The organism is Streptomyces sp. cg36, from assembly GCF_041080675.1.
Lineage (GTDB): Bacteria > Actinomycetota > Actinomycetes > Streptomycetales > Streptomycetaceae > Streptomyces.
This window is the reverse complement of the sequence record NZ_CP163520.1, coordinates 1,751,653-2,213,025: the sequence shown is the minus strand read 5'-3', so window position 1 is coordinate 2,213,025 and position 461,373 is coordinate 1,751,653. Positions and strand designations below refer to the sequence as shown.

General features: G+C 72.2%; 358 protein-coding genes, 1 tRNA gene, 6 rRNA genes, 8 pseudogenes and 1 riboswitch (2 of these 374 cut by a window edge). Of the genes and pseudogenes, 241 read left to right on the top strand and 132 right to left on the bottom strand.

Features of this window, described 5'->3' with window-relative positions; translation table 11 throughout:
• The 3 genes in view from AB5J87_RS09700 to AB5J87_RS09690 are tightly spaced (at most 18 nt apart) and all read right to left on the bottom strand, a layout consistent with a single transcriptional unit that may run on beyond the window.
• Window positions 1-796, bottom strand: the 5' portion of a protein-coding gene (locus tag AB5J87_RS09700; RefSeq protein ID WP_369375980.1) for an aminoglycoside phosphotransferase family protein. Its footprint begins 107 nt before the window's first position; the window shows 796 of its 903 coding nt (coding positions 1-796); its start codon is at window positions 794-796; its stop codon lies beyond the left edge, outside the window.
• A gap of 18 nt (window positions 797-814) precedes the next feature.
• Complete coding sequence (locus AB5J87_RS09695) at window positions 815-1,246, bottom strand: ferritin-like domain-containing protein (protein WP_369375979.1); 432 nt, start codon at window positions 1,244-1,246, stop codon at window positions 815-817.
• A complete protein-coding gene (locus AB5J87_RS09690) occupies window positions 1,243-1,779 on the bottom strand; it encodes a hypothetical protein (protein WP_369383446.1) in 537 nt (178 codons plus the stop codon). The genes AB5J87_RS09695 and AB5J87_RS09690 overlap by 4 nt, the downstream gene beginning before the upstream one ends.
• A gap of 190 nt (window positions 1,780-1,969) precedes the next feature.
• On the opposite strand from AB5J87_RS09690, the gene rimP reads away from it, so the two are divergent.
• The 13 genes from rimP (at window position 1,970) to AB5J87_RS09625 (ending at window position 16,744) form a co-directional block, all read left to right on the top strand.
• Window positions 1,970-2,467, top strand: a complete 498-nt coding sequence (gene rimP, locus AB5J87_RS09685) for a ribosome maturation factor RimP (RefSeq protein ID WP_369375978.1) — start codon at window positions 1,970-1,972, stop codon at window positions 2,465-2,467.
• A gap of 2 nt (window positions 2,468-2,469) precedes the next feature.
• Complete coding sequence (gene nusA / locus AB5J87_RS09680) at window positions 2,470-3,462, top strand: transcription termination factor NusA (RefSeq protein ID WP_369375977.1); 993 nt, start codon at window positions 2,470-2,472, stop codon at window positions 3,460-3,462.
• 131 nt (window positions 3,463-3,593) lie between these two features.
• Window positions 3,594-3,872: a YlxR family protein gene (locus AB5J87_RS09675; RefSeq protein WP_369375976.1), complete on the top strand. Its 279-nt coding sequence runs from the start codon at window positions 3,594-3,596 to the stop codon at window positions 3,870-3,872.
• A gap of 148 nt (window positions 3,873-4,020) precedes the next feature.
• Window positions 4,021-7,107, top strand: a complete 3,087-nt coding sequence (infB, locus tag AB5J87_RS09670; protein ID WP_369375975.1) for a translation initiation factor IF-2 — start codon at window positions 4,021-4,023, stop codon at window positions 7,105-7,107.
• 190 nt (window positions 7,108-7,297) lie between these two features.
• The gene (locus AB5J87_RS09665) at window positions 7,298-7,591 is read left to right on the top strand and encodes a DUF503 domain-containing protein (protein WP_369375974.1); all 294 of its coding nucleotides are present in this window, start codon (window positions 7,298-7,300) and stop codon (window positions 7,589-7,591) included.
• A 38-nt stretch (window positions 7,592-7,629) separates the two neighbouring features.
• Window positions 7,630-8,082, top strand: a complete 453-nt coding sequence (gene rbfA / locus AB5J87_RS09660) for a 30S ribosome-binding factor RbfA (protein ID WP_369375973.1) — start codon at window positions 7,630-7,632, stop codon at window positions 8,080-8,082.
• The gene (gene truB, locus AB5J87_RS09655) at window positions 8,079-8,981 is read left to right on the top strand and encodes a tRNA pseudouridine(55) synthase TruB (protein ID WP_369375972.1); all 903 of its coding nucleotides are present in this window, start codon (window positions 8,079-8,081) and stop codon (window positions 8,979-8,981) included. The genes rbfA and truB overlap by 4 nt, the downstream gene beginning before the upstream one ends.
• A 182-nt stretch (window positions 8,982-9,163) precedes the next feature.
• A complete protein-coding gene (locus tag AB5J87_RS09650; protein ID WP_369375971.1) occupies window positions 9,164-13,015 on the top strand; it encodes a trypsin-like peptidase domain-containing protein in 3,852 nt (1,283 codons plus the stop codon).
• A gap of 63 nt (window positions 13,016-13,078) precedes the next feature.
• The gene (locus AB5J87_RS09645) at window positions 13,079-14,038 is read left to right on the top strand and encodes a bifunctional riboflavin kinase/FAD synthetase (RefSeq protein ID WP_369375970.1); all 960 of its coding nucleotides are present in this window, start codon (window positions 13,079-13,081) and stop codon (window positions 14,036-14,038) included.
• 179 nt (window positions 14,039-14,217) lie between these two features.
• Window positions 14,218-14,613 carry an SAV_915 family protein gene (locus tag AB5J87_RS09640; RefSeq protein ID WP_369375969.1) on the top strand — a complete coding sequence of 132 codons (396 nt, stop codon included), beginning with the start codon at window positions 14,218-14,220 and terminating at the stop codon, window positions 14,611-14,613.
• Window positions 14,610-14,900: a DUF6317 family protein gene (locus AB5J87_RS09635; RefSeq protein ID WP_369375968.1), complete on the top strand. Its 291-nt coding sequence runs from the start codon at window positions 14,610-14,612 to the stop codon at window positions 14,898-14,900. Before AB5J87_RS09640 ends, AB5J87_RS09635 begins: the two co-directional genes overlap by 4 nt.
• A gap of 46 nt (window positions 14,901-14,946) precedes the next feature.
• On the top strand, window positions 14,947-16,254 hold the full coding sequence (locus AB5J87_RS09630; RefSeq protein WP_369375967.1) for a WXG100 family type VII secretion target: 1,308 nt from the start codon (window positions 14,947-14,949) through the stop codon (window positions 16,252-16,254).
• The gene (locus AB5J87_RS09625; protein ID WP_369375966.1) at window positions 16,232-16,744 is read left to right on the top strand and encodes a hypothetical protein; all 513 of its coding nucleotides are present in this window, start codon (window positions 16,232-16,234) and stop codon (window positions 16,742-16,744) included. The genes AB5J87_RS09630 and AB5J87_RS09625 overlap by 23 nt, the downstream gene beginning before the upstream one ends.
• 192 nt (window positions 16,745-16,936) lie before the next feature.
• On the opposite strand, the gene AB5J87_RS09620 is transcribed toward AB5J87_RS09625, so the two are convergent.
• The 3 genes from AB5J87_RS09620 to eccE form a co-directional block, all read right to left on the bottom strand.
• Window positions 16,937-19,960 carry an SCO5717 family growth-regulating ATPase gene (locus tag AB5J87_RS09620; RefSeq protein WP_369375965.1) on the bottom strand — a complete coding sequence of 1,008 codons (3,024 nt, stop codon included), beginning with the start codon at window positions 19,958-19,960 and terminating at the stop codon, window positions 16,937-16,939.
• A 292-nt stretch (window positions 19,961-20,252) separates the two neighbouring features.
• Window positions 20,253-21,044 carry a hypothetical protein gene (locus tag AB5J87_RS09615; RefSeq protein WP_369375964.1) on the bottom strand — a complete coding sequence of 264 codons (792 nt, stop codon included), beginning with the start codon at window positions 21,042-21,044 and terminating at the stop codon, window positions 20,253-20,255.
• Window positions 21,044-22,324: a type VII secretion protein EccE gene (gene eccE / locus AB5J87_RS09610; RefSeq protein WP_369375963.1), complete on the bottom strand. Its 1,281-nt coding sequence runs from the start codon at window positions 22,322-22,324 to the stop codon at window positions 21,044-21,046. Before eccE ends, AB5J87_RS09615 begins: the two co-directional genes overlap by 1 nt.
• A gap of 207 nt (window positions 22,325-22,531) precedes the next feature.
• Between eccE and eccB the strand changes: the two genes are divergently transcribed.
• The 7 genes from eccB to AB5J87_RS09575 all read left to right on the top strand — a co-directional run bounded on the left by eccB (window position 22,532) and on the right by AB5J87_RS09575 (window position 29,701).
• Window positions 22,532-24,085 (top strand): type VII secretion protein EccB, encoded by a 1,554-nt coding sequence (gene eccB / locus AB5J87_RS09605; protein WP_369375962.1) that lies wholly within the window; start codon window positions 22,532-22,534, stop codon window positions 24,083-24,085.
• A gap of 44 nt (window positions 24,086-24,129) precedes the next feature.
• Window positions 24,130-25,458, top strand: a complete 1,329-nt coding sequence (gene mycP, locus AB5J87_RS09600; protein ID WP_369383445.1) for a type VII secretion-associated serine protease mycosin — start codon at window positions 24,130-24,132, stop codon at window positions 25,456-25,458.
• Window positions 25,459-25,610: 152 nt separating this feature from the next.
• A complete protein-coding gene (locus tag AB5J87_RS09595) occupies window positions 25,611-26,147 on the top strand; it encodes a hypothetical protein (protein ID WP_369375961.1) in 537 nt (178 codons plus the stop codon).
• Between the two features lie 13 nt (window positions 26,148-26,160).
• Window positions 26,161-27,540, top strand: a complete 1,380-nt coding sequence (locus tag AB5J87_RS09590) for a hypothetical protein (protein WP_369375960.1) — start codon at window positions 26,161-26,163, stop codon at window positions 27,538-27,540.
• A 39-nt stretch (window positions 27,541-27,579) separates the two neighbouring features.
• Window positions 27,580-28,794 carry a S8 family serine peptidase gene (locus AB5J87_RS09585; protein WP_369375959.1) on the top strand — a complete coding sequence of 405 codons (1,215 nt, stop codon included), beginning with the start codon at window positions 27,580-27,582 and terminating at the stop codon, window positions 28,792-28,794.
• Window positions 28,795-28,827: 33 nt separating this feature from the next.
• Window positions 28,828-29,193, top strand: a complete 366-nt coding sequence (locus AB5J87_RS09580) for a WXG100 family type VII secretion target (protein WP_369375958.1) — start codon at window positions 28,828-28,830, stop codon at window positions 29,191-29,193.
• A 199-nt stretch (window positions 29,194-29,392) separates the two neighbouring features.
• Complete coding sequence (locus AB5J87_RS09575) at window positions 29,393-29,701, top strand: WXG100 family type VII secretion target (RefSeq protein WP_369375957.1); 309 nt, start codon at window positions 29,393-29,395, stop codon at window positions 29,699-29,701.
• Between the two features lie 137 nt (window positions 29,702-29,838).
• Here AB5J87_RS09575 and AB5J87_RS09570 read toward each other — a convergent pair whose 3' ends face one another.
• Both AB5J87_RS09570 and eccCa read right to left on the bottom strand, forming a co-directional pair.
• Complete coding sequence (locus AB5J87_RS09570; RefSeq protein ID WP_369375956.1) at window positions 29,839-30,072, bottom strand: DUF397 domain-containing protein; 234 nt, start codon at window positions 30,070-30,072, stop codon at window positions 29,839-29,841.
• A 152-nt stretch (window positions 30,073-30,224) separates the two neighbouring features.
• A complete protein-coding gene (eccCa, locus tag AB5J87_RS09565; RefSeq protein ID WP_369375955.1) occupies window positions 30,225-34,172 on the bottom strand; it encodes a type VII secretion protein EccCa in 3,948 nt (1,315 codons plus the stop codon).
• A 172-nt stretch (window positions 34,173-34,344) separates the two neighbouring features.
• On the opposite strand from eccCa, the gene eccD reads away from it, so the two are divergent.
• The 6 genes from eccD (at window position 34,345) to AB5J87_RS09535 (ending at window position 41,433) form a co-directional block, all read left to right on the top strand.
• Entirely contained in the window at window positions 34,345-35,817 is a 1,473-nt protein-coding gene (gene eccD / locus AB5J87_RS09560; RefSeq protein WP_369375954.1) for a type VII secretion integral membrane protein EccD, read from the top strand.
• 214 nt (window positions 35,818-36,031) lie between these two features.
• Window positions 36,032-36,322, top strand: a complete 291-nt coding sequence (rpsO, locus tag AB5J87_RS09555; protein WP_344078972.1) for a 30S ribosomal protein S15 — start codon at window positions 36,032-36,034, stop codon at window positions 36,320-36,322.
• A gap of 280 nt (window positions 36,323-36,602) precedes the next feature.
• Window positions 36,603-38,819 carry a polyribonucleotide nucleotidyltransferase gene (locus tag AB5J87_RS09550; protein WP_369375953.1) on the top strand — a complete coding sequence of 739 codons (2,217 nt, stop codon included), beginning with the start codon at window positions 36,603-36,605 and terminating at the stop codon, window positions 38,817-38,819.
• Entirely contained in the window at window positions 38,816-40,195 is a 1,380-nt protein-coding gene (locus AB5J87_RS09545) for a M16 family metallopeptidase (RefSeq protein WP_369375952.1), read from the top strand. The genes AB5J87_RS09550 and AB5J87_RS09545 overlap by 4 nt, the downstream gene beginning before the upstream one ends.
• Window positions 40,196-40,224: 29 nt before the next feature.
• On the top strand, window positions 40,225-40,977 hold the full coding sequence (gene dapB, locus AB5J87_RS09540; protein WP_369375951.1) for a 4-hydroxy-tetrahydrodipicolinate reductase: 753 nt from the start codon (window positions 40,225-40,227) through the stop codon (window positions 40,975-40,977).
• Window positions 40,978-40,992: 15 nt separating this feature from the next.
• Complete coding sequence (locus AB5J87_RS09535) at window positions 40,993-41,433, top strand: hypothetical protein (protein WP_369375950.1); 441 nt, start codon at window positions 40,993-40,995, stop codon at window positions 41,431-41,433.
• Between the two features lie 76 nt (window positions 41,434-41,509).
• Here AB5J87_RS09535 and AB5J87_RS09530 read toward each other — a convergent pair whose 3' ends face one another.
• Entirely contained in the window at window positions 41,510-42,067 is a 558-nt protein-coding gene (locus AB5J87_RS09530; RefSeq protein WP_369375949.1) for a PH domain-containing protein, read from the bottom strand.
• 139 nt (window positions 42,068-42,206) lie between these two features.
• Window positions 42,207-42,455, bottom strand: coding sequence for a hypothetical protein (locus tag AB5J87_RS09525; protein ID WP_369375948.1), 249 nt, complete (start codon window positions 42,453-42,455; stop codon window positions 42,207-42,209).
• Between the two features lie 196 nt (window positions 42,456-42,651).
• Here AB5J87_RS09525 and thyX point away from each other — a divergent pair, with 196 nt between their 5' ends.
• From thyX to AB5J87_RS09485, 8 genes are all read left to right on the top strand, one after another.
• Window positions 42,652-43,392, top strand: a complete 741-nt coding sequence (gene thyX, locus AB5J87_RS09520; protein ID WP_369375947.1) for an FAD-dependent thymidylate synthase — start codon at window positions 42,652-42,654, stop codon at window positions 43,390-43,392.
• 221 nt (window positions 43,393-43,613) lie between these two features.
• Window positions 43,614-44,513 (top strand): 4-hydroxy-tetrahydrodipicolinate synthase, encoded by a 900-nt coding sequence (dapA, locus tag AB5J87_RS09515; protein WP_369375946.1) that lies wholly within the window; start codon window positions 43,614-43,616, stop codon window positions 44,511-44,513.
• 134 nt (window positions 44,514-44,647) lie between these two features.
• Window positions 44,648-46,333 carry a ribonuclease J gene (locus tag AB5J87_RS09510; RefSeq protein WP_369375945.1) on the top strand — a complete coding sequence of 562 codons (1,686 nt, stop codon included), beginning with the start codon at window positions 44,648-44,650 and terminating at the stop codon, window positions 46,331-46,333.
• A 533-nt stretch (window positions 46,334-46,866) separates the two neighbouring features.
• A 16S ribosomal RNA gene (locus AB5J87_RS09505) occupies window positions 46,867-48,392 on the top strand.
• 280 nt (window positions 48,393-48,672) lie between these two features.
• Window positions 48,673-51,797, top strand: a 23S ribosomal RNA gene (locus AB5J87_RS09500).
• Window positions 51,798-51,875: 78 nt separating this feature from the next.
• Window positions 51,876-51,992, top strand: a 5S ribosomal RNA gene (gene rrf / locus AB5J87_RS09495).
• Together the 16S, 23S and 5S rRNA genes form the textbook arrangement of a ribosomal RNA operon.
• A 98-nt stretch (window positions 51,993-52,090) precedes the next feature.
• Complete coding sequence (locus tag AB5J87_RS09490; RefSeq protein WP_369375944.1) at window positions 52,091-52,774, top strand: DegT/DnrJ/EryC1/StrS family aminotransferase; 684 nt, start codon at window positions 52,091-52,093, stop codon at window positions 52,772-52,774.
• A 134-nt stretch (window positions 52,775-52,908) separates the two neighbouring features.
• Window positions 52,909-52,981: transfer RNA gene (locus tag AB5J87_RS09485), tRNA-Thr, on the top strand.
• A 112-nt stretch (window positions 52,982-53,093) separates the two neighbouring features.
• On the opposite strand, the gene AB5J87_RS09480 is transcribed toward AB5J87_RS09485, so the two are convergent.
• Window positions 53,094-55,796, bottom strand: a complete 2,703-nt coding sequence (locus AB5J87_RS09480; RefSeq protein WP_369375943.1) for a SpoIIE family protein phosphatase — start codon at window positions 55,794-55,796, stop codon at window positions 53,094-53,096.
• Window positions 55,797-56,094: 298 nt separating this feature from the next.
• On the opposite strand from AB5J87_RS09480, the gene AB5J87_RS09475 reads away from it, so the two are divergent.
• From AB5J87_RS09475 to AB5J87_RS09430, 10 genes are all read left to right on the top strand, one after another.
• Window positions 56,095-61,560 (top strand): HAMP domain-containing protein, encoded by a 5,466-nt coding sequence (locus AB5J87_RS09475; protein WP_369375942.1) that lies wholly within the window; start codon window positions 56,095-56,097, stop codon window positions 61,558-61,560.
• 244 nt (window positions 61,561-61,804) lie between these two features.
• Window positions 61,805-62,485, top strand: coding sequence for a two-component system response regulator (locus tag AB5J87_RS09470; protein ID WP_369375941.1), 681 nt, complete (start codon window positions 61,805-61,807; stop codon window positions 62,483-62,485).
• Between the two features lie 204 nt (window positions 62,486-62,689).
• Window positions 62,690-65,518 carry a DNA translocase FtsK gene (locus tag AB5J87_RS09465; RefSeq protein WP_369375940.1) on the top strand — a complete coding sequence of 943 codons (2,829 nt, stop codon included), beginning with the start codon at window positions 62,690-62,692 and terminating at the stop codon, window positions 65,516-65,518.
• 256 nt (window positions 65,519-65,774) lie between these two features.
• Window positions 65,775-66,641: a helix-turn-helix domain-containing protein gene (locus AB5J87_RS09460; protein WP_369375939.1), complete on the top strand. Its 867-nt coding sequence runs from the start codon at window positions 65,775-65,777 to the stop codon at window positions 66,639-66,641.
• Window positions 66,642-66,712: 71 nt separating this feature from the next.
• The gene (gene rimO / locus AB5J87_RS09455) at window positions 66,713-68,188 is read left to right on the top strand and encodes a 30S ribosomal protein S12 methylthiotransferase RimO (protein ID WP_369375938.1); all 1,476 of its coding nucleotides are present in this window, start codon (window positions 66,713-66,715) and stop codon (window positions 68,186-68,188) included.
• Window positions 68,185-68,871 (top strand): CDP-diacylglycerol--glycerol-3-phosphate 3-phosphatidyltransferase, encoded by a 687-nt coding sequence (pgsA, locus tag AB5J87_RS09450; RefSeq protein ID WP_369375937.1) that lies wholly within the window; start codon window positions 68,185-68,187, stop codon window positions 68,869-68,871. Before rimO ends, pgsA begins: the two co-directional genes overlap by 4 nt.
• Complete coding sequence (locus AB5J87_RS09445) at window positions 68,868-69,377, top strand: CinA family protein (protein ID WP_369375936.1); 510 nt, start codon at window positions 68,868-68,870, stop codon at window positions 69,375-69,377. The genes pgsA and AB5J87_RS09445 overlap by 4 nt, the downstream gene beginning before the upstream one ends.
• 109 nt (window positions 69,378-69,486) lie before the next feature.
• A complete protein-coding gene (locus AB5J87_RS09440; RefSeq protein ID WP_067165033.1) occupies window positions 69,487-69,870 on the top strand; it encodes a helix-turn-helix domain-containing protein in 384 nt (127 codons plus the stop codon).
• Between the two features lie 139 nt (window positions 69,871-70,009).
• Window positions 70,010-70,480, top strand: coding sequence for a Dps family protein (locus tag AB5J87_RS09435; protein WP_369375935.1), 471 nt, complete (start codon window positions 70,010-70,012; stop codon window positions 70,478-70,480).
• 238 nt (window positions 70,481-70,718) lie between these two features.
• Window positions 70,719-70,940, top strand: coding sequence for a hypothetical protein (locus AB5J87_RS09430; protein ID WP_369375934.1), 222 nt, complete (start codon window positions 70,719-70,721; stop codon window positions 70,938-70,940).
• On the opposite strand, the gene AB5J87_RS09425 is transcribed toward AB5J87_RS09430, so the two are convergent.
• The 3 genes and pseudogenes from AB5J87_RS09425 to AB5J87_RS09415 all read right to left on the bottom strand — a co-directional run bounded on the left by AB5J87_RS09425 (window position 70,888) and on the right by AB5J87_RS09415 (window position 77,689).
• Window positions 70,888-71,652, bottom strand: a complete 765-nt coding sequence (locus AB5J87_RS09425; RefSeq protein ID WP_369375933.1) for an SDR family NAD(P)-dependent oxidoreductase — start codon at window positions 71,650-71,652, stop codon at window positions 70,888-70,890. The two genes, AB5J87_RS09430 and AB5J87_RS09425, sit on opposite strands and share 53 nt — an antisense overlap.
• Before the next feature lie 247 nt (window positions 71,653-71,899).
• Window positions 71,900-72,658, bottom strand: a pseudogene (locus AB5J87_RS09420) (Fpg/Nei family DNA glycosylase); the annotation flags it as partial.
• A gap of 378 nt (window positions 72,659-73,036) precedes the next feature.
• Entirely contained in the window at window positions 73,037-77,689 is a 4,653-nt protein-coding gene (locus AB5J87_RS09415; RefSeq protein WP_369375932.1) for an ATP-dependent helicase, read from the bottom strand.
• Between the two features lie 56 nt (window positions 77,690-77,745).
• On the opposite strand from AB5J87_RS09415, the gene AB5J87_RS09410 reads away from it, so the two are divergent.
• From AB5J87_RS09410 to AB5J87_RS09400, 3 genes are read left to right on the top strand one after another with little or no spacing between them, the layout of a single operon-like run.
• Window positions 77,746-78,600, top strand: coding sequence for an AraC family ligand binding domain-containing protein (locus tag AB5J87_RS09410; protein ID WP_369375931.1), 855 nt, complete (start codon window positions 77,746-77,748; stop codon window positions 78,598-78,600).
• A 10-nt stretch (window positions 78,601-78,610) separates the two neighbouring features.
• Window positions 78,611-79,528, top strand: coding sequence for an AzlC family ABC transporter permease (locus AB5J87_RS09405; protein WP_369375930.1), 918 nt, complete (start codon window positions 78,611-78,613; stop codon window positions 79,526-79,528).
• The gene (locus tag AB5J87_RS09400; RefSeq protein ID WP_369375929.1) at window positions 79,525-79,833 is read left to right on the top strand and encodes an AzlD domain-containing protein; all 309 of its coding nucleotides are present in this window, start codon (window positions 79,525-79,527) and stop codon (window positions 79,831-79,833) included. Before AB5J87_RS09405 ends, AB5J87_RS09400 begins: the two co-directional genes overlap by 4 nt.
• Window positions 79,834-79,992: 159 nt before the next feature.
• Here AB5J87_RS09400 and AB5J87_RS09395 read toward each other — a convergent pair whose 3' ends face one another.
• Window positions 79,993-80,934, bottom strand: a complete 942-nt coding sequence (locus AB5J87_RS09395) for a hypothetical protein (protein ID WP_369375928.1) — start codon at window positions 80,932-80,934, stop codon at window positions 79,993-79,995.
• 80 nt (window positions 80,935-81,014) lie between these two features.
• Here AB5J87_RS09395 and AB5J87_RS09390 point away from each other — a divergent pair, with 80 nt between their 5' ends.
• The 4 genes from AB5J87_RS09390 to recX all read left to right on the top strand — a co-directional run bounded on the left by AB5J87_RS09390 (window position 81,015) and on the right by recX (window position 84,679).
• The gene (locus AB5J87_RS09390; RefSeq protein WP_369375927.1) at window positions 81,015-81,209 is read left to right on the top strand and encodes a DUF3046 domain-containing protein; all 195 of its coding nucleotides are present in this window, start codon (window positions 81,015-81,017) and stop codon (window positions 81,207-81,209) included.
• 234 nt (window positions 81,210-81,443) lie between these two features.
• A complete protein-coding gene (locus tag AB5J87_RS09385; protein ID WP_369383444.1) occupies window positions 81,444-82,625 on the top strand; it encodes an AI-2E family transporter in 1,182 nt (393 codons plus the stop codon).
• 263 nt (window positions 82,626-82,888) lie between these two features.
• Window positions 82,889-84,010 carry a recombinase RecA gene (recA, locus tag AB5J87_RS09380; protein WP_369375926.1) on the top strand — a complete coding sequence of 374 codons (1,122 nt, stop codon included), beginning with the start codon at window positions 82,889-82,891 and terminating at the stop codon, window positions 84,008-84,010.
• Between the two features lie 3 nt (window positions 84,011-84,013).
• The gene (gene recX, locus AB5J87_RS09375; RefSeq protein ID WP_369375925.1) at window positions 84,014-84,679 is read left to right on the top strand and encodes a recombination regulator RecX; all 666 of its coding nucleotides are present in this window, start codon (window positions 84,014-84,016) and stop codon (window positions 84,677-84,679) included.
• Window positions 84,680-84,854: 175 nt separating this feature from the next.
• On the opposite strand, the gene AB5J87_RS09370 is transcribed toward recX, so the two are convergent.
• The 8 genes from AB5J87_RS09370 to AB5J87_RS09335 form a co-directional block, all read right to left on the bottom strand.
• A complete protein-coding gene (locus AB5J87_RS09370; RefSeq protein WP_369375924.1) occupies window positions 84,855-85,256 on the bottom strand; it encodes a rhodanese-like domain-containing protein in 402 nt (133 codons plus the stop codon).
• On the bottom strand, window positions 85,253-85,810 hold the full coding sequence (locus AB5J87_RS09365) for a cysteine dioxygenase (protein WP_369375923.1): 558 nt from the start codon (window positions 85,808-85,810) through the stop codon (window positions 85,253-85,255). The genes AB5J87_RS09370 and AB5J87_RS09365 overlap by 4 nt, the downstream gene beginning before the upstream one ends.
• 76 nt (window positions 85,811-85,886) lie before the next feature.
• Window positions 85,887-85,958 (bottom strand): putative leader peptide, encoded by a 72-nt coding sequence (locus tag AB5J87_RS09360; RefSeq protein ID WP_309544753.1) that lies wholly within the window; start codon window positions 85,956-85,958, stop codon window positions 85,887-85,889.
• Between the two features lie 47 nt (window positions 85,959-86,005).
• On the bottom strand, window positions 86,006-87,610 hold the full coding sequence (locus AB5J87_RS09355) for an FAD-dependent monooxygenase (RefSeq protein WP_369375922.1): 1,605 nt from the start codon (window positions 87,608-87,610) through the stop codon (window positions 86,006-86,008).
• Window positions 87,611-87,753: 143 nt separating this feature from the next.
• Window positions 87,754-88,668 carry an amino acid ABC transporter permease gene (locus AB5J87_RS09350; protein ID WP_369375921.1) on the bottom strand — a complete coding sequence of 305 codons (915 nt, stop codon included), beginning with the start codon at window positions 88,666-88,668 and terminating at the stop codon, window positions 87,754-87,756.
• On the bottom strand, window positions 88,665-89,312 hold the full coding sequence (locus tag AB5J87_RS09345; RefSeq protein WP_369375920.1) for an amino acid ABC transporter permease: 648 nt from the start codon (window positions 89,310-89,312) through the stop codon (window positions 88,665-88,667). The genes AB5J87_RS09350 and AB5J87_RS09345 overlap by 4 nt, the downstream gene beginning before the upstream one ends.
• Before the next feature lie 91 nt (window positions 89,313-89,403).
• Entirely contained in the window at window positions 89,404-90,324 is a 921-nt protein-coding gene (locus AB5J87_RS09340) for a glutamate ABC transporter substrate-binding protein (protein ID WP_369375919.1), read from the bottom strand.
• 109 nt (window positions 90,325-90,433) lie between these two features.
• The gene (locus AB5J87_RS09335) at window positions 90,434-91,219 is read right to left on the bottom strand and encodes an amino acid ABC transporter ATP-binding protein (protein WP_369375918.1); all 786 of its coding nucleotides are present in this window, start codon (window positions 91,217-91,219) and stop codon (window positions 90,434-90,436) included.
• 249 nt (window positions 91,220-91,468) lie between these two features.
• Here AB5J87_RS09335 and AB5J87_RS09330 point away from each other — a divergent pair, with 249 nt between their 5' ends.
• Both AB5J87_RS09330 and AB5J87_RS09325 read left to right on the top strand, forming a co-directional pair.
• Window positions 91,469-92,173 carry a response regulator transcription factor gene (locus AB5J87_RS09330; protein ID WP_369375917.1) on the top strand — a complete coding sequence of 235 codons (705 nt, stop codon included), beginning with the start codon at window positions 91,469-91,471 and terminating at the stop codon, window positions 92,171-92,173.
• A gap of 15 nt (window positions 92,174-92,188) precedes the next feature.
• Window positions 92,189-93,589, top strand: a complete 1,401-nt coding sequence (locus tag AB5J87_RS09325; protein ID WP_369375916.1) for a sensor histidine kinase — start codon at window positions 92,189-92,191, stop codon at window positions 93,587-93,589.
• Window positions 93,590-93,618: 29 nt separating this feature from the next.
• Here AB5J87_RS09325 and AB5J87_RS09320 read toward each other — a convergent pair whose 3' ends face one another.
• Window positions 93,619-94,614 (bottom strand): TAXI family TRAP transporter solute-binding subunit, encoded by a 996-nt coding sequence (locus AB5J87_RS09320; protein WP_369375915.1) that lies wholly within the window; start codon window positions 94,612-94,614, stop codon window positions 93,619-93,621.
• Window positions 94,615-94,711: 97 nt separating this feature from the next.
• On the opposite strand from AB5J87_RS09320, the gene miaB reads away from it, so the two are divergent.
• Window positions 94,712-96,208: a tRNA (N6-isopentenyl adenosine(37)-C2)-methylthiotransferase MiaB gene (gene miaB, locus AB5J87_RS09315; protein WP_369375914.1), complete on the top strand. Its 1,497-nt coding sequence runs from the start codon at window positions 94,712-94,714 to the stop codon at window positions 96,206-96,208.
• Window positions 96,209-96,461: 253 nt separating this feature from the next.
• Window positions 96,462-97,184 (top strand): class III extradiol dioxygenase subunit B-like domain-containing protein, encoded by a 723-nt coding sequence (locus AB5J87_RS09310; protein WP_369375913.1) that lies wholly within the window; start codon window positions 96,462-96,464, stop codon window positions 97,182-97,184.
• Window positions 97,185-97,276: 92 nt separating this feature from the next.
• Here the strand turns inward: AB5J87_RS09310 and AB5J87_RS09305 are convergent, their stop codons facing one another.
• Both AB5J87_RS09305 and AB5J87_RS09300 read right to left on the bottom strand, forming a co-directional pair.
• Complete coding sequence (locus tag AB5J87_RS09305) at window positions 97,277-97,519, bottom strand: antitoxin (protein ID WP_369375912.1); 243 nt, start codon at window positions 97,517-97,519, stop codon at window positions 97,277-97,279.
• Window positions 97,520-97,599: 80 nt separating this feature from the next.
• Window positions 97,600-97,860 carry a hypothetical protein gene (locus AB5J87_RS09300; protein WP_369375911.1) on the bottom strand — a complete coding sequence of 87 codons (261 nt, stop codon included), beginning with the start codon at window positions 97,858-97,860 and terminating at the stop codon, window positions 97,600-97,602.
• A 183-nt stretch (window positions 97,861-98,043) separates the two neighbouring features.
• Between AB5J87_RS09300 and miaA the strand changes: the two genes are divergently transcribed.
• The 6 genes from miaA to hflX all read left to right on the top strand — a co-directional run bounded on the left by miaA (window position 98,044) and on the right by hflX (window position 106,192).
• Window positions 98,044-98,982: a tRNA (adenosine(37)-N6)-dimethylallyltransferase MiaA gene (gene miaA / locus AB5J87_RS09295; RefSeq protein ID WP_369375910.1), complete on the top strand. Its 939-nt coding sequence runs from the start codon at window positions 98,044-98,046 to the stop codon at window positions 98,980-98,982.
• Window positions 98,983-99,088: 106 nt separating this feature from the next.
• The gene (locus AB5J87_RS09290) at window positions 99,089-99,673 is read left to right on the top strand and encodes a hypothetical protein (RefSeq protein ID WP_369383443.1); all 585 of its coding nucleotides are present in this window, start codon (window positions 99,089-99,091) and stop codon (window positions 99,671-99,673) included.
• 159 nt (window positions 99,674-99,832) lie between these two features.
• The gene (gene dapF / locus AB5J87_RS09285) at window positions 99,833-100,708 is read left to right on the top strand and encodes a diaminopimelate epimerase (protein ID WP_369375909.1); all 876 of its coding nucleotides are present in this window, start codon (window positions 99,833-99,835) and stop codon (window positions 100,706-100,708) included.
• A 140-nt stretch (window positions 100,709-100,848) separates the two neighbouring features.
• Window positions 100,849-102,936: a bifunctional (p)ppGpp synthetase/guanosine-3',5'-bis(diphosphate) 3'-pyrophosphohydrolase gene (locus AB5J87_RS09280; RefSeq protein ID WP_369375908.1), complete on the top strand. Its 2,088-nt coding sequence runs from the start codon at window positions 100,849-100,851 to the stop codon at window positions 102,934-102,936.
• An 80-nt stretch (window positions 102,937-103,016) separates the two neighbouring features.
• Window positions 103,017-104,486: a M1 family metallopeptidase gene (locus AB5J87_RS09275; protein ID WP_369375907.1), complete on the top strand. Its 1,470-nt coding sequence runs from the start codon at window positions 103,017-103,019 to the stop codon at window positions 104,484-104,486.
• Window positions 104,487-104,686: 200 nt separating this feature from the next.
• A complete protein-coding gene (gene hflX / locus AB5J87_RS09270) occupies window positions 104,687-106,192 on the top strand; it encodes a GTPase HflX (RefSeq protein ID WP_369375906.1) in 1,506 nt (501 codons plus the stop codon).
• 208 nt (window positions 106,193-106,400) lie between these two features.
• Here the strand turns inward: hflX and AB5J87_RS09265 are convergent, their stop codons facing one another.
• Window positions 106,401-107,576 (bottom strand): serine protease, encoded by a 1,176-nt coding sequence (locus tag AB5J87_RS09265; protein ID WP_369375905.1) that lies wholly within the window; start codon window positions 107,574-107,576, stop codon window positions 106,401-106,403.
• A gap of 224 nt (window positions 107,577-107,800) precedes the next feature.
• On the bottom strand, window positions 107,801-109,027 hold the full coding sequence (locus AB5J87_RS09260; RefSeq protein WP_369375904.1) for a serine protease: 1,227 nt from the start codon (window positions 109,025-109,027) through the stop codon (window positions 107,801-107,803).
• A 492-nt stretch (window positions 109,028-109,519) separates the two neighbouring features.
• Here AB5J87_RS09260 and AB5J87_RS09255 point away from each other — a divergent pair, with 492 nt between their 5' ends.
• The 5 genes from AB5J87_RS09255 to AB5J87_RS09235 all read left to right on the top strand — a co-directional run bounded on the left by AB5J87_RS09255 (window position 109,520) and on the right by AB5J87_RS09235 (window position 117,746).
• Window positions 109,520-110,845 (top strand): diaminobutyrate--2-oxoglutarate transaminase family protein, encoded by a 1,326-nt coding sequence (locus AB5J87_RS09255; protein WP_369383442.1) that lies wholly within the window; start codon window positions 109,520-109,522, stop codon window positions 110,843-110,845.
• 28 nt (window positions 110,846-110,873) lie between these two features.
• Window positions 110,874-112,790 (top strand): IucA/IucC family siderophore biosynthesis protein, encoded by a 1,917-nt coding sequence (locus AB5J87_RS09250; RefSeq protein ID WP_369375903.1) that lies wholly within the window; start codon window positions 110,874-110,876, stop codon window positions 112,788-112,790.
• 110 nt (window positions 112,791-112,900) lie between these two features.
• Window positions 112,901-113,791, top strand: coding sequence for a GNAT family N-acetyltransferase (locus AB5J87_RS09245; RefSeq protein ID WP_369383441.1), 891 nt, complete (start codon window positions 112,901-112,903; stop codon window positions 113,789-113,791).
• A 129-nt stretch (window positions 113,792-113,920) separates the two neighbouring features.
• Window positions 113,921-115,738 (top strand): IucA/IucC family siderophore biosynthesis protein, encoded by a 1,818-nt coding sequence (locus AB5J87_RS09240; RefSeq protein WP_369383440.1) that lies wholly within the window; start codon window positions 113,921-113,923, stop codon window positions 115,736-115,738.
• A 37-nt stretch (window positions 115,739-115,775) separates the two neighbouring features.
• On the top strand, window positions 115,776-117,746 hold the full coding sequence (locus tag AB5J87_RS09235; RefSeq protein ID WP_369375902.1) for an ATP-dependent DNA helicase: 1,971 nt from the start codon (window positions 115,776-115,778) through the stop codon (window positions 117,744-117,746).
• 249 nt (window positions 117,747-117,995) lie between these two features.
• Here AB5J87_RS09235 and lexA read toward each other — a convergent pair whose 3' ends face one another.
• A complete protein-coding gene (gene lexA, locus AB5J87_RS09230; RefSeq protein WP_369375901.1) occupies window positions 117,996-118,790 on the bottom strand; it encodes a transcriptional repressor LexA in 795 nt (264 codons plus the stop codon).
• Between the two features lie 621 nt (window positions 118,791-119,411).
• On the opposite strand from lexA, the gene nrdR reads away from it, so the two are divergent.
• Window positions 119,412-119,933, top strand: coding sequence for a transcriptional regulator NrdR (gene nrdR / locus AB5J87_RS09225; RefSeq protein ID WP_369375900.1), 522 nt, complete (start codon window positions 119,412-119,414; stop codon window positions 119,931-119,933).
• A 139-nt stretch (window positions 119,934-120,072) separates the two neighbouring features.
• Window positions 120,073-122,967 (top strand): vitamin B12-dependent ribonucleotide reductase, encoded by a 2,895-nt coding sequence (locus tag AB5J87_RS09220; RefSeq protein ID WP_369375899.1) that lies wholly within the window; start codon window positions 120,073-120,075, stop codon window positions 122,965-122,967.
• Window positions 122,968-123,135: 168 nt separating this feature from the next.
• On the opposite strand, the gene AB5J87_RS09215 is transcribed toward AB5J87_RS09220, so the two are convergent.
• Complete coding sequence (locus AB5J87_RS09215) at window positions 123,136-123,666, bottom strand: TerD family protein (RefSeq protein WP_369375898.1); 531 nt, start codon at window positions 123,664-123,666, stop codon at window positions 123,136-123,138.
• A gap of 123 nt (window positions 123,667-123,789) precedes the next feature.
• On the opposite strand from AB5J87_RS09215, the gene AB5J87_RS09210 reads away from it, so the two are divergent.
• The 3 genes from AB5J87_RS09210 to AB5J87_RS09200 all read left to right on the top strand — a co-directional run bounded on the left by AB5J87_RS09210 (window position 123,790) and on the right by AB5J87_RS09200 (window position 126,053).
• Complete coding sequence (locus tag AB5J87_RS09210; protein ID WP_369375897.1) at window positions 123,790-124,395, top strand: YdbC family protein; 606 nt, start codon at window positions 123,790-123,792, stop codon at window positions 124,393-124,395.
• A gap of 74 nt (window positions 124,396-124,469) precedes the next feature.
• The gene (locus tag AB5J87_RS09205) at window positions 124,470-125,129 is read left to right on the top strand and encodes a histidine phosphatase family protein (protein ID WP_369375896.1); all 660 of its coding nucleotides are present in this window, start codon (window positions 124,470-124,472) and stop codon (window positions 125,127-125,129) included.
• A 12-nt stretch (window positions 125,130-125,141) separates the two neighbouring features.
• Window positions 125,142-126,053: an ADP-ribosylglycohydrolase family protein gene (locus AB5J87_RS09200; RefSeq protein WP_369375895.1), complete on the top strand. Its 912-nt coding sequence runs from the start codon at window positions 125,142-125,144 to the stop codon at window positions 126,051-126,053.
• A gap of 66 nt (window positions 126,054-126,119) precedes the next feature.
• Here the strand turns inward: AB5J87_RS09200 and AB5J87_RS09195 are convergent, their stop codons facing one another.
• Window positions 126,120-127,679: an MFS transporter gene (locus AB5J87_RS09195; RefSeq protein WP_369375894.1), complete on the bottom strand. Its 1,560-nt coding sequence runs from the start codon at window positions 127,677-127,679 to the stop codon at window positions 126,120-126,122.
• A gap of 216 nt (window positions 127,680-127,895) precedes the next feature.
• Here AB5J87_RS09195 and AB5J87_RS09190 point away from each other — a divergent pair, with 216 nt between their 5' ends.
• The 3 genes from AB5J87_RS09190 (at window position 127,896) to AB5J87_RS09180 (ending at window position 130,004) form a co-directional block, all read left to right on the top strand.
• Window positions 127,896-128,519, top strand: coding sequence for a TetR/AcrR family transcriptional regulator (locus AB5J87_RS09190; RefSeq protein WP_369375893.1), 624 nt, complete (start codon window positions 127,896-127,898; stop codon window positions 128,517-128,519).
• Window positions 128,520-128,570: 51 nt separating this feature from the next.
• Window positions 128,571-129,281, top strand: a complete 711-nt coding sequence (locus AB5J87_RS09185; RefSeq protein WP_369375892.1) for a ribonuclease HII — start codon at window positions 128,571-128,573, stop codon at window positions 129,279-129,281.
• 105 nt (window positions 129,282-129,386) lie between these two features.
• On the top strand, window positions 129,387-130,004 hold the full coding sequence (locus AB5J87_RS09180) for a hypothetical protein (RefSeq protein ID WP_369375891.1): 618 nt from the start codon (window positions 129,387-129,389) through the stop codon (window positions 130,002-130,004).
• A gap of 72 nt (window positions 130,005-130,076) precedes the next feature.
• On the opposite strand, the gene AB5J87_RS09175 is transcribed toward AB5J87_RS09180, so the two are convergent.
• The 3 genes from AB5J87_RS09175 to AB5J87_RS09165 form a co-directional block, all read right to left on the bottom strand.
• Entirely contained in the window at window positions 130,077-130,715 is a 639-nt protein-coding gene (locus AB5J87_RS09175) for a hypothetical protein (RefSeq protein ID WP_369375890.1), read from the bottom strand.
• 225 nt (window positions 130,716-130,940) lie between these two features.
• The gene (locus tag AB5J87_RS09170) at window positions 130,941-133,112 is read right to left on the bottom strand and encodes a RecQ family ATP-dependent DNA helicase (protein WP_369375889.1); all 2,172 of its coding nucleotides are present in this window, start codon (window positions 133,110-133,112) and stop codon (window positions 130,941-130,943) included.
• A gap of 69 nt (window positions 133,113-133,181) precedes the next feature.
• Window positions 133,182-133,775, bottom strand: a complete 594-nt coding sequence (locus AB5J87_RS09165; RefSeq protein ID WP_369375888.1) for a TetR/AcrR family transcriptional regulator — start codon at window positions 133,773-133,775, stop codon at window positions 133,182-133,184.
• Between the two features lie 172 nt (window positions 133,776-133,947).
• Between AB5J87_RS09165 and AB5J87_RS09160 the strand changes: the two genes are divergently transcribed.
• On the top strand, window positions 133,948-134,364 hold the full coding sequence (locus AB5J87_RS09160) for a pyridoxamine 5'-phosphate oxidase family protein (protein WP_369375887.1): 417 nt from the start codon (window positions 133,948-133,950) through the stop codon (window positions 134,362-134,364).
• Window positions 134,365-134,465: 101 nt separating this feature from the next.
• On the opposite strand, the gene AB5J87_RS09155 is transcribed toward AB5J87_RS09160, so the two are convergent.
• On the bottom strand, window positions 134,466-134,912 hold the full coding sequence (locus AB5J87_RS09155) for a nuclear transport factor 2 family protein (protein ID WP_369375886.1): 447 nt from the start codon (window positions 134,910-134,912) through the stop codon (window positions 134,466-134,468).
• A 143-nt stretch (window positions 134,913-135,055) separates the two neighbouring features.
• Here AB5J87_RS09155 and AB5J87_RS09150 point away from each other — a divergent pair, with 143 nt between their 5' ends.
• From AB5J87_RS09150 to AB5J87_RS09075, 16 genes are all read left to right on the top strand, one after another.
• Window positions 135,056-136,525: an FAD-dependent monooxygenase gene (locus AB5J87_RS09150; protein ID WP_369375885.1), complete on the top strand. Its 1,470-nt coding sequence runs from the start codon at window positions 135,056-135,058 to the stop codon at window positions 136,523-136,525.
• Between the two features lie 57 nt (window positions 136,526-136,582).
• Window positions 136,583-137,272: an antibiotic biosynthesis monooxygenase gene (locus AB5J87_RS09145; protein WP_369375884.1), complete on the top strand. Its 690-nt coding sequence runs from the start codon at window positions 136,583-136,585 to the stop codon at window positions 137,270-137,272.
• Window positions 137,273-137,694: 422 nt separating this feature from the next.
• Window positions 137,695-138,024, top strand: a complete 330-nt coding sequence (locus AB5J87_RS09140) for a TcmI family type II polyketide cyclase (protein WP_369375883.1) — start codon at window positions 137,695-137,697, stop codon at window positions 138,022-138,024.
• Window positions 138,021-139,295, top strand: a complete 1,275-nt coding sequence (locus AB5J87_RS09135; RefSeq protein ID WP_369375882.1) for a beta-ketoacyl synthase — start codon at window positions 138,021-138,023, stop codon at window positions 139,293-139,295. The genes AB5J87_RS09140 and AB5J87_RS09135 overlap by 4 nt, the downstream gene beginning before the upstream one ends.
• Complete coding sequence (locus AB5J87_RS09130; RefSeq protein WP_369375881.1) at window positions 139,292-140,503, top strand: ketosynthase chain-length factor; 1,212 nt, start codon at window positions 139,292-139,294, stop codon at window positions 140,501-140,503. The genes AB5J87_RS09135 and AB5J87_RS09130 overlap by 4 nt, the downstream gene beginning before the upstream one ends.
• 87 nt (window positions 140,504-140,590) lie before the next feature.
• Window positions 140,591-140,857 carry an acyl carrier protein gene (locus tag AB5J87_RS09125; protein WP_369375880.1) on the top strand — a complete coding sequence of 89 codons (267 nt, stop codon included), beginning with the start codon at window positions 140,591-140,593 and terminating at the stop codon, window positions 140,855-140,857.
• A gap of 36 nt (window positions 140,858-140,893) precedes the next feature.
• Window positions 140,894-141,679, top strand: coding sequence for a 3-oxoacyl-ACP reductase FabG (gene fabG / locus AB5J87_RS09120; protein WP_369375879.1), 786 nt, complete (start codon window positions 140,894-140,896; stop codon window positions 141,677-141,679).
• A 30-nt stretch (window positions 141,680-141,709) separates the two neighbouring features.
• The gene (locus AB5J87_RS09115) at window positions 141,710-142,648 is read left to right on the top strand and encodes an aromatase/cyclase (protein ID WP_369375878.1); all 939 of its coding nucleotides are present in this window, start codon (window positions 141,710-141,712) and stop codon (window positions 142,646-142,648) included.
• A 7-nt stretch (window positions 142,649-142,655) separates the two neighbouring features.
• Entirely contained in the window at window positions 142,656-144,128 is a 1,473-nt protein-coding gene (locus AB5J87_RS09110) for an FAD-dependent monooxygenase (protein WP_369375877.1), read from the top strand.
• Between the two features lie 98 nt (window positions 144,129-144,226).
• Window positions 144,227-145,729: an FAD-dependent monooxygenase gene (locus AB5J87_RS09105; RefSeq protein ID WP_369375876.1), complete on the top strand. Its 1,503-nt coding sequence runs from the start codon at window positions 144,227-144,229 to the stop codon at window positions 145,727-145,729.
• Window positions 145,730-145,859: 130 nt separating this feature from the next.
• Window positions 145,860-146,741 (top strand): alpha/beta hydrolase, encoded by an 882-nt coding sequence (locus AB5J87_RS09100; protein ID WP_369375875.1) that lies wholly within the window; start codon window positions 145,860-145,862, stop codon window positions 146,739-146,741.
• 9 nt (window positions 146,742-146,750) lie between these two features.
• Entirely contained in the window at window positions 146,751-148,061 is a 1,311-nt protein-coding gene (locus AB5J87_RS09095) for an MFS transporter (protein ID WP_369375874.1), read from the top strand.
• Window positions 148,058-148,729, top strand: coding sequence for a 4'-phosphopantetheinyl transferase superfamily protein (locus tag AB5J87_RS09090; RefSeq protein ID WP_369375873.1), 672 nt, complete (start codon window positions 148,058-148,060; stop codon window positions 148,727-148,729). The genes AB5J87_RS09095 and AB5J87_RS09090 overlap by 4 nt, the downstream gene beginning before the upstream one ends.
• 56 nt (window positions 148,730-148,785) lie before the next feature.
• Complete coding sequence (locus AB5J87_RS09085) at window positions 148,786-150,366, top strand: acyl-CoA carboxylase subunit beta (RefSeq protein ID WP_369375872.1); 1,581 nt, start codon at window positions 148,786-148,788, stop codon at window positions 150,364-150,366.
• 39 nt (window positions 150,367-150,405) lie between these two features.
• Window positions 150,406-150,705 carry an acyl-CoA carboxylase epsilon subunit gene (locus AB5J87_RS09080; RefSeq protein ID WP_369375871.1) on the top strand — a complete coding sequence of 100 codons (300 nt, stop codon included), beginning with the start codon at window positions 150,406-150,408 and terminating at the stop codon, window positions 150,703-150,705.
• 880 nt (window positions 150,706-151,585) lie between these two features.
• Entirely contained in the window at window positions 151,586-152,227 is a 642-nt protein-coding gene (locus AB5J87_RS09075) for a winged helix-turn-helix domain-containing protein (RefSeq protein ID WP_349253895.1), read from the top strand.
• Between the two features lie 354 nt (window positions 152,228-152,581).
• Here AB5J87_RS09075 and AB5J87_RS09070 read toward each other — a convergent pair whose 3' ends face one another.
• The 7 genes from AB5J87_RS09070 to AB5J87_RS09040 all read right to left on the bottom strand — a co-directional run bounded on the left by AB5J87_RS09070 (window position 152,582) and on the right by AB5J87_RS09040 (window position 161,158).
• The gene (locus AB5J87_RS09070) at window positions 152,582-152,983 is read right to left on the bottom strand and encodes a GNAT family N-acetyltransferase (protein WP_369375870.1); all 402 of its coding nucleotides are present in this window, start codon (window positions 152,981-152,983) and stop codon (window positions 152,582-152,584) included.
• Window positions 152,967-154,253: an adenylosuccinate lyase gene (gene purB / locus AB5J87_RS09065; protein ID WP_369375869.1), complete on the bottom strand. Its 1,287-nt coding sequence runs from the start codon at window positions 154,251-154,253 to the stop codon at window positions 152,967-152,969. Before purB ends, AB5J87_RS09070 begins: the two co-directional genes overlap by 17 nt.
• 52 nt (window positions 154,254-154,305) lie before the next feature.
• Window positions 154,306-155,799 carry a glutamine synthetase family protein gene (locus tag AB5J87_RS09060; RefSeq protein WP_369375868.1) on the bottom strand — a complete coding sequence of 498 codons (1,494 nt, stop codon included), beginning with the start codon at window positions 155,797-155,799 and terminating at the stop codon, window positions 154,306-154,308.
• A gap of 3 nt (window positions 155,800-155,802) precedes the next feature.
• Window positions 155,803-157,182 (bottom strand): amidase, encoded by a 1,380-nt coding sequence (locus tag AB5J87_RS09055; protein ID WP_369375867.1) that lies wholly within the window; start codon window positions 157,180-157,182, stop codon window positions 155,803-155,805.
• A gap of 33 nt (window positions 157,183-157,215) precedes the next feature.
• Complete coding sequence (locus tag AB5J87_RS09050; protein WP_369375866.1) at window positions 157,216-159,138, bottom strand: hypothetical protein; 1,923 nt, start codon at window positions 159,136-159,138, stop codon at window positions 157,216-157,218.
• Window positions 159,135-159,488 (bottom strand): 4Fe-4S dicluster-binding protein, encoded by a 354-nt coding sequence (locus AB5J87_RS09045; RefSeq protein ID WP_369375865.1) that lies wholly within the window; start codon window positions 159,486-159,488, stop codon window positions 159,135-159,137. Before AB5J87_RS09045 ends, AB5J87_RS09050 begins: the two co-directional genes overlap by 4 nt.
• Window positions 159,489-160,213: 725 nt before the next feature.
• Window positions 160,214-161,158 carry a sigma-70 family RNA polymerase sigma factor gene (locus tag AB5J87_RS09040; RefSeq protein WP_369375864.1) on the bottom strand — a complete coding sequence of 315 codons (945 nt, stop codon included), beginning with the start codon at window positions 161,156-161,158 and terminating at the stop codon, window positions 160,214-160,216.
• 238 nt (window positions 161,159-161,396) lie between these two features.
• Here AB5J87_RS09040 and AB5J87_RS09035 point away from each other — a divergent pair, with 238 nt between their 5' ends.
• The 3 genes from AB5J87_RS09035 (at window position 161,397) to AB5J87_RS09025 (ending at window position 165,639) form a co-directional block, all read left to right on the top strand.
• On the top strand, window positions 161,397-163,586 hold the full coding sequence (locus tag AB5J87_RS09035; RefSeq protein WP_369375863.1) for an MMPL family transporter: 2,190 nt from the start codon (window positions 161,397-161,399) through the stop codon (window positions 163,584-163,586).
• Between the two features lie 200 nt (window positions 163,587-163,786).
• The gene (locus tag AB5J87_RS09030; RefSeq protein ID WP_369375862.1) at window positions 163,787-164,551 is read left to right on the top strand and encodes an SDR family oxidoreductase; all 765 of its coding nucleotides are present in this window, start codon (window positions 163,787-163,789) and stop codon (window positions 164,549-164,551) included.
• Between the two features lie 176 nt (window positions 164,552-164,727).
• A complete protein-coding gene (locus AB5J87_RS09025) occupies window positions 164,728-165,639 on the top strand; it encodes a sigma-70 family RNA polymerase sigma factor (protein ID WP_369375861.1) in 912 nt (303 codons plus the stop codon).
• Between the two features lie 115 nt (window positions 165,640-165,754).
• Here AB5J87_RS09025 and AB5J87_RS09020 read toward each other — a convergent pair whose 3' ends face one another.
• From AB5J87_RS09020 to AB5J87_RS09010, 3 genes are all read right to left on the bottom strand, one after another.
• Complete coding sequence (locus AB5J87_RS09020) at window positions 165,755-166,483, bottom strand: gamma-glutamyl-gamma-aminobutyrate hydrolase family protein (RefSeq protein WP_369375860.1); 729 nt, start codon at window positions 166,481-166,483, stop codon at window positions 165,755-165,757.
• A 42-nt stretch (window positions 166,484-166,525) separates the two neighbouring features.
• A complete protein-coding gene (locus tag AB5J87_RS09015; RefSeq protein ID WP_369375859.1) occupies window positions 166,526-167,353 on the bottom strand; it encodes an NAD(P)H-binding protein in 828 nt (275 codons plus the stop codon).
• A 291-nt stretch (window positions 167,354-167,644) separates the two neighbouring features.
• Window positions 167,645-168,100, bottom strand: a complete 456-nt coding sequence (locus tag AB5J87_RS09010) for a VOC family protein (RefSeq protein ID WP_369375858.1) — start codon at window positions 168,098-168,100, stop codon at window positions 167,645-167,647.
• A gap of 196 nt (window positions 168,101-168,296) precedes the next feature.
• On the opposite strand from AB5J87_RS09010, the gene AB5J87_RS09005 reads away from it, so the two are divergent.
• From AB5J87_RS09005 to AB5J87_RS08955, 11 genes are all read left to right on the top strand, one after another.
• Complete coding sequence (locus AB5J87_RS09005; protein WP_369375857.1) at window positions 168,297-168,626, top strand: hypothetical protein; 330 nt, start codon at window positions 168,297-168,299, stop codon at window positions 168,624-168,626.
• Entirely contained in the window at window positions 168,611-170,113 is a 1,503-nt protein-coding gene (locus tag AB5J87_RS09000; protein WP_369375856.1) for an FAD-dependent monooxygenase, read from the top strand. Before AB5J87_RS09005 ends, AB5J87_RS09000 begins: the two co-directional genes overlap by 16 nt.
• A 17-nt stretch (window positions 170,114-170,130) precedes the next feature.
• Window positions 170,131-170,499 carry an antibiotic biosynthesis monooxygenase gene (locus tag AB5J87_RS08995; protein WP_369375855.1) on the top strand — a complete coding sequence of 123 codons (369 nt, stop codon included), beginning with the start codon at window positions 170,131-170,133 and terminating at the stop codon, window positions 170,497-170,499.
• Between the two features lie 553 nt (window positions 170,500-171,052).
• Window positions 171,053-172,108: a ParB/RepB/Spo0J family partition protein gene (locus tag AB5J87_RS08990; RefSeq protein WP_369375854.1), complete on the top strand. Its 1,056-nt coding sequence runs from the start codon at window positions 171,053-171,055 to the stop codon at window positions 172,106-172,108.
• Window positions 172,109-172,312: 204 nt separating this feature from the next.
• Complete coding sequence (locus tag AB5J87_RS08985) at window positions 172,313-173,449, top strand: inositol-3-phosphate synthase (protein WP_369375852.1); 1,137 nt, start codon at window positions 172,313-172,315, stop codon at window positions 173,447-173,449.
• On the top strand, window positions 173,446-174,351 hold the full coding sequence (locus AB5J87_RS08980) for an SCO3242 family prenyltransferase (RefSeq protein WP_369375850.1): 906 nt from the start codon (window positions 173,446-173,448) through the stop codon (window positions 174,349-174,351). The genes AB5J87_RS08985 and AB5J87_RS08980 overlap by 4 nt, the downstream gene beginning before the upstream one ends.
• Window positions 174,348-175,202, top strand: coding sequence for a sugar phosphate isomerase/epimerase family protein (locus tag AB5J87_RS08975; protein ID WP_369375848.1), 855 nt, complete (start codon window positions 174,348-174,350; stop codon window positions 175,200-175,202). The genes AB5J87_RS08980 and AB5J87_RS08975 overlap by 4 nt, the downstream gene beginning before the upstream one ends.
• Window positions 175,199-175,807: an EboA domain-containing protein gene (locus AB5J87_RS08970; RefSeq protein ID WP_369375846.1), complete on the top strand. Its 609-nt coding sequence runs from the start codon at window positions 175,199-175,201 to the stop codon at window positions 175,805-175,807. Before AB5J87_RS08975 ends, AB5J87_RS08970 begins: the two co-directional genes overlap by 4 nt.
• Window positions 175,808-175,809: 2 nt before the next feature.
• Window positions 175,810-176,658, top strand: coding sequence for a TatD family hydrolase (locus tag AB5J87_RS08965; RefSeq protein ID WP_369375844.1), 849 nt, complete (start codon window positions 175,810-175,812; stop codon window positions 176,656-176,658).
• Between the two features lie 2 nt (window positions 176,659-176,660).
• On the top strand, window positions 176,661-177,830 hold the full coding sequence (gene eboE / locus AB5J87_RS08960; RefSeq protein WP_369383439.1) for a metabolite traffic protein EboE: 1,170 nt from the start codon (window positions 176,661-176,663) through the stop codon (window positions 177,828-177,830).
• Window positions 177,827-179,221, top strand: a complete 1,395-nt coding sequence (locus tag AB5J87_RS08955) for an alkaline phosphatase family protein (protein ID WP_369375842.1) — start codon at window positions 177,827-177,829, stop codon at window positions 179,219-179,221. Before eboE ends, AB5J87_RS08955 begins: the two co-directional genes overlap by 4 nt.
• 109 nt (window positions 179,222-179,330) lie before the next feature.
• Here AB5J87_RS08955 and AB5J87_RS08950 read toward each other — a convergent pair whose 3' ends face one another.
• Window positions 179,331-180,413 carry a methyltransferase gene (locus tag AB5J87_RS08950; protein ID WP_369375840.1) on the bottom strand — a complete coding sequence of 361 codons (1,083 nt, stop codon included), beginning with the start codon at window positions 180,411-180,413 and terminating at the stop codon, window positions 179,331-179,333.
• Between the two features lie 337 nt (window positions 180,414-180,750).
• Here AB5J87_RS08950 and AB5J87_RS08945 point away from each other — a divergent pair, with 337 nt between their 5' ends.
• The 9 genes from AB5J87_RS08945 (at window position 180,751) to AB5J87_RS08905 (ending at window position 194,040) form a co-directional block, all read left to right on the top strand.
• Complete coding sequence (locus tag AB5J87_RS08945; RefSeq protein WP_369375838.1) at window positions 180,751-181,974, top strand: ScyD/ScyE family protein; 1,224 nt, start codon at window positions 180,751-180,753, stop codon at window positions 181,972-181,974.
• Between the two features lie 360 nt (window positions 181,975-182,334).
• On the top strand, window positions 182,335-182,790 hold the full coding sequence (locus AB5J87_RS08940; RefSeq protein ID WP_369375836.1) for a carboxymuconolactone decarboxylase family protein: 456 nt from the start codon (window positions 182,335-182,337) through the stop codon (window positions 182,788-182,790).
• Window positions 182,791-182,965: 175 nt separating this feature from the next.
• Complete coding sequence (locus tag AB5J87_RS08935; RefSeq protein ID WP_369375834.1) at window positions 182,966-184,360, top strand: DUF4192 domain-containing protein; 1,395 nt, start codon at window positions 182,966-182,968, stop codon at window positions 184,358-184,360.
• A 128-nt stretch (window positions 184,361-184,488) separates the two neighbouring features.
• Window positions 184,489-186,690: a glycogen debranching N-terminal domain-containing protein gene (locus AB5J87_RS08930; protein WP_369375832.1), complete on the top strand. Its 2,202-nt coding sequence runs from the start codon at window positions 184,489-184,491 to the stop codon at window positions 186,688-186,690.
• Between the two features lie 218 nt (window positions 186,691-186,908).
• A complete protein-coding gene (locus AB5J87_RS08925; protein WP_369375830.1) occupies window positions 186,909-187,679 on the top strand; it encodes an NUDIX domain-containing protein in 771 nt (256 codons plus the stop codon).
• 410 nt (window positions 187,680-188,089) lie between these two features.
• Window positions 188,090-190,111, top strand: coding sequence for an ATP-binding cassette domain-containing protein (locus AB5J87_RS08920; protein WP_369375828.1), 2,022 nt, complete (start codon window positions 188,090-188,092; stop codon window positions 190,109-190,111).
• 105 nt (window positions 190,112-190,216) lie between these two features.
• A complete protein-coding gene (locus AB5J87_RS08915; RefSeq protein WP_369375826.1) occupies window positions 190,217-191,158 on the top strand; it encodes a FadR/GntR family transcriptional regulator in 942 nt (313 codons plus the stop codon).
• A 350-nt stretch (window positions 191,159-191,508) separates the two neighbouring features.
• Window positions 191,509-193,050, top strand: coding sequence for an RNA polymerase sigma factor (locus AB5J87_RS08910; protein ID WP_369375824.1), 1,542 nt, complete (start codon window positions 191,509-191,511; stop codon window positions 193,048-193,050).
• A 153-nt stretch (window positions 193,051-193,203) separates the two neighbouring features.
• Window positions 193,204-194,040, top strand: coding sequence for a trypsin-like serine protease (locus AB5J87_RS08905; protein ID WP_369375822.1), 837 nt, complete (start codon window positions 193,204-193,206; stop codon window positions 194,038-194,040).
• Between the two features lie 97 nt (window positions 194,041-194,137).
• Here AB5J87_RS08905 and AB5J87_RS08900 read toward each other — a convergent pair whose 3' ends face one another.
• Window positions 194,138-194,368, bottom strand: a complete 231-nt coding sequence (locus tag AB5J87_RS08900; RefSeq protein ID WP_369375820.1) for a hypothetical protein — start codon at window positions 194,366-194,368, stop codon at window positions 194,138-194,140.
• Between the two features lie 433 nt (window positions 194,369-194,801).
• Between AB5J87_RS08900 and AB5J87_RS08895 the strand changes: the two genes are divergently transcribed.
• The 6 genes from AB5J87_RS08895 (at window position 194,802) to AB5J87_RS08870 (ending at window position 201,709) form a co-directional block, all read left to right on the top strand.
• Window positions 194,802-196,922 (top strand): type IIA DNA topoisomerase subunit B, encoded by a 2,121-nt coding sequence (locus AB5J87_RS08895; RefSeq protein WP_369375818.1) that lies wholly within the window; start codon window positions 194,802-194,804, stop codon window positions 196,920-196,922.
• 192 nt (window positions 196,923-197,114) lie between these two features.
• Entirely contained in the window at window positions 197,115-197,630 is a 516-nt protein-coding gene (locus tag AB5J87_RS08890; protein ID WP_369375816.1) for a DUF1453 domain-containing protein, read from the top strand.
• On the top strand, window positions 197,627-198,802 hold the full coding sequence (locus AB5J87_RS08885) for a sensor histidine kinase (protein WP_369375814.1): 1,176 nt from the start codon (window positions 197,627-197,629) through the stop codon (window positions 198,800-198,802). The genes AB5J87_RS08890 and AB5J87_RS08885 overlap by 4 nt, the downstream gene beginning before the upstream one ends.
• 122 nt (window positions 198,803-198,924) lie before the next feature.
• Complete coding sequence (locus AB5J87_RS08880; RefSeq protein WP_369383438.1) at window positions 198,925-199,536, top strand: response regulator; 612 nt, start codon at window positions 198,925-198,927, stop codon at window positions 199,534-199,536.
• A gap of 98 nt (window positions 199,537-199,634) precedes the next feature.
• Complete coding sequence (locus AB5J87_RS08875) at window positions 199,635-200,114, top strand: DUF485 domain-containing protein (RefSeq protein ID WP_369375812.1); 480 nt, start codon at window positions 199,635-199,637, stop codon at window positions 200,112-200,114.
• Window positions 200,111-201,709: a cation acetate symporter gene (locus AB5J87_RS08870; protein ID WP_369375810.1), complete on the top strand. Its 1,599-nt coding sequence runs from the start codon at window positions 200,111-200,113 to the stop codon at window positions 201,707-201,709. The genes AB5J87_RS08875 and AB5J87_RS08870 overlap by 4 nt, the downstream gene beginning before the upstream one ends.
• Window positions 201,710-201,776: 67 nt before the next feature.
• Here AB5J87_RS08870 and AB5J87_RS08865 read toward each other — a convergent pair whose 3' ends face one another.
• Together AB5J87_RS08865 and AB5J87_RS08860 are read right to left on the bottom strand one after the other, a co-directional pair.
• A complete protein-coding gene (locus AB5J87_RS08865; protein WP_369375808.1) occupies window positions 201,777-202,481 on the bottom strand; it encodes a response regulator in 705 nt (234 codons plus the stop codon).
• On the bottom strand, window positions 202,478-204,118 hold the full coding sequence (locus AB5J87_RS08860) for an ATP-binding protein (RefSeq protein WP_369375806.1): 1,641 nt from the start codon (window positions 204,116-204,118) through the stop codon (window positions 202,478-202,480). Before AB5J87_RS08860 ends, AB5J87_RS08865 begins: the two co-directional genes overlap by 4 nt.
• Before the next feature lie 375 nt (window positions 204,119-204,493).
• Between AB5J87_RS08860 and AB5J87_RS08855 the strand changes: the two genes are divergently transcribed.
• The 6 genes from AB5J87_RS08855 to AB5J87_RS08830 all read left to right on the top strand — a co-directional run bounded on the left by AB5J87_RS08855 (window position 204,494) and on the right by AB5J87_RS08830 (window position 214,895).
• Window positions 204,494-208,723 (top strand): discoidin domain-containing protein, encoded by a 4,230-nt coding sequence (locus AB5J87_RS08855; RefSeq protein ID WP_369383437.1) that lies wholly within the window; start codon window positions 204,494-204,496, stop codon window positions 208,721-208,723.
• A gap of 99 nt (window positions 208,724-208,822) precedes the next feature.
• Window positions 208,823-209,830, top strand: coding sequence for a LacI family DNA-binding transcriptional regulator (locus AB5J87_RS08850; RefSeq protein ID WP_369375804.1), 1,008 nt, complete (start codon window positions 208,823-208,825; stop codon window positions 209,828-209,830).
• A gap of 201 nt (window positions 209,831-210,031) precedes the next feature.
• Window positions 210,032-211,501 (top strand): ABC transporter substrate-binding protein, encoded by a 1,470-nt coding sequence (locus AB5J87_RS08845; RefSeq protein WP_369375802.1) that lies wholly within the window; start codon window positions 210,032-210,034, stop codon window positions 211,499-211,501.
• Window positions 211,498-212,382, top strand: a complete 885-nt coding sequence (locus AB5J87_RS08840) for a carbohydrate ABC transporter permease (RefSeq protein ID WP_369375800.1) — start codon at window positions 211,498-211,500, stop codon at window positions 212,380-212,382. Before AB5J87_RS08845 ends, AB5J87_RS08840 begins: the two co-directional genes overlap by 4 nt.
• A gap of 14 nt (window positions 212,383-212,396) precedes the next feature.
• Window positions 212,397-213,272 (top strand): carbohydrate ABC transporter permease, encoded by an 876-nt coding sequence (locus AB5J87_RS08835; RefSeq protein ID WP_369375798.1) that lies wholly within the window; start codon window positions 212,397-212,399, stop codon window positions 213,270-213,272.
• A gap of 45 nt (window positions 213,273-213,317) precedes the next feature.
• Entirely contained in the window at window positions 213,318-214,895 is a 1,578-nt protein-coding gene (locus tag AB5J87_RS08830; protein WP_369375796.1) for a glycoside hydrolase family 13 protein, read from the top strand.
• A gap of 74 nt (window positions 214,896-214,969) precedes the next feature.
• Here AB5J87_RS08830 and AB5J87_RS08825 read toward each other — a convergent pair whose 3' ends face one another.
• The 3 genes from AB5J87_RS08825 to AB5J87_RS08815 form a co-directional block, all read right to left on the bottom strand.
• Complete coding sequence (locus AB5J87_RS08825; RefSeq protein ID WP_369375794.1) at window positions 214,970-215,206, bottom strand: hypothetical protein; 237 nt, start codon at window positions 215,204-215,206, stop codon at window positions 214,970-214,972.
• Window positions 215,207-215,300: 94 nt separating this feature from the next.
• The gene (locus tag AB5J87_RS08820) at window positions 215,301-215,879 is read right to left on the bottom strand and encodes a DUF6082 family protein (RefSeq protein WP_369375792.1); all 579 of its coding nucleotides are present in this window, start codon (window positions 215,877-215,879) and stop codon (window positions 215,301-215,303) included.
• A 24-nt stretch (window positions 215,880-215,903) separates the two neighbouring features.
• Window positions 215,904-216,611 (bottom strand): DUF6082 family protein, encoded by a 708-nt coding sequence (locus tag AB5J87_RS08815; RefSeq protein ID WP_369375790.1) that lies wholly within the window; start codon window positions 216,609-216,611, stop codon window positions 215,904-215,906.
• Between the two features lie 274 nt (window positions 216,612-216,885).
• Here AB5J87_RS08815 and AB5J87_RS08810 point away from each other — a divergent pair, with 274 nt between their 5' ends.
• On the top strand, window positions 216,886-217,995 hold the full coding sequence (locus AB5J87_RS08810; RefSeq protein WP_369375788.1) for a GTP-binding protein: 1,110 nt from the start codon (window positions 216,886-216,888) through the stop codon (window positions 217,993-217,995).
• 163 nt (window positions 217,996-218,158) lie between these two features.
• Here the strand turns inward: AB5J87_RS08810 and AB5J87_RS08805 are convergent, their stop codons facing one another.
• Complete coding sequence (locus AB5J87_RS08805) at window positions 218,159-220,612, bottom strand: DNA topoisomerase (ATP-hydrolyzing) subunit A (protein ID WP_369375786.1); 2,454 nt, start codon at window positions 220,610-220,612, stop codon at window positions 218,159-218,161.
• Window positions 220,613-220,791: 179 nt separating this feature from the next.
• On the opposite strand from AB5J87_RS08805, the gene AB5J87_RS08800 reads away from it, so the two are divergent.
• The 4 genes from AB5J87_RS08800 (at window position 220,792) to AB5J87_RS08785 (ending at window position 225,571) form a co-directional block, all read left to right on the top strand.
• Complete coding sequence (locus tag AB5J87_RS08800) at window positions 220,792-222,144, top strand: M16 family metallopeptidase (protein ID WP_369375784.1); 1,353 nt, start codon at window positions 220,792-220,794, stop codon at window positions 222,142-222,144.
• A complete protein-coding gene (locus tag AB5J87_RS08795; RefSeq protein WP_369375782.1) occupies window positions 222,141-223,529 on the top strand; it encodes a M16 family metallopeptidase in 1,389 nt (462 codons plus the stop codon). Before AB5J87_RS08800 ends, AB5J87_RS08795 begins: the two co-directional genes overlap by 4 nt.
• Window positions 223,530-223,743: 214 nt before the next feature.
• A riboswitch (cyclic di-AMP (ydaO/yuaA leader) is annotated at window positions 223,744-223,904 on the top strand.
• Between the two features lie 13 nt (window positions 223,905-223,917).
• Complete coding sequence (locus tag AB5J87_RS08790) at window positions 223,918-224,691, top strand: M23 family metallopeptidase (RefSeq protein ID WP_369375780.1); 774 nt, start codon at window positions 223,918-223,920, stop codon at window positions 224,689-224,691.
• A 202-nt stretch (window positions 224,692-224,893) separates the two neighbouring features.
• Complete coding sequence (locus AB5J87_RS08785) at window positions 224,894-225,571, top strand: GntR family transcriptional regulator (RefSeq protein ID WP_369375778.1); 678 nt, start codon at window positions 224,894-224,896, stop codon at window positions 225,569-225,571.
• A 216-nt stretch (window positions 225,572-225,787) separates the two neighbouring features.
• On the opposite strand, the gene AB5J87_RS08780 is transcribed toward AB5J87_RS08785, so the two are convergent.
• A complete protein-coding gene (locus AB5J87_RS08780) occupies window positions 225,788-226,069 on the bottom strand; it encodes an HPr family phosphocarrier protein (RefSeq protein ID WP_369375776.1) in 282 nt (93 codons plus the stop codon).
• 119 nt (window positions 226,070-226,188) lie between these two features.
• Between AB5J87_RS08780 and AB5J87_RS08775 the strand changes: the two genes are divergently transcribed.
• The 4 genes from AB5J87_RS08775 to AB5J87_RS08760 all read left to right on the top strand — a co-directional run bounded on the left by AB5J87_RS08775 (window position 226,189) and on the right by AB5J87_RS08760 (window position 231,752).
• Window positions 226,189-229,221, top strand: a complete 3,033-nt coding sequence (locus AB5J87_RS08775; RefSeq protein ID WP_369375774.1) for a GNAT family N-acetyltransferase — start codon at window positions 226,189-226,191, stop codon at window positions 229,219-229,221.
• A 36-nt stretch (window positions 229,222-229,257) separates the two neighbouring features.
• A complete protein-coding gene (locus AB5J87_RS08770) occupies window positions 229,258-229,845 on the top strand; it encodes a DUF5998 family protein (protein WP_369375772.1) in 588 nt (195 codons plus the stop codon).
• The gene (locus AB5J87_RS08765; RefSeq protein WP_369375770.1) at window positions 229,845-231,038 is read left to right on the top strand and encodes an alkaline phosphatase family protein; all 1,194 of its coding nucleotides are present in this window, start codon (window positions 229,845-229,847) and stop codon (window positions 231,036-231,038) included. The genes AB5J87_RS08770 and AB5J87_RS08765 overlap by 1 nt, the downstream gene beginning before the upstream one ends.
• 66 nt (window positions 231,039-231,104) lie before the next feature.
• Window positions 231,105-231,752: a thymidine kinase gene (locus AB5J87_RS08760; protein ID WP_369375768.1), complete on the top strand. Its 648-nt coding sequence runs from the start codon at window positions 231,105-231,107 to the stop codon at window positions 231,750-231,752.
• A 30-nt stretch (window positions 231,753-231,782) separates the two neighbouring features.
• Here AB5J87_RS08760 and AB5J87_RS08755 read toward each other — a convergent pair whose 3' ends face one another.
• Window positions 231,783-232,556 (bottom strand): VOC family protein, encoded by a 774-nt coding sequence (locus AB5J87_RS08755; RefSeq protein WP_369375766.1) that lies wholly within the window; start codon window positions 232,554-232,556, stop codon window positions 231,783-231,785.
• 222 nt (window positions 232,557-232,778) lie between these two features.
• On the opposite strand from AB5J87_RS08755, the gene AB5J87_RS08750 reads away from it, so the two are divergent.
• Window positions 232,779-233,627, top strand: coding sequence for a sulfurtransferase (locus AB5J87_RS08750; RefSeq protein WP_369375764.1), 849 nt, complete (start codon window positions 232,779-232,781; stop codon window positions 233,625-233,627).
• An 84-nt stretch (window positions 233,628-233,711) separates the two neighbouring features.
• On the opposite strand, the gene sepH is transcribed toward AB5J87_RS08750, so the two are convergent.
• The gene (gene sepH, locus AB5J87_RS08745; protein WP_369375761.1) at window positions 233,712-234,782 is read right to left on the bottom strand and encodes a septation protein SepH; all 1,071 of its coding nucleotides are present in this window, start codon (window positions 234,780-234,782) and stop codon (window positions 233,712-233,714) included.
• 465 nt (window positions 234,783-235,247) lie between these two features.
• On the opposite strand from sepH, the gene AB5J87_RS08740 reads away from it, so the two are divergent.
• The gene (locus AB5J87_RS08740; protein ID WP_369375759.1) at window positions 235,248-236,078 is read left to right on the top strand and encodes a hypothetical protein; all 831 of its coding nucleotides are present in this window, start codon (window positions 235,248-235,250) and stop codon (window positions 236,076-236,078) included.
• A gap of 4 nt (window positions 236,079-236,082) precedes the next feature.
• Here AB5J87_RS08740 and AB5J87_RS08735 read toward each other — a convergent pair whose 3' ends face one another.
• Together AB5J87_RS08735 and AB5J87_RS08730 are read right to left on the bottom strand one after the other, a co-directional pair.
• Window positions 236,083-237,393 (bottom strand): D-arabinono-1,4-lactone oxidase, encoded by a 1,311-nt coding sequence (locus tag AB5J87_RS08735; RefSeq protein ID WP_369375757.1) that lies wholly within the window; start codon window positions 237,391-237,393, stop codon window positions 236,083-236,085.
• A complete protein-coding gene (locus AB5J87_RS08730; protein ID WP_369375755.1) occupies window positions 237,362-238,600 on the bottom strand; it encodes an MFS transporter in 1,239 nt (412 codons plus the stop codon). Before AB5J87_RS08730 ends, AB5J87_RS08735 begins: the two co-directional genes overlap by 32 nt.
• A gap of 179 nt (window positions 238,601-238,779) precedes the next feature.
• Here AB5J87_RS08730 and AB5J87_RS08725 point away from each other — a divergent pair, with 179 nt between their 5' ends.
• Window positions 238,780-239,931: a ferrochelatase gene (locus AB5J87_RS08725; protein WP_369375753.1), complete on the top strand. Its 1,152-nt coding sequence runs from the start codon at window positions 238,780-238,782 to the stop codon at window positions 239,929-239,931.
• Window positions 239,932-239,940: 9 nt separating this feature from the next.
• A complete protein-coding gene (locus AB5J87_RS08720; protein ID WP_369375751.1) occupies window positions 239,941-240,753 on the top strand; it encodes an inositol monophosphatase family protein in 813 nt (270 codons plus the stop codon).
• 87 nt (window positions 240,754-240,840) lie between these two features.
• Here AB5J87_RS08720 and AB5J87_RS08715 read toward each other — a convergent pair whose 3' ends face one another.
• Window positions 240,841-241,014 carry a hypothetical protein gene (locus AB5J87_RS08715; RefSeq protein WP_369375749.1) on the bottom strand — a complete coding sequence of 58 codons (174 nt, stop codon included), beginning with the start codon at window positions 241,012-241,014 and terminating at the stop codon, window positions 240,841-240,843.
• Between the two features lie 386 nt (window positions 241,015-241,400).
• Between AB5J87_RS08715 and AB5J87_RS08710 the strand changes: the two genes are divergently transcribed.
• From AB5J87_RS08710 to AB5J87_RS08695, 4 genes are all read left to right on the top strand, one after another.
• A complete protein-coding gene (locus tag AB5J87_RS08710; protein WP_101390599.1) occupies window positions 241,401-242,054 on the top strand; it encodes a response regulator transcription factor in 654 nt (217 codons plus the stop codon).
• Between the two features lie 5 nt (window positions 242,055-242,059).
• Window positions 242,060-243,319: a sensor histidine kinase gene (locus AB5J87_RS08705; protein ID WP_369375746.1), complete on the top strand. Its 1,260-nt coding sequence runs from the start codon at window positions 242,060-242,062 to the stop codon at window positions 243,317-243,319.
• Window positions 243,320-243,712: 393 nt separating this feature from the next.
• A complete protein-coding gene (locus AB5J87_RS08700) occupies window positions 243,713-244,009 on the top strand; it encodes a DUF4193 domain-containing protein (protein WP_067165176.1) in 297 nt (98 codons plus the stop codon).
• 12 nt (window positions 244,010-244,021) lie between these two features.
• Window positions 244,022-245,005 carry a hypothetical protein gene (locus AB5J87_RS08695; RefSeq protein ID WP_369375744.1) on the top strand — a complete coding sequence of 328 codons (984 nt, stop codon included), beginning with the start codon at window positions 244,022-244,024 and terminating at the stop codon, window positions 245,003-245,005.
• Between the two features lie 117 nt (window positions 245,006-245,122).
• Here the strand turns inward: AB5J87_RS08695 and AB5J87_RS08690 are convergent, their stop codons facing one another.
• A complete protein-coding gene (locus AB5J87_RS08690) occupies window positions 245,123-245,584 on the bottom strand; it encodes a DUF3093 domain-containing protein (protein WP_369375742.1) in 462 nt (153 codons plus the stop codon).
• A 58-nt stretch (window positions 245,585-245,642) separates the two neighbouring features.
• Between AB5J87_RS08690 and AB5J87_RS08685 the strand changes: the two genes are divergently transcribed.
• The 8 genes from AB5J87_RS08685 (at window position 245,643) to AB5J87_RS08650 (ending at window position 253,169) form a co-directional block, all read left to right on the top strand.
• Window positions 245,643-246,227, top strand: coding sequence for a PaaI family thioesterase (locus tag AB5J87_RS08685; RefSeq protein ID WP_369375740.1), 585 nt, complete (start codon window positions 245,643-245,645; stop codon window positions 246,225-246,227).
• Entirely contained in the window at window positions 246,224-246,739 is a 516-nt protein-coding gene (gene dut, locus AB5J87_RS08680) for a dUTP diphosphatase (RefSeq protein WP_369375738.1), read from the top strand. The genes AB5J87_RS08685 and dut overlap by 4 nt, the downstream gene beginning before the upstream one ends.
• Window position 246,740: 1 nt before the next feature.
• Entirely contained in the window at window positions 246,741-247,526 is a 786-nt protein-coding gene (locus AB5J87_RS08675) for a DUF3710 domain-containing protein (protein ID WP_369375736.1), read from the top strand.
• Between the two features lie 212 nt (window positions 247,527-247,738).
• Complete coding sequence (locus AB5J87_RS08670) at window positions 247,739-248,473, top strand: ABC transporter ATP-binding protein (RefSeq protein ID WP_369375734.1); 735 nt, start codon at window positions 247,739-247,741, stop codon at window positions 248,471-248,473.
• 182 nt (window positions 248,474-248,655) lie between these two features.
• The gene (locus tag AB5J87_RS08665; RefSeq protein WP_369375732.1) at window positions 248,656-251,199 is read left to right on the top strand and encodes an ATP-binding protein; all 2,544 of its coding nucleotides are present in this window, start codon (window positions 248,656-248,658) and stop codon (window positions 251,197-251,199) included.
• Between the two features lie 62 nt (window positions 251,200-251,261).
• Window positions 251,262-251,948, top strand: a complete 687-nt coding sequence (locus tag AB5J87_RS08660) for a response regulator (protein WP_369375730.1) — start codon at window positions 251,262-251,264, stop codon at window positions 251,946-251,948.
• A gap of 75 nt (window positions 251,949-252,023) precedes the next feature.
• On the top strand, window positions 252,024-252,422 hold the full coding sequence (locus AB5J87_RS08655) for an OB-fold nucleic acid binding domain-containing protein (protein WP_079126363.1): 399 nt from the start codon (window positions 252,024-252,026) through the stop codon (window positions 252,420-252,422).
• 3 nt (window positions 252,423-252,425) lie between these two features.
• A complete protein-coding gene (locus tag AB5J87_RS08650) occupies window positions 252,426-253,169 on the top strand; it encodes a DUF3159 domain-containing protein (RefSeq protein ID WP_369375727.1) in 744 nt (247 codons plus the stop codon).
• Between the two features lie 256 nt (window positions 253,170-253,425).
• Here the strand turns inward: AB5J87_RS08650 and AB5J87_RS08645 are convergent, their stop codons facing one another.
• Entirely contained in the window at window positions 253,426-254,103 is a 678-nt protein-coding gene (locus AB5J87_RS08645) for a TrkA family potassium uptake protein (protein ID WP_369375725.1), read from the bottom strand.
• The gene (locus AB5J87_RS08640; protein ID WP_283141044.1) at window positions 254,103-254,771 is read right to left on the bottom strand and encodes a TrkA family potassium uptake protein; all 669 of its coding nucleotides are present in this window, start codon (window positions 254,769-254,771) and stop codon (window positions 254,103-254,105) included. Before AB5J87_RS08640 ends, AB5J87_RS08645 begins: the two co-directional genes overlap by 1 nt.
• Before the next feature lie 157 nt (window positions 254,772-254,928).
• On the opposite strand from AB5J87_RS08640, the gene AB5J87_RS08635 reads away from it, so the two are divergent.
• The 3 genes from AB5J87_RS08635 (at window position 254,929) to AB5J87_RS08625 (ending at window position 259,474) form a co-directional block, all read left to right on the top strand.
• Window positions 254,929-255,765 (top strand): hypothetical protein, encoded by an 837-nt coding sequence (locus AB5J87_RS08635; RefSeq protein ID WP_369375722.1) that lies wholly within the window; start codon window positions 254,929-254,931, stop codon window positions 255,763-255,765.
• A 52-nt stretch (window positions 255,766-255,817) separates the two neighbouring features.
• The gene (locus tag AB5J87_RS08630; protein WP_369375720.1) at window positions 255,818-257,869 is read left to right on the top strand and encodes an APC family permease; all 2,052 of its coding nucleotides are present in this window, start codon (window positions 255,818-255,820) and stop codon (window positions 257,867-257,869) included.
• 246 nt (window positions 257,870-258,115) lie between these two features.
• Entirely contained in the window at window positions 258,116-259,474 is a 1,359-nt protein-coding gene (locus AB5J87_RS08625; RefSeq protein WP_369375718.1) for a class I SAM-dependent RNA methyltransferase, read from the top strand.
• Window positions 259,475-259,759: 285 nt separating this feature from the next.
• On the opposite strand, the gene katG is transcribed toward AB5J87_RS08625, so the two are convergent.
• Window positions 259,760-261,988 (bottom strand): catalase/peroxidase HPI, encoded by a 2,229-nt coding sequence (katG, locus tag AB5J87_RS08620; RefSeq protein WP_369375716.1) that lies wholly within the window; start codon window positions 261,986-261,988, stop codon window positions 259,760-259,762.
• 744 nt (window positions 261,989-262,732) lie between these two features.
• Between katG and AB5J87_RS08615 the strand changes: the two genes are divergently transcribed.
• Window positions 262,733-263,140 (top strand): Fur family transcriptional regulator, encoded by a 408-nt coding sequence (locus tag AB5J87_RS08615; RefSeq protein WP_369375714.1) that lies wholly within the window; start codon window positions 262,733-262,735, stop codon window positions 263,138-263,140.
• Between the two features lie 115 nt (window positions 263,141-263,255).
• Here the strand turns inward: AB5J87_RS08615 and AB5J87_RS08610 are convergent, their stop codons facing one another.
• Window positions 263,256-264,347: an enoyl-CoA hydratase/isomerase family protein gene (locus tag AB5J87_RS08610; protein WP_369375712.1), complete on the bottom strand. Its 1,092-nt coding sequence runs from the start codon at window positions 264,345-264,347 to the stop codon at window positions 263,256-263,258.
• A gap of 115 nt (window positions 264,348-264,462) precedes the next feature.
• Here AB5J87_RS08610 and AB5J87_RS08605 point away from each other — a divergent pair, with 115 nt between their 5' ends.
• Window positions 264,463-264,858 (top strand): molybdopterin-binding protein, encoded by a 396-nt coding sequence (locus tag AB5J87_RS08605; RefSeq protein WP_369375710.1) that lies wholly within the window; start codon window positions 264,463-264,465, stop codon window positions 264,856-264,858.
• A gap of 93 nt (window positions 264,859-264,951) precedes the next feature.
• On the opposite strand, the gene AB5J87_RS08600 is transcribed toward AB5J87_RS08605, so the two are convergent.
• Together AB5J87_RS08600 and AB5J87_RS08595 are read right to left on the bottom strand one after the other, a co-directional pair.
• Window positions 264,952-269,433, bottom strand: coding sequence for a molybdopterin-dependent oxidoreductase (locus AB5J87_RS08600; RefSeq protein ID WP_369383436.1), 4,482 nt, complete (start codon window positions 269,431-269,433; stop codon window positions 264,952-264,954).
• A gap of 680 nt (window positions 269,434-270,113) precedes the next feature.
• Window positions 270,114-270,908: a VOC family protein gene (locus AB5J87_RS08595; protein ID WP_369375708.1), complete on the bottom strand. Its 795-nt coding sequence runs from the start codon at window positions 270,906-270,908 to the stop codon at window positions 270,114-270,116.
• 229 nt (window positions 270,909-271,137) lie between these two features.
• On the opposite strand from AB5J87_RS08595, the gene AB5J87_RS08590 reads away from it, so the two are divergent.
• From AB5J87_RS08590 to AB5J87_RS08570, 5 genes are all read left to right on the top strand, one after another.
• The gene (locus AB5J87_RS08590; protein WP_369383435.1) at window positions 271,138-272,043 is read left to right on the top strand and encodes an ABC transporter substrate-binding protein; all 906 of its coding nucleotides are present in this window, start codon (window positions 271,138-271,140) and stop codon (window positions 272,041-272,043) included.
• Between the two features lie 113 nt (window positions 272,044-272,156).
• Window positions 272,157-272,546 carry a cell division protein SepF gene (locus AB5J87_RS08585; protein WP_369375706.1) on the top strand — a complete coding sequence of 130 codons (390 nt, stop codon included), beginning with the start codon at window positions 272,157-272,159 and terminating at the stop codon, window positions 272,544-272,546.
• 55 nt (window positions 272,547-272,601) lie between these two features.
• The gene (locus tag AB5J87_RS08580) at window positions 272,602-273,726 is read left to right on the top strand and encodes an AAA family ATPase (RefSeq protein WP_369375704.1); all 1,125 of its coding nucleotides are present in this window, start codon (window positions 272,602-272,604) and stop codon (window positions 273,724-273,726) included.
• Window positions 273,723-274,130 carry a nucleotide pyrophosphohydrolase gene (locus AB5J87_RS08575; protein WP_369375702.1) on the top strand — a complete coding sequence of 136 codons (408 nt, stop codon included), beginning with the start codon at window positions 273,723-273,725 and terminating at the stop codon, window positions 274,128-274,130. The genes AB5J87_RS08580 and AB5J87_RS08575 overlap by 4 nt, the downstream gene beginning before the upstream one ends.
• 124 nt (window positions 274,131-274,254) lie before the next feature.
• Window positions 274,255-274,746 (top strand): DUF6099 family protein, encoded by a 492-nt coding sequence (locus AB5J87_RS08570; RefSeq protein WP_369375700.1) that lies wholly within the window; start codon window positions 274,255-274,257, stop codon window positions 274,744-274,746.
• Window positions 274,747-274,772: 26 nt separating this feature from the next.
• On the opposite strand, the gene AB5J87_RS08565 is transcribed toward AB5J87_RS08570, so the two are convergent.
• Window positions 274,773-275,003: a hypothetical protein gene (locus AB5J87_RS08565; protein WP_369375698.1), complete on the bottom strand. Its 231-nt coding sequence runs from the start codon at window positions 275,001-275,003 to the stop codon at window positions 274,773-274,775.
• A 248-nt stretch (window positions 275,004-275,251) separates the two neighbouring features.
• Between AB5J87_RS08565 and AB5J87_RS08560 the strand changes: the two genes are divergently transcribed.
• From AB5J87_RS08560 to argF, 6 genes are all read left to right on the top strand, one after another.
• The gene (locus tag AB5J87_RS08560) at window positions 275,252-276,181 is read left to right on the top strand and encodes an LLM class F420-dependent oxidoreductase (protein WP_369375696.1); all 930 of its coding nucleotides are present in this window, start codon (window positions 275,252-275,254) and stop codon (window positions 276,179-276,181) included.
• 2 nt (window positions 276,182-276,183) lie between these two features.
• Window positions 276,184-277,161, top strand: coding sequence for a homocysteine S-methyltransferase (gene mmuM / locus AB5J87_RS08555; protein ID WP_369375694.1), 978 nt, complete (start codon window positions 276,184-276,186; stop codon window positions 277,159-277,161).
• Between the two features lie 148 nt (window positions 277,162-277,309).
• Window positions 277,310-278,923 carry a 3' terminal RNA ribose 2'-O-methyltransferase Hen1 gene (locus AB5J87_RS08550; RefSeq protein ID WP_369375692.1) on the top strand — a complete coding sequence of 538 codons (1,614 nt, stop codon included), beginning with the start codon at window positions 277,310-277,312 and terminating at the stop codon, window positions 278,921-278,923.
• Window positions 278,920-281,589: a polynucleotide kinase-phosphatase gene (locus AB5J87_RS08545; protein ID WP_369375690.1), complete on the top strand. Its 2,670-nt coding sequence runs from the start codon at window positions 278,920-278,922 to the stop codon at window positions 281,587-281,589. The genes AB5J87_RS08550 and AB5J87_RS08545 overlap by 4 nt, the downstream gene beginning before the upstream one ends.
• Before the next feature lie 98 nt (window positions 281,590-281,687).
• Window positions 281,688-282,920, top strand: coding sequence for an arginine deiminase (locus tag AB5J87_RS08540; protein ID WP_369375688.1), 1,233 nt, complete (start codon window positions 281,688-281,690; stop codon window positions 282,918-282,920).
• A gap of 75 nt (window positions 282,921-282,995) precedes the next feature.
• Window positions 282,996-284,027, top strand: coding sequence for an ornithine carbamoyltransferase (argF, locus tag AB5J87_RS08535; RefSeq protein WP_369375686.1), 1,032 nt, complete (start codon window positions 282,996-282,998; stop codon window positions 284,025-284,027).
• Here the strand turns inward: argF and AB5J87_RS08530 are convergent.
• Window positions 283,987-284,448 (bottom strand): ATP-binding protein, encoded by a 462-nt coding sequence (locus tag AB5J87_RS08530; protein ID WP_369375684.1) that lies wholly within the window; start codon window positions 284,446-284,448, stop codon window positions 283,987-283,989. The two genes, argF and AB5J87_RS08530, sit on opposite strands and share 41 nt — an antisense overlap.
• Window positions 284,449-284,896: 448 nt before the next feature.
• Between AB5J87_RS08530 and AB5J87_RS08525 the strand changes: the two genes are divergently transcribed.
• From AB5J87_RS08525 to AB5J87_RS08515, 3 genes are all read left to right on the top strand, one after another.
• Complete coding sequence (locus AB5J87_RS08525) at window positions 284,897-285,724, top strand: enoyl-CoA hydratase family protein (protein ID WP_369375682.1); 828 nt, start codon at window positions 284,897-284,899, stop codon at window positions 285,722-285,724.
• A 2-nt stretch (window positions 285,725-285,726) separates the two neighbouring features.
• Window positions 285,727-288,039, top strand: coding sequence for a bifunctional salicylyl-CoA 5-hydroxylase/oxidoreductase (locus AB5J87_RS08520; protein WP_369375680.1), 2,313 nt, complete (start codon window positions 285,727-285,729; stop codon window positions 288,037-288,039).
• Window positions 288,040-288,149: 110 nt separating this feature from the next.
• Window positions 288,150-288,605, top strand: a complete 456-nt coding sequence (locus tag AB5J87_RS08515; protein WP_369375678.1) for a tellurite resistance TerB family protein — start codon at window positions 288,150-288,152, stop codon at window positions 288,603-288,605.
• Between the two features lie 55 nt (window positions 288,606-288,660).
• Here the strand turns inward: AB5J87_RS08515 and AB5J87_RS08510 are convergent, their stop codons facing one another.
• The 4 genes from AB5J87_RS08510 to AB5J87_RS08495 are packed head-to-tail and all read right to left on the bottom strand — an operon-like array spanning window position 288,661 to window position 292,544.
• Entirely contained in the window at window positions 288,661-289,620 is a 960-nt protein-coding gene (locus tag AB5J87_RS08510; protein WP_369375676.1) for a M56 family metallopeptidase, read from the bottom strand.
• 4 nt (window positions 289,621-289,624) lie between these two features.
• Entirely contained in the window at window positions 289,625-290,014 is a 390-nt protein-coding gene (locus AB5J87_RS08505; protein ID WP_369375674.1) for a BlaI/MecI/CopY family transcriptional regulator, read from the bottom strand.
• Between the two features lie 9 nt (window positions 290,015-290,023).
• The gene (locus AB5J87_RS08500) at window positions 290,024-290,920 is read right to left on the bottom strand and encodes a PaaX family transcriptional regulator C-terminal domain-containing protein (RefSeq protein ID WP_369375672.1); all 897 of its coding nucleotides are present in this window, start codon (window positions 290,918-290,920) and stop codon (window positions 290,024-290,026) included.
• A gap of 4 nt (window positions 290,921-290,924) precedes the next feature.
• Window positions 290,925-292,544 (bottom strand): AMP-binding protein, encoded by a 1,620-nt coding sequence (locus AB5J87_RS08495; protein ID WP_369375670.1) that lies wholly within the window; start codon window positions 292,542-292,544, stop codon window positions 290,925-290,927.
• A gap of 121 nt (window positions 292,545-292,665) precedes the next feature.
• Here AB5J87_RS08495 and AB5J87_RS08490 point away from each other — a divergent pair, with 121 nt between their 5' ends.
• The 11 genes and pseudogenes from AB5J87_RS08490 to AB5J87_RS08440 all read left to right on the top strand — a co-directional run bounded on the left by AB5J87_RS08490 (window position 292,666) and on the right by AB5J87_RS08440 (window position 306,054).
• Entirely contained in the window at window positions 292,666-293,775 is a 1,110-nt protein-coding gene (locus AB5J87_RS08490; RefSeq protein ID WP_369375668.1) for an acyl-CoA dehydrogenase family protein, read from the top strand.
• A complete protein-coding gene (locus tag AB5J87_RS08485) occupies window positions 293,772-294,170 on the top strand; it encodes a RidA family protein (protein ID WP_369375666.1) in 399 nt (132 codons plus the stop codon). The genes AB5J87_RS08490 and AB5J87_RS08485 overlap by 4 nt, the downstream gene beginning before the upstream one ends.
• A gap of 522 nt (window positions 294,171-294,692) precedes the next feature.
• Window positions 294,693-297,068 carry a collagenase gene (locus AB5J87_RS08480; RefSeq protein ID WP_369375664.1) on the top strand — a complete coding sequence of 792 codons (2,376 nt, stop codon included), beginning with the start codon at window positions 294,693-294,695 and terminating at the stop codon, window positions 297,066-297,068.
• A gap of 79 nt (window positions 297,069-297,147) precedes the next feature.
• Window positions 297,148-298,290, top strand: a pseudogene (locus AB5J87_RS08475) (NAD(P)/FAD-dependent oxidoreductase); the annotation flags it as partial.
• 383 nt (window positions 298,291-298,673) lie between these two features.
• Window positions 298,674-298,985, top strand: a pseudogene (locus tag AB5J87_RS08470) ((2Fe-2S)-binding protein); the annotation flags it as partial.
• Window positions 298,966-300,387, top strand: coding sequence for an NAD(P)/FAD-dependent oxidoreductase (locus AB5J87_RS08465; RefSeq protein ID WP_369375662.1), 1,422 nt, complete (start codon window positions 298,966-298,968; stop codon window positions 300,385-300,387). The pseudogene AB5J87_RS08470 and the gene AB5J87_RS08465, both read left to right, overlap by 20 nt.
• 305 nt (window positions 300,388-300,692) lie before the next feature.
• Window positions 300,693-301,622, top strand: a complete 930-nt coding sequence (locus tag AB5J87_RS08460) for a dihydrodipicolinate synthase family protein (RefSeq protein ID WP_369375660.1) — start codon at window positions 300,693-300,695, stop codon at window positions 301,620-301,622.
• Between the two features lie 3 nt (window positions 301,623-301,625).
• A complete protein-coding gene (locus AB5J87_RS08455; RefSeq protein ID WP_369375658.1) occupies window positions 301,626-302,627 on the top strand; it encodes a proline racemase family protein in 1,002 nt (333 codons plus the stop codon).
• Window positions 302,624-303,622, top strand: a complete 999-nt coding sequence (locus AB5J87_RS08450; protein ID WP_369375656.1) for an ornithine cyclodeaminase family protein — start codon at window positions 302,624-302,626, stop codon at window positions 303,620-303,622. The genes AB5J87_RS08455 and AB5J87_RS08450 overlap by 4 nt, the downstream gene beginning before the upstream one ends.
• A gap of 28 nt (window positions 303,623-303,650) precedes the next feature.
• Window positions 303,651-304,361: a GntR family transcriptional regulator gene (locus AB5J87_RS08445; protein WP_369375654.1), complete on the top strand. Its 711-nt coding sequence runs from the start codon at window positions 303,651-303,653 to the stop codon at window positions 304,359-304,361.
• Window positions 304,362-304,506: 145 nt separating this feature from the next.
• A complete protein-coding gene (locus tag AB5J87_RS08440; RefSeq protein ID WP_369375652.1) occupies window positions 304,507-306,054 on the top strand; it encodes an MFS transporter in 1,548 nt (515 codons plus the stop codon).
• Between the two features lie 75 nt (window positions 306,055-306,129).
• Here the strand turns inward: AB5J87_RS08440 and AB5J87_RS08435 are convergent, their stop codons facing one another.
• Window positions 306,130-307,656: a helix-turn-helix domain-containing protein gene (locus tag AB5J87_RS08435; RefSeq protein ID WP_369375650.1), complete on the bottom strand. Its 1,527-nt coding sequence runs from the start codon at window positions 307,654-307,656 to the stop codon at window positions 306,130-306,132.
• A gap of 438 nt (window positions 307,657-308,094) precedes the next feature.
• Between AB5J87_RS08435 and acnA the strand changes: the two genes are divergently transcribed.
• Window positions 308,095-310,809 carry an aconitate hydratase AcnA gene (acnA, locus tag AB5J87_RS08430; protein ID WP_369375648.1) on the top strand — a complete coding sequence of 905 codons (2,715 nt, stop codon included), beginning with the start codon at window positions 308,095-308,097 and terminating at the stop codon, window positions 310,807-310,809.
• A gap of 87 nt (window positions 310,810-310,896) precedes the next feature.
• Here the strand turns inward: acnA and AB5J87_RS08425 are convergent, their stop codons facing one another.
• The 5 genes from AB5J87_RS08425 to AB5J87_RS08405 all read right to left on the bottom strand — a co-directional run bounded on the left by AB5J87_RS08425 (window position 310,897) and on the right by AB5J87_RS08405 (window position 319,356).
• Complete coding sequence (locus AB5J87_RS08425; protein WP_369375646.1) at window positions 310,897-311,817, bottom strand: FG-GAP repeat domain-containing protein; 921 nt, start codon at window positions 311,815-311,817, stop codon at window positions 310,897-310,899.
• A 219-nt stretch (window positions 311,818-312,036) separates the two neighbouring features.
• Window positions 312,037-312,969 (bottom strand): FG-GAP repeat domain-containing protein, encoded by a 933-nt coding sequence (locus AB5J87_RS08420; protein WP_369375644.1) that lies wholly within the window; start codon window positions 312,967-312,969, stop codon window positions 312,037-312,039.
• A gap of 239 nt (window positions 312,970-313,208) precedes the next feature.
• Window positions 313,209-314,174 carry an FG-GAP repeat domain-containing protein gene (locus AB5J87_RS08415; RefSeq protein ID WP_369375642.1) on the bottom strand — a complete coding sequence of 322 codons (966 nt, stop codon included), beginning with the start codon at window positions 314,172-314,174 and terminating at the stop codon, window positions 313,209-313,211.
• Window positions 314,175-314,410: 236 nt separating this feature from the next.
• Entirely contained in the window at window positions 314,411-315,346 is a 936-nt protein-coding gene (locus tag AB5J87_RS08410; protein ID WP_369375640.1) for an FG-GAP repeat domain-containing protein, read from the bottom strand.
• 161 nt (window positions 315,347-315,507) lie between these two features.
• Window positions 315,508-319,356, bottom strand: a complete 3,849-nt coding sequence (locus tag AB5J87_RS08405; RefSeq protein ID WP_369375638.1) for a GH92 family glycosyl hydrolase — start codon at window positions 319,354-319,356, stop codon at window positions 315,508-315,510.
• A 528-nt stretch (window positions 319,357-319,884) separates the two neighbouring features.
• Here AB5J87_RS08405 and ngcE point away from each other — a divergent pair.
• The 10 genes and pseudogenes from ngcE (at window position 319,885) to AB5J87_RS08355 (ending at window position 333,563) form a co-directional block, all read left to right on the top strand.
• A complete protein-coding gene (gene ngcE, locus AB5J87_RS08400; protein WP_369375636.1) occupies window positions 319,885-321,336 on the top strand; it encodes an N-acetylglucosamine/diacetylchitobiose ABC transporter substrate-binding protein in 1,452 nt (483 codons plus the stop codon).
• Window positions 321,337-321,394: 58 nt separating this feature from the next.
• A pseudogene (locus tag AB5J87_RS08395) lies at window positions 321,395-322,320 on the top strand (carbohydrate ABC transporter permease).
• Complete coding sequence (locus tag AB5J87_RS08390) at window positions 322,317-323,231, top strand: carbohydrate ABC transporter permease (RefSeq protein WP_369375634.1); 915 nt, start codon at window positions 322,317-322,319, stop codon at window positions 323,229-323,231. Before AB5J87_RS08395 ends, AB5J87_RS08390 begins: the two are co-directional and overlap by 4 nt.
• Window positions 323,232-323,448: 217 nt before the next feature.
• On the top strand, window positions 323,449-324,648 hold the full coding sequence (locus AB5J87_RS08385; RefSeq protein WP_369375632.1) for an ROK family transcriptional regulator: 1,200 nt from the start codon (window positions 323,449-323,451) through the stop codon (window positions 324,646-324,648).
• 120 nt (window positions 324,649-324,768) lie between these two features.
• Window positions 324,769-325,884, top strand: coding sequence for a sugar ABC transporter substrate-binding protein (locus AB5J87_RS08380; protein ID WP_369375630.1), 1,116 nt, complete (start codon window positions 324,769-324,771; stop codon window positions 325,882-325,884).
• A gap of 212 nt (window positions 325,885-326,096) precedes the next feature.
• Window positions 326,097-326,885, top strand: coding sequence for an ATP-binding cassette domain-containing protein (locus AB5J87_RS08375; protein ID WP_369375628.1), 789 nt, complete (start codon window positions 326,097-326,099; stop codon window positions 326,883-326,885).
• Window positions 326,886-326,932: 47 nt separating this feature from the next.
• Window positions 326,933-328,213 carry a sugar ABC transporter permease gene (locus AB5J87_RS08370; RefSeq protein WP_369383434.1) on the top strand — a complete coding sequence of 427 codons (1,281 nt, stop codon included), beginning with the start codon at window positions 326,933-326,935 and terminating at the stop codon, window positions 328,211-328,213.
• Window positions 328,214-328,429: 216 nt separating this feature from the next.
• Window positions 328,430-330,343 (top strand): 1-deoxy-D-xylulose-5-phosphate synthase, encoded by a 1,914-nt coding sequence (dxs, locus tag AB5J87_RS08365; protein ID WP_369383433.1) that lies wholly within the window; start codon window positions 328,430-328,432, stop codon window positions 330,341-330,343.
• A gap of 152 nt (window positions 330,344-330,495) precedes the next feature.
• A complete protein-coding gene (locus AB5J87_RS08360) occupies window positions 330,496-331,971 on the top strand; it encodes an amino acid permease (RefSeq protein WP_369375626.1) in 1,476 nt (491 codons plus the stop codon).
• Window positions 331,972-332,111: 140 nt separating this feature from the next.
• Window positions 332,112-333,563 carry a glycosyltransferase family 39 protein gene (locus tag AB5J87_RS08355; RefSeq protein ID WP_369383432.1) on the top strand — a complete coding sequence of 484 codons (1,452 nt, stop codon included), beginning with the start codon at window positions 332,112-332,114 and terminating at the stop codon, window positions 333,561-333,563.
• On the opposite strand, the gene AB5J87_RS08350 is transcribed toward AB5J87_RS08355, so the two are convergent.
• Complete coding sequence (locus AB5J87_RS08350; protein ID WP_369375624.1) at window positions 333,548-333,934, bottom strand: NTP pyrophosphohydrolase; 387 nt, start codon at window positions 333,932-333,934, stop codon at window positions 333,548-333,550. The two genes, AB5J87_RS08355 and AB5J87_RS08350, sit on opposite strands and share 16 nt — an antisense overlap.
• A gap of 160 nt (window positions 333,935-334,094) precedes the next feature.
• Between AB5J87_RS08350 and AB5J87_RS08345 the strand changes: the two genes are divergently transcribed.
• On the top strand, window positions 334,095-335,261 hold the full coding sequence (locus AB5J87_RS08345; RefSeq protein ID WP_369375622.1) for a hypothetical protein: 1,167 nt from the start codon (window positions 334,095-334,097) through the stop codon (window positions 335,259-335,261).
• Between the two features lie 174 nt (window positions 335,262-335,435).
• Here AB5J87_RS08345 and AB5J87_RS08340 read toward each other — a convergent pair whose 3' ends face one another.
• From AB5J87_RS08340 to AB5J87_RS08330, 3 genes are all read right to left on the bottom strand, one after another.
• Window positions 335,436-337,565, bottom strand: a complete 2,130-nt coding sequence (locus AB5J87_RS08340) for a 3-hydroxyacyl-CoA dehydrogenase NAD-binding domain-containing protein (protein WP_369375620.1) — start codon at window positions 337,563-337,565, stop codon at window positions 335,436-335,438.
• Complete coding sequence (locus AB5J87_RS08335; protein WP_369375618.1) at window positions 337,562-338,788, bottom strand: acetyl-CoA C-acyltransferase; 1,227 nt, start codon at window positions 338,786-338,788, stop codon at window positions 337,562-337,564. The genes AB5J87_RS08340 and AB5J87_RS08335 overlap by 4 nt, the downstream gene beginning before the upstream one ends.
• A gap of 180 nt (window positions 338,789-338,968) precedes the next feature.
• Window positions 338,969-342,667, bottom strand: coding sequence for an NACHT domain-containing NTPase (locus AB5J87_RS08330; RefSeq protein ID WP_369375616.1), 3,699 nt, complete (start codon window positions 342,665-342,667; stop codon window positions 338,969-338,971).
• A 172-nt stretch (window positions 342,668-342,839) separates the two neighbouring features.
• Here AB5J87_RS08330 and AB5J87_RS08325 point away from each other — a divergent pair, with 172 nt between their 5' ends.
• Window positions 342,840-343,007: a hypothetical protein gene (locus tag AB5J87_RS08325; RefSeq protein WP_369375614.1), complete on the top strand. Its 168-nt coding sequence runs from the start codon at window positions 342,840-342,842 to the stop codon at window positions 343,005-343,007.
• Window positions 343,008-343,020: 13 nt separating this feature from the next.
• Here AB5J87_RS08325 and AB5J87_RS08320 read toward each other — a convergent pair whose 3' ends face one another.
• The 3 genes from AB5J87_RS08320 to AB5J87_RS08310 form a co-directional block, all read right to left on the bottom strand.
• Window positions 343,021-344,313 (bottom strand): HRDC domain-containing protein, encoded by a 1,293-nt coding sequence (locus AB5J87_RS08320; protein ID WP_369375612.1) that lies wholly within the window; start codon window positions 344,311-344,313, stop codon window positions 343,021-343,023.
• Window positions 344,314-344,426: 113 nt separating this feature from the next.
• Window positions 344,427-345,089: a response regulator transcription factor gene (locus AB5J87_RS08315; RefSeq protein WP_101390672.1), complete on the bottom strand. Its 663-nt coding sequence runs from the start codon at window positions 345,087-345,089 to the stop codon at window positions 344,427-344,429.
• A 479-nt stretch (window positions 345,090-345,568) separates the two neighbouring features.
• Window positions 345,569-346,213 (bottom strand): DUF3000 domain-containing protein, encoded by a 645-nt coding sequence (locus AB5J87_RS08310; protein WP_369375609.1) that lies wholly within the window; start codon window positions 346,211-346,213, stop codon window positions 345,569-345,571.
• 91 nt (window positions 346,214-346,304) lie between these two features.
• On the opposite strand from AB5J87_RS08310, the gene hemE reads away from it, so the two are divergent.
• Window positions 346,305-347,369, top strand: a complete 1,065-nt coding sequence (hemE, locus tag AB5J87_RS08305; RefSeq protein WP_369375607.1) for a uroporphyrinogen decarboxylase — start codon at window positions 346,305-346,307, stop codon at window positions 347,367-347,369.
• 22 nt (window positions 347,370-347,391) lie between these two features.
• On the opposite strand, the gene AB5J87_RS08300 is transcribed toward hemE, so the two are convergent.
• Both AB5J87_RS08300 and AB5J87_RS08295 read right to left on the bottom strand, forming a co-directional pair.
• The gene (locus AB5J87_RS08300) at window positions 347,392-348,771 is read right to left on the bottom strand and encodes an FAD-dependent oxidoreductase (protein ID WP_369375605.1); all 1,380 of its coding nucleotides are present in this window, start codon (window positions 348,769-348,771) and stop codon (window positions 347,392-347,394) included.
• 14 nt (window positions 348,772-348,785) lie between these two features.
• Entirely contained in the window at window positions 348,786-349,778 is a 993-nt protein-coding gene (locus AB5J87_RS08295) for a DUF4349 domain-containing protein (protein ID WP_369375603.1), read from the bottom strand.
• A 153-nt stretch (window positions 349,779-349,931) separates the two neighbouring features.
• Here AB5J87_RS08295 and hemG point away from each other — a divergent pair, with 153 nt between their 5' ends.
• Window positions 349,932-351,380, top strand: coding sequence for a protoporphyrinogen oxidase (gene hemG, locus AB5J87_RS08290; RefSeq protein ID WP_369375601.1), 1,449 nt, complete (start codon window positions 349,932-349,934; stop codon window positions 351,378-351,380).
• A 4-nt stretch (window positions 351,381-351,384) separates the two neighbouring features.
• Entirely contained in the window at window positions 351,385-352,098 is a 714-nt protein-coding gene (hemQ, locus tag AB5J87_RS08285; protein ID WP_369375599.1) for a hydrogen peroxide-dependent heme synthase, read from the top strand.
• 74 nt (window positions 352,099-352,172) lie between these two features.
• Here the strand turns inward: hemQ and AB5J87_RS08280 are convergent, their stop codons facing one another.
• The 6 genes and pseudogenes from AB5J87_RS08280 to AB5J87_RS08255 form a co-directional block, all read right to left on the bottom strand.
• Window positions 352,173-353,771, bottom strand: coding sequence for an alpha/beta hydrolase (locus tag AB5J87_RS08280; protein WP_369375597.1), 1,599 nt, complete (start codon window positions 353,769-353,771; stop codon window positions 352,173-352,175).
• 117 nt (window positions 353,772-353,888) lie between these two features.
• The gene (locus tag AB5J87_RS08275) at window positions 353,889-354,638 is read right to left on the bottom strand and encodes a TIGR04222 domain-containing membrane protein (RefSeq protein ID WP_369375595.1); all 750 of its coding nucleotides are present in this window, start codon (window positions 354,636-354,638) and stop codon (window positions 353,889-353,891) included.
• Window positions 354,639-354,712: 74 nt separating this feature from the next.
• Window positions 354,713-355,495 (bottom strand): DUF4142 domain-containing protein, encoded by a 783-nt coding sequence (locus AB5J87_RS08270; RefSeq protein WP_369375593.1) that lies wholly within the window; start codon window positions 355,493-355,495, stop codon window positions 354,713-354,715.
• A gap of 211 nt (window positions 355,496-355,706) precedes the next feature.
• Window positions 355,707-357,083, bottom strand: coding sequence for a DUF692 domain-containing protein (locus AB5J87_RS08265; RefSeq protein WP_369375591.1), 1,377 nt, complete (start codon window positions 357,081-357,083; stop codon window positions 355,707-355,709).
• 189 nt (window positions 357,084-357,272) lie between these two features.
• Window positions 357,273-357,908: pseudogene (locus tag AB5J87_RS08260) on the bottom strand (DUF4142 domain-containing protein); the annotation flags it as partial.
• Window positions 357,909-358,144: 236 nt separating this feature from the next.
• The gene (locus tag AB5J87_RS08255; RefSeq protein ID WP_369375589.1) at window positions 358,145-358,873 is read right to left on the bottom strand and encodes a peptidyl-tRNA hydrolase; all 729 of its coding nucleotides are present in this window, start codon (window positions 358,871-358,873) and stop codon (window positions 358,145-358,147) included.
• Between the two features lie 70 nt (window positions 358,874-358,943).
• Here AB5J87_RS08255 and AB5J87_RS08250 point away from each other — a divergent pair, with 70 nt between their 5' ends.
• Both AB5J87_RS08250 and AB5J87_RS08245 read left to right on the top strand, forming a co-directional pair.
• Window positions 358,944-359,621 (top strand): AIM24 family protein, encoded by a 678-nt coding sequence (locus AB5J87_RS08250; RefSeq protein WP_369375587.1) that lies wholly within the window; start codon window positions 358,944-358,946, stop codon window positions 359,619-359,621.
• 220 nt (window positions 359,622-359,841) lie between these two features.
• A complete protein-coding gene (locus tag AB5J87_RS08245; protein WP_369375585.1) occupies window positions 359,842-360,030 on the top strand; it encodes a hypothetical protein in 189 nt (62 codons plus the stop codon).
• A gap of 46 nt (window positions 360,031-360,076) precedes the next feature.
• Here the strand turns inward: AB5J87_RS08245 and AB5J87_RS08240 are convergent, their stop codons facing one another.
• Window positions 360,077-360,964 carry a polysaccharide deacetylase family protein gene (locus tag AB5J87_RS08240; RefSeq protein WP_369375583.1) on the bottom strand — a complete coding sequence of 296 codons (888 nt, stop codon included), beginning with the start codon at window positions 360,962-360,964 and terminating at the stop codon, window positions 360,077-360,079.
• A gap of 533 nt (window positions 360,965-361,497) precedes the next feature.
• Between AB5J87_RS08240 and AB5J87_RS08235 the strand changes: the two genes are divergently transcribed.
• The 4 genes from AB5J87_RS08235 (at window position 361,498) to AB5J87_RS08220 (ending at window position 367,643) form a co-directional block, all read left to right on the top strand.
• Window positions 361,498-362,856, top strand: coding sequence for an MFS transporter (locus AB5J87_RS08235; protein ID WP_369375581.1), 1,359 nt, complete (start codon window positions 361,498-361,500; stop codon window positions 362,854-362,856).
• Window positions 362,853-364,742: an alpha/beta fold hydrolase gene (locus AB5J87_RS08230; protein WP_369375579.1), complete on the top strand. Its 1,890-nt coding sequence runs from the start codon at window positions 362,853-362,855 to the stop codon at window positions 364,740-364,742. The genes AB5J87_RS08235 and AB5J87_RS08230 overlap by 4 nt, the downstream gene beginning before the upstream one ends.
• Before the next feature lie 218 nt (window positions 364,743-364,960).
• Window positions 364,961-366,922: a RiPP maturation radical SAM C-methyltransferase gene (locus AB5J87_RS08225; protein WP_369375577.1), complete on the top strand. Its 1,962-nt coding sequence runs from the start codon at window positions 364,961-364,963 to the stop codon at window positions 366,920-366,922.
• 46 nt (window positions 366,923-366,968) lie between these two features.
• Window positions 366,969-367,643 carry a DUF5825 family protein gene (locus AB5J87_RS08220; RefSeq protein WP_369375575.1) on the top strand — a complete coding sequence of 225 codons (675 nt, stop codon included), beginning with the start codon at window positions 366,969-366,971 and terminating at the stop codon, window positions 367,641-367,643.
• 57 nt (window positions 367,644-367,700) lie between these two features.
• On the opposite strand, the gene AB5J87_RS08215 is transcribed toward AB5J87_RS08220, so the two are convergent.
• The 4 genes from AB5J87_RS08215 to zapE form a co-directional block, all read right to left on the bottom strand.
• Window positions 367,701-368,582: a PPK2 family polyphosphate kinase gene (locus AB5J87_RS08215; protein ID WP_369375573.1), complete on the bottom strand. Its 882-nt coding sequence runs from the start codon at window positions 368,580-368,582 to the stop codon at window positions 367,701-367,703.
• Window positions 368,583-368,677: 95 nt separating this feature from the next.
• Window positions 368,678-370,051, bottom strand: coding sequence for an alkaline phosphatase PhoX (locus AB5J87_RS08210; RefSeq protein ID WP_369375571.1), 1,374 nt, complete (start codon window positions 370,049-370,051; stop codon window positions 368,678-368,680).
• A gap of 118 nt (window positions 370,052-370,169) precedes the next feature.
• Entirely contained in the window at window positions 370,170-370,595 is a 426-nt protein-coding gene (locus AB5J87_RS08205) for an OsmC family protein (RefSeq protein WP_369375569.1), read from the bottom strand.
• A 51-nt stretch (window positions 370,596-370,646) separates the two neighbouring features.
• Complete coding sequence (zapE, locus tag AB5J87_RS08200) at window positions 370,647-371,717, bottom strand: cell division protein ZapE (protein WP_369375567.1); 1,071 nt, start codon at window positions 371,715-371,717, stop codon at window positions 370,647-370,649.
• Window positions 371,718-371,753: 36 nt separating this feature from the next.
• Between zapE and AB5J87_RS08195 the strand changes: the two genes are divergently transcribed.
• From AB5J87_RS08195 to rrf (AB5J87_RS08165), 7 genes are all read left to right on the top strand, one after another.
• Complete coding sequence (locus AB5J87_RS08195; protein WP_369375565.1) at window positions 371,754-372,518, top strand: pyrimidine reductase family protein; 765 nt, start codon at window positions 371,754-371,756, stop codon at window positions 372,516-372,518.
• 182 nt (window positions 372,519-372,700) lie between these two features.
• Window positions 372,701-373,165 (top strand): indole-3-glycerol phosphate synthase, encoded by a 465-nt coding sequence (locus AB5J87_RS08190; protein ID WP_369375563.1) that lies wholly within the window; start codon window positions 372,701-372,703, stop codon window positions 373,163-373,165.
• A 101-nt stretch (window positions 373,166-373,266) separates the two neighbouring features.
• Entirely contained in the window at window positions 373,267-374,661 is a 1,395-nt protein-coding gene (gene murC / locus AB5J87_RS08185; protein ID WP_369375561.1) for a UDP-N-acetylmuramate--L-alanine ligase, read from the top strand.
• Window positions 374,662-374,674: 13 nt separating this feature from the next.
• Window positions 374,675-375,082 carry a peptide-methionine (R)-S-oxide reductase MsrB gene (gene msrB, locus AB5J87_RS08180; RefSeq protein WP_369375559.1) on the top strand — a complete coding sequence of 136 codons (408 nt, stop codon included), beginning with the start codon at window positions 374,675-374,677 and terminating at the stop codon, window positions 375,080-375,082.
• Window positions 375,083-375,700: 618 nt separating this feature from the next.
• Window positions 375,701-377,226: ribosomal RNA gene (locus tag AB5J87_RS08175) — 16S ribosomal RNA — on the top strand.
• Between the two features lie 279 nt (window positions 377,227-377,505).
• Window positions 377,506-380,630 (top strand): 23S ribosomal RNA (locus tag AB5J87_RS08170).
• A 78-nt stretch (window positions 380,631-380,708) separates the two neighbouring features.
• Window positions 380,709-380,825, top strand: a 5S ribosomal RNA gene (rrf, locus tag AB5J87_RS08165).
• A 92-nt stretch (window positions 380,826-380,917) separates the two neighbouring features.
• Here the strand turns inward: rrf (AB5J87_RS08165) and AB5J87_RS08160 are convergent.
• Window positions 380,918-381,304 carry a VOC family protein gene (locus AB5J87_RS08160; protein WP_369375557.1) on the bottom strand — a complete coding sequence of 129 codons (387 nt, stop codon included), beginning with the start codon at window positions 381,302-381,304 and terminating at the stop codon, window positions 380,918-380,920.
• Between the two features lie 103 nt (window positions 381,305-381,407).
• Here AB5J87_RS08160 and AB5J87_RS08155 point away from each other — a divergent pair, with 103 nt between their 5' ends.
• The 3 genes from AB5J87_RS08155 (at window position 381,408) to AB5J87_RS08145 (ending at window position 384,476) form a co-directional block, all read left to right on the top strand.
• Entirely contained in the window at window positions 381,408-382,076 is a 669-nt protein-coding gene (locus tag AB5J87_RS08155) for a nucleoside/nucleotide kinase family protein (protein ID WP_369375555.1), read from the top strand.
• A gap of 83 nt (window positions 382,077-382,159) precedes the next feature.
• A complete protein-coding gene (locus tag AB5J87_RS08150) occupies window positions 382,160-383,119 on the top strand; it encodes a hypothetical protein (RefSeq protein ID WP_369375553.1) in 960 nt (319 codons plus the stop codon).
• Between the two features lie 220 nt (window positions 383,120-383,339).
• The gene (locus AB5J87_RS08145) at window positions 383,340-384,476 is read left to right on the top strand and encodes a M24 family metallopeptidase (RefSeq protein WP_369375551.1); all 1,137 of its coding nucleotides are present in this window, start codon (window positions 383,340-383,342) and stop codon (window positions 384,474-384,476) included.
• 34 nt (window positions 384,477-384,510) lie between these two features.
• On the opposite strand, the gene treZ is transcribed toward AB5J87_RS08145, so the two are convergent.
• Window positions 384,511-386,262, bottom strand: a complete 1,752-nt coding sequence (gene treZ / locus AB5J87_RS08140; protein ID WP_369375549.1) for a malto-oligosyltrehalose trehalohydrolase — start codon at window positions 386,260-386,262, stop codon at window positions 384,511-384,513.
• A gap of 117 nt (window positions 386,263-386,379) precedes the next feature.
• On the opposite strand from treZ, the gene AB5J87_RS08135 reads away from it, so the two are divergent.
• Window positions 386,380-387,729: a GH1 family beta-glucosidase gene (locus AB5J87_RS08135; RefSeq protein WP_369375547.1), complete on the top strand. Its 1,350-nt coding sequence runs from the start codon at window positions 386,380-386,382 to the stop codon at window positions 387,727-387,729.
• Between the two features lie 19 nt (window positions 387,730-387,748).
• Here the strand turns inward: AB5J87_RS08135 and AB5J87_RS08130 are convergent, their stop codons facing one another.
• Complete coding sequence (locus AB5J87_RS08130; RefSeq protein ID WP_369375544.1) at window positions 387,749-388,711, bottom strand: GNAT family N-acetyltransferase; 963 nt, start codon at window positions 388,709-388,711, stop codon at window positions 387,749-387,751.
• Between the two features lie 161 nt (window positions 388,712-388,872).
• Here AB5J87_RS08130 and AB5J87_RS08125 point away from each other — a divergent pair, with 161 nt between their 5' ends.
• Window positions 388,873-389,421, top strand: a complete 549-nt coding sequence (locus tag AB5J87_RS08125) for an FHA domain-containing protein (protein ID WP_369375542.1) — start codon at window positions 388,873-388,875, stop codon at window positions 389,419-389,421.
• Between the two features lie 56 nt (window positions 389,422-389,477).
• Window positions 389,478-389,963: an N-acetyltransferase family protein gene (locus AB5J87_RS08120; RefSeq protein ID WP_369375540.1), complete on the top strand. Its 486-nt coding sequence runs from the start codon at window positions 389,478-389,480 to the stop codon at window positions 389,961-389,963.
• A 159-nt stretch (window positions 389,964-390,122) separates the two neighbouring features.
• On the opposite strand, the gene treY is transcribed toward AB5J87_RS08120, so the two are convergent.
• Window positions 390,123-392,609: a malto-oligosyltrehalose synthase gene (gene treY, locus AB5J87_RS08115; RefSeq protein WP_369375538.1), complete on the bottom strand. Its 2,487-nt coding sequence runs from the start codon at window positions 392,607-392,609 to the stop codon at window positions 390,123-390,125.
• Window positions 392,610-392,760: 151 nt separating this feature from the next.
• Window positions 392,761-394,881: a glycogen debranching protein GlgX gene (gene glgX / locus AB5J87_RS08110; RefSeq protein WP_369375536.1), complete on the bottom strand. Its 2,121-nt coding sequence runs from the start codon at window positions 394,879-394,881 to the stop codon at window positions 392,761-392,763.
• Between the two features lie 377 nt (window positions 394,882-395,258).
• On the opposite strand from glgX, the gene AB5J87_RS08105 reads away from it, so the two are divergent.
• Entirely contained in the window at window positions 395,259-396,494 is a 1,236-nt protein-coding gene (locus AB5J87_RS08105) for an SAV2148 family HEPN domain-containing protein (protein WP_369375534.1), read from the top strand.
• 89 nt (window positions 396,495-396,583) lie between these two features.
• Window positions 396,584-397,306 (top strand): 3'-5' exonuclease, encoded by a 723-nt coding sequence (locus AB5J87_RS08100; RefSeq protein ID WP_369375532.1) that lies wholly within the window; start codon window positions 396,584-396,586, stop codon window positions 397,304-397,306.
• Window positions 397,307-397,508: 202 nt separating this feature from the next.
• Here the strand turns inward: AB5J87_RS08100 and AB5J87_RS08095 are convergent, their stop codons facing one another.
• Window positions 397,509-398,420, bottom strand: a complete 912-nt coding sequence (locus tag AB5J87_RS08095; RefSeq protein ID WP_369375530.1) for a phosphotransferase enzyme family protein — start codon at window positions 398,418-398,420, stop codon at window positions 397,509-397,511.
• Window positions 398,421-398,565: 145 nt separating this feature from the next.
• Here AB5J87_RS08095 and AB5J87_RS08090 point away from each other — a divergent pair, with 145 nt between their 5' ends.
• Genes AB5J87_RS08090 through AB5J87_RS08080 form a run of 3 tightly spaced genes read left to right on the top strand, consistent with a single transcriptional unit; the run spans window position 398,566 to window position 401,677 of the window.
• Entirely contained in the window at window positions 398,566-399,531 is a 966-nt protein-coding gene (locus tag AB5J87_RS08090) for a carbohydrate ABC transporter permease (RefSeq protein ID WP_369375528.1), read from the top strand.
• Window positions 399,528-400,367: a carbohydrate ABC transporter permease gene (locus AB5J87_RS08085; protein ID WP_369375526.1), complete on the top strand. Its 840-nt coding sequence runs from the start codon at window positions 399,528-399,530 to the stop codon at window positions 400,365-400,367. The genes AB5J87_RS08090 and AB5J87_RS08085 overlap by 4 nt, the downstream gene beginning before the upstream one ends.
• The gene (locus AB5J87_RS08080; protein ID WP_369375524.1) at window positions 400,367-401,677 is read left to right on the top strand and encodes an ABC transporter substrate-binding protein; all 1,311 of its coding nucleotides are present in this window, start codon (window positions 400,367-400,369) and stop codon (window positions 401,675-401,677) included. Before AB5J87_RS08085 ends, AB5J87_RS08080 begins: the two co-directional genes overlap by 1 nt.
• 103 nt (window positions 401,678-401,780) lie before the next feature.
• Here the strand turns inward: AB5J87_RS08080 and AB5J87_RS08075 are convergent, their stop codons facing one another.
• The gene (locus tag AB5J87_RS08075; protein WP_369375522.1) at window positions 401,781-404,051 is read right to left on the bottom strand and encodes an MMPL family transporter; all 2,271 of its coding nucleotides are present in this window, start codon (window positions 404,049-404,051) and stop codon (window positions 401,781-401,783) included.
• Between the two features lie 412 nt (window positions 404,052-404,463).
• Here AB5J87_RS08075 and AB5J87_RS08070 point away from each other — a divergent pair, with 412 nt between their 5' ends.
• The 3 genes from AB5J87_RS08070 to AB5J87_RS08060 all read left to right on the top strand — a co-directional run bounded on the left by AB5J87_RS08070 (window position 404,464) and on the right by AB5J87_RS08060 (window position 407,084).
• Window positions 404,464-405,669, top strand: coding sequence for a S8 family serine peptidase (locus AB5J87_RS08070; RefSeq protein ID WP_369375520.1), 1,206 nt, complete (start codon window positions 404,464-404,466; stop codon window positions 405,667-405,669).
• Between the two features lie 76 nt (window positions 405,670-405,745).
• Window positions 405,746-406,294, top strand: a complete 549-nt coding sequence (locus tag AB5J87_RS08065) for a DUF1697 domain-containing protein (protein WP_369375518.1) — start codon at window positions 405,746-405,748, stop codon at window positions 406,292-406,294.
• A 163-nt stretch (window positions 406,295-406,457) separates the two neighbouring features.
• Window positions 406,458-407,084, top strand: a complete 627-nt coding sequence (locus AB5J87_RS08060; protein WP_369375516.1) for a DsbA family protein — start codon at window positions 406,458-406,460, stop codon at window positions 407,082-407,084.
• Window positions 407,085-407,155: 71 nt separating this feature from the next.
• Here AB5J87_RS08060 and AB5J87_RS08055 read toward each other — a convergent pair whose 3' ends face one another.
• Window positions 407,156-408,445 carry an MFS transporter gene (locus AB5J87_RS08055; protein WP_369375514.1) on the bottom strand — a complete coding sequence of 430 codons (1,290 nt, stop codon included), beginning with the start codon at window positions 408,443-408,445 and terminating at the stop codon, window positions 407,156-407,158.
• A 90-nt stretch (window positions 408,446-408,535) separates the two neighbouring features.
• Here AB5J87_RS08055 and AB5J87_RS08050 point away from each other — a divergent pair, with 90 nt between their 5' ends.
• Window positions 408,536-409,519, top strand: coding sequence for a DUF5937 family protein (locus tag AB5J87_RS08050; RefSeq protein WP_369375512.1), 984 nt, complete (start codon window positions 408,536-408,538; stop codon window positions 409,517-409,519).
• Here AB5J87_RS08050 and AB5J87_RS08045 read toward each other — a convergent pair.
• The 14 genes and pseudogenes from AB5J87_RS08045 to AB5J87_RS07980 all read right to left on the bottom strand — a co-directional run bounded on the left by AB5J87_RS08045 (window position 409,509) and on the right by AB5J87_RS07980 (window position 422,976).
• Window positions 409,509-410,252 carry a sirohydrochlorin chelatase gene (locus AB5J87_RS08045; protein ID WP_369375510.1) on the bottom strand — a complete coding sequence of 248 codons (744 nt, stop codon included), beginning with the start codon at window positions 410,250-410,252 and terminating at the stop codon, window positions 409,509-409,511. The genes AB5J87_RS08050 and AB5J87_RS08045 overlap by 11 nt on opposite strands.
• 6 nt (window positions 410,253-410,258) lie before the next feature.
• Window positions 410,259-411,206, bottom strand: coding sequence for an ABC transporter permease (locus tag AB5J87_RS08040; protein WP_369375508.1), 948 nt, complete (start codon window positions 411,204-411,206; stop codon window positions 410,259-410,261).
• Window positions 411,193-411,981 (bottom strand): ABC transporter ATP-binding protein, encoded by a 789-nt coding sequence (locus AB5J87_RS08035; RefSeq protein ID WP_369375506.1) that lies wholly within the window; start codon window positions 411,979-411,981, stop codon window positions 411,193-411,195. The genes AB5J87_RS08040 and AB5J87_RS08035 overlap by 14 nt, the downstream gene beginning before the upstream one ends.
• A gap of 36 nt (window positions 411,982-412,017) precedes the next feature.
• A pseudogene (locus tag AB5J87_RS08030) lies at window positions 412,018-413,131 on the bottom strand (aliphatic sulfonate ABC transporter substrate-binding protein).
• Window positions 413,132-413,371: 240 nt separating this feature from the next.
• A pseudogene (locus AB5J87_RS08025) lies at window positions 413,372-414,713 on the bottom strand (sulfate adenylyltransferase subunit 1).
• Between the two features lies 1 nt (window position 414,714).
• Window positions 414,715-415,649, bottom strand: a pseudogene (gene cysD / locus AB5J87_RS08020) (sulfate adenylyltransferase subunit CysD).
• Window positions 415,646-416,233: an adenylyl-sulfate kinase gene (cysC, locus tag AB5J87_RS08015; RefSeq protein ID WP_369375504.1), complete on the bottom strand. Its 588-nt coding sequence runs from the start codon at window positions 416,231-416,233 to the stop codon at window positions 415,646-415,648. The pseudogene cysD and the gene cysC overlap by 4 nt, the downstream one beginning before the upstream one ends.
• Window positions 416,215-416,922: a phosphoadenylyl-sulfate reductase gene (locus AB5J87_RS08010; protein WP_369375502.1), complete on the bottom strand. Its 708-nt coding sequence runs from the start codon at window positions 416,920-416,922 to the stop codon at window positions 416,215-416,217. The genes cysC and AB5J87_RS08010 overlap by 19 nt, the downstream gene beginning before the upstream one ends.
• The gene (locus AB5J87_RS08005; protein WP_369375500.1) at window positions 416,919-417,098 is read right to left on the bottom strand and encodes a hypothetical protein; all 180 of its coding nucleotides are present in this window, start codon (window positions 417,096-417,098) and stop codon (window positions 416,919-416,921) included. The genes AB5J87_RS08010 and AB5J87_RS08005 overlap by 4 nt, the downstream gene beginning before the upstream one ends.
• On the bottom strand, window positions 417,095-418,792 hold the full coding sequence (locus AB5J87_RS08000; protein WP_369375498.1) for a nitrite/sulfite reductase: 1,698 nt from the start codon (window positions 418,790-418,792) through the stop codon (window positions 417,095-417,097). Before AB5J87_RS08000 ends, AB5J87_RS08005 begins: the two co-directional genes overlap by 4 nt.
• A gap of 114 nt (window positions 418,793-418,906) precedes the next feature.
• Window positions 418,907-418,990: a putative leader peptide gene (locus tag AB5J87_RS07995; RefSeq protein WP_310591794.1), complete on the bottom strand. Its 84-nt coding sequence runs from the start codon at window positions 418,988-418,990 to the stop codon at window positions 418,907-418,909.
• A 171-nt stretch (window positions 418,991-419,161) separates the two neighbouring features.
• Window positions 419,162-419,725, bottom strand: a complete 564-nt coding sequence (locus AB5J87_RS07990) for a GNAT family N-acetyltransferase (protein ID WP_369375496.1) — start codon at window positions 419,723-419,725, stop codon at window positions 419,162-419,164.
• A 51-nt stretch (window positions 419,726-419,776) separates the two neighbouring features.
• Entirely contained in the window at window positions 419,777-421,030 is a 1,254-nt protein-coding gene (locus AB5J87_RS07985) for a GAF domain-containing protein (RefSeq protein WP_369383431.1), read from the bottom strand.
• Between the two features lie 299 nt (window positions 421,031-421,329).
• Entirely contained in the window at window positions 421,330-422,976 is a 1,647-nt protein-coding gene (locus tag AB5J87_RS07980; protein ID WP_369375494.1) for an acyl-CoA dehydrogenase family protein, read from the bottom strand.
• A 17-nt stretch (window positions 422,977-422,993) separates the two neighbouring features.
• Here AB5J87_RS07980 and AB5J87_RS07975 point away from each other — a divergent pair, with 17 nt between their 5' ends.
• Window positions 422,994-424,172, top strand: a complete 1,179-nt coding sequence (locus tag AB5J87_RS07975; RefSeq protein WP_369375492.1) for a YihY/virulence factor BrkB family protein — start codon at window positions 422,994-422,996, stop codon at window positions 424,170-424,172.
• A gap of 25 nt (window positions 424,173-424,197) precedes the next feature.
• Here AB5J87_RS07975 and AB5J87_RS07970 read toward each other — a convergent pair whose 3' ends face one another.
• The 4 genes from AB5J87_RS07970 to AB5J87_RS07955 are packed head-to-tail and all read right to left on the bottom strand — an operon-like array spanning window position 424,198 to window position 431,336.
• Entirely contained in the window at window positions 424,198-428,136 is a 3,939-nt protein-coding gene (locus AB5J87_RS07970; RefSeq protein ID WP_369375490.1) for an SAV_2336 N-terminal domain-related protein, read from the bottom strand.
• Window positions 428,126-429,175: an AAA family ATPase gene (locus tag AB5J87_RS07965; RefSeq protein WP_369375488.1), complete on the bottom strand. Its 1,050-nt coding sequence runs from the start codon at window positions 429,173-429,175 to the stop codon at window positions 428,126-428,128. Before AB5J87_RS07965 ends, AB5J87_RS07970 begins: the two co-directional genes overlap by 11 nt.
• 17 nt (window positions 429,176-429,192) lie before the next feature.
• Window positions 429,193-430,956 (bottom strand): trypsin-like peptidase domain-containing protein, encoded by a 1,764-nt coding sequence (locus tag AB5J87_RS07960; RefSeq protein ID WP_369383430.1) that lies wholly within the window; start codon window positions 430,954-430,956, stop codon window positions 429,193-429,195.
• Window positions 430,956-431,336 (bottom strand): CU044_2847 family protein, encoded by a 381-nt coding sequence (locus AB5J87_RS07955; RefSeq protein ID WP_369383429.1) that lies wholly within the window; start codon window positions 431,334-431,336, stop codon window positions 430,956-430,958. The genes AB5J87_RS07960 and AB5J87_RS07955 overlap by 1 nt, the downstream gene beginning before the upstream one ends.
• An 83-nt stretch (window positions 431,337-431,419) precedes the next feature.
• Between AB5J87_RS07955 and AB5J87_RS07950 the strand changes: the two genes are divergently transcribed.
• A complete protein-coding gene (locus AB5J87_RS07950; protein WP_369375486.1) occupies window positions 431,420-432,142 on the top strand; it encodes a helix-turn-helix domain-containing protein in 723 nt (240 codons plus the stop codon).
• On the opposite strand, the gene AB5J87_RS07945 is transcribed toward AB5J87_RS07950, so the two are convergent.
• Window positions 432,082-432,474 (bottom strand): VOC family protein, encoded by a 393-nt coding sequence (locus AB5J87_RS07945; protein WP_369375484.1) that lies wholly within the window; start codon window positions 432,472-432,474, stop codon window positions 432,082-432,084. The genes AB5J87_RS07950 and AB5J87_RS07945 overlap by 61 nt on opposite strands.
• 210 nt (window positions 432,475-432,684) lie before the next feature.
• Between AB5J87_RS07945 and AB5J87_RS07940 the strand changes: the two genes are divergently transcribed.
• The 6 genes from AB5J87_RS07940 (at window position 432,685) to AB5J87_RS07915 (ending at window position 440,793) form a co-directional block, all read left to right on the top strand.
• Window positions 432,685-434,214, top strand: a complete 1,530-nt coding sequence (locus tag AB5J87_RS07940; protein WP_369375482.1) for a hypothetical protein — start codon at window positions 432,685-432,687, stop codon at window positions 434,212-434,214.
• A gap of 309 nt (window positions 434,215-434,523) precedes the next feature.
• Entirely contained in the window at window positions 434,524-435,624 is a 1,101-nt protein-coding gene (gene rsgA, locus AB5J87_RS07935) for a ribosome small subunit-dependent GTPase A (protein ID WP_369375480.1), read from the top strand.
• 103 nt (window positions 435,625-435,727) lie between these two features.
• Window positions 435,728-437,149, top strand: a complete 1,422-nt coding sequence (locus AB5J87_RS07930) for a bifunctional transcriptional activator/DNA repair enzyme AdaA (RefSeq protein ID WP_369375478.1) — start codon at window positions 435,728-435,730, stop codon at window positions 437,147-437,149.
• Window positions 437,150-437,219: 70 nt separating this feature from the next.
• Complete coding sequence (locus AB5J87_RS07925) at window positions 437,220-438,317, top strand: calcium:proton antiporter (RefSeq protein ID WP_369375476.1); 1,098 nt, start codon at window positions 437,220-437,222, stop codon at window positions 438,315-438,317.
• Window positions 438,318-438,463: 146 nt separating this feature from the next.
• Complete coding sequence (gene asnB, locus AB5J87_RS07920; RefSeq protein WP_369375474.1) at window positions 438,464-440,305, top strand: asparagine synthase (glutamine-hydrolyzing); 1,842 nt, start codon at window positions 438,464-438,466, stop codon at window positions 440,303-440,305.
• A 32-nt stretch (window positions 440,306-440,337) separates the two neighbouring features.
• Window positions 440,338-440,793 (top strand): MarR family winged helix-turn-helix transcriptional regulator, encoded by a 456-nt coding sequence (locus tag AB5J87_RS07915; protein ID WP_369375472.1) that lies wholly within the window; start codon window positions 440,338-440,340, stop codon window positions 440,791-440,793.
• Here AB5J87_RS07915 and AB5J87_RS07910 read toward each other — a convergent pair.
• From AB5J87_RS07910 to AB5J87_RS07900, 3 genes are all read right to left on the bottom strand, one after another.
• The gene (locus tag AB5J87_RS07910) at window positions 440,790-441,200 is read right to left on the bottom strand and encodes a PPOX class F420-dependent oxidoreductase (protein ID WP_369375470.1); all 411 of its coding nucleotides are present in this window, start codon (window positions 441,198-441,200) and stop codon (window positions 440,790-440,792) included. The two genes, AB5J87_RS07915 and AB5J87_RS07910, sit on opposite strands and share 4 nt — an antisense overlap.
• A 131-nt stretch (window positions 441,201-441,331) precedes the next feature.
• Entirely contained in the window at window positions 441,332-441,814 is a 483-nt protein-coding gene (locus AB5J87_RS07905; RefSeq protein WP_369375468.1) for a DUF456 domain-containing protein, read from the bottom strand.
• A 59-nt stretch (window positions 441,815-441,873) separates the two neighbouring features.
• The gene (locus AB5J87_RS07900; RefSeq protein WP_369375466.1) at window positions 441,874-442,848 is read right to left on the bottom strand and encodes a helix-turn-helix domain-containing protein; all 975 of its coding nucleotides are present in this window, start codon (window positions 442,846-442,848) and stop codon (window positions 441,874-441,876) included.
• 206 nt (window positions 442,849-443,054) lie between these two features.
• Between AB5J87_RS07900 and AB5J87_RS07895 the strand changes: the two genes are divergently transcribed.
• From AB5J87_RS07895 to AB5J87_RS07880, 4 genes are all read left to right on the top strand, one after another.
• Window positions 443,055-446,816, top strand: coding sequence for a S8 family serine peptidase (locus AB5J87_RS07895; protein WP_369375464.1), 3,762 nt, complete (start codon window positions 443,055-443,057; stop codon window positions 446,814-446,816).
• A 159-nt stretch (window positions 446,817-446,975) separates the two neighbouring features.
• Window positions 446,976-448,793 carry a protein phosphatase 2C domain-containing protein gene (locus AB5J87_RS07890; RefSeq protein ID WP_369375462.1) on the top strand — a complete coding sequence of 606 codons (1,818 nt, stop codon included), beginning with the start codon at window positions 446,976-446,978 and terminating at the stop codon, window positions 448,791-448,793.
• Between the two features lie 28 nt (window positions 448,794-448,821).
• Window positions 448,822-450,564, top strand: a complete 1,743-nt coding sequence (locus AB5J87_RS07885) for a pyruvate dehydrogenase (RefSeq protein ID WP_369375460.1) — start codon at window positions 448,822-448,824, stop codon at window positions 450,562-450,564.
• A 355-nt stretch (window positions 450,565-450,919) separates the two neighbouring features.
• Complete coding sequence (locus AB5J87_RS07880; protein WP_369375458.1) at window positions 450,920-451,378, top strand: ATP-binding protein; 459 nt, start codon at window positions 450,920-450,922, stop codon at window positions 451,376-451,378.
• Window positions 451,379-451,393: 15 nt separating this feature from the next.
• Here AB5J87_RS07880 and AB5J87_RS07875 read toward each other — a convergent pair whose 3' ends face one another.
• Both AB5J87_RS07875 and AB5J87_RS07870 read right to left on the bottom strand, forming a co-directional pair.
• Window positions 451,394-452,449 (bottom strand): DUF2637 domain-containing protein, encoded by a 1,056-nt coding sequence (locus tag AB5J87_RS07875; protein WP_369375456.1) that lies wholly within the window; start codon window positions 452,447-452,449, stop codon window positions 451,394-451,396.
• Window positions 452,450-452,664: 215 nt separating this feature from the next.
• Complete coding sequence (locus AB5J87_RS07870; RefSeq protein WP_369375454.1) at window positions 452,665-453,501, bottom strand: (2Fe-2S)-binding protein; 837 nt, start codon at window positions 453,499-453,501, stop codon at window positions 452,665-452,667.
• A gap of 124 nt (window positions 453,502-453,625) precedes the next feature.
• Here AB5J87_RS07870 and AB5J87_RS07865 point away from each other — a divergent pair, with 124 nt between their 5' ends.
• Window positions 453,626-454,411 carry a GntR family transcriptional regulator gene (locus AB5J87_RS07865; RefSeq protein ID WP_369375452.1) on the top strand — a complete coding sequence of 262 codons (786 nt, stop codon included), beginning with the start codon at window positions 453,626-453,628 and terminating at the stop codon, window positions 454,409-454,411.
• Window positions 454,412-454,798: 387 nt separating this feature from the next.
• Here the strand turns inward: AB5J87_RS07865 and AB5J87_RS07860 are convergent, their stop codons facing one another.
• Together AB5J87_RS07860 and AB5J87_RS07855 are read right to left on the bottom strand one after the other, a co-directional pair.
• Window positions 454,799-455,575 carry a hypothetical protein gene (locus tag AB5J87_RS07860; protein WP_369375450.1) on the bottom strand — a complete coding sequence of 259 codons (777 nt, stop codon included), beginning with the start codon at window positions 455,573-455,575 and terminating at the stop codon, window positions 454,799-454,801.
• 190 nt (window positions 455,576-455,765) lie between these two features.
• Window positions 455,766-457,439: a PucR family transcriptional regulator gene (locus AB5J87_RS07855; protein WP_369375448.1), complete on the bottom strand. Its 1,674-nt coding sequence runs from the start codon at window positions 457,437-457,439 to the stop codon at window positions 455,766-455,768.
• A 258-nt stretch (window positions 457,440-457,697) separates the two neighbouring features.
• Here AB5J87_RS07855 and AB5J87_RS07850 point away from each other — a divergent pair, with 258 nt between their 5' ends.
• The 3 genes in view from AB5J87_RS07850 to AB5J87_RS07840 are tightly spaced (at most 5 nt apart) and all read left to right on the top strand, a layout consistent with a single transcriptional unit that may run on beyond the window.
• Complete coding sequence (locus AB5J87_RS07850) at window positions 457,698-458,588, top strand: xanthine dehydrogenase family protein subunit M (RefSeq protein WP_369375446.1); 891 nt, start codon at window positions 457,698-457,700, stop codon at window positions 458,586-458,588.
• Between the two features lie 2 nt (window positions 458,589-458,590).
• Window positions 458,591-459,184 carry a (2Fe-2S)-binding protein gene (locus AB5J87_RS07845; RefSeq protein WP_369375444.1) on the top strand — a complete coding sequence of 198 codons (594 nt, stop codon included), beginning with the start codon at window positions 458,591-458,593 and terminating at the stop codon, window positions 459,182-459,184.
• A 5-nt stretch (window positions 459,185-459,189) separates the two neighbouring features.
• On the top strand, window positions 459,190-461,373 hold the 5' portion of the coding sequence (locus tag AB5J87_RS07840; protein ID WP_369375442.1) for a xanthine dehydrogenase family protein molybdopterin-binding subunit. 210 nt of this gene lie beyond the right edge of the window; the window shows 2,184 of its 2,394 coding nt (coding positions 1-2,184); its start codon is at window positions 459,190-459,192; the stop codon falls past the right edge of the window.

Genomic DNA, 461,373 nt, shown 5'->3' with positions numbered 1-461,373 from the left:
GCCGCTCCCGGTCCACGTCCAGCGCGTCGGCCAGCTTGTTCACCCGGCGCCGGGCCTGCGAGGCCCCGCTGGGTGCGGCGATCAGGTCCTCGACGCGGTCGCGGACCAACCGGGCCAGGTCGTAGGCCCGTTCGCCCACCACCGGCTCCGGCCCCACCGTCAGCCACGGCGTCCGCTCGCCCGAAAGCACCTTGCTCTGGCGGAAGTTGCCGTGCAGGAGCAGCGCCTCGGGCGGCGCCGCCAGCAGCTCGGCGCGGGCCGCCAGCGCCGCCCGCGTGAGAGCGGCCGTCCCGTCCGCCAACGCCCCGTCCATCGCGGCGGCCTGACGGTCCGTCCGCTCCCCGACCGTCTCGAAGCCGTGCCCGGCCGGCGGTTCCACCCACAGCCGCCGCAGTGTCCCCGCCGCCTCCAGCAGCGCCTTCGCCTCGGGGAGCGACCGCAGGGAGACCTCGGAGTGGAGGCGCTCCAAAAGGAGGCCCTCCCCGGTCTCCGCGTCCGGTTCCAGGAGCTGCGCCGCGCCCCAGCCGCCCCAGTGCCGCAGCGCCGCCCGCTCCAGCTCCGGCCGTGCCTCGGCGGGGGCCAGCTTCAGCGCCGCCGCGGTGCCGTCCTGGCGCCGTACGAGGAGGACGAGGCTGCTGCGGCCACCGGGCGCCTGCACCCGGTCGACCGCGAGCCCGCGTTCCGCGACCGCCGCGTCGGCGAGGCCGGGCAGCCGCCCGAGCCAGCCCGCCGCGACGTCGTCCCCGTACGTCTCGCCGAGCGCGCGTACCAGCCGCTCAGGCGCTTCGAAAGCCATGCGTGCGTCGTCCCTTGGTCAGCCAACAGTGGGGCCCGGACGTTCGGCGAGCCCCGGAAAGGCTACGCTGCCGCCCCGCCACCGCCCCGCCCGCACCGCCGCCTCCCGCAGCGCGGACGCCGCCTCCCGGCGCAGCGGACCGGTGGCCGCCCGCACCAGGTCGGAGTAGACGCCCGCCACCCGGTCCTCCAGTTCGGCCGCCAGCCGCAGGGCCGCCGCCGCGTCCGGCACCGGGAACGGCAGCGCGTACGCGGGCGCCGAGGCCACCGGGGCCGCGCCCAGGTCGCGCACGGTCCGGGCGAGCGCGTCGCGCCGGGCGCGGTGGGCCGCGTACGCCTCGCGCGCCTCGGCCGTACGGGCCGCCTCGACCCGGCCGCCGACCACCCCGTACCCGTAGACCGCCGCGTGTTCCGCGGCCAGCGCGGCCTGCGCCGCCTCCACCGCAGTCATCGCGCGCCGCCCTCCCGCCGGGTGAGCAGATAGGCGTGGACCGCGCCCGCCGCCGCGACGGACGCCAGGAGCCGGGCGAGCTCGGGGGGCGCGTCCGCGAGGGCGGCGGTGTGCGCGTCCGAGACCCGGCGGGCCTCGGCGGCCAGCTCCCCGAGCGCCCGGCCCGGATCGTCGGGGACCGGCGCGGGGGAAGGGGAGGGCGGGGCGGCGGCGGGGGTGCGGGGCGCGGTGCCCGCCAGCGCCGCCGCGTGCTGGGCGGCCTCCGCGCGCAGCGGCGCGAGCACGTCCCGTACCGCCGGATGGCGCACCGCTACCTCCTCGTACCGGTCGCCCAGTGCCGCACTCAGCGCGGCGGAGCGGCGGCGCAGCGCGGCCTCCGCGCGGGCCGCCGCCTCGGCGCGCGACCGGGCGGCCCGGTCGGCGGCGCCGGGCCCGGACGACCGCGAGCAGCCCGTGAGCAGGGCGGTCGCGGCGGCGCCGGTGGCCGCGAGCGCGGTTCTGCGCGGGGTGCCCGCCGTCGGGGCGTCGGTCACCGGCACGTCTGTCTCCCCTGCGGGCCGTGGGCCCGGGGGCCGCCAAGTGATCACCGCAGGCGAGCGTACCCGCGCGGTGCTCCCGGTGGACGGCAACACCCCTCCGGACCGGATACCCTTTGATCTGACGGCACGGGCATGCCGTACGCGACGATCCCACAACAGCACACGCGGCCGAGGAGTCACCCGGATGAGCACGACCCAGAGCGAGAGGCTGCGCGGACTGCTGGAACCGCTCGTCAGCGCGAAGGATCTCGACCTCGAGGAGATCGAGGTGTCCCGGGCCGGCCGCCGCCGGATGCTGCGGATCGTCGTCGACTCCGACGAGGGCGTGGAGCTGGACACCTGCGCCGAGCTCAGCCGCGCCGTCTCCGACGCGCTCGACGAGAGCGACGTCATGGGGGACGAGGAGTACGTCCTCGAAGTCACCTCCCCGGGCGCCGAGCGCCCCCTCTCCGAGCCGCGCCACTACGCGCGCGCCACCGGGCGGCTCGCCCGGCTGACGCTGACCGAGGGCGGCGAGCTCGTCGCGCGCATCCTCGGCGTCGACGAGGAGGGCCTGGACCTGGAGGTGCCGGGCGTGAAGGGCCGCAAGGCCACCGCCCGCCGCGTCGCCTTCGCCGAGATCGCCAGGGCGCGCGTCGAAATCGAGTTCAACCGCAAGGACAAGAAGGAAGAGGAGGCGTAGCCATGGACATCGACATGAGTGCCCTGCGGGGTTTGGTACGGGAGAAGGAGATCTCCTTCGACCTGCTGGTCGAGGCCATCGAGTCGGCCCTCCTCATCGCCTACCACCGCACCGAGGGCAGCTTCCGCCGCGCGCGTGTGGTGCTGGACCGTGAGAACGGCCATGTGACCGTGTGGGCGAAGGAAGACCCGGCCGACCTGGAAGAGGGCCAGGAGGCCAAGGAGTTCGACGACACCCCGAACGGCTTCGGCCGGATCGCGGCGACCACGGCCAAGCAGGTCATCCTGCAGCGGCTGCGCGACGCCGAGGACGACCTCACCTTCGGCGAGTTCGCCGGGCGCGAGGGCGATGTGATCACCGGTGTCGTCCAGCAGGGCAAGGACCCCAAGAACGTCCTGGTCGACATCGGCAAGCTGGAGGCCATCCTGCCGGTGCAGGAGCAGGTCCCGGGCGAGGAGTACACGCACGGCCTGCGCCTTCGTACGTACGTCGTACGGGTGGCGAAGGGCGTGCGCGGTCCCTCGGTGACCCTCTCGCGCACCCACCCCAATCTGGTGAAGAAGCTCTTCGCCCTGGAGGTGCCGGAGATCGCGGACGGCTCGGTGGAGATCTCCGCCATCGCCCGTGAGGCCGGCCACCGCACCAAGATCGCGGTCCGCTCGACCCGCAGCGGCCTGAACGCCAAGGGCGCCTGCATCGGCCCGATGGGCGGCCGGGTGCGCAACGTCATGGCCGAGCTGCACGGCGAGAAGATCGACATCGTGGACTGGTCGGACGACCCGGCGGAGATGGTGGCCAACGCGCTGTCCCCCGCGCGGGTGTCCCGGGTGGAGGTCGTGGACCTCGCGGCCCGCTCCGCACGGGTGACCGTGCCGGACTACCAGCTCTCCCTCGCCATCGGCAAGGAGGGCCAGAACGCCCGGCTCGCCGCCCGCCTCACCGGCTGGCGCATCGACATCCGGCCGGACACCGAGCAGCCCGCCGACCAGGACTGACCCGACGGCGAAGGGGTCCGGGAACAAACCCGGGCCCTTCCGCTGTTCCCGTCGTGGCGATCTTTTAGGACAACGGCCGTTCGATTTTTGCCCCAAAGGGGTGAGGTCGGTACGGGGAGGTAGACTTAAACGTGTCTGGCCGGACGCATGCCCGCGCATGCCCTGAGCGAACCTGCGTGGGATGCCGGGAGCGAGCGGCCAAGAGCGATCTGCTGCGGATCGTGGTGATCGAGGGCGCCTGCGCCCCCGATCCTCGCGGTACGCTGCCCGGCCGGGGTGCTTATCTGCACCCGGCCTCGGTCTGTCTCGACCTGGCGGTCCGCCGCCGGGCGCTCTCCCGGGCCTTCAAGGTCAAGGAGCAGCTCGACAGCGAGGCGGTGCGTCAGCACGTCGAGCAGGCAGCACAGTAAGAAGAAGTACGGCACGGAACCCCGTGCGGTCAGGTACCTCGCGAGTTGGAAGTAGGTCGAGATTGCGATGAGCACTCGATGAGTACGCGATGAGTACGCCCATGAAGTAGCGACGGTCCGGCGGTAACCCGGACCTAAAAGGAGCGAAGTGGCTAAGGTCCGGGTATACGAACTCGCCAAGGAGTTCGGGGTTGAGAGCAAGGTCGTCATGGCCAAGCTCCAAGAACTCGGTGAATTCGTCCGTTCGGCGTCCTCGACGATCGAGGCGCCGGTTGTACGCAAGCTGACCGACGCTTTGCAGGGGCCCGGTGGCAACGCCGGCAAGTCCGCTGCCAAGCCGAGCGCGCCCCGCAAGGCGGCGCCCGCAAAGCCCGCCGCGCCCTCCCCGGCGCAGGCGGCACGTCCCGCTGCCCCCAAGCCCGGCGCCCCGGCCCCCAAGCCGGCCGCCGCCGAGGCCCCCAAGAGCAGCACCCCCGCCGCCGCGGCGCCGGCCCCCGGCCCGCGTCCGGGCCCGAAGCCCGCGCCGGCCAAGCCGGCTCCGGTCCCCGCGGCCGAGTTCTCGGCTCCGGCGGCTCAGGCCCCCGCGCCGCAGCAGGCCCCGCGTCCCGCGGGTGCCACCCCCGGCCCGCGTCCGGCCGCCCGTCCCGCCGCCTCCGGCGGTCAGGGCGAGCGTCAGGGCGGCGAGCGCCAGGGTGCCCGTCCGGGTGCCCCGCGTCCGCAGGGCCAGGGCGCCCCGCGTCCGGGCGGTGCCCGTCCCGCGGGTCCGCGTCCGGGCAACAACCCCTTCACCTCCGGCGGCTCCACCGGCATGGCGCGCCCGCAGGCGCCCCGTCCGGGTGGCGGCGCGCCGCGTCCCGGCGGCGCCGGTGCCCCCGGTGGTGCCCCGCGTCCGCAGGGCGGCCCCGGTGGCGCTCCGCGCCCGCAGGGCCAGGGTGCTCCCCGTCCGACCCCGGGCGGCATGCCCCGTCCGCAGGGCGGCGCCCCGCGTCCGGGCGGCGCTCCGGGCGGTAACCGTCCGAACCCCGGCATGATGCCGCAGCGTCCCGCTGCGGGCCCGCGTCCCGGCGGCGGCCCCGGTGGCCGTGGTCCCGGCGGCCCCGGTGGCCGTCCGGGCGGCGCCGGTCGCCCGGCGGGCGGCGGCTTCGCCGGCCGTCCGGCCGGTCCCGGCGGCGGCGGTCGTCCCGGTGGCGGCGGTGGCTTCGGCGGCCGTCCCGGCGGTGGCGGCGGCGCTCCCGGTGGTGGCGGCGGCTTCGGCGGCGGTCGTCCCGGCTTCGCCGGTCGTCCCGGCGGCCCCGGTGGCCGTGGCGGCACGCAGGGTGCCTTCGGCCGTCCCGGCGGGCCCGCCCGTCGTGGCCGCAAGTCGAAGCGTCAGAGGCGCCAGGAGTACGAGGCCATGCAGGCCCCGTCGGTCGGCGGCGTGATGCTGCCCCGCGGCAACGGCGAGACCGTTCGCCTGTCGCGCGGTGCGTCCCTCACCGACTTCGCGGAGAAGATCAACGCCAACCCGGCGTCGCTGGTCGCGGTCATGATGAACCTCGGCGAGATGGTCACTGCCACGCAGTCCGTCTCCGACGAGACCCTCCAGCTCCTCGCGGGCGAGATGAACTACGAAGTTCAGATCGTCAGCCCGGAGGAGGAGGACCGCGAGCTGCTCGAGTCCTTCGACATCGAGTTCGGCGAGGACGAGGGCGGCGAGGAGTACCTCGTGGCGCGTCCGCCGGTCGTCACCGTCATGGGTCACGTCGACCACGGAAAGACCCGACTGCTCGACGCGATCCGCAAGACGAACGTCGTGGCGGGCGAGGCCGGCGGCATCACCCAGCACATCGGTGCCTACCAGGTCGGTACCGAGGTCAACGGCGAAGAGCGCAAGATCACCTTCATCGACACCCCGGGTCACGAGGCGTTCACCGCCATGCGTGCCCGTGGTGCGAAGTCGACCGACATCGCGATCCTCGTGGTCGCGGCCAACGACGGCGTCATGCCGCAGACGATCGAGGCGCTCAACCACGCCAAGGCCGCCGGCGTCCCGATCGTCGTCGCGGTCAACAAGATCGACGTCGAGGGCGCGGACCCGGTCAAGGTCCGCGGTCAGCTGACCGAGTTCGGTCTGGTGGCCGAGGAGTACGGCGGCGACACCATGTTCGTCGACATCTCCGCCAAGCAGGGTCTGCACATCGACTCCCTGCTGGAGGCCGTCGTCCTCACCGCCGACGCCTCGCTCGACCTGCGGGCCAACCCGGAGCAGGACGCGCAGGGCATCGCGATCGAGGCCCACCTCGACCGCGGTCGCGGCGCCGTCGCCACCGTCCTCGTCCAGCGCGGTACCCTCCGCGTCGGCGACACGATGGTCGCCGGTGACGCGTACGGCCGAGTCCGCGCCATGCTCGACGACAAGGGCGAGAACGTGGAAGAGGCGGGTCCGTCGACCCCGGTCCTCGTCCTCGGTCTCACCAACGTCCCGGGCGCCGGCGACAACTTCCTGGTGGTCGACGAGGACCGTACGGCCCGTCAGATCGCCGAGAAGCGTGCCGCCCGCGAGCGCAACGCCGCCTTCGCCAAGCGCACCCGCCGGGTGTCCCTCGAGGACCTCGACAAGGTGCTCAAGGCCGGTCTGGTCCAGGACCTCAACATCATCATCAAGGGCGACGCGTCCGGTGCGGTCGAGGCTCTCGAGTCCTCGCTGCTCCAGCTCGACGTCGGTGAAGAGGTCGACATCCGCATCCTGCACCGCGGTGTGGGTGCGGTCACCGAGTCCGACATCGACCTGGCGATGGGCTCCGACGCCATCGTCATCGGCTACAACGTCCGTGCGGCCGGCCGTGCCGCGCAGATGGCGGAGCGCGAGGGCGTCGACGTCCGGTACTACTCGGTGATCTACCAGGCCATCGAGGAGATCGAGGCGGCCCTGAAGGGCATGCTGAAGCCGGAGTACGAGGAGGTCGAGCTCGGCACCGCGGAGATCCGCGAGGTCTTCCGCTCGTCCAAGCTCGGCAACATCGCGGGTGTCCTCATCCGCTCCGGCGAGGTCAAGCGGAACACGAAGGCCCGCCTCCTCCGGGACGGCAAGGTCATCGCGGAGAACCTCAACATCGAGGGTCTGCGCCGCTTCAAGGACGACGTCACGGAGATCCGCGAGGGCTTCGAGGGTGGTATCAACCTCGGAAACTTCAACGACATCAAGATCGACGACGTCATCGCGACGTACGAGATGCGCGAGAAGCCGCGCGGCTGATCGTCGCAGTGACAGGAGCCCGCCCGGAGCGCGATCCACCAGGAACGGTGGCCGCGCGACGGGCGGGCGGGGCCGGTCGGCGGAGGTTATTCCGTCGATCGGCCCCGGCCGTTGCGTGTACGGTTCTGATGTCCCCGTCAAGTGGTCGGCGGGGCCATCTACCCCGTACCGGCGGGACATCCGGACACCTATGTATGTGGGGACGCTGTCCTTCGATCTGCTTCTCGGCGACGTGCGGTCGCTGAAGGAAAAACGCTCCGTCGTCCGGCCGATCGTGGCCGAGCTCCAGCGCAAGTTCGCGGTGAGCGCGGCGGAGGTCGGCGACCAGGACCTCCATCGCAGGGCCGAGATCGGCCTGGCGGTGGTCTCCGGCGACACGGGGCACCTCACAGACGTACTGGACCGGTGCGAGCGCATGGTCGCCGCCCGGCCCGAGGTGGAGCTGCTGTCGGTGCGACGCCGGCTCCACAGTGACGAAGACTGAATCTTGAGCTTGAGCAAGGCAAAGAAGGAGAAGGACCAGTGGCCGACAACGCGCGGGCGAAGAAGCTGGCGGACCTCATCCGGGAGGTGGTCGCCCAGAAGCTGCAGCGCGGCATCAAGGACCCGCGCCTCGGTACGCACGTGACCATCACGGACACCAGGGTCACCGGCGACCTGCGGGAGGCCACGGTCTTCTACACGGTCTACGGCGACGACGAGGACCGGGCCAGCGCCGCCGCCGGGCTGGAGAGCGCCAAGGGCATCCTGCGCTCCGCGGTCGGCGCCGCCGCCGGCACCAAGTTCACGCCGACCCTGACGTTCGTGGCGGACGCCCTGCCGGAGAACGCCAAGACGATCGAGGACCTCCTCGACAAGGCGCGGGCCTCCGACGCCGCGGTCCGCGAGGTCTCCTCGGGCGCCCAGTACGCCGGCGACGCCGACCCGTACAAGAAGCCCGGTGACGAGGACGACGAGGGTACCGCCGCCGAATGAGCCAGAACCCGGTGCCGGACGGCCTTGTCATCGTCGACAAGCCGTCCGGCTTCACTTCGCACGACGTCGTGGCCAAGATGCGCGGGATCGCCAAGACCCGCCGGGTCGGCCACGCGGGCACGCTCGACCCGATGGCGACGGGCGTGCTCGTCCTGGGCGTCGAGCGGGCCACCAAGCTGCTCGGGCACCTCGCCCTGACCGAGAAGGAGTACCTCGGTACGATCCGCCTCGGCCAGGACACGGTCACCGACGACGCCGAGGGCGAGATCACCTCGTCCGCCGATGCCTCGAAGGTGACCCGCGAGGGCATCGACGCCGGGGTCGCGGCGCTGACCGGCGACATCATGCAGGTGCCGTCGAAGGTCTCGGCCATCAAGATCGACGGCAAGCGCTCCTACGCGCGGGTGCGCGGCGGCGAGGAGTTCGAGATCCCGGCCCGGCCGGTGACGGTGTCCTCCTTCCGCGTCTACGACGTGCGCGAGGCCGTGGCCGAGGACGGCACCCCCGTCGTCGACCTGGTCGTCTCGGTGGTCTGCTCCTCGGGGACCTACATCCGCGCCCTCGCCCGCGACCTGGGTGCCGGGCTCGGCGTCGGCGGCCATCTGACCGCGCTGCGCCGCACCCGGGTCGGCCCCTACGGGCTGGACGCGGCCCGCACCCTCGACCAGCTCCAGGAGGAGCTGACCGTGATGCCGGTGGCCGATGCCGCCGCCGCCGCGTTCCCGCGCTGGGACGTGGACGAGCGGCGCGCCGGGCTGCTCCTGAACGGGGTGCGCCTGGACATGCCCGAGGTGTACGGGCAGGGCGGGCCGGTCGCGGTCTACGGGCCGGGCGGCAAGATGCTCGCGCTGGTGGAGAGCCAGCGGGGCAAGGCCAAGAGCCTGGCGGTGTTCGGCTAGGGCCGACCGGCAGGCCCTGTGGCCGCCCCGGTGCTCCACCCGTGTGGCGGGTCCCTCGTGGGCCCGCCGCAGCCGTCTTCACCCCCGTGGGCGGGCGCTCGTAGTGAAAACAGGGTGCATTGGGGGGCGCGTTCGCCTCGCGTTCTTCTCGGGCGGATCACCGCAGACCTACCGTTTCGGACATGGGACGCGGGGACGGCGACGGGGGCCGGGAGACGCTGGTACGGATCTGTGATCTGGCGGGACGGGCCCGGGGGACCGGCTTCGTCGCCGACGACCGCGGCACCGTGGTCACCAGCCACGAGGCCGTGGACGGGCTCAGCCGGGTGGTGCTGCACGCCCCCGGCGAGCGCACCCATCTGGCCGAGGCCGACGCCGTCACCCCGCTGCCGGAGGCCGATCTCGCACTGGTGCGCACCGAGGGGCTGGGCGTGCGCCCGCTGCCGGTGGCCGCCCGCGCCTCGATCGGCGCGGGCACCTACGTACGGATCGCCGCGCACGGCTGGCGCGAGGCGCGGGTGCTCGGCGAGTCCCCGGTCACCTACACCGCCACCGACCGCTTCCATCTCCTCGACTCCGCGCTGGAGCTGGCGATCGGCACCGAGGGCGCCGAGGCGCTGCGGCTCGGCGGTGAGGCGGCGGGCGGGCCGGTCCTGGACGCGGCCACCGGCGCGGTGCTCGGCGTGCTCGGCACCGCCCTGCACGCGGCGCACCGGGCGGCCGGGTTCGCGGTGCCGCTGCGGCCCGACTGCGACCCCCTGCGGGAGCTGCTGCTGCGCAACGCGGCGACCGTACCGGCGTACGGACAGGACCTGAACCTGGCGGGTGCCCTCCAGCTCACCGCGACCTCGGTGGGCTCGGTGGGCGGGCCCAGCGCCTGGCAGGATCCGGTCGAACGGCGGCTCACCGTACGGCAGTTCAGCGACTTCGCGGCCGGTCCGGCCCTGGTGCTCGGCCTGGTCGGCGACCCCGGCACCGGCCGCACCACCGAACTCGCCGCGCTCGCCGCCCGCCGCGCGCAGGGCGCCGGGCCCGCGCCCACCGTCTGGCTGCGCGGCGCCGATCTGCACGCGGGCGACGGCTCGGTGGCCGACGCGGTGGCCCGGGCGCTCGGCCAGGCGGGCCGGATCGTGGCCGCCGCGGGCGCCACCGGCGACATGGAGTGCGCCACCCCCGGGCGGGTGGCCCGGCTCGCCCGGGAGGCCGGGCGGCCCCTGCTGGTGGTGCTCGACGGGCCGGAGGAGATGCCGCCGGTCCTCGCGCACCGGCTCGCCGAGTGGACCGCCGGGACCGCGCGGTGGCTGCGCGAGACGGGGGTGCGGCTGGTCGTGGCGTGCCGCCCCGAGCACTGGGAGCAGGCGGGCGCCCTCTACCCGCCCGAGGTACTGCACCCGGTGGCGGCGCCCCGGCTGCCGCCCGCCGTACGGATCGGCGACCTCTCCCGCAAGGAGGCGGCCCGCGCCCGCGAGCGCTACGGCATCCCCGACGGCGCCCTCGCCGAGCGGGCGGGCCGCCATCCGCTGACGCTGCGGCTGCTCGCCGAGGTGCGCGACGCGCTGCCCGGCGAGGTGCCGGGCCGCCCCGGGCGCGAGGACGTCTTCACCGCCCATCTGGACCTGATGTGCCTGCGGATCGCGGTCCGTCTCGCCGCCGCCCGGCGTCCGCCGCTGCGGGGCACGGCGGTCCGGCGGCTGGCCGCGCGGGTCGCGGGCCGCGTCCACGAGGCGGCCCGCCGCTGTCTGGGCCCCGGCCAGGGCGAGCTGGACCGCGAGAACTTCGAGGAGGTCTTCCCCTGGCGCACCGGCTGGGCCTCGGCCGTCCTCACCGAGGGGCTGCTGGTCCCGGCGGGCTCCGGCTACCGCTTCGCGCACGAGGAGCTGGCCGACTGGGTGCAGGCCACCCACCTCGACCTGGACGCGGCCCTGCACGCCCTGGTCCACCGCTGGTGCGCCGACTCAGGGGCCGACGGGCGGGCCCCGGCGCTGCCGTCGCGGCCCGGGACGAGCCGCCCCGAGGGCCCCGACCGGGAGCCGGACGCCTACGTTCCGCCGCCGCCCGGTTCCCGGGGCGCGTCGGCCGCGCCCCAGGTGCCCGGGCCGCGCGAGGGCGGGCGGGCCCCGGCCGCCGGGGCCGGAACCCGGCGCGGGCGCCGCTCCCGTACCTCCGTGCAGCCCCCGCCGGCCGCCGCCGACGGGCAGGGGGCCCCGGGAGCCGAGGACGCGCCGCGCTCGCTGCCGGTGCCCCGGCACCGGATCGGCCCGGTCCTCCAGGCCCTGCTGCTCGTCGACCGCCAGCACGGCCCGCACCGGCTCGCCCCGCGCCTGGAGCGGCTGGTGGAGGCGCTGGACCGGCTCGCCGCCGACTCCGAACCGGCCGACCGCGAACCCGTCGACCGCCAACCCACTGGCCCCGAACCGGCCGACTCCGAACCCGCCGACCGCGCACCCGTCGACGTGCCGGGGCCGCGGGCCGCTGACGAGCGGCCGGGCCGGGCCGCCGACGCCACCTGGTGGGCCGTCCAGCTGCTCGGCCAGACCCTGCTGAGGGTGCCCGAGCCCCGGCAGTACCTCGGCGTGCTGCGGGTGCTCGCCGACCGGATCAGCGAGCGGTCGGTGCGCGGCGGCGGCCCCGACCGGCTCGGCGGGCTCGGGGAGTTCGGCCCCTGGTTCTGGCAGCGGCTGCGGATCGGGGACGACCGGCGGATGGACCTGCTGCGGCGGCTGGTGCCCGCCGACGGCGAGCCGGGGGGCGCGCCCGGCTGGGAGCGGTACCTGGACGCGGTGGACCGGCGGCTGGCGGCCGAGCCGCGCGGCGTACAGCCGCTGCTGTGCCGGTGGTTCACCGACGAGCGGGCGCTGCCCGCCCCGCCCGGCGGCGAGATGCGCCCGACGGTCGCCGGGGCCGCGCAGGCCCTGCTCTACGCCCGCCGCGCACTGGCCGTCGACGACCTCACCGAGGCGCTGGTCGCCACCGCGCACGCCCGCGCCGACGAACTGCTGGCCGCGCTCGCCGAGGACGAGCCGTCGGCGCTCTGCCGGGCGGTGGACCGCTGGGCCCACGACGACCGGCCGGAGCGGCGGGTGGCCGCGGCGGCGTACGGGCCGAGGGTCGCCCCGTACGTCACCACCGGCGCCGACCGCGACCTGCTGCGGTACGCGGCGCTCGCCCTGCTGGCCCGGCCCGCCGACACTCCGCTGCACGGGGCCGCGCTCGGGCTGCTGGTCCGCGATCCGCGCACCCGGGCCCGCTATCTCGACAAGACGCTCGCCCGGTACGCGGGCGGTGACCCGCGGCTGCCCGCCGCCGCGCTGGTGGCCGCGCTCACCACCCACCCCGAGCCGGTGCTCGGCGCCTTCCAGACCCGTCTGGACCAGCCGGGGGAGGGCGCGGCGGAGGTGCTGAGGGCGCTCGCCGAGATCAACACGCCCGCGCTCGCCCGTCGCGCGGCAGCCCTCGTGCGCGGGTACGCGGACCGCCATCCGGAGGGCGCGCCGGACGTCGCCGCGTTCGTGGAGCGCCGGCTGGAGTACGGCCCGGCGGCGAGGGCCGTGCTGTTTCCGCTGGTCACGGCCGTGCTGCGGAGCTGTGCGCCACGGCTGCGGCGGGCGCTGGCACCGGTGCTCGCGGCGCCCGGCAGCCGCACCTCGCGCCCCCTGCGGGCCGAGCTGCTCGACGTACTGCTGGAGTACGAGCGGTACGAGTCGCGGGACGCGGGCGTGCTGGAGGAGCTGCTGCGGGCCGCCGCGCGGGGCGCCGGGGAGCGCCCGGAGGTGCGCACCCGCGATCTGGTGCACCGGACGGGGCTGCTGTTCGGCCGGACGGCGGAGGGCGCTTCCTGTTTCGACCGGTTCCTGGTCGAGCTGGCCGGGGACGTACCGGAATTCGCCGTTCAGGTGGCGGGCTGGCTGGTCCAGGCGCCGCACGAGTGGGCGGCGGTGGTCGGTCCGAGCGCCCGGCGGAGCGTCGAGTCGCTTGCTGTGCCCATGCCGATGCGGGCCGCGCACGCCGGGCATGGCAGTCTTAGACCTGTGTGAGAAGCCTTCTCGCACGCACAAGGGTTCGGATTTCGGGCGAGTTTCGGGCGAGGAGCGGTCACAGTGCAGCGCTGGCGTGGCTTGGAGGACATCCCCCAGGACTGGGGACGCAGCGTCGTCACCATCGGCTCCTACGACGGGGTGCACCGAGGTCATCAGGTGATCATCGGGCGGGCCGTGGAGCGCGCCCGCGAGCTGGGCATCCCCTCGGTCGTGGTGACCTTCGACCCGCACCCCAGCGAGGTCGTGCGCCCCGGCAGCCACCCGCCGCTGCTCGCCCCGCACCACCGGCGCGCCGAGCTGATGGCGGACCTCGGCGTGGACGCGCTGCTGATCCTGCCGTTCACCAGCGAGTTCTCGAAGCTGTCGCCCGCCGAGTTCGTGGTGAAGGCGCTCGTCGACAAGCTCCACGCGCGCGTGGTCGTGGAGGGCCCCAACTTCCGCTTCGGCCACAAGGCCGCCGGGAACGTGGCCTTCCTGGCCGAGCTGGGCGAGACGTACGACTACGAGGTCGACGTGATCGACCTGTTCGTCAGCGGCGAGGCGGGCGGCGGGCAGCCGTTCTCCTCCACCCTGACGCGGCGGCTGGTCGCCGAGGGCGACGTGGCGGGCGCGGCCGAGATCCTCGGCCGTCCGCACCGGGTCGAGGGCGTCGTCGTACGCGGCGCCCAGCGCGGCCGGGAGCTCGGCTACCCGACCGCCAACGTGGAGACCCTGCCGCACACCGCCATCCCGGCGGACGGCGTCTACGCGGGCTGGCTCACCGCGAACGGCGAGCGGATGCCCGCCGCGATCTCGGTCGGCACCAACCCGCAGTTCGACGGCACCGAGCGCACGGTCGAGGCGTACGCGATCGACCGCGTCGGGCTGGATCTGTACGGGCTGCACGTGGCGGTCGACTTCCTCGCCTATGTGCGCGGCCAGGAGAAGTTCGAGTCGATCGAGGCGCTGCTCGAAGCGATCGCGCGCGACGTGAAGCGCTCGACCGAGCTGATCGAGGCGGACGAGGCCGACGAGGCGTAGGCATTGGCGCAGGCGTGGTACCGGTACCGGCCGGCGCTGGAGTAGCTGGAGTACCGGTCAAACGTTGGTCAACCAGTGACCAGAAACCGCCCAAGACCTGGCATCCATTGACCATGGGTGAAGGCTTTGGGCGGTTTTCGTCGTATTGACGCTCTGAACGGCCGCATAAGTTGAGACACGTGGCTGAACCGAACGCGTCCCGGATCCTCGGCATCGTCGGCGTCGACGCGGCGAAGAGCGCGCAACCCGGCGTCCCGCCGTACCACACGCCGGTGTTCGTCCCGGCCCATCCGCGCTACCCGGCCGACGGCTCGGCGCCCCACGTCGACTTCGAGCTGCTCAGACCCCCTTCGGGACCGCCGGTCCCGGTGGCCTTCAGCACGCTCCCGAAGCTGGTGGGCGCGCTCGGCCCGATGCAGCCCTGGATCGCCCTCTCGCTCGGCCCGTTCACCGAGGCGATGCGCGAGGCCCGGCTGCCCAAGGTCCGCCTCGACCCCGAGGTCGCGCAGGGCGGGCGCCGATGGCGGGCCGAGGACCTGGAGCGTACGTACGGAGAGGGCGGGGCAGGGGCATGAGCGCGGACGTGAAGGTCATCCTGGCGGATCTGGACGCCATGGCGTCCACCTTCCACAAGGAAGCCGGTGCCTACCGGGACATGCACGCCAACGTGAAGCCCGCCGTGGCCGGATCCGGTGACGCCGGGTGCGACGCCGCGATCAAGGCCGTCGCCGATCTGATCGCCGGCCTGCACGACAAGCTGGCCGACCGGCTCGACGACCACGGCGACAAGGTGAAGTACGCGCACGACTCGATGCAGCGCAACGACATCGACGTCCACGGACTCTTCGAGGACCTGGTGTGAATCGTGAAGCGGACCCGGGCACGGCTCCGGAAGTGAAGGGCGCGCGGTGACCGACAGCTGGGTCGGCGGCGACATCGGCGGCATCCGCGCGATGGGCGACGCCTACAAGAACGCCAAGAAGGACCTCGAATCGATCGTCAAGCCGCTCGGCACGGTCGTCGAGCAGCTGGCCAAGGACGCCGCCTGGGAGGGCGACGCCGCCGAGTCGTTCCGCGCGAAGTGGAGCGAGGACGCGCTGACGGCGGGCGGCTTCGCCGAACTCGTCCACGCCGCCGGCGAGATCCTCACCACGCTCGCCGACCACCTCTCGGCCGCCGAGAGCGCACTGCAGAACGCCGAGGACGTCGCCGCCAGGTCGGGCGTCCCGATGGGCCCCAAGGGCGTCCCCGGCCAGCTCATGACCAACAATCCGCCCTCCGACGCCGAACAGAAGTCGATCAAGGCGCTGACCGACTACGGCACCGTCCGCGACGAGATCCTCCACACCGCCCAGCAGGCGCGCCTGGACGCGGCCGAGGCGCTCGACAAGCTGTACGAGGAGGACACCTCCCAGGTGTCCCCGGGCGACAAGGTCACCATCGCCGACTATCTGCGCGGCCTCTACGCGTACGACTCCGAGCGCACCCGGGTCAAGGGCCACGACGCGGCCGACCGGCTCGACGACGCCAAGAAGGAGGCGGAGCAGGCCAAGAAGGACCTGCGCGCCGAACGCAAGGACTGGCAGAAGCAGGGCAAGGCGCTCCCCAAGGACTCACCGGCCCGGCTCGCCTACAAGGACGCGCTGACCAAGCTGGACGGCCTGGAGACCGACATCGCCCGCGCCGAGCACGGCAGTTCGGCGCTCCCGTACGACCACGCGCTGAACGTGAAGGTCGGCGACGCGGCGGACGCGCTGAAACTGGGCAAGGGCCTGGAGAAGCTGCCGGACTTCCTCAAGGAGATCCCGGTCGTCGACGTCGCCGCGGCGAGCGTCTGCGGCCTCCTGGAGGCGAAGGACGACCACGACAAGGGCTGGTCGTGGACGCACTCCGTGGTGGTGGACGGCGGGGCGGCGCTCGGCGGACTCGCGGCGGGCTCCGCGGCGGTCGCGCTGGTCGCGAGCTCGGAGATCACCGTCCCGGTGGCCGTGGTGGCCGGCGTCGGCGGCCTCGTCATCATCGGCACGACGGACCTGCTCGACGAGGCGTTCCACGAGCACTGGAGCGAGGACATCCACGACCACGGAGTGGTGGGCGGCGTCCTGCACGGCTCGGCCAACGTGGCCTCCGACACCTGGGACGACGTCACCCGGCTCGGCAGCGACGTCAAGGACGGAGCGAAGAAGGTGTGGCATGGCTTCACGAGCCTCTTCTGAGCGGCCCCCTTCCCGGCGGCCCGCCCCCGCGGAACTGCCCGTGGTGGGCACCACCTGGTACCGCCGGGGGCCGCGGTACTGGCTGCGGCGCGCGGGCTCGGGCTGTGCGTCCCTGCTGGTGGCGGCCCTGGTGTGCGCGGCGGCCTGGGCCCTGTTCGGCGGTCTGGTCTCCGGACTGCCGGACGGCGCGCGCCGGGCCCTCTACGCCGTCGAGGGCGCGGCGGCCGTCGCCGGACTCGGCTGGGGCTGGGTGCGCGGGCGCCGTCAGATCCGCGAGCGGCTCGCCGATCCGCCGACGCCCGAGCAGAGCTGGGCGCGCCGGGGGCAGGCGCGGCGGGGTGCGGCGAGCGGGGTGAGCAGCCGCGGCCTCATGGTGCTGATGCTGCCGCTGCTGCCCGCCGTGATGGCGTGGTGGCTGGGCACGATGTGCGCGGCGACGTTCGTACGGGAACTGCCGTCGGAGGTGGGGGCGCGCAGGGCGCTTCCGTAGCCGGACGGGGGGAGCGACTGCCGTCGAGCGCAGCCGTCTGCGGCTGTCACCGGCCCGATTCCGCCCCGCCGTCGGCCCGCTCCCGATCCCACCCCGTCTCCAGCCCCGCCTTCAGTCCGTCTCCAGCCCGCCTTCAGCCCGAAGGGCCCGTACCGTCGTACTGACGGTACGGGCCCTTCGGCGTCGCCCCTTCTACTGCTGTTGCTGGGGCGGCTGCTGCTGCCAGCCCTGCGGCGGCTGCTGGCCCCCGTACGGCTGGGGCGGGTGCGGCTGCTGCGGTTGCTGAGGCGCGTACGGCTGCGGCTGGGCCGGGAACTGCTGTCCCGGGGCGGGCTGGCCGGGAACGTGCTGTCCCGGGACCGGCTGGCCGGGGTGTCCCGGCTGCGGCGCGTACTGGCCCGGCATCGGCGGAGCCATGTGCGGCGGCGGGTTGATCCCGTCGCCCGTCCACAGCCCCTGCTGCTGCTGGGCCCGGACGAAGTCCTCGGCCACCAGCGCCGACAGGTGGAAGTACGCCTCGCGCGTCTTGGGCCGCATCATGTCGAGGTCGACCTCGGCACCCGCCGCCAGATGCTCGTCGAACGGGACCACCACGACCCCGCGGCAGCGCGTCTGGAAGTGCTGGACGATGTCGTCCACCTTGATCATCTTGCCGGTCTCGCGGACCCCGGAGATGACCGTCAGCGAGCGCTGGACCAGGTCGGCGTACCCGTGCGCGGAGAGCCAGTCCAGCGTCGTTGACGCGCTCGACGCGCCGTCCACCGACGGGGTCGAGATGATGATCAACTGGTCGGCGAGATCGAGCACGCCGCGCATCGCGGAGTACAGCAGGCCCGTACCCGAGTCGGTGAGGATGATCGGGTACTGCTTGCCCAGGACGTCTATCGCCCGCCGGTAGTCCTCGTCGTTGAACGTCGTGGACACGGCCGGGTCGACGTCGTTGGCGATGATCTCCAGACCGGACGGCGCCTGCGAGGTGAACCGGCGGATGTCCATGTACGAGTTGAGGTACGGGATCGCCTGGACCAGGTCGCGGATGGTGGCACCGGTCTCGCGGCGCACCCGGCGGCCGAGCGTGCCGGCGTCCGGGTTGGCGTCGATCGCCAGGATCTTGTCCTGCCGCTCGGTCGCCAGGGTCGCGCCGAGCGCGGTCGTGGTCGTCGTCTTGCCGACGCCGCCCTTGAGGGAGATGACCGCGATCCGGTAGCAGGAGAGGACCGGCGTGCGGATGAGGTTGAGCTTCTGCTGCCGCTCGGCCTCCTCCTTCTTGCCGCCGAACTTGAACCGCGAGTTGCCGCCCGGGTTGCGGCTGCTCTTCGCCTTCTGCTTGCTGTTGCGCAGCAGCCGGTCGGAGGAGAGCTCCACGGCGGCCGTGTACCCGAGCGGCGCGCCCGGCACGGAACGCTCGCGCTGGTCGTGCGCCACGGGGGAGGGCCACCCGGTCCCGCTCCGGGGATCCACGGGCCCGGCGGCGGGCGGCTGGGCCTGCGGCAGCGGCTGGGCCTGCGCGGGGGCCGGGGGCTGCGGCTGCGGCTGGGCGAGCGGGTGCGGCTGGGGAGCACCCGCCGCACCGGGCTGCGGGAACCCGTAACCGCCCTGCGGGGGCACGGGCGCGCCGGGCGGGGGCACGGGCGCGCCGGGCGCCTGCGGCCGGGGGAAGACGAAGGTGCCCTGGGGGGCATCGCCGTCGGCCACCGGGGCGGCGGGCAACGCGGGGGCGTTGGGTGCGGCGGGTGCGGTGGATGTACCGGGAGCCCCGGGAGTGCCGGGCTGCGGGAACCCGTAACCGCCCTGCGGGGCCGGGGTGTTGGCCGGGCCTGTGGGTGCCGGGGTGTCCTGCGGCGGCACCGGTGTGCCCGGGTGGGGGAAGCCGTAACCCGCCTGCGGGGTGGGTGTGCCGGGCTGGGGGAAGCCGTAACTGCCTTGCTGGGCCGGGGTGTTGGCCGGGCCTGTGGGTACGGGGGCGCCCTGCGGAGGTACGGGGGCGCCCGGCTGCGGGAAGCCGCCCTGCTGTGCCGTCGGCGGTACGGGCTGGTGGCCGACCGGCGCCGGGAGGTTCGGCGTGCCCGGGGCGGGCGGCTGCCCGGCCTGTGGCAGCGGCTGCGGCGCCGGTACGGGCCACTGCGGCGGCGCCGACGGCGCGGCGGGCTGGTACGCGGGCGGCAGCGGGGGAAGTCCCGGCTGCTGCTGCGCCGGGGCGGCGGCCCAGGGCTGCCCGGGTCCGCCGGGCGCGTCCTGGGGTGCGGCATCCGCCGGGACGCCCTCGGGCGCGGCGGCACCGACCGGCACGGCGTCGGCCGGAACCGCGTCCACCGGGGTGTTCGGGTCGACCGGGTTGTCGTCCGTGGGGGCGGCGTCGGCCGGTGCCTGCGCGGCCACGGCGTCCACCGGCTCGGCGGCCGGGGCAGCGCTCGGCAGCGCGACCACGAAGTCGTCGGCATCGGCCGCGTCCTCGGCGGGCGCGCTCATGTCCGTACCGGCCGGGTCGGCGGGGGAGGAGGCGGGGTCGGCCCCGTCCGTGAGGGCAGTGGTCTCAGGCTTGGCCTCGGCCGTGGGCTCGTCCTCGGCCCCGGTGTCCTGCGCGGCGCGCGCGGCGTCGTCGGCGTCGGCCTTGCTCCCGGCGGCGGTGGCGGGGTCCGCGCCCGGCTCGTCGCCGGAGGGGGAAGCGGGGGCAGCCGCCTCGGCCTCGGCGGGCTCGTCGGCGGCGGCCGGGGCGGGAGTGTCCGCCGTCGCGGGGGTCTCCGCTGCCGTCGCCTCGGCCTCCGGCGCCTTCGTGCCGTCCGCCGCGTCCGGCTCGGCCAGCCGGTCCGCCATCTCGCGCTTCAGGGCGGCGGGCGAGAACCGCATCGTCGCACCGCTCTCGATGTCCCCGCCCCCGAACGGCTGCGGCTGCGACGCGGCGGCCTCGTCCGGAGCAGGGGCGGAAGCGGGAGCCGGGGTGGGCGGCGCGGCCGGGGCGGGCCCGGGCGGTTGCGCGTTCGTCCAGTTCGGCTGGAATCCGCCGCTCGCGGGGAGGCCGGGCACGGCCACGGGCGCGCCCGCGGGCGGCGGAGGCGGCGGCGTCACCGGGTCCGCGCTCGGCGCGGCGTTCTGGGTGTACCAGGCGGGCGGGGTGTAGTCGATGGTGAACTCACCCGTGGGCTCGGGATCGGCGTCGGACCGATTCTCGTCGCGCGCGTTCCCGCCGGTGCGGAACTGGTCCTGATCGCTGTTCACCGGATTCCTTTCGTTCGCAGGCCGTTCCAGCCTAATCGCCGACAACACCGCATCGGCAGGCCCGGCCACCCCTCACCGACTGTCCCCTCCATCACGTCCTGCCCGTACGCCGTCGTCAAGTGACGGCGGGACAGAGCCGTGTGGCCGGAGTGTGAACGATCCGTCCACCTACCCGAGCGGTTCCGGCCGTATCGGTATCAGCCGGACGCCGACTTCTCCACCCCGCAGGGCGGCCGTCGACGCACGAGCCGCCCCGTCCGGCCGCCGCCCGGGATCCGCCCGGCCGGGCCGTTCAGTCCATCCGTCGGGCGGAGCCGAGCAGTCCGGTCTCCGCGTCCGTGGCCTGGGTCATCACGAACTGGCGGTCGCGCGGGCCGCACCACAGCGTCACCCCGTCCGCCAGCGTCGACAGCGCCTCGGTCTCCACCTGCGGGAGGTGCATGATCCGGCCTATCTGCGCGGCTTCGTCGGGTGAGACCCGCTGCACGCCGACCAGGTCCGACTTCTCCAGCAGCCGGGGGGCCACCGGACTCAGATACGGGAGCAGCGTCAGCACCGACTGCCAGGGCGCCGAGACCACGCGCCCGCGTGGCGGACGCATGCCGCAGTCGCGCACGACCACGACCGGCGATCCCGCCGAGGCACCCTGCGGGGGCACCCGGCCCACGTCGTGCAGCGCGATGCACTGCTGTCCGCCGCCCGCCGCCTGGGCGAGCGCGGTCCAGGCGGGGGCCCGGCCGGTCTCCACGGTGACGCGCGCGCCCGTGGCCGCCGCGCGCAGCGCGAGGACCTGCGCGGTCCACAGGCCGCCGATCAGCGTCACGTCGTACGCCGTCGGCCGGTTGATGCCGAGCACCGAGGGGCGGCCCGACGCGTCCACGCCGATGACCATGCCGTCGTCGCCCACCGGCAGCGCCAGCGCCTCCAGCTGCTCGACGGAGAGCGCGTGCCGGTCGCGGCGCGGCCCGAGGAGGCCGAAGCCGATCCGGGCGCGCCCCCTGCGTACCTCGGGAGCGCCCGGGGAGACGGCGGACGGAGCGCTGGGAGCCGGCGGTGTCGTCGGGGGGACCGCGGACGTCGTCATCAGCGCGCGCCTCCCAGCGGCAGCGAGGCCAGCATGCCGGGCAGCTGCTCGCGGTCCAGGCGCACCAGGCCGGTCTTGACCCCGCGCGCGGTGCGCTCCAGTTCGCGGCGGGCCGCCACGAGCTCCTCGTCGCTGCGGCCGGTTATCCGCACGTGCCCGGTCACCGTGGCCTCCTGGCGGTCGCCGGCGGCCAGCGTCAGACTGAACGTGGTGGCCAGGGCGGGCAGCGAGGTGAGCAGGGCGACCAGCTGCGGCATCGAGGCACCGCCACCGCCGAGTTGGGGCCAGCGGCCCACCCAGTACGTCGTGTGGCGGCGGTCGTCGCAGCGCCAGGTGCGGGCCGTCTCCTGGGTCCGCCGCCCGGGGGTGCCCGCGCGGCCCGCCTGGGTGATCGCCATGGGATTGGCGCAGGTGGAGGTGGCGATGGCGCCGGTCAGCTCCTGCTCGGTCAGCACCGTCGTACGGAATCCGGCGCCGGTCAGCCGGCTGGCCAGCTGGTCCGTCGCCCGCACCAGGCACTTCTGGGCGCCGGTGAGACCGCCGCCGCGGGCCGCCACCGCCTCGGGGCACAGCTCAGGGTCGAGCTTGAGCGCGATCCAGGTGAGGCGCACCGCGGGCGAGCCGGTCTGGGCCTGCAGCGGTGCGTAGTTGCGGGCGGCCACCGACTGCTGCGGCAGGTGCGGGGCCGGGGCGGGCTGGGTGTGCTGGACGATCTGCGCGGACTCCAGCCGGATCCCGTCGACCTCCAGCGCGTCGCGCACCAGCGAGACCGGGAGCGGGCGGGCCGCGCGGTCCGGGCGCAGCGCCGTCGCGTCCATCTCGACCTGGAGCAGCGCTGTGAGGAACGTGCCGTCGCCGACCATGCCCACCGGGCGCCGGTCGCGGTCGCCGAAGGTGTACGTCCGCAGCGCCGGGTCGCACTCGACGGCCGGGGCGAAGCCGGGCTCCGTCCCCTCCGGGACGCGCAGACCGGCCGCCCTGCGCGTACGCGCGCGCAGCGCGAGCACCGTGCCCAGCCACTCGGGCAGCGAGCGGCGGTGGCGGCGCACCACGGCGAGCAGCACCAGGAGCGCGGCGAGGACGCCCGCGGGCACCAGCATCAGGGTGTCGATCACCCAGGCGACGAGCAGCAGCGCGGCGGCGAGCTCCACCAGGACGAGTTGTTGCAGTCGGAACGACCCGAAGTGTCCGGGGCGCGCTTTGAGGCGGGGCGCGGAGGCTCCCTGGGCGGGGCTCGACGGACCGGCGGCGGGAGGCCGCACCCGCGTCGCGGACGCCATCACTCCACCACCCCCCAATCGTGCGCAAGCACCCAATACATCCGGATTCCCCCAGCTCGGCAAGGGGTCTTGACGGCGGCTTCACCCTACCCGCCCCACGGACACCCTCGGTCAACAGGCATAGTAGGGGGCCGGTCTGACAATCGAGGCCCGGGGATCGTGGGACGAGGTCCCACCACGGGGACGCGCGGGGAGAGACAGAGGCGCATGGCATCACGGCGGGACGAGCTCAACGCATACACCTTTGCGAAGAAGCGCACGGTGGCGTCGTTTCTGCAACCGTCCCCCACGGGCACGGAGGAGGGCGCCCCGCGCCCGCTGAAGGCCATCGTGCCGAGCGTGATCGTGGCCGCGCTCTGCCTCGCCGGATTCGGCGCCTGGGGCATGTTCAAGCCCAAGGCGCCGCAGGGCTGGGACACCCCGGGCACCAAGGTGATCGTCGGCAAGCAGTCGACGACCCGCTATGTCGTCCTGTCGACCGGCAAGGGCAAGGACAAGAAGGTCCTGCTCCACCCCGTCCTGAACCTGGCCTCGGCGCGGCTGCTGCTCGATCCGCAGAAGTTCGACGTCATCCAGGTCAGCGACGACATCCTCGACTCGGGCAAGCTCTCGCGCGGCCCGATCCTCGGCATCCCGTACGCCCCGGACCGGCTGCCCGCGGCGAGCGAGGCGGGCAAGGCCAAGCGGTGGGCGGTGTGCGAGCAGCCCGGCGGCGGCAAGGACTCGGTCCAGAAGGCCGCGTTCGTCTTCGCCGACCGCGACTTCAAGCTGACCGACGACAAGCACCGGCTCACCGGCGGCCAGGTGATGTACGTCCAGGGCCAGAAGAACAAGGCCCGTTACGTGGTGGACGCCGCCGGCACCAAGTACCTGGTCAAGGGCGACCCCGGAGATCTGCTGGCCCGTACCCTCTTCGGCGCTTCCGAGCAGCCGCAGCAGGTCACCGACGACTGGCTGGCCACCCTGGGCGACGGCACCCCGGTGGACTTCCCGGAGATCCCCGGCCAGGTCGGCTCCCCGGCGGCCACCGGCGGCGGCCTCCCGTCCGAGCTCGACCGGGTCGGCATGGTGCTGCGCGCCCAGACCGGCGCGGGCCCGCAGCAGTACGTGGTGCTGCGCGGGAAGGTGCAGCCCGTCTCCGACTTCACGGCCTGGCTGCTGCTCAACTCGCCGCAGAACACCGCGCTCGGCATGCACGGCACGGTCAAAGACGTCGACGCGGCCTCGATCGCGCCCGCCACCGAGTACTTCGGCGCCGCCAACAAGTGGCCCGACAAGAAGGCGGTCCAGGTCAACGCGGGCGGCGGCGCGGACGCGGCGGGCGCCAGGAGCACCGTGTGCAGCGTGCTGCGCAAGGTCGACGACAAGGGCGGCACGACCCTGTCCACCTGGGCGGGCACCCAGTACCCGGCGGCCATCACGGCGGGCGGCACCAGCACGTACGTGACCCCCGGCACGGGGCTGCTCTACACCCAGGTGCAGGGCCGGCAGACCAAGCCGGACGGTTCGCTCTTCCTGGTGACGGACACCGGGCTGCGGTACGCGGTCCAGGCGAACGGCGACAGCGACGCGGCCCGTTCGGACATCGGCACCGGCGACCAGCAGAAGCCGGACGACGGCCGCCCCGAGCCGAGCCAGGCGCAGCAGCGGCTCGGCTACGAGAAGGTCGCTCCCGCCCTGGTGCCCATCAACTGGTCGGAGTTCCTGTCCAAGGGCCCCCGGCTCGACACCAACAGCGCCCGCCAGCCCCAGGGCTCGTAGGGCGGGGACCGGGACCGGTGGGGGAAGGAGTGAGGGCGGTGTCCATGGCGAGGTCGGCGTCGAAGGGACGCGAGCGGGCGGCGGTGCCGCGACCGGTGGTGCGGCCGGTGCTGGTGAGCGCTGCCGTGGCGCTCGCGCTCGCCCCCTGCGCGCCCGCGTACGCGTACGCCGACGGGCCCGCGCCGCGGAGCGGTGCGCTGCGCACGGACGGCAGCGGCGAGTGCACGTTCCCGATGAAGAAGCAGATCGAGGGCCGCCCCTGGTCGCTCCAGCGCGTGCTCTTCGACGAGCTGTGGCAGAAGACCAAGGGCAAGGGCGTACGGGTCGCCGTGATCGACACCGGTGTCGACACCGCCAACCCGCAGCTCAAGCCCGCGGTCGACGCCAAGAGCGGCGCGGACTACCTCAAGCCCGACAAGAACGGCACGGGCGAGCAGAACGACAAGCGGGGCAAGACCAACGGCACGGTCGACGAGGTCGGCCACGGCACCAAGGTCGCGGGCATCATCGCCGCGCGGCCCCGCTCCGGCACCGGATTCGTGGGCCTCGCGCCGGAGGCGACGATCATTCCGATCCGCCAGAACGACGAGCGGAACAGCGGCAAGACGGACACCATGGCGAAGGCGATCGACCACGCGATCGCCCAGCACGCCGACGTCATCAACATCTCGCAGGACACCAGCGAACCGATGGCGCCCAACTCGCCGCTGGCGCAGGCGGTCGCCCGGGCGCTGGCCAAGCAGATCGTGGTGGTCGCCTCGGCGGGCAACGACGGTACGGACGGCAAGCTGAAGGAGACGTTCCCGGCCGCGTTCCCGGGCGTCCTCGCGGTGGCCTCCTCGGACCGCAACAACGAGCGCGCGGTGTTCTCGCAGCCCGGCACCTTCGTGGGCGTGGCCGCACCCGGGGTCGACATCGTCTCGACGGTGCCGGGCGACGGCCAGTGCTCGGACAACGGAACCAGTTTCTCCGCCCCGTACGTCTCGGGCGTCGCGGCGCTGCTGCGCGCGCGGTACCCGAAGTGGACGGCCGCGCAGATCGTGGCGCGGATCGAGCAGACGGCGGAGCGTTCCGTCAACGGGCACGACAACTTCGTCGGCTGGGGCGTGGTCGACCCGGTCCGCGCGGTCACCGACGACTCGGCGCCCGAGGCCGCCGCGCACCCGGACCCCGGCCCGCCCAGGGCGCAGGCCCCGGACGTGGCCGCCCTCGCGGTCTCCGAGACGCCCCAGGAGCGCGACGAGCGGTACGCCACGTACGCGTTGGGCATCGGCGCGCTCCTCGTCGCGGTGGTCGCGGGCACGGCGACGGTCATCCGTGACGCGAAACGACGGGGTTTGCAGAAAGTCAGTCGCATTTCGGAACGGTTCTGAGACGGTACTGAGTACGGATACTCATGGGGCGCGGAAGCCGAAGTGACTAGAGTGATCACATGCTTCGCGCGCTTCACGAGTGTGACGAAGCGACAGCGGCAAGGCGGCACCGGAGCCGGAGCGGTGCCGACGGGGATTTACGGGGAGGAACAGTGGCCGAGCCGAACGGCGGCGGCAACGGCGGCAACGGCGGGAGCAAGGGCGGCAACGGGGGCGGCGGCAAGCCGGACCTCGGCGTCGACGGAGTCAGCCTCGCCGACTTCAAGGGCCGCATGGAGGAGCTGCTGCGCTCCCTCGACAAGTCCCCGGCCCGCCACACCAAGATCGCCGACCAGCGCGTCCAGCCGGGCGCGTACGGCACGGGGTTCGCGGCGGCGGAAGAGCTGCACAAGGCGTACGACAAGGTCCGCACGAACCTGGAACGGCTGACCAAGATCTTCGGCGACCAGATCGAGGGCATGGGCATCGCCGTCCACATCGCCGACAAGGGCTACGGCGGCATCGACGCGGACGAGGCCCAGCGCTACCAGTCGATCCGCAAGGAGACGGAGACGTACTACAAGTCTCCGAACGGCGACCCGACCGGCGCTCCGACCGGGGACCCGAAGGCGTCCGACCAGGGCGGCAACGGCGGCAAGGACGGCCAGGGCGGTCACGGCGGCGACGCCGACTCCGGCGGCCTGAAGTAAAGGGGGCATGACGATGGCGAACGACGAATTCGAGGGCATGTCCCTGGAAGCGCTCAACGCGATGCTGGCGTCGGCCAAGCCGGCCGAACTGACCGGCGCGGCCGAGGCACTGGCCGCCGCCGCGCCCGACATCGCGAACATCGCGCGCGACCTGCGCTGGTACCTCGAACAGGTCAAGTGGCACGGCGCCGGTGGCGACGCGTTCCGCGAGTGGGGCCGGGGCATGGTCTCCGAGACCCTGGTGCTGAGCGAGTACGCGGGGGTCGTCGGCCAGGAGATGGCCCGCGCGGGCCAGGCCCTGACCGAGGCCAAGGCGGCGGTTCCGGCCGGCGACTCCATGTGTTACGCCGACCCCGAGAAGGAGAAGGCGCGCCTGAAGGCGCTGGGGCCGAAGACGAACGAGGCGATCAACCAGCTGAACCGGCTGGCGTCGTACTACGACGCGTCGCGGGACCGGATCTCGGCGCAGCCGGAGCCGAAGTTCGCGCCGTTGCCCTCGGGTGTGGGCGACACGGTGGGCACCGGGGAGCAGCGATACGGCAGCAGCGGCTCAAGTCACAGTGCTGCCAACGGATCGGGAACCGGACACGTCACCTCCGCCGGTGCCGGTACTCATGGGTACTCCGTGACCAGCGGCACGACCTCTCCGCCGCACACGACGGTCGCCTCCACCTTCACCCCGCACGAGTCCACGGCGCACACCGCCATCGACTCCGTGACGATGACTCCGCCCCCGGAGACCACGACACGGCCCCCGGTCGGACCCACGGGTCCCACGCCCGTACAGGGACAGCCTCCGGTCCTCACCCCTCCGCCGGTGCTGCCCGGTCCGCTGGGCAAGAGCGGTCCGGGGCGTACCGCTGTCCCCGGCGTGCCCCGCGCCGGTGTGCCGGGGGAGGGTCCGGCCGGTGGCCGGGCGCTGGGCAACCCGCGCGGTCCGGGCATCGCCCGTCCGAGTGGTCTTCCGGGCACCGTGCGCGGTGTCACCCCCGAGGGCATCACCGGCGGCCGTCCCATGCCGACGACCGGTCGTGGCTCCACGCCCCGGCTCCCGATGGGAACGGTCGTCGGCGAGGAGCGGGCGGGCAGCGGCATGGCCCGTGGGCCCATGGGCGGCGGCATGGGACACGCCCCCGGCGGCGCGCCGCGCGCCGCCACCGGTGCGGGCGGTCGCAGGCTGGCCTCCGAGCCGGGTGGAACTGTTGGGGCCCCGCGTGCGTCTCTCGGCGGGCGTGGTGAATTCACCCCCGGCGGTACGGGGTTGGTGAACGGCAACAAGCGAGGCACGGACCGGCGTCGCTCCACTTCCTCCGAGGCCCCCGACTACCTGGTCGAGGACGAGGAGACCTGGGCGATGGACCACCGCAAGGTCGTCCCGCCGGTCGTCGACTGACGTACGCAAACCATCGCCGCTCAAGGAGCCCGCAGTCCCATGTTCAGCTCAGCCCGCGCAGTGCGCAGCCGCTCGGCACTTCTCGGTGCCGCGCTGGCTGCGGCGCTGGCCTGCTCGGTCGGCACCGCGCCGACGGCGCTGGCCGACGACATGCGCTCCAAGCAGTGGTACCTGGACGCGATGGACGCGGAATCCATGTGGAAGGTCAGCACCGGCAAGGGCATCACGGTCGCGGTGATCGACACGGGTATCCGCTCGGAGCCGGAGCTCGCAGGACGAGTCGCGGACGGGGGCCAGGACTTCACCGGGTCGGGTGGCGCCCGGACGGACACGGACGGCCACGGCACGAACATGGCGGTGGCCATCTCCGGCAGCGGTGCCAACGGCGGAATCAGGGGACTCGCCCCGGACGCGAAGGTCCTTCCGGTCAAGGCCGCCGTCAAGGACGGCGATTTCGGCGGGATGGTCACGCTGGCCAAGGCGATCCGTTACGCCGCCGACTCCGACGCACGTGTCCTCAACGTCTCGCTCGCCGGGAACTCTCTGGGTGAGGGCGAGCAGCAGGGCCTGGCCTCAGCGGTGGCGTATGCCCTGGCCAAGGGCAAGCTGGTCTTCGCGGGTTCCGGCAATGACGGCGACAAGGGCAATCCGGTCGAGTACCCGGCCGCGACCCCCGGCGTCGTCGCGGTCGGTGCCGTGGGAACGGGCGGCAAGCTGGCCGCGTTCTCGGGCACCGGAAGCCATCTCGGTCTGGCTGCACCGGGGGAGAAGATCCCCGCCCACTGCAAGGACGGCAATGGCTATTGCGAGACGGGCGGCACCAGTTACGCCACCGCCCTGACCTCCGCCACCGCCGCCCTCATCTGGTCCGCGCACCCCGGCTGGACCGGGAACCAGGTGTTGCGCGTGATGATGGAGACCGCCGGGCACAACGGCAAGGTGCCCAGCCAGTACATCGGCTGGGGGACCGTCCGGCCCGCCCAGGTGCTGGTCAAGGGCAACGGCGACCCGGGCCCCGCCGACGTCAATCCGCTGCTCGCCGCCCGTGGCGGCGCGAGCGGCGCACCCAGTACTTCCCCCTCTCCCGCACACACAGCAGACAAGGGGGCGGGCGCGGGCGACCAGGAGAAGCCGAAGGCAGCCGCGGAGTCGAAGGACTCCGCGCCCTGGACCGTCATCGCCATCATCGCCGCGGCCGTCGTCCTCATCGGCGGCGCCGTCGTGGCGGTACGTGTACGCAACAAGCGGGCGTAAGTACTCGCTCGGACACTCACGAGAGGGAAGAAAATGAGCTCCAACCCCGGTGGTCAGAGCATTGGCTACGAGGCCGTCACCAAGGCCAAGAGCGCCATTGAGGAAACCGCTCACGACATGAGCCAGCAGATCCGCGTCCTCGCCGACGCGATCGCGACGGTCGGGGCGGGCTGGACCGGTTCCGGTGCCAACCAGTTCGTCACCGCGCAGGACACGCTGAACCGTCGGCACGACGACATCCGCCGCAAGCTGGACGTCCTCTACAACGCCGTGGTCGGCACCAAGAACCTCAACCAGGAGAACGACGAAGAGGTCGACTCCGCGTTCCGCGCGATCAACGCGCAGGGCGGCGCTACCAGCGGCGGTGTGCCCAACACCTCCGGCCTGAACAGCCTCTGACACTCCTGGGCCCCGCCGAGCACTTCTGGCCCCGCTGGGCCCCGCTCGGCCCTGGCGGTTCCCGCCAGGCAGCTCCGGGCTTCCGGGCCCGGGCACATCCGGGTGCCGGCGGTGGCGCAGGCACCGCGCCCGCGCGGCGACGTCACGCACCGCGGCCCCTCCGCGCACGTACACACTTCAGACTTCACGAGGAGCAGACATGGGTGACCTCGGTCCCGACCTCAAGATCCGGTATGAGAACGTCCAGGAGATCGCGAACAGCATCCGCGCCATCTCCAAGCGCATCATGGACGACCTCTCGCGCATGGAGTCGGCCGTCAAGGTCGTCGCCGACACCTGGGACGGCGAGGCGCACGGCCAGTACCTGAAGGTCCAGAAGGACTACCGGGCCGACGCGCACGACATCCAGCAGACGCTGGAGAAGATCGCCCGCACGATCGAGACCGGCAAGGAGAGCTACCACGCGACCGACCTCAAGGCGTCGCGTCTGTTCACCGAGGCGTACTGAGCCCGCCGGCCGGACCGCACCGCGGTACGGCTGAACGGCCGCACGGAAGGGGGTCACGCCCGATCGGGCGTGACCCCCTTCCGTAGGCCCGCACGGCCATGCGTCCGTACGCCTGGCCGCCGCGCCCGGCGCCAGGCTCAGCGCAGGTCGAACTCGCCGTCCCGGGCGCCCAGGACGAACGCCGTCCACTCCGCCTCGGTGTACCGCAGCACGGTCTCCGGGTCGAGGGAGGACCGCATCGCCACGGCCCCGCCGGGCAGATGCGCGATCTCCACCCGCTCCTCCGCCTCCTCGGTCCCGGGCGCGCTCACCCACTCCGCGCCCGAGATGTCCAGGGCGTACAGCTCTTCCTTCTCACGTTCGCTGCCCATTCAGCACGTTCCCTTCGAAGTCCACTGCGGGTCAGCGTAGTTGGAAGCGGGGGGTCCGCAGGCGGGGTTTGCCGCACCTCACCCGGGGACCTCCGCACCTCGCACGGGGACCCCCGCCCATGGCCCGGCCTCCACTCACGGCCGGGCCCTCCTCAGTTCTCCGGGAGCCAGCCCAGCTGCACCAGCGGGGTGCCGCGCTTGCGGGAGACGAAGTAGCCGCGGCCCTGCGGCATCGGCCGGGGGCGGACGTTGCCGAGCACATCGCCCTCGTTCGGGTCGCCGGACAGGACCACGCCCTGCGCGCCCAGCTCCTTGATGCGCTGCATGAACGACTCGTACATCGAGCGCGAGGCGCCCGCCGCGCTGCGGGCGATGATGAAGCGCACGCCCACGTCCCGGGAGAACGGCAGGTTCTCCACCATGACCGACAGCGGGTTGCCCGCGTTCGTCGACACCAGCTCGTAGTCGTCGACGATGATGAAGACCTGCGGGCCGGTCCACCAGGAGCGGTCGCGCAGCTGCTGCGGGGTGACGTCGGCCGGGGGCTGGCGGCGGACCATCAGGTCCGCCAGCGCGTTCATGTGCATCTCCAGCGCGCTGGACAGCGGCGCGTATTCGAGCAGATGGGTCTGCGGGACCGCGTCCAGGAGCGAGCGGCGGTAGTCACCGACGACGATCTTCGCCTCGTCCGGCGAGTACCGCTCGGAGATCTTCTGGGCGAGGTGGCGCAGCAGCGCCGTCTTGCCCGACTCGCTCTCGCCGAAGACCAGGAAGAAGGGGTCCGTCTCGAAGTCGACGAACACCGGCTCCAGATTGGTCTCGTCGATGCCGATCGCCACGCCGTGCTGCGGATACTCGAAGCCCTTGGGCAGCTGGTCGGCCGGGAGCCTGCGGGGGAGCAGCCGCACGGTCGGCGCGGCCGGGCCCTGCCACGCCTCCTTGGCCGAGGCGACGAACGCCTCGGTCGCCCCGGACAGCGTGTCCGCGTCGCAGGAGCCGTCCACCCGCGGCAGCGCCGCCATGAAGTGCAGCTTCTCCGCGACCTGGCCGCGGCCCGGCATGCCCACCGGCACGTTGGCCGCGACCCGGCGGTCGAACTCGGAGTCCATCGAGTCGCCGAGGCGCAGTTCGAGCCGGCCCAGGATCTGGTCCTTGAGCGCGGCGCGCACCTCCATGTAGCGGGAGGCGGTGAGGATCACGTGGATGCCGTAGCCGAGGCCGCGGCCCGCGATGTCCTGGACGACGCCGTCGAGCATCTCGTAGTCGCCGCGGAACGCGCCCCAGCCGTCGATGACCAGGAACACGTCGCCCCACGCCTCGCCCGGCAGGTCACCGGCGGCCCGGCGGCGCCGGTAGGTGGCGATGGAGTCGATGCCGTTGGCGCGGAAGAACTCCTCGCGCCGGTTGAGCACGCCCGCGACCTCCGCCACCGTGCGCCGCACCCGCTCGGGGTCGAGGCGGGAGGCGATGCCGCCCACGTGCGGCAGGTCGGCCACGGCCGACAGTCCGCCACCGCCGAAGTCCAGCCCGTAGAACTGCACTTCGTGCGGGGTGTGGGTGAGGGCGAACGAGGAGATCAGCGTACGCATCAGGGTCGACTTGCCGGACTGCGGGCCGCCCACCACCAGCATGTGGCCGGCCGCGCCGGAGAAGTCCCGGTAGAGCACCTCGCGGCGCTGCTCGAAGGGCTTGTCGATGAGGCCGAGCGGCACGATCAGACCGCCGGGGCGGGTGTACTCCGCCGCGTTCAGCCCGCGCTCCGCGCTCGCCGAGATGCCCGGCAGCAGCTGGTCCAGAGAGGGCGCGTCGTCCAGCGGCGGCAGCCATACCTGGTGGGCGGGCACGCCCTGGCCCTCCAGACGCCGCACGATCACGTCGAGCACGGTGTCGGCGAGCGCGTCGTCCTCGCCCGGCGCGGTGAGGGCCGCCGGGTCCGGCGCCGCGTAGACGACCGGCACCGGGGCGGCCGTGAACAGCGCGGGGCGCCGCTCGATCGGCAGCGGGCCCACGGTGAGGCCGGGGCCGCCGGAGCGGTAGGTGCCCGACACGTACGCCGCCTTGAAGCGGACCATTTCGTCCGTGCCGAACTTGAGGTAGCCCGAGCCCGGCACCGACGGCAGGTGGTAGGCGTCGGGCACGCCCAGCGCGGTGCGCGACTCGGCCGCCGAGAAGGTGCGCAGACCCACCCGGTACGAGAGGTACGTGTCGAGGCCGCGCAGCTTGCCCTCCTCCAGGCGCTGCGAGGCGAGCAGCAGGTGCACGCCCAGGGAGCGGCCGATGCGGCCGATCTGGATGAACATGTCGATGAAGTCGGGCTTGGCGGTGAGGAGTTCGGAGAACTCGTCGATCACCAGGACCAGCGAGGCCAGCGGCTCCAGCGGGGCGCCCGCGGCGCGCGCCTTCTCGTAGTCGTGCATGTTGGCGTAGTTGCCCGCCGAGCGCAGCAGCTCCTGGCGGCGCTGGAGCTCGCCGCGGATCGCGTCGCCCATGCGGTCGACCAGGGTGAGGTCGTCCGCCAGGTTGGTGATGACCGCCGCCACGTGCGGCATCTGGGACATGCCGGTGAAGGTCGCGCCGCCCTTGAAGTCGGCGAGGACGAAGTTCAGCGTCTCCGAGGTGTGGGTGACGGCGAGGCCGAGCACCAGGGTGCGCAGCAGCTCCGACTTGCCGGAGCCGGTCGCGCCCACGCACAGGCCGTGCGGGCCCATGCCCTCCTGGGCGGCCTCCTTGAGGTCCAGCATCACCGGCTGGCCGTCCTCGCCGACGCCGATCGGCACCCGCAGCCGCTCGGCCGTGGAGCGCGGGCGCCAGGTGCGAGCCACGTCGATGGAGCCCGCGTCGCCCAGGTTCAGCAGGTCCGTGAAGTCGAGGTTGGCCAGCAGCGGCTCGTCGTCGTCACCGCCGCCCATCTGCAGCGGGGCGAGCTGGCGGGCCAGAGCCTCGGCGGCCGGCAGCGACATCTGGTCGGGCAGCCCCTCGTACGCCAGGCCGAAGCCCGACTCCAGGCGCAGCCTGCCCGGCCGCACCACCACCGACAGGCCGCCGCGCGGCTCGTCGAGCTCGCCCGGCACCACCTCGACGATGGTGACGCCCTGCAGCCCCTCGGCGGCGGCGAACATCGAGTCCGGCGGCACCATCCCGCCGTCGAGGACCACCACGAGGTGCGGCTGGTCCAGGACCGGCAGGTTGTCCCGGCTGAACCGGGGCCGCCCGTCCAGCCTGCTGTGCAGCAGCAGTTCCAGCTCGCCCAGGTCGTCGCCGAACAGCCGCTTGGTGCCGGCCCCGTCGACCTGGCCGGGCAGCTGGGTGTGCGGCAGCCACTTCGTCCAGTCCCAGCGCCCCACCGCGCCCGGCGCCGCGACCACCGCGACCATCAGGTCGTCGGGGGAGTGCAGCGTGACCAGCTGGGCGACGAGCGCGCGCGCCGCCGACTGGGCGGACTCCGCCTCGCCGGAGACCGTCACGTGGTAGAACGCGCGCATCGAGACCGCCATCGGCAGCCCGTCCAGCGAGCCGTGCACCGCCAGGAACTGCTGCATCGCGCCCGCGCACAGCGGTTCCAGCTCGTCCACCGGCGCCGTCTCGGGCGCTATCAGCGGGGTGGACAGCTGCTGGGCGCCGAGCCCGATCCGGGCCTGCCCGAAGTCGTCGTCGCCGACCCGGCGCTCCCAGACCCGCGACCCCTCCGCGACGACCGACCACAACTGCTCGGGCGCCGGGTGCAGATACAGCTGGGCGTCGCGCTGGCGGCGCGCGGTCTTGCGCACCGCACGCCGGGTCTGGGCGAGGTACTTGAGGTAGTCACGTCGGACATCTGCCATTTGCCCCTGCGCACCGCGGCGGAACTTCACCACCTGCGCGATGACCATCGACACCGTCGACACCAGCATCAGCGCGCCCATGATCTTCATGAACGGCGCCGAGTTGGGCATGAAGAAGAACACCACCGACGAGCCCATGCCGAGCATCGGCAGCAGCTGCATCAGCACGGACTCCTGCTGTCCGCGCGGCAGCTCCGGCGGGGCCTCCAGCCGCAGCTCGTCCGAGGAGACTTCGGGCGGCAGGGACCGCGGCGGGCGTTTGACGACGATCTGGCTCACCGGAGCATCAATCCCTCAATACGGACGGTCACTTGCGTACCGGCGCCCCCGCACCGCTGATCCGTGGGGACTCCCCGCACGCGACGGTGATCCTACTTGCAGCCTGTGACACCGGCGCCCGGTAGGGTGGCGCGCGCAGTGTGCGCAACCGCGAATCAGGGGGTCCACCAACGTGAGTACGACCGCAGCGACGGGCTTCTGCCGGGTCACCGTCGTGGCGCCCGACAGCCGCATCGATGTGGCCCTCCCGGAGGACATCGCCGTCGCCGACGTGTATCCGGAGATCCTCCGGCTCACCGGACAGACCCAGCCCGCGGGCGCCCCCACCGGCTACCACCTGGTGCGCCGCGACGGCACCGTCCTCGACGGCGCCCGCACCCTGGCCGCCCAGCAGGTCCTGGACGGCGAGCTGCTCAGCCTGCGCCCGTTCGCCGAGTCGCTGCCCCCGGCCGTCTTCGACGACGTCTCCGACGCCGTCGCCTCCGCCGTCACCCGCGACCGCCATCTGTGGAGCGACGACCTGCTGCGCGGCGCGGGCCTCGTCGGCGGCGTCCTGCTGCTCGTCCTGATGGGCTTCGTCCTCTGGTACGCGGACCCGGTCGACCACGACATGCACGGCCTGCCCGGCATCATCGCGGGCTCGGCCGGACTGCTCCTCACCGCCTTCGCCGGGGTGCGCGCCCGCGTCTACGCCGACCGCTCCAGCGCCGTGGCCCTGGGCCTGGGCGCGCTGCCGCTGCTCCTGATCGCGGGGTCCGGGATCATCGGCCCGGACAGCGGGGAGGGACCCGGAAAGCTCCAGTTCCTGCTCGGCTGCGTGACCGTCCTGGTCGCCTCGGTCGCCCTGGTGGCCCTCACCCCGAGCGGCGACGCCCCCTTCGTGGCGGCCACCTTCCTCGCCGCCACCGGCACGCTCGCCACCTTCGTGGCCATCCTCACCGAGGCCAGCGCCACCCGTACGGCCGCGGTCTGCGCGCCCGTCGCCATCGGCCTGGTCGCCTTCCTGCCCGGCCTCTCCGCCCGCTTCGCCCGGCTCCCCATCGGCTACGCCTCGCCGCGCAGCGCCGCCGCCGACGACTTCGGCGCCGAGCCCAGCTCCGCGCCCGAGCCCCGCCCCGTGGACGCCGAGCGCATCGCCGCCCAGGCCCGGCGCGGCCACGAGATGCTGCTCGGCCTGGTCGGCGGCTGCGCGGCGGTCGTGGTCGGCTCCGCCGCCGTCCTCGGCTTCTCCGACAACCTGTACGGCCAGCTGCTCGCCCTGACCGCCGGGCTCGCCATGCTGCTGCGCGCCCGGCTCTTCCGCTACACCTCGCAGGTCGCCTGCGTCCTGGTGGCCGGCCTCGCCGCGATCGCGCTGCTGGTGCTGGGCCTCTCCCTGAACCCGCCCGGCGACCTCCTGTACGACTTCGTCCGCTACGGCGACCGCGGCTCCCTGGACATCCGGACGATCTGGCTCTCCGCGGCCGTCGCCGCCGGGGCCGCGCTGATCACCGCCATCGGGCTGATCATCCCCAAGAAGGGGCTCTCCCCGTTCTGGGGCCGCACCCTGGACCTGGCCGAGGGCGCCGTCCTGCTCTCGCTGGTCCCGCTCTGCCTGGCCGTCCTGGACGTCTTCGACCGGGCGCGCTCGCTCACCAGCGGCTGACCGGGGGCCGCGGGAGGCGCCCCGGGGGCGGCGGACCCCCGATCGGACGAGTCCCGCCGTACTGGTACGCTGTGTGACGGCCGTTTGTGTACGCGTCTTCGGAGTCCCTCTGGAGGCTGCGCCCAGCGGATCCCCGCCTCCCGAGTAACGGAAGCTCCCCTGAGACCAAGACCAGGGGCACTCGGCGGCACATTTCGACTACGAGGAGTACCGAGTGTCTCTCGACGCCGCTACGAAGAAGCAGATCATGTCCGAGTTCGGTCAGAAGGAGGGCGACACCGGCTCCCCCGAGGTCCAGGTCGCCATGCTCTCGCGCCGCATCTCGGACCTGACCGAGCACCTCAAGACGCACAAGCACGACCACCACTCCCGTCGTGGTCTGCTGATCCTGGTCGGCCAGCGCCGCCGCCTGCTGCAGTACCTGGCCAAGAAGGACATCCAGCGCTTCCGTACGCTGGTCGACCGCCTGGGCATCCGCCGCGGTGCGGCCGGCGGCGCCAAGTAAGTCGCCGTGAAGGGAGCGGTTCCCACCTATTAGGGGGCCGCTCCCTTTGCTGTACGTGCGGGACGTACCGGACGCTCAGTACTCTGGTCGTACGACGCACCACCCCATGAGCGAGAAGCCCTCCTCCCGCCGCCGGTCCTCGGTAGTGGCCTCCGGGGAGACAACGCCCCCGGATGCTTCGATCGAAGACCGGCCCGCAGCCAAGGAGCGCTTCTCCGCCACCGTCCCCCCGCCACACGGGCCCGGGGACGAAAGACGATGAGTATCGGAGAAAACGCTAGTGGAGAACGAGACCCACTACGCCGAGGCCGTTATTGACAACGGTTCCTTCGGCACCCGCACCATCCGCTTCGAGACGGGCCGCCTGGCCAAGCAGGCCGCCGGCTCCGCCGTCGCGTACCTGGACGACGACACGATGGTCCTCTCGGCCACGTCCGCGTCCAAGAAGCCCAAGGACCAGCTCGACTTCTTCCCCCTGACGGTGGACGTCGAGGAGCGGATGTACGCGGCCGGCAAGATCCCCGGCTCCTTCTTCCGCCGTGAGGGCCGCCCCTCCGAGGACGCGATCCTCACCTGCCGCCTGATCGACCGCCCGCTGCGCCCGTCCTTCAAGAAGGGCCTGCGCAACGAGATCCAGGTCGTCGCCACGATCATGGCGCTCAACCCCGACCACCTGTACGACGTCGTCGCGATCAACGCCGCGTCCGCGTCCACCCAGCTGGCCGGTCTGCCCTTCTCCGGCCCGATCGGCGGCGTCCGCGTCGCGCTGATCAACGGCCAGTGGGTCGCCTTCCCGACGCACACCGAGCTCGAGGACGCCGTCTTCGACATGGTCGTCGCGGGCCGCGCCCTGGAGGACGGCGACGTCGCGATCATGATGGTCGAGGCCGAGGCCACCGAGAAGACCATCCAGCTGGTCAAGGGCGGCGCCGAGGCGCCGACCGAGGAGGTCGTCGCCGCCGGTCTGGACGCCGCGAAGCCCTTCATCAAGGTGCTCTGCAAGGCCCAGGCCGACCTCGCCGCCAAGGCCGCGAAGCCGACCGGCGAGTTCCCGGTCTTCCTCGACTACCAGGACGACGTCCTGGAGGCGCTGGCCACCGCCGTCAAGGGCGAGCTCGCCCAGGCGCTCACCATCGCGGGCAAGCAGGACCGCGAGGCCGAGCTGGACCGCGTCAAGGAGCTGGCCGCCGAGAAGCTGCTCCCGGCCTTCGAGGGCCGCGAGAAGGAGATCTCCGCCGCCTACCGCGCGCTGACCAAGAAGCTGGTCCGCGAGCGCGTCATCAAGGACAAGGTCCGCATCGACGGCCGCGGGATCACGGACATCCGTACCCTGGCCGCCGAGGTCGAGGCCATCCCGCGCGTGCACGGCTCGGCGCTGTTCGAGCGTGGCGAGACCCAGATCCTGGGCGTCACCACCCTCAACATGCTCCGGATGGAGCAGCAGCTGGACACCCTCTCCCCGGTGACCCGCAAGCGCTACATGCACAACTACAACTTCCCGCCGTACTCCGTCGGTGAGACCGGCCGCGTGGGCTCGCCCAAGCGCCGCGAGATCGGCCATGGCGCGCTCGCCGAGCGCGCCATCGTGCCGGTGCTGCCGACGCGCGAGGAGTTCCCCTACGCGATCCGCCAGGTGTCCGAGGCCCTCGGCTCCAACGGCTCGACGTCGATGGGCTCGGTCTGCGCCTCCACCATGTCGCTGCTGAACGCCGGTGTGCCGCTCAAGGCCCCCGTCGCCGGCATCGCCATGGGTCTGATCTCCCAGGAGATCGACGGCGAGACGCACTACGTCGCCCTCACCGACATCCTCGGTGCGGAGGACGCCTTCGGCGACATGGACTTCAAGGTCGCCGGCACCAAGGAGTTCGTCACCGCCCTCCAGCTCGACACCAAGCTGGACGGCATCCCGGCCTCCGTCCTGGCCGCGGCCCTCAAGCAGGCCCGCGACGCCCGCCTCCACATCCTCGACGTGATGATGGAAGCGATCGACACGCCGGACGAGATGTCCCCGAACGCCCCGCGGATCATCACCGTCAAGATCCCGGTGGACAAGATCGGTGAGGTCATCGGCCCCAAGGGCAAGATGATCAACCAGATCCAGGAGGACACCGGCGCCGAGATCACGATCGAGGACGACGGCACCATCTACATCGGTGCCCAGGTCGGCTCGCAGGCCGAGGCCGCCCGCGCCACGATCAACGGCATCGCCAACCCGACCATGCCGGAGGTCGGCGAGCGCTACCTGGGTACGGTCGTCAAGACCACCACCTTCGGTGCGTTCGTGTCCCTGCTCCCGGGCAAGGACGGCCTGCTGCACATCTCGCAGATCCGCAAGCTCGCCGGTGGCAAGCGCGTGGAGAACGTCGAGGACGTGCTCGCGGTGGGCTCCAAGGTCCAGGTCGAGATCGCCGAGATCGACTCCCGCGGCAAGCTCTCCCTGATCCCGGTCATCGAGGGCGAAGAAGGCGACGAGACGAAGGACGACACCGACAAGTGACGTCCCGTAGCTCCAAGGCGACGGCCCGCACCTCTTCGGAGGCGCGGGCCGTCGCCCGTACCCAAACGCTTCTCAAGGGCACCAACGGCATCGGCACCGTGCGCCGCACGACCCTGCCCGGCGGTCTGCGCGTCGTCACCGAGACGCTGCCCTCCGTACGGTCGGCGACCTTCGGCATCTGGGTCCAGGTCGGCTCCCGCGACGAGACGCCCACGCTGAACGGCGCGACGCACTACCTGGAGCACCTCCTCTTCAAGGGCACGCGCAAGCGCAGCGCCCTGGACATCTCCGCCGCGCTCGACGCGGTCGGCGGCGAGATGAACGCCTTCACGGCGAAGGAGTACACCTGCTACTACGCGCGCGTGCTCGACACCGACCTGCCGTTGGCCATCGACGTCGTCTGCGACATGCTGACCGGCTCCCTGATCCTCGAAGAGGACGTGGACGCCGAACGCGGAGTGATCCTCGAAGAGATCGCGATGACCGAGGACGACCCGGGCGACTGCGTGCACGACCTGTTCGCGCACACCATGCTCGGCGACACCCCGCTGGGCCGCCCGGTCCTCGGCACGGTCGACACGATCAACTCGCTCACCCGGGCGCAGATCGCGCGCTTCTACAAGAAGCACTACGACCCGCGCCACCTGGTCGTGGCCGCCGCCGGAAACGTCGACCACGCCACCGTGGTGCGCCAGGTCCGCCGGGCCTTCGAGAAGGCGGGCGCGCTCTCGCGCCCGGACGCCCTTCCGGTCGCCCCGCGCGAGGGCTCGCGCACCCTGAAGGCGGCGGGCCGCGTCGAGCTGCTCAACCGCCGCACCGAGCAGGCGCACGTGGTCCTCGGCATGCCGGGCCTGTCCCGCACCGACGAGCGCCGCTGGGCGCTCGGCGTGCTGAACACGGCCCTGGGCGGCGGGATGTCCTCCCGGCTCTTCCAGGAGGTCCGGGAGAAGCGCGGCCTGGCCTACAGCGTGTACTCGTACACCTCGGGCTTCGCCGACTGCGGACTCTTCGGCGTGTACGCGGGCTGCCGGCCCAGCCAGGTCCACGACGTCCTCAAGATCTGCCGGGACGAACTGGACCGGGTCGCCTCCGACGGCCTGTCCGACGACGAGATCGGCCGCGCGGTCGGCCAGCTCTCCGGCTCGACCGTCCTCGGCCTGGAGGACACCGGCGCGCTGATGAACCGTATCGGCAAGAGCGAGCTGTGCTGGGGCGACCAGATGTCGGTCGACGACATGCTGGCCCGGATAGCCGCGGTCACCCCGGACGAGGTCCGCGAGGTGGCCCGTGATGTGCTGGGGCAGCGTCCCTCGCTGTCCGTCATCGGCCCGCTGAAGGACAAGCAGGCCGACCGCCTCCATGAAGCGGTCTCCTGACCCGTACGCAAGGACGTAAGGAAGCAAGCATGAGCAAGCTGCGCGTGGCGGTCCTCGGCGCCAAGGGCCGGATCGGCTCCGAGGCGGTACGGGCCGTGGAAGCGGCCGAGGACATGGAGCTGGTGGCCGCGCTGGGCCGGGGCGACAAACTGGAGACGCTCGCCGACGCGGGCGCCCAGGTGGTGGTCGAGCTGACCACCCCGGCCTCGGTCATGGGCAACCTCGACTTCTGCGTGCGCCACGGCATGCACGCGGTCGTCGGCACCACCGGCTGGACCGAGGACCGCCTCGCACAGCTCACCACCTGGCTGGACGGCTCGCCGTCCACCGGTGTGCTCATCGCGCCGAACTTCTCCATCGGCGCCGTCCTGACCATGAAGTTCGCCCAGCTCGCCGCCCCCTACTTCGAGTCCGTCGAGGTCGTCGAGCTGCACCACCCGAACAAGGTGGACGCGCCGTCCGGCACCGCCACGCGCACCGCGCAGCTGATCGCCGCCGCCCGCGCCGAGGCGGGCGTCGGCCCCGCGCCGGACGCCACGGCGACGGGGCTGGACGGGGCGCGCGGCGCGGACGTCGACGGCGTCCCCGTCCACGCGGTCCGGCTGCGCGGTCTGCTGGCCCACCAGGAGGTGCTCCTGGGAACCGAGGGCGAGACCCTGACGATCCGTCATGACTCGCTCCACCACAGCAGCTTCATGCCGGGCATCCTGCTCGGCGCGCGCCGCGTGGTCTCCACTCCCGGCCTGACCTTCGGGCTGGAACACTTCCTCGACCTGAACTGAGCTGGACTGCCGGTCATGCGCGCAAAGATCACTTACTTCCTCACGGCCGCCGTCCTGGTCTTCTACTTCGTCCTGGTCGGCAGCCGCGGCGTGATGCTCATCCAGGACGGCAAGCTGATCACCGTCACCATGGGGATCGCCGTCCTGGTGCTGCCGCTGATCGGCATCTGGTTCCTCTGGGCCAACACCCGCTTCGTGACCCGGGCCAACGCCCTGGCCGCCGAGCTGGAGGCCGAGGGCGGGCTGCCGGTCGACGAACTGGTCCGCACCCCCGGCGGGCGCATCGACCGGGACTCGGCCGACGCGGTCTTCGCCCGCCGCAAGGCCGAGACGGAGGACGCGCCGAACGACTGGCGCTGCTGGTTCCGCCTCGCCGTCGCCTATCAGGACGCCCGGGACACCCCCCGGGCCCGCAAGGCCATGCAGCGGGCGATCACGCTCCGCGAGGCGGAGTAGGACGGCCGTGGGAGACGGGTGAGGGGCGGGGCCGCACGGCCCGCCCCTCACCCGTTCCTCCGATGACGCCGCGGCGTCAGGGGCGTCCGTACTCCGCGCCCCACGCCTCCACCGTGTCCGCCGCCCGGTCGAACGCCTCCACCCGGGACAGGAAGTCCGCGTTGTGGTCGGTGAACAGCACCGGCAGCACCGCGCCGCCGGGCCGGGAGGCGAGCAGCGCCTGACCCTGCACGGTGCGCGGCAGCCCGAGCCAGCGCACCGGCTGCTGGACCGTCCGTACGTCCGTGATCTGCTGCCACGGCAGCGTCGTGGTGCGCAGGAAGCCCACCCGGCGCAGACCGGCCCCGCTGACCCAGACGCCCATGCGCAGCAGTCTCAGCGCCGACGTGATCACCGCGAGGGCGATCACCAGGACCGCGACCGCCGCCGCCGGACCACCGGTGAACGCGATGATCACTGCGGCGAGCAGGACGAACGAGGCGAGCAGCAGCATCACCGCCGCCGCTCCGACCCGCCAGGGGCCCGGGCGGTAGGGGCGCCGCCACTGGTCGTGGTCGTCGAACGGCAGCGCTACACGGTCGCCGTCGGCGGGCGCATCGAATGCGCGGTCGGCCGTCAGGAAGGGCAGGGGCACGACTGATCCTCACTCACAAGCACGCTCGATTGGCTGTGCCCGGTGAGGCTACCCAGGAGGCCGACGCACGACCACCTTCGGGGGGTCGCGGGGCGCGCCTCCCAGCCCATTCGGGTGGTGGCGGGTCCCCGGGGGCGCGTCAGCGGCCGTCGGACGCCTGGGACTGCTGGGAGTGGCCCGGCGCCTCGCTCGGCGACAGCGCGGGCAGCCCGAACAGCAGCGAGCCCGCGAGACCGGCCACCACGGTGAGCCCGACCAGCGTACGGCCCACTATTCGCCCGGCGCCCAGCCGCTCGCGGGGCGGTGGGGTGACATTGCTGCGGAACCGGTCGGCCTCCGCGACGAAGGCGAAGGGAACGGACCGGACGGGCGTGCGCCGGCGCAACATGAGGGGCTGCTCCTTGATGTGAGAGGCGAGGGGAGATTCAGGGCGGATGCGTCTACTGGTACAGACGCACGGAGTTGACGGATGGTGCCCGAATTCCCCGAATTGGCCGAACAATTCTTTGACAGTTCGTCAGGGCCGGGGTTGTCGGTGCCGGGCCGTAGAGTGGTCGCGCCGCAACAACTGGAAGGACCCGTCGGTGACCGACACCCCCGCCGCAGACCTCAAGCCCAGCTTCCGCAGTGACATCACCGTCGAGCTGGTGAAGCACACCGCCGGTGACTCCGACGTGCTCTGGGCCGCCCGCGTCTCGACCGCCGGCGAGCAGTCCCTGGAGGAGCTGCAGAAGGACCCCGAGCGCTCGCGGGGCCTGATCAACTACCTGATGCGGGACCGGCACGGCAGCCCCTTCGAGCACAACTCGATGACGTTCTTCATCAGTGCCCCGATCTTCGTGTTCCGCGAGTTCATGCGGCACCGCGTGGGCTGGTCGTACAACGAGGAGTCGGGCCGCTACCGGGAGCTCCAGCCGGTCTTCTACGTCCCGGGCGCCGACCGCAAGCTGGTCCAGCAGGGCCGCCCCGGCAAGTACGAGTTCGTCGACGGCACCGAGGCCCAGCAGGAGCTCGCGACCCGCGCGATGGAGGACTCCTACCGCCAGGCGTACGAGGCGTACCAGGAGATGCTCGCGGCCGGTGTCGCCCGCGAGGTCGCCCGCGCGGTGCTCCCGGTCGGCCTGTTCTCGTCCATGTACGCGACGTGCAACGCCCGCTCGCTGATGCACTTCCTGGGTCTGCGCACCCAGCACGAGCTGGCGAAGGTGCCCTCCTTCCCGCAGCGGGAGATCGAGATGGTCGGCGAGAAGATGGAGGAGCAGTGGGCGAAGCTCATGCCGCTCACCTACGCCGCCTTCAACGCCAACGGTCGCGTCGCGCCGTAGCGGAGTGAATCGGTCCGCACAAACGGAGTGAATCGGTCCGCACGGGCACAGATGTGCGGATAGTTCGCGGAAAGTGTCCGTATTGCGGCGTTTCGCGAAGTTCATCTAGGCTGATCAAACGGACCCGGCACTGCTTGAACCCCCGAGCAGGCAGTGCCGGGCTCCTCTGCCACGTCCCCCGAGGGGACACCCTGCGCTGAGCAGCGAGTAGCGTGTTACCCATGGCTCCGATCTCCACTCCGCAGACCCCCTTCGGGCGGGTCCTCACCGCCATGGTCACGCCCTTCACGGCGGACGGCGCACTCGACCTCGACGGCGCCCAGCGGCTCGCCGTCCATCTGGTCGACGCAGGCAACGACGGACTGATCGTCAACGGCACCACCGGCGAGTCCCCGACCACCAGCGACGCGGAGAAAGACCAACTCGTACGAGCCGTACTGGAAGCGGTAGGAGACCGGGCCCACGTCGTCGCCGGCATCGGCACCAACGACACGCGCCACACCCTGGAGCTGGCCCGCACCGCCGAGCGCTCCGGCGCGCACGGCCTGCTGGCCGTCACGCCCTACTACAACAAGCCCCCCCAGGAGGGCCTGTACCGGCACTTCTCGGCCATCGCCGACGCCACCGAGCTCCCGGTGATGCTCTACGACATCCCCGGCCGCAGCGGTGTCCCGATCGACACCGAAACCCTGGTGCGCCTCGCCGAGCACCCGCGTATCGTGGCCAACAAGGACGCCAAGGGTGACCTGGGCCGCGCCAGCTGGGCCATCGCCCGCTCCGGCCTCGCCTGGTACTCGGGCGACGACATGCTCAACCTGCCGCTGCTCTCGGTCGGCGCGGTCGGCTTCGTCTCGGTCGTCGGCCATGTCGTCACCCCCGAGCTCCGCGCCCTCCTCGACGCCTACCTCTCGGGCAACGTCCAGAAGGCCACCGAGATCCACCAGCGCCTGCTCCCGGTGTACACGGGCATGTTCCGCACCCAGGGCGTGATCACCACCAAGGCCGCGCTCGCCCTCCAGGGTCTGCCCGGCGGACCGCTGCGACTGCCGATGATCGAGCTGACGGCCGAGGAAACCGCCCAGCTCAAGATCGATCTTGCGGCCGGCGGGGTACAGCTCTGACTCCAGCGGGGTAAAGCTGTCACCACAGACTTCACAACTGAATACGCAGAACCCAACAAACAACAGCAAGTGCACGAATGTCATGCGCGCCACGTGCCTTAGAGGTACGTGGCGTGTGTGGTGAGGAGAGTCTTTTGAGTCATCCGCATCCCGAACTCGGCACCCCGCCGAAGCTTCCCAAGAACGGCCTGCGCGTCACCCCCCTCGGCGGTCTCGGCGAAATCGGCCGAAACATGACCGTCTTCGAGTACGGCGGTCGCCTGCTCATCGTCGACTGCGGCGTCCTCTTCCCCGAGGAGGAGCAGCCGGGCGTCGACCTGATCCTGCCGGACTTCAGCAGCATCAGGGACCGCCTCGACGACATCGAGGGCATCGTGCTCACGCACGGCCACGAGGACCACATCGGTGGTGTCCCGTACCTCCTGCGCGAGAAGCCGGACATCCCGCTGATCGGCTCCAAGCTGACCCTCGCGCTGATCGAGGCCAAGCTGCAGGAGCACCGCATCCGCCCGTACACGCTGGAGGTCGCCGAGGGCGACCGCGAGCGCCTGGGCCCCTTCGACTGCGAGTTCATCGCCGTCAACCACTCCATCCCGGACGCCCTCGCGGTGGCCATCCGCACCCCCGCGGGCCTGGCCGTCGCCACCGGCGACTTCAAGATGGACCAGCTCCCGCTGGACGGTCGCCTCACCGACCTGCACGCGTTCGCCCGGCTGAGCGAGGAAGGCATCGACCTCCTCCTCTCCGACTCGACGAACGCCGAGGTCCCCGGCTTCGTACCGCCGGAGCGGGACATCTCCAACGTGCTGCGCACGGTCTTCGCCAACGCGGACAAGCGGATCATCGTGGCCAGCTTCGCCAGCCATGTGCACCGCATCCAGCAGATCCTCGACGCCGCCCACGAGTACGGTCGCCGGGTCGCCTTCGTCGGCCGCTCGATGGTCCGCAACATGGGCATCGCGCGCGACCTCGGCTACCTCAACGTCCCGGCCGGCCTGATCGTCGACGTCAAGACGCTCGACGACCTGCCGGACGACGAGGTCGTGCTCGTCTGCACCGGTTCGCAGGGCGAGCCCATGGCGGCCCTGTCCCGCATGGCCAACCGCGACCACCAGATCCGGATCGTCCAGGGCGACACCGTGATCCTGGCGTCGTCCCTGATCCCGGGCAACGAGAACGCGGTCTACCGCGTGATCAACGGACTGACCCGCTGGGGCGCCAACGTCGTCCACAAGGGCAACGCCAAGGTGCACGTCTCGGGCCACGCCTCGGCCGGCGAGCTGCTGTACTTCTACAACATCTGCAAGCCGAAGAACCTGATGCCGGTCCACGGCGAATGGCGTCACCTGCGGGCGAACGCGGAGCTCGGAGCCCTCACCGGCGTTCCGAAGAACCACATCGTCATCGCCGAGGACGGCGTGGTCGTCGACCTGGTCGACGGCGCCGCGAAGATCGTCGGCAAGGTCCAGGCGGGTTACGTGTACGTGGACGGCCTCTCGGTCGGCGACGTGAACGAGGCATCGCTCAAGGACCGCCGCATCCTCGGCGACGAGGGCATCATCTCGGTCTTCGTGGTGGTCGACTCGACCACCGGCAAGATCGTGAGCGGCCCGACGATCCAGGCCCGCGGCTCCGGCATCGAGGACTCGGCGTTCACGCCGGCGCTCTCGAAGATCGAAGAGGCGCTGAACAAGTCCGCCCAGGACGGAGTCGTCGAGCCCCACCAGCTCCAGCAGCTGATCCGCCGCTCGGTCGGCAAGTGGGTCTCGGACACCTACCGCCGCCGCCCGATGATCCTGCCGGTCGTCGTCGAGGTCTGACGACCCGTCATGTACTGACGGCGTACGCCCGGAGCGGGGCCCCTCGATTTGCATCGGGGCGCCCCGCTCCAGTACGTTTACATCTCCTCCAGACGGGAACCCGACACCTTCGCGTGTCATCGGCGTCATCGACGCGGGAGCCCGGACGGGAAGGAAATTCCGACTCAGAACTTCTGATAAAGTCGGAGCCGCCGGAAAGGGAAGCGCGAAAGCGAAGACCTGGAAAGCACCGAGGAAATCGGATCGGAAAACGATCTGATAGAGTCGGAAACGAAGGAAGCGCCCGGAGGGCCCGGAAACGGGAACAAAGGAAGCGTCCGTACCTTGAGAACTCAACAGCGTGCCAAAAGTCAACGCCAGATTGACAACCCCGGCCCACCGCTCGTCGGTTGGGTTGGAGGTTCCTTTGAAAAGTCCTGCCGGTCCATGTGACGGGCAGGCAACAACACAGCGAGGACGCTGAGGACGACTGGTCTTATTCCGGCCTGGTCGTTCCGCTCTTACGTGTGTGTGCACCGGATTACCGGTAAACATTCATGGAGAGTTTGATCCTGGCTCAGGACGAACGCTGGCGGCGTGCTTAACACATGCAAGTCGAACGATGAACCACTTCGGTGGGGATTAGTGGCGAACGGGTGAGTAACACGTGGGCAATCTGCCCTTCACTCTGGGACAAGCCCTGGAAACGGGGTCTAATACCGGATACGACCTGCCGAGGCATCTTGGCGGGTGGAAAGCTCCGGCGGTGAAGGATGAGCCCGCGGCCTATCAGCTTGTTGGTGGGGTAATGGCCTACCAAGGCGACGACGGGTAGCCGGCCTGAGAGGGCGACCGGCCACACTGGGACTGAGACACGGCCCAGACTCCTACGGGAGGCAGCAGTGGGGAATATTGCACAATGGGCGAAAGCCTGATGCAGCGACGCCGCGTGAGGGATGACGGCCTTCGGGTTGTAAACCTCTTTCAGCAGGGAAGAAGCGCAAGTGACGGTACCTGCAGAAGAAGCGCTAACTAACTACGTGCCAGCAGCCGCGGTAATACGTAGGGCGCAAGCGTTGTCCGGAATTATTGGGCGTAAAGAGCTCGTAGGCGGCTTGTCACGTCGGATGTGAAAGCCCGGGGCTTAACCCCGGGTCTGCATTCGATACGGGCTAGCTAGAGTGTGGTAGGGGAGATCGGAATTCCTGGTGTAGCGGTGAAATGCGCAGATATCAGGAGGAACACCGGTGGCGAAGGCGGATCTCTGGGCCATTACTGACGCTGAGGAGCGAAAGCGTGGGGAGCGAACAGGATTAGATACCCTGGTAGTCCACGCCGTAAACGTTGGGAACTAGGTGTTGGCGACATTCCACGTCGTCGGTGCCGCAGCTAACGCATTAAGTTCCCCGCCTGGGGAGTACGGCCGCAAGGCTAAAACTCAAAGGAATTGACGGGGGCCCGCACAAGCAGCGGAGCATGTGGCTTAATTCGACGCAACGCGAAGAACCTTACCAAGGCTTGACATATACCGGAAACGGCCAGAGATGGTCGCCCCCTTGTGGTCGGTATACAGGTGGTGCATGGCTGTCGTCAGCTCGTGTCGTGAGATGTTGGGTTAAGTCCCGCAACGAGCGCAACCCTTGTTCTGTGTTGCCAGCATGCCCTTCGGGGTGATGGGGACTCACAGGAGACTGCCGGGGTCAACTCGGAGGAAGGTGGGGACGACGTCAAGTCATCATGCCCCTTATGTCTTGGGCTGCACACGTGCTACAATGGCCGGTACAATGAGCTGCGATGCCGCGAGGCGGAGCGAATCTCAAAAAGCCGGTCTCAGTTCGGATTGGGGTCTGCAACTCGACCCCATGAAGTCGGAGTTGCTAGTAATCGCAGATCAGCATTGCTGCGGTGAATACGTTCCCGGGCCTTGTACACACCGCCCGTCACGTCACGAAAGTCGGTAACACCCGAAGCCGGTGGCCCAACCCCTTGTGGGAGGGAGCTGTCGAAGGTGGGACTGGCGATTGGGACGAAGTCGTAACAAGGTAGCCGTACCGGAAGGTGCGGCTGGATCACCTCCTTTCTAAGGAGCACAGCACCGATTGCAGGCAAATGTTCTGCACGGTCAGCTCATGGGTGGAACGTTGACTATTCGGCACTTCCTCAAGGGATTTCACTAGTACTGCTTCGGCGTGGAACGTGACAGACCGCGGGGGAGGGCCGGGCACGCTGTTGGGTGTCTGAAGGCACGGGCCTGGCCCGTTGTACTTCAGTCGCCGGCCCCAGTGCACTCACCACGTTGTGGTGGGGTGATGGGTGGCTGGTCGTTGTTTGAGAACTGCACAGTGGACGCGAGCATCTGTGGCCAAGTTTTTAAGGGCGCACGGTGGATGCCTTGGCACCAGGAACCGATGAAGGACGTGGGAGGCCACGATAGTCCCCGGGGAGCCGTCAACCAGGCTTTGATCCGGGGGTTTCCGAATGGGGAAACCCGGCAGTCGTCATGGGCTGTCACCCATGCCTGAACACATAGGGCATGTGGAGGGAACGAGGGGAAGTGAAACATCTCAGTACCCTCAGGAAGAGAAAACAACCGTGATTCCGGGAGTAGTGGCGAGCGAAACCGGATGAGGCCAAACCTACGGCGTGTGAGACCCGGCAGGGGTTGCGTCGTGGGGGTTGTGGGATCTCTCTTCTGTCGTCTGCCGGCGACAGGACGAGTCAGAAACCGTTGATGTAGGCGAAGGACATGCGAAAGGTCCGGCGTAGAGGGTAAGACCCCCGTAGCTGAAACATTGACGGCTCGTTTGAGAGACACCCAAGTAGCACGGGGCCCGAGAAATCCCGTGTGAATCTGGCGGGACCACCCGCTAAGCCTAAATATTCCCTGGTGACCGATAGCGGATAGTACCGTGAGGGAATGGTGAAAAGTACCGCGGGAGCGGAGTGAAATAGTACCTGAAACCGTGTGCCTACAAGCCGTGGGAGCGTCGCGCATTGAGTTTACTCAGTGCGTCGTGACTGCGTGCCTTTTGAAGAATGAGCCTGCGAGTTAGCGGTGTGTAGCGAGGTTAACCCGTGTGGGGAAGCCGTAGCGAAAGCGAGTCCGAACAGGGCGTTTGAGTTGCACGCTCTAGACCCGAAGCGGAGTGATCTAGCCATGGGCAGGTTGAAGCGGAGGTAAGACTTCGTGGAGGACCGAACCCACCAGGGTTGAAAACCTGGGGGATGACCTGTGGTTAGGGGTGAAAGGCCAATCAAACTCCGTGATAGCTGGTTCTCCCCGAAATGCATTTAGGTGCAGCGTCGTGTGTTTCTTGCCGGAGGTAGAGCACTGGATAGGCGATGGGCCCTACCGGGTTACTGACCTTAGCCAAACTCCGAATGCCGGTAAGTGAGAGCGCGGCAGTGAGACTGTGGGGGATAAGCTCCATGGTCGAGAGGGAAACAGCCCAGAGCATCGACTAAGGCCCCTAAGCGTACGCTAAGTGGGAAAGGATGTGGAGTCGCAGAGACAACCAGGAGGTTGGCTTAGAAGCAGCCACCCTTGAAAGAGTGCGTAATAGCTCACTGGTCAAGTGATTCCGCGCCGACAATGTAGCGGGGCTCAAGCGTACCGCCGAAGTCGTGTCATTGACGCATGAAGGGCCAACGCCCGCGTTGATGGGTAGGGGAGCGTCGTGTGCCGGGTGAAGCAGCCGCGGAAGCGAGTTGTGGACGGTTCACGAGTGAGAATGCAGGCATGAGTAGCGATACACACGTGAGAAACGTGTGCGCCGATTGACTAAGGGTTCCTGGGTCAAGCTGATCTGCCCAGGGTAAGTCGGGACCTAAGGCGAGGCCGACAGGCGTAGTCGATGGACAACCGGTTGATATTCCGGTACCCGCTTTGAAACGCCCAATATCGAATCCATTGATGCTAAGGCCGTGAAGCCGCCCTGGAGCCTTCGGGCAAAGGGGAGTGGTGGAGCCGTCGATCCAAGGTGGTAGTAGGTAAGCGATGGGGTGACGCAGGAAGGTAGTCCAGCCCGGGCGGTGGTTGTCCCGGGGTAAGGGTGTAGGCCGTGTGGTAGGCAAATCCGTCACACGTTAAGGCTGAGACCTGATGCCGAGCCGATTGTGGTGAAGTGGATGATCCTATGCTGTCGAGAAAAGCCTCTAGCGAGTTTCATGGCGGCCCGTACCCTAAACCGACTCAGGTGGTCAGGTAGAGAATACCGAGGCGTTCGGGTGAACTATGGTTAAGGAACTCGGCAAAATGCCCCCGTAACTTCGGGAGAAGGGGGGCCATCGCTGGTGATCCGATTTACTCGGTGAGCTGGGGGTGGCCGCAGAGACCAGCGAGAAGCGACTGTTTACTAAAAACACAGGTCCGTGCGAAGCCGTAAGGCGATGTATACGGACTGACGCCTGCCCGGTGCTGGAACGTTAAGGGGACCGGTTAGCTTGGATTCGTCCAGGCGAAGCTGAGAACTTAAGCGCCAGTAAACGGCGGTGGTAACTATAACCATCCTAAGGTAGCGAAATTCCTTGTCGGGTAAGTTCCGACCTGCACGAATGGCGTAACGACTTCTCGACTGTCTCAACCATAGGCCCGGTGAAATTGCACTACGAGTAAAGATGCTCGTTTCGCGCAGCAGGACGGAAAGACCCCGGGACCTTTACTACAGTTTGATATTGGTGTTCGGTTCGGCTTGTGTAGGATAGGTGGGAGACTGTGAAGCTTGTACGCCAGTACAGGTGGAGTCGCCGTTGAAATACCACTCTGGTCGTGCTGGATGTCTAACCTCGGTCCGTGATCCGGATCAGGGACAGTGTCTGATGGGTAGTTTAACTGGGGCGGTTGCCTCCTAAAGAGTAACGGAGGCGCCCAAAGGTTCCCTCAGCCTGGTTGGCAATCAGGTGTTGAGTGTAAGTGCACAAGGGAGCTTGACTGTGAGACCGACGGGTCGAGCAGGGACGAAAGTCGGGACTAGTGATCCGGCGGTGGCTTGTGGAAGCGCCGTCGCTCAACGGATAAAAGGTACCCCGGGGATAACAGGCTGATCTTCCCCAAGAGTCCATATCGACGGGATGGTTTGGCACCTCGATGTCGGCTCGTCGCATCCTGGGGCTGGAGTCGGTCCCAAGGGTTGGGCTGTTCGCCCATTAAAGCGGTACGCGAGCTGGGTTTAGAACGTCGTGAGACAGTTCGGTCCCTATCCGCTGTGCGCGTAGGAGTCTTGAGAAGGGCTGTCCCTAGTACGAGAGGACCGGGACGGACGAACCTCTGGTGTGCCAGTTGTCCTGCCAAGGGCATGGCTGGTTGGCTACGTTCGGAAAGGATAACCGCTGAAAGCATCTAAGCGGGAAGCCTGCTTCGAGATGAGGACTCCCACCACCTTCGAGTGGGTAAGGCTCCCAGTAGACGACTGGGTTGATAGGCCGGATGTGGAAGCACCGTAAGGTGTGGAGCTGACCGGTACTAATAGGCCGAGGGCTTGTCCTCAGTTGCTCGCGTCCACTGTGTTAGTTCTGAAATAACGAACAGCCGTGTTGTTGCCCGGTTTCGTTAATTTCATAGTGTTTCGGTGGTCATAGCGTTAGGGAAACGCCCGGTTACATTCCGAACCCGGAAGCTAAGCCTTTCAGCGCCGATGGTACTGCAGGGGGGACCCTGTGGGAGAGTAGGACGCCGCCGAACAAATTTTCAACGCTGGTCCCCGAGCTTCGGCTCGGGGACCAGCGTTTTTTTATGCCCGCTCACCTGTTGTTCACGTGGTGCGAGCACCATGCCCAGCTATGGGGATCATCGCAAGGCTGGAGTCCGCCGACCTCTCGGCCGGGGACGAAGTGATCGTGCCGGCGTACGACGACGGCGGGGTGGCCAGGGCCGTCGTGGCGGCCGGAGCCGTGCCGGTGTTCGCCGACATAGACCCGGACAGCTACTGCCTCGGCCTCGGGGGCATCGAAGCCGTGGTCACCTCGCGGACCGCCGGGCTCGTCCTCGTGCACCGCTTCGGGCACCCCGCCGACTCCGAGCAGTTCCGGCAGCTGGCCGAGAGGCTCGGGCTGCTGCTCGTCGAGAAGGACGAGGACGAGGGCGGGCGCACCACGGTTGACCTGGTACAACGGCGGGAGCGGGCCGGGTACTTGGACCGGCGGCTGATCGGCGTGCGCACCCCCGTACCGGCCGTGGGGCACGGGTATCAGCGGTACGTCGTGCGGGTGCCCGGCAACGGGCGGCCCGACCGGGACGCGTTCGCGCGGCTGTTGCGGCGGCGCGGGGTGGAGTGCGAGGTGCCGGTGCTCACGCCCGTGCACCGCACGCGGGAGTTCCGGCGGGTCGGGTGCGTGCTGCCGGAGACCGAGCGGGCCGTCGACGAGACGTTGGCGCTGCCGCCGCTGGACGGCCTTTCGGACGCGGGCGTACGGAAGTTGGTGGCCGTGTGCAATGCGCTGGGAGGGCTGCTCCAGCCCGCCTAGCCGGGTGCGCGGGCACGGTCGGGAACGTGCCCGCGAGGCTTTCCCGCGGAACGGGTGCGCGTGGTTCGGAACACCGTCTGATTCAGGGTATGCTTAATCTCGTTGGTGAGGGGGAAGCCCCGAAACAACAACCGGCCCCTATAGCTCAGTCGGTAGAGCGTCTCCATGGTAAGGAGAAGGTCTGCGGTTCGATTCCGCATGGGGGCTCAGAACTGAAAGGCCCCGCCCAATTGGGCGGGGCCTTTCGCGTATCCGGGGAGGCGCCGGATCGAGCAGGCCGTGGCCCCGGGGCGGTTGCCGCCCCGGGTGCCCGGTCCGTTCAGTGCCTCGGCTGTTCCGGAATGCGCATCGACAGGATCGCCATGTCGTCGGACGCGGGCTCGGCGGCAAAGCGTTCCACCGCGCGCAGGACGCGGGCCGCAACGGCGCCGGCGGTCAGGCCCGTACAAGTGGCGAGGACGTCGGTGAGGCCGTCGTCTCCCAACATGCGGGTACCCTCCCGGCGTTCGGTGATGCCATCCGTGACGCAGAGCAGGACGTCGCCCGGATCCAGGACGACCGTCTGCTCGTACAGCTCCAGGTCTTCCATGACGCCGAGCAGCGGCTGCGGTTCGGCGGCCGGTTCCACGCTGCCGTCCTGGCGCAGGCGCAGCGGGAGCGGATGGCCCGCGCAGACGACCTTGAGGAGGGCGCTGCCGTCCTCCTGGGGCCACAACTCGCCGTAGAGGAGCGTCAGGAAGCGGCTGCGGGCGCCCTCGTCGAGGATCGCCGCGTTGAGCCGCTCCAGGACCGCCGGGCCGCCGAAGCCCTCGCGGGCGAGGAGGCGGAGTGCGTGGCGGGCCAGTCCCGTGACGGCTGCCGCCTCGGGGCCGGTGCCGCAGACGTCGCCGATGGCGAAGCCGTAGGCGCCGTCGCGGATCGGGAACAGGTCGTAGAAGTCGCCGCCCACCTCGTTGCCCTCGCCGGCCGCGCGGTAGATCACCTCGACCTCGACGCCGGGGACCTGGGGCAGGCCGGGCGGGAGCAGGCTGCGCTGGAGGGAGCGGCTGATGGCCATGCGCTCCGAGTACAGCCGGGCGTTGTCGAGGGCGAGGGCGGCCCGGCGGGAGAGGTCTTCCGCGAGCTCCAGGATCTCCTGGCGGAAGTGGTCGTCGGAGGGCTTGCCGAGGGTGAGCATGCCGATGACGCGGTTGCGGGCGACGAGGGGCAGCACGACCGTCTCGCCGCCGACGGCCGCCGCCGTGGACAGCGTGGTGCCGAGGCCGCTGCCCAGGTGCGGGCTGCTGCCGAGGCCGATGTCGCGCATGGAGGTGCGCAGCGCGGCCTGGTGGGCCGCCTCGCCGGGGGCGGTCCAGACGCGGGCGCCCGGGGTGGGGACGGGCTCGGGCGGGTCGATCTTGGACAGGAGCGCCTTGAGGCCGTCGATGCGCTCCTCGTCCTCGTGCAGGACGTAGGACAGGTAGGGGTCGGACGCCTGGTCCGCGATCGTGTAGACCGCGCACCAGGTGGCCAGGGTCGGCACGGTCATCTGTGCCATCAGGGCCAACGTCTGGTCGCGGTCCAGGGTTCCCGCCAGCAGGTCGGAGGCTTCCACGAGGAAGCTCAGCGATCCGCGGCGCAGCCGTTCGAGCTCGCCCAGGCGGGCGGACTCGACGGCGAGCGCGATGCGGTCGGCGGCGAACTGCAGGCGCAACGCCTCTTCGTTGGAGTAGCGGCCCGGCGCCTCGGCCGCGACGCCCAGGGAGCCGGTGAGGCGGCCCTCGACCTTGAGCGGGACGGTGACGACCGAGCGCATGCCGGAGCCGCCGAGGATCGGTACGGCGCCGGGTACGGCGGCGAGGTCGTCGTGGACGGCGGGCATGCGGGCCGAGCCGTAGCGGCCGGTGCCGGCTTCGACGGGCACGCGCGCGAAGCGCTGGCGGGCGGACGGGAGGCCGGTGGTGGCGCGTACTTCGAGTTCGGTCTCGTCGTCGGTGGCCAGCAGCAGGAAGGCGGCGTCGCCGTCGAGCATGTCCCGGGCGCGTTCGACGGTGCGTTGCAGCAGTCCGTCGAGGTCGTCGGGGGCGGGGGAGCCGATGAAGACCTCGAAGGGGTCGACGTTGCGGCTCTCGCCCAGGGAGGCGGCGTCGGCGGCGGGGGCGCGGACGGGGGTCTGCAGGACGGCCCGTTCGTCGTCGCGCACGAGGAGGCAGACCGTGGAAGGCTCGCCATGGGTGTCGCGTACCCGCAGATGTGACGCGTACACGGGCAGGACGCGGCCGTCGGCGCCGCGGATGCCGTAGCTGCCTTCCCAGCGCGAGAGTTGGAGGGCCTCGACGATGCCGGTGGAGGTGCCGGGGGTGTGCGGCCAGGCCGCGAAGTCGGTGAGGGGCTTGCCGGTGACCTGTTCGGCCGGGTAGCCGAAGAGCTCCTCGGCGTCCTCGTTCCAGGCGCGCACGGCGCCGGTGCGGTCGATCTGGATGACGGCGACGCGGACCCTGCTCTCGGCGACCGGCAGCAGTTCCACGGGCAGGGCGGGCCCGGCCGAGCGGGTGCCGACGCGGCGGGCGGGCAGGTCGAGCTGGAACCAGACGTGCTTCTGGGTGGGGGTGTACTCGACGCCCCAGCGGGAGGCGATGGCGGCGCAGAGCAGCAGGCCGCGGCCGTTCTCCCGGTCGGGGGCGGCGATGTCGGAGGGCGATCCGGAGAGCGGGACTTCCCGTTCGGGGTAGTGGTCGGCGACCTCGACGCGGACGCCGTCCTCGGAGCGCAGGCACAGCACGTCGGCGGCGGTGCCGGCGTGGACGACCGCGTTGGTGACGAGTTCGCTGGTCAGGACGACGGCGTCGTCCACGACGTCCGCGTATCCCCAGCCCTGGAGGGTGTCGCGCACGAAGGCGCGGGCGGTCGCGACGGAGCGCCCGACGGGTTCGAAACTGGCTGCCGCCCGCGCGGTGATCACAGAACTCCTCGTACGCGTCTCGACACCCGGTTTCCCCTGCCGGGGTCCGGGAAGGTGCCCCCCGGGAATCAACACTCCCATGTGTGGCTCGTCCCCTCCGGTGTCCCGTGGTCGTCCTTGTGGCGCCCGGGGCCCCGGGCTCGAAGGAGCAGGGGGCGACCCCGCCACCGGACGGACCGGGGCGGTTGGACAGCCGGAAGCCAGGTTACTTACCTTCACTGTCCTGGCGGATGCCGGTCACCAGTGTTTCCGCCCTCCGTGGGCGGGGACGGTATGCGAAGCTGCCGAACTGTTATGGCCGGGTTCGGCCATGGTGAAACACTGGGAAGGCTTTGAAGAAAGCCCGACTAGGGCGGTCGACCCCTGCGGGAGGGACACGGTGGAGTCTGGCGTGGCGGCGCGTGGCAAGAGCACGCGTGCGAAGGGCGGACGGTCCCGCGGCAAGGGGACGACCGAGGTGGACGCGGCGGCGCTGCAGCGGCTGCTGGTGGCGCTGGCGTCGATGCGGGACGGGAACTTCCGCAAGCGGCTGACCGTGTCCGGCGACGGCGTGATGGCCGAGATCGCCGCCGTCTTCAACGAGGTCGCCGACCGCAATCTGCATCTGACCGGTGAGATCGCCCGCGTACGGCGGATGGTCGGCCGGGAGGGGAAGCTGACCGAGCGGCTGGAGAACGGGGCCTGTGAGGGCTCCTGGGCGGCTGCGATCGACGCTTCCAACGCCCTGGTGGACGATCTGGCCCGGCCCGTCTCCGAGGTCGGCAGGGTGCTCTCGGCGGTCGCCGAGGGCGATCTGGAACAGCGGATGGACCTGCGTTCGCACGGGGTGGACAACGCCGAGCGGCCACTTCGGGGCGAATTCCTCAAAGTGGGGCGAACCGTAAACAACCTGGTCGACCAGTTGTCGGCGTTCACCGACGAGGTGACCCGGGTCGCCCTTGAGGTCGGTACCGAGGGCAAGCTCGGCGGCCAGGCGCAGGTGCGCGGAATGTCCGGTTCATGGAAAGACCTCACGGATTCCGTGAACACCATGGCGTACCGGCTGACCGCCCAGGTGCGTGACATCGCTCTCGTGACGACGGCGGTGGCCAAGGGCGATCTGTCGCGCAAGGTCACCGTGCACGTCGCCGGTGAGATGCTCCAGCTGAAGAACACCGTGAACACGATGGTCGACCAGCTGTCCTCGTTCTCCTCCGAGGTGACCCGTGTCGCGCGCGAGGTGGGCACCGAGGGCGAGCTGGGCGGCCAGGCGCAGGTGCCCGGGGTCGCGGGCGTGTGGAAGGACCTCACGGACTCCGTCAATCTGATGGCGGGCAACCTGACCGCGCAGGTGCGCGGGATCGCGCAGGTCACCACGGCCGTCGCCAACGGCGACCTGTCGCAGAAGGTCACCGTCAACGCGCGCGGGGAGGTCGCCCAGCTCGCCGAGACGATCAACCAGATGACCGAGACGCTGCGCACCTTCGCGGACGAGGTCACCCGGGTGGCCAACGAGGTCGGCGCCGAGGGGCTGCTGGGCGGGCAGGCGCAGGTGCCGGGCGCGGCGGGCACCTGGAAGGACCTCACCGACTCGGTCAACACGGTCTTCCGCAACCTGACCACGCAGGTGCGCGACATCGCGCAGGTGACGACGGCGGTCGCCAGCGGCGACATGACCCAGAAGGTCACCGTGGACGTCGCGGGCGAGATGCTGGAGCTGAAGAACACCGTCAACACGATGGTGGACCAGCTGCAGTCGTTCGGCTCCGAGGTGACGCGCGTGGCCCGCGAGGTCGGCGCCGAGGGCCGCCTGGGCGGGCAGGCCGAGGTGCCGGGTGCGGCCGGCACGTGGAAGGACCTCACGGACTCCGTGAACAACGCCTTCCGCAACCTCACCGGTCAGGTGCGCAACATCGCCCAGGTGACGACGGCGGTCGCCAACGGCGATCTGTCGCAGAAGGTCACGGTGGACGTCTCCGGCGAGATGCTGGAGCTGAAGAACACCGTGAACACGATGGTCGATCAGCTGGCCTCGTTCGCCGCCCAGTTGACGCGGATGGCGCAGGACGTGGGCACCGAGGGCCGGCTCGGCGGCCAGGCGCGGGTGGACGGCGTCTCGGGCACCTGGAAGGAGCTGACCGATTCGGTCAACTTCATGGCGGGCAATCTGACCTCCCAGGTCCGCCAGATCGCCCAGGTGACCACGGCGGTGGCGCGCGGCGACCTCTCGCAGAAGATCGACGTGGACGCGCGCGGCGAGATCCTGGAGCTCAAGAACACCATCAACAACATGGTCGACCAGCTGTCCGGCTTCGCCGAGCAGGTGACCCGCGTCGCGCGCGAGGTGGGCACCGACGGGCGCCTGGGCGGCCAGGCACAGGTGCCGGGCGTGGCCGGGGTGTGGCGCGATCTGACGGACTCGGTGAACGGCATGGCCGGCAACCTCACCGCCCAGGTCCGCAACATCGCCCAGGTCGCCACGGCGGTGGCGCGGGGCGATCTGTCGCAGAAGATCGACGTGGACGCGCGCGGCGAGATCCAGGAGCTCAAGAACGTCCTGAACACGATGGTCGACCAGCTGTCGAACTTCGCGGAGCAGGTGACCCGGGTGGCTCGTGAGGTGGGCACCGAGGGCATCCTGGGCGGCCAGGCCGAGGTACAGGGCGTCTCGGGCACCTGGAAGGACCTCACCCAGTCCGTGAACTTCATGGCCAACAACCTGACGTTCCAGGTGCGCAACATCGCCGAGGTGACGACGGCGGTCGCCAAGGGCGACCTCTCCAAGAAGATCACCGTCGACGCCAAGGGCGAGATCCTGGAGCTGGTGACGACCGTCAACACGATGGTCGACCAGCTCTCCAACTTCGCCGACGAGGTCACCAGGGTCGCGCGCGAGGTGGGCACGGAAGGCATCCTGGGCGGCCAGGCCCGGGTGCGCGGGGTCACCGGCATCTGGAAGGACCTCAGCGACAACGTCAACCTGATGGCGGCGAACCTCACCTATCAGGTGCGCAACATCGCCCGCGTCTCCACGGCGGTGGCCAACGGGGACCTGACGAAGAAGGTGACGGTCGAGGCGCGCGGCGAGGTCGCCGAGCTCGCCGACACCGTCAACACGATGGTGACGACCCTGTCGTCCTTCGCGGACCAGGTGACCCGCGTCGCGCGCGAGGTGGGCACCGACGGCATCCTGGGCGGCCAGGCCCGGGTGCCGGGCGTCTCCGGTACGTGGAAGGACCTCACCGAGTCGGTGAACTCCATGGCCGACAACCTGACCGGACAGGTGCGCCAGATCGCCACCGTCACCACCGCCATCGCCAAGGGCGATCTCACCAAGAAGATCGACATCGACGCGCGCGGTGAGATCCAGGAGCTGAAGAACACCATCAACACGATGGTCGACCAGCTGTCCTCGTTCGCCGTGGAGGTGACCCGGGTGGCCCGCGAGGTGGGCACCGAGGGCCAGCTCGGCGGCCACGCGCGCGTACGTGACGTCGACGGCACCTGGCGCGACCTGACCGAGTCCGTGAACGAGATGGCCGGGAACCTGACCCGGCAGGTGCGCGCCATCGCGGCCGTCGCCACCGCGGTGACCCGCGGCGACCTCAACCTCAAGATCGACGTGGACGCGGCGGGCGAGATCCAGGCCCTCCAGGACAACATCAACACGATGATCGCCAACCTGCGCGACACCACCGTCGCCAACAAGGAGCAGGACTGGCTCAAGGGCAACCTCGCCCGGATCTCCGGCCTGATGCAGGGCCGCCGGGACCTGGACGACGTGGCCTCCCTGATCATGACCGAGCTCACCCCGGTGGTCTCGGCGCAGCACGGCGCGTTCTTCCTGGCCCTGCCCACGGGCGGCGCCGCCGAGGTCGGCGGGGACGAGGAGAGCCCGTACGAGCTGAGGATGCGCGGCAGTTACGGCTACTCGGCGGGCTCGATGCCCACCTCGTTCCGGCCCGGCGAGACGCTGATCGGGACGGCGGCCGAGGAGAAGCGCACGATCCTGGTGGAGAACGTGCCGCCGGGCTATCTGAAGATCTCCTCCGGCCTCGGCGAGGCGCCGCCCGCGCATGTGATCGTGCTGCCGGTGCTCTTCGAGGGGAAGGTCCTCGGAGTGATCGAGCTGGCGTCGTTCCAGCCGTTCACCCACATCCAGAAGGACTTCCTCAACCAGATCGCCGAGATGATCGCGACGAGCGTCAACACGATCAGCGTCAACTCCAAGACCGAGGTGCTGCTGAAGCAGTCGCAGGAGCTCACCGAGCAGCTGCGGGAGCGCTCGGCCGAGCTGGAGAACCGGCAGAAGGCGCTGCAGGACTCCAACGCGGAGCTGGAGGAGAAGGCCGAGCTGCTCGCCCAGCAGAACCGTGACATCGAGGTGAAGAACACCGAGATCGAGGAGGCCCGGCAGGTGCTGGAGGAGCGCGCCGAGCAGCTCGCGGTCTCCATGCGCTACAAGTCGGAGTTCCTGGCGAACATGTCGCACGAGCTGCGCACCCCGCTCAACTCGCTGCTGATCCTCGCCAAGCTGCTCGCCGACAACGCGGAGGGCAACCTCTCGCCCAAGCAGGTCGAGTTCGCGGAAACGATCCACGGTGCGGGTTCGGACCTGCTCCAGCTGATCAACGACATCCTCGACCTGTCCAAGGTCGAGGCGGGCAAGATGGACGTCAGCCCGACCCGGATCGCCCTGGTCCAGCTGGTGGACTACGTGGAGGCGACGTTCCGCCCGCTGACCGCGGAGAAGGGGCTCGACTTCTCGGTGCGGGTCTCGCCCGAGCTGCCCGCGACGCTCCACACCGACGAGCAGCGGCTGCTCCAGGTCCTGCGCAACCTGCTGTCGAACGCGGTGAAGTTCACCGACAGCGGCGCGGTCGAGCTGGTCATCCGGCCCGCCCACGCCGATGTGCCGCACGCGATCCGCGAACAGCTCCTGGAGGCGGGCTCGTTGCGCGACGCGGACGCCGATCTGATCGCGTTCTCGGTCACCGACACCGGCATCGGCATCGCGGCCAGCAAGATGCGGGTCATCTTCGAGGCGTTCAAGCAGGCCGACGGCACCACCAGCCGCAAGTACGGCGGTACGGGCCTCGGCCTGTCCATCAGCCGGGAGATCGCCCGGCTGCTCGGCGGCGAGATCCACGCGGCGAGCGAGCCGGGCCGCGGCTCCACGTTCACGCTGTATCTCCCGCTGCACCCCAGCGAGTTGCCGCCGCAGGGCTATCCGCAGCTGCCGCCCGGCGAGTCGGCGCCGGCCGGGGCGGACGGCGTGCGCCAGGACCTGGTGCCGCAGGACCTGGCGCCGGTCGGCCCGGGGGAGAACCAGTCGGGCGCGGCCGGGCTGTTCCGGCGTCGGCGCAAGGCGCTGACCGGGGATGCCCAGCCGCCCGCGGCGCTGCCCGGACAGCCGGGCGAGGCCCCGCGGGAGGCGTGGGAGGCGCAGGTGCCCGAGCCGGAGCCGGCGAGCGTGCGCACGTTCCACTTCGGCGGCGAGAAGGTGCTGATCGTCGACGACGACGTACGCAACGTCTTCGCGCTCACCAGCGTGCTGGAACAGCACGGCCTCGCGGTGCTGTACGCGGAGAACGGGCGGGAGGGCATCGAGGTCCTGGAGCAGCACGAGGACACGGCCGTCGTGCTGATGGACATCATGATGCCCGAGATGGACGGGTACGCCACGACCTCGGCGATCCGGCGGATGCCGCAGTTCGCGGGGCTGCCGATCATCGCGCTCACCGCGAAGGCGATGAAGGGCGACCGGGAGAAGGCGATCGAGTCCGGCGCGTCCGACTACGTCACCAAGCCGGTCGACCCCGACCATCTGCTCTCGGTGATGGAGCAATGGATGCAGGGGAAGTGATCGACGGGCGTCCGGTTCCCCGCCGGTTGCTGACTGACCGTGGCCGGGAGCGTGTGAGAAGGCGGTATTCGGGGAACCTTCTGGTCTCCCACTACGTTTCTGCTACGTGCACAGTGACATCGCGGTGACAGGGTGTGGCGACAGGCGGGGTGCGGCTACCATGACCGGCACAAGGACGGGCGGCGCAAGGGAGTCGTCCCCTGGGGCGGCGCCCGGTGCACTGCCGGGGCGAGGAGGACGGGCCATGGTGCAGAAGGCCAAGATCCTCCTGGTCGATGACCGGCCGGAGAATCTGCTGGCGCTGGAGGCCATCCTCTCTGCGCTCGATCAGACACTGGTGCGGGCATCGTCAGGGGAGGAAGCGCTCAAAGCGCTGCTGACGGACGATTTCGCAGTGATCCTGCTGGACGTCCAGATGCCGGGAATGGACGGGTTCGAGACCGCCGCGCACATCAAGCGGCGCGAGCGCACCCGGGACATCCCGATCATCTTCCTCACCGCCATCAACCACGGCCCGCACCACACGTTCCGCGGGTACGCGGCGGGCGCGGTGGACTACATCTCCAAGCCCTTCGACCCCTGGGTGCTGCGCGCCAAGGTGTCGGTCTTCGTCGAGCTGTACATGAAGAACTGTCAGCTGCGCGAACAGGCCGCGCTGCTCCGGCTCCAGCTGGAAGGCGGCGGCCAGGCGGCGGGCGACCCCAAGGAGCCCGCAGGCCTGCTGGCCGAACTGTCCGCGCGGCTGGCGGCAGTTGAGGAGCAGGCCGAGGCGCTCTCCAAACAGCTCGACGACGAGTCGGCGGACGCGGCGGCGGTGGCCACCGCCGCCCACCTGGAGCGCAAACTGACCGGGCTGCGCCGCGCGCTGGACGCCCTGGAGCCCGGCACGGGCGGCGGCACGGCCGCGCTGCCCTCGCAGAACTGAGCATCCGCGGGAATCGGGGGGCCCGGCGCTGATCGCGCGTCAGGCCCCTTTGCCCGTCGGTCCGTACGCGTACGCCCGTAGTCGGCACGCGCCCGCGGCGCCCGGCATTTTCGTCGTACGTGACTAACGTCTTTCGGTACGACACGGACGGGTGAAGCGGCGCTCGTCGTGTTCACCGCCGTCGGCACCGGTAACCTCAGCACCATGGCCTCACGTACGTCCGGCAAGGGTTCCCAGGGCACGGCGGGCACCGCCAAGCGCACCGGCCGTACCGCGGCACCCGCCAAGAAGGCGGCGGCGCCCGCCAAGAAGGCGCCCGCGAAGAAGTCCGCCGCGCCCGCGAAGAAGGCGCCCGCCAAAAAGGCACCCGCCAAGAAGGCGGCCCCGGCCAAACCGGCGCCCAAGGCGGCGCCCTCTCCCACGGGGGGCGTGTACCGCGTGGTGCGCGCCGTCTGGCTGGGTGCGGCGCACGGCGTCGGCGCGATGTTCCGCGGCATAGGGCGCGGTGCCAAGGGCCTCGACCCCGCCCACCGCAAGGACGGGACGGCGCTGCTGCTGCTCGGCGTCTCGCTGATCGTGGCCGCGGGCACCTGGTCCAATCTGCGCGGCCCGGTGGGCGATCTCGTCGAGATGCTGGTGACCGGCGCGTTCGGACGGCTCGATCTGCTGGTGCCGCTGCTCCTCGGGGCGATCGCGGTCCGGCTGATCCTCTACCCGGAGAAGCCCGAGGCCAACGGGCGCATCGTGATCGGCCTGTCCGCGCTGGTCCTCGGCGTGCTCGGCCAGGTCCACATCGCCTGCGGCTCGCCCGGCCGCGACGACGGCACCAGCGCGATGCAGGACGCGGGCGGCCTCATCGGCTGGGCCGCGTCCAAGCCGCTGGAATTCCTGATGGGCGACGTGCTGGCGGTGCCCATGCTGGTGCTGCTCACCGTCTTCGGGCTGCTCGTCGTCACCGCCACCCCCGTCAACGCCATCCCGCAGCGGCTGCGGGCCCTGGGCGCCCGCCTGGGCATCGTGGAGCCGCTGCCGGGGGAGCCGGGCGAGGACGAGCTGTACGAGGACGACTGGCGGGACGAGGAACCGGCGCCGCGCGCCCGGCGCACGCCCGCGCGACGCGCCGGAGCGGCCGACGAGTACGCCCAGGACGAAGCCGAGCGGACGGCGCTCGCCCAGCGGCGCAAGCCCCGGCGCGGCTCGGTCCAGCCCGCCTTCGACGCCCCCATGGACCCGGTCGACGTGGCAGCGGCCGCAGCCGCCGCGCTCGACGGCGCCGTCCTCAACGGCCTGCCGCCCTCCCCGATCGTCGCCGACCTCACCCAGGGCGTCTCCGTCGAGCGGGAGCGCGAGAGCTCGCTGCCGCTGCCGACGGCCCGGGGCGAGGAGACGGACGCGCCGGCCCCGAAGGCCGCGGCCAGGACCGACCTCGGCAAGACCGGCTCCGGCACGGCGGCGCCCCGGGCGACCCCGGGCGCCCCCAATGTCGTCCCGGACCTGACCAAGGCCGCGCCGGAGCACACCGAGATGCCCGTGCGCGCCGAACAGCTCCAGCTCGCGGGCGACATCACGTACGCGCTGCCCTCGCTGGACCTGCTGGAGCGGGGCGGTCCGGGCAAGACCCGCAGCGCCGCCAACGACGCCGTCGTGGAGTCCCTGCAGAACGTCTTCGTGGAGTTCAAGGTCGACGCGGCCGTCACCGGCTTCACCCGCGGCCCGACGGTCACCCGCTACGAGGTCGAACTCGGCCCGGCCGTGAAGGTCGAGAAGATCACCGCGCTGACCAAGAACATCGCGTACGCGGTCGCCTCGCCGGACGTGCGGATCATCTCGCCGATCCCCGGCAAGTCCGCCGTCGGCATCGAGATCCCCAACAGCGACCGCGAGATGGTCAACCTCGGCGACGTGCTGCGCCTGGCGGCTGCCGCCGAGGACGACCACCCTATGCTGGTGGCGCTCGGCAAGAACGTCGAGGGCGGCTACGAGATGGCCAACCTGGCGAAGATGCCGCACGTGCTGGTGGCCGGTGCGACCGGTTCCGGAAAGTCCTCCTGCATCAACTGCCTGATCACGTCCATCATGGTCAGGGCCACCCCCGAGGACGTCCGGATGGTCCTGGTGGACCCCAAGCGGGTCGAGCTCACCGCGTACGAGGGCATCCCGCACCTGATCACGCCGATCATCACCAACCCCAAGCGGGCCGCCGAGGCGCTCCAGTGGGTCGTGCGGGAGATGGACCTGCGCTACGACGACCTCGCGGCGTTCGGTTTCCGCCACATCGACGACTTCAACGAGGCGATCCGCAACGGCAAGGTGAAGCTGCCCGAGGGCAGCGAGCGGGAGCTCACCCCGTACCCGTATCTGCTGGTGATCGTCGACGAGCTCGCGGACCTGATGATGGTGGCGCCGCGCGACGTCGAGGACGCCATCGTGCGCATCACCCAGCTGGCCCGCGCCGCCGGAATCCATCTGGTGCTCGCCACCCAGCGTCCCTCGGTCGACGTGGTGACCGGTCTGATCAAGGCGAACGTGCCGTCCCGGCTCGCCTTCGCGACCTCCTCGCTCGCCGACAGCCGGGTCATCCTCGATCAACCCGGCGCCGAAAAGCTCATCGGAAAGGGTGACGGACTGTTCCTGCCGATGGGTGCGAACAAGCCGACCCGACTCCAGGGCGCCTTCGTCACCGAGGACGAGATCGCCGCGGTGGTCCAGCACTGCAAGGACCAGATGGCGCCGGTCTTCCGGGAGGACGTCACCGTCGGGCAGAAGCAGAAGAAGGAGATCGACGAGGAGATCGGCGACGATCTCGATCTGCTCTGCCAGGCCGCCGAGCTGGTCGTTTCCACCCAGTTCGGCTCGACGTCGATGCTCCAGCGCAAGCTGCGGGTCGGCTTCGCCAAGGCCGGGCGGCTGATGGACCTGATGGAGTCGCGCGGGATCGTCGGGCCGAGCGAGGGCTCCAAGGCGCGTGACGTCATGGTCAAACCCGACGAACTCGACGGTGTGCTGGCGGTGATCCGGGGGGAGGCTCCCTAGACGGCCCGGGGCGGGCCCGCCGGGTCAGCCCCACGGCCGGACGGAGCACCCGAAAGGGACCGCCGGGCAACCGTTTCCCTTGGCTGTACGTCCAGTTGAGGGAAGGGCAGGAACACGCACCCCTCCTGACCCGTTAGGAGGAAGGGAGGAGGCCATTCCGATGGCGTACAAACTCCGCCCTCCCGGTTGCCCCACCCTTTCGTACCCCCCCTAGACTGAACACCCAGCAGGTGGCTCACGCTCGAAAGGCGCCCCCGTGTCCATCGGCAACTCTCCCGAAGACGACCGGCCTTCCCTCGGCGACGACGACCGGCCCTCCTTTGCTGACGATGCCCGCCCGTCCATCGGCCACGTCCTCAAGCAGGCCCGGATCGCGGCCGGACTGACCGTCGACGAGGTCAGTTCGATCACGCGCGTGCGCATCCCCATCGTGCACGGCCTGGAGGACGACGACTTCTCCCGCTGCGGCGGCGACGTGTACGCGCGCGGACACATCCGCACGGTCGCGCGCGCCGTGGGCCTCGACCCCGAGCCCCTGGTCGCGCAGTACGACGCGGAGCACGGCGGACGCCCCGCGCCCACGCCCGCGGCGCCCATGTTCGAGGCCGAGCGGATCCGGCCCGAGCGCCGCCGGCCGAACTGGACCGCGGCCATGGTCGCCGCCATCGTGGCCGTCGTCGCCTTCGTCGGCTTCACGATGTTCAACGGCAGCGGCGACTCCAAGACCAAGGACAGCGCGGTCGGCGAGGGCCCGACCCAGACGGAGACCCATCAGCAGAGCCCCGCGCCCAAGCCGCCGACCAGCCCGCCCGCCGCGCCCAGGCCCAGCCCCTCCGACAGCGCCATCGCCGCGGCCCCGCAGGACAAGGTCACCGTCAAGCTCAGCGCCATCTCCGACAAGAGCTGGATCTCCGCCAAGGCGCACGACGGCAAGGTGCTCTACGACGGACTGCTGGAGAAGGGCGAGTCCAAGACGTTCGTCGACGGCGACAAGATCGACCTGATCCTCGGCAACGCGGGCGCGATCGAGCTGTACGTGAACGGCAAGAAGGTCGAGGACCAGTTCGGCGACGGCCAGGTCGAGCGCCTGACGTACACCAAGGGCGACCCGGTCGTCGGCTGAGCCGGGCCCGGCGGTTCCTTGATCAACCCTCGCGGCGGGGAGCCGGGCCGGAACAAAGTAGTCTTGAGTCCATGCCCGAACGCCGTACCGTCGCCCTTGTCACTCTCGGCTGCGCCCGTAACGAGGTGGACTCGGAGGAGCTTGCAGGCCGCTTGGCAGCGGACGGCTGGGAGCTCGTCGAGGACGCCTCCGACGCCGATGTCGCAGTCGTCAACACCTGTGGGTTCGTCGAAGCCGCCAAGAAGGACTCCGTCGACGCCCTCCTCGAAGCCAACGATCTCAAGGACCACGGCCGCACCCAGGCCGTGGTCGCCGTCGGCTGCATGGCCGAGCGGTACGGCAAGGAGCTCGCCGACGCGCTCCCCGAGGCCGACGGCGTGCTCGGCTTCGACGACTACGCCGACATCTCCAACCGCCTCCAGACCATCCTCAGCGGTGGCAGCGTCGAGGCGCACACCCCGCGCGACCGGCGCAAGCTGCTGCCGCTGAGCCCCGTCGAGCGCCAGAGCGCCGACGTGGCGCTGCCCGGCCACGCCCAGGAGGCGCAGGAGAGCGCCCCCGAGGACCTGCCCGAGGGCGTCGCGCCCGCCTCCGGCCCGCGCGCGCCGCTGCGCCGCCGGCTGGACACCAGCCCGGTCGCCTCGGTGAAGCTGGCCTCCGGCTGCGACCGCCGCTGCACGTTCTGCGCCATCCCGTCCTTCCGCGGCTCCTTCATCTCGCGCCGCCCCTCGGACGTGCTGGGCGAGACGCGCTGGCTGGCCGAGCAGGGCGTCAAGGAGGTCATGCTGGTCTCCGAGAACAACACCTCGTACGGCAAGGACCTCGGCGACATCCGGCTCCTGGAGACGCTGCTGCCCGAGCTCGCCGCCGTCGACGGCATCGAGCGCGTCCGCGTCAGCTACCTCCAGCCCGCCGAGATGCGGCCCGGTCTGATCGACGTGCTGACCTCGACCGACAAGGTCGTCCCGTACTTCGACCTCTCCTTCCAGCACTCCGCCCCCGGGGTGCTGCGGGCCATGCGCCGCTTCGGTGACACCGAGCGCTTCCTGGAGCTGCTGGACACCATCCGCTCCAAGGCCCCGCAGGCCGGTGTGCGCTCCAACTTCATCGTCGGCTTCCCCGGTGAGACCGAGGCCGACTTCCAGGAGCTGGAACGCTTCCTCACGGCCGCCCGCCTGGACGCCATCGGCGTCTTCGGCTACTCCGACGAGGAGGGCACCGAGGCCGTCACCTACGAGAACAAGCTGGCCGACGAGGTGATCGCCGAGCGGCTCGACCACCTGTCGCGCCTCGCCGAGGAGCTCACCGCGCAGCGGGCCGAGGAGCGCGTCGGCGAGACCGTGCGCGTCCTGGTCGAATCGGTGGACGACGAGGACGGTGTGCTGGGCCGCGCCGAGCACCAGGCGCCCGAGACCGATGGTCAAGTGCGGTTCACGGAAGGCGCCGGACTGACCCCGGGCCGTATCGTCGAGGCGAAGGTCGTCGCCGCCGAGGGCGTCGACCTGGTGGTGACCAGTCTCGACGTCCTTGAGGAGGCGGCCAGATGACCGGAGTCCCGGCATCCGCGGCGGGCGGTGGCCGTACGCCGGCGCCCGGCGGCAAGCTGGGCGCGGCGGCCGTCAACCAGGCCAGCCTCTGGAACATCGCCAACATCCTGACCATGGTCAGGCTCCTGCTGGTGCCGGGCTTCGTCATGCTGATGCTGCAGGACGGCGGCTACGACCCGGCCTGGCGGGCCTGGGCGTGGGCGGCGTTCGCCGTCGCCATGATCACGGACGTCTTCGACGGCCATCTGGCCCGCACCTACAACCTGGTCACCGACTTCGGGAAGATCGCCGACCCGATCGCCGACAAGGCGATCATGGGCGCCGCGCTGCTCTGCCTCTCCTCGCTGGGCGATCTGCCGTGGTGGGTCACCGGAGTGATCCTGTTCCGGGAACTCGGGATCACGCTCATGCGTTTCTGGGTCATCAGGCACGGGGTGATTCCCGCCAGCAGGGGCGGGAAGGTGAAGACCCTGGCGCAGGGCACGGCGACCGGGATGTACGTGCTGGCGCTCACGGGTCCGCTCGCCACCCTGCGCTTCTGGGTGATGGCGGTGGCCGTCGTGCTGACGATCGTCACCGGGCTCGACTATGTGCGACAGGCGGTCGTACTGAGGCGTGCGGGGCTCGCGGCCCAGCGCGCCGAGCGGGCCGAGGAGGACGCTCTGGAGGGACCGGGCCGGTGAGCGAGGCGGCCCGGATCGTGCAACTGCTCACGGAGCGTAGTCAGACGCTTGCGGTGGCGGAGTCGCTCACCGGCGGTCTGGTGGCCGCCGAGCTGACCTCGGTGCCGGGCGCCTCACGCGCCCTGCGCGGTTCGGTCACGGCGTACGCGACGGATCTGAAGCGGTCCGTCCTGGGCGTCGACGCGACCCTTCTGGCGGAGCGCGGGGCCGTGGACCCCGAGGTCGCGCGGCAGATGGCACGGGGTGTGCGTACTGCGCTGGGGGCCGACTGGGCCATCGCGACGACCGGTGTCGCGGGACCCGACCCCCAGGACGGGCAGCCGGTGGGCACGGTGTTCGTGGCGGTCGAGGGACCGGCCGGGAACGGGAAATCGGTCGCTTTGAGGTTGAACGGCGACAGGGCGGAAATCCGTAGGGAGAGTGTACGGAGCGTGCTCGAACTGCTCTCCGGTGAACTCGGCGAAGATGCGCGGGCACAGGATACGGAACAGAACGGGGGGAATTGATGTTTGCAGCCCTGAGTGAACACGACATCGCTCCCCGCACGGCCGCAGCGCGAGGCGGTACGGTGGGGCGTGAAGGATGCGGCTACGCGGTCCGAGGAGGGAGCCACCGATGATTCTGCTCCGTCGCCTGCTGGGTGACGTGCTGCGTCGGCAGCGCCAGCGCCAGGGCCGTACTCTGCGCGAAGTCTCCTCGTCCGCCCGAGTCTCACTCGGCTATCTCTCCGAGGTGGAGCGGGGGCAGAAGGAGGCTTCCTCCGAGCTGCTCTCCGCCATCTGCGACGCGCTTGACGTACGGATGTCCGAGCTCATGCGGGAAGTGAGCGACGAGCTGGCACTTGCCGAGCTCGCTGCCTCGGCGGCGGCGAGCGATCCGGTGCCTGCACCGGTACGTCCGATGCTCAATTCGATCTCCGTGACGTCGGTGACCGGTGTCCCGACCGAACGAGTGACGATCAAGGCACCCGCGGAAGCGGTGGACGTCGTCGCGGCCTGACACTGTCCGGCTCTGTGTGAGAGCGCCCCGGCTGGGTATCCGATGAACCGGCCGGGGCTTCTCTTTTCTCCCGAATGCCCAGTTAACGGCTTATGTGCCAAGGTGGGGAGAGCCAGTGCTGACGGAACGGAGTGCATGCATGTCTGTTGTGAAGAGCTCGCTGTCCGAGGCCGACCTCAAGAGCGTCGGCGACGCCCTGCAGGGCGCGCTCGTCGACCTGGTGGACCTCTCACTCGTCTCCAAGCAGGTCCACTGGAACGTCGTGGGACCGCGCTTCCGGTCCGTCCACCTCCAGCTGGACGAGGTGGTGGACACCGCCCGGCAGCACTCCGACACGGTGGCCGAGCGGGCCGCCGCCCTCGGGGTGACCCCGGACGGCCGGGCGGCGACCGTGGCCTCGTCGAGCGCCATCGGCAAGGTTCCGACCGGCTGGATCAAGGACGGCGACGCGGTACGGATCCTGGTCGAGGCGCTGGGCGCGGTGATCGTCAGGATGCGCGAGCGGATCGACGCCACCGGCGACCCCGACCCGGTCAGCCAGGACGTGCTCATCGCGCTGACGGCCGACCTGGAGAAGCACGCGTGGATGTTCCAGGCGGAGACGGCCTGAGCCGTGCTTCAGTTGGCGGCGGCCCGAGTGCCGCGCCAGGCGGAGGCGGCCCGAGTGATGTTCTGGGTTGAGGCGGCCTGAGCCCTCATGGTTTGGCGGCCCGGGTCTGCGCGGGACCGTCGTGCCGCGCGTACGGGTCGTATGCGGGGCGTGTGAGGCGGTACGTGCGCCGGGGTGCGCCCGGTGCGCCCTGCCGGTGAAGCGGGGAGCGGTCTAGCGTCGGCCCGAGGAGGCGGCCATGACGGTGGCGGTGCGATGGACGGCCGCGCTCGTGATGGGGGCGCTGTGGTGGTGGGCCGTGGTGCGGCTGCTGACCGCGCCGGGTGATGCCGGAGCCCTGGAGGGCGCGGTCGCCGTGGGCGGCTGGGGCCTGAGCCTGCTGCCCGTGCACGTCACCGCCCACTCGGTCACCAGGGCATCGCGACGCCGCCGTTCGGGCGCAGGATCTGACCGGTCGTGAACGAGGAGGCGTCCGACGCGAGGTGGAGCACGCAGTGGGCGATGTCCTCGGGCTCGCCCAGCCGCCCGAGCGGCGAGAGCCGGAGCATCGTCGACTCGATGCCGCGCTGCTGCTCCGCCGAGTGCCGCTCGGTCATCGGGGTGCGCACCCAGCCCGGGGCCACCGCGTTGACCCGGATGCCGTGCGGGCCCAGCTCGGTGGCCAGCGTCTTCGTCAGCTGCACCACGGCCGCCTTGGAGACGCTGTAGCAGAACAGGCCGGCCGAGGCGGAGTCGACCGCCCCGGACGCCATGGTGACGATGCTCCCCGGCGTACCGTTCTCTATCATCACGCGGGCCGCCTCCTGGCAGGCGTACAGCACGCCCTTGAAGTTCACCGCCAGGACCCGGTCGAGGTCGGCCTCCTCGGTGTCGAGGACCGCGCTGGAGTGCATGATCCCGGCGACCGCGGCCAGCACGTCGACGCGGCCCGCGTCACGCACGGCCGCGCGCAGCCGGGTGCGGTCGGTGACGTCGAGCGGATGCGCGTGCGCGGTGCCGCCCGCCTTGGCGATCAGCTCCCGGGTGCCGAGCAGGCCCTGTTCGTCGAGGTCCGCGCAGTGCACCAGCGCGCCCGCCTCGGCGAGCAGGACGGCGGTGGCGCGGCCGATGCCGCCACCGGCGCCGGTGACGAAGGCGGTCCGATCGGTGAGGTCGTACGCCGAGAGGGGCATGCGGGGACGGTACGACCGAATCTGACGGGTCGTCAACCGGGCTGCGGCGGCGTCAATTGCGGGGAGGTGTGCTGTGGTTGCCCGCCGGGGGTGGGGTGGGTGGCTCGGCGGGCGAGGCGGTGGGTGGTGCGGAAGGGGCGGCCGGTGAGGCGGGCGGCTGCGGGGGTGGTGCGGACGGCTGGGTGGACGGGTCGGCGGGTGGCGCGGACGGCTTGGCCGGCGGAGCGGCGGGCCGGGCGGTGAGTGGCGGGCTGGGCTGGCAGTGCGGGCACCAGTACGTGGGGCGCTCGGTGCCCGAGGGGTCGGGCAGCGTGGTCGAGCGCAGGGCCGTGCCGCAGCGGGGGCACGGCTGCCCGGACCGGCCGTACACGTACACCTTGCGGGAGGTGCGCTCCCGGTTCGCCTCCAGGAGCTTCTTGGCGGCGGCCACCACGCGTTCCGGCTCGCGGACGTCCCCCACCGGCAGCCATGGCACGGCCCGCACGGCGAAGCAGATCTCCGACTTGTAGATGTTGCCCACACCCGCCAGATTGCGCTGGTCCAGCAGTGCCTCGCCGAGCGGGCGGTCCGGGTCCCGCAGCAGATTGCGCAGTGCCAGGCCGGGGTCCCAGTCCGGGCCGAGCAGATCCGGGCCCAGATGGCCGACCACACGGTGCTCTTCGCGGGTGCGGAGCAGTTCCACCATCGCCAGGCGGTAGCCCACCGCCGTACGGTCCGCGGTGGCCAGGATCGCCCGGATCTGGTCGGGGCGGCCACCGCGCCAGCGCTCACCGGGCGCGAACACCCGCCAGGACCCCTCCATCCGCAGATGCGAGTGGAGGGTCAGCCCGCCCTCGATCCGCGCCAGCAGGTGCTTGCCGCGCGGGGTGACGTCCAGAACGGTCCGGCCGACCAGATCGGCCGTCGCGAATCGGGGTACGCGCAGGTCGGACCGCGTCAGCACGCCGCCGGCCAACGCCGTGTCGAGCCGCCGGGCCACCTGCCAGACGGTGTCTCCTTCGGGCATGTGGCCATTGTGCCGGGGCGGACGCGGTGGCGCGGTCGCGCCGGGGATCGGGGGTGGGGGCGCGGAGCGCGGAGCGCGGGCGGGTGTGGTGGTGCGGCGCTCGGTTTCGTGCCTCGGCCAGGCGCGGGGCAGGGCGTCGAGCGCGGGTGGGTGTGGTGCGGGGCCCGGCGGCTATCCGTGGCCGGGTGCGGGGGAGGGCGCGAGACGCTTGAGCAGGCGGGCGGGGTGTGGCGGGGGGTGCGGTGCCCGGTTGCTTTCGGCGGGGCGGGACCCGTAGGGCGCCCGGGCAGCTTTGGCGCGGCCGGGTCGGCCGTGGCTGGGCCGGTCGGCCGGGCCGGACCGGGTTCCGCCGCCCGTGTGCGGCGTGGTGCCTTCGGTTCAGGGGCGCAGGCGCAGCCCCCTCGGGGTGGGGACGAAGCCCGCCGTCTCCAACGGGCGGGACAGGGGCGAGGTCAGCGCCGCCTCGCCGTTGACGCGCTCGACCGTCACCGTGCCCAGCCGGCCCGCCCGCGCCGCGCCCGCCAGCGCCTCGACGGCCGCGTGCAGCGCCGGATCGTCCGGCTCGGTCGGCCACACCAGCAGCGACTTGCCGCCGCGCTCCATGTACAGCGCCAGCTCGCCGTCGACCAGGACCACCATCGACCCGGCCTTGCGGCCCGGCTTGTGCCCGGCCCCGGCGGGCGGCTCGGGCCAGGACAGCGCCGCCCCGTACGCGTTCGCCGGGTCGGCTGCCGCCAGCACCACCCCGCGCTGCGCCGGGCGGTCCTGGGCACGGTCGCGCGCGGTGGCGGCGGCCCGCAGCCGGTCCACCGCCCCGTCCATCGCGAACTGGGCCGCGCCCAGCCCCTCGACCACATAGCCGCGCCGCGCCTGCCCGCTGTCCTCGAACGCCGCCAAGATCCGGTACGTGGCCGAAAAGCCGCCCTCGACGCCCTCGGCCGCCACCGCGCCCCGGGTCACCACGCCGTGGCGGTCCAGCAGCGTGCGCGCGAGCGCGTGTGCCCGGTGCGTGGGGTCCGGCTCGCGGGCCGGGAGCAGTGCCCAGCGCCCGGACACCGTCGGCGGCCCGGTGCGCGACGCGGGCCGGGCCGCCGACGTCAGCGATCCGTACCGCCCGCGCGGCACCGTCCGTCTGGCGCGGTGCGCGGTGGAGCCGGCGGTCCGCCCGGACCCCAGCAGCGCCCGCAGCGGCGCCAGCGTGTCATTGGTGAGCCGCCCCGACCAGGCCAGGTCCCATACGGCGTCGGCCAGTTGGGGCTCGGTGGCGTCGGGGTGCGTGGTCGCGCGGACCTGGTCGGCGATCTGGCGGAAGAACAGCCCGTAGCCCGGGGCGAGCGCGGTCAGCACCGACTCGTGCAGCGCGGTGAGCTCCAGTGGATGCGGCGGGGGCAGCAGCAGGGGGGCCGCGTCCGCGTGGAACAGCGACACCCAGCCGTCCTTGCCGGGCAGCGCGCCCGCCCCCGCCCACAGGACCTCGCCGGTGGTGGTCAACTCGTCGAGGAGCGCCGGTCCGTAGTCGGAGACGCGGGAGGGCAGGATCAGCTTCTCCAGCGCGGACGCCGGCACGGCCGCGCCCTGCAACTGCTCGACGGCACGGGCCAGGCCGTCGATGCCCCGCAGACTGTTGGAGCCGAGGTGCTGCCACTGCGGCAGGAACGTGGCCAGCGCGGCGGGCGGCACCGGTTCCAGCTCGTGGCGCAGCGCGGCCAGCGAGCGGCGGCGCAGCCTGCGCAGCACCGTCGCGTCGCACCACTCCTGGCCCAGACCCGCCGGATGGAACTCGCCCTGCACCACCCGCCCGGCCGCCGCGAGGCGCTGGAGCGCGCCGTCGGTGACGGCGGTGCCCAGACCGAACCGCGCGGCGGCCGTCGCCGAGGTGAACGGGCCGTGCGTGCGCGCGTACCGCGACAGCAGGTCGCCCAGGGGGTCCTTGACCGGCTCCATGAACGCCTCGGGGACGCCGACCGGCAGCGCCGTGCCCAGCGCGTCCCGCAGCCGCCCCGCGTCCTCGATCGCCGCCCAGTGCTCGGCGCCCCCGACACGCACCCGGATCGCCCGGCGGGCGGACCCCAGCTCCTGCGGCCAGGAGGGCTCGGCCCCGCGCGCGACCAGCTCGGCGTCGGTCAGCGGCCCCAGCACGCGCAGCAGATCGGCGACGCCCTCCACGTCCTTGATCCGACGGTCCTCGGTGAGCCACTGGAGCTCCTGCTCCAGTTCGGCCAGCACCTCCGCGTCCAGCAGCTCGCGCAGCTCCGCCTGGCCGAGCAGCTCGGCCAGCAGCCGGGAGTCCAGCGAGAGCGCGGCGGCCCGCCGCTCGGCGAGCGGCGAGTCCCCCTCGTAGAGGAACTGGGCGACATAGCCGAAGAGCAGGGAGCGCGCGAACGGGGACGGCTCGGGGGTGGTCACCTCGACCAGGCGGACCCGGCGCGCCTCCAGATCGCCCATCAGCTCGGTGAGACCCGGGACGTCGAAGACGTCCTGGAGGCATTCGCGGACGGCCTCCAGGACGATCGGGAACGAGCCGAACTCGCTGGCCACCTGGAGCAGTTGGGCCGCCCGCTGGCGCTGCTGCCACAGCGGGGTGCGCTTGCCGGGGCTGCGCCGGGGGAGCAGCAACGCGCGCGCGGCGCACTCGCGGAAGCGGGCGGCGAACAGCGCGGACCCGCCGACCTGGTCGGTGACGATCTGCTCGATCTCGCCCTTGTCGAAGACGGCGTCCGCCGCGCCCACCGGCGCCTGCTCGCTGTCGTACGTGGAGTCCAGGTGCGCCGGGTCCTGGTCGAGGAGGTCCAGGCCCATCAGGTCGGCGTCGGGCAGCCGCAGCACGATGCCGTCGTCCGCGTGCATCACCTGCGCGTCCATTCCATACCGCTCGGCGAGGCGGGCGCCGAGCGCCAGCGCCCAGGGCGCGTGCACCTGGGCCCCGAACGGGGAGTGGATGACGACCCGCCAGTCGCCCAGCTCGTCCCGGAAGCGCTCGACCAGGATCGTGCGGTCGTCGGGGACATGGCCGCAAGCGCGGCGCTGTTCGTCGAGGTAGGCGATCACATTGTCGGCCGCCCACGCGTCCAGCCCCGCGCCCAGCAGGCGCAGCCGCGCGTCCTCCTCGGTCAGGGAGCCCACCTCGCGCAGGAACGCGCCCAGCGCCCGCCCCAGTTCGAGCGGGCGGCCCAGCTGGTCGCCCTTCCAGAACGGCAGACGGCCGGGGACGCCCGGCGCGGGGGAGACCAGCACGCGGTCGCGCGTGATGTCCTCGATCCTCCACGACGTGGTGCCGAGCGTGAACACATCGCCCACGCGCGACTCGTAGACCATCTCCTCGTCGAGCTCGCCGACCCGGCCGCCGCCCTTCTTCGGGTCCGAGCCCGCCAGGAACACCCCGAACAGGCCGCGGTCCGGGATGGTGCCGCCCGACGTCACCGCGAGCCGCTGGGCGCCGGGACGGCCCGTCACCGTCCCCGCCACGCGGTCCCACACCACGCGCGGGCGCAACTCGGCGAAGGCGTCCGACGGATAACGGCCCGCCAGCATGTCCAGGACCGCCGTGAACGCCGACTCCGGCAGCGCCGCGAACGGCGCGGCCCGGCGCACCAGCGCCAGCAGGTCGTCCGCCTGCCAGCTGTCCAGCGCCGTCATCGCCACCAACTGCTGCGCCAGCACGTCCAGCGGATTGGACGGGATCCGCAGCGACTCGATGGCCCCGGAACGCATGCGCTCGGTGACCACCGCCGACTGGACCAGGTCGCCCCGGTACTTCGGGAAGACCACGCCCGTGGAGACGGCGCCCACCTGGTGGCCCGCCCGGCCCACCCGCTGCAGGCCCGAGGCGACCGACGGCGGCGACTCGACCTGGACCACCAGGTCCACCGCGCCCATGTCGATGCCCAGTTCAAGACTGGAGGTGGCGACGACCGCGGGCAGCCGCCCCGCCTTCAGGTCCTCCTCGACGAGGGCGCGCTGCTCCTTGGAGACCGAGCCGTGATGGGCGCGCGCGAGGACGGCGGGCGCGCCCCTGGAGGCGCCCGACTGGGCCATCACCTCGGCCGGGGAATGCGCCTCCGACGGCAGCGGCACCGCGGACTCGCCCGCCTCGACGGCCGCGGCCGTGGCCCGCTCGTACGCGATCTCGTTGAGCCGGTTGCACAGGCGCTCCGCGAGGCGGCGGGAGTTGGCGAACACGATCGTGGAGCGGTGGGCCTGGACCAGGTCGACGATCCGCTCCTCCACATGCGGCCAGATCGACGGCTTCTCGGCGCCCTCGTCCGCGTCGGCGGCGGGGGCCGCGCCCAGCTCCGCGAGATCCTCCACCGGCACCACCACCGACAGGTCGAACTCCTTGGCCGACGGCGGCTGGACGATCTCCACCTTGCGCCGCGGCGACAGGAACCGGGCCACCTCGTCGACCGGGCGCACCGTCGCCGACAGGCCGATCCGGCGGGCGGGCCTGGCGAGCAGGTCGTCCAACCGCTCCAGGGAGAGCGCCAGATGAGCCCCCCGCTTGGTGCCCGCGACCGCGTGCACCTCGTCCAGGATCACCGTCTCGACGCCCGCGAGCGCCTCGCGCGCGGACGAGGTGAGCATCAGGAACAGCGACTCCGGCGTGGTGATCAGAATGTCCGGCGGCCGGGTCGACAGGGCGCGGCGCTCGGCGGGCGGGGTGTCCCCGGAACGGATCCCGACGCGCACCTCCGGCTCCGGCAGACCGAGCCGCACCGACTCCTGCCGGATGCCGGTCAGCGGAGAGCGCAGATTGCGCTCCACGTCGACCGCCAGGGCCTTCAGCGGCGACACGTACAGCACACGGCAGCGCTTTCGCGCCTCGGCGGGCGGCGGGGCGGCGGCCAGCCGGTCCAGCGCGGCCAGGAACGCGGCGAGGGTCTTGCCCGAGCCGGTCGGCGCCACCACCAGGACGTCCGAACCCTCGGAGATCGCCCGCCAGGCGCCCTCCTGCGCGGCGGTGGGCGCGGTGAAGGCCCCCGTGAACCAGCCCCTGGTCGCGGGAGAGAAGGAGTCCAGCGCTGTCCGTGCCATGGTCCCCATCGTGCACCCACCCACTGACAATGGCCCGGAGCTGCGAGAATACGAACATGGACGCGGCCGAGGAGTGGGCACGGCACTGGCAGTACCCGGGGCTGCCCGGCCTCGATCTGCTCCGCGCCCGCTACGTCAGCCACTCCTTCCCCCGGCACAGCCACGACGGCTTCGTCTTCGGCGCGGTGCGCGGCGGGATCGAGGACGTCGTCCTGCCCGGCGGGACGCTCAGCGCGGGCCCGGGCACCGTCGTGATGATCAACCCCGAGGTACCGCACTCCGCGCACGCCGGAACGCCCGAGGGCTGGACGTACGCCACGCTCTACCCCTCGGCCCGGCTGATCGCCGAGATAGCGGCCGAGGTCAGCACCCTTCGCGGCACCGCGGGCTTCGCCGAGACCATCGTCGACGACCCCGAGACGTCCCTGCTGATCCGGGAGGTCCACCGGGCGGCCGAGCAGGGCAACGCGCTCGCCGCCGACAGCGTGTTCCGCGTCGCGGTCGCCCGTCTGCTGCGCCGCCACGGCCAGGCACTGCCCGCCCGCGCCCCGGTGTCGGCGGGCGCCCGCACGGCCGCCGCCGCGCGCGGCCTGCTGGAGGAGCGCCTCACCGACCCGCCGTCCCTGGAGCAGCTCGCCCACGACCTGTCCACCAGCCCCTTCGCACTGCTGCGGGCCTTCAAGGCCGCGTACGGGCTGCCGCCGCACACCTGGCTCACCGGCGAACGCGTCCGGCGGGCCCGGCTGCTCCTGGAAGCGGGCACGGCGCCGGCCGAGGCCGCCGTCGCGGTCGGCTTCAGCGACCAGCCGCACCTCAACCGCCATTTCACCCGCATCGTGGGCGTCACCCCCGGGGCGTACCGCAAGGAGCGCGCAAGAACGTACAAGAACGCGGGCGCCACGCGCGCGTAGCGTCCCGCACGTGTCAGCAGAACAGACAGCACTTCCAGAGATACGCCCGCACGACGGGACCAAGCCCGACTCCGCGGTCGTCCGGGACGCCCTCGGCGTCGGTGTCGCCGTCGGCCTCTCCGGCTTCGCCTTCGGCGTCACCTCGGCGGGGTCGGGGCTCACCGTCCTCCAGACCTGCGCGCTCAGCCTGCTCGTGTTCACCGGAGCGTCCCAGTTCGCACTGGTGGGCGCGCTCGCGGCGGGCGGCAACCCGTTCACGGCCGCGGCCGGGGCCTTCTTCCTGGGCGTACGCAACGCCTTCTACGGGCTGCGGCTGTCCCAGCTGCTCGCGCTGCCGCGCGCGGTACGGCCCTTCGCCGCGCAGTGGGTGATCGACGAGACCACCGCGGTGACCCTGGCCCAGCCCACCCGGCGGGCCGCCCGGATCGGCTTCACCGTCACCGGACTCACGCTCTACGTGCTGTGGAACCTGACCACGCTCGCCGGAGCCGTGGGCGCGGAGGCGATCGGGGACACCGACGCCTGGGGGCTGGACGCGGCGAGCCCCGCCGTCTTCCTGGCGCTGCTCGCGCCGATGCTCACCACGGTCACCGAACGGATCACGGCGGGCATCGCCGTACTGCTGGTCCTGGGCCTGCTGCCGGTCCTGCCCGCCGGGGCGCCGGTCCTGGTGGCCGCACTCGCCGCCCCGATCGTGCTGTTCATGGAGGGACGCGGCACGGACGCGCGCGTGGCCGCAGGCACCGGCGCGTCCGACGGGACGGGCCGCCTCGCCAAGGGCGGGGGAGCCGGGGCCGCCGACAGCTCCGGGGACCGCGGAATCTCCCGGAACCCCGACGGCCCCGACAGCGCCGGGAACTCCGACGGCCCCGGCAGCGCCGGGAATTCCGACAGCTCCGGGAACTCCATGAAGGGAGCGGGACGTTGAACATCTGGATCGCGATCGGCGCCACCGCCGCCGGGTGCTACCTCGTCAAGCTCCTGGGCCTCCTCGTCCCGGCGGGAGCGCTCGAACGTCCGCTGGTGCGGCGGCTCGCCGCGCTGCTTCCGGTGGCGCTGCTGGCCGCCCTCACGGCCCAGCAGACCTTCAGCAGCGGCCAGCACCTGGTGGTCGACGCCCGGGGCGCGGGCCTGGCCGCCGCGGCCGTCGCGCTGATGGTGCGCGCCCCGTTCCTGGTGATCGTCGGCGCGGCCGTACTGGTGACGGCGGGCGTGCGGGCGCTGGGCGGCTGAGCCCCGCACACCACGGGCGGTCCGAGCACCACGGACGGTCCGCACCCACGGGCGGTACGCGCGCCGCGCCCGCCCGTGGGTGCGAAGCGAGGCGCCCCCTTCAGGGTGCCGTGGAGATCCCTGGTGTCCGCCCACCGCGCGCGAAGCGGGACAGCGCCCTCAGCCGATCGCGCGGCCGTGGGCGCGCAGGGTCCGCAGCGCCTCGATCGTCACGATCGGGCGCCACTCCAGGGCCGTGCCCGGTGCCCACTCGCGCCAGTGGATGGGCCAGCCGCCGTCCGCGCCCTGCTCGGCCTCCAGGTGGTCGAGCGAGCGCGCCATCTCCTCGTCCGTGAACCAGCGCCGGGCCAGCGACTCCGGCACGCGCGCGTAGTCGTGCGGAAAGTGGTGCTCGTCCGGCGCGTACCCGGGGGCGACGGGGAAGTCGTCCAGCCGGTCCGGGGCGAGGACCGCGAGCCGCTGCTCGCGCACCAGCCGGCCCAGCCGGTCGGCCGCCGCCTCCGCGCGGCGGCGGTCGGGCACCCCGTCCAGAAAGGCGACCGCGGCCTCGATCTCGTACGGGTGCGACTTCTCCAGCGCGTCGACCGCGGCCCAGCAGAAGTCCGTGGCCCGGAAGAGCCAGGCGTGCCACACCTGGTTGCGGTGGAGCAGCCCGACCACCGGGCCGGTGGCCAGCAGCTCGCTGGGCGGGTCGTCGACGATCCGGACGAACGGCGCCACCGGATAGCCGCGCTGCGAGGGGTGGAGCGCGGGCAGGGCGCCGTCCGGCGTCGACACGGACGTCAGATAGCGGCAGATCCGCTCCATCCGCTGGCCGCTCATGCGGTCCACGGAGTCGAGGACCCGCAGCGCGTGCGCGGTGTGCAGCGGCTGGCTCACGGGGCCGCGCAGATCGGGCTCCAGGGCGTGCCCGTACCCCCCGTCGTCGTTCTGGTGGGCGGCGAGCGCGGTCTCCACCGCGTCGGCGCCGCCGCCGAGGAAGTGGTGCGCGAACCGCCGCTGCTCCAGCACACGGGCCGTCAGCCAGACGAAGTGCTCGGCTCGCGCCAGCGGTGTGCGGGACGTGCGGACAGTCGCGGGTGATGTTCCGGATCCGGCCATGGTCCGACCGTAGGACGCCGGGCGCACCGCACAGGCCCGGACGGCTCCGGCTGCACTCTCAGGGGCGGGATACTGGAGTCATGCGGTTGACGATTTTCTGGGAGCGGATGGCCGACCACTTCGGCGCCGCCTACGCGGACTCCTTCGCGCGCGACCACGTGATGGCCGAGCTGGGCGGCCGTACCGTGCACGAGGCGCTCGACGCGGGCTGGGAGACGAAGGACGTCTGGCGGGCCGTGTGCACGGCCATGGACGTGCCCGCGCACAGGCGGTGACGATCCCCGCGCACGAGCGGTGACGATCCGGGGCCGAGGGCCGACCACGCGCGCGTGATGGGCGAGACTTGGCGGGTGGCACCCACTGACGACAGCGACACGCAGACAGACCGCCGCGCCGACGGCACGGCCGGAACCGGCCGCCCGGCCCCCGGCGGGCCCGGCGCGATCCCGCAACCGGCCCAGGCCGCACCCCCGGCGGACGCGGCCCCGGGCCAGGCGGCCGGACCGGCCCTGCCCGGCACCGCGGGCGCCGTGCGCATGCCCCGGTGGCTGCCGCGCGCCATGGTGCTCGCGCTCGCCCTCTACGCCTGCTTCCAGCTCGGCAGCTGGGCCTTCCACCAGCTCATCGGGCTGCTGATCAACATCCTGATCTCGTTCTTCCTGGCCCTGGCCGTGGAGCCGGCCGTCGGGCGGATGGCGGCGCGCGGGATGCGCCGGGGCGTGGCCACCTTCATCGTCTTCTTCGCGGTGCTGATCGCCACGGCCGGGTTCGTCGCCCTCCTCGGCTCGATGCTGGCGGGCCAGATCGTCGACATGGTCGAGCACTTCCCGAAGTACCTCGACTCGGTGATCAGCTGGATCAACGAGAACTTCCACAGCGACCTCTCGCGGGTCGAGGTCCAGGACAGCCTGCTGCACTCGGACTGGCTCCAGAAGTACGTGCAGAACAGCGCGAGCGGTGTGCTCGACGTCTCGGCCACCGTCCTCGGCGGGCTCTTCCGGCTGCTGACGATCTTCCTGTTCTCGTTCTACTTCGCCGCCGACGGGCCCCGGCTGCGGCGCACCGTCTGCTCGATGCTGCCGCCCGCCCGCCAGGCCGAGGTGCTGCGCGCCTGGGAGATCGCCGTCGACAAGACCGGCGGCTACCTGTACTCGCGCGGCCTGATGGCGCTCGTCTCGGGCATCGCCCATTACATCCTGCTGCAGATCCTGGGCGTGCCGTACGCCCCGGTCCTCGCCGTCTGGGTGGGGCTGGTCTCGCAGTTCATCCCGACGATCGGCACCTATCTGGCGGGCGCGCTGCCGATGCTGATCGCCTTCACCGTCGACCCCTGGTACGCGGTGTGGGTGCTCGGGTTCGTGGTGATCTACCAGCAGTTCGAGAACTACGTGCTGCAGCCCAAGCTGACCGCCAAGACGGTGGACATCCACCCGGCGGTCGCCTTCGGCTCCGTCATCGCGGGCACCGCCCTGATGGGAGCGGTCGGCGCGCTCATCGCGATCCCGGCGGTGGCGACGCTGCAGGCGTTCCTCGGCGCCTATGTGAAGCGCTACGAGGTGACGGACGACCCGCGCGTGCACGGCAGGCGCGAGCGCCCGGCCGGGGACTCGGCGCTGGTGCGGATGCGGCGCGCGCTCGGCCGCCGACAGAGCGGGGAGCCGACCGCGCCCACGGGCGGCGACGGGTCCTGAACGGTCCGGAGCCGGGGCCGGCCGGGCCCCGGCACCCGGTCGGACACGCCTTCGCACCCGGCGCCGTCCGTGCCGCGTGGTGCGCTTGACACTAAAATCGAACATCCATTCAGATGGAGCCAGGGCCCGGTGTTCACTTGGGTTCCGCCGGTTCTGCCGGTGGGGTTATCCACAGGCGAGAGGGACTCCGGGGCCCATTGTCAGTGGCAGGGGTTAGCGTCTTTGACGTGAAGCGATCGACTCAAGCAAACCGGGTGGAACCCATGGCAGGAACCGACCGCGAGAAGGCGCTGGACGCCGCGCTCGCACAGATTGAACGGCAATTCGGCAAGGGCGCGGTGATGCGCCTGGGCGAGCGGCCGAACGAGCCCATCGAGGTCATCCCCACCGGGTCGACCGCGCTCGACGTGGCCCTCGGCGTCGGCGGTCTGCCGCGCGGCCGAGTGGTGGAGGTGTACGGCCCGGAGTCCTCCGGCAAGACGACCCTGACCCTGCACGCGGTGGCGAACGCGCAGAAGGCCGGCGGCCAGGTCGCCTTCGTGGACGCCGAGCACGCGCTGGACCCCGAGTACGCGAAGAAGCTCGGCGTCGACATCGACAACCTGATCCTGTCCCAGCCGGACAACGGCGAGCAGGCCCTGGAAATCGTCGACATGCTGGTCCGCTCCGGCGCCCTCGACCTCATCGTCATCGACTCCGTCGCGGCCCTCGTGCCGCGTGCGGAGATCGAGGGTGAGATGGGCGACTCGCACGTGGGTCTCCAGGCCCGTCTGATGAGCCAGGCGCTCCGGAAGATCACCAGCGCGCTCAACCAGTCCAAGACCACCGCGATCTTCATCAACCAGCTCCGCGAGAAGATCGGTGTGATGTTCGGCTCGCCGGAGACCACGACCGGTGGCCGCGCCCTGAAGTTCTACGCCTCGGTGCGCCTCGACATCCGCCGCATCGAGACGCTGAAGGACGGCACCGACGCGGTCGGCAACCGCACCCGCGTCAAGGTCGTCAAGAACAAGGTCGCGCCGCCCTTCAAGCAGGCCGAGTTCGACATCCTCTACGGCCAGGGCATCAGCCGCGAGGGCGGCCTGATCGACATGGGCGTCGAGCACGGCTTCGTCCGCAAGGCCGGCGCCTGGTACACGTACGAGGGCGACCAGCTCGGCCAGGGCAAGGAGAACGCGCGCAACTTCCTGAAGGACAACCCCGACCTCGCCAACGAGATCGAGAAGAAGATCAAGGAGAAGCTGGGCGTCGGCGTCCGGCCCGAGGAGACGAAGGCCGAGCCCGGCGCGGACGCGGCCGGTGCGGCTCCCGAGGCGGAGGCGGCATCGGTGCCCGCCCCCGCGACCAAGGCCAAGACGGCCAAGGCCGCAGCCGCCAAGAGCTAGCTCATGACACGCAGGACCGAATGGGCCGAGCCGGACGGGACGGGCCCCGAGCGAGCCCGCTCCGGGCGGCCGGGCCCGCAGCGGGCGGGGACGCGCCGGGGCGGCCCGCGTGGGGCCGACCCCGAGGCATCCCACGGCGCCGACCCGTCGGGGGCGGCGAAAGAACCGCCGCAGGACCCGGCCGAGCGGGCGCGGGCGATCTGCCTGCGCCTGCTCACCGGGACCCCCCGCACCCGCCGGCAGCTGGCCGACGCCCTCAAGAAGCGCGAGATCCCCGACGAGGTCGCCGAGGAGGTCCTCTCCCGCTTCGAGGAGGTGGGGCTGATCAACGACGCGGCGTTCGCGGACGCCTGGGTCGAGTCCCGCCACCACGGGCGCGGCCTGGCCCGTCGGGCCCTCGCCCGCGAGCTGCGCACCAAGGGCGTCGACGCGGCGGTCGTCGACGAAGCCGTCGGGCAGCTCGACTCCGAGCAGGAGGAGGAGACCGCGCGGGAGCTGGTGGCCCGCAAGCTCCGCTCCACCCGCGGCCTGGACCGCGACCGCCGCATCCGCCGCCTCGCGAGCATGCTGGCCCGCAAGGGCTACCCGGAGGGCATGGCCCTCAGAGTCGTCCGCCAGGCCCTGGAAGCGGAGGGCGAATCGGGGGACGACCTGTACGAGTCGTACTGAGGCAGGCCGTGCTGAGACACGTCGCGCTGAGGCGGGTCGTACTGACGCGAGTCGCACCGGTGCGCTTCACGCGGTCCCGGGTGTGCGGTCCGGGTGGGGCCGAGCGGCCGGGGTGACCGGGGCGACCGGCTCGGGTGGCCGGTGCCCCTCGGTCTGTCGGCCGTCGGCCCGTTCCTCACCGGCCGGGCGCTGTCACCGGCAGGCCCGCCGCGCGCCAGGCTTGGAAGCCGCCGATCAGGTCGGTCGCCCGGTGCAGCCCCAACTGGTGCAGTGACGCCGCCGCCAGGGACGAGGCGTATCCCTCGTTGCAGACCACCACGACCCGCAGGCCGTGATGGGTCGCCTCGGGCAGGCGGTGGCTGCCCTGCGGGTCGAGCCGCCACTCCAGTTCGTTGCGCTCGACGACCAGGGCGCCGGGGATCAGTCCGTCGCGCTCGCGCAGCGCCGCGTACCGGATGTCGACCAGGAGCGCCTCGCCCGACCGCGCCGCGTCCTGAGCCTCTTGTGGTGCGATCCGGTCCAGGCCCTCGCGGACCCGTGCCAGCAACTCGTCGATTCCCACGGCCTGTCCGCTCAACTCCAGTCCTCCGGGCGCTCGACGTGCTCCAGCCGCAGCACCGCTCCGGTGCGGCTGTAGCGGCGGATCAGGGGCAGCGGGGGGTAGTAGGCGTGCACCGAGATCGTGTGCTCGGTCGTGGACTCGTTGCGGACCTCGTGCACATGGTGCGGGCCGAAGGCCCGCCCCGTCCCCGCCCGCACATCGCGTGAACGGTCGAGGTCCTCGGCGAGTTCCAGGGTCTTCCAGCCCTCGCTGGGCAGCCGGGCCGCCAGCGAGTCCTCCTTGAGGGTGCCGGACGCCGTCGCGAACGCGCCGTGCGAGCCGCCGTGGTCGTGCCAGCCGGTGCCGGTGCCGGGCGGCCAGCCGATCAGCCATGCCTCGCTGCCGCCCGGCCCGTCCAGACGGATCCAGGTGCGGCCCTGCGGATCGAGCGGCAATGAGGCGACGAGCGCGGTGTCGGCGGCGGTGCGGCGGGCGAAGTCGAGCAGGTCCGCCTGGCTGGGGACGGACGGGGCGGGAAGCGGGGAGGCGGGGGCGGATGCGGGCGCGGGCGAGTGCGCGGAGCGTGACACGTGGACCGTCCTGGGGGAGTTCGCGAGTGCGCGCGGACAGCGGGCTGTGGCCCGGCGGCGCGAGAAGGAAGGCGAATCAGCAGGAAGGGCGACACACGCAGCCCGCATAGCGGACGAGGTCCATATGGACCCTCCGCCACAGGCGCACATCGGTGTCGGTCACGTTCCGGAGTACACCATGTGCGCCCGTATCGGTCAATTGACGTCCGCTGTGCGGTCCTCCACGCGTGCGTGGGTGACGGCTCCGCCGCGTACCGCGTCCGCCGCCGCGTACAGCTCGCCCGGCCACACCCCGGCGAACGCCGCCACGAGATGGCCGTCGGGGCGCACGAGCAGCACGGTGTGGGCCGCGGCCCCCGGGTACTCCTCGGCGACCAGCAGCTCCGCGTCCGCGGGCAGGGCGCTCACCGCCGCCGCCAGCCGCGGCATCACCCCGGCCGTCAGCCAGTGCCGCCGGTCCCACACACCGGTGCCGGGCGCGATCAGTACGGCCAGCAGCCGTCCGCGCCCCAGCCGGTCCCGCAGGGTGACCGAGGCGCCGTCCGGGGCCGTTACCGGCACGTCCTCGACGGGTGAACCCACCGCCGTGCCCACGGGCGTGTGCGCCTCGGCGGGTGGTGGCGCGAGGGGGGAGTGCGCGTAGGAGGGGGGCGCGCCGAGCGGGCCGAGCCCCAGATGGCCGTCGGCGAGCAGGGCGTCGTGTCCACGGGCGGCGCCGGGCAGGTACGAGCGGAGCCCTCCACCGCCGCGCAGCGCCGGAAGTGCCTGGTCGGCGGCGCGCAGCCGGGCGGCGACACCGGCCCTGCGCTCCGTCTGGTAGCTGTCGAGCAGCACTTCGGAGGCCCCGTGGTGCCAGGCCGTGGCCAGCTTCCAGGCGAGGTTGGAGGCGTCCCGCAGCCCCTCGTCCAGGCCCTGGATGCCCATGGCGCCCAGCAGATGGGCGGCGTCCCCGGCCAGGAAGGCGCGGCGCACCCGCCAGCGGCGCGCCAGCCGGTGGTGGAGCGTGTACACGCCGGTGTCCAGCAGTTCGTACGGCGGGGCCGTGCCGCACCACCCGGTCAGTGTGTCCCGCAGCCGGCCCATCAGTGCGTCGGGGGTGACGAGTTCGGCGCGGGGCGGGAGCAGCCAGTCGATCCGCCAGGCCCCGTCCACCAGCGGACGGGCCGTCACCTCGGCGCCCCCGGTGCGCCACGGCGGCAGCCGGTGCAGCAACGACTCGCCGGGCCAGGGGAGTTCGGTGCGCAGGACGACGACGGCCTGGCGCTCCACCGCCGTGCGGCCGGCGAAACGGATGTCGAGGAGCTTGCGGACGGTCGAGCGCGCGCCGTCGCAGCCCACCAGGAAGCTGCCGCGCCACCAGGTGGCGTCCGGGCCCGTGGTGTGGACGGCGACGCCGTCCTCGTCCTGTTCCAGCGTGTCGACGCGGCTGCCCGCGACCAGCTGGACGAGGCCGGAGGCGACCGCGGCGGCCCGCAGGCCCCGGGTGAGGGCGTGCTGGGGGACGTGCACGGGGGAGGCGCCGCCCGCGCCCCCGTCCCCGAAGGTGACCTGACGCTGCGGCTGGCCGCGCCGCACGGCCCGCCAGCCCGTCCAGCGGGCCCCCTCGTCGCGCAGGGTGGCGCAGCCGAGGCGTTCCACGAAGGCGGCCGTGTCGGCGCGCAGGACGGCCGTACGGACCGGGCGGGGCTCCTCGGGGCCGGGGCCCTCGTCGAGGACGACGCAGGGCACGCCCTGGGCGGCGAGGGAGAGGGCGAGCGCGAGCCCGACGGGCCCGGCCCCCACGACGATCACCGGGTCCACGAAGCGGCTCCCTGGGCCCGTCGGGACGGCTGGCAGGTGGCGCTGAGGACCCGGTGCACGATCACAGAACGTATGCAACCCACTGCGGGTGCTTGCGTCAAGTGACGGAGGCGGTGGCGCGGGCGCCACCACCTCATGGACCGTCAGTTTGTCGTACCACCGGGCCCGTCGGGCGCGTCGGTCCCGCTGCCCACGACCGCGCCGACCGGGTCGGCGGCGGTGACCGGGGCCGCCGCCGCGCCCATGGTGATGCCGGTCTTGGCGCGCCGGCCGCGCCGCTCGATCCAGGTGGCGAGGCCGGACAGGGCCAGGCACATCGCCACGTAGATGGTGCCGATCACCACGATCGTCGACACATACGGGTACTGGCCGTTGACCTGCGTGTTGCTCGCGATCAGCCGGGCCGTCTGGAGCAGCTCGGGGTACAGGATGATGAAGCCGAGCGAGGTGTCCTTGAGGGTGACCACCAGCTGGCTGATGATCGTCGGCAGCATCGCGCGGACCGCCTGCGGCATCAGGACGGTGGTCATCACCTGGGTCTTGCGCATGCCCAGCGCGTACGCGGCCTCGCGCTGGCCCTTGGGCACGGAGTTGACGCCCGCGCGCAGCACCTCGGCCTGGACGCAGCCGTTGTAGATCGACAGGCCCAGTGCCAGCGCCCACATCGAGTAGTCGGTCAGGAAGCCGACCCAGACGCCGTAGATGGTGATGAGCAGCGGGATCGAGCGGAAGATCTCGACGAAGGCCGTCGCGGCCCAGCGCACCGGCCGGTGGTCGGAGAGCCGGGCGACCGCGAGCAGTACGCCGAGGACCAGCGACCCCACTGCCGCCAGGCCGAACGCCTTGAGGGTGGCGACCACGCCGTCGGCGATGTTCTGCCGGATCCCCGAGTAGTTGAAGATGTCCCACATCTCGGGGGCGAGGTGCCCCTTGTCGGAGAGCCGCACGATGCTGACGGCGAGCAGCGCCAGGATGGCGAGCGAGCCGACCACCGCGTAGATGCGGTTGCGGACGACGGCCTTGGGGCCGGGGGCGTCGTAGAGAACGCTGGCGCTCATCGGGCGACCTCCATACGGCTCTCCAGCAGGCGGAAGGCGCCGCTGATGGCGAAGGTGACGACCAGGTAGCCCAGTGCGACCCAGACGAAGACGGGGACGATGTCGTAGCCCTGGTCGCTCATCAGCTTCTGCCAGCCGAAGAGTTCGGTGACGCTGAAGGCGCCGGCGATCGCCGAGTTCTTGGTGAGCGCGATGAAGATCGAGCTCAGCGGCGGGATGACCGTCCGGGTGGCCTGCGGCAGCACGATCAGGCGCAGGGTCTGCGTGAACGACATGCCGATCGAGCGGGCGGCCTCGGCCTGGCCCAGCGGGACGGTGTTGATGCCGGACCTGACGGTCTCGCAGACGAACGAGGCGGTGTAGAAGCCGAGGGCGAGCGAGCCGAGCAGGAAGGGGCTCATCCCGGGGAAGAAGATCTCCGGTACGACGAAGAAGAAGACCAGGAAGAGCAGGGTCAGCGGGGTGTTGCGCAGCAGCGTCACCCAGGCGGTGCCGAAGAACCGCAGCGGCGGCACCGGCGAGACCCGGAAGCCGGCCAGCAGCAGGCCGAGGACCAGGGCGATGACCGAACTGACGGCGGTGATCTCCACGGTTCCTATGAAGCCGTCACGGAATTCCGAGAAGTTGTCGAGCAGTACGTTCATGAGGTCTCCGCGTCGGCGGGCGGCTGGCGGGCGGGCAGGGCGGGACACGCCCTCTACGCGCGCGTAGAGGGCGTCTCGCCCGTGGGGGGAATCAGTAGCGCTGGACGGCCGGCGGGTCGACGTAGCCGGCGCCGGACAGGCCGAGCGTCGCCTCGTAGATCTTCTTGTAGGTGCCGTCCTTGACGTGCTTCTCGATCGAGTCGTTGATGAAGTCGCGCAGCGCCTTGTCGTCCTTGTTCATGCCGACGCCGTACGGCTCCTTGGTGAACGGGTGACCGGCGACCCTGAGCCGGCCGGAGTTGGCGGCGGCGTAGCCCTTGAGGATCGAGTCGTCGGTGGTGACCGCGTCGACCTGCTTGGTCAGCAGCTGCTGCACGCAGTCCGAGTACTTGGCGAGCTCGACGACCTTCGCGCCGTACTCCGGCTTCTTGATCTCCTGGAGCGGGGTGGAGCCGACGATCGAGCAGACCTTCTTGCCCTTGACCGAGCTCTTGTCGGTGATCCCCGTCTCGTCCTTGCGGATCAGCAGGTCGGCGCCCGCCTGGTAGTACGGCCCCGCGAAGCCGACCAGCTTCTTGCGCTTGTCGTTGATCGTGTAGGTGCCGACGTAGTAGTCGACCTGGCCCTTGGAGATCGCCGTCTCGCGGACGCCGGAGTCCACGGTCTTCCACTCGATCTGGTCCTTGGAGAAGCCCAGGTCGGCGGCGATCATCCGGGCGAGCTCGACGTCGAAGCCGGAGCGCTCCTTGGTCGACTGGTCCTCGAAGCCCAGGTAGGGCTGGTCGGCCTTGGAGCCGATGATCAGCTTGCCGCGGGCCTTGGCGGCCTTGAACGTCGGGGAGTCGAGGGCGACGTCCTTGGCGACGGTGTACGTGGGCAGCTGCGGGGCGCCCGACTGGCCGGGCTGGGTGGCCGGCTTGTCGCCCGCGGAGCCGGACTTGCCGCCGCAGGCGGTCGCGGTCAGCGCGAGCACAGCGATCGCCGCGAAGGCGGCGGACTGGCGGAGCTTCATGTGAACATCCCTCGAATCGCTTGAAACGCTCAGGTCAGGGGGCCGTGGGCGCGGGGCGCCGACGGCCCGCGCGAGCCGCCAGGGGCGGGCCCGCGCGGGGGCGGCGGCCTCAGTGGTGAAGGATCTTCGACAGGAAGTCCTTGGCCCGGTCGCTGCGCGGGTTGCTGAAGAACTGCTCGGGCGCGGCCTCTTCGACGATCTTTCCGTCGGCCATGAACACGACGCGGTTGGCGGCCGAGCGGGCGAAGCCCATCTCATGGGTGACGACGATCATCGTCATGCCGTCGCGCGCCAGCTGCTGCATGACCTCCAGGACCTCGTTGATCATCTCCGGGTCCAGCGCCGAGGTCGGCTCGTCGAAGAGCATGACCTTCGGATCCATCGCCAACGCGCGCGCGATGGCCACGCGCTGCTGCTGGCCGCCGGACAGCTGCGCGGGGTACTTGTCGGCCTGGGTGCCGACGCCGACCCGGTCGAGCAGCGCCCGGCCCTTCTCCTCGGCCGTCTTCTTGTCCGTCCCGCGGACCTTGGTCTGGCCCAGCATGACGTTCTCCAGCACGGTCTTGTGCGCGAAGAGGTTGAACGACTGGAAGACCATGCCGACGTCGGCGCGGAGCCGGGCCAGTTCGCGGCCCTCCTGGGGCAGCGGCTTCCCGTCGATCGTGATCGACCCGGAGTCGACCGTCTCCAGGCGGTTGATCGTGCGGCACAGGGTGGACTTCCCGGACCCGGACGGCCCGATCACCACGACGACCTCGCCGCGCGCGATCGCCAGGTCGATGTCCTGCAGCACGTGAAGCGCGCCGAAGTGCTTGTTGACGTCCTTCAGCACGACCAGGTCGCCCGACGCGGGTGTGGCGTCCTCGACATCCTTGGCCACGGATACTCCGCTCATCGGCTTCCAGCTCCGCTCTTCCTCGGTTGGGGAGGAACGTAGTGCGCCGCTACGACCAGCGTCATTACATCTGAGCGGAAATTGAGCATCACGATCCGGCAGAGGGGTGGCACTCTCCGTGAAGGGGGCGTGCGGTGTAATACCGGCTCCGTAACGGAACTCGCGCTCCGCCGGGCGCCCCCTTGACGCGCCCCCGCGCGATGGGCGTGGATGCGGAGGTACATGCCAGGCGACGACGAAGGGGGGGCGATGAGACTGCTGCTCGTCGAGGACGACGACCACGTGGCCGCGGCCCTGTCCGCCGTGCTCGCCCGGCACGGGTTCCACGTGGTGCACGCGCGCAACGGCGAGGAGGCGCTGCGGGCGCTGCTTCCCGACGACCGCGACCCCAAGGAGCCCTTCGGGGTCGTCCTGCTCGACCTCGGACTGCCCGACCAGGACGGGTACGAGGTCTGCGGGAAGATCCGCAAGCGCACCGCCACGCCCGTGATCATGGTGACCGCGCGCGCGGACGTCCGCTCGCGCATCCACGGACTGAACCTCGGCGCCGACGACTACGTCGTCAAGCCCTACGACACCGGCGAGCTGCTGGCGCGCATCCACGCCGTGAGCCGCCGCACCACCACCGGCGACGACAGCGGCCCGATCCCCGCGGTCGGACTGCGCCTCGGCCCGGTCCACATCGAGCTGCCCACCCGGCGGGTCAGCGTCGACGGCGAGACCGTCCAGCTCACCCGCAAGGAGTTCGACCTGCTCGCGCTGCTCGCCCAGCGCCCCGGCGTCGTCTTCCGGCGCGAACAGATCATCAGCGAGGTGTGGCGGACCAGCTGGGAGGGGACCGGCCGCACCCTGGAGGTGCACGTCGCCTCCCTGCGCTCCAAGCTGCGCATGCCCGCCCTGATCGAGACCGTGCGCGGCGTCGGCTACCGCCTCGTCGCCCCGGCCGCCCCGTAAGGCCCGAAGCCCCCGGTGCGCACGCGACTCCTGCCGCTGCTGATCTTCCTGCTCGCGCTCGTCCTGCTGGCGCTGGGCGTGCCGCTCGCGCTCAGCCTGGCCGCCGCCGAACAGCAGAAGGTCGTCGTCGACCGCATCGACGACACCGCCCGCTTCGGCGCGCTCGCCCAGTTCGTCACGGCCTCCGACGACAAGGACACCAGCAGCAAGGAGCGGCTCGCCACGCTGGAGGAGGAACTCGCCCGCTACCACGACCTGTACGGGATCGGCGCGGGCGTCTTCTTCCGCAGCGGCGCCGCCATGGCGAGCGCCCCCAAGGGCTGGGCCGTGCCCGAGGGCGGCGGGGGCGCCGAGGCGTTCCAGGAGGCGCTGGCGGGCCGCCGCAGCCACGACCCGCCCCAGGTCTGGCCGTGGCAGCGCGGCCGTCTCGTGGTGGCCTCCCCGGTGGTACGGGAGGGCGATGTGATCGCCGTGGTCGTCACCGACTCGCCGACCGGGCGCATGCGTTCGCGGGTGCTGCGCGGCTGGCTGCTCATCGGGGCGGGCGAGGTGGCGGCGATGCTCCTCGCGATCGGCGCGGCGGTCCGGCTCACCAGCTGGGTGCTGCGGCCCGTACGGGTCCTGGACGCGGCCACCCACGACATCGCCACCGGCCGGATGAAGTCACGGGTCGCCGCCGCCGGCGGACCCCCGGAACTCAGGAGGCTGGCCCGTTCGTTCAACGAGATGGCGGACAACGTCGAGGACGTGCTGGAGCAGCAGCGCGCCTTCGTCGCCGACGCCTCCCACCAACTGCGCAACCCGCTGGCCGCCCTGCTGCTGCGCATCGAGCTCCTCGCGCTCGAACTCCCCGACGGGAACGAGGAGATCGCCTCGGTGCGCACCGAGGGCCAGCGCCTGGCCCAGGTCCTCGACGACCTCCTGGGCCTGGCGCTCGCCGAGCACGCCGAGGCCGACCTCCAGCTCACCGACATCGGCGCGCTGGCGGCCGAGCGCGTCGCGGCCTGGCGCCCGCTCGCCGAGGACAAGGGCGTACGGCTCCGCCAGGAGCGGGCCGCCGTCACCGCCTGGGCGGACCCGGTGGCGCTCTCCAGCGCGCTGGACGCCGTCATCGACAACGCACTGAAGTTCACGCCCGCCGGAGAGGAGGTCACCGTCGCCGTCGCCGCCGACGGAGAGTTCTCGAAGATCACCGTGGCCGACCGGGGCCCCGGCCTCACCGACGACGAGCTCGGCCGCATCGGCGACCGGTTCTGGCGCGCGGGCCGCCACCAGAACGTCAAGGGCTCGGGTCTGGGCCTGTCGATCTCCCGGATCCTGCTCGCGGCGGGCGGCGGCACCATCGACTACGCCCACCACGCGCCGCACGGCCTGCTGGTGACCGTCCGGGTGCCGCGCAGCTCACCCGCCGGCTGAGCAGCCGCCCGGGGCCGTCTCCCCGCGCGTCAGGGCTTGACCGAGAGGTAGTAGCGGCGGGCGCCGTCGTGCAGCGGCAGCGGATCCGTGTAGATCGCGGTGCGCAGGTCCACCAGCTGGGCCGCGTGCACCTCGCGGCCGATGGCGTCCCGGCTGCGTATCACCGTACGGGTGAACTCCTCGGTCAGGTGCGCGTCCGTACGGGCCGTGGTGACCAGCAGGTTGGCCACCGCGATCGTCGGCACGGCCACCCCCCGCTGGGCCTGCGGATAGGCGTCCGCGGGCATCGTCGCGGGCCGGTAGAAGCCGGTGGTGCCGTCCTCCCGGTGGAGCGCGGTCACCAGGTCGGCCAGCGGCACGAGCCGGATCTGGTCCTGCTCCGACAAACGCAGCACCGCGGTCGTGGGCAGTCCGCCGGACCAGAAGAACGCGTCGATCTTCCCGGTCCGCAGCAGCTCGGGCATGGTGTCGATGCCCGCCGACACCGGGGCGATGTCATGCCCGGGATCCAGCCCCGCGGCGGTCAGCAGCCGCTGCGCGAGCAGCCGCACCCCGGAGCCCGGCTGCCCTATGCCGACCCGCTTGGAGCGCAGATCGGCCGCGGTGTGCACGGGGGAGTCGCGCGGCACGACCAGCTGCACGTAGTCGTCGTACAGCCGGGCGCAGCCGCGCAGCCGGTCGGCGCCCGTGCTGCCGTCGCCCAGGTACTTGTCGACCGCGTCGGCCGTCGCGATGGTGAAGTCCGCCTCACCGGTCGCCACCCGCTTCAGGTTCTGCTGGGAGCCCTCACTGGTCTGGAGGCGGATCCCCACATCGGGCAGGTCGTCGGCGAGCGCGCCCTGCAGCAGCTCGCCGTAGCGCTGGTAGACCCCGGTGCGCACGCCCGTACTGAACGTGATCGTCCCCGACGGCTGCGAGGGCCCCAGCGACAGCAGCCACCACACCAGCAGACCCAGCGCCACCAGGAAGCCCACCGTCGCCTGGACGGCGCGGCGGCGGCTGACGCGGGGGAGGGCCTGGAGCATGGCGCGATCCTGCCAGCTCACTCCCCGTGATGGCCAGGCCCTGCCCCGGGGAGAGCGGGGCGGGCGCCCGGTACGACCTCGTACCCTGGTGTACGAGATGAGCGAGGTAGAGGGTTTGAAAACGTACGAGGTGCGCACCTACGGGTGCCAGATGAACGTGCACGACTCCGAGCGGCTGTCCGGCCTCCTGGAGGGCGCGGGCTACGTACGCGCGCCCGAGGGCAGCGACGGTGACGCCGATGTCGTCGTCTTCAACACCTGCGCGGTGCGCGAGAACGCCGACAACAAGCTGTACGGCAATCTCGGCCGGCTCGCCCCGATGAAGACGAAGCGGCCCGGGATGCAGATCGCCGTGGGCGGCTGCCTGGCGCAGAAGGACCGCGACACCATCGTCGAGCGGGCGCCCTGGGTGGACGTCGTGTTCGGCACCCACAACATCGGCAAGCTGCCGGTGCTCCTGGAGCGCGCCCGCGTCCAGGAGGAGGCCCAGGTCGAGATCGCCGAGTCGCTGGAGGCGTTCCCCTCGACGCTGCCGACCCGCCGCGAGTCCGCCTACGCGGCCTGGGTGTCCATCTCCGTCGGCTGCAACAACACCTGCACCTTCTGCATCGTCCCCGCGCTGCGCGGCAAGGAGAAGGACCGCCGTCCCGGCGACATCCTCGCCGAGGTGGAGGCGCTGGTCGCGGAGGGCGTCTCCGAGATCACCCTGCTCGGCCAGAACGTCAACGCGTACGGCTCGGACATCGGCGACCGCGAGGCGTTCTCCAAGCTGCTGCGCGCCTGCGGGAAGATCGAGGGCCTGGAGCGGGTCCGCTTCACCTCGCCGCACCCGCGCGACTTCACCGACGACGTGATCGCCGCGATGGCCGAGACGCCGAACGTGATGCCGCAGCTGCACATGCCGCTGCAGTCCGGCTCCGACACCGTCCTGAAGGCGATGCGCCGCTCCTACCGGCAGGAGCGTTTCCTCGGGATCATCGAGAAGGTCCGCGCCGCCATCCCGCACGCGGCCATCTCCACCGACATCATCGTGGGCTTCCCCGGCGAGACCGAGGAGGACTTCGAGCAGACCATGCACGCGGTCCGCGAGGCCCGCTTCGCCAACGCCTTCACCTTCCAGTACTCCAAGCGCCCCGGCACCCCCGCGGCGACCATGGAGGGCCAGATCCCCAAGGAGGTCGTGCAGGCGCGCTACGAGCGTCTGGTGGCCCTCCAGGAGGAGATCTCCTGGGAGGAGAACAAGAAGCAGACCGGCCGCACCCTGGAGGTCATGGTCGCCGAGGGCGAGGGCCGCAAGGACGGCAGCACGCACCGCCTCTCGGGCCGCGCCCCCGACAACCGCCTGGTGCACTTCACCAAGCCGGAGCAGGACGTGCGCCCCGGCGACGTGGTCACCGTAGAGATCACCTACGCGGCCCCGCACCACCTGCTGGCCGAGGGCCCGACCACCGAGGTGCGCCGCACCCGCTCGGGCGACGCCTGGGAGAAGCGCAACGCCGCCCCGGCGCAGCCCGCCGGAGTGCTGCTCGGCCTGCCGAAGATCGGCGTCCCCGAGCCGCTGCCCGCGGCGACGGGCGGCTGCGCGGCGCTCTGACGCCGGGCGCCACCGCACCACCGGACCCGCCGGAGGTCCCGCTGCGCGCGCGTAGCGGGACCTTGGCGGTACGCGCGGGAGGTGGGCTTCTTTCGGGGCGGCCACGCGCGCGAGGCGGCTCACACGCGGCCCCGCCGCATACGCGCGCGTGGCCGGTCGGGCCCGCCGCTCCGGCGCCGTACCCCCACGCGCGCGTGGCCGATCGCGGTCGTGGGCGGCGCCGCCGACGGGCGCAGCCAGTACGCTGCGGATCATGCTCGTAGCCGCTGCCGTCTGCCCCTGCCCGCCGCTGCTGGTGCCCGAGGTCGCCGCGGGCGCCGCCCCCGAGCTCGACGCGGCGCGGGACGCCTGCGCCGACGCCGTGGGGCTGCTCGCCGCGTCCCGGCCCGACCTGCTGGTCGTCGTCGGCCCCGCCGAACAGGCGCGGCGCGGCCCCTACCCGCAGGGCGCCCCCGGGTCCTTCGCGTCCTTCGGAGTGGACCTCGCCGTACGGCTCGGGGCGCCCGCGTCCGAGGGCCAGGCGGGCGAGGAGCGCGAGCTGCCGCCCTCGCTGGCGGTGGGCGCCTGGCTGCTGGAGCGGGCCGGATGGCGCGACGCGCCCGTGGAGGGCCTCGGGGTCGGCGAGCCGCTGGAGGCCGGGCGGTGCGCGGAGGCGGGCCGGGGCCTGGGCGCCCGGGCCGGCCGCGTGGCCCTGCTGGTGATGGGCGACGGCAGCGCCTGCCGCACCCTGAAGGCCCCCGGCTATCTGGACGAGCGCGCCGCCGCCTTCGACGCGTCGGTGGCGGGCGCGCTGGGCGGCGCCGACACGCGCGCGCTGCTGGAGCTGGACGCGGAGCTCGCCTACGAGCTCAAGGCGGCCGGACGGGCGCCCTGGCAGGTGCTGGCGGGCGCCGCCGAGGGCGCGGACCTGGCGGGCCGCCTGCTGTACGAGGACGCCCCCTACGGCGTCGGCTACTTCGTCTCCGTCTGGTCCTGAGCGGGCAGCAGACCCCGGCGCGGGGGCCGCGCGCGGCCGGACACACGGGGACGGCCGTGGAGCGCTGGGCTCCACGGCCGTCCCCGAGGTGATCAGGCCGCCGGCGGCGGGGCAGTGCCGTCGTCGTCCTTGTGGGAGATCCGCTCCAGGGCGTCCTTCGCCCGGCCGGTTCCCGTCTGGATCTTGTCGCTGTATTTGCCCTTGGTCTTCTCGTCGACCGTTCTGGCGACCTTCTCCAAGCCCTGCCCGATCCGGTCCTCGTGCTGCTGCGCGAAGTCGGAGACCTTGTCCTTGGCGGGGGCCAGCCTTTCCTTCAACTGCTGCAGGAAGCCCATGGGCTCACCTTCCCTCTGCCCTCGTCCTCGGACCGCGCCCGCGACTCGGGAACCGTGACGGGCCGCGTGCCGAAGGCACGCTACTTGCGGGCGCTCTCCCCGGCCTCGTTGTCCGCCGCTTCCTCCGCGGACTGCTGCTTCGGAATCTCCACGGCCTCCGAGGCGGGGGCCTCTGCGGGCTCGGCCGACGCCTCGGCGGCTTCCTCCGCGTCCGGTGCGGCGGTGGCCTCCGGCGCGCCCTCGACGGCCTCCTCGGCCGTCGGGGTGGCCGCCCCGGTCTCCTCGGTTGACTCCGCTACGGCCTCTTCGGCCTTACGGCGAAACCTTGAAAAAACGCCCATATCAACTCCATAGCGTACTCGTGTGAGCGAAATCCCGCCCTCGTCCGGAGCGCCTCATTGCGTCGCCCGGGGGCACCGGTCGGCAAACCGGCGGTCGGAACCTCGCAACAGGCAACGAACCCGCAAGCGCCCCGTCACGTCGCTCGTTCGGGGACGGTGCCGGAGGTTTGCGAGACTGTGACGGTGAGAACTGCAGCTCCCGCCCCGCGGGTCATCGCCGTCGTCGGTCCGACAGCAGCCGGAAAGTCCGATCTGGGCGTCTTCCTGGCCCAGCAACTGGGCGGCGAGGTCGTCAACGCCGACTCGATGCAGCTCTACCGGGGGATGGACATCGGCACCGCCAAGCTGACGCTCGAAGAGCGCGGCGGAGTCCCGCACCACCTCCTGGACATCTGGGACGTCACCGAGCCCGCCAGTGTCGCCGAGTACCAGAAGCTCGCCCGCGCCGAGATCGACCGGCTGCTCGCCGAGGGCCGCACCCCCGTCCTCGTCGGCGGCTCCGGACTCTACGTGCGCGGCGCCATCGACGTACTGGACTTCCCCGGCACCGACCCGCAGGTGCGCGCGCGCCTGGAGGCGGAGCTGGAGCGCGACGGCTCCGGCGCCCTGCACCACCGCCTCGCCGCCGCCGACCCCGAGGCGGCCCGGGTGATCCTGCCCAGCAACGGACGCCGGATCGTGCGCGCCCTGGAGGTCATCGAGATCACCGGCAAGCCCTTCACCGCCAACCTGCCCGGCCACGACTCCGTGTACGACACCGTGCAGATCGGCGTGGACGTCGGCCGCCCCGAACTCGACGAGCGGATCACCGTCCGGGTCGACCGGATGTGGGAGGCGGGCCTCGTCGAGGAGGTGCGCGAGCTGGAGGCGCTCGGACTGCGCGAGGGTCGCACCGCCTCGCGCGCGCTGGGCTACCAGCAGGTGCTCACCATGCTCGCGGGCGAGTGCACCGAGGAGGAGGCGCGGACCGACACCGTCCGCACCACCAAGCGCTTCGCGCGCCGCCAGGACACCTGGTTCCGCCGCGACCCCCGGGTGCACTGGCTCAGCGGCGCCGCCGAGGACCGCGGAGAACTCCCGCGGCAGGCGCTGGCGTTGGTCGAACGAGCGGTTACAGCCTGATCACGTGATGGCATCGGGACGCTCCGCCGGTCATCGGGGCACCCGCGCGCGTGCCATCATCGAGCTCGATCGACCAGTGGAGTCCGAGTGGGGAGGGCGCGTGGCGATGGAGGCCGGCCCTCGCGACAGAGAGCACGGAACGCGCGGCGACACCGCGCGGCCGGGTCCTTCGGAAGTGACGGAAGCGTCGGAGAGGCCGGACGTGAGCGACGCGGGACGCGAGCCCGGGAACCGTGACGCGCCGGAGCCGGGCCCCGCACAGCTGAGCGCCGACGTCCTCGGCCCGGTCGTGCCCGGCGCCGTCGGGCTCACCCCCGACGGACCGCAGGACGACAGCGTCGTCGCGGACGGCGGCGAGGTCGAGGTCGAGATCCGCCCGCAGCGCCGGCTGCGCATCTGGCAGCTCGCCCCCATCGTCATGCTCGCCGCGATCGGCTCCCTGATGTTCGCGTTCCCGCTCGCCTTCGAGTTCGGCGACGGCGGCCCCGTCGTCGCCATGCTCGGCCTCCTGATCAGCTGCTGCGCGGCGGGCTGGGGCCTGATGGCCGCCCGCCGCGTCGGCTACACCTGGCCCGGACTGCCCGCGCGCGGCTCCGGGGAGCGGCCGAACTGGCGCGTGATCGGGCTGTACGCGGCGGGACTCGCGGCGGCCGTCGCGCTCGCCGTGGTGCGCGTGGCCCGGCTGCGCTAGGGCCTGTCGTCACCTTCGCGTCGTCGCCCGAAGGACGGCCCGCAGTCGTCGGGCAGACGCGAATGCGACAAGAGGCCCGTAGCGGGGGCCCGCCCCCGCCGAGGCCACTCGCCCGCGCCGCCCGGCCGGTTGTCGGTGGCCACCCGTACGATTGACAGCGTGAACAACACCACGCCGCTCGCCTACCTCAAGGGCCACGGGACCGAGAACGACTTCGTGATCGTCCCCGACCCGGACAACACCGTCGACCTGCCCGCCGCCGTCGTCGCCCGCCTCTGCGACCGCCGCGCCGGCATCGGCGGCGACGGGCTGCTCCACGTGGTGCGCAGCGCCGCCCACCCCGAGGCGCGCGCGATGGCCGACGAGGCCGAGTGGTTCATGGACTACCGCAACTCCGACGGCTCCATCGCCGAGATGTGCGGCAACGGAGTGCGCGTCTTCGCCGCCCATCTGCGCCGCGCCGGTCTCGTCGAGGACGGCGACCTGGCCATCGCCACCCGCGGCGGCGTCAAGAAGGCGCACATCGCCAAGAGCGGCGACATCACCGTCTCCATGGGCCGCGCCCTGCTGCCCGCCGAAGGCGTCACCGTCACCGTCGACGGCCGCAGCTGGCCCGCCCGCAACGTCAACATGGGCAACCCGCACGCGGTGGCGTTCGTCGAGGACCTCGCCCACGCGGGCGAGCTGCGCGCGGTGCCGCCCTTCAGCCCGGCCGAGGTCTACCCGCAGGGCGTGAACATCGAGTTCGTCGTCGACCGCGGCCCCGCCCACGTCGCGATGCGCGTGCACGAGCGCGGCTCCGGCGAGACCCGCTCCTGCGGTACGGGCGCGTGCGCGGTGGCCGTCGCCGCGGCCCGCCGCGACGGCGCCGACCCGGCCGTCACCGGCGCCCCCGTGACGTACACGGTCGACCTCCCGGGCGGGACCCTGGCGATCACCGAGTTCCCGGACGGCGAGATCGAGATGACCGGCCCCGCCGTGATCGTCGCCGAGGGCGTCATCGACCCGGCGTTCCTCGAAACGGCCATGGCCTGAACCTTCGCTCGAATGGGTGATCCGGTTCACGCTCGGCGAGAGCCGGACTGCGCCACGTGGTGGGGTCGGTAGCATCAAGCACCGGCCCGGAGGGCACGCCTGCTTTTCCACCGCCGGTCGACGCCGCCGGAGGTGCCCCCATGAGTGCAGAGGCCACGAACCCTGACGCAGGGAGTCGCCGACGCGGCCTCCCCAGGATCGACCTCCGCAGACTGGGCCGGGCCGCCGTGCTCGGCCCGGCCTCCCGCGACCGCCTCCCCGACGCCATCGGGCACGTGGCCGAGGCGCACCGGGCCCACCACCCCGACGCGGACCTCGCGGTGCTGCGGCGCGCCTACGTCCTCGCGGAAACGTCCCACCGCGGTCAGTTCCGCAAGAGCGGCGAGCCCTACATCACGCATCCGCTGGCCGTCACCCTCATCCTCGCCGAACTCGGCGCCGAGACCACCACCTTGACGGCCTCGCTCCTCCACGACACCGTCGAGGACACCGAGGTGACCCTCGATCAGGTAAGAGCCGAGTTCGGCGAGGAAGTCACCTATCTGGTGGACGGCGTCACCAAGTTGGAGAAGGTCGACTACGGCGCGGCGGCCGAACCCGAGACCTTCCGCAAGATGCTCGTGGCCACCGGCAACGACGTCCGCGTGATGTCCATCAAACTCGCCGACCGGCTGCACAACATGCGCACCCTGGGCGTGATGCGCCCGGAGAAACAGGCGAGGATCGCCAAAGTCACCCGGGACGTACTGATCCCGCTCGCCGAACGGCTGGGCGTGCAGGCCCTCAAGACCGAACTGGAGGATCTGGTTTTCGCCATCCTCCACCCCGACGAATACGAGCGCACCCGGGCCCTCATCGCCGCCAACTCCGGCACCCAGGACCCCCTCACCACCATCGCCGACGGCGTACGCGCGGTCCTGCGCGAGGCGGGCATCAGCGCCGAAGTCCTCATCCGCCCCCGCCACTTCGTCTCCGTCCACCGCGTGCAGCTCAAACGCGGCGAGATGCGCGGCACCGACTTCGGCCGGCTGCTCGTCCTGGTCGGCGAGGACGCCGACTGCTACGCCGTCCTCGGCGAACTCCACACCTGCTTCACCCCGGTCGTCTCCGAGTTCAAGGACTTCATCGCCGCCCCCAAGTTCAACCTGTACCAGTCGCTGCACACCGCGGTGGCCAGCGCCGACGGGGCCGTCGCCGAAGTCCTCATCCGCACCCACCAGATGCACAAGGTCGCCGAGGCCGGCGTCGTCGCCCTCGGCAACCCCTACACCGGCGGCGGACCCGGCGACGGCGCCACCGCGGCGGCCGACGAGCGCGAGGACCCCACCCGGCCCGGCTGGCTCTCCCGCCTGCTGGACTGGCAGCAGAGCGCCCCCGACCCCGACACCTTCTGGTCCTCCCTCCGGGAGGACCTGGCACAGGACCGCGAGATCACCGTGTTCTGCGCCGACGGCCGCACCCTGGGCCTGCCCGCCGGAGCCAGCTGCGTGGACGCCGCCTACGCCCAGTACGGGGAAGGCGCCCACCGCTGCATCGGCGCGCGCGTCAACGGCCGCCTGGCCACGCTCGGCACCGTCCTGAGCGACGGCGACGCCGTGCAGCTCCTGCTCGCCCAGGACGCCGCCTCCGGGCCCTCGCCGGACTGGCTCGACCACGCCAGGACCCCCGCCGCGCGCATCGCCATCACCGGCTGGCTCGCCGCACACCCCGAAGGCGTCAAGGTCCCGGCCGCCGCGCCCCGCCCCCAGGTGTCCGTCGCCACCGACCGGCGCAGCGCCGCCAACGCCGTCACCGACCTGCCGGACGCCACCGTCCGCCTCGCCGGCTGTTGTACGCCGGTGCCGCCCGACGCGGTCACCGGCTTCGCGGTCCGCGGCGGGGCCGTCACCGTGCACCGCGAGGAGTGCCCGGCGGTGGCCCGGATGACGGCCCTGGGACGGGCCCGCGTCGGGGTGCGCTGGGGCGCCACCGCCGCCTGCCGGGTGACCCTGGTCGCCGAGGCGTTCGGCCGCCCGCGGCTGCTCGCCGACCTCACCGAGGCCATCGCCACGGCCGGCGCCGCCATCGTCTCCGCCACCGTCGAACCGCCCAGCGAACAGCGTGTGCGCCACACCTACACCCTGCAGCTGGCGGACGCCGCCGAGCTGCCCGCCCTGATGCGCGTGATGCGCGACGTCCCCGGCGTCTACGACGTCAGCCGCGCCCAGCACCCGGCCGCCGCCGGCTGAACCGACGGGCCGACGCTCGTTCGGGTGGGGATGGTGCGCGTCGGGCCCGCCGCGCCGCGCCGTGCTGGTAGCGGTAGGTCATGCTGCTCACCTCACGCCGTACGCGCGCCGCGCTCCTGGCCACGGCCGCGGCCTGCGTCCTGGCCGCCGCCCCGCCCCCCGCCGTACCGCTCGGCATCGGCGACACCCTCTTCCCGCACCTGGGCAACCCGGGAATCGACGTCCTCTCGTACGACATCGCCCTCACCTATCAGGGCGACAACCGCAAGCCGCTGGAGGCCGTCACCACCATCGACGCGCGGGCCACCGAATGGAGCGACCGCATCAACCTCGACTTCGCGCGCGGAGCGGTGCGCGGCGTCGAAGTCGACGGGCAGAAGGCCGAGTTCACCAGCGCCGACGAAGACCTGGTCATCGAGCCGCCGCACCCGGTGCACCCCGGCGAGGACCTGCGGATCACCGTGCGCCACACCAGCGACCCGGCGGGCGGCGACGACGGCGGCTGGGTGCGCACCGACGACGGACTGGTCATGGCCAACCAGGCGGACGCGGCGCACCGGGTGTTCCCCTGCAACGACCATCCCTCCGACAAAGCCATGTTCACCTTCCGCGTCGACGCGCCCAGCCCGTACACGGTCGTCGCCAACGGGCTGCCCGCGGGGCGGACCGAGGCAGGCGGCCGGAAGGTGTGGGTGTACCGCACCGAGCACCCCATGGCCACCGAACTCGCCCAGGTCTCCATCGGCCGCTCCGCCGTCCTGCGCCGCACGGGCCCGCACGGGCTGCCCGTGCGCGACGTGGTCCCGGCGGCCGACCGGCAGCTCATGGAGCCCTGGCTCAAGAAGACGCCCGGCGAGATCGCGTGGATGGAGCAGCAGGTCGGCCCCTACCCGTTCGAGACGTACGGCGTGCTCGTGGCGAGCGCGCAGACCGGCTTCGAGCTGGAGACCCAGACGCTCTCGCTCTTCGAACGCAACCTGTTCGCGCGCTCCGCCTTCCCCGAGTGGTACGTCGACTCGGTGATGGTGCACGAGCTGGCCCACCACTGGTTCGGCGACAGCGTCTCCCCGCGCGCGTGGTCCGACCTCTGGCTCAACGAGGGACACGCCACCTGGTACGAGGCGCTGTACGCCCAGGAGCGGGGCAAGCGGACCCTGGAGACGCGCATGCGGGAGGCGTACCGGCAGTCCGACGGCTGGCGCGCCGACGGCGGCCCGCCCGCCGCGCCCAAGAAGCCCGCCCCCGGCCAGAAGATCAGCATCTTCCGGCCGGTGGTCTACGACGGCAGCGCCCTGGTGCTGTACGCGCTGCGCCAGGAGATCGGCGCGGCCCGCTTCGCCACGCTGGAGCGGCGCTGGGTGGCCGACCACCGCGACGGCACCGCCTCGACCGCCGACTTCATCGCGCTGGCCTCCGAGGTCGCCGGGCGCGACCTCGACGGGTTCCTCAAGGGCTGGCTGTACGCGGCGAAGACCCCGCCGATGCCCGGCCACCGGGACTGGCGCAGCACCGCCCCCGCGCCCGCCCGCGCCCGGGGCGGCACCCGCTAGCCGACGGCCCCCGGCACGGGCGGGGGAGAGCGGGAAGGGGCCGTGGCGGGCCCGGGAAACCCGGGTGACGGGCCCGGTGGCAGCGTGCGACCATCGACGGGTCGGCGCCGCCGCCGGGACCGGGTTCCACGCGGGAATCTTTCGGGACCATTACGCGTTGTGACCGATGTAACCGCACTTCCCACCACGTAAAGGATCCAATGACCTCCTCTTCATCCCCTTCCCAGGACGAGCAGAGCTTCGCGGAGAAGAACCGCACCGAGAGCCTTCGGGCCGATGCCCTGATGGAAGAGGACGTCGCCTGGAGCCACGAGATCGACGGCGCACGGGACGGCGCACAGCTGGACCGCTCCGAGCGCGCGGCCCTGCGGCGCGTGGCGGGCCTCTCCACCGAGCTGGAAGACGTCACCGAGGTCGAGTACCGGCAGCTGCGCCTGGAGCGCGTGGTGCTGGTCGGCGTCTGGACCACGGGAACGCTGAAGGACGCGGAGAACTCGCTGGCCGAGCTCGCGGCCCTCGCCGAGACGGCGGGCGCGATGGTGCTGGACGGTGTGTACCAGCGTCGCGACAAGCCCGACCCGGCCACCTACATCGGCTCCGGCAAGGCGCAGGAGCTGCGGGACATCGTCCTGGAGTCCGGCGCCGACACCGTCGTCTGCGACGGTGAGCTCAGCCCCGGCCAGCTGATCCACCTGGAAGACGTCGTCAAGGTCAAGGTGGTCGACCGGACCGCGCTGATCCTCGACATCTTCGCCCAGCACGCCAAGTCCCGGGAGGGCAAGGCGCAGGTCTCGCTGGCGCAGATGCAGTACATGCTGCCCAGGCTGCGCGGCTGGGGCCAGTCGCTGTCCCGGCAGATGGGTGGTGGCGGCTCCGGCTCGTCCGGCGGCGGCATGGCCACCCGCGGTCCCGGTGAGACCAAGATCGAGACGGACCGGCGGCGGATCCGCGAGAAGATGGCGAAGATGCGCCGGGAGATCGCGGAGATGAAGACCGGCCGCGAGATCAAGCGCCAGGAGCGCCGCCGCAACAAGGTGCCCTCGGTCGCCATCGCGGGCTACACCAACGCTGGAAAGTCCTCGCTGCTCAACCGTCTGACGGGCGCGGGCGTCCTGGTGGAGAACGCGCTGTTCGCCACCCTCGACCCGACCGTGCGCCGGGCCGAGACCCCCAGCGGCCGGCTGTACACCCTGGCCGACACCGTCGGCTTCGTCCGGCACCTGCCGCACCACCTGGTCGAGGCGTTCCGCTCCACCATGGAGGAGGTCGGCGACTCCGACCTCATCCTGCACGTGGTGGACGGCTCGCACCCGGCTCCGGAGGAGCAGCTGGCCGCCGTGCGCGAGGTGATCCGCGAGGTGGGCGCCGTCGACGTGCCCGAGATCGTGGTCATCAACAAGGCGGACGCGGCCGACCCGCTGGTCCTGCAGCGCCTGCTGCGGATCGAGAAGCACTCCATCGCGGTCTCCGCCCGTACGGGCATGGGCATCGAGGAGCTCCTCGGCATCATCGACGCCGAGCTGCCCCGCCCCGAGGTCGAGATCGAGGCCCTCGTGCCGTACACGCACGGACAGCTGGTCTCGCGCGCCCACGCCGAGGGCGAGGTGATCTCCGAGGAGCACACCCCGGAGGGCACGCTGCTCAAGGCGCGGGTGCACGAGGTGCTGGCGGCGGAGCTCGCTCCGTACGTACCGGCCAAGCACTGACCGTACGTACCAGCGCCAAGCACTGACCGCGCGCGGCGGCCGAGCACCGACCCCGCGCACGGCCGGACTTCCACCGGCCGTGCGCGGGGCGCGAACAAGGCTTCGACCGGCCGCGCCCCCGGCCCGCGGCTTCGCACGGACAAGGCCCGCCCCCTCGCACGAGGGGGCGGGCCTTGTCGTCGTCAGCGGTCGGCGGGTGCGGGCGGTGCTACTGGCCGCCGTACTTCCGGCTCATCTGGGTGAAGATCTGCTGGGCGCCCGCGCCCAGCTGCGGTCCGGCCAGCCAGCCCGAGGTCACCGGGCCGATCGAGGTGTTGGAGACCAGCTCCGCCTTGCCGCTGCGGCCGGTGATGAACCAGCCGCCGCCGGAGGAGCCGCCGGTCATCGTGCAGCCGATGCGGTACATGGCCGGGGTGCCCGGCGCGATGGAGAGCCGTCCCGGCCGGTCGACGCACTTGAACATCTTCGAGCCGTCGTACGGCGGCGCCGCCGGGTAGCCCCAGGCGCCCATCGCGGGGACCGAGTGGGCGGCGGGCGTCGAGAAGTTGACGGTCAGCGCGTTGCCGACGGTCTCCTCCAGCGACTTGCCGCCGTTCTCCGGCTTCACGTGCAGCACGGCGTAGTCGAAGGGGGCGCCGGTGCCGCCGGTGGGGCCGCCGCCGCTGATCCACTCGCCCGAGGTCGAGGCCCAGTCCGCCCAGTAGGCGCCGTAGGGGGCGACCTCCTGCGGCTGCGCGTTCTGCAGCTGCGCCGCCGACTTGCCCTGGTCGTTGTAGGCCGGGACGAAGGCGATGTTGCGGTACCAGCCGCCGCCCGCGCCCGCGTGCACGCAGTGGCCGGCCGTCCACACCAGGTTGGACCTGCCGGGGTGCGCCGGGTCCTTCACGACCGTGCCCGAGCACACCATGGCGCCCTTGGGTGAGTCGAAGAACACCTTGCCGACCGGGGCGGCGTAGTTGTGGTAGGGCAGGCTCTCGGCCTTGGCCCGGACCGGACGCGGCTCCGGGTCGCTGATGCCCGGGTCGCTGTTCACGTCACCGGCGGCCATGGTCTTCTGCGGGTCCTTGGCGGACTTCATCCGCTCGGGCTTCCACAGCCCGGCGATGACCGGGTTGACGAAGTCCTTGGCCTCGCGCAGCCACTTGGACTTGTCCCAGTTCTTCCAGTCGCCGTTCTTCCACTTGTCGAGGTCGACGCCGTGCTTCTTGAGCGCGCCGGCCACGTCGCCGGACAGGCCCTGGCCGCCGTCGCCCTTGCCCTGGGCGGTGCTGGACGCGGACGGCTTGCCGTCCGCGCCGTCGTCGCCGGGGCCGCAGGCGGTGGCGGTCAGCGCGAGTGCCGCCGCGAGGCCCGTGGAGGCCAGCAGCGGACGTATGGATCGCATGGAAACGATTCCCCCTGAGAATTGCCGAACCATGTTCAGTTGCGTTGTTGTCCGTGATGCGGGTGACGCGCCGTGACGGACTGTATTGCCATGGGCACGTCATGTTGGGAACGGGGTCTTCCGGAACCGCCGTCCCGCAGCCCCCCACTATGCCGTTCGCACATGGGGGACTCGCACAGGGGTCCCGGAGCTCTCGTGGAGAGTGCCGGGACCCCGGAGCCGGCCTACCGGCCCGCGTACTTGCCACTCACCGAGTCGTACACGCCCTTGGCCTCCGGACCGAGGCGCGGACCCGCCAGCCAGCCCGCCGTCACCGGACCGATCGACGTGTTCGACACCAGCGCCGGCTTGCCGTCCGCGCCCGCCGCGATCCAGCCGCCACCGGAGGAACCACCGGTCATCGTGCAGCCCAGCCGGTACATCGTCGGCGCACCCGCGTCCAGCGACAGCCGGCCCGGCCTGTCCTTGCACTGGTACAGCTTCTGGCCGTCGTACGGCGGCGCCGCCGGATAGCCGTTCGCCGTCATGCTCGCGATCTTCGGCACCGCCGGGGCGTCGAAGTCCACCGGAAGGGCCGCACCGACCGTCTCCTCCAGCGACTTGCCGCCCTTGCCCTTCTCCGGCGTCACGTGCAGCACCGCGAAGTCGTACGGAGCGCCCTGGCCGCCGGTCGGACCGCCGCCCTGGATCCACTGCTTCGACGTCTGCGCCCAGTCCGCCCAGTACACGCCGTACGGCGCGATCTGCTCCCGGCTCGCCTTCTGCAACTGCGCCAGCGGCAGATCGGAGTTGTTGTACGACGGCACGAACGCGATGTTGCGGTACCAGCCGCCCTTCGTGCCCGCGTGGACGCAGTGGCCCGCCGTCCACACCATGTTCGACTTGCCCGGGTGCGCCGGATCCTTCACCACGGTCGCCGAGCACACCATCGAACCCTCGGGCCCGTCGAAGAACAGCTTGCCCAGCTCCGGCAGGCTCGTGTGGTAGGGAGCCTTCTGCGCCCGCGCCTTGACCGGAGCCGGAGTCGGGTCCGTGACGCCCTTGTCGCCCGAGATGTCATTGGGAACCGGCTTCTGCGGCTGCTTGTCGGCCTTGCGCATCCGGTCCGGGTCCCACAGGTCCTGGATGATCGGGTTGACGAAGTCCTTGGCCTCGCGCAGCCACTTGGACTTGTCCCAGTTCTTCCACTCCCCGTTCTTCCACTTGTCCGGATCGATGCCGTGCTTCTTCAGCCGGTCCTTGATGTCGTCCGGGATCTGGAGCCCGCCGTCGCCGCCGGCCGCCGCCGACGCGGTCGGCTTCCCGTCCGCGTTGTCGTCGCCGCCCGGGCCGCACGCGGTGGCGGTCAGTGCGAGCGTGGCCGCGAGGCCGAGCGCGGCCAGCACGGGGGAGGTGCGGCGATGGGCGCCCCTCGCACCGCGCACGGCGAAGTTCGGACGTGTCGGTCGCATGTTCTTGATCCCCCTGGGACTTCGGTACGGAAACTACTGAGGCGTGGAGCAACTCCCGTTGCTCCGGCGCCCGCCGGTTACTGAAGCGAACCCGCCGGCCTCAACGAAGCCGCCGGACCACCCCGCCCCGGCCGAAAAGAACCGGCCGAAGCGCGGCCCCCACTATGCCGGTGCCGACTGGGACGGTGCGCGGCAGGGCCGCGGTTCCGCTCCACAAGGATCTTCGCGCTTGGCCGTGATCCCCCGGCCCCGCCGTCGTTGGTACGTACGGGGGACAACACGCCAGCGTTCAGCCCCGCCGTTCGCACCGGGCAACGAGCGCGCCACGGAACCGTCACAGGAACCCGGCGCACACCGCCACCGGGCGCTGGCACCCAGCACAGCGGAACGCGCACCGTGGGAGGACCAGAAGCCGTGGCCGTCACCGAATCCGCACCGGCGTCACCGTCGGCCGACCCCGCCGACGCGCGGACCCGGCCCGGACCCGAAGGGATCCTGCGGCGCCAGTCCCTGCGCGAATCCGCCGCCCGGACCTACGCCCGCTCCCTCCCCATCGTGCCCGTACGGGCCCGCGGACTCACCATCGAAGGAGCCGACGGACGGCGCTACCTCGACTGCCTCGCCGGAGCCGGCACCCTCGCCCTCGGCCACAACCACCCCGTCGTCCTCGAAGCCATCCGCAAAGTCCTCGACTCCGGCGCCCCCCTGCACGCCCTCGACCTCGCCACCCCCGTCAAAGACGCCTTCACCACCGAACTGTTCAGCACCCTGCCCAGCCAACTCGCCGACCGCGCCCGCATCCAGTTCTGCAGCCCCGCCGGAACCGACGCCGTCGAAGCCGCCCTGAAACTCGTCCGCACCGCCACCGGCCGCAGCGGACTCCTCGCCTTCACCGGCGCCTACCACGGCATGACCGCCGGCGCGCTCGACGCCTCCGGCGGCGCCAAGGACGCCCGCGTCACCCGGCTGCCCTTCCCCCTCGACTACCGCTGCCCCTACGGCGTCGGCGGCGACCGCGGCGCCGAACTCGCCGCCCGCTGGACCGAAAACCTCCTCGACGACCCCAAGGGCGGCGTCCCCGCACCCGCCGCGATGATCGTCGAACCCGTCCAGGGCGAAGGCGGCGTCAACCCCGCGCCCGACACCTGGCTGCGCCGCATGCGCGACCTCACCGCCGCCCGGTCCATCCCGCTCATCGCCGACGAGGTCCAGACCGGCGTCGGACGCACCGGCGCCTTCTGGGCCGTCCAGCACAGCGGCATCGTCCCCGACGTCATGGTCCTGTCCAAAGCCATCGGCGGCTCCCTGCCCCTCGCCGTCATCGTCTACCGCGACGACCTCGACGTCTGGCAGCCCGGCGCCCACGCCGGCACCTTCCGCGGCAACCAACTCGCCATGGCCGCCGGAACAGCCACCCTCGCCTACGTACGCGAGAACCAACTCGCCGAACGCGCCGCCCTCCTCGGCGCCCGCATCACCGCCCGCCTCCAAGGACTCGCCGCCGACCACCCCTGCATCGGCGACGTCCGCGGCCGAGGACTCATGATCGGCGTCGAAATCGTCGACCCCGAACACGAAGACCCCACCACCGGCATCCCGGTCTGCGCCCCCACCCTCGCCACCGCGATCCAGCGCGAATGCCTGCGCCGCGGCCTCATCGTCGAACTCGGCGGCCGGCACTCCAGCGTCGTACGGCTGCTGCCGCCCCTCACCCTCACCGACGAACAGGCCAACGCCGTCCTCGACCGGCTCGCCGACGCCCTCGCCGCCGCCGAGCACACCACGCGCCACCCCACCGACCCCGGGCCGTCCCACTGACCCCGACCAGCACACAAGGAAGACCACCGTGAACCCCAACCCCGCCCCCGACGCGCCCGACGGCCCCGGCCACCCCACCGCCCCCCGCGGCCCCCTCGTGGCAGAGACGGCGACGGTGCCGCGCCAAAAGGCGGGAATCCACGGCGAACGCCTCCCGGCCCCCGACCCCCAGCAGCCACCCGGCCGCACCCCGCTCCCCGCACCCGGCCCCGACCCCCTCGACGACCCCGACCCCCGGGCCGCCGCCGAAGCCGCCGCACGGGAGAACCTCCTCCGCTGCTGGGTACGGGAGAACGACCTCACCCCACCCGACACCCACACCCTGCGCATCCCCCTGCCCGCCAGCGGCACCGCACTCCTCGTCCCCGTGCGCTACTGGTCCACCACCGGCTGGCACCGCTTCGGCCCGCCCCGCCTCGAAACCGCCCCCGACAGCGCCCCCCACACCGACGCCGCCACCGTCGCCGCCCTCATCAACCGCGAATCCGGCCAGAGCGACGCCGCCGACCTCGTCGCCCGCGTCGCCGACTCCGTACGGCACACCGCCCGCTTCATCACCGCACGCCGCCACCACCCCGGACCCGCCGACGCCGCCGACCTCTTCCTCACCGCCGAACAGTCCCTCCTCCTCGGCCACCCCCTGCACCCCACCCCCAAAAGCCGCGAAGGGCTCTCGGACGCCGAAGTCGAGCTCTACTCACCCGAGTTGCACGGCTCCTTCCCGCTGCACTGGTTCGCCGCCGACCGCTCCGTCCTCGCCACCGACTCCGCCTGGACCGACGCGGGCCGCCCCATCACCGCCGAAGAGATCACCGCCCGGCTCAGCGGCGGCGGCCTCCCCCTCCCCGACAACACCGTCGCCCTGCCCCTCCACCCCTGGCAGGCCCGCGACCTCACCCACCGGCCCGCCGTCGCCGAACTCCTCGACGCCGGACTCCTGCACGACCTCGGCCCCCACGGCGAACCCTGGCACCCCACCTCCTCCGTCCGCACCGTCCACCAGCCCGGCACCGACGCCATGCTCAAGCTCTCCCTCGGCCTGCGCATCACCAACTCCCGCCGGGAAAACCTCCGCAAAGAACTCCACCGGGGCGTCGAAGTCCACCGCCTGCTGCGCTCCGGCCTCGCCGAACAGTGGCAAGCCGCCCACCGGGGCTTCGACATCGTCCGCGACCCCGCCTGGCTCGCCGTCGACGACCTCGACGGCCACCCCGTACGCGGACTCGACGTGATGATCCGGCACAACCCCTTCGGCCCCAGCGACGACGCCGTCTGCATCGCCGCACTCACCGCCCCCCGCCCGCTGCCCGGCCGGCCCACCGCCGCGACCCACTCACGCCTCGCCGCCGTCGTCGCCTCCCTCGCCGCCCGCACCGGCCGCCCCACCCCGGCCGTCGCCGCCGAGTGGTTCCTGCGCTACCTCGACCACGTCGTACGCCCCGTCCTCTGGCTCGACGCCACCGCGGGCATCGCCCTCGAAGCCCACCAGCAGAACACGCTCGTCCTGCTCGACCCCGACGGCTGGCCCGTCGGCGGGCGCTACCGCGACAACCAGGGCTACTACTTCCGCGAATCCCACCGCGACGCCCTCGAAGCCCGGCTGCCCGGCGTCGGCGCCATCAGCGACACCTTCGTCTCCGACACCGTCACCGACGAGCGGTTCGCCTACTACCTCGGCATCAACAACGTCCTCGGCCTCATCGGGGCGTTCGGCGCCCAGCGCCTGGCCGACGAACGCGTACTGCTCGCCGCCCTGCGCCAGTTCCTCGCCAAGACCGCCACGCTCGGCTCACCGCTGCCCGCCCAGCTCCTGGACAGCCCGACCCTGCGGTGCAAGGCCAACCTCATGACCCGGCTGCACGGCCTCGACGAACTCGTCGGCCCGGTCGACACCCAGTCCGTCTACGTCACCATTACCAACCCCCTCCACAGCAGCGGAGCCTGATCCCCGCGCAGAGCGAACGAGGAGAGAGGAGCGCCGCCGTGGCTCCCACCGATGCGAGCACCGAGGCCGGATCCGGCCCCGCCCCCCGGCCCGGTGCCGCCGAAGACACCCTGGACCTCCGGCTGCCCTATGAACTCATCGCCCTGTTCGGAGAGTCGAAGTCGGGCGGCACGGCCGCGCCGGAGGCGGCGGGCACCGTGGATTCCGAGGGCACCGAGAGCCCCGGGGACCCCGAGGAGACGCAGCCGGGCGCAGCCGCACACGAGGCGCCGGGCGCGAAGGCGCACGGGAGGGCGGACGAGACGGCGGACGGGGGGCGGGGGGAGGGCGCTGCGGTTGATGGTGGGGGTCCCCCTCCCCCCTCTCCCCGCCCCACCCCGCCCCCGCCCACCCCACCCACCGCCCCGCCTCCCCTGCGGCCCATCGGGGAGCATCTGCTGGATTCCCCCGGGACGTGGGGACCGGTCACCACGTCCGTGGGGGAGTTCCAGCTCGTGCCCGTCCGGGTCGAGCGGGACCTCGCGCTTCTCAGCGCGTGGATGAACGATCCCGCCGTGGCCGCCTTCTGGGAGCTGGCCGGGCCCGATTCCGTCACCGCGGCCCATCTGCGCCCCCAGTTGGACGGCGACGGGCGGAGCGTCCCGTGTCTCGGTGTGCTCGGTGGTGTTCCCATGAGCTACTGGGAGATCTACCGAGCCGACCTCGATCCGCTGGCCCGCCACTATCCGGCCCGTCCGCACGACACCGGTATCCACTTGCTGATCGGCGGTGTCGCCGATCGTGGGCGCGGTGTGGGCACCGTGCTGATGCGGGCCGTGGCCGATGCGATCCTGGACAACCGGCCGTTGTGTTCCCGGGTCGTCGCCGAACCCGATCTGCGTAACACCCCTTCCGTTTCCGCGTTCTTGAGTGCCGGCTTCCGGTTCGGTGCGGAAGTCGACCTTCCTGACAAGCGGGCCGCTCTGATGGTTCGTGATCGCGCGCTCAGGAACGTGTTGTGAAGCAGCTGCTGCATTGGATACACCGCTCGAACCACTTTGGTTCCACTCCGAGGAGTCGCCTTGCCGAATCAGGTTGTCCCCGATGATGCCGAGGAGAGGGAGGAGCGGGAGGAGCCGCCGACAGCGGCGGTGACGGCCGGTTCGGACGGCGGGCCGACCGGGCTGTTCGCGCCGCCCGAGCTGAACCGGGAGGTGTGGGAGCGTGCCGCGCGGCGGATGCTCGGCAAGATGCTCGGGGCGTTCGCGTACGAGGGGATCATCGAGCCGGCCGTCGAACCGGACGGGGACGGGGACGGCGGGGCCGAACTCTGTACGCAGCCGCTCGACGACGGGGCGGTGCTCTCCTTCCGGGCCCGGCGCGGCCCGTACGACGACTGGCGGGTGGACGCGGAGTCGGTGAGCCTGGCGGGGCGGCCGTTCGGTGATCCGCTGGCCTTTCTGATGCTGGCGCGCCGTACGCTGCGCCTGGACGGGGCGACGTTCGGGCATCTGGTGCGCGAGGTGTCGGCCACGCTGGCCGCCGATGCCCGTCTCGATCACACCGCGCTGTCGGCCGCCGAGCTCGCCGACCTCGGGTACGCCGAGCTGGAGGGGCACCAGACCGGGCATCCGTGGCTGGTGCTGAACAAGGGGCGGCTCGGGTTCTCGGCCTCGGACGCGGCACGCTGGGCCCCGGAGGCCCGCAGGCCCGCCCGGCTGCCGTGGATCGCCGTCCGCCGCGACCTGGCGCAGTACCGGGGCGTGGCCGCGCTCGCGACGCCCGACCGGCTGTACGCGCGCGAACTCGATCCGGGCGCCCGAGACGCCTTCGCCGGCGCGCTGCTGGGGCGCGGGCTGGACCCGGCGGAGTACCTCTATCTGCCGGTGCATCCCTGGCAGTGGGACGAGGTGGTGCTGCCGCTGTTCGGTCCGGCGGTCGCGGAGGGGGCGATCGTGCCGCTGCCGGGGGACGGCGATGTGCGGCTGCCGCAGCAGTCCATCCGTACGTTCCTCAATCTGTCCCGGCCCGACCGGCACACCGTGAAGCTGCCGCTGTCGATCCTGAACACGCTGGTGTGGCGGGGGCTGCCCACCGAGCGCACGCTGGCCGCCCCGGCGGTGACGGCGTGGGTGCACGCGGTGCGGGACGCCGATCCGTTCCTGCGCGACGACTGCGGGGTGATCCTGCTCGGCGAGGTGGCGTCCGTGGCGGTCGAGCACCCGGTGTACGACCGGCTGCCGGAGGTTCCGTACCAGTACAAGGAGCTGCTGGGGGCGATCTGGCGGGAGCCGCTGGAGACGCGGCTGGCGCCGGGGGAGCGGGCGCGCACGCTCGCCTCGCTGCTCCACACCGATCCGCGCGGCCGGGCCTTCACGGCCGAGCTCGTCGACCGTTCGGGCCTGTCGCCGCACGTCTGGCTGCGGCGGCTGTTCAGCGCCCTGCTGCCGCCCCTGCTGCGCTTCCTGTACCGGTACGGGACGGTGTTCTCGCCGCACGGGGAGAACGCCATCGTCGTCTTCGACGAGCGGGACGTGCCCGTACGGCTGGCGATCAAGGACTTCGTGGACGACGTCAATGTGAGCGCCGATCCGCTGCCCGAGCACGGTTCGATGCCCCGGGACGTGCGCGCGGTGCTGCTCACGGAGCCGCCCGCCTTCCTCACCCAGTTCATCCACTCGGGGCTGTTCGTCGGGGTGTTCCGCTATCTGGCGCCGCTGTGCGCGGAGCAGCTGGATGTTCCGGAGGGTGATTTCTGGGCGCTGGTGCGTGACGAGATCCTGCGCCACCAGGCCCGCTTCCCGGAGCTGAAGGAGCGGTACGAGATGTTCGACCTGCTCACGCCGCGTATCGAGCGGCTGTGCCTGAACCGCAACCGGCTGCATCTGGACGGTTACCGGGACCGCTCGGAGCGTCCGCACGCGGCCGTGGAGGGGACCGTGCCGAACCCGCTCGCGCCGCCGGTGTGATCGGATTGTCAGTGGCGCCCCGTAGGGTGGTCGGGCTATGACGAAGCCATCACTCCCCGAGCTCCTGCACACCGCCGTCGCCGCCGTCGGCGGCACCGAGCGGCCCGGCCAGGTCACGATGGCCACGGCCGTCGCCGACGCCATCGACGACGGCTCCCATCTGCTGGTCCAGGCCGGTACGGGTACGGGAAAGTCGCTCGGCTATCTGGTGCCCGCGCTGGCGCACGGCGAGCGCGTGGTGATCGCGACGGCCACGCTGGCGCTCCAGCGCCAGCTCGTGGAGCGTGATCTTCCGCGTACGGTGGACGCGTTGCACCCGCAGCTGCGCCGCCGCCCGGAGTTCGCGATGCTCAAGGGCCGCTCCAACTACCTGTGTCTGCACCGGTTGCACGAGGGTGTGCCGCAGGAAGAGGAGGACGGGCTCTTCGACCAGTTCGAGGCCGCCGCGCCCACCAGCAAGCTCGGCCAGGACCTGCTGCGGATGAAGGACTGGGCGGACGAGACGGAGACCGGGGACCGGGACGATCTGACGCCGGGCGTCTCCGACCGTGCCTGGGGCCAGGTGTCGGTGTCGTCGCGGGAGTGCCTGGGCGCCTCGAAGTGCGCGTACGGCGCGGAGTGCTTCGCGGAGATGGCCCGCGAGCGCGCCAAGCTGTCGGACGTGGTGGTCACCAACCACGCGCTGCTGGCGATCGACGCGATCGAGGGCGCCCCGGTGCTCCCGCAGCACGAGGTGCTGATCGTCGACGAGGCGCATGAGCTGGTCTCGCGGGTGACCGGTGTCGCCACCGGTGAGCTCACCCCGGGGCAGGTCAACCGTGCGGTGCGGCGGGCCGCCAAGCTGGTCAACGAGAAGGCGGCGGATCAGCTCCAGACGGCCGCCGAGGGCTTCGAGCGGCTGATGGAGCTGGCGCTGCCGGGCCGTCTGGAGGAGATCCCGGAGGACCTGGGGTACGCGCTGATGGCGCTGCGCGACGCCGCCCGTACGGTGATCTCGGCGCTGGGGTCCACCCGCGACAAGTCGGTGCAGGACGAGGACGCGGTGCGCAAGCAGGCGCTGGCGGCGGTCGAGAACGTACACGCGGTGGCGGAGCGGATCAGCAACGGCTCGGAGTACGACGTCGTCTGGTACGAGCGCCACGACCGGTTCGGGGCGTCGCTGCGGGTCGCGCCGCTGTCGGTGTCGGGGCTGCTGCGGGAGAAGCTGTTCGCGGACCGTTCGGTGGTGCTGACGTCGGCGACGCTCAAGCTCGGCGGGGACTTCAACGGGGTGGGCGCCTCGCTGGGGCTCGCTCCGGAGGGCACCGAGGGCGAGGACGTGCCGCAGTGGAAGGGCATCGACGTCGGCTCGCCGTTCGACTATCCCAAGCAGGGCATCCTCTATGTGGCGCGCCATCTGGCCACGCCGGGGCGTGAGGGCTCGCGCGGCGACATGATGGACGAGCTGGCCGAGCTGGTGGAGGCGGCCGGGGGCCGCACGCTGGGGCTGTTCTCCTCGATGCGGGCCGCCCAGGCCGCCGCCGAGGAGCTGCGCGGCCGGCTGGACAAGCCGATCCTGCTGCAGGGCGAGGACACCCTGGGTGAGTTGATCAAGACGTTCGCGGGGGATCCCGAGACCTGTCTGTTCGGCACGCTGTCGCTGTGGCAGGGCGTGGATGTGCCGGGCCCCAGCTGCCAGTTGGTGATCATGGACCGGATTCCGTTCCCCCGGCCGGACGATCCGCTGATGAGCGCGCGCCAGAAGGCCGTGGAGGAGGGCGGCGGCAATGGCTTCATGGCGGTCGCGGCCACCCATGCCGCACTGCTGATGGCGCAGGGCGCGGGCCGTCTGGTGCGGGCCACCGGTGACCGGGGGGTGGTGGCGGTGCTGGATCCGAGGCTGGCCAACGCCCGCTACGGCAGCTATCTGCGGGCTTCGCTGCCGGACTTCTGGTACACCACGGACCGCAATCAGGTGCGCCGCTCGCTGGCCGCGATCGACGCGGCGGCGAAGGCCGACAGCAAGTAGCCCCACCGAGCGGTTCCGCCGAGGAGCCCCACCCAGGAGTCCCGCCGGGACGCGCCCCGGACCACTCCGGGGACCAGGGGCCCGCTCGGGAGACCCGCTCGGCACGTATCCGGCCCGGCTGCCGCCGTTGCGGCAGCCGGGCCGGGGTGACCTTCGAGGACGGAGCTTCGAGGACACGGCTTCGAGGGCACAGCAGGGCCCCGGGACCGGCGCAGTGGGTCCCGGGGCCGGTTTGTGGCGGCGGGTGGGTCAGACGCGCCGCAGGACTGCCACGACCTTGCCGAGGATGGTCGCCTCGTCGCCGGGGATCGGCTGGTAGGCCGCGTTGTGCGGGAGGAGCCAGATGTGGTTGTCCTCGCGCTTGAAGCGCTTCACGGTGGCCTCGCCGTCGAGCATGGCGGCCACGATGTCACCGTTCTCGGCGACGGGCTGGCGGCGGACGGTGACCCAGTCCCCGTCGCAGATCGCGGCTTCGATCATCGAGTCGCCGACGACCTTCAGGACGAAGAGCTCGCCGTCGCCGACCAGCTGGCGGGGGAGGGGGAAGACGTCTTCGACCGACTCCTCGGCGAGGATGGGGCCACCGGCGGCGATCCGGCCGACCAGCGGCACATACGAGGCGGCGGGCTTGCCGGTGGTGTCGGTGGGCTGGGTGCTGGGCTGGTCGGAGCCGCGCACCTCGTACGCCCGGGGCCGGTGCGGGTCGCGGCGCAGGAAGCCCTTGCGCTCCAGGGCCATCAGCTGGTGGGCGACGGAAGAGGTGCTGGAGAGGCCCACCGCCTGACCGATCTCCCGCATCGACGGCGGGTATCCCCGGCGCTGGACGGAGTCGCGGATGACCTCGATGACGCGGCGCTGGCGGTCGGTGAGGCCGGAGCTGTCCGCCCTGATGCCTGGGGGACGGCCTGGGAGCGAGCGCGCGGGTCGCGCGGGGTCGGCGCCCTCCTGGTTCGCGACTGTGTCATTCATGGCATGCACCGGCTCAAGTCGGGTCTGGGAGCGGTCCTGGGCAGTGATGGTGGCACTGTCTGCGGTGGTGGTCACGTCGGCCCCTCTCGAAATGGTCTCCCTAGCTGGACAACGGTAGTTGCTTTCGAAAGGTTGCGCCAAACACACGTTCGAGTGAAAAAACGCAGAATGTGTGACGCGGTTATGGGACCGGGTGTATGCGCTTGCCGATATCGGGACCGAACGGCAGGCAATTCGGACGATTACGGTACCCTTCACCGTCGGAGCCGCCGCCCGGCCGGAGGTCGCGAACGCGGCCCGTGGGCCCCGTCGGCGTTCACCGGACCGTGCGTGCGTACGACCGCCGGGAGGTGGCCGGTACCGGTTCCCCAGTCTGCCAGGCGGTCCCCCGCGAACCCCGGCGGGCGCGCCCGGAGGTCTCCGTTCCGGCGTGTCGTCGCCCTGTGGCGCCGGGCGGACACGGGCCGCGGCCGGGCCGGCGCACACGTCGTCCCTGTGCGACCGGGCCGCGACACGCGGTAGTGGTGACATCGCGGCCAAACCCCAGATCTAGTGGTTGGATTGGCTCAGCCGCCCAGAAGTTGTGGTCCGTGGTCCTTCGGGGCGCGGTTCATCGCCTATGCTTGGGGCTGCTTCGCGGGGCCCGTTCCGGTCGGCGGAGCCATTCAGTCGTGCTGCGAGGGAGGGTTGGGATCCATGCACTGCCCCTTCTGCAGGCACCCCGACAGTCGTGTCGTCGACAGTCGGACCACCGACGACGGCACGTCGATCCGCCGGCGCCGTCAGTGCCCCGACTGCTCCCGTCGTTTCACGACGGTGGAGACGGCCTCGCTGATGGTGATCAAGCGCAGCGGGGTGACCGAGCCCTTCAGCCGTACCAAGGTCATCTCCGGCGTCCGCAAGGCGTGCCAGGGACGGCCGGTCACCGAGGACGCCCTCGCCAAGCTCGGCCAGCGGGTCGAGGAGGCGGTGCGCGCCACCGGCAGCGCCGAGCTGACCACCCATGACGTGGGTCTGGCGATACTCGGCCCCCTGCAGGAGCTCGACCTCGTCGCGTACCTGCGCTTCGCGTCCGTGTACCGGGCGTTCGACACCCTCGAAGACTTCGAGGCCGCCATCGCCGAACTGCGCGAACAACGGCCTCCCGCGGACGACGCGGACGCGCGCGTGGCCGGAGTGGCCCCCGCGGTCCCCGTGCCCGCCACCGCCGCCGACTGACCGGCGGCCCGGCCGCCGAGCGGCGGCGATCCAGACCTGTCACGGGCGCTCTGCGCGGCGCCCGGGGCAACAGACACACACCGTGCCACGGGAACATTCGGGCACTTTTGGGCGTTTTCGCCCGCGTATGGGAGGCGGCATGACAGAGACGACGAGCGGCCCGGCACGTGGATCCCGCACCAAGGGTTCCAAGGCGGGCAAGGGCCTGCGTATCGAGCGCATCCACACCACCCCCGGCGTGCATCCGTACGACGAGGTGAGCTGGGAGCGCCGTGACGTCGTCATGACCAACTGGCGCGACGGCTCGATCAACTTCGAGCAGCGCGGCGTCGAGTTCCCCGACTTCTGGTCGGTGAACGCGGTCAACATCGTCACCAGCAAGTACTTCCGCGGGGCCGTCGGCACCCCGCAGCGCGAGACCGGTCTCAAGCAGCTCATCGACCGCATCGTGAAGACGTACACGAAGGCCGGCGAGGACCACGGCTACTTCGGCTCGCCCGCCGACGCCGAGATCTTCGAGCACGAGCTGGCGTACGCCCTCCTGCACCAGATCTTCAGCTTCAACAGCCCCGTCTGGTTCAACGTGGGCACGCCCCAGCCGCAGCAGGTCTCCGCCTGCTTCATCCTGTCCGTCGACGACTCCATGGAGTCGATCCTCGACTGGTACAAGGAAGAGGGCATGATCTTCAAGGGCGGCTCCGGCGCCGGCCTGAACCTCTCCCGCATCCGCTCCTCCAAGGAGCTGCTGTCCTCCGGCGGCAACGCGTCGGGCCCGGTCTCCTTCATGCGCGGCGCGGACGCCTCCGCCGGCACCATCAAGTCGGGCGGCGCCACCCGCCGCGCGGCCAAGATGGTCATCCTCGACGTCGACCACCCCGACATCGAGAACTTCATCGAGACCAAGGTGAAGGAGGAGGAGAAGATCCGCGCGCTGCGCGACGCGGGCTTCGACATGGACCTGGGCGGCGACGACATCACGTCCGTCCAGTACCAGAACGCCAACAACTCGGTCCGGGTGAACGACGAGTTCATGAAGGCCGTCGAGACCGGCGGCAAGTTCGGGCTGCGCGCCCGGATGACCGGTGACGTCATCGAAGAGGTCGACGCCAAGTCGCTCTTCCGCAAGATGGCCGAGGCGGCGTGGGCCTGCGCCGACCCGGGCATCCAGTACGACGACACCATCAACCACTGGCACACCTGCCCGGAGTCCGGCCGCATCAACGGCTCGAACCCGTGCAGCGAGTACATGCACCTGGACAACACGTCCTGCAACCTCGCCTCGCTGAACCTGATGAAGTTCCTCAAGGACGACGGCGAGGGCCACCAGTCCTTCGACGTCGAGCGCTTCGCCAAGGTCGTCGAGCTGGTCATCACCGCGATGGACATCTCGATCTGCTTCGCGGACTTCCCGACGCAGAAGATCGGCGAGAACACCCGCGCCTACCGCCAGCTGGGCATCGGCTACGCCAACCTCGGCGCCCTGCTGATGGCCACCGGCCACGCCTACGACTCCGTCGGCGGACGCGCGCTCGCCGGTGCCATCACCTCGCTGATGACCGGCACCTCGTACAAGCGCTCCGCGGAGCTCGCCGCGGTCGTCGGCGCCTACGACGGCTACGCCCGCAACGCCGAGCCGCACCAGCGCGTCATGAAGCAGCACGCCGACGCCAACGCCACGGCCGTGCGCATGGACGACCTGGACTCCCCGATCTGGGCCGCCGCCACCGAAGCCTGGCAGGACGTCGTCCGCCTCGGTGCGAAGAACGGTTTCCGCAACGCCCAGGCGTCGGTCATCGCGCCCACCGGCACCATCGGTCTCGCGATGTCCTGCGACACCACCGGCCTGGAGCCCGACCTCGCGCTGGTCAAGTTCAAGAAGCTGGTCGGCGGCGGCTCGATGCAGATCGTCAACGGCACCGTGCCGCAGGCGCTGCGCCGCCTCGGCTACCAGCCGGAGCAGATCGAGGCGATCGTCGCCCACATCGCCGAGAACGGGAACGTCATCGACGCCCCGGGCCTGAAGACCGAGCACTACGAGGTCTTCGACTGCGCCATGGGCGAGCGCTCCATCTCCGCCATGGGCCACGTCCGCATGATGGCGGCCATCCAGCCGTGGATCTCGGGCGCCCTCTCCAAGACGGTCAACCTGCCGGAGACGGCGACCGTCGAGGACGTCGAGGAGGTCTACTTCGAGGCGTGGAAGATGGGCGTCAAGGCGCTCGCGATCTACCGCGACAACTGCAAGGTCGGCCAGCCCCTCTCCGCGAAGACCAAGGAGAAGGAGAAGGCCGAGGTCACCGAGAAGGCCGAGGCGGAGATCCGCAAGGCCGTCGAGAAGGTCGTCGAGTACCGCCCGGTCCGCAAGCGTCTGCCCAAGGGCCGTCCCGGCATCACCACGTCCTTCACGGTCGGCGGCGCCGAGGGCTACATGACCGCCAACTCCTACCCGGACGACGGTCTGGGCGAGGTCTTCCTGAAGATGTCCAAGCAGGGCTCGACCCTCGCGGGCATGATGGACGCCTTCTCCATCGCCGTCTCGGTCGGCCTGCAGTACGGCGTGCCGCTGGAGACCTACGTCTCCAAGTTCACCAACATGCGGTTCGAGCCGGCCGGGATGACCGACGACCCGGACGTGCGGATGGCGCAGTCGATCGTCGACTACATCTTCCGCCGCCTGGCGCTGGACTTCCTGCCCTTCGAGACCCGCTCCGCGCTCGGCATCCACTCCGCCGAGGAGCGCCAGCGCCACCTGGAGACCGGCTCCTACGAGCCGGCCCTGGAGGACGAGGACGTGGACGTCGAGGGCCTGGCCCAGTCCGCGCCCCGTCAGACGGAGACCCTGAAGGCCGTCGCCGCGCCGAAGCCGGCCGTCGTCGAGGCCCCCAGGGCCGTGCACAACTCGGCCGAGCTCGTCGAGATGCAGCTCGGCGTGAGCGCCGACGCGCCGCTCTGCTTCTCCTGCGGTACGAAGATGCAGCGGGCCGGCTCCTGCTACATCTGCGAGGGCTGCGGCTCCACCAGCGGCTGCAGCTGATCACGGGCGCTCGTGGCCCGAGCGCTTCCCGGGGCCCAGGCCCCGCCCCGATGGGGACCGGCGAACTGCCGGTCCCCATCGGGGTTTTCGGGGCGCGCAAGCGGGCGGCCGGGGTTCTCGGGGCGCGCGAGTCGGCGGGGGCGCCGGGTGTCCGCGTCCGGCGCGGGGTCAGTGCGCCCGTGCGCCCATCGCCGCCGTGAAGGCGTCCGGGTCCAGGTCGAAGCCGCGCAGCCCGGGGTGGAACTGCCAGGCGCCGCCCGGGCTCCTGACGAACTCCGCGACCGTCGCGGCCGTGCTCCCCGCCACCGAGGAGAAGTCGTCGTGCGCCAACTCCGTGTAGCCCTCGCGGACATACACCTCGGGGTTGGCCACCTCGGCGAAGACCAGCCGGCCCGAGCGCTGCTGGATGACCACGCCGACCACGATCCGCCCGTGCGCCTCCGGCTGGCGGGCGAACTCCAGCGTCAGCACCTCGTCGTCCCCGAACCCCTTCCCGGTGGTGCTGTCCCGGCTCAGATACACCGTGCCGTCCGGGGAGCGGCTGTCGAAGTGCACCAGATAGGCGGGGTCGCCGTAGGGATCGGAGGCCCGGTAGACCGCGGCGATCACATCGAGGTCGTGGGGCGGGGAGCCGACCGGGCTCGGGTCCCACCGCAGCGCCACGTCGACCTTGTCCAGGCCCTTGCCGAATCCGGTCATCGCCAAACCCCTCCCCGTGACTGCCCGTTGCGAGCCCTCACCGACCATGCTGCCACGCGCGCGAGGCGGACCGGTCCGCCGGAGTGGGGCCGGGGCCGGTGGTCCGGGCCGTACGATGGCGCGGTGCTGGTCAAGTGGATTCGCTGCACGGTGGTCGACCGCCCCGGCTTCGACCGGGGACAGCGGAAATGGGCGGGGCTGCTGGGGGAGCCGGGGTTCCGGGGCCAGGGCGGCGGATGGAGCCGGGGGCGCCCGGACATCGCGCACGTCTTCACGTTCTGGGAGAGCCGGGCCTTCTACGACTCCTTCATGGCGCGCGCCCACGACCGGCTCGCCGCCGCCCAGACGGGCACCTACAAGAACCCCCGATCGCACCTCTTCGACCACCGCTTCGACGTGAAGACCGGCTTCCAGCCCCGCTTCACCGACGCCGACGTGGTGCGGGTCGCGCACTGCCGGGTCCATCCCGACCGGGTCGAGCACTTCGCGCTGGCGCAGGAGCGGATCTGGAACCCGGCGATGGCCGGTTCGCCCGGGATGCTGCGCGGGGTGTTCGGGGAGGCGCCGGGCGACGAGTTCCTGGTCCTGTCGATGTGGCAGTCGGCCGCCGAGCACGGCAAGTACCGGGCCGACCGGGTGGAGCGGCTCGCGCTGCGCGCCCGTACGGAGTCCGACGTGGCGGCGCTGACCGGGGCCGTGGTCGACCTCAACCCCAGCTGGACGGTCTGACCCGGCGGCGGCGCTACGCCGGATGGCGGCCTCTCGGCCACTCGAACGCGGGCGCGACGATCTAGGGTTTGTGCATGGCAAGACCGCGTCGCATCGTCCTCGTCCGGCACGGCGAGTCGGAGGGGAACGCCGATGACACCGTGTACGAGCGCGAGCCCGACCACGCGCTGCGGCTGACCGAGACCGGGCTGGCCCAGGCCCGGGCCACCGGTGGGCTGCTGCGCGAGACGTTCGGGCGCGAGCGGGTCAGCGTCTACGTCTCGCCCTACCGGCGCACCCACGAGACGTTCCGGGCGTTCGGCCTCGATCCGGAGCTGGTGCGCGTGCGGGAGGAGCCCCGGCTGCGCGAGCAGGACTGGGGCAACTGGCAGGACCGCGAGGACGTACGCCTGCAGAAGGCGTACCGGGACGCCTACGGGCACTTCTTCTACCGCTTCGCCCAGGGCGAGTCGGGGGCGGACGTGTACGACCGGGTGGGCTCGTTCCTGGAGAGCCTGTACCGCAGCTTCGAGGCCCCCGACCACCCGCCGAACGTCCTGCTCGTCACGCACGGCCTGACCATGCGGCTGTTCTGCATGCGCTGGTTCCACTGGACGGTGGCGGACTTCGAGTCGCTGTCCAACCCCGGCAACGCGGAGACCCGCACCCTGCTGCTCGGCGCGGACGGGCGGTACACGCTGGACCGGGAGTTCGCGCGGTGGCGCGTTCCCGAGCCGTACGGGATCACCGGTTAGAGTGGGTGTGCGATGACCGCTGACTCCACATCCGAAGCCCGCTTCGAACGCGCGCTGGCCAGCCTTCGCGGGCTGTCCGTGGGAGACGCCCTGGGCTCCCAGTTCTTCGTCCCCGACAACTATCCGCTGCTCAAACGGCGCGAGCTGCCCGACGGGCCCTGGCAGTGGACCGACGACACCGAGATGGCCTGCTCGGTCCTGGCCGTGCTGGCCGGCAGCGGCCGGATCGACCAGGACCTGCTCGCCCGGTCCTTCGCCGAGCACCACGACTTCGACCGGGGGTACGGCCCGGCCGTCAACCGGATGCTGCGGCTGATCCGGGAGGGCGGCGACTGGCGGGAGCTGGCCGCCGCGCTCTTCAACGGCCAGGGCTCCTGGGGCAACGGCTCCGCGATGCGGATCGCGCCGCTCGGCGCCTGGTACGCCGACGACCCGGAGCAGGCCACCCACCAGGCCGAGATCTCCTCGTACACCACCCACCAGCACCGCGAGGCCGTGGTGGGCGCCATGGCCGTGGCCGCCGCCGCCGCGCTGGCCGCGGCGCCCAGCGGCCCGCCCGCCCCGGCGGAGCTGCTGGACGGGGTGGTGGCGCTGGTGCCGCGCAGCGCGGTCGGCGCGGGGCTGCGCCGGGCCCGGGACATGCTGGACTACGCGGACGCGGGCACGGTGGCCGCGGTGCTGGGCTGCGGGCGGCGGACCAGCGCCCATGACACCGTGCCGTTCGCGCTGTGGTCGGCGGCGCGCTCGCTCGGCGACTACGAGCGGGCGTTCTGGACGACCGCGCAGGCGGGCGGTGACGTGGACACCACCTGCGCGATCGTCGGCGGGGTGGTCGCGGCCGGGAAGGCCGGGGCGCCCCCGGCCGGCTGGCTGGAGCGGACCGAGGAGCTGCCCGGCTGGGTGCCGGAGCGGGCCACGGGCTGAGGCCCGCCCGTGTGCCCGGCGGGGAGCGCCGGGCACACGGGGCACGCCGGGCCGCTGTGGCGGGGGTCAGCCCGCCGGGACGCCGGTCTTCCCGCTCAGCGCCTCCAGATCGCTCCTGCGGACCTGGATGACGAAGAGGGCGACCAGCGCGGCCAGTGACACCAGGGCGACGGCGGCGATGAACGCGGTGCCGATGCCGTGGGCGAGCACCTCGTCGCTCCAGGGCGCGGGCAGCTGGTGCGTCTTGGCGAACACCGCCTTCTGCTCGGGCGATCCATGCGCCAGGAAGTCCTTGACCTGCGTCTTTCCCTCGTTGCGGCTGGCCGTGCCGAAGACCGTGGTCAAGATGGACAGGCCGAGCGCGCCGCCGACCTGCTGGGTGGTGTTGAGCAGCCCGGAGGCGGCGCCGGACTCGTTCTCGGCGATGCCGGAGACCGCGGTGAGGGTGAGGGTGACGAAGTTGAGGCCCATCCCGAAGCCGAACAGCAGCAGCGGGCCGATGATCCCGCCGAGGTAGGTGCTGTCCGGGTCGATCAGGGTCAGCCAGGCCATGGCGCCCGCGGTGATCAGCGAGCCGGTGACCACGATCGGCTTGGGCCCGATCCGGGGCAGCAGGGTGGTGGCGAGCCCGGCCGCCAGGACGATGGCGAGCGTCGAGGGGAAGAAGGCCACGCCCGCCTTGACCGGGCTGTAGTGCAGCACGTTCTGCACGAACAGCACGATGAAGAAGAACATCCCGAACATCGCGGCGGCCAGGCTCAGCATGATCACGTACGTGCCGGAGCGGTTGCGGTCGGCGAACATCCGCAGCGGGGTGATGGGCTGCGCCGAGCGCCGCTCCACCGCCACGAAGGCCAGCAGCAGGACGACGGCCGCGCCGAACGAACAGAGCGTCAGCGCGTCGCGCCAGCCGTCGCTGGCGGCCCGGATGAACCCGTAGACCAGCGCGGCCATCCCGCCGGTGGAGGTGAACGCCCCGGCCAGGTCGAAGGTGCCCGAGTGGCGCCGGGACTCGCGGATGTAGCGGGGCGCCAGGGCCGCGATCACCACGCCGATGGGGACGTTGACGAAGAGCACCCAGCGCCAATTGAGCCAGTCGGTGAGCATGCCGCCCGCGATCAGGCCGATGGCGCCGCCGCCCGCCGAGACGGCCGAGAAGACGCCGAACGCCCGGTTGCGTTCGGGGCCTTCGGGGAACGTGGTGGCGATCAGCGCGAGCGAGGTGGGGGAGGCGATGGCGCCGCCGATGCCCTGGAGGGCGCGGGCGGCGAGCAGTTGCCAGGGCTCCTGGGCGAAGCCGCCGAGCAGCGAGGCGAGGGTGAAGACGAGGATGCCGGTGATGAACATCCGGCGCCGGCCCAGCAGGTCGCCGGCCCGGCCGCCGAGCAGGAGCAGCCCGCCGAAGGTCAGCGCGTAGGCGTTGATGACCCAGGTCAGATCGCTGGTGGAGAAGCCCAGGGAGGTCTGGATGTGGGGGAGCGCGATGTTCACGATCGTCGCGTCCAGGACCACCATCAGCTGGCACATCGCGATGACCGCGAGGGCGATGCCCGGGCGGTCCGGGCGGGGGATGGCGGACTCGGAAGCGTCGGTGCCGGGTTCCGCGTCTATCTGGTCTGACGTCATGGATGGTCCCCTTGAGGGGTGATAGGAAACGCCGCCGTTCACTAACGACAGTAGCGAGGGGAAAAGAGTGAACACAAGCGTTCACTAAGGGAGTTGGAGCTGGGCGGACCCCGCGTCCGGGGCCGCCGCGGCGCGGTGTCCGGCATGGCGTGCCTGGTCAAACGGCCGGGCGCCGACCACCATGGGGAGGCAACCGTCCCCAACGGAGAGAAGACGATGGCCACTTCGCGCTGGACCGCCGTCGGCGAGGCCCCCCGCGTCGCGCCGCGCCGCCGGGGACCCGTCCTGGAGCGGGCGATCCTCGACGCGGCGCTGGAGCAGCTCAGCACGGTCGGCTGGAACGCCCTGACCATGGAGGGCGTCGCGGCCCTCGCCCAGACCGGGAAGGCCGCGGTCTACCGGCGCTGGCCCTCCAAGGAGGAGCTGGTCGCCGACGCCCTGCGCTCGGGCCTGCCGGAGCTGGACCCGGCCGACCACGGATCGGTGCGCGAGGACCTCTACCAGCTCTGTCTGCGGGTGCGGGAGGCGATGTACTCGCGGGCGGGCTTCGCGCTGCGCTCGGTGCTTTACGAGTGCGACGCCGCCAGTGCCGAGCGGTTCCACGGCATGGTGCTGCGGCGCCTGGTCGAACCCGCCCAGCGGGTCTTCCGGGAGGCGGTGCGGCGGGGGACCGAGCGGGGCGAGGTGCGGCCCGACGCCACCGCGGAGGTGATCTTCGACGTGATTCCGGGGCTGATGATGTTCCGCGCCAAGGTGCGCGGCAGCGAATGGTCCGACGAGGAGATCGCGGAGCTGATCGACCAGGTCATGGTGCCGCTGCTGCGCCCGGCCACCGGCTGAGGCGGCCCGGGGTGTCATCGGCGCCCGCGGCGGCGTAACCTTGCTGGCGCCATGCCGTACGAACCACCCACCCACACCGTCGAGCGCTCGCTCCGCGCCACCACCGGTTACAAGATCATCGCCGGTGTCGACGAGGTCGGACGCGGGGCGTGGGCCGGTCCCGTCACGGTGTGCGCCGCGATCACCGGACTGCGCCGCCCGCCCGAGGGCCTGACCGACTCCAAGCTGATCACCCCGAGGCGCCGCCTCGAACTGGCCGCGCGGCTGGAGACCTGGGTCACGGCGTACGCGCTGGGACACTCCTCCCCGCAGGAGATCGACGAGCTCGGAATGACCGCCGCGCTCCGTCTCGCCGCCACCCGCGCGCTGGACGCGCTTCCGGTGCGCCCGGAGGCGGTGATCCTCGACGGCAAGCACGACTACCTCGGTGAGCCGTGGCGGGTGCGCACCGTCATCAAGGGGGACCAGTCCTGCATCGCGGTCGCGGCGGCCTCGGTGATCGCCAAGGTGCGCCGCGACACGATGATGGCCGAACTCGGGGGACCGGCGGGGGAGTACGAGGTGTTCGGCTTCGCCGACAACGCCGGGTACCCCTCGCCCACGCACAAGGAAGCGCTGGCCGAGCGGGGTCCCACCCCGTACCACCGGCTCTCCTGGTCGTACCTCGACGCGCTGCCGCGCTGGCGGCACTTGAAGAAGGTCCGCGTCTCCGCGGCCTCGGCCGCGCTGGAAAGCGGGGGCCAGCTCGGCTTCGACTTCTGAAATCCCTGGACTTTCCCCGCCCTTTACGGGGAGACTCCGCCCCGATCGCACTTTTGTGCCCACCCGGTGGTGCCCCCTTCACCGGCGTTTGATAGACCTTTACCCATGCCTCTCATCCCCGAGGAGCCTCAGATTCACGAGAGCGCCCAGGGTCCCCGCGTCACTCCGGCCGCCGGCCGCACCGCGCCGACCCCCCGTCCCGTTCCTGGTCCGCGTACCGCGGCCGCACCGCGCCCCGGCCGTCCGGGTCCCGGTCCCGCCCGGCCCACGCCCCCCGCGCAGCGCGCCCACGGCGCCGCGCAGCCCCAGGCACCCCTCCCGGAGACCGTCTCCGGGCCGCAGGTCCAGCTGATCCCGGCCCCGGCCGACGGCGCGCTCGACGCCGCCGGCGAGGCCGTGGACCTGCTGCTCGACACCGGCCGCGCGCCGGGCGAGGTCCTGGTCCTGACCACCGGCGAGCAGCACCCGTGGGCGGCGCACGAGCTGTCCTTCGGCGAAGCCGCCTACTGGGCCCAGCACGACGCCCGCGACGACGTCTTCTACGCCTCGGCCGCCTCGGCCGCCCGTGCCGCCGCCCGGCCCGTGGTGGTCGTCGCGGTCAACGGCGGCGGCGATGACGACCTGGCCGCCGTGCTGCCGCTGGCGCGCGAGCGCGCCGGTGCGCTGCTGATCGTCTGCGGCGACCCGCAGCTGATCAACTCGGCGCTGAGCGCGGGCGTCTGAGCGGAACGCCCCGGCGTTCCGCGGTCCTCCGTACGGCGGGCGGCCCCGTGCTGCCCGCCGCGCCCGACCGCGCTAGCGCGCCGCCGTGCGGCGCAGCGCCTCCACGGTGCCGCCCGCCGTGCGCAGCGGCAGCGCCTCGGGGGCGGTGCCCGTGCCCCCCAGCGGGCCGGGACGCGAACGGGAGCTGGGGTGACGGCCGCCGCGGCCCTCGCCCAGCACCTGCCAGCCGCTCCCGGTCAGCGTGATGTACGCCCCGCAGCGCAGCCCGTGCAGGGTGCAGGCGTCCCGCAGCCCCCACATCCAGGCGCCGTCCTCCTCCGTCCAACCCTCCTCGCCGTCACGGCAGTAGAGCAGGACGGCGGTGCGGACCGGGGTGCGGCGGCGCAGGTCGTGCGGGATCACCCGGCGCAGCTGCGCCAGCAGCGCGTTGCGCAGCTCCCAGCCGTCGGCCGGGGCCGGGCGCCGCACGAACGACGCGCTGGCCGCCAGCCGTTCCTCGTGGTCCAGGACGGCGACCACCGCGGTCGAGGGACCCGGACGGTGGCGGGCGTGCAGCCCGCTGACCACTTCGCGGGGGTTGCCCAGCAGCGGGATCCCCGCCGCCGCCCACTCCGCCGGCTCCAGTGTCCGGCCGAGGCGGTTCGCGGAGCCCGCGGACATGAGGGACGACGCGCCTGCCGAGGCTGCGGACGGAGCGAATCCGAAGGTCACGGTCCTCCCTTCCGGATACGCGCCCACAGTGCGGGCAGGGTCGGGTGAGGGCGCAGCTCGGCAGAGCCCTGGTGCGGGGGACGGCCGAGGCGGCGCGGCTCCAATTCTCGCTGGCGCACGGGCACGCGGCAACGAGCAAATGGAGTCGCTGACTGGAATCGGAGGGTATGGCACTCATATCCCTGCCCAGCCGCACCCCGCATCACGCCGGCCGCACCCCACCTTTCACCCCTGTACGGCGAGGACCAGCGGAAACACTCCCTGAGCGCCCGCCCTGCGCAGCAGCCGGGCGGCCACCGCGAGGGTCCAGCCGGTGTCCGCGCGGTCGTCGACCAGCAGCACCGGGCCGCCCGCCTCCCGCACCGCCGCCGCCAGCTCCTCGGGCACCGTGAACGCCTGGTGCAGCGCGCGCACCCGCTGGGCGCTGTTGGAGGCGGGCACCCTGCTCCCGGCGGCCTGCGCCCCGTACTCCACCCGGCCCAGCAGGGGCATGCGGCCGATCTCCGCGATCCGGGCGCCGAGCGACTCCACCAGGCGGGGCCGGGTCAGCGAGGCCACCGTGACCACGCCGGCGGGGCGCGGCGGCGCGTCGGCGGCGCCGCTCGCCCAGCCGCCGGGGCCCTTGGCCCAGTCCGCCAGGACCGTCACCACCGCGGCCACCACATCGTCCGGAACGGGGCCGTCGGGCGTCTGGGGGGCGAGCATCGGGCGCAGCCGGTTGCCCCAGCCGATGTCGGAGAGGCGGCCGAGCGCCCGGCCGGGCAGCGCCTGCTCGCCCGCCGGGATGCGGCCCTTGAGGTCGACGCCGACCGCCGCCAGGCCCGTCGGCCACATCTTGCGCGGCTCGACCTCGACGCCGGGTCGGGTCAGCTCGCCCCGGGCGGCCTCCAGCGCGGCGCCGGGGACCCCGGCGGTGAAGCGGGCGCCCGCGCAGTTGTCGCAGCGCCCGCACGGGGCCGCCGCCTCGTCGTCGAGCTGGCGGCGCAGGAACTCCATCCGGCAGCCGGTCGCCGCCGCGTACTCCCGCATCGCCTGCTGCTCCGCCTCGCGCTGGCGGGCCACCCACGCGTACCGCTCCGCGTCGTACGTCCACGGCTCGCCCGTGGACGTCCAGCCGCCCTTGACGCGGTGGACCGCGCCGTCCACGTCGAGGACCTTCAGCATGGTCTCCAGCCGGGTGCGCCGCAGCTCCACCAGCGGCTCCAGGGCGGGCAGCGACAGCGGGCGGCCGGCCTGGGCCAGCACGTCCAGGGTGCGGCGGACCTGCTCCTCGGGCGGGAAGGCGACCGACGCGAAGTACTTCCAGATCGCCTCGTCCTCCTTGCCGGGCAGCAGCAGCACCTCCGCGTGCTCCACACCGCGCCCGGCGCGGCCCACCTGCTGGTAGTAGGCGATGGGGGAGGAGGGCGAGCCCAGATGGACCACGAAGCCGAGGTCGGGCTTGTCGAAGCCCATGCCCAGCGCGGAGGTGGCGACCAGCGCCTTGACCCGGTTGGCCAGCAGGTCGTCCTCGGCCTGCTGGCGGTCCGCGTTCTCGGTGCGGCCCGTGTAGGAGGCGACGGTGTGGCCGCACTGGCGCAGGTGCGCGGTGACCTCCTCGGCGGCGGCCACCGTCAGCGTGTAGATGATCCCGGAGCCCGGCAGCTCGGCCAGGTGGTCGGCGAGCCAGGCCAGGCGGTGGGCCGCGTCCGGCAGCGCCAGCACGTTCAGACTCAGGCTCTCGCGGTCCAGGGGGCCGCGCAGCACCAGCGCGTCGGTGCCCGCGCCCGTACCCAGCTGCTCGGCGACGTCGGCCGTCACGCGCGCGTTGGCCGTCGCCGTCGTCGCGAGGACCGGGACGCCCGGCGGGAGCTCGGCCAGCATGGTGCGCAGCCTGCGGTAGTCGGGGCGGAAGTCGTGGCCCCAGTCGGAGATGCAGTGCGCCTCGTCCACCACGAGCAGACCGGTGGCGGCGGAGAGCTTGGGCAGCACCTCGTCGCGGAAGTCCGGGTTGTTCAGCCGCTCCGGGCTCACCAGCAGGACGTCGACCTCGCCCGCGGCCACCTCGGCCTGGACGGTCTCCCACTCCTCGGTGTTCGAGGAGTTGATCGTGCGGGCGCGGATGCCCGCGCGGGCCGCCGCCTCCACCTGGTTGCGCATCAGGGCGAGCAGCGGGGAGACGATCACGGTGGGGCCGCTGCCGCGCTCGCGCAGCAGCGAGGTCGCCACGAAGTACACCGCGGACTTGCCCCAGCCGGTGCGCTGGACGACCAGGGCCCGGCGCCGGTCGGCGACGAGCGCCTCGATGGCGCGCCACTGGTCCTCGCGCAGCCGCGCCGCTCCGGTCGGGTCGCCGACGAGGCGGGCCAGGACGGCGTCGGCCGCGGTGCGCAGTTCCGGGGTGCTCGTGTGGTTCATCCCCCCATACAACAGGACGGGTCCGACAACGGGCCCGTCCCTCGGCGCCGGACGGGGCGCCGGGCGCGGCTACGGCGCGGTGTGGTCCGAGCGCAGGCCGTCGAGCACGATGTCGATGTAGCGCCGCCAGTCGCCGCTGCGCCGGTGCACGATCGAGGTGAGGCCGCAGGTCAGGGCGAGGATGTCGGCGCCCGCGATGTCGTGCCGGATGGAGCCCGCGGCCTGGCCCTTGCCGACCAGGTCCACCAGCTCGGCCTCCAGGTCGGCCCGCATGGTGCTGGGCGGTCCCTCGGAGCCGAGGGTGCCGCCGACGACGCTGGCGAAACCCCGGTCGCGGGCCTCGACCTCGCCGACCCGGGTCAGCAGCATCTGGAGGGCCTCCAGCGGCTCGGCCGACTCCCGGCACACCGTGCGGTAGTAGGTGAGGATCTCGCCGAAGCGCTGCTGGGAGGCCGCCACGACCATGGCTTCCTTGGTGGGGAAGTGGCGGTAGAGGGTGCCCACGCCGACCTCGGCGTGCCGGGCGACCTCGTCCATGGACACGTTGGCGCCGCGTTCCGCGAACAGCTCCCGTGCCGCGTTCAGCACCCGGGCCCGGTTGCGCTCCGCGTCGGCCCGGAGCCGACGGGGACCGCTCTCACTGACCGGCGTTGACGTTGGCATACGGAACCTCCCTCCGTTTGACTCTACTATGCCCTGCCGTAACCCACTGAACCAGCCCCGACTTCGCGCCAGTTGGGGTATGCGGTTCGCAGTTGCCCAGTAGGTTCCCCAGCCACGCACCGGGCGTTGACAATGGCCAGGTAGCGATAGTGAAGACGGAAGGACGAACACGATGTCGTTGCCCCTGGGGCGTACGAGTGCGCCGGAGGTGTCGGCGTCGGTGGAGGCATTCCTGGCGGAGCCGCACATCGGCGTGCTGACCACCATCCGGCCCGACGGGTCCCCGCACGTGGCACCGGTGCGGTTCACCTGGGACGCGGAGGCGGGGCTCGCCCGGGTGATGACGGTGGTCACGTCCCGCAAGGCGCGCAACCTGCTGGCCGCGCCCGGCAGCCGGGTCGCCATCTGCCAGGTCGCCGGGTTCAGTTGGGTCACCCTGGAGGGCACGGCCCGCGTCAGCGAGGACCCGGTCCGGGTCACCGAGGGGGCGCGCCGCTACGCCCGCCGCTACCGCTCGGGCCCGCCCAACCCGCCCGGCCGGGTGGTGGTCGAGATAGCCGTCGACCGGGTGATGAACCTCAACGTGTGAGGGGCGCGCCGCGGAAGTCCCGCGGCGGGCAGGGCGAGAGCGCGGCGGTACGGGGAGCGTCCTTCCCGTACCGCCGCGCTCTCGTCGTCGTGGGCCGGTGGTCAGCCCTTGCGGGGCGGGGTGCCGGTCACCCAGATCATGCGCAGCGACAGCAGGCTGAGCCGCCAGCCGTCCCCGGTGCGCCGGGCCTCGGCCGTCACCAGGCTTCCGTTGGCGAATATCGGCGCGCGGTCCGCGTCCTCCGGATGGTCGGAGGGGTGGTGCACATGGGTGGAGACGATGTTGGCGCGCAAAGAGGCCCGGTCGCCGTCGATTTCCACGAGCGCGGGCGAGTTGATGTGCTGGGTGCGGGCGAAGGCGGCGAGCGCGGTGCTGTGGTACTCGGCGAGACCGGTGATCCCCTCGTGCCGGCTCATCGGGAACTCGACGACCGCGTCCTCGGTGAACAGCCCCCGGGCCCAGGCGTCATCGAGCTTGTCGTCGTCCAGATTGATCAGGTAACGGTCCAGGAGTGCCGCCACATCGGCGGTGGATTGGCTTGAGGTCATGCTTGAGGATGACCGGCTCCAGGGCTCCTGACCAAGAGTCCCTGTCACAGAGTTGACGTACTTGTCAAAGGCATGTACTAGCGGCTATTTACGCCCGCTGGACCCCTCGGGATACTGGAGAAACGCCAGTCGGAAGAGGGTAGATGGATAACTTTGACGCGGACGTAATTATCGCGGGAGCCGGCCCCACCGGACTCATGCTCGCGGGCGAACTCCGCCTGAACGGCGTGTCCGTGATTGTCGTCGATCGCCTTGCCGAGCCCATACAGCAGTCCCGTGCGCTGGGATTCTCGGCGCGCACCATTGAAGAATTCGGCCAGCGCGGGCTGCTGGAGCGATTCGGCGGTGTGGACGTCATTCCGGTCGGTCATTTCGGCGGAGTGTCCATCGATTACCGTTTGGTCGAGGGCGGTTCGTACGGGGCCCGGGGCATCCCCCAGTCGCGCACCGAGGGCGTGCTGGCCGGCTGGGCCGGGCAGCTCGGCGCCGAGGTGCGGCGCGGGGTCGAGGTCACGGGCCTGGACAACGGCGCCGACGGGGTGAGCGTCGAGGTCACCACCCCCGACGGGCCGGCCACCCTGCGCGCCCGTTACCTGGTGGGCGCGGACGGCGCCCGCAGTGTGGTGCGCAAGCTCGCGGGCATCGACTTCCCGGGCACCGACCCGGCCATCGAGCTCCGGTTCGCCGACATCAGCGGGGTGCCGCTGCGCCCGCGCTTCAGCGGCGAGCGGGTGCCCGGCGGCATGGTCATGGTGCTGCCGCTCGGGCCCGAGCGCTGCCGGATCGTCTACTTCGACCGGAGCGAGCCGCTCCGCAAGAGCCCGGACCCGATCACCTTCGACGAGGTGGCCGAGGCGTTCCAGCGGCTGTCCGGCGAGGACATCAGCGGCGCCACCGTGCACTGGGTCTCCACCACCACCGATGTGAGCCGGCAGGCCGCCGAGTACCGCAGGGGCCGGGTCTTCCTGGCCGGCGACGCGGCCCACATCCACCTGCCCATCGGCGCCCAGGGAATGAGCGCCGGCGTGCAGGACGCGGTGAACCTCGGCTGGAAGCTGGCCCTGGAGCTGAAGGGGCAGGCGCCCGAGGGGCTCCTGGACACCTACCACTCCGAGCGCCACCCGGTCGGCGCCCGGGTGCTCACCAACACGCTGGCCCAGCGGATCCTCTACCTGGGCGGCGACGAGATCACCCCGCTGCTCGACGTGTTCACCGAGCTCACCGGGTTCGAGGACGTCCAGAAGACGCTGATCGGCATGGTCACCGGCCTGGACATCCGCCATGACGTCGGCGAGGGCGAGCACCCGCTGCTCGGCCGCCGGCTCAAGGACGAGGAACTGGTGGTCGACGGCAAGAAGACCACCAACTTCGAACTGCTCACGGCCGGCAAGGCCGTGCTGTTCGACCTCACCGACGACTCCCAGCTGCGAGAGCTCGCCGCGGGCTGGGCCGACCGTGTCACCACGGTCACCGCTGAACAGCACGACTGCGACGCCGGTCTGGACGCCTTCCTGGTCCGCCCCGACGGGTACGTCGCCTGGGTCGCCCCCTCCGCTTCGCGCACGGAGGGGCTCGCCGAGGCCCTCGAGCGATGGTTCGGCCGGGCCGACTGAGCTGGGCCTGACTCCCTTTCCACCCGTACACCCGTACACCCGAAGGAAGCGAAGAACATGCCCAAGATTTCCTCCGATGACAAGAACCTGACCGTCCTCAACCTCTTCTCCACGGACGCCCCGGAGAAGCAGGAGGGCCTGCTCGGCGCGATGCGCGAGATCGTCGACGCGGCCGCTTACCCGGGCTGGATGTCCTCCACGGTGCACGCCGGTGTGGACAAGCCGGGCACGGCCAACTTCATCCAGTGGCGCAGCCGCGCGGACCTGGAGGACCGTTACGACGGCGAGGAGTTCAAGCACCGCACGCTGCCGCTCTTCGGCGAGCTGACCACCTCGATCCGCCTGCTGCAGAACGAGATCGCGTACTCGCAGACCAAGTCGGGCGAGGGCGTCGAGATCTCCCCGCAGCGCTCGGACTACACCGTGATCGCGGTCTTCGGTGTCGAGGAGAAGAACCAGGACGACCTCGTGGACGCGCTCGGCCCGTCGATGAAGTTCCTCAGCGACGTTCCCGGCTACGTCTCGCACACGATCCTCAAGGGCATCGCCGCCCGCGGCCTGGAGGGCTCCTTCGTGGTCTCCTACTCGCAGTGGGAGAGCAAGGAGGCGTTCGACGCCTACCAGGGCACCGCGCAGGACGCCAAGCCCGCCGCCCGCCAGGACGCCGAGCGCCGCACCGGCTCGCTCCTGACCTCCGTGGACTCCAACACCTACCGGGTCGTCCACACCCGCGCGGCCGGCGAGTGACACCGGCTCCACCACCGCTCCACCGAAACGCCCGGCCCCTGAAAAGGAGCCGGGCGTTCCGGCTTTTCCGGGGGAGGGAAACGGCTTTCTGCGCCACAAGACGGAACGGTTCGCCGCCTGACGGCATCTGACGCCGACGTGACACATTTACGTCCGGCGCCTGCTCATCGCTGCGGGTTCTCTGACATGGCTGCGGTGTATTTGCGGAACCTGACCGAACCGGACGTAGACCTGAACCGGGGCGCCTTGAACGGCGGGCGGGTTCGGAAGACCCTTGAATACATGATCCGGGGCTTGCTTCGCCACCGCTGATCCTCTCGCTCAACTCCCGTTCACGGCCCATTTCTCCGGGCGCGTCCGACGTCGTACGCGCTCCGAACACGGCCTGCCGGACAACCGCAACCGCTGAGGAGCGAAAACGTATGCACAGCACGCTGATCGTCGCCCGCATGGAACCCGGTTCGAGCACCGACGTCGCCAAGCTGTTCGCCGAGTTCGACGCGACGGACATGCCGCACCGGATGGGAACGCGGCGCCGCCAGCTGTTCTCCTACCGGGGTCTCTACTTCCACCTGCAGGACTTCGACGCGGACAACGGCGGTGAGCTGATCGAGGCCGCGAAGAACGACCCGCGCTTCATCGGGATCAGCAACGACCTGAAGCCGTTCATCCAGGCGTACGACCCGGCCACCTGGCGCTCGCCCGCCGACGCCATGGCCGCCCGCTTCTACAACTGGGAGGCGGGCGCGTGACAACGCCTCGCAGGGTCGTCATCACGGGGATGGAGGTGCTCGCCCCGGGTGGAATCGGCACCAAGAACTTCTGGAGCCTCCTCAGCGAGGGCCGCACGGCGACGCGTGGGATCACCTTCTTCGACCCCGCGCCGTTCCGCTCCCGGGTGGCGGCCGAGATCGACTTCGATCCGTACGAGCACGGCCTGAGCCCGCAGGAGGTCCGGCGCATGGACCGGGCCGGCCAGTTCGCCGTCGTCGCCTCGCGCGGCGCGGTCGCCGACAGCGGCCTCGACCTGGCCGGGCTCGACCCCTACCGGGTCGGCGTCACCGTCGGCAGCGCGGTCGGCGCGACCATGGGCCTGGACGAGGAGTACCGGGTCGTCAGCGACGGCGGCCGGCTCGACCTGGTGGACCACCAGTACGCGGCGCCGCACCTCTACAACCACCTGGTGCCGAGCTCGTTCGCGGCCGAGGTGGCCTGGGCCGTCGGGGCCGAGGGCCCCAGCACCGTGGTCTCCACCGGCTGCACCTCCGGCATCGACTCGGTCGGCTACGCCGTCGAGCTGATCCGCGAGGGCTCCGCCGACGTCATGATCGCCGGTTCCTCGGACGCGCCGATCTCGCCGATCACCATGGCGTGCTTCGACGCGATCAAGGCGACGACCAACCGCTACGACGACCCCGGGACGGCCTCGCGGCCCTTCGACAACTCCCGCAACGGGTTCGTCCTCGGCGAGGGCACCGCCTTCTTCGTCCTGGAGGAGCTGGAGAGCGCCCGCCGGCGCGGCGCCCACATCTACGCCGAGATCGCGGGCTACGCCACGCGCTCCAACGCGTACCACATGACCGGACTGCGCCCCGACGGCGCCGAGATGGCCGAGGCGATCCGCGTGGCGCTGGACGAGGCGCGGATGAACGGCGACCAGATCGACTACGTCAACGCGCACGGCTCCGGCACCAAGCAGAACGACCGCCACGAGACCGCGGCCGTCAAGCGCAGCCTCGGGGAGCACGCCTACGAGATCCCGATGAGCTCCATCAAGTCGATGGTCGGGCACTCGCTCGGCGCGATCGGCTCGATCGAGATCGCGGCCTCCGCGCTCGCCATGGAGTACAACGTCGTGCCGCCCACGGCGAACCTGCACACGCCCGACCCGGAGTGCGACCTGGACTACGTCCCGCTCACGGCCCGCGACCAGCGGACCGACGCGGTGCTCTCGGTCGGCAGTGGCTTCGGTGGATTCCAGAGCGCCGTGGTGCTCGCCCGTCCCGAGAGGAAGCTCGCATGACGTCGTCCGTGGTGGTCACCGGCCTGGGGGTGGCGTCCCCCAACGGGCTCGGCATCCAGGACTACTGGGCGGCGACCGTGGGTGGCAAGAGCGGCATCGGCCGCATCACCCGCTTCGACCCGTCCTCCTACCCGGCCAAGCTGGCCGGCGAGGTGCCCGGCTTCGTCGCCGAGGACCTGCTGCCGAGCCGGCTGCTGCCGCAGACCGACCGGGTCACCCGGCTCGCGCTGGTCGCGGCCGACTGGGCGCTGGCCGACGCGGGCATCACCCCGGCCGAGCTCCCCGAGTTCGACATGGGCGTGGTGACCGCGAGCGCGGCCGGCGGCTTCGAGTTCGGCCAGGGCGAGCTCCAGGCCCTGTGGTCCAAGGGCAGCCAGTACGTCTCGGCGTACCAGTCCTTCGCCTGGTTCTACGCGGTCAACAGCGGCCAGATCTCCATCCGCAACGGGATGAAGGGCCCCAGCGGCGTGGTCGTCAGCGACCAGGCCGGCGGTCTCGACGCGGTCGCGCAGGCCCGCCGCCAGATCCGCAAGGGCACCTCGCTGATCGTCTCCGGCGCCATCGACGCCTCGGTCTGCCCGTGGGGCTGGGTGGCGCAGCTGGCCAGCGACCGGCTCTCCACCAGCGAGGAGCCGACCCGCGCCTATCTGCCCTTCGACCGCGAGGCCGCCGGGTACGTGCCCGGCGAGGGCGGCGCGATCCTGATCATGGAGGACGCCGAGGCGGCCCGCGCCCGCGGCGCCCGGATCTACGGCGAGATCTCCGGCTACGGCTCCACCATCGACCCCAAGGCCGGTTCCGGCCGCCCGCCGGGGCTGCGCAAGGCCATCGAACTCGCCCTGGCCGACGCGGGGGTCGCCCCGGGCGACGTGGACGTGGTCTTCGCCGACGCCGCCGCCGACCCGGAGCTGGACCGCCAGGAGGCCGAGGCCGTCAACGCGGTCTTCGGCACCCGCGCGGTCGCGGTCACCGCGCCCAAGACGATGACCGGACGCCTCTACTCGGGCGCGGCCCCGCTGGACCTGGCCGCCGCCTTCCTCGCCATCAAGGACGGGGTCATCCCGCCCACCGTGCACATCGACCCGGCCGCGGAGTACGACCTGGACCTGGTCCTGGGCGAGCCGCGCACCGCCGAGGTGCGCACCGCGCTGGTGCTGGCCCGCGGCTACGGGGGCTTCAACTCCGCCGTCGTCGTCAAGGCCGCGTAGCGCCGCACCCGCCCCGCCGCGCCCCACGGGGGCGCGGCCCCGCCACAGACAACCGGCAACGCCGTACACCTAGGAAAGGGAAGTCCCATGGCCACCACGTTCACCCTCGACGACCTCAAGCGCATCCTCCTGGAGGCGGCGGGCGCCGACGAGGGCGTCGACCTGGACGGCGACATTCTGGACACCGAGTTCGAGGTCCTGGGATACGAGTCGCTCGCGCTGCTGGAGACCGGCGGGCGCATCGAGCGCGAGTACGGCATCTCGCTGGACGACGACGCGCTGACCGACGCCACCACGCCGCGCGCCCTCATCGAGGTCGTCAACAACCAGCTCTCCTCCGCGTCCGCCGCCTGAGCCACCCGACCTGAGCCACAGACAAGGAAGACAGACATGACCGAGAACACCGCACGGGTCGCGCTGGTGACGGGTGCCACGAGCGGCATCGGCCTCTCCGTGGCCCGGCTGCTCGCCTCCCAGGGCCACCGGGTCTTCATCGGCGCGCGCAACGCCGACAACGTCGCCGAGACGGTCAAGCAGCTGACGGAGGAGGGCTTCGAGGCCGACGGCTCGTCGCTGGACGTCACCGACGCCGACAGCGTCAAGGGCTTCGTCCAGGCCGCCGTCGACCGCTTCGGCACCGTCGACGTGCTGGTCAACAACGCGGGCCGGTCGGGCGGCGGGGTGACCGCCGACATCGAGGACGAGCTGTGGGAGGCCGTCATCGACACCAACCTCAACAGCGTATTCCGGGTGACCCGCGAGGTGCTGAACACCGGCGGCATGCGCCACAAGGACCGCGGCCGGATCATCAACATCGCCTCCACCGCGGGCAAGCAGGGCGTCGTGCTCGGCGCCCCCTACTCGGCCTCCAAGCACGGCGTGGTCGGCTTCACCAAGGCGCTCGGCAACGAGCTCGCGCCCACCGGCATCACGGTCAACGCGGTCTGCCCCGGTTACGTCGAGACGCCGATGGCGCAGCGCGTGCGGCAGGGCTACGCCGCCGCGTACTCCACCTCCGAGGAGGCGATCCTGGAGAAGTTCCAGGCCAAGATCCCGCTCGGCCGCTACTCCACCCCGGACGAGGTCGCGGGCCTGGTCGGCTACCTGGCCTCCGACACCGCCGCGTCCATCACCGCGCAGGCGCTCAACGTCTGCGGCGGCCTCGGCAACTTCTAGCCACCCCACGTACCCGAAGGAGGAGCGGATATGACGACCCGTGAGGTCGAGCACGAGATCACCATCGACGCCCCCGCCGCCGCGGTGTACCGGCTGCTGGCGGAGGTGGTCAACTGGCCGCGGATCTTCCCGCCCACGATCTACGTGGACCAGGTCGGCGAGAACGGCAACCACGAGCGCATCCGGATCTGGGCCACCGCCAACGGCGAGGCCAAGAACTGGACCTCGCACCGCGAGCTGGACCCCGAGGCGCTGCGCATCACCTTCCGCCAGGAGGTCACCACGCCTCCGGTCGCGGCGATGGGCGGCACCTGGATCATCGAGACCCTGGCCGAGAACTCCTCGCGCGTGCGGCTGCTGCACGACTACCGGGCGATCGACGACGACCCCGCGGGCCTGGCCTGGATCGACGAGGCCGTCGACAAGAACAGCCGCTCGGAGCTGGCCGCGCTCAAGCAGAACGTCGAACTGGCCCACGCGACCGAGGAGGTGACGTTCTCGTTCACCGACACCGTCGTCGTCCAGGGCTCGCCCAAGGACCTGTACGACTTCATCAACGAGGCCGACCGCTGGTCCGAGCGGCTGCCGCACGTGGCCGTCGTCCGGCTCACCGAGGACACCCCCGGGCTGCAGACCCTGGAGATGGACACCCGGGCCAAGGACGGCTCGGTGCACACCACCAAGTCGTTCCGGGTGACCTTCCCGCACCACCGGATCGCCTACAAGCAGGTCACGCTGCCCGCGCTGATGACCCTGCACACCGGCATCTGGACGTTCGAGGAGACGCCCGAGGGCACCGCCGCCTCCTCGCAGCACACCGTCACGCTCAACACGGACAACATCGCGAAGATCCTCGGCGACGAGGCCACCGTCGCGGACGCCCGTGAGTACGTGCACACCGCGCTGTCCACCAACAGCCTGGCGACGCTCAACCACGCCAAGGCGTACGCCGAGCAGAAGAAGGGCTGACCAGGAGATGACCACGGACCGCCTGGACACACAGGTCATCGTCGTCGGCGCCGGCCCCGTCGGGCTTCTGCTCGCCGGTGAGCTGCGTCTGGGCGGCGCCGATGTCGTCGTACTGGAACAACGGGACGCGCCCACCACGGAGTCGAGGGCCTCCACGCTGCACGCCCGCACCATGGAGCTCCTCGACAGCCGCGGCCTGCTCGACCTCTTCGGCACCCCGCCGAACGAGCCGCGCGGCCACTTCGGCGGCATCCCGATGGACCTCACCCTGCCCAGCCCCTTCCCGGGGCAGTGGAAGATGCCGCAGACCCGGACCGAGGCGCTGCTCCAGGAGTGGGCGCTGTCGCTGGGCGTGGACATCCGGCGCGGCCACGAGCTGCGCGAGGTGTCCGACCGCGGCGACTTCGTCGAGGCGACGGCGGCCGGGCCCCGGGGCACGGTCGTGGTGCGCGGTGGCTTCCTCGTCGGGTGCGACGGCGAGGACTCCACCGTGCGCCGCCTCACCGGGGCCGAGTTCCCCGGCAACGACGCCGGCCGCGAGCTGCTGCGCGCGGACGTGGCCGGTGTCACCATCCCCAACCGCCGCTTCGAGCGGCTCCCGGCCGGGCTCGCCATCGCGGCGACCCGCGACGGGGTGACCCGGGTGATGGTGCACGAGTTCGGCTCCAAGGCCGAACCGCGCACCGGCGACCCGGAGTTCGGCGAGATAGCGGCGGTCTGGAAGCGGGTCACCGGCGAGGACATCAGCGGCGGGACCCCGCTGTGGGCGAACTCGTTCGGCGACGCCAACCGCCAGCTCACCCGCTACCGCCACGGCCGGATCCTGTACGCCGGTGACGCGGCCCACCGCCAGATGCCGATCGGCGGCCAGGCCCTCAACCTCGGCCTCCAGGACGCCTTCAACCTCGGCTGGAAGCTGGCCCTGCACCTGGCCGGCGCCGCCCCCGAGAGCCTGCTCGACACCTACCACGGCGAGCGCCACGAGGTCGGGCGGCGGGTGCTGTCCAACATCAGGGCGCAGGCCATGCTGCTGCTCGGCGGCCCGGAGGTCGAGCCGCTGCGCTCGGTGCTCACCGAGCTCCTCACCCACGACGACGTCCGGGCGCACCTCGCCGGGATGGTCAGCGGACTCGACATCCGCTACGACGTCGGCGGCCCCGGGCACCCGCTGCTCGGCGCCCGGCTCCCCGACGCGGGCCTGACCACCGGCGAAGGCCCGGTCAGCACGGCCCAGTTGCTGCGCACCGCCCGCGGTGTGCTCCTCGATCTGTCCGGCGGCGGTGCGGCGCTGCCGGACTCCTCCGGCTGGGCGGACCGGGTCCTGACGCTCCCGGCCGCGCCGGAGAAGGGCGGCGCCCTCGACGGCGTGGGCGCCGCCCTGGTCCGCCCCGACGGGCACGTGGCCTGGGCCGGCGGCCCGGACACCGACGGCGCCGGGCTGACGGAGGCCCTGGAGCGCTGGTTCGGCCCGGCGCGCTGACCCCCGTACCCCGAGAACCGGACCCACCCCCCGCGCACGACCGCACGACTCCTCAGCACGACAGGGCACCACAGGGCACGTCCAGGAAAGGGAACACTATGGAGGGGACAGCCGTGGACACCGATGTCATCATCGTCGGCGCGGGTCCGACCGGTCTCATGCTCGCGGGCGAACTGCGCCTGGGCGGGGCGCGGGTCGTCGTCGTCGAGCGGCTGGCGAAGCCCACCGGGCAGTCCCGGGGCCTCGGCTTCACGGCCCGCGCCATGGAGATATTCGACCAGCGCGGGCTGCTGCCCCGGTTCGGCCAGGGCGAGACGCTGGAGATCAGCCCGATGGGCCACTTCGGCGGTGTGCAGTTCGACTACACCGTCCTGGAGGGCGGCCACTTCGGGGCGCGCGGCATCCCGCAGTACAAGACCGAGGCGGTCCTGGAGGAGTGGGCGACCGAGCTCGGCGTGGACATCCGGCGCGGCTGGGAGCTCCTGGAGCTGAGCGAGGGCCACCTGGACGGCGAGGACGTCGAGATCACCGTCCAGACGCCCAACGCCGTGCGCAAGCTGCGCGCCTCCTACCTGGTCGGCGCCGACGGCGGGCGCAGCGTGGTGCGCGAGGCGGCCGGCTTCGACTTCCCGGGCACCTCGGCGACCCGGGCGATGTTCCTCGCCGACGTCACCGGCTGCGAGCTGCGCCCGCGCTTCCTGGGCGAGCGGCTCGACAACGGCATGGTGATGGCGGCGCCGCTCGCCCCGGGCGTGGACCGCATCATCGTCTGCCCCGACAACGCGCCCGCCCGCGCCAGCGGCGACGAGGTCTCCTTCGAGGAGGTCGCCGCCGCCTGGCAGTCGATCACCGGCGAGGACATCTCGCACGGCGGCGCCGAGTGGGTCAGCTTCTTCAGCGACGCGACCCGCCAGACGACCGAGTACCGGCGCGGCCGGGTCCTGCTGGTCGGCGACGCCGCCCACATCCACCTCCCGGCCGGCGGCCAGGGGCTGAGCACCGGCGTCCAGGACTCGGCCAACCTCGGCTGGAAGCTGGCCGCCGTGATCGCCGGGACCGCGCCCGAGGGCCTGCTCGACACCTACCACGGCGAGCGCCACCCGGTCGGCGCGCGGCTGCTGATGAACACCCGCGCGCAGGGCATGGTCTTCCTCGGCGGCCCCGAGGCGGACCCGCTGCGCCAGCTGTTCGGCGAGCTCATCCAGTACGACGACGTGAAGCGGCACCTCGCGGGTGTCGTCAGTGGTCTGGACATCCGCTACGACCTGGGCGACGGGCACCCGCTGACCGGGCGCCGGATCGCGCACCGCACCCTGGTGGGCGCCGCGGGCGAGACCAGCACCACCGCGCTGCTGCACCCGGCGCGCGGGGTGCTCCTCGATCTGGCCGACTCCTCGGCCGTGCGGGACGCCGCCGCCGGGTGGCAGGGGCGGGTCGACGTCGTCACCGCCTCCGCCAAGCCGGTGGACGGCGGGACCGACCCGCTCGCGGGCGTCGGCGCCGTGCTCGTACGGCCCGACGGATACGTCGCCTGGGCCGGGGACGACGTCCCGGCCCTGACGGCGGCCCTCGGGCAGTGGTTCGGTCCGGCGGGTTCGTGACGCCGGAGAGCTCGGTTCTGAAGGCGGTCCCGCGTCCGCGGGCCGCCGGTGGCTGGCCGCGCACCTTCCCGCGCCCCTTCGGGGGCGCGGGACCGCGGCGAAGCGAACCTCAACGCAAACGGGGGCACTGATGGTGGAAAGCACGCTCGCTCCGGCGGCCGTCTCCCAGGGCGTCCGCAGGATCACCCTGGACGCCGGGGGAGTCACGCTGTCCGCGCTGCTGTGCGAGCCGGAGGGCGCCCCCCGCGCGACCGTCGTCGCCGTGCACGGGGGCGGGATGAGCGCCGGGTACTTCGACGGCCAGGCTCACCCCGAGCTGTCGCTGCTCACCCTCGGCGCGCGCCTGGGCTACACCGTGCTGGCCGTCGACCGGCCCGGCTACGGGCGCTCCGCGGCCCAGCTGCCCGACGGGCTCACCGTCGCCGAGCAGACCGAGGTGCTGCGCGCCGGGATCGACGACTTCACCGCCAAGTACCCCACGGGCGCGGGCGTCCTGCTCGTCGCCCACTCCTTCGGCGGCAAGCTGGCGCTGTCCGCCGCCGCGCACTGCACCGGCGACGGCCTGCTCGGCCTCGACATCTCCGGCTGCGGCCACCGCTACGCCGTCACCCCGGGCGTCATCCGCAAGGGGCTCAAGCACATCGCCCGGCACTGGGGCCCGCTGCGGCTGTACCCGCCGGACACCTTCCGCAAGAGCGGCTCGCTGGTGGCGCCGATGCCCGAGCGCGAGATGAGCGAACTGCCGCGCTGGCCCGAGCTGTTCGCGGCCCTCGCGCCGCGGGTGCGGGTGCCCGTACGGCTCACCTTCGCCGAGCACGAGGGCTGGTGGCTGCACGGGGACAAGGACCTCGCCGACCTCGCCGCCCAGCTCACCGCCGCCCCCCGCATCGTCGTCGACCGCCAGCCGGACGCCGGGCACAACATCAGCCTGGGCTGGGCGGCCCGCTCCTACCACCTGCGCACGCTCGCGTTCCTGGAGGACTGCATCACCAGGGCGGGACGCGATGCCTGATCCGAGACCATGACCAGCACTTTCGCCCACCCCTTCCGCTCCCTGTCCGTACGGAACTTCCGGCTCTTCGCGGCCGGACAAGTGGTCTCCGTCGCGGGCACCTGGATGATGGTCGTGGCCCAGGACTGGATCGTCCTGGGCCTGGCCGACGACTCCGGCACGGCGCTGGGCGTGGTCACCGCGCTCCAGTTCACGCCGCTGCTGCTGCTGACCCTGTACGGCGGGCGCCTCGCCGACCGCTACGACAAACGGCTCCTGCTCACCTGCGCCAACCTGGCGTCCGGGGTGCTGGCGCTGGTCCTCGCGCTGCTCGCGTTCGCCGACGCCGTCCAGCTGTGGCACATCTGGCTGTGCGCGCTCGGCCTCGGCGTCGTCAACGCCGTCGAGGTGCCGACCCGGATGTCGTTCGTCAGCGAACTGGTCGGCCCCGAACTGCTGCCCAACGCCTCGGCGCTGAGCGCCGCCTACTTCAACGTCGCCCGGGTGACCGGTCCCGCCCTGGCCGGGCTGCTCATCACCGGCTTCGGCACCGGCTGGGTCATGCTGTTCAACTCCGTCAGCTATCTGGCCACCGTGGCCGGCCTGCGGATGATGCGTTCGGGGGAGCTGCTGCGCGGGGCCCCGCCGGAGGGCAGGCCCAAGGTCGTCGACGGGCTGCGGTACGTCGCCGGGCGCCCCGATCTGAAGCTGCCGCTCGCCCTCGTCGGGGTGATCTCGCTCTTCGGCCTCAACTTCCAGCTGACGCTGCCGCTGTACGCCAAGACGGTCTTCGACGCGGACGCCGCCTCGTTCGGGCTGCTCACCACCGCCTTCGCGGCGGGCTCGCTGATCGCCGCGTTCGCCACGACCGCGCGCCGCAGCCGCCCCTCCAGCCGGCTGGTGGTGGGCGCCGCGCTGGCGTTCGCCGTCCTGGAGACGGTGGCGGGCTGGGCGCCCAGCTTCGCCAGCGCGCTGGTGCTGCTCGCGTTCACGGGCGGCGCCACCATCTTCTTCGTCCAGGCCGTCAACCACCGCGTCCAGCTGGGCAGCGACCCGCAGTACCGGGGCCGGGTGATGGCGCTCTACACCCTGATTCTCCAGGGCTCGACCCCGCTGGGCTCGCTGCTGATCGGCCGGCTCGCCGAGGACCTGGGCGCCCGCTCGGGCTTCTACGTCGGCGGTCTGGTCTCGCTGGCGGCGGCGCTCACCGCGCTGGTCTACGACCGCCGCACCGGGCGGGGGCGGCCGGACGAGGGGCCGCGGGAGCCCGCGGAGGCCGCCCAGAGGGCCCAGGGCGACCCGGAGCAGGACGACCCGGTCCAGGAGGCGGTGTCCCGGTGAACGCGACCCGTACGCCCCTGCGGGCGGCCCCCGCGGCGGGCCGGCTGCATCTGCTGGTGTTCCGCCCGCCCGCCCGCGAGGTGGCGCCGGTGTGCCCGCTGATGCAGGCCCTGGACGAGATCGAGGCGGAGCGGGCCGCCTCCTACGTCTCGGCGCGCGACCGGCTGCAGTACGTGGCGGCGCACGCCACCCTGCGGCGGCTGCTCGCCGCGTACACGGGTCTGGAGCCCCGCCGGATCGTCCTCGGCCGGGCCGAAGGGCCCCACGGAAAACCGGAGTTGGTCGATCCGCCGGTGCCGCTCCACTTCAACCTCTCGCACAGCCACGGCCTGATCGCCATCGGCGTGGCGGCGGACCCGGTGGGCGTGGACGTCCAGCGCGTGCCGTCGCCGGAGGCCGTGGAGATGGTCCTGCCGCGCCTGCACCCGCAGGAGCGGGAGGAGCTGCGCGCGCTGCCCGCGGCCGAGCGGGCGCAGGCGTTCGCCCGGCTGTGGACCCGCAAGGAGGCGTACCTCAAGGGGCTGGGCACCGGGCTCACCCGCTCGACCGCCGCGGACTACCTGGGCGACCGCAACGCCCCGGACCGCCCGCCCGGCTGGACGGTACGGAACGTACCCGTACGGCCGGGCTACGCGGCAGCCGCCGCGCTCCGCAACCACCCGACGTGATCGTGAAGGCAGTCCACTCCGCACACGGATCCGCAACCTACAGGGGGAACAGCACCATGCCGACCACGCCGACCACTCAGTCCTCCGCCGAGGTCTCCGACCGGCTGGAGGAACTCAGCGAACGCAAGGAACAGGCCGTCCGGGGACCGAGCGACAAGGCGACCGAGGCGCAGCACGCCAAGGGCAAGCTCACCGCCCGCGAGCGGATCGAACTCCTCCTGGACAAGGGCAGCTTCACCGAGGTCGAGCAGTTGCGCCGGCACCGGGCGACCGGTTTCGGCCTGGAGGCGAAGAAGCCGTACACGGACGGTGTGATCACCGGCTGGGGCACGGTCGAGGGCCGTACGGTCTTCGTGTACGCGCACGACTTCCGGATCTTCGGCGGCGCGTTGGGCGAGGCCCACGCCTCCAAGATCCACAAGCTGATGGACATGGCGATCGCGGCCGGTGCCCCGCTGGTGTCGCTGAACGACGGCGCGGGTGCCCGTATCCAGGAGGGCGTCAGCGCGCTCGCGGGTTACGGCGGCATCTTCCAGCGCAACACCAGGGCGTCGGGTGTCATCCCGCAGATCTCGGTGATGCTCGGCCCGTGCGCGGGCGGCGCGGCGTACTCGCCGGCGCTGACCGACTTCGTCTTCATGGTCCGCGAGACCTCGCAGATGTTCATCACCGGCCCGGACGTCGTCCAGGCCGTCACCGGCGAGGAGATCAGCCAGAACGGGCTGGGCGGCGCCGATGTGCACGCCTCGGTCTCCGGCGTCTCGCACTTCGCCTACGACGACGAGGAGACCTGCCTCGCCGAGGTCCGCTACCTGCTGTCGATGCTGCCCTCCAACAACCGGGAGATGCCGCCGCTGGCCCAGACCTCGGACCCGGTGGACCGCGAGGGCACGGCGCTGCTCGACCTGGTCCCGGCCGACGGCAACCGCTCGTACGACGTGCGCGGGGTCATCGAGGAGCTCGTCGACGACGGCGAGTACATGGAGATCCACGCGGCCTGGGCGCCCAACCTGGTGGTGGCGCTGGCCCGGCTCGACGGCCACGTCGTGGGCATCGTCGCCAACCAGCCCTCCGCCATGGCGGGCGTCCTGGACATCAAGGCGAGCGAGAAGGGCGCGCGGTTCGTCCAGTTCTGCGACTCCTTCAGCATCCCGCTGATCACCCTGGTCGACGTCCCCGGCTTCCTGCCGGGCGTGGACCAGGAGCACGACGGCATCATCCGGCGCGGGGCGAAGCTGCTCTACGCCTACTGCAACGCGACCGTCCCCCGCATCTCGGTGGTGCTGCGCAAGGCGTACGGCGGGGCGTACATCGTGATGGACTCGCGCTCGATCGGCGCGGACCTCTCGTTCGCCTGGCCCACCAACGAGATCGCGGTGATGGGCGCCGAGGGCGCGGCCAATGTGGTCTTCCGCCGGGAGATCGCCGCCGCCGACGACCCCGACGCGATGCGCCGCCAGAAGATCGACGAGTACAAGAACGAGCTGGTCCACCCCTACTTCGCGGCGGAGCGCGGCCTGGTCGACGACGTCATCGACCCGCGCGAGACCCGGTCGGTGCTGTGCCGCTCGGTGGCGATGCTGATCGCCAAGGACGCGGAGCTGCCCCGCCGCAAGCACGGCAACCCGCCCCAGTAGGCCCGACTTCCGCCCGTCTTCCGCAGAGAGGTGACCGACATGAGCGAGATGACCCAGATCACCGGGCCCGCCGCCGAGGCGGCCGAGCCCGCCGAGAAGATGACCCTCGAACACTGCCGCGAGCTGCTGAGAGTCGAGCGCGGCAACCCCGACCCGGAGGAACTGGCGGCGCTGGCCGCGCTGTTCTTCGCCCACTTCTCCGCCATCGAGGCCCGGGCCGAGGCGGCCCGGGTGATGATCCCGCGCCAGCGCCGCTCCGCGAGCTGGCGCCGCACCGAGCGGGCGCCGGGCTTCGACGGGCCGCGCACCTGGCGGGCGGGCGGGCCGGTGCTCGCCTGACATTCCGCGACCCGTTCGCATGTGACGAACCGTCAATTCCCGTGCGGGCCGGGCCCCGGCCGACCGTACCGCCGCGCACCCCGTGCGAGCGCCCCGAGTGGTCGCTTCGCACGGGGTGCGCGGCTGTTCAGGGCCGCCGGACTTTACTTGACACGTGCTCTGCCGGACGACCATTCTGTGCGGTGAATGGGGGTCTTCGTCATGCAGGTGTTGCCGTACTGCAAGCTACAGCCCGATCACAGGGAGCGCTGGGACGCGCGAGCCGCTCCCGACTGAGACGCAGTACCGGCGAATTCAAGCCACTGGCCACAATGACGTCACTTGGACACCTGTTATTTAACTTGCTGTCAGCAGATCTGCCTGAATTCCGCAAACCTCCAGGCCGATGTGGCGAACGTCATGTCATGGCTCTATCAACGTCAGAGCTGCGCCAAGATGGCCGGATTATGCAAGTCGGAGCGAGTTACGCTTGGTTGAATCGGCGGTCGTACGGTGTTCCGCTTCCGCATGGCGGCGCACTGGTTGACGAGGGCTTCCGGCCGTGATCACGTAGGGAAACGAGCAGGCTGCCCGTCCGATCTCGCTCAATAACCGACACAGTTTATTTGTTATTTGCTCGAACCTCTTTGAATTCCGTAGCAGCGGTCTGTAGGTTCATCGGTGTTCGGCGGTGAGATCCGGATCGGATCTCATATTGGACTCACTCAGATGGGGGAGGGACATGACTCGCGGGGGAGGCATGACTCAGAGTTCGTCAGAGGCAGTGCTGGAGCCTCATATACCTGTCCAGCGTGGTCCGGGCGGACCACACCTGATCGAAGAGGGCGTGTCGGAAGCGGTACGCAGGGTGGCCGGTCTCTCCAGGGGCCGGCGGATCCTCGTGGTCGACAGCGACGTCGACGGCGCGGAGTCCCTGGTGTGCCGGCTGCGCAGGCACGGCCACGAAGCCATCGGCGTCAAGAGCGGCAGCACCGCGTTGCAGGCCTACGAAGACGTCGATCTCGTCCTGCTGGACCTGGAGCTTCCGGACCTGGACGGTCTTGAGGTGTGCCGGGCCATCCGCTCGGTCAGCGGCATCCCGGTCATCATCGTGACCGCCCGCGGCTCCGAGCTCGACTGCGTCCTCGGCCTACAGGCGGGTGCCGACGACTATGTCGTCAAGCCGTACGGCTTCCGGGAATTAATGGCACGCATCGAGGCCGTCATGCGTCGAGCGCGCTTCCAGCCGCCCGTTGCCAGAGAGATCTTGCACGGGCGGCTGCGCATTGACGTGAGCTCCCGCGAGGTGAGCCTGGACGGCCGCGAGGTCGGGCTGACCCGCAAGGAATTCGATCTGCTCTGCCTCCTGGCGTCCCATCCGGACACGGTCATTCCGCGAAAGCGGCTGCTCCAGCAGGTCTGGGGCGACTCATGGTCGCGGCGGACCGTCGACACCCATGTCAGCAGTCTGCGCGGCAAGCTGGGTGACAGCGGCTGGATCATTACCGTGCGCGGGGTCGGTTTCAAGCTCGGCAACGGGTGAAATTCGGCCCGCCCGGCCGGATACGGCAAGGGGAAAACAAGTTGAACACCCGTCATATTGCCGAAGAATTCTTTGGTGACACAGAGCATTAAGGAAAGGCAAGAGCGGGACGGGTTTTCTTCCGGGGCCCGCGGGGTATTGCTGATACCCCGCGGGCCCCGGCGCATGTTCTGCCGCGCCCCCTAGCAGAAATTCCCCGGAATTTCCATTGCGTGCAACACCGCGACCCGCACACCCGGGCACACCTTTCCGTGCGGCCGGGCAGGCGTTCCCGGGCACCCGGGCACGGCGAAAGGGCCCCCGCGGCCGGTCGTCCGGTCGCGGGGGCCCTAGTGCGCAACGTGCGCCGTACGCCTACGGGTTGAGGACCCAGGCGGAGTTGTGCTGGGTGAAGCCGATGTGCGGGTAGTACTCCACGGCGGCCGGCGCCGACAGCAGGATGACCTTCGCCCGCGGGGCCTCCTTCTGCGTGGCGTCGATCAGCGCGCGGCCGATGCCGGAGCGCTGGTAGTCGCCGCTGACCGCGATGTCGGAGAGGTACGTCGCGTAGCTGAAGTCGGAGATGCTGCGGGCGATGCCGATCAGCCGGCCCTCCGCACGGGCCACGACCACCAGATTGGCGTTGCGCACCATCTCGGCGAACCGGTCCACGTCCTCGATGGGGCGGCGCTCACCGAGCCCGGAGGAGCGGTAGACGTCCAGGACCTCCTCCAGATCCAGGTCGGCACCGTTCACACGCTCAATCTGCCAGGTCACGAAGCTGCTCCAATCGATCGAGAATCACACCGTGGTTGACGAGGAAACGCTCCGGGCGGAGCTGGCCGATGTCCATGCCCTCCTGCCGCAGCGTGTCCCCGAAGTGCTCGCCGCTCGCGAGGGTACGGTTCGCGGCGGCCTGGACGGCGCGGTACGCCTTCTCCCGCTCCACCCCGTCCGCCAGCAGGTCGGCGAGGACGGCCGAGCTGTAGACCAGGCCGTCGGTCCGGTCGATGCCCTCGCGCATCCGCTCCGGGAACACCTTGAGGTCGCGCACCAGCTGGGTCGCCATGGTCGCCTGGAAGTGGCCGACCGCCAGCGCGTCCGGCAGGATCACCCGCTCCACCGACTGGTGGGCCAGGTCCCGCTCGTGCCACAGCGCCACGTTCTCCAGGGCGGTCGCCGCGTAGCCGCGCAGCAGCCGCGCCAGACCGTTCAGCCGCTCGCTGGTGGTCGGGTTCCGCTTGTGCGGCATGGCGCTGGAGCCCTGGTACGCCGAGGTGCGCTGCTCCTCCACCTCGCGGACCTCGGTGCGCTGCAGCAGCCGCAGCTCCAGGGCCACCTGCTCGATGCTCGCGCCGAGCAGCGCGATGGCCTGGAGCAGCTGGGCGTGCCGGTCGCGGGCGACGACCTGGCTGGGCGCCGGCTCCACCCCGAGGCCCAGCTCCTCGCAGACGTACGCCTCGACCGAGGGGTCGATCAGCGCGTAGGTGCCGACCGAGCCGGAGATGGTGCCCACCGCCACGGCCTTGCGGGCCGCCTTGAGGCGGGTGAGCGAGCGGTCCACGGAGAACGCGAACTGCGCCAGCTTGTGGCCGAAGGAGGTCGGCTCGGCGTGGATGCCGTGGGTGCGGCCGACGATCACCGTGTCCCAGTGCTCCAGCGCCCGGTCGACCAGCACCCGGCGCAGCTCCGTGCCGGCCGCCAGGACCAGGTCGGTGCCGCGGGCCAGGTTGTGGCCGAGGGAGGTGTCGACCAGGTCGTAGCTGGTCATGCCGAGGTGGACCCAGCGGGCCGACTCGTCGGGGATGTCCTCGCAGTAGGCGGCGAGGAACGAGAGCACTTCGTGGTCCCGCTCCCGCTCGATCTCCTGCACCCGCTCCGGGGTCGGCACCTTGGCCCGCCGCATGTCCTCGACGGCGTCCTCGGGCACCCGGCCCAGGCGCACCTGGGCCTCGGAGGCGAGGATCTCCACCCGGACCCAGGTCTCGTAACGCGCCTGGTCCGAGAAGATGTCCGCCATCGCGGGCAGGGTATAGCGGGGAATCATTTGGGCCAGCACCCCCAGGGTGTACGGGTCGGAAGTCGGTCGGTACGGGGCATCAGAACGCCTCGAAGTATTCGCGCTGCTCCCACTCGGTGACCTCGCCGTCGGCGGGCCGCTCCTGGGCGCGCCACGCCTCGAAGCGGGCGACCTCGCTGGCCTTCATCATGGCCAGGGTGTCCGCCAGCGGCTTGCCGAGCAGCTCGGCGGCCCGCCCGGCCCGGAATGTCTCCAGCGCCTCGGCGAGCGACTGCGGCAGCGTGCCGTACGCCTGCTCGCCCTCGGCCGGCGCCGCGCCCGCGGTGAGGCCCTCGAACCCGGCCGACAGCTGGGCGGCGATGGCCAGGTACGGGTTGGCGGTGGGCTCGCCCACCCGGTTCTCCAGATGGGTCGCGGCGTCGCTGCCGACCACCCGGATCATCACGCTGCGGTTCTCGTAGCTCCAGCCGACCCGGGTCGGGGAGAGCGAGAAGTCGGTGCCGAGGCGGCGGTAGCCGTTGATGGTCGGGACCGAGAGCATGCACAGGTCGCGGGCCCGGCCCAGCAGGCCGTCGATGTACGCCTTGGCCTCGTCGGAGACGGCGCCGTCGGCGCCCGCGAAGATGTTGCGGCCCGTCCTGGCGTCCATCACCGACTGGTGCATGTGCCAGCCGCTCGGGTCGAAGCTGTCGACGCGGGGCAGCGACATGAAGGTGGCGTGGTAGCCCTGCCGGGTGGCCAACTGCTTGACCAGGGTGCGGAACAGCAGCATCGCGTCGGCGGTGTCCAGCGCGTGCATCGGGTTGAAGGTGGTCTCGATCTGGCCCGGGCCCGACTCGTGCTCGATCGAGCGCAGCGGCAGCCCGAGGCCGAGCAGCTGCACCGCCAGCGGGCTGGTGAACTGCGCCACCGAGTCGTAGTTGGAGTCGAGGTTGAACTGGTAGCCCGAGTTCATCGCCTCGACCCGCGGGGCCGCGCCCTGGAGGCCGAAGCCGTTGCCCGCGTTCCCGGGCGGGCCGGGCAGCCGGCGGGTCAGGTACCACTCGACCTCCAGGCCCAGCACCGGCTTCAGGTCGCGGGCCGCGTACTGGGCGACGACCTGGCGCAGCACGTTGCGCGCGGAGAGCGGGTGCGGGGAGCCGTCGCGCAGGTACTCGTCGCCGAGCACCCACGCTGTGCGCGGGCCCTCGTGGGGGAGCACCTGGAAGGTCAGCGGGTCCGGCACCAGCACGAAGCTGCCCGCGCCCGCGATCTCGTCGACCCCGACGCCGGGGTCGGAGAGGTAGTCGAGGGCGGCGGCGTGGCCGGTGTCGAAGATGAAGGGGCCCGAGCTGAAGTCCATGCCGTTGCGCAGGACCGAGCGGAACGCGTCCGCCGTCAGCGTCTTGGACCGGACCAGACCGTGCGGATCGCCGAACGCCAGCCGGACGAGGTCGATCTCGTCCAGCGACGCCTCGATCTGCTCGGCAGCGGCGGCCTGTTCGTCGGTCCACAGGCCGAACTCGGTGACGAACGCGGGACGTCCAACGCCGCCCACCTCGGAGAAGGGGCTGGACCACGACCGGGAGAACATGGGTTACAGGATCCTTTCGGTTACTCGGTCCGGTGCGGCCGGCAGAGGCCCGAGGTCCGCCTCAAGGCGGCTTGCGGCTGACAGGACCAGATCGTCCGCGCCGAAGGGGCCCACGAGCTGGAGCCCCACCGGGAGGCCGGCGCGGGTGAGTCCGGCCGGGAGCGAAACGGCCGGCTGGCCAGTCATATTGAAGGGATGGGCGGCCGGTGTCCACGCCAGCCAGAGCAGGTCGTCCGGACGGCTCGCCCACTCCGGGCCGATCGCGTGCGGATCGAAGGGCTCGATCGGCACGGTGGCCATGGCCAGCAGGTCGTACCGGTCGAAGATCTCGTGCAGGGTGGTGCGCAGCGCGATCCGCACCTCCTCCGCCCGCATCACCGTCGCGCCGCTCAGCGTGCGCCCGTGGCGGACGACGGCGAGGCGGCCCGGGTCGCACCACTCCTCGTCGGCGGGCGAGGTGGAGGCGGCGTCGCTGGCGGCGAGGATGTCGACGAGCGCCGGGTACGGGTCGCGGAACGGCACCTCGATGCGCTCCACCCGGTGGCCCTGCGCGGTCAGCACCGGGATGGCGCCCTCGGTGACCCGGCGGATCTCCGGGGAGGTGCCCGGGAACTCGATCCAGCCGATCCGCAGCGAGCCCGGCTCGCGGGCCACCTCGACCGCGCCGAGCAGCGAGTCCGGGTCGCCCGGGTGGCCGCCGGTGATCACCGAGGCGAGCTCGACGACGTCCGCCACGGACCGGGCGATCGGGCCCTGGTGGGAGAGCCGGTCGGCGCAGGCGGGCACGTAGGGCACCTTGGCGAACGACGGCTTGTAGCCGACGACGCCGCAGAACGCCGACGGGATGCGGATCGAGCCCGCGCCGTCGGTGCCCAGCGCGCCCTCGCCGAGCCCGGCCGCGACGGCCGCCGCGGCGCCGCCGCTGGAGCCGCCCGCGGTGAGCTCCAGGTCCCAGGGGTTGCGGGTGGGCGGCGCCACCCGGCTCACGGTGGAGGCGCTCCAGCCGTACTCCGAGGTGGTGGTCTTGCCGACCACGATGGCGCCGGCGGCCCGCAGCCGCGCCACCGAGGGGGCGTCGGCGCGGGGCCGCCGGTTCTCCAGCAGGGAACCGCGCGAGGTCGGCAGGTCCCCGGTCTGGATGAGGTCCTTCACCGAGACCGTGACCCCGAGCAGCGGCTGCCGCTCGAACGCCGCCCGCCCCTCGGCGCGGATGCGGGCGTCGGCCAGCTCGGCCTCGCGCACCGCCTCGTCACCCGCGACCGAGACGAAGGCCCCGAGCTCGATGTCGGTCTTCTGGATCGCGGTGAGGACCGACTGGACGTGCTCGGCCGCGGTGGTCTCGCCCCGCAGGAGGCGCTCGCGTATGTCACCGATGGAGGTCAACGGATCTCCTTGGAAGGGCGGTCGGGCCGCCGGTCACGGAACCTGCTGCGGCTGCTTGGCGCTCGCCGCCGCCGCGGCCTGGACCGACTTGAGGTGCCATTCGGAGTCGAAGGCGGTGACCTCGATGTCCTCGCCCCCGGCGACCAGCGCCGCGGCGGCGCTCATGGCGCCGGCGATGAACCCCGAGGTGCGGTGCGCGGCGAGCAGGTCCGACTCGTCGAACGGGGCGCCCTCGCAGCGCAGCAGCCGCAGGTCCATGAACCCGTTGAACTTCTGGCCCATGACCTCGACGGACTGCGGGCTGCGGATGCTGAAGCGCACCTTGGCCGCGACATGGCCGTGGTGGTGCTGGTCGGAGTAGAAGGCGACGTCGGGGATGGTCGGCGGGATGAAGTGGTCGCGCTCCACGACCGCGGGCACCTTGGGCAGGTTGCCGGCGATGAAGTGCCAGGAGTTGTACTGCATCCGCGACGACATCGCCCAGGCGGTGTCGGCCAGTTGGAGCACCGAGTCCTCGAAGTAGCGCTTGGCCGCGGGGGCCGGCACCACACAGCAGAAGAAGTCGGTGATGTCCCACTTGGTGATCTCGGTGTACGCCTGCTCCCGCAGCGCGCGCATGAGTTCGGGGATCGAACGCATCCCGCGGCTCATGGCGAAGTCGGCCTCGAACACCTCGGCCGCGCCCGCCACCGTCTCGTACACCAGCGCTTCCAGACCCGTGCCGAACTCGCCGTACGGCCGGGCGAGCCACTCGGGGGCGGCGGTGAGGCTCTCGCCGAGCTCGGCGAAGGTGGCGCCGGAGACCGGCAGCCGGTCGCTCAGCCGCGCGGCCAGCTCGGCCTCGCGCCGCTGGGACGCCTCGCCGTAGGGACCGGCCAGCCGCTCGATCTTGTGCATCAGGGCGCCGTGGATCTCGCGGTAGAGCTGGGCGTTGGGCAGCACGTGCCCCATCCGGCGCTCGCGCAGGGCGACCGCGAGGGCGTTGAGGGCCTCCACCCGGTGCGCGGGCGCGGCCGGGACGGGCTCGCCGCCGGGCACCGCGTTGTAGTTGAGGCGGGTGCGCTCCAGCATGTACGCGAGGTGGTCCAGGGTCAGCTGGGTGCCGTTGGCCTCCTCGATCCGCCCGGCGCCCGCCGAGCGCACCAGCAGGGTGAGGCAGACCACCAGCATCGCGTCGTGGTCGGACCAGTCCTCCATGGGGACGCCGAGCAGGCTGCTGAACGTCTCGCCGGGGTGGCCCGCCCAGAGGGTCTTGCCGATGAGGTTGTTGCCCTCGCGGAAGTTGGTGTAGAGCTTCCCCTCCTGGTGGAGGACGAAGGGCGCGGTGCGCAGCGCCGACTCCCGCACGGTCTCCAGGAGTTCGTCGCGGGCCTGGGTGCCGAGCGCCGCCAGCCACTGGCGGCAGTCGACGACCTGGTCGGCGTAGCGGGTGGCCGCGCGGTCGACCTCGCTCTCGTAGTCCAGCAGGTCCTGGGCGGACCACGGCACGTCGATGACGCCGTCGACCAGGGTCTCCTCGTCGGCGAGCGGGCCCTGCGAGGGGACGCGGACGACGATGCGCCCGGTGGTGGTCAGGCCCAGCTCGCCCAGGAACGCGGGGCGCGCCCGTTCGTCGCGGGCCGGGGCGGGCAGGTCCTGCTCGCGCCAGGAGATGCCGCAGAGCACCTTCAGCGCGGCCTCGTCGGCGGTGCGCAGCGCGCGCAGCTGGACGTCGGCGGGGACGTGGCCGTCCAGGGTCAGCAGGATCTCGACCGCGCCGCGCAGGTCGGGGGCGTCCACGGCCCGCTCCCAGGCGCGCTTGAGGAGGGTCGGGAAGCCCGCGTCCTCGTCCTTGACCCGGTCCGGCTTGGGAGTGGCGCCGGCCACCGCGCCGATGCGGCTGGGGCGGCGGCTCTGTCGCTTCTTGGCGTTGATGGCCCGGCGTGAAGTGCCGTTGCGCTCGGCGAAACTGGTCATGACGCACCCTCGGCGGTCAGCGAGATGTGGTTCCACATCTCATCGGTCGTCGGCGTCCAGTCCTCGTCCACGTAGATGCAGTCGACGGGGCACTCCAGGACGCACTTGGGGCAGCCGGAGCAGAGTTCGGGAATGATGACGACGTCCAGCCCGTTGTCGAATATCGCGTTGAACTCCGGCGGGCAGGCGCGCAGGCAGGTGTCGCAGGTGATGCATTCGGCGCGCTCGATGCGGCGCGGCGGCTTCTTCCACGTTTCGCTGCGCGTGCGCTCGGCGATCACCTTGTTACGCCCGGACACCGAGCCTTCCACCGTCTCGTCCAGCGAGTCGTCCGAAGTATTCGTGGGCATTCGGCCCCCCTCTTGTCCTTTTTCGCTCGTGACCACGGTAAGAGAGCATCAATAGCTGTGCCGCAGTGCGGCGACGACGGCCAGAATTACATGGGGCCCGGCTCCATGGGAACGGCGGGCAGGCGGTGTGCAGGCACGGAGCAATTGCTCGGTGGATTCCTGCTGGAGGGAATCTCGAACCTGTCGGATGCCGATAATCCCGCGTTCGCCAGGGGGACGCAATGCCCGCTCGGGCAGGGGGCGCGGGCGGGTCAACCGTACGAAGGTATACGGGATCCGGGCCCGTGCAACCGCGGAACTATCGCAGTCGAACACCTTGCGTGCAAGGCTCGATCTGTCAACTCCGTGCACCTTGTCTTACCGGTGTCACGGTACCGCTTTCCGGGTCTTGTGTCCGTTATCCGTGGCGTGCACATTTGCGCGCTCACAGCGCATTGCCGGGCACCGTGAGATCAGGGCACCCTTTCTTATCCGCGACGGCTATAGGGAATCCCGAGCCATCGTTGATCAATGGTCCGCGCAAAGTGATCGACATTACCCGGGGTACGGCGCTCCGGGGCGGGCGGGAGAGGCGCGCGGACCGCCCGGACAACACCGCGGCGCGCCGCCCGGGAAATGCCCGGTGGCGCGCCGCGGTCGGCCGGGCGCCGCCCCGGCCGCGGCCGGGGCGACGCCCCCTTGTTCTGTTGTGCCCGCGCCTTCCGCCGTTCCCGCGGAAGGGACCGTCAGGAGGCTTCCGGCCCGCCCAGGATGGTCAGGTCGAGCGCGCCGATCCGCTCGGGCGCGGCCCGCATGTCGATCCCGGTGATCCGCTCGTCCACGACCGTGAAGCCGAAGACCACCCGGGGCTGTCCGCGCGGCGCCCACACCGCGCCCACCGTGCCGTCCACCAGGGCCAGTTGGGCGTAGCGGGCCCGCCCCGAGAACGTCTTCGCCACCGAGCTCGCGCCCCGCACCTCCGTCGGCGCGCCCACCGCCACCGCCTCCGGGTCGGCGTACAGCACCACGTCCGGGTCGAGCATCGCGATCAGCGACTCGAAGTCGCCGCCGCGCGAGGCCGTCAGGAAGGCGTCCACGAGCCGGCGCAGCCGGTTGCCCTCGTCGGGCAGCGGATCGACGCTGCGCACCCGGCGCCGCGCCAGCTCGGCCAGCTCCCGGGTGCGGGCCTCGTCCACGCCCACGATCGGGGCGATCTCGTCGTAGGGCAGCCCGAACAGGTCGTGCAGCACGAACGCCATCCGCTCGGCCGGGTCCAGGGCCTCAAGCACCACGAGCAGGGCCAGCCCCACCGAGTCGGCCAGCATCTCCTCGTGCACCTGCCCCATCACGGCCAGTTCGGCCGCGAGTTCCCGGGGCACCGGGTCGGCCAGGTCGTCGGGGGCCCGGCGGGCGGCGGGCACCCGGGCGCCCAGCGGCGCCACCGGCTCGGAGGAAACCGTTCTGCGCGAGCGCAGCCGGTCCAGGGAGACATTGGCGACCACCGTCATCAGCCAGGCCGGCAGACCGCGCACGCCCTCGTCCGAGGGATCGCCGCCGTCGACGATCTGCATCCAGGCTTCCTCGACGGCTTCGTCGGCCTCGTTCAGCGTCCCCAGCATGCGGTACGCCACCGCCCGCAGATGCGGCCGGTTCTCCTCGAAACGCCGTGCCAGCCATTCGCCGTCGTCCATCGGTCACATTCCTCCGTCGCGCTCCGTCAGTGAGTGACGAACGCGTCACGGTCACACCCTCTGGCCACGTTCCGTCATATCAGTGACGAACAAAACCCAGCTCATGTGACAGGAAGAGGTACCCCGATCGAGTCGAGGCGATCGGGCCGTACAGGGGAGGCCCCTCGAACGACCAGAGTTCGACCGAGACCTGAGCGCGCCACGGCCGCGCAGGACTCCCGACCCTTAGCGAGCAGTCATGACGACGCATCCTCCATCACCCAGGCAGTCCGTCGAGGAGCCGCCGCCCCCGTCCACGACTTCGTTCGTCCACAAGTACGCGCGGGCCATCGTCGGCCGCCGCTCCAAGTGGGCCGTCCTCGTGCTGTGGGTGCTGCTCATCGGCGTGGGCGGATCCCTCGCTGCCAAGCTCGGTGACGTCCAGAACAACGAGGCCCAGACCTGGTTGCCGAAGAACGCGCAGGCCACCAAGGCGGTGAAGATCGCCGAAGACTACTTCGCGGACAAGGGACGGCTCGGCGCCGTAGTCGTCTACGCGCGCGAAGACGGCCTCACCGAGGCCGACTTGGCCAAGGTCAACAGCGACCGGGACAAGTTCGTCAGCAACAAGATCGCCGCGGCGGCGATCCCGCCGGTCACGGTGGCCGCCGACCACAAGGCCGCGTTCCTCAGCGTGCCCGTCAAGTCGGACAAGGCCAAGAACAGCGTGCTGGGCGACGGGGTGAAGGATCTGCGCAAGGCGGCGCAGCAGAGCGCTCCGGACGGCCTCGACGTCAAGATCGCGGGCCCGGCCGGCAGCATCGCCGACTTCATCGATGTCTACTCCGGCATGGACGGCGCGCTGATGGGCGCGACCATCGGCCTCGTCGCGATCTTCCTCCTGTTCACCTACCGCAGCCCCATCCTCTGGCTGATCCCGCTGATCTCGGTCTTCCTGGCCAGCCAGGTCGCCAGCGCCGTCGTCTATCTCCTCGCCAAACACGCCGGGCTGACGGTCAACGGGCAGAGCGCGTACGTCCTCATCGTCCTGGTGCTGGGCGTCGGCACGGACTACGCGCTGCTGCTGATCGCGCGATATCGCGAGGAGCTCCACCGCCACGAGGACCGGCACGAGGCGATGGAGTACGCGCTGCGCCGCTGCCTGCCCGCGATCACGGCCTCCGCGGCCACCGTGGGCATCGCCACCATCTGCCTGGTGTTCGGCTCGATGAACTCCACCCGGGGCCTCGGCCCGGTCGTCGCCCTCGGCGTCGTCATCGTCTACTTCGCCATGACCACGCTGCTGCCCGCGTTCCTGGTGATCCTGGGCCGCTGGGTCTTCTGGCCGTTCACCCCGCGCTACTCCGCGGAGTACGTGGACGCGGCCGTCGAGAAGGAGCACGGCTTCTGGGGCCGGATCGCCGGCTTCGTCGGCCGCCGGCCGCGCCCGATCTGGATCGGTACGGTCGTCGTCCTCGGGGCGCTGGCGTTCGGCGCGATGTCGCTGTCCACCGGCCAGACCCAGGCCGAGCAGTTCACCAAGAAGGTCGACTCGGTGGCGGGCCAGGAGCTGCTCTCCCAGCACTTCCCGGCCGGTTCCTCGGCGCCCGCCGACGTCTACGTCAAGGACGCGGGCGCGGCCACCGCGCTCTCCACGGTCCAGGGCGTCCCCGGGGTGACCAGCGCGACCACGGTGGCGTCCCGGAACGGCTGGACGCACATCGAGTCCGTCCTGAAGAACGCGCCGGACACCCAGGCCGCCCGGCAGACCGTCGACCGGATGCGCACCGCTCTCGACCACACCTCCGGCGAGGCCAAGGACGCGGTGGTCGGCGGCCAGACCGCGACCGCGCTCGACACCTCCAACGCCCAGGGCAAGGAGGAGAAGGTACTGATCCCGCTCATCCTCGCGGTGGTCCTGATCATGCTGATCATCCTGCTGCGGGCGCTGGTGGCACCGCTGGTGCTGCTGGTGTCGGTGGTGCTCTCGTACACCGCGGCGGTGGGCGCGGCGGCGCTCCTGTTCCACGCCGTGGGCTACCCGAGGATCGACCGCGGGCTGCTGCTCTTCGGCTTCCTGTTCCTGGTGGCCCTCGGCGTCGACTACACCATCTTCCTGATGACCCGGGCCCGGGAGGAGGTCGCCAAGCGCGGCCACCGCGACGGCGTCCTCACCAGCCTCACCGTCACCGGCGGTGTGATCACCTCGGCGGGCCTGGTGCTCGCGGCCACCTTCAGCGTCCTCGCGGCGATCCCGACGGTGGCCTCGCTCCAGCAGGGCCTGCTGGTCGCGGTCGGCATCCTGCTGGACACCTTCATCGTCCGCAGCCTGCTGATCCCGGCGCTCGCCCTGGAGCTCGGGCCCAGGTTCTGGCGCCCCGGCCACCCCGAGCGCGCCGAGGCGGACCTCCCGCTCGCCCGGCACACCGAATCGGCCCGGCTGGGCTGAACCCGTCCGTACGTACGGAAGCACACCGGCCCGTACGTACGGGCCCCGCCCACGGGCGCACCGCCTCCCCGCGGAGACGGTGCGCCCGTGGCCCTTTCGCGGCCGGGTCCGGGGCCGCCGGGGGAGCCGGCCGGAACCCCCGCGTCACACTTTCGGCGGGCGGCTCGTCAATGAGGCGACACTTCGACGGAGGAGGAGCCATGACGTCGCCCATCCTGGTGACCGGCGGCACGGGCACGCTGGGACGACTCGTCGTCGCACGGCTGCGGGAGGCCGGTGCGGACGTCCGGGTACTGAGCAGGAAGAGCCGCCCGGACGAGCCGGGCATCGCCTTCGTCACCGGCGATCTCGCCAAGGACGAGGGCGTCGCGGCGGCGGTCGAGGGGGTCGCCGCCGTGGTGCACTGCGCCAGCGACAAGAAGGGTGACGCCGACGCCACCCGCCATCTGGTCCGCGCGGCTGCCGGGGCCGATGTCCCGCACCTCGTCTACATCTCCATCGTCGGCGTCGACGACGTCTCCTTCGGCTACTTCAAGTCCAAGCTGGAGTCGGAGCGGGTCGTCGCCGAGGGCGGGGTGCCGTGGACGCTGCTGCGGGTCACCCAGTTCTACGACTTCATCCTCGACGGCGCCCAGAAGGCCCGCAAGCTGCCGCTGGTGCCGGTGCCCGCCGGTTTCCGGGTGCAGCCGATCGACCCGCAGGAGGTGGCGGTGCGCCTGGCCGAGCTGGCCCTGGCCCAGCCCGCCGGGCGGGTGCCCGACCTGGTGGGGCCGCAGGCGACCGACGCGGTGGAGATGATCCGGACGTATCTGAAGGCCGTCCACAAGGGCGCCCCGGTGGTGCCGCTGTGGATGCCCGGCATCGGGAAGATCCGCTCGGGCGGGCTGCTGCCGAAGGGCCCCGCCGACTCGTACGCCACGGCCCGGGTGACCTGGCAGGAGTTCCTGGCGGCGAAGCTCGGGTGAGGGCGCGGGGGCGGGCCGCGGACCGGCGGCCCGCCCCCGTCCGGAGCCCGGAGGGGAATTCGTATGAATTGCCCAAACTTTCAACCGAAAATACCGTGATCTGAGCTTGTGTGATCTGTCCCATAGGCTGGGTTTCGCAGCACGTGAAGACGTGCCCCGGCGGAGGAATGTGAACGATGGACGAGACTGAACGGCTGGCGGAGCGCTTCGAGGGCCATCGCACCCATCTGCGGGCGGTCGCCTATCGGATGCTGGGCTCGCTGAGCGAGGCCGAGGACGCCGTGCAGGAGTCCTGGTTCCGGCTCAGCCGCTCGGACGTCAGCGCCGTGGACAACCTGGGCGGCTGGCTGACGACCGTCGTGGGCCGGGTCTGCCTGGACATGCTGCGCTCGCGCGAGTCGCGGCGCGAGGACCTGCTGGGCGAGCGCCCGCCGCCGGTCCACCACGCCCATGCCGCGCGCGAGGCCCTGGACCCCGAGGAGGAGGCGGTGCTGGTCGACTCGGTCGGCCCGGCGCTGCTCGTGGTGCTCGACACGCTCTCCCCGGCCGAGCGGCTCGCCTTCGTGCTGCACGACATGTTCGCGGTGCCCTTCGACGACATCGCGCCGGTCGTGGGGCGCTCCACCATCGCGACCCGCCAGCTCGCCAGCCGGGCGCGCCGGCGGGTGCAGGGCGCCGAGGCCGCGCCCCCGGCCGACCGGGGCCGCCAGCGGCAGATCGTCGACGCCTTCCTCGCCGCCTCGCGCGGCGGACGCTTCGACGAACTGCTCGCGCTGCTCGACCCCGAGGCCGTGGTCCGCGTCGACAGTGCCGCGCTGGCGATGGGCGGCAGCGGCGCGCTCGGCGCCCAGTCGGTCGCCAAGATCTTCTCGGGCCGGGCCCAGGTCGCCCGCCTCGCGCTGGTGGACGGGGCGCCCGGTCTGGTGTGGGCGCCGAACGGCAGCGTCAAGGTCGTCTTCGACTTCGTCGTGGTCGACGGCCGGGTCACCGCCATCGACATGCTCGCCGACCCGGAGCAGCTGGCGGAGCTGGACGTCACGATGCTGGAGGAGCGACTCCCGTACCCCGAAGGCTCCCCGCGCGGCTGACATCACCCGTCCAGGGAACACCAGGAGGCGCGGCACGGCCATCGGACCGTACCGCGCCTGGGTCGTTCCTTGAGCGGATTCCGAGTGGCGGGGGCCGGGCCCCCGCCACCGCGGGTCACGGGCGGCGGACCGACATCCGCTGGCGCGCCGCCTCGGCGAGCGCGATGAACGGGCTGTCGTCGTCGGACTCCTCGGCGTGCCACTGCACCCCGACCGCGAACGGGTGGTCGTTGACCTCGACGGCCTCGACCGTGCCGTCCTCGGACCAGGCGGTGACCGTCAGGCCCTCGCCGACCTGGTCGATGACCTGGTGGTGGTGGCAGGGCACGACGTCCTTGGCGAGGAACTTCGCGAGGTGGCTGCCGGGTTCCAGGCGCACCTTCTGCTGCCCGTACTCCTTGCCGCCGGGGGAGTGGTTGTCGTGGCCCACGATCTCCGGCAGGTGCTGGTGGAGGGTGCCGCCGCGCAGGATGTTCATCAGCTGCTCGCCCCGGCAGATGCCGAGGGTGGGCAGATCGGTGGCCAACGCGGCTTCCAGGAGCGCCAGTTCGTGCCGGTCGCGGACCTGGTCGTTCCAGCCGGTCTTCTCGTGCTTTTCCTGGCCGTAGAGCGCGGGGTCCGCGTCCGGGCCCGCCAGCATCAGCAGTCCGTCGAGCCCGGCGACGGTCTGCTCCACACCGGGCTGGGGAGCCAGGAGCACCGGTATGCAGCCCGCGTCGGCGACCTTCTTGACGAACGTCTGCGGGACGAACGTCGCGTCCATCTCGAAGATCGCGAATTTGATCTGGGTGACGACGGCGGTGATTCCGATGACGGGCCGGCGTGTGCGGTCCAGCGAGTTCAAGGTCTCATTGACGGCGGAATGCACAGTGCACCTCACAAAGTGTCAGAGCTGGAGAACGGGGCGGAACTCCGCCTCGTGGTGGACGATCCACTCGGCGTACGTGTAGGGCGGTCGGCCGAGGACCTTCTCGACGGTCGGGAGGGTGTCCGCGACGGCTCCCAGCAGGGCGGCCCGGCGTTCCAGCAGCTGCTCCGCCACGTACGGGGACAGGTAGTTCACCATCTGGGCCAGGACCCGTTCGCGCGGAACCTCCTGGAAGCGCAGGGGAATGCCGAGGGCCCTGCCCAGCATCTCGACCCGGTCCGCCTGGCTGAGCGACTGCGGCCCGGTGATGGCGTGGACGTGTCCGGACTCCGCCGTGAGCAGCGACCTCACCGCGACCGCCGCGATGTCGCGCTCGTGGATCGGAGCCATCGCGGAACTTCCGTACACACCGTGCACCACCCCGCTCTTGGCGATCTGGGGTATCCAGAGGAGATCGTTGGACATGAACGCGCTGGGACGCAGGAACGTCCAGGACATCCCCGACTCGGTGACCGCCTTCTCGCACGCGATGTGCGGTTCCTCGGCAGCATAGGCGACCGCCTCGGACGACAGCATGACGACATGTTGCACCCCGGCCGCCGCCGCCGCGTCGACGGCTCCCTGCAACTCTCCGAACACCGGCCAGAGGTAGAGCCGGTCCACTCCGCGCAGTGCCTTCGACAGCGTTTCCGGTCTCGCGAGGTCGGCGGCGACCACCTCGACATCCGACGGAAGCGTCGACTTCGAGGGGTCGCGGGCGATCGCCCGGACCTGTTCCCCCGCCTCCAGCAGCTCCAGAACGATGTTTCTGCCGACGTTCCCGTTCGCGCCGGTTACCAGGATCATGCGTTTCTCCCGTGGTCAAAGGGATGTGCGAGGACATTTGCCAGTGCAACGCGATATCGGTCGTGTGAGCAGAATGCCGGCACCCGGAAGTGGGCAGCGCGTAGCCAGGGGAAAAGGCGAACGGGAGAGACGGGGGCGGACCCGTGGGGCCGCTGGGCGGGGCGCGGCGGGGCGGAATGCCGAAAAACGTGGCCGACCCGCGGGGGCGGGGACGTCGACAAAGGTGCGTGCGGGTACAAGTCGGCCATGAGGCGCTGAGCCCCATGGCCGACGGTCGAGCGGTGGTACGGCTTACTTGACCTTGCTCTCGGAAAGGTTGATCCGCCAGGAGACACCGAACTGGTCGTTGACCCAGCCGAACTTGGCGCTGAACCCGTACGTCCCCACGGGCATGATCACCTCGCCCTTCGCGGCGAGGCCCTGGAAGACCCGGTCGAACTCCTCGTCGGTGTCGCACTGCACGTAGACGGCCATCGCGGGGGAGAACTTGTAGGTGTCCCAAGGGGCGTGGTCGGAGCCCCGGGCGCCGTCCGGCGGGATGTTGATGCACATGAACTGCTGCCCGGCGAGCGTGAACACCGCGTGCTGGAGGGTCCCCTCCACCCACCCCGGCTCACCTGCGCGGGCGCGAATGGTGTTGACCACCTCTGAGTCGTCGAAGAGCGAGGTGTAGAAGTTCACCGCCTCCTCGGCATCCTGCGGGAACGCCAGAAAAACCGTGAGCTTCTGCGTGACGGCAGAGGACATCGTGAGCTCTCCTTATTAAGTCTGGTGTTCTGCGCCGAGAAGCCTTCAGCAGGCAATTCGCTCCGTCAAGAGGGCAACCGCGGAAACATCGAAGTCGAGCGGCGGTCGATCTTCGGTCCCGGTGCGGTTCTAAAACCCGAACACTACCGGCCGGTATTGCGGAACCAGCCATTTCGGTATCCTCTTCGTATTCAGAATGATCAATTCCCTTGATCTTTGTTCTTCGCTTTATCGTGCGCCCCGGAAAAGGATCTTCGGAAAGGATCTAGGAAAAGGATCCGGGGAAAGATCTAGGGAAAGCGAAGACTTCGTTCCCCTTGACTCCTTTGATCGCGCGGTTGCAGACTTCTTCGGCGGCCCGAAAGGTCTTTTCGGTGTGCCGCAGAGCATGATCACATTCAACGCCCCGTTTCCGGGCTCGTTGGCTGCACGGCGCCATTGCGAGGCGTTGCGAGTTGATTCCCGAAGTGCTGAATCGGATCTCGCATATCTCATCCAGGAGGGCGAAAAATGGGAACAGGCGTGATCATTTCCGGGGCAGGGCCGGTCGGTCTCATGCTGGCGGGCGAACTCCGGCTGAACGGCGTTGACGTGGTTGTCTACGAGCAGCGGGCCACCCCCAGCGGGGAGTCACGGGGCGTCGGATTCACCCGGCGCGCCGCCGAGGTCTTCCACCAGCGCGGCCTGCTGGCCCGCTTCGGAGACATCGAGATAGGCAACGAGGGGCACTTCGGCGGCGTCCGCATCGACTTCACCGCCCTGGAGGACAACCACTTCGGCATCCGCGGCGTCCCCCAGTACCGGATCGAGGAGATCCTGGAGGCGTGGGTCACCGATCTGGGCGTCGACGTGCGCCGCGGCCACGAGGTAATGGACTTCGAGGAGGGGCCGGACGGCATCACCGTGGTGGTGGACGGGCCGGACGGGCGGATCGAGCACTCCGCCCAGTACCTGGTGGGCTGCGACGGCGGGCGGTCCCGGGTGCGCAAACTGGCCGGCATCGACTTCCCCGGCCGCGAGGCGACCCGGGGGATGTACGTGGCCGACGTCGTCGACCGCCCCGACATCAAGCCGCGGGTGATCGGCGAGCGCGTCGACGGCGGCATGGTGATGGCGATCCGGCTGGAGGAGGGGGTGACCCGGATCATCATCCACCCCGCGAAGCTGACGCCCCGGGACAACAGCACGCTCACGTTCGCCGAGATCGCGGACTCCTGGCAGGAGTTGACCGGCCAGTCCCTGCACGGCGCCGAGACGAAGTGGGTGAGCGCGTTCACCAACGCCACCCGCCAGGCGGCCGAGTACCGGCGCGGCCGGGTCCTGCTCTCCGGCGACTCCACCCACATCCACATCCCGGCCGGCGCCCAGGGGCTGAGCGTCGGGGTCCAGGACGCGGTGAACCTCGGGTGGAAGCTGGCGGCCACCGTCAAGGGCTGGGCGCCCGAGGGGCTGCTCGACACCTATCAGAGCGAGCGGCACCCGGTGGGCGAGAAGCTGCTGCGCAACACCCTCGCCCAGGCGTCGCTCTACCTCACCGGCGACGAGATGGAGCCGATGCGCCAGGTGATGCGCGAGCTGGTGCAGTCGCCGGACGCGGCCCGGCGCCTGGCCGGACACGTCAGCGGGCTCGGCATCCGCTACGACATGGGCGGCAGCACCGGACACCCGCTGCTCGGGCTGCGGATGCCGGACCGCGAGGTGAAGCTGGCGGACGGCTCCACCAGCCGGGTCTCCGCACTGCTGCACCCCGCCCGCGGTGTGCTGATCACCGCCGACGGCAGCCGGGGGGCGGCCCGGCTCGCACAGGGCTGGTCCGACCGCATCGACATCGTCTCGGCCACCTGGGCTGACCGGGTGGACATCGTCCCGGACGGCTGGGTGCCGGCCGATACGGTCGAGGGAACGCGGCCGGACGCCGTTCTGCTCCGCCCCGACGGCCATGTCGCCTGGGCCTCGCCGGACGGTGGCGAACTGCTCGACGCGCTCGCCCGCTGGTTCGGTTCGCCCCGCTGAATCCGACAGGAGGTCCTGTGATCGAGTTCGTGGAGACCGACGAGTCCACTCCTTATGTGAAGCAACTCCAGGAGCGGACCGGCCCGGTGACCCTCGTCAACACCTTCACCGTGCCGGAGGAGCGCCAGGAGGAGTTCCTGGCGCTCTGGCGCCGGGACGCCGCATACTTCCAGCGGCAGCCCGGCTTCGTCTCCACCCAGATGCACCGGGGCGTCGGCGGCAGCCGGGTCCTGGTGAACATCGCGGTGTGGGAGTCCGCCGCCCATCTGGCCGCCGCCCACGCCGGTACCCGGGTCCACCCGGTCGGTGAGGGCTACCCGGAGGGCTGTACCGTCTCCCCGCACCTGTACGAGAAGGTCGCCGTCGACGGCGTCTGCGGCGACTGACGCACGGCACGGCCCGGAGCCCGTCACGCCGGTGTGACGGGTTCCGGGTCTGTTCTCGGCCAAAGAATTGGCCAAGTTCTCCTCTGGTCCGCGCAGTTGACCGGGCCGCTCCGGCCGGCCGGGCGACCGGCGGTCACCCCCGCGGGGGCCCGCCGCCCCAGGGGCATCACGAGTGCGAAGCCGATCAGCGGGCCGGAATGTGTGATTCCGGCCCCTCTTCTGACGGTCCTTGACGTCCGGCCCGCGTCCCGGGTCCAAATCCACCGCCCCTTCACCGCGGTCGGTACAGAAGGTTGTCCGCACTTGACGGAACCTGAACTTCCGCTCTGACGGCCCGCCGTTTGCCCCCGTACAGCTGTGCGGTATCCATCGCTCCGGGGGCTCTGCGGGGTGTCCGGCGGGCGGTGCCCGCGAGCCCCTACTGCCTTGTGCCGCAAGGGAATCGGGAGCTCCGGGACCGGCTTCCGGGTGGTTGACAAGGCTTCTCCGGTCGCCTTTCATTTCGCACACCGGAAGTGGATTCCGGTTCCGATTCATTGCGAGGGGGCGCAAAGTGAGTCTGGCCGAGCAATCGATTGACGATCAGTTACTGAAGATCCACGCGGCGGACCTCGACGAGGTCGTGACCTCCATGGTCTGGATCGAGTCGCATCCCGCCGGTGAAGTACGCATCGACTCCCTGGTGTTCGAGGACTCGCCGCGTCTCGGCGGCGCCGACGAGGACCATGTGCGCGTGCTGGCCGAGGCGGGGGAAGCGCTGCCGCCGATCACCGTCCACCGCCCGTCGATGCGGGTCATCGACGGCACCCACCGGGTGCGCGCCGCCCTTCTGAACGGGCGGACCACCATCCAGGCCCGGATGGTCGACTGCGACGAGGGCGCCGCATACGTCCTGGCGGTCAAGGCCAACGTCACCCACGGCCTGCCGCTGTCGCGCTCCGACCGCTCGGTCGCCGCGGCCCGGATCATCATGACCCACCCGCAGTGGTCCGACCGTGCCGTCGCCGCCGCGGTCGGCCTCTCCGACAAGACCATTTCCCGGATCCGTTCCCGCTCCTCGGCGGACGCTCCGCAGTCGAACGCGCGCCTGGGCCGGGACGGCCGGCTGCGCCCGCTCGACAGCGGATACCGCCGCCAGCAGGCCGCCGCGATGATCCACGAGCGGCCCAACGCGGGGCTGCGCGAGGTGGCCCGGGCGACCGGCCTCTCACCCGCCACCGTGCGGGACGTGCGCCAGCGCATCGACCGGGGCGAGGACCCCGTACCGGGCCGCTACCGCACGGCGGCGGGGCAGAGCCCGGCCCCCGGCGCACCGGTGGTGCCGCGCCAGACCCAGCGCGCGGTCAGCGCCCGCAGCGAGCGGCGGGAGATCTCCGTCGACCGCCAGAAGCTGCTGGCCAAGCTGAGCGAGGACCCCTCGCTGCGGCTCAACGAGGCGGGCCGGCGCACCCTGCGCTGGCTCCACCACTACACCGTGGACGGCGAGGGCATGGAGACCCTCGGCCGCGGTCTGCCCGGCCACTGGGCGCCCGAGGTCGCCGACCTCGCGCGCAGCTGCGCCGCCGCCTGGCAGACGCTGGCCGAGCAGCTCCAGCAGCGCGCCGAGTAGGCCGGGCGCATGACGGCGAAGGAGTGCTGGTCGCGGAGGCGTGCCGTGGCCAGCACTCCGCCGTTCTCGCGTGCAACTGCGGCACCCGCGCATCCGCCCGCCGCCGGGTAGATCTATCGATACGAATGAACAGCTGCCCAACCAGCCGCCACTTCCGTCAGGTTGGAAAGGCTTCAACGCGCTGACGTAACCAGGAGGCTGCCCGTGTCCCCGTACGCAGATACCCGCGACAACGTCCCCAGGACGGGGGTCTGGTTCATCGGAGCCCGCGGCTCCGTCGCCACCACGGCCGTGGCCGGCTGCGCCGCCGTCGCCGCCGGTCTCCAGCGGCCCACCGGCCTGGTCACCGAGACCGCCGAGTTCGCCGACAGCGGCCTGCCCGCCCTGTCCTCCCTCGTCTTCGGCGGCCACGACGTGGTGAGCGGCCCGCTGCCCAAGCGCGCCGAGGAGCTGGCCGCGGGCGGGGTGCTGCCGCACGGGCTTCCCGCCGCCGTCCGCGCCGAACTCGCCGCCGCCGACGAGGAGATACGCATGGGCGGCCCGCTGCCCGGCGACACCCGCGGCGACCAGGAGCTGATCGAGGCGTTCGCCGCCGACATCTGCGGCTTCGCCCGGCGCACCGGCGCCGCCCGCACCGTCGTGGTCAACGTCTCCTCCACCGAGCCCGCGCCCGCCGAGGACGCCGACCGGCTGCCCGCCTCCTCGCTGTACGCGGCGGCGGCGCTGCGCGCCGGATGTGCCTATGTGAACTTCACTCCCTCGACCGGTCTGCACCACCCGGCCCTCGCCCCGGCGGCCCGGGAGGCGGCCGTGCCGTACGCGGGCCGCGACGGCAAGACCGGCCAGACCCTGCTGCGCGCGGTGCTCGCGCCGATGTTCCGCCAGCGCGCCCTGGACGTGCGCGCGTGGTCCGGCAGCAACCTGCTCGGCGGCGGCGACGGCGCCTCGCTCGCCGACCCGGCCGCCGCCGCCGCCAAGAACGCGGGCAAGAACCGCGTCCTGGAGGACAACCTCGGCGCGCTGCCCGAGGGCGAGGTGCACATCGACGACGTGCCCTCGCTCGGCGACTGGAAGACCGCCTGGGACCACATCGCCTTCGAGGGCTTCCTCGGCTCGCGCATGGTGCTCCAGACGATCTGGCAGGGCTGCGACTCGGCGCTCGCCGCGCCCCTCGTCCTGGACCTCGCCCGGCTGGCCGCCCGCGCCCATGAGCGCGGACTGACCGGCCCCCGCCCCGAACTGGGCTTCTACTTCAAGGACCCGGACGGCGGCTCCGCGGCGCTGGCCGAGCAGTACGCGGCGCTCCTCTCCTTCGCCGAGCGGCTGCGGGAGGCCCGGTGAGCCCGGCGCCCCGCGACTGGGCCGAACTCCTGCGCGTCTCCGCCCTGTTCACCGTGCCCGGCGACGCCCTCGCGGGGGCGGCGTCCGCCGGACGCCGTCCGAACGGCCGCACCGCGCTCGCCCTCGGCGCCTCGCTCTGCCTGTACGAGGCCGGGATGGCGCTCAACGACTGGGCCGACCGCGAGGAGGACGCCCGCGAACGGCCGCACCGCCCGATCCCGTCCGGCCGGGTCAAGCCGGGCGCGGCACTGGCGGCGGCGGCCGGGCTCACCGGCGCGGGCCTGGCGCTCGCCCACCGCGCGGGCCGCCCGGCGGGCGCCGTCGCCACCGCGCTCGCGGCCACCGTCTGGGCGTACGACCTGCGGCTGAAGCACACCAAGGCGGGCCCGGCGGCGATGGCCGCGGCCCGCTCCCTCGACCTGCTGCTCGGCGCCACCGCCACCGCGGGCTCCCCGCGCCGCGCCCTCGCCCCGGCGGCGGCCCTCGGCGCCCACACCTACGCGGTGACCACCGTCTCGCGCCACGAGGTCTTCGGCGGCTCCGCGAAGGCGCCGCTGGCCGCGCTCGCGGTCACCGGCACGCTGGGCGCGCTCACCGCGTCCCTGCCCGGACCCGCCGGCCCGGACCGCGCGCCGGCCGGCGGGCGCGCCGCGGCGGTGCGCCGGGCCGCGGGGGCCGCGCTCGCCGCCACCTACACGGCCACCGCGGCCCGCCCCTTCCTGCACGCCGCCCTCAACCCCTCGCCCCCGCTCACCCAGCGGGCCGTCGGCGGCGGCATCCGCGCCATGATCCCGCTCCAGGCGGCCCTGGCCGCGCGGGCCGGGGCGCCCGGCACCGCCGCCGGGCTGCTCGGCCTGATCCCGGTCGCCCGCACCCTCGCACGGAAGGTCAGCCCCACATGAGCGTCCGCCTCGGCTACGGCACCAACGGGCTGACCGACCTCCGGCTCGACGACGCCCTCGCCCTGCTGGCCGACCTCGGCTACCAGGGCGTCGGCCTCACCCTCGACCACATGCACCTCGACCCGCTCGCCCCCGGCCTCGCCGAACGCACCCGCCGGGTGGCCCGGCGGCTCGGCGAGCTCGGTCTCGGCGTCACCGTGGAGACCGGCGCCCGCTATGTGCTGGACCCGCGCCGCAAGCACGGGCCCACCCTGCTGGATCCCGACCCGGACGACCGGGCCCGGCGCACCGCGCTGCTGGTCACGGCCGTACAGGTGGCCGCCGACCTCGGCGCGCACGCCGTGCACTGCTTCAGCGGCATCACCCCCGACGGCACCGGCGAGGACACCGCCTGGAAGCTGCTCGGCGAGAGCCTGGCACCGGTCCTCGACGCGGCCGAAGCGGCGGGCGTCCCGCTGGCGATCGAGCCCGAGCCCGGCCATCTGCTGGCCACCCTGGCCGACTTCCACCGGCTGCGCGAGCAGCTGGGCGACCCCGGCCCGCTGGGGCTGACCCTGGACCTCGGGCACTGCCAGTGCCTGGAGCCGGAGCCGCCCGCCGCGTGCGTGCGGGCCGCCGCGCCGTGGCTGCGGCACGTCCAGATCGAGGACATGCGGCGCGGGGTGCACGAGCACCTGCCGTTCGGGGACGGCGAGATGGACTTCCCGCCGCTGCTCGATGCGCTGAGCGCCACCGGCTACACGGGCCTGACCGTCGTGGAGCTGCCCCGCCACTCCCACGCGGGCCCCGAACAGGCCCGCAGGTCCATGGAGTTCCTGCGCCCGCTGATCGAGAAGGGAGCCCGCCCGTGACACCCCCCACCGAACTCGACGCACGGCTGGACGGCGCCGCGCGCGCCTGGCTCGACGAGGCGCTCGCCGAGGCCCGGCACACCGCCGAGCGGCCCGGTGACGGATACGGCACCGCGCCCTGGGAGCTGCGCTTCGCCTCGGCCGGACGCCGCCTCGGCGCCGACGCCGTCGACGAGGCCCGGGTGCTGCTGCTGCGCACCGCCCGGGTCGACGGCCCCACCGCCACCCGCCTCTACCAGCAGGGCACGGCCGCCGAGCGGCGCGCCGTCCTGCTCGCCCTGGACGCCCTGGAGCTCGGCCCGGCCGACGGGGTGGCGCTGGTCGAGGACGCGCTGCGGGCCAATGACACCCGGCTGGTGGCCGCGGCCGTCGGCCCGTTCGCGGCGGCCCATCTGGAGCCGCACGCCTGGCGGCACGCCGTACTGAAGTGCCTGTTCACCGGGGTCCCGGTGGCCGCGATCGCCTCCCTCGCCCGACGCGCCGAAGGCGACGGCGAACTCGCCCGGATGCTGGGCGACTTCGCCGCGGAGCGCACCGCCGCCGGCCGCCCCGTCCCCGACGACCTCCACCGCGTACTGGCCCTCACCGGGGCCGAGGAGTCCTGACCATGCGTATTTTCGACCCGCACATCCACATGACGTCCCGCACCACCGACGACTACGAGGCGATGCACGCGGCGGGTGTGCGCGCGGTCGTCGAGCCGTCGTTCTGGCTGGGCCAGCCGCGCACCTCGCCCGCGAGCTTCTACGACTACTTCGACGCGCTGCTCGGCTGGGAGCCGTTCCGCGCCGCGCAGTACGGCATCGCCCACCACTGCACGATCGCGCTCAACCCCAAGGAGGCCAACGACCCGCGCTGCACGCCCGTCCTGGCCGAACTGCCGCGCTATCTGGTCAAGGACGGCGTTGTCGCGGTCGGCGAGATCGGGTACGACTCGATGACGCCCGCCGAGGACGAGGCGTTCGCCACCCAGCTGCAGCTCGCCGCCGAACACGGGCTGCCCGCCATGGTGCACACCCCGCACCGCGACAAGCTGACCGGACTGCGCCGCACCCTCGACGTGGTGCGCGAGTCGGCGCTGGCCGTCGACCGCGTCCTGGTGGACCACCTCAACGAGACGACGGTGCGCGAGGCCAAGGACAGCGGCGCCTGGCTCGGTTTCTCCGTCTACCCGGACACCAAGATGGACGAGGACCGCATGGTCGCCGTCCTGGACGAGTACGGGCCGGAGAAGGTGCTGGTCAACTCGGCGGCGGACTGGGGCAAGAGCGATCCGCTCAAGACCCGCAAGGTCGCCGACGCCATGCTGAAGGCCGGGTTCGACGAGGACGCGGTGGACCTGGTGCTGTGGCGCAACCCGGTCGCCTTCTACGGGCTGAGCGGCCGTCTGGACCTGGGACCGGTCGCGCCCGGCACCCTGCACGAGGGCAACTCCATCCTCCGCGGCGGCGAGTGAGCATGCGCCTGCGCCACCGCGACGGATCGACGGTCCACCTCGCGTACTGCACCAACGTCCATCCCGCCGAGACCCTCGACGGCGTCCTCGCCCAGCTGCGCGACCACTGCGAGCCGGTCCGGCTGCGGCTGGGCACCGACCGGCTCGGCATCGGTCTGTGGCTGGCCCGGGACGCGGCGCGGGAGCTGGGCGCCGACCCGGCCGCGCTGCGCGGGCTGCGCGCCGAACTCGACCGGCGCGGCCTGGAGGTCGTCACCCTCAACGGCTTCCCGTACGAGGGGTTCGGCGCCGAGGAGGTCAAGTACCGGGTGTACAAACCGGACTGGACGGATCCGGAGCGTCTGGAGTACACCGCCGAACTGGCCCGGCTGCTCGCGGCCCTGCTGCCGGACGACGTCACCGAGGGCACGATCTCCACACTGCCGCTCGCCTGGCGCACCGGTTTCGGCCCCGCGCAGGCCGAGGCCGCGCACGGCGCGCTCACCGACCTCGCCGGACGGCTCGACCTCCTGGAGGAGGCCACCGGAAAATCCATCCGGATCGGTCTGGAACCCGAGCCGGGCTGCACCGTGGAGACCACCGCCGACGCCATCGCCCCGCTCGCGGCCCTCGGCACGCCCCGCATCGGCGTCTGCGTCGACACCTGCCACCTCGCCACCTCCTTCGAGGACCCGGCGAGCGCGCTCGGCGCACTGCGCTCCGCCGGGATCACCGTCCCCAAGGTCCAGCTCTCGGCCGCGCTGCACGCCGAGGACCCGGCCGACCCGGCCGTCCGGGCCGCGCTCGCCGAGTTCGCCGAACCGCGCTTCCTGCACCAGACCCGCACCAGGGGCGCCGCCGGGCTGCTCGGCACCGACGACCTCGGCGAGGCACTGGCCGGACCCGCCCTGCCGGACGGCGCGCCCTGGCGCGCGCACTTCCACGTACCGCTGCACGCGCGGCCCGTGGCGCCGCTCACCTCCACCCTGCCCGTCCTGCGCGAGGCGCTGACCGCGCTCGTCGGCGGCCCCGTCGCGTACACCCGGCACCTGGAGGTGGAGACGTACACCTGGCAGGCGCTGCCCGCCGAGCTGCGCCCGCGCGACCGGGACCGGCTGGCCGACGGCATCGCCGCCGAACTCTCCCTCGCCAAGGACCTGCTGACCGACCTCGGCCTCAAGGAACTGCCATGACCGACGACCGCACCGGCGCACCCACCCCGCTCCTCGTCCTGGACGTCGTCGGGCTGACCCCCAAGCTGCTCGACCACATGCCGCGCCTCAGGGCGATGGCGGGCAGCGGCTCGCGGGCGCAGCTCGGCACCGTGCTCCCGGCCGTCACCTGCGCCGCCCAGTCCACCTTCCTGACCGGCACGCTCCCCGCCGAGCACGGCATCGTCGGCAACGGCTGGTACTTCCGCGACCTCGGCGACGTGCTGCTGTGGCGCCAGCACAACGGCCTGGTCGAGGGCGACAAGCTGTGGGACGCGGCCCGCCGCGCCCACCCCGGCTACACCGTCGCCAACATCTGCTGGTGGTACGCGATGGGCGCGGACACCGACATCACGGTCACCCCGCGCCCGGTCTACTACGCCGACGGCCGCAAGGAGCCCGACTGCTACACCCGGCCCCCGGCGCTCCACGACGAACTCCACGACAAGTTCGGCACGTTCCCCCTCTTCAACTTCTGGGGGCCCGGCGCCGACCTCGTCTCCTCGCAGTGGATCATCGACGCCACCCGGCACATCCTGGCGACCCGCGCACCCGACCTGGCGCTCTGCTATCTGCCGCACCTCGACTACGACCTCCAGCGCTTCGGGCCGGACGACCCGCGCTCCTACCGCGCCGCCGCCGACCTGGACGCCGCGATGGGCCCGCTGCTCGACGACGCCGAGGCGGCCGGCCGCACGGTGGTGGCCCTGTCGGAGTACGGCATCACCAAGGTGACCCGCCCCGTCGACATCAACCGGGCGCTGCGCCGGGCCGGGCTGCTCGAAGTGCACACCCAGGACGGGATGGAGTACCTGGACCCGATGGCCTCGCGGGCCTTCGCGGTCGCCGACCACCAGCTCGCGCACGTCTACGTCCGCAGGCCCGAGGACCTGGCGGCCGTCCGCGAGGCCCTCGCGGACGTGGCGGGCATCGACCAGCTCCTCGACGACGAGGGCAAGAAGAGCTTCGGCCTGGACCACCCGCGCGCGGGCGAACTGGTCGCGATCGCCGAGCCGGACGCCTGGTTCACGTACTACTACTGGCTCGACGACGACCGCGCCCCGGACTTCGCCCAGCTGGTGGAGATCCACCGCAAGCCCGGCTACGACCCGGTCGAGCTGTTCATGGACCCGCTCGACCCGTATGTGAAGGTCAAGGCGGCGAAGGCGCTGGCCCGCAAGAAGCTGGGGATGCGCTACCGCATGGCGGTGGTCCCGCTCGACCCCTCGCCGGTGCGCGGCAGCCACGGCCGGCTCCCCGACGACCCGCAGGACGGGCCGCTGCTGCTGTGCTCGGCGCCGGGCGCGGTGGGCGACGCGATCGAGGCGACCGAGGTGAAGGGCCTGCTGCTGCGGCTGGCGGGACTGGAGTAACTCGGCTCCGCGCGTACGCCCGTACGCGCGATGAAGCCCCGGCACGAAGAAGCTCCTGGCGGAACGATCCGCCAGGAGCCTTTTCGTGCCGGAGGGGAGTCGACCGGGATCAGACCGGGCGGGCCTCGACGATGGAGACGCCCGCGGCGGTCTGCACCACGCGGTCGAGCTCGAAGCCGGTGGCGCGCAGGATCTCGGAGTACTGGCGGGCCGTCCGCTCCTTGCCGCCGACCAGGATCATCAGCCACAGGTCGACCAGCTTGGCCGGGTGCGCCGCGTTGCCCTCCGGAGGAACGAATTCCATGACGAGAAGGCGTCCGTCGGGGCTGATCGCCTCACGCGTGTGCTTGAGGATCTCCAGCGCCTTCGGCTCCGGCCATTCGTGCAGAATGTGCTTCAGGAGATAGGCGTCGGCACCGGCCGGCAGCGGCCCGAAGAGATCGCCCTTGTCGATCTCGACCCGCTCGACCACGCCCTCTTCGGTGAGAAACCCGTTGGCGTCCAGCTCGTCCGCACGGGAATCGAAGAGGATGCCCTTCGAGGCGGGCGACTTCTTGAGGATCGCCGACAGCAGACCGCCGCGCCCGCCGAAGACATCCACCAGCGTCTTGTACTTGGAGAAGTCGTACGCCGCGAGAATGGGCTCGGTCTCCATATTCGAGAGCGTGCCCATGCCGTTGAGGAAGATCTCCGCGAATTCCGGGTTCTGTCCCAGGTACTCGTACGCGTGCATGCCGCGGTTCTTCTCAAGGCTCGGCTGGCCGGTGCGCACGGTGTGGATCAGGGCGCCCCAGTCCTCCCAGCTCGCGGGGTGGCCCGTCAACAGCGCCATGTCGCGCATCGAGTTCGGCGTGCCGGTGCGCAGGGCCTCGGCCATCGGGGTCAGCTTGAAGCGCCCGTCGCTCTGCTCGCTGAATATCTTGTAGCTGGCGAGCGCGCGCAGCAGCCGGTGCACCGCGTCCGGGTCGGCCTCGATGCGCTTGGCGATCTCCTGGGACGTGAGCGGACCGTCCGCGAGCTGGTCGGCGATCTTGAGCTCGGCCGCCACGTAGATCGCCTGGGACACCCAGGCGCCCTGGGCGAGCTCCAGGACGGCGATCGGCGCGGGCACCATCAGCTGGGCGAGGCGCTGCACCCGCGCGCGGAACCCCTCGACGATGCGGACGACTCGGGCGGGCGGAATTGGGGGCATGCGTATCCTCCGTGGGCGGTTGCGCAGCGGTATCAAGAGTCTCAATTACCGGGATACCGGAAACTATGGGCGTCGCCCGCCAGACTCTAGAGGCGGACCTCGGCGCCGAACAACCACTCAACGCGACCGAACATACCCGCAGTTGGCCGAAATCCGTGCACCACTTCCGCACCAGCGAATTCCGAGCGCCATTCAAGTGTGCAACTGCGGATAGGCCGCAGTCGGACAGGTCTGACAACTCTCCAGGGAATACGGGAAGGTTGAGGTAGAAGCGTCTATCGTGGCGCCGGTTGAGTCCGCTCCCAATGACGGGGGCACGCCATGATGAGGGAGAGACATGTCGAGAATACGCAGGTCTTGGAGTGGGGCCTTCGTGGCGGCGGCGGCCGTGGGCACTTTGGCTGCCACGCTCGTCCCCGGCCCGGCCCAGGCCGCGCCGAAGGAGGCGAAGGCCACTGCCGCCACCGCCAACATTGAGGTGATTGCGAGCAAGCTCAACAACCCGCGCGGACTCTCGGTCCAGGCGGACGGCACGATCCTGATCGCCGAGTCGGGCATCGGCAAGCCGGGCTGCGCGCCGGGCACCAAGTGCGTCGGCCTGACCGGCTCGGTCTACCGCGTCAAGGGCACCCAGCAGGGCCGCGTCGTCACCGGCCTGGCGTCCTCCGCGGTGGCCCCGACCAACCCGTACGAGCCGATCTCGGCCGCCGGCCCCAACGACGTGGAGGCCAACGGGTCGGGTTACCTCGTCCTCAGCGGCTTCGGCGGCGGCACGGACGACCGCGCCGCGCTCGGCAAGGACGCGGCCAAGCTCGGCACGCTGCAGACGTCGAGCGGCTGGGTCGTCGGCGACCCGGTCAAGCACGAGACGCTCCTCGACCCCGACTGGATCCTCGGCCACCCGGCCAACCCGGAAGAGGCGTCGATCCACAGCAACGCGTGGCGCTTCGCCCGCAACGGCCGTGGCTTCCTGGTCACCGACGCCGGCGCCAACGACCTGATCGGCGTGGGCTTCGGCGGGCGCACCACCACCGAGGCGATCTTCCCGGACAACGAGCTTCCGGCGCAGGGTCCCGCCGCGGCTCCGTCGGCCAAGGAGAAGAAGGCCCTGGAGTCCCTCGTTCCGCAGACCAAGACGGTCGCGGCCGACGGCACGGTCAAGGTCCAGTCGGTGCCCAGCGGCATCGTCAAGGGCAAGGACGGCGCGTTCTACGTCTCGGACATGGGCGGTCTGCGCCCCGGCGGCTCGCGGATCTGGCGGATCGTGCCGGGCCACCGCGCCGAGGTCTTCGCCAGCGGTCTGACCGCGGTGAGCGACCTGGCCCAGGACAAGGACGGCAACCTGATCGCGCTCACCCTCACGGGCGGCTTCCAGCAGCAGGGCCCGCCGCTGCCGGGCAAGCTGAGCAAGATCGACATCAAGACCAAGGCCGTCACCGAGATCCCGACCGACGGCAAGCTGGCGATGTCCACCGGCCTCGCGGTCGGCCCGGACGACGCGATCTACGTGACGAACAACTCGGTCGGCACCGAGGGTCAGCTGATCAAGATCACTCAGTGATCCGGACCGGTGGTGTCCGCGCGCGGCGCGGCACCGACGGGTGACACCGGCCCCTGACCCGGCTCACGCACCCGTGCACCGGACGGCCCCGCCTGGCTTTCGAGCCCGGCGGGGCCGTTCCGTTGCCCGGAGTGTCGGGGGCACGCCGAGGCGCGGGGGCGCCCTCGGCCCGGAGGGGGCGCCCGCCTCGGGCCGGAGACCGGTGCGGGGGGTGCCCCAAGCCCGCCCGGAAAATTCTTTCTCCCATCCGTCACACTCCTGCGCCGGGGCCCGTCATTCCAGTGACGCGCGATCCTGACCGATGGGATCGAGCCAGCGTCATCGCAGAACGATCGCTCAGATCTCTGAAGGAGAGCAGTCATGGAAGCACGGATGCAGAACCCGGCGATGGTCCTCCCGGACGCGATGCAGGCCATCCAGAGCCTGTACAAGGCCACGTACGCGGGCGGTGTACCGGCGGGTCTGCTCGCGCTCAGCCACCTGCGTGCCAGCCAGATCAACGGATGCAGCCCCTGTGTGGAGTCGGCCTCCGGCCAGGCGCGCAAGGCGGGTGAGAGCGACGAGAAGATCTTCTCGGTCGGCGCCTGGCGCGAGACCCCCTTCTACACCGACAGCGAGCGCGCCGCCCTGGCGCTCACCGAGCACGTGACCCGGCTCGCCGACCGCGAGGACGCGGTGCCGGACGCGGTGTGGAACGAGGCCGCCAAGCACTTCAACGAGCAGGAGCTCGCGGCGCTGGTGCTGCACATCTCCGTGAGCAACCTGTTCAACCGTCTCAACGCCACCACCAAGCAGCAGGCCGGGCAGAAGTGGTGAGTGCGGGATAGCGGGACCGGGGCGGGCGGCGCGACAGATGAGTCGACTCCTCCAGTTGAGTCGATTCCTCGCGCCGCCCCTCAGTATGCGGAACATCGGCCTGGCTTGTTCTCGCCTGTGGACAACGTTATCCACAGGGGTGGTGGGGTGGGGTCGGGCACGGGACCGTCGAGGCATGAACAAGCACCTCGCATCCCATGGCCTGTCCGACGACGACCCGCAGATCACCCTGCGCAATCCGGCCGAACTGGCGGACGCGCTGCCGTATTTGATGGGCTTCCATCCGACGGACTCGATCGTGATGGTCGCCCTCCATGGACGCCGGGGCCGCTTCGGCGGGCGGCTCCGGCTCGGCATTCCGCGCACGCCCGGCGAGTGGCCGCACATCGCCGAGCAGTTGGCCGAGTGTCTGGTGTCGGGGAGCGACCGGAGGGGATCGCTCCCCGACGCCATCATCGTCTTCCTGTGCCAGGACCCGGACGCGGCAGGAGAATTGACGAGCAGTCAGATCATGGAGCGGCTGAGGCCGCTGGCGCAGTTGCTGCGGACCGCCTGCGGACGGCTGGACGTGCCGGTCCTGGAGGCGCTCTGCATCTCCGACGGCCGGTACTGGTCGTACTGCTGCCCGGACGCGCGCTGCTGCCCGGCCGAGGGGACCCCGCTGGTCATGCCCGGCACCTCGGCGCTGGCCGCCGCCGCCACCTACGCGGGCCTGCAGGTGCGCGGCTCACTGCGCGAGCTGGAATCCCGGCTCGGCCCCTGGCGCCGCCCCGCCGCGGCCGAGCAGGAGCGTGCCCTGGCCGCGGCGGAGGAGCGCCTGGTGCCCCGCGTCCTCGACGCGGCGGAGCGGGAGCGGCTGCTGGGGGAGACCCTCGACCTGGCGGGCCTGCTGCTGCGACGGCTGCGCGGCGCGCCCCCGGCCACCGGCCGCCCGGACGGGGACGCGCTGGACGACGGCCTGATCGCCCACGACGAGGCGGCGGCCCTGGTCCTCGGCCTCCAGGACCGTACGGCGAGGGACCGCGCCGCCGAGTGGATGGAGGGACCGGACGCCGCGGCGGCGCTGCGGCTGTGGCGCGTGCTGGCCCGCCGCTGCGTGGGCCGCTTCGCCGAGCACGCGGCGGCGCCGCTGTCGCTCGCGGGCTGGGTCGCCTGGTCCACGGGCGACGAACCGGCCGCGCGGGTCGCCCTCGGCCTGGCCCTGCGGGCGGACCCCGACTACCAGTTCGCGCGCCTGCTCCATCAGGCGTGCAACCAGGGGCTGGACCCCGAGACCCTGCGCCGCTGCCTGCGGGAGGAGCGCGCAAGGCGGACCGACGGGCCCGCCGCCTCCGAGGAGAGCCGGCCCGGTGTGCCCGAGGGGGACGGGCTCGCCGTGCCCGAGGGGGACGGGGCCGCCGCCTCCGCCCGGCGGTCGAGGCCGCGCCGAGGGGTGCGGACGCCCCGCAAGGAGACCCGCCCCGCCCTCGCGCGCGCCGAGGCGCCGGAGAGCGCCCCCGCGCCCGGCTCGGCCCGCCGGGGAGCCCGCCGCACGCGCCGGTCGGCCCGGCGGGACGGGATCGGCCGATGAGCCCCCGCCGACGCCTGGGCGTGTCGCTCCGTGACCCGTGCGCGGCCCGCCGCGTTCACCGGTTGGGCGCGGCCCACCGGCCGTCCGCCCGACCGAAGAACGTGGCCGGAGCGCTCGGAAGGCAACGCATGACCATCAACGTCCCTCCCCGGGCGCCCGACGGGGCGGACCCTGGGGAGACGGGGCCGTGGAGCGGCCCGGCGCGCGGGGCGGCGCCCGGTGCCGGGCCACGGTCCGAGAGGGGTCCGGCACCGGGGCCCGGCGGGCCGGGAGCCCGCCCCGGAGCGGGCACGCGTCCCGCTCCCGGCCCGGCGGCGGGAAGGCGCGGTGCGCCGGGCCCCGCCGGCCCCGGCGCGGCCGGACCGCCCGCGACCGGATTCGGTGGACCGCCCCCCGTCCACGGCGCCCTGATCTCCGTCGCCCTCCCGGGCCTCGTCGTCTCGGCCGAGCACGGCCAGCTCACCGGACACGGCCTGGAGGGCTTCTACCGCAACGGCCGGCGGCTGCTCGCGCGCTGCCAGCTGAAGGTCGCCGGGCGGGAGCCCATCGCCCTCCAGGGGCGGCCGATATCGGCCGACCGCGCGCGCTTCTCCGCGGTGGTCCGCACCCCCTGGGACAGCGGCCCGGACCCGGAGATCGCGATCGAGCGGCTGCGCCGGGCCGACGGGAACGAGCGCATCACCCTGCGCAGCTCCGCGCCGCGCCCGCTCCGGCTGCCGGTCGAGATCGCCCTCGGCACCGACCTCGCCGAGCTGGGCGCGGTGGCGGCGGGCCGGGCCGGACCCGAACTGCCGGGCAGCGTCCACGACTCGGGGATGCGCTGGACCGCCCCCGGCCCGCCGGGCACACACGCGGTGGTGAGCGCCCACCCGCCCCCGGCCGACGCCCTGGCCTCCGCGGGTGTGCTGCGCTGGGAGGTGGAACTGCCCCCGGGCGGGGCGTACACGATCGAGCTGCACATCCGCACGGACCGCGCGGCCCGGCCGCCCGGCCACGCCGCGAGCCATCCGCTGCCGCAGGCGGAGGCCGAGGGCGACGACAGCAGGGTCGCCCCCTTCTTCCGGAGCGGCCTCGACGACCTGCGGGCGCTGCTGGTGCGCGACCCGTCCCACCCGGTCGACGTGTACGCGGCGGCGGGCGTCCCCTGGCGCACCGGCCCGGCCCCGGCCGAGGCGCTCTGGGCCGCCCGGATGGCCCTGCCCCTCTCCACCCGCCTCGCCGCGGCGACCCTGCGCGCGGTCGCCCGCACCCAACTGACGTCTCCGGGGCGGGAGTTCGGGCGGCTGCCCGGCCCGGTCCGGGACGCCGGGCCGCATCTGCCGCCGAGCTGCACCGGAGTCGAGGCCACCCTCGCCTTCCCGGTGGTCCTCGCGGAGGCGCGCCGCTGGGGGCTGCCCGAGTCCGAGGTGGCGGAGCTGCTGCCGACGGCGGAGCGGTGCCTGCGCTGGCTGCGCGCGTGCGCCGGGGACGGCTGGCTCGGCGAGCCGGGCCCGGCCGCGGGCGTGGTGCGGGCCGAGACCCAGGCGCACGCCCACCGGGCCGCCGTGCTCGGCGCGGAGCTGCTGCGGGAGTGCGGGCGCCCCGGCGCCGAGGAGTGGACGGGCTGGGCGGCGGCGCTGCGCGAGCGGTTCCGGACGGAGTTCTGGGTCGACGACCTGGCCGGAGGCCGCCCGGCCGCGGCCCGTACCGCCGACGGCCGCCCGGTCCCGGCGCTGTGCGCGGGCGCGGCCCACCTCCTGGACACCGGGCTGCTCGGCGCGGGCCGGCTCGCCCCCGGGCTGCTCGACAAGGTGCAGACGGAACAGCTCGCCCGGCTCCTGGGCGGCCCGGCGATGGACTCGGGCTGGGGCCTGCGCGGCCTCGGCACCAAGGAGCCGGGCCACAACCCGTTCGGCCACCGCGCGGGCGCGGTGCGGGTGTACGAGACGACGGTCGCCGTCGCCGGACTCGCCGCCGCCGGGTACGAGAAGGAGGCGGCCGGGCTGCTGCGCGGAGTGCTGGACGCGGCCGAGGCGTTCGGCTACCGGCTGCCCGAGATGTACGCGGGGGAGCAGCGCACCGCGGACGGCGCGCCCCTGCCGCACCCCTCCGCGTGCCGCCCGGCCGCCGTCGCGGCAGCCGCGCCGGTCCAGCTGCTGACGGCGCTGGCGGGCATCCGCCCGGACGCCCCGGCGGGCACGGTCGCGCTCTGCCCGGTCCGCTCGGCGCCGCTGGGCGCGGTGCGGCTGTCGGGTCTGAGCGTGGCGGGGGAACCCTTCGCCGTACGGGTCAGCAGGCTCGGCGTCGGCATGGTCGAGCAGGCCGCCGGCCGGCTCCAGTTGGGAGGCTGAGGGGAGTGCTGGGTGAATCGGGTACGGAGCAAGTCGCCGGGCGGGTCGCCGAGGGCGGGGTGCGGCCGGTGAGGAACCAGGCGCGGGGTGCCGGGCCGGGGCGGGAGGCGGGCGAGCCGCGCCCGGTGCGCGAGGGGCGCGGGGGGCCCGGGGAAGACGGCGGGACCGGGCGTGCCCGGGGGCGTGTTTATCGTCAGGGAGACGACTATGATCGCTCCATGTCGCCCTACGACCCGTCGGCCTTCCCGCCCTTCGCCGTGACCGTCGACCTGGTCGTGCTCACCGTGCGCCGCCACGCCCTGTGCGCGCTGGTCGTCCGGCGGGGTGAGCCCCCGTTCCAGGGGCGCTGGGCGCTGCCCGGCGGATTCGTGCGGGGCGACGAGGACCTGTCGGCGGCGGCGGCCCGCGAGCTCACCGAGGAGACCGGGCTGTGCGCCCAGGACCCGGCGGCCACCGCCCCGGCCCCGGGCAACGGCGCACATCTGGAGCAGCTCGCCACCTATGGCGATCCCCGGCGCGACCCCCGGATGCGGGTGGTCAGCGTGGCGCACCTCGCGCTCGCCCCCGATCTGCCGGCCCCCCGCGCGGGCGGGGACGCGCACAGCGCGCGCTGGGCCCCGGTCGAGGACCTGCTCAGCCAGGACGGCGGCTTCGGCCGCGAGGACGAACAGCCGGCGCCGCTCGCCTTCGACCACGCCCGGATCCTGGCGGACGGCGTGGAGCGGGCCCGCTCCAAGATCGAGTACTCGTCGCTGGCCACGGCGTTCTGCCCGGCCGAGTTCACGGTGGGGGAGCTGCGGCGGGTGTACGAGGCGGTGTGGGGCGTCGCCCTGGACCCCCGCAACTTCCACCGCAAGGTGACCGGCACCCCGGGCTTCCTGGTCCCGGCGGGCGGCACCACGACCCGCCAGGGCGGCCGGCCCGCCCAGCTCTTCCGCGCGGGCGGGGCGACCCTGCTGAACCCCCCGATGCTGCGCCCGGAGGTCTGAGGCCGCGGGTGGATCGGACGACCGCCCACCGCCGCTGTCCCGCCGGGTCCGGCCGCTGTCCGGCCCCGGGCGCGGCCGGGCGCGGACGGGCGCGTGCCCGGGGTGGTGCGCGCCGTTCGCCGTGTCCCAGGTGGTGCGCGCCCAGCGTGCGGGGGTGCGGGGTCGAGCCGGGGTGCGCTTTCGTACGCCGGTGGGGTGCCTCGGCGTGCCCGCCCGGTGAGCCGTTCCGCGCCTGACACCCGCTCCGGCGCTGACACCCGCTCCGGCGCTGACACCCGCTCCGGCGCTGACACCCGCTCTGGCGGCCTCGCATTACACAAATAATCCGAAATGTCGCGTTATGTTACTCCGGTACGCGCATCCGTCCTCCCGCCGTGCCGCCGAGCGGTCTCACCCCCGCGAGAGAAGCCATGCTCCAGGCCATCGGACTCACCAGCACACCCCGACGCGACCGTCCGCCCGAGGTGGACGACCTGACCTTCGAGGCCCGGCCGGGCCGGATCACCGCCCTGCTCGGCGCCCCGGGCTCCGGCAAGACCATGGCCCTGCGCCTGATGCTGGAGCTCGAACCCGGCCGGGGCGTCACCTACTTCAGGGGCCGCCCCCTGCACCGGGTCGCCCACCCCGCCCGCGAGGTCGGCACCCTGCTCGGCGACGTGCCGGGCCACCCCGCCCGTACCGTGCGGGGCCAGCTCCGGCTGATGTGCGCCGTCGCCGGGGTCCCCGCCGCGCGGGCCGAGGAGATGCTGCACGTGGTGGGCCTCGACGGCCTCGGCGACCAGCGGCTGGCGGGCCTCTCGCTCGGCATGGACCGCCGCCTGGGCCTGGCCGCGGCCCTCCTCGGCGACCCGCACACCCTCGTACTCGACGAGCCCGCCGAAGGTCTCTCGCCGCGCGACAACGGCTGGCTGTACGGGCTGCTGCGCGGCCACGCCGACCACGGCGGCACGGTGCTGTGCACCTTCAGCGACGCCAAGGAGGCGGCCCGGGTCGCCGACCGGGTGGTCACCGTGGACGGGGGTCGCCTGGTCGCGGACCAGGACGCGGTGGAGTTCACCCGCACCCGGCTGCGCCCGAGGGTGGCGGTGGCCACCCCGCACGCGGCCCGCCTGGGCGCGCTGGTCAGCCGCGAGGCACGGGCGGCCCGCCGCTCGGTCGAGGTGGTCGCGGAGGACGGCAGCCATCTGTCGGTCTACGGCACCACGTGCGCCGAGGTCGGCGAGACCGCGTTCCGCCACGGCGTGCTGGTCCACCGCCTCGCCGAGGAGTGCGGTGACACGGCCCTGCCGCCCGCCACCGCGTCCCCGGGAACCGCCCCCGCACCGCACGGGCTCCCGGCGCCCGCGCCCGCTCCGGCCGCCGGCGCCCCGGACGCGGGGCCGGCCCCACTCCCGCACCCGGCGAGCCACCCGGCTCCCGCTCCCGCACCGCGGGGCCTTCCGGCGTCCGGTCCCGTCACCGATGCCCCGAGCCCGCTCCCGCTCCCGTCGGCCGCCCCGGCGCCCGCCTCCGCACCGCGGGGCCTTCCGGCGTCCGGTCCCGTCGCTCATGCTCCGGGCGCGGGTTCGCTCCCGTCGGCCGCCCCTGCGGGCCACCCGGCTTCCGCCCCCGCCGCCCCCCATTCCGGTCCGCAGCGCCCGCTCATCGCCCCCGCCCCGCCCCGTGCGCCGCTGCGGCCGTTCCGGTACGAGGTGCGGCGGCTGCTGGGGGTGCGGACGCCTTACCTGCTGGCGATGGCGGTGCTCGCCGGGTCCGTGGTGGCGGCCGTGCTGCTCGGGCGGAGCGGGCACACCCCGCTGCCGCGCGTGGCCGTCGGCTGGCCGGGGCTGCTGCCGCTGCCGCCCGCCGCGTTCGGCGCGGGCGTGCTGGGCGCGCTGGCCTTCGGCGACGAGTACCGCTATCCCGCGCTCGCCGCCGACCGCGGCACCGTCCCGCGCCGGCTCGGCCTGCTCCTCGCCAAGCTCGCGGTGTCGGCCGCCGCGGCCCTCGCGCTGGCCGCGCTCACCCTCGTACTGGACGGCCAGGTCCTGCGCCTGGTGTACGGGCCGGACTTGGCGCGGATTCCGCCCGACTGGCCCTCGCTCGTGGCCGGTTGGGCCGGGCTCACCGTCGGCTGCGCCTGGGCCGGGCTGCTCGCCGCGGGCACCTTCCGGGCCACCGCGGCCGGGCTCGCCGCCGTCCTCGCGGTGCCCGTCGCCGTCGTACCCCTCGTACAGAAGGTGCTTTCGGGGCCGCGGCTGCACTCGGTGGCCGGGCTGCCGGCGCGGCTGCGGGACACGGCCCGGCTCGGCTGGCCGCGCCGGCTCGACGACTGGCTCTCGGCGGCGCTGCACCTGCTGGCCCGGCCGCAGGGCGCGGCGCTCGCGCTGTCGCTGGCCGTCCTGCTCTGCGCGTACGTGGCCATGGGCCTGCGGGCGAGGGCCCGTTGGTGACAGCGGGCGGCCGGGGCGCGCCCGCGATGCCACAACTCCCCAGGGAATGACCGCTTCTTTCCGATAAAGCGTCAATTGCGAGGGGTGCGGCGATCACCCTTTCGTGTGCTTTTCACCAAAGACCTCAAGGGCCGAGGAAGTCCGGCCGACAAAGGATGCGTGAGTACCCTTGCGCACACCATGATGACCACCGCCCGCGCCGCCGACACCGGCCTCGCAGGACCGGGCGAACTCGACCGCTACCCCTACGCGGAGGCGCGTGGCGCCGACCGCGTCTCCCTCCCGGCCTGGGACGGGGCCGAGGCGGACCTCGGCCGGGTGAGCCGCCGCGCGGCGGGCAGCCGCGGGAGAGGACTGCACGGCCAACTCGTCCAGCAGCTCGGCCAGATGATCGTCTCCGGCGACCTGGGCGCCGACCGTCCGCTCGTGCCCGAGGAGATCGGCCAGCGGTTCGAGGTCTCGCGCACCGTCGTCCGCGAGTCGCTCCGGGTGCTGGAGGCCAAGGGCCTGGTCAGCGCGCGCCCCAACGTCGGCACCCGGGTCCGTCCGGTCAGCGACTGGAACCTGCTGGACCCCGACATCATCGAGTGGCGCGCGTTCGGGCCGCAGCGCGACGACCAGCGCCGTGAGCTGAGCGAGCTGCGCTGGACGATCGAGCCGCTGGCCGCCCGGCTGGCCGCGGGGCACGGCCGCGAGGACATCCAGCAGCGCCTCGGCGACATGGTCGAGATCATGAGCCACTCCCTCTCCCAGGGAGACGTGATCACCTTCTCGCGGGCCGACGCCGAGTTCCACGCGCTGCTGATCCAGGCCGCGGGCAACCGCATGCTGGAGCACCTCTCCGGCATCGTCGGCGCCGCCCTCCAGGTCTCCGGCGGCCCGGTCACCGGCTGTGACCGCCCCTCCGAGACCGCGCTGACCCACCACGCCCGGATCGTGGACGCGCTGGCGACGGGCGACGGCGCGACGGCCGAGGCGTCGGTGCGCCAGCTGCTCACCGTCCACCCCGAGGTGGACCGCGTCGTCCCCGCGCCCCGCGAGCACTGACGGCGCGAGGCGGCCGGGGCGCGGGGACGCCCCGCCGTGTGCGGAAGGAACGCGCGTCGCCGGACCTCGGGGGTCCGGCGACGCGAATGGGGACGGTTTGTCCCGTGTAGGGGCTTCTGTCGCCAATGTGGTGTGACTCGGGCCACGCAGATTGGGCGTAACACTCTTCGAAACCGTGCGATGACCTAAGAGGTAACAGCCGAGGAAGGAATACAGCGACCGCTCAGGGCGCTGTCCAGCTCCGAGGCTCAGCCCGCGCCGTCGGCACAATCCCCAGCCGACGGTCGTCGGTCCCGACCCGATCATGGGTGGGACCGGAAGCCGTTTTCCATCGTTCCGAGAGGTTGTTCGTGTCGGCCAGCACATCCCGTACGCTCCCGCCGGAGATCGCCGAGTCCGAGTCTGTGATGGCGCTCATCGAGCGGGGAAAGGCTGATGGGCAGATCGCCGGCGATGACGTGCGTCGGGCCTTCGAAGCCGACCAGATTCCGCCAACCCAGTGGAAGAATGTTCTGCGCAGCCTCAACCAGATCCTCGAGGAAGAGGGTGTGACGCTGATGGTCAGTGCCGCGGAATCTCCCAAGCGCACCCGGAAGAGCGTCGCAGCGAAGAGCCCGGCGAAGCGCACCGCCACCAAGACCGTCGCCGCCAAGACGACCGTGACGAAGACCGTCGCGGCCACCGCGGCCCCGACGGCCGAGAGCGTGGACGTGTCGGCGGACGACGCCGAGGCGCCCCGCAGGACCGCCGCCAAGAAGACGGCGGCGAAGAAGACAGTCGCCAAGAAGGCCGTGGCCAAGAAGACGGCCGCGAAGAAGACCGCGGGCAAGAAGGGCGACGACGAGGCCCTGGAGGGCGAGGAGCTCCTCGAGGACGTCGCGCCCGGCAAGGACGAGGAAGAGCCCGAGGGCGAGAGCAAGGGCTTCGTCCTGTCCGACGAGGACGAGGACGACGCGCCGGCCCAGCAGGTCGCCGTCGCCGGTGCCACCGCGGACCCGGTCAAGGACTACCTGAAGCAGATCGGCAAGGTCCCGCTGCTCAACGCCGAGCAGGAGGTCGAGCTCGCCAAGCGCATCGAGGCCGGCCTGTTCGCCGAGGACAAGCTGTCGGCCGCCGACAAGCTCGCCCCCAAGCTCAAGCGCGAGCTGGAGATCATCGCCGAGGACGGCCGCCGCGCCAAGAACCACCTGCTGGAGGCAAACCTCCGACTCGTGGTCTCGCTGGCCAAGCGCTACACCGGCCGCGGCATGCTCTTCCTGGACCTGATCCAGGAGGGCAACCTCGGTCTGATCCGCGCGGTCGAGAAGTTCGACTACACCAAGGGCTACAAGTTCTCCACGTACGCCACCTGGTGGATCCGTCAGGCGATCACCCGCGCCATGGCCGACCAGGCCCGCACCATCCGTATCCCGGTGCACATGGTCGAGGTCATCAACAAGCTCGCGCGCGTGCAGCGCCAGATGCTCCAGGACCTGGGCCGCGAGCCCACCCCGGAGGAGCTGGCCAAGGAGCTCGACATGACCCCGGAGAAGGTCATCGAGGTCCAGAAGTACGGCCGTGAGCCGATCTCGCTCCACACCCCCCTGGGTGAGGACGGCGACAGCGAGTTCGGTGACCTCATCGAGGACTCCGAGGCGGTCGTCCCGGCCGACGCGGTCAGCTTCACGCTCCTCCAGGAGCAGCTGCACTCGGTCCTGGACACCCTGTCGGAGCGCGAGGCGGGCGTGGTCTCCATGCGCTTCGGCCTCACCGACGGCCAGCCGAAGACCCTGGACGAGATCGGCAAGGTCTACGGCGTGACGCGCGAGCGCATCCGTCAGATCGAGTCGAAGACGATGTCCAAGCTGCGTCACCCGTCGCGTTCGCAGGTCCTGCGCGACTACCTCGACTAGGTCGTATTAGTCCGTTCGTCGTACGAGCGCTGTGCGGCCGGGGCCCGGTTTCCGTCAGGAAGCCGGGCCCTTCGCGCGTGTCCGAGCGGGTGCGGGACGTCATCAGCTCGTTGACTCTGAGTGTGCTTGTGTCACCCGGAGTCAGGAGACCGTATGCGACGTCCCACCGTCCGAGCGCTGCGCGGGGCGCTGGCCCTCACGGCCGCCGCCACCGCAGTACCGCTCGCCGCCCCCGCCCTGCCGGCCTCGGCCGACAGCGTGGTGATCGGGGGCACTCCCGCCGCCGTCGAGAAGAGCCCGTACGCCGTGGCGCTCTCCAGCCGGCAGCGGTTCGGCTCCGGCCGGGCGGGCCAGTTCTGCGGGGGAGCGGTGGTGGCGCCCACCAAGGTCGTCACGGCCGCGCACTGCCTCAGCAAGGAGGTGCTCGGCGCCAACGGCGTGACGGACCTCAAGGTGATCGCGGGGCGCGACAAGCTGCGGGACACCGGGCACGGACGGGAGATCGCGGTGCGCGACACCTGGGTCAATCCGGCGTACGACCCCGGCGACAACGCGGGTGACCTGGCGGTCCTCACCCTGGCGGAGGCATTGCCGGACTCCTCCGTGATCGGGGTGGCCGGGCCGGGGAACGCCGCGTACGCGGCGGGCACCGCGGCGACCGTGTACGGCTGGGGGGACACTTCGGGCGAGGGCGCCTACTCCTCGGAGCTGCGCTCCACGCGGGTCCAGGTGTTCCCGGAGAACGTCTGTGAGCGCGCCTACCCGGGGAACTCGGAGGGCAGGTACGAGGGCGCCACCATGCTCTGCGCGGGCGATTCCGGGGGCGGCCACGACGCCTGCCAGGGCGACAGCGGCGGGCCGCTGGTGGCGCGGGGGCTGCTGATCGGCCTGGTGTCCTGGGGGAGCGGCTGCGGGCTCGCCGACCGGCCGGGCGTGTACACCCGTATGTCGGCGTTCACGGACCCGGGTCGCGGCACGGGCTCCCGGTAGCGGAGGCGGGCACCAGAACGGCGGCCACCCCCGCACGCGGGGGTGGCCGCCCGTCACCGGTCCTGGACCGGTACTGGCTCGTCGTCAGTGCGAGGTGTCAGCGATCCTCATCACCTGCGGTGTCGGGCACCGCCGTGAGGCGGTCCGTCTCGTCCTGTATCTCAGCGGCGATCTTCTTCAGTTCCGGCTCGAACTTGCGTCCGTGGTGAGCACAGAAGAGCAGTTCGCCACCGCTGGTCAGAAGGACACGCAGGTAAGCCTGTGCGCCGCAGCGGTCGCAACGGTCAGCGGCCGTCAGGGGGCTCGCGGGGGTCAGAACAGTAGTCACGTCGCCTCTTCTCTAGCTCGACGAGCTGTCGTACCAGGGTCAACATCCAACCAGGCCGAAAACGTTCCCGCTCGTGCCTTTTCCTCGAAACTTCTTGGTCAAGGTGGCTGTCTGCTGCCGGTTGGCGGCGAATGAGCCGTATTGCGTTGCTTTACGGTTTCGCGTTGCTTGTCTCGTTTGGCCCTCCCGGCGGGGTTGCCGGTTGTTCATGAGGACGTGCCCGGAGCCTAAATGGTTCATGCCTGGATGGGAACGTGATATCCGCATCACTCCAACGAGGGATCGAACACCCATGCGAGGCTGGACTAGCATTGAGTACGGCCGAGGGTGGCGTGACAAAGGCCCTACCAGGCATCGGTACCCTCTGACCGGCGACCGACGCCGACGCCCTACCCATCCGGGGCGAATTGAAATTCAGCGAGGAGCGAACTGCGTGACCGCCGAGACGTCCGTTCCGTCCACTGCGCTGCTGTCCGGCGCCGACCGGGACGGCTCCAACTACACCGCGCGGCACCTGCTCGTCCTTGAAGGTCTCGAAGCGGTCCGCAAGCGCCCCGGCATGTACATCGGCTCCACCGACAGCCGTGGCCTGATGCACTGCCTGTGGGAGATCATCGACAACTCCGTCGACGAGGCCCTGGGCGGGTACTGCGACTTCATCGAGGTGATCCTGCACGACGACGGCTCGGTCGAGGTGCGGGACAACGGCCGGGGCATCCCGGTCGACGTCGAGCCCAAGACGGGGCTGTCCGGCGTCGAGGTCGTCATGACCAAGCTGCACGCCGGCGGCAAGTTCGGCGGCGGCTCCTACGCCGCCTCCGGCGGTCTGCACGGCGTGGGCGCCTCCGTGGTGAACGCGCTCTCGGCCCGCCTCGACGTCGAGGTCGACCGCAACAGCGCGACGCACTCGATCAGCTTCCGCCGCGGCACGCCCGGCATGTTCACCGAGCAGGGCCCCGAGGCGCCGTTCGACCCCTCCAGCGGGCTGCTCAAGGGCAAGCGGGTGCCGAAGACCCGCACCGGCACGCGCATCCGCTACTGGGCGGACCGCCAGATCTTCCTCAAGGACGCCAAGCTCTCCCTGGAGACGCTGCACCAGCGCGCCCGCCAGACCGCCTTCCTGGTGCCCGGCCTGACCATCGTCGTCCGCGACGAGCGCGGCCTGGACGGCGAGGGCAAGACCGAGGAGACGTTCCGCTTCGACGGCGGGATCAGCGAGTTCTGCGACTACCTGGCGCAGGACAAGGGCGTCTGCGACGTCCTGCGGCTGACCGGCCAGGGCACCTTCAAGGAGACCGTCCCGGTCCTCGACGAGCGCGGCCACATGACGCCCACCGAGGTCACCCGCGAGCTGGCGGTGGACATCGCGCTGCGCTGGGGCACCGGGTACGACACCAACCTGAAGTCGTTCGTGAACATCATCGCCACCCCCAAGGGCGGCACCCACGTCACCGGCTTCGAGCGCTCCGTGACCAAGACCGTCAACGAGGTGCTGCGCTCCGCCAAGCTGCTGCGCGTCGCCGAGGACGACGTCGTCAAGGACGACGCCATGGAGGGCCTGACGGCGGTGGTGACCGTCCGGCTCGCCGAGCCGCAGTTCGAGGGCCAGACCAAGGAGGTCCTCGGCACCTCGGCGGCCAACCGGATCGTCGCCAACGTGGTCGCCAAGGAGCTGAAGGCGTTCCTGACCTCCACCAAGCGCGACGCCAAGGCGCAGGCGCGCGCGGTGCTCGACAAGATCGTGGCCGCGGCCCGGACCCGGATCGCCGCCCGCCAGCACAAGGAGGCCCAGCGCCGCAAGACCGCGCTGGAGTCCTCCTCGCTGCCCGCCAAGCTCGCCGACTGCCGCAGCGACGACGTGGAGCGCAGCGAGCTCTTCATCGTCGAGGGCGACTCCGCGCTCGGCACCGCCAAGCTCGCCCGGAACTCGGAGTTCCAGGCGCTGCTGCCGATCCGCGGCAAGATCCTCAACGTTCAGAAGGCGTCCGTCTCGGACATGCTGAAGAACGCCGAGTGCGGCGCGATCATCCAGGTCATAGGAGCGGGCTCGGGCCGCACCTTCGACATCGACGCCGCGCGGTACGGCAAGATCGTGCTGCTCGTGGACGCCGACGTCGACGGCGCCCACATCCGGATCCTGCTGCTGACCCTCTTCCAGCGCTACATGCGTCCGATGGTCGAGGCGGGCCGGGTCTTCGCCGCCGTGCCGCCGCTGCACCGCATCGAGCTCGTCCAGCCCAAGAAGGGCCAGGACAAGTACGTGTACACGTACTCGGACAACGAGCTGCGCCAGACGCTCCTGGAGTTCCAGCGCAAGGGCGTCCGGTACAAGGACTCCATCCAGCGCTACAAGGGCCTCGGCGAGATGGACGCCGACCAGCTGGCGGAGACCACGATGGACCCGCGCTTCCGCACCCTGCGCCGGATCAACATCGGCGACCTGGAGGCGTCCGAGCAGGTCTTCGACCTGCTCATGGGCAACGAGGTGGCGCCGCGCAAGGAGTTCATCACCAGCTCGGCGGCGACGCTGGACCGCTCGCGCATCGACGCCTGACCGCACAGAGCCTGACCGTATCGGCGGGGCCCGGGGACGTCCCCGGGCCCCGCCGCTGCACGGGTCGTCCACCCGTGGGTGGAGCCGGCGGCTCCACCCGGGTTCCACCCCTGCTCCGATGTGTCTGACCAGCCCGTTTCCGTAACTTCGATGGCGTAGGGGAAACCCGCCGTCGTAGTTCCGGAGGATCGCATGTCCGCGCTCGTCAATGTGCTGGTGGCGGTGGCCGTCGTCGCGCTGATCGTCTCGCGCCAGGTCCGGGCCCAGCAGCTGACCGATGCCAAGCGCTGGTGGATCGTCCCGGCCGTCCTGGTCTACCTCTCGGTCCGGCAGCAGGGCCTGGTCGACCCCGACCACCACGTGGTGTCGGTGCTGCTCCTCGGCGCCGAGCTGGTGACCGGGCTCCTCATGGGCGCCGCCTGGGCCTGGACCACCAAGGTGTGGGCCGAGCCCGACGGCTCGGTGTGGACGAAGGGCACCAGGGCCACCGCGGCCGTCTGGGGCGTGGGCATAGCGGTGCGGCTCGGGCTCGTCGGGCTGGGCGCGCTGGCCGGGATCCACCTGGGCACCGGAGCGCTGCTGCTCGGCCTCGCCGCCTCGCTCCTGGTGCGCAGCGGCATCCTGGTGTGGAAGGCCCAGTCCGTCCGCGCGTCGTACGGTGCCACCGGCGGCACCACGGCCCGCCCGCTGTGGAAGGACCGTGTGTGACCCCGGACATCTGGTTCGCCTGGCCCTCGCGGGAGGCGCTCTCCTTCGAGGGGCAGAGCCGTGCGCGCCTCGGCATCGCCTGGGCGGTGCGCTCGGTGGTGCTCGGCGGCATGCTCTGGAGCGCGATCAGCGACAAGGGGCCGCACGGCTGGTCCTGGGTGGTCGGCGTCGCCATCGTGGCCGCCGTGGTGGTGCTGGCCCGGGCCTTCTTCCGGGAGACCTTCGCGCACCGGCTGTGGCCGTCGCTGGCCGTACTGCTCCTGGTGATGGCGACGGCGCTGGTGGCGCTGAAGTCGGGCTGGGAGGTCTTCGCGGTCATCGTCTGGTGCGGCTGCGCGGTCACCGCCCTGGAGCGGCTTCCGCTGGGCGCGGCGGTGCCCTGCACCCTGGCGGCCCTGGCGGCGTACGCGGTGGTGAACGCCGACAACTGGCCGACCACCGCGATCACCACCGTCGGGCTCGGCCTCGCCGGATACGTGCTGCGGCTGGACGCGGAGGCGCGGGGCAACGCCCAGCGGCTGCTCGCCCAGGAGCGGGCGGCGCGGGCCGCCGAGGCGGAGTCGGCGGCGCTCGCCGAGCGGGCCAGGATCGCCCGCGAGATCCACGACGTGCTGGCCCACAGCCTCTCCGCCCAGCTGGTGCATCTGGAGGCCGCCCGGCTGATGATCGAGCGCGAGCCCGCCGGGGACTTCCGGGACCGGATCCTGGAGCGGGTGGTCTCCGCCCGGTCGATGGCGCGCGAGGGCCTGGCCGAGACCCGGCAGGCGCTCTCCGCCCTGCGGGGCGAGATGACCCCGGTCGAGGACTTCCTGCGCACCCTCGTGGAGGGCGGCGGGCCCGGCGGCGTGGCGGGGGTCGAAGTGACGGGGGAGCGGCGGGCGCTGACCGCGGAGGCGTCCCAGGCGGTGCGGCGCGTGGCACAGGAGGCCATGACGAACGTGCGCAAGCACGCGCCCGGCGCGGCGGTCGCGGTGCGGCTGGAGTATCTGCCCGGTGAAGTGGCCCTGGAGGTGAGGGACTCGGGCGGCGGGCGCTGCGCGGGGGAACTCACGGCCAGCGGTTCCGGATACGGTCTGCTGGGCATGAGGGAGCGCGCCGAGCTGCTCGGCGGATCCCTGGAGGCGGGACCGGAGGAGGAGGGCTTCGTGGTGCGGCTCAGGGTGCCGGCATGACCGGGGAGGGGACCGGCGGGGCCGGTGCGGGTCCCGGTGCGGGGGCGGGGACCGGCGCGGCGGGCGGGGCGATCCGGGTGCTCGTGGCCGATGACCAGGCGGTGGTGCGCGAGGGCATCGTGATGCTCCTCGGGCTGCTGCCCGGGGTGGAGGTGGTGGGCGCCGCCAGGGACGGCGAGGAGGCGGTCGCCCTGGTGGCGGAGGTCTCCCCGGACGTGGTCCTGATGGATCTGCGGATGCCGCGCTGCGACGGCGCCGAGGCGACCCGCCGCATCCGCGCCGCGTATCCGCGCACGCAGGTGGTGATCCTGACGACGTACGCCGACGACGACTCGCTCTTCCCCGCGCTCCAGGCCGGGGCGCGCGGCTATCTCACCAAGGACGCGGGCGGCGACGAGATCCTCCGGGCGATACAGGACGTCCTGGCGGGCCAGGCCGGGCTGGCGCCCTCGATCCAGCGCCGACTGCTCGAACGGGTGATGGAGCCTCCGCCGACGGCGGCTCCGGTCGTGCTGCCCGACGGGCTCACCGGCCGCGAGGGCGAGGTGCTCGGCCTGGTCGCGGAGGGACTGTCGAACCCGGAGATCTCCCGTGCGCTGCACATCTCGACGGCGACCGTGAAGACGCACATCAACAACATCTTCGCGAAGACGGGAGCGAGGGACCGCGCCCAGGCCGTGCGGTACGCGTACCAGCACGGCCTCGCGCGGCCACCGGGTTCGGCCATCACCTAATGGGGTGAAGAGGGGGCGTTGAAGAACGCGGGGGCATCGCCACTGCCCATCCTTGGGCACGCGGCCGAACGGGGCCGTGGACTAAGGAGTGTTGCTCGGTGGAGAAGCAGGAAGGGCACGAACCGGCGCCGGCGCGGATCGACGACCCCTGGTACGACGCGCTCGCCTCCGGCTGGGGCGAGCTGGACGGGACGACGGCGCCCGCGTTCGTCCCGCCGCAGGAGCGGACGGCGGAGCGGGAGGGCGGGCACAGCGCGGCCGACATCTATCTGGAGGTGCAGCGCAGCGCGGCGTTCCAGGAAGTGCGCGCCCGCTACCGCCGGTTCGTCGTCCCGGCCGCGCTGGCGTTCCTCGGCTGGTACGTCGCCTATGTGGTCGCCGCCACCACCGCGCCGGACCTGATGGCGCGCCCGGTGGCCGGCGCGGTCAATGTCGCCATGGTCGCGGGGCTCGGCCAGTTCCTCTCCACCTTCCTGCTCACCTGGGCGTACGTCCGCCACGCACGGCTGCGCCGGGACCGGGCGGCGCTCGAACTGCGGTGGGACACCCAGGAGATGACGCGAGGGGCGGTCCGGTGAGCGTCGGCAGAGACCATCAGGCGCTGGCGCTGCTCCTGTTCAGCGCGTTCGTCGCGACGACACTGGCGATCACCACCTGGGTGAGCCGCAACCGGCACGGCTCGGCGGAGGAGTTCTATGCGGGCGGGCGGTTGTTCTCCCCCATGGAGAACGGTTTCGCCATCGCGGGCGACTACATGTCCGCCGCCTCCTTCCTCGGCATCTCGGGGCTGATCGCCCTGTTCGGCTACGACGGGATGCTCTACTCCGTGGGCTTCCTGGTCGCGTGGCTGGTGGTGCTGCTCCTGGTGGCCGAACTGGTCCGCAACTGCGGGCGGTTCACCCTGGCGGACGTGGTCGCCGCCCGGATGAGCGAGCGGCCGGTGCGGATCGCGGCGGGAACTTCCTCGGTCACCGTGTCCGTTCTCTATCTGGTGGCGCAGATGGTCGGCGCGGGCAGCCTGGTGGCGCTGCTGCTCGGCGGCTCCAGCGGCGCCGCCCGGGCGTGGACCGTCATCGGTGTGGGCGCGCTGATGGTGATCTATGTGTCGCTGGGCGGGATGCGGGCCACCACCTGGATCCAGATCGTGAAGGCCGTCCTGCTGATGGCCGGGGCGATCGCGCTCACCGTGCTGGTGCTGGTGCGCTTCCACGGGAACGTCAATCTGCTGCTCAACACCGCGGCCGAACGGAGCGGCCACGGAAAGGAGTTCCTCTCCCCGGGGCTGAGGTACGGGGGCGGCTGGACCTCGCGGCTGGACTTCATCAGCCTGGGCCTGGCGCTGGTCCTGGGCACGGCGGGCCTGCCGCACATCCTCTCGCGCTTCTACACGGTGCCGACGGCACGGGCCGCCCGCCGCTCGGTGGTCTGGGCGATCGGGCTCATCGGCGGCTTCTACCTGATGACCATCGTGCTCGGCTTCGGCGCGGCGGCCCTGGTCGGCTCCGCCGAGGTCCGCTCGTCGAACGCTGCGGGCAACACGGCGGTGCCGCTGCTCGCGCTCAATCTGGGCGGCGGACCGGGCTCCACAGGCGGAACGGTTCTCTTCGCGGTCGTGGCCGCGGTCGCGTTCGCCACCATCCTGGCGGTGGTCGCCGGGATCACCCTCGCCTCCTCCGCCGCCGTCGCCCACGATCTGTACGCGTCGCTGCGGCGGCGGCACGCGAGGGCGCACAGCGAGGTCGCCGTGGCCCGGGTCGCCGCCGCCGGGGTCGGGGCGGTGGCGATCGGTCTGGGGCTGCTCGCCCGGGACCTGAACGTGGCGTTCCTGGTCGGCCTGGCCTTCGCGGTGGCCGCCTCGGCCAATCTGCCGGTGCTCCTGTACTCGCTGTTCTGGCGGAACTTCACCACCCGGGGCGCGGTGTGGGCGGTGTACGGGGGACTGGTTCCGGCGCTGGTCCTCGTGGTGCTCTCACCGGTGGTCTCCGGCGGTCCGCACGCGCTGTTCCCGGGGGTGGACTTCCAGTTCTTCCCGCTGGAGAACCCGGGCCTGGTCTCCATCCCGCTGGGCTTCCTGGCCGGCTGGCTCGGCACGCTGACCTCGCCCGAGCCGCCGGACGCGGCGCGCCACGCGGAGACGGAGGTGCGGTCCCTGACCGGGGCGGGCGCGGTCTAGGACCCCTGCCCCCAGCCTTCGCAGGATCGATCCGCCCGGGGTGCGCCCGCCACGCCCCGGGCCGGGGTCAGGGACCGGCCGTCCAGGTGTACTGGTGCTCGGGGCGGCCGGTCTCGCCGTACCGCAGACCGAGCCGCACCCGGCCCACCCGCTCCAGGAGCTTGAGATAGCGCTGCGCCGTCTGGCGGCTCACCCCCGCACGCTCCGCGATCCGCTGCGCCGAGAGCGGGCCCTCGGCCGAGAGCAGCACCTGGCGCAGCAGTTCGGCGGTGGTGGGGGAGTGGCCCTTGGGCAGATCGGGCTCGGTGGTGACCGAGAGGGCGCCGAAGAAACGGTCCACCTCGGCCTGTTCGGCCTCCCCGCCGCCGTCGAGGGTGCGGCGCAGCAGCGCGTACGCCTCCAGCTTGGCGCGCAGTCCGGCGAAGGTGAACGGCTTGACCAGGTACTGGAGCGCGCCCTGGCGCATCGCGGCCTGCACGGTGGCCACGTCGCGGGCCGCCGTCACCATGATCACGTCGGTGTGGTGGCCGAGCCGCCGCAGTTCGCGCACGACGGCCAGGCCGTTCTCGTCCGGCAGATAGTGGTCGAGCAGGACGAGATCGACGGGGCGCTCGGCCAGGTACGCGAGCGCCTGCGCGGCCGAATGCGCCTTCGCGACCACCCGGAACCCGGGAACCTTCGCGGCGTACGCGGCATTGATGTCGGCGACCCGGACGTCGTCGTCCACCACGAGGACGTCGATGGGCGCGCCCGGCCCGGTGGAGCGGGTCATCGTGCCTCCTGCGGCAGGGCCTCGCGCAGTGCCTCCGGGAGCACCACGGTGAACTCGGCGCCGCCCTCCGGAGCGTCCGCCACGCGCGCGTGGCCGCCCTGGCGCTCGGCGAAGCGGCGCACCAGGGCGAGCCCGAGCCCGCGCCCGCCGTGCGCGGGCGGTTCCTTGGTGGACCAGCCCTCGGTGAAGATCAGCTCGCGCCGCCCGGCCGGTACGCCCGGCCCGCTGTCCCGGACCCGCAGTACGGCCGTACGCCCCTCGGCGCTCAGCGTGACCTCGACGACCGCGTCCGGGGAACCGGCCGCCGCGTCCAGCGCGTTGTCCACGAGATTGCCCACCACCGTGACCAGGCCGCGCGGGTCCACCAGCCGGTCCGGGAGCCGCGACTGGGCGGTGAGGCGCAGCGCGACCCCGCGCTCGGCCGCGACGGTGGCCTTGCCGACCAGCAGCGCGGCCAACAGCGGGTCCCTGACCTTCTCGGTGACCTGTTCGGCGGTGGTCCGGTGCACTCCGACCACCTCGGTGACGAACGCGACTGCCTCCTCGTGCATCTCCAGCTCCAGCAGTCCGAGCAGGGTGTGCAGCCGGTTGGCGTGCTCGTGGTCCTGGGCGCGCAGGGCGTCGATCAGACCGTGCGTGGAGTCGAGCTCGCGCCCCAGGCGCTCCAGCTCGGTGCGGTCGCGCAGGGTGGCGACGGCGCCGCCGTCGTCGGTGGGCACGCGGTTGGCGACCAGGACGCGATGGCCGCGCACGGTCAGCAGATCGGTGCCGGTCACCCGGCCCGCCAGCACATCGGTGGTGCGCCCGCCGCCCAGCACCTCGTCCAGCGGGCGGCCGGTGGCCTCCGGGCCGACGCCGAGCAGCCGCTGGGCCTCGTCGTTCAGCAGCCGGACCCGGCCGCCGGGGTCCAGCGCCACCACGCCCTCGCGGATCGAGTGCAGCATCGCCTCCCGCTCCGCCAGCAGCGCCGAGATGTCGGAGAAGGCCAGGTCACGGGTCTGCTTCTGGATGCGGCGGGAGATCAGATACGCGGCGAGGGCGCCCGCGGCGAGCGCTCCGCCCGCGTAGGCGAGCAGCCCGGGGATGGCGGCGAGCAGCCGGGCGCGCACGCTGTCGTACTCGATGCCGACGGACACGGCGCCCACGATCGCGCCGCCGGGACCCCGCAGCGGCACCTTGCCGCGCGCGGAGCGGCCCAGCGTGCCGCTGTCGATCTCCATGACCTCCCGGCCCGCCAGCGCGTCGCTGGGGTCGGTGGAGACGATCCCGCCGAGCTGCCTGGTGTCGGGGTGCGACCAGCGCACCCCGCGCCGGTCCATGACCACCACGTACTCGGCCCCGGTGGCCCGCCGGATCCGCTCGGCCGCGTCCTGCACCGGGCCGTCGGCGGCGGGTCCGGAGGCCAGCAGGTCGGCCGCGAGCGTCGGCCGGGCGGCGGCGGACTGGGCGATGGCCAGGGCCCGGCGCATCGCCTGGTCGTCGAGCTGGTGGCTGAGGGGGGCGAGGAAGAGCCCGGTGGCGAGCACGGTGACGCCGGCGGCGATGGCCAGCTGCATCAGCAGCACCTGGGAGAAGACGCGCTGCGGCCAGCCGAACCGCCGCCGTCCGGGTGCGGGCGGGCTGGGGACGGCGCTCATGCCTATGCACGGTAGACGGCCCGGCGGCGCCTGCCGACATTGCGTTCGTCACCCGCGCAAGCGGCTTGCATTGCTTGCGGTGAATTTACGGGCACGTGTCGGACCTCCTGAGAACCCGCAGGAACGGCCACCGGTGGCGGTGAAAGCGAGTGTTCCGGGGGCGTGGGGCGGTGGGCACGGAGGCGGCGGACCGCGGCGGGAACCATGGACGCCTTGGCATATCTCTGCAACTCTCTGAGCACTCAGCGCAAAAACCTCTGTTTTTCAGTGCACAAATCGAGCCGCACGGATCGAGGTCCCATGAGAATCCCCCCACCCCGAGCGCGCGCCCGGCTGCGGGCGCTCCTCGCCGCCGTGGTCGCCGCCGCCCTGCTCATGGCCGTCCGGCCGCCGCTCGCCGCCTCGGCGGCCGGAGGCCCGGATCTGGCGGCGGGCAGACCGGCCGCCGCCTCCAGCGCCAACGCCCCCTACACCGCCGCGAAGATCACCGACGGCGACGCCTCGACCTACTGGGAGAGCGCGGGCAGCGCCCTGCCGCAGTGGGTGCAGGCCGACCTCGGCGCCACCGCGCGCGTGGACGAAGTCGTCCTGCGCCTCCCGGCCGGATGGGAGGCGCGCCGCCAGACCCTCGCGGTCCAGGGCAGCGCGGACGGCACGAGCTTCACCACGCTGGTCGGCGCGGCCGAGTACAGCTTCAGCCCGGCCGACGGCAACACCGTGAAGATAGGTTTCCCCGCCGCCAGGACCCGGTTCGTACGGATCGACATCAGGGCGAACACCGGCTGGCCCGCCGCCCAGCTCGCCGAGCTGGAGGTGCACGGCGCGGGCACGGCGGGCGGCAATCTCGCCCTCGGCAAGAACCTCACCGCCAGCAGCCACACCCAGGGCTATGTGCCGGGCAACGCCGGCGACGGCAACCGGTCCAGCTACTGGGAGAGCGCGGGCAGCGCCCTGCCGCAGTGGCTCCAGGTGGACCTGGGCGCCTCCGTCCGGATCGACACAGCGGTGCTGAGGCTGCCGGACGGCTGGGGCACCCGCACCCAGACCCTCAAGCTCCAGGGCTCGGCCAACGGCACGGACTTCGCCGACCTGACGGCCTCCCAGGGGTACGAGTTCGGCGCGGCCACGGGCCAGTCGGCGACGCTCGCCTTCGACGCGGTCACCACCCGGTACGTCCGCGTCCTGGTCACCGCCAACACCGGGCAGCCCGCCGGACAGCTCGCCGAGCTGGAGGTCTACGGCCCGGCCACCGGCGACACCCAGCCGCCCACGGCCCCGAAGAACCTGGCGTACACCGAACCCGCCACCGGCCGCATCAGCCTGACCTGGGACGCGGCGACCGACGACACCGGGGTGACCGGCTACGACGTGTACGCCAACGGCGAGCTGCGCACCAGCGTGCCGGGCAGCACCACCGGGTACACCGACACCCAGCCCACCGGGGCGACCGTCTCGTACTACGTACGGGCCAAGGACGCGGCCGGGAACCAGTCGCCCAACAGCAACACCGTCACCCGCAAGGGCGACACCGGCGACACCCAGGCGCCGACCGCCCCCGGCCCCCTCGCCTACACGGAACCGGGCGGCGGGCAGATCAAGCTGACCTGGGGCGCCTCCACCGACGACACCGGGGTCGCCGCCTATGACGTTTACGCGGACAACGCCCTGCTCAAGAGCGTGGCCGGGACGGTCACCGACTACACCGACACCCGGCCCGCCGGCGCCACCGTCTCCTACTTCGTACGGGCCAGGGACGCGGCGGGCAACCAGTCCGGCGCCAGCAACACCGTGACCCGCACCGGAAGTTCGGACGGCGACGGCTCCAACCTCGCGGTCGGGAAGCCGGTCGCCGCGTCCTCGGTGATCCAGAACTTCGTGGCGGAGAACGCCGTGGACAACAGCGTGACCACCTACTGGGAGGGCGCGGCCAACAGCTATCCGAACACGCTCACGGTGAAGCTGGGCGCCAACGCCGACACCCGCTCGGTGGTGCTGAAGCTCAACCCCGACAGCGGCTGGGGCGCCCGCACCCAGAACATCGAGGTCCTCGGCCGGGAGCAGAGCGCGAGCGGCTACACGAGCCTCGTCGCGGCCAAGGACTACGCCTTCGACCCCAAGAGCGGGAACACGGTGACCGTCCCGGTGGCCGCCCGGGTCGCCGACGTCCGGCTCAGGTTCACCGCCAACTCCGGTGCCACGGCGGGGCAGATCGCCGAGTTCCAGGTGATCGGGGTGCCCGCGCCCAACCCGGACCTGGAGATCACCGCGCTGAGCGCCGCCCCGGCCGCGCCGGTGGAGTCGGACGCCGTGACGCTCTCGGCGACCGTGCACAACCGGGGGACCTCGGCCTCGCCCGCCACCACCGTCGCCTTCCGGCTCGGCGGGGCCGCGGCGGGCACGGCCGGCGTCCCGGCGCTGCCCGCCGGAGCGTCGCAGGTCGTGACCGCGGACATCGGCGCCCACGAGGCGGGAACTTATCCGCTGGGCGCGGTCGTTGATCCGGACAACACCGTCATCGAGCAGAACGACTCCAACAACAGCATCACGGGCGCCCCACTGGTGATCAAGCCGGTCGACTCCTCGGACCTGACCGCTTCCGCCGTCACCTGGTCCCCGGGTGCTCCCTCGGCGGGCCAGTCCGTCTCCTTCGCGGTGGCGGTGCGCAACCAGGGCACGGTGGCCTCCGGCGGCGGATCCCACGCCGTCGCGCTCACCCTGCTGGACGCCTCGGGCGCGCCGGTGAAGACGTTCACCGGCGCCGTGGACGGAGTGATCGCGGCGGGCGCGACGGCGCCCGCGGTGAACCTGGGGAGCTGGACGGCGGCCAACGGGAAGTACTCGGTGAGGGTGGTGATCGCGGACGACAGCAACGAGATACCGGCGAAGCGCGCCAACAACAGCAGCACCCGGCCGTTCTTCGTGGGGCGCGGCGCCGACATGCCGTACGACACCTACGAGGCCGAGGACGGCGTCACGGGCGGCGGGGCCGCGGTCATCGGCCCCAACCGGACCGTCGGCGACCTCGCGGGCGAGGCGTCCGGACGCAGGGCGGTCACCCTCAACAGCACGGGCAGCTATGTGGAGTTCACGACCAGGGCGCCCACCAACACCCTGGTCGCGCGGTTCTCGACGCCCGACGCCCCGGGCGGCGGCGGCCAGGACTCCACGCTCGACGTCTATGTCGACGGCACCTTCCGCAAGGCCGTCGACCTGACGTCGAAGTACGCCTGGCTGTACGGGGCGGAGACCGGCCCCGGCAACTCCCCGGGCGCGGGAGCGCCACGGCACGTCTACGACGAGGCGAACGTGCTGCTCGGCGACACCGTGCCCAAGGGCAGCCGGATCCGGCTGCAGAAGGACGCGGCGAACCGGTCGACGTACGCGGTCGACTTCATCGCCCTGGAGCAGGCGGGCGTGCTGCCCGACCCGGACCCGGCGACGTACGCGGTGCCCGCCGGATTCACCCACCAGGACGTGCAGAACGCGCTGGACAAGGTGCGGATGGACACCACGGGCAAGCTGGTGGGCGTCTATCTGCCGCCGGGTGACTACCAGACGGCGAGCAAGTTCCAGGTGTACGGGAAGGCGGTGCGGGTGGTCGGGGCCGGGCCCTGGTTCACCCGGTTCCACGCGCCCGCGGACCAGGAGAACACCGACATCGGCTTCCGGGCCGACAGCACGGCCAAGGGGTCGCTGTTCAGCGGCTTCGCGTACTTCGGCAACTACACCTCGCGCATCGACGGACCGGGCAAGGTGTTCGACTTCGCCAATGTCTCGGACATCACGATCGACAACATCTGGGCCGAGCACCAGGTGTGTCTGTACTGGGGGGCCAACACCGACAACATCACCATCAAGAACTCGCGGATCCGCGACACCTTCGCCGACGGCGTCAACATGACGAACGGCTCGACGGGCAACCACGTCGTCAACAACGAGTCCCGGGCCACCGGCGACGACAGCTTCGCGCTGTTCTCGGCGATCGACGCGGGCGGCGCGGACGAGAAGGACAACGTCTACGAGAACCTGACGTCGCTGCTGACCTGGCGGGCCGCCGGGGTCGCGGTCTACGGCGGCTACGACAACACGTTCCGCAACATCCGGATCGCCGACACCCTGGTCTACTCCGGGATCACGGTGAGCTCGCTGGACTTCGGGTATCCGATGAACGGCTTCGGCACCGGTCCCACGACGTTCGACGGTGTCACCATCGAGCGGTCGGGGGGCCACTTCTGGGGCGCCCAGACGTTCCCGGGGATCTGGCTGTTCTCGGCGTCGAAGGTGTTCCAGGGGATCCGCATCAGCAATGTCGACATCATCGACCCCACGTACAGCGGGGTGATGTTCCAGACCAACTACGTGGGAGGGCAGCCGCAGTTCCCGATCAAGGACACCGTGCTGACGAACGTCAGCGTCTCCGGCGCCCACCGCAGCGGTGACGCCCACGACGCCAAGTCGGGCTTCGGGCTGTGGGCGAACGAGATGCCGGAGGCGGGCCAGGGACCGGCGGTGGGTGAGGTCACTTTCAACGGGCTGAAGCTCTCCGACAACGCACAGGACATCAGGAACACCACGTCCACGTTCAAGATCAACATCAATCCCTAGGCGGGCGGGGAAGGCGTGACGGATGCCGCCCCGGGGCTCCCGGGGCGGCATCCCCCTGCTACGCAAGCCGCTTGCACGGCTTGCGCTACTCTTGCGCGCATGACGCGACGACTTGCTCAGGTGGCGAAGAAGGTCGGGGTCAGCGAGGCCACGGTCAGCCGGGTGCTCAACGACAAGCCGGGGGTCTCCGCATCCACCCGGCAGGCCGTGCTCACGGCGCTCGACGTCCTCGGCTACGAGCGCCCCACCCAGCTGCGCGGTGAGCGCGCCCGGCTGGTCGGGCTGGTCCTGCCGGAGCTCCAGAACCCGATCTTCCCCGCGTTCGCCGAGGTCATCGGGGGTGCGCTGGCCCAGCAGGGGCTCACGCCGGTGCTCTGCACCCAGACCAAGGGCGGGGTCTCCGAGGCCGACTACGTCGAGCTGCTCCTCCAGCAGCAGGTCTCCGGGGTGGTCTTCGCCGGCGGGCTGTTCGCCCAGCGGGAGGCGCCGCACGGGCACTACCGGCAGCTGGCCGAGCGCAAGGTGCCCGTCGTGCTGATCAACGCCTCCATCGACCGGCTCGACTTCCCCTGTGTGGCCTGCGACGACGCGGTGGCGGTGGAGCAGGCGTGGCGGCATCTGGTCTCGCTCGGCCACCGCCGCATCGGACTGGTGCTCGGCCCGCCCGACCACGTGCCCTCCCAGCGCAAGCTGGACGCGGCCCTGGCGCTGGCCGCCGCGTCCGGCGAGGAGCTGCCCGGGGAGCGGGTGGAGCGGGCGATGTTCTCCCTGGAGGGCGGCCAGGCGGCGGCCTCCAGACTGCTGGAGCGCGGGGTCACCGGGATCATCTGCGCCAGCGACCCGCTGGCGCTCGGCGCGGTGCGGGCGGCCCGGCGCCGGGGGCTGGGCGTGCCCCGTGACGTGTCGGTGGTGGGGTACGACGACTCCGCCTTCATGAACTGCACCGAGCCGCCGCTGACCACCGTGCGCCAGCCCATCGAGGCGATGGGCCGGGCCGCGGTGGAGCTGCTGTCCGCGCAGATCGGGGGCGGTGTGGTGCCGGCGGGCGAGCTGCTCTTCGAGCCGGAGCTGGTGGTGCGCGGCTCCACGGCGCAGGCGCCGCGCTGACCGGACCTCCCGCCGGGATCCCCCAACACCCCTGCGCGCCGGGCGACTTCGCCCGGCGCGCTTCTGTGTGCAGAGGGCTGTCAATCATTTGCGAATTCAGCGCGAGATATTGCGTCCATCTGCTGTCGGTGGTTGAGTGTGCCGCGCCCCGGGGCCCCTCGGCCGGGGGCACTGTCACGCTGAGCCCGAAGGGGACCATCGATGAGACGCATCCGGCTCCGCCCCGCCCGCCCCACCGGCCATGCTCACCCCACCGGCCCCGCCCGCCGCATCCGCCCCGGCCGCCGCGCCCCGGCCACCGCTCTGCTGTGCGCCGCCGCCCTGACCGTCCTCGCCGCCTGCGGCACCAGCAGCAGCGGCGGCGCCGACACCCGTTCGGGAGGCGGCGGTTCGTCCGACCCGGCGGCCCCGCTCGACCCCAAGACCAAGGTCACGCTCACCATCGACTGCATGCCGCCCGCCGCCAAGGCGGCCGAGCTGAAGGAGTGGAAGGAGGACGTCGCCACCTTCAACCAGACGTATCCGAACGTCCGGATCGTCGGGAAGTCGACGCCCGGCCAGTGCGAGGAGCCCGCCCGGTTCACCGCGATGCTGAAGGCCAAGTCGCAGCCCGACGTCTTCTACACGTACTTCACCGATCTCCAGCAGGTCCTCGACAACGGCGGCGCCGCCGACATCGGCCCCTACGTCACCCCGAAGTCCGTCCCGGCGCTCGCCGACATCGACCCGGACGTCCTCGGCGTGCTCAAGCGCGACGGCAAGCTCTACGGCCTGCCCACCAGCAACTACCGCATGGGCCTGCTGATCAACCGCACGCTCTTCCGCCGGGCCGGTCTCGACCCCGACCAGCCGCCGGCCACCTGGGCCGAGGTCCGCGCCGACGCCAAGGCGATCGCGGCGCTCGGCAACGGGGTGTACGGATACGGCGACTACAGCGCCGAGAACACCGGCGGCTGGCACTTCACCGCCGCCCTCTACGGCCTGGGCGGCGAGGTGGTCTCCGCCGACGGGACCAGGGCGGCGTTCGACGACGCCCTCGGCCGCCAGGTCGTCCAGAACCTGCACGACATGCGCTGGACCGACGCCAGCATGAGCAGGACCCAGCTGCTGAAGTGGGGCGACCTGCAGAAGCAGATCACCGCGGACAAGCTGGGGATGTTCCTCGCCGCGCCCGACGACATCGCGTACATGGTCCAGCAACTGGGCGCCAAGTACGAGAACTTCGGCATGGGGCCGATCCCCGGCGGCCGGGCCACCCTGGGCGGCGGCAACGGATACATGATCAAGAAGGGCAGCTCGCCCGACAAGATCAAGGCCGCGATCGCCTGGCTGAACCTCAAGACGCTCTCGCCGGGCAAGGGGCAGTTCGACTGGGCCCGCACCAAGGCGGACGGGCTGCCGGTCGGTGTGCCGCAGCCCAACTTCTTCCTCGGCGCCACCAAGACCGCCGACGACCGGGCGCGCGCCGACAACGCGACGATGCCGGTGGCCAACTTCCGCGCGTACCGCGACCATCCGGTGCCCGGCAAGGCCGAGCCGCCCCGGGCCCAGGAGATCTACAAGGTCCTCGACAACGTGATGTCCGGGGTCCTGACCAACCGGAACGCGGACGTCGACAAGCTGCTCTCCACCGCGCGCTCCCAGGTCGACCAGGTCCTGGCGAACCGATGACGAGGACGGCCCCTCCCGCACTCAAGCGCCAGCTGACCGCACACGGCTTCCTGATCGGCGCGGTGCTCTGCTTCGCCTTCTTCTCCTGGTACCCGATGGCCCGGGAGTTCGTCCTGGCCTTCCAGAAGACCGAGGGCGGGCGCACCACCTGGGCCGGCTGGTCCAATCTGAGCCATGTCTTCCACGACCCGGCGTTCTGGCAGGCGTGGCGCAACACCCTGCTGTTCACCGGGCTCGCGCTGGTGCTCGGCTTCGCCCTGCCCTTCCTGGTCGCCGTGCTGCTCAATGAACTCCGCCACGGCCAGGGGTACTTGCGGATGCTCGTCTATCTGCCGGTGATGCTGCCGCCGGTCGCCTCGGTGCTGCTCTTCAAGTACTTCTACGACCCGGGGTACGGGCTCTTCAACCGCGTACTGGAGCTGCTGCACCTGCCCGCCCAGCAGTGGCTCCAGTCCACCGGCACCGCGATGGTCTCGGTGGTGATCGCGGCGACCTGGATGAACATGGGCAGCGCCACCCTGGTCTACCTGGCGGCGCTGCAGGGCATCCCGGGCGAGCTGTACGAGGCGGCGGAGCTGGACGGGGCCGGGCTGCTGCGCAAGATCTGGCACGTCACCGTGCCGCAGACCCGGCTGGTGCTGTCGCTGATGTTCCTGATGCAGATCATCGCGACGATGCAGGTGTTCACCGAACCGTTCCTGCTGACCAATGGCGCGGGCCCGGAGGGGTCCACCACGACCGTGGTCTATCTGATCTACCAGTACGCCTTCAACTTCAACGACTACGGCGGCGCCGCCGCGCTCGGGCTCTGTCTGCTCGTCCTGCTCGCCGGGTTCTCGGCCGCCTACGTACGGCTGAGCCGCGACGGCGACGGCCAGTGAGGACGGCGGGAGACATGTCGACACGCACCCTGATCTCACCGGCGGCCCTGGGCCGGACCCGGGGCAAGGCCGTCTACTGGACCGTGTTCACCCTGGTGATCGTGGTGTTCACGCTGGTCTTCGCGGGGCCGCTGTACTGGATGGCGACCAACGGGCTGAAATCGACCGACGAGTTCACCCGGATCCCGCCCACCCTGGTCCCGCACGGCGCCCACACCGAGAACTACGCCCACGCCTGGAAGGTCATGGACCTGGCCCGGCTGCTGCGCAACACCCTCTGGTACGCGTGCGGCGCGCTGGTCTTCCAGCTGGTCCTGGACGTCGCCGCGGCCTACTCGCTCTCCCGCCTGCGGCCCCTGTTCGGCCGGGAGATCCTCGCGATGATGCTGGCCACGCTGATGATCCCGGCGGCCGTCCTCGTCGTACCGCAGTACCTCACGGTGCTGGACGTGCCGGTCTTCCGGCGCAATCTGCTGGACTCGCCCTGGGTGATCTGGCTGCCGTCCGTCACCAACGCCTTCAACATCTTCCTGCTGAAGCGGTTCTTCGACTCGATCCCGCGCGAGCTGCTGGACGCCGCCGCCATCGACGGGGCCTCGCCCCTGCGCACCCTGCGGTCCGTGGTGCTGCCCGTCTCCCGGCCCGTCCTCGGCGTCGTCTCGATCTTCGCGGTGGTCGGCGTCTGGAAGGACTTCCTCTGGCCGATGCTCACCCTGCCCGACCCCTCCCGGCAGACCCTCAACGTCGGCATCTACTCGCTGGCCCAGGGCGTCCCCGAGAACTGGCTGACGGCCGCGCTCGCCATGGCCAGCCTGCCCACGCTCATCGTCTTCCTGGTCTTCCAGCGCAACATCATGAGCGGTCTGACCGCGGGCGGCCTCAAGGGCTGACCCGCCGCGCCGCCCCTCCCGCCCCGCCGCCCGAAAGGACCGCACGTGGCCGCCCTCGAACCGGATGACTGGTGGCGCTCGGCCGCCATCTACCAGGTGTACGTACGCAGCTTCGCCGACGCCGACGGCGACGGCACCGGGGACCTCGCCGGGGTCCGGGCCAGACTGCCCTACCTCGCCGAACTGGGCGTCGACGCCCTGTGGTTCACGCCCTGGTACCTCTCACCGCTCGCCGACGGCGGCTACGACGTGGCCGACTACCGCACCGTCGACCCCGCCTTCGGCAGCCTCGCCGAGGCCGAGAAGCTCATCGCGGAGGCCCGGGGCCTCGGCATCCGCACCATCGTCGACATCGTGCCCAACCACCTCTCCGACCGGCACGCGTGGTTCCGGGCCGCGCTCGCGGCCGGTCCCGGCAGCCCCGAACGCGCGCTGTTCCACTTCCGGGCGGGCCGGGGCGAGCGGGGCGAACTGCCGCCCAACGACTGGCCGTCCCAGTTCGCGGGGGAGCCGCCGTGGACCCGTACCGAGGACGGCGAGTGGTACCTGCACCTGTTCACCCCGCAGCAGCCGGACCTCAACTGGGCGCATCCGGCGGTCCGCCGCGAGCACGAGGAGGTGCTGCGGTTCTGGTTCGAGCGCGGGGTGGCCGGGGTCCGCATCGACTCGGCGGCGCTGCTCGTCAAGGACCCGGCGCTGCCCGACTTCACCGAGGGCGAAGGCCCGCACCCGTTCGTCGACGTGGACGGCGTCCATGACGTCTACCGCTCCTGGCGGGCGATCGCCGACGAGTACGGCGGGGTCTTCGTCGGCGAGGTGTGGCTGCCCGACAGCGAGCGCTTCGCCCGCTATCTGCGCCCCGACGAACTCCACACCGCATTCAACTTCGCCTTCCTGTCCTGCCCCTGGGAGCCGGACCGGCTGCGGGCCGCCATCGACGACACCCTCGCCGAACACGCCCCCGTCGGCGCCCCCGCCACCTGGGTGCTCTCCAACCACGACGTCACCCGCACGGTCACCCGCTACGGGCGCGCGGACACCGGCTTCGACTTCGCCGCCAAACGCTTCGACACCCCCTGCGACCTCGCGCTCGGCACCCGCCGGGCCCGCGCCGCCGCGCTGCTCTCGCTCGCCCTGCCCGGCTCGGTCTACCTCTACCAGGGCGAGGAGCTGGGCCTGCCCGAGGCCGAGGTGCCCCGCGACCGCATCCAGGACCCGATGCACTTCCGCTCCGGCGGCACCGATCCGGGCCGGGACGGCTGCCGGGTGCCGCTGCCGTGGACCGCCGAGCCGTGGCGGACGCCGTGGCTGCCGCAGCCGCCGGAGTGGGCGCGGTACGCGGCCGACCGGCAGGCCGGGGACCCGGACTCCATGCTCGCCCTCTACCGCCGGGCCCTGCGGCTGCGCCGGACCCGGCCCGGCTTCGGGGACGGGCCGCTGACGTGGCTGGAGGCCCCGCCCGGTGTGCTCGCCTTCGCCCGCCCGCCCGGGCCGGTGTGTCTGGTCAACCTGGCGCCGGACCCCGTACCGCTGCCGGACCACACCGAACTGCTGCTCGCCAGCGGACCGCTGGACGCGGCCGGGCGGCTGCCGACGGACACGGCGGTGTGGCTGGCGCCCTGACCGCCGTCCGCACCGCCGCCGAAAGGGGCGGGCCTTTCCAGTGGCCCGCCGCACGGGAATTGCTTATGTGCTCCTTACTTTTCGGGGATGTCCGCCTTTGCGCGGACGAGCGTGGCGCGCGGGATCACCACAATGCGCTCGTAATCCGCCCGCCCGGCATCGCTCGGCAGCTTTCCTTCCAACGCCTCGGTCCTGTCCGTTCCGATGACGGCGAAGTCGCCGTTCGCCAGCTCGAAGATGTCGGGGCAGGTCTGCCCCGACATGCTGCCGCGCTGTCGCGGGGAGGCACCGACCCTGCGCACGATTTCCACCTGGACCGTTCCAATGTCTTGGAGGACTCTAGGACTTGGGACAGACAACCAGACTCGCGGCTGTTGTGGTGTGCGCATACGGAATTGGTGAGGATTACCTCAACCGGCTGATGTTTTCCACGATCTCGTCGACCTGCCTGCCGAGCCGTGCCTCCTGGGAGGAGTGGTCGAGTACGGCCCGGTGCTGGCGGGTGAGTTCCCAGTACTCTCGGAAAATAGGACTGCGGCAGATCACCCGCAGATGCCCGCCGATCTCGACCTCGCTCGTGGAGCCCGTCCGGTACGCGTGCACCACATTGCTGTAGAGCGCGTTGGCATAGAGGAACTGGCGCTGTTTGCGCGGCGGCACCTCTTCCGTGAACGTGTCGAGGACGGCGGCGAGATCCGGGTCGTCCATGGCCTTGCTCAGCAGGTCGAAATGGAGCCGGTGCTGATCGGCCAGGGCGAGCCGGCGGGCCAGTGTCCGATGCTGGAGGGCGAGTCCGGCGGCCCCGGCGGCCACCGCGAGGCCGGCGAAGACCCCGCCCGCCGAGGCCGCCCCGGCCGCCGGGGCGAGCGCGTGGAACCCGGCGCCGATCGCCAGGCTCACGGCTGCCGCCAGGGCGACGGCGCCCGCCGCGAGCGCCGCCGTGACAGGTGCGGCGTGCTGTCCGGTTCTGTGCTGGCTGATCATGTCTCTTCTCCCGTACGACTGTTACTACTGTGGGGGAGCGGGCGGCCCCGGCGTGGTCCTGATCGCGTCATCGATCAGCTCTGCCAATTTCCTTTCGTGGCTGTCCTCGGGAAGCGCGAGTTTCCGTTCCCTGGAGAGCGCCCAGTACCGTAGATAGGGCTCGCTGCTCCGTAAGGACCGGGCGTGGACCCGGAGTTCTTCGTCCGAATAGCTTCCCCACTGGCGGGCGAGGAGCAGATGGCCGAACGTCAGGTTGGCGAACAGGTACTGCCGCTCCTCCTCGTGAGGGATACCCGGAAAGTCGTTCCACACCGCGGCGAGCAAGGGATCCTCCATGGCCATACGGGTCAACTGCACGTGCAGGGAGCGCATATTGGCCTCGGCGCTGCGGTGCAGTTCCTGGCGGGACTGGGTCAGTTCGGCGCGCTGATCCGCGAGTTCGGCGCGCTGCATGCGCAGTTCCTGGTATTGCAGCAGCAGCGCCACCACGAGTATGAGGAATGCGAGACCCGAGAACACGGCGCTCGCCGCACTGAAATAGTTGCCGATCTGGCTGCGGCCCTCGGCGCGGTCCAGGCCGCCCTCGCGGCGCTGCACGGTGTCGATGAGCCAGCCGCTGACCAGGACCGCGGCCCCGCTCACCAGGGCGGTCCCGGCGAGCGTCACGGCCGTCCAGAGGGCGGCCTTCGCGGTGGTGCGGAGCCAGGCGGGGCGGGCTGTCGTGGCTGTCATGGCGCCTCCCGTGTGTGGTCCCGGAACCTGCCCGGTCCGCCCGCGCGCGATGCCCGGCCCCGGCGGCGGGGCGGGGCGTTCCGGCCGCCGCCGGTGGGCGCTCGGGCGCATCCGGGAGGGGCGCGGCGCCGGCCCGCGCGGCCGGGGGGTGCGGGCGCGGGCCCATATCCTGGACCGGGCGCAGGCCCGGAAGGCACCGGTCCGCCGGGCGTCCGGGCGCGGCCCGCGGCCGACGCGCCCGCCCCTACCCCCGCCCCTGAGAGAGGTCACCCCCGTGAGCCCGACCGGTCCGAGCCAGCAGATCCCCGTCATCGTCCTCGCGGGCTTCCTCGGCTCGGGCAAGACGACGCTGCTCAACCATCTGCTGCGGGCGAGCCGGGGCACCCGCATCGGGGCGATCGTCAACGACTTCGGATCCATCGAGATCGACGCGATGACGGTGGCCGGTCAGCTCGGCGACTCCACGCTCTCGCTCGGCAACGGCTGTCTGTGCTGCGCGGTGGACGCCGGCGAGCTGGACGTCTACCTGGAGCGGCTGACCCGGCCCGCCGCCCGCCTCGACGTCGTCGTCATCGAGGCCAGCGGGCTCGCCGAGCCGCAGGAGCTGGTCCGCATGGTGCTGGCCGCCGAGAGCCCCCGGGTGGTCTACGGCGGACTGGTGGAGGTGGTGGACGCGGCGGAGTACGAGGCGACGCGGGAGCGCCACCCCGAGCTGGAGCGGCACCTGGCGGCGGCCGATCTGGTGGTGCTCAACAAGACGGACCGGGTGCCCCCGGCAGCGCTCGACCGGCTGCGGGCGTCCCTGGCCGGGCCCGGGTCCGTCGTCGAGGCGGCGTACGGGCGGGTCGACCCCGAGCTCTTCTTCGACCGCCGCCCCAGCACCGAGCGGGTCGGGCAGCTGGCCTTCGAGGACCTGCTGGACGACGAGGCGCAGGACGCCGGGCACGAAGGGGCGTGCGGCCCCGGCTGCGGGCACGGCCACGGCGCCCATCTGCACACCGCGTACGAGTCGGTGGCCTTCACCTCGGCGGCGCCCATGGACCCGCGCCGCCTCATGGCGTTCCTCGACACCCGCCCGGCCGGTCTCTACCGGATCAAGGGCTACGTCGACTTCGGCGGCGCCGACCCGCGCAACCGGTACGCGGTGCACGCCGTCGGCCGGTTCCTGCGCTTCTACCCGGAGCCCTGGCCGCCCGGCGAGGAGCGGCTGACCCAGCTGGTCCTCATCGGATCCGGGATCGACGCGGAGGGCCTGCACAAGGACCTGGAGGCGACGGTCGCGGCCCCGGGGGAGAGCCACGGCGAGGAGGCCGCCATGTGGGGCGTCCTGCGCTATGTGCAGCGCGCCGAGACGGAGGAGGCTCCGGCGGACGCGGACGAGTGAGGGCGGGGCGCGGGCGGCGGGGCGCCGGGGGCGGGGGCCTGGGCGCCGGGCGCCGGGTGCGGCCGGGGACGGCCCGGGTGCCGGGTGGGCTCCAGCGACGGCGGGGCCCCGGGAGCGGTCGCATCCGCCGCTCCCGGGGCCCCGCCCACGTACCGTCGTACCGCTACGCGGCCGGGCCCGCCAGGGCCGTCACCACATGGGCGAGCGGGGTGCCCGAGCCGTCGCGGCGCGGGTCGGGCTCGGGGAGCTCGACCGGGGCGCCGCCCGTCCCCGCGGCGCGGGCCGGTGCCGCGCCCGTCCAGGCCAGGACCAGCATGTCCTCGCCCTTCAGGAACCGCTGGCAGCGCACGCCGCCGGTGGCCCGGCCCTTGCGCGGGTACTGGTCGAACGGGGTGAGCTTGGCGGTCGCCGCCGAGTCGCCCAGCAGGGTGCCGCGCGAGCCCGCCACCGTGAACACCGCCGCGTCCGCCGCCGGGTCCACCGCCGCGAAGGAGATCACCTTGGCGCCGTCGGCGAGCTTGATGCCCGCCATGCCGCCCGCCGGACGGCCCTGCGGACGCACCTGGGACGCCTGGTAGCGCAGCAGCTGGGCGTCGTCGGTGATGAAGACCAGGTCCTCCTCGCCGGTGCGCAGCTCGGCCGCGCCGACGATCCGGTCGCCGTCCTTGAGGGCGATGACCTCCAGCTCGTCCTTGTTGGCCGGATAGTCGGGCACCACCCGCTTGACGACGCCCTGCTCGGTGCCGAGCGCCAGACCGGGCGAGGACTCGTCCAGCGTGGTGAGGCAGATCAGCCGCTCGTCGGCCTCCAGCGAGAGGAACTCCGAGACCGGGGCGCCGCCCGACAGGTTGGGCGCCGAGGCCGTGTCGGGCAGCTGCGGCAGATCGATCACGGCGAGCCGCAGCAGCCGCCCGGCCGAGGTGACCGCGCCGACGTCGCCGCGCTGGGTCGCGGGCACCGCGGAGACGATCACATCGTGCTTGGTGCGCCGCTCGGCGTCGGTGGCCGGGGGCTCGCCGTTGGCCGTACGGGCCAGCAGACCCGTCGAGGACAGCAGCACCCGGCACGGGTCGTCCGCGACCTCCAGGGCGACGGCCGCGACCGGCGCGCCCGCCGACTCCAGGAGCACGGTCCGCCGCTCGGTGCCGAACTTCTTGGCCACCGCCGCCAGTTCGGTGGAGACCAGCTTGCGCAGCTCGCTGTCGGACTCCAGGATGCCGGTCAGCTCGTCGATCTCGCCGGTGAGCCGGTCGCGCTCGCTCTCCAGCTCGATGCGGTCGAACTTGGTCAGCCGGCGCAGCGGGGTGTCCAGGATGTACTGCGTCTGGATCTCGCTGAGCGAGAAGTGCTCGATCAGGCGCTGCTTGGCCTGCGCCGAGTTGTCGCTCGACCGGATGAGCCGGATGACCTCGTCGATGTCGAGCAGCGCGACGAGCAGGCCCTCCACCAGGTGCAGCCGGTCGCGGCGCTTGGTGCGGCGGAACTCGCTGCGCCGGCGCACCACGTCGAACCGGTGGTCGAGGTAGACCTCAAGGAGCTCCTTGAGCCCCATGGTCAGCGGCTGGCCGTCCACCAGCGCCACGTTGTTGATGCCGAAGGACTCCTCCATCGGCGTCAGCTTGTAGAGCTGCTCCAGGACCGCCTCGGGGACGAATCCGTTCTTCACCTCGATGACCAGGCGCAGGCCGTGCGAGCGGTCGGTGAGGTCCTTGACGTCGGCGATGCCCTGGAGCTTCTTCGAGCCGACCAGGTCCTTGATCTTGGAGATCACCTTCTCCGGGCCGACCGTGAACGGCAGTTCCGTGACGACCAGGCCCTTGCGGCGGGCCGTCACGTTCTCCACCGACGCCGTGGCGCGGATCTTGAAGGTGCCGCGGCCCGACTCGTAGGCGTCCTTGATGCCGGAGAGGCCGACGATGCGCCCGCCGGTCGGCAGGTCGGGGCCGGGCACGAAGCGCATCAGCGCTTCCAGGTCCGCGTTCGGATACCGGATCAGATGGCGGGCCGCGGCCACGACCTCGCCCAGGTTGTGCGGCGGCATGTTGGTCGCCATGCCGACCGCGATGCCGGTCGCGCCGTTGACCAGCAGGTTCGGGAACGCGGCGGGCAGCGCCACCGGCTCCTGCTCCTGGCCGTCGTAGTTGGGCGAGAAGTCGACCGTGTCCTCGTCGATCGACTCCGTCATCAGCTGGGTCGCGTCGGCCATCCGGCATTCGGTGTACCGCATGGCGGCCGGCGGGTCGTCGTTGCCGAGCGAGCCGAAGTTGCCGTGGCCGTCGACCAGCGGCAGCCGCATGGAGAAGGGCTGGGCCATCCGCACCAGCGCGTCGTAGATCGACGCGTCGCCGTGCGGATGGAGCTTGCCCATCACCTCGCCGACCACGCGGGCGCACTTCACATAGCCGCGCTCGGGGCGCAGGCCCATCTCGTTCATCTGGTAGACGATGCGGCGGTGGACGGGCTTCATGCCGTCGCGCGCGTCCGGCAGGGCCCGCGAGTAGATCACCGAATAGGCGTACTCAAGGAAGGAGCCCTGCATTTCGTCCACGACGTCGATGTCGAGGATCTTCTCCTCGAAATCGTCCGGCGGCGGGGTCTTCGTGCTGCGGCGGGCCATCGCGGCTGTGGCTCCTTCACCAACGAGTTCTTCTCAGCGACACCAAAAGGTCTGCTCCTGACGCCGACCATTGTGGACCGTCCCGCTGACAACGCCGACCGCGACCCGGGAACTTCGCCAGGTGTCGGTGCGCTTGCATACAGTGGCAGGACTTCTTCACCGCGATCGAAGGGACGTACATGCCCATGGGTCACACGGCCACCGCCCAGGCCGGCTCCGGCGGCCTGACAGCGACCGAGCACCGGCTGGCCAATGGCCTGCGGGTGGTGCTCTCCGAGGACCACCTGACCCCGGTCGCCGCGGTCTGCCTCTGGTACGACGTGGGCTCGCGCCACGAGGTCAAGGGCCGCACCGGCCTGGCTCACCTCTTCGAGCACCTGATGTTCCAGGGCTCGCACCAGGTGCACGGAAACGGCCACTTCGAGCTGGTGCAGGGGGCCGGCGGCTCGCTCAACGGCACCACCAGCTTCGAGCGCACCAACTACTTCGAGACCATGCCCACCCACCAGCTGGAGCTCGCGCTGTGGCTGGAGGCGGACCGCATGGGCTCGCTGCTCTCCGCGCTGGACGAGGAGTCCATGGAGAACCAGCGGGACGTCGTCAAGAACGAGCGCCGCCAGCGGTACGACAACGTGCCGTACGGCACGGCGTTCGAGAAGCTGACCGCCCTGGCCTACCCCGAGGGCCACCCGTACCACCACACGCCGATCGGCTCCATGGCCGACCTGGACGCGGCGACGCTGGAGGACGCGCGGCACTTCTTCCGCACGTACTACGCGCCGAACAACGCGGTCCTCTCCGTCGTCGGCGACATCGACCCGGAGCAGACGCTCGCCTGGATCGAGAAGTACTTCGGCTCGATCCCCTCGCACGACGGCAAGCAGCCGCCGCGCGACGGCGCGCTGCCCGGTGTGATCGGCGAGCAGCTGCGCGAGGTCGTCCACGAGGACGTCCCCGCGCGCGCCCTGATGGCCGCCTACCGGCTGCCGCACGACGGCACGCGCGAGTGCGACGCGGCCGACCTGGCGCTCACCGTCCTCGGCGGCGGCGAGTCCTCCCGGCTCCACAACCGCCTGGTGCGGCGCGACCAGAGCGCCGTGGCGGCCGGTTTCGGCCTGCTGCGCCTGGCCGGCGCCCCCTCGCTCGGCTGGCTGGACGTGAAGACGTCCGGCGGCGTGGACGTCCCGGACATCGAGGCCGCCGTCGACGACGAGCTGGCCCGCTTCGCCGAAGAGGGCCCCACGGCCGAGGAGATGGAGCGCGCCCAGGCCCAGCTGGAGCGCGAGTGGCTGGACCGGCTGGGCACGGTCGCCGGGCGCGCCGACGAACTGTGCCGTTACGCGGTGCTGTTCGGCGACCCGCAGCTGGCCCTGACCGCCGTGGACCGGGTCCTCGCCGTCACCGCCGAGGAGGTGCGGGACGCGGCCCGGGCCACCCTGCGCCCGGACAACAGGGCGGTGCTGGTCTACGAGCCGACCGGCGCCGAGGACGAGGCCGCGGCCGACGCGGACGCAGAGGGAGCAGAGCAGTGAGCGAGACCGGCGTGACCATGCAGTTCCACCCGCAGCCGACCGCGGGCACCGCGCGCCCCTGGGCGTTCCCGGCCCCCGGCCGCGAGACCCTCGCCAATGGGCTCACGGTGCTGCGCTGCGACCGTCCCGGCCAGCAGGTCGTGGCCGTGGAGGTCTTCCTCGCGGCCCCGCTGGACGCCGAGCCGGCCGGTCTGGACGGCGTCGCCACCATCATGGCGCGCGCGCTCTCCGAGGGCACCGACAAGCGCTCCGCCGAGGAGTTCGCCGCCGACCTGGAGCGCTGCGGCGCCACCCTGGACGCGCACGCGGACCACCCGGGCGTGCGGGTCTCCCTGGAGGTGCCGGTCTCCCGGCTCGCCAAGGCGCTCGGGCTGCTCGCCGAGGCGCTGCGCGCGCCCGCGTTCGCCGACGCCGAGGTCGACCGGCTGGTGCGCAACCGGCTCGACGAGATCCCGCACGAGCTGGCCAACCCGGCGCGCCGCGCCGCCCAGCAGCTCTCCCGGGAGCTGTTCCCGGCCACCGCGCGCATGTCGCGCCCGCGCCAGGGCACCGAGGAGACCGTCACCCGCATCGACGCCTCTGCCGTCCGGGCCTTCTACGAGGCGTACGTGCGCCCGGCGGCGGCCACCGCGGTCGTCGTGGGCGATCTGGGCGCCACCGACCTGGACGCGATCCTGGCGGACACCCTGGGCGCCTGGACGGGCACCGCGGCCGAGGAGCGCCCGATGCCGCCGGTGACCGCCGACGACACCGGCCGGGTCGTCATCGTGGACCGCCCGGGCGCCGTCCAGACGCAGCTGCTGATCGGCCGGGTCGGCCCGGACCGCCACGACCGCGTCTGGCCCGCCCAGGTCCTCGGGACGTACTGCCTGGGCGGCACGCTCACCTCCCGCCTGGACCGCGTCCTGCGCGAGGAGAAGGGCTACACGTACGGCGTGCGGGCCTACGGCCAGGTGCTGCGTTCGGGCGCGGAGGGCACCGGTGCCGCCATGCTCGCCATCAGCGGCTCGGTGGACACCCCCAACACCGGTCCGGCGCTGGACGACCTGTGGACGGTGCTGCGCAGGCTCGCCGCCGAGGGGCTGACCGACGCCGAGCGCGAGACGGCCGTGCAGAACCTGGTGGGCGTGGCCCCGCTGAAGTACGAGACGGCGGCGGCGGTCGCGGGGACGCTGGCCGACCAGGTCGAGCAGCACCTGCCGGACGACTTCCAGGCGCGGCTGTACGCGCAGCTGGCCGACACGGGCACCGTGGAGGCCACCGCGGCGGTCGTCAGCGCCTTCCCGGTGGACCGTCTGGTGACGGTTCTGGTGGGCGACGCGGCGCAGATCGAGGAGCCGGTCAAGGCGCTCGGCATCGGTGAAGTGACCGTAGTCGCGGGCTGATTGAGCGGATCGCCGCGCACGCGCGCGTGGTGCGGGTGAGGACCCCGGAGGAAGCGATTCCGTCGGGGTCCTCCCTTATGTCCGGTTTATTGGAGAGGTTGCCTGTCTGTCGTGTGGCGTGCGCTACAAAAAGTGGTGTCTGTTTGGCGATTGAAAGATCAGGCGATTAGCGTCGGGCGCGCTGTCCGTCACCATCCGTCGCAGCCGCGGCACCGGGCAGTGATCGCCGAGTCCCCAACTGGCGCGAGCCAGGGGAGCCGGGGACCCACTCAGTCCCTGGGGTGAATCGGACGCCTCCGCCCGCGGAGGGGCCCGTAGGAGACCTTCCAGCTCCGAACCCGTCAGCTAACCCGGTAGGCGAGATGGAAGGAAAGGACACCGCCACTTCATGGCGTTCACCCGTGCCACCGGGAAGCACCGCCGTCCGAGCGCCGTGTCGCGCAAGAGCGCGAACATAGCGGGCATCGCCACTCTCGCCACCGCCGGAGTCGTGGGCACCCTCGCCTCACCGGCCCTGGCCGCGGAGACCAGCGCGGCCCCGGCCGCCGCCTCCGTCGAGGACACCGGAATCACCCAGGCCATCGTGATCGGCGACTCGCTCGCCGACCGCATCGACGCCCAGGCCGCCGCCCAGAAGCAGGCCGCCGACAAGGCCCGCGCCGCCGCCGAGGCGAAGCGCAAGGCCGAGGCGAAGGCGAAGGAGGAGCGCGCCGCCCGCGAGCGTGCCGCGCGTGAGGCCGAGCGCAAGCGCCTCAACACCTTCGTCGCCCCGATCGACGGCAGCTACGTCTCCACCGGCTACAAGACCGGCGGCTCGATCTGGTCCTCCGGCAGCCACACCGGCATCGACTTCCACGCCGGCGAGGGCACCTCGGTGCACTCGGTCGGCCTGGGCACCGTCGTCGAGGCGGGCTGGGGCGGCGCGTACGGCAACAACATCGTGATCCGGATGAACGACGGCACGTACACCCAGTACGGCCACCTGTCGTCCATCCTCGTGGCCGTCGGCCAGCACGTCGAGCCGGGCCAGCAGATCGGCCTCTCCGGCAACACCGGCAACACCACCGGCCCGCACCTGCACTTCGAGGCCCGCACCTCGCCGTCGTACGGCTCGGACATGGACCCGATCGCGTATCTGCGCGCGCACGGCGTCAACGTCTGACGCCCTTTCGGCGGGCTCCTGCCCGCCGCCCCGCGACACCCACCGGAGCCCCCGGCCGATTTCCCGGCCGGGGGCTCCGGCCGTGGCCAGAAGATATCCCCCGATTACCTCATGTCACCGGGAATTAACACGCGCTCGAATAGAGTCGCCGAACAGGCGTCGGACGACCGCGTTTCGCGGGGATCAAGGCGGAGGTTCGGTCATGCGCATCGCGGCGCAATCGGTCTGCACGGCAATCCGCGACGACATCGTGGCGGGCACCTTCGCACGCGGCAGCAGGCTCACCGAGGAAGTACTCGCCCGGCGTTACGGGGTTTCGCGCGTCCCGGTCCGCGAGGCGCTGCGCACCCTGGAGTCCGAGGGGTTCGTGACCACCCGCCGCCATGCCGGGGCCTGTGTGGCCGAGCCCAGCGCGCAGGAGGCCGCCGACCTGCTCGAAATGCGGGTGCTGCTGGAGCCGCTGGCCGCCGCGCGGGCCGCCGGACGGCGCACCGAGGCCCATCTCAAGGTGCTGCGCGGCCTGGTGCGGCTGGGCCAGGAGCGGGTGCGGCGGGCCCAGGGGGAGGACCTGCGCGCGCTGGGCGGCTGGTTCCACGAGACGCTGGCCCAGGCGTCCGGCAGCGCCGGCCTGATCGCGCTGCTCACCCAGCTGCGGCACAAGGTGGCCTGGATGTACGTGCTGGAGCGGCCCGCGCTGCCCCGGGAGTGCTGGGCGGAGCACGGGGCGATCGTGGACGCGGTGGCGCGCGGCGACGCCGAGCGCGCAAGGTCGCTCACCGCGCTCCACGCGGAGCGTTCCTTTTCCGCCTATCGGCTGCGCGCGGCCGACGGTGTGAGGAGTTCGCAACATGCCGTGAACAACGCGGCCGTCCGCGCGTGACGGGACCGCCGTATACCGGCGGGGGGACCGCTGGAAAAGGGTGACGGGGCCGCCGTATACAGGTGACCGGATTGCCGTATACGGGCGATCGCCCGACAGGGAGGAGCAATTGCGCGGTCCGTTCGGTGCCGCCCGAATGCAGCCGCTCCCGGAATGGAAACAGCCGTGCGCCCCGAATGCGGGACGCACGGCTGGGAATCGGCCGACCGGGTGGGGTCAGACGGTCTCGGGAAGCTCGTCGAGGCCCTCGGCGACCAGCTTCGCCAGACGGTCCAGGGCCGCCTCGGCGTTCTCCGCCTCGGAAGCCAGCACGATCTCCTCGCCGCCCTGCGCGCCCAGGCCGAGCACCGCGAGCATGGACGCGGCGTTGACCGGGTTGCCGTCGGCCTTGGCGATCGTCACGGGGACGCCGGAGGCCGTGGCGGCGCGGACGAAGATGGAAGCGGGGCGGGCGTGCAGGCCCTCGGCCCAGCCGACATTGACGCGGCGCTCAGCCATGGTGATGCCCTTCGAAATCTCTGACGGTTGTCTAGACCATTCTCTCATGTCCCGCGCGGTGCTCGGTGCCCCCTACCTTGGCCTGCCCGGACCGGGCCCGCGACCCGTAGGCTGCCGGTATGCAGGCTCCGCAGGAGAAGACGCAGGACCCCGCGTACCCGGCCCACTGGGAGGCCGACGTCGTGCTCCGCGACGGTGGTACGGCCCGGATCAGGCCCATCACCCCGGGCGACGCCGAACGGCTGGTCTCCTTCTACGAGCAGGTGTCGGACGAGTCCAAGTACTACCGCTTCTTCGCGCCCTACCCCCGGCTGTCCGCCAAGGACGTGCACCGCTTCACCCATCACGACTACGTCGACCGGGTCGGGCTGGCGGCGACGGTCGGCGGCGAGTTCATCGCGACCGTCCGCTACGACCGGATCGACCAGCGCGGCCGTCCGGCCCCGGCCGACGAGGCGGAGGTCGCGTTCCTGGTGCAGGACGCCCACCAGGGCCGCGGGGTCGCCTCCGCCCTCCTGGAGCACATCGCGGCGGTGGCGCGCGAGCGGGGGATCCGGCGGTTCGCGGCGGAGGTGCTGCCCGCCAACAACAAGATGATCAAGGTCTTCACGGACGCGGGCTACCAGCAGAAGCGTTCCTTCGAGGACGGCTCCGTCCACCTCACGCTCGACCTGGAGCCCACCGCCGAGTCCCTCGCCGTGCAGCGCGCCCGGGAGCAGCGCGCCGAGGCCCGCTCGGTGCAGCGGCTGCTCGCGCCGGGCTCGGTCGCCGTCATCGGCGCCGGCCGCGCACCCGGCGGAGTCGGCCGCACGGTGCTGCGCAACCTCCTCGGCGCGGGCTTCACCGGACGCGTCTACGCGGTCAACCGGGCGCTGCCGCAGGACGCTTCGGCGCTGGAGGGCGTCCCGGCGGTGCGCTCGCTGGGCGAGATCGGGGAGACCGTCGACCTCGCCGTGCTCGCCGTGGCGGCCGAACGGGTGCCCGAGGCCGTCGCCGAGTGCGGTGAGCACGGGGTGCGCGGGCTCGTCGTGCTCTCCGCCGGGTACGCCGAGAGCGGCGCGGCCGGGCGCGACCGGCAGCGGGCCCTGCTGCGCCAGGTCCGCTCGTACGGAATGCGGCTGATCGGGCCGAACGCGTTCGGGATCATCAACACCGCGCCCGGCGTGCGGCTGAACGCGTCGCTGGCGCCCCAGCCGCCCGACCGGGGCCGGATCGGCCTGTTCACCCAGTCGGGCGCGATCGGCATCGCCCTGCTCTCCGGGCTCTACCGGCGCGGCGCGGGCGTGTCCGCGTTCATCTCCTCCGGCAACCGGGCGGACGTCTCAGGCAACGACATCCTCCAGTACTGGTACGAGGACGCGGACACCGACGTGGTGCTGCTCTACCTCGAATCCATCGGCAACCCGCGCAAGTTCACCCGGCTCGCCCGGCGCACCGCCGCGGTCAAGCCCGTGGTCGCGGTGAAGGGCGCCCGGCACAGCGGATCCACCCCGCCCGGCCACGCGGTCCCGGTCACCCGGGTCCCGGACGCGGCCGTCTCGGCGCTGCTGCGGCAGGCGGGCGTCATCCGGGTGGACACGGTGACCGAGCTGGTGGACGCGGGCGTCCTGCTCGCCGATCAGCCGCTGCCCGCCGGGCCGCGCGTCGCGATCCTGGGCAACTCCGAGTCGCTGGGGCTGCTGACGTACGACGCCTGTCTGACCGAGGGCCTGCGCCCGCTGCCGCCCCTGGACCTGACCACCGCGGCCGGACCCGACGACTTCCGCGACGCGCTGGCGCGGGCGCTCGCCGACGAGCTGTGCGACGCGGTGATCGTCACGGCGATCCCCTGGGTGGGGGAGCCCGGCCATCCCGACGAGGCCCTCGCCACCGCCCTCCACCGGGCCACCGCGACGGCCCCGGCGAAGCCGGTGGCGGTGGTGCACGTGGAACTCGGCGGCCTGGCGGAGGCCCTGGCCGACGCGGCGAGCACGGCCCCGCGCGCCCCGCACCACCGCGCACCACTGCCCGGGACGACCCCGACGGCGTACGGAGAGACCCCGACCGCGCACGGAGGGCCCGCCCCGACCGCCGCGCCCGCCCCCGTCGGTCCCGGCAGGGTGCGGGGATGGAGCCCCGCAGGAGGTCCGGGAGCCCGGCCCCCGGGCACCCCCCACCTCGACCCGCCCCGGGAGGGCCTCGGGAAGGAGCAGGGCGGGGAAGACCCCGCCCACCGCATCCCCTCCACCCCCACCCACCCCATCCCCTCCACCCCCACCCACCCCATCCCCTCTGCCCCCGCCCACCGCATCCCTGCCTACCCCGCCGCCGAACGGGCGGTCCGCGCGCTCGCCGAGGCCGTCCGCTACGGCCAGTGGCGGCGGCAGGCCGCCGAGCAGGGCAAGGTGCCGGAGTACGAGGACATCGACGAGGCCGGCGCCGCCACCGACATCGAGCGGCTGCTCGGGGCCGACCCCGACCCCCGGGGCGGCACCCTGGGCACCGACGCGGCCGAGGCGCTGCTGGCCCGGTACGGGATCCGGGTGCGCCGCGCCCTGCCCGCCCCGCACCCGGACGCCGCCGTGGCCGCCGCCGCCCGCCTCGGCTACCCGGTGGCCCTCAAGACCACCGCCCCGCACCTGCGCCACCGCCCCGACCTCGGCGGCGTCCGCCTGGACCTGGCCGACGAGGAGCAACTGCGCCGCGCGTACGCCGAGTTGACGCACGCCCTGGGCAAGCCCGAGGAGCTCCAGCCGGTGGTCCAGGCGATGGCGCCGAGGGGCGTCGACACCGTGGTGCGCGCGGCCATCGACCCGGCGGTCGGCGCCGTGCTCTCGTTCGGCCTCGCCGGGGCCGCCTCCGAGCTGCTCGGCGACACCGGCCACCGGCTGGTCCCGGCGACCGACCGGGACGCCGCCGAGCTCGTCCGGTCGATCCGGACCGCGCCGCTCCTGTTCGGCTGGCGGGGCTCCGCGCCGGTGGACACGGCGGCCCTGGAGGAGCTCCTGCTGCGGGTGTCGCGGCTGGTCGACGACCACCCGGAGGTCGTCTCCGTGGTCCTGGAGCCCGTCGTCGTCGCCCCGCACGGCCTGTCCGTGCTGGGCGCGAGCGTCCGGCTCGCCCCGCCGCCCGCCCGCACCGACCTGGGGCCGAGGCGGCTGCCCAGCTACTGAGACGAGCGGGCCCGAAGGCCCCGTAGGATGGAGCCCATGGCGAAGACCGGCACGATGACCCAGGGGCTGCGCGCGGCGATCGAGCGCAGCGGCTACTACCCGGCCCTTGTGGCCGAGGCGGTGGAGGCCGCCGTCGGTGGTGAGCCCATCGCGTCGTACCTGGTCCACCAGGAGACCACGTTCGACGCCAACGAGGTCCGCCGCCACGTCACCGTCCTGGTCCTGACGGACAACCGTTTCATCGTCAGCCACACCGACGAGCAGAACGCGGACACCAGCTCCCCGACCCCGTACGCGACGACCTCCACCGAGTCCGTGAAGCTCGACCGGATCTCCTCCGTGGTCGTCAGCCGCGTGGTCGCCAACCCCGAGTCGTACACCCCGGGCACCCTGCCCCGCGAGGTCGTGCTGACCATCGGCTGGGGCGCCGTCTCCCGCATCGACCTGGAGCCCGCCGCCTGCGGCGACCCGGGCTGCGACGCCGACCACGGCTACACCGGCAACTCCACGGCCGACGACCTCAGCCTGCGCGTCAGCGAGGCCGGGGACGGGCCGGACACCGTCCGCCAGACCCTGGACTTCGCCCAGGCGCTCTCCGAGGCCACCGCGGCGACCGGCCGCTGATGGCCCAGCCCGCCTGGCAGGACCCGGAGCCCCTCGCCCTCGACACCGCCCCCCTGCCCGAGTACGGCAGCGGCTCGCTCGCCGATCTGCTGCCGACGCTCGCGGCGGGCATGGGCGTGCCCGGCACGGCCGCCGCGATCTTGGAGCTGACCCCGGCCGACCGGAACTGCGTGTTCCTGATCGACGGTCTCGGCTGGGAGCAGATCAAGGCCCACCCGGACGAGGCGCCCTATCTGCACGGGCTGCTCGGCGGCTCGCGCGGCGGCACCGGCCGCCCCATCACCGCCGGGTTCCCCGCCACCACCGCCACCTCGCTGGCGTCCGTCGGCACCGGCCTGCCGCCCGCCGCGCACGGCCTGCCCGGCTACACCGCGCGCAACCCGGAGACCGGCGAGCTGATGAACCAGCTCCGCTGGAAGCCCTGGACCGACCCGCACGCCTGGCAGCCGTACCCCACGGTCTTCCAGCTGGCGGACGCGGCCGGGGTGCACACCGCCCAGGTCTCCTCGCCGACCTTCCAGCACACCCCGCTGACCAAGGTCGCGCTCAGCGGCGGCACCTTCCACGGCCGGCTGACCGGCGAGGAACGCATGGACCTCGCCGCCGAGCAGCTGGGCGCCGGTGACCGCTCGCTCGTCTACACGTACTACAGCGAGGTCGACGGCAAGGGCCACCGCTTCGGCGTGGACTCCGACGCCTGGCGCGGCCAGCTGATGTACGTCGACCGGCTCGTCCAGCGCCTGGCCGAGCAGCTGCCGCCGCGCTCCGCGCTGTACGTCACCGCGGACCACGGCATGATCGACATCCCGTTCGACGAGGAGTCCCGGATCGACTTCGACGAGGACTGGGAGCTGAGCGCGGGCGTCGCCCTGCTCGGCGGCGAGGGCCGGGCCCGGCACGTCTACGCGGTCCCGGGCGCCCAGGCCGATGTGCTCGCCGTCTGGCGCGAGGTGCTCGGCGAGCAGTTCTGGGTGGCGAGCCGCGACGAGGCGATAGCCGCGGGCTGGTTCGGCCCGCCGGGCGCCTGCGACGAGCGGGTGTACGGGCGGATCGGCGACGTCGTCGCCGCGGCCAGTGCCGATGTGGTGATCACCGCCTCGCGCAACGAGCCGCACGAGTCCGCCATGGTCGGCATGCACGGCTCGATGACCCCCGTCGAGCAGCTCGTCCCCCTGCTCGAAGTACGCTCGTAACCCTTCCCGCACTTCCCCCATTCGTACGCGCCCGCGTGCGCGGACCCGAAAGGCCGTCACCCTCCCATGCCCGAGCTGGTGTTCTTCTCCGGAACGATGGACTGCGGAAAGAGCACCCTCGCTCTTCAGATCGAGCACAACCGCTCCGCGCGCGGACTCCAGGGCATGATCTTCACCCGTGACGACCGGGCGGGCGAGGGCAAGCTGTCCTCGCGCCTGGGCCTGGTGACGGACGCCGTGGAGGCGGCCGAGGGCTTCGACTTCTACGCGCACCTGGTCGCCCACCTCTCCAAGGGCGGGCGCTGCGACTACGTGATCGCCGACGAGGCGCAGTTCCTCGCGCCGGAGCAGATCGACCAGCTCGCCCGGGTCGTCGACGACCTGGACCTGGACGTCTTCGCCTTCGGCATCACCACCGACTTCCGCTCCAAGCTCTTCCCCGGCTCGCAGCGCCTGGTGGAGCTGGCCGACCGCGTCGAGGTCCTCCAGGTCGAGGCGCTCTGCTGGTGCGGCGCGCGCGCCACCCACAACGCCCGCACCCGGGGCGGCGAGATGGTCGTCGAGGGTGCGCAGGTGGTCGTCGGGGACGTCAACCAGTCCGAGGACGAGATCGGGTACGAGGTGCTGTGCCGCCGTCACCACCGGCGCCGGATGACGGCCGCGGCGGCGCGTGCGGCGACCCTGTCGCCGGATGTGCTGCCGGTGGACGCGTAGCCGTCCGGGGCGCGCGTGCGGCGCTTCGCGTCACACGCCGGTGCGCACCAGCGTGAACACCGCCCCCTCGGGGTCCGCCACCGTGGCCACCCGCCCGCTCGGCCCCTGTCCGGGCGGCTGCACGACATGGCCGCCCAGCTCGGTGACCCGGTGGACCGCCTCGTCCGTGTCGGCGACCTCGAAGGAGGTCATCCAGTGCGGGCCCCGGTCGCGCGGCAGGGCGTTGCCCACCCCGCGCAGCGAGCAGACCGGACGCCCGTCCAGGCGCAGCGTGAGGTGGTCGAGGTCGGCCGGGACGACCGCCTCGGCGTCATAGCCGAACACCGACTCGTAGAACTTGCCGACCGCCGTCGTCTCCCGGGTCAGCAGCTCGTTCCAGACCGGGGTGCCCGGTGCGCCCGCCACCGCGGTGCCCACGTGCGCCTCGGCCTGCCAGGCGCCGAACACCGCGCCCTCCGGGTCGGAGGCGATCACCAGCCGTCCCGCGTCCCCCGCGTCCAGCGGTCCGACGCCGACCGTTCCGCCGCAGCAGCGGATCGCCTCGGCCGTGGCGTCGGCGTCGTCGGTGGCCAGATAGGGGGTCCAGGCGACCGGCAGATGCCGGTCCGGCGGGAGCTGGCCGATTCCCGCCACCTCGGCACCGTCCAGGAGGGCCCGTACGTAGGGGCCGAGCGAGGCGGGACCGGGCCGGAACTCCCAGCCGAACAGTTGCGCGTAGAACTCCTGGGTGGGAGCCAGGCCGTGCACCATCAGGCTCACCCAGCAGGGTGTGCCGGGCGTCCGCCGGGTCTCTGCCTGGGACATCGTGACTCTCTCCTCGGACCATCGCTGTGAGAACGCGCCCTCAAGGAGCGAGCGGCCGCGCCGGACGCCCGCCCCCTCGCAGATGCTTGCACCACCGACGGCGAAGCGCGCCCCGGCCGCGCCGCTTTTGGCGCGTTCCCGCAGGAGGATGCCCGCTTTGACGTTTCTCATCCGTTTCGCCGCCGTTTCATGGGGCGGGGGCGCTGCGCGAGGATGGCACCCATGAACGCCATCATCAGCGCATCCGAACTGGCGGCCGAGCTGGCGGGGGAGCACCCCCCGGTCCTGCTCGACGTCCGCTGGCAGCTCAGCCTCGCCAAGGCGGCCGGTGCCGCCCCCTTCGACGGCCGGGCGGAGTACGCGGCCGGGCACCTGCCCGGCGCGGTCTTCGTCGACCTCGACGCGGAGCTGGCCGGTCCGCCCGGCTCCGGCGGGCGCCATCCGCTGCCCGACGTGGCCGCGTTCGGTGCCGTGATGCGCCGGGCCGGGGTGTCGGCCGGGACGCCCGTGGTCGTGTACGACGGCGGGCAGGGCTGGGGCGCGGCACGCGCCTGGTGGCTGCTGCGCTGGACGGGGCACCCGGACGTCCGGGTCCTCGACGGCGGCCTCGCCGTGTGGACCGGGCCGCTGTCGAGCGAGGTCCCGGCCCCGGCCGGGGGCGACTTCGCGCCGGAGCCGGGCGCGGTGGGCCTGCTGGACGCGGACGGGGCCGCGGCGCTGGCCCGCTCCGGACTGCTCCTGGACGCCCGTGCGGGGGAGCGCTACCGGGGCGAGGTCGAGCCGATCGACCGGGTCGGCGGGCACATCCCGGGCGCGGTCTCGGCCCCCACCACCGAGAACGTGGACGCCGACGGCCGCTTCCTGGCCGCGGAGGTCCTCGCGGACCGCTTCAAGGCGCTGGGGGCGTCCGGCGCCGATGTCGGCGTGTACTGCGGATCCGGGGTCTCCGGTGCCCACGAGGTGCTGGCCCTGGAGGTCGCGGGCATCCCGGCGGCGCTGTACGCGGGCTCCTGGTCGCAGTGGTCGTCCGACGAGTCCCGCCCGGTCGCCACCGGCCCCGACCCGCAGTAACCGCGCACGCCGAGGGGGCCCGCGCCCGGCGCGGGCCCCCTCGCCCCGTCCGTCCGCGGCGGCTTCCGCTGCCGCCGCTCCCCGCTACTCCTGCTGCTTCTTGCGCCGGGTGCCGAAGACGATCTCGTCCCAGCTGGGCACCGCGGCCCGCCTGCCGGGCCGGACGCCGTCCGCCTCGGCCTGCCGGTCCGTCGTGCCGGTGAGCCGGTCGCGGTGGCCGCTGACCGAGCGCGGCATCAGCACGTCCGCGTACGCCGCTCCGGCGCCCGCCGACGCCGCCGGGGCGGGCGGCTCCTCGATCTCGGGCTCCTCGACGGGCGCGGTGGTGTCGGGCTCCGGCGGCGCGGCCGGGCGCTCGGGCACCACCATGTCGCCGCGGAAGCTCGGCACCGCCTCCAGGAGGCTGGTGAGCGAGTCGCTCTCGTCCGGGACGGGCTCGGGCGCGACGGGGGCCGGGCGCTCCAGCTGCCGGTCCAGGGCCCGGTCGAGCGGCCGGTCCCGGGGCAGCCGGGCGATCCTCGGCACGAACGGGAAGCTCGGCTCGGGGGTGTCGTCGCTCTCGCCGATCAGCGAGCGGGCCTCGTCGTCGACGGCCTGGACCAGCCGGCGCGGCGGGTCGTAGGTCCAGCTCGCGGCGCGCGGCTCGGTGGCCACCCGGTAGACGAGCAGGACCTCCCAGGTGCCGTCGTCGCGGCGCCAGGAGTCCCACTGGACGCTGTCCTTGTCGGCGCCGCGCAGCAGCAGCCGCTCCTGGACGGCCTCGCCGAGCTGGGGGCCGGTGTTCTCGCCGGGGCGTCGCACGGGGGTCTTGCGGGCCCGCTCGGCCATGAAGGCGCGCTCCGCGAGCACCGGGCCCTCGAAGCGGCGGACCCGGTCGACGGGGATCCCGGCGAGCTGGGCGACCTCCTCGGCCGAGGCTCCGGCCCGTATCCGCGCCTGGATGTCACGAGGCCGGAGGTGGCTCTCCACCTCGATCTCGATCTGCCCGAGCCGGGCGCGGTCGTTGCGCACGGCGGCGCGCAGCCGCTCATCGATCGGAAGCGTGTACTCCGTGCTGTCCGCAGCCTTGAGCACCAGTCGTGTGCCGTCGTTGGAGACGGCCACGACACGCAGTTCGGGCATGGGGACCTCCCGGGTGGTGCCTGCCGACGTCACCTGCGTCGCTGCTTCCGCTAGTCGAGTGTGGCCTGCCCGGGTGCAGCCTGCCACAACCTTGCCGAGTTGCCCGGCGTGTCGGGCATGGGCCCTGGAACGCCGTTATGGCACGGTTACCTGTTTGCAACGCAGAGTGACCGGTGTGGTCGCTCTGGCAGCAGGCGCCCGTGCGGTGCCGCGGCGCCGCCGGTTCGAGTGCCGCTTTCGGCCCCCTCCCGCAGGCCCCGGAATCCCATGAGGGAGACCAGGCCCAGGGCTCGCCACAGTACTCCATTCGGGCCACCTGGGTGGACCGCCGCGCCGCCGAACTTCTCCCGGGGGGCGGGAGTTGAACCGCGCGCGCCGCATGGACACGTACTTCGTACGTGTCGTGCTTCACAGAATCGCCAGAAACGGAACTATTCGCTTCGCCCATAGGTCCCCACTACGTACAAGCAGGCGGAGAAGGGCGAACAGAGGCTGTACATGGGTGAGAAGCCGGATACCGGGACGAAACTGGACGAAAAGCGGCTCGATCTGAGCGTGCCCCAGGTCGCGGGCAGCGCGCTGGCGGCGGTCGCGGCGGCCGTGCTCGCCTCCCAGCTCGGTGTCTACGGGACGATCCTCGGCGCCGGAGTGGTGAGCGTCGTGGCCACCTGCGGCGGCACCGTCTTCCAGCACCTGTTCCGCCGCACCGGCGAGCAGCTGCGGGACGCCACCGTCCAGGGCAGGTCCGTCGGGCGCGAGCGCCCGGGGCTGCCCGCGTACGAGGAGGTCCGGCAGGGCGAGTTCGGCGCGGCCACCGTCCACGGCTCCCGGCTGCGCGGCTGGAAGCGCTCCGCGCTCGGCGCGGCCGTGGTCTTCGCGGTGGCCATGGGCGGCATCACCGCGTACGAACTGGCCTCCGGCGGCGAGCTCGGCGGCGGCAAGGGCGGCACCACCTTCGGCTCGGTCGTCAGCGGTACCGGCGGCGGCCGGGGCGGCGGCTCCTTTGAGAAGGACTCCGAGCCCGAGCGGCAGGACCGGCGCACCCCCGCCGGGGACACCGACGGCGGCCCCTCCGGCTCCCCGGACCCCGGGCGGGGCGGCGACGGCACGTCCGCCACCGGCGGCACCTCGGGGCCGGGCGGCACGACCCCCGCCCCCACGCCGTCCCCCTCCACCGGCTCCGGCGGCGGCACCGGCTCCTCGGGCGGCACCACGCCCCCGCCGTCCTCGTCCCCGCCCGCCACCGGCGGGACGTCTCCCGGACCCGGCCCGTCCGCCCCGGACACCGGCCGGACGGCGGGCTCGGGGCAGACCCCGCCCGCCGGATAGGGCGTCAGTCGCCGAGGACCCGGCGCAGATAGGCGTTGGCGAAGAGCCGGTCGGGGTCGAGGCGGTCGCGCAGGGCGGTGAACTCGCCGAAGCGCGGATACGCCTCGGCGAAGTACTCGGCGTCGCGCGTGTGCACCTTGCCCCAGTGCGGCCGGCCCTGGTGCGCCGTCATGATCCGCTCCACGGCGGTGAAGTACGCCTGGTACGGCGTGCCCCGGTACATGTGCACCGCGATGTACGCGGTGTCCCGCCCCGAGGCGGTGGAGAGCGCGATGTCGTCGGCCGGGGCCGTGCGCACCTCGACCGGGAAGCTCACCCGCAGGTTCGACCGGTCCACCAGCGCCCGCACTTCGCGCAGCGCCTCCACCACGGCCTCGCGCGGCAGGGCGTACTCCATCTCGACGAACCGCACCCGGCGCGGACTTGTGAAGACCTTGTACGGAATGTCGGTGTACGTACGGGCGGAGAGGGCCCGGCTGGACACCTTGGCGATCGCGGGGATCGTCGCGGGGACGGCCCGGCCCAGCGAACAGACGACCTGGAAGAGGCCGTTGGACATGAACTCGTCCTCGATCCAGCCGCTCACCCGGCCGGGCGGGGCGGCGGGACCGGCGCTGCGGTTGTTGCGCTTGGTGTTGCAGTTGCCGGTGTGCGGGAACCAGTAGAACTCGAAGTGCTCGTTCTCGGTGAAGAGCGCCTCGAACTCCGAGGCGACCCGGTCGAAGGGCATCGGCTCCTCGCGCGCGGTGAGCAGGAACTCCGGCTCCACCGCGAAGGTGATCGCGGAGACCACCCCGAGCGCGCCGAGCCCGATGCGGGCGGCGGCGAAGACCTCCGGGTTCTCCTTCGGCGAGCAGGTCAGGACCGAACCGTCGGCGGTGACCAGCTCCAGCGCGACGATCTGGGCGGCTATGGAGGCCGAGTCGCGGCCGGTGCCGTGGGTGCCGGTCGAGGTGGCCCCGGCGACCGTCTGCTCCATGATGTCGCCCATGTTGGTGAGCGAGAGCCCCTCGCGCGCCAGGACCGCGTTCAGCCGCTTCAGCGGTGTGCCCGCCTCCACGGTCACGGTCATCGCCGTACGGTCGATCTCCCGGATGCCGGTGAGCAGATCGGGCCGGATCAGCACCCCGTCGGTGGCGGCGGCCGTGGTGAAGGAGTGGCCGGTGCCGACCGCCTTCACCGTCAGCCCGTCCTCGGCGGCCCGGCGCACGGCGGCGGCCAGTTCGGCCGTGGAGGCCGGGGACTCCTCCCGGGCCGGCCGCGCCGTCACGTTCCCCGCCCAGTTACGCCACGTGCTGCTGTTCGCTCCGCTCATCTGCTCCGAGCCCCTCCCGCCCAGGCGCCGGCGTGCTCAGCCGGCGGTACCCCAGGAACGCCACCGCGGCCGCGAGCGCTCCCGACAGGACGGGCACCAGGTACCCCGAGCGCGCGCCCGAGGCGTCCACCACCCAGCCGGCGGCCGACGATCCGAGCGCCACGCCCACCGCGAGCCCGGTGCTGGTCCAGGTGATGCCCTCGGTGAGCTTGCTGCGCGGTACGTGCTGTTCGACGAGGGCCATCGTCGTGACCATCGTCGGCGCGATGGAAAGGCCCGCGACAAAGAGCGCCACGGCCAGGAACGGCAGGCTCCCGGCCAGTTGGAGCGGGATCATACTCACCGCCATCGCACACACGCCCACCAGCCACCTCTTCGACGGGGCGCCCTTGAGGCGGAGCAGTCCGAACACGGCGCCCGCCAGGCACGAGCCCAGCGCGTAGACGGCGAGCACCAGACTGGCCGCCGCCTTGTGGCCGCGCTCGTCGGCGAAGGCCACCGTCACCACGTCCACCGCGCCGAAGATCGCGCCGGTGGCGACGAAGGTGGCCACCAGGACCTGGAGGCCCCGGGAGCGCAGCGCGGTGCCGCCGGTGTGGTGCTCGCGCGGGTGCGGGACCGGCTCGGTGGCGCGCTGGGCGGTCAGCCAGAAGACGCCGGCCAGCAGGAACCCGCCCGCCATCAGCGGCCCCGCCTCCGGGAACCAGGCCGTGGAGAGCCCGATCGAGAGGATCGGCCCGGCGATGAAGACCAGCTCGTCGACGATCGACTCCCAGGAGTACGCCGCGTGCAGGCTCCGGCTGTCGCCCTGGTAGAGCGCGGCCCAGCGGGCCCGGACCATCGCGCCCACGCTGGGCACGCAGCCACTGGCCGCGGCGAACACGAACAGCGTCCAGTCGGGCGCGCCCTGCTGGGCGCAGACGAGCAGTCCGCCCACGGAGGCGGCCCCGGCGAGGGTGGCGGGCCGGGTCACCCGGCGCTGTCCGTACCGGTCGACCAGCCGCGAGATGTAGGGCCCGAGCACGGCGGCGGACATCGCCAGGGTCGCCGAGAGCGCTCCGGCCAGCCCGTAGCGGCCGGTGAGCTGGGAGATCATGGTGACGATGCCGATGCCGAGCATGGCCAGCGGCATCCGGCCGAGCAGCCCCGCCGCGGAGAACTGTCGGGTGCCGGGGGCGGCGAATATCGCGCGGTAGGGACTGGGCATGGGGCGCTCCGGCTTCGGGCTCAAGCGGTGCGCGGCCCGGCGCCGCGCACTTAACGTCTAAAGCGTACGGTGTTGAAGTTACGCGGGGACGCGCCCCGGACGCACGGGGTTTTCCCGCCGCTCCCGTATCCGGTTTCCCGCCGCCCCGGTCGGCGGCGGCGGATGGCAGGATCGGTGTCATGTCCGATCTGCGCGATCAAGCTCCCGGAGCGGCCCCCGAAGCGGCTCCCTACGACGCCCTGCTGCTGCTCTCCTTCGGCGGCCCCGAAGGCCCCGACGACGTGGTCCCGTTCCTGGAGAACGTGACGCGCGGCCGGGGCATCCCCCGGGAGCGCCTCAAGGAGGTGGGGCAGCACTACTTCCTGTTCGGCGGGGTGAGCCCCATCAACGAGCAGAACCGAGCCCTCCTCGACGCCCTGCGCAAGGACTTCGCGGAGCACGGCCTGGACCTCCCGGTGCACTGGGGCAACCGGAACTGGGCGCCGTACCTGACCGACACCCTGCGCGAGATGGCGCTGGCCGGCCACCGCCGCATCGCCGTCCTGACCACCAGCGCGTACGCGTCGTACTCGGGCTGCCGCCAGTACCGCGAGAACCTGGCGGACGCGCTGGCGGCGCTGGAGGCCGAGGGCATCGAGCCGCCCCGGGTGGACAAGCTGCGGCACTACTTCAACCACCCCGGCTTCGTGCGCCCCATGGTCGACGGCGTCCTCGCCGCGCTCGCCGCGCTGCCCGAGGAGGTCCGCGCGGGCGCCCACCTGGCGTTCACCACGCACTCCATCCCCGACGCCTCCGCCGACACCTCCGGCCCGGCCGAGGAGCACGGCGAGGGCGGCGCCTATGTGCGCGAGCACCTGGACGTGGCCCGGCTGATCGCCGACGCGGTGCGCGCGGAGACCGGCGCCGAGCGGCCCTGGCGGCTCGTCTACCAGTCCCGCTCCGGCGCCCCGCACATCCCGTGGCTGGAGCCGGACATCTGCGACCACCTGGAAGCGCTGCACGCCGGGGGCGCGCCCGCCGTGGTGATGGTCCCCATCGGCTTCGTCTCGGACCACATGGAGGTCCTGTACGACCTGGACACCGAGGCCACCGCCAAGGCCGCCGAACTCGGCCTGCCCGTCGCCCGCTCGGCCACCGTCGGCGCCGACCCGCGCTTCGCCGCCGCCGTGCGCGAGCTGGTCCTGGAGCGGGCCGCGAGCGAGCGCGGCGCGGCCGTCGAGCGGTGCGCCCTGGGCGCGCTCGGCCCCTCTCACGACCTGTGCCCGGTCGGCTGCTGCCCGGCCCGCGCCCCCCGGCCCGCCGCGGCCGGCGCCGACAGCCCGTACGCGTAAGGAGCGAGCATGACCGACCCCGACCGCACCGCCGAGAACGCCGAGCTCCTCGCGCTCGCCCTGGAGGCCGCCCGCCGGGCCGGAGCGCTGCTGCGCGACGGGCGCCCGGACGACCTGGCGGTCGCCGCCACCAAGACGAGCCCCATCGACGTCGTCACCGAGATGGACATCGCCGCCGAGAAGCTGATCACCGGCTTCCTCGCCGAGCACCGCCCCGACGACGGCTTCCTCGGCGAGGAGGGCGCCTCCAGCGAGGGCACCAGCGGGGTGCGCTGGGTCATCGACCCGCTCGACGGCACCGTCAACTATCTGTACGGGCTGCCCACCTGGGCCGTCTCCATCGCCGCCGAGCGCGACGGGGAGCGGGTCGCGGGCGTGGTCGAGGCGCCGATGCGCGGCGAGACCTACCGCGCGGTGCTCGGCGGCGGCGCCTTCCTCGGCGAGCGGCGGCTGCGCTGCCGCCCGGCCGCCCCCCTGGAGCAGTCCCTGCTCGGCACCGGCTTCGCCTACGTCCAGTCGGTCCGGGCCCACCAGGCGGCCGTCGCCCAGCGGCTCATCCCGCGCTTCCGGGACATCCGGCGCGGCGGCTCGGCGGCGATCGACCTGTGCGACGTGGCGGCCGGCCGGCTCGACGCGTACTACGAGCGCGGGCTCAACCCCTGGGACCTGGCGGCCGGCGACCTCATCGCGCGCGAGGCGGGCGCCCTGACCGGCGGCCGTCCCGGCGAGCCGGCCTCCCGGGAGCTGACGGTCGCGGCCACCCCGGAGCTGTTCGGCCCGCTCCAGGAGCTCCTGGAGGAGCACGGCGCCTGGCACGACTGAGCGGTCGGCGCCGGGCCCGCACCCCGCACGGCACGGACCCCCGGCGCCGCCATCGAGGCGGCGCCGGGGGTCCGTGTTCCGTTCGGATCAGCGTGCTGTGAGCGCCACCTCGACGCCGTGTTCGGCGGCGAGGCGATGGAGATCGTCCAGCTCGGCCTGCTCGACCTCCGCGAGGAAGTCGTCTCCGGTCTCTCGGGCCCGCGTGAGGTCCGACTCCGTGGCCCTTATGCGCTGCAGAAGCCCTGCGGTGAATGCGTCCATGGGTGCGCCCCCTCGTCATGGGTCGGTGGCACGGGGGTGTGCCGACGGTGGGTCACGATCACACGCAGCAGGCAGTGGCAAGCCACATACAGGGCGTGATCGCGGGTGTGCAGTCGTCCTCCCCCCGCCCGGTCCGGCAGAAACCTCAACTCGCCCGGGAATCCCGCCAATTCCCGAACTCCCCGGGAAGGCGCAGGTCGGGCGGTGACTGTGCGACGGCACCGTCTTACCGCCGGTTTATGGCCGTAAGGGGCAGGATGGAAGCTCACAGTCACTGTCGCAGTGGCCCAAGAAGCCGCCCGTAAGGGCTTGAGAACGCCCCGGCGGGCCACGGTCCGCCTCCGGGGCCAAGCGGCCCGCGAGGGCTCACAGGAAGGACAAGCGCCGTGCGCGTACTCGTCGTCGAGGACGAGCAGCTGCTCGCCGATGCGGTGGCCACCGGACTGCGCCGGGAGGCGATGGCCGTCGACGTCGTGTACGACGGCGCCGCCGCCCTGGAGCGCATCGGGGTCAACGACTACGACGTGGTGGTGCTCGACCGGGACCTCCCGCTGGTCCACGGCGACGACGTCTGCCGCAAGATCGTCGAACTGGGGATGCCCACCCGGGTGCTGATGCTGACCGCCTCCGGCGACGTCAGCGACCGCGTCGAGGGCCTGGAGATCGGCGCCGACGACTATCTGCCCAAGCCGTTCGCGTTCAGCGAGCTCACCGCGCGCGTACGTGCGCTGGGGCGGCGCACGACCGTGCCGCTGCCGCCGATCCTGGAGCGCGCGGGCATCAAGCTCGACCCCAACCGCCGGGAGATCTTCCGGGACGGCAAGGAGATCCAGCTGGCCCCGAAGGAGTTCGCGGTCCTCGAAGTGCTGATGCGCAGCGAGGGCGCGGTCGTCTCGGCCGAGCAGCTTCTGGAGAAGGCGTGGGACGAGAACACCGACCCGTTCACCAACGTGGTGCGCGTGACGGTCATGACGCTGCGCCGCAAGCTCGGCGAGCCGCCGGTCATCGTCACGGTGCCGGGCTCGGGATACCGGATCTGAGAGCGATGAGCGCTTCCCCCACGACCCCGGCCGCCCCGGCCCCGCCGGCCGCGCCGCCGAAGCCGACCTGGACCCCCCGGGGCGCCGAGCCGCCCTTCCCCTGGGTGCGGCCGACCATCCGGATACGGCTGACGCTGCTCTACGGCGGCATGTTCATGATCGCGGGCATCCTGCTGCTGTCGATCATCTACCTGCTGGCCGCCTCCGCGCTCCGGCACGGCAGCGACCCGCCGTTCAAGCTCCTCGGCGGGCAGAACGTGACGGTCTCCAGCGGCGGCTGCCAGGTGCCGAGCCCGGGCACGCCCCAGGAGTTCAACGAGGCGATCGGCCGGTGCATGCAGCAGCAGCGCCAGCACGCGCTGGACAGCCTGCTGACCCGCTCGCTGATGGCGCTGGTCGGCCTCAGCGTCATCGCCTTCGCCTTCGGCTACGCGATGGCGGGCCGGGTCCTGTCGCCGCTGGGCCGGATCACCCGTACCGCCCGCCGGGTGGCCGGGACCGACCTGAGTCGGCGGATCGAGCTGGACGGCCCGGACGACGAGCTCAAGGAGCTCTCGGACACCTTCGACGACATGCTGGACCGCCTTGAGCGGGCCTTCACGGCCCAGCAGCGGTTCGTCGCCAACGCCTCGCACGAGCTGCGGACCCCGTTGGCGATCAACCGCACGCTCCTGGAGGTCCATCTCTCCGACCCGGGCGCCCCCATAGAGCTCCAGCAGCTGGGCAAGACGCTGCTGGCCACCAACGAGCGCAGCGAGCAGCTGGTCGAGGGCCTGCTGCTGCTCGCCCGCAGCGAGAACGAGATCGTCGACCGCAAGCCCGTGGACCTGGCCGAGGTCGCCTCGCGCGCCATCGAGCAGGCCCGCGGCGAGGCCGACGCCAAGGCGGTGGAGATCCGCGGCGAGCGGGCCTCCGCGGTGGTGCAGGGCAACGGTGTGCTCCTGGAGCGGATCGCCCTGAACCTGGTCCAGAACGCGGTGCGCTACAACGTGCCGCAGGACGGCTGGGTCTCGGTCACCACGGAGCTCAGGGACGGCCAGGCGGTGCTGCTGGTGTCGAACACGGGACCAGTGGTTCCCGCGTACGAGATCGACAACCTCTTCGAGCCGTTCAGGAGGCTGCGCACGGAGCGGACGGGCAGCGACAAGGGCGTCGGGCTCGGCCTGTCCATCGCGCGATCCGTCGCGCGGGCCCACGGAGGCCGTATCATCGCGGAGCCCCGCGAGGGCGGCGGCCTCGTGATGCGTGTCACCCTGCCCGTCTGAGATGCTTTTCGATGCCGTCCGGAAGTTCGCTTTGAGCGGAATTTTCGGGACCCGTCCCGAAGATATTCGTGTGTGATCAATCACAGGGGCAAATTTCCGGCCATCTACTCTCCGTGATCAAGGCAACCGCCGGAAAACCGGGAAAAGTCCGGGTTTTCGGGGGGCGAGATCACGGGAAGTACACGGGGTGGCGCCCGTGAAGTGCGACATTCGGACCGTGTACGGTCCCGATCGCCATCCAAGACGATCACTCTTGAGGAGTGCGGCTGGGTGTCGATTGAGTAACAGACCTTGATGTGAGGCAAAATCTCCGCCTCGGGTCGGGCACAAGTCCGGCCTCTCACGCGTTACGTGCGCTGGAGACACCGCAACCACCCAGAGGGGGAGAGCGACATGGCAACGGACTACGACACCCCACGCAAGACCGATGACGACGTCGATTCCGACAGTCTCGAAGAACTGAAGGCCCGGCGGAACGACAAGTCCGCCTCGGCCGTCGACGTCGACGACTTCGAGGCCGCGGAGGGCATGGAACTGCCCGGCGCGGACCTTTCCAACGAAGAGCTCGCCGTTCGCGTCCTGCCCAAGCAGGCCGACGAGTTCACCTGCATGAGCTGCTTCCTCGTGCACCACCGCAGCCAGCTGGCCCGGGAGAAGAACGGCCAGCCGATCTGCCGCGACTGCGACTGATCGGGTACGCCCGTGAAAGGCGCGGAAGGCGCCGAACCGCCCCGGAAGCGACCGTTCCGGCGAAAGGGTGCCCCGGGTACGCCCGAGGCGTCACAGGGCGGCACAGGCCCGGCAGGGGGTGCTTGGGCACCCACCGAGCCGACCGCCCTCCCGGCGGAGAGTTCTGCCGACCACGCGCGTGAGGACGAGCGGGGCCGGCCGGCCTCGCTCGAAGCGGTACTGGACGACCAGGCGGGGCCCGCGGCCGGGGCCCGACGCCTGGACGCCCTGCGGAAGGCCGCCGCCGCCAAAGGCGTCCCGGCCCTCAAGAAGGGCGTCCGCAAGAGCGGTGCGAGTGCGAAGGCGGGGATCGGACATCTCGCCGACCGCGTCATCGAGATCGCTCCGCGCATTCCCGTCCGTGATCTCACGACCCTGCGCGGACAATTCCCGGGCCTGGGTCCGGAGGAAATCGCGGACAAGCTGATCGCGGGAGCGGCGAACGCCACGTCGGCGGTCGGCGCGGGCATCGGCGCCGCCGCGATGCTTCCCGTCCCCCCGGCCATGCCGGCCGAGCTGGCCGCGGAGATCACCGGGGTCGCGGCGATCGAACTGAAGCTGATCGCCGAGCTCCACGAGGTCTACGGGATGCGACCGCCCGGCAATCTCAAAGAGCGCTCCATGGCGTATCTGACGTCCTGGACCGAGGAGCGCGGCGTCCAGGTCACCAGGCCCGCGACCTTCAATGCCGCCCTCGGCGGTCAGATGAAGCGGGAGCTGCGCCAGCAGATCATGAAGCGCATGGTGCGCAATCTGCCGAACCTGACCCCGTTCATGGTCGGTGCGGCGGTGGGCGCGGTCATGAACCGGCGCGACACCAAGAAGGTGGCCGGGCACATCCGCGCGGACCTGCGCAAGCGCCAGGTGCCGTGGGAGGCCCTCACGGAGCTCGCCCCCCTGGAGCAGCCCGCCGATCCCCTGCGGCCGGGGGAGATCCCCAAGGAGCTCGGGCGCTGACGCGCCGCTTCCCGGCCGGCCCTTCGGCCGCGGCCCGTCCCGGGCCCGCCGCGCACTTGCGCGCGCCCCGCGTCGCGGTCCGGCGCGGCCCAGCCGCCACCGGCCGCGGCCCAGCCCCTACAGGCCCGCGCGCACGCCGTCCAGGGCCGCCTTCAGGGCCTTCGGGTCCCTCGTCGAGACGTAGACGTACGGGGTCGGGTCCTCGGGGTCGGTGATCTCGACCCGGACCGCCGTCGGGATGTAGCTGCGCAGCAGCATGAAGGCCCGCGGGTCGGCCTTGTGCAGGCGCCAGGCCCGGGCCTCCTCCGCGTCCAGCACCTCGGGTTCGCCCAGCGCCGTCACCGGGATCCGGGCGTCGCCCGCGACCAGGGTGTCCGCGACGACCCGGATCCGTACCGACCCGTACGAACTGACCGCCGTCGCCGCCAGCGCCGTGCCGCCGATGAGCCCCGCGAGCAGCGGCAGGCCGCCCAGCGGCAGCAGCATCAGCGCACAGGCGACCCCGACCAGGGCGGCGATCAGCCACCACGAGCGGGGCGCGGTGAGGCGTTCGGTGTACTGAGGGGCGTTCGGCTGCATGACAGCTAGCTTGGCACGGCGCGACCGGCGCCCGGGACCGCGGGTAAGGTCTGCGCCTGTGACTGCTAGATCCGCGTCCCTGACGCCCCCGGCCGACGCCGCGCCGCCGGTGCGGCACCCCGGCGCGCCCGCTCCCGGCGAGCTGCTCGGCGCGCACTACGAGCACTGCTTCGGGTGCGGCGACGGGCAGCCCCACGGACTGCACCTGGCGGCGCGGGCCGGCGAGGGCGTGACCGTCACCGCCGAGTTCACGGTGCGCCCGGCCCATCAGGGCGCCCCGGGCCTCGCGCACGGCGGGGTGCTGGCCACCGCGCTGGACGAGACGCTCGGCTCGCTGAACTGGCTGCTGCAGACGATCGCGGTGACCGGACGGCTGGAGACCGACTTCGTGCGGCCGGTGCCGGTGGACACCGTGCTGTTCCTGGAGGCCGAGGTCACCGCCGTCGCGGGCCGCAAGATCTACTCCTCGGCGACCGGGCGGATAGGCGGGCCCGACGGGCCGGTGGCGGTCCGGGCCGACGCCCTCTTCATCGAGGTGAAGGTCGACCACTTCATCGATAACGGCCGCCCCCAGGAGATCCAGGCCGTCATGTCCGACCCCGACCAGGTCAGGCGCGCACGCGCCTTCGAGGTGAACCCGTGAGCCGTAACCCCGTAGACGTACTCATCCGCCGGATCGACCCCGACGTGCCGATTCCGGCGTACGGTCACCCCGGTGACGCGGGGGCCGACCTCGTCACCACCGAGGCCGCCGAACTCGCCCCGGGGGAGCGGGCCGTGCTGCCCACCGGGGTGGGTATCGCCCTGCCCGACGGGTACGCGGCCTTTGTGCACCCCCGCTCCGGCCTGGCCGCACGCTGCGGTGTCGCCCTGGTGAATGCCCCGGGGACGGTGGATGCCGGGTACCGTGGGGAGATCAAGGTGATCGTGGTCAATCTCGACCCGCGCGAGACCGTGCGGTTCGAGCGATTCGACCGGATTGCCCAACTTGTCGTCCAGCAGGTCGAGAAGGTCCGCTTCCACGAGGTGGCGGAGCTTCCCGGTTCGGCGCGGGCCGAGGGGGGCTTCGGTTCCACCGGCGGTCATGCCGCCGTGGGCGGCACAACGGGTGGGAATCGATACGCTTCGGTCGTATCCGACCGGGAAGGACAGTGACGTGTTCGGACGTCGCAAGAAGAGCGGATCCGCCGAGGACGCGGCGGGCGAGGCCGAGCAGGTCGTCGACGGCATCGATGCCGATGGCGAATACGCCGAAGCCGACAGCGCCGACCAGGACGGGCCGCGCCGGGTGAACCTGCCGCCGGCCCCTCGGCCGGACGGTCCGTGGGACATCGAAGAGGTCGCCGAGCCCGGCGAGGGCCGGGTCGACCTGGGCGGCATCTTCGTCCCCGGGGTCGACGGCATGGAGCTGCGCGTCGAGGTCGCGGGCGACGCGATCGTCGCGGCGACCGTCGTGCTGCGCGACAGCGCCGTACAGCTGCAGGCGTTCGCCGCCCCCAAGAACGAGGGCATCTGGGGCGAGGTCCGCGAGGAGATCGCCTCCGGCATCACCCAGCAGGGCGGCGTCATCGACGAGGTCGAGGGCCCGCTGGGCTGGGAGCTGCGGGCGCAGGTGCCGGTCCAGCTCCCGGACGGGACCAACGGCGTCCAGCTGGTCCGCTTCGTGGGCGTGGACGGGCCGCGCTGGTTCCTGCGCGGTGTGATCTCCGGCCAGGGCGCGGTGCAGCCGCAGGCCGCGGGGCTGCTGGAGCAGATCTTCCAGGACACCGTCGTGGTGCGCGGCGAGGGCCCGATGGCCCCGCGCGACCCGATCGTCCTGAAGCTGCCGGACGACGCGCAGATGATGCCCGACGGCGTCCAGCAGGAGGAGCAGGAGGGCTCGCGCTTCTCCGGCGGCATGGGCCAGCTCCAGCGCGGCCCGGAGATCACCGAGGTCCGCTGACGCCCGGGACGTGACGCGCGGGTTCCGTCCGGCGCGTCCCCGTGATCCGCAGTGACGGGCCGCACCCTCGCCGGGGTGCGGCCCGTCGGCGTTCGCGGCGCCGACTTCCGCTGTCGACGGGATTGATCCGCCGCCGGACATTGCCCCCACGCGTGCCGCCTGCACATACTGGCGCCGACCGGCACACGACGTACGTAGCGGGGGTAACGGGCATGAGCGGGAGCACCAGCGAGCGCGGCGGGGTGGCCGTGGCCGAAGAGCCGGGCACCGGGCCCATGGTCCGCGTCGAGGACCTGCGCCGCTCCTACGGCGAGGGGGCCGCCGCCACGCACGCGCTGCGCGGGGTGTCCTTCGAGGTGCCGCGCGGTGAGCTCGTCGCCCTCAAGGGCCGGTCCGGCTCCGGCAAGACCACCCTGCTCAACCTGGTCGGCGGCCTCGACCGGCCCGACTCCGGCCGGATCACCGTCGACTCCACCGAGCTCACGGAGCTCGGCGAGGACGGCCGCCTCGCGCTGCGCCGCGACCGCATCGGCTTCATCTTCCAGTCCTTCGGACTGATCCCGATCCTGTCGGCCGCCGAGAACGTGGGCGTCCCGATGCGGCTGCGCAAGGCCGACCCGGCGGAGCGGGAGGCGCGGGTGGAACTGCTGCTCGGGCTGGTCGGGCTCGCCGACCACGCCGAACAGCGCCCCGGCGAGCTCTCCGGCGGCCAGCAGCAGCGGGTCGCCATCGCCCGCGCCCTCGCCAACCGGCCCGCCCTCTTGATCGCCGACGAGCCGACCGGCCAGCTGGACGCGCAGACCGGGCTCGCCGTGATGGAGCTGCTGCGCGCGGTCGTGCGCAGCGAGGGCGTCACCGCACTGGTCGCCACCCACGACCACCAGCTCCTCGGGCTCGCCGACCGCGTCCTGGAGCTCGCCGACGGGCGCATCATCGACCACGGCTGAGCGCCCGGCGCCCCTGTGCGGCAGCGCCCGCACCCAAGGGACGCCCGTGTGCGGCAGCGCCCGCGCCCATCAGAATCGTGTCAATACGGCAGGTCGGACGGCCCCCCGGTCCGATTTGCCGGATTCGATGGACGTAAGGTCGGCACCGCGTACGCAGCAGTCTTCTGAAAGACAATGGGGCCATGGCACGCGGCAAGCTTCGGATATACCTCGGCTCGGCACCGGGCGTCGGCAAGACCTACGCCATGCTCTCCGAGGGCCACCGGCGCGTCGAGCGGGGCACCGACTGCGTGGTGGCGTTCGTGGAGCACCACGGACGCCCGCGCACCGAGGTCATGCTGCACGGCCTGGAGCAGGTGCAGCGCCGGGAGATCGAGTACCGGGGCTCGGCCTTCACCGAGATGGACGTCGACGCGGTCCTGGAGCGGCGCCCCGCCGTCGCCCTGGTGGACGAACTCGCCCACACCAATGTGCCCGGCTCGCGCAACACCAAGCGCTGGCAGGACGTCGAGGAGCTCCTCCAGGCGGGCATCGACGTCGTCTCCACCGTCAACATCCAGCACCTGGAGTCCCTCGGCGACGTCGTCGAGTCGATAACCGGCGTGCGCCAGCGCGAGACGGTCCCCGACGAGGTGGTCCGCCGGGCCGGGCAGATCGAACTCGTCGACATGTCGCCGCAGGCGCTGCGCCGCCGGATGGCGCACGGCAACATCTACAAGTCCGACAAGGTCGACGCGGCCCTGTCCAACTACTTCCGCCCCGGCAATCTGACCGCCCTGCGCGAGCTCGCCCTGCTGTGGGTGGCCGACCGGGTCGACGAGTACCTCCAGCAGTACCGGGGCGAGCACAACATCCGCTCCACCTGGCAGGCCCGGGAGCGGATCGTCGTCGGCCTGACCGGCGGACCCGAGGGCCGCACCCTGATCCGGCGCGCGGCCCGGATGGCCGCCAAGGGCTCCGGCAGCGAGATCCTCGCGGTGTACGTGGCCCGCAGCGACGGGCTCACCTCCGCCTCGCCCAAGGAACTGGCGGTCCAGCGCACCCTGGTCGAAGACCTCGGCGGCACCTTCCACCACGTCATAGGCGACGACGTGCCCGCCTCCCTGCTGGAGTTCGCGCGCGGCGTCAACGCCACCCAGATCGTCCTCGGCTCCAGCCGCCGCAAGACCTGGCAGTACGTCTTCGGGCCGGGCGTCGGCGCCACCGTGGCCCGCGAGTCCGGGCCCGACCTCGACGTCCACATCGTCACCCACGAGGAGGTCGCCAAGGGGCGCGGCCTGCCGGTGGCGCGCGGTGCCCGGCTGGGCCGGGTCCGCAGCATCTGGGGCTGGCTCTCCGGCGTCGCCGGGCCCGCGCTCCTCGCCGTGCTGCTGACCAACGTGGACGCGGACCTCGGGCTCGCCAACGACATGCTGCTCTTCCTGACGCTCACCGTCGCCGCGGCCCTGCTCGGCGGACTGCTCCCGGCGCTCGCCTCGGCCGCCTTCGGCTCGTTCCTGCTGAACTACTACTTCACCCCGCCGGTCCACCAGATCACCATCGCGGACCCCAAGAACATCCTGGCCATCGCGATCTTCTTCCTGGTGGCGGTCTCGGTCGCCTCCGTCGTCGACCTCGCGGCCCGGCGCACCCACCAGGCGGCCCGGCTGCGCGCCGAGTCGGAGATCCTCTCCTTCCTGGCCGGCAGCGTGCTGCGCGGCGAGACCACCCTGGACGCCCTCCTGGAGCGGGTCCGCGAGACCTTCGCGATGGAGTCGGTGGCGCTGCTGGAGCGGGCCGGCGACGTCGAGCCGTGGACCTGCGCGGGCAGCGCGGGCCCGCACCCCGTCGTGCGCCCCGAGGACGCCGACGTCGACATGCCCGTCGGCGACCACATGGCGCTCGCCCTGAGCGGACGGGTGCTGCCCGCCGAGGACCGCCGGGTGCTCGGCGCCTTCGCCGCCCAGGCCGCCGTCGTCCTGGACCGCCAGCGCCTCGTCGACGAGGCCGAGGAGTCCCGCAAGCTCGCCGAGGGCAACCGCATCCGCACCGCACTGCTCGCCGCCGTCAGCCACGACCTGCGCACCCCGCTCGCCTCCATCAAGGCCGCCGTCACCTCGCTCCGCTCCGACGACGTCGAATGGTCCGAGGACGACGAGGCCGAACTGCTGGCCGGGATCGAGGTCGGCGCGGACCGGCTCGACCACCTCGTCGGCAACCTGCTCGACATGTCCCGCCTGAACACCGGCACGGTCGTCCCGATCATCCGCGAGATCGACCTCGACGAGGTCGTGCCCATGGCGCTCGGCGGCGTGCCCGAGGACAGCGTCGAACTGGACATCCCCGAGACGCTGCCGATGGTCGCCGTCGACTCCGGACTCCTGGAGCGGGCCGTCGCCAACATCGTCGAGAACGCCGTGAAGTACAGCCCCGTCGGCGACCACGTCCTGGTGGCCGCTAGCGCGCTGGGGGAGCGGGTGGAGGTCCGGGTGGCCGACCGGGGCCCCGGCGTCCCCGACGAGAGCAAGGAACGGATCTTCGAGCCCTTCCAGCGGTACGGTGACGCTCCGCGCGGCGCCGGAGTCGGCCTCGGCCTCGCCGTCGCCCGCGGCTTCGTCGAGTCGATGGGCGGCACCCTGACCGCCGAGGACACCCCGGGCGGCGGCATGACCATGGTGCTCACGCTCCGGGCGGTGCCCGGCCCCGCCCCGGTCGTCGCCGACCTCTCCGCCCAGGTCACCTCGTGAGCCCCGGCCCCCGGGGACTGGACCCCCGGCCGGAACCCTCCCCGACAGAAAGCAGGACCCGCATGACCCGGGTGCTCGTGGTGGACGACGAGCCGCAGATCGTCCGCGCGCTCGTGATCAACCTCAAGGCCAGGAAGTACGAGGTGGACGCGGCCCCCGACGGCGCGACCGCCCTCCAGCTCGCCGCCGCCCGCCACCCCGACGTGGTCGTCCTGGACCTCGGCCTGCCCGACATGGACGGCGTCGAAGTGATCAAGGGCCTGCGCGGCTGGACCCGGGTGCCGATCCTGGTCCTCTCCGCCCGGCACACCTCCGACGAGAAGGTCGAGGCGCTGGACGCGGGCGCCGACGACTACGTCACCAAGCCGTTCGGCATGGACGAGCTGCTGGCCCGGCTGCGGGCGGCCGTGCGCCGCGCCGAGCCGGTCGGCGGCGAGGGCGACGACGTGGTGAGCGTGGAGACCGAGGGGTTCACCGTCGACCTGGCCGCCAAGAAGGTCAACCGGGACGGCCGCGACGTACGCCTCACGCCCACCGAATGGCACCTGCTGGAGGTCCTGGTCCGCAACACCGGCCGGCTGGTCAGCCAGAAGCAGCTCCTCCAGGAGGTCTGGGGCCCCTCCTACGGCACCGAGACCAACTACCTGCGGGTCTACATGGCCCAGCTGCGCCGCAAACTGGAGCTGGACCCCTCGCATCCGCGCCACTTCATCACCGAGCCCGGCATGGGGTACCGCTTCGAGCGCTGAGCGCCGCCGCGGGGCCCCGCGGGCCGGGTGACCTCGGCCACCTCCGCTGTCGGCGGGGGCCGGTACGCTTTCTGTATGAGTGCTGACCTTCGTACCGAGAAGCCCGCGGGGCGCTTCCGCCGGATGCTCGACCGGCTGTCCACCTCGCAGGAGGAGCTGCACTCCGCGGAACTGCAGGAGGACACGCAGGCCACGGGGTGCACACGCATCTCGGACTGCGACGACCGCCAGATAGTCAAGGTGACTGGTACCTTGCGGACGGTCACCCTGCGCCCGAGGGCGGGCGTCCCGGCGCTGGAGGCCGAGCTCTTCGACGGGACCGCCCCACTGGACGTGGTGTGGCTTGGACGGCGCTCGATCGTGGGCATAGAGCCGGGCCGCAAGCTGATCGCCTCGGGCCGGATCTCGATGAGCCACGGCCGACGGGTGCTGTTCAACCCCAAATACGAACTCCGACCGCTCGGACAGGAGTAGCCGGTGACGTCAGTCGACAAGCCGACCACCACGACCGGCGCGCACCGCGCGCACCCCGCCCCGGACGCCGACGCGAAGGCGGTCACCGAGGCCGCGCTCTTCGACGCGTTCGGCGGCGTCCGGGGCATGGTGGAGACGTGCCTCCCCGGGCTCCTCTTCGTCACGATCTTCACGGTCAACAAGGACCTGCACAGCTCGGCGATCGCCGCCGTCGCGGTCTCGCTGCTGCTCGTCGTGGTGCGGCTGATCCGCAAGGACACCGTCAAGCACGCCTTCAGCGGCGTCTTCGGCGTGGCCTTCGGCGTCGTCTTCGCGATGATGACCGGCAACGCGAAGGACTTCTATCTGCCGGGCATGCTCTACACCCTGGGCCTGGCGCTGGCGTACCTGCTGACGACGCTCTTCGGGGTCCCGCTGATCGGGCTGATGCTGGGCCCGGTCTTCAAGGAGAACCTGTCCTGGCGCACCCGCAACCCGGGGCGCAAGAAGGCGTACGCGAAGGCCAGTTGGGCCTGGGGCCTGATCCTGCTCGCCAAGTGCGCGATCCTCTTCCCGCTCTACTTCTGGGCCAACACCTCCCAGCTGGGCTGGGTGCTGATCGCCCTGAAGATCCCGCCGTTCCTGCTGGCGGTCTGGCTGACCTGGATCTTCCTGGCCAAGGCCCCGCCGCCCATCGACGTGTTCGCGGAGATGGAGGCGGAGGAGGAAGCCGCGAAGGCGGCGAAGGCCGCGGAAGCGGCCCCGTAGGGACACGGGGAACGGGGGCAGGGCCGCGAGTAGCGCCCCCCAGGGGCGCGGGGAACTGCGCGACCAGCCACGGCCGGGCCCGCAGCCGAGACACAGCGGAATGCGCAGTCGAGGTAAACGAGGTAAAAGCGAGACCCACAGCCGAGGTGCAGCGGAATTCGCAGCCGGGACAAAGCGAGCCCCGCAACCGGGACACAGCGAAGGGGCCGGGAGTACGCACCGTACTCCCGGCCCCTTCCGCCACCGTGAGGGAGCGTCAGCTCGCAGCGTCCTCCCGCCGCACCGACAGCAGATCCTCCAGCTGCTCCTCGCGCGCCTGCGCGGCCACGAACAGCAGCTCGTCACCGGCCTCCAGCGTCTCCTCCGACTGCGGAGTCAGCACCCGGGTGCCGCGGATGATGGTGACCAGCGAGGTGTCCTCGGGCCAGGCCACCTCCCCGACCTGGGTGCCCGCCAGCGCCGACTCCGGCGGCAGCGTCAGCTCCACCAGGTTGGCGTCGCCGTGGCTGAAGCGCAGCAGCCGCACCAGGTCGCCGACGCTCACCGCCTCCTCGACCAGCGCCGACATCAGACGCGGGGTGGAGACGGCCACGTCCACGCCCCACGACTCGTTGAACAGCCACTCGTTCTTCGGGTTGTTGACCCGGGCCACCACGCGCGGCACGCCGTACTCGGTCTTCGCCAGCAGCGAGACGACCAGGTTCACCTTGTCGTCGCCGGTGGCCGCGATGACCACGTTGCAGCGCTGCAGCGCCGCCTCGTCCAGCGAGGTGATCTCACAGGCGTCGGCCAGCAGCCACTCCGCCTGCGGCACCCGCTCCACCGAGATGGCCGTCGGTGCCTTGTCCACGAGGAGCACCTCGTGGCCGTTCTCCAGGAGCTCGCCCGCGATGGAACGACCCACCGCGCCGGCCCCGGCAATCGCCACGCGCATCAGTGACCGCCTTCCTCGGGACCCTGGGCGAAGGCCGCCTCGACCTTCTCGACCTCGTCCGTACGCATCATCACGTGCACGAGGTCGCCCTCCTGCAGCACCGTCTGGGAACTCGGCAGCACGGCCTCGCCCAGCCGGGTGAGGAACGCGACGCGGACCCCGGTCTCCTCCTGCAACTTGCTGATCTTGTGACCGATCCACGCCGTGGAGGTGTGCACCTCCGCCAGCTGGAGCGCCCCGCTCGGGTCGCTCCACAGCGGCTCCGCGCCGGACGGCAGCAGCCGCCGCAGCATCTGGTCGGCGGTCCAGCGGACCGTGGCGACCGTCGGAATGCCGAGCCGCTGGTAGACCTCGGCGCGGCGCGGGTCGTAGATACGGGCCGCGACGTTCTCGATCCCGAACATCTCGCGGGCCACCCGGGCCGCGATGATGTTGGAGTTGTCACCGCTGGAGACGGCCGCGAACGCGCCCGCCTCCTCGATCCCCGCTTCGCGCAGCGTGTCCTGGTCGAAGCCGACACCGGTGACCCGGCGCCCGCTGAACCCGGAACCGAGCCTGCGGAAGGCCGTGGGGTCCTGGTCGACGACGGCGACCGTGTGCCCCTGCTGCTCCAAGGTCTGCGCGAGAGCGGCTCCCACTCGCCCGCAGCCCATGATGACGATGTGCACGTCCCCTCACATACTTCCTTGTCGGCGTTGCCCGGTGACGAGCTTATGCGGCCAGCGGCGCGATGCACTCATCCACGTCCGTACTTCCGCGGGCGCAGCCGTCCGGCCTCCTCCCGGACGACGACCTGCCGCACACCCGTCGCGCAGGCTGAGACGCATGAATGAGACAGGGCGTTCACTCCGGCCCCACCAGGCCCCCGCCCCACTCCCGCCAAGCCCCCGCCCCACCGGCCGACGCACCGGCCGCCCCGCCGTCCGGCTCGCCCCCGCCGAGCGCCTCGCCCTGGTGACCGCGGCCGTGCTGTTCGCCTCCGGCCTCTTCCACCTCGGCGTGTTCGCGGTCGCGGGCGGCCCCTGGAACGGCCCGGTCTCCTGGCGCAAGCCCGCCACCTTCGGCCTCTCCTTCGGCCTCACCCTGGCGGCGCTGACGTGGGTCACCTCCTACGTACGGACCGGGGCGCGCACCAGGGCCGCACTGCTGGTCCTGCTGGCCGCCGACAGCGTGCTGGAAGTGGCCGGGATCACCCTCCAGGCGTGGCGGCGGGTGCCCTCGCACCTGGACATGGAGACGCCGTTCGACTCGGCCGTCTCCATGGCGCTCGCGGCGGGCGGCGCCCTGCTGGTGGTGATCCTGACCCGGTTCGCGGTGGCCGCCTTCCGCGCCGAGCCCTCGGGCCCCGCCGGGATGGCGCTCGCGGTCCGGGCCGGATTCGCGGTCCTGCTGGTGGCGCTCGCCGCCGGCGCCGCGATGATCGCCCGGGGCGTGGTGCTGACCCGCACCGGCCACCAGAGCGCGGCCTACGCCTCGACCGCGCCGCTGAAGCCGCTGCACGGGGTGGGCCTGCACGCGGTCCTGGCCCTGCCGGCGCTCGCGTGGCTGCTCGCCCGTACGCGACTGGACGCCGCCCGGCGCGTGCGGATCGTCGCCGCGGCGACCGGCTGCTACCTGCTCGCGGTGGTGGTCACGGCCGTGTGGGCGGCTCTGTCGTACTGATGGGGGGTGGCGGGTGGGCCGCGTCAATACGCAGCCCTTACGCTTCTCTGTTGTGTCCAAACTGACCGACGTGCCCAAACGGATCCTGATCGGCCGGGCGCTGCGCAGCGACAAGCTGGGAGAAACGCTCCTCCCCAAGCGCATCGCGCTCCCCGTCTTCGCGTCCGACCCGCTCTCGTCCGTTGCGTACGCGCCCGGAGAAGTCCTCCTGGTGCTCTCCGTGGCGGGTGTGTCGGCGTACCACTTCAGCCCCTGGATCGCCGTCGCGGTCGTGGTGCTGATGTTCACCGTGGTCGCCTCGTACCGGCAGAACGTGCACGCCTACCCCAGCGGCGGCGGTGACTACGAGGTCGCCACCACCAACCTGGGGCCCAAGGCCGGACTCACCGTCGCCTCCGCGCTCCTGGTCGACTACGTGCTGACCGTCGCCGTCTCGATCGCCTCCGGCATCGAGAACCTCGGCTCGGCCGTCCCGTTCGTGGTCGAACACAAGGTGCTGTGCGCGGTGGCCGTGATCGTGCTGCTCACCCTGATGAACCTGCGCGGCGTGAAGGAGTCCGGCAAGCTCTTCGCCATCCCCACGTACGTCTTCGTGGGCGGCGTCTTCATCATGATCGCCTGGGGCGCCTTCAAGGGCATGGTCCTCGACGACACGATGAAGGCCCCGACGGCCGACTACACGATCCACGCCGAGCACCAGGGCCTGGCCGGCTTCGCGCTGGTCTTCCTGCTGCTGCGCGCCTTCTCCTCGGGCTGCGCCGCGCTCACCGGCGTCGAGGCGATCAGCAACGGCGTCCCGGCCTTCCGCAAGCCCAAGTCCAAGAACGCGGCGACCACGCTGGCCCTGATGGGCGGCCTCGCGGTCACCATGTTCTGCGGCATCATCGCGCTGGCCATGGCCACCAAGGTGCGGATGGCCGAGAAGCCCGCCACCGACCTGCTGCACAACGGCGTCCCGGTCGGCTCCGACTACGTCCAGAACCCGGTGATCTCCCAGGTCGCCGAGGCCGTCTTCGGCAAGGGCAGCTTCCTCTTCGTCATCCTCGCCGCGGCCACCGCGCTGGTGCTGTTCCTGGCCGCGAACACCGCGTACAACGGCTTCCCGCTGCTCGGCTCGATCCTCGCCCAGGACCGCTACCTGCCGCGCCAGCTGCACACCCGCGGCGACCGCCTGGCGTTCTCCAACGGCATCGTGCTGCTGGCCGGGGCCGCGATCCTGCTCGTGGTGATATACGGCGCGGACTCGACCCGGCTGATCCAGCTCTACATCGTCGGCGTCTTCGTCTCCTTCACCCTGAGCCAGACCGGCATGGTCCGGCACTGGAACCGCCACCTGGCCACCGAGCAGGACCCGGCCAAGCGCCGCCACATGATCCGCTCGCGCGCGATCAACACCTTCGGCGCCTTCTTCACCGGGCTGGTCCTGGTCGTCGTCCTCGCCACCAAGTTCACCCACGGCGCCTGGGTCGCCCTGATGGGCATGGTGATCTTCTACGGAACGATGACCGCGATCCGCAAGCACTACGACAAGGTGGCCGACGAGATCGCCGCCGCCGAGGAGCGCCCGGACGAGTACCTGCGCCCCTCCCGGGTCCACTCGGTGGTCCTGGTCTCCAAGCTCCACAAGCCGACCCTGCGCGCCCTCGCCTACGCCAAGCTGCTGCACGCCAACCAGCTGGAGGCGATCAGCGTCAGCGTCGACGCGGCGGAGACCAAGGCGCTCAAGGACGAGTGGGAGCGGCGCGGCATCGACGTACCGCTGAAGATCATCGACTCGCCGTACCGCGAGATCACCCGCCCGGTCATCGAGTACGTCAAGGGCCTGCGCCGCGAGAGCCCGCGCGACGCGGTCAGCGTCTACATCCCCGAGTACGTGGTGGGCCACTGGTACGAGCACCTGCTGCACAACCAGAGCGCCCTGCGCCTCAAGGGCCGTCTGCTCTTCACGCCGGGCGTGATGGTGACGTCGGTCCCGTACCAGCTCCAGTCCTCCGAGGCGGCCAAGAAGCGGGCCCGCAGGCGGCAGGAGTGGAACGCACCGGGTTCGGTGCGCCGCGGCCCCGTCGCCCCCCAGCGGCCGAAGGAGCCCAGCGGGAAGGGGTGAGGGGCCCTGCGGGCGGCCGGGGGGGCTCGGTACGGGCGGCCGGTCCCGGCACTCGGTCCCCGCCATCCGGTTCCGGCACGCGGTTCCCGCGGCCGGGCGCGGCACTCGGTCCGCGCGTCCGGGGCCCGGCGCTCGGTGCGGGCGGCCGGTGCGGGTGCCCGGGGGACGTAGACTGGGGGGCTGCCGTCCGTACGAGGACGGCGGCCCCCCCTTTCCCTTGGCACCTGGCACCTGGAGTCCCCCGTCATGCAGAACGAGCCCGAGTCCTCGTCTTCCTCCCCGTCCTCGCTGGTCGGGCAGGAGTACGAGGTCGAGGTCGGCCCCGTCGCGCACGGCGGCCACTGCATCGCCCGCACGGAGCAGGGCCGGGTGCTGTTCGTCCGGCACACGCTGCCGGGCGAGAAGGTCGTCGCACGCGTGACGGAGGGCGACGAGGACTCCCGCTTCCTGCGCGCGGACGCGGTGCGGATCGTCACCGCCTCCAAGGACCGGGTCGAGGCGCCGTGCGCGTTCGCGGGCCCCGGCAAGTGCGGCGGCTGCGACTGGCAGCACGCCAAGCCCGGCGCGCAGCGCCGCCTCAAGGGCGAGGTCATCGCCGAGCAGCTCCAGCGGCTGGCCGGCCTGACCCCCGAGGAGGCGGGCTGGGACGGCACGGTCGTCCCCGCCGAGGGCGACAAGCTCCCCGCGGGCGAGGTCCCGGCGTGGCGCACGCGCGTGCAGTACGCGATCGACGAGGACGGCCGGGCGGGCCTGCGCAAGCACCGCTCGCACGACGTCCAGGTGATCGACCACTGCATGATCGCGGCGCCCGGCGTCAGCGAGCTCGGCGTCGAGAAGCGGGAGTGGCCGCAGATGGAGTCGGTCGAGGCGATCGCCGCGACCGGCTCGCACGACCGCCAGGTGGTCCTGACCCCGCGCCCCGGCGGCCGGCTGCCCCTGGTGGAGCTCGACAAGCCGGTCTCGGTGCTGCGCGTGGAGGAGAAGGACGGCGGCGTCCACCGCGTCCACGGCCGCGCGTTCGTCCGCGAGCGGGCGGGCCGGGACGCCGACGAGCGCACGTACCGCGTCGGCATGGGCGGCTTCTGGCAGGTCCACCCGCAGGCCGCGAACACCCTGATCAACGCCGTGATGCAGGGCCTGATGCCGCGCAAGGGCGAGATGGCGCTGGACCTGTACTGCGGGGTCGGCCTGTTCGCGGGTGCGCTCGCGGAGCGGCTGGGCGAGCAGGGCGCGGTGCTGGGCATCGAGTCGTCCAAGCGCGCGGTGGAGGACGCCCGCCACAACCTGGCGGACCTGCCCCGCGTCCGCGTCGAACAGGGCAAGGTCGAGCAGGTCCTGCCCCGCACGAAGATCACCGAGGCGGACCTGATCGTCCTGGACCCGCCGCGCGCGGGCGCGGGCAAGCAGACGGTGAAGTACCTGACGGGCCTCGGCGCCCGCCGCATCGCCTACGTGGCCTGCGACCCGGCGGCCCTGGCTCGAGACCTGGCCTACTTCGCCACCGGCGGCTACCGGGTACGGACACTGCGGGCGTTCGATCTGTTCCCGATGACGCACCATGTGGAGTGCGTGGCGATTTTGGAGCCTGCGGAGAAGGGGCGCTGAGCCGGCGTTTCTTCACGCACGCGGTATCGGTTTTTACGGGCGATGCCGCGTGCCGCGCGAGCGACGCGCGTGACGCACGTCTGACGCGCACCCGCCTCAAGATCTGACAGCGCGTCAGGCCAGGGAGCCGGAAAAGCCGCCCAGTGTCCAACGCCGACCCCGCTGGGTCGGCCCGGACGCCGGGCGGCTTCATGGCGTCGGGCAACCCGTGGGCGCCCGACGCCTCGGCTGCGGCGCCCGGCCCGGGGCTGGTCGCTCCCCGGGCCGGGCGCCGCACGCCCCGGATCAGACCAGGTCGAACCGGTCCAGCTCCATCACCTTCACCCACGCCGCCACGAAGTCCGTCACGAACTTGTCCTTCGCGTCGTCGCTCGCGTACACCTCCGCCAGGGCGCGCAGCTCGGAGTTCGAGCCGAAGACCAGGTCCGCGCGCGTGCCGGTCCACTTGAGGTCGCCCTTGGCGTCGCGGCCCTCGAACGTGGTCGCGTCCGAGGACGTCGCCTTCCACTTGGTGTCCAGGTCGAGCAGGTTGACGAAGAAGTCGTTCGTCAGCGTGCCCGGGTTGGCGGTGAGGACGCCGTGCTGCGAGCCCTGGTGGTTGGCGCCCAGGACGCGCAGGCCGCCGACGAGGACGGTCAGCTCGGGGGCGCTCAGGTTCAGCAGGTTCGCCTTGTCGATCAGCAGGTACTCGGCCGGGAGGCGGTTGCCCTTGCCGAGGTAGTTGCGGAAGCCGTCGGCCGTCGGCTCAAGGGCCGCGAACGACTCCACGTCCGTCTTCTCCTGCGTGGCGTCCACCCGGCCCGGCGTGAACGGGACCTCGACGGCCCGGCCCGCGTCCTTCGCGGCCTTCTCGATCGCCGCGCCGCCCGCGAGGACGACCAGGTCGGCCAGCGAGACGCGCTTGCCGCCGCTCTGCGCCCCGTTGAAGGACTGCTGTACGCCTTCGAGGGCGCGCAGCGCCGCCGCGAGCTCGTCGGGCTCGTTGACCTCCCACCCGATCTGCGGCTGCAGGCGCACCCGGCCGCCGTTGGCGCCGCCGCGCTTGTCGCTGCCCCGGAACGAGGAGGCCGCGGCCCACGCGGTGGCGACCAGCCGCGACACCGGCAGCCCCGTGGCGAGGATCTGCTCCTTGAGGGAGGCGATGTCCGCCGCGTCGACCAGCTCGTGCGTACGGGCCGGCAGCGGGTCCTGCCACAGCAGCTCCTCGGCCGGGACCTCCGGGCCGAGGTAGCGCGAGACCGGGCCCATGTCACGGTGCGTCAGCTTGAACCACGCGCGCGCGAAGACGTCCGCGAACTCGGCCGGGTTGTCCTTGAAGCGGCGCGAGATCTGCTCGTACGCGGGGTCGAAGCGCAGCGACAGGTCGGTCGTCAGCATCGTCGGGGCGTGGGTCTTCGACGTGTCGTGGGCGTCCGGCACGGTGCCCGCGCCCGCGCCGTTCTTCGGCCGCCACTGGTGGGCGCCGGCCGGGCTCTTGAACAGCTCCCACTCGTAACCGAAGAGGATCTCGAAGAAGCTGTTGTCCCAGGTGATCGGGGTGTTCGTCCAGATGCCCTCAAGGCCGCTGGTGATCGCGTCGGCGCCGACGCCGGTGCCGTGGCTGCTCTCCCAGCCGAGGCCCTGCTGCTCCAGCGGGGACGCCTCGGGGTCGGGGCCGACGGCGTCCGCCGGGCCCGCGCCGTGGGTCTTGCCGAAGGTGTGGCCGCCCGCGATCAGCGCGACCGTCTCCTCGTCGTTCATCGCCATCCGGCGGAACGTCTCGCGGATGTCGCGGGCCGCCGCGATCGGGTCCGGGTTGCCGTTGGGGCCCTCGGGGTTGACGTAGATGAGGCCCATCTGGACGGCGCCGAGCGGGTTCTCCAGCTCACGGTCGCCGGTGTAGCGCTCGTCGCCGAGCCACTGGGTCTCGGGGCCCCAGTACACGTCCTCGTCCGGCTCCCAGACGTCCGCGCGTCCGCCGCCGAAGCCGAACGTCTCGAAGCCCATCGACTCCAGCGCGACATTGCCGGTGAGGACCATCAGGTCGGCCCACGAGAGGCTCTTGCCGTACTTCTTCTTCACCGGCCACAGCAGACGGCGGGCCTTGTCCAGGCTCGCGTTGTCCGGCCAGCTGTTGAGCGGGGCGAAGCGCTGCTGCCCGGCCCCGGCGCCGCCTCGGCCGTCGCTGATCCGGTACGTACCCGCGCTGTGCCAGGCCATCCGGATCATCAGCGGGCCGTAGTGGCCGAAGTCTGCGGGCCACCAGTCCTGCGAGGTCTTCAGGACCTGCTCGATGTCCCGCTTCACCGTCGGCAGGTCGAGGCTCTTGAACGCCTCGGCGTAGTCGAACTCCTCGCCGAGCGGGTTCGCCACGGCCGGGTTCTTCGCGAGGATCTTCAGATTGAGCCGCTCGGGCCACCACTGGCGGTTCCCGCCGCCCTGAGTCGGGTGCGGTGCGCGCCCGTGCGCGACCGGGCAGCCGCCGGCTTCCTCCGGCTCGGGGTCGGTGACGATCGCGTCATGGTTCTCAGACATGGCAATCCTTCTTGGCTCGGTGGATCACTTTGCTCAGGAACTGCGGACTGTGAGACGGGTGGGGCGGGTGGGATCGGATGGGATCGGAGCGGAACGGGGGAGTCCCGGTGGGGCGGTCAACTGTGAGCGGTGAGTGCGGTGAGTGGTGAGAGGTGGGGCGAGGGGACGGTGGTGCGGCGGGGCCGGTCGAGCGGGCGCACTGGAGGGGCCAGAGGAACCAGAGAGACCGGAGGAACCGGTGGTACGGGACAGGGGACGGGCGGGACACGACGGGCTCGGGTCGGCGCATGCCGCCTCCGCGACCGGCCTCGGCCGTGGCGCGGCACGACCGGCGGCCCGGCGCGCCGGCTGTACGGGCACTGCCGCCGCCCCGCGCGGCGGGCAAGTGAAAGGCCGCACACGCGATTTGTGAGCGTGAAGGGAGAATACGGTCAACGCGATCACGTATCCCGGAGGCGTCGCCGCGACGCCGCAGCTGTCGCGGCCCTGTGCTGGAGTGTCTTCTGGTCCCTATTCTATCGATGGAACGATCCTATGGTGGACAGAGTCCAAGTCAAGAAGTACGTCAAACCGAGGGCTCATCGAAGCGCGGGCGGCACCCCGGCACACTTCGTGCGTCCCACCGGACGGGCCCGTCGACGTGCGCGTCCGTGCATCGCGTCGGCAGCCGGTCCGTCGGTGCGTGGTCCGACGGCCCGTACCGCACCGGCCTGTATCCCATCGACCTTGAGCAGGTGAACCGGTATGAGTGACCTGATCGAGCGGCTGCGAGGGCGCGGCTGGCGCATGACCTCCCAGCGGCGTGTCGTCGCGGAGGTCCTGAACGGCGACCACGTGCACCTCACCGCCGACGAGGTGCACGCCCGCGCCGTCGAGCGGCTGCCCGAGATCTCCCGGGCGACGGTGTACAACACGCTCGGCGAGCTGGTCTCCCTCGGCGAGGTCACCGAGGTCACCACGGGCCGCGCCAAGCGCTACGACCCCAATGCGCATCATCCTCATCAGCACCTCCTGTGCAACGCGTGCGGCACCATCCGCGATGTCCACCCCACCGGCGACCCCCTGTCCGACCTCCCGGCGGCGGAGCGGTTTGGCTTCACCGTGTCGGCGGCCGAGGTGACGTACCGGGGGGTCTGCCCGGAGTGCGCCTAGCCCTGGGCGCCGGGGCGATCTTCCTGGGGTGTGCCCGGTCCCGGGAGCGGGGGATCTACGCGGGGTGTGCTGTGCCTCGCCTCCGGGGGCCGGGGTGGGCAGGGCCCCGGCGTGCCTACGGGAACCGAAGCTCCGGGACTCCCACCACCTCCCCGAAGAAGCGCTCCACCTGCGCCGCGCCGACCTCCGTCAGTGCCCCCGGCGACCATCGGGGCGCGCGGTCCTTGTCGACGACCTGCGCCCGTATGCCTTCCACCAGATCCGGGCTGGTCAGGGACGCGCAGGACACGCGGTACTCCTGTTCCAGGACCCGCTCCAGCGAGTCGAGCCGCCGGGCGCGCCGCATCGACTCCAGGGTGACCTTGAGGGCGGTGGGGGACTTGGCCAGAATCGTCTCGGCCGTCTCCTTCGCCTCCTGGATGCCGGACGCGAGCAGGCGGTCGACTATTTCCTCGACCGTGTCCGCCGCGTAACAGGAGTCGATCCACTCGCGCTGGGCGGCGAGCTCGCCGGGCGGGACGGGCCGGGCGTGGCGGGCGAGAGCCTCATGTACGGGGAGGTCGGCCAGCTCGGACAGCAGGTGGGGCAGGGAGGCCGACGGTACGTAGTGGTCCGCCAGGCCGCACAGCACGGCGTCCGCCGCGCCCACGGCCGCGCCCGTGAGCGCCAGGTGCGTGCCGAGCTCGCCCGGCGCGCGCCCCAGCAGATACGTCCCGCCCACGTCCGGCACGAAGCCGATGCCCGTCTCCGGCATGGCCACACGCGAGCGCTCGGTCACGATCCGCACCCCGCCGTGGGCCGACACCCCGACCCCGCCGCCCATGACGATGCCGTCCATGACCGCCACGTACGGCTTGGGGAAGCGGGCGATACGGGCGTTGAGCCGGTACTCGTCGCGCCAGAACGCGGCCGACGCCGTACCCCCGGAGCGGGCGTCCGCGTGGATGGCGCGGATGTCGCCGCCCGCGCACAGCCCGCGCTCTCCCGCGCCGGTCAGGACCACCGCCTCCACCGACGGATCGTCCTCCCACGCGGTCAGCGCCGCGTCGATACGGCGCACCATGGCATGGGTCAGCGCGTTGAGGGCCCGGGGCCGGTTGAGGGTCAGATACGCGGCGCGGCCCCGGGTGGCGGTCAGCACCTGCTCGTCGTCCCCCGGGGGAACGGCGGCTTCGGAAGTCTCAGAAGTCTCATGGGTCCTGGTCATCGCTCCTCGAACATATAGTTGGACGTCCTACTAAGTCCATGGGTCATGATCCACGCGCTGCCCCGTACGGCCGGGTGGGTGCGAGTGCGCGGAACACCGGCCCTAGAGTGCTGTCGTGCCGACGTACAGCATTGGGCAGGCGGCGAGCCTGCTCGGCGTGAGTTCCGAGACGGTCCGCCGCTGGGCGGACGCCGGACGCCTGCGCATGGAACGGGACGGCACGGGCAACCGGGTCATCGACGGCGTCGGGCTCGCCGCCTTCGCGCAGGAACGCGCCGTAGGGCTCCACGAGGTGCCCGGCCCGGCGATCACCTCGGTACGCAACTCCTTCCTGGGCATCGTGACGGCGGTGACGGTCGACGACGTGGCCGCGCAGGTGGAGGTCCAGTGCGGACCCCACCGGGTCGTCTCGCTGGTCACCCGCGAGTCGGTGGAGGAACTCGGCATCGAGGTCGGGGTCACCGTCACCGCCCGGGTCAAGTCGACCAACGTCCATGTCGACCTGACCTGACCTGACCTGGCTCGCCCTGAGACGCGCCGGAGTTCCCGAAGCCGTCCACGCGTCACCGCCGCGCGCCGCCCCGCCCGGCCCCCCCCTCAGCGGTCAGTACACATCCCGTACGTACCGCTTCTCCGACGTCAGCTGCTTGAGGAACGCGGCAGCCGCCTCGTCGTCCAGCCCGCCGTGCGCCACCGCGACCTCCCGCAGCGCCCGGTCGACGTCCTTGGCCATCCGGGACGCGTCCCCGCACACGTAGAAGTGCGCCCCGTCCCGCAGCCACGACCAGAGCAGCGGGCCGTGCTCGCGCATGCGGTCCTGCACGTACACCTTGGTGCGCTGGTCGCGGGAGAACGCCGTGTCCAGCCGTGTCAGCGTGCCCTCGGCGGACAGCTTCGTCAGCTCGTCCTCGTAGTAGAAATCGGTGGACCGGTGCTGCTCGCCGAAGAACAGCCAGTTCGGCGCGTGGTGGCCCAACGCCCGCCGCTCGTAAAGGAACCCGAGGAACGGCGCGACCCCGGTCCCGGGCCCCACCATCACCATCGGCGTCCCCGGGTCGGCCGGCGGGCGGAAGTGCCGCGTGCGCTGTACGTACACCGGCATCGGGGCATCCGGCAGCGCGTCCGCGAGCAGCGCCGAGCACACTCCCGCACGCGCACGCCCGAGCCTGTTCTCGTACCGCACGACCGAGACCGTCAGGGACACCTCGTACGGGTCGGTGAGCGGGCTCGACGATATCGAGTACTGCCGGGGCCGCAGGCGTCCGAGAACGCCCGCCCACTCCTGGGCGCTGGTGCGCACCGCGTGCTCGGCCACCACGTCCACGGCCTGCCGTCCCCATGACCACTGGGCCAGCTGCCACTTGTTGTCGGGCCTCAGCAGCTGCTTGAGGTCGCGGCCGTGGGTGCGCTCGGCCACGAACTTCAGCAGTCCGGTGCCCAACCGGGTGATGTCCAGGTGCTCGCGGAGGGCCCTGGCGAAGGTGACCTCGCCGATCCCGCTCAACTCGATGGGCGCGTCCGGGTCCAGACCGGTTACCGCGAGCCATTCGGCTACCAGGTCAGGGGAGTTGACGGGGTGCACGCCCAGGGCGTCCCCGGCCGAGTAGAGCAGCGGTGTCTCGCTCGCGCGGGTGTCAAAAGTGAAGCGGCGTACCTCCTTGCTGGATCCGGGCAGACTGAGCAGGGAGTTTCCGGTGAGCCTGGCCGTGATGGCGGCGGACCGGGAACTGGGCAGCGGGGCGGAGGGCGTGGCCGGGCCGAGGACGGGGCTCCGGCCGGGGACTGAGCGCCCGGCGGGGTCGAGACGCCCGGTGGGGACCGCGGGCGCCCGGCCGACTCCTGTTCCGTGTGAGCCGACTGCTGTACCGGTTGAACGGCCGTCGCCCGCCCCGGGTTCCCGCCCGGCGGGGGAATTTCCGGAGGTTTTCGCGGAGGGGTGTTCGGGCCCGGTCGCGGCCGGGATGCCCAAGCCGCCAGCGCCGGTCGGGATGCGCAAGCCGCCCGCGTCGGCCGGGGTGCCCGAGGTGCTCCCGTCACCTGTCACGTGAGTCGCATGTGCCACATGGGTTGCACCGGGCTCGTACACCCCACCAGGGCCACTGGCCCCTGCGGCCCCACCCGCCGCACCGCGATCGTCGTCCGGGCCGTCGAGTTCGTCCAGCGTCGCCAGCACCTCGTCGAGCCACCCCCGGGCCCGCTCTTCGAAGTCCGGCTCGCAGTCGACGCGCGGGAGCAGCCGCGTCGCGCCCAGTTCGCCCATCCGTCGGTCCAGGCGTCTGCCGTGCCCGCAGAACTCGTCGTACGAGGAGTCCCCGAAGGCCAGCACGGCGTAGCGGCGCCCGTCCAGACGGGCCGCGTTGGTGTCGGAGAGCGCGTCCCAGAACGCGGCGCCGTTGTCCGGTGCGTCACCGTCGCCGGTGGAGCTGGTGATCATCAGCAGTTCGGATTCGGTGGGCAGCGCGCTCGGGCTCGTGTCGTCCATCGCGATGAGGCGGGCGCGGTGTCCGGCGGCGACGAGCTGTTCGGCGGCGGCTGCCGCGACCTGCTCGGCGTTGCCGGTCTGCGAGGCCCACAGCACCAGCACGTCCCGGCCCCGGGGCGCGGCGGGCGGCGCGCTCGGCGCGGGCTCGGTCCGGTCGGCGGTGCGCGAGTACATTCCGGCGAGCACCCCGTTGACCCACAGCGCGTGTTCCTCGCTGAAGGGCGCCCCCGAGGGGAGTACGGGAACGCCGGGAGCGCCGGATTTCAGCCCCGCGAGGAAGCCCACGAGGTACTGGCGCTCGCGTTCGGCGAGGACCGGCGGGGGAGCGTCGAGCCCGAACACCGCTGCCGGGCCGCCCCCGTTGCCCACCTTGCCCGGCATCGTCGTGGACGCGTCCGCCGCGAGACCCTCGGCTCCGGGAACGTCGGCAAGAGTGTGTGCGGTGGCCGGAGCCGCAGCGGCGGCCACGGACTCCGAGACGGCGTCCGCCGACGGCGGGCCCGTCAGGACGGCTGCCGCCGGAGCCGCCACCTTGGCGAGCGCCACGGCGCACATCTTGAATTCGGGCTGGAGCGATATCGGGTCGACCGCGTCGCTGGTCACCGCGTTGACGCTCAGGTACTCGCCGAACAGGTCGCTCCAGTGGAACGGCGCGAAACAGCAGCCGGGCCGTACCCGGTCGGTCACCACGGCGGGCAGGACGGCCCGGCCGCGCCGGGAGGCGACCTCCACCGAGTCGCCCTCGGAGATCCCCAGCGCCTCCGCGTCCAGCGGATGCACCTCGACGAACGGCGCCGGGTTGAGCTTGTTGAGCTTGGCCACCTTCGCCGTCTTGGTGAGCGTGTGCCACTGGTGCTGCAGCCGACCGGTGTTCAGCACGAACGGGAATTCGTCGTCGGGCATTTCGGCGGCCGGGACGTGCGGGCGCCCGTAGAAGACGGCGCGCCCGCTCGCTGTCGGGAACACCGGGCCGCCGCCTTCCTCGCTCACGTACCGCACCGGGTTGCGGTCCGGGCCCTCGGCGGTGGGGGCGGGCCACTGCACCGGGGTGGAGCGCAAGCGCTTGTAGCTCACCCCGCGCAGGTCGTAGCCGGTCTTCGGGTTCCAGGCGCGCTTGATCTCCTCGAAGACCTCCTCGGCGCTCGCGTAGGAGAACCCGTCCTGGTAGCCCATTTCGCACGCCACGCGCGCGATGATCTGCCAGTCGGGCAGGGCCTCGCCGGGCGGGTCGACGGCCTTCCTGGCGAGAGTGAGGTTGCGTTCGCTGTTGACGAGAACGCCCTCCGACTCCGTCCACAACGCGCCCGGCAGGACGACATCGGCGTAGGCGGTGGTCTCGTTCTCGGCGAACACGTCCTGGGCGACGACGAATTCGGCCGCCTCCAGGCCCTCGATCACGGTGCGGCGGTTGGCGACCGAGGCGACCGGGTTGGTGCAGATGATCCAGCACGCCTTGACGCGCCCGTCGGCCATCTGCCGGAACAGTTCGACCGTGCCGAGCCCGGCCCCGTCGGTGCGCAGGGTGCCGGGCGTCAGGCTCCACAGCTCCTCGGCGAACACCCGGTCCTCGTCCACCAGGACCGAGCGCTGGCCCGGGAGCCCGGGGCCCATGTAGCCCATTTCACGGCCGCCCATGGCGTTGGGCTGGCCGGTCAGGGAGAACGGGCCGCTGCCGGGGCGGCATATCGCACCGGTCGCCAGATGCAGGTTGACCAGCGCATTGGTGTTCCAAGTGCCGTGCGTGGACTGGTTGAGCCCCATCGTCCAGCAGCTCATCCACTCGCCGGCCTCACCGATCCAGCGGGCGGCCGTACGCAGGTCGTCCTCGGCTATCCCGGTGATCTCGGCTACGGCTGAGGGCGCGTAGTCCGCGAGGAACTCCGGCATCGCCTCCCAGCCCTCGGTGTGCTCGGCGATGAAGGCGGGGTCGGTGTGGCCGTTCTCGTGGAGGAGGTACAGCAGTCCGTTGAGCAGTGCGAGATCGGTGCCCGGCTCGATCTGGAGGAACAGTCCGGCCTTGGCGGCGGTCGCGGTGCGGCGCGGATCGACGACGATCAGCTTCGCCCCCGCCTTCACACGCTCCATCATCCTCAGGAAGAGGATGGGATGACAGTCGGCCATGTTGGAGCCGGTGACGAGGAAGACGTCCGCCTTCTCGAAGTCCTGGTACGAGCCGGGCGGCCCGTCGGCGCCGAGCGAGAGCTTGTAGCCGCTGCCCGCGCTGGCCATGCACAGCCGGGAGTTGGACTCGATCTGGTTGGTGCCGATGAACCCCTTGGCGAGTTTGTTCGCCAGATACTGGGCTTCGAGGGTCATCTGCCCGGACACGTAGAACGCGAACGCGTCCGGCCCGTGCTCGTCGATGATCGCCCGCAGTCGTCCGGCCGTCTCCTTGATCATCGCGTCGACGCCGGCGGGCACCGGCTCGGCGCCGCGCGCGGGCCGCACCAGTGCGGTGCCCAGCCGCCCGGGAGCGGCCAGCATGTCCGCCGTCGTCGCTCCCTTGGTGCACAGCCGACCGGAGTTGGCCGGATGTTCCTTGTCACCGGATGCCTTGGCGACGGTGCGTCGCCCGTCCGGCCCGACGGTGATGTCGAGGACCATCCCGCAGCCCACACCGCAGTACGAGCAGACCGTGCGCACCTGATCGGTGCCGGTCCGTGTGCCCTGTGCGGTCAACGGGTTTCCCCTCTCGTCTCGGCCGGATCCTCGGATGGTCCTGACCGTACGAAATGCCCGTTACTTCGATGTCACGTGCGGCGATCACGAGTCGTTACGTCGGCCACACTAACCGCGCCCCGTCGCTGTGAGCATGTGTGCGACTGCGGCAGACCTCCGATGTCGGACATCACGAGGCCCTTCCGGCTGCTGTGAGGTGGGTGGCGGCGCGCCGCACTAGGCGCGCGCGTGGCGACCGCGATTCTGGGGGTGGCGGACGTGGCCGGTCCGCCTTGCCCGGCAGGCCGGCGTGTTGCGGGAGCGGGCCCGGTGGGGAGCCGGGACTGGCCTGGGGGATCGTGCGCCTCTGTTGAGTGCCGCCGACCGCCCTGTCTGTCTACGGAGGGCGCTTTGAGGCATCGCGTCGTAGCGGCAGTGAGTACTCCGGGACTCGGTCCGAGGTCCCGCCACTGGGTCGAAACCGGGCGTCCACGGAGAGCCTCGTCGGGGGCCGACCGACGGGTCAGGGGCGAGTTGTCCACCGGGGGTTGACAACGCCGGTTGCTGCGGGAACGCGCGCGTGCCCGCAGCAACTCCAGCCCGTCAGCAGGCCCGCGTAGCCTCCGCTACACGTCCGCCATCTGCGGCATGTCGCCGTGCGTGCTGGACAGGTCGATCACCGAGAACGCCGCGCCCTGCGGGTCGCTCAGCGCGGCGAAACGACCGAACGGTGTGTCCATCGGCCCGAACCGCAGCACACCGCCGCGCTTGGTGGCCTTCTCCACCGCCGTGTCGCAATTGTCGACGGCGAAATACACATTGATGAACGGCGGCACCTCGGGCGGGAAGTCGTCCGTCATCTTCATCCGGCCCAGGACCATGTCGTCGCCCACGCTGAAGACCCGGAAGTCGGCCGCGTCGTCCTGCATCTGCTTCGCGCCGTACCCGAAGACGGCGGGCAGGAACGCGTCCACCTTCCCCGGGTCACGGGTGAAGACCTCCGCCCAGCAGAACGCGCCCGGCACGCCCCTGGCCTCGAACCCTTCGTGGGTGCCCGCCTGCCACACGCCGAAGACGGCGCCGCTGGGCTCCCGGGCGATCGCCATGGTGCCGAAGTCGCCGACCTTCATCGGCTCCATCAGGACCTCGCCGCCCTGGTCCTTGATCTTCTTCGCGGTGGCGGCGGCATCGGGCGACGCCAGATACAGGCACCACGCAGACTGCCCCTCCTGGCCCGGCATCGGCGGCACGACGGCCGCCACCGCCTTGCCGTTCGCATACGCCTGCGTGTAGCTGCCGAACTCCGACGCCGCCTCGCCGAAGGTCCAGCCCAGCACGTCTCCGTAGAAGCTCTTCGCTCCCTCGACGTCACTGAACATCGCATCGGCCCAGCACGGTGTGCCCTCTGGTTCCACGGCCATGGCTGTGCTCTCTCCTGTGTGACAGACGGTCCGTCCTGCCACGCTAGCCAGCCGTCCCGCACCCCGCGCGCCGAGCGTGCCGGCCGCCCCGGCTCCCGATCCCCCGAGCGCGGGCCTATTCGCGCGCCCGGCGGGCACGGAGGCAATCGGGTACGGATCCTGGCGGGGCACAAGACTCGGGCGTAGCGTGACCCGGCGCCGGGGCTCAGCGACCTACAGGGGGCGTGACCTGATGGAAAAGCCGGTCTGGCAGTTCACCGACGACCGAGGACAGATGGCGGCGACGGGCGGGACCCCCACCCGGGTGACCGCCTACATCCAGGCCGCCGCCACGCTCTGGGACCACGGAGTGGGCTGCGGAGCGCTCTTCGGCTCCTTCCACGACGGCCCGGTGCCCGACCGGGCCAAGGCCGGCGGGCTGCCCCTCGACCGGGTGCGCTACCTGGGCGCGGGCGCCGACCTGAACCTGGACGTACTGCTCCAGGGCACACCCGACCTCGTGGTGGCCGTCAGCTACGGCGGCGGACAGGTCTACGGACTCGATCCCGACACCGCCAAGCACCTGGAGGAGCACCTTCCCGTAGTGGTCCTCGACGTCGGCTCCTCGCGCGCCCTCGCCGACATCAGGGACCGTTTCGCCGACCTCGCCCGCTCCCTCGGCGGCGACCGCCGCCACGACGAGGCGGCCCGCCTCCTGGACGCGGGACAGCGCCGTCTGCGTACTGTGACGGCCGCTACGCGCGCGGGGAGCGAGGATTCGCCCGGGCCCGCGGTCCTCGCCCTGTCGCCCGCCGGGACCGACCGGGTCCATCTGGCCCGGCCGGACGCCTGGCCCGAACTGCGCGCACTCGTGGACCACGGCGTCGCCCTGGTGGAGCCGCCCGCCGGAGCCGGGGCGAACTGGGCCACCGTCACCTGGGAGCAGGCCGCCGCCCTGCCCGCCGACATCGTGCTCCGCGACGTACGCGTGAACGCGACGCCCGTCGAGGACCTGCGCGCCGACCCGTACTGGCGGGCCATCGAGGACCGCTCACAGGTCCTGCCGTGGAACCCGGAGGCCCCCTGCAGTGCCCGGGCCCACGCCCGGTTCTTCGCCGGTGTCGCCGACGCGATCGAGTCCCGGATCGTACGTTAGTACGGTCCGGTGCGGACAACTTCACAGCTCAGAGCCGTGTCGGAGTTGGGCTGAACGGGTGAGCGGCGTCATCATGGCCGGATGCAGATACAGCACATGGGCGAGGTGGTCCGGTGAGCAGGTACGACGTCACCGATGAACAGTGGGAGGGGCTCGCCCAGGTCGTTCCGCTGCGCAGTCGCAACGAGTGGCCGTCCCGGGTCGACCACCGCACCATCCCCAACGAGTACGCGGCAGTGGAACAGCGCCGCTTCGTGGTCCTGCGCGTCCAGGTCTTCGCGGACGCGCGCGAGGTCGCCGAATACATGATGTCGCAGACCCCGGTCCTGCTCGATCTCACGGCCGCCGACACCGAAGTCGCCAAGCGCATCCTCGACTTCAGCAGCGGAGTCGTCTTCGGCCTGGGCAGCGGTATGCACCGAGTCGACCGGAACGTCTTCCTCCTCGCCCCCGTGGGCACGGAGGTGGAGGGCATCGCGGAGGCCGTCGTCCCTCATTCGTAGGAAGGTGATCGCGGCGTAACGGTTCGTCACTTTTTGTCCTCGTACGGTCCGTTCCATGAACGGAACCTGCGACCGGCCCACCATCACCGAACTGCGGCTCTCCGCCTTCAAGTCGCACCGGCGCGCGGTCTTCCCGCTCGGCCCGCTCACCTTCCTCGCGGGACCGAGCGGCAGCGGCAAGACCAGCGTCCTGCAAGCCTACGAAGCACTCGCCCGGCTCGGCTCCGGCGCCTGCCTCGCCACGGTCTTCCCCGACCCGGCGGGGTGCGTGCCGGAGCGCGCCGGAGCCGACGCCCAGGGGAGGCGCGGATTCCGCATCGGCTGCACCGTCGACGGCCCCGCCGGACCCGTCCGGCTCGACCTCGCCATCCAGGCCGAGCCGGAACTCCGCATCGTCGGCGAACGTTTGACCAGTGAAGGCCAGACCCTGCTGTCCACCGCCCTGCGCGACCCCGGCCGCTCCACCGTGCAGGCCGCCTGGCACACCGCCGGCACCGTCCCCGTCACCCGCGCCCCCCTCCCCGACGACCGCCTCGGCACCGCCCTGCTGCCGCTGCGCGTCGCCGGAAAGACCGAAGGCCAGCTGCGCGTCCTCGCCGCCGCCGAACAGGTCGTCGTCGCCCTGCGGTCCGTGTACGCCTGCGACCCCCAGCCGCAGCGCATGCGCAAGCCGGTCCCTCCCGGCCCCGGCCGTCTGCGGCGCGGCTGCGACAACCTCGCCGAAGTCCTCTCCCGCACCGCCCGCGAATGCACCATTCGCCACGCCCGGCTCGTCACCGCGGCCCGCGCGGGCTGCGCAGGCCCCGTCACCGCCCTCGCCGCCGAAGAACTCACCGACGGCACGTTAAGAGCCGTCGTCGGCCGCGGCGACCACACCCCGACCCCCGTCTCCCGCCTCGGCGAAGGCGAACTGCGCTACCTCGCCCTCGCTCTCGTCCTGCTCACCGGCCCCGGAGTGCTCGCCGTCGACGCCGCCGCCGAAATCCCGACCGCCCTCCAGACCCTCGCCGTCCTCGCCGACGGCTTCGACCGCGGCCTCGACCGCGACCAGTCCCGCGCGCTCGTCACCCTCGCCGCCGAGATGTGCAAACGCGGCCACATCCGCCTCACGGGCTCCGTCACCGATGCCGCATGCGCCCGCGAGGCGGACGGGGTCACAGTGGTAGACCTGGAGTCGTGACCGAACCCGACGTAGCCGCACTCCAGCGCCGACTGGCCGACTTCGCGGCCGCACGCCACTGGCAGCCCTTCCACACCCCGAAGAACCTCGTCTCCGCCCTCAGCGTCGAGGCGTCCGAGCTTCTCGAAATCTTCCAGTGGCTGACCCCCGACCAGTCGGACCGCGTCATGGACGACCCCGACCGGGCCCACCGCGTCACCGACGAGATCGCCGATGTCCTCGCCTACCTCCTCCAGCTGTGCGAGGTCCTCGGCGTCGACCCGCTCGCCGCGCTCTCCGCCAAGATCGACCGCAATGAACTCCGCTTCCCCGTCCCCACGGTCCCGCCCTCTACCGCGCCCCCCACCGGCCCAACCCCTGTACACCACCCCGAAGAAAGTCCAAACCGTCACTCTTCGGAGTGAGCGAGTTATTCAAAACCCCCTGCTCGTCCACAGATTTCCCAATTCCTCTGGCTTTCCTGGCCGCTGAAGCTCACTCTAGGTAGTGAACCGGGGACACGAATCGTCGTACGAACGGGGGCGGCGCATGGACGCAGCACGACTCATCGGAGCGAGCAGGTTAGCGCTCGCCGAATCCACCGCGGCACTGGAAATCGTCGCCGAGGCATGGCAGGCACAAGCCCTCGCCCAAGCCATCGGCAGCCATCTTGCCGCCACCGGACCGCCAGAGCTGAGAGGCGAGGCCCGGGGCCTCAGCGAGACCGGCGGCCGGGGCTGCGGAGCCCTCGACCACCCAGGTCTGCGCATCGGCGGCATCCGCGCCACCCAACTCTCCCAAGTCACCGACGCCAGACAGACCCTCACCGGCCTCGGCGGCCTCCTGGGAGACGTAGGCATGGCCCTCGTCGGCGTCGCCTGCTCCACCGACGAGGAAGGGCTCTACTGGCAGTGCATCGAAGCCATCGACGCCGCCGACGAATCCAGCGACAGGGTCCGCGGGATGCTGCGCCGACTCACCGTACGAGAACAGGAAAGACGGCCCGGCGCCCTGCGCGACTCCACGACAGGACCCTCATGAGCCGACGACAGCCCCACCACCCGCGCTCACCCGCCCGACGGCCCGCCCTCCACAGGGCCGCCACCGTCCCGGCCCGGCAGCCCACGGTCGGCCGAGGACTGCAGATCGGCATCCAACTGCGAAAGATCGGCGTTCAGCGCCGCCATCAACTCCTCCATCTGCTGAAGCAGCCCCTTCGGAGCACCTTGCTGCTCCGGAACGGTCGGCGCGGCCTCCGGCTGCGGCACGGCCTGTTCGGGCACGGCTTCCTGGGACATGGCGGCCTCCTCGGCCCAAGCCCTCCCGCGCTGCTGCGAGGGTGGCGGTTCGGCAGACGCACCGGCAACGGCCGCCGGCACGCGGGCCGGGCGGTCCGGCTCCGCCCGAGCCAACGACCACTCAGCGCGACAGTCACTGGTCAGACCGTACGCGGGCCGTCAGATCGGCGATTTTCACCCGACCGGGCAGCCACCGGGCCCAGTGCAAGGACGGGGTTGACGGCAGTTCGAAGGTGCAGGATGGATCCATGGATCTTCGAATCTTCACGGAGCCCCAGCAGGGCGCCGACTACGACACCCTCCTCAAGGTCGCCAAGGCCACCGAGGACCTCGGCTTCAACGCCTTCTTCCGATCCGACCACTATCTGCGCATGGGCTCCGCCGACGGCCTCCCGGGCCCCACCGACGCCTGGATCACCCTCGCCGGACTCGCCCGCGAAACCCGCCGCATCCGCCTCGGCACACTGATGACCGCCGGCACCTTCCGGCTCCCCGGCGTCCTCGCCATCCAGGTCGCCCAGGTCGACCAGATGTCCGGCGGTCGCGTCGAACTCGGCCTCGGAGCAGGCTGGTTCGAAGAAGAGCACAAGGCGTACGGGATCCCCTTCCCCAAGGAGAAGTCCGCCCGGCTCGAAGAACAACTCGCCATCGTCACCGGCCTGTGGGCCACCGAGACCGGCAAGACCTTCACCCACGACGGCACGTACTACCAGATCACCGACTCGCCCGCGCTCCCCAAGCCCGCCCAGGCCAAGGTGCCGGTCCTCATCGGCGGCCACGGCAAGGTCCGCACCCCGCGGCTGGCCGCGCGCTACGCGGACGAGTTCAACATCCCGTTCGCCTCGATCGACGACAGCGAGCGCCAGTTCGGCCGGGTCCGCACCGCGGCCCAGGCCGCCGGACGCGACCCCGACGACCTCGTGTACTCCAACGCCCTGGTCGTCTGCGCGGGGAAGAACGACGCCGAAGTCGCACGCCGCGCGGCAGCCATCGGAAGGGAGGTGGGAGAGCTCAAGACGAACGGACTGGCGGGCTCGCCCGCCGAGGTCGTCGAGAAGATCGGCAAGTACCAGGCGATCGGCTCCTCGCGGATCTACCTCCAGGTCCTCGACCTGGACGACCTCGACCACCTGGAGCTGATCTCCTCCCAGATCCAGTCCCAGCTGAACGGAGCCTGACCGTGCGGCCCGCCCGTCCGCTCGCCGACGTCCTCGTCGAACGGCCCCTGGTCCTCGACGGCGGCCTCTCCAACCAACTGGGAGACCAGGGCTGCGACTTGAGCGACCCGCTCTGGTCGGCCCGGCTGCTCGCCGATGAGCCGAGCCAGATCGAGGAGGCGCACCGAGCGTATGTACGGGCGGGCGCACAAGTACTGATCACGTCCAGCTACCAGGCGACGTACGAGGGCTTCGTCCGCCGTGGAGTCCCACGGGCGGAGGCGACGTCGCTCCTCGCCCGGAGCGTGGACCTGGCGCGCCGGGCGGGGGAGGGGCGCGCGCCGACGGAGGAGGCTGGGGGAGGGGTGGGGCGGGGGGAGGGGGAGCCTCCCGAAGCCGAAGTCTGGGTCGCCGCCTCCATCGGCCCCTACGGCGCCCTGCTCGCCGACGGCAGCGAGTACCGGGGCAGGTACGGCCTGACGGTGAAGGAGCTGGAGCGCTTCCACCGGCCCCGTATCGAGGCGCTGGCGGCGGCGGAGCCCGATGTGCTCGCGCTGGAGACGGTGCCGGACGCCGACGAGGCGGAGGCGCTGCTCCGTGCGGTGGACGGGTGCGGGGTGCCGGTGTGGCTGTCGTACAGCATCGACGGGATGCGGACCCGGGCGGGCCAGGCGCTGGGTGACGCGTTCGCGCTGGCGGCGGGGCTCGACCAGGTGATTGCCGTGGGCGTGAACTGCTGTACCCCCGCCGACGCCGATGACGCCGTGGAGCTCGCGGCGTCGGTGACCGGAATGCCGGTGGTGGTCTATCCCAACAGTGGTGAGCGCTGGGACGCCACGGCCAGGGCGTGGCGCGGCGGCGCGACGTTCGATCCGTCGCGTGTCCACACGTGGCGTGCGGCCGGAGCTCGGCTGATGGGCGGGTGCTGCCGGGTGGGGCCGGCGGAGATCGCGCGGCTGGCGCGCTTCGTGAGGGACGAGAAGCCGCACGAAAGGGAGTGAGCAGCCGAAGACGCGGAGGGGCCCAGCGGGGGCGACAGGCAGGGCGGCCGTCCGGTCGGCGACGTGCTGAGCCGGCGTCGGGGGCGGCGTCGGGTGGCGAAGGGAAAATGCCTGGTAGAGACCAGTTCGCTCGGGCAATACTCGATCCGTGTTCCTGACAATCACCACGACCGGTACCCCTGAACGCCCCGCCACCGACCTCGGTTTTCTGCTGCACAAGCATCCCGGAAAGGCGCAGGCGTTCTCCACCTCGCACGGCACCGCGCACGTCCTCTACCCCGAGGCGAGCGCGGAGCGCTGCACGGCTGCGCTGCTCCTGGAGGTGGACCCCGTCGCGCTCGTACGACGGGGCAAGGGCAAGGGTCGTGGCGGCGCGCCGGATGCCGCTTTGGCGCAGTACGTCAACGACCGTCCGTACGCCGCGTCTTCGCTGATGTCCGTGGCCCTGAGTACGGTGTTCAAGAGTGCTTTGCGCGGTGTGTGCAACACGCTGCCGGAGCGTGCGCGGACGCCGTTGCCGCTGCGCATCGAGGTTCCCGTGCTGCCCGCGCGAGGCGGTGCCGATCTTGTGCGCAAGCTGTTCGAGCCGCTGGGCTGGGCGTCGGTGTCGGCGGACGCGATCGCGTTGGACGCGGAGTTCCCGGAGTGGGGCGACTCGCGCTATGTGCGGCTGGTGCTGGAGGGGGAGCTGCGGCTGGCCGACGCGTTGCGTCAGCTCTATGTGCTGCTGCCGGTCCTCGACGACGCCAAGCACTACTGGGTCGCCCCGGACGAGGTGGACAAGCTGCTGCGGGCGGGGGCCGGCTGGCTGGCCGACCATCCCGAGCAGAAGTTGATCACCAGCCGTTATCTGTCGCGGCGTTGGGGGCTGACCCGGCAGGCGATGGAGCGGCTGGAGCTGGTGCGGCTCGCCGAGGCCGACGACCTGGCGGTCGAGGCGCTGGACAACGCGGTGGACGAGACGGCGGACACCGAGGAGAAGCCCGTTCCGCTCGCGGTTCAGCGGCGCGAGGCGATCCTCGCGGCGCTTGCCGCCGCCGGCGCGAGCCGGGTGCTGGACCTTGGCTGCGGGCAGGGCCAGCTGGTGCAGGAGCTGCTCAAGGACGTCCGGTTCACTGAGATCGTGGGCGTCGACGTCTCCATGCGCGCGCTGGCGATCGCCGCGCGCCGACTGCGGCTGGACCGCATGGGCGAGCGCCAGGCCGGGCGCGTCTCCCTGATGCAGGGCTCGCTCGCGTACACCGACAAGCGGCTCAAGGGGTACGACGCGGCGGTGCTCAGCGAAGTGATCGAGCATCTCGATCTGCCTCGGCTGCCTGCCCTGGAGTACGCGGTGTTCGGCGCGGCCCGTCCGGCGACGGTCATCGTGACGACGCCGAACGTCGAGTACAACGTGCGCTGGGAGACCCTCCCGGCCGGACATGTGCGCCATGGGGACCACCGGTTCGAGTGGACGCGTGGCGAGTTCCGTGACTGGGCGGGACAGGTCGCCGAACGGCACGGCTATGGAGTCGAGTTCATCGCGGTGGGGCCGGACGATCCGGAGGTGGGGCCGCCCACACAGATGGCCGTGTTCACCATGACTGCGACTGGTGCCGCTGGTGCAATCGGTGCGACTGGTGTGACTGATGCGGCCGAGGTGACAGGCGCCGCGACGTACGACGGGACGGCGCGGAGCGAGCCGCCGCAGGGTGAGTTTCCCCAGATCAAGACCGACGAGACCGAAACGTACGAGAACGTGAAGGAGGCGAACGCCGTATGAGTGCCGAGCGCCGAGACAACAGTGACAGCGAGGCGACTGGTGCGAGCAGTGCGGCCGGCGCCGAGAGCAGTGCGAGCATCAGCGCGGAACCCGGCGCGAGTCGGGACGCGAGCGCCGGTTCCCGCTCCGACGCACCGTCCTCCTCGCGTGTGCTCGCTGTCCCCGATCTCTCCCTCGTCGTCCTCGTCGGGGCCACCGGATCGGGTAAGTCCACTTTCGCCCGACGGCATTTCAAGGCGACCGAGGTGATCTCGTCGGACTTCTGCCGAGGGTTGGTGGCCGACGACGAGAACGACCAGAGTGCGAGCGGCGACGCGTTCGACGTGCTCCACTACATCGTGGGCAAGCGCCTGACGGCCGGGCGACTGACCGTGGTCGACGCCACGAACGTGCAGGTGGAGAGCCGAAGGCAGCTGGTCCGGCTGGCCAGGGAGCACGATGTGCTGCCGGTCGCCATCGTCCTCGACCTGCCGGAGGACGTCTGCGCCACGCGCAACGCGGATCGCCCCGACCGGGCCGGGCTGCCCCGCCAGGTCATCGCGCGCCACCGGCGTGAGCTGCGGCGTTCGCTGCGCGGCCTGGAACGCGAAGGGTTCCGCAAGGTCCACGTCCTGCGTTCCGAGGCCGAGGTCGACAGCGCCGAGATCGCGATCGAGCGCCGCTACAACGACCTCACGCACCTCACTGGCCCCTTCGACATCATCGGTGACATCCACGGCTGCCGCTCCGAGCTGGAGACACTGCTGGCCAAGCTGGGGTACGTGGACGGCGCGCACCCCGAGGGGCGCACCGCGGTGTTCGTCGGTGACCTCGTCGACCGCGGCCCGGACAGCCCCGGGGTGTTGCGGCGCGTAATGAAAATGGTGGCCGATGGTAACGCTCTGTGTGTTCCCGGGAACCATGAGAACAAGCTCGGACGTTATCTGGGTGGCAAGAAGGTCCAGCGCACCCATGGACTGGCAGAGACCATCGAGCAGTTGGAGAAGGAGGACGATGGATTCAAGGAGCAGGTGAAGCAGTTCATCGACGGGCTCGTCAGCCACTACGTGCTCGACGGCGGCAAGCTGGTCGTCTGTCACGCGGGTCTGCCCGAGAAGTATCACGGGCGTACGTCGGGGCGTGTCCGCTCGCACGCGCTGTACGGAGAGACGACCGGTGAGACGGACGAGTTCGGCCTCCCCGTGCGCTACCCGTGGGCAGAGGACTACCGGGGTCGCGCGGCGGTCGTCTACGGCCACACACCGGTGCCGAACACGTCGTGGATCAACAACACCATCTGCCTGGACACGGGTGCGGTGTTCGGCGGACGGATGACGGCGCTGCGCTGGCCTGAGCGCGAGCTCGTCGACGTGCCCGCGGAGAAGGTCTGGTACGAGCCGGTCCGGCCGCTGGCCACCGAGGCGCCCGGTGGTCAGGACGGACGTCCGCTCGACCTGGCCGATGTGCACGGCCGCCGGGTCGTGGAGACCGGGCAGCTGGGCAATGTGGCGGTGCGCGAGGAGAACGCGGCGGCCGCGCTCGAAGTGATGAGCCGGTTCGCGGTCGACCCGAGGCTGCTCGCGTACCTTCCGCCGACCATGGCACCGACGGCCACATCGCGTGAGGAGGGGTATCTGGAACATCCGGCGGAGGCGTTCGCCCAGTACGCGGCGGACGGTGTCGGGCGGGTCGTGTGCGAGGAGAAGCACATGGGCTCGCGGGCGGTGGCCCTGGTGTGCCGCGATGCCGAGGTGGCGCGCGTGCGGTTCGGGGTGGAGGGGCCGACGGGGGCTCTCCACACGCGCACCGGACGCCCGTTCTTCGACGACGCGGCCGTCACCGAGGCGGTTCTGGAACGGCTGCGGTCGGCGGTGTCCGCCGCCGGTCTGTGGGACGAGCTCGCCACGGACTGGCTGCTGTTCGACGCCGAGCTGATGCCGTGGTCGCTGAAGGCGTCCGGGCTGCTGCGTTCGCAGTACGCGGCGGTGGGTGCGGCGTCCGGGGCGGTGTTCCCGGGTGCGTTGGGTGCGCTGGAGGCGGCCTCGGCGCGCGGTGTCGACGTGGACGGGCTGCTGGGGCGCCAGCGTGAGCGGGCCGAGGACGCGGCGGCGTTCACCGAGGCGTACCGGCGGTACTGCTGGAGCACCGAGGGCCTGGAGGGGGTGCGGTTCGCGCCCTTCCAGATCCTGGCCGCCCAGGGCCGCAGCCTGGCCGCCGTGCCGCACGACGAGCAGCTGGCGTGGCTGGACCGGCTCGTCGAGCACGATCCGACGGGTCTGCTGCAGATGACGCGGCGCCTGGTCGTCGACACCGGCGACGACAGCTCGGTGCGGGCGGGCATCGACTGGTGGCTGGAGCTGACGGCTTCGGGCGGCGAGGGCATGGTGGTCAAGCCGTTGCACGCGCTGGCCCGTGACGGCAGGGGCAGGCTGGCGCAGCCGGGCATCAAGGTGCGCGGACGGGAGTATCTGCGGATCATCTACGGTCCGGAGTACGCGCGGTCCGGGCAGCTCGACCGGCTGCGGCAGCGGTCCCTCGGCCACAAGCGTTCGCTGGCGCTGCGGGAGTACGCGCTGGGGCTCGAGGCGCTGGACCGGCTGGCCGCGGGGGAGCCGCTGTGGCGGGTCCACGAGGCGGTGTTCGCCGTACTGGCGCTGGAGTCGGAGCCGGTCGACCCGCGTCTGTGAGGCCATGGGGGCGGAGCGATCGGCTCCGCCCCCGGGGCCGGGGTGCCGGCGCGCGGGTTCGCCGGGTGAGCGGGCTGCGCGCGGGACAGGATGGGGGCATGGGATTCCATGTCGATTCCGAGACCGGGCGGCTGCGCCGCGTCATCCTGCACCGGCCCGATCTGGAGCTGAAGCGGCTCACTCCGAGCAACAAGGACGCTCTCCTCTTCGACGATGTGCTCTGGGTGCGCCGGGCCCGCCAAGAGCACGACGGCTTCGCGGACGTGCTGCGCGATCGCGGGGTCGAGGTCCATCTCTTCGGCGATCTGCTGCGCGAGGCGCTGGCGATCGGTCAGGCGAGACGGCTGGTGCTGGACCGGGTCTTCGACGAGAAGGAGTACGGGCCGCTGGCCACCGCGCATCTGCGCGCGGCCTTCGACGACCTGTCGGCGGCCGATCTGGCCGAGGCGCTGGTCGGCGGGATGACCAAGCGCGAGTTCCTGGACGGGTACGCGGAGCCGGTGTCCGTGCGGTTCCACGCGATGGACCTGGACGACTTCCTGCTGGGCCCGCTGCCGAACCATCTGTTCACCCGTGACACCTCGGCGTGGATCTACGACGGTGTCTCCATCAACGCGATGCGGTGGCCGGCGCGGCAGCGCGAGACGGTCCACTTCGAGGCGATCTACCGCCACCATCCGCTGTTCACCGGGCCCGGGGCCGGTTCGTTCCACACCTGGTCCAAGGGGCAGAGCGACTACCCGTCCACCATCGAGGGCGGCGATGTGCTGGTGATCGGCAATGGCGCGGTGCTGATCGGGATGAGTGAGCGTACGACGCCGCAGGCCGTGGAGATGCTGGCGCGCGGGCTGTTCGCGGCAGGTTCCGCGAGCACGATCGTGGCGCTCGACATGCCCAAGCGGCGGGCGTTCATGCACCTCGATACGGTGATGACGATGGTCGACGGAGAAACCTTCACTCAGTACGCGGGGCTCGGCATGCTGCGCTCTTACACGATCGAGCCCGGGGCCGGTGACCAGGAGCTGAAGGTGACCGATCACCCGCCGGAGCACATGCACCGCGCGATCGCCGCGGCGCTGGGCCTGGACGGGGTCCGGGTGCTGATGGCGACCCAGGACGTGCACTCGGCGGAGCGCGAGCAGTGGGACGACGGCTGCAACGTGCTGGCGGTGGAGCCGGGGGTGGTGGTGGCGTACGAGCGGAACGTGACCACCAACACGCATCTGCGCAAGCAGGGAATCGAGGTGATCGAGATTCCGGGGAGTGAGCTGGGCCGGGGGCGGGGCGGGCCGCGCTGTATGAGCTGCCCGGTGGAGCGTGATGCCGTATAGTGATGCGTTCTAACGCATATACTTCCAGCATTGCCCGTCAGTGTCACCGTATCCGTCACCCAGGAGCAGCCCACCATGGCGATAGATCTCGCAGGCCGCCACTTCCTCAAGGAGCTGGACTTCACCGCCGAGGAGTTCCGCGCCCTGCTGGAGCTCGCCGCGGAGCTGAAGGCAGCCAAGCGGGCGGGCACCGAGGTCCAGCGGCTTCGCGGGCGGAACATCGCGTTGATCTTCGAGAAGCCGTCGACGCGTACGCGGTGCTCGTTCGAGGTGGCCGCCGCCGACCAGGGGGCGTCCACGACGTACATCGACCCGTCGGGCTCGCACATCGGGAAGAAGGAGTCGGCGCGGGACACCGCACGGGTGCTCGGCCGGATGTTCGACGCGATCCAGTTCCGCGGGGACGCCCAGGAGACGGCCGACACGCTCGCCGCGCACGCGGGCGTGCCGGTCTACAACGGGCTCACCGACCTCTGGCACCCCACCCAGATGCTCGCCGACGTCCTCACCATGACCGAGCACACCGACAAGCCGCTGGAACGCATCGCTTTCGCCTATCTGGGTGACGCCCGCTACAACATGGGCAACTCCTACCTGGTCACCGCGGCACTGCTCGGCATGGACGTACGGATCGTGGCGCCCCGTGCGTACTGGCCCGACGAGGAGGTCGTCGCCCTCGCGCGGGGCGCCGCCGAGCGCAGCGGCGCCCGGATCGCCCTCACCGAGGACATCGCCGAGGGTGTCGCCGGGGCGGACTTCGTCGCCACCGACGTGTGGGTGTCGATGGGCGAGCCCAAGGAGATCTGGGCCGAGCGCATCAAGGCGCTGGCGCCCTACGCCGTGACCATGGACGTGCTGCGCGCCACCGGCAACGCGGACGTCAAGTTCCTGCACTGCCTGCCCGCCTTCCACGACCTCGGCACGGCGGTCGCGCGGGAGATCCACGAGCAGTACGGGCTGAGCGAACTCGAAGTCACCGACGAGGTCTTCGAATCGGCGCACTCGGTGGTCTTCGACGAGGCGGAGAACCGGCTGCACACCATCAAGGCCGTACTGGTCGCCACCCTCACGGGCGCTCGGACAGGGGTGGACGCGCCGGCAGCGTGAACCACACCGCCTTGCCGTGCTCGGTGGGGCGGTGTCCGCACGCCGAGCTGAGGGTGCGGATCAGCAGCAGGCCGCGGCCGTGCTCCTGCCAGGGGTCGGGCTCCTCGCCCGGCACCGGGACGCTCAGATCGCCCGGCGGCAGCGGTGAGCGGTCGTGGACCTCGACCTGGCAGCCCGCCGCGAACAGCTCCACGACCAGCTCGATCGGCCCGTCGTCGGTGGTGTGCTCGACGGCGTTGGCGACCAGCTCGGCGGTGAGCAGTTCGGCGGTGTGGCTGTCGGCCGGGGTCTCGATGTCCGCGAACGCCGTACGGATCAGGGCGCGGGCGAGGGGGACCGCGGCGTTGCTGTGGGGGAGCGGGATGCGCCAGGAGGTCGGGGCGCCGTCCGGTTCACGGGCGGAGCCGTCGGGATCGGGCACGGCGGGGGTTTCCGTTCGGTCGCATGGGGGTGCGTCCGGGGCGCGGGGAACGCGCGGGGCGCTGGTGCTTCGTTCAACTTTACGAAGTGCCGCAAGCGAGTGGACAGAGGCCACTGGCGACGGGACGTGGGCCGTGCGCCATCAGGTGCTCGGGCCTTTCGCCCCGGCCGGGCCAACGCGCTGGTCAGGGTCTTGCGGGTGGCCATGGGCGAAGAGCCTCGCACCCGCTCGGGCGGGACCGCATGCCCTCCGCTCGGACCGGAGCGGGGAATGCGGCCAGTACCCACGGATGCGGGACCGCACACTCTCACGCCCACGCATGCGGGACCGCACGCGCTCGTGCCGCATTCCCGGTCCAGCCCGTATCGCGTACTCATGACGACAGTCACACATGAGTGATACCTTCGAGAGGCAGGCATCTGACAGTCCGCTGAGGAGGCCGCACTCCATGAGCCCCTTTCCCAGCTCCGCGCCCCGCACCGAGAACTGGCGCCATCTGCGGCTGACCACGGCGGACGGGGTCGCGACCGTCACCCTCGCCCGGCCCGAGAAGCTGAACGCACTCACCTTCGGGGCCTACGCCGACCTCCGCGACCTGCTCGCCGAGCTCTCCCGGGAGCGGGCTGTGCGCGCCCTGGTGCTGGCCGGCGAGGGCCGCGGATTCTGCTCCGGCGGCGACGTCGACGAGATCATCGGCGCGACCCTCGCCATGGACACCGTCCAGCTGCTCGACTTCAACCGGATGACCGGCCAGGTCGTCCGGGCCATACGGGAATGCCCGTTCCCCGTCGTCGCCGCCGTCCACGGCGTGGCGGCCGGAGCGGGCGCCGTGCTGGCGCTCGCCGCCGACTTCCGGATCGCCGATCCCTCCGCCCGGTTCGCCTTCCTGTTCACCAAGGTCGGCCTCTCCGGCGGCGACATGGGCGCCGCCTATCTGCTGCCGCGCGTCGTCGGACTCGGCCACGCCACCCGGCTGCTGATGCTCGGCGAACCGGTCCGCGCCCCGGAAGCCGAACGGATCGGCCTGGTCAGCGAGCTGACCGACGAAGGGCAGGCCGACGCGCGCGCCGCCGAGCTCGCCCGGTACCTGGCCGCCGGACCCGCCCTCGCCCACGCCCAGACCAAGGCCCTGCTCACCGCCGAACTCGACATGCCGCTCGCCGCCGCCGTCGAACTCGACGCCGCGACCCAGGCGCTGCTGATGAACGGGCAGGACTACGCCGAGTTCCACGCCGCCTTCACCGAAAAACGGCCCCCCAAGTGGCAGGGGCGCTGACCGTGCCCGGGCCCTGGGGCGGCGGCACCGACCCCACCGGACGGCCGAATCGGATCGCTGTCATCGGCGGCGGACCCGGCGGGCTCTACGCCGCCGCCCTGCTCAAACGGCTCGGCCCCGACCGCGAGATCACCGTCTGGGAGCGCAACGCCCCCGACAACACCTTCGGCTTCGGCGTCGTCCTCTCCGACGAGACCCTCGGCGGGATCGAACACGCCGACCCCGTCGTCTACGACGCGCTGTGCGCCGAGTTCGTCCGCTGGGACGACATCGACATCGTCCACCGCGGGCGCACCCTCACCTCCGGCGGACACGGCTTCGCCGCGCTCGGGCGCCGCAGGCTCCTGGAGATCCTGCACCAGCGCTGCCGCGAGCTCGGCGTCGACCTGCGCTTTCGCACCGAAGCGCCGACCGCCGCCACCCTCGGCGCCGACCACGACCTCGTGATCGCGGCCGACGGAGTGCACAGCCTCACCCGCGAGGCGCACGCCGCACACTTCGCCCCCCGGGTCACCGGCCACCGCTGCCGCTACATCTGGCTCGCCGCCGACTTCGCCTTCGACTCCTTCCACTTCGAGATCGCCGAGACCGAGCACGGCGTGATGCAGCTGCACGGCTACCCGTTCGCCGCCGACTCCTCCACGGTCATCGTCGAGATGCGCGAAGAGGTGTGGCGGGCGGCCGGCTTCGCCGAGCTGGACGAGCAGGGCTCCATCGACCGCTGCGCCAGGATCTTCACCAAGGCGCTGGGGGGCCGGTCGCTGCGGAGCAACAACTCCTCCTGGACCGTCTTCCGCACCGTCGTCAACGCGCGGTGGTCGCACGGGAACACGGTCCTGCTCGGCGACGCCGCCCACACGGCGCACTTCTCCATCGGCTCCGGCACCAAGCTCGCCGTCGAGGACGCCCTGGCGCTGACCGCCTGCGTGGAGGAGCAGCCCGACCTGCCGGCCGCCCTCGCCGCCTACGAGGCGGAGCGCCGCCCCGTCGTCGAGTCGACCCAGCGGGCGGCCACCGCCAGCAGACGCTGGTTCGAGGAGATCGGCCTCTACCTCGACCAGCCGCCCCGGCAGTTCGCCTTCAACCTGCTCACCCGCAGCCGCCGGGTCACCCATGACAACCTGCGGCTGCGCGACCCCGGCTTCACCGGCGCCGTGGAACACGCCTTCCCCTGCCCCGCCGACACGCCCCCGATGTTCACCCCCTTCCGGCTGCGCGAGCTCGAACTGCGCAACCGCGTCGTCGTCTCTCCCATGGACATGTACCGCGCCGTGGACGGAGTCCCCGGCGACTTCCATCTCGTCCACCTCGGGGCACGGGCCCTCGGCGGCGCCGGTCTGGTGATGACCGAGATGGTGTGCGTGAGCGCGCAGGGGCGGATCACTCCGGGCTGCGCCGGCCTCTACACCCATGAGCAGGCCACGGCCTGGCGCCGGGTCACCGAGTTCGTCCACCAGCAGGCCCCGGGCACGGCCATCGGCGTCCAGCTCGGCCACTCCGGGCGCAAGGGCTCGACCAAACTCATGTGGGAAGGAATCGACGAGCCGCTCGACGACGGCAACTGGGCCCTCGCCGCCGCCTCACCGCTCCCGTACCGACCGGGCGTCAACCAGGTCCCGCACGCGCTCGACCGCGCGGGACTGAACGACATCCGCGAGCAGTTCGCCGCGGCGGCCTGGCGGGCGGCCCGCTGCGACTTCGACCTGCTCGAACTGCACTGCGCCCACGGCTATCTGCTCTCGGGATTCCTGTCCCCTCTCACCAACCAACGGACCGACGCCTACGGTGGTTCCCTCGCCAACCGGCTGCGTTTCCCGCTGGAGGTGTTCGACTCGCTGCGCGGGATCTGGCCCGAGCGCAAACCCATGACCGTCCGCATCTCCGCCACCGACTGGGCGCCCGGCGGCACCACCGCCGAGGAGGCCGTCGAGATCGCCCGCGCGTTCGCCGAGCACGGCGCCGACGCCATCGACGTGTCGACCGGCCAGGTGGTGGCGGACGAGGAGCCCGAGTACGGGCGCTCCTACCAGACGCCGTACGCCGACCGGATCCGCAACACCCTGGGCGTTCCCGTCATCGCCGTCGGGGCGATCTCGTCCTGGGACGACGTCAACTCGCTGCTGCTGGCGGGCCGGGCCGACCTGTGCGCCCTCGCCCGCCCCCATCTCTACGACCCCCACTGGACCCTGCACGCGGCGGCCGAGCAGGGATACGCGGGTCTGGGGGCGCCCTGGCCCGCGCCCTATCGTGCGGGCAGCCGCAGGCCCGCGACGGGCCGCACGGACGCTCCCCGGCCCCGGCTCACCCTGAAATGACCGGTCGCCATCACCGGTTCGGGTGAATTGCCGGAGGCGGGAACCATTCGGGTCGCCGGTGAGTTTCTACAGCGTTGTAGAAGTTACCAACGAGATCCGATGGAGAAGTCATGGCCCTGTGGGACCGCTTCAAGGAGTCCGCGTCGACCATGCAGACGCAGCTGATGGCGAAGAAGAACGACCTCAAGAGCGGTGCCTTCCGCGACGCCAGCATGGCGATGTGCGCCCTGGTCGCCGCGGCCGACGGCACCGTCGACCCGTCCGAGCGGCGCCGGGTCGCCCAGCTCATCGCCACCAATGAGGTGCTGCAGAACTTCCCGGCGGACGACCTCCAGCGCCGCTTCGACGACTACCTGAACAAGCTGACCACCGACTTCGACTTCGGCAAGGTCAGCGTGTTGCAGGAGATCGCCAAGGCGAAGAAGAAGCCCGCCGAGGCGCGTGCGGTGATCCAGATAGGCATCGTCATCGGCGGCGCCGACGGCGACTTCGACAAGACCGAGCAGGCCGTGGTGCGCGAGGCGTGCTACACGCTGGACCTGCCGCCGGCCGAGTTCGACCTGTAAGGACGCCCGCGGAAGCGGCCGTTCGCCGGCCGGCGCCGTGCGGGCGTGCGGCGCCTCACAGCACGGTCGCCGCCCGCAACACCGTGAACAGCGTCATGGTGGCGTTGGCCGACGACAGCGCGGAGACCGCCGCACCGCCCGCGGCGGTCCACAGCGCGAGCCCGGCCGCCGTCCACGCGGGCGGCAGGGCGCCGGCCGGGGGCACCGGGCCGAGCAGCGCCGCGACCCGGCGCGGCACCGGCCCGGTGGCCGCGAACGGCGCGAGCGCGGTCACCGCGCCCGGACCCGCCGGGCGCGAGACCAGCGCGGCCTTGCCGATCGCGCGGGCCACCGTCCGGCGGTCGCCCACCGTACGGGCCGCTTCCTCGTCCGCCCAGCGCTCGGTGGTGAAGGCGACGGCGGTGCGCAGCGGTCGCAGAAACGGGTTCGCGCGCGCGGCGAGCCCCGCCACCAGCAGGAAGCGGTGGTGGGCCGCCGTCAGATGCGCCTCCTCGTGGGCGATCAGGGCGGCCCGCTCGCGGGCGTCGAGCGTGTCCAGCATCGCGCGCGACACGACGACCCGGCCGTGCGGCCCGGCCGCACCGCGCCCGCCGGGCAGCGCGTACGCGTACGCCCGCTGGGTGTCCGGCAGCACCGTGAGCCGGTCGGCGGGCAGCCCGGTGAGCGCCCTGGCCGCGCGGACGCGCACCCGCCGGTGTCGCCACACCAGATGCGCGCACGCCCCGGCGACCGCCACCAGCAGCGGGATCGCCGCCTGCCCCACCACCTCGTCATACGGAAGGACGGCCCGGACCTCGGGGTCGGCCCATGCGTCCGGCAGCGGATTGCCCGGCAGTTGGGCCGTGCCCACCACCATCAGCAACATCAGACACAGCGTGCTGCACAGCGCCAGGACACCGCCGACGGCCGCCAGCAGCCGGGTCGCCGCGCGCGGATGCAGCTGCTGCTCGGCAAGCCGGGCGATCGGCCACGCCGTCAGGGGGAGGACCAGCGGCAGGAAGACGAACACACCCATCGCGTCAGTCCCCGGACTCCGTCCCGGCCTCGTCCAGCAGGGCCCGCAACAACTGCTCGTCGTCCGGCGAGAGCGCGGTGACGAAGCTGGCCAGCACCGCGCCCCGGTCCGCCTCCGCGTCCAGCACCCGGCGCATCCGCAGCGCCGCGAGACCGGCCTCGTCGGCCGCCGGGGCCCAGACGAAGGCGCGGCCCGCCCGCTCACGGGTCACCGACTGCTTGGTGTGCAGGCGCGACAGGATCGTCACGACGGTCGTATAGGCGAGCGGTCCGCCTATGCGCTCGCGCACCCACCCGGCGGTCGCCGGTCCCGGGGCGCCGCGCAGCGCGGCCAGGACCTGGGCCTCCAGCTCACCCTGGCCCCGTCGCCGGGCCCGCGCGTCGTCATCCGTCACCTCGCCATCCTACTGAGGCCGCTCGTCGTGCCACGCCCGCGCGCCTCGCGCGGGCCCGCTCTCCCGAGGCTTCTCGGGACCGCTCTCCTCCCGCCGTACGAACCGTGCTCCCACGTCCCGCAGCCGGGTGTGCATACGGCGGAACACCTCCGCCGACCGTTCGCCCGGCCAGTCCGGCGGCAGCAGCGACGAGGGGAGGCCCGGGTCGACGTAGGGCAGACGGCGCCAGGAGTCCAGGGCCAGGAGGTAGTCCCGGTAGGCGTCCTCGGGCAGCGCCTCCTCCGGGGACGGCCCGCGCGTCTCCCAGGCCCGCAGCACGGGCTCGTGCAGCCCCAGGAACTCGTCGTGCTGCTTGGCGATCGCCGCCAGGTCCCACCACCGCGCGACCGCCTCCGCCGTCGCGGCGAAGCCCAGGTGCTCGCCCCGGAACAGATCGACATAGGGGGAGAGTTGGAGACGTTCCAGCGTGTGGCGGGTCTCCTCGTACAGGCGCGCCGGGGCGATCCACACTCCGGGCGCCGCGGTGCCGAAGCCCAGCCCGGCCAGCCGCGAGCGCAGCACATGACGCTTGCTGCGTTCCGACTCCGGCACTGAGAACACGGCGAGGACCCAGCCGTCACGCGCGCGCGGGCGCGCGTGCGGGTAGATCCGGCGATCGCCGTCGTCGAGCAACTGGCGGGCGTCGGCGGACAGGGCGTACCCGGCGGCGCCGCTCGCGGTGCGCTCCGGCACCAGCAGGCCGCGCCGTTTGAGCCGGGAGACCGACGACCGTACGGAGGGCGCGTCCACGCCGACGGCCGCGAGCAGGCGGATCAGCTCGGCGACCGCGAGGGAGCCCGCCGTCTCGCGCGCGTAGGCGCCGTAGAAGGTGACGATCAGGGATCGGGGAGTGTGCTGCTCGGCCACGTGATCACTCTAGGGCCCGCAGCCGGAAGCGCTGCAGCTTCCCGGTCGGAGTGCGGGGGAGCGCGTCCAGGAAGACGACCTCGCGCGGGCACTTGTACGGGGCGAGTTCGGCCTTCACATGGTCGCGCAGCAGCCCGGCCGTGGCCTCGCCGCGCGCGACCCCCTCGCGCAGCACGCAGTACGCGACGACCACCTGGCCGCGGGCCTCGTCCGGACGGCCGATCACCGCCGTCTCCACCACGTCGGGGTGGCGCAGCAGGGCGTCCTCGACCTCCGGGCCCGCGATGTTGTACCCGGCCGAGATGATCATGTCGTCGGCGCGGGCGACATAGCGGAAGTAGCCGTCGGGCTCGCGCACATAGGTGTCGCCGGTCAGGTTCCAGCCCTGCCGGACGTACTCCGACTGGCGCGGGTCGGCCAGATAGCGGCAGCCGACCGGCCCGCGTACGGCCAGCAGACCCGGCTCCCCGTCCACCACCGAGCGGCCCGAGACGTCCACTACGCGCGCGTGCCAGCCGGGCACCGGCTTTCCGGTCACACCCGGTCTGATCTCGTCGTCGGCCGCCGAGATGAAGATGTGCAACAGCTCGGTGGCGCCGATGCCGTTGATGATGCGCAGCCCGGTCCGCTCGTGCCAGGCCCGCCAGGTCGCGGCGGGCAGGTTCTCCCCGGCGGACACACAGCGCCGCAGCGCGCCCACGTCGTACCCGTCGAGCTCGTCCAGCATCGCCCGGTACGCCGTAGGGGCGGTGAACAGCACCGACACCCGGTGCCGGGCGAGCGCGGGCAGCAACTGCTTGGGACCGGCCTGTTCCAGCAGCAGCGAGGAGGCACCGGCCCGCATCGGGAAGACCACGAGCCCGCCCAGTCCGAAGGTGAAGCCCAGCGGCGGACTGCCCGCGAAGACGTCGTCGGGCGTCGGACGCAGCACATGGCGGGCGAAGGTGTCCGCGACGGCCAGGACGTCCCGGTGGAAGTGCATACAGCCCTTGGGGCGGCCGGTGGTGCCGGAAGTGAACGCGATCAGGGCGACGTCGTCCGCCGCCGTCGCCACGGCACGGAACGGCCCCGCGTCCACGTGGGCGTCCGCGAGGCGGAGCAGATCTCCCGGAGCAGCACCCCCGTAGGGGGTGATGCGCAGACCGGGGACGGCGGCCTTCTCCAGGTCCGCCAGCGACCGCGCGTCGCACAGCGCGTGCCCGATCCGGGCGATGTCGCAGATGGTGGCCAGCTCGTGCGCCCGCTGCTGGGCCAGAACGGTGACGGCCACCGCGCCCGCCTTCATCACCGCCAGCCAGCACGCGGCCAGCCAGGGCGTGGTGGGACCGCGCAGCAGCACCCGATTGCCCGGCACCACGCCGAGCTCCGCCGTCAGGACATGGGCGATCCGGTCGACCCGGCCGCGCAGTTCCCCGTACGTCCACGGCTCGCCCTCGCCCGTGCGGAAGACCGTCCGGTCGGCGCCGAATCGCCCGATCGTGCCGTCCAGGAGCTCGGCGCCGCAGTTGAGCCGCTCGGGATAGCGCAGCTCAGGGAGGTCGAAGACCAGCTCCGGCCACTGATCGGCGGGCGGCAGATGGTCGCGGGAAAACGTGTCGGCATGCGCTGAGGTCTTCAGCTCCATACGGGATCGCCCCCTTGTCGCAATTGGAGCGTATCGTTTAGATGACGGCAGTCAACGGTTCGCGATAACAGACGAGTGGCGAAACCACGGCGACACTGGCAGCGAGACGAGAGGGACCGCCATGCCCGTATTCGCGCTGGAGCCGGAGCAGCAGGAGTGGTGCGCACGTCTGCGCACCACGGCCGAGGAGCGGCTGCGTCCCCTCGCTGACAAGGGTGACCCGGGCCGCGTCAACCGGCCACTCGTCGCCGCCCTCGGCGAGCTCGGCCTGCTGGAGCGGCTGTTCTCCTCCGGCGCGCTCGACCTGTGCCTGATGCGGGAGTCCCTGGCGTACGCGTGCACCGAGGCGGAGACCGCTCTCGCCCTCCAGGGACTCGGCGCCCACCCCGTGGCCGCGCACGGCAGCCCGGCACAGCGGGAGCGCTGGCTGCCCGAGGTCGTCCGGGGCCGGGCGGTCGCCGCCTTCGCCCTGAGCGAGCCGGAGGCGGGCTCCGACGCGGCGGCCCTCGCCCTCAAGGCCGAGCGGGACGGCGCGGGCTGGCGGCTCAGCGGCAAGAAGCGCTGGATCTCCAACGCGCCCGAGGCCGACTTCTGCACCGTGTTCGCCCGCACCACCCAGGGCGCAGGGGCGCGGGGCGTCACCGCGTTCCTGGTGCCCGCCGACCGGTCCGGGCTGAGCGGCACCGCCCTGGACATGCTCTCCCCGCACCCGGTGGGCTCGCTCACCTTCGACGGGGTACGGGTGGACGCCGACGACGTGGTCGGCGAGCCCGAGCGCGGCTTCCGGGTCGCGATGGGGACGCTGAACCTGTTCCGGCCGAGCGTCGGCGCGTTCGCCGTCGGCATGGCGCAGGCCGCCCTCGACGCCACCGTCGAGCACACCGCGCGGCGCACCGCGTTCGGCGGTCCGCTCAAGGACCTCCAGGCCGTCGCGCACCGAGTGGCCGAAATGGCCACCCGCACGGAGGCGGCGCGCCTGCTCGTGTACGGGGCGGCAGCCGCGTACGACCGGGGCACACCGGACGTACCCAAGTACGCGGCGATGGCGAAGCTGCTCGCGACCGAGACCGCGCAGTACGTCGTCGACGCGGCCGTCCAACTGCACGGAGCCCGCGCCCTGCAACGCGGCCACCTCCTCGAACACCTCTACCGCGAGGTGCGCGCGCCCCGGATCTACGAAGGGGCGACCGAGGTCCAGCGCACCATCATCGCGAAGGAGCTGTACCGATGAGCCTCCACCGGGTGAACCCCGCCGAGCTCTCGCCGCCCACGGGATTCAGCCATGCGGTGACGGCCGTCGGCTCCCGGCTGGTGTTCCTCGCCGGTCAGACCGCGCTGGACGAGGGCGGCAAGGTGGTCGGCGAGACCTTGGCGGAGCAGTTCGAAACCGCGCTCGCCAACCTGCTGGCCGCTCTCGCCGCGGCCGGCGGCGCTCCGGCCGACCTCGCCCGGGTCACGGTGTACGCGACGGACGTCGCCGAGTACCGGGAGCACGCCCGCGAACTCGGGCTCATCTGGAGGCGGTTGGCCGGGCGCGAGTATCCGGCCATGGCCGTCATCGGTGTGGTCCGGCTGTGGGACGAGCAGGCGAGGGTGGAGTTGGACGGGGTGGCGGTGCTGGATTGAGCGGCATTGGGCGGATGTCATCTGATAGCCGTCAGCCGTCAGCCGTCAGCCGTCAGCCGTCAGCCGTCAGCCGTCAGCCGTCACGCGTCACCCATCATCCGTCATCGGCCACCCGTCACCTGGTAGTTGTCGTCTGACCGCTGACCGCTGACCGCTGACCGCTGACCGCTGACCGCTGACCGCTGACCGCTGACCGCTGACCGCCGTCGTCTGTTATCCGTCGTCCGTCGTCCGTCGTCCGTCGTCCGTCATCCGTCATCCGTCATCCGTCGTCCGTCGTCCGTCATCCGTCATCCGTCATCCGTCATCCGTCACGCGGCCCCCCAACCACCCCAAAGTGACCCCAGGGGAAATCGTGGTCGCACAAGGGTTGTCAGTGCAATTTCACATTACTATGTTACAGGTCACGTTGCGGCGCACGCTTCACTCCCCAAATGCCGTATGAATCAGGGCATTTCGCATGGCCGCACCCAGCGCATCCCCGCACCACCACCAACTCACCTCCCACACAGGAGCTCTCAGGTGTCCAAGCTCAGATCCGCGCGCAAGCCGCTTCTCGCCGCCGCCGTCGCGGCCACTCTGCTCGCCACCGCCGGGCAGGCCGCCCAGGCCGCGCAGCCGGGGCAGTCCGCCAAGGCGAAGGCGGGTGCCTCGCGGGCGATCCCGGCTTCGCTCGCCGCGCGGCCCACCCCGCCCGCCAACGCGGGTGCGGGCAAGGGCGCCAACCCGTTCGACGAGGTCGACCGCCTGGCCAAGGCGCCCAAGCAGACGGCGCGGGCGCTGCCCGCGCCCGGCGGCGGCAAGGAAGGCCGAATAGCCGGTCCGCAGAACCGGGCCGTCGCCCCGGCCGCGCACGCCGCGCTGCGTGCCGCCGGAGTTCCGTGCACCCTCGACGGCATCAAGGGGCTCGGCCCCGAGGCGTTCGCGGACTTCCTCACCGACCCGGCCGTCACCGCGGACGGCTGTCTGCGCGGGCTCATCTGGACCTGGGACGCGCGCCTCGCGCCGGTCATGTCCGACGCCCATGTGCAGGCCGTCGCCAACCGGGCCGCGGGCCTGGCCGCCGCCCACGACGGCAAGAACGGCAGCAATCTGCTGGAACTGTTCACGTATCTGCACGCGGTGGCGTACCAGGACTATTCGCACGACGAGATCGACGTCACCGACGCGCCCACCGTCGACGCGATGCGGCGGGCCGTGGCCGCCCTCGCCTCCGCCGCGCACACCTTCGACAACACCCGCCAGAACGCGGAGACCCTGCGCGAGGCGCTGTACGCGGCGAGCGCGCCGGGACTTCGGCAGTACCAACTGCCGCTGATCCAGCGAGTATTGGGGACCATGGCGCCGGGTGCGGCCACCGCGACCGACGCGAGCTGGGCGGGTGCCGCGCTCGCCGCGCTGTCGGTGAACTACCTGGGCGTGTACCCGGGCAACAAGGACACCGCGTTCCAGACGGCCGTGGCCGCCGACCCCGCGTACCGGGCCACGTTCCGCGCCTTCTCCGGATACACCCACCTCAACGGCACGGCCAACGCCTGGGTGCCGCGCGACGCGCTGTCGGAGTACGGCCGCTTCGGCCAGATCGACGCCCTCAAGAACCAGATCGTGCCCGACCTCGGCGCCCTGCTGCCGGCCGCCGAGAAGAACTTCGGCAAGATGAGCGCGCCCTGGCTCTCGCTCGCCTCCTGGCTGAACTTCTACGGCCAGTGCGCCCCGTACAACGTGTGCAAGGACCAGGTCGAGAACCAGCTCTTCACCCACACGTACAGCTACGACAACGGCGCCATCCAGGTCCGTACGGCGCTCGACCGGGCCACCGTCGACCAGCTGTACTACGCGAGCAAGCAGGTCAAGGCGCAGTTCTTCCGCGTCCTCGGGACCGACAAGCCGCTGGCGGGGGACACCAACACCACGCTCCACATCCACCTGTACGCGTCGCGCTCGGACTACGAGGTGTACCAGCCGTTCCTCACCGGCTACTCCACCAACAACGGCGGCATGTACATCGAGGACGGCGCGACCTTCTACACCTACCAGCGCCGGGTGCCGCAGGACTCCTCGCTCACCCTCGAAGAGCTCTTCCGGCACGAGTACACCCACTACCTCAACGGGCGCTGGGCGGTGCCCGGTTCGTTCGGCCAGGGGTCCTGGTACACCGGCGACCGCACCACCGCGATGGACGAGGGCACCGCGGAGTTCTTCGACGGCGGCACCCGCGACGACGGCATAGAGGTGCGCAAGTCGCTGGTGCGGGGCGTCATCGCCGACACGGCGGGCGGCGGTCCGCGCATGAGCGTGGACCAGCTGCTGCACGCCACGTACGACGGGGACGGCTTCCGCTTCTACAACTACGCGGGCACGTTCTTCGAGTTCCTGTGGAACGAGCACCCGTCGCAGCTGCGCGAGATGTACGGCCACCTGCGGGCGGACGACCCGGCGGGCTTCGACGCCTGGCGCACCCGGATGGGCCGCGACACCGGGATCCAGGCCGAGTACAACGCCTTCCTGGACGAGCAGATCGCCAAGGTGGACTCCCTGTACGTGCCCAACACCACGTACACGCCCAACGCCAGGCTCCGCTACTCCCGCGCCTCCGACGTCCGGGCGGCGTTCGCCAGGGCGACCTACAGCAACCCCGACTGCGTCGACAACGGCGACCCGGGCAAGCACCGGTTCGTCTGCACCGGCCGGATCACCGCGCGGCTGACCGACGCCAACGACCCGGACCAGGTCTTCGACGACATGTCCGGGACCGTCGACTACTTCATCCTCGACCGGGCGGGCGCCGCGGCCAACAACCTGGCCGACATGAACTGCTCCTTCGGGGCCGTCGACATCTGGTCCGACAAGAAGGGCGGCACCTCCAGCTACACCTGCGAGGGCCCGCTGCGCAGCTGACGCCATGGCGCCCGGGGCCGGGGCGAGTTCGCTCGCTCCGGCCCTTGGCCCCCTAAGAGGAATGTGACATATTACTGTGGTGCCCAAGAGACACCCCCTGGACGCCGTGATCATCGGCGCCGGAGTCGTCGGCGCGGCCTGCGCGTACTACGCCGGCCGCGCGGGACTCCGCGTCGCGGTCGTGGACCGCGGCCCCGTCGCGGGCGGCACCACGGGCGCGGGGGAAGGGAATCTGCTCGTCTCCGACAAGGAGGCGGGCCCCGAGCTCGACCTCGCGCTGCTGTCCACCCGACTCTGGCGCGACCTCGCCCACGTGCTCCCACCGGAGACCGAGTACGAGCCGAAGGGCGGTCTCGTCGTGGCGCCCGACGAGGCCGCCCTGGCGGCGCTGCGCGCCTTCGCCGAGGCGCAGCGCGCGGCCGGGGTCGACGCCCGTGAGATCGCCGCCGACCGCCTGCGCGAGCTGGAGCCGCACCTGGCCCCCGGCCTCGCGGGAGGCTTCCGCTACCCGCAGGACGCCCAGGTCCAGCCCGCCCAGGCGGCGGCCCAACTGCTGCGCGCGGCAGGCCAATTCGGCGTGGACGTGCGCCTCGGAGAGGAGGTGCGGGAGATCCTCACCGGGCCCGGCGGCCGGATCCGGGGCGTGCGCACCCCGCACGGCGACCTGCTGGCCCCGGCCGTCGTCAACGCCGCCGGAACGTGGGGCGGCGAGATCGCCGCGCTCGCCGGAACGGCCCTGCCGGTGCTGCCGCGCCGGGGGTTCGTCCTGGTCACCGAGCCGCTGCCGCGACTGGTGCGGCACAAGGTGTACGCGGCGGACTACATCGCGGACGTGGCCAGCGGCTCGGCCGCGCTGCAGTCCTCGGCGGTGGTCGAGGGCACCCCCGGCGGACCGGTCCTGATCGGAGCCACCCGTGAGCGGGTCGGCTTCGAACGGATGCTGTCCGTCGAGGCGTTGCGGCGCCTCGCGGGCCAGGCGTGCGCGCTGTTCCCGGCCCTCCAGCGGGTCCGGGTGATCCGTACGTACCACGGCTTCCGCCCCTATCTGCCCGACCATCTGCCCGCGATCGGCCCGGACCCCCGGGTGCCGGGGCTGCTGCACGCGTGCGGCCACGAGGGAGCGGGCATCGGTCTCGCGCCCGGCACCGGTCTGCTGATCGCCGCCGCCCTGTCCGGCGAGCGGCCCGCCCTGGACCTGGGCCCCTTCCGGCCCGACCGGTTCGGCGAGGACGCGCGGCAGGGCGCGCCCGGTCCGGGAGGGGGCCGGGCGCGGCACGAGGACGACGAGGGGGCCGAGGGGGCCGAGCGCGGGGGCGGTGTGCGCAAGGGGGGCGACCGCGAGGAGAACGAACGCGAGGAAGGCGAGCGCGGGCAGGACGAGCGCGGGACGGGGCAGCGCGGGACGGGCGAGCGCGCGGCGGAGGGTGGACGGGAGGGCGGGGCACGGGGCCCGGCCCATGGCGAGCGGGAGCGGGGAGCGGGACGATGACGAACGTGTACGGCACGGACGGGTCGCGGGGCGCGCGGGGGGCGCGCGGCGATTCCGGCGGTGCGCCGCGCGCCGGACTCCGGGGCGCGTTCGCGCGCGTTCGGGGCGCGGCGCCCGCCACCACGGCCGCCGCCCTCGTCCGGGCCGCTCCCCGCCCCGCGTTCACCTTCACCTTCGACGGCCGCACCCTCACCGCGCTGCCCGGGCAGAGCCTGGCCGCCGCGCTGTGGGCCGCCGGGGTCCTCTCCTGGCGCACCACCCGCTCGGGCGGCGAGCCGCGCGGCGCCTTCTGCGGGATCGGGCAGTGCTTCGACTGCCTGGCCACCGTCAACGGCCGCCCCAACCAGCGCGCCTGCCTCGTCCCCGCCCGCCCCGGCGACGCCGTCACCACCCAGGAGGGCACCGGCCATGCCGAACTCGCCGTCTGACCTGGCCGTGGTCGGCGCCGGGCCGGCGGGCCTCGCCGCCGCCGTCGCGGCGGCCGACCTCGGTCTGACCGTGACCGTCCTGGACGCGGGGGAGCGGCCCGGCGGGCAGTTCTACCGGCATCCGGCGCCGGGGCTCGGCGCGGCCCGGCCGGAGGCGCTGCACCACGGCTGGCGGGCGTTCGCGACCCGCGCCGCCCGCCTCGCGGCCCATCGCGAGGCGGGCCGGATCGGCCACCTCGCCGCCCATCACGTCTGGACGGTCGTGCCCGATCCGCAGGCGGACGGCTGGCTGCTGCACGCGGTCGAGACCCGGCCCGACAGAACGGAGGCCCCGGCCTCGGTGCGGGCGCGGACCGTCCTCCTGGCGACCGGGGCGTACGAGCGGCAACTGCCGTTCCCCGGCTGGACGTTGCCCGGGGTGGTCGGGGCGGGCGGGGCCCAGGCCATGCTGAAGTCCGGCCTGGTGCTGCCCGGCCGGCGGGTGGTGGTGGCGGGCAGCGGCCCGTTGCTGCTGGCCGTCGCGGGCTCCCTCGCCGCGGCCGGGGCCGCCGTCCCGGCGGTGGTGGAGGCGTCCGGCTATCTCGGGTACGCCCGTGAACTGCCCGCGCTGGTGCGCAACCCCGGCAAGCTCGTCGAGGGCGCGCAGTACGGGGGCGGGCTGCTGCGCCACCGGGTGCGACCGCTGCTGCGGCACGCGGTGACGGCCGCGCACGGCAGCGGGCGCGTCGAGGCCGTGACGGTCTCCCGGCTCGACCGGGACTGGCGGCCGGTGCCGGGCAGCGGTCGCCGCATCGCCTGCGACGCGCTCGCGGTCGGCCACGGCCTGGTGCCCCAGCTGGAGCTGGCGACGGGTCTCGGCTGCGCCACCCGCCGCACGGCCGACGGCACGCTCGCCCTCGCCCTCGACCCGGCCCAGCGCACCTCCGTACCCGGCGTCTGGTCCGCGGGGGAGACCGGAGGCATCGGCGGTGCCCAACTGGCCCTGGCGGAAGGCGAGTTGGCGGCGGCTTCGATCGCGTACGAGCTGTACGGGACGCCGCGTCCGCGCCGCGGCGCGGTGCTGGTGCGGCGCCGGGCCCGGCTGCGCGCCTTCGCGGACGCGATGGCGGCGGCGCACCGGCCCGGGCCGGGCTGGACGGGGTGGCTGGACGACGACACCACGGTGTGCCGCTGCGAGGAGGTGCCGGCGGGCCGGATCCGCACGGCCGTCACCGACCTCGGCGCGCGGGACGCCCGGAGCGTGAAACTGCTGACCAGGGCCGGGATGGGCTGGTGCCAGGGGAGAGTGTGCGGCGCGGCGGTGGCGTGCCTGTCGGGCGCGGAACCGGGGGGCGAGCGACGGCCGCTCTCCTGTCCGGTGGAACTGGGCCACCTCGCCCAACTGCCCCCGGCGGAAGACTGACCGGCCGGGGATCGGCCCGCGGCGGGTGGGTCGATCCCGGCCCGGCGGATCCCGGCCCGGCGGATCCCGGCCCGGCCGATCCCGGGCCGACCGGCGGCTGCCCCGCCCCCACCCGGCCCGCCCCCACCCGGCCCGCCCTCAACCTGCCGTCGCGCGCACCCCTGTCCGGGCCGCTCCCAACCCGCTTCCGCACGCACCCCCAGCCCACCCCCGCTCAGCCACTCGGCCCGCTCATACCCGTACGGCTCTTGTGGCCGCCTTGCAGCGCACAGTAAAATGTCACACACCACACTAGGGAGTCATCGATGACGTCTGCCCAGACCGCCGTGTCCGCCCGTCCCGCCGTCGACCGGCTGCCCTGGCGCGGCATCATGGTCGCCACCGCCCTGCCCCTGCGTGAAGACCTGTCCGTCGACTACGACGGTTACGCCGAGCACGTCCGCTGGCTGATCGAGAGCGGCTGCGACGGCGTCGTGCCCAACGGCTCCCTCGGCGAGTACCAGACGCTCAGCGACGAGGAGCGCGCCCGCGTCGTCCAAGTGGCCGTCGAGGCCGCCGGTGACGGTGCCCGGGTGATGCCGGGCGTCGCCGCGTACGGCAGCGGCGAGGCGCGCCGCTGGGCCGAGCAGGCCGCCGAGGCGGGCGCGGGCTCGGTCCTGCTGCTGCCGCCCAACGCCTACCGCGCCGACGAGGCGGCCGTGCGCGCCCACTACGCCGAGGTCGCCCGCGCCGGCCTTCCGGTGGTCGCGTACAACAACCCGTACGACACCAAGGTCGATCTGACGCCCGCGCTCCTCGCCGGGCTGCACCGCGACGGCAGCATCGTGGCGGTGAAGGAGTTCAGCGGGGACGTGCGCCGGGCCTACGAGATCGCCGAACTCGCCCCGGAACTCGACCTGTTGATCGGCGCCGACGACGTACTCCTCGAACTCGCGCTGGCGGGCGCGGTCGGGTGGGTCGCGGGGTACCCCAACGCGCTGCCCGTCGCCTCCGTGGCCCTGTACCGGGCCGCCGTCGCCGGGGACCTGGAGAGCGCGCTGCCGCTCTACAAGTCGCTGCACCCGCTGCTGCGCTGGGACTCCAAGACCGAGTTCGTGCAGGCCATCAAGGCGTCGATGGACCTCGCCGGACGCCACGGCGGCCCCACCCGTCCGCCGCGCGCCCCGCTCACCGGCGAGCAGGAGTCGGCCGTGCGCGCGGCCACCGAGAAGGCGCTCGCGGAAGGACACCGCTGACCGATGCGCACCCGTCACGTCTACCACGCGGTCGACTCGCACACCGAGGGCATGCCCACCCGGGTGATCACCGGAGGGGTCGGTGTCATCCCCGGCGCCACCATGGCCGAACGGCGCCTCCACTTCATCGAGCACCTCGACCGGCTGCGCACCCTGCTGATGTACGAGCCGCGCGGGCACGCGGCGATGAGCGGCGCGATCCTGCAGCCGCCCACCCGCCCCGACGCCGACTACGGGGTCCTCTACATAGAGGTCTCCGGGCTCCTGCCGATGTGCGGCCACGGCACGATCGGCGTGGCCACCGTGCTGGTGGAGACCGGCATGGTGGAGGTGGTCGAGCCGGTCACCACGGTCCGGCTGGACACCCCGGCCGGGCTGGTGAGCGTGGACGTGCGGGTGGTGGACGGCGAGGCGCGGTCGGTCACCTTCACCAACGTGCCCGCCTACTGCGCGGGCCTGGACCGCGAGGTGGAGGTGCCCGGACACGGCACGGTCACCTACGACCTCGCGTTCGGCGGCAACTTCTACGCCTTCGTCCCGCTGGACGACCTCGGCCTGCCCTTCGACCGGGCCCGCAAGGACGACCTGCTCGCGGCGGGGCTCGCCATCATGGACGCCATCAACGCCACCGACCGGCCGGTGCACCCGGAGAACCCGGGGATCGGCGGCGTCAAGCACGTCTATCTGACCGCCCCCGGCTCCGACGCCCACCGCTCCCGGCACGCCATGGCGATCCACCCGGGCTGGTTCGACCGCTCCCCGTGCGGCACCGGCACCTCCGCGCGGATGGCGCAGCTGCACGCCCGGGGCGAGCTGCCGCTGCACCAGGACTTCGTCAACGAGTCCTTCATCGGTACGGAGTTCACCGGCCGGCTCGTCGAGGAGACCGCGGTCGGCGGCCTCCCGGCGGTCGTGCCCACGGTGACCGGGCGCGCCTGGATCACCGGGACGGCCCAGTACTTCCTGGACCCGTCCGACCCGTTCCCCGCCGGATTCCTGCTGTGAGCGGGCAGCGGGTCGAGGAGCGCGCACCCGTGGCCGGGGAGCTCGCGCACCTCGGCGCGGCGGAGATCGCGGGCCTGCTCACCCCCGCCGGGGCGGCCGGCGCGGTGGCGGCGGCCCTGCGCGAGGGCCTCGACCCCGAGGGCCCCCGGGCCTGCCCGCCGCGCACCGCGCTGGCGGCCCCGGGAGGCGAACTCCTCCTGATGCCCGCCGCCTCCGGCAGGTTCGCGGGGGTGAAGATCGCCGGGGTCGCCCCGGCCAACCCCGGCCGCGGGCTGCCCCGGATCACCGGCGGCTATCTGCTCCTGGGCGGCGCCACCCTGCTGCCCCTCGCGCTGCTGGACGGCCCGGCCCTCACCACCCTGCGCACCCCGGCGGTCTCGGCGCTGGCGATCGACCGGCTGGCCGCGCCGGACGCCGCCCGCCTCGTCCTGTTCGGCGCCGGACCGCAGGCGTACGGACATCTGCAAGCCGCCCTGGCGGTACGGGAGTTGACGCGGGTCACCGTGGTCGCGCGCACCCCGGAGGCCGTCGACCGGCTGGTGGCGCACGCCCGTACGCTGGGAGTCGAGGCGCACGGCGGCACCCCCGACGCGGTCCGCGGCGCCGACCTCGTCGTCTGCTGCACCACCGCCCGCGAACCGCTCTTCGACGGGCGGCTGGTGGCCGACGGCGCCACCGTGGTCGCGGTCGGCTCGCACGAACCGGCGGCCCGCGAGACGGACTCGGCGCTGGTGCGGCGTGCGGCGGTGTACGTGGAGTCGCGGGCGGCGGCCCTGCGCGAGGCGGGCGACCTGCTGATCCCGCTGGGCGAGGGCGCGATCGGGCCGGACCACGTCACGGGCACGCTGGCCGACCTGGTCGCGGGGGCGGCGCCGCCCGAAGGCCGGCCCCGGCTCTTCAAGAGCGTGGGCATGGCCTGGGAGGATCTGGCCGTGGCTGCGGCGCTGTACCTGGCCCGCCCGGGCCCGGTGGAGCAACGTGACATTGTACGCTGAGCCTCCGCGGATTCACGGAGGAAGTGCCATGGGCGACCTGAAACAGCGCAATCTCATCACGGCCCAGGAGCGGCTGCGCGACCAGGTGGCCCACGCCCTGCGCGCGGCCCTGGTCGCCGGTGAACTGCGCCCGGGCAACATCTACTCCGCCCCCGGCCTCGCCGCCGACTTCGGCATCTCGGCCACCCCGGTGCGCGAGGCGATGCTGGACCTGGCCCGGGAAGGACTGGTCGAGCCCGTACGCAACAAGGGGTTCCGGATCACCGAGGTCAGCGAGCGCGACCTGGACCAGTACACCGAGCTGCGCGCGCTCATCGAGGTGCCCACCGTGGGCCGGGTGACCCAGCTGGCCAAGGCCGAGCAGCTGGAGGAGCTGCGGCCGGTCGCCGAGGAGATCGTCACCCACGCCCGCGACCACAACCTCATCGGCTACCTCGACGCCGACCGCCGCTTCCACCTCCAGCTCCTGGGACTCGCGGGCAACGAGCGGCTCGTCGAGACCGTGGGCGACCTGCGCAAGCGCTCCCGTCTGTACGGACTGACCCGGCTCGACGAGCGCGGCCAGCTGATCTCCTCCGCCGAGGAGCACATCGAGCTCCTCGACCTGATGGTGGCGGGCGACGCCCGGGCCGCCGAGGAGTGCATGGCGCGCCATCTCGGCCATGTCCGCTCGCTGTGGGCGCAGGCCCGCGACGAACCCGTCGAGCCCCGCCCCAAGCGCACGCTCGGCAACCGCTGATCGGCGTACGGTGACGGCCGCGCGGCGGGGGAAGGCGGCCCGGGCGGGCGGGACTTGATCGACTGGTGGGGCCGCCGGGGCGGGCTTAGTGTCGAGGGGGTGGACGGGACCGTCCACCCGTCCCTCGTACGAGGGCAGTACCGCCATGACGAGTTCGCAGCCGACCCCCACCGCCGTGACCGCCGCCCCCGAGAGCAAGGGCGACGGCAAGGGAATCGCGCTCCTGGTCATCGCCTCGTGCCAGTTGATGGTGGTGCTCGACATCACCATCGTCAACATCGCGCTGCCGCACATCCAGAGCGCACTGGACTTCTCCACCACCAGCCTGGCCTGGGTGGTCAGCGCCTACACCCTCACCTTCGGCGGTCTGCTGCTGCTCGGCGGGCGCACCGGTGACATCCTGGGTCGGCGCCGGGTCTTCGTCTTCGGCGTCCTGCTCTTCGCGGTGGCCTCGCTGCTCGGCGGACTCTCCCAGAGCTCCGGCCAGTTGCTCGCCGCGCGGGCCGTCCAGGGCGTCGGCGGCGCCATCGCCTCGCCCACCGCGCTGGCCCTGATCACCACCACCTTCCGCGAAGGCCCCGAGCGCAACCGGGCGTTCGGCGTCTTCGCCGCGGTCTCCGCGGGCGGCGGCGCGATCGGCCTGCTGGCCGGGGGCATGCTCGTCCAATGGCTCGACTGGCGCTGGGTGTTCTTCGTGAACGTCCCCATCGCCATACTGATCGTGCTGGCCACGCCCCGCCACATCAAGGAGTCCGAACGCCACCCCGGCCACTTCGACTTCGCCGGTGCGCTGACCTCGACGCTGGGCATGGGCGCGCTGGTGTACGGGTTCATCCGGGCCGCCCAGGAAGGCTGGCGCGACGCGCTCACCCTGGCCTCGTTCGGCGCGGCGGTGCTGCTCCTGGTCACCTTCGTCCTGGTGGAGCGGCGCTCGCGCCGGCCCATCACACCGCTGCACATGTTCGCCGACCGCAACCGCGCGGGCACCTACGGCATCATGCTGAGCCTCGCCGCGGCGATCTTCGGCATGTTCTTCTTCCTCACCCTGTTCGTGCAGGACGTGCTCGGCTTCAGCCCGCTGCGGGCCGGGCTCGCCTTCCTGCCGGTCAGCGCGGTGATCGCGGTGGGCGCGGGGACCGCCTCCCAGCTCCTGCCCAAGTACGGGCCCAAGCCGTTCATGGTGACGGGTTCGGTGCTGGCCGCGGCGGGCCTGTCCTGGCTCACCCTCACCGACGTCCACTCCACCTATCTGGGCAGCATCCTCGGCCCGATGCTGGTCTTCAGCCTCGGCATGGGCATGAACTTCGTCTCACTGACACTGATGGCCGTCTCCGACGTCCCCCAGGAGGAGACCGGCGCCGCCTCCGGCATGCTCAACGCCACCCAGCAGGTGGGCGGCTCGCTCGGCCTGTCCATCCTGGTCACCGTCTTCGGCACGGCCAGCGGCAACGAGGCCGCCGACCAGGTCCCCAGGTTCCTCGCCCAGGCCACCCCGGCGCAGCGCGTGCTGTTCCAGCGCACCGGACAGCTGCCCCGCCCCTGGAGCGACCAGGTGCTCGCCTCCGGGGTCTCCACCGCCTTCATCGTGGCGGCGATCTTCGCGATCGTGGCCGCGGTGATCGCCCTGCTGGCCATCCAGGTCCGCCCCTCGGACCTGGCCCGCCTCCAGGGCGGAACGCCCCCGACCCCTTGAGGACGCCCGGCGGGGACGATCTCAAGGGGTCGGGAAGTACCGCGGCGGGACCGGGCCGGCCGCGCCGGACGGGCGCTAGATGTCCCGGAAGATCTCGATCTGCGCCCCCACCGAGTTCAGTCGCTCCGCGAGGTCCTCGTAGCCGCGGTTGATCACGTACACATTGCGCAGCACCGACGTGCCCTCGGCCGCCATCATCGCGAGCAGGACCACCACCGCCGGGCGCAGCGCGGGCGGGCACATCATCTCCGCCGCCCGCCAGCGCGTGGGGCCCTCGACCAGGACGCGGTGCGGGTCGAGGAGCTGGAGGCGACCGCCGAGGCGGTTGAGGTCCGTGAGGTAGATCGCACGGTTGTCGTAGACCCAGTCGTGGATCAGGGTCTGGCCCTGGGCCACGGCCGCGATCGCCGCGAAGAACGGCACGTTGTCGATGTTGAGCCCGGGGAACGGCATCGGGTGGATCTTGTCGATCGGCGCCTCCAGCTTGGAGGGGCGGACCGTGAGGTCGATCAGCCGGGTGCGGCCGTTGTCGGCGGCGTACTCCGGCGAGCGGTCGTGGTCCAGGCCCATCTCCTCCAGGACCGCGAGCTCGATCTCCAGGAACTCGATCGGCACCCGGCGGATCGTCAGCTCCGACTCGGTGACCACGGCGGCGGCCAGCAGGCTCATCGCCTCGACCGGGTCCTCGGAGGGGGAGTAGTCGACGTCCACGTCGATGGTGGGCACGCCGTGCACGGTCAGCGTGGTGGTGCCGACGCCGTCCACCCGTACGCCCAGCGCCTCCAGGAAGAAGCACAGGTCCTGGACCATGTAGTTGGAGGAGGCGTTGCGGATGACGGTGACGCCGTCGTGGCGGGCGGCGGCCAGCAGCGCGTTCTCGGTCACCGTGTCGCCGCGCTCGGTCAGCACGATCGGGCGGTCCGGGGCGGTCCGGGTGACCTCGGCGTGGTAGATGCCCTCGGTGGCCGTGATGTCCAGGCCGAACCGGCGCAGGGCGATCATGTGCGGCTCGATGGTGCGGGTGCCGAGGTCGCAGCCGCCCGCGTAGGGCAGCCGGAAGCGGTCCATGCGGTGCAGCAGCGGGCCGAGGAACATGATGATGGAGCGGGTGCGGCGGGCGGCCTCCGCGTCCATGCCGTCCATGTCGAGGTCGGCCGGGGGCACGATCTCCAGGTCGACGCCGTCGTTGATCCAGCGGGTGCGGACCCCGATGGAGTTCAGGACCTCCAGGAGCCGGAAGACCTCTTCGATCCGGGCGACCCGGCGCAGCACGGTGCGGCCCTTGTTCAGGAGCGATCCGCAGAGCAGCGCCACACAGGCGTTCTTGCTCGTCTTGACGTCGATGGAGCCGGAGAGCCGGCGCCGGCCGACCACCCGCAGGTGCATGGGCCCGGCGTAGCCGAGCGAGACGATCTCACTGTCGAGAGCTTCACCGATGCGGGCGATCATCTCAAGACTGATGTTCTGGTTCCCGCGCTCGATACGGTTCACGGCGCTCTGGCTGGTGCCCAGAGCCTCGGCCAACTGCGTCTGCGTCCAGCCCCGGTGCTGCCGGGCGTCACGGATGAGCTTGCCGATGCGTACGAGGTAGTCGTCTGACATGGCGACAGGTTATCTCAGATATGAGATGAGCTTCTCGCTGGGGTGCGCCGTCCGGGTGAGGCGGATCTGAAGCACCGTCAGTTGCGAGGCTGGGGTGACGGGGGTGCGGACGCAACCGGAGGGGTCCGTTCGGGGTGCGGGCGCGTGCGGACGGCGCCGCGCGGGGCGTCCGCGGGCATGGGGGGCGCCCCGCGGGGGACCCGGGAGCCGGTGGCCGGGAGGTGCCGCACGCGGGCGCGCGGGCGCCCGGGGCGTGGCCGCGCATGACCTCCGGCCGCCCATGTACTAGAGTTATCTCGACATCGAGATATCTGCCGAGGCGCACCGCGGCCGCCCACCCCGGTAAGGGTTACCTAACTTAGCCTTACCTTAGCGGATTGGCTATCCAGCGTGGCGGCAGGATGCGGTGGAACGCGCACATATATGAAGGAGACTGTCGTGTCGGCGAACAGCTTCGACGCCCGCAGCACGCTGCAGGTGGGCGACGAGTCGTACGAGATCTTCCGGCTGGACAAGGTCGAGGGCTCCGCGCGCCTCCCTTACAGCCTGAAGGTCCTGCTGGAGAACCTGCTCCGTACCGAGGACGGCGCGAACATCACCGCCGACCACATCCGGGCGCTCGGCGGCTGGGACTCCCAGGCGCAGCCCAGCCAGGAGATCCAGTTCACGCCGGCCCGCGTGATCATGCAGGACTTCACCGGCGTGCCCTGCGTCGTCGACCTCGCCACCATGCGCGAGGCCGTCAAGGAGCTCGGCGGCGACCCGGCGAAGGTCAACCCGCTCTCCCCGGCCGAGCTGGTCATCGACCACTCCGTCATCGCCGACAAGTTCGGCACCAAGGAAGCGTTCGCGCAGAACGTGGAGCTGGAGTACGGCCGCAACAAGGAGCGCTACCAGTTCCTGCGCTGGGGCCAGACGGCCTTCGACGACTTCAAGGTCGTCCCGCCGGGCACCGGCATCGTCCACCAGGTCAACATCGAGCACCTGGCCCGTACGGTCATGGTCCGGGGCGGCCAGGCGTACCCCGACACCCTCGTCGGCACCGACTCGCACACCACCATGGTCAACGGCCTCGGCGTGCTGGGCTGGGGCGTCGGCGGCATCGAGGCCGAGGCCGCGATGCTCGGCCAGCCGGTCTCGATGCTCATCCCGCGCGTCGTCGGCTTCAAGCTGACCGGCGAGCTGAACCCGGGCACCACCGCCACCGACCTGGTCCTCACGATCACCGAGATGCTGCGCAAGCACGGCGTCGTCGGCAAGTTCGTCGAGTTCTACGGTGAGGGCGTCGCCGCCACCTCGCTGGCCAACCGCGCCACCATCGGCAACATGTCGCCGGAGTTCGGCTCCACCGCCGCGATCTTCCCGATCGACGGCGAGACCCTGAACTACCTCAAGCTCACCGGCCGCTCCGAGCAGCAGGTCGCGCTCGTCGAGGCGTACGCCAAGGAGCAGGGCCTCTGGCTGGACCCGGCCGCCGAGCCCGACTTCTCCGAGAAGCTGGAGCTCGACCTCTCCACGGTCGTCCCCTCCATCGCCGGCCCGAAGCGTCCGCAGGACCGCATCGTCCTGGCCAACGCCAAGCAGCAGTTCGCGCAGGACGTGCGCAACTACGTCTCCGACGACGAGGAGGCCGGCAAGGAGTCCTTCCCGGCGTCCGACGCCCCGGCGTCCGCCAACGGCGTCCCGACGAAGCCGACCCGGGTCACCCTGGCCGACGGCACGTCCTTCGAGATCGACCACGGCGCGGTGACGGTCGCGGCCATCACCTCCTGCACCAACACGTCGAACCCGTACGTGATGGTCGCCGCCGCGCTCGTCGCGAAGAAGGCCGTGGAGAAGGGCCTGACCCGCAAGCCGTGGGTCAAGACCACCCTCGCCCCGGGCTCGAAGGTCGTCACCGACTACTTCGACAAGGCCAACCTGACGCCCTACCTCGACAAGATGGGCTTCAACCTCGTCGGCTACGGCTGCACCACCTGCATCGGCAACTCCGGTCCGCTGGACGAGGAGATCTCGAAGGCGATCAACGAGGCCGACCTCGCGGTCACCTCGGTGCTCTCCGGCAACCGCAACTTCGAGGGCCGGATCAACCCCGACGTCAAGATGAACTACCTGGCGTCCCCGCCGCTGGTCGTCGCGTACGCCATCGCCGGTTCGATGAAGGTGGACATCACCACCGAGGCCATCGGCACCGACACCGACGGCAACCCGGTCTTCCTCAAGGACATCTGGCCCACCGAGGCCGAGGTCAACGACGTCGTGGCCAACGCCATCGGCGAGGACATGTTCAACAAGTCCTACCAGGACGTCTTCGCGGGTGACGCGCAGTGGCAGTCGCTGCCGATCCCGACCGGCAACACCTTCGAGTGGGACGCCGAGTCGACCTACGTCCGCAAGCCCCCCTACTTCGAGGGCATGCAGATGGAGACGACCCCGGTCACCGACATCACGGGCGCCCGCGTCCTGGCCAAGCTGGGCGACTCGGTCACCACCGACCACATCTCCCCGGCCGGTGCGATCAAGGCCGACACCCCGGCCGGCAAGTACCTCACCGAGCACGGCGTGGCCCGTCGCGACTTCAACTCGTACGGCTCGCGCCGCGGCAACCACGAGGTGATGATCCGCGGCACCTTCGCCAACATCCGGCTCCGCAACCAGATCGCGCCGGGCACCGAGGGCGGCTTCACCCGCGACTTCACCCAGGCCGACGCCCCGGTGTCGTTCATCTACGACGCCTCGCAGAACTACCAGGCCGCCGGCACCCCGCTGGTCATCCTGGCGGGCAAGGAGTACGGCTCGGGCTCGTCCCGCGACTGGGCGGCCAAGGGCACCGCGCTGCTCGGCGTCAAGGCCGTCGTCGCCGAGTCCTACGAGCGCATCCACCGCTCGAACCTCATCGGCATGGGCGTCCTGCCGCTCCAGTTCCCGGAGGGCGCCACGGCGGCCTCGCTGGGTCTGACCGGCGAGGAGACCTTCTCCATCACGGGCGTCACCGAGCTGAACGACGGCACGACCCCGCGCACGGTGAAGGTCACCACCGACTCGGGCGTGGAGTTCGACGCGGTCGTCCGCATCGACACCCCCGGTGAGGCGGACTACTACCGCAACGGCGGCATCATGCAGTACGTGCTGCGCAACCTGATCCGCAACTAGCGGGAACGGGCAGCGAAGAGGGCCGCACTCCGGGATTCCGGGGTGCGGCCCTCCGCGTTGCTCAGGATTCCTGGGGGAAGCCTGGGATCAGAACAGCAGGCGGTACGTGTTCCAGCCGCCGTTGCCGATCTTCACCTTGGACTCGAAGGGGTCCCGGGCGTTGCCGTTGCCGGAGTAGCGCCACAGGGCGCCGTTGCCGTCGCGGGCGAGCAGGTCGGTGCGGCCGTCGCCGGTGATGTCACCGACGGACACGAGCGTGTTGTACGCGTTCCAGCCGCCACCGATGCGGGTGCGGCCCTCGAACGGCGCCTTGTAGTTGCCGGTGCCCTTGTAGAGCCACAGGTTGCCGGAACCGTCGCGGGCGACGATGTCGGGCTTGCCGTCGCCGGTCAGGTCGCCGTTGCCGGCGATCTGGGTGTACTGGCCCCAGCCGCCGCCGACCTTGTAGCGCGACGTCATGTTGCCGTTGCCGTAGCCCAGGTACAGGTAGAGCGTGCCGCTGCCGTCGCGGGCCAGCAGGTCGCCCGCGCCCGCGCCGCCGAGGTTGCCCACGGCCCAGATGCGGTTGTAGGTGTTCCAGCCGCCGCCGACCTTGAAGTACGAGCCGCCGAAGGGCTGGTACAGCAGGTCGCCGTTGTTCTCGCGGGCCCAGAAGCCGTCCGCGCGACCGTCGTCGTTGAGGTCGGTCTGCGCGATGTCCTTGGTGCTCCCCCAGCCGTAACCGCTGTACTGGCGCGCCTCCAGGCCGCCGTTGCCGTCGGCCGGGTAGCCGTACACGAAGCCGTCGCGCGCGACGCCGTACAGCGCGAAGTACGAGACCGCCGAGGTCGCGCCGGAGCGCGGGGCGGCGGCGCCGTTCTTCGGCTTGGCCGTGACGGAACCGGCCGACTTGCCGGGGTTCTCCGCCGCGACGGCGGACGCGCCGGTCGCGACGAGTGCGGCGGTCACCGCCGCGGCGGCGAGACGCGCGCCGATGCGCCCACGCTTGCGGCCCGAAACTATGGCCACGTGTTTCCTCCGTTGATTGCTGTGGCGTGACACGGCTCAGGAGTTGACGCCGGTCACAAGATCAGCGGAATCCTGTCATGGTTTCTTCACCGGTCCCAATCTGTTTCGTGCCGGAACGGTCACGGCCGTTCGGGGCGGCCCGGACGCACGGAAGGCCGTGTCCACGGGGTTCGTGGACACGGCCTTCCGTCGGCTCGGATCGGATCCGGCGCGTTCGGATCAGAAGAACAGCCGGTAGGTGTTCCAGCCGCTCGTGCCGATCTTCACCCGGGAGGCGAACGGCGCAGCCGCGTTGCCCGTGCCCTTGTAGAGATACAGCGCGCCCGAGGCGTCGCGGCCGATGAGGTCGGCCTTGCCGTCCATGTCGATGTCGCCCGCGGCGAAGATGCTGTTGTAGGTGTTCCACCCACCACCGATCTTCGTGCGGCCCTCGAAGGGCGCCTTGTAGTTGCCGGTGCCCTTGTAGAGCCACAGCGTGCCGTCGCTGCCGCGCGCCACGATGTCGGCCTTGCCGTCGCCGGTCAGGTCGCCGTTGCCGGTGATCTGGGTGTACTGGCCCCAGCCGCCGCCCACCAGGTAGCGGGAGGTCATCTTGCCGTTGCCGTAGCCCAGGTACAGGTACAGGTTGCCCGAACCGTCGCGGCCCAGGACGTCGCCGGCACCGGCGCCGCCGAGGTTGCCGGGGGAGACCAGGGTGTTGTACGTGTTCCAGCCGCCACCGATGGTGATCGGGTTGGAACCGTCGCTCGGCGCGTAGTACAGGTTGCCGTTGTAGTCGGCTTCCCAGGCGCCGTCGGCCAGGTTGTCGGAGTCCTGGTCGACCTGGCCGACCCACTTGAACGCCCAGCCCGTGTTGCCGTCGAAGCCCGTGCGGGACTCGAGGCCGCCGTTGCCGTCGGGAGCGTAGTACCAGACGGTGTTGGACTTGTCGATGCCGTACAGGCCGAACACCGGCGCGTCGCCCACGTTCGACGCCTGGGCCTTGGACAGCGCGCCCTTGGCCGGCTTGGCCGCCGGGGCCTTGAACGGCTTCGCCGAGGGGTTGTCGGCGGCGAAGGCGGAGGCGCCGGTGCCGACGAGGGCGGCGGTAACCGCCGCGGCAGCGAGACGGGTAGCTATCCGCCCACGCTTACGGCCAGAGATCTTGGCCACGTATGTCTCCATTGGTCGCGATTGAGACGTGATGCGGCTCAGGTGTCGAGCCGTGTCACGAGTTCAGCGGAATCGTTTCACGACTCCTTTACCTGTCAACCCGCTTGGCGACAAAGGCGATCAAGACAACAGCTCTTTCTCGCCCGTTGTTCACCCGGCGTATCCCGAAAACGCCCAAAAGGGCCGCATGTCCAGTCGATGGAATGCGGCCCTCCGGTTTTAACGCGGTACGGCGGGGATCAGTACAGCAGCCGGTAGGTGTTCCAGCCGCTCGTGCCGACCTTCACCCGGGGCTGGTACGGGGCCGCGGCGTTGCCGGTGCCCTTGTACAGCCACAGCGCGCCCGCGCCGTCGCGCGCCAGCAGGTCGGTCTTGCCGTCCAGGTCCACGTCGCCCGAGGAGACCAGGGCGTTGTAGGTGTTCCAGCCGCCACCGATCTTGGTGCGGGCCTCGAAGGGCGCCTTGTAGTTGCCGGTGCCCTTGTAGAGCCACAGGGTGCCGTCGCTGCCGCGCGCCACGATGTCGGGCTTGCCGTCGCCGGTCAGGTCGCCGTTGCCCGCGAGCTGGGTGTACTGGCCCCAGCCGCCGCCGACCAGGTAGCGCGAGGTCAGCTTGCCGTTGCCGTACCCCAGGTACAGGTACAGGTTGCCCGAGGCGTCGCGGCCCAGCAGGTCGCCGGCGCCCGCGCCGCCCAGGTTGCCCGGGGAGAGCAGCGTGTTGTAGATGTTCCAGCCACCGCCGACCGTCGTGGTGGCGATCTCGTCGTAGGGCTCGTACGTCAGCGTGCCCTTGTTGTCCCACTTCCAGGTGCCGTCCGGGACGCCGTCGGCGTCGTGGTCCACCTGGGCGGCGTTCTTCAGACCGCCGAGACCCTCGTCGAGCTGCATCCGGGGCGAGAGGCCGCCCTCGAAGTCCGGCAGGTAGGCGAAGCTGTTGCCGCTGCGGTCCACGCCGATCAGCGGGAAGACCGGGTAGGCGCCGTTGGGGTCGCCCTCCTCCTTGGTGACGCCCGTGCGGCCGTGCGCGGCGGCGCGGTGCGCGGACGCCTTCGCGGCGGCGGCCTTCACCGACGCCTTGGCGGACGGCGCGGCCGGGTTGTCGGCGGCGAAGGCGGAGGCGCCGGTGCCGACGAGGGCGGCGGCGACCGCCGTGGCAGCGAGACGGGAGGCTGTCCGCCCAGGCGTACGGCGAGAAGTCTTGGCCACGTATCTCTCCATTGGTTGCGACGAGCCGTGACGCGGCACCGGGGCCGCACGTCGACCGTGCGTACGGGCGCGCCACGCGATCAACGAGATCCTTACACAACTCCTTTACCTGTCAACCTGTTTGAGTGCGGATCAGAAAAGTCCGCGAGCCCGCGATTCGCCAACGGGAAGGGCCGCACCCCCGGCGGGAGTGCGGCCCTGGCACCGGAGCGAACGGCTCCGCGTTCGCGGGAGGGTCAGAAGAACAGCCGGTAGGTGTTCCAGCCGCTCGATCCGATGTTCTTGCGCGTGGCGAACGGCGTCACCGCGTTGCCGGTGCCCGAGTACCGCCACAGCCCGCCGCCCGCGTCCCGGGCCAGCAGGTCGGTCCTGCCGTCCAGGTCGACGTCGCCGATGGAGAACAGCGCGTTGTACGTGTTCCAGCCGTTGCCGATCCTGACGCGGCCCTCGAACGGCGCCTTGTAGTTGCCGGTGCCCTTGTAGAGCCACAGGGTGCCGGAGGCGTCGCGGGCGACGATGTCGTTCTTGCCGTCGCCGGTCAGGTCGCCGTTGCCCGCGATCAGGGTGTAGGCGTTCCAGCCGCCGCCAACCTTGTAGCGGGCGGCCACCTTGCCGTTGCCGTAGCCGAGGTAGAGGTACAGGTTGCCGCCCGCGTCCCGGGCCAGCAGGTCGCCCGCCTCGGCGCCGCCGAGGTTGCCGGGGGAGAGCAGCAGGTTGTACGTGTTCCAGCCGCCGCCCACGTTCACCGGCTTGTCGGAGTCGTCGGGGGCGTAGTACATCGTGCCGTTCTTGTCCCACTCCCACCAGCCGTCGGCGTACCCGTCGGCGTCGTGGTCGACCTGGGCCGCGGTCTTGATGGCGTCCCAGCCGGTGTCCACCCGGGCGCGCGGGCTGAGCGCGCCGCCGCCGTCGCGGATGTAGCCGTACAGCGTGTTGGCGCGGTCGGCGGCGAACAGGTCGAACTGGGGGGCGTCACCGCTCGGGGCGTTCGCCACGCCGCTGACCCGGGCGAACGGCGAGGGCGCCGCGGCCGGGTACGGCTTCGGCGAGGTGTTCGCGGCGACGGCCGGGGAGCCGGTGCCGACGACGGCCGCGGCCAACGCGGCGGCGGCGAGGCGGGCGGCTATCCGTCCCCGCTCGCGGCCGGGAATCTTGGCCAGAGTCTTGGCCACGTAGTTCTCCATGATCCATGAGGCTCAGATGCGGCGTGGCGCGCCTCAGCAGACGAGACGCGCCACGGGTTTCACCGGAATCTTGCCATGACTCCTTTACATGTCAATCGGCTTGAGGTAAAAGCAGCCAACTCGGCACCGCGGGCGGGCCGTCGGGGCGCTCACCGCAGCAGCTCCACCTCGGCCAGCGTCGCCGTGCCGCTCGTGGACACCAGTCGGTAGTGCCCGTACGAGCCCGGCCGCGCCACCGAGAACACCCGGGTCTGCTTGTCCCACGCGAAGGACTCACCGGACCGTTTGTCCAGATCCACCCACTTCGTTCCGTCCGAAGAGCCTTGCAGCACCCAGCCGGTGGGCGCCTTCGTGCGGTCGGACGAGGTCAGGGTGTACTGCGCCGCGCGCGTGGCGGACGCCAGCGGCAGCTCGGCGGAGTCGAAGGAGGCCGCCGTCGAGGAGGTGTTGTCGAAGAGCGGCCCGGCGCCGGTGATCGCGTCGGCGGGCGGAGTGGGCACCTTGTCGTCCTGGGTGAGGGAGACCGGCGCCGCGTCCTTCCCGCTGCCCCAGGCCGACGGACGCGGCCCCATCGTGAAGTCCAGCGTGCCGCCGCGCGCCAGCAGGGAGTGCGGCAGCGCGGTGGAGTTCCACGCCTTGCCGTTCACCTTCAGGGACTGGACGTACACGTTGCGGGCGCTGTTGGCGGGGGCCTTGACCACCAGGTCGCGGCCGTTCTCCAGATGGACGGTCGCCTTGGTGAACAGCGGCGAGCCGATCGCGTACTCACCGCTGCCCATCACCAGCGGATAGAAGCCGAGCGCCGAGAACAGGTACCAGGCCGACTGCTCGCCGTTGTCCTCGTCGCCGTGGTAGCCCTGGCCGATCGCGCTGCCGGTGTAGAGGCGGTTCATCACCTCGCGGACCTTCGCCTGGGCCTTCCAGGGCTGCCCGGCCGCGTTGTACATGTACGTGACGTGGTGGGCGACCTGGTTGGAGTGGCCGTACATCCCCATGCGCACGTCGCGGGCCTCGGTCATCTCGTGGATGACGCTGCCGTACGAGCCGGAGAACTCGGGCGAGGCGGTCTCGGGCGTGGTGAAGAAGGTGTCCAGCTTCCGGGCGAGTCCGGCGCGCCCGCCGTAGAGGTTGGCCAGGCCGCGCGAGTCCTGCGGGGCGGTGAAGGCATAGCCCCAGCCGTTGGTCTCGGTGTAGTCGTACCCCCACACCCGCGGGTCGTAGGAGGCGCCAGGGACGCGCGGGGTGCCCTTGGCGTCGCGGCCCTGGAAGAAGCCGGGCGCGCCCGCCCCGGCGCCGGACGCCGTCGGGTCGAAGAGCTTGACGTAGTTGCGGGCCCGGCCCAGGAAGTACTCCGACTCCTCCTTGTACCGGGACTTGTGCGTCTTCGCGTAGAGCGCCTGGCCCATCTTCGCGAGGCCGTAGTCGTTGAGGTAGCCCTCCAGGGACCAGGACAGACCCTCGTTGGTGGAGGTCGGGGTGTAGCCGAGGAAGGGCGAGCTGTCCATGCCCTTGCGGCCGACCCCCGCGGACGGCGGGGCGACGGTGGCGTTCTTCAGGGCGGCCTCGTAGGCGGCCTCCCCGTCGAACCTCACCCCCTTCACATAGGCGTCGGCGAACGCCACGTCCGAGCTGGTGCCGGTCATCAGGTCCGCGTAACCGGGCGAGGACCAGCGGGAGATCCAGCCACCGTCCTTGTACTGCTGGACGAACCCGTCCACCATCTCGCCGGCCCGGGCCGGGGTGAGCAGCGAGTACGCGGGCCAGGTCGTGCGGTAGGTGTCCCAGAAGCCGTTGTTGACGTACACCTTGCCGTCGACGATCTTCGCGCCGGTCCGCGTCGGGGTGTCCTCGCCGGTGCCGGGGGAGAAGGGGCTGGCGTACTTGTAGGTGGAGCCGACCTTCTCGAAGCCGGAGTTCGGGTACAGGTACAGCCGGTACAGCGAGGAGTAGAGGGTGGTCAGCTGGTCCTGGTCGGCGCCCTCGACCTCGACCCGCCCGAGGATGCGGTCCCAGGCGCGCTGGGCCTGCCGCTGGACGTGCTCGAAGGAGGTGCCGGCCGGGATCTCGGCGGCCAGGTTGGCCTTCGCCTGGTCCACGCTGATGAGTGAGGTGGCGAGCCGCAGGGTGACGGTGCGGTCCTTGCCGGGCTTCAGCCGCAGGTATCCGGTGACGTCGGCGCCCCCGCCGCCGGGCAGCCGGCCGCTCGCGGTGACCGGCGCGTCGAGGACGCCGTAGACGAAGAGCCTGGTGGCGCCCTCGGAGAGCCCGCTCTTCACATCGGAGTAGCCGGTGAAGGAGGAGGTCGCCGGGTCCAGGGTGAGGCCGCCGTTGTTGTTGACGTTGTCCAGGAGCAGGCTCGCGTCATCGCCCGGATAGGTGAACCGCATGGTCGCCGCGTGGTCGGTGGGCGCCATCTCGGCCTTGAGGCCGTTCTCGAAGGTGACCCCGTAGTAGTACGGCTTCGCCGTCTCGTTCTCGTGCCGGAACGGCAGCGCGCGGGCGGAGCGCGCGGCGTCCGGGGTCCCGGCCGCCGCCGACGGCATCAGCTGGAAGGTCTGCCGGTCGCCCATCCACGGGCTCGGCTCGTGGCTCGCCGAGAACGCCTGGAGGGTCGGCAGGTTGTCCGCGTTGTTGCGGCGCGCGTAGTCGTACAGCCAGTCCTGGGAGGCGGCGTTGGTCACCGGGGTCCAGAAGTTGAACCCGTTGGGCACCGCGGTCGCCGGGAAGGCGTTGCCGCGCGAGAAGGAGCCGCTGGAGTTGGTGCCCCGGGTGGTCAGCGCGTAGTCGGAGAGGTGCGCGAGCCGCTGCGCCGGCTTCTGCGGCGCGATCGAGAGGTCGTCCAGCCAGCCCTGGAACTTCGCGGGCCCCTTCGGCGAGTCGTACGCCACCAGGATCCGGTCGACCGTCCGGCCCGCGGCGACCCGGCCGATCCTGGAGGTCACCTGGTTCCACTGGTTCACGTACAGCGTCTTGGCCGCGCCCTGGCCGCTCGGGGTGAGCGCCCCGCCGTGCGAGTCGACGGCGCCGAGGTCGCTCAGATAGGTGCCGTCGGTGAACGCCAGGTCGACCGAGACATGGGTGGCCGGGTAGTTCAGGTCGGTCTCCGGCATCGACGGGAAGATCTTGTAGTCGAGCACGGTGTCGCGGGAGATCCGGGTGTTGACGTCGAAGATCTTGTTGTACGAGTAGGCCCGTCCGTCCGCCTTGTGCGTACCGGCGTAGCGCAGGGCCCTCTTTCCGGTGAATCCGGCGTTCGCCTTCGCGGTCGGGGAGCCGCCCGGCCCGCGATCGGTCAGGGTGAGCATGTCCGGCGGGACGGGCTTGTCCGTGTCCCCGTCGGAGAACTGCACGTCGGCCAGCTGGGTGATGTCGGCCCCGCTGTTGCGGGTGATCTCCAGGCGGTAGTGCGCGTACGCGGTGGAGTTGGCGAAGTCGTACGACTTGGTCTGGAAGCGGGAGGCGAACGTCTCACCCGACCGGGTGTCCAGGGTGGTCCAGGTGGTGCCGTCCGCCGAGCCCTTGAGGGTCCAGTCCCTGGGGTCGCGGGGCGCCGCGTCATTGGCCGAGGTCAGCGCGTATGTGACGACCTTGACGGGGGAGTCGAGATCGAATTCCAGCCAGGCGGTGGGGGCGAAGGCGAGCCACTTCGTGCTCGGCTGGCCGTCGACGAGGTTCTCCTTCACCTCGCCCGAGCCGTCGTTCTCGGCGCTCGCCCGGACCGCGGTCACCCGGTCGGTGACGCTGCCCGGTATGCCGCTGGCGAAGCCGCCGTCGACGCCCGCCGAGCGTTTCCCGCCGTCCGGGCCGGTCTCCACGGTGCTGCGCCAGTCGGGCTGGGGCTGGCCGGTCTCGAAGGAGGTGCGGAACTCCTGGCCGCCGGAGCCGGATCGGGCCGCGGCGGGCTGGGCGGAGGCGGCCCACTGGGCCGTCAGCACCAGCAGGCAGGAGGCCGCCGCGAGGGCCGCCGGTCGTCGTCGGTGCCGGGATCTGGGCAGCATACGGGGCCTTTCCATTGGCGGGCGCATGACATGGCGAGAGCCGCCGAGCCGGGCCACTCACCGGTCATACGATCTGGACAACGTTGTCAGAGAGAAAATGCAGGATCCAGTAGGAAGGCAAGTCGCCGGTGGTGTCAAGGGTGTTGAGGGGGAATGGCCCGGGCGTTTCGGAGCGGCGCGCGGGGATCGCGGGGGTCGGGGCCGTCGGCTTGTGCCGTCAGATATCCAAGAGGTCTCAACTCGGGAAAGGATGCCGTCCAACCATGCTTTCGATCTTGCTCAGTTGACGGAAAGTGGACTATACCTGTCGGCGTCCGCTCCGCCGCGAAACCGGCGGACCTGGGGACGGAGGGCGCCGGGAGGCAACGGCACGTCGTCCTTCGCATATGTCCGACGTATCCGCTGCGTACCCTGCACTACCCAAGCTTCAGCACAACTGACCGCGGTGGCGGGGCCCTTCGCCTGCAGGCGATTCGGAACGGGCGACCGGTACACCGCCTGAGTCCTGGAGAAGGCGAGGACTTGAGCATGGGATCCACCTCCGCGCACCACAGCAATGAGGGCCTGGGCCGCCGTGACCTGATCAAGCGGTCCGCGGCACTCGGTCTGATCACCGTCCCGGCGATGGGCTTCCTGTCCGCCTGCGCCAGCGGTGACAGCGGCAGCGACAAGAAAGTCGAGAAGGGCACCAAGACGGCGAAGAACCCGCTCGCCGTCAATGAGTCCGCGCCCCTGGACGTCGTCATCTTCGACGGCGGTTTCGGCACCAAGTACGCCACCGACGCGAACGCCGTGTACCAGAAGGCGTTCCCCAAGGCGAAGATCGATTTCCACAAGACCCAGAAGATCCAGTCCGAGCTCCAGCCCAAGTTCAACGGCGGCACCCCGCCGGACCTGATCGACAACTCGGGCGCCGAGCAGATGGACATGGGCGTACTGGTCGGCAAGAGCCAGCTCACCGACCTCACCCCGCTCCTGGACGCCCCCTCCATCGACGACCCCGGCAAGAAGGTCCGGGACACGCTGCGGCCGGGCATCGTCGAGATGGGCCAGTTCGACGGCGACCAGTGCTGGATCCTCTACTACGCGTACACCGTCTACGGCGTCTGGTACTCGCAGACCGCCCTCGACAAGCTGGACGCGAAGTACCCCGAGACCTGGGACGAGATGCTCGCGCTGTGCGAGAAGGCGAAGCGGAAGGGCATCGCCGGGTGGACCTACCCCGGCAAGTACCCCTACTACCTGCCGTTCTCGCTCTACCCGTTCATCGCCAAGATCGGCGGCCGGGAGGTCCTGGACGCCATCGACAACCTGGAGCCGAAAGCCTGGGAGCACCCGGCCGTCAAGGCCGCCTTCGAGGCGTACTACGAGCTCTTCAAGAAGGGCTACATCCTCCAGGGCACCCCCGGCATGACCCACATCCAGGCGCAGACCGCCTGGACCAAGGGGCAGGCGCTGTTCATCCCGAACGGCTCCTGGGTGGAGAACGAGGCCGCTCCCACCACGCCGCAGGACTTCAAGATGATGGTGGGCGCGCCCTCCAGCCTGGACTCCAACGACAAGATGCCCTACGGCACCATCTGGGCGTCCGGCGGCGAGCCGTTCATCGTGCCGGCCAAGTCGAAGAACCCGGCCGGCGGCATGGAGCAGCTGCGCATCATGCTCAGCGAGGCGTCCTCGAAGAACTTCACCACCCAGGTGAAGTCGCTCTCCGCCTTCAACGGCGGCACCGACGGCCTGTCGCTCTCCACCGCCCTGCAGTCGGGCGTGGACGCGCTGAAGAAGGCCGGCACGAACGTGGTCAACCCGCGGCTGCAGGACTGGTACGTGAAGCTCCAGAAGGAGCAGATCGGTGTCGCCGGTCTGGGCGAGATGATGGCCGGCCGCATGACCCCGGCCGAAACCATCAAGAAGATCCAGGGTTACGCCGACAAGGCCGCCCAGGACCAGAACATCAAGCACTACAAGCACAAGAAGTAGCGACAGTGGTCGAGCGCCACCAGCGGCGGCACCCGCTAGAAGATCGGGGTCGGTAACCATGCAACACGGCAAGTACCGGTTCATCGTGGGATTTCTGGTAGTCCCACTGGCGTTGTACTCACTCTTCGTCATCTGGCCGTTCATCCAGTCCATCTACTACTCGTTCACGGACTGGACCGGTTTGAGCCCGGACTTCAAGATGGTCGGCTTCGACAACTACAAGCGGATGTTCGACGACGACATCTTCTGGAAGTCGTTGCAGCACAGTCTGCTGTTCGTCCTGCTGCTGCCGCTGGTGACGCTGGGCCTCGCGCTCTTCTTCGCCTTCATGCTCAATGTCGGGGGCGGCGCCGAAAGGGCGCCGCCATTACCGGAGTGCGCGGCTCCGGTTTCTATAAAATCGCGTACTTCTTTCCCCAGGTGCTCTCGATCGCGATCGTCGCCCTGCTCTTCCAGTTCGCGTACAACCCCAACAACGGCGTCATCAACTCGGCGCTCAAGGGGTTCGGCCTCGGCAGCGTCCAGCCGAACTGGCTGGGCGACCCGGACCTCGCGCTGTACTGCGTGATGGCGGTGCTCGTCTGGTCGACGGTCGGCTTCTTCGTGGTCCTGTTCTCGGCCGGCATGGCCTCGATCCCCAAGGACTTCTACGAGGCGGCGCTGCTCGACGGCGCCAGCCGCTTCACCACGTTCTTCCGGATCACCCTGCCGCTGCTCTGGGACACCGTGCAGTCCGGCTGGGTCTACATGGGCATCCTGGCCCTCGGCGCCGAGGCGTTCGCCTCCGTGCAGATCATGACGGTGGGGCCGGGCGGCCCCGACTACTCGACCACGGTCCTGCCGCTCTACGTCTATCAGTCGGCGTTCCGCGACGGTCAGGCCGGATACGCGACCACGATCGGTGTCGCGCTGCTCGTCGTCACGCTGCTGTTCGCGGCGGTCGTGATGCGACTGGGCCGGCGCGAGCGGCTGGAGTTCTCATGACCACTGACACCTCGACCGCCGACCTCGCCGACGAGCGCCCGCCCGTGGCCAAGCAGGCCGCACCCGCCAAGAAGGAGAAGCGCGGCGAGGGCGTGGTCCTCAACGTCTTCTCGCACGGTGTGCTCATCCTCTGGGCGATCATGGTCGTGATCCCGCTGCTCTGGGCGGTCATGGCGTCCTTCAAGGACGACAACTCGATCCTGTCGACGCCCTGGGCGCTGCCGGACAAGCTCCACTTCGACAACTGGTCGCGCGCCTGGACCCAGGCCCACATGAGCGACTACTTCCTGAACACCATCCTGGTGGTCGGCGGTTCGCTGATCGGCACCCTGCTGCTGGGCTCGATGGCCGCGTACGTACTGGCGCGCTTCGACTTCCCCGGGAACCGGTTCATCTACTACCTGTTCATCGGCGGGATGAGCTTCCCGATCATGCTGGCCCTGGTGCCGCTGTTCTACGTGATGAACAACCTGAGCCTGCTGAACACCACGCACGGGCTGATCCTGGTCTACATCGCGTACTCGCTGCCGTTCACGGTCTTCTTCCTCACCTCGTTCTTCCGCACCCTGCCCACCTCGGTCGCCGAGGCCGCGATGATCGACGGCGCCTCCCACACCCGTACCTTCTTCCAGGTGATGCTGCCGATGGCCCGCCCGGGGCTGATCAGCGTCGGCATCTTCAACTTCCTGGGCCAGTGGAACCAGTACATGCTGCCGACGGTCCTCAACACGGACCCCGACAAGCGGGTGCTCTCCCAGGGCCTGGTCGAGCTCGCGACCAGCCAGGGGTACAAGGGCGACTGGTCAGGGCTGATGGCGGGCCTGGTGATGGCGATGCTGCCGGTGCTCGCCGCGTACATCGTCTTCCAGCGCCAGGTCGTCGCGGGGCTCACCGCGGGAGCGCTGAAGTAGCGGCGGACCACACTCCGTAACCACCCCGGGACCGCCCGTCGGCGACACGCCGACGGGCGGTCCCGTGTCATGTCCCACTGCTCAGGTCTTGACGGGAGACAACCCGAAAGGCTGAGCTTAGAGTTCACATGTTGGAGATAGGACGGGGCCTCGGAGCAGCGGCCCCGTGCGGGGGCGGCCGTCGTGCCGCCTGCCTACGGCAGGAGTGGATGAGTCGATGGAGACTCCGGGGTCGCAGACGTCGTTGCACCGGGCCAATCTGGAGCGGGTCGTACGTGCGGTGCGCATGGCGGGATCGCTGACCCAGGCCGAGATCGCCAGGACGACGGGGCTCTCCGCGGCCACGGTCTCCAATATCGTTCGGGAACTGAAGGACGGCGGAACCGTCGAGGTCACACCCACCTCGGCGGGCGGGCGCCGGGCCCGCAGCGTGTCGCTCAGCGGGTCGGCGGGCATCGTCATCGGCGTCGACTTCGGCCACACCCATCTGCGCGTCGCGGTCGGCAACCTGGCCCACCAGGTGCTTGCCGAGGAGTCCGAGCCGCTGGACGTCGACGCCTCCTCCGCGCAGGGCTTCGGCCGGGCGGAACAGCTGGTCACACGGCTGATCGAGGCCACCGGCATCGGCCGGGACAAGGTCATCGGCGTGGGTCTGGGCGTGCCGGGCCCCATCGACGTGGAGTCCGGCACGCTGGGCTCCACGGCCATCCTGCCGGGCTGGACCGGCATCAACCCGCGCGAGGAGCTCTCCGGGCGCCTGGGCGTGCCGGTGTACGTCGACAACGACGCCAACCTGGGCGCCCTGGGCGAGCTGGTCTGGGGCAGCGGGCGCGGGGTGCGGGACCTGGCGTACATCAAGGTGGCCAGCGGTGTCGGCGCCGGCCTGGTCATCGACGGGCAGATCTACCGGGGGCCGGGCGGCACGGCCGGGGAGATCGGGCACATCACGCTGGACGAGTCGGGGCCGGTCTGCCGCTGCGGCAACCGCGGCTGCCTGGAGACCTTCACGGCCGCGCGGTACGTGCTGCCGCTGCTCCAGTCCAGCCACGGGGCCGATCTGACCATGGAACGCGTGGTCCAGCTGGCCCGGGAGGGCGATCCGGGGTGCCGCCGGGTGGTCGGGGACGTGGGCCGCCACATCGGCAGCGGTGTCGCCAACCTCTGCAACCTGCTCAACCCCAGCCGCGTGGTGCTCGGCGGCGATCTGGCGGAGGCCGGGGAGCTGGTGCTGGGGCCCATCAGGGACTCCGTGTCGCGGTACGCCATCCCCAGTGCGGCGCGGCAGCTGTCGGTCCTTCCGGGGGCCCTGGGCGGCCGTGCCGAGGTGCTCGGCGCGCTGGCCCTGGTGCTGAGTGAAATGGGCGATTCGACCCTGCTTGAGAGTGCTCTCCCGGCCGGGGCTCCTGCCTTCACTTAGATAACGGATGGCACCGTTGTCATCTCGTTAAGGATTTACTCCTTGACGGTGGCCCTGCAGCCGAGTTGACTTCCAGCCACCTCGGCCGCAACGTCGCGGCCTCGTCAGGGAGGTTTCAGAATGAACACGCGTATGCGTCGTGCCGCCGTGGCCGTGGCCGCCACCGCGATGGCTGTCTCTCTCGCCGCCTGCGGCAGCGCCAAGGAGTCGGGCGACAAGACGAAGGAGTCGACCGGCTCCAAGAAGGGCGACGCGATCAAGATCGGTCTGCTCCTGCCGGAGAACCAGACCGCGCGTTACGAGAAGTTCGACAAGCCGCTGATCGAGAAGAAGGTCAGCGAGCTGACCAACGGCAAGGGCCAGGTCGTCTACGCGAACGCCAAGCAGGACGCGACGACGCAGACGCAGCAGGTCGACACCATGATCACCAACAAGGTCGACGCGCTGATCGTGGACGCGGTGGACTCCAAGGCGATCGCGGGCGCGGTCAAGAAGGCCAAGGACCGGGGCATCCCGGTCGTCGCCTTCGACCGGCTGGCCGAGGGCCCGATCGACGCGTACACGTCGTTCGACAACGAGCAGGTCGGTCATGTGCAGGGCAAGGCCCTGGTGGACGCGCTGGGCGCGAAGGCCAAGGACGGCCAGATCGTGATGATGAACGGCGCGATCACCGACCCGAACGCCGCCCTGTTCAAGAAGGGCGCGCACGCCGAGCTCGACGGCAAGGTGAACATCGGCAAGGAGTACGACACCAAGGAGTGGAAGCCGGAGAACGCCAACGCCAACATGGAGGGCGCGATCTCGGCCCTGGGCAAGGACAAGATCATCGGTGTCTACTCCGCCAACGACGGCATGGCGGGCGGCATCATCACCGCCCTCAAGGCGGCCGGCCTGTCCAAGCTCCCCCCGGTCACCGGCCAGGACGCCGAACTCGCCGGCGTCCAGCGCATCGTCGCGGGCGAGCAGTTCATGAGCGTCTACAAGCCCTACGTCCAGGAGGGCCCGATCGCGGCCGAGATGGCCGTGGCGCTGGCCAAGGGTGAGAAGCTGGACTCCATCGCGAAGTCCACGGTCGACAGCCCGACCACCAAGGGCGTCCCGTCGGTGATCCTCCCGGTCGTCTCGCTGACCAAGGACAACATCAAGGACACCGTCATCAAGGACGGCATCTACAAGATCGACGAGATCTGCACCTCGAACTACAAGGCCGCCTGCGACGCGCTCGGCCTGAAGTAGTCCTGCCGCCGGGACCCCGCCCGTACGAGGATCTCCTCCCGTACACCCGGTCCCGGCCCCCGAAGCCCCTCCGGCACCCCGCCCTCCTTCTCAGCCCCCGCTATCGGGCGGGGTGCCGGACGGAACGCTTCTTCTCCCCGTTCTCTTCTGCTCGACCTCCGCGCCCGCCTCCTCCGGGCGCGGTATCCCCCGCCGGTCAGGCGGCGAAGGAGATGGTTCACGTGTCCGCTACGCCCGTGCTGGCGTTGCGCGGGGTCTCCAAGCGGTTCGGTGCCGTTCAGGCGCTCACCGACGTAGAGCTTGAGGTCCACGCCGGTGAAGTGGTCGCCCTGGTGGGCGACAACGGCGCCGGAAAGTCCACGCTCGTCAAGACGATCGCAGGTGTTCACCCCATCGATGACGGAGTCATCGAGTGGGAGGGCAAGGCCGTCTCGATCGGCAAGCCGCACGACGCCCAGAGCCTGGGCATCGCGACCGTCTACCAGGACCTCGCGCTGTGCGACAACATCGACGTCGTCGGCAACCTCTACCTGGGCCGGGAGCTGCGCAAGCGCGGCATCCTGGACGAGGTCGAGATGGAGCGCCGCTCGCGCGAGCTGCTCACCACGCTGTCGATCCGCATCCCCAGCGTGCGCATCCCGATCGCCTCGCTCTCCGGCGGCCAGCGCCAGACCGTGGCCATCGCCCGCTCGATGCTGGGCGAGCCCAAGCTCGTCATCCTCGACGAGCCCACCGCGGCCCTCGGCGTCGAGCAGACCGCGCAGGTCCTCGACCTGGTCGAGCGGCTGCGCGAGCGCGGCCACGCGGTCATCCTCATCAGCCACAACATGGCCGATGTGAAGGCCGTCGCCGACAAGGTCGCCGTCCTGCGCCTGGGGCGCAACAACGGGGTCTTCGACGTCAAGACCACCTCGCAGGAAGAGATCATCTCCGCCATCACCGGCGCCACGGACAACGCCGTGACCCGCCGTGCGGCGCGCAACGCGGAGGTTCAGAAGTGAGCACCGACAAGACCTCCCCCGCCGACAAGGCCGCCCCGGCCGAGCCGATCCAGCTGGACAAGCCCCACGAGGACCCCGTGGACGCGCCGCCCGCCGCCTCCGGCGCCGCGGCAGCCGTCGACCCGCGCCTGCTGGTGCGCGAGCAGGGCTTCGCCGGGTACCTGTCGGAGTTCAAGCGGAAGATGAAGGCGGGCGACCTCGGGTCGCTGCCGGTCGTCGTCGGCCTGATCGTCATCATGGCGATCTTCCAGAGCCTGAACTCCAACTTCCTGACCGCCGGAAACCTCTCCGACATCTCCGTCGCCATGGTCGGCACGGGCATGATCGCCACCGGTATCGTCTTCGTCCTGCTGCTCGGCGAGATCGACCTGTCGGTCGGCTCGGTCAGCGGTGTCGCGGGCGCCACCTTCGCGGTCCTGAACGTCACCCACGGCATGGCCGAGTGGCTCGCCCTGGTCCTGGCCGTCCTCACCGGCACCGCCGCCGGCGCCATCCACGGCTTCGTCTTCGCCAAGATCGGCGTGCCCGCCTTCGCGGTGACCCTGGCCGGCCTGCTGTTCTGGAACGGCTTCATGCTCCAGATCCTGGGCAGCAACGGCACGATCAACCTGGACTCCGAGGGCCTGGTCGCCAAGCTGACCAGCTACTACTTCAGCGATGTGGCGGCGGCCTACGGCCTGGCCGTGGTCGCGGTGGCGGGGTTCTTCCTCACCGCCTTCTTCGACGCCCGGCGCCGCGAGGCGGCCGGTGTCCCCTCGCGCCCGCTCAGCGAGATCGTGCTGCGCACGGTGCTGCTCGCGATCCCCGCGTTCGGCGTGGCCGCGGTCTACAACCAGTACAAGGGCCTCCCGCTCGCGGTGGTGCTCTTCCTGGCGGTCCTGGTGATCACCGACTTCGTCCTGCGGCGCACCGCGTACGGCCGCAAGGTCTTCGCGCTCGGCGGCTCCATCGAGGCGTCCCGCCGGGCCGGCATCAACGTCGTGATGATCCGCACCTCCATCTACGCGATCTCCGGCACCTTCGCCGCCATCGGCGGCCTCTTCCTCGCCTCCAAGATCACCGCGGCCAACCAGGGCGCGGGCTCCGGCGAGCTCCTGATGAACGCCATCGCGGCGGCCGTCATCGGCGGCACCAGCCTCTTCGGCGGCCGGGGCCGCACCTGGAACGCGCTCCTGGGTGTGCTGGTCATCACCTCGATCCAGTACGGCCTGGCCCTCCAGGGCATCGCCTCCCCGATCCAGTACATGATCACGGGTGGCGTACTGCTGGCGACCGTCGTGATCGACGCGGTCACCCGCAAGACCCAGAAGTCCGCAGGTCGCGCCTGACCCGCGGCCCGCACCCCCGTGCGCCCCTTGCGGCGCACGGGCGGAACCCCGGACGTGCCCGGTGCCCCTGGCGGCGCCGGGCACGTCCGTGCGCGGGCGCGGATGTCGGCCATTCGCGTGACGCGGAACCCACCGCCCGATGACCGCCGTCGCGAGCGGAACATTAGACTCGGCGGAATCGGCATGCTCGACCAGCACGGATGCAAGGAGGCACGGGTGCCGCTGCTTACCCGTATCAGGGGACCGCGCGATCTCGACCGGCTCAGCCCGGAGCAGCTGGACCAGCTGGCCGCTGAGATCCGGACCTTTCTCGTGGACGCGGTCTCCAAGACCGGCGGGCACCTGGGCCCCAACCTGGGGGTCGTGGAGCTCACCATCGCGCTGCACCGCGTCTTCGAGTCGCCCAGGGACCGGGTCCTGTGGGACACCGGCCACCAGAGCTATGTGCACAAGCTCCTCACCGGCCGCCAGGACTTCTCCAAGCTGAAGATGAAGGGCGGCCTCTCCGGCTACCCCTCGCAGGCCGAGTCCGACCACGACGTGATCGAGAACAGCCACGCCTCCACCGTGCTGGGCTGGGCCGACGGCCTGGCCAAGGCCAACGAGGTCCTGAAGAAGGACGACCACGTCGTCGCGGTGATCGGTGACGGCGCGCTCACCGGCGGCATGGCCTGGGAGGCGCTGAACAACATCGCCGCCGCCAAGGACCGCCCGCTGGTCATCGTCGTCAACGACAACGAGCGCTCCTACGCGCCGACCATCGGCGGCCTCGCCAACCATCTGGCGACCCTGCGCACCACCGACGGCTACGAGCGCTTCCTGGCCAAGGGCAAGGACCTCCTGGAGCGCACCCCGGTCGTCGGCAGGCCGCTGTACGAGACGCTGCACGGCGCCAAGAAGGGGCTGAAGGACTTCATCGCCCCGCAGGGCATGTTCGAGGACCTGGGCCTGAAGTACGTCGGCCCGATCGACGGCCACGACATCGAGGCCCTGGAGTCCGCGCTGACCCGCGCCAAGCGCTTCGGCGGCCCGGTCATCGTGCACTGCCTCACCGAGAAGGGCCGCGGCTACCAGCCCGCCCTGGCCGACGAGGCCGACCGCTTCCACGCCGTGGGCAAGATCCACCCGGACACCGGTCTGCCCGTGTCGACCTCGGGCCTCGACTGGACCTCGGTCTTCGGCGAGGAGATGGTCAAGCTCGGCAAGGAGCGCGAGGACATCGTCGCGATCACCGCGGCCATGCTCCAGCCGGTCGGCCTCGACAAGTTCGCCAAGGCGTTCCCGGAGCGGGTCTACGACGTGGGCATCGCCGAGCAGCACGCGGCGGTCTCCGCGGCGGGCCTGGCCACCGGCGGGCTGCACCCCGTCTTCGCCGTCTACGCGACCTTCCTCAACCGCGCCTTCGACCAGGTCCTGATGGACGTGGCCCTGCACAAGTGCGGCGTCACCTTCGTCCTGGACCGGGCCGGGGTCACCGGCACGGACGGCGCCTCGCACAACGGCATGTGGGACATGTCGATCCTCCAGGTCGTCCCCGGCCTGCGGATCGCCGCCCCGCGCGACGCCGACCAGGTGCGCGCCCAGCTGCGCGAGGCCGTCGCCGTCGAGGACGCCCCGACCGTGGTCCGCTTCTCCAAGGGCGCGGTCGGCCCGGCGGTCCAGGCGGTCGGCCGGATCGGCGGCATGGACGTGCTGCGCGAGGCCCGGGCGGAGCGCCCGGACGTCCTGCTGGTCTCGGTGGGCGCGCTCGCCCCGATGTGCCTGGAGATCGCCGACCTGCTCGACGCGCAGGGCATCTCCACCACCGTGGTCGACCCGCGCTGGGTCAAGCCGGTCGACGAGGCGCTGGCGCCGCTCGCCGAGACGCACCGGGTCGTCGTCACCGTCGAGGACAACAGCCGCGTCGGCGGTGTCGGCTCGGCCGTCGCCCAGGCGCTGCGCGACGCGGGCGTGGACGTGCCGCTGCGGGACTTCGGCATCCCGCCGCGCTTCCTCGACCACGCCTCCCGCAAGGAGGTCATGGCCGAGATCGGGCTGACCGCGCCGGACATCGCGCGCCAGGTCACCGGCCTGGTCGCCAAGCTCGCCGGGGTGGAGAGCGAGAGCGCCGTGGAGCCCGCGCGCGACTGACGCGCGCCGCACGACCGGTCAACGGGCCGGTCCGATCGCCCTGTACGGGTGGTTGGACCGGCCCGTTCGCGTGAATTCCGGCCGCCGCCCGGTACCCGTACCGCCACTCGTCCCGATCATGTCGGGGACATGAGCTAGCGGAGGTGCACAAGGTGGCTGGTACCGGTCTGTTTCGGACCAAATCTATTGAGAAGTCCATCGCGGACACGGAGGAGCCGGAGCACGCCCTCAAGAAGTCGCTGTCGGTGCTGGACCTGACGGTGTTCGGCGTCGGTGTCATCATCGGCACCGGCATCTTCGTCCTCACCGGCAAGGTGGCCAAGGAGAACGCCGGACCGGCGGTCGCGCTCGCGTTCGTGGCCGCCGGCGTCGTCTGCGCGCTGGCGGCGCTCTGCTACGCCGAGTTCGCCTCGACGGTCCCGGTGGCCGGGTCGGCCTACACGTTCTCGTACGCCTCGCTCGGCGAGCTCCCCGCCTGGACCATCGGGTGGGACCTGGTCCTCGAATTCGCCCTCGGCACCGCCGTGGTCGCCGTCGGCTGGTCGGGCTATGTGCGCTCGCTGCTCGACAACGCGGGCTGGCACCTGCCCGAGGCGCTGTCCGGGCGCGAGGGCGCCCACGGCTTCGGCTTCGACATCCTCGCCGCCGCCCTGGTCCTGCTGCTGACCGCCATCCTGGTCTTCGGCATGAAGCTCTCCGCGCGCGTCACCACGGTCGTCGTCGCCATCAAGGTCACCGTCGTCCTGATCGTGATTATCGCGGGCGCCTTCTTTATCAAGTCCGACAACTACAAGCCGTTCATCCCCAAGGCCCAGCCGCAGGAGGCGGGCGGCAGCCTCAAGGCGCCGCTGATCGAGCTGATGTCGGGGTACGCGCCCACCAACTTCGGCGTGATGGGCATCTTCACCGCCGCCTCCGTCGTCTTCTTCGCCTTCATCGGCTTCGACATCGTGGCGACCGCCGCCGAGGAGACCCGCAACCCGCAGCGCGACATGCCGCGCGGCATCCTCGGCTCGCTCTTCATCTGCACCGCGCTCTACGTCGCCGTCTCGATCGTGGTGACCGGGATGCAGCACTACACCGAGCTCTCCATCGACGCCCCGCTCGCCGACGCCTTCAAGGCCACCGGGCACCCCTTCTTCTCGGGCGTCATCAGCTTCGGGGCCGCCGTCGGCCTCACCACCGTCTGCATGATCCTGCTGCTCGGCCAGACCCGGGTCTTCTTCGCGATGAGCCGGGACGGGCTGCTGCCCCGGTTCTTCTGCCACGTCCACCCCAAGTACCGCACCCCGCACCGGCCGACCATCCTGCTCGGCGTGATCATCGCGATTCTGGCGGGCTTCACCAGCCTCAGCGAGCTCGCCGAACTGGTCAACATCGGCACCCTCTTCGCCTTCGTCGTCGTCGCCATCAGCGTCATCATCCTGCGGCGCACCCGCCCCGATCTGCACCGCGCCTTCCGCACCCCGCTGGTGCCCTGGGTGCCGATCCTGTCGGTGGCCGCCTCGCTGTGGCTGATGCTCAACCTGCCCGCCGAGACCTGGCTGCGGTTCGGCATCTGGATGGCGATCGGCTTCGTCGTCTACTTCCTGTACGGCCGCACCCACAGCCGTATCAACGCGGAGTGACGGCGGCAGGTTCCCGGAGTTGATTCAACGGCCCCGTATGTCCCTCTTCGGAGGGAAGCGCGGGGCCGGATAGCGTGCCCCGTGTGCACCAAACGCTCGCCGTCCCGACCGCCGGACCACGCTCCGTACGCGCGTCACGGGTGCCCCGGCCGCGTACGGAACCGGAGCCGGGCCGGCGCGCCGGGTACTGGACGCGGCTGCTTCCCGCGCTGGCCGCGCTCGCCCTGCTGACCCGGCTGCCCTCCTTCCGGCACCCCCTGTGGAGCCCCGACGAGGGCTACCTCGCCGTCCAGGCCCGCCAACTCGCCGCCGGGGGAGCCCTGTACGACACGGTCGTCGACCGCAAGCCCCCGCTGCTGCCCTGGCTCTACGAGGGCGCCTTCGCGCTCTTCGGCGACACCTCGCTCGGCCCGCTGCGGCTCGCGGCCGTGGCCGCCCAGCTGCTCACCGCGGCGCTCCTCGCCTCCCTCGCCCGCCGCCGCTGGGGCGACCGGGCCGGGGCCGCCGCCGGGATCCTGCACCTGCTCGTCTCCACCGGCCTCAACCCCGAGGACGCGCAGGCCGCCACCTTCGAGGTGTTCATGCTGCCGTTCACGGCGGCGGCCGTGCGCTGCGCGGACCGCGCCCAGTGGGCGCGCGCCGGACTCGCCGTCGCCGGGGCCCTCCTCACCAAGCAGACCGGCGGCGCCGCGCTGCTCCCGGTGCTCTGGCTGCTGTGGCGCACGGCCCCGCGCCGCCGCGCCGCCCTGCTGCGCGCCTGCGCGGGACTGTGCGGCCCGGTGCTGCTCGGTGCGCTGGTCACCGGCCCGGCCCGGTTCCTGTTCTGGACGGTCACCGGCTCCGCCGCGTACGCCTCCTTCACCGGATCCGAACTCCACGTCCTGGCGAGGGGGTTGGCCAACACCGCCCTGCTCGCCCTCGCCTGCGCCGGGATCGTGCCGCCGGTGGTGCGGGTGCTGCGGATCGCCCGCACCGGCGCCGCGGACCTCTGGCTGTGGCTCGCCTCCTCGGCCGGGGCGGTCCTGACCGGCTTCCACTTCTTCGGCCACTACTACCTCCAGCTCGTCCCGCCGCTGGTCCTGCTCGCCGCCGGGGCGCTCCAGATCCTGCCGCCGCACCGGCTGCACCGGGCGCTGGGGGCGTCGGTCTGCGCCTGCGCGCTCTTCCTCGGCTGGGGCCTGCTCGCGCCGCGCCCCGAACTGGCCCACGCCGAACGGCTCGCCGCCGCCGTGCGCGCCCGCTCCGCGCCGCACGACCGCGTCCTGGTGTGGGGCATACACCCCGAGACGTACTGGCTGGCCGGGCGCGCCCCCGCCACCCGCTATCTGACCGCCGGGCTGCTCACCAACTACAGCGGGGGCCGCGACGGCCCCCAGGTCGGCGAGAAGTACGCGGTGGCGGGCACCTGGCCGGTCTTCCGCACCGAGCTGGCGGCCCGCCCGCCGGCGCTGATCGTCGACGACTCCCGGGGCAAGCCCTACGCCCCCGACCGGCTGCCCAGCCTGCGCCGGCTGCTCGCCGCCCACTACGCGCCGCTGGCCCGCAGGGTCGACGGCGCGGTCCTGTACGTACGCGCTCAGCCGCCGGGCTGACGCACCGCGCGCGGCCCCGTGCACCGCGCCCCCACCGCCTCCACCCGGCGGCGCAGCTCGCGGTCGGCCGTCACCACCAGACAGGGCCGGTCCGGTGCGCGCCCGGCCGCCAGCTCCACGATCAGGTCGTCCCCGCTGCCCGGCGCCGCCGCCACCCGCACCCCCGGCACCCCCGTCACGCCCCGGGCCGCGCCCTCGACCACCAGGACCAGCTCCACGGGGCCCGGAGCGCCCGGCAGGCCCGTCCGCGCGTACTCCGTGAGCCGGTCGCGCAGCCGCTCCGCGGCGCCCTTGCGGTCGCGCCACCAGCCGTCCGGAACCGAGCCCACCACATTGGCCGCGTCCACGATCACCAGCGAGGTCCCATCCATGGCGGCAGGGTGGCACGGGACGCGGGAAAATCGCACGTCGGAACGGGGAAATCCCGCGAAATCCGGGCCCCGGACCGAGTGTTATTGTCGCTGGAGACTCATGGTGTGTCGCATCCGGCCGCTCATCGCGGATCTGGTAGGGAAAGGTGGTCGGTGAGCCATGGCGTTCAAGCCTGCGCGTACCTCGAAGGGGCAGCCGGGCCGGGAACCCGGGAAGCCCGCCGCACCCGCACCCGCCGCCACTGCCGCGCCGGTGCTGGTCCCCGCCCCCGCCACCCCCGACGGCCGCCCGGCCGTGACCGGCTGGCTGCTGCGCGGCAAGGACGGCCGCCTCACGGCGTACGCCCCGGGCGGCGGGGGAGTGCTGCGCTGGACCGAGACGGAGCCCGGCGGGCCCGACTGGAGCGGCCCCGAGCTGGTCGTGGCGGCCACCGGGCTCGACCCGCGCCTCACCATCGCCCAGGGCTCCGACGGGTACGTCCACTTCTTCACCCTGCGCACCGTCACCACCGCCGCCGGTGAGCCCAAGACGGACGTCGTGCACGCCATCCAGTACCAGACCGGCCGCCCGGTGAAGGACTGGTACCCGATGGGCACCCCCTACCGCGACCAGGAGCGGGCCGCGAAGACCGGCCACCCGGCCGCCGTGGTCGACTCCTCGGACAACCTGAGCGTCTTCGTCCGCAACGCGGGCGGCGGCGTCTGCGCGCGCGTGCAGGAACCGTCCGGCAAGTGGAGCAGCTGGAAGGACCTCAAGGGCTCCGGCTCGTACGGGACCATCTGCGCGGGCACCGCCGACGACGGCCGCATCGAGGTGCTGGCCCCCGCCAAGCGGGGTGTGATGCGCTGGACCCGGGAGCGGACCGGCGCCGAGTTCGAGCAGGTGCCCGACCTCAAGCTCCAGGTGGAGGACGGCTCCGTCAGCGCCCGGCAGACCGGCGGGGACCGCATCACCTTCCTGTGGCGCGACGCCGGATCGCAGGACGTGCACGCCTTCCGCGCCGACGCCCCGGCCGCGCCGCTGGGCGGCACTGCCAGTGGGCCGGTCGCCGTGCTGCGCACGCCCGTGGACGGGCACGACTGCACGCTGATGGCCCAGCGCGGCCCCGACGGCCGCCCCGCCCTCGCCGCCTACCCCACCGAGACCGAGTCGGCGGGCGCGGTCTGGACGTCCACCGGCGAGGTCTGCGCGGGCGCCCCGGCGCTGGCCGTCGACGCCCTGGGCCGGGTCGTCCTGGCCGCCTTCGGCACCGACGGGCGGCTGCGGGTCACCCGCCAGAAGACCAACGAGCCGGGCCTGGCGATGGCGGCCTGGACGGTCGTCTGAGCGACCCGGGCACGGCCCCGCCCACCGCAGGCCACCTGGACGCGTCCGGCGCACCGCAGGGCCGCCCCGGCCCCGTCCGGCCCACCGCGAGGTCGCGCCGGACGCGCCCGGCCCCCCCGGAACACGAAGGAGCCCCCCGCCTCTCGGCGGGGGGCTCCTGTGCGTGCCGTGGGGTTACGCCGGGACGCTCGCCACGCCCTGCGCCAGGAACGGCTTCCCGTTCACCCGCTGGGAGACGCCCTCGCGGTCCAGGTACGGCGTGATGCCGCCCAGGTGGAAGGGCCAGCCCGCGCCGGTGATCAGGCAGAGGTCGATGTCCTGGGCCTCGGCCACGACACCCTCCTCCAGCATCAGACCGATCTCCTGCGCCACCGCGTCCAGGACGCGGTCACGGGTCTGCTCCTCGGTCAGGACGGTGTCGCCCTGCTTCAGCAGCGCGGCGACCTCCGGGTCCAGCTCCGGCTTGCCGGAGTCGTAGACGTAGAAGCCGCGCTTGCCGGCCTTCACGACCGCGGCCAGGTTCGCCGAGACCGTGAAGCGGTCCGGGAAGGCGCGGTTGAGGGTCTCGGACACGTGCAGACCGATGGCCGGGCCGACCAGCTCCAGGAGCACCAGCGGCGACATCGGCAGGCCCAGCGGCTCGATCGCCTTCTCGGCGACCTCGACCGGGGTGCCCTCGTCGATGACGTTCTGGATCTCGCCCATGAAGCGGGTGAGGATGCGGTTCACGACGAACGCCGGGGCGTCCTTGGTGAGGACCGCGGTCTTCTTCAGCTTCTTGGCGACGCCGAACGCCGTGGCCAGCGCCGCGTCGTCGGTCAGCTCGCCGCGCACGATCTCCAGGAGCGGGAGGATCGCGACCGGGTTGAAGAAGTGGAAGCCGACGACCCGCTCGGGGTGCTTCAGCTTGGACGCCATCTCGGTCACCGACAGCGAGGAGGTGTTGGTGGCGAGGATCGCGTGCGCCGGGGCGACCGCCTCGACCTCCGCGAACACCTGCTGCTTGACGCCGATCTCCTCGAAGACGGCCTCGATGATGAAGTCGGCGTCGGAGAAGCCCTCGGCCTTGTCCAGCACACCGGAGACCAGGCCCTTGAGGCGGTTGGCCTTGTCCTGGTTGATGCGGGACTTCAGGAGCAGCTTGTCGATCTCGGCGTGGACGTAGCCCACGCCCTTGTCCACGCGCTCCTGGTCGATGTCGGTCAGCACGACCGGCACTTCGAGGCGGCGCAGGAAGAGCAGCGCCAGCTGCGAGGCCATCAGGCCCGCGCCGACCACGCCGACCTTGGTGACCGGGCGCGCCAGCGACTTGTCCGGCGCGCCGGCCGGGCGCTTGCCGCGCTTCTGCACCAGGTTGAACGCGTAGATGCCGCTGCGCAGTTCACCGCCCATGATCAGGTCGGCGAGCGCCTTGTCCTCGGCGTCGAAACCGGCCTGGAGGTCGCCGTCCTTGGCCGCCTCGACGATGTCCAGGGCGCGGTACGCGGCCGGAGCGGCCCCGTGCACCTTGGAGTCGGCGATGAACCGGCCGCGCGCGACGGCCTGGTCCCAGCCCTCGCCCCGGTCGATCTCGGGGCGCTCGACCGCGATCTCGCCCTTGAGGACGCCCGCGGTCCAGATGAGCGACTGCTCCAGGAAGTCCGCACCCTCGAACAGGGCGTCCGCGATGCCGAGTTCGAAGACCTGCTTGCCCTTGAGCTGGCGGTTCTGGTTCAGCGAGTTCTCGATGATGACCGTGACGGCCTTGTCGGCGCCGATCAGGTTGGGGAGCAGCGTGCAGCCGCCCCAGCCCGGGACCAGGCCGAGGAAGACCTCGGGCAGCGAGAAGGCGGGCAGCGCCTTGGAGACGGTGCGGTAGGTGCAGTGCAGACCGACCTCGACACCGCCGCCCATGGCCGCGCCGTTGTAGTACGCGAAGGTCGGCACGGCCAGCGCGGCGAGGCGCTTGAAGACGTCGTGGCCGCTCTTGCCGATGACCAGCGCGTCCTCGTGCTTCTTGAGGATCTCGACGCCCTTGAGGTCGGCGCCGACCGCGAAGATGAACGGCTTGCCGGTGACGCCGGCGCCGACGATCGTGCCCTCGGCGGCCTCCTTCTCGACCTGGTCGATGGCGGCGTTGAGGTTCGCCAGCGAGCCGGGGCCGAAGGTGGTCGGCTTGGTGTGGTCGAAGCCGTTGTCCAGCGTGATCAGGGCGAACCTGCCCGCGCCGAACGGCAGGTCGAGGTGGCGCACGTGCGCCGAGGTGACGACCTCGTCCGGGAACAGCTCGGCCGCACCCTTCAAAAGCTCAGCGGTGGTGCTCACTTGCTGCCTCCGGCGTCCTTGTGGTGCGGGTTCTCCCAGATGACCGTGGCGCCCATGCCGAAGCCGACGCACATGGTGGTGAGGCCGTAGCGGACCTCCGGCTGCTCCTCGAACTGCCGCGCCAGCTGCGTCATCAGACGTACGCCGGAGGAGGCGAGCGGGTGGCCGAACGCGATGGCGCCGCCGTACTGGTTGACGCGGGCGTCGTCGTCGGCGATGCCGTAGTGGTCCAGGAACGCGAGGACCTGGACGGCGAACGCCTCGTTGACCTCGAAGAGGTCGATGTCACCGATCGAGAGACCGGCCTTGGCCAGCGCCTTCTCGGTCGCCGGGATCGGGCCGTAGCCCATGACCTCGGGCTCGACGCCGGCGAAGGCGTAGGAGACCAGGCGCATCTTGACCGGCAGGCCGTTCTCGCGCGCGAACTCCTCGGACGCGATGATCGACGCGGTGGCGCCGTCGTTGAGGCCGGCCGCGTTGCCCGCGGTGACGTTGCCGTGGACGCGGAACGGCGTCTTCAGGGTCGCCAGGCTCTCCAGCGTGGTGCCCGGGCGCATCGGCTCGTCGGCGGTGACCAGGCCCCAGCCGGTCTCGCCGACCTCGGGGTTGGTGTTGCGCACCGAGATCGGGACCAGGTCCTGCTGGATCTTCCCGTCGGCGTACGCCTTCGCCGCCTTCTCCTGCGAGCGCACGGCGTACTCGTCGGCGCGCCGCTTGGTGATGTGCGGGTAGCGGTCGTGCAGGTTCTCCGCGGTCATGCCCATGAAGAGGGCCGACTCGTCGACGAGCTTCTCGCTCACGAACCGCGGGTTGGGGTCGACGCCCTCGCCCATCGGGTGGCGGCCCATGTGCTCGACACCACCGGCGATGACGGCGTCGTAGGCGCCGAACGCGATGGAGCCGGCGACCGAGGTGACGGCGGTCAGCGCGCCGGCGCACATGCGGTCGATGGAGTAGCCGGGCACCGACTGCGGCAGACCCGCGAGGATGCCGGCCGTACGGCCGAGGGTCAGGCCCTGGTCGCCGATCTGCGTGGTGGCGGCGATGGCGACCTCGTCGATCTTGGCGGGGTCGAGGGCCGGGTTGCGGCGCAGCAGCTCCCGGATCGCCTTGACGACGAGATCGTCGGCGCGGGTCTCGTGGTAGATGCCCTTCGGGCCCGCCTTGCCGAACGGGGTGCGGACGCCGTCGACGAAGACGACGTCCCTGACGGTACGAGGCACGATGGCTCTCCTCCAGGGTGCGGGATGGCACTGCTGCGCGCGAGCCCACGCATAAGCGTGCGCTCACCCCGCCATGCTACTTGCGGGTAACCAAACTGCCCAGCCCCGGGGGCAGGAGCGGTGAAGGTCACACTCCGCCGGGGCCCCCGTGCCCCGGGCCCCGGCTGTCCGCACGGTTGGTCAGCCGGTGGTGCTCCCTCCGGGGCCGCCCCGCCAGACCGTTTCAATGCGGTCGAACACCGCCAGGAGCGCGGTGTCGCGGACCAGGGGCCGCAGGGCGTCGACGTCGGTGGCCCGCAGCCGTCCCAGGGCCCCGATCTCCAGGTCGAGCAGCAGTGGCTCGGCGTGCTCGGCGAGCCAGTCGTCCCTGCCCAGCTCCCGCGCCAGCCGGAGCAGCCCGACCACGGCTTCGGGGGATCGCAGGGCCCGGGGTGTCCGCTCCAGCCGGTTCAGCGAGTCTTCGAGGACGTCGTCCTGGTCGGGGTGGCCCGTACGGTGCCACACGTGCGTGCTCCCGGCAGCGCGGACCGTGCCCAGCAGCAGCTCCTGCGGTCCCTCGGGCCCGGACCACTCCTGGGCGAACGCGAGGAAGAGGTGGAGCTGCGCGGCCACGGCCGCCAGCTGCTCCTGCGGCACGTCCGCCCGCCCCACCTGTTCCTGTACGCATCCCAGCAGGTTCAGCCAGACGCGGGTGCCCATCTGCGGGGCCAGGCCGCCGAAGTGCGGAGCGGTCAGCGCCTGGAGCACCGCCAGCACCACCGGCCCGGGCAACTGGGACGCGTCGTGCACCAGGTGCCGGGCCAGCACGTCCGCGACCAGCCACCCGTTCTCCGCGGGGAGGGACGGCAGGAAGGGCAGGACCGCGTGATAGCGGTCGGTCCACTCCGCCGGGTCGGTGGCGGGCCGGCAGGCCAGGGCGACCAGTGCGTTCGCGAGGGACCTGCCCTCGGATCCCCCACGGGCCACATGGGTGCTCAGGGTCTCCGCGAGGCAGGTCAGCAGCGGGGACAGGGCGTGCAGCAGGTGTCCGGTGTCCCCGTCCTGCAGGAAGGCGGACCGCCGGACCAGTCCGTCGGGGTCCACTGACCGCAGGTGCCGGAAGGCGTTGCCGCCCTCCTGGCCCAGTGGCAGGACCCGGGGCAGGTCGCCCGTGGAAGGGGCTGCGAGGCGCAGCGAGATCCGCACGTCCGCCGAGCCGCCAGGGCCCCGGCCAGGGTCCTGGTGCTTCGCGACCAGCGTCCGGGTGAACGCCTCCCAGGACGCCTCGCCGAACTGCGAGCGCCACAACTGCGCGCAGCGGGACCAGCGGTCGACCGGGTCGTCGGCGCCCAGGACGTCCGACGCCCGCACCGTCCCTTCGGCGAGCACGGTGAGCAGCAGCAGGTTCGCTTCGTAGACGGCCTGGCGCCCGGTCGCGCTCTGCCGCACCGGCCGGTAGGGGAGGCCGCCGCCGGGCGCCGTGTCCCAGGGCGCGTCATGGATCAGTTCCCGCAGCACCTCGCCCAGCGCGCGGTGCGCCACCGGGTCCGCGTCCGCGAGCAACTCGCCCATGTCGCGGAGGACTTCCGCACGGTCGGTGAGCGGCGTGGGGGACAGCAGTGCGCGCAGCCGGGCGCTGCCGGGACCGTCACCGTCGCCGTGCCGGGCGACCGCTTGCCACAGCTCGTCCCGGACGAACCGGGCCGCCAGGTACTCGCCGAAGGTGGCGTGCAGGAACTCGTACGACTTCACCGCTTCGTCGGACACCAGGGCCTGGGCCTCGTGGACGAAGAAGAAGCGGCCGAACAGCAGCGGTGAGCTCTCCTCCCCGAGCAGGGCCGCGAGATCGCGGTCGGCGTCGTCGGCCGCGATGCTCTGGCGGCCTCGGTGGAGCATCCCCACGGCGATGACGCCGAGGCGCCGCAGCTCCTCCTCGACCGCGCTGTCCTCGGCCGCCTGCGGCAGCGGACCCAGCCGCTTGACGACCTGGCGCCGCACGAACTCCACCAGCAGCCGCTCGTACAGACCGACCCTGCCGATGTCCTGTCCCTCCAGGCGGCGCAGCCGATTGCCGGAGGCGTCGTACAGGGCGAGCATCAGCAGAAGCAGGGGCTGCCGCGCGAGCTCGCGGTGGGGGCGCACCACGTCCCAGGTGAGCGGCCGGAGGTCCTGCGCGGCGAAGGAGCGCCGGTTGACGGAGTTCCAGACGCCCAGCCACTCCTGGATCTGCCCGTCGTCGAAGGGCTCCAGCCGTACGACCGTGCTCTTCGGCGGGGTGTCGGCCTGGTCGGCCACCACGGTCCGGCTCGTCACCACCGCGACCATCGGGCGGCCCCACTCCGCCTCCCTCTCCTGCAGCCGCTGCACGCTCCGGAGGTAGTCCCACTGCCTGCTCGTGTCCAGTCGCTCGGCGCCGGCCTGAAGCAGCTCGTCGAATCCGTCCAGCAGGACGACGCGGACCAGGTCCGAGCCCGGGGCGCACACGTCGGGCCACGGGGTGCGGCGTCCGGTGGCCCGGAACACCGCCTCCTCGATCTGCCCCTGCACGTCGAGGTCCGCCGGGACGTGCCGCAGCTCGACGCGGACGCAGTGGAACTCGGCCTCCGGGAGCCGCGCCCCGATCAACTTGGTCAGCAGGGACTTTCCGGACCCGGGGTGGCCCAGCACCAGCAGTGGGGCGCGCAGGGCCCGGTCCGTGAGGAGGTGGGCGGCCAGGAAGTCCGCGAGGTCGTCCCGAAGGGGCTGGCGCTCCCACCAGACGTCGCTGGACAGCTCGCGGTCGACCAGGTGCGAGGCGACCCGGAAGCCCGGGTCGACGTACCCCTCCGCAAGGGTGGGGACCACCGGGTGCGGACCGTCCGGGCCGTCCGTCGAGGCGATGGGGGCGCGCAGCCGCTCGCGGTCCCGCGCGGGAGCGGCACCACCGTCCGCGAAGGCGCTCAGCAGCAGGCCCAGCCGGTCGAGCCCGGTGCGTTCCCCCAGGTGCGCGGGTCCCTCCTCGTCCCGGTCCACCTCATGGGTCTCGGAGGTGAGCCGGAGCTCGGGGCAGTCCCAGGTGACCCGGGCGAGCAGGCTGTCGTACTGCCGCATCGCGTCGCGGGCCAGCTCTTCGGGGAGGTGACCGAAGGAGGCGCCGAGGCCGTGCACGATGTCGCCCGCGGAGCGATAGCCCGCGGCCACCTCCTCGCGCAGCTCGCGCGGGGCCCGGACCCGGGCCGACCCGAGGTCGACGTGGGCCAGCTCGGCCAGTACCTCGGTCGCGATGTCACCCTGCGCGTCCCCGAGGTCGGCGCCCTGGACGATCCCCGACACGGCGACCGCATTGCAGAACGCCGTTACCTGGATGACGACGTCCGCGGCGCACAGCAGGGCGGTCCTGGCGACGCCCCGGGCCGCGCGGACGCGGGCACCGAACCCTTCGAACAGGGCGTACGGATCCGCCGGGGCGGAGCCGCTGAGCGTCAGCGGCTCCAGCAGGTCCTCGACGATGCCGTCGAAGTCCGTCCGGCGGCCGGCGGTCAGGACCTCGACGGCTCCGACGAAGTCGAACCGTACGCCGTCCGGTGCCGGGCCGGGCTCGGGGGAGCGGGGGGCCGGGACACGGCGGCGCGTTTCGAAGGTGTGCTCCAGCTCGCCGTGGCGGGTGCGCCACCAGCCGGCGTCCAGTGAGAGGCCGGGGCGCGCGGCGGAGCCGGGCCGCAGGCGGCAGTATTCGACGATCTTCAGCACGTCGGCCAGCGGGGGCGGCGTCGCCCGGTGCCCGCCGAGCAGTTCGGACACGGTCGACTCCGCGCGGTGCAGGGCCCGGGCCAGCTCGGCCTGCGGTATGCCGCAGTCGCGGACGAGACGCCGGAGAGTCGAGCAGAACTCCGCCACGGCGCCCGACGGCTGACCTGCCAACTGACCCCCCGGCTTCGCGCGGCTTCGGACCACCGGCCCTCAGCGTACGCCGTGACCTGCGCCGACCACTTCGGCCTTCGGAGTTCTTCGGCGTCACGCCGAAGGCCGGGAGCGGCACGGGAGAGTCGAGGCGGCGGCCACCGCGGCCGTCCCCGTACGAACTGGAGGCCCGATGTCCTGGCCCATGTCCCCGGCCATGAGCACCCTGCTGGCCCTCGTCCCCCTGGCGCTGGTCGTCGGAGTCGTGCTGCCGGCGGTCTGGTCGACGCGTCCGGCCCGGCGGCGGGCTGCCGCCGCCGTACTGGGCCAGTTGCTGGCGGCCGTACGGCGGCGGTCCTGAGCCCGCTGCGCCGTCACTGGCCGGCGGCGCCGTTCCGCAGCGCCGTCGCCAGCAGCGGCGTCACCAGTTCGGTCTGCCAGCGGCGGGCGCCCAGGGCCGTCAGGGCCTCGGCGATCGCCGTCTCGGAGCGGTCGCCCGGGGGCTCCCAGCAGACGCGGCGGACGGTGTCCGGGGTGATCAGGTTCTCCTGCGGCATGTTCAGCCGCTCGGCCAGCTCCGAGACCGCCGTCCGCGCCGCCGAGAGCCGGGCCGCGGCGGCCGGGTCCTTGTCCGCCCACGAGCGCGGCGGCGGCGGGCCGGTCACCGGCTGGCCGGGCTGCGGAAGCGCGGAGTCCGGCAGCGCCCTGGCCCGGTCCACGGCCGCCTGCCACTGCTCCAGCTGGCGCCGCCCCATCCGGTGCCCGAACCCGGGCAGCGCCATCAGGGCCGGTACGTTCAGCGGCAGCGCCAGCGACGCCTCGATGATCGCCGAGTCGCTGAGCACCTTGCCCGGCGAGACGTCGCGGCGCTGGGCGACGGCGTCCCGGGCCGTCCACAGCTCCCGTACGGCGGCCATCTGGCGGCGCCTGCGCACCTTGTGCATGCCGGAGGTGCGCCGCCAGGGCTCCTTGCGCGGCGGTGCGGGCGGGGCCGAGGCGATGGCGTCGAACTCCTGGCGGGCCCAGTCCAGCTTGCCCTGGCGGTCGAGCTCCTTCTCCAGCGCGTCGCGCAGGTCGACCAGGAGCTCCACGTCCAGGGCCGCGTAGCGCAGCCACGGCTCGGGCAGCGGCCGGGTCGACCAGTCCACCGCCGAGTGGCCCTTCTCCAGCGCGTAGCCGAGCACGCTCTCGACCATCGCGCCCAGGCCCACGCGCGGGAAGCCCGCGAGCCGGCCGGCGAGTTCGGTGTCGAACAGGCTCGACGGGACCATGCCTATTTCGCGCAGGCAGGGCAGGTCCTGGGTCGCGGCGTGCAGGATCCACTCGGTACCGGCGAGCGCGTCGCCCAGCGCGGAGAGGTCGGGGCAGCCCACCGGGTCGATGAGCGCGGTGCCCGCGCCCTCGCGGCGCAGCTGGACGAGGTAGGCGCGCTGGCCGTAGCGGTAGCCGGAGGCGCGTTCGGCGTCGACGGCGACGGGGCCGGTGCCGGCCGCGAACGCGGCGACGACCTCGGCGAGCGCCTCGTCCGTGGCGACGACGGGCGGAATGCCGTCTCGGGGCTCCAGCAGGGGAGTCGGCAGCCCATCAACCGGGACGTCGTCGTCCGGGGGAGCGCCCCCGGTGGTTCGCAGTGCTGTCTCTGCTGCGGTCTTATGGGCGTCGGTCACCTGTCAAGGGTACTTGTGTATATGCCGCGCCCGTCGACGGAACGTTCCGTCGACGGGCGCGCGAGGGGCGCACGGAGCTCAGCGGGGGGAGCATGCCCCCCGGTACCCGTGGGTCAGTGGATGATTCCGGTCCGCAGGGCGACGGCCACCATGCCCGCCCGGTCGCCCGTGCCGAGCTTGCGCGCGATCCGGGCGAGGTGGCTCTTGACGGTCAGTGCGGACAGCCCCATCGAGACGCCGATGGCCTTGTTGGACTGGCCCTCGGCGACCAGCCGCAGCACCTCGACCTCGCGCCCGGAGAGCTCGCGGTAGCCGCCCGGGTGGCTCGGGGCACCCGGGGGGCGGCGGTGCATACGGGCCGCCGCGGCGCCGATGGGGGCGGCGCCGGGGCGGGTGGGGTGGCCGATGTTGGTGCGCGTGCCGGTGACGACGTAGCCCTTCACACCGCCCGCCAGGGCGTTGCGCACGGCGCCGATGTCGTCGGCGGCCGACAGGGCCAGCCCGTTGGGCCAGCCCGCCGCGCGGGTCTCGGACAGCAGGGTGAGCCCGGAACCGTCGGGCAGATGGACGTCGGCAACGCAGATGTCGCGCGGATTGCCGACGCGGGGACGTGCCTCCGCGATGGACGACGCCTCGATGACGTCCCGTACTCCGAGGGCCCACAGATGACGGGTGACGGTGGAGCGGACTCGGGGATCGGCGACGACGACCATGGCCGTCGGCTTGTTCGGGCGGTAGGCGACCAGGCTTGCGGGCTGCTCAAGAAGAACGGACACCAGGCCTCCTGGGAAGGTGCGGGACGGGGCCGGCTCGGGGATGAAGCCGGGGCGAACCGTGCAGATAGGGTCACTGACCTCTTCGGCAGCCTGCCCGCCCGCCTTTAGGGAATGATCACGATTTGGTGAGAAACATTTAGGGCAATTCGGACAAGTGGTCGAGGGGGGAGTGATCGGGCGAGTCCCCTCGGGGCGCGGCCCCCAATCCCCCGGGCGGCCGATGCCCCTCCAGGGGGTGCGGCTGCGGGCCGGTCGCGCGGTTTCCCCGCCGGCCCGCGCGCGAGAAGCGGCTCCGGCGCGGCGCCCGGGGCCTGTCGTGCGGATCCGGTCCCCGCCGAACCGCCTCCGCCGTGCGGCGCGGCCGACGCCCCCGTCCCGGACGGGGGCCGCCGGGCACGCGTGAGGGCGTGTCCTTCGGATGTCGCCCGGGGCGTGACAGCGCGGCGGGACCGAAGCCGACGGGAGCCGCCGGGCACGCCCTAGCGCGGGTCCCTGCGCTGCGGCAGCGTGACGATCCCGGCGTCGGCCGACGGCGCCGGCGGCAGCCCCGCCACCTGGCACAGCAGATCGCACCAGGCCGCCAGGTGCGCCGCCGCGTCCGGCACCCCGCCGTGCCCCTCGCGCGGGGTCCAGGAGGCCCGGATCTCGATCTGGGTGGCGGGCAGCCGCTGCGAGAGCCCGCCGAAGTAGTACGAGCCCGCGCGCGTCACCGTGCCGCTCGCCTCCCCGTACGAGAGCCCCCGCGCCTCCAGCGCGCCCGTCAGCCACGACCAGCAGACCTCGGGCAGCAGCGGGTCCGCCGCCATCTCCGGCTCCAGCTCCGCCCGTACGAGGGTGACCAGGCGGAACGTTCCCTGCCAGGCGTCGTGCCCGGCCGGGTCGTGCAGCAGCACCAGCCGGCCGTCCGCGAGGTCCTGGTCGTCCTCGACGACCGCCGCCTCCAGCGCGTACGCGTGCGGCGCCAGGCGCTGCGGCGCCCTGGTCGGCTCGACCTCGATCTCGGGGCGCAGCCGCGCCCCCCGCAGGGCGTCCACCGACTGGCGGAAGGCGAGCGGAACGGTCCTGCCGGCGGCACCGCCCGTGCCGCCGGCGCCATCCGAAGTTCGTCCCTGAGCGGCAGCCATGCGGGGAAGACTAGGCGGAACGGGCGCCCGGCGCCGGTAGGGACACCCGGGCCCGGGCGACGGCTTCGCCGTCCGTGCGAAGATTCTGGGCGTGAACGCCAACGAACGCCCTTCGGGCCCGCCGACACAGACCTATGACTCCGCCTTCCTGAAGGCGTGCCGCCGCGAGCCGGTGCCGCACACGCCGGTCTGGTTCATGCGGCAGGCGGGGCGCTCGCTCCCCGAGTACCTGAAGGTGCGCGAGGGCGTCCCCATGCTGGAGTCGTGCATGCGGCCCGAGCTGGTCACCGAGATCACGCTCCAGCCGGTGCGCCGTCACAAGGTGGACGCGGCCATCTACTTCAGCGACATCGTGGTGCCGCTCAAGGCCATCGGCCTCGACCTCGACATCAAGCCCGGCGTCGGCCCGGTCGTCGCCGAGCCGATCCGCACCCGCGCCGACCTCGACCGGCTGCGCGACCTGACCCCCGAGGACGTCCACTACGTCACCGAGGCGATCGGCATGCTGACCGCCGAGCTCGGCGAGACCCCGCTGATCGGCTTCGCGGGCGCGCCCTTCACCCTGGCGAGCTATCTCGTGGAGGGCGGGCCGTCCCGCAACCACGAGCACACCAAGGCGCTGATGTACGGCGACCCGCAGCTGTGGGCCGACCTGCTCGACCGCCTCGCCGACATCACCGGCGCCTTCCTGAAGGTGCAGATCGAGGCCGGTGCCTCCGCCGTCCAGCTCTTCGACTCCTGGGTCGGCGCGCTGGCCCCCGCCGACTACCGCCGCTCGGTGATGCCCGCCTCCGCGAAGGTGTTCCGCGAGGTCGAGAAGTACGGCGTGCCGCGCATCCACTTCGGCGTCGGCACCGGCGAGCTCCTCGGCCTGATGGGCGAGGCCGGGGCGGACGTCGTCGGCGTCGACTGGCGCGTCCCGCTCGACGAGGCCGCCCGCCGGGTCGGCCCCGGCAAGGCGCTCCAGGGCAACCTGGACCCCGCGGTGCTCTTCTCGACGACCGAGGCGGTCGAGGAGAAGACCCGCGAGGTCCTGGACGCCGCGGCGGGCCTGGAGGGCCATGTCTTCAACCTGGGCCACGGCGTCCTGCCGACGACGGACCCGGACGCGCTGACCCGCCTGGTGGACTTCGTCCACACGCGGACCGCGCGCTGACCCGCGCGCCCCGCGCGCGGAGCTAGTTCCCCGCCGCCCGCACCGCCGACACGGCCTTGCGGGCGGCGACCAGGACCGGGTCCCACACCGGCGAGAACGGCGGTGCGTACCCCAGGTCCAGGGTGACCACCTGCTCCACCGTCATCCCCGCCGTCAGCGCCACCGCCGCGATGTCGACGCGCTTGGCGGCGCCCTCGCGGCCGACGATCTGCACCCCGAGCAGCCGTCCGGTGCGCCGCTCGGCCAGCATCTTCACCGTCATCAGGGCCGCCCCCGGGTAGTACCCGGCGCTGTTGGTGGACTCGATGGTGGCCGTCACGAACTGGATGCCCGCCGCGCGCGCCTCCCGCTCGCGCAGCCCCGTACGGGCGATCTCCAGGTCGCAGACCTTGCTCACCGCCGTGCCCACCACGCCGGGGAAGGTCGCGTAGCCGCCGCCGACGCCCGAGCCGATGATCTGGCCGTGCTTGTTGGCGTGGGTGCCGAGCGCGATGTGCCGCTCGCGCCCCGAGACCAGGTCCAGGACCTCCACACAGTCGCCGCCCGCCCAGATGTCGTCGTGGCCGCGGACCCGCATCGCGAGGTCGGTGAGCAGCCCGCCGTGCTCGCCCAGCGGCAGCCCGGCCGCGCGCGCCAGCTCGGTGCGCGGCTCCACGCCGATGCCGAGGACCACCACGTCCGCCGGGTACTCGGCGTCCCGGGTCACGACCGCCCGCGCCCGGCCGTCCTCACCGGTGCGGATCCCGGTGACCTCGGCGCCGGTCACCGTGGTGATGCCCAGGCCGTCCATCGCCTCGTGGACGAGGCGGCCCATGTCCGGGTCGAGCGTGGACATCGGCTCAGCGCCCCGGGTCACCACCGTCACCTCGTAACCGCGGCGCAGCAGCGCCTCGGCCATCTCCACGCCGATGTAGCCCGCGCCCACGATCACCGCGCGGCGCCCGGACGCAGCCGCCAGCGTGTCGAGCAGCGCCTGGCCGTCGTCCAGGGTCTGCACCCCGTGGACGCCCGGCGCGTCGATGCCCGGCAGCTGCGGCCGGACGGGCCGGGCGCCGGTGGCGATCACGAGCTTGTCGTACGCCGTCCAGGACTCCTCGCCGGACTCCAGGTCACGGGCGCGCACCCGGCGCCCGGCCGGGTCGATCTCGCGCACCTCGGTGCGCATCCGCAGGTCGATGCCGCGCTCGCGGTGCTCCTCGGGCGTCCGGGCGATCAGGTCGTCCCGCTCGGGCACCTCGCCGCCCACCCAGTACGGAATGCCGCAGGCGGAGAACGAGGTGAAGCCGCCGCGCTCGAACGCCACGATCTCCAGCTCGTCCGGCCCCTTGAGCCGGCGGGCCTGCGACGCGGCGGACATCCCCGTCGCGTCGCCCCCGATGACCACCAGTCGTTCCGCCGCCATGCCGCACCCCTCGCTCAGTCGCTCCCGTGCTCCCCCGCTGAAGATACGTACGAGGGCGGCGCGGAATTCCCCGACACGTCCGGGGCACCGGCGGCCGTGCCGGTCCCGGCCGCCCGGCGGGCCTTCCTGGCGCGCACCACCAGCCGCCACAGCGCGTACCCGGCGGCCGTCGCACCCGCGAAGGGGGCCACCGCGCCCAGCACGATCACCGTCCAGCGGGCGGCGCCGACGAAGGCGCGCCAGCCGCCGGCGAACGCGTCCAGCACACCGGGGCCGCCGTCGTCCTTCTGCGGCGCGCCCTTGCCGACCAGGGTGAGGGTGATGGTGGCGAGGCTCGTGCGGTCCTGGAGCGAGGCCCGCTGGGCCAGCAGGGAGTCCAAGTCGGCCTGGCGGTGGCTCAGTTCGCCCTCCAGCGCGACCACGTCGGAGAGCCCGCCCGCCCGGTCCATCAACGCGCGCACGCGCGCGATGCTGGCGCGCTGGGTGGTGATCCGGCTCTCCACGTCGACCACCTGGTCGGTGACGTCCTGTGCGCTCGCCCGGCGCTCCCGCACCTTCCCCGCCCCCGAAAGCGCCGCGAGGACCCCGTCGTAGCGGTCCTCCGGGACGCGCAGGACCGCGTGCGAGGTGACCCGGCCGTGCTCGTCGCGCACGGTGTCCTCACTGCCGACGAAGCCGCCCGCGGCCGTGGAGGCCGTGCGGGCGGCGTCCAGCGCGCGGGCCACGTCCGGTACCTCGACGCCGAGTTCGGCGGTCCGCACGATGTGGACCGCGCCGGACGGCACGGGCTGGGCCGCCCTGCCCGCGGCGCCGCCCGCCGGGGCGGCGGGCGCCTTGCCGGAGGCACCGGAGCCGCCGGGGGCGGCGCTCCCCGCGGGCGCCGCCCTGCCCTTCTCGGCGGTGGTGCTCCCGCCCGCGCTGCACCCCGCGACCGTCAGCGAGGCGGCCAGGAGAACGGCGCCGAGCGCTGCCGCGGGACGGCGTCCGGCCGTACGTCGTACACGCATGTCTGCTCCCTCACAGGTGCGTCGGTTCGTGGTGCCGGTTCGACGGGCGGGGCGCGGGGGCGGGTTGCCGGTTCCCGGTCCCGAAGTGGTGACGGTCCGGCCTCGGTCCGGGCTCGGCGCGGGGCTGTCGGTGGCGTCTGAGACAGTGGAGCCATGGACATCGCGGACAACACCGTCGCAGCGCCACCGCACGTAGTCGTCGTCGGCGGCGGGATCTCCGGCCTGGCCGCGGCCCACCGACTGCTGGGCGCGGGCGCGCGCGTGACCGTCCTGGAGGCCACCGACCGGGTCGGCGGCAAGCTGCTCGCGGGCGAGGTCGGCGGCGCGCGCGTGGACCTGGGCGCCGAGTCGATGCTGGCCCGCCGCCCCGAAGCGGTCGGCCTCGCGCGCGAAGTGGGGCTCGGCGACGCGCTGGTGCCGCCCGCGGCGACCGCCGCGATCTGGACCCGGGGCGAGCTGCGGCCGATGCCCAAGGGCCATGTGATGGGCGTCCCGGCGGACCCGGCCGCCCTCTCCGGCATCCTCTCCGCCGAGGGCCTGGCCCGTCTGGGCCGGGACCGGGAGCTGGCGCCGACCGAGCTCGGCGAGGACGTCGGCGTCGGTGAGTTCGTCGCCGCCCGCCTGGGCCGCGAGGTCGTCGACCGCCTGGTGGAGCCGCTGCTCGGCGGGGTGTACGCGGGCGACGCCTACAAGATCTCGATGCGGGCCGCCGTGCCCCAGCTCTTCGAGGCCGCGCGCGCCAACCCCTCCCTGCTCGACGGGGTGCGCGCGCTCCAGGAGCGGGCCGCCGCCGCGCCCCAGCCGGAGGGCCCCGTCTTCGTGGGCCTGGAGGGCGGCGTGGGCGGTCTGCCGCCCGCCGTCGCCGACGCGGTGCGCGCCCTCGGCGGTGTGATCCGGACGGAGACGCCGGTGCTCGCCCTGACCCGTACGGCGGACGGCTGGCGGCTGCGCACGGACAGCGCCGAGCACCCGGTGATCGACGCGGACGGCGTGGTGCTGGCGTCCCCCGCCTGGTCCGCCTCCGCGCTGCTCGCCGCCGAGGCCCCGGCCGCCTCCGCCGAGCTCGCCTCCGTGGAGTACGCGTCGATGGCGCTGGTCACCATGGCCTTCCGGCGCGCGGACCTGGCGGGTCTGGAGCGCGGCTCCGGCTTCCTGGTGCCGTCCGTGGACGGCCGCACCATCAAGGCGTCCACGTTCTCCTCGTACAAGTGGCAGTGGGTCACCGACCGCTCGCCGGACCTGTTCGTGCTGCGCACCTCGATCGGGCGGTACGGCGAGGAGGAGCACCTGGAGCGCGACGACGCCGATCTGGTGAAGCTCTCCCTGGGCGACCTCCGGGACGCGGTGGGCCTGTCGGCGCGGCCGGTGGCGAGCGAGGTGACCCGGTGGATCGGCGGGCTGCCGCAGTACCCGGTGGGCCACCTCGCGCGCGTGGCGCGGGTGCGCGCGGCCGTCGCGGAGCTGCCCGGACTGCGGGTCTGCGGCGCCGCCTACGACGGGGTCGGCATCCCCGCGTGCATCGCGGGAGCCCGGCGCGCGGCGGACGAGATCATCGCCACGTCGACCCTGGCGCAGAACACTCAGCGTGACGCGGGACAATAGCCTCATGAGTGCACCGGAAAAGATCCCGAACGCAGGCAAGAAGGCGAAGGACCTCAACGAGGTCATCCGCTACACGCTGTGGTCCGTCTTCAAGCTGCGCGACGTGCTGCCCGAGGACCGCACCGGCTTCGCCGACGAGGTCCAGGAGCTGTTCGACCAGCTCGCCGCCAAGGACATCACCGTCCGCGGCACCTACGACCTGTCCGGGCTGCGGGCCGACGCCGACCTCATGATCTGGTGGCACGCGGAGACGGCCGACGAGCTCCAGACCGCGTACAACCTCTTCCGCCGCACCAAGCTGGGCCGCGCCCTGGAGCCGGTCTGGTCGAACATGGCGCTGCACCGCCCCGCCGAGTTCAACAAGTCGCACATCCCGGCGTTCCTCGCCGACGAGCAGGCGCGCGACTACGTGTCGGTCTACCCCTTCGTGCGCAGCTACGACTGGTACCTGCTGCCCGACGAGGACCGCCGCCGGATGCTCGCCGACCACGGCAAGATGGCCCGCGGCTACCCGGACGTGCGCGCCAACACGGTCGCCTCGTTCTCGCTCGGCGACTACGAGTGGCTGCTGGCCTTCGAGGCCGACGAGCTGCACCGCATCGTCGACCTGATGCGTCATCTGCGCGCCTCCGAGGCGCGGATGCACGTCCGCGAGGAGGTCCCGTTCTACACGGGCCGCCGCAAGTCGGTCGCGGACCTGGTGGACGGCCTGGCCTGACGGCCGCCCCACCCCGTATGCCCGGTGGCCGGGCCCGTCGTGAGCGGGCCCGGATCCACCCCTGACCCGGAAGATCAGAGAGCGGACGGCCGCAGCCCAGCCCTGGGCGCCGACCGCTCGTCCAGCGACACCGGGTTCGGCTCCGGGTGCGGCGCGCACGTCGCGCGCCGCACCGGCGTCCGTCCGTACAGCAGGTAGTTCTCCAGATAGTGGTTGACGCAGCCGTTGGGGCCGCCGCCGATGCCGTGCGTACCGGCGTCCTTCTCGGTCACCAGGGCCGCCCCCGGCAGTCTGCGCTGGAGCTCCAGCGCCCCCGGGTACGGCGTCGCCGCGTCCCGCTCGGCCGCCAGGATCAGCGTCGGCGGCAGCTCACCGGGGTGCACCCCCACGTCCAGCGGCTTCTGCCGGGGCGCCGGCCAGTAGGCGCACGGCAGGTTCATCCAGGCGTTGTCCCAGGTCTCGAACGGCGCGATCGCCGCGAGCTCGGTGTTGTCCCGGTCCCAGGTGGACCACTCCGTCGGCCAGGGCGCGTCGTTGCACTCGACCGCCGTGTAGACGGCGTTCCCGTTCTCGTCGTCCTTCGCGGCCTCCGGCCGCGGCGCCGCCTGGGCGATCAGCGGCTTGGGGTCGCCCTTGAGGTAGGCCGAGAGCGCGGTCGCCCGCATCGCCCAGTAGTCGTCGTAGTACCCGGCCTTGAGGAAGGCGGCCTGGAGCTGGGCCGGGCCGACCGTGCCGCCGGCAGGCTCCTCGGCGAGCCGGGCGCGCACCTTCTCGAAGTTCTCCAGGACCTGCTCGGCGCTGGTGCCCAGGTGGTAGACCCCGTCGTGGCGGGCGACCCAGGCGCGGAAGTCCTCCCAGCGGCTCTCGAACGCCAGTGACTGGTCGAGGTTGTTGCGGTACCAGATCTGGCGCGGGTCCGGGTCGACCGCCGAGTCGAAGACCATCCGCCGTACGTGAGAGGGGAAGAGCGTGGCGTACAGGGAGCCGAAGTAGGTGCCGTACGAGGCGCCGATGAACGACAGCTTCGGCTCGCCGAGCGCCGCCCGCAGCACTTCGAGGTCGCGCGCGTTGTTGAGGCTGGTGTAGTGCCGCAGCGCCGGGCCCGCGTTCTGGCCGCAGCCCTGCGCGTACGCCTTGGCCTGCGCGATCCGCTCCCTCTTGTACGACTCGGAGGGCTCGGTGGGGGACTGGGTGGGCGCCTTGGCGAAGTCCGCCGGGTCCTGGCAGGACAGCGGCGCGGACCGGCCGACCCCGCGCGGGGCGTAGCCGACCAGGTCGTAGGCGCGGGCGATCCGCTTCCACTCGGGCAGGGGCGCGACCATCGGGAAGTACATGCTGGAGGCGCCGGGCCCGCCCGGGTTGTAGACGAGGGCGCCCTGGCGCTCGGACTTCTTGCCGGTCGCGGCGGTCCGGCTGACGGTGAGGGCGATCTGACGGCCCTTCGGCCGGGCGTAGTCGAGCGGGACCTTCACGGTGCCGCACCGCACGGAGGCGGGCAGCATCTCCGACTTGGGGCAGCGGCCGAAGGCGATCTTGGTGGTGGCCGCGCGCCGGGCGGCGACCACGGTGCCGCGCGCCTCGGCGGTGAGCTGGTCCGTGCTGCCGGCCGGGGCGACGGCCAGGGCGGAGAGCACGAGCGAACCGAGGGTTCCGTAGAGCACTGCTGCTTTCATCGCAGATCGATCCCTAGGCAGTTGCCTCCGGCGTAAATCCGGCACAAAAGGGATGATTAGCGGAGTAATTGAGGAAGTAAAGCACCGTGGTGCGGTGCGCCGGGTGAAATGTCCCGGTCAGGCGGCGCGTCGGCCGCTCAGCGCGGTCCGCAGCGCCGGGTCCTCGACCGCGCTGATGCCCCGCACCGCCACCGCCGTCAGCTGGTCGCCCGCCGGGTCGATCCGGCCGAGCAGCCGCTGGCCGTCGGGGGAGGCCCAGCGGGTGTGCGGGTGGACCTCGACGCGGGCGATGAAGAGACAGCCGAACGTGAGCACCGCGGGCAGCGCGAACCAGGCGGCGATCTCCGTCTGGGTGGCGCGGTCCTGGCCGGGCATCAGCAGCGCCACCGCGCCGAGTACGAGGGTGAGCGCGGCGGCCCCGCGCACCGCCCGCACCGAGGCCGTCACCCCGGTCCTGGTCGCGTCCGGGACGGCGAGCCCGGCGGCGGCCAGCCGGTCGGCCAGCGCGTGCACCGCGTCGGCGGCGGCTGCGGCCGAGCGTATCGCCGCTATCCGCGCCTGCCCCTCCGGCCCGATCGCGCCGATCACCGACCGCTCCAGGTCGTCGCGGCCCTCCGGGTCGACGACGGTGGCCCAGCCGGTGTGCGCCAGCAGCAGCCGGCGGGCCCGGTGCATGGCGACCAGCGTCAGATCGGTGACCCGCACGGGACCGCCCGCCAGGAACGCGGCCTCGTAGAGCGAGAGCCCGGATTCCGGGTCCCGGGTGACCGGCCCCTGGTCGGCCGCCGCGGACGCGGCGAGACAGAGCCGCGCGCACGAGAGCGCGGAGGCGAGGCACGCGACTGCGAGCAACAGAACCCAGAACATGGCCGAGTTGTATGTGACGCGGCCAGGCGGGCGCCATGCGTTTCCCATGATGTGGACATGGAGTTATCGCTTCGTTACGGAGTGTCGGTGGGGGAGTCGGCGGGAGTGGCGGAAGGGGTGTCGTCGGGCAGCGCCCGGCTGGCGGCGGGCGGCAGCGGGAAGGACGGGGTCACCGGGACCGAGGAGGGCGGCGTGACGCCCGGTGTGGGCGGCGGCGGGCCGCTGGGGGAGGCGGTGGTGCCCGCCACGGAGTCGCGGGCCAGCCCGTCGAAGTCGACGAGGCCGGTCGCCTCCAGCATCTTGATGTGGTCGAGGACGGTCGTGTTGGCGTCCTCGGCGAGCGCCCGGACCAGGGAGTTGCGGGTGTTGGCGCGGATCTGGGCGACCAGCGAGAAGACCTTGCCGTGGGCCGCCCGCAGGAGGTTGGCGAAGTCCTTCTCGTAGGTGTCGCCGCTGTCCGACGTCAGCGTGCGCAGCCAGGACTTCTGCTGGTCGTTGGGCTGGTCCGGCAGCTCCATCCCGAGCTGGGCGGCGACTTCGCGCACGCGCGCGTCGAGGAAGGTGTGGCCGTCGATCAGGTGCTGGCCCGCCGCGGTGATCGCCGCGCTGGGCGCCCGCTCCACGGCCTGCTGCCCGGCGGGCAGCTCCCACAGTCCGGCCAGTCTCACCCGTACGACGAAGTCCCGGTCCGAGGCCGACAGCGGTCCCCAACGGGTGGGTACGGACCCGGCGTTGAGCTGGGCGAGCCCGGTGCCCGAGCGGTCGGCGTACGACCAGACGGGGAAGAGCAGGGCGGCGATGGTCGCCGTCAGGGCGACGACGACCAGGCCGGTACCGGAAAGGAACATCCGACGCATGAAAGCCTCCAAGTGCGGTGCGCACGGTAATGCGGAGGCCGGTGATCCGGTAGGTCTTTCGGTGAAATAGGTGACGGAGTCGTGTGGGAGGCATCACGCCTTGGACGAGTACGGGTCAAGGCCCTTGGGAGCGTGGTAACTTGCCCGCCCCCGGCTCCTGCCTCCCCGGTCCCTGCCTCCCCGGGCCCCTGCCCGCTTGCGCCGGGCGCTGTCAGGCGGCCCGCGCGAGGCCGCGCAGCAACCGGGCGGCCCGGCCCGGCGGACGCCCGCCCGCGCGCTCCTTCCACCAGCGCGTCAACTGCCGCCGCACCTCGGCGTCGTGGCCGCCCCGCGCCAGCAGGTGCTCGACGAAGTCGAGCGCGTCACGGCGGTAACCGCCGCGCTGCGGACGGCTTCCGGCGTACGCGAGGAACGCCGGGCGGTAGCCCTCGCCGAGGATGCCCGGCAGCTCCGGCGCCACCTTGGCGACGACATCGGCCCGCTTGACGACGAGCGCCCGCGCCTGGACCCGGAGCCGCCCGGGGTCGAAGCCGGGCGGCATCGGGGTGCCGGCGGTCAGCGCGGACAGCAGCGAGGTCTGGGCGAGGGCGAGGGGGACGCGGCGGTCCGTGGCGGCGCTGGGGGAGCCGACGGCGGCGCGGCCGGTCGCGGGCCCGAGGCGGGCCGTGGCGATGCCGGGGGCGTCCACGCCCGCAGGTCCGGGGCGGGTCGCGGCGGCGCCCACGCCCGCGTGGGCGGACGGAGGTCCGGGGCGGGCCGCGGTGGCGTCGGGCGAGTCCACGACCGCGCGTACGGCCGCCAGCTCTGCCGCCAGTTCCGCCTCCGGCGGGAAGGCGTCGTCGCGCTCCAGCAGGACGCCCGGGGGCGACACCCGCGACACCAGCTCCGCGAGCACCCCGAGGACCTCCGGGCCCACCGGGTGCGCGTGCGTGTCGTGCCAGACACCGTCCCGCTCCACGCCCCCGGCCACATGCACGTACGCGATCGCCTCCACCGGCAGCTCGGCCAGCGCCTTCGCCGGGTCCTCGCCCCGGTTGACGCGGTTGGTGTGCAGGTTCGCCACGTCGATCAGCAGCCGCACACCGGTCCGCTCCACCAGCTCGGCCAGGAACTGCCCCTCCGTCATCTCCTCGTCGGGCCAGTTCACCAGCGCCGCGATGTTCTCCAGCGCCAGCGGCACCGGCAGCGCGTCCTGCGCGATGCGGACGTTCTCGCAGAGCACCTCCAGCGCGTCCCAGGTGCGCGGCACCGGCAGCAGGTGCCCGGCCTCCAGCGGGGCGGACGCGGTCAGCTCGCCGCCCGCCCGCACGAACGCGATGTGCTCGGTGACCAGCGGGGCCGCCAGCGCCTCGGCGCGGGCCGCGAGCTCCGCGAGGCGCGCCGCGTCGGGCCGGTCCGCGCCGCCGAGCCCCAGTGACACGCCGTGCGGCACGACGGTGACCCCGCGCTCGCGCAGCCGCACCAGCGACTCGGGGAGGTGGCCGGGGCAGAGGTTCTCGGCCACCGCCTCCACCCAGTCGATGCCGGGCAGCCGCTCCACCGCGTCGGCGATCTCGGGCCGCCAGCCGATGCCGATGCCCAGTTCCATGGTCGCCCCCCGTGTGATGTCGATGGCACGTCGCGGCGCCGGGACGTGGTGTGTGCAGTGGTCATGGCCCCGCCGGGGCCGCGCCAACCCGGCGGGCCCCGCGTTCAGAGCTTGATTTGAGGTTGGGACGGGTGCTCGGCCCCGGGCCCGGCGCCTGCGGGGTCCCGGCCCCGGCGCCTACTGGGTGGTCAGCGTGTCGTAGTCGACCATGCCGGTGGCCTCCAGCATGTTGATGTGGTCCAGGACGGTCTGGTTGGCGTCCTGCGCCAGATCCCGGACCAGCGAGTTGCGGGTGTTGGCGCGGACCTGCGCGACCAGGCTGAAGACCTTGCCGTGGGCGCGCCGCAGCAGGTTGGCGAACTTGACCTCGTAGTCGCGCCCCTGCGCCGCGGTGAGCTCCTTGAGCCAGCCCTGCTGCTGCTCGTTGGGCTGGTTGGGCAGCTCGACGCCCAGCTGCGCGGCGACGTCCCGGACGTGCTTGTCGAGGGCGGTGTGGCCCATCACCAGATGGTCCCCGGCCGCCTTGACCGCGGCGCTCGGCGCCCGTTCCTGCGCCTGCTGCCCGGCGGGCAGCTCCCAGAGCCCGGCGAGCCGCACCTTGGTCACGAACTCGCGGTCGGTGGGCGAGAGCGGCCCCCAGCGGGTCGACACGGACGCCGCGTCCAGGTTCGACTGGGTCGTCCCGAGCCGGTCGGCGTACGACCAGACGGGGAAGGCGAGCGCCCCGATGGTGGCGGCCAGCGCCACGATGATCAGTGCCGTTCCGTTGAACCGGCCGAGGATCCCGACCCCGTCGGTGCGGTCCGTGCGTCCGATGCGTCCCATCAACATGCCTCCCAGGCAGGCAACTCGGCAGTACCGGGAGGTACGGATGGGACGCGGGTCGCGTTCATGGACGCGGGGGACCGCTCGGGGCGTGGCGCGGCCGGATCCCGCTGGACCCCACCGGCCCCCCCGACCCCGCTGGACGCTGCCGGATGCCGCCGGCCCCTGCCGGTCAGCGCCGCCGCATGCCCCGGCCCCTGCCGGTCAGCGCCGCCGCATGCCCCGGCCCCCGCCGGTCAGCGCCGCCGCAGCGCCGGATGGTCCGCCACCACCGTGCAGGAGCCGGGGGCGATCTCGGTGAAGCCGGCGTCGCGGACGACCGGCAGGCCCGCCGATGTCAGCGCCTCCCACTCCTCCGGCGCCGCCGTCCGCACCGACAGTGCGAAGTCCGCCTCCCGCCACGCCCGGCGCTCCCGCGGCGACAGCTCCCACCACGCCAGCTGGGCCCCGTGCCCGGCCTGCGCCATGGCCTTGCCCGCCGACATGTCCAGGCCGGGGTTGAGCCACAGCACCGGTGCGACCGGGTCCGGGGCGCCGGGCGCGGCCGGGTCGTCCAGGTCGGTGCCGGACACCTGGAGCTTGGCGAGCTCCTTGGGCCAGCCGTCCAGCGGGACCGGCGGGAAGACCCGGACCTCGGCCGACTTCCCGGTCACCGTGATCCCCGGCAGCGCGCTCGCCCTGCGCCACTCCGCGCCGCGCGCCCGCCGCACCACCTTGCGGATCCGGGCGTCCTGCCAGTCCCGTACCGCCCGGGCCCACTCGCCGTCGTCGAGCGAGCGCGCGTCGTCGAGCAGCACGAGCACCGCGCGGGCGGCCGTCTCCAGGGCGTCGGTGCGGGCGGGCGGGTCCGCCTTCTCGATGCGGACGGCCAGGGGGAGGACGTACTGGGGCGCCTCGTCGCGGTCGTTCGGCTCCGGCTGGAACGGGCTCACGGGGGTGGTCTCGGGGGTCTCTTCGCTGCTCACCCGACCAGTCTGCCAGCCACCGAGAACCGGTTTCTTGGCGGAATGAATAGTTCCGGGTCAGGATGCGCGCATGAAGAGCGATCTCTTTTCCTCCGCGCACATGGCGCAGCCGGCCACCGAGGCCGGAATGACCCTGCAGAACGCCAAGTCCATCAAGTACGCGGTCAACGGCGAGATGCTCGCGCGCCAGGGTGCGATGATCGCCTACCGCGGCAGCCTCCAGTTCGAGCGCCGCGGCCAGGGCATAGGAGGCATGCTCAAGCGCGCCGTCACCGGCGAGGGCCTGCCGCTGATGGCCGTGAAGGGCCAGGGCGAGGCGTGGTTCGCGCACGAGGCGCAGAACTGCTTCATCGTCGACATCGAGCAGGGCGACGTCCTGACCGTCAACGGCCGCAACGTCCTCTGCTTCGACGCCTCCCTCTCGTACGAGATCAAGACGGTCAAGGGCTCCGGCATCGCCGGTGGCGGCCTGTTCAACAGCGTCTTCACCGGCTGGGGCCGGCTCGGCCTGGTCTGCGAGGGCAACCCGCTGGTCATCCCGGTCACCGCGCAGCAGCCGGTGTACGTGGACACCGACGCGGTCGTCGGCTGGACCGCCAACCTGAGCACCTCCCTGCACCGCTCGCAGTCCATCGGCTCGATGATCCGCGGCGGCTCCGGCGAGGCCGTGCAGCTGATGCTCCAGGGCGAGGGCTACGTCATCGTCCGCCCGAGCGAGGCGACCCCGAAGAAGGCCGAACAGCACTGAGCCGGTCACGCGCCCGGCGCGCGGCGGGCCACCGGTACGACGCCGGCGGCCCGCGGGCGCCGCGCGGGTGACCACAGGCGTATGGCGCCCGGCCGGGCGCCATACGCCGCGCGGGTCGCCATCGCCGTGCAGGGCCCGGCCGGGTCTCCACCGCCGCGCGCGTGGCCGCCGCCGTACAGCCCCCGGCCGCGTGTCCGAGCACCGTCGTACGCTTGTACGCGTGGACGACGAGACCTACTGCACCCCGGCCGCCCCCGCCTCAGCGCCCGCCGCCCGGGCCGACGGTCCGCCGTACGCGGAGTGCGTGCTGTGCCGCGAGCCGACCGAGTACCCGGAGTCGGTCAAGGGCATCACGCTCTGCCCGGTGTGCGAGTGGCAGGAGGCCCAGCGCACCGCCTGCTCCGGCTGACCGCCCGTGCCGGGCGCGGGCCGGGGCCCCGCACGCCCCGTGCCCCTCAGCCCCGCCCGGCCGAGCCGATCAGCTCGGAGACCTTCACGAACCGGTAGCCGCGCGCCCGCAGCTCCGGCACGATCCGCCGGACCGCCTCGTCGGTGACCGGTGCGGCGCTGCGCGTGCAGTGCATGACCACCAGTGAGCCCGGCCCGACGCCCGCCAGGACCTGCTCGGCGACCGCGTTCGCGTCGCGCGCGAAGGCGTCGCCGCTGACCACGTCCCACTGCACGGCCGTCATCCCCAGCGGCGCGAGCGTGCGCAGCGCGCCGTCGTCGTAGCAGCCGCCGGGGAAGCGGAAGTAGGGGACGGCGTTGCGCACCCCGGCCTTGCGGAAGGAGGCCGTCGCCTTCTCGACGTCGGCCCGCATCGCGTCCGCGCCGACGACCGGCAGCCCGTAGCAGTCGGACTTGAAGGCGTAGTGGCTGTACGAGTGGTTGGCGACCTCGAAGGCGGGGTCCGTGCCGATGTCGCGCGCCTCGGCCGGGTACTCGTCGGCCCAGCGGCCCGTCATGAACACGGTCGCCGGGACCTTGAGGCGCCGCAGGTCCGCGATGAGCGCCGGGTTGTCGAAGTGCTCGCCGCCGGCCGCGCGCGGCCCCTGGTCGGCGGTCATGTCGGCGTCGAAGGTGAGCGCGACGACCTTCTGGCCGCCCCGGGGCGCACGGGAGAAGACCGGGGTGAGGCCGCCGGGCGCGGGCGCGAGCGTGGGGGGCCGCCGGGGCGCGGGCGCGGCGCCCGAAGCGGCCGGTTTCCCGGCGCCCGGCGCCGCCTTGGTGCCGTGGTCGGTGGCTCCCTGGCCGGAGCCGCAGCCCGCGAGCGCGGCACCGAGAACGACAATTGCCAGCAACTTTCGTACGGAAATAGTCACTTTCGGAAAGTATCCGATCATTTGAGAAACTCCCGGCCGCGCCGCCGTCGCGACGCACACGTTTCCGGCCAATGAGTGAACCGGACGGAACCGTTCAGTGCGCTCGCCCTCCGGCGGCGCCCGGAGCCGCCGCGCCCCCGTCCGGCGAGCTGCGGGGCCCTTCGCGCAAGGGCGGCGGGCACTTCGCCGGACATGGGGCGCGTTCGCCGCAGGGAAGGTGAACACGCCAGTCCGGGCGCGCGAAACGGCGTGTCAGGGCGGGATCTTCGCCGCCGCGAAGCGAGGGGGCGAGAACCGGCCGGGGAGCGCGCCCGCGCAGGACGCGGCCATTCCTCTTCGTCTTCAGGGCAGCGGGTAACCACCGCCGTACGGGAGGGGCCCTGTACAGCGCAATCGTTTTCTTTGCCGGGGGCTTACGCAGTCCAATTCCGGCCTCGGCGCTCCGACTCTTGTGGGGCCGCCCGAGCGCTGGTTAGGCTCCCGCTCGTTTCGAATCCTGCACACTTTCTTCGCAACCTGACCGACTGTGGGGTAGCTGTGCGTGAACTTGGCTTATGGCTGTCTCCACAGCTGCCCTCGTCGCGGACGGGGCGCTGATGGGCTCCGCCACGGCGTCCACGACCGAGGCCGCCGACCGTGGACGGGCATCCCGGGACGTCCGGCTCTTCTGGTGGGCCGGCGCGACCGACGCGCTGGGCAGCCAGGCGTCCGGAGTCGTCCTGCCGCTGCTGCTGCTCGGCCTCGGCCACTCGGCCGCCGTCGTCGGCACGGTCGCGGGCGTCTCCACCGCCGCCGGGCTGCTGCTCGCCCCCCTCGCCGCCGTGCCGGCCGACCGGGGCGCGCGCAAGCCGGTGATGTTCTGGTCCGCGCTGGTCTCGGCGCTCGCCATGGCGGGAGTGGCCACCGTCGCCGCCGTCGGCACCCCGCCGCTGGCGCTGCTGCTCGGAGCCGTACTGCTGGAACGATTCTCCACCGCCGTGTACGAGGCGGCGGCGGCCGGAACCGTCCTGCTGATCGCACCCCCCGGCGAGAGCGCCCGCGTGGTGGCCGGGCTCTCGGCGGGCGAACAGGGCGCCCTCGTCCTCGGCCCCGCCCTGGGCGGCGCCCTCTACCAGCTCTCCCGCGCGCTGCCCTTCGTGGCCGACGCGGTCTCGTACGCGGTGACGGCGGTGTGCGTGAAGGCGCTCCGCTCCGACCTGCGCGCCGAGCCGGAGCCGCACCAGCGGTCGCACCCCGCCGGCGGGCCCGCCCCGCACACCGGAACCGCGCCCGCCGGTCCCGCCGGGACCCCGGCCCGCGGCCCGCTGCGCGCCCTGCTGTCCGAAGTCGGCGCCGGATTCGCCCTGGTGCGCACCTCGCCCTTCCTGCGGCTCGTCGTCATCTGGACCACCACCGTCAACGGCGTGATCGTCGCGCTGTACTACGGCGCGGTCTTCACCCTCCAGAAGGGCGGCCACGGCGGCGCCCCCATGGGACTCGTGCTGGCGCTCTCCGGCGCGGCCGGACTCGCCGGCTCGCTCGCCGCGCCCCGCATCGCGGGCCGGATCGGCGCGGCCCGCCTGCTGGTCACCGTCACCTGGCTGCTGGTCCCGCTGGCCGCCGGGCTCGCCACGGCCGAGGGCCCCTGGACGTACGGCGCCCTGTTCGGGGTCTTCTGCCTGCTGATGCCGGTGGTCACGGTGGTCCTCCAGTCCCGGGCCATCCAGGAGACCCCGCCCGGGCTCCAGGCCCGTACCGGCGCGGTCCTGAGCACCGCCGTCGGCGGGTCCGCCGCCCTGGCCCCCGTCCTCGCCGGGCTGTGCGCCACCTACGCCGGAACCGCCGCGCCCGCCGTCCTCGCGGCGCTGGTACTGACGCTGCTCGCCTGCCGCACCACCTTCGTCCGCCTCCCGGCCCCGGGCGCCGCCCTATGACCAGTCGCTACCAGGTCTACCGGGCCGCGCTGCCCGAGGTGTGCGCCGCCGACCCGGCCCGGATGGTGTTCACCGGCGACGCCGACGCCCGCTGCGAGGTCTTCACCTGGGACGCCGCCACGGGCCGCGCCCGCCAGGTGACCGACCGCCCGCACGGCACCCTGCACCACGCCATCGACCACGACGGGCAGGTGTGGTGGTTCGACGAGGACCAGCAGGGCGTCGGGCTGTGGCGGTTCCAGCCGTTCGACGGCGGGCCTGACCGGCCCGGCCTGCTCGGGGCCGCCCCGGGCGAGCCGCGCGGCCTCGCCGTCGCCGAGGACGCGACCGTCGCGATCGGCCTGGGCGACGCCCGGACCACCACCGTCCACATCGGCCCGCGCGGCGGCGGCGCCCGGGTGGTGACGCGCGTCGACGGGCACGCCTCCCTCTCCGGCATCACCCCCGACGGCCGCCTCCTCGCCCTCAGCGGCGCCGCGGGCTCGGCCCGCGCCGTGAGCGTGCTCGACGCGGACGGCACCACGCGCGCGGTGCTGCCCGGCGACGGCCCGCACGGCAGACTGTGGTCCCTGGGCTTCGCCCCCGGCGGCGACCGCGCCGAACTGCTCCTGGTGCGCGAGAGCGCCGACAGCTACCAGCTGGCGAGCTGGCGCCCCGGCACCGGCGCGGACGTCGTCACCCACACCTGGTGCGCCTTCGACACCGAGTTCACCGCCCGCTGGTACCCCGACGGCCGCTCGGTCCTGGTCCGCCAGGACCGGCACGGCCGCAGCACCCTGCACCGCGTCCGCCTCGACGAGCGCACGGTCGAGCGCGTACCCACCCCGCGCGGCACCCTCCTGGACGCGGCCCCCCGCGCCGGAGGCGATGTCCACTACCTCTGGACGGACACCGCCAACCCGCCCCGGATGGGCTCCACCGCGGGCACCGAACTGCCCCCCACCCACGGCATACCCGGCGAGGTGCCCGGCGAGCACCGGGACCTGTGGACCCCCGGCCCCGACGGCCCGGTGCACAGCCTGCTGAGCCTGCCGGAGGGGCGCCGGGGCCCGGTCCCCGCCGTCTTCCTGGTGCACGGCGGACCCGCCGACCACGACCGGGACGCCTACGACGGCGTGGTCCACTCGCTGGTCGCCTCCGGCTTCGCCGTCGTCCGCGTCAACTACCGCGGGTCCACCGGCTACGGCCCGCGCTGGCGCGGCTCGTTCGGCGCGGGCGTCGGGCTCACCCAGGTCGAGGACCTGGTCGCGGTCCGCGCCGACCTCATCGCCCGGGGCGTCGTCCGGCCCGGCGCGGTCGGCCTGTGGGGCACGTCGTGGGGCGGCTATCTGGTGCTGCTCGCGCTCGGCGTACGGCCGGACCTGTGGCAGGCGGGCGTCGCGGTGAAGCCCGTCGCCGACTGCGCCGCCGCCTACCGCACCAGCACCCCGGCCCTGCGCGCCCTGGACGAGCGGCTGTTCGGCGGCACCCCCGACGAGGTGCCCGAGCGGTACGCGCGCAGCTCGCCGGTGCGGTACGCGGCCTCGGTGCGCGCGCCGGTGCTGGTCGCCGCCGCCACCCGGGACGCCAAGTGCCCGCCCGGCCAGGTGCGCGACTACCTCGAGGCGCTGGACCGCGCCCGCGTACCGCACGAGTCGATGTGGCTGGACACCGGCCACGACGGCTATCTCGCCGAGGACCACGTGGCCGTGCTGCGCCGCGCCGTGGTGTTCCTCGACCGCGAACTGCGCGGCCCCGGCCGCGCCCCCAAGACCCCCCGCTCGGACCGGAGCGGGGAATCCGGACGGGTCCGCACCGCGGCGCCCGCCGGAAAAAGCACCACCCGACACGATGAGAGGAGTTCCCATGCAGAAGGACATCATCCAGAACGACCCGCTCGCGGGTGACGAGGAGAACCGCAAGCCGAGCGTCGGCGTGACCATCAAGGTTCCGTTCCGCAACGCCGAGGACGGCGAAGAGGACTGATCCTCGCCGGCCGGTCCGGCGGTTCTCCGCCGGGCCGGCCCGTGCCGCCCTGCCCGTTCGGCTTTCTTCGGGGCCCGGCCCCTTGCTGACTCCGCTTCTTCTTCTCCTTTTGTGTCACCGCACCGGCGAGGAGCCCGACATGCGTGTACTGCTGGTCAATATGCCCTGGTCACCGATCGACCTGCCGTCGCTGGCCCTGGGAATCCTCAAGCGCAGCGTGGACGAGCGCGTTCCGGGTGCCCGTGCGGAGGTGCTGCACGCCAATCTGGAATTCACCGACTGGATCACCGAGCGCACCGAATTCACCGCCGACGACTACGAGTACTACGCGCTCTCCTCCTACTTCCTCGGCTGCGGCGACTGGGTCTTCTCCTCCGCCCTCTACGACGACCCGGCCTGGCGCGACCAGGAGTTCGCGGACGCGATGAAGGGCAAGCTGCGCAAGTCCCGGCTGCGGATGTCGCAGGAACTGCACCGGTGCGTACCGGAGTTCGTGGAGTCGATCGCGCGGCGGATCGTCGAGTACGCGCCCGACGTCGTCGGCTTCACCTCCACCTTCCAGCAGAACACCGCGGCCCTGGCCGCCGCCAAGCACGTCAAGCGGCTCGCCCCGCACATCGTCACGGTGATGGGCGGCGCCAACTGCGACGGCGAGCAGGGCGAGGCCGTCCACCGCAACTTCCCCTTCGTCGACCATGTGATCCGCGGCGAGGGCGAGTCCGCGTTCCCGCAGCTGCTCACCGCCATCGGCGAGGGCTCCGACCCGGCCGCGCTGGCCGCCGTCCCCGGCCTCTGCCACCGGGACGCCGAGGGCAGGAGCGTGGCCAACCCGATGGCCACCAGCCCGCTGCCGCCCGCCACCATCCTGCCCCCGGACTACAGCGGCTACTTCGAGCGCCTCGGCGTCTCCGTGGCCCGCAACTGGGTCGAGCCGAAGCTGGTGGTCGAGGGCGCGCGGGGCTGCTGGTGGGGCGAGAAGCACCACTGCACCTTCTGCGGGCTCAACGGCTCCTTCATGCAGTACCGCTCCAAGACCCCGGAGAAGTTCTACGACGAGATCATGGAGCTGGCCCGCAAGCACCGGGTCCTCGACATGTACCTCGTCGACAACATCCTCGACATGGGCTACCTCTCCACGGTCCTGCCGCGCATCATCGAGAGCGGCTACGACCTGCGGATGCACATCGAGATCAAGGCCAACATGCGCCGCAGCCAGCTGCGCACCCTCGCCGACGCCGGGCTCATCTACGTCCAGCCGGGCATCGAGAGCCTCAACAACAAGGTCCTGGACCTGATGGACAAGGGCGTCAGCGGCTGCATGAACGTCCGGATGCTGCGCGACGGCGCCGAGACCGGCCTCTCGGTCGCCTGGAACTACCTGCACGGCTTCCCGGGCGAGACCGCCGAGGACTACGACCCGGTGATCGCCCAGATCCCGGCCCTGGAACACCTCAACCCGCCGGTCGACCTCTCCGCGCGCATCGCCATCGAGCGGTTCAGCCCCTACTTCAACCGCCCCGAGCTCGGCTTCGACGGACTGCGCCCCGAAGAGCACTACCGCTTCACCTACGACCTGCCCGAATCCGAGCTGTACGACCTCGCGTACGTCTTCGAGGCCCCCCAGCGCGGCATCGGCGAGCCGACCGTGACCGCGCTCAACGACGCGCTGGACGCCTGGAAGAAGAACCACGCCGACGCCCGGCTCACCCACGCCGACCTGGGCGACCGCATCGTCCTGGTCAGCCGGCGGCGGACGTTCTCCTGGAGTGCGATGGAGCTGACCGACCCGTTCGAGCTGGTGGTCTTCCGCCTCCTGGACCAGCCGCACGCGCCCGCCGCCCTCACCCGCAAGGCCGCCGCCCGGGCCAAGGGGGCCGAGCGCTCGGAGAGCGAGGTGCAGGCACTGCTCGACTCCTGGCTGGAGCTCGGCCTGGTCTTCACCGACGGCGGCCAGTACGTCCACATCGCCCCGTCGGCCGTCAACGAGGACCTGCTGCGCCTCGACTTCATGCGCCACGCCCACGCGGCCCTGGACGCGGTGGTCGACGCCCCGGCGGACCCGGCCGGGCGCTCCGCCCGCCCCGAGCCCGCCCGCGTATGACCCGCCGAACGACCGCGACGACCGTACGAGCCGGAGGAAGAGCCCGATGAGCACCGCCCTCACCACCCACGCCGCGGCCCTGACCGTCGCCGCCTGGCGCGACTACGACCCGGACGCCTGCACCCTGCCGGGGATGTTCCTCGGCGAGCTCGAACTGGCCGGCCCCATCGAGGGGGAGAGCGACCGGCTCTGGGAGACGGGGGTGCGCCGCGTCCGGCTGCCCGAGACCGTCGACCTGGCCGACCTGAGCGCGCCCGGCGCGGCCCGGGAGGCCGTGCGCGCCCTCAGCCTGGTCCGCGATCTGACCGCCCGCGCGGTCTTCGTGGAGTGGAAGCTGCGGCTCGACCCGGCCGACGAGGACCTGTGGAAGGTCATGAGCCACATCCAGCCGCCGCAGCGTCTGGAGGGACCGGCCGACGCGGCCGGGGCGCTGCGCGGCTGGCGCGACGGCCACTACCTGTGCAAGTGCCTGTGGCGCCAGGGGCCGGGCTTCGTCCAGATCCGCGACCGCCGCTGGGGCGATCTGCGCCGGTTCACCGCCGACGAGCCCGAGTACCACGAGGTGATCGAGTCCCTCGCCTACGGCGCCCCGGCCGACTCGGTCCCCGCCGCCGTCCTCGACGACTTCCGGAGCGAGCGGCTGGTCCTGGAGGTGGGCGAGCTGGCCTGGTGGCTCCCGTACCGGGTGAACCGCTGGATCCAGGAGGCCATGGCGATCTGACGGAACGGATCTGGCGGTCCTGGCGGTCCTGCCCGGCCCAGCCGTCCTGACGGATCGTCAACTCAGCAGTCTGCTCCGGCACGCGGCCACGTCGAAGCCGCCCGGCGGGTACGTGGGGTCGAGCTCGCGCAGCTGCTCCAGGAGCAGCCTGCTGACCGCCCAGTTCCGGTACCACTTGCGGTCGGCGGGCACCAGGTACCAGGGGGCCGTCGGCGTCGAACACCGCTCCAGGGCGATCTCGTACGCCCTCTGGTACGCGGGCCACAGATCGCGCTCGTCGAGGTCGCCCGGGTTGAACTTCCAGTGCTTGTCCGGGTTGTCCAGCCGCTCCAGGAGCCGGCGGCGCTGCTGCTCGGGGCTGATGTGGAGGAAGACCTTCACCACGCTCACGCCGTCGTCCGCCAGCGACTGCTCGAACCGGTCGATCTGCCCGTACCGGCGGCCCAGCTGCCGGCGCGGGACCAGTTCGCGGACCCGGGCGATCAGTACGTCCTCGTAGTGCGACCGGTCGAAGATGCCGATCTCGCCCGGCTGCGGCAGCGCCCGCATGATCCGCCACAGGAACGGATGGTTCAGCTCCTCCCTGGTGGGGGCCTTGAACGCCTTGATCCGGCAGCCCGACGGGTTGAACAGGCCGATGACGTGCTTGACGGTGCCGCCCTTCCCGCTGGTGTCCATCCCCTGGAGCACCAGCAGGACCCGGCGCCGGTCGCCCGCCGTGCTCGCCGCGTACAGCCGCTCCTGGAGATCGGCGAGCTCCTCGCCCATCGCCGCCGTCGCCGCCAGCCCCTCGGCCTTGCTCCCCGGCCCGCCGGGGGTGGCGTCGGCCGGATGCGCCGAGAGGTCCACCCGCTCACCGCCGGGGACGCGCAGCAGCCGGCGCAGCTCCCGCTGCCCGGGCTTCCCGCCCTTGCCGCTCTTGCCGCCCTTCTTGGCCACTGCGCACCCCTTACGGTCGGTTCCCTCGATCGTGCGACGGAACGGGGCCCGGCGCGAGCGCTGGGCCGACCGGGCCCCGATGACCGGCCCCGGCCCTAGTGGGCGAAGGGCCCCGTCACCGCGAAGGTCGTGCCGGGTGAGTAGCAGTTGACGTACATCGTGCGCCGGTCCGGGGCGAAGGTGACGCCCGCGAACTCGCCCCACTCGGGAGCGCCGGGCCCGCCGATGTCCTGGCGCCCGCGCGCCATCGCGTACACCTCGCCGCGCCGGGTCAGCCCGAAGACGTGCTGGGCCCCGTTGCCGTCCTCGCACACCATCAGCCCGCCGTCGGGGGCGAGGCAGATGTTGTCGGGGGACTCGCCGGGCAGCTGTACGTCGGTGGCCGGGCCGAACACCACCACCAGCGTCAGCCTGCGGCGGCCCGGCTCGTACCGCCACACCTGGCCGAAGTGGTCGGCTCCCGACCCCTCGGCCACGCGCGCGTAGCTGGAGACGAAGTAGACGCAGGAGCCGCCCCAGTAGCAGCCCTCCAGCTTCTGGGCGTGGGTGATGCCGCCCCGCCCGAAGTCCTGGAGGCGCACCGGGGTGCTCCGGGCCCCCGGATCGGGCACCGGCACCCACTCGATCCCGCCGAAGCACGTGCCCGGCTCCTGGACCACCGACAGGTCGGGCACGTCCGGCACGCGCATGGCCTCCAGGACCCCGCCCGCGCGCAGCGAGCCCGTACCGCCCAGCGGCCGGTGCGGCAGGAAGCGGTAGAACAGCCCGAAGGGCCGGTCGAAGGCGTCCTCGGTCTCGTACACCACACCGCTGCGCGGATCGATCGCGATCGCCTCGTGCTGGAAGCGGCCCATCGCGGTGAGCGGTACGGCCCCGGTGCGGCGCGGATCGGCGCCGTCGACCTCGAAGACGAAGCCGTGGTCCTTGGTGTAGCCGTTGGTGCCGGCCCGGTCCTCGGTCTCCTCGCAGCTCAGCCAGGTGTTCCAAGGGGTGCGGCCACCCGCGCAGTTGACGGCGGTGCCGCTGAGCGCGACCCGCTCGGACCGCACCCGGTTGTCCCGGTCGAGCTCCAGGGCGGTACAGCCGCCCTTGCCCATCGGGTCGTACACGAGACCCTCGACGTGGGGGACCGGGACGGCGGCCGTGACCCGGTTCTCGTGGTTGCGGACCAGCCGCACCCCGCCCCGGTCGCCCGCGAACGCGGCCATCCCGTCGTGGTTGCCGGGCACCGGGCCCTCGCCGGACCGCAACGGGTCGCCCTCGCGGGACAGCACCCGATAGCGGAAACCTTTCGGCAGATCGAGCAGACCGGCCGGGTCGGGCACCAGCGGACCGTAGCCGCTCCGGGCGGCGGCGACCGCCGGTCCCCCCGCGAACAGCTCGGTCACCGCACCGCCGAAGGCGATCGCGGCGGCCGAGGCGCCGGTGCGCGCCAGCATCTGACGTCGTGTTGCTCCTGCTTCGGACATGGGACAACTCCCCTGTTGGCGGACAGGAAGACGTGACCCGCATGATCTATCACGCGTTCGGAGCACGCGTGGATCATGCGGGTCGGTGTCGCCCCAACTGGCCGAAAACGGCCGTGGATCAGGCCAGCTCTGCGCTGAGCGTGATCGTCGTGCCGGTCAGCGCCTGGCTGACGGGGCAGTTCTTCTTGGCGTCCTCGGCGGCGGCCCGGAAGCCCTCCGCGTCCAGGCCCGGCACCTCGCCGCGCACGGTGAGGTGGATGCCGGTGATGCCCTCGCCCGGCTGGAACGTCACGTCGGCCTTGGTCTCCAGCCGGGTCGGCGGGGTGCCCGCCCCGGTCAGGCCGTGCGAGAGGGCCATCGAGAAGCAGCTGGAGTGGGCGCCCGCGATGAGCTCCTCCGGGCTGGTCTTGCCGTTGGCCTGCTCGGCGCGGGACGGCCAGCTGACCGGCTGCGAAGCGATGCCGGACGAGTCGAAGGAGACGGTGCCCGAGCCCTTGACGAGCTCGCCTTCCCAGACCGTGTGCGCCGTGCGCGTGGTGGCCATGATGTTTCCCTTCTGGTGGCTGAGGGGGGTCTACGGCCCCCGCGCGCCAACCTACTGCCCCACGAGCCCCTTCGCGTCGCGGGCAAGGGCGGTGAGGCGGGAGATGGCCCGGAAGTACTTCTTGCGGTAGCCGCCGTTCAGCATCTCGTCACTGAACAGCCGGTCGAAGGGCACCCCGGACGCCAGCACCGGCACCTCGCGGTCGTACAGCCGGTCGGCCAGGACCACCAGCCGCAGCGCCGTCGACTGGTCGGGAACCGGCTGCACATCGGTGAGGCAGACCGCCTTCACCCCGTCGGTCATCGCCCCGTAGCGGCTCGGGTGGACCCGCGAGAGATGGGCGAGCAGCCCGGGGAAGTCGTCGAGCGCCGCGCCCTCGGTCGCGTACGCCGCCTTCGCCACCTGCTCGTCCGAGTACGGCGCCGGGGCCTCGGGCAGACCCCGGTGGCGGTAGTCCTCGCCGTCGATCCGCAGCGGGCGGAAGTGTGCGGAGAGCCCCTGGATCTCGCGCAGGAAGTCGGCGGCGGCGAACCGGCCCTCGCCGAGCTTGCCGGGCAGCGTGTTGGAGGTGGCGGCCAGCGCCACGCCCTGCTCCACCAGCTTGCCGAGCAGCGAGGAGACCAGGACCGTGTCGCCCGGGTCGTCCAGCTCGAACTCGTCGATGCAGAGCAGCCGGTGCCCGCTGAGCGTCTTCACGGTCTGCTGGAAGCCCAGCGCGCCCACCAGGTTCGTCAGCTCCACGAAGGTGCCGAACGCCTTCAGCGCGGGCTCGGCCGGGGTGGCGTGCCACAGCGAGGCCAGCAGATGGGTCTTGCCGACGCCGTACCCGCCGTCCAGATAGACCCCGCGCGGGCCGGTGGCCGCGGCGGGCTTCCTGGCGAACCACTTGCGGCGCCCGCCCCCGCTGGCGTGCGCCCCGCCCAGACCGGCGGCGAAGGCGCCGAGGACGGCCACGGCCTCGCTCTGACTGGGCTGGTTCGGGTCCGGCACGTACGTCTCGAAGCGCACCGAGTCGAACCGCGGCGGCGGCACCATCTCGGCGACCAGACGGTCGGCGGGGACATGCGGCTCGCGGGCGCAGAGCGACAGCGGGGCCGCTTCGGTTATGGGGCTGGTCGACACAGTTCACCACTGTAAGCGCCGTGTAAGACTGCACGGATGCGACGCCTGTTCCCTGTGACCGACCAGACACCGCCCGGCCCCGAGGGCGAGTGGCCGTTCGACGCCCTGGCCGAGGCGTACGCCTACCCCGAGACGGACGGCCCCTGGCTGCGGGCCAACATGGTCTCCTCGCTCGACGGCGCGGGCCAGCACGAGGGCCGCTCGCAGCCCCTCTCCTCCGACACCGACATGCGGATCTTCGGCACCCTGCGGGCCCTCGCCGACGTGGTCGTGGTGGGTGCGGAAACGGTACGCCAGGAGGGCTACCGCCCGGCCCGCGCCCGCGAGGTCTTCGCGGCCCGGCGCGCGGCGGCCGGCCAGGGCCCCGCCCCGGTCATCGCGGTCGTCACCGCCAGCCTCGACCTGGACTTCTCGCTGCCCCTGTTCACCTCGCCGCTGGTGCCCACCCTCGTCCTGACCGGCGCGGCGGCGGCCCCGGACCGCGTCCGCGCCGCCGAGGCGGCCGGCGCCCAGGTGCTGATCGCGGGCGACGGGCCGGGCGTGGAGCCCGAGCGGGCCGTACGGGCGCTGGCCGCGCGCGGGCTGCGGCGGATGCTGACCGAGGGCGGGCCCCGGCTGCTCGGCCAGTTCGTGGCGGCCGGAGTGCTGGACGAGCTGTGTCTGACGGTGTCGCCGTTGCTCACGGCGGGCACCGCCCAGCGGATCGCCGGAGGGCCCGCGATGAGCGTCCCCGAGCGGTTCCGCCTGGACTCCCTGCTGGAAGAGGCCGGGTTCCTCTACACGCGTTACCGTCGGATCTGACAATCAGCGGAATTTGTCGTTCCGGTTAGCTTCCGCTGGGCACACTTACTCACGCAGACCCCGTGCGGGCACGGGGAAGGATGGTTTCCGCAGGGGCGGGTAACCACGTCGAGGTCACCCGGCCTCGCGGGCGACCGGCCGGAGTGAAGAGAAGGGCGTTTGTCGTGTTCACAAGCGTATTGATGATCGAGAAGCCCCTGACCTCCGTGGACGTGGAATTCGTCACCACCCTGCACGGTGACGAGCCGGTCTCCTTCGTCGTCCTCATGCAGCCCCGCGGCGACCAGGACCGCCTGCTGCGCGCCATCGACGACGTCGCCCTGGGCGAGCTCGACGAAGCCGTCCACGAAGGCGACGAACCCGAGGGCGCCGCCGCCCAGGCCCCCGCCGCACGCGCCCTGGAGCACTCCCTGGCCGCCCTGCGCGCCACCGGCAGCGCCGCCGTCGGCCAGATCGTCGAGGACCACCCCCTCGACCTGCTGAAGTCCGTCGTCGACGAGGTGAAGGCCGACGAGGTGATCGTGCTGACCGCACCCCACTACGTCGAGGAGTTCTTCCACCGCGACTGGGCCTCCCGGGCCCGCCACAAGGTCGGCGTCCCCGTCCTCAAGCTCTTCGCGCACAGCGAGGAGGCGCACAGCGAATAGGGTGATGGCTCACCGGACCGGTCCACCACCGGTCCGGCGCCGTCGGCCCCCACCGGCCGACACCACCCCGTACGCAGCGCACCCCCGGGAGACACACGCAAATGGCACCCGCGATCCCCACCGCCATGGAACGGCCGCACTTCATCGGCATCGGTGGTGCCGGAATGTCGGGGATCGCCAAGATCCTGACCCAGCGCGGCGCGAAGGTCGCGGGCAGCGACGCCAAGGAGTCCGGCACCGCCGAGGCCCTGCGCGCCCTCGGCGCCACCGTCCACATCGGGCACGCCGCCGAGCACCTCGCCGCCGACGCCAGCTGCGTCGTCGTCTCCAGCGCCATCCGCGCCGACAACCCCGAGCTCGCCCGCGCCGCCGAGCTCTCCGTCCCCGTCGTCCACCGCTCCGACGCGCTCGCCGCGCTCATGGGCGGCCTGCGCGCGATCGCCGTCGCCGGCACGCACGGCAAGACCACCACCACCTCGATGCTGGCCGTCGCCCTCACCGAGCTGGGCCTCGACCCCTCGTACGCGATCGGCGGCGACCTCGCCGGACCGGGCACCAACGCCCACCACGGCGAGGGCGACATCTTCGTGGCCGAGGCGGACGAGAGCGACCGCAGCTTCCAGAAGTACGACCCCGAGGTCGCCATCGTCCTCAACGTCGAGCTCGACCACCACGCCAACTACGCCTCGATGGACGAGATCTACGAGTCCTTCGAGACCTTCGTCGGCAAGGTCGTCCCCGGCGGCACCCTCGTCGTCTCCGCCGACCAGCCCGGCGCCATCGAGCTCACCCGCCGGGTCCGCGACCTCTCCTCCCTGAAGGTCGTCACCTACGGCTCCGACGAGCAGGCCGACGTGCGCGTCCACAAGGTCACCCCGCGCGGCCTCACCAGCGAGGTCACCGTCCTGCTCGGCGGCCGGTTCCTCACCTTCACGGTCTCGGTGCCCGGCGCGCACTACGCCCACAACGCGGTCGCCGCGCTCGCCGCGGGCGTCGCCCTCGGCATCCCGGCCCACAACCTGGCCTCGGCGCTCGGCAAGTACACCGGCGTCAAGCGCCGCCTCCAGCTCAAGGGCGAGGCCGCCGGCGTCCAGGTCGTCGACTCCTACGCGCACCACCCGACCGAGATGACCGCCGACCTGGAGGCGATGCGCGGCGCCGCCGCGGACTCCCGCCTGCTCGTGGTCTTCCAGCCGCACCTCTTCTCCCGCACCCAGGAACTCGGTACGGAGATGGGCCGCGCGCTCGCGCTCGCCGACTCCTCCGTCGTCCTCGACATCTATCCCGCGCGCGAGGACCCGATCCCCGGCGTCACCAGCGAACTGATCATCGACGCGGCCGTCGCGGCGGGCGCCGAGGTCACCGCCGTCCACGACCAGGCGGCCGTGCCGGACGCCATCGCGGGAATGGCCCGGCCGGGCGATCTCGTTCTCACCATGGGCGCGGGCGACGTGACGGACCTGGGCCCGCAGATCCTGGCCCGTCTGTCGCACTGAGGGAGTCCCTGCCATGTCGTACGAGGTCGAGAAGCCGGACGAGCAGTGGCGGGCGGAGCTGAGCCCGGCGGAGTACGCGGTACTGCGCCAGGCGGGCACCGAGCCCGCGTTCGTCGGTGAGTACACGGACACCAAGACCAAGGGCGTCTACGCGTGCCGGGCCTGCGGCGCGGAGCTCTTCACCTCGGACACCAAGTTCGAGTCGCACTGCGGCTGGCCCTCCTTCTTCGACCCGAAGGACACGGACGCGGTGGAGCTCATCGCGGACAACTCCCACGGGATGGTCCGCACCGAGGTGCGCTGCGCCCGCTGCGGCTCCCACCTGGGCCATGTCTTCGAGGGCGAGGGCTACCCGACCCCGACGGACCAGCGCTACTGCATCAACTCGATCTCGCTGCGACTGGCGGCGGACGAAGCCTGACGCGGGCCGGCTCAACCCCAGGGGCTCCAGTGGCCCCTGGGGTTGACGCGAGTCCCGGAACTGCGTAAAGTTCTTCGAGTTGTCGCGGGGCCGGAACGGTTCGGCGACAACCATCCGCCGCAGACTTGCGGCACCCCAACTCAGCACGATCTCCCGACCGGGACGAATTTCGGCATGCCGAAATTCATTTCGAGCGGGAAGTCGCGGCAGTGGATGGAGCGAACGGCCCGATTAGGAGCCGCCCGGGAAATCCGCTAGAGTCTGGGACGTCGGAACGGCCCAACAGCCGGAAAGACAAAACGACTTGACCCGGGAGACCGGGAATCGGACACGAAAGAGTCTGATAGAGTCGGAAACGAAGGAAGCGCCCGGAGGGCCCGGAAACGGGAACAAAGGAAGCGTCCGTACCTTGAGAACTCAACAGCGTGCCAAAAGTCAACGCCAGATTGACAACCCCGGCCCACCGCTCGTCGGTTGGGTTGGAGGTTCCTTTGAAAAGTCCTGCCGGTCCATGTGACGGGCAGGCAACAACACAGCGAGGACGCTGAGGACGACTGGTCTTATTCCGACCTGGTCGTTCCGCTCTTACGTGTGTGTGCACCGGATTACCGGTAAACATTCATGGAGAGTTTGATCCTGGCTCAGGACGAACGCTGGCGGCGTGCTTAACACATGCAAGTCGAACGATGAACCACTTCGGTGGGGATTAGTGGCGAACGGGTGAGTAACACGTGGGCAATCTGCCCTTCACTCTGGGACAAGCCCTGGAAACGGGGTCTAATACCGGATACGACCTGCCGAGGCATCTTGGCGGGTGGAAAGCTCCGGCGGTGAAGGATGAGCCCGCGGCCTATCAGCTTGTTGGTGGGGTAATGGCCTACCAAGGCGACGACGGGTAGCCGGCCTGAGAGGGCGACCGGCCACACTGGGACTGAGACACGGCCCAGACTCCTACGGGAGGCAGCAGTGGGGAATATTGCACAATGGGCGAAAGCCTGATGCAGCGACGCCGCGTGAGGGATGACGGCCTTCGGGTTGTAAACCTCTTTCAGCAGGGAAGAAGCGCAAGTGACGGTACCTGCAGAAGAAGCGCCGGCTAACTACGTGCCAGCAGCCGCGGTAATACGTAGGGCGCAAGCGTTGTCCGGAATTATTGGGCGTAAAGAGCTCGTAGGCGGCTTGTCACGTCGGATGTGAAAGCCCGGGGCTTAACCCCGGGTCTGCATTCGATACGGGCTAGCTAGAGTGTGGTAGGGGAGATCGGAATTCCTGGTGTAGCGGTGAAATGCGCAGATATCAGGAGGAACACCGGTGGCGAAGGCGGATCTCTGGGCCATTACTGACGCTGAGGAGCGAAAGCGTGGGGAGCGAACAGGATTAGATACCCTGGTAGTCCACGCCGTAAACGTTGGGAACTAGGTGTTGGCGACATTCCACGTCGTCGGTGCCGCAGCTAACGCATTAAGTTCCCCGCCTGGGGAGTACGGCCGCAAGGCTAAAACTCAAAGGAATTGACGGGGGCCCGCACAAGCAGCGGAGCATGTGGCTTAATTCGACGCAACGCGAAGAACCTTACCAAGGCTTGACATATACCGGAAACGGCCAGAGATGGTCGCCCCCTTGTGGTCGGTATACAGGTGGTGCATGGCTGTCGTCAGCTCGTGTCGTGAGATGTTGGGTTAAGTCCCGCAACGAGCGCAACCCTTGTTCTGTGTTGCCAGCATGCCCTTCGGGGTGATGGGGACTCACAGGAGACTGCCGGGGTCAACTCGGAGGAAGGTGGGGACGACGTCAAGTCATCATGCCCCTTATGTCTTGGGCTGCACACGTGCTACAATGGCCGGTACAATGAGCTGCGATGCCGCGAGGCGGAGCGAATCTCAAAAAGCCGGTCTCAGTTCGGATTGGGGTCTGCAACTCGACCCCATGAAGTCGGAGTTGCTAGTAATCGCAGATCAGCATTGCTGCGGTGAATACGTTCCCGGGCCTTGTACACACCGCCCGTCACGTCACGAAAGTCGGTAACACCCGAAGCCGGTGGCCCAACCCCTTGTGGGAGGGAGCTGTCGAAGGTGGGACTGGCGATTGGGACGAAGTCGTAACAAGGTAGCCGTACCGGAAGGTGCGGCTGGATCACCTCCTTTCTAAGGAGCACAGCACCGATTGCAGGCAAATGTTCTGCACGGTCAGCTCATGGGTGGAACGTTGACTATTCGGCAAGGTCTGGTTGCTTCCTGTTAGTACTGCTTCGGCGTGGAACACAGTGAAGGGACTGGCTTTACCGGGCACGCTGTTGGGTGTCTGAAGGCACGGGCCTGGCCCGTTGTACTTCAGTCGCCGCCCCAGTGCACTCACCACGTTGTGGTGGGGTGATGGGTGGCTGGTCGTTGTTTGAGAACTGCACAGTGGACGCGAGCATCTGTGGCCAAGTTTTTAAGGGCGCACGGTGGATGCCTTGGCACCAGGAACCGATGAAGGACGTGGGAGGCCACGATAGTCCCCGGGGAGCCGTCAACCAGGCTTTGATCCGGGGGTTTCCGAATGGGGAAACCCGGCAGTCGTCATGGGCTGTCACCCATGCCTGAACACATAGGGCATGTGGAGGGAACGAGGGGAAGTGAAACATCTCAGTACCCTCAGGAAGAGAAAACAACCGTGATTCCGGGAGTAGTGGCGAGCGAAACCGGATGAGGCCAAACCTACGGCGTGTGAGACCCGGCAGGGGTTGCGTCGTGGGGGTTGTGGGATCTCTCTTTCACAGTCTGCTTACTGTGAGACGAGTCAGAAACCGTTGATGTAGGCGAAGGACATGCGAAAGGTCCGGCGTAGAGGGTAAGACCCCCGTAGCTGAAACATTGACGGCTCGTTTGAGAGACACCCAAGTAGCACGGGGCCCGAGAAATCCCGTGTGAATCTGGCGGGACCACCCGCTAAGCCTAAATATTCCCTGGTGACCGATAGCGGATAGTACCGTGAGGGAATGGTGAAAAGTACCGCGGGAGCGGAGTGAAATAGTACCTGAAACCGTGTGCCTACAAGCCGTGGGAGCGTCGCGCATTGAGTTTACTCAGTGCGTCGTGACTGCGTGCCTTTTGAAGAATGAGCCTGCGAGTTAGCGGTGTGTAGCGAGGTTAACCCGTGTGGGGAAGCCGTAGCGAAAGCGAGTCCGAACAGGGCGTTTGAGTTGCACGCTCTAGACCCGAAGCGGAGTGATCTAGCCATGGGCAGGTTGAAGCGGAGGTAAGACTTCGTGGAGGACCGAACCCACCAGGGTTGAAAACCTGGGGGATGACCTGTGGTTAGGGGTGAAAGGCCAATCAAACTCCGTGATAGCTGGTTCTCCCCGAAATGCATTTAGGTGCAGCGTCGTGTGTTTCTTGCCGGAGGTAGAGCACTGGATAGGCGATGGGCCCTACCGGGTTACTGACCTTAGCCAAACTCCGAATGCCGGTAAGTGAGAGCGCGGCAGTGAGACTGTGGGGGATAAGCTCCATGGTCGAGAGGGAAACAGCCCAGAGCATCGACTAAGGCCCCTAAGCGTACGCTAAGTGGGAAAGGATGTGGAGTCGCAGAGACAACCAGGAGGTTGGCTTAGAAGCAGCCACCCTTGAAAGAGTGCGTAATAGCTCACTGGTCAAGTGATTCCGCGCCGACAATGTAGCGGGGCTCAAGCGTACCGCCGAAGTCGTGTCATTGCGATATGTACCCCCAACGGGGATCGTGATGGGTAGGGGAGCGTCGTGTGCCGGGTGAAGCAGCCGCGGAAGCGAGTTGTGGACGGTTCACGAGTGAGAATGCAGGCATGAGTAGCGATACACACGTGAGAAACGTGTGCGCCGATTGACTAAGGGTTCCTGGGTCAAGCTGATCTGCCCAGGGTAAGTCGGGACCTAAGGCGAGGCCGACAGGCGTAGTCGATGGACAACCGGTTGATATTCCGGTACCCGCTTTGAAACGCCCAATATCGAATCAGGCGATGCTAAGTCCGTGAAGCCGCCCTGGAGCCTTCGGGCAAAGGGGAGTGGTGGAGCCGACGAACCAGACTTGTAGTAGGTAAGCGATGGGGTGACGCAGGAAGGTAGTCCAGCCCGGGCGGTGGTTGTCCCGGGGTAAGGGTGTAGGCCGTGTGGTAGGCAAATCCGTCACACGTTAAGGCTGAGACCTGATGCCGAGCCGATTGTGGTGAAGTGGATGATCCTATGCTGTCGAGAAAAGCCTCTAGCGAGTTTCATGGCGGCCCGTACCCTAAACCGACTCAGGTGGTCAGGTAGAGAATACCGAGGCGTTCGGGTGAACTATGGTTAAGGAACTCGGCAAAATGCCCCCGTAACTTCGGGAGAAGGGGGGCCATCACTGGTGATCCGATTTACTCGGTGAGCTGGGGGTGGCCGCAGAGACCAGCGAGAAGCGACTGTTTACTAAAAACACAGGTCCGTGCGAAGCCGTAAGGCGATGTATACGGACTGACGCCTGCCCGGTGCTGGAACGTTAAGGGGACCGGTTAGCTTGGATTCGTCCAGGCGAAGCTGAGAACTTAAGCGCCAGTAAACGGCGGTGGTAACTATAACCATCCTAAGGTAGCGAAATTCCTTGTCGGGTAAGTTCCGACCTGCACGAATGGCGTAACGACTTCTCGACTGTCTCAACCATAGGCCCGGTGAAATTGCACTACGAGTAAAGATGCTCGTTTCGCGCAGCAGGACGGAAAGACCCCGGGACCTTTACTACAGTTTGATATTGGTGTTCGGTTCGGCTTGTGTAGGATAGGTGGGAGACTGTGAAGCAGCCACGCCAGTGGTTGTGGAGTCGCCGTTGAAATACCACTCTGGTCGTGCTGGATGTCTAACCTCGGTCCGTGATCCGGATCAGGGACAGTGTCTGATGGGTAGTTTAACTGGGGCGGTTGCCTCCTAAAGAGTAACGGAGGCGCCCAAAGGTTCCCTCAGCCTGGTTGGCAATCAGGTGTTGAGTGTAAGTGCACAAGGGAGCTTGACTGTGAGACCGACGGGTCGAGCAGGGACGAAAGTCGGGACTAGTGATCCGGCGGTGGCTTGTGGAAGCGCCGTCGCTCAACGGATAAAAGGTACCCCGGGGATAACAGGCTGATCTTCCCCAAGAGTCCATATCGACGGGATGGTTTGGCACCTCGATGTCGGCTCGTCGCATCCTGGGGCTGGAGTCGGTCCCAAGGGTTGGGCTGTTCGCCCATTAAAGCGGTACGCGAGCTGGGTTTAGAACGTCGTGAGACAGTTCGGTCCCTATCCGCTGTGCGCGTAGGAGTCTTGAGAAGGGCTGTCCCTAGTACGAGAGGACCGGGACGGACGAACCTCTGGTGTGCCAGTTGTCCTGCCAAGGGCATGGCTGGTTGGCTACGTTCGGAAAGGATAACCGCTGAAAGCATCTAAGCGGGAAGCCTGCTTCGAGATGAGGACTCCCACCACCTTCGAGTGGGTAAGGCTCCCAGTAGACGACTGGGTTGATAGGCCGGATGTGGAAGCACCGTAAGGTGTGGAGCTGACCGGTACTAATAGGCCGAGGGCTTGTCCTCAGTTGCTCGCGTCCACTGTGTTAGTTCTGAAATAACGAACGGCCGTGTTGTTGCCCGGTTTCGTTAATTTCATAGTGTTTCGGTGGTCATAGCGTTAGGGAAACGCCCGGTTACATTCCGAACCCGGAAGCTAAGCCTTTCAGCGCCGATGGTACTGCAGGGGGGACCCTGTGGGAGAGTAGGACGCCGCCGAACAAATTTTGGGAAAAGCCCCGTACCGGTCACCGGTACGGGGCTTTTCTGCGTTCAGGGGCGAGTTCGGGGCGAACGGAACCACGCGGGGAGGATCACGCGGGCTGGAGCAGGTCCCATCGGTTGCCGTAGAGGTACTCGAAGACCGCGACGGAGCCGTATTCCTCGTGGCGCGGCTCCTCCTTGAAGCGCACCCCGGCCGCCAGCATCCGTGCGTGGTCCGCCGCGAAGTCCTCGGTGTGCAGGAAGAAGCCGACCCGGCCGCCGGTCTGATGGCCGACGGCCGCGCGCTCAGCGTCGTTCTTCGCGCGGGCCAGGAGCAGGCCCGCCGCTCCGGCGCCGCGCGGCCTGACGACCACCCAGCGGGTGCCGTCCCCGCGGTCGGTGTCCTCGATGAGTTCGAAGCCGAGGGCGTCGGTGTAGAAGGCGATGGCCTCGTCGTATTCGCGGACGACGAGGGTGATCAGTGCAATGTGGGACATGACGGCGAGGTTATACGTATGACCGCAGTCGGGCAAAGTCATTGAGGATCGCGGGCGGGGCGCGGCCGTGGGGCGTGATCGGTCGGCTGGGAGAATGCCGGGCATGGAGCCCGAACAGCCGGACCGGCCCGATCGGCCGGGCCACCTTCCGCTGGACCGTCTCGTCGAGCGCGCCCGACTGCTCGCGGTCCCCGGCCGCCGGCGGCTGCTCGGTATCGCCGGGCCGCCCGGTGCCGGGAAGTCCACGCTGGCCGGGGCGCTGGTCGAGCGGCTGGGCGGGCGAGCCGTGCTCGTACCGATGGACGGCTTCCATCTGGCCCAGGCCGAGCTCGTACGCCTCGGTCGGGCCGACCGCAAGGGCGCGCCGGACACCTTCGACGCCGCCGGGTACGCCGCGCTGCTCACCCGGCTGCGGACGCCCGAGGCGGGCGCGGTGGTGTACGCGCCCGCCTTCGACCGCACGTTCGAAGAGCCGGTCGCCGGAAGCATCCCGGTGCACCCGGACGTCCCCCTCGTCGTCACCGAGGGCAACTACCTGCTGCACGACGAGGGGCCGTGGGCCCCGGTGCGCGGTCTGCTCGACGAGGTGTGGTTCCTCGACGTGGACGGCGGCGAGCGGGTGCGCAGGCTCGTCGAGCGGCATGTGCGGTACGGGAAGAGCCGGCCGTACGCCGAGCGGTGGGTGAGGGAGTCCGACGAGGCCAACGCGCGCGTAGTGGCCGTTGGCCGGGACCGGGCGGATCTTGTCGTCAGTTCCGTACGGCCTCGGTAGGCTCGGCCTTCACCGGGCGTGGGAACGGCGTAGGGATCTACCGCGGGGCTACCGTGTGACCCGTGTGAGGGAAGGCAGCTGACGTGGGGATATTCCGACGAGGGCCGAAGCGGGACCGGAGCGATGTGCCCCGGGACCCGGAGTTCGGTTTTTTCTCGGCCGACGAGGGCGGGCGGTTCCGTGCCCGGGTTCGTGAGGCGTTCGCCGAGCAGGGCCTGGAGGTGATCGTCTACGCGGACTCGGTGAAGGACAGCGGCGGTCGCCGCTTCGGGCTCGGCAACCTCGCCTCGGTCTGCCACAACGACCGGCGGGGGCCGCGCGTATGGCCCGAGCTGATCCGCCGTCACGTCGGGATGGTGCTGCGGACCATGGACGGGCCGTCCGCGCTGGACACGCTGCCGCCCGAGCAGATCCGGGCCCAGCTCTATCCGCGGGTGATCAGCCAGGCCGGGCTCGACCCGCAGACCTTCAGCTACGCGCGCGGTATCGCACCGGGGCTGTACGAGATCCTCGCGCTGGACCTGCCGGAGAGCGTCATGATGCTCACCGACGAGGCCCTGGAGCCGTTGGGGGCGGTGGCGGACCTGCGGGCGCAGGCGCTGCACAACCTCAAGCGGCTTCCCGTGGAGGCGCACGAGACGGTCAAGGGCGAGGCCGGCATGCGGTTCGAGGTGGTGGTCGGCGACTCGTTCTACACGGCCAGCCGCGTACTCGCGCTGGACGCCCTGGTGCCCCAGGTCACCGGTCGTGAACTGACCCCGGACGGCGCCCTGGTGGCGATGCCGTTCCGGCACCAGCTGGCCTTCCACGTGATCCGCGACGCGGGCATGATCCCGGCGCTCAACGCGATGGCGTCGTTCGCGGCGTCCGGGTTCGAGGACACCCCGGGCTCGATCAGCCCGTTCGTCTACTGGTGGCGCGACGGCACCCTCACACAGCTCAGCGATCGTGAGGACGAGGGCGACGGCCTGCGGATCGTGGTCGGCGACGACTTCCAGGAGCTCCTTGAGCGGCTGGCGGGCGACAGCCAGGAAGGCGCCTGACGCACGCTGCCGGGGCGGGGGAGCGGGGACCGGCTCCGCCCGTCGCGCAGCCTCATTTTCCGATCGCGTCCACGCGCGCGTAGAGGCAGGGGCATCGCCGTGCTGCCGAACACGGCAGGCGGCATCGCGTCCACGCGCGCGTGAAGGCGGGACGGGCCCCGATCCCCGTGATCCGCCCATGGTCATCGCTTCCACGCGCGCGTACCGGCAGGATGAGGCCATGTCCACGTCTACGACACCTCCTCCCGCCCCGTTCACCGCCGACGACTACCGGGCCAGGATGGCCCGGGCCGCCGAGTCCGCGGCCGAGGCCGGACTGGCCGGCGTGCTCGTCGCGCCCGGGCCCGACCTCGTATATCTGACGGGGTATCAGCCAACCGCGATCACCGAGCGGCTCACCCTCCTGGTCCTCGCGGCCGGGCGGGAGCCGGTGCTCGTGGTGCCCAAGCTGGAGGCGCCCGACGCCGAACGGGCCGCCGGGGCCGCGGCGCTGACGCTGCGGGACTGGACCGACAGCGTCGACCCGTACGCCGTGACCGCCCCGCTGCTGGGTGAGCGGGGCCGCTTCGGCGTCAGCGACAACGCCTGGGCCATGCACCTGCTCGGCCTCCAGCAGCGGCTCCCGGGAACGTCCTACACGGCCCTCACACAGGCGTTGCCGATGCTGCGGGCGGTCAAGGACGCGGCGGAGCTGGCGCGCCTGGAGGCGGCCGGTGAGGCGGCCGACCGGGCCTACGGGGAGATCCTCAAGGTGCGCTTCGCCGGTCGCAGGGAGACCGACGTGGCCGCCGATCTGGCCGCGCTGCTCCTGGAGTTCGGCCACTCGCAGGTGGACTTCACCGTCGTCGGCTCCGGGCCCAACGGCGCCAACCCGCACCACGAGGCGGGTGAGCGGACCATCGGGCGGGGCGACATGGTGGTGCTCGACTTCGGCGGCCTCAAGCACGGCTACGGCTCGGACACCACCCGTACCGTCCACGTCGGCCAGCCCACCGCCGAGGAGCGGCATGTCCACGACGTCGTGCGCGCGGCCCAGCGGGCCGGGTTCGACGCGGTGCGGCCCGGGGCCGCCTGCCAGGACGTGGACCGTGCCGCGCGCGCGGTGATCGAAGAGGCGGGATACGGCGAGTACTTCATCCACCGCACCGGCCACGGCATCGGGGTCACCACGCACGAGCCGCCCTACATGATCGAGGGCGAGGAGCTGCCGCTGGTGCCGGGCATGTGCTTCTCGATCGAGCCCGGCATCTATCTGCCGGGCCGTTTCGGCGTCCGGATCGAGGACATCGTCACGGTCACCGGGGACGGGGGCCGCAGCTTCAACGCCACCGCGCGCGAGATGGCCCTCGTGGAGTAGCCCGTCGGCCGGGGACCGGGTCCGCGTGCGCCGGTCAGCCGTTCACCGGGCCGAGCACCGCGCACGACTCGGGCGGCAGCCGGAACGTTCCGTCCGGGTCCGGCGGCGGCACCGGGTCCCAGGCGGCCAGCACCCGGCAGTGGTTGCGGCCGAGCGGGATCGCGGCGGGCTCCTTGGCCAGGTTGACCACCGTCCGCAGGTCGCCGCGCCGGAACATCAGCCAGCGGGCGTCCTCGTCGTGGACGACCTTGACGGAGGCGATGTCCGGGTCGGTGAGGTCGGGCCGGGTCCGGCGCAGCTCGATCAGGAGGCGGTACCAGGCCAGTACGCGCGCGTGGGGCTCGTTCGCGCGCTCGTCCCAGTCCAGGCAGGAGCGCGCCCGGGTGGCCGGGTCCTGCGGGTCGGGAATGTCCTGCGCGGCCCAGCCGTGCGCCTCGAACTCCCGCCTCCTGCCCGTCCGTACGGCCTCGGCGAGCTCGGGGTCCGGGTGGTCCGTGAAGTACTGCCAGGGCGTGCTCGCGCCCCACTCCTCGCCCATGAAGAGCATCGGCGTGTACGGGCCGGTCAGGACGAGGGCGGCGGCGCAGGCGAGCAGGCCGGGGGAGAGCGTGGCGGAGAGCCGGTCCCCGAGCGCCCTGTTGCCGATCTGGTCGTGGGTCTGGGAGTAGCCCAGGAAGCGGTGCGCGGGGGTCCTGGCGCGGTCGACGCGCCGTCCGTGGGTGCGGGACCGGAAGCTGGAGTAGGTGCCGTCGTGGAAGAAGACGCGGGTGAGGGTCTTGGCGACGGCGGCGAGCGGTGCGCGCGCGAAGTCGGCGTAGTAGCCCTGGGACTCGCCGGTGAGAGCGGTGTGCAGGGAGTGGTGGAAGTCGTCGTTCCACTGCGCGTGCAGTCCGAGTCCGCCCTCCGCGCGCGGAGCGGTGGTGCGCGGGTCGCACCGGTCGGACTCGGCGATCAGGAAGAGCGGTCGGCCCAGCTGGACCGAGAGCACGTCGACGGCGGTGGAGAGCTCCTCCAGGAACGGCAGCGCGCGCGTGTCGTAGAGGGCGTGCACGGCGTCCAGGCGCAGCCCGTCGAGCCGGTAGTCGCGCAGCCAGGCCAGGGCGCTCTCCAGGAAGTAGGCGCGCACCTCGTCCGAGCCCGGGGCGTCCAGGTTCACGGCGGCGCCCCACGGGGTGTGGTGGGTGTCCGTGAAGTACGGGCCGAAGGCGGGGAGGCGGTTGCCGGAGGGGCCCAGGTGGTTGTGCACGACGTCCAGGACGACCCCGAGGCCCAGCGCGTGCGCCGCGTCGACGAACCGTTTCAGCCCGTCGGGGCCGCCGTAGGGCTCGTGCACGGCCCAGGGCGCCACCCCGTCGTACCCCCAGCCGTGCCGCCCGGGGAAGGAGCACACGGGCATCAGCTGGACATGCGTGATGCCCAGTTCCGCCAAATGGGCGAGCCGGGCCGCCGCGGCGTCGAAGGTGCCCTGCTCCGTGTACGTGCCGATGTGCAGCTCGTACAGGACCGCACCGGACAGGCGGCGGCCCTCCCACGGCCGCCGCCAGGTGAAGCCGTCGTGCAGGACGACGGCGCTCAGCCCCTCCGGGCCGTCCGGCTGGCGGCGCGAGCGGGGGTCGGGCAGCGGGTCTGCGCCGTCGAGCGCGTACCCGTACCGGTCGCCGTCTCCGGCCGTCGCGTCGGCCAGCCACCAGCCTGGCCTGACCGGGTGCGGCTCCATTCCGTGGGTGGTGCCCTCCAGCCACAGGGCGACCCGGTCCGCCTGCGGCGCCCACACCTCGAACAACATCCTTGATACCTCCCGTTGCCCGCGTACCGTCAAACCCCGGAACCGGGCATCCATCCTCCGTGGAAGGCGGGATCAAGGGCTGGAGGTTGCGGTTACCCGCCATTAAGGTCCGGATCCATGACCCTGCCGCCGTTCCCGCACGGCTTCCTCTGGGGAGCCTCCGCCTCAGCCTTCCAGACCGAAGGAGCCGCCGCAGCCGAGGGCAAGGGCCCTTCCGGCTGGGACGCCTTCGCCGCTGAGCCCGGCCGCATCAAGGACGGCTCCGACGCCGCCCGCGGCACCGGCTTCCACGAGCGCTACCGCGAGGACGTCGCCCTGCTCGCCGAACTCGGCGCCGGGGCGTTCCGCTTCTCCGTCAGCTGGCCCCGGGTCGTCCCGGACGGCCGCGGCCCGGTCAATGCGGCCGGGCTCGACTTCTACGACCGGCTCGTGGACGAGCTGTGCGCCCACGGCATCACCCCCGCGCCCACGCTCTACCACTGGGACACCCCGCTGGAGCTGGAGCGGCGGGGCGGCTGGCTGGAGCGGGACACCGCGTACCGGTTCGCCGACTACGCGCGCGTGGTGGCCGAGCGGCTCGCCGACCGCGTCCCCATGTGGATCACGATCAACGAACCCGCCGAGGTGACCCTGCTCGGCTATGCGCTCGGCGAGCACGCCCCGGGCAAGAAGCTGCTCTTCGACGCCCTGCCGGCCGCGCACCACCAGCTGCTGGCGCACGGCCTGGCCGTCGGGGCGCTGCGCGCGGCGGGCGCCGCCCGGATCGGCCTCGCGGTCTCGCACACACCGGTGTGGCCCGCGGGCGAGAGCGAGGAGGATCGTTTCGGCGCGGAGCTCTACGACACCATCGGCAACTGGCTCTTCTCGGACCCGGTCCTGACCGGCCGCTACCCCGACGACGACTTCGCCGCCCTGATGCCCGGACCGGTCGCCGAGGACCTCGCCGTCATCTCGGCGCCGCTCGACTGGTACGGAGTGAACTACTACAACCCCACGCGCGTGGGCGCACCCGCTCCGCAGGCCCTGGACTCCTTCGCCGGGTTCGAGATGCCCGCGGAACTCCCCTTCGGCATCCGGGAGATCGAGGGGTACGAGACCACCGCCTTCGGCTGGCCCGTCGTCCCCGACGGCCTGCGCGAGATGCTCGTACGGCTCAAGGAGCGGTACGGGGACCGGCTGCCGCCCGTGTACATCACCGAGAACGGCTGCTCGTACGACGGCATCGAGGACGCCGGACGCATCCGGTACCTGGACGGGCATCTGCGCGCCCTGCACACGGCCATCGCCGAGGGAGTCGACGTCCGCGGCTACTTCGTCTGGTCGCTCACCGACAACATCGAGTGGATCGAGGGCGCGTCGCAGCGCTTCGGGCTGGTGCACATCGACTACGAGACGCTGCGGCGCACCCCGAAGGACTCCTACCGGTGGTACCGGGAGGTGATCCGCTCCCAGCGCGCCCGCGCATGAGCGCGCCGGGAGCTGCGGATCAGCCCTCGGCCGGCCAGACCATGTTGATGGCGCGCTCGAAGTTCGCGTACCCCGCGCGCGCGAACGCCTCGGCCATCGGCACGTTGCCGAGGTCCGTGGCGGCCCGGATGCGCGGCACGTCCTCGGCGGCCAGGATCCGGGTCCCCTCGGCGAGGACGTCGTCGATGTAGCCGTGGCCCCGGTGGGCGGGCAGCACACCGATGTACGCGATGATCGGGTGGTAGTTGTTGCGCGCGGGGATGACGAAGCCCACCGGGCCGCCGCCGTCCGGGAGTTCGGCGATCCGCCACCACGCGCGCGGTGACTTGAACGTCTCGAACTCCTCCTCGTACATCAGCTCCGCCGACTCGCGCGGCGTCATCGTGAGCATCTCCGTACGGCTGTGCTCGTCCAGCGTGCCCTCCAGGACGAGCGTCATCAGGGAGAGCAGCTCCTCGCGGTCGGTCGCCGGGCGGAAGAGCAGCCGGGTGGAGGGGGCGGGGAGCGGGGTGCCCGGGCTCCACTCCAGGCGCAGCCGCTCCACGAGGACGCGCGCGCCCGTGTCGGCCAGCACGTTCATCCGCGTCTCGACGACCTCGCGCGCGTGCGGGTCCTCGCGCCAGTCGCCGGGGGCGTACCGCGAGTACTCGGGGCGGGGGGTGCCCCGCGGGATCACCGCGGCGGTGGCGGTCTCCACCAGCTCCAGCCCGACGGCGTGGCGCTCGGCCGGGTCCAGCGAGTCGTCGACGTCGAAGAAGTCCAGGATGAGCGGGGCCTCGTGGCCCGGCGGCGTCCACCAGGAGAGCCGGGCGCGCACCCGCTCGCCGCGCAGCGCCACCCACATCCACTCGGGGAGGCGGCGGCCAGTGGCGAGGTCGTCCTCGACCTCGTGGTCCAGCACGTACGAGAGCTGCTGGAAGAGCCCGAGTTCCTCGGGCCCGGCGAGCGGACGGAAGGTGATGTCCGACGCGGGTGTCGTCAAGGGGTTCCCCTCAGAAGTGCCGACGGTCGGCAGACCCTAACAACCCCGCCCCGGACGCTCGCAAGCGATTTCCTCGCAGGTCAGCGCCGGAGGCAGGGGGAGCGGGGGACAATCTGCGGCCCTGCTGGACAGGCCGAGGCCGTCGGACCGACAATCTCCGTGTGACATCGTCCTTCCCGTTTCCCACGCGTTCCGCCCGGCTGTCCGACGCCGAGCGCGACCGTGTGCTCGACGTGCTCAGAGAGGGCGCGGCCCAGGGCAAGCTGTCGCACGACACCTTCATGCGCCGGATGGAACTGGCCCTGTCCGCGCGCGGATCCGACGAGCTGGCCGCGCTCACGGTCGACCTGGAGTCGGACAAGCGCTGGACGAGGGCGCTGTACGGGGCGGTGAGCCGGGTGTCCGGGTTCACCGTGACGATGCGCCGGGCCTGGCAGTCGGAGCGGCTGCCGAAGCTGCTCTTCCCGGCTCCCGGCCCCTATCCGCTGCGCATCGGCCGAGACCCGCACAACGGGCTGCGGCTCAGCCACGAGACGGTCTCCCGGGTGCACGCCGAACTCAGCCACCAGTCCGGCGCCTGGGTGCTGCGCGACCTCGGCTCGACCAACGGCACCAGCGTCAACGGGCGCCGGGTGACCGGGGCGGTGGTCGTCAGCGACGGCGACCAGGTGAGCTTCGGACGCATGAGCTTCCGGCTCGCCACCGGCTGACCTGCGCGAACGCCAGGGGCGGGGGCGTTGTCAGCGGGGTCCCCCATCATGGCGGTATGAACGAGGACCAGCAGCCCCGGGTGCGCCGCGCCCGCCCCGACGACCTGCCCCGCCTGGCCGAACTGGCGGCGGAGCACGCGGTGTACGAGAAGGCCGCGCCGCCCGCGCCCGACTTCGCGGAGCGGCTCGGCGCCCTGCTCTTCGGCCCGGCGGCACCGCGCGTGCGCTGTCTGGTCGCCGAGATAGCGGGCGGCGAGGTCGTGGGGTACGCGAGCTGCGCCCCCGAGTTCGCCACCTGGCAGGCCCGTGAGTATCTGCACATGGACTGCCTCTTCCTGCGCGACGGCCACCGCGGCCTGGGCCTGGGCGAGCGGCTGATGGCGGCGGTGGTGGCCGAGGCACGGGAGCTCGGGCTGAGCGAGGTGCAGTGGCAGACGCCGGTCTGGAACGAGGGGGCGCGGCGGTTCTACGACCGCGTGGGCGCGGCCGGACGCGAGAAGGTGCGGTACTCCTTGGAAGTCGCGCCGTCCACGGAGGGCTAGGCCGGAGAGCAGGGCCCGGGACGTCGTGCCGTCCATGGAAGGTTGGGCCCGAGAGGCCGCGCCGTCCGGGGAGGGCCAGGGCCCGTTGCCGCCTTCGCGCCTGCCCGGCGACGCCCGGCCCCAGGCCCGATCGGCGGGTCCGGGCGCCGTCCCCGTGGCTCAGCCCCGCGTGGGCGTGTCTGCCCGGGGGATCCGCCGGAGCAGGGCGACCGGACGTTCGGCGAGGAGATCGCCCAGCGCCACCGCGCCCGTGAACTCCCGCCCCGGGTCCAGCACATCGGCCCAGCTCCCCTCGGGCAGGGGCAGCTCCGTCGGGCCCCAGCCGCCCGACTGGGTCAGCCGCAGGGAGAGCCGGGTCACCGCCGTCACCACCTCGCCGGACCGGCAGAACGCCAGGCAGTGGGCGGACGCGGGACCGGTCGCGTACAGCGGCGCGTACGTACTCGACGTCCCGAACGCCTCCGGAAGATCCCGGCGCAGCCGCAGCGCCGCGATCGAGAGCCGCGCCTTCTCGTCGGCTCCCTCGGCCCGTGGATCGGGCACCTCCGCCACGGGGGTCGGCGGGAAGTCCACGGGCCGCCGGTTGTCCGGGTCGACCAGGGCCAGATACGCGGACTCGGTGCCCTGGTAGACGTCCGGCACGCCCGGCATCGTCAGATGGACGAGCGCGGCGCCCAGCACGTTCGCGCGCGTGGCCGGATCCAGGCTCCGGCAGAACGCCTCGATCCGGTCCACGGGCGGCCCGGCGGGCCCCTCCGCCACGAAGTCGGCCAGCGCCCGCTCGTACGCGGGGTCCTGCTCGGTCCAGCTGGTGTGCAGACCGGACTCGCGGGCGGCCTTGAGCAGGGCGTCGTCCAGCCGCTGCCGGGTCACTCCGCCGCCGAGCCCGACCGCGGTCTGCCATGCCGTCCAGGCCAGCTGCGGATCGGGGGAGGGCGTTGGCGCGAGCCGTTCCAGGAGCGCGGACCACCGCTCCGGGCACTCGGACAGCACGGCGATCCGCGCCCGTACGTCGGCGCTGCGTTTGGTGTCGTGGGTGGACAGCACCGTCCCGGTGTCCGGCCAGTCGCGGGCGATGCGGGCGCAGTACGCGTGGAACTCGTCCGGGGCGACGGCCGGCCGGCCCGGGTCGCCCCCCACCTCGTTGGTGGAGAGCAAGGGGACATATCGATAAAACGCCGTGTCCTCAAGGGACTTGGCGCGCAGCGCCGACGACGTCTGGGCGAAGCGGGCCCGGAAGGCCCGCCGCTCCGGACCGTCACCGGCCCCGCGACTCCCGCCGCCCTCGCCGACCCCATGGACCCCGCTGGGCTCACTGACCCTGTGGAACCCACCGCCCCCACTGCTCCCAACGTCCCCACCGGGCTCGTCCCCCTCCTCCAGCAGCAGCGCGCGTACCGCGTCCACCGCCGCCGCCTCCTCCGGGACGGTGAACGCCGCCCGTGCCCGGTCGGCCAGCTCGGGCGTCAGCACGGAGGGCGCGTCGCCGGGGTAGGGGCGGTAGACGGGGACGCGGACCAGGAGTTCGTGCAGGGCCAGCCGCAGCGCCCAGGGCGCGTGGTCGCGCAGTGCGGGATCGCGGGCGCACAGCCGCGCCGCCGCCCGGGTCAGATGCGCCACCTCGGCGGCCAGCTCGTGCCCGGCCACCGTGTGGGCGGCCCGCCGCGCGGTCGCCTCCCACTGCCCGCCCCGGTCGGCGGGCGCGGCGGTGAACTCCCGGTAGTGGCGCAGGATCTCCCGGTGGCCCGCCGGGTCGACGAAGAGGCCGTCGATCCGGCGGAGCGCGTCGTAGCCCGTGGTTCCGGCGACCTCCCAGCCGGAGGGCAGCGGCTCGGTGGCGGCGAGGATCTTCTCGACCACCGTCCAGCGCCCTTCCGTGGCCGTGCGCAGGCGCCGCAGATACGTTTCGGGATCGGCGAGCCCGTCCGGATGGTCCACCCGCAGCCCGTCCACCACGCCGTCCCGGACCAGCTCCAGGACCTTGGCGTGGGTGGCCGCGAAGACCTCCTCGTCCTCGACGCGGACCCCGATCAGCTCCGAAATGGTGAAGAAGCGGCGGTAGTTGAGCTCGGTGCGGGCCAGCCGCCACCAGCCGAGCCGGTACCACTGGGCCTCCAGGAGCTCGGGCAGCGCCAGATCGTCCGTACCGGCGCGCAGCGGAAAGGCGTGCTCCTCGCCGTACGTCAGTACGCCCCTGCGCCGGTCCACCCGCAGCCGGGCCAGTTCGCCGCCGAGCGGGCCCGCCAGGACCGGCAGCAGCACCCTGCCGCCGCCCGCCTCCCAGTCGATGTCGAACCACTTGGCGTACGGCGAGCGGGGTCCCTCGCGCAGGACCTCCCACAGCTGCCGGTTGTGGCGCGGCGCCGCCGCCATGTGGTTGGGGACGATGTCGAGCACCAGGCCGAGCCCGGCCGCGCGGGCGGTGCGGGCGAGCCGCCGCAGCCCCTCCTCGCCGCCGAGCTCTTCGCGTACGCGCGCGTGGTCGACGACGTCGTAGCCGTGCGTCGAGCCCGGCACCGACTCCAGGACCGGCGAGAGGTGCAGGTGCGACACCCCGAGCGAGGCCAGCCGGGGCACGGCCGCCTCGGCGGCGGCGAACGGGAAGTCCGGCTGGAGCTGGAGACGGTAGGTCGCGGTGGGTGTCATACAAACGTACGTACCCGGCGAGGCGGTTTCTGTGCCTGCGGACCGGGCGGGCGCACCCGTCTGCCGCGCGCGTTCCGCCCGGTGCCCGCCCAGCGCCTGCCCTTGCGCCTCCGCCCGCGCGCCGACGCCCGGCAGGCACGCCGGCAGGCTCTCAGGCGGGGCGGTGCAGCACCGCCAGGCTGCGGCCCACCAGGGTGACCCGCTCGCCCGCCGTCACCTTGGCGCCCTCGCCGGGCGGCGCGCCCGCCGGGAGGCCCGTGTCGACCACCACCTGCCACTGCCGGCCGTGGTTGACCGGCACCAGGAAGTCGATGGTCTCCGCGCTCGCGTTGAACATCAGCAGGAACGAGTCGTCCGCGATGCGCTCGCCGCGCGGGCCGGGCTCGGAGATCGCGTTGCCGTTCAGGAAGACCGAGAGGGCCTTGGCGCTCGACGACTGCCAGTCCCGCTCGGCCATCTCCCCGCCCTCGGGCGTGAACCAGGCGATGTCCGACAGCTCGTCGTGCGTGCCCTGGACGGGCCTGCCGTGGAAGAAGCGGCGGCGCCGGAAGACCGGGTGGTCGCGCCGCAGCCACACCATCGTGCGGGTGAACGCGAGCAGGGTGCCCTCCGGGTCGCTGCCCGGGTCCGGCCACTTCACCCAGGTCAGCTCGCTGTCCTGGCAGTAGGTGTTGTTGTTGCCCCGCTGGGTGCGGGCGAACTCGTCGCCGTGGCTGAGCATGGGCACGCCCTGCGACAGCATCAGGGTGGCGATGAAGTTGCGCATCTGGCGCTCGCGCAGCTCCAGCACCTCCGCGTCGTCGGTGTCGCCCTCGGCGCCGCAGTTCCAGGAGCGGTTGTGGCTCTCGCCGTCCCGGTTGCCCTCCTTGTTGGCCTCGTTGTGCTTGTCGTTGTACGAGACGAGGTCGTGCAGGGTGAAGCCGTCGTGGCAGGTGTGGAAGTTGATGGAGGCCAGCGGGCGCCGGCCGTCGTCCTGGTAGAGGTCGGAGGAGCCGGTCAGGCGCCCGGCGAACTCGGCCAGCGTGCGCGGCTCGCCCCGCCACAGGTCCCGTACGGTGTCGCGGTACTTGCCGTTCCACTCGGTCCACAGGGGCGGGAAGTTGCCCACCTGGTAGCCGCCCTCGCCGACGTCCCAGGGCTCCGCGATCAGCTTCACCTGGCTCACCACCGGGTCCTGCTGCACCAGGTCGAAGAAGGACGACAGCCGGTCCACGTCGTGGAACTGCCGGGCCAGCGTGGCCGCCAGGTCGAAGCGGAAGCCGTCCACGTGCATCTCGGTGACCCAGTACCGCAGCGAGTCCATGATCAGCTGGAGGACGTGCGGCGAGCGCATCAGGAGCGAGTTCCCGGTGCCGGTGGTGTCCTCGTAGTAGCGCGGGTCGTCGGCGAGCCGGTAGTACTGCGCGTTGTCCAGGCCGCGGAAGGAGAGCGTGGGGCCCAGGTGGTTGCCCTCGGCCGTGTGGTTGTAGACCACGTCCAGGATGACCTCGATCCCGGCCTCGTGCAGCGCCCGTACCGCCTGCTTGAACTCCAGCACCTGCTGGCCGCGGTCGCCCCAGGAGGCGAAGGCGTTGTGGGGGGCGAAGAACCCGATGGTGTTGTAGCCCCAGTAGTTGGACATCCCCTCGTCCGCCAGCCGGTGGTCGTTGACGAACTGGTGCACCGGCATCAGCTCCAGCGCGGTCACGCCCAGCTCCGTCAGATGGCCGATGACGGCGGGGTGCGCCAGCGCCGCGTAGGTGCCGCGCATCTCCGGCGGCAGCTCCGGATGGAGCATCGTCAGGCCCTTCACATGGGCCTCGTAGAGCACCGTGCGGTGGTACTCGGTGCGCGGCGGGCGGTCGTCGCCCCAGTCGAAGTACGGGTTGACCACCACCGACGTCATGGTGTGCGGCGCCGAGTCCATGTCGTTGCGGGCCTCGGGCCGGTCGAAGTGGTAGCCGTACACCGCCTCGCCCCAGTCGACGCTCCCGCTGATCGCGCGCGCGTAGGGGTCCAGGAGCAGCTTCGCCGAGTTGCACCGGTGCCCGTTCTGCGGCTCGTACGGGCCGTGCACGCGGAAGCCGTAGCGCTGGCCCGGCATCACTCCGGGCAGATAGGCGTGGCGCACGAACGCGTCGGTCTCGCGCAGCTCCACCGCCGTCTCCGAACCGTCGTCGTGCAGGAGGCACAACTCGATCCGGCGGGCGGCCTCCGAGAAGACCGCGAAATTGGTCCCGGCGCCGTCGTACGTGGCGCCGAGCGGGTACGCCTGTCCCGGCCACACCTGCATGGGCAAGACTCTTCCACTTCTGATCCGTGTGCTGCGGGGCACTTGAAGCAGATCCTCCCGGAAAAGAGGCGCGTCCCCTAGGACGCCGGAGCGCTCCGGAGGGTGATCCGAACGGCAGTTACCCATGTCGCGGGGGCGGTATCCGGGGGGATCCGGACGGCCTGGGCGACGGGATCCGGCCATCGGCCGACGATGACCGGGGCCCCTGGGCGGCCGGAACAGCTATGAATCCGCTCACTCCCCCCGAAGGGGCCGTACGGAACCGGTCCCGTCAACAAGGGAGTTGGGAAACCAGCCTGTCCATCCGGCTGCACCGCCTCCTGCTCCCGGAGTACTCTTCCTTGATCGTTGGAGGGGGACCGGAAGGCGGTGCGCGGGTGAGCTCGGGAGGGCTGGAGCTGCCCCCTGGTGACTCGGGTCACGAGGGGGAATCCGGCGACATCCCGCCCGGAGCGGTCTCGCTGGCCCGTCCGGTGGAGATCGGGGCGGAGCTGGACTGGGGCGCGGACGCCTGGAGCGAGGTGCGTACGCGCGCGCAGCGGGCCGGCCGGGCCTACATCTGGCTGAACCTGGTGGAGCAGCGGCTGCGGGCCGTGGTGGCCGCCGTGCTGCGCCCCATCTACGAGCCGGTCCACGGCGACGACTGGGTGGTCGCGGCGGCGGGTCCGGCCGGGCAGGAGTGGGTGCAGCGGGCCGTCGCCGTGCGCGAGGTCTCGCGCCGCAAGGGGTACCTGCTGGACCCCGCCGACGACAACGTCCTCAGCTTCCTCACGCTGCCGCAGCTGCGCGAGCTGATGGTGCAGCACTGGCCGTGCTTCGAGCCGTACGTGGACGACCGGCGCGACGTGGAACTCGCCCTGGACGAGCTGGAGGTCGCGCGCAACGTGGTCTCCCGCAACCGCGCGCTCAACGAGGCGGTGCTGGCCCAGGCCGAGCGGGCCTCGGCGCGGCTCCTCGACGTACTGGGCGGCGGCGCGGGGGCGCCCGCCGCGCACCGGCTGCCCATCGACGCCGTCGAGGACCTGGTGGGCGACCGGTACGCGGACGTGGTCTCGGTCCACTCCGACCGGGTGCGGCTCCAGCGCCAGCTGCCCGCCGAGGACCTGTTCAGCAACGCGCGGCGGCTCGACGCGATAGGCATCGGCCTCAATCTGCTGGTGCAGAACTACTCGGGCCGCCGGCTGGTGCGGCTCGCCGAGTCGGGCTGCCGGGTGCGGCTGCTCTTCCTCAACCCGGCGAGCAGCGCGGTCAAGCGGCGCGAGCGCGAACTGGGCCTGAAGAAGGGCGAGCTGAGCCGGTCGGTCGAGATGAACATCCTGCACATGCGGCGGGTGCGGGCGCGGCTGCGCGATCCGGGGGCCTTCGAGATCCAGGTCTTCGACGAGACCCCGCGCTTCACGGCGTACCTGGTCGACGGGGACGGCACGGACGGGCTCGCGGTCGTCCAGTCGTACTTGCGCAGGGCGCGCGGGATGGAAGCGCCGGTGCTGGTGCTGCGCGGGGGCGCGCGGCGGGGTGTCGTACGCCCCGACCACGACGATGAGAACGGACTTTTCCAGACATATCGCGAGGAATTCGAGTCGGTGTGGGCCGACTCGCGGCCCGTCTCCTGACCGGTCGCCGGGCGGCCCGGGACCCGTTGTCAGTGGTGCGTGCGAGGCTGGTCGTCAACTGGGGGAGAGCACCACAAGGGAGGGCCAAGATGGGGTGGCACCGAGCACCGCTGGTCGGATTCGACCTGGAGACGACCGGGACGGACCCGCTGGAGGCGCGGATCGTGACGGCCGCGGTCGTCGGCGTCCGCGACGGCGAGCCGGTCCGCACGCGGAACTGGCTGGCGGACCCCGGCATCCGGATCCCGGCCCAGGCGTCGGCGATCCACGGCATCAGCACCGAGCGGGCGGCTTCGGAGGGCCGCCCGGTGCGCGAGGTCGCCGACGAGATAGCGGAGACCCTCACGGGCTACTGGGCCCAGGGCGTCCCGGTCGTCGCCTACAACGCGGCCTTCGACCTCTCGCTGCTCGCCGCCGAGCTCCGACGGCACGGCCTGCCCTCGCTCACCGAGCGGATGGGCGGAGCGGCGGCGGGCCCGGTCGTCGACCCGTACACGATCGACCGCGCCGTCGACCGCTACCGCAAGGGCAAGCGGACCCTGGAAGCGGTCTGCGTGGAGTACGGAGTGGTGCTCGACGGCGCCCACGAGGCGGGCGCGGACGCGCTGGCGGCGGTCCGGGTGGCGGTGGCCATAGCCGACCGCCACCCGCAGGTGGCCCGGCTGCTCCCGGAGGACCTCCACACGCGCCAGATCGAGTGGTACGCGCAGTGGGCCGCCGACTTCCAGCGCTTCCTGCGCGGCAAGGGCACACCGGACGCGACGGTCGACCCGGCCTGGCCCATACGGGAGCCGGCGGCGGCCCGGAGCTAGGGCCCGTCCGGCGGGTCTTGTCCGGGACACGGGGTGCTCACCGGCACCGCACGGCACGGCCACTTCGACGACGACCGGATCCGCCGGCCTGGCCCCGGTCGGCCGGGCGCCGGTCGGCCGGGCGCCGCCGGGAAGCGCATGGCGGGGCGGGCGTGGTCGGCGCGGCCACCGGCCGGGGTCCCGGCAGCCGCGGGCCACGCGGTCAGAAGGGGTACCAGCGGACCTCGGGATCCCCGTCCCGCAGCGAGGCCACCCGGCGGCGGAACTCGTCGAGCGCCTTCGGGTTGGCCGGTGCGTGCTGGGCGACCCAGGCACAGCTGGCCGTCTCCCGGGCGCCGCGCAGCACCGCGCACCCGTCCCACTCCCGCACGTCCCATCCGTACGCGTCGGTGAACGTGTCGTACTGCTCGGCGGGCAGCCCGTAGCGGTCCCGGGAGAGGGCCATGACCACGAGGTCGTGCTCCCGGAAGTCGGCGGAGAAGGTCTCCAGGTCGACCAGGACCGGCCCCTCGGGCCCGACGTGGACGTTGCGCGGCAGCGCGTCGCCGTGGATCGGGCCCGGCGGCAGATGCGGGGTGAGCGCGGCGGCGGCCTCGGCGAAGCCGTCCCGGCGGGCGCGCAGGAAGGCGGCGTCGGCGGGGTCGATCGCGTCCCCGGCCAGCCGCAGCCAGCGCTCCACCCCGCCCAGCAGCTCGCGCGGCGCCAGCGCGAACGGCGGGGCGGGCAGGGCGTGGACGAGCCGCAGCACCTCGGCGAGGTCGCCGGGACCGGCGGGGCGGACGCTTTCGGGCAGCCGGTGCCAGACCGTCACCGGGTGGCCGTCCACCAGCCGGGGCGCGGGCACGGCCGCCCGCACCGCCGGGACACCGGCCCCGGCCAGCCACCCGGCGATGGCCACCTCGCGTTCGGCGCGGGTCAGGAGCTCGGGGTGCTCGGTGGCGTCACGGCCGACCTTGACCACCAGATCGCCGACGGCGAAGACGGCGTTCTCGCCGAGGGCGAGCAGCTCGGCGCGGGCGGTGCCCGGGGCCCCGGCCGCGGTCCGCGCCCCGGCGCCGGTCCCTTCGGCGTACCCCGCCGAGGTCAGTACCTCGCGCGCCCGTGCCTCGTCCACTGTTCGCTCCCGGTGATCGTCGCGTGCCGGTCAAGTCTCGCATTTTCGCAGGTCGTCTTGGTGAGGGGCAGGTCGTCTTGACGAACGGACGGACCGTCAGCACGATGACGGGGGTCATTCGGCAATCCTGGCAAAGGGGTTGAAAATGACATTGACGACCGCGAGGGCGCGGTCGGGCAGGCGGTTCGGAGGCGGCTCCGGCGGGCGGCCCGACGGCGTGACCGGCGGCCGGGCCGGTCCGCCCGCGGACCGCGGCGCCTGGCTCCTGGTCCTGCCCGCGCTGATCCCGATCCTCCTGCTGAGCGTCGGACCGCTGCTCTACGGCATCGCCCTGGCCTTCACCGACTCCCAGGCGGGCCGCACCGCGCCCACCCGGTGGACCGGGCTGCTCAACTTCCGGGACCTGCTGCACGACACCCTCTTCTGGGAGTCGTTCCGGATCGGCCTGCTCTGGGCGGTCGGGGTGACCGTGCCCCAGTTCCTGCTCGCCCTCGGCCTCGCGCTGCTGCTCAACCAGGACCTGCGGCTGCGCTGGCTGGCCCGGGCGCTCGCGATCGTGCCGTGGGCGATGCCCGAGGTGGTCGTCGGCATCATGTGGCGGCTCGTCTACCACCCGGACGCGGGCATGCTCAACGAGACGATCCGGGACGTCGGGCTCGGGGACGGCCGGGACTGGCTGACCGGACTGGGCAGCGCCCTGCCCGCCGTGATCGTCGTCGGGGTCTGGGCGGGCCTGCCGCAGACGACGGTGGCGCTGCTCGCCGGCCTCCAGAACACCCCGCACGAACTCCACGAGGCCGCCGCGATGGACGGGGCCGGGGCCTGGCGCCGGTTCCGCGCGGTGACCTGGCCCGCGCTCAGACCCGTCGCGCTCGCGATCACCGCGCTCAACTTCATCTGGAACTTCAACGCGTTCGCCCTGGTCTACGTGCTGACCAACGGAGGGCCGGGCGGGCGGACCCGGCTGCCCATGCTGTTCGCGTACGAAGAGGCGTTCCGCTACGGCCAGTTCGGCTACGCGGCGGCGATGGGGTGCGTGATGGTCGCGGTGGTCTCGGTGTTCCTGGCGTTCCACCTGGTGGCCCGGCTGCGCGGGGGTGAGGACGGATGAGGTCCCGTACCGGCCCGGTCGGCCGCGCCGGGCAGTATCTGGCGCTGCTCGGCTATCTGGTCTTCCTGGCGTTCCCGTTCCTGTGGCTGGTCTCCACCGCCTTCAAACCGGCGCGCGAACTGGGCTCGCTCCATCCGACCTGGCTCCCCAGGCACCCCACCCTCGACAACTTCCGGCAGGCGTTCGACGAGCAGCCGCTGCTGCGGGCCGGGCTCAACAGCCTGCTCGCCGCGGTCTCGGCGGCCCTGATCGCGGTGCTCGTCGCCACCCCTCTGGCCTATGCGATCGCGCGGCGCAAGGGGCGGCTGGCGACGGCGGCGACCGGCTGGGTGGTCGTCAGCCAAGCGTTCCCGTTCGTGCTCGTCGTCATCCCGCTGTTCCTGGTCCTCAAGGACCTCCATCTGATCGACTCGCTGGCGGGACTGGTGCTGGTGTACGTGGTGTGGGCGCTGCCCTTCGCGCTGTGGATGCTGATCGGGTACGTCCGGGCGGTGCCCCGCGAGCTGGAGGAGGCCGCGGCCGTCGACGGGGCCGGGCGGCTGCGCACCCTGGTGTCGGTGACCGCGCCGCTGCTCGCCCCCGGGCTGGTGGCCACCTGGCTCTTCGCCTTCATCACCGCGTGGAACGAATTCTTCTTCGCGCTCGTTCTGCTGAAGACACCGCAGAAACAGACCCTGCCGGTCGTCCTCACGCACTTCCTCGGCGCGGAGGGGGCCGCCGACCTCGGCCCGCTGGCGGCAGCCGCCTTCCTCGCCACCCTGCCCTCGCTCGCCGTGTTCGCCGTCATCCAGCGGCGGATCACCGGCGGGATGCTCGCCGGGGCGGTGAAGAGCTGATGGGCGGGCGCCGGTCGGCCCCCGCCCCGAGACCGGCCGCGGCGGTGGCGGTGTGGGCGCTGCTGCTCGCCCTCCTGTCGGGCTGCTCGGGCGGCGGCTCGGCGGCTGATGGGATCGTCACGCTCAGATTCCAGTCGCTGGCCTGGCAGAAGGAGTCCGTGGCGGCCACCAAGGAGCTGGTGAAGGAGTGGAACAGAACCCATCCCGCAGTGCGGGTCCAGTACGTACAGGGCAGTTGGGACACCGTCCACGACCAGCTGCTCACCGCCTTCGAGGGCGGCGAGGCGCCCGATGTCATCCATGACGCCACCGACGACCTCGCCGACTTCGCCCACGGCGGCGATCTCGCCGATCTGCGCGCGCTGCTGCCCGCCGCGCTGAAGGCGGACATCCCGGCGCGGAGCTGGCGGACGGCGACGTTCGGCGCGGGGGTGTACGGGGTGCCGTTCCTCCAGGAGCCGAGGGTCCTGATCGCCAACTCCCGGCTCCTCAAGGCGTCGGGGGTGCGGATACCGACGCCCGAACGGCCCTGGAGCTGGCCGGAGTTCCGGGAGGTCACCAAGAAGCTGACGGCGAAGGGGAGGTACGGAATCGGCTGGCCGCTGCGGGAGCCGGTCTCGCTCACGCTCAACCTGGGGCTCTCGGCGGGCGGAGAGCTGTTCCACCGAGGGGCGGACGGCACGGTGCGGCTGGCGTTCGACGCGGGCGACGCCGTCGTTCCGGAGACCGTCCACGACCAGGTGAACGCCGACCGGAGCGCGGCGCGCACCACCCTGGGCATGGGCGGGTCCGACACGCTCCCGGGATTCTTCGGCGGCCGGTACGCGATGGTCCCGCTGGGCTTCTCCTACCGGCAGCAGATCGTCCAGCAGGCGCCCAAGGGGTTCGAGTGGACCGTGCTGCCCGCCCCGGCCGGGAGCGCGGGACTCGACCAGGGCGTCAGCCCGCAGACCCTGTCGATCGCCCGGGACAGCGCGCACAAGAGGGAGGCGGCCGAGTTCATCGCCTTCCTGCTGCGCCCGCCCAACATGGTCCGCCTCGCCGAGGGCGACTGGATGCTGCCGACCGGGACGGGCGCGCTCAAGGACCCGGCCCTGCGCACCGCGCGGTACGGCTGGGCGACCGGGGCCGCACTGGCGCGGGAGCTGCGGCCGGCGCCCGCGCAGTCCGTGCGGGGGTACCCGGAGTGGAAGGACAAGGTGGCGACCCCCGCGTACCAGGAGTACTACAGCGGTGCGATCGGCCTGGACGAGCTGCGCCACCGGCTGGTGGGGGAGGGGAACCGGGTGCTGGTCCGGTACCAGCGCTGAGCGGCGGGAAGGGGGAGCGGGCGAACCAGCGGGGGCCCGGAGATCAGTGATCTCCGGGCCCCCGCCTCTTACTCCCGTCCCCGACGGGTCCGTGGCACGGCGGTCAGACGTGGAGCGCCCGGTCGCGGTCGCCGTCGCCGTGGTGCGGGGCGGCGGTGGGGTGCGCGACGGCCGCGGCCGACTCGTCGTGGGTCATGTCGGGGAGCCAGCGCAGCCACTTCGGCAGGTACCAGTTGCGCTCGTCGAGCAGGGCCATCACGGCCGGGAGCAGCACGCCGCGGATGACGGTGGCGTCGATCAGGACGGCGGTGGCCAGGCCCACGCCCATCTGCTTCATGGACTGCATCGACAGCGTTCCGAAGATGGCGAACACCGCGACCATGATGACCGCCGCGCTCGTCACGACACCGGCCGTGGTCACCACGCCGTGCTGGATCGCGTCGCGGGTCGAGCGGCCCTGGAGGCGGGCCTCCCGGATCCGCGAGACCACGAACACGTGGTAGTCCATCGAGAGGCCGAACAGGATCACGAACAGGAACAGCGGCAGCCAGGAGACGATCGCGCCGACGCCCGCGGCGCCCACCAGCGAGGCGCCCCAGCCGTGCTGGAAGACGGCGGTCAGTACGCCGTAAGCGGCGCCCACCGAGAGCAGGTTGAGGACGATCGCGGTGATCGCGATGGTCAGCGAGCGGAAGCAGAGCAGCATCAGCAGGAAGGCGAAGACCACCACGAAGGCGAAGACCGGGGTCACCGCGCCGACGATCCGGGCGTTGAAGTCCTTGGAGCCGGCGACCTGACCGGTGATCGGCGCGTCGAGACCGCTCACCTTGCCCAGCGTGTCCGGCCGGATGTGGTCGCGCAGCAGGTCGAGGCTCTTCTCCGCCTTCTTCTGGTCGGAGCCGCCGATCAGCGGCACGTCGACGACCGCCACGTTCTCGGCGCTGTGCAGAGTGACCTTGATCGGGCCGTCCGAGGCGCCCCGGCTGATCGCCTGCGTACGGAAGTCGGTGATGGCCTGCTTCACCTGCGGCGCGTTGATGTCGGTCGCCTTGATGACGACGTTGGCGGGGCTGGCGCCGCCGGGGAAGGTCTGGTTGACGCGGTCGTAGGTGCCGACGATGGGCAGTGAGTCGCCGAACTCCTGGTCCAGCGTGAGGTTCTGGGTGTGCATGCCGACGGCGGGCAGGGCTATCGCGATGAGCGCGCCCGCCGCGATCACGAGTGCGGCCTTGGGGCGGCGCAGTACGGCGCCGAGGACGGCGCGCCAGACGCGGCTCTCGCCGCCGCGGTTGCGCTTGCCGCGCTTGACGCGGTTGAGGAACGGCAGCCGCCCCTTCTCGACGCGCTCGCCGAGCAGCGAGAGCAGCGCGGGCAGCACGGTCACCGAGCCGACCATGGCGACCGCGACGACCATCAGGGACGCCAGGCCCATCGCCTCGAACTCGGCGAGCCCGGTGAAGAGCATGCCCGCCATGGCCACGCAGACGGTGACGCCGGAGACGATGATGGCCCGGCCGCTGGTGGCGGCGGCGATGCGCAGGGCGGTCTGGGCGTCGCGCCCGGCCTCGCGCTCCTCGCGTTCGCGGCGCAGGTAGAACAGGCAGTAGTCGACGCCGACGGCGAGACCGACCAGCAGCATCACGGAGTTGGCGGTGTCGCTCATCGCCTGGACGTGGCTGACGATGGCCATCAGGCCCATGGTCGCGATGATCGCGGTGAGGGCGAGCGCCACCGGCAGCAGGGCGGCGACGAGGGCGCCGAACGCGATCAGCAGGATGCCGAGGGCGACGGGGACCGCGGAGTACTCCGCCTTCTTGAAGTCGTCGCCGAAGGCGTCCTTGAAGGTCTTGCCCATGCTGGCGCTGCCGATCTCCTCGATCCGCAGCCCCTTGTGCTCCGCCTGCACCTTCTTCACCGCGTCGAGCACCGGGGCGATCCGGTCGGGCGCGGTGTCGGAGTCGCCGCGCACGTCGAACTGGATGAGCGCGCTGCGGCCGTCCCGGGAAAGGGTCTTGGCGGTGTACGGCGAGGTGACCTTGGTGACCTCGCCGGTGCCGTCGACCGCCTTGATCACATCGTTCACCGCGGACCGGAAGGCCGGGTCGGTCGCCTTGGTCGAGCCGTCGGTGGCCTGGACGAAGACGGTCTCGCCCGCGGGCTCCTTGAGTCCGGCGTCGTCGATGATCTGCTGGGCCCGGCCGACCTCGCCGGGCAGGGCGCCGTCCTTGACGTCGATGCGGCCGGCCGCCGAGCCGATGCCCATGGCCAGGACGACGAACAGGACCCAGATCACCACCGCCGCCCAGCGGTGCCGGGCGCTCCACCCGCCGGCCCGCGCGGCGACACCGCGCACCCTTGCGACCCCATTGACCATGACGAGCGGCTCCCCTGGAAAGCGGTGGCGGCCCGGCGCCGCCATCCCGAGTACGACGCTAGGGGCTGGATCAAGCCGTCTCCTCGTGCTCGCCGGTGAACCGGGGCTCCGGTATCTACTCCCTGCGATGTGGGGGCATCCCCTACAAGTTGGATTCAAGCCCCTTACACGTAAAGCCGATTGATCGGGAAGCCGCGCCCTCGGGTCGTTACGGCGCATCCACCAAGCCTGCACAGAAGCCCGGTTGACCAGGCGTGGCCGGATTTTTATTAGACAACCTTGTTGCATAAGTCACAGCTGCGTGGAGCCCTTGATCTGCGCCCGTCAATCAGCAAGGGTCTTGGACCAGCCCCGGAAGCTTTGCGTCCGGTCGCTCAACCCCCCACAAAAACCGACGAGGAGACCCCTCTTCATGGCAACTCACAAGCGCAAAAGCCGCCTTAAGCTCACCGCCGCGATAACCGCTGTCGCGGCCGCGGCCGGAGTCACCGTCATGACGTCCTCGCTCGCCGGCGCCGCGCCGGCCGAGGGCACGGTCTACGGGCTGGACGCCAAGGGAGCCATCGACGGCAGCTACATCGTCCTCATGGACGAGAAGGCGTCCGCGGACGCCAAGCGCAAGCTCGCCGACGAGTACGGCGGCACGCTCCAGCGCGACTACAGCTCGGCCGTCAACGGCTTCTCGGCCAGCGGGCTCTCGGAGTCGGAGGCCAAGCACCTGGCCGCGGACCCGGCCGTCGGCAAGGTCGTGCAGAACAAGAAGTTCCACATCGAGGCCAGCCAGGCCAACCCGCCGTCGTGGGGGCTGGACCGCATCGACCAGGCCGACACCGCCGGTGACGGCAAGTACACCTACCCGGACAGCGCGGGCGAGGGCGTCACCGCGTACGTCATCGACACCGGTGTGCGCATCAGCCACAAGGACTTCGGCGGCCGGGCCTCCTACGGCTTCGACGCGGTGGACAACGACAACAGCGCCGACGACGGCAACGGCCACGGCACGCACGTGGCGGGCACCATCGCCGGAACCGCGCACGGCGTCGCCAAGAAGGCCAAGATCGTGGCCGTGCGGGTGCTCGACAACCAGGGCTCCGGCAGCACCGACCAGGTCGTCGCGGGCATCGACTGGGTGACCAAGAACCACAAGGGCCCCTCGGTGGCCAACATGAGCCTCGGCGGCGGGGCCGACCCGGCGCTCGACGCGGCCGTGCAGAAGGCGATCGCCTCCGGCGTCACCTTCGGCGTGGCGGCGGGCAACGAGTCCACCGACGCCGGTCAGGGCTCGCCGTCCCGGGTGAAGGAGGCGATCACCGTGGCCTCCTCGACCAAGGACGACCAGCAGTCCGACTTCTCCAACTACGGCTCGGTGGTGGACCTCTACGCCCCCGGCTCGGACATCACCTCCGACTGGAACACGGACGACAGCGCCACCAAGACGATCTCGGGCACCTCCATGGCGACCCCGCACGTCGTCGGCGCCGCGGCCGTCTACCTCGCGGGCCACAAGGACGCCACCCCGGCCCAGGTCTCGGACGCGCTCACCGGCGGAGCCACCGCCGACAAGATCTCCAACCCGGGCGCGGGCACCCCGAACAAGCTGCTGAAGATCGTCGAGTAGCCCCACCCCCACCGGTGTGACCGGCGGCTCCCGTGCCATCCCCCACGAGGCACGGGAGCCGTCCTAGGGTGTGCGCATGACGACGACGTACGCCGCTCTGCTGCGCGGGATCAATGTGGGCGGCGCCAAGAAGGTGCCGATGGCCGAGTTGCGGACGCTCCTCACCGACCTCGGCCACGGCGCCGTACGGACCCATCTCAACAGCGGCAACGCCGTGTTCGCCAGTGAGTCGGACGACCCGGACGCGCTCGCGGCCGATCTGGAGCGGGCGATCGAGGCGCACTTCGGCTTCTCCGTGGCCTGCATGGTGCGGGACGGCGCCTATCTGCGGGCCGTCGCCGACGCCTGCCCCTTCCCGGCCGACCAGCTGGAGGGCAAGCAGCTGCACGCCACCTTCTTCTCCGCGCCGGTGACGGCCGCGCGGTTCGCCGGGATCGGGGCAGAGGGGTTCCTGCCCGAGGAGTTCCGGCTGGGCGACCGGGTCCTGTACCTGTACGCGCCGGACGGGCTCGGCAGGTCCAAACTGGCCGAGGCGCTGTCGCGGCCCGCCGTCCTCAAGGGCGTCGACGCCACCTCGCGCAACTGGAACACGGTCAAGGCCCTGGTGGAGCTGGTCGGAGCGTGACGGGAGCCGGGCGGGGCGCGCGTCCGGGAGGCGGGTGAGGCCAGGAGCGCGGGCGGGTCCGGGGGCGGGCGTGCGCCTCCGTACCGCCGAACGGAAAGTGGCCCAGTCGAGCGATGCGCGAGTGGCCCGCACACTGGTGCCAATCCACCGCTACCTTCGTCCTATGGACACCACCGAGCCCACCGGCCCCACCACTGTCGACTTCTACTTCGACCCCGCCTGCCCCTTCGCCTGGATCACCTCGCGCTGGATGCTGGAGGTCGAGCGCCACCGCGACATCGAGCTCCGCTTCCGGGTGATGAGCCTGTACCTGCACAACACCGGCAACGAACTGCCGGACTGGTACCGGACGCTGGTCGACAACTCGATCCGGCCGGTCCGGGTGGCCGTCGCCGCCGCGCAGGCCCACGGCGAGGAGGTGCTGCGCGACCTCTACACCGCGTACGGCACCCGCATACACCAGCAGAAGAACGACGACTTCGACGCGGTCATCGCCGAGTCGCTGGCCGAGCTCGGCCTGCCCGCCGAGCTCGCGAAGGCCGCGCACGACCCGGCGTACGACGAGGCCGTGCGCCGCAGCCACGACGCGGGCAAGGACCCGGAGGCGGACGGCTACGTCGGCACCCCGACGATGCACCTGGACGGGACCGTCTACTTCGGCCCGGTGCTGCGCTCCATTCCGCGCGGCGAGGAGGCCGCACGCCTGTTCGACAGCGTGCGCGTGATCGCCGGGCACCCCGACTTCTTCGAGCTGAAGCGGACCCGCACGGGCGGCCTGAACTTCGACTGACCGCCCCGCACCGGCCGGCTGCCCCCGGCCGGTGGCCACACCGGCAGGGTCCTGGGGCCGGGGGCGGGCTCTCAGTGCTCGCCCCGCCAGGCCCCGTCCCGCTGGGCCCGGCGCACCGCCGGGCCGACCGCCAGTCCGGCCGCCGCGAACAGCCCGGCCAGCACCGCCCAGCCCGCGAAGCCGTGGCCCACCGCCGTCACCGTCACCAGGGCCGGGCCCGCCATCAGGGCCACCGCCGCACCCGAACCGAAGACGCCCTGGTAGACGCCGTGGGCGCGGGAGTCGGCGAGTTCGTAGGCCAGCGTCCAGCCGCCCGCCGACGACAGGACCTCGGCGAACACCTGGACCACCGAGCCCGCCACCAGCACCAGCACCGCCCACAGCGGCGAGAGCCCGGCGGACAGCGCGAAGACCACGCACGCCGCCGCGAGCAGCAGTCCGGCCCGGCCCATCGCCCGTACCGCGCCCGGCAGATCGCGGGCGCCCCGGGTGGCGCGCACCTGGAGCAGGGCCACCAGCACACAGTTGACGATCATCAGCAGCGCCACCGACCAGCGCGGGGCGTCGGTGTTCTCCACGATCCACAGCGGCATGCCGACCTCCAGCAGGCTGAACTGGAGGACCATCACCGCGTTCAGCACGGTCACCGCCAGGAACGGCAGGTCCCGCACCGCGCGCCAGCGGCTCTCGGCGGGGGTGTCCGAGGGGCTCCCGGCGGCGCGCGCGGCGGCGGCCTCGTTCAGCGGCAGGGCCCGCACCAGCACGGCGGCCACCGCGTACGTCGCCGCGTTGAAGAGGATCAGGGCGAGATAGGCGCCCCGGGTGTCGGCCTGGAGCGCCAGCGCGCCGATCGCGCCGCCCGCGCCCATGGCCACGTTGGTGACCATCCGGAGGTACGCGCGCGCCTCCACCCGGGTCGCGGCGGGCAGCACATCGGCGAACAGCGCGCCCTTCACGCCCGCGCCGCCCTGGTTGAGCACCGCGAAGCAGACGGCCGCGACGAGGAAGCCCGCGTAGCCGTCGACGAACGAGTACGCGGCCATCGCCCCGGCGCAGCCCAGCCACAGCACGGCCAGGACCCGGCGGCTGCCCCAGCGGTCGGAGGCGCGCCCGGCCGGGATGCCCGCCCCGACCCCGAACAGCCCGGCGATCGTGAGCCCGAAACCGACCTGGGTGACGCCGACCCCGCACACACGGGTGAAGTAGAGGACGCTGAGCGGGAAGAAGAGGCCGTTGCCGAAGGAGTTGAGGAGCGTCATCACGGAGAGGCGGCGAAGCACCGGCTCGACCGGGACGAAACCGGCCTTCACCGTGGTGGGAGCGGGTGTCTTGGTGCTGGGGGGCTTTGTGCTGGCGGTCATGCCCGCCACTCAACCCGTTGTGTACACGCCATGGGCAATCATTTAGTGTGCGGCTAAAGGCGGGGTGCACGGGGGAAGCGGGGGCCGTCGGTGATCGAGTTCAGGTTCGGCGTGGGCGATCTCGCCAGCACGTCGTTCGCGTACTCACCGTTGCAGGAGACGGTGTTCTCGCTGTGGGCCTGGTGGGACGACGCCCGCTTCGGCCATCAGCGGCCCTGGCTGCGGCGGCTGCGACCGCTCTACGAGAGCCAGGACACCGAGCTCTTCCAAGCCCTGGTCGCCCCGCACGGCTTCATCCCCGACTTCCTCACCCCGCGGCCCCGGCGGGTGCGGCCCTCGTTCGCCGAGCAGTCGGCGCAACTGCGGGCCACACCGGTCGAGTTGATCGCCCCCGACTTCCGGCGCACCTTCGGCCCGGGAGCGCCGCTGCCGCCGGTCGTGGAGCAGGGCCTCGCGGATCCGGCCGCCCTGCTGGAGCGCATCGCCGACGCCTTCGAGCGGTACTGGCAGGAGTGCCTGGCCCCCGACTGGTGGCCCCGCGCCCGCGCGGTCCTGGAGGCCGACCTCGCCCACCAGTCGCGGGTGCTGGCCGAGCGCGGCGCCGCCGGGCTCTTCGCCGACCTCGACAAACGGCTCACCTGGCGGCCCGGGGTGCTGCGGCTGCGCCACCCCACCGCCGACCGCTGGCCCACCGCCGACGTCCAGGTGGCGGGCCGGGGCATGCTGCTGATGCCCACCACGTTCGCGCGCGGCGCCATGACCAGCGTCGACACCACCTTGCCGCCGGTCCTCAACTACCCGGCGCACGGCCGGGGCACGCTCGGCGAGACCGCGCCGCCGGTCACCGACCGCGCCCTGGTCCGGCTCCTCGGGGCCGCCCGGGCACGGCTGCTCGCGCTGCTGGCCGAGCCCGCCACCACCACCGAGCTGGCCCGCCGCCTGGGCGTCACGCCGGGCGCGGTCAGCCAGCACCTGTCGGTCCTCTACGACGCGGGCCTGCTCTCGCGGGCCCGGCGGGGACGCGGCGTCGAGTACGCGCGGACCGGCCTGGCCGAGCAGCTCTTCAGGCGCTGAGCGCGGCCGGGCCGCCGGCCCCCGCGCGGGCCTGCCCGTACCGCTGGAGCAGCAGCCGGGCCAGCTCGGGGGACGGGCCGAGGACGTCGGCCAGCACATCGGCGTCGGCGGCGCCGCGCGCGATCCGGTCCGGCAGGAAGCCGGGGGCGACGACGTACGGGGCGACGGCCACCCGCCGCACCCCGGACGCGCGCAGCTCCCGTACCGCGTCCTCGGTACGGGGCAGAGCGGCGGAGGCGAACGCAGGCCGCACGGCGCACCAACCGGTGTGCCGCAGCTCCCGCGCCATGTCTGCGATCGCTGCGATCGCCTCCGGGTCGGTGGAGCCCGCCGAGGCCAGGACGAGCCCGGTCGTGCTCCTGTCGGCGTCCGTCAGCCCGGCCTCCCGCAGCCGCCGTCCGACCGCCGCCAGCAGCAGCGGCGACGGGCCGAGCACGGCGGCCCGGCGGACGCGCAGCCGGGGCGGCGCCTGGGCGAGGACGGCGGGGATGTCCGCCTTGGCGTGGAAGGCCCGGGTGAGCAGCAGCGGCAGCGCCACCACGTCCCGTACGCCCTCGAAGGCGAGGCGCTCCAGGACCCCCGGCACGGCCGGGGCGTTGAAGTCCAGGAACCCGGTCTCCACCCGCAGCCCCGGCTCCAGCGACCGCACGCGCCGCACCAGGGCGTGCACGGTCTCCGCGTGCCGCGGATCGCGGCTGCCGTGGGCGACGACGAGGAGGACGGGACCGGACACGGCGGCTCAGCCCTTCACGAGGAGACCGCGGCTGCGCAGCACATGGCGCTCCAGCGGGCTGAAGATCAGCAGATCGATGGCGATGCCGACGATCAGGATGAGGAAGATGGCGAGGAAGACGCCCGGCATGTCGGAGTTGTTGCGGCCGTTCTCCAGCAACTGGCCGAGCCCCAGGCCGAGATCGGGCGAGGACGCGATGATCTCGGCGGCCATCAGCGAACGCCACGAGAACGCCCAGCCCTGCTTGAGGCCCGCCAGATAGCCCGGCAGGGCGGCCGGCATCACGACGTGCCAGGTGCCGCGGAGCCCCGTCGCGCCGAGCGTCCGGCCCGCGCGCAGATACAGCGGCGGGATCTGGTCGACGCCGGAGACCAGGCCGTTGGCGATCGAGGGCACCGCGCCGAGCAGGATCACCGCGTACATCATCGAGTTGTTCAGCCCGAGCCAGATCACCGCGGGCGGCACCCAGGCCACCGACGGCAGCGACTGCAGGCCGGACAGGATCGGGCCGATCGCCGCGCGGATGAACTTCACCCGGGCCACCACCAGACCCAGCGGGGTGCCTATCGCGAGCGCCAGCAGGAAGCCGAGCATGCCGCGCGAGACGCTGGTCCAGACGATGTCGAGCAGGGTGCCCTGGAGCCACAGCTCCTTCAGGCCCGACCACACCGACGGCGGCGGGGGCAGCTTGGTGTCGTCGGCGACCTTCGCCCACACCAGCCCCTGCCACACCACCAGGACCAGCGCCACGGCGGTCAGCGGCGGCAGGACCTTCTTGACCAGCACCTCGCGCACGGGGGTGCGGTGGGACTGGACGGCGTCCAGCGCGTCGAGCCCCGCCTCCAGGCCCGCCAGGTCGTGGCGGCCGTCACCGCCCTTGCCGGCGGCGGTGTTCCCGTCCCGGTGCCGGTCGTCGTGGGCGTCCTCGACCGTGCCGGTCTCAGTGCTGGCCATGTCGGCGGATCTCCCCACGCAGTTGTTCGGTGATCTCTACGGAGAGCTCCGCGACGGCGGAGTCCTCGATGCGGCGCGGCTGCGGAATGTCCACGGTCCACTCGTGCGCCACCCGGCCGGGCCGGGACGACAGCAGCACCACGCGCTGGGCGAGCCGGACCGCCTCGCGCACGTTGTGCGTGACGAACAGGACCGACAGGTTCGTCTCGCTCCAGATCCGCGTCAGCTCGTCGTGCAGTACGTCACGGGTGATGGCGTCGAGCGCCGCGAACGGCTCGTCCATCAGGAGCAGTTGGCTGTCCTGGGCGATCGCCCGGGCCATCGCCACGCGCTGGCGCATGCCGCCGGACAGCTCGTGCACCCGCTTGCCGTACGCGCCGGTCAGCCGGACCAGTTCGAGGAGCTCCTCGGCGCGGGTGCGGCGCTCGTTCTTCGGCACGCCGCGCAGCCGCAGCGCGAGTTCGATGTTCTTGCCCGCGGTCAGCCACGGGAACAGCGCGTGCTCCTGGAACATCAGGGCGGGCCGCCCGCCGGGCGTCTCGATCGTCCCGGCGGTCGGCCGGTCCAGCCCCGCCACCAGGTTCAGCAGCGTCGACTTGCCGCACCCGGACGCTCCCAGGAGCGTGACGAACTCGCCCGGCGCGACATCGAGGGTGATGTCGTCGAGCACGAGCTGGGGGCCGGCGGGGCTCGCGAACGACTTCGACACGTGCCCGATGCGGGCGGCGTACTCCTCCGTCGTGCGGTCCGCGGCCTCGGCGACTGCGATGGCCATGGTCGTCACCTCCTGGGAACGGGTGCTGGTGCGGGCTTACTTGGTGCCGTATCCGGCGTCGTTGACCGTGGGCTTGCCGAGGGTTTTGAGGACCTTGTTGAGGGGGCGGAGGTCGTAGATGCCGTCCAGGTCGGGCTTTTTGAGGAGGCCGGCCTTGACCGCGTGGTCGGCTTCGAGGCCGAGGGTGGCGGCGAGGGGGTCGTCGGTGGTCTTGATGGACTGCCAGGCCGGGTCGAGGATGTTGGCGGGCAGGGCTTTGCCGCTGAGGGTCTTGAGGGCGGTGTTGGCGGATGCCTTGGCCTGGTCGGGGTGGGTGTTGATCCAGTCGTTGGTTTTGACGGAGCCGCGCAGGACGGCTTCGACGACGTCGGGGTGGGCCTTGAGGAACTTCTGGGAGACGATCACGTTGGTGATGACGAATTCGTGGTCGGCCCACAGGTCGGATTCGTCGAGGAGGACCTTGGCGCCCTGGGAGACGAGTTTGGAGGCGGTGGGTTCGGGGACCCAGGCGCCGTCGATGGAGCCGGATTTGTAGGCGTCCGGGGTGATCTTGTTGTCGGTGCGGACGACGGAGACGTCGCCCTTGCCGCTCTGGGCGTCGACCTTCCAGCCTTTTTCGGCGGTCCAGTTGAGGAAGGCGACGTCCTGGGTGTTGCCGAGCTGGGGGGTGGCGATCTTCTTGCCCTTGACGTCGTCGAGGGACTTGATCCTGTCGGGGTTGACGACGAGTTTGACGCCGCCGGAGGCGGAGCCGGATGATGCGGAGGTTGTGGCCCTTGGACTTGGTGTAGCCGTTGATGGAGGGGGAGGGGCCGATCCAGCCGATGTCGATGGCGCCGGCGTTGAGTGCCTCGATTTCGGAGGGGCCGGCGTTGAAGGTGGCGGTCTGGACCTTGGTGCCGCCGAGTTCCTTCTGGATGAGGCCCTGTTGGATGCCGACCAGGGCGGTGGCGTGGGTGAGGTTGGGGAAGTAGCCGATCTTCACGGTGTCGGCGGACAGCTTCTTGGCGTCCGGGGCGGCGGCGCCGGCCTTCTGGGCGTCGTCCGGCTTGTCCTTCTCCGAGCCGTAACTGCATGCGGCGAGCAGGACAAGGGGGAGCGCGGTGGCGGCGGCGAGCGCGGTACGCAGAGCGGGGCGGTTGGCAGGCACGGGAGGGGTTCCTCTCGTTGGCCCGGCGGTCAACTGCCCCTGGGGACGGGTCAGCTGGCCGGGAAGTCGGCAGGTCTTCGGCTGGAGCGGTGGTGCGGGTGGAGCCGCTGGGCGCGCGGGCGGTGCGCGTACGTCATCACGCACATCGGCCCACCCCGCCCTGCCCGCTGCCGAGGGCGCCGCTGCCGACACGGCCGCCCTCCTTGGCGAACGTGGAGTAGAAGTCGTAGGAGGCCATGGTCAGAAGTCCCACCCGTCGGAGTCGCCCTCGGCCCGCACGGGTTCGGGGGCGGCGAACGATTCGCCGACCATACCCGCGGTGAGTGTGGTGCCGTCGGTGGGGTCGATGAGGATGAAGGCGCCGGTGCGGCGGGAGTCGGCGTAGGTGTCGAGGGGGAGGGGGTGGGCGGTGCGGATTTTGACGCGGCCGATGTCGTTGGCGGCGAGGTGGCCGGGGTGGGGGTGCAGGGAGAGGTCGTCGAGGGTGAGGCGGGAGGGGATGTCCTTGACGACGGCTTTGACGGTGCGGGTGCCGTGTTTGAGCAGGACGCGGTGGCCGACGGTGAGGGGCTGGTCGGCGACGTGGCAGACGGTGGCCTCGACGTCCTGGGTGGTGGCGGGTGCGTCGCCGCTGGGCACGATGAGGTCGCCGCGGGAGATGTCGAGGTCGTCCTCCAGCAGGAGGGTCACCGACTGGGGGGTCCAGGCCACGTCCACCGGCTCGCCCAGCAGGTCGATGGCTTTGATGGTGGTGGTGCGGCCGGAGGGCAGCACGGTGACCTTCTCGCCGGTGCGGAAGGTGCCCGCGGCGATCTGCCCGGCGTAGCCGCGGTAGTCGGGGTGCTGGGCGGTCTGGGGGCGGATGACGTACTGGACGGGCAGGCGGGCGTGGCAGGTGGTGAGGTCGTGGCTGACGGGGACGGTTTCCAGGTGTTCCAGGACGGTGGGGCCGCCGTACCAGTCCATGTGGGCGGAGGGCTCGACCACGTTGTCGCCCTCCAGGGCGGAGAGGGGGATGGCGGTGATGTCGGGGATGCCCAGTCCGGCGGCGTAGGCGGTGAACTCGGCGGCGATCGCCGCGAAGACCTTCTCCTGGTAGTACCAGGTCCATCTTGTTGACCGCCAGGACCACGTGCGGCACCCGCAGCAGGGCGGCGACGGCGGCGTGGCGGCGGGTCTGCTCGACCACCCCGTTGCGGGCGTCCACCAGGACCAGGGCGAGGTCGGCGGTGGAGGCGCCGGTCACCATGTTGCGGGTGTACTGCACGTGTCCGGGGGTGTCGGCCAGGATGAAACGGCGCCGCGTGGTGGCGAAGTAGCGGTAGGCGACATCGATGGTGATGCCCTGCTCGCGCTCCGCGCGCAGCCCGTCGGTGAGCAGGGCGAGGTCGGGGGTGTCCTGGCCGCGGCGGGCGGAGGCGGCCTCGACGGCCTCCAGCTGGTCGGCCAGGACCGACTTCGAGTCGTGCAGGAGCCGGCCCACCAGGGTGGACTTGCCGTCGTCGACGGAGCCGGCGGTGGCGAAGCGCAGCAGGGTGGTGGCGGCCAGGCCGGCCAGCGGCTGGTTCGTGGTGGTGGTCATGTCAGAAGTACCCTTCGCGCTTGCGGTCTTCCATCGCGGCCTCGGACATCTTGTCGTCGGCGCGGGTCGCGCCCCGCTCGGTCAGGCGGGAGGCGGCGATCTCGGCGATCACGGCGTCCAGGGTGGCCGCGTCCGAGTCGACGGCGCCCGTGCACGACATGTCGCCCACCGTGCGGTAACGCACCCGCCGCCGCTGCACCCTCTCACCGCTCGCGGGGCCGCCCCAGCCGCCCGCCGTCAGCCACATCCCGCCCCGCTCGAACACCTCCCGCTCGTGCGCGAAGTAGATGTCCGGCAGCGCGATGCCCTCACGGGCGATGTACTGCCACACATCCAGCTCGGTCCAGTTCGACAGCGGGAAGACCCGCACATGCTCGCCCGGCGCGTCGCCGTACCGTTGTAGAGCTGCCACAGCTCGGGGCGCTGGCGGCGCGGATCCCACTGCGAGAACTCGTCCCGCAGCGAGAACACCCGCTCCTTCGCCCGTGCCTTCTCCTCATCACGGCGCCCGCCGCCGAACACCGCATCGAAGCGGTGCGCCCGGATCGCGTCCGTCAGCGGCAGCGTCTGCAGCGGATTACGCGTCCCGTCCGCCCGCTCCCTCAGCTCGCCCCGGTCGATGTAGTCCTGCACCGAGGCGACATGAAGCCGCAGCCCGTGCCCGGCCACCACCCGGTCGCGGTAGGCCAGGACCTCGGGGAAGTTGTGGCCGGTGTCCACGTGCAGCAGCGTGAAGGGCACCGCGGCCGGCGCGAACGCCTTCAACGCCAGATGCAGCATCACGATCGAGTCCTTGCCACCGGAGAACAGGATCACCGGCCGCTCGAACTCACCCGCCACCTCACGCACGATGTGCACCGCCTCCGACTCCAGCGCATCCAGATGGGTGAGCGCGTACGGACTGTCCGCACCCCCCGCCCGCACAGCCCCCGTCATGCCAGACCCCTCTCACTCAGCACGCCATGCACCGCGGCAGCGGACTCCCCCACACTCTGCAGATGCGACTCGATCCGCAGATCCGGCGCCAGGGGCACCTCATACGGGTCATCCACCCCCGTCAGACCGGCGAGCTCCCCCGCCGCCTGCCGCGCATACAACCCCTTCACATCACGTACCGCACACACCTCCACCGGAGTCGCGACATGCACCTCCACAAACGCCGTCCCCGCCTCCCGATGCCGCGCGCGCACCGCCTCCCGGCTGTCCGCGAACGGCGCGATCACCGGCACCAGCACCAGCACCCCATGCGAAGCCAGCAACTCCGCCACAAAACCGATCCGCTGCACATTCACAAACCGGTCCTCACGGCTGAACCCCAGCCCCGCCGACAAAAACTCACGCACCTCATCCCCATCAAGCACCTCCACACGACGCCCCCCACCCCGCAACCGACCCGCCAACTCACACGCAATCGTCGTCTTACCCGCACTCGGCAGCCCGGTCAGCCACACAGTGGCACCAGCGGTGGCCCCGCTCACTTGGTTCTCCTGGGTGTTGGTCATCAGCTGTGCAGCCCGCATTCGGTCTTGTTGCGCCCGGCCCAGCGCCCGGCCCGCGCGTCCTCGCCCTCGGCGACACGGCGGGTACAGGGCGCGCAGCCGATGGACGGATAGCCGTCCATGAGCAGCAGATTGGTGATCACGCCGTGCTCCGCGACGTACGCGTCCACGTCCGTCTGCGTCCAGCGGGCGATCGGGGACACCTTGACCTTGCGCCGCTTCTCGTCCCAGCCGACCACCGGGGTGTTCGCCCGGGTCGGGGACTCGTCGCGGCGCAGGCCGGTCGCCCACGCGTCGTACTGGGCCAGGCCCTCGCGCAGCGGCGCGACCTTGCGCAGCGCGCAGCACAGGTCCGGGTCGCGGTCGTGCAGCCGGGGGCCGTACTCGGCGTCCTGCTCGGCCACGCTCTGGCGCGGGGTGAGGGTGATGACGTTGACGTCCATCACCGCAGCCACCGCGTCCCGGGTGCCGATGGTCTCGGGGAAGTGGTAGCCGGTGTCCAGGAACACCACGTCCACGCCGGGCAGCGCGCGCGAGGCGAGGTGGGCGACCACCGCGTCCTCCATCGAGGAGGTCACGCAGAACCGCTTGCCGAAGGTGTCGGCCGCCCAGCGGAGTATGTCCAGTGGTTCGGCCTCTTCGAGCTCGCGCCCGGCCGTCTCGGCCAGTGCCCTGAGCTCGTCGGCCGAGTGCGCCTGAAGGGTCGTCATGAGGTCTCCTCCCGTGCGTGGGCGGACCGCGGCCCACGGGCCAGCAGTCCGAGGAACGAGAGCCGGAACGCGCGGTTGCAGCCCACGCATTCCCAGGCCCCGTGGCCCTCCTCGGAGGGCCGGAGGTCCTCTTCCCCGCAGTAGGGGCAGTAGAAGGGCGCCGCTCGCTCGCTCACGACAGGGCCTCCTCGTCGGCGCGCGCCGCCCAGGTGGCGAACCGCTCGCCGCTCCGGCGCTCGGCCTCGAACCGCTTGAGGACCCGCTCGATGTAGTCGGGCAGTTCGGCCGAGGTGACCTTGAGGCCGCGCACCTTGCGGCCGAAGGCGGGGTCGAGGCCGAGCGCGCCGCCCAGGTGCACCTGGTAGCCCTCGACCTGCTCGCCGTCGTCGTCGAGGACCAGCTGGCCCTTGAGACCGATGTCCGCGACCTGGATGCGGGCGCAGGCGTTCGGGCAGCCGTTCAGGTTGATGGTGATCGGCTCGTCGAAGTCCGGGATGCGGCGCTCCAGTTCGTCGATGAGCGCGGCGCCGCGCGCCTTGGTCTCGACGATCGCCAGCTTGCAGTACTCGATGCCGGTGCAGGCCATGGTGCCGCGCCGGAACGGCGACGGCTTCGCCGTCAGGTCCAGCGCCTCCAGCGCCTCGACGAGCGCCTCGACCTGCGCCTCCTCGACGTCCAGGACGATCATCTTCTGCTCGACCGTGGTGCGCAGCCGGCCCGAGCCGTGGGCCTCCGCGACCTCGGCGATCTTGGTGAGGGTCGTGCCGTCGACGCGGCCGACGCGCGGAGCGAAGCCCACGTAGAAGCGGCCGTCGCGCTGCCGGTGCACCCCGATGTGGTCGCGCCAGCGCTGGGCGGGCTCGGCGGGCGCGGGCCCGTCGAGGAGCGCGCGCTTCAGGTACTCGTCCTCCAGGATCCGGCGGAACTTCTCCGGACCCCAGTCGGCGACCAGGAACTTCAGCCGGGCGCGGTTGCGCAGCCGCCGGTAGCCGTAGTCGCGGAAGATGCCGATCACACCGGCCCAGACGTCCGGGACCTCCGCGAGCGGGACCCAGGCGCCGAGGCGCACGCCGAGCTTGGGGTTGGTGGACAGTCCGCCGCCGACCCACAGGTCGAAGCCGGGGCCGTGCTCGGGGTGTTCCACGCCCACGAAGGCGATGTCGTTGATCTCGTGCACCACGTCGAGCAGCGGCGAGCCGGAGATCGCGGACTTGAACTTGCGCGGCAGGTTGGAGAACTCCTTGCTGCCGATGTAGCGCCGCTGGATCTCGTCGATCGCCCAGGTGCCGTCGACGATCTCGTCCTCGGCGATCCCGGCCACCGGCGAGCCGATGACCACGCGCGGGCAGTCGCCGCACGCCTCGGTGGTGGAGAGGCCGACCGCCTCCAGGCGGTTCCAGATCTCCGGCACGTCCTCGATGCGGATCCAGTGGAGCTGGATGTTCTGCCGGTCGGTGATGTCCGCGCTGCCGCGCGCGAACTCCTGCGAGATCTCACCGATCACCCGCAGCTGCTGGGTGGTCAGCCGGCCGCCGTCGATGCGGACGCGCAGCATGAAGTACTTGTCGTCCAGCTCCTCGGGCTCCAGGATCGCGGTCTTGCCGCCGTCGATCCCGGGCTTGCGCTGGGTGTACAGGCCCCACCAGCGCATGCGTCCGCGCAGGTCGTTGGGGTCGATGGAGTCGAATCCGCGCTTGGAGTAGATCGTCTCAATACGTGTCCGCACATTGAGACCGTCGTCGTCCTTCTTGAACTGCTCGTTCCCGTTGAGCGGGGTGAAGTGACCGACGGCCCACTGTCCTTCGCCACGGTGGCGTCCCGGCTTGCGGCGGGGTGCGGCGGAGGAGGGCGTGTCTGGGGTGGCGGCCATGGGGATACGTCCTTCGGGACTGCAGGAGGGCGGCTCTGACCTGCACACTCTCGCTGCGGGCGCAGCGGTGCGCAAGAACTGTGGAGCATGCTGGGGCGGCGGTGCTGGGGTCTCTCAGCGGGCCGGACAGATGGCGCTGGACATACGGCCCAGGTCGACGTGTCGTCGACTCACCAAGGCAATTCCAGTTCCGGACATGGCGAAAGCGTGTCACGCGCGTCTCGGGCCAGTCCACCACTATCCAAAATGTGGACAACATTGTCCCGAATGCTGGGACGATGTGGTGTGGATCACTCTGCCCGTCCACTGGACGGGCGACCCCCGCCGCGCCCGCCCTCCGGGCGCACGGCGGGGGTCCGGGGCAGGCTCTCAGGCCCCCGGCCAGGGCCCCGGCGTCTCGGCCTCGGCCTGCTCCGCCACCTTCGTGTCGAACAGTTTGAACCCGCGCCGCAGATAGTTCTCCATCGCGTGCTCCCCGTCCAGCGAGCAGGTGTGCACCCACACCCGCCGCGTCGTGTCCCGGCCCGGCCAGCGGTCGGCCAGGTCCCAGGCGCGGGCGATGCCGTACGACAGGAGGTGGCCGCCGATGCGGCGGCCCCGGAACGCCGGGATCAGCCCGAAGTAGACGATCTCCACCGCCCCGTCGGCCTGCGCCTCCAGCTCGATGTACCCCGCCGGGGTGCCGTTCTCGTACGCCACCCAGGTCTCCACGCCCGGCCGGTCCAGGAACTCCCGCCAGCGCGCGTACGGCCACGGCAGCCGGTCCAGCCAGTGGATGTCACCGCCCACCGCCGTATAGAGGAAGCGGCTGAACTCGGGGGAGGGCACCTCGGAGCGGACGACACGGACGCTCCGCGCGGGCTCGGCGGCGGGGCGCAGATCGGCCGGGGACGTCTGCTCCAGGGACCAGGTGGTGACTTCGGCGAGGCTCATGCGGGCCACAGAATCACGGCGCGGCCCCGGAACCCAAGCCCGGTCCGCAGGTCAGTGCGGGTGCCGACGGGCGCCGAGCACCGCCGGGGCCGTGGAGTGCGGCAGCAGGTCCACCGCCCGGTCGGGCCCGATCACCTCGACCTCCACCCCCTCCGCGAACCGGTACGGCCGGTGGGCGAGGACCTCCGCCAGCCTGCGCCGCAGCCGGGACATCTCGGCCCGGACGGTCACCGTGCGCGTCGGGTCCTCGAAGATGTCGTGCGCGAGCTCGGCGGCCGAGCGCCCGGCCCGGTGCAGGGCCAGGACGTACAGCAGCTCGGCGTGGCGCGGGCTCAGCTCGTGGGCCCAGCTGCCCGCGTCCCCGGCCACCGTCACCGACCAGCGGCGCGGGCGGCTCAGGTCCAGCACCACCCGGGTGGGGACGGCGGCCGTCTCCACGCCGTCGTCCCCGGCCACCTGCACCAGCCAGCCGCCGGGCAGCGGCTCGACCGCGCACATGCCGAGCGAGGGCAGCCACATCCGGCCCGCCCGGAACGATTTGGGCAGCGGCAGCCGGCCCACCGGAGGCATCCCGGTGACCCCCGCCGCCCATCCGTTGGCGTCCACGGCCAGCGCGCGCCCGCCGACCCGGCACAGCACGGGCGCCGCCGCCGTGCGCAGCCGCTCCAGGGCGGCGAGGTGGCGGGTGCGCAGCTCGGCCTCGGCCAGCCGCGCGACGGAGGTGACGAACGACAGCGTCGCCGGGTGCATCGTGGAGAGCGGGCCGCTGATGTCCACCACGCCGATCAGCCGGCCGTCGCGCGGGTCGGTCACCGGCGCGCCCGCGCAGGTCCAGGTGTGGTGGGTGGAGGCGAAGTGCTCCGCCGAGTACACCTGGATCGGGCGGTGGGTGATCAGCGGGGTGCCGACGCCGTTGGTGCCGACCACCCGCTCGCTCCAGTCGGCCCCGACGTCGAACCCCAGCGCGTCGGCCTGCTTCAGGACCGAGGCGTGGCCCTCGCGCCACAGCAGCCTGCCGTCGGCGTCGCCGACGACCATGATGTGCTGCGCCGCGTCGGCCACCGACACCAGCGCCTCGCGCAGCACCGGCAGCACCTCCCGCAGCGGCGAGGACCGGCGGCGCCGCTCCACCTCCGCCAGCGGCAGCAGCCCGGCGTGGTTGCGGCCGTCCGGGTCGACGCCGTGGTCCAGCACCCGGCGCCAGGAGGCGTCGATCTCGGCGCGGGGGGCGACCCGGGGGCGCACCCCCGCGAGCGCGGCGGCCCGCATGCCCTTCAGCAGCCGGGTGGCCTCCCGTATGTCCATCGCGGCCAGCCGCGCCGGATCGAGGGCGGTGGTGTCCTGCACGGGGTCCTCCTGTCGACACCGTCGTCCCGAGGGGGAGTTGAACGGGGTGCCACGCCTTCATCGTGCCCGCCGGGGCGGTCAGGCGCGGCGATATGCCGCACATGGTTGCAACCCTTTGCAACTCTCGCGAACGGCCGCGCGTATGTACGAAGGTGGTGGAACACCGGTCGTCCGGTCGTCATGGCCCGCGAGGGCGCATGAGAGTGCGGGGGTGGTGCCGTGTCGGCGCAGCACCACCCCCGACGGACGTTCCCGGGTCAGACCTGGGCGCGGGCCCGCTCGACGACCGAGCCCAGGTCGAGCGTGTGCGGCAGCGTCCCGAAGGCCGCGCCCCAGTCGCCGCCCAGCCGCGAGGCGCAGAAGGCGTCGGCCACCTCGGGCGGCGCCCAGCGCACCAGCAGCGAGCCCTGGAGCACCAGGGTCATCCGCTCCACCAGCCGCCTGGCCCGCGCCTCGATGCCCTCCAGGTCGGCCAGCTCCGTCAGCAGGTCCTTGATGGCCCCGTCGAGCCGGTGGTCGGCGCCGCGCGCCCGGCCCACCTCCTGGAGGAACGCGTCCAGCGCCCCCGGCTCGCGCTGGAGCGCCCGCAGTACGTCCAGCGCCTGGACGTTGCCCGAGCCCTCCCAGATGGAGTTGAGCGGCGACTCGCGCAGCAGCCTCGGCAGCCCGGACTCCTCGACGTAGCCGTTGCCGCCCAGGCACTCCAGGGCCTCCGCGACGACCGGCGTACAGCGCTTGGTCACCCAGTACTTCGCCGCCGGGACCGCGAGCCGCAGCAGCGCCCGCTCCGCCTCGGAGCCGGTGCTCTGGACGGCGTCCTGCGCCGCCGCCAGCCGCAGCGCCAGCGTCGTCGCCGCCTCCGACTCCAGCGCCAGGTCCGCCAGGACGTTCCGCATCAGCGGCTTCTCGATCAGCACCCCGCCGAACGCGCTGCGGTACGCGGAGTGGTGGACCGCCTGCGCCACGCCCTGGCGCATCAGCGCCGCCGAGCCGACCACGCAGTCGAGCCGGGTCGCCGCCACCATCTCGATGATGGTGCGCACCCCGCGCCCCTCGTCCCCGACCCGGCGCGCCCACGTCTCGTCGAACTCGACCTCGCTGGACGCGTTCGACCTGTTGCCCAGCTTGTCCTTGAGGCGCTGGATGCGGAACACGTTCCGGGTGCCGTCCGCCAGCACCCGGGGCACCAGGAAGCAGGTCAGCCCGCCCGGGGCCTGCGCCAGCACCAGGAACCCGTCGCACATCGGGGCCGAGCAGAACCACTTGTGCCCGGTCAGCAGGTACTCCCCGCCGTCACCGAGCGGCCTGGCCCCGGTGGTGTTGGCCCGGACGTCGCTGCCGCCCTGCTTCTCCGTCATGCCCATCCCGAAGAGGACCCCGGCCTTGCCGGCGGCCGGGCGCAGCCCCTCCTCGTAGACATGGGAGGTGAGCCCAGGCTCCCACTCGGCGGCCAGCGCCGGGTCGGTCCGCAGCGCGGGCACGGCGGCGTGCGTCATCGACAGCGGGCAGCCGTGGCCCGCCTCGGCCTGGGTCCACACCAGGAATCCGGCGGCGCGCCGCACATGGCCGCCCGGCCGCCCCCAGGCGTCGGTGAGGCCCGCGCCGACCGCGTGCCCGAGCAGCCGGTGCCAGCTCGGATGGAAGTCGACCTCGTCGATCCGGTTGCCGTAGCGGTCGTGGGTGCGCAGCTTCGGGGGGTTCTCGTTGGCCAGCACCCCCCACTCCTGCGCCTGGGCGGAACCGGCCGTGCGCCCCAGCGCGCCGATCTCCTGTCGGGCGCCCTCGACGAGCTCCGGTGCCAGATGCCGTTCCACCCCCTCGACGAGGGCGCGGTCGGACGCGAAGACGTCGTATCCCACCAGGGGAGGAGCCTGGTTGGTCACTGTGTGGGTGGTGGCTGCCATGCCGATACGGTAAGGAGGTGCAGCCAGCAAATGAAACACCCGAGCGGCCGAAGGGCCGACTCCACCGGGCCCCGAGCCGACTCCACCGGGCCCGAGTCCTCTACCGCAACGTCTCGAAGCGGAAGATGTCCTGGCTGCTCCTGAAGGACACCGTCAACTCGTGCATCGAGTACCGGATCCTCGGGCTCGCGGCCGAGGCGGCGTTCTTCACCCTGCTCTCGCTGCCTCCGCTGCTGCTCAGCCTGATCGCGCTGCTCGGCTACGTCGACGGCTGGACCAACACGCACACCGTCGACAGCATCAACGAGAACATCCTCCGGGCCGCCCAGTCGGTCCTCTCCGACCGGGGCGTCCACGACTTCGCCGAGCCGCTGCTCGCGGACGTCACCAAGGGCAAACGGCCGGAAATCGTCTCCCTCGGCTTCGCCTTCGCCCTCTGGTCGGGCTCCCGGGCGGTCAACGTCTTCATCGACACCATCACGGTGATGTACGGCCTCGACGGCCATCGCGGCATCGTGCGCACCCGGATGCTGTCGCTGCTGCTCTACATCGTGGCCCTGCTCATCGGGGCGGTGGTGCTGCCGCTCGCGGTGGTCGGCCCGGACCGGGTGGTCCAGCTGATCCCGTGGGGGACGGATCTGATCAGCGTTCTGTACTGGCCGGTGATGATCCTCCTTTCGGTGGCATTTCTGACCACGCTCTTCCACGTCTCGGTGCCGGTGCGCTCGCCCTGGATCGAGGACGTGCCGGGCGCGCTGGTGGCGCTGGCGATGTGGGTGCTCGGCTCGTTCCTGCTGCGGATCTACCTCACCAACACCGTCGAGGGCCCCACCATCTACGGCTCCCTTGCCGCGCCCGTCGCCGTGCTGCTGTGGATCGGCGTCTCGGCCTTCGCGGTCCTGGTGGGCGCGGCCGTCAACGCGGCGATCGACCGGGTGTGGCCGTCGGTCGCCACGGCCGCCGCCCGCGCCGCCAACGAGCGGGTCAGGACGGCCCAGGCCGCCGAGATCGTCGCCCGCGCCGCCCAGGTCCGCGCGGCCTACTACGCCGAGGACCCGGACGACGACCCGGACCCCGCCGACACGGGGATGCCCTCGGAGTACCCCGAGCGGTGGTCCCGCTTCCTCCCGCCGGACGACGTGAAGTCCCGCCTGCACGGCACCCGCGACCACCAGCACGGCCGCGACCGGCACTGAAGCGCCTGGCCCACTCCGGTGGGCTTCAGCCCTCTTCGAGCGCCTCGACGATCGCGCCCAGCGAAGTGGTGACCAGGGTCGCCCCGGCCGCCCGCAGGTCCGCCGCCGAGGCCGGGCCGTCGGCGAGCCCCACGTAGGGGGCGCCGAGCCGGGCGGCGGTCGTGGCCGCCCCCGGCATCCGGCCGATCACCAGCGCGTCGGCGACGCTGCCCATGCTCTGCAGGATCGCGTCGTCGCCCATGGTCGTCAGCTGGCGGATCTCCACCAGACCGGCCGCCTCGGCCCCCAGCGCCTCCTCCACCGGCCCGGCCCGGCCCCCGGTGACCACCACGATCCGCCGCCCCGACCCGGCCAGCGCCCGGACCGCGTCCCTGGCGCGCGGGCGGGAGAGGGTGCCGTCGTGGTCGACGAGGACGTGCCGGACGGGCCCCAGGAGCGTGCGCAGGGGCGCCAGGGCGGGGCGGAGCGTGACCCGGGCCAGCACGCGCGGCCCGCCCGGCCGGAGCACCAGCGGCTCGCCGAGCCGGGCGTCCACCCGGACCTGGGCGAGGTCGAGCCGGGCGAGCCCGTGGTCGCGCACCAGCGGCCCGAGCAGCGCGCCGAGCCCCTGGCGCACCTCCGCCGCCCGCAGCGGGACCGCGTCGGCCCCGGCCTGCCAGGCGACGACCGCCTCGGCCGCGAAGGCGAGACCGTCCACGGCGCTGGGCAGCGGGAACGCCAGATCGAGGCGGTTGCCCGGCTCCGGCGCGGCGATCCGGCGGAACCAGACCGCGCCCCCGACGTACTCGTGGCGCTCGAACCCCTCGGTGTCCGGCGCGTCGAGCGACTCGTACACGCTGTCCTGCACACACACGTCGAGCGCGCCCGCGCCCCCGTCCCCCCGGTCGGGTGCCATGGCGAGCAGGGACATCGTCGTCGTCGACCCGCTGCCGCTCTGCACCACCAGGCTCAGCCGTACGGTGTCCAGCACCCCGTACGGCACGTCCCGGGCCAGGACCCGGGGCAGCTCCGCCACCGCCCGCCGCACCACGCCGGACGGGGTGTCCCCGGGCCGGGCCAGGAGCTGGACGCTGGTGCCGTAGAGGCGCTGGACCTCGGGCCGGACGCCGAACACCCGCTCCATGGCGGTCATCAGCGCGTCCTGGACGGCCGACGCGTCCTCGTCCGGGGTCACCCTCAGCACCACCACGGGCTCCGCCGACTCGTCCGACAGCGCGGCCCGCCGCCCGGTCACCGTCCGCAGCAGCTCCGCCAGCTCCTGGCGGTGGCGGTCGGCCCAGGCGCCCGGCATCCCCGCCAGCGGCTCGCCCGCCCACAGGCCCAGCGCGGTCCCGTACCGCTCCAGGGCGAGGCCGCGGTCGCCCGCGGACTCGGCTTCCTCCGCCTGGAAGACGAGCTGCTCCACGCCGAGGAGATCGACGTCGGCGCCCTTGAGCGTCAGCCGGTAGGTGCCGTCGGCCGCGCTCCTGACCGGGTGGCCGAGCCGGGTCAGACGCCGGGCGACGTCGTGGACGTCCTCCCGCCAGTGCGGCTCCCACAGCTCCGTGCCCGCCACCCGCTCGCCGCGCGCCAGGACCAGCGCGCACAGCATGCGCAGCGCGGGCCCGTCGGCGTCGGGGGCCGGGGTGCCGCCGACCCACGCTTCGGGCGGGCCGAGCAGCCGGTAGACGCGGCGGGTGGACGAGGGGGCGGAGAGCAACTCGGCCGCGGCCAGGCCGCGCGCCCCGGGCGCGTCGTCCAGAAGCCCGGTGATCACCGACGCCAGGGCCGGTGGCAGCGAGGCCAGGTGGTCGCGCCGAACGTTAGGGGCGCCCATGAGGGTCGCCGACGGGAGCCGGGTGTTGAGGGCCGCCTCCAGGAGCAGCATCCCGGCGTCCAGCAGGTCGTCCGCCGGTTCCGGCCCCGGATCGTGCCGCACGCCCGGGTCGCACAGCAGCGCCCCCCGCTCGGGCGACAGCAGGACGTTCTCGGCCCGTACGCCGCCGTGGACGATGTCCGCCGCGTGCAGGGCGTCGAGCGCGGAGAGCAGCTCCCGCGCGAGGCGCTCGACGGCGTCCGGCGGCAGGCCGTCCGGGTGGGCCGACAGCGTCTCGCGCAGCGTCGGCGCGTCCACCAGCTCCGCCACCAGGCACCAGGCGTCCTCGACCGCGAAGGCGTCGAAGTTCAGCAGCAGGTTCGGGTGGTGGAGGGCGGCGACCCGGCGGGCGTCGGCGAGGAAGGCGGACGTGGGGGCGGGCCCCCGGTCCGCCGGGAAGAGGTACAGGGTCACCGCCACCCGCCGCCCCGACGGCAGTTCGGCGGCCCGCCACACCTGGCCGGGCGGCCGGTCCCCGATCCGTGCGCGCAGCTCGTAGCGGCCCGCCAGCACCCGCCCGGCCGCGCCGTCCTCCCGCGGCCCGCGCAGCAGCCGTACGCTCTCCCGGCTGACCAGCGCGAACGGTGCGCCCGGCACCGCCCCGACCGGTCCGCCCCGGGCCGCCACCAGGGCGCGGAACTCGCCCGGGACCGCGCCCGCCATCGCCTCCAGACGGGCGTTCACCCGGCCGAGCAGCCCGCTGGTGCGGACGTGGGCGGTGTGCGGCAGCGTGCCGAGCAGGACCCGGCGCACACCGGGCCGGAACTCATAGGCGCCGGGCGGGCCCGGCACCGCCGTGAGCATGCCGCTGAGCACCACCTCGGCCAGGTGCTGCGGCTGGGGCCGCGCCTCCACGGCGGCGTGCACCAGCCGCATCACCGGCAGGTGCGCGCACCCCACCGCCAGATGCGCCGCGAGCCGGAACGCGGCCGGGGAGGCCACCGACCGGAAGCGCAGCACCAGTTCCTCGGCGGGCAGGTCGGCGGGCCGCGCCTCGGCCGCCCGCGCGGCCACCGGCGGACCCTGGCCCAACAGGGCGGCCGAGCCCGGCACTTGGGCCCCGCCGCGCGCGCCCACCAGCTCGGCCCAGTTCCGCAGCCACGGCGCCGACGGCATGAGGACGGGCACGGGCACCCCGCCGCCCGGCCGGTGCGGCGGCGCCGGCTCGTACGGCAGGAAGGTGAGCGAGGCCGCCGCCGCGCCCGGACCCGGCGCGCTCAGCAGACCGGCGGCGGGGGCGAACGCCGTGTACTGCCACAGCCGTTCCGGCAGGGGCTGGACCACCGCCACCGGCAGGGCCTTCGCCCAGCCGCGCAGGGTGCGGTACAAGCGCGCCCCCGCCGGGCCGTCGCGCCACTGCGGGCCCATGCAGTCGCTGAGCACCAGGACCGCCGTACGGCTGGTGGCGGCCTGCCGCGCCGCGAGCGTGCCGTCCGGGGCCAGCGCCACCGTCTCCACCGTGCGGAACGCCCCGGTCTGCGCCAGCGCCCGGTGCAGATCGCGCAGCAGCGGTCGCCACATCGTCATCGTCGGGCCCGCGTCGAAGACGATCCGCAGGTGCAGCCAGCGCTCCGGGCGCGGGCGCAGCACCGGGAGCCACCACTGCGGCCGGGGCCCGAGCAGGGCGCCCCGGTGCGCGGTCGCCGCCTCGTCGAACTCCCGGCGGTGCGCCGAGGGAACCCGCCGCTTGAGCGGGCGCACGGCCCGCTGGAGCGCCAGCGGGTGCGCGAGCATCGCGGGCGCGGGCGCCAGCAGCGGCGCGTGTTCGCCGCCGCCCGCCGGGTCGGGCGCGGGGCGCAGTGGCGGGGGAGTGCGCAGCGGTACGCGCTCCGGCTCCGGGCCGTCCGCGCGCCCGGCTGGGGAGGGCCCGGGCGGCTCCGGCTCCCGCTCCGGCGTCCCGGCCGCCGGGCCGGGGCCGGGCGGGCGGGGAGGCAGCCGGGGGGCCTCGCCGCTGTCCGGGCCGATCACCGGCTCCGGCCGCATCCGGGCCGCCAGCCACAGCAGTTCGGCGATCTCCCGCCCGGTCGGCTCGTACCGGCCCGCCGCCGTCAGCACCCGGCGCAGCGCGTCCGTGGCCGACGCGCTGGCGGCGGGCCGCTCAGAAGTCATCGGGCCGCGCGCCCTCCGGCTCCAGGGCCCGGCTCAGATACGGCATCAGATGCTCGGCGAGCCGCTCGCGGGAGGGGCCCGCCAGGCCCGAGGCCCGGCTGAGGTAGACCGCGTTGAGGAGCTGGTCGGTGGCCAGTTCGCCGCCGGAGGCGCGGTGCAGGAAGCGGTCGACCAGATCCAGCGCGTTCTGGTCGAGGTCGCCCAGATGGGCCTCGACGATCGCCTTCAGCTGGTGCTGGTCGGGCTGTCTGAGCTCCAGGACCACACAGCGGCGCAGGAACGCGGGCGGGAACTCGCGCTCGCCGTTGCTGGTCAGCACGGTGAAGGGGAAGGCGCGGCAGCGCACCCGGCCGCGCCGGACCGGCACCCGGAACTCCGCGCCCGCCACCATGACCTCGGCCTCCGGGTGCCGCTCCGCCGTGCGCACCAGCTCCGGGATCTCGAACTGGCCCTCCTCCAGCACGTTGAGCAGGTCGTTGGGCAGGTCCAGATCGCCCTTGTCGATCTCGTCGATCAGCAGCACCCGGGGGCGCTGGTGGGGCAGCAGCGCGGTGCCGAGGGGGCCGAGCCGCAGATGGTCCTCGATGTCGTTGCGCGGCTGCCAGGACCCGTACGACGCCGCCTCCATGGGGCCGCTCTCCCGCGTCGCGTACAGCCGCGACAGCGGGTCGTACTGGTAGAGCCCGTCGTCCAGGGTGCTGCGGCTGGTGATGTTCCAGCGCAGCACCGGCCCCAGCATCAGCTCCCGCGCCACCGCGTACGGCAGGCTGGACTTGCCGCTTCCGGGCGGGCCGGTGACGAGCAGCGGACGCCTCAAGTACAGCGCCGCGTTGACCAGTTCGACGCTCTTCTCCGTCACCACGTACGTCTGGGCGCGGTGGGTGCGGTCGGGGGAGGCGGAGTCCTCTTCCTCGGTGTCCTCGCGCGGCGGGGGCAGCAGCGGCCCGCCGTTGAAGGCGCGCCAGGGCGGCGGCGGGGGAAGCTGGGTGATGCCGTCGTGCGGATCGCCGCTGCCGGTGTACAGGGGCCACAGGGACACGGGGCTGCTCCACTCCGTCAGTTCAGCGGGGACAGGTCGGGCGGGGCGACTGGCGGGAAGCGGCGCGGGTCCTCCCAGATCAGGGTGAGCCCGGCCGCCCAGTGCGGCGCGTCCTCGTCGTCGTGCACGAACGCCTCCTTGCGCAACTTCAGCAGATGGCCCGGGAGTTCACCGGGGGCGAGGTGCGCCAGCCAGTCGGCGAGCGCGTCCAGGAACCCCTCGCCCCGGCAGCCGCCCGCGCACGGGGGTCCGGCGCAGCCGGTGTGCGGCCACAGGACGATGGGGGAGGGCGCGTTGAGCGCGGCCCCGTGCGGCTCGGTCGCAGTGCGCGCCGGGTCCGGCGGACGGGCGAACCCCACCGGCCCGTACACGTCCTGGAGCTGCACCGAGAGCCGGTCGGGGCGGGGCGTGTCGCCGCAGCGGATGCGGTGGACCGGCGAGGTGTCGCGGCCGTCGAGGGCGTCCCACATCCGCCGCAGCGTCCACTGGAGCCGCGGGTTGCTCCGGCGCACCCGGTCCATCACGACGACCGGCGAGACACAGCCCAGCGGCGGCTCGATGCCCTTGCGGCGGACCCACTGGTCGACCGGCTTGTGCAGCCAGTTGCGCGGCAGGGCGAAGGCGACCAGCGCCCGCCCCCGGTCGTCGAGGTCCCCGAACGCGTCGTCGATCCGGTCCAGGACCCACTCGCGCAGCTGCCGCTCGCCGGTGACGGTGGCCGAGTCGACGAGCCTTCGGCTGCCGTCCCGGTACGCGTACACCTCGACCAGCAGGGCGCCCCGGCCCTCGCCGCTGCGGTTGATCTCGACCAGGACCGGCGACCAGGCGGGCTCGGCGCCGCCCGGGCCCGGGAGCGGGCGGTCCGCGCCGCCCGCGGCACCCGCGCCGCCGAACCGCGCCCGGTGCTCGCGCGCCCAGCGGCGCAGCCCGCGCCCCAGCTCCGGGTCGGGGGCGGGGCCCTCGTCGCAGGCGGCGGCGAGCCGCACCGCGAAGTCGGCCAGCGGCAGCGCGCCCGCCGTCGGCGCCGACTCCGCCAGCAGGTGCCACGCCGCCTCCCACGGACTCCCGAACCCGCCGTCCGGCGGAGCCAGCCCCAGCGGGCCCACCGCCTGCCGGAACAGCGCGTCCGGGTCGGCCGTGCCGTCGGGCACCCGGGCGAGCAGCGCGGCCAGCGCCCGCTTCTCGGCGGGGAGGTGGCCCGCCGTCGGCACGTGCTCGGCCAGCGGCGGCCAGGAGCGGGCGAGGACGTGTGCCGAGACCATCCGCACCGGGTCCATGGAGGAGACGATGCCGACCACCCCGCCGTCCTCCGCCAGACTCACGGCCGCGCCGCTGAACCCGGCGGCCACCGCCGTTCCGTGCCCCTGCCAGGCTTCCAGCTGGGTCCACTCGTTGCCGGTCAAGTCGCGGGCGGAGCAGCGCAGTTCACTGATGACGCCCTCCTCGTAGTCCTCGGGGAAGCCATGGGCGAGGAGCCGGGGGGCGGGGAAGGCGTACGGGGCGTCGAGCCGGGCGAAACGGGCGGGCCGCACCGGCACGGGACCGGCCAGCTCCAGCACGGCCCAGTCGCCGGCGTCCCGGACGGAGCCCGCCCACCCGCCGCGCGCCACGACCCGCGCCGGGAACGGCCCGCGCCCCGGGAGCCCCGGGGTCCGCACCTCGGCACGCTCCTCCTGCCACACCACATGGGCGCAGGTCAGGACGTGCCGGTCGGTGAAGAGGAAGCCGGCGCCGGCCGAACCGCCGCACACGATGGACACCTGCCAGGACGGTGACGCCATCACGGGGCCGCCGGAGCTCCTCCCGGGGCGGCGGGGGCCGGGGGCGCCCCGGGGGCGGGCGAGGCGGTGGGCGACCAGGAGAGCTTCACCGTCAGATGCCCCTCGACCGCCGATCTGGCGATCACCGCGCCCGCCTCGGCGGTGAGCTTGACGCCGAACTCCAGCTCCACCGCGTCCGGCGCCAGCCGCCCGTCGCGGAAGACGTGCAGCGCCGACTCGGCCGCCGAACGGATGTTGTGCAGGGCGCTCTCGAAGGTGCGGGCGGCCTCCCCGACGGAGTCGTCGCCCCGGCGCACCAGCTTGGCGCCCGAGGCGTGCCGGTCGACCTCCACCACCACCTGGCCGCCGTCCTCCGTGCGGAACTCCATCAGCGCACCCATCGCCGCCCCCTCGTGGACCGTGACCAGCCGGGCGACCATTGTGGCGGAGCACCGGCGCCGCTGTCCGGGTTAGCCTCGAAGACATGTACCGAGAGCGCGCCTCGCGGATCCCCGGCGCGGTGGTGTGGGCGCGCACGCTGGAGCCGGGGGCCGTGGCTCCCGTCCTGCCGGACGGCTGCATGGACCTGCTGTGGCGGGACGGGGAATTGCTCGTGGCCGGGCCCGACACCCGTGCGTACGTGCCGGACGCCGCCACCGGGCCGCGGTACGCGGGCGTGCGCTTCGCGCCCGGCGCTGGCCCGGCGGCCCTGGGCGTCCCGGCGCACGAACTCCGCGACCGGCGCGTGCCGTTGGCCGCGCTCTGGCCCGGCGCCGAGGTGCGCCGCGCCGCCGAGCGGATCGGGCAGGCGCCGGACCCGGCGGCGGCCCTGGAGGCGTTGGCGCTGGCCAGGGCCGGGGAGCCGGACCCGCTGATGCGGGCGGTGGCGGCGCGGCTGGCCGAGGGCCGCCCGGTCGCCGAGACGGCGGCGGCCGTCGGGCTCGGCGCCCGCCAGCTGCACCGCCGCTCCCTGGACGCGTTCGGCTACGGCCCCAAGACGCTGGCCCGGGTGCTGCGCCTGCAGCGGGCCCTCGCGCTGGTGTGGCGGGGCGTGCCGTACGCCGAGGCGGCGCTCGCGGCGGGCTGCGCCGACCAGGCCCATCTCGCCCGGGAGATGCGGGCGTTGACCGGGACGACCCTCAGCGGCTACGCCAGGGCGGCGAAGAGCGCGACACCGACCCCGTCCGGGTCGTGGAGCGTCGCGTAGCGCTGCCCCCAGAAGGCGTCGAAGGGCTTGAGGTGCCCCGCGTGACCGGCCGCCACCAGCGACTCGTACACCCCGTCCACCTCCTGGGGCGAGTCGCAGACGAAGGCCAGCTCGACCCGGCCGCCGCCCGCCGGGCGGGTCCAGCCGGGGTCGATGGAGCGGATCACCTCTTCGGTGTCCCAGAGGATCCGGGTGCCGCCCGGGAGCGTGTGCTCCACGTGCGGCTCGCCGTCGGCGGCGGCCGGGATGTCCAGGCCGAGGCGGCGGTAGAAGGCGAGCGAGGCGGCCATGTCGGAGACGACCAGGCCGAAGGCGTCGAATCGTGCGTTCATGGCTTCACCGTAGGAGGGCGCCGGCCGGCGGGTCTTGAAGGAAACGGACATCCGCCGCGGCCCGCCCGCCACGCCTCCGCCCGTGGGAACACCCGTTCTTGGGCAGCCCTTGGGGCCTTCGGGAGCCGTGGTTGGGGCGGACGTTACCCAAGGTCAGGCCATTTCCGCGGCATCTGCGCCGGGGCCCCCGAGGCCGCGTAACGTGTGCGCATGGCTGCCGCCGATCAAGCGACCCGGACCGTGCCGGGCCGAGAAGAAACCGCGCGCCCCGGGCGCCGCGACACCGTCCGGCTGGCGCTGGTGGGCGCGGTGTTCGCGCTCGTCTGCGCCGCCGTCCAGCTCGCCACCGGCGCCTGGCGCCTCCCGCTCGGCTGGGACGAGACGGTGTACGTGAGCCAGGTCGACCCGCGCGTGCCGAGCGCGTTCTTCAGCGAGCCCCGGGCCCGCGGCATCAGCTGGCTCGCCGCCCCGGCCGCCGAGCTGACCGGCTCGATCCCGGTGCTGCGCGCCTGGATGCTGCTGCTCGCGGCGGCCGGTCTGGTCCTCGCCTTCAAGCCCTGGACGGCCCTGGTGGGCCGCCGGGTCGTCCCGGTCGCGGCCGTGCTCTTCGCCGGGCTGTGGGTGGTGCAGTTCTACGCGGGCGAGGTGATGCCCAACCTGTACGTGGCGTACGGGGCGCTCGCCGGCACCGGCTGGTTCCTGCGCGCCGCCGACGGCCCCGGCCGCCGCCGGGGCCCGCTGTGGGCGGTGGCGCTGAGCGTCGCGTTCACCGCGCTGGTGCGGCCCTACGACGGCGGTTATCTGGCGGTGGCGCTGCTCGGGGCGGTCCTCGCGGTACGGGCGTGGCGGCGCCGGGACCTGGCCCTGGCGGTCCTGGGCGGGCTCGCGGCCGGGGCGCTGCCCTGGGTGGCCGAGGCGTACGCGCGCTTCGGCGGGCTGCTGGAGCGGGTGCACGGGGCGGGGGAGGCGCAGGGCGGGCTCGGCCTGCACAACGCCCTCGGCATGAACCTGATGACGCTCAACGGCCCGCTCCTGTGCCGCCCCTGCACCTCCGGCTGGCCCAACCCCCAGACCACCGCGGTCTGGTGGCTCGCCCTGCCGCTGCTGACCGCCCTCGGCGTGCTCTGCGCGGCCCGGGCGGGGCGGCGGCGCACGGCGCTGCTCGCGGTGTGGTGCGCGGCGGTGCTGGCGGTGCCCTACCTCTTCGGCATCGGCTACGCGGCCCCCCGCTTCCTCGTTCCCGCGTACGCGCTGCTCGCGGTGGTCGTCGCCGAGGGCGCGGCCGGTGCGGTGGCGGCGGCGCGCGGGCGGTGGCGGGTGGCGGTCCTGGCCGCCGTCACGGTGTGCGTGGCGCTCCAGCTGTGGGGCCAGTACGGGATCCTGGACCGCCGCACGGCCCGCCAGCAGGCGCTGCGCTCCGACGACGAGTGGCTGATGGCGAGCCTCGCCCGGGACGGCTTCCGGCCGCCCTGCACCGTCGTCGGCGACCAGTCCCAGCCGCAGGCGTTCTACGCGGGCTGCTCCTCGCGGGCCAGCGACCGCCGGGACCGGACCGCCACCGTGCCCGGGGTGCTGGCGGCGGTGCGCCGCACCCCGGTGGCGCTGATCCAGGCCGCGCCGACCCCGCCCGCGTACGCGCGCGCGTGGCCGGGCCACAAGGTGGTCACCCCGCGCACCGGGACGGTCTGGTACGTCTTCCTCGCCCCGGCCCCCGCGCGGTCCGCGGCCGGGCACGGGTAGCCGGGCGCCCCGCCGGGAGGGGGCGCGGGCGAGCGGGCGGGAAACCCGGGCCGGGCGGGCGGGAGAGGGGCGCGGGCGGGGCGGGGGAAAAACCTGTTGGCCGGGTCCGGGCGCCTTCGTTATGGTGACCGCGTTCCGTACGGCGGCCGTTGGCCGTCGTGCCCGGCGATGGACCCGACACGGGAGGTGTGACCAATGGCTGTCACGGCGATGGGCGCTGCCCTCATCCAGAAGTGCGTCACCTCCACACCCGTGGCCGCCGGCTGAACCCTTTCGCACCGCCGGGGCCACCCTTCGAAGGGTCTCCCCTTGTCTTCCTCCGCTTTCCCGCGGTCGCTCTCGCACGCCCTCGCCCCCTACGGCTGGGACGACGACTGGGCCGCGGCGTTCACCTCCTACGCCGACCGGGGCCTGCTGCCCGGCCGGGTCGTCCGGGTCGACCGGGGCCAGTGCGACCTGGCCACCGCCGAGGGCCCGGTCCGCGCCGACACGGCCTTCGTCACCCCGCACGACCCGATGCGGGTCCTGTGCACCGGCGACTGGGCCGCCGTCGACCCCGCGGGCGATCCGCAGTTCGTCCGCGCGTACCTGCCGCGCCGCACCGCCTTCGTCCGCAACACCTCCTCCAACCGGTCCGAGGGGCAGATCCTCGCGGCCAACGTGGACCACGCGATCATCGCGGTCTCGCTCGCGGCCGAGCTCGACCTCGGGCGGATCGAGCGGTTCCTGGCCCTGGCGTGGGAGTCGGGCGCCCAGCCGCTCGTCGTCCTCACCAAGGCCGACCTGGTCCCCGACCCGGTGGGGCTCTCCTACCTCGTCGAGGACGTGGCGGGCGCCGCGCCCGGCGTCCAGGTGCTGCCCGTCAGCTCGGCGACCGGCGACGGCGTCGAAGTGCTGCGGGCGGTCGTCTCGGACGGCACCAGCGTGCTGCTCGGCCAGTCCGGCGCGGGCAAGTCCACCCTCGCCAACGCCCTGCTCGGCGCGGACGTGATGGAGGTGCAGACCATCCGGGACGTCGACGGCAAGGGCCGCCACACCACCACCACCCGCAACCTGCTGGTGCTGCCCGGCGGGGGCGTCCTCATCGACACCCCGGGGCTGCGCGGCGTGGGCCTGTGGGACGCCGAGACGGGCGTCGGGCAGGTCTTCGCCGAGATCGAGGACCTCGCCGCCGACTGCCGCTTCCACGACTGCGCCCACGAGGCGGAGCCGGGGTGCGCGGTGCTCGCCGCGATCGAGGACGGCTCGCTGCCCGAGCGGCGCCTGGAGAGCTTCCGCAAGCTGCTCCGCGAGAACCGGCGGATCGTCGCCAAGACGGACGCCCGGCTGCGCAACGAGATCCGCCGCGACTGGCGCCTGAAGTCGGCCGAGGGCCGGATGAACATGGCCGCCAAGGGCCGCACCCGCTGAGCGGGCCGCGCGCGGGCGCCCGGACGGGGCTCGGACACGGCGCATCCAGCGCCGTGTCCGAATCCCGCCAGCCGGGCCGCGTCCCCGCGCGCACACTGAACGCATGAGGCACCACGAAACGGCCGGTGCGCACGAGGACGCGGACGTCCTCGACCGCGCCGACGAGACCCGCTACGAGGCGGTCAGCAGCCGGGACGCCCGGTTCGACGGCGAGTTCTTCTTCGCCGTCGCCACCACCGGCATCTACTGCCGCCCGAGCTGCCCGGCCGTCACGCCCAAGCGCCGCAACGTCCGCTTCTTCCCCACGGCCGCCGCCGCCCAGGGCCACGGCTTCCGCGCCTGCCGCCGCTGCCGCCCGGACGCGGTGCCGGGCTCGGCGGAGTGGAACGTGCGGGCCGACGTGGTGGGCCGCGCCGTGCGGCTCATCGGCGACGGCGTCGTCGACCGCGAGGGCGTGCCCGGGCTCGCGGTCCGCCTGGGCTACAGCACCCGCCAGGTGCAGCGCCAGCTCACCGCCGAACTCGGCGCGGGCCCGGTCGCCCTCGCCCGCGCCCAGCGCGCCCACACCGCCCGGGTGCTGCTCCAGACGACCGGACTGCCGGTCACCGAGATCGCGTTCGCGGCCGGGTTCGCGAGCGTGCGCCAGTTCAACGACACCATCCGCCAGATCTACGCCCGCACCCCCAGCGCCCTGCGCGAGGAGTCAGGGGCGCGCACCGGCCGCGACTCCGCCGCCTTCGCGGCCGGGATCCCGCTGCGCCTGGCCCACCGGGGCCCGTACGCGGCGGAGCCGGTCTTCGACCTGCTCGCCGCCGAGGCCGTCGCCCACGTCGAGGAGGTCACCGGCGAGCCCGGCGCGCGCACCTACCGCCGCACCCTGCGCCTGCCGTACGGCTCGGGCATCGCCGCCGTCCACGAGGCGCGCCCGCGCGAGGCGGCCCGGGGCGGCTGGCTGGAGGCCCGGCTGCACCTCACCGACCTGCGCGATCTGACCACCGCCGTACAGCGGCTGCGCCGGCTGTTCGACCTGGACGCCGATCCGTACGCGGTGGACGAGCGCCTCGGCGCCGACCCCCGGCTCGCCCCGCTGGTCGCGGCGCGGCCCGGGACGCGCTCGCCGGGCGCCGCCGACCCCGACGAGCACGCGGTACGGGCGCTGGTCGGCCGGGCGGCGGCGGGGGAGCTGGCCGAGGCGTACGGCAAGCGCCTGGACGCGCCCTGCGGCGCGCTCACCCATCTCTTCCCGGAGCCCGCGGCCCTCGCGGACCACCCGGACCCGGCGCTGTCCGCGCTGGCCGGCGCCCTCGCCGAGGGCCGGCTCCGGCTGGACGCGGGCGCCGACCGCGAGGAGGCCGCCCGGGTCCTGGCCACCCTGCCGGGCCTGTCCGCCGAGACCGTCGCGGTGATCCGGACGCGCTCCCTGGGCGAGCCCGACGTGGGCTTCCCCGGGAGCGGCGACGACGGCGCGCACCGCCCCTGGCGCTCGTACGCCCACCGGCACCTGCGGGCGGCCGGAGCGGTGTGACGGGCGGCCCCGCCACGCGGACGGCGTCGGCCGACGGGCGGACCGGCCCGCCCTCTGCGAACGTCGGAGCATGAGCCGTCTCGCCCGGGTGCCGCTGGACCGCTGGTCGTCGTGGGTGCCGGCGCTCGCCGTGGTGCTGCTCGCGTTCACCTGGGGGCGTTCGCTGCCCTCGGCCCTGGTGGCGCTGGTCTCGTGCTTCCTGGCGGGCGCCGTCCTCGCGGCGGTGCACCACGCGGAGGTGGTGGCGCACCGGGTGGGGGAGCCGTTCGGCTCGCTGGTGCTCGCGGTCGCGGTGACCATCATCGAGGTGGCCCTGATCGTCACCCTGATGTCGGACGGCGGCGCGAAGAACGCCACGCTGGCCCGGGACACCGTCTTCGCCGCCGTGATGATCACGTGCAACGGCATCGTGGGCGTCTGTCTGCTGATCGGCGCGCTCCGGCGCAAACTGGCCGTCTTCAACCCCGAGGGCACCGGCGCCGCCTTCGCCACGGTCACCACGCTGGCCGGGCTCAGCCTGGTCCTGCCGACCTTCACCACCAGCAAGCCGGGCCCCGAGTTCTCCACCGCGCAGCTGGTCTTCGCGGCGCTCGCCTCGGTGGCGCTGTACGGGCTGTTCGTGACCACCCAGACCGTGCGCCACCGCGACTACTTCCTGCCCGTCACCCAGCAGGGCGAGGTGCTGGAGGAGGAGCACGCCGATCCGCCGTCCGCCCGTACCGCCCTGATCAGCGTGGGGCTGCTCGGGGTGGCGCTGGTCGCGGTGGTGGGTCTGGCCAAGGGCGTCTCGCCGACCATCGAGAGCGGGGTGGCCGCCGCCGGGCTGCCCGCCTCGGTGGTCGGCGTGGTCATCGCGCTGCTGGTGCTGCTGCCCGAGACGATCGCCGCCTCCCGGGCCGCCGCCCGCGACCGGGTGCAGACCAGTCTGAACCTGGCGCTCGGCTCGGCGATGGCGAGCATCGGCCTGACCATCCCGGCGGTGGCGCTGGCGTCGGTCTGGCTCTCGGGGCCGCTGGTCCTGGGGCTCGGCGCCAGCCATATGACGCTGCTCGCGCTCACCGTGGGCGTGGGCATCCTGACCTTCGTGCCGGGCCGCGCCACGCTGATGCAGGGCGGCGTCCACCTGGCGCTCTTCGCCGGATACGTGGTGCTCGCGGTCAGTCCCTGACCCGCGGCCGGTATTCGCCCCCGTACGGCCTCCCGCGCCCCGGCCGCCTTGACGCGTCCGGGGCGGAGGGCGCACGCTCCAAATATAGATGCTCGATACATCTTAATCGGCCGGGGTGTCCGCCCGGCCGGGAGCAGGAGGAGCGCATGTGCGGCATCACCGGCTGGATTTCCTTCGACCGCGACCTGCGGACCGAGCGCGACACCGTGGACGCGATGACCGAGACGATGGCCTGCCGGGGCCCCGACGACCGGGGGACCTGGATCGCCGGACCGGCCGCCCTCGGCCACCGCAGACTCGCCGTCATCGACCTGCCGGGCGGCCGTCAGCCGATGACCGCCCGCACCGACCGGGGCGAGGTCGTGCTGGTGTACTCGGGGGAGGCGTACAACTACACCGAGCTGCGCGACGAACTGGCCGCCCGGGGCCACCGGTTCACCACCGCCTCGGACACCGAGGTCGTCCTGCGCGGCTATCTGGAGTGGGGCGAGGGCGTCGCCGAGCGGCTCAACGGCATGTACGCGTTCGCCGTCTGGGACGCGCCCCGCCGGCGGCTCGTCCTCATCCGCGACCGCATGGGCGTCAAGCCGCTCTACTGCTACGAGACCCCCGACGGCGTGCTGTTCGGCTCCGAACCCAAGGCGATCCTCGCCAACCCGCTGGCCCGCCGCTCGGTCGGCCCCGACGGACTGCGCGAACTCTTCGTCAACGTCCGCACCCCCGGCCGGGCCGTCTGGGACGGCATGCGGGAGGTCGAGCCCGGCACCGTCGTCACCGTCGACCGGAGCGGCCCGCGCCGGCGCGTCTACTGGCGGCTGGAGACCCGCCCGCACCCCGACGGCCGTGCCGCCACCGTACGGCGGGTGCGGTCGCTGCTCGACGACATCGTGCGGCGCCAGCTCGTCGCCGACGTGCCGCGCTGCGTCCTGCTCTCCGGCGGGCTCGACTCCTCGGCGCTCACCGCGCTCGCCGCCCGGCGCCTGGCCGCCTCCGGCGAACGGGTGCGCAGCTTCTCCGTCGACTTCGCGGGCCGGACCGAGAACTTCGTGGCCGACGAGCTGCGCCCCACCCCCGACAGCCCCTACGCCCACGACGTGGCCCGCAGCGCCGGGACCCGGCACCGGGACATCGTCATCGACCCGCACGCCCTGGCCGCGCCGGAGCTGCGCGCCCGGGTGATCCGCGCCCGCGACGTGCCCACCGGGCTCGGCGACCTGGACACCTCGCTGCACCTGCTGTTCCAGGCCGTCCGCGAACACTCCACGGTCGCGCTCTCCGGCGAGTCCGCCGACGAGGTCTTCGGCGGCTACCGGCAGTTCTTCGACGAGGAGGCGCGCACCGCCCGCACCTTCCCCTGGCTGGTCCGCCACGACCGGGACTTCGGCAGCGGCACCACCGTGCTGCGCCGCGAGGTGCTCGACGCGCTGGACCTGCCGTCCTTCACCCGCGACAGCTACGACACGGCCGTCGCCGCGATCGAACACCTCGACGGGGAGGGCGAGTCGGAGCGCCGGATGCGGGTGATGAGCCATCTGCACCTGACCCGCTTCGTCCGGATGCTGCTCGACCGCAAGGACCGCGCGAGCATGGCCGTCGGCCTGGAGGTGCGGGTGCCGTTCTGCGACCACCGGCTGGTCGAGTACGTGTACAACGCGCCCTGGTCGCTCAAGTCGTTCGACGGGCGCGAGAAGAGCCTGCTGCGGGAGGCCACCGCGGACGTGCTGCCCACCTCGGTGTACGAACGGGTGAAGAGCCCCTACCCCGCCACCCAGGACCCCAAGTACGCCGTCGAACTCCAGCAGCAGGGAAAGGAGTTGCTCGCCCGGCGCGGGCACCCGGTCTTCCAGCTCGTGGACCCCGGGCGGCTCTCGGCGGCGGTGCACCACACGGCTCCGCAGACCACCCCGGCCGCCCGCAGCGGCCTGGAGCACGCGCTGGACCTGGCGCTCTGGTTCGACATCTACGCACCGGCCGTTAGGCTCGGCTGAACGGAATCCGGTGCGGGGGGCGGCGACGGGCGATGATCATCGATGACGACGCGGCGCTGCAACTCGTGATCTCGCTCCACCGGTTGCTGCGCGGGCTGCGCCGGGCCGCCCCCGCCGACGGCATCCAGCCCACCCAGATCGTGCTGCTCTCGCTGCTCGCCGAGAGCGGGCCCGCCCGGATCGGGGCGCTCGCGGCCCGGGTGCCGTGCTCCCAGCCGACCGCCACGGCCGCCGTCACGGGGCTGGCGGCGGCCGGACTGGTGCTGCGCGAGCCGGACCCCACGGACGGCCGGGCCTCCCGGATCGTGCTCACCGAGAAGGGCGTACGGGCGCTGGTGGAGGCCGCCCGCGCCGAGGCCGAGGTACTGGCCTGGCGGCTGGGCGCCCTCGCCGACGAGGAGGCACGCGCGGTGGTCGCGCTCGGCCCGCTCCTGCGCCGCCTGGCCGAGACGGCCCCGGACGGCACGGACCCGGTCGGCCGGGTCTAGGGCAGGGTCCGGGCGCCGCCGCCCGGGGGCTGGGGAAGGGCCCCCTCAAGACCCCAGCTGTGGATCTTGCGCGGGTGGATGCGGATCAGCTCCTCGCTGAAGTGCGGGCCCAGCTCGTGCGGCCCGGTGAGCAGCTCGGCCTCGCCGCGGATCTCGACGCCGCGCACCTGCCAGGGCCGTACGCTCACCACGTCGTCCACGACCAGCGCGACCCTCGGGTTGGCCAGCAGGTTGCGCCACTTCTTGGTCGTTCCCAGGGCGTGTCCGCCGATCAGGAGGGTGCCGTCCTCCTGCGGGAAGAACCCGACCGGGTTCGCCTGCGGCTGGCCCTTGGGGTCCACGGTGGCGAGCCGCCCCAGCCGCTGGGTGGTGAGGTAGGCGCGCTCGGCCGCGCTGAATTCGCTCATGGCCCCAGCCTCACACGCGCCGCAGCGCGAGAACACCGCCTCGCGGCCCCCGTCCGCCCCGGACCACCGGCCCCCGTCCCGGGACGGGCAGCGGACGGCATCCGGGCGAACGGCGGGGTGGGGCGCGGCCCTCACCCCGCCACCACCACGCCCACCCAGGTCCCCACCACCAGCAGGCACGAGAACAGCTCCGCCAGCACCGAGTACCCGCCCGCCCGCAGGGCCGTGCGCGTCGCCGTCCAGGCCGCGCCGTGGCTGCCGAGCCGGGCGCGCTCCGCGCCGTAAAGCCCGCCCAGGAACCCCGCGACCCCGCCGACGACCGGCAGCAGGAAGAACCCGGCGATCGCCGCGGCCCCGCCGGTCAGCAGCGCGCGGCCGGGCACGCCCGCCTCCTTGAGGCGCCGGGGCGGCAGCACCAGCTTCAGGGACTGGCCGAGCAGCAGCAGCCCGGTCGCCCCGGCCAGCACCGCCCAGGCGGCGCCGGTGGTGTCGGTCAGGGCCCACCACGCCACCGCGGCCCACACGATCGCCTGCCCCGGCACCCCGGGCACCAGTACGCCGAGGAGGCCGAGCAGCATCACCAGGCCCACCTCTAGGAGCTGCCACACGCCCACTCGCCCAGCGTGCCGGAAACGGAACGTTTCCGCAGGACCGTGCGCCCCGCCCGGCACTCCTACCGCGCCACCCAGCCCCGCTCGTACGCGTGCCAGCCCAGCTGGAGCCGGGTCGTGACGCCGGTCAGCTCCATCAGGCCCTTCACCCGGCGCTGCACGGTCCGCAGCCCCAGCTCCAGCTGCTTGGCCACGCTCGCGTCCGTCATCCCGGCCAGCAGCAGCGACAGGATCTCCAGGTCGGTGGCGTCCGGGCCGGCCGACTCCGTCCGTACGGCCGTGCCCGCGAGCCGCAGCGGCAGCGCGTCCCGCCACACCGCCTCGAAGAGGCCCATCAGCGACTCCAGCAGCCCGCTGGCGTGCACCACCAGCGCGGCGGGCTCCGCGTCCCGGCCGGTCAGCGGCACCATCGCCAGGCTGCGGTCGGCCACCACCAGCTTGGTCGGCACCCGGTCGACCGTGCGCACCTGCTCGTCGCGGCCCAGCGCCGCCGTCACCTCGGTCAGCCCGGCGGGCAGGGCCAGCACCTCGCGCTCGATCACCACCCGGTAGGCCACGCCCCGGGTCGCGGCGCGCTCCTCGGACTCGTTGTCCATGCCGGTCACCGCGACCGGGTTGCCGGTGACCAGGGCGCACACCTCCTCGGCCGCGCCCAGCTGGAGCTGGTGGAAGCGGTGGGCGACCGCGGAGGCGCCGGTCACCACCTCGACCAGGTCGTGCACGGCGGGCTCGGTGGCCTCCGCCCGGTACTCCTCGGCCAGCAGCGCCGCCGCCAGCTCGGCCTGCTCCAGCTCGTGGCGCTGCTGGGTGAGCAGGGCGCCGAGCGCCACCCCGGGCGGCGCCGCCACCCACCGGCCGGTGCGGGCCGAGGACTGGGCGGCCAGGCCCTGGCGCTCCAGGCGCCGCAGCGCGCGCTCCGTGTCGTTCTCGGGCAGGGCGAGCCGGTGCGCCAGGTCCGCGACCTCCGCCGCGCCCAGCGCGACCAGCGTCCGGTACGCCGACTCCTGCGTCTCGTCGAGACCTATCGCTCCCAGCACCGGTGTCCGCCCCTCGTCGCCCCTCGCGGGCCGGTCCACGCGTGGCGGGAAACGGCCACGGCGCAAACCCGCCTCACAACATCATCCCCGCACCTTCCGCCGCTCTGCCAAGGTGGCGCAACCGCAGCACCAACAGCCGTCGGCAACAAGGCATTTGCGCGCTTTGCGCGCGGACTGTTTTGTTCCGGATTCACCTGGGGAGAGCGATGCGTCCGATATCGCGTACGGCTCTGGGGGTGGCGACCGCCACCGCCCTCGCCGTCGGTGTGGCCGTGCCGTCCGTGGCCGCGCCACCGGCCGCCAAGGCGGCCGAAAGACCGCTCACCGGCAGCGCCGCCGCCCGGCAGCAGGGGCGGCCCGTCACCGTCACCCTCGTCACCGGCGACCGCGTCCTGGTCGCCCGCGACGCCGCCGGAAAGGCCGTGGGGGCCACCGCGCTGCCCCGCCCGGACGGCACCGTCGCGCTGACGCAGACCCGGCGCTCGGGCGACGACCTGTACGTCTACCCGGAGGGCGCCACCACCGCCCTCGCCGCCCGCACCGTCGACGAGCAGCTGTTCAACGTCTCCGGCCTGATCCGCCAGGGCTACGACGACGCCCACACCACGACGCTTCCGCTGATCGCCGTCTACGGCGCCCCCGGCGCCCGCTCCCTCGCCCCCGCCCCGCGCGGCGCCGCCCGCTCCCTCGCCCTGCCGGCCGTCGGCGGCGTCGCCCTGAAGGCCGACAAGACGAAGGCCGCCGACTTCTGGGCGGACATCACCGCGAGCCGCGCCCGCGCCGCCGCGCCGCTGAAGAAGCTGTGGCTGGACCGCAAGGTGACGGCGAGTCTCGACCGTTCCACCAAGCAGGTCCGCGCCGACCTCGCCTGGGCCGCCGGGTACGACGGCACCGGCACCAAGGTCGCCGTCCTGGACACCGGCGTCGACGCCGGACACCCCGACCTCAAGGGCCGGATCGCCGGGACGCGCAACTTCACCGACTCCGACACCACCGACGACCGCCAGGGCCACGGCACCCACACCATCTCCACCGTCGGCGGCTCCGGCGCGGCCAGCGGCGGCAAGAAGAAGGGCGTCGCCCCCGGCGCCGCCCTGCTCGCCGGGAAGGTCCTCGACGACAGCGGCTCCGGCGCCGAGTCGTGGATCATCGCCGGAATGCAGTGGGCCGTCGACAGCGAGGCGGACGTCGTCTCGATGAGCCTGGGCAGCCCCGAACCCACCGACTGCACCGACCCGATGAGCACGGCGGCCGAGCAACTCGCCCACACCAAGGGCACGTTGTTCGTGGTGGCGGCCGGGAACTCCGGCCCGCGCCAGAACACCGTCTCCTCGCCCGGCTGCGCCCCCGGCGTCCTCACCGTCGGCGCCGTCGACCGGGACGACTCCACCGCGTACTTCTCCAGCCGCGGCCCGGCCCCCTTCTCGCACACCCTCAAGCCGGAGATCACGGCGCCCGGCGTCGACATCTCGGCGGCCAGCGCGGGCGGGCGCGGCGTCTACGCGTACCGGACCATGAGCGGTACGTCCATGGCCACCCCGCACGTCGCGGGCGCGGCGGCGATCGTCAAGCAGCGCCACCCCGACTGGAGCGCGCAGCGGATCAAGGCGGCGCTGGTCTCCTCGGCCGACGCGGCCATCCCCGGCGACGTGCGCGAGACCGGCGGCGGGCGCCTCGACGTGAAGGCCGCGATCGACGAGACGGTCCTGGGCGCCCCGGCGGTCCAGGGCGGCTCCTTCAACTGGCCCCAGGACAAGAGCGACCGCACCACCGTCTCCGTCCCGTACACCAACACCGCGGCCCGGCCCGTCACCCTCTCGCTCGCCGTCGAGGGCGTCACCGGCAACGACGGCTCGCGCGTGCGCTCCGGCGTCGCCGCGCTGGAGCGGCGCACCGTCACCGTGCCCGCCGGAGCCACCGCCGAGGTCCCGCTGCGGCTGGACCCGGCCGCGCGCCTGACCGCCGCCCAGTACGGCGACGTCACCGGCCGGGTGCTGGCCACCGGGCCCGGGGTGCGGGTCTCCACGCCGTTCTCGCTCTACGTGCAGCCGAAGACCGTCACCCTGCGGGTCAAGCTCGTCGACCGGCTCGGCCGCCCGGCGAACGGCCCGTCCTCGCTCGACGTCATCGGCACCGACGACGCCACCGGCGAGCGCCGCTACAACGAGGGCGCCGCCGACCAGCTCTACACCCTGCGCCCCGGCGCCTACTTCCTCTCCGCCTACGTCGCCACCCCCGACGCGGGCGAGGGCGCCACGCTCAACGACTCCCTCACCTATCTCGGGCGCCCCCAGCTGGAGTTGACCAAGGACACCACCGTCGTCCTCGACGCCCGCACCGCGCACCGGCTGCGCGTGGAGACCGGCCGCCCCAGCGAGGCCCGCGCCACCACGCTCGCCTTCTCCCGCGCCTGGGACGGCTACTGGCTGCACGCCGGCACCGCCACCGGCGGCTCCTCGGTCAAGGGGTACTACGCCTCGGTCGAAGGCCGCGCCAAGGACGGCACGTTCGAGTTCGGCAGCTACTGGCGGACGTACGCGCCCCTCGTCTCCCGGCTGCGCAGCTCCGGCGGGAGAGAGCTGCACCCGGTCACCGCGGGCGCCGGCTCCGTCAACCTCGACGGCGCCGGGAGCGCCCGCCTGGTGGACGCCGGAACCGGCACGCCCGAGGAGCTGAAGGCCGCCGGAGCGCGCGGCGCGATCGCCCTGGTCCGGCTCGCGGACGACACCACCTCGGTCGCCGGGGCGGCCCGGGACGCGAAGGCGGCCGGAGCGGTCGCCGTGCTCGCCCATCGCGCGGACCCCGCCCGCTGGGTGCCCTCCGGCGGCTTCACCGGCCCCGTGCTCCCGGTCCTCGCGATCGGGCGGACCGAGGCGTCGGCGCTGCTCGGCGAGGTGGGCGCGGGCCCGGTCACCCTGCGCTGGCAGGCCACCGCCAAGAGCCCGTACGTCTACAACCTCGCCTTCCCGGAGTCCGGGCCGATCGGCTCGGACCGCACCTACCGGGTCCGCGACGACCGGCTCGGCGCCGTCACCGCCACCTATCGGGCGATGGGCGTGGCCACCGACTACATCGACAGCACCGCCGCCCACCGGCCCTCCGGCGCGGCCGTCTACCCGGGCACCATCGACCTCGTCCCGGCCCCCGGCACCCGGACCGAGTACTACACGCCCGGCGACACCGCCTGGGACCACCTCACCTCCAGCAGCTTCCCGTTCGGCGAGGCCATGGTCGACCGGCGCCGCCAGTACGCGGCGGGCGGCACCCGCGCGGAGAGCTGGTACGACGGGGCCGTCACCCCGGTCGCCCCGCGCGACACCGACGGCGCGCCGCTGCTCGCCGCCGAGCGGCAGGGCAATCTGATCGGCTTCGCCGACGCGATGTGGGGCGACGGCGGGCACTACGCCGAGGCGGGCTCGTTCGGCGACATCGGCAATCTGGTGCTGCGCCGCGACGGCGAGGTCCTCGGCGAGAGCGGCTGGCCGTCCGGGGTCTTCGAAGTGCCCGCCGCGGAAGGCGGGTACGAGCTGGAGCAGAACGTCACCAAGATCGGCTCCCCGGCCCAGGTCTGGCAGCGCTCCACCGACGTCCGCACGGTCTGGTCGTTCCGCTCGAAGCTCGACGAGAACGTCTACTCGCAGGGCCTGGGCATCCTCTTCCCGCGCTACGCCCTGCCCGAGGACGGCCTCAAGACCCTCCCGGCCGCCGACGGCCTGCGCATCGGCCTCTCGGTGACCGGCCACGCGGGCTACACCCCGGCCCGGCTCACCTCGGCCGCGCTGTCGTACTCCTACGACGGCGGCGCGACCTGGACCGAGGCCAAAACGGTCCACCGGGGCGACGACTGGTCGGCCATCGTCGACCACCGGGGCGCGGCCGGCCGCCAGGTCACGCTGAAGGCCCGTCTGACGGACGCGGGCGGCAACTCCGTCACCCAGACCGTGACCCGCGCGTACGACGTGCGGTAGTCACGAGCGGTTCCGGGGGCGGCCCTGTCTCGTGGGGGGAAGGGCCGCCCGCCGGAAGCGCGTCGGGCTCGCGCCCGCGTGCGGCGGGCGGATTTGTGTGCTGACCACTTTTACCCGATGCACCGTTTTCGTACGGCCCGTGCGGTGGACAATAAGGGCATGAGTCAGCAGGGGGAGAGGCGCACCTCGGACGACGACTGGTGGACTCGGCTGTACGACGAGACCGCCCCGGACCACTCGCCCGCCAACGCGGGCGACACCCTCGACGACCGTTTCGACTCCGTCGCCCGGACGGTGAGCCCGACCGTGCCGGACCCGAGGTCACCGGTCCCGGAGCCGGTCCGCCGGGCGCCGGACCCGCCCCCGCCGTCGGACCGAATCGATCCTGCGGACGGCGGCCCCCGGGCCCCCTGGCAGCCGCCCGGCGGCTCGCCGCCACCGGATCCCCTCCACCGCCGCACGGCGTCCTGGTGGGAACCGGCGGACGCACTGCCCCCACCGCCCGAGTACGAGCCGGGGCCACTGCCCCCACCCCCACCCGAGCCGCCCGAACCGACCCCGGCGGCCACGGCGCCGCCGCCGGTGACACGGCTCCCGGAGGCCACGGAGCCTCCGACGACGACACCGCCCCCGACGGTGACCGTGCCTTCGGCGGCCACGGCGCCTCCAGCGGTGACACCGCGCCCGGCGGCCCCACCACCCCCGACGGGGACGGCGCCTCCAGCGGCCACACCGTCCCCGGCGGCCACGGCGTCGCCGCCGGTGACACCGCGTCCGGCGGCCACACCACCCCCGGCGGTCGCCCCGCCCGAACCACCGCCCCCGCCGCGCTCCCGCCCCTCGGCCGACCCGCCGCCCCCGCCCCGGGCCGCCGCCGCCCCGCCGGAGCCGCCCGCCGGGCCGTCCGGGGCGGCACCCCGTCCCCCCGCCCCGCCCGCGCGGTCCGCCGTGCCGCCCGCGCCCGCCGAGCCGGCCCCGGCCCCGCCGCCCCCGGCCGACCGGACCCGGGTCGGCCATGTGGGGGACCGGCCGCCGACCTACGACGCCGAGCCGACCGCCCTGCCCACCGCGCTCCCCGACACGCTCTCCGCGCTCGTCGCCGACACCGTGCTCGACGGCGCGCGCTACGGCGCCTACGTCCTGCGGGCCGCCTCCGTGCGCGGCGACTCGGCGCGCTACCGGGGCGAGCCGCGCCGGGACGCGCTGCTCACCGCCCGGTTCGGCAACGGCGAGGACGCGCTGGTCCTGGTGGCCCTCGCCAGCGGCGTACGGGCCTTCGAGGAGGCGCACCTCGCCGCCGCCGACGCCTGCCGCTGGATCGGCGGCGCCATCGGCCGCAGCCACCTCCGGCTCGCCGACGACATCAGGGCCGGGCGGCGCGGCGATCTGAAGTCCGGGCTGCACCGGCTCACCGACCGCAGCTACGGACGGCTGCGCGCCCGCGCCGCCGAACTCGGCGCGCGGCCCGAGGAGTACACGGCCGGACTGCGCTGTCTGCTCCTCTCCGCCGACCCCAGCTGCCGCACCCGGGTCTTCTTCGGGGTCGGGCCCGGCGGGCTGTTCCGGCTGCGCGGCGGGGTGTGGCAGGACATCGAGCCCGCCGTGCCCGCACCCGGCGAGGTCTCGGGCGAGCCGGTGGTGGGATACGGCTCGGCGCCCGCCGAGTCCGCCGAGGGCGACCGGCTCACCATGGACCTGCACACCGTGGAGCCGGCCCGGCCCTACATCGACCCGCCGGCCCCGCCCGCCGAGCCGTTCCGCTTCCGCGCCTCGGTCGCCCGGCCCGGGGACACCCTGCTGCTGTGCAGCGGCGGGCTGGCCGAGCCGATGCGGGGCGAGCCCGCGCTGGCCGCGGAGCTGGCCGGACGCTGGGCCGGGGAGGAGCCGCCGGGGCTGGCCGCCTTCCTCGCGGACACCCAGCTCAGGGTGAAGGGGTACGCCGACGACCGTACGGCGGTCGCCGTCTGGGAGGCGTAACCCGGGCGGCCGTGGATGAATGGGGCCCATGGCCAAACAGAATGTGGCAGAGCAGTTCGTGGACATCCTCGCCCGCGCCGGGGTGCGGCGGATGTACGGCGTGGTCGGCGACAGCCTCAACCCCGTCGTCGACGCCATCCGCCGCAACTCCGCCATCGACTGGATCCAGGTCCGCCACGAGGAGGCCGCCGCGTTCGCGGCCGGTGCGGAGGCCCAGCTCACCGGCACCCTGGCGGCCTGCGCGGGCTCCTGCGGGCCGGGCAACCTCCACCTCATCAACGGGCTCTACGACGCGCACCGCTCGATGGCCCCGGTGCTCGCCCTCGCCTCGCACATCCCCTCGTCCGAGATCGGCCTCGGCTACTTCCAGGAGACCCACCCCGACCAGCTGTTCCGCGAGTGCTCGCACTACAGCGAGATGATCTCCAGCCCCCAGCAGATGCCCCGGCTGCTCCAGACGGCGATCCAGCACGCGGTGGGCCGGGGCGGGGTGAGCGTGGTGGCGCTGCCGGGCGATGTGGCCGCCGAGGCCGCCCCGGACCGCGCCGTCGAGCACGCCCTGGTCACCGCGCGGCCCTCGGTGCGCCCCGGCGACGCGGAGATCGACAAGCTGGCCCGGCTGGTGGACGGGGCGCGCCGGGTCACCCTCTTCTGCGGCAGCGGCACCGCCGGGGCGCACGCCGAGGTGATGGAGTTCGCCGAGCGCGTCAAGGCCCCGGTGGGGCACGCGCTGCGCGGCAAGGAGTGGATCCAGTACGACAATCCCTACGACGTCGGCATGAGCGGGCTGCTCGGATACGGCGCCGCCTACGAGGCGACCCACGAGTGCGACCTGCTGATCCTGCTGGGCACGGACTTCCCGTACAACGCGTTCCTGCCCGACGACGTCAAGATCGTGCAGGTCGACGTGCGGCCCGAGCACCTGGGACGCCGCTCCCAGCTGGACCTCGCGGTGTGGGGCGACGTCCGCGAGACGCTGCGGTGCCTCATCCCACGGGTGCGGGTCAAGACCGACCGGCGCTTCCTGGACAAGATGCTGAAGAAGCACGCGGACGCGCTGGAAGGGGTGGTCAAGGCGTACACCCGCAAGGTGGAGAAGCACGTGCCGATCCACCCCGAGTACGTGGCGTCCGTGCTGGACGAACTCGCCGCCGACGACGCCGTGTTCACGGTCGACACCGGGATGTGCAACGTCTGGGCGGCCCGCTACATCTCGCCCAACGGCAGGCGCCGCGTCATCGGTTCCTTCAGCCACGGCTCGATGGCCAACGCGCTGCCGCAGGCGATCGGCGCCCAGTTCCTCGACCGCGACCGCCAGGTGGTCTCGATGTCCGGCGACGGCGGATTCACCATGCTGATGGGGGACTTCCTCACCCTGGTCCAGTACGACCTGCCGGTGAAGGTCGTCCTCTTCAACAACTCCTCGCTCGGCATGGTGGAGCTGGAGATGCTGGTGGCCGGGCTGCCCTCGTACGGAACCACCAACCGCAACCCGGACTTCGCCGCGATCGCCCGCGCCGCCGGTGCCTACGGCGTACGGGTCGAGAAGCCCAAGCACCTCGCGGGCGCGCTCAAGGACGCGTTCAAGCACAAGGGCCCGGCCCTGGTCGACGTGGTCACCGACCCCAACGCGCTCTCCATCCCGCCGAAGATCAGCGCGGAGATGGTGACCGGGTTCGCGCTCTCCGCGAGCAAGATCGTGCTGGACGGCGGAGTCGGCCGGATGCTCCAGATGGCCCGTTCCAATCTGCGCAACGTGCCGCGCCCGTAAGGAAGTCGTCCACCCGTGCGTAGGCAGTTGGGGCGATCTCCTCTGGTGCGCGTGTCTGTCGCCGCGGTGGCCGGAAGGCGTGTGGAACTCCAGGGGATTTCGGCCGTCCACCGCTGATTCCGGGGCCCGCGCCCGCCCCGGACCTGTGAGCCGCCCCCGGGTAAGGAGTGCGGCGCGTTGCGCTCTCCCGCCCGGGACGGGAAGCGGAACACGGCCTCGCGGAGCGTGGAACCGCTCCCGCGCGGATCCCGTCGGTTGTTGCGGAATCACCATGCGTGACGGGGGGGCGGTGGGGCATGCATCCCGTGAGGGTGTTCGAGACGGAAAGGGACGTAGCGACGTGCGGGTGGGGGCTATGACAGGGCGTCAGAAGGGGGCGGGGCCCGCGGTGGACGGGCCGTTCCGGGGGACGGGTGCGCACGCGGTGCTCCACGGGCAGCTGCGGCGCAGGCTGGGGCGGTCGGACCTGACCGCGGTGCCGGAAGTCCGGCGCGCGCTACGGGAGTTGCTCGGCCACTGGGGGCACGGCGAGCCGGTCGACGTGGCCGAGCTGCTGATCTGCGAGCTGGTGACCAACGCGCTCGTCCACACCGACCACGGCGCCGTGGTCACGGCGACGCTGGCCCCGGCGGGGCTGCGGGTGGAGGTGCACGACTTCACGCCGGTACTGCCCGAACCGCACGTACCGTCCGCCGACGACGGTACGCACGGCCGGGGGCTGCTGCTCGTGCAGGCGCTCGCGGACGCCTGGGGCGTGCGCGCGCACGAGGCGGGCAAGGTGGTCTGGTTCGAGCTCGCGCACGGGGCGGCCTGACGGCCCCCGTCCGGCTCAGCCGAACTGCTGCTCAAGGTCCTTCAGTTTGCGCTCCAGATGGTCGAGCCGGGGCAGGGTCTGGGTGTCGTCCTCGGCGGTCAGATCGACGGTCCGGGGTGCCGTGCCGTCAGCGTCGGTTACGGCTTGCAGGGAGGGCCGGTGGCGCAGGGGCAGCTGTCCCGGCTCTATGGCGGGCTCCGCGACAGCCTTCGGCTGCCCGGAGCCCCCACTCGCACCCATGCCCGGCACCTCGACCTGACGGCCGCCGGGCCGGACCCGGGGGGAGCGGCCCTGTCGGCTGAGCGCCTTCAGGTGTGCCCGCTCCAGCTTCTCCTGCTCGCGCCTGCGCAGCCGGTTCTGCTCCTTGTCCCGCCGGTCCTCGCGCACCTCCTCGACCGCCTCGTCCAGCGTGCGCACGCCCTCCAGGAGCATCAGCGACCAGGCGCCGAAGGTCTCCCGGGGCGCCCGCAGCCAGCGGACGATGCGGATCTGCGGCAGCGGGCGGGGCACCAGGCCCTGCTCGCGCAGCGCCGCCCGGCGGGTCTGCTTCAGCGCGCGGTCGAAGAGCACCGCGGCCGAGAGCGACATCCCGGCGAAGAACTGCGGGGCGCCCGCGTGGGCCATCCCGCGCGGCGCGTGCACCCAGTTGAACCAGGCCGCCGCGCCCGCGAACGTCCACACCAGCAGCCGCGAGCCGAGCGCCGCGTCGCCGTGGCTGGCCTCGCGCACCGCCAGCACCGAGCAGAACATCGCGGCGCCGTCGAGGCCGAACGGGACGAGGTACTCCCAGCCGTCGGTGAGGCTGAGGTTCTGCCGGCCGAAGCCGACCAGACCGTGGAAGGAGAGCGCGGCGGCGACGGCGGCGCAGCAGAAGAGCAGGACGTAGGAGGCCGTGCCGTAGACCGCTTCCTTGCGGCGGCGGCGCTCCTCGCTGCGCTCCCAGCTGTCGTCGCCGGAGGTCTTCTCGCCCGCGCGCCTGCCGCGTGCCACGACCACCGACGCCACGACGACCCCCGCGATCATCACGCCGCCCGGAAGCAGCCAGTCCAGAGATATGTCGGTCAGTCGCATGCGGTGTCCCTTGAAATCACGTAAGGCGTTCCGGGCGCCATACTGCTCCTGCCGCGCGGGGCCGCAGGGGTTTTCGGGGCAAGAGAACGCCATGAGGGCGTCAGGGCATACGGATAGGTGCGATCTGCTCGAACTGGCGTCGCGGCAAACCGAGTTGTGTGCGAACGCGGCTCACTCGGACGGGTGGCGTGGACTCCCCGCCGGGCCGTGCGGGGTCAGGACGCGGCGGCGAGCCGGGCCACGCGCTCCGCGTCGCAGGTCCGGGGGCAGGTGACGCAGGTGTCCTCGGGGCGCAGCGTGTAGTAGAGGCAGCAGCTGGCCCGGTCGCGGGTCGGCAGCGGCTCGCCCGCGGGCCCGGTCAGCTCCCGGAACCCGGCGGCGCCCACGTACGGCTTGGTCGAGCCCGGCAGCAGCAGCTCCAGCTCGGCCATCGCGCGGCGCTCCTCGCCGAGCAGCGCCGCCACGTACCAGAGGCCCTCGACGATCTCGTCCGTCGCCATGCCCCACAGCGCCCGGCGCCCGCGCCGCATCCGGGGGCCGAAGCCGTCGAGCACCGGGCCGATGTGCTCGGCCACCGCCGCGCGCACCTCGCCCCGCAGCGCCTCCTCGTCCGGGACGACCCGGGCCCCGGGGTGCCCGGCGGCCGGGTCGCCCGGCAGACAGGCGAACTCGCGCGCCCGCACGTTGAGCCGTCCGAGTGCCCGCTGGAACGTCACGTCCTCGACCGGCAGCCGGGGGACCCGCCGGTGCAGGAACCAGGGGACCGTGATCAGCAGGCAGACCGGCCAGGCGTACCGGTGGAAGCCGAAGGAGGCGATGACGTCGGGGCGGGCCCGCTGCCCGTAGTCGCGCAGGACCTGCTCGTCGTCCCAGGCCAGGAAGTCGTCGAGGGCGTCGGCGCCCTCCGCGAGGCGGTGCGCGCCGAACCATCCGGGGCTCTCGGGGGCCCGTTCGCCATCCGCGAGCTCGTCGACCCGGAGGCCGGGGTACGCCTCGGCGAGGCGCGCGTAGGACGCCGCCAGGGGACTCGGGAGCAGCGTGGACACAGTCATGCAGGGACCACCGAATCACGATCGTTTGCAGGTAAGGCTTACCTTAGCGGATGCGCGCGAGGTTTGAACTGTCGCTTTGTCCGCCTATGGTGCTGGGGGAGTACCGAGCGGTAGGAGGGCCTGGGTGGAGCAGGGCAGAGCGCGCGAAGCGGCGGCGGCGCCGTTCGGGGCCGCCCGCGTGCCCGCGCAGGTCCGCCCCGGACAGGCGCCGTTCGCGGCCGTACCGGACGGGGCGGGGCGCGCCGAGGCGCGCGGCGAGCACACGCACAGCGAACCCGCGCCGCCCCAGGTGCGGCGGCACTCCGTGCGCGGCCAGATCCTGGAGGCGCTGCGGGCCGCGCTGGTCGACGGCGAACTGGTGCCGGGCGAGGTCTACTCGGCGCCGGCGCTCGGCGAGCGCTTCGGCGTCTCGGCCACGCCGGTGCGCGAGGCCATGCAGCGCCTCGCCTCCGAGGGCGCCGTCGAGGTCGTGCCCAACCGGGGCTTCCGGGTCACCGAGCGCAGCGCCCGGGAGCTCGCGGAGCTCGCGGAGGTGCGGGCGCTCATCGAGGTGCCGGTGATGCTGCGGCTCGCGCGGTCGGTGCCGGCCGCGCGGTGGGCCGAGCTGCGCCCGCTCGCCGAGGCCACCACCCACGCGGCGGCCGTCGGCGACCGGGCCGGGTACGCGGAGTCCGACCGGGCCTTCCACCGGGCGGTGCTGGCGCTCGCCGGGAACCAGCAGCTGCTTCAGGTGGCGGAGGATCTGCACCGGCGTTCGCAGTGGCCGCTGACCGCCGCGCCCGTCGCCCGCCGCGCCGAACTCGTCGCCGACGCGGCGGAGCACCTGGCTCTGCTGGACGCGCTGAGCGCCCAGGATCTGGCCGTGGTCCAGTCCCTGGTGCGGGAGCATTTCACGGGGTCGACGCTGTAGCGCGGCGCGGCGGGTCGGTTTCGTCCCCCACTGTGGCAGCTCTCTGCGCAGTTCCCCGCGCCGCTGGAAAACCCTCGTTCGTCCGCGGGCCGTGCTCGCTTCTCGCGCAGTTCCCCGCGCCCCTTGAAAACCCGACTTCGTCCGCGGACCGTGCTCGCTTCTCGCGCAGTTCCCCGCGCCCCTAAAAGCGGGTGGCCGAGCTGGACTCTCTGGCTGCCGGGCACCCCCTAGGGGCGCGGGGAACTGCGCGAGCAGCCCCCACCGGCCCGCAGATGAGGTCCGGGCGTACAAGGGGCGCGGGGAACTGCGCGATCGGCCACGCACGGTCCGCAGACGGGGCACGGGCGGATGGGGCCCGGCCCTGCCAGGCCGCACGTGGGGGTGGCGTCAGGTCGTCGCCGGGGACGGGGCCAGGTGGGAGGCCAGCCACGTGGGGACCCCGCCCAGGAGGCGGAACAGCCGCGCCGCCTCCGTCCGCAGCCGCGCGGCCTCCGGCTCCGGCTCGGCCTGGGCCAGCGCGGCGAGGGCGGGTGCCGTACCGACCAGATACCCCAGCTCCTCCCGGATCCGCAGCGACTCCGCGAACCCGTGCCGCGCCTCCGCCAACTCCCCGTCCCGCAGGGCGAGTCCGGCCAGATGGCGCCAGGTGAAGGAGAGCAGCAGCGTGTCCCCGTGCGCGGTGGCGCCCGCGTGGGCGCGGCGGTAGGCGGCGCGGGCCGCCTGCGGCGCGTCCGCGACGTTCTCGGCGAGCAGCCCCCGCCGGAAGTCGAGCAGGGCCCGCCCCCGCGCCGCCGGGGCGATCAGCGCGGCGGCCCGCCCCAGCGCCGAGCGCGCCTCGTCGGCACGGTCGCGCACCCCGAGCAGCGTCGAGGCGTACGCCAGCTGGCCGCGCTCGCACGCCGCCGCGCCGCGCTCCTCGTCGTCCCCCGCCACGGCTTCCGCGCCGCGCAGCGCCTCCTCGGCCTCCGCCCAGCCGTCCCCGGTGTACAGGCAGCGCTCGGTGAGGAGCGCGGCCCGCTGGAGCGCTGCGGCGGGCTCGGCGGCGTGTGGTTCCAGCAGGGCCGCCGCGTCCGTCCAGCAGCCGCGCGAGCGCAGCCGCCATACCGCGATCTGGAGCGGATGGAGCGGATCCCCGTTCTCTGCAGTCGTTCCGGAATCAGACATGGCGGAGTACGCCACGTTGCCCTCCCCGAGCGCGCCATTGAGCCGTTGAGTCCGAGCTGTGGAGCCGTGGGCGAATCTCAGCACGGATTGGCACGCGGGGCCAAGGCCCGCGCGTGAATTGGTTCACAAACGGCGGGTTGCGCGCGACGGGGTGGTGCCGGGGCCCTTTCGCGCCCTCGGCGCGCTCCCCTCAGCTCATCCGCAGGGCCAGGAAGAAGTCCAGCTTGTCCTCCAGGCGCGAAAGGTCACGGCCCGTCAGTTGCTCGATCCGGCCCACCCGGTAGCGCAAGGTGTTGACGTGCAGATGCAGCCGTGTGGCGCACCGGGTCCAGGAGCCGTCGCAGTCGAGGAACGCCTCCAGGGTCGGGATCAGCTCGGCCCGGTGGCGCCGGTCGTAGTCGCGCAGCGGGTCCAGCAGCCGGGCCGTGAACGCGCGCCGCACGTCGTCCGGCACGAACGGCAGCAGCAGCACGTGCGAGGCCAGCTCGTGGTGGCCGGCCGCGCAGACCCGGCCGGGCCGGGCCGCGGCGACCCGGCGCGCGTGCCGGGCCTCCTCCAGGGCGCCGCGCAGCCCCTCCGCCGAGTGCACGGCGGCGCTGACACCCAGTGTCAGCCGGCCGTCGTCGGCGAGCCCCGCCGACAGGGGCGCCTGGACCGAGGCGAGCAGCGCGTCCGCGTGCAGCCCGCCCTCCGTGCCCTCGCCGACGGCGGGCAGCGGCACCAGCGCGATCGCCTCGTCGCCCGCGTGGGCCACCGCGATCCGGTCGGAGGACTCCGGTCCGGTGACGGCCGGGTCGACCAGGATCTCCTCCAGCAGCGCCTGGGCGACCGGGCCCGCCGCGACCTCGGCCCCGCTGGCCGCCGTCGGGGTCCAGTCGACCCGGGCCACGATCACCTGCCAGTGCGGCGCCGAGCCGAGGCCGGGCAGCAGGACGGGGGCGGCGACCCGCAGCCGGGCGGCGATCTCGGCGGGCGCGGCCCCGGTCTGCACCAGCTCCAGCACCTCCTGGGCGAGCCTGCGCCGTACCGTACGGGCCGCGTCGCGGCGGTCGCGCTCCACGGCGATCAGTTGGGTGACGCCCTGGAGCAGGTCGAGCCGGGCGGCGGGCCAGTCGCCCGCGTCCGCCTCCACGGCGAGCAGCCAGTCCGAGAGCACCGTCTCGCGCACGTCGCGGCCGGCCGGGGCCGCCCCGCGCCCGCTGTGCCGGATCGGGAAGAGCGAGTACGTGGTGCCGCCGATCAGGGCCCGGTGCGGGCCCCGGCGGCCGGTGCGGGTGGCGCCGAGATGTTCACCCGCGAGAGTGGCGCCGACGGCCGGGGCGAGGGGTTCGCCCGCGCCCGCGATCTGCCGTCCGGTGGGCGAGAGCACCCAGGCGCGCAGGTCCAGGTCGGAGCCGAGCAGGTCGAGGACGACCTCCGGTCCGCCGCCCGCCGGGCCCGAGGTCATCAGCCGCCGGTGGCGGTCGACCACGGCCGCGAGGTCCCCGGCCCGCTCGCCGGAGACCTGGCGCACCACGTGCTCGGTGATGGTGGCGAAGGCGACCGACTCGTTGACCGCGAACAGCGGCAGCCGGTGCTGTGCGCAAGCACGGATCAGGTCATCCGGGATCGCGCCCAGCTCGGCCTCGCCCGCCGCCAGGCCCACCACCCCGGCTCCGGCCAGGATGCGTACGAATGGCTCGGAATCGTCGGCGTCGCGGCGCCAGGCGAGGCCGGTGAGGACCAGCTCGCCGCCGGAGAGATAGCGGCTCGGATCGCGCAGGTCAGTGGTCATCACACCGCGTACGGTGCGGTCCAGCTCGTCCTCGCCGCCGAGCAGCCGCAGCCCCAGCGCGTCGGTCTCCAGAAGTGCGCGCAGCCGCATCGCGTGTCGCCGCCGATCTGTCTTGTTGTTGCCGGTGGAAAGCGGTGGGGTTCCTGAGCACCGCCTTTCATACGAATCTACAAGACGTAGATGGAGACCAGCCAACTCCTTCATGGTTTCGGTGACTGCACCCGGCGGAGTGAGGCTTGTGTACTGGGGCCACACAGCGTTAACAGCACATGAACGACTTCAAAGCCGAGGGCCGGCCGTCCCCGGGACCCGCGCGAACGACCCCGATTGAGAAGAAGAGAGCCACTCATGGACTTCCTTCGCCCCGCCAGCTGGGAGGAGGCGCTCGCCGCCAAGGCCGAGCACCCCACGGCTGTGCCCATTGCGGGTGGCACCGATGTGATGGTCGAGATCAACTTCGACCACCGGCGGCCGGAGTACCTGCTGGACCTGAACCGCATCGAGCTGCTGCGCGCGTGGGAGGTCGGCGAGGAGACCGTACGGCTCGGCGCGTCCGTGCCGTACACCCGGATCATGGAGGAGCTGCGGGCCGAGCTGCCGGGCCTGGCGCTCGCCTCGCACACCGTCGCCTCGCCGCAGATCCGCAACCGCGGCGGTGTCGGCGGCAACCTGGGCACCGCCTCCCCGGCCGGTGACGCCCACCCGGCGCTGCTCGCCGCGGGCGCCGAGGTCGAGGTGGAGTCGGTGCGCGGCTCCCGGCTGATCCCGATCGACGAGTTCTACACCGGTGTGAAGCGCAACGCGATGGCGCCGGACGAGCTCATCAAGACCGTCCACATCAAGAAGGCGGACGGCCCCCAGCAGTACTCCAAGGTCGGCACCCGCAACGCGATGGTCATCGCGGTCTGCGCCTTCGGCCTCGCGCTGCACCCCGAGACCCGCACGGTCCGCACCGGCATCGGCTCGGCCGCCCCGACCCCGGTCCGGGCCAAGGCCGCCGAGGAGTTCCTGAACGCCGCGCTCGACGAGGGCGGGTTCTGGGAGAGCGGCAAGATCATCACTCCTTCGATCGCCAAGCAGTTCGCGGAGCTCGCCTCCGCCTCCTGCAACCCGATCGACGACGTACGAGGCACCGCCAAGTACCGGCGGCACGCCGTGGGCATCATGGCCCGCCGCACGCTCGGCTGGACCTGGGAGCAGTACCGCGGCACCGGCCGCTCGCTTGAAGGAGCTGCATAACCATGCGCGTCAATTTCACGGTCAACGGCCGCAAGCAGGAAGCCGACGACGTATGGGAGGGCGAGAGCCTGCTGTACGTCCTGCGCGAGCGCATGGGCCTGCCGGGTTCGAAGAACGCCTGCGAGCAGGGCGAGTGCGGCTCCTGCACGGTCCGCCTGGACGGCGTGCCGGTCTGTTCGTGCCTGGTCGCGGCCGGTCAGGTGGAGGGCCGCGAGGTCGTCACCGTGGAGGGCCTGGCCGACTACGCCCAGCACCGCCAGGACGCCCACCCCGGCGGCGGCTGCGCCTCCGGCGCCTGCGGCACCTCCCTGGACGCGGCCCAGCGCTGGCAGGCCAAGCCCGCCGACGGCCGGACCGGAGAGGCGGGCGCGCTCTCCCCGATCCAGCAGGCGTTCATCGACGCCGGCGCCGTGCAGTGCGGCTTCTGCACCCCCGGCCTCCTGGTCGCCGCCGACGAGCTCCTGGAGCGCAACGCCTCCCCGTCCGACCAGGACATCCGCGAGGCACTCTCCGGCAACCTCTGCCGCTGCACCGGTTACGAGAAGATCCTCGACGCGGTCCGCCTCGCGGCCGCCCGTCAGGAAGAGGCGGTCTGACGATCATGGCCACCACCGGCACCCCCACCAACATCACCCAGGGCTCCAAGACCAAGGGCGGCATCGGCGAGTCGACGCTGCGCCCGGACGGCACCCTCAAGGTCACCGGCGAGTTCGCGTACTCCTCGGACATGTGGCACGAGGACATGCTCTGGGGCCAGACCCTGCGCTCCACGGTCGCCCACGCCGAGATCAGGTCGATCGACATCTCCGAGGCCGTCGCGATGCCCGGCGTCTACGCCGTGCTGACCTACGACGACCTGCCGACCGAGGTGAAGAACTACGGCCTGGAGATCCAGGACACCCCGGTCCTGGCCCACGGCAAGGTCCGCCACCACGGCGAGCCGGTGGCGCTGGTCGCCGCCGACCACCCGGAGACCGCGCGCCGCGCCGCCGCCAAGATCAAGATCGACTACGCCGAGCTGCCGGTCATCACGGACGAGGCGTCCGCGACCGCCCCCGACGCGGTCCTGGTCCACGAGGGCCGCGACGACCACCACATCGGCCATGTGCCGCACCCGAACATCGTGCACCGCCAGCCGATCGTGCGCGGCGACGCCGACGAGGCCGCCAAGCGCGCCGACGTCATCGTCAAGGGCGAGTACACCTTCGGCATGCAGGACCAGGCGTTCCTCGGCCCCGAGTCCGGCCTCGCCGTACCGTCCGAGGACGGCGGCGTCGAGCTGTACGTCGCCACCCAGTGGCTGCACTCCGACCTCAAGCAGATCGCCCCCGTCCTCGGCCTGCCCGAGGAGAAGGTCCGGATGACGCTCTCCGGCGTCGGCGGCGCCTTCGGCGGTCGCGAGGACATCTCGATGCAGATCCACGCCTGTCTGCTGGCGCTGCGCACCGGCAAGCCGGTCAAGATCGTCTACAACCGGTTCGAGTCCTTCTTCGGCCACGTCCACCGCCACCCGGCGAAGCTCTACTACGAGCACGGCGCCACCAAGGACGGCAAGCTCACGCACATGAAGTGCAAGATCGTCCTGGACGGCGGCGCCTACGCGTCGGCCTCCCCGGCGGTCGTCGGCAACGCCTCCTCGCTGAGCGTCGGCCCGTACGTGATCGACGACGTCGACATCGAGGCCATCGCGCTCTACTCCAACAACCCGCCCTGCGGCGCCATGCGCGGCTTCGGCGCGGTCCAGGCGTGCTTCGCCTACGAGGCCCAGATGGACAAGCTGGCGGCGAAGCTGGGCATGGACCCGGTGGAGTTCCGTCAGCTCAACGCCATGGAGCAGGGCACGATCATGCCGACCGGCCAGCCGGTCGACTCCCCGGCCCCGGTCGCCGAGCTGCTGCGCCGCATCAAGGCCCGTCCGCTGCCGCCCGAGCAGCAGTGGGCGACCGCGGGCGAGGCGGCCGACGTCCGCGCGCTGCCCGGCGGCCTCTCCAACACCACGCACGGCGAGGGCGTCGTACGGGGCGTGGGCTACGCGGTCGGCATCAAGAACGTCGGCTTCTCCGAGGGCTTCGACGACTACTCCACCGCCAAGGTCCGCATGGAGGTCGTCGGCGGCGAGCCGGTGGCCACCGTGCACACCGCGATGGCGGAGGTCGGCCAGGGCGGTGTCACCGTCCACGCGCAGATCGCCCGCACCGAGCTCGGTGTCACCCAGGTGACCATCCACCCGGCCGACACCCAGGTCGGCTCGGCCGGTTCCACCTCGGCCTCGCGCCAGACGTACGTCACCGGCGGCGCGGTCAAGAACACCTGCGAGCACGTCCGCGAGGCCGTGCTGGAGATCGGCCGCCGCAAGTTCGGCTCCTACCACCCGGCGTGGGCGACCGCCGAACTCCTCCTGGAGGGCGGCAAGGTCGTCACCGACGGCGGCGAGGTCCTCGCGGACATCGCGGAGGTCCTGGAGGACGAGTCGGTGGAGCTGGAGCTGGAGTGGCGCCACCGGCCCACCGAGGCGTTCGACCTGCGCACCGGCCAGGGCAACGGCCACGTCCAGTACTCCTTCGCCGCGCACCGCGCGGTCGTCGAGGTGGACACCGAGCTCGGCCTGGTCAAGGTCGTCGAGCTGGCCGTCGCCCAGGACGTCGGCAAGGCGCTCAACCCGCTGTCCGTCGTCGGCCAGATCCAGGGTGGCACCACCCAGGGCCTGGGCGTGGCGGTCATGGAGGAGATCATCGTCGACCCGAAGACCGCGAAGGTGCGCAACCCCTCCTTCACGGACTACCTC

Bases quoted from the DNA above. Each gene is read 5' to 3' on its own strand.
- AB5J87_RS09695 (WP_369375979.1), bottom strand. From the start codon at position 1,246: ATGACTGCGGTGGAGGCGGCGCAGGCCGCGCTGGCCGCGGAACACGCG.
- rimP (WP_369375978.1), top strand. From the start codon at position 1,970: ATGAGCACGACCCAGAGCGAGAGGCTGCGCGGACTGCTGGAACCGCTC.
- nusA (WP_369375977.1), top strand. From the start codon at position 2,470: ATGGACATCGACATGAGTGCCCTGCGGGGTTTGGTACGGGAGAAGGAG.
- AB5J87_RS09665 (WP_369375974.1), top strand. From the start codon at position 7,298: ATGTATGTGGGGACGCTGTCCTTCGATCTGCTTCTCGGCGACGTGCGG.
- truB (WP_369375972.1), top strand. From the start codon at position 8,079: ATGAGCCAGAACCCGGTGCCGGACGGCCTTGTCATCGTCGACAAGCCG.
- AB5J87_RS09650 (WP_369375971.1), top strand. From the start codon at position 9,164: ATGGGACGCGGGGACGGCGACGGGGGCCGGGAGACGCTGGTACGGATC.
- AB5J87_RS09635 (WP_369375968.1), top strand. From the start codon at position 14,610: ATGAGCGCGGACGTGAAGGTCATCCTGGCGGATCTGGACGCCATGGCG.
- AB5J87_RS09625 (WP_369375966.1), top strand. From the start codon at position 16,232: ATGGCTTCACGAGCCTCTTCTGAGCGGCCCCCTTCCCGGCGGCCCGCC.
- AB5J87_RS09615 (WP_369375964.1), bottom strand. From the start codon at position 21,044: ATGACGACGTCCGCGGTCCCCCCGACGACACCGCCGGCTCCCAGCGCT.
- eccE (WP_369375963.1), bottom strand. From the start codon at position 22,324: ATGGCGTCCGCGACGCGGGTGCGGCCTCCCGCCGCCGGTCCGTCGAGC.
- eccB (WP_369375962.1), top strand. From the start codon at position 22,532: ATGGCATCACGGCGGGACGAGCTCAACGCATACACCTTTGCGAAGAAG.
- mycP (WP_369383445.1), top strand. From the start codon at position 24,130: ATGGCGAGGTCGGCGTCGAAGGGACGCGAGCGGGCGGCGGTGCCGCGA.
- AB5J87_RS09590 (WP_369375960.1), top strand. From the start codon at position 26,161: ATGGCGAACGACGAATTCGAGGGCATGTCCCTGGAAGCGCTCAACGCG.
- AB5J87_RS09585 (WP_369375959.1), top strand. From the start codon at position 27,580: ATGTTCAGCTCAGCCCGCGCAGTGCGCAGCCGCTCGGCACTTCTCGGT.
- AB5J87_RS09580 (WP_369375958.1), top strand. From the start codon at position 28,828: ATGAGCTCCAACCCCGGTGGTCAGAGCATTGGCTACGAGGCCGTCACC.
- AB5J87_RS09575 (WP_369375957.1), top strand. From the start codon at position 29,393: ATGGGTGACCTCGGTCCCGACCTCAAGATCCGGTATGAGAACGTCCAG.
- AB5J87_RS09570 (WP_369375956.1), bottom strand. From the start codon at position 30,072: ATGGGCAGCGAACGTGAGAAGGAAGAGCTGTACGCCCTGGACATCTCG.
- dapB (WP_369375951.1), top strand. From the start codon at position 40,225: ATGAGCAAGCTGCGCGTGGCGGTCCTCGGCGCCAAGGGCCGGATCGGC.
- AB5J87_RS09535 (WP_369375950.1), top strand. From the start codon at position 40,993: ATGCGCGCAAAGATCACTTACTTCCTCACGGCCGCCGTCCTGGTCTTC.
- AB5J87_RS09525 (WP_369375948.1), bottom strand. From the start codon at position 42,455: ATGTTGCGCCGGCGCACGCCCGTCCGGTCCGTTCCCTTCGCCTTCGTC.
- dapA (WP_369375946.1), top strand. From the start codon at position 43,614: ATGGCTCCGATCTCCACTCCGCAGACCCCCTTCGGGCGGGTCCTCACC.
- AB5J87_RS09490 (WP_369375944.1), top strand. From the start codon at position 52,091: ATGGGGATCATCGCAAGGCTGGAGTCCGCCGACCTCTCGGCCGGGGAC.
- AB5J87_RS09480 (WP_369375943.1), bottom strand. From the start codon at position 55,796: ATGGGAGTGTTGATTCCCGGGGGGCACCTTCCCGGACCCCGGCAGGGG.
- AB5J87_RS09470 (WP_369375941.1), top strand. From the start codon at position 61,805: ATGGTGCAGAAGGCCAAGATCCTCCTGGTCGATGACCGGCCGGAGAAT.
- AB5J87_RS09465 (WP_369375940.1), top strand. From the start codon at position 62,690: ATGGCCTCACGTACGTCCGGCAAGGGTTCCCAGGGCACGGCGGGCACC.
- rimO (WP_369375938.1), top strand. From the start codon at position 66,713: ATGCCCGAACGCCGTACCGTCGCCCTTGTCACTCTCGGCTGCGCCCGT.
- pgsA (WP_369375937.1), top strand. From the start codon at position 68,185: ATGACCGGAGTCCCGGCATCCGCGGCGGGCGGTGGCCGTACGCCGGCG.
- AB5J87_RS09440 (WP_067165033.1), top strand. From the start codon at position 69,487: ATGATTCTGCTCCGTCGCCTGCTGGGTGACGTGCTGCGTCGGCAGCGC.
- AB5J87_RS09435 (WP_369375935.1), top strand. From the start codon at position 70,010: ATGTCTGTTGTGAAGAGCTCGCTGTCCGAGGCCGACCTCAAGAGCGTC.
- AB5J87_RS09430 (WP_369375934.1), top strand. From the start codon at position 70,719: ATGACGGTGGCGGTGCGATGGACGGCCGCGCTCGTGATGGGGGCGCTG.
- AB5J87_RS09425 (WP_369375933.1), bottom strand. From the start codon at position 71,652: ATGCCCCTCTCGGCGTACGACCTCACCGATCGGACCGCCTTCGTCACC.
- AB5J87_RS09415 (WP_369375932.1), bottom strand. From the start codon at position 77,689: ATGGCACGGACAGCGCTGGACTCCTTCTCTCCCGCGACCAGGGGCTGG.
- AB5J87_RS09410 (WP_369375931.1), top strand. From the start codon at position 77,746: ATGGACGCGGCCGAGGAGTGGGCACGGCACTGGCAGTACCCGGGGCTG.
- AB5J87_RS09395 (WP_369375928.1), bottom strand. From the start codon at position 80,934: ATGGCCGGATCCGGAACATCACCCGCGACTGTCCGCACGTCCCGCACA.
- AB5J87_RS09390 (WP_369375927.1), top strand. From the start codon at position 81,015: ATGCGGTTGACGATTTTCTGGGAGCGGATGGCCGACCACTTCGGCGCC.
- recA (WP_369375926.1), top strand. From the start codon at position 82,889: ATGGCAGGAACCGACCGCGAGAAGGCGCTGGACGCCGCGCTCGCACAG.
- recX (WP_369375925.1), top strand. From the start codon at position 84,014: ATGACACGCAGGACCGAATGGGCCGAGCCGGACGGGACGGGCCCCGAG.
- AB5J87_RS09350 (WP_369375921.1), bottom strand. From the start codon at position 88,668: ATGAGCGCCAGCGTTCTCTACGACGCCCCCGGCCCCAAGGCCGTCGTC.
- AB5J87_RS09345 (WP_369375920.1), bottom strand. From the start codon at position 89,312: ATGAACGTACTGCTCGACAACTTCTCGGAATTCCGTGACGGCTTCATA.
- AB5J87_RS09340 (WP_369375919.1), bottom strand. From the start codon at position 90,324: ATGAAGCTCCGCCAGTCCGCCGCCTTCGCGGCGATCGCTGTGCTCGCG.
- AB5J87_RS09335 (WP_369375918.1), bottom strand. From the start codon at position 91,219: ATGAGCGGAGTATCCGTGGCCAAGGATGTCGAGGACGCCACACCCGCG.
- AB5J87_RS09330 (WP_369375917.1), top strand. From the start codon at position 91,469: ATGAGACTGCTGCTCGTCGAGGACGACGACCACGTGGCCGCGGCCCTG.
- AB5J87_RS09320 (WP_369375915.1), bottom strand. From the start codon at position 94,614: ATGCTCCAGGCCCTCCCCCGCGTCAGCCGCCGCCGCGCCGTCCAGGCG.
- miaB (WP_369375914.1), top strand. From the start codon at position 94,712: ATGAGCGAGGTAGAGGGTTTGAAAACGTACGAGGTGCGCACCTACGGG.
- AB5J87_RS09310 (WP_369375913.1), top strand. From the start codon at position 96,462: ATGCTCGTAGCCGCTGCCGTCTGCCCCTGCCCGCCGCTGCTGGTGCCC.
- AB5J87_RS09305 (WP_369375912.1), bottom strand. From the start codon at position 97,519: ATGGGCTTCCTGCAGCAGTTGAAGGAAAGGCTGGCCCCCGCCAAGGAC.
- AB5J87_RS09300 (WP_369375911.1), bottom strand. From the start codon at position 97,860: ATGGGCGTTTTTTCAAGGTTTCGCCGTAAGGCCGAAGAGGCCGTAGCG.
- AB5J87_RS09290 (WP_369383443.1), top strand. From the start codon at position 99,089: ATGGAGGCCGGCCCTCGCGACAGAGAGCACGGAACGCGCGGCGACACC.
- AB5J87_RS09280 (WP_369375908.1), top strand. From the start codon at position 100,849: ATGAGTGCAGAGGCCACGAACCCTGACGCAGGGAGTCGCCGACGCGGC.
- AB5J87_RS09275 (WP_369375907.1), top strand. From the start codon at position 103,017: ATGCTGCTCACCTCACGCCGTACGCGCGCCGCGCTCCTGGCCACGGCC.
- hflX (WP_369375906.1), top strand. From the start codon at position 104,687: ATGACCTCCTCTTCATCCCCTTCCCAGGACGAGCAGAGCTTCGCGGAG.
- AB5J87_RS09265 (WP_369375905.1), bottom strand. From the start codon at position 107,576: ATGCGATCCATACGTCCGCTGCTGGCCTCCACGGGCCTCGCGGCGGCA.
- AB5J87_RS09260 (WP_369375904.1), bottom strand. From the start codon at position 109,027: ATGCGACCGACACGTCCGAACTTCGCCGTGCGCGGTGCGAGGGGCGCC.
- AB5J87_RS09235 (WP_369375902.1), top strand. From the start codon at position 115,776: ATGACGAAGCCATCACTCCCCGAGCTCCTGCACACCGCCGTCGCCGCC.
- nrdR (WP_369375900.1), top strand. From the start codon at position 119,412: ATGCACTGCCCCTTCTGCAGGCACCCCGACAGTCGTGTCGTCGACAGT.
- AB5J87_RS09220 (WP_369375899.1), top strand. From the start codon at position 120,073: ATGACAGAGACGACGAGCGGCCCGGCACGTGGATCCCGCACCAAGGGT.
- AB5J87_RS09215 (WP_369375898.1), bottom strand. From the start codon at position 123,666: ATGACCGGATTCGGCAAGGGCCTGGACAAGGTCGACGTGGCGCTGCGG.
- AB5J87_RS09205 (WP_369375896.1), top strand. From the start codon at position 124,470: ATGGCAAGACCGCGTCGCATCGTCCTCGTCCGGCACGGCGAGTCGGAG.
- AB5J87_RS09200 (WP_369375895.1), top strand. From the start codon at position 125,142: ATGACCGCTGACTCCACATCCGAAGCCCGCTTCGAACGCGCGCTGGCC.
- AB5J87_RS09195 (WP_369375894.1), bottom strand. From the start codon at position 127,679: ATGACGTCAGACCAGATAGACGCGGAACCCGGCACCGACGCTTCCGAG.
- AB5J87_RS09190 (WP_369375893.1), top strand. From the start codon at position 127,896: ATGGCCACTTCGCGCTGGACCGCCGTCGGCGAGGCCCCCCGCGTCGCG.
- AB5J87_RS09185 (WP_369375892.1), top strand. From the start codon at position 128,571: ATGCCGTACGAACCACCCACCCACACCGTCGAGCGCTCGCTCCGCGCC.
- AB5J87_RS09180 (WP_369375891.1), top strand. From the start codon at position 129,387: ATGCCTCTCATCCCCGAGGAGCCTCAGATTCACGAGAGCGCCCAGGGT.
- AB5J87_RS09170 (WP_369375889.1), bottom strand. From the start codon at position 133,112: ATGAACCACACGAGCACCCCGGAACTGCGCACCGCGGCCGACGCCGTC.
- AB5J87_RS09165 (WP_369375888.1), bottom strand. From the start codon at position 133,775: ATGCCAACGTCAACGCCGGTCAGTGAGAGCGGTCCCCGTCGGCTCCGG.
- AB5J87_RS09160 (WP_369375887.1), top strand. From the start codon at position 133,948: ATGTCGTTGCCCCTGGGGCGTACGAGTGCGCCGGAGGTGTCGGCGTCG.
- AB5J87_RS09155 (WP_369375886.1), bottom strand. From the start codon at position 134,912: ATGACCTCAAGCCAATCCACCGCCGATGTGGCGGCACTCCTGGACCGT.
- AB5J87_RS09150 (WP_369375885.1), top strand. From the start codon at position 135,056: ATGGATAACTTTGACGCGGACGTAATTATCGCGGGAGCCGGCCCCACC.
- AB5J87_RS09145 (WP_369375884.1), top strand. From the start codon at position 136,583: ATGCCCAAGATTTCCTCCGATGACAAGAACCTGACCGTCCTCAACCTC.
- AB5J87_RS09140 (WP_369375883.1), top strand. From the start codon at position 137,695: ATGCACAGCACGCTGATCGTCGCCCGCATGGAACCCGGTTCGAGCACC.
- AB5J87_RS09130 (WP_369375881.1), top strand. From the start codon at position 139,292: ATGACGTCGTCCGTGGTGGTCACCGGCCTGGGGGTGGCGTCCCCCAAC.
- AB5J87_RS09125 (WP_369375880.1), top strand. From the start codon at position 140,591: ATGGCCACCACGTTCACCCTCGACGACCTCAAGCGCATCCTCCTGGAG.
- fabG (WP_369375879.1), top strand. From the start codon at position 140,894: ATGACCGAGAACACCGCACGGGTCGCGCTGGTGACGGGTGCCACGAGC.
- AB5J87_RS09115 (WP_369375878.1), top strand. From the start codon at position 141,710: ATGACGACCCGTGAGGTCGAGCACGAGATCACCATCGACGCCCCCGCC.
- AB5J87_RS09110 (WP_369375877.1), top strand. From the start codon at position 142,656: ATGACCACGGACCGCCTGGACACACAGGTCATCGTCGTCGGCGCCGGC.
- AB5J87_RS09105 (WP_369375876.1), top strand. From the start codon at position 144,227: ATGGAGGGGACAGCCGTGGACACCGATGTCATCATCGTCGGCGCGGGT.
- AB5J87_RS09100 (WP_369375875.1), top strand. From the start codon at position 145,860: ATGGTGGAAAGCACGCTCGCTCCGGCGGCCGTCTCCCAGGGCGTCCGC.
- AB5J87_RS09095 (WP_369375874.1), top strand. From the start codon at position 146,751: ATGACCAGCACTTTCGCCCACCCCTTCCGCTCCCTGTCCGTACGGAAC.
- AB5J87_RS09085 (WP_369375872.1), top strand. From the start codon at position 148,786: ATGCCGACCACGCCGACCACTCAGTCCTCCGCCGAGGTCTCCGACCGG.
- AB5J87_RS09080 (WP_369375871.1), top strand. From the start codon at position 150,406: ATGAGCGAGATGACCCAGATCACCGGGCCCGCCGCCGAGGCGGCCGAG.
- purB (WP_369375869.1), bottom strand. From the start codon at position 154,253: ATGATTCCCCGCTATACCCTGCCCGCGATGGCGGACATCTTCTCGGAC.
- AB5J87_RS09060 (WP_369375868.1), bottom strand. From the start codon at position 155,799: ATGTTCTCCCGGTCGTGGTCCAGCCCCTTCTCCGAGGTGGGCGGCGTT.
- AB5J87_RS09050 (WP_369375866.1), bottom strand. From the start codon at position 159,138: ATGACCAGTTTCGCCGAGCGCAACGGCACTTCACGCCGGGCCATCAAC.
- AB5J87_RS09045 (WP_369375865.1), bottom strand. From the start codon at position 159,488: ATGCCCACGAATACTTCGGACGACTCGCTGGACGAGACGGTGGAAGGC.
- AB5J87_RS09040 (WP_369375864.1), bottom strand. From the start codon at position 161,158: ATGGACGACGGCGAATGGCTGGCACGGCGTTTCGAGGAGAACCGGCCG.
- AB5J87_RS09035 (WP_369375863.1), top strand. From the start codon at position 161,397: ATGACGACGCATCCTCCATCACCCAGGCAGTCCGTCGAGGAGCCGCCG.
- AB5J87_RS09030 (WP_369375862.1), top strand. From the start codon at position 163,787: ATGACGTCGCCCATCCTGGTGACCGGCGGCACGGGCACGCTGGGACGA.
- AB5J87_RS09025 (WP_369375861.1), top strand. From the start codon at position 164,728: ATGGACGAGACTGAACGGCTGGCGGAGCGCTTCGAGGGCCATCGCACC.
- AB5J87_RS09015 (WP_369375859.1), bottom strand. From the start codon at position 167,353: ATGATCCTGGTAACCGGCGCGAACGGGAACGTCGGCAGAAACATCGTT.
- AB5J87_RS09010 (WP_369375858.1), bottom strand. From the start codon at position 168,100: ATGTCCTCTGCCGTCACGCAGAAGCTCACGGTTTTTCTGGCGTTCCCG.
- AB5J87_RS09005 (WP_369375857.1), top strand. From the start codon at position 168,297: ATGATCAATTCCCTTGATCTTTGTTCTTCGCTTTATCGTGCGCCCCGG.
- AB5J87_RS09000 (WP_369375856.1), top strand. From the start codon at position 168,611: ATGGGAACAGGCGTGATCATTTCCGGGGCAGGGCCGGTCGGTCTCATG.
- AB5J87_RS08975 (WP_369375848.1), top strand. From the start codon at position 174,348: ATGAGCGTCCGCCTCGGCTACGGCACCAACGGGCTGACCGACCTCCGG.
- AB5J87_RS08965 (WP_369375844.1), top strand. From the start codon at position 175,810: ATGCGTATTTTCGACCCGCACATCCACATGACGTCCCGCACCACCGAC.
- eboE (WP_369383439.1), top strand. From the start codon at position 176,661: ATGCGCCTGCGCCACCGCGACGGATCGACGGTCCACCTCGCGTACTGC.
- AB5J87_RS08955 (WP_369375842.1), top strand. From the start codon at position 177,827: ATGACCGACGACCGCACCGGCGCACCCACCCCGCTCCTCGTCCTGGAC.
- AB5J87_RS08950 (WP_369375840.1), bottom strand. From the start codon at position 180,413: ATGCCCCCAATTCCGCCCGCCCGAGTCGTCCGCATCGTCGAGGGGTTC.
- AB5J87_RS08945 (WP_369375838.1), top strand. From the start codon at position 180,751: ATGTCGAGAATACGCAGGTCTTGGAGTGGGGCCTTCGTGGCGGCGGCG.
- AB5J87_RS08940 (WP_369375836.1), top strand. From the start codon at position 182,335: ATGGAAGCACGGATGCAGAACCCGGCGATGGTCCTCCCGGACGCGATG.
- AB5J87_RS08935 (WP_369375834.1), top strand. From the start codon at position 182,966: ATGAACAAGCACCTCGCATCCCATGGCCTGTCCGACGACGACCCGCAG.
- AB5J87_RS08930 (WP_369375832.1), top strand. From the start codon at position 184,489: ATGACCATCAACGTCCCTCCCCGGGCGCCCGACGGGGCGGACCCTGGG.
- AB5J87_RS08925 (WP_369375830.1), top strand. From the start codon at position 186,909: ATGTCGCCCTACGACCCGTCGGCCTTCCCGCCCTTCGCCGTGACCGTC.
- AB5J87_RS08920 (WP_369375828.1), top strand. From the start codon at position 188,090: ATGCTCCAGGCCATCGGACTCACCAGCACACCCCGACGCGACCGTCCG.
- AB5J87_RS08905 (WP_369375822.1), top strand. From the start codon at position 193,204: ATGCGACGTCCCACCGTCCGAGCGCTGCGCGGGGCGCTGGCCCTCACG.
- AB5J87_RS08890 (WP_369375816.1), top strand. From the start codon at position 197,115: ATGTCCGCGCTCGTCAATGTGCTGGTGGCGGTGGCCGTCGTCGCGCTG.
- AB5J87_RS08880 (WP_369383438.1), top strand. From the start codon at position 198,925: ATGCTCCTCGGGCTGCTGCCCGGGGTGGAGGTGGTGGGCGCCGCCAGG.
- AB5J87_RS08865 (WP_369375808.1), bottom strand. From the start codon at position 202,481: ATGACCCGCTCCACCGGGCCGGGCGCGCCCATCGACGTCCTCGTGGTG.
- AB5J87_RS08860 (WP_369375806.1), bottom strand. From the start codon at position 204,118: ATGAGCGCCGTCCCCAGCCCGCCCGCACCCGGACGGCGGCGGTTCGGC.
- AB5J87_RS08855 (WP_369383437.1), top strand. From the start codon at position 204,494: ATGGCCGTCCGGCCGCCGCTCGCCGCCTCGGCGGCCGGAGGCCCGGAT.
- AB5J87_RS08850 (WP_369375804.1), top strand. From the start codon at position 208,823: ATGACGCGACGACTTGCTCAGGTGGCGAAGAAGGTCGGGGTCAGCGAG.
- AB5J87_RS08845 (WP_369375802.1), top strand. From the start codon at position 210,032: ATGAGACGCATCCGGCTCCGCCCCGCCCGCCCCACCGGCCATGCTCAC.
- AB5J87_RS08840 (WP_369375800.1), top strand. From the start codon at position 211,498: ATGACGAGGACGGCCCCTCCCGCACTCAAGCGCCAGCTGACCGCACAC.
- AB5J87_RS08835 (WP_369375798.1), top strand. From the start codon at position 212,397: ATGTCGACACGCACCCTGATCTCACCGGCGGCCCTGGGCCGGACCCGG.
- AB5J87_RS08820 (WP_369375792.1), bottom strand. From the start codon at position 215,879: ATGATCAGCCAGCACAGAACCGGACAGCACGCCGCACCTGTCACGGCG.
- AB5J87_RS08815 (WP_369375790.1), bottom strand. From the start codon at position 216,611: ATGACAGCCACGACAGCCCGCCCCGCCTGGCTCCGCACCACCGCGAAG.
- AB5J87_RS08805 (WP_369375786.1), bottom strand. From the start codon at position 220,612: ATGGCCCGCCGCAGCACGAAGACCCCGCCGCCGGACGATTTCGAGGAG.
- AB5J87_RS08800 (WP_369375784.1), top strand. From the start codon at position 220,792: ATGCCCATGGGTCACACGGCCACCGCCCAGGCCGGCTCCGGCGGCCTG.
- AB5J87_RS08790 (WP_369375780.1), top strand. From the start codon at position 223,918: ATGGCGTTCACCCGTGCCACCGGGAAGCACCGCCGTCCGAGCGCCGTG.
- AB5J87_RS08785 (WP_369375778.1), top strand. From the start codon at position 224,894: ATGCGCATCGCGGCGCAATCGGTCTGCACGGCAATCCGCGACGACATC.
- AB5J87_RS08780 (WP_369375776.1), bottom strand. From the start codon at position 226,069: ATGGCTGAGCGCCGCGTCAATGTCGGCTGGGCCGAGGGCCTGCACGCC.
- AB5J87_RS08775 (WP_369375774.1), top strand. From the start codon at position 226,189: ATGCAGGCTCCGCAGGAGAAGACGCAGGACCCCGCGTACCCGGCCCAC.
- AB5J87_RS08770 (WP_369375772.1), top strand. From the start codon at position 229,258: ATGGCGAAGACCGGCACGATGACCCAGGGGCTGCGCGCGGCGATCGAG.
- AB5J87_RS08765 (WP_369375770.1), top strand. From the start codon at position 229,845: ATGGCCCAGCCCGCCTGGCAGGACCCGGAGCCCCTCGCCCTCGACACC.
- AB5J87_RS08760 (WP_369375768.1), top strand. From the start codon at position 231,105: ATGCCCGAGCTGGTGTTCTTCTCCGGAACGATGGACTGCGGAAAGAGC.
- AB5J87_RS08755 (WP_369375766.1), bottom strand. From the start codon at position 232,556: ATGTCCCAGGCAGAGACCCGGCGGACGCCCGGCACACCCTGCTGGGTG.
- AB5J87_RS08750 (WP_369375764.1), top strand. From the start codon at position 232,779: ATGAACGCCATCATCAGCGCATCCGAACTGGCGGCCGAGCTGGCGGGG.
- AB5J87_RS08740 (WP_369375759.1), top strand. From the start codon at position 235,248: ATGGGTGAGAAGCCGGATACCGGGACGAAACTGGACGAAAAGCGGCTC.
- AB5J87_RS08735 (WP_369375757.1), bottom strand. From the start codon at position 237,393: ATGAGCGGAGCGAACAGCAGCACGTGGCGTAACTGGGCGGGGAACGTG.
- AB5J87_RS08730 (WP_369375755.1), bottom strand. From the start codon at position 238,600: ATGCCCAGTCCCTACCGCGCGATATTCGCCGCCCCCGGCACCCGACAG.
- AB5J87_RS08725 (WP_369375753.1), top strand. From the start codon at position 238,780: ATGTCCGATCTGCGCGATCAAGCTCCCGGAGCGGCCCCCGAAGCGGCT.
- AB5J87_RS08720 (WP_369375751.1), top strand. From the start codon at position 239,941: ATGACCGACCCCGACCGCACCGCCGAGAACGCCGAGCTCCTCGCGCTC.
- AB5J87_RS08715 (WP_369375749.1), bottom strand. From the start codon at position 241,014: ATGGACGCATTCACCGCAGGGCTTCTGCAGCGCATAAGGGCCACGGAG.
- AB5J87_RS08705 (WP_369375746.1), top strand. From the start codon at position 242,060: ATGAGCGCTTCCCCCACGACCCCGGCCGCCCCGGCCCCGCCGGCCGCG.
- AB5J87_RS08700 (WP_067165176.1), top strand. From the start codon at position 243,713: ATGGCAACGGACTACGACACCCCACGCAAGACCGATGACGACGTCGAT.
- AB5J87_RS08690 (WP_369375742.1), bottom strand. From the start codon at position 245,584: ATGCAGCCGAACGCCCCTCAGTACACCGAACGCCTCACCGCGCCCCGC.
- AB5J87_RS08670 (WP_369375734.1), top strand. From the start codon at position 247,739: ATGAGCGGGAGCACCAGCGAGCGCGGCGGGGTGGCCGTGGCCGAAGAG.
- AB5J87_RS08665 (WP_369375732.1), top strand. From the start codon at position 248,656: ATGGCACGCGGCAAGCTTCGGATATACCTCGGCTCGGCACCGGGCGTC.
- AB5J87_RS08660 (WP_369375730.1), top strand. From the start codon at position 251,262: ATGACCCGGGTGCTCGTGGTGGACGACGAGCCGCAGATCGTCCGCGCG.
- AB5J87_RS08655 (WP_079126363.1), top strand. From the start codon at position 252,024: ATGAGTGCTGACCTTCGTACCGAGAAGCCCGCGGGGCGCTTCCGCCGG.
- AB5J87_RS08645 (WP_369375725.1), bottom strand. From the start codon at position 254,103: ATGCGCGTGGCGATTGCCGGGGCCGGCGCGGTGGGTCGTTCCATCGCG.
- AB5J87_RS08635 (WP_369375722.1), top strand. From the start codon at position 254,929: ATGAATGAGACAGGGCGTTCACTCCGGCCCCACCAGGCCCCCGCCCCA.
- AB5J87_RS08625 (WP_369375718.1), top strand. From the start codon at position 258,116: ATGCAGAACGAGCCCGAGTCCTCGTCTTCCTCCCCGTCCTCGCTGGTC.
- katG (WP_369375716.1), bottom strand. From the start codon at position 261,988: ATGTCTGAGAACCATGACGCGATCGTCACCGACCCCGAGCCGGAGGAA.
- AB5J87_RS08615 (WP_369375714.1), top strand. From the start codon at position 262,733: ATGAGTGACCTGATCGAGCGGCTGCGAGGGCGCGGCTGGCGCATGACC.
- AB5J87_RS08610 (WP_369375712.1), bottom strand. From the start codon at position 264,347: ATGACCAGGACCCATGAGACTTCTGAGACTTCCGAAGCCGCCGTTCCC.
- AB5J87_RS08600 (WP_369383436.1), bottom strand. From the start codon at position 269,433: ATGGTCCTCGACATCACCGTCGGGCCGGACGGGCGACGCACCGTCGCC.
- AB5J87_RS08595 (WP_369375708.1), bottom strand. From the start codon at position 270,908: ATGGCCGTGGAACCAGAGGGCACACCGTGCTGGGCCGATGCGATGTTC.
- AB5J87_RS08580 (WP_369375704.1), top strand. From the start codon at position 272,602: ATGAACGGAACCTGCGACCGGCCCACCATCACCGAACTGCGGCTCTCC.
- AB5J87_RS08570 (WP_369375700.1), top strand. From the start codon at position 274,255: ATGGACGCAGCACGACTCATCGGAGCGAGCAGGTTAGCGCTCGCCGAA.
- AB5J87_RS08565 (WP_369375698.1), bottom strand. From the start codon at position 275,003: ATGTCCCAGGAAGCCGTGCCCGAACAGGCCGTGCCGCAGCCGGAGGCC.
- AB5J87_RS08560 (WP_369375696.1), top strand. From the start codon at position 275,252: ATGGATCTTCGAATCTTCACGGAGCCCCAGCAGGGCGCCGACTACGAC.
- AB5J87_RS08545 (WP_369375690.1), top strand. From the start codon at position 278,920: ATGAGTGCCGAGCGCCGAGACAACAGTGACAGCGAGGCGACTGGTGCG.
- AB5J87_RS08540 (WP_369375688.1), top strand. From the start codon at position 281,688: ATGGGATTCCATGTCGATTCCGAGACCGGGCGGCTGCGCCGCGTCATC.
- argF (WP_369375686.1), top strand. From the start codon at position 282,996: ATGGCGATAGATCTCGCAGGCCGCCACTTCCTCAAGGAGCTGGACTTC.
- AB5J87_RS08525 (WP_369375682.1), top strand. From the start codon at position 284,897: ATGAGCCCCTTTCCCAGCTCCGCGCCCCGCACCGAGAACTGGCGCCAT.
- AB5J87_RS08515 (WP_369375678.1), top strand. From the start codon at position 288,150: ATGGCCCTGTGGGACCGCTTCAAGGAGTCCGCGTCGACCATGCAGACG.
- AB5J87_RS08510 (WP_369375676.1), bottom strand. From the start codon at position 289,620: ATGGGTGTGTTCGTCTTCCTGCCGCTGGTCCTCCCCCTGACGGCGTGG.
- AB5J87_RS08495 (WP_369375670.1), bottom strand. From the start codon at position 292,544: ATGGAGCTGAAGACCTCAGCGCATGCCGACACGTTTTCCCGCGACCAT.
- AB5J87_RS08490 (WP_369375668.1), top strand. From the start codon at position 292,666: ATGCCCGTATTCGCGCTGGAGCCGGAGCAGCAGGAGTGGTGCGCACGT.
- AB5J87_RS08485 (WP_369375666.1), top strand. From the start codon at position 293,772: ATGAGCCTCCACCGGGTGAACCCCGCCGAGCTCTCGCCGCCCACGGGA.
- AB5J87_RS08465 (WP_369375662.1), top strand. From the start codon at position 298,966: ATGCCGAACTCGCCGTCTGACCTGGCCGTGGTCGGCGCCGGGCCGGCG.
- AB5J87_RS08460 (WP_369375660.1), top strand. From the start codon at position 300,693: ATGACGTCTGCCCAGACCGCCGTGTCCGCCCGTCCCGCCGTCGACCGG.
- AB5J87_RS08455 (WP_369375658.1), top strand. From the start codon at position 301,626: ATGCGCACCCGTCACGTCTACCACGCGGTCGACTCGCACACCGAGGGC.
- AB5J87_RS08445 (WP_369375654.1), top strand. From the start codon at position 303,651: ATGGGCGACCTGAAACAGCGCAATCTCATCACGGCCCAGGAGCGGCTG.
- AB5J87_RS08440 (WP_369375652.1), top strand. From the start codon at position 304,507: ATGACGAGTTCGCAGCCGACCCCCACCGCCGTGACCGCCGCCCCCGAG.
- AB5J87_RS08435 (WP_369375650.1), bottom strand. From the start codon at position 307,656: ATGTCAGACGACTACCTCGTACGCATCGGCAAGCTCATCCGTGACGCC.
- AB5J87_RS08405 (WP_369375638.1), bottom strand. From the start codon at position 319,356: ATGCTGCCCAGATCCCGGCACCGACGACGACCGGCGGCCCTCGCGGCG.
- ngcE (WP_369375636.1), top strand. From the start codon at position 319,885: ATGGGATCCACCTCCGCGCACCACAGCAATGAGGGCCTGGGCCGCCGT.
- AB5J87_RS08390 (WP_369375634.1), top strand. From the start codon at position 322,317: ATGACCACTGACACCTCGACCGCCGACCTCGCCGACGAGCGCCCGCCC.
- AB5J87_RS08385 (WP_369375632.1), top strand. From the start codon at position 323,449: ATGGAGACTCCGGGGTCGCAGACGTCGTTGCACCGGGCCAATCTGGAG.
- AB5J87_RS08380 (WP_369375630.1), top strand. From the start codon at position 324,769: ATGAACACGCGTATGCGTCGTGCCGCCGTGGCCGTGGCCGCCACCGCG.
- AB5J87_RS08375 (WP_369375628.1), top strand. From the start codon at position 326,097: ATGGTTCACGTGTCCGCTACGCCCGTGCTGGCGTTGCGCGGGGTCTCC.
- AB5J87_RS08350 (WP_369375624.1), bottom strand. From the start codon at position 333,934: ATGGATGGGACCTCGCTGGTGATCGTGGACGCGGCCAATGTGGTGGGC.
- AB5J87_RS08345 (WP_369375622.1), top strand. From the start codon at position 334,095: ATGGCGTTCAAGCCTGCGCGTACCTCGAAGGGGCAGCCGGGCCGGGAA.
- AB5J87_RS08325 (WP_369375614.1), top strand. From the start codon at position 342,840: ATGTCCTGGCCCATGTCCCCGGCCATGAGCACCCTGCTGGCCCTCGTC.
- AB5J87_RS08310 (WP_369375609.1), bottom strand. From the start codon at position 346,213: ATGGCTGCCGCTCAGGGACGAACTTCGGATGGCGCCGGCGGCACGGGC.
- AB5J87_RS08300 (WP_369375605.1), bottom strand. From the start codon at position 348,771: ATGGCGGCGGAACGACTGGTGGTCATCGGGGGCGACGCGACGGGGATG.
- AB5J87_RS08295 (WP_369375603.1), bottom strand. From the start codon at position 349,778: ATGCGTGTACGACGTACGGCCGGACGCCGTCCCGCGGCAGCGCTCGGC.
- hemG (WP_369375601.1), top strand. From the start codon at position 349,932: ATGGACATCGCGGACAACACCGTCGCAGCGCCACCGCACGTAGTCGTC.
- hemQ (WP_369375599.1), top strand. From the start codon at position 351,385: ATGAGTGCACCGGAAAAGATCCCGAACGCAGGCAAGAAGGCGAAGGAC.
- AB5J87_RS08280 (WP_369375597.1), bottom strand. From the start codon at position 353,771: ATGAAAGCAGCAGTGCTCTACGGAACCCTCGGTTCGCTCGTGCTCTCC.
- AB5J87_RS08275 (WP_369375595.1), bottom strand. From the start codon at position 354,638: ATGTTCTGGGTTCTGTTGCTCGCAGTCGCGTGCCTCGCCTCCGCGCTC.
- AB5J87_RS08270 (WP_369375593.1), bottom strand. From the start codon at position 355,495: ATGCGTCGGATGTTCCTTTCCGGTACCGGCCTGGTCGTCGTCGCCCTG.
- AB5J87_RS08265 (WP_369375591.1), bottom strand. From the start codon at position 357,083: ATGGAACTGGGCATCGGCATCGGCTGGCGGCCCGAGATCGCCGACGCG.
- AB5J87_RS08250 (WP_369375587.1), top strand. From the start codon at position 358,944: ATGAAGAGCGATCTCTTTTCCTCCGCGCACATGGCGCAGCCGGCCACC.
- AB5J87_RS08240 (WP_369375583.1), bottom strand. From the start codon at position 360,964: ATGATCGGATACTTTCCGAAAGTGACTATTTCCGTACGAAAGTTGCTG.
- AB5J87_RS08235 (WP_369375581.1), top strand. From the start codon at position 361,498: ATGGCTGTCTCCACAGCTGCCCTCGTCGCGGACGGGGCGCTGATGGGC.
- AB5J87_RS08230 (WP_369375579.1), top strand. From the start codon at position 362,853: ATGACCAGTCGCTACCAGGTCTACCGGGCCGCGCTGCCCGAGGTGTGC.
- AB5J87_RS08225 (WP_369375577.1), top strand. From the start codon at position 364,961: ATGCGTGTACTGCTGGTCAATATGCCCTGGTCACCGATCGACCTGCCG.
- AB5J87_RS08220 (WP_369375575.1), top strand. From the start codon at position 366,969: ATGAGCACCGCCCTCACCACCCACGCCGCGGCCCTGACCGTCGCCGCC.
- AB5J87_RS08210 (WP_369375571.1), bottom strand. From the start codon at position 370,051: ATGTCCGAAGCAGGAGCAACACGACGTCAGATGCTGGCGCGCACCGGC.
- AB5J87_RS08205 (WP_369375569.1), bottom strand. From the start codon at position 370,595: ATGGCCACCACGCGCACGGCGCACACGGTCTGGGAAGGCGAGCTCGTC.
- AB5J87_RS08195 (WP_369375565.1), top strand. From the start codon at position 371,754: ATGCGACGCCTGTTCCCTGTGACCGACCAGACACCGCCCGGCCCCGAG.
- AB5J87_RS08190 (WP_369375563.1), top strand. From the start codon at position 372,701: ATGATCGAGAAGCCCCTGACCTCCGTGGACGTGGAATTCGTCACCACC.
- murC (WP_369375561.1), top strand. From the start codon at position 373,267: ATGGCACCCGCGATCCCCACCGCCATGGAACGGCCGCACTTCATCGGC.
- msrB (WP_369375559.1), top strand. From the start codon at position 374,675: ATGTCGTACGAGGTCGAGAAGCCGGACGAGCAGTGGCGGGCGGAGCTG.
- AB5J87_RS08160 (WP_369375557.1), bottom strand. From the start codon at position 381,304: ATGTCCCACATTGCACTGATCACCCTCGTCGTCCGCGAATACGACGAG.
- AB5J87_RS08155 (WP_369375555.1), top strand. From the start codon at position 381,408: ATGGAGCCCGAACAGCCGGACCGGCCCGATCGGCCGGGCCACCTTCCG.
- AB5J87_RS08145 (WP_369375551.1), top strand. From the start codon at position 383,340: ATGTCCACGTCTACGACACCTCCTCCCGCCCCGTTCACCGCCGACGAC.
- treZ (WP_369375549.1), bottom strand. From the start codon at position 386,262: ATGTTGTTCGAGGTGTGGGCGCCGCAGGCGGACCGGGTCGCCCTGTGG.
- AB5J87_RS08135 (WP_369375547.1), top strand. From the start codon at position 386,380: ATGACCCTGCCGCCGTTCCCGCACGGCTTCCTCTGGGGAGCCTCCGCC.
- AB5J87_RS08120 (WP_369375540.1), top strand. From the start codon at position 389,478: ATGAACGAGGACCAGCAGCCCCGGGTGCGCCGCGCCCGCCCCGACGAC.
- treY (WP_369375538.1), bottom strand. From the start codon at position 392,609: ATGACACCCACCGCGACCTACCGTCTCCAGCTCCAGCCGGACTTCCCG.
- glgX (WP_369375536.1), bottom strand. From the start codon at position 394,881: ATGCAGGTGTGGCCGGGACAGGCGTACCCGCTCGGCGCCACGTACGAC.
- AB5J87_RS08100 (WP_369375532.1), top strand. From the start codon at position 396,584: ATGGGGTGGCACCGAGCACCGCTGGTCGGATTCGACCTGGAGACGACC.
- AB5J87_RS08090 (WP_369375528.1), top strand. From the start codon at position 398,566: ATGACATTGACGACCGCGAGGGCGCGGTCGGGCAGGCGGTTCGGAGGC.
- AB5J87_RS08085 (WP_369375526.1), top strand. From the start codon at position 399,528: ATGAGGTCCCGTACCGGCCCGGTCGGCCGCGCCGGGCAGTATCTGGCG.
- AB5J87_RS08080 (WP_369375524.1), top strand. From the start codon at position 400,367: ATGGGCGGGCGCCGGTCGGCCCCCGCCCCGAGACCGGCCGCGGCGGTG.
- AB5J87_RS08075 (WP_369375522.1), bottom strand. From the start codon at position 404,051: ATGGTCAATGGGGTCGCAAGGGTGCGCGGTGTCGCCGCGCGGGCCGGC.
- AB5J87_RS08070 (WP_369375520.1), top strand. From the start codon at position 404,464: ATGGCAACTCACAAGCGCAAAAGCCGCCTTAAGCTCACCGCCGCGATA.
- AB5J87_RS08065 (WP_369375518.1), top strand. From the start codon at position 405,746: ATGACGACGACGTACGCCGCTCTGCTGCGCGGGATCAATGTGGGCGGC.
- AB5J87_RS08060 (WP_369375516.1), top strand. From the start codon at position 406,458: ATGGACACCACCGAGCCCACCGGCCCCACCACTGTCGACTTCTACTTC.
- AB5J87_RS08055 (WP_369375514.1), bottom strand. From the start codon at position 408,445: ATGACCGCCAGCACAAAGCCCCCCAGCACCAAGACACCCGCTCCCACC.
- AB5J87_RS08040 (WP_369375508.1), bottom strand. From the start codon at position 411,206: ATGGCCAGCACTGAGACCGGCACGGTCGAGGACGCCCACGACGACCGG.
- AB5J87_RS08035 (WP_369375506.1), bottom strand. From the start codon at position 411,981: ATGGCCATCGCAGTCGCCGAGGCCGCGGACCGCACGACGGAGGAGTAC.
- cysC (WP_369375504.1), bottom strand. From the start codon at position 416,233: ATGCGGGCTGCACAGCTGATGACCAACACCCAGGAGAACCAAGTGAGC.
- AB5J87_RS08010 (WP_369375502.1), bottom strand. From the start codon at position 416,922: ATGACGACCCTTCAGGCGCACTCGGCCGACGAGCTCAGGGCACTGGCC.
- AB5J87_RS08000 (WP_369375498.1), bottom strand. From the start codon at position 418,792: ATGGCCGCCACCCCAGACACGCCCTCCTCCGCCGCACCCCGCCGCAAG.
- AB5J87_RS07995 (WP_310591794.1), bottom strand. From the start codon at position 418,990: ATGTCCGGAACTGGAATTGCCTTGGTGAGTCGACGACACGTCGACCTG.
- AB5J87_RS07990 (WP_369375496.1), bottom strand. From the start codon at position 419,725: ATGAGCCTCGCCGAAGTCACCACCTGGTCCCTGGAGCAGACGTCCCCG.
- AB5J87_RS07985 (WP_369383431.1), bottom strand. From the start codon at position 421,030: ATGGACATACGGGAGGCCACCCGGCTGCTGAAGGGCATGCGGGCCGCC.
- AB5J87_RS07980 (WP_369375494.1), bottom strand. From the start codon at position 422,976: ATGGCAGCCACCACCCACACAGTGACCAACCAGGCTCCTCCCCTGGTG.
- AB5J87_RS07970 (WP_369375490.1), bottom strand. From the start codon at position 428,136: ATGACTTCTGAGCGGCCCGCCGCCAGCGCGTCGGCCACGGACGCGCTG.
- AB5J87_RS07960 (WP_369383430.1), bottom strand. From the start codon at position 430,956: ATGGCGTCACCGTCCTGGCAGGTGTCCATCGTGTGCGGCGGTTCGGCC.
- AB5J87_RS07955 (WP_369383429.1), bottom strand. From the start codon at position 431,336: ATGGGTGCGCTGATGGAGTTCCGCACGGAGGACGGCGGCCAGGTGGTG.
- AB5J87_RS07950 (WP_369375486.1), top strand. From the start codon at position 431,420: ATGTACCGAGAGCGCGCCTCGCGGATCCCCGGCGCGGTGGTGTGGGCG.
- AB5J87_RS07945 (WP_369375484.1), bottom strand. From the start codon at position 432,474: ATGAACGCACGATTCGACGCCTTCGGCCTGGTCGTCTCCGACATGGCC.
- AB5J87_RS07940 (WP_369375482.1), top strand. From the start codon at position 432,685: ATGGCTGCCGCCGATCAAGCGACCCGGACCGTGCCGGGCCGAGAAGAA.
- AB5J87_RS07930 (WP_369375478.1), top strand. From the start codon at position 435,728: ATGAGGCACCACGAAACGGCCGGTGCGCACGAGGACGCGGACGTCCTC.
- AB5J87_RS07925 (WP_369375476.1), top strand. From the start codon at position 437,220: ATGAGCCGTCTCGCCCGGGTGCCGCTGGACCGCTGGTCGTCGTGGGTG.
- asnB (WP_369375474.1), top strand. From the start codon at position 438,464: ATGTGCGGCATCACCGGCTGGATTTCCTTCGACCGCGACCTGCGGACC.
- AB5J87_RS07915 (WP_369375472.1), top strand. From the start codon at position 440,338: ATGATCATCGATGACGACGCGGCGCTGCAACTCGTGATCTCGCTCCAC.
- AB5J87_RS07910 (WP_369375470.1), bottom strand. From the start codon at position 441,200: ATGAGCGAATTCAGCGCGGCCGAGCGCGCCTACCTCACCACCCAGCGG.
- AB5J87_RS07895 (WP_369375464.1), top strand. From the start codon at position 443,055: ATGCGTCCGATATCGCGTACGGCTCTGGGGGTGGCGACCGCCACCGCC.
- AB5J87_RS07890 (WP_369375462.1), top strand. From the start codon at position 446,976: ATGAGTCAGCAGGGGGAGAGGCGCACCTCGGACGACGACTGGTGGACT.
- AB5J87_RS07885 (WP_369375460.1), top strand. From the start codon at position 448,822: ATGGCCAAACAGAATGTGGCAGAGCAGTTCGTGGACATCCTCGCCCGC.
- AB5J87_RS07880 (WP_369375458.1), top strand. From the start codon at position 450,920: ATGACAGGGCGTCAGAAGGGGGCGGGGCCCGCGGTGGACGGGCCGTTC.
- AB5J87_RS07875 (WP_369375456.1), bottom strand. From the start codon at position 452,449: ATGCGACTGACCGACATATCTCTGGACTGGCTGCTTCCGGGCGGCGTG.
- AB5J87_RS07870 (WP_369375454.1), bottom strand. From the start codon at position 453,501: ATGACTGTGTCCACGCTGCTCCCGAGTCCCCTGGCGGCGTCCTACGCG.
- AB5J87_RS07860 (WP_369375450.1), bottom strand. From the start codon at position 455,575: ATGTCTGATTCCGGAACGACTGCAGAGAACGGGGATCCGCTCCATCCG.
- AB5J87_RS07855 (WP_369375448.1), bottom strand. From the start codon at position 457,439: ATGCGGCTGCGCGCACTTCTGGAGACCGACGCGCTGGGGCTGCGGCTG.
- AB5J87_RS07850 (WP_369375446.1), top strand. From the start codon at position 457,698: ATGGACTTCCTTCGCCCCGCCAGCTGGGAGGAGGCGCTCGCCGCCAAG.
- AB5J87_RS07845 (WP_369375444.1), top strand. From the start codon at position 458,591: ATGCGCGTCAATTTCACGGTCAACGGCCGCAAGCAGGAAGCCGACGAC.